Origin of the sequence: Paraburkholderia sabiae, from assembly GCF_030412785.1 — a bacterium.
Lineage (GTDB): Bacteria > Pseudomonadota > Gammaproteobacteria > Burkholderiales > Burkholderiaceae > Paraburkholderia > Paraburkholderia sabiae.
Genome location: NZ_CP125295.1, coordinates 4,190,368 through 4,651,740, shown reverse-complemented (window position 1 = coordinate 4,651,740; position 461,373 = coordinate 4,190,368). Strand labels below are relative to the sequence as shown.

Genomic DNA, 461,373 nt, shown 5'->3' with positions numbered 1-461,373 from the left:
GCGCACGGCGATTGCGCGCGGTGGTGTTACCCTCACGACCACCCATTCGGCAAAGGATTATGGACCGATCCTCCAGGCAGCGGGATTCGCTCAGGCAACCGGCATTGCTCAACGAGGTGATGTTGCGGTTATCCAGTCGATTCCGGGGCATCCTGATGGACACATGGCGATTTACGATGGAACTCGCTGGATTTCTGACTTCAGGCAGCATGGCGGCGCGGACGGCTTTTATCCAGGCCCGGCCTACCGGACCCAGCGACCGTCGTACCGTATCTATCGGCACCCGTGAGGCTTGATGTGCGTAAACTTCTAATGCCCTTTGCGCTGGCCCTCGCAGTCATAACCAGCATCTTTTGTCATTCCAACGCGTTCGCCCAGGCCCACGACGCGACATCGGACGTAAAAGCTTTCTATTCGTGGTACATCGGAAAGCAGTCCGGTGCAGCGTTCCCGCTACTCGACAAGGCCATTTACGGCTACGTGAACAAGCAAACGGTAGATCGCCTGAGAACTGCATATCGCCACAATCGGCTACCGGGTGGCAGCGACTACTTCACCAAGGTTCAGGACTACGACGAACGTGACTGGCTGTCGAATATCGTTGCCACGAATCCCGTTTCCCTGGGTGACGTGACGATCGTTCCTGTTACGTTCGGATCAAAGGACAAGATCAATGTGATCGTCTTCCTGCGCAAGCAGGGCGACGCATGGAAGATCGTGAAGGTCGACGATACGCGCGATTTTGAATAACGCTCTGCACGTTTGTGGACATACCCGCACGGGCGCGTAGGGCGCCCGTTATTCACAACCCGCTAGGCAAAACACGCCGCCACAGCCGCATGCGAAACATGGTTATCAGCAACCGTCACCGCAGCCGAAAACAGATAACCCTCGTTACGCAGCGTCTTGATGTATCGCCCGTCGCGCACACCGTCCTGCAACCTCTGACGCACGCGGCTCACGAGCAGATCGATCGAACGGTCGAGCAGATCGGCGTGACGCCCCTGCGTCATGTTGAGCAACTGGTCGCGCGTGAGCACACGGTTCGGGTGATCGAGAAACACCCGCAGCAGCCGGTACTCGGCGCCGCTCAGCGCGACGATCGTGCCGTCCGCATCGATAAGATGGCGCGCGCCCGTGTCGAGCCGCCATTCGCCGAAGCGCAGTATCGACGCCGATTCCGCGATCTGCATGCCGGGCGGCAGCATGTTCGTGCGGCGCAAGACGGCGCGGATGCGCGCCAGTAGTTCGCGGATCGCAAACGGCTTCGACAGATAATCGTCGGCGCCCATTTCGAGCCCGAGAATCCGGTCCGCTTCTTCGTCGCGCGCGGACAGCATCACGATGGGTATCGCGTGAAAGTCGCCGCGCGCAATTCGCGGCACAGCGCGAGGCCATCCGTGTCCGGCAATCTCACGTCGAGGACGATGAGATCGGGCCGGTCGAGTACGAGCGCGGCGCGCATCTCGCGCGCGTTGCCCGCATGCGAAACCCGCATGCCGTTGCGTTCCAGATAGATGGCAACGAGTTCGCGGATCTCACGATCGTCGTCGACGATCAGGACGTGTTCGAGCTTCTTCATGACATGTTCTACGACTACGGCTACGGCGAAACACTCAGCCTGCTTTCCCGCTGACGGCGCGTCTGTATGCGCATGTATCGCGCGCTTGCACGGCGATACATAACGTTGCACGCGAAACCGTTCCAGACACGCGGCAGATACATCCGGCTGCTCAAATGAACCTCAACGATGGTTGCCTTGCAGCCTCCAAGGTCGCGGTTCATGTGCCGCGCATGGTGGCAGGAACGCGTGGGCAACACAACAGCAACTGTGCGCACCCACCGTTGCCTTCTGGTCAACAGTCGAGATTTCATAGGTCTGAAAACGATGCGAACAATCAATCACCAGCGCCTGAGATATTTCCATGCCGTCCTCACGCACGGCTCGATCCGCGGCGCCGCCGACGACATGAACACGTCCCCTTCCGTCATCACGCGGCAGATCCGTCTGCTCGAAGACGAACTCGGCGTCGCGCTGTTCGAGCGCGGCGCGAAAGGCGTCAAACCGACGGAGCCCGCCGCGCATCTGCTCGAGTTCTGGGAAGGCTGCCAGTCGCAGCAGGAAAAGCTCGAAGATCAGCTGCTCGCATTTCGCGGCCTGCGGCATGGCCGCGTGCAGCTTGCCGTCAGCGAGGGGTTCATCGATACCTTGACGGAAGACGTGCTCGCGCCGTTTTGCGCGAAGTACCCTGCGCTGAGCATCGAAATGAGCATGCTGGCGCGCGACGGCATCGTCGAAGAAATCGCGGGCAATCGCGCGCATATCGGGCTTGCCTACAATCCGCCGCCGCATCCGCGCATCCGCTGTCTCGCGAGTTCGATCCAGCGCGCGGTGCTCTTGCTGCGCCGCGAGCATCCCCTCGCGCAGAAGAAACGGCCGGCCACGATCGACGATCTGCGCGCCTTTCCGCTCGCGCTGATGCCGCAGACGTTCGGCATCGGGCATGCAGTGAAGATGCTCGAAATCGCCGAGGGCATGCAGATCGAGCCCGCAATGACGACCAATTCGCTGGCCGTGCTCAAGCGTATGGTCGCGACCGAAAACTTCGTCACGCTGATCGGCGAGTTCGCGGCGCGGCGCGAAGTGGCGAGCGGCGAACTGACCACCGTACCCGTCGATCACCCGCTGTTTCAGGGCACGCAGGCGCGGCTGCTGGTGAAGTCGAGCCGCGCGCTTACGCCGGGGCCGCTGGAATTGCTCAGATGGATCCAGCAGCGGCTGTCGGTGTTTTCGGTGGGGCCGGGCGTGACGGCATAAGCTGCCGAAAAACTTCGCGAGGTTCACGGCACTGTCAACCCATCGACACACAACTGGATCATCGTCGAGAGTCTGCGCAAAGACAGGGGCCGCTCATGGAAGACATCGCCATCCTCAAGACTCCGGCCAACACGGAGCCTGCCCGCAGCGGTCTTGGCGTTGCGGCGCTGCAGCGTGACATCGTCGACAATCTGATCTGTCTGCAGGGCCGGTATCCCGAGATTGCTACGCCGCACAACTAGTATATGGCGCTCGCGTATGCCGTGCGCGACCGGATGATGACGCGCCGCGTCGCAACCACGCACGCGTATGTGGCAAGCGACGCAAAGGTCGCCTGTTATCTGTCGGCGGAATTTCTGATCGGTCCGCAACTCGGCAACAATCTCATCAATCTCGGCATCGAGCGAAACGTCCGCGAAGCGCTGGAAGGTCTCGGCCTGGAACTCGACGATCTGCTGTCCATCGAGGAAGAACCGGGCCTTGGAAACGGCGGCCTGGGACGTCTCGCGGCCTGCTATCTCGACTCGCTTTCCACGCTCGAAATCCCTGCCATCGGCTACGGCATCCGCTACGAGTTCGGCATCTTCGATCAGGAGATCCGCGACGGCTGGCAGGTCGAAGTCACGGACAAGTGGCTGCAAAAAGGCAACCCGTGGGAAATCCTGCGCCCTGACGTGGCCTTCTACGTGAGCTTCGGGGGCCGCACGGAAAGCGCGACGGATGCCGAAGGCCGCTATCGCGTGCGCTGGATTCCCGCGTACACGGTCAAGGGCGTGGCGTGCGATACGCCGCAGCCGGGCTTTCGCGTCAACATGTGCAATACACTGCGGCTCTGGAAAAGCGAGGCCGTCGAATCGTTCGATCTGCAGGACTTCAACGCCGGCGATTACTACGAGGCCGTGCACGAAAAGGTACGCTCGGAGACGCTGTCGAAAGTGCTCTATCCGAACGACGAGCCCGAAGCCGGCAAGCGCCTGCGGCTCGCGCAGCAGTACTTCTTCGTCTCGTGTTCGCTGCAGGACATGCTGCGTCTGCTGGCGCTGAAAGGCGAACCCGTCAGCCGTTTCGCCGACATGTTCACCGCGCAGCTCAACGACACGCATCCGTCGATCGCCGTCGCGGAACTGATGCGGCTGCTGGTCGACGAACGGCAGATGCCGTGGGACGAAGCATGGGACATCACGCGTGCCGCGCTCGCGTACACCAATCACACACTGCTGCCCGAAGCGCTCGAAACATGGGGCCTGCCGCTGTTTCAGGATCTGCTGCCGCGTCCGCTCGAAATCATCTACGAGATCAATCGACGCTTCCTCGACGAAGTCCGGCAACGCTATCCGGGCGACGACGCGCGCGTCGCGCGCATGTCGGTGATCGACGAAACGGGTTCGAAGCGCGTGCGCATGGCGCATCTTGCGACGATCGGCAGCCACGCCGTCAACGGTGTCGCCGCGCTGCATTCGGATCTGCTCGTGCGCACGGTGTTGCGGGATTTCGCCGAACTGTGGCCCGAGCGCTTTCACAACGTGACCAACGGCGTCACGCCGCGCCGCTTCATGATGCTCAGCAATCCGGGGCTTGGCGCGCTGCTGGACGACACCATCGGTGGAGGCTGGGCGGCCGATCTCGCGCAACTCCGCAAACTGGCCGCATTCGCCGACGACCCTGCATTTCAGACGCGCTGGCATCGCGTCAAGCAGGCGAACAAGGAGACGCTCGCCGCGCGTATCCGCAGTACGACGGGCGTCGTGGTCGATCCAGAAGCGCTGTTCGACATTCAGGTCAAGCGCATCCACGAATACAAGCGTCAGCATCTCAATGCGCTCTTCATCGTCACGCTCTATCTGCGCATCCGGCGCAATCCGCAGCTTGCGCTGACGCCGCGCTGCTTCGTGTTTGGCGGCAAGGCCGCGCCCGGTTACGCGATGGCCAAGCTGATCATCCGGCTGATCAACGGCATCGCCGAAGTCGTCAATGACGATCCCGCCGTGAACGGGCGGCTCAAAGTCGTGTTCTTCCCCGACTTCAATGTGAAGAATGCGCAGTTCATCTACCCCGCCGCCGATCTCTCCGAGCAGATTTCGACGGCAGGCAAGGAAGCGTCGGGCACAGGCAACATGAAGTTCATGATGAACGGCGCGCTGACCATCGGCACGCTCGACGGCGCCAATGTCGAAATGCGCGAGGAAGTCGGCGATGACAACTTCTTCCTGTTCGGCCTGACGACGGATGAAGTGGAACGCGTCAAACGGGAAGGCTATCGGCCCGGCGATTATGTGAACACGAACGAAGAACTGTGCGAGACGCTGGATCTGATCGCGAGCGGCCACTTTTCGCGAGGCGACGCCGAGGTATTCCGGCCGCTCGTCGATAACCTGCGATACTCGGATCCGTATCTGGTGCTCGCCGATTACGCGTCGTACGTCGCGCGCCAGGAAGACGTCAGCGCCGCGTGGCAGGACCGGCAGCGCTGGTTGCGCATGTCGATCCTGAACACGGCATACTCCGGCAAGTTCTCGTCGGATCGTGCTATCGCCGAATACTGCGAGCAGATCTGGCGGATTCGCCCCGTAAAAATTGCGCTGGAGTGACGGGTTCTGTCGATCTGGATGCGCGTCGTTCGTCGTATCTATGGACAGAACGCGTTCATAGACCTGGAGGACACATGCGCAAGCTCACCGTTTCCGTTTTCAGCAGTCTCGATGGCGTGATTCAGGCGCCCGGCGGGCCCGACGAAGATACAGGCGGCGGATTCAGTCTGGGCGGCTGGATCGTTCCCTATGCCGACGAAGCCATCGGCGACAATCTGCAGGACATGCTTTCGCAGCCCTTCGAGTTGCTGCTAGGGCGCTGCACGTACGACATCTTTGCGTCGTACTGGCCTCACGTACCGGCGGGATCAGGCAGCCGCGCGATCGCGGACCGGTTCAACAGCGTGCCGAAGCACGTGGCCACACATCGACCCGGCACGCTCGGATGGCAGAGCAGCCATGCGCTCGAAGGCGATCTCGCCGATGCCGTACGCGCGCTACTGCGTCAGGACGGCGCCGGTCTGCTGACGTTCGGCAGCGGCAACATGGTGCGTCAGCTGCTCGCGGCAGGTCTCGTCGACGAGCTTCGGCTACTGACCTACCCTGTGATGCTAGGACGCGGCAAACGTCTCTTCGGCGACGATGCGCTCGCCTCGGCGTTCACGCTGGCGCATTCGGTCGCCACGCCAGGCGGCGTGCTGATTGCGCGCTATCTGCGCAACGGCGCCGTGCGCACGGGTTCGTTCGATTAAGCCGATAACGCTTCACGTCGTGCGCCGGATCGTCATCGTCGCGGCCAATCCCGGCTCGTTGTCTGCGAAATCGAGCGAGCCCTGGCGCAGCGTGGCCACCGCCTTCACGAGCGCAAGACCGAAGCCAACGCCGGGCGTGCCGCGGCTTCGGTCGCCGCGATAGAAGCGCTCCGTCACCTTGGTCCGTTCGCCGGCAGGGATGCCCGGTCCGTCGTCGGAAACCGTGATGTCGACGCGTTCTTCGCGCTCGCACAGCGACACAGCGACCTCGCCGTTTTCCTGCGCATACTCGAGCGCGTTGTCGATCATTGAAAATGCCGATCACGCGATCCACGTATCTTCATCGCCCATCTTGCGAAGCCCGAGAATCAGCACTTCGAGCCGCGCACGCAGTTCCGTCAGCGGCGTGCGCAGATCGCTAAGCCGCGTGGTCACGCTGACCGGGCCGGGCGGCGTCGGCAAGACGTGTCTTGCGATCGAGCATGCGCTTCAATGGCGCTCGCCGTGTCCCGTCGAGCCAGTGTCCGCATGCTTGCCGTCCGTTGCATCGTCGGCGGGGTGCGAGGCCATATGTCTCGCAAAGCACAACACGTCCCCCCGATGAATCGACGCGCCGGCCGGTTCGATACGTTCGAAGCCATGACGCTCGTAGAACGCGACGGCTCGCCGGTTCAACTCGTTCGCCTGCGCAATCAGCGTCCGATACCCGGCGGTGACGGCCTCGGTTTCCAGCATGTTCAATATCGCCTGCCCGGTGTCGCCGCTGTCGGGTCTGCAGTAGATCCGCATCAACTCGGCAACGCCGTAGTCGAAGCGCCGGAACGCGCCGCAGCCAAGCGGTGCGCCCTTGTTCGTTCGCGCCACGACGAATGCGCCGCGCGCCGAGCAGACTTCTTCCAGCTTGAATCTCGCCTGGCCTCCATCGCCCGAAAAGAGAGCGAGTGTCGCGGTGCACTCGTCGAGTAAAAGTTGTGCGTCGTCCGTGCAGGGGTCTTCGCGGCGAACATGGACTCTCTTGGCAGATTTCGTCACGTGATGGCTCTTGTGTGTGTTGATCGGTGTTGATAGCAGGTAGAGGAATATGAGCAAACGTAATTCCTCATTTGTCCCGGCCCGCGCCGCCCGTCGCAACGGCCGTCATCTCTACCCGCCCGCGCCAGTCACGCGCCAGATTGCGTTGCCGACGTCGTCGGCGATGATCAGCGCGCCGTCCTTGTCCTCTCCCACACCGACGGGCGCGCCATACAGTTCCTTCTGGTCGTTCGATGCAAAACCGGTGACGACCGGCTTCGGCGCGCCGACGGGTTTGCCGTTTTCGAACGCGACGTAGGCAACGGCATAACCGCTCAGCGGCGAACGGTCCCAGCTGCCGTGCTCGCCGATGAACGCGCCGCCGCGATATTGCGCGGGCAGATTACTGCCCGTGTAGAACATCAGGCCAAGCGGTGCGACGTGTGAACCGATTGCATAGTCCGGACTGATTGCCTTGGCGACGAGATCCGGGCGCTGCGGCTTGACGCGCTGATCGACGTGCTGGCCGTAATAGCTATACGGCCAGCCGTAGAAAGCGTTCTCCTTCACCGACGTCAGATAATCGGGAACGAGATCCGCGCCGATTTCGTCGCGCTCATTGGCGATCGCCCATAGCTGTCCTGTTTTCGGCTCCCATTGCAGCCCCGTCGGGTTACGAATCCCCGCCGCGTAGATGCGGCTGCCGCCCGTCGCGACATCGACTTCCAGCACGTCCGCGCGGCGATATTCGACGTCCAGACCGTTTTCGCCCACATTGCTGTTCGAGCCCACACCGACATACAGCTTCTTGCCATCCGGACTCGCGAGCAGCGCCTTGGTCCAGTGATGATTGATCGTGTCGGGCAGATCGGCGACTTCGACGCCCCGTGCCGATATGCTCGTTTCGCCCGTTTTGTAGGGGTACTTCAGGATCGCATCAGTGTCGGCGACATACAGCGTGTCGCCCACCAGCTGCATGCCGAACGGCGAATGCAGGTTCTCGATGAACACGTGCTTATCCCATTGCCCGCTGCCGTCTGTGCGCTTGCGCAGCAACGTGATGCGATTGGCGCCCTTTTCCTTTTTCCCCGAACGTCCTTCGATCAAGCCTGCAATCAGCTGCTTCGGCGTGGTCACGGCTTCTTCGTTCGGACTGTTCGATTCGGCGACGAGAATATCGCCATTCGGCAGCGTATAAATCTGCCGTGGATGTTTCAGTCCCGAAGCGATCTTCTCGATCTTCAGGCCGTCCGCGACCTTCGGCGTCGCGCCGTTCTGCCATCCGACGTACTTCGGAACCTGCATCGGCGGTGCGAAGAAATTGCGCGCCGCAGGTAACGGCGGATTGAAGCCGGCCTGATGTTCGGCGTCGTAACTCGCGTGCTCGTTGCATCCGCCGAACAACGCCGTGAGTGCGAGCGCGAGCACGCTCTTGATCATGATTCTATTCACGGACCGTCTCCCTGATACCCGTCTTGCCGGTTTCCGTCTTGCCGGTTGCCGTCTTGCCAACTGCAAGCGCGCATTGACCGAGTCCCAGCAGCACCACGGTGATCACCGACAGCACCACGTTCATCGGCACCATCGCATACGCATCCCGGCTATGCACGAACGCATTGACGATCGCCGCGGCAATGCCCAGCAGGTTCAGCCAGAAGTCGAGCTTCTCGATGCGCGTCGACGGCCAGCGCGACGGAAGCCATACGTGACACAGGTTGATCAAACGAGGAATGATCGCGAACACCAGTCCCGTCGACACGAGCCATGCTGCGCCCTTGCCCCAGAACACATTGCCCGTGATCGCGTAGGTGATGTCGAAGACGAGCGTGCCCACGAAGAGCCCGAACGGTATCGGGTTGAGCAGATCGAAGATCGCGGTGGCGAATCTCGATCGATAGACGGGTGCGGCAGGTGTCATCGGATGCCTCTTCTTGATGTTCGATAGCGGTTCACATTTTTTGCCGTGCACGCGGCATGCCCGAAGCGTTCCATGAGCGTCGCGGGCACGGCGTCTGCGCGTGAGAAGGCATGAAGAACGCATGAACCTGTCGTACGGAGAAGATCGATGAAACGTATGGTGTGTATGGCAATCGCGTGTGCCGTGCTCGCGTGTGGCGCTGCCGGCTGCAAAAAGGCGCACGACGCGGGCAACGACAGCATGAACGCGGGCAAGAGCGGTATCTCGGCGGATGCGCGACCGGCGGCTCCGCGCGAAGCACCCGCTGCGCCGTCAGGTCCGGCAGCAACGAACATACGACAGTAGACCAACGACATCCATAACAGAACAGAGACCCGGCGCTTCAAGCGCTGGAACGGCGCATGCTGGGAGCAAAGCATCATCGGTCGATAGCCAGTGCAAGAGGTCTCATGACAATCGGGTGCCCTGAATGCGGCGCGCTCGACGACGTTCCACCCCTCGCGGCACACGCGCTCGCGCGCTGCCGCATCTGCCACTATCCATTGGAACGGCGCAGCGGACGAAGCGTGAATGCGGCGCTCGCGTGCACGACCGCGACCTTCGTTCTGCTGCTCCCCGCCAACCTCGCGCCGCTGATGACCGTCCATATGCTCGGCGCGCAGCGCAGCTCGCTTCTCTCGTCGGGTATCGTCGATATGTGGCGCGGCGGCTGGCTCATCCTTGCGCTGTTGCTCGGCGCGTTCGGTATCGTCCTGCCATTGCTGCGTTTCGGCGGACTCGCGCTCGTGCTCGGTGCGGTCCGCAGCGGTCGGCATTTCAGAGGCATCGGCACGCTGTTTCGCTGGACTATCTGGCTCGACATCTGGGCGATGCCCGATGTCTATCTGGTCGGCTGCTTCGTCGGTTATGCGCGCGTCACGCAGAATCTGACGGGCACGATCGGTCCGGGCGGCTACTGTTTCATCGCGGCTGCACTGATGTCGATGCTGACACGCGCCGCGCTCGATCGCCGGACCGTATGGCGCGCGATCGCGCCCGAACATGCGCCGCCCGCCGACGAACCCGCGCTGTCGTGCACGGTATGCGACCGCGTCGAACCCGCCTCGCATGAAGGCCAACCCTGTTCGCGTTGCGGGCTGACGCTGCGCGTGCGCAAGCCCGACGCCGTCGTGCGCGCGACGGCCTTGTCGCTCGCCGCGCTGGTGCTCACGGTGCCCGCCAACTTCTACCCGATGACCCTGTCGATGCAACTCGGCCGCGACGTGCCGCACCGGATCGTCGACGGCGTCTATCAGCTTTTTCATGCAGGCCTGTGGCCGCTCGGCATTCTGATCATCTGCACGAGCATCGTGATCCCGGTTGGAAAGCTGGCGGGCATGGCGTGGTTCGTCGCTTCCGTGATGCGCCGCTCGCGCAAACATCTGCGCGCGAAAGCGCATCTGTATCGATGGATCGACGAACTCGGCCGATGGTCGAACGTCGACGTCTTCACGATTGCGGCCTTCGTTCCGCTGATCCACTTCGACGGCCTCGCATCGGCGCGGCCTGCGCCGGGCGCGACGGCGTTCGCACTCGTCGTGTTTCTGACGATGCTGGCTTCGCGTGCATTCGACCCGCGCATGATGTGGGACGCCCGCGAGCGGAGACGATCGTGAGCGGCCCGCATTCGCATCGCACGCAGGCAGGCGTGCGGCACAGCGCATGGCCCGGCTGGATCTGGGCGGTGCCGATCGCCGCGTTCGGTGTCGCCGGATGGCTCGGCGTGCGCGCGCTGGTTCATGATGGCGCGACCGTCACCGTGACCTTCGACAACGCGTACGGCATGAAACCCGACGACACCATCGTCACGCTGCGCGGCGTGAAAGTCGGCGCGCTCTCCGGCATCGCGCTTGCGAACGACGGCCGGCACGTCGAAGCGAAACTCAAAATCGATCGCGCGGAAAAGCAGTATTTGCGCAGCGGCACGAAGTTCTTTCTGCGCGGCGCGCAGATGGACTTGAGCGATCCTTCGTCGATGAAAGCGCTGCTCGCCGGCCCGGAGATCGTGATGGAACCAGGACCGGGCAAACCCGCCGATCACTTTGACGGCGACGACGCGCGGCCCGCGCTCGCGCCACAACATGGTCCGATCGTCACGTACGCGGTGCGCTTCGAAGGCGCCGCGGGCGAACTAAAGAACGGGGCGGATGTCGAGTTGCGCGGCTTTCACGTGGGCACCGTCACGGGCGTGCGTCTCAACTACGATGCAGGCACGGGCGCGCTGAGCACGCCCGTCCAGATCGCGCTCGATCCGACGCAACTCGGCATCGTCGGCGCGCCGCCGCCTGCCAATGGCGACTGGCGGCCGCTCGTCGACAGCATGTTCGAGCATCTGATCGCCGAAGGGCTGCGCGCGCGTCTGTCGCAAGATCCGCCGCTCGTCGGCGCGCGCAAGGTCGATCTCGACTTCGTCGCGGGCGCATCGAAGGCGACGCTCGCCGCGGACAACGGCGTGCCCGTCATTCCGAGCGTCGCGTCCGCCGACATCGACTCGATCACGGCAAAAGCCAACGACGTCATGAAGAAAATCGACGCGCTTCCCATCAAGGAAACAGGCGACGAAGTCCGCAGCATCGCGGCACGCGTCAACGCGCTGAGTTCGTCGCCGCAGATACGCGACAGCCTCACGCACATCGACCGTTCGGTCGCGCAGATAGACCGCACGCTGCAGCAGGTGTCGCCGCAAATCGGGCCGCTCGTCGCACAGCTGCGCGACACGGCGAACCAGGCCGACCGCACGGTGGCGGCGGCGAACCGCACGCTCGGCGCGGATGCAACCAGCCAGAATGACTTGCCCGCCACGCTGCGCGAACTGACGGATACGGCGCGCTCCGTGCGTGCGCTGGCGGATTATCTCGATCGTCATCCCGAGGCGCTCGTGCGCGGCAAGCGCGAGGAGAACCCATGACGCGCCATGCCTCGCGCTTCGTATCACGCACTACATCACGCCTCGCCTTGCTCGTCGTCATGAGCGTCGCGGGCTGCGGACATAGCCCGGCCACGCACTATGTGACGCTGAACGCGGCGCCATCCGGCGCGCCGCTCGCGACGACTCACATGGCGCCCGTGCAGTTGACGGCCGTGCATATCCCCGCTGTGCTCGATCGGCCGGAAGTGGTGACGCAGGTCGCGCCGAACCGCCTCGCGGTCGACGACGGCAACCACTGGGGCGCGCCGCTCGCGCAGATGATGCGCCGCACGCTGGCGCAGGATCTGACGACGCGCCTGCCTGCAGGCGCCTTCGTGTTCCCGGATGCGCCCGCGCCGCCCGATACGCGCACGCTCGTCGTCACGGTGCTCGATGCCGAAGCCGATACGAAGACGCTCACGCTGCAGGCAGGCTGGACACTGCTATCCGGCCAACCGGCGCGCGCCACGCTGACGCGCGAGGTCACGCTGACATCGGCGCTGACGAGCAGCGATGCGACCGGGCAGGCGGCGGCGCTGAGCCAGATTCTCGGCGAACTGGCCGACCGCATCGCCGCATCGATCGTCGTGCGCTGAGCGTTTCTTCCGCCCCTCATAAACATGTCTAAAGGCCTCCTGAATACGTCCGTTAACAGGCTTCGAGACTACTGTTTTCCCTGAAATATCAAGTAATTGTTGCCGAGATGCGTAATTCGCGTAGTACCGCGCGAGATGCCTGGCGCGGGCTGCGCTGCCGTCCTCTTGCCGCCGTGTCCGGTGTGACTGCCGCAGTCGCCCGTCAGGCGGAAACGGGTACGCACGCCGATACCACTGCCATGCTCGCCGGGGAGGCGTAATGCCGGCAATACTTCCCGTGATCGGCTTCATTCTCGGTACGCCGGCGCGCCGGCAGAACGTCGTCGGCCAGGCGATCCGCGCGTCCCTGCTGTCGACCGTGTTCGGCAATGCTTACCCGCTCTTCATGGCGGGCGTCGCGAGCGCCTTCGCCGCGCTGGTCGCGTACTGGCGGCTGCATGCGCCGTGGGCGGCCGTCTGGCTGCTGATCGACGTGTCGATCCTCGTCACGCGGCTACTCTGCATCCGCGCCTACGCGCGTCGACACGACAGCGCGGGCGCACGACACACCGATACCTGGGCGGCGCGTTACGCGCCGCTCTGCCTGCTGGCGACGCTGACGCTCGGCCTCGGCACGATGGGCTGCGTGATTTCCCCCGACACGCAACTGTCGGCACTCGCCATCATGGTGACGGCCGGGATTCTGGGCGGCATCGGCTCGCGCAATGCCGCCGTGCCGCGGCTCGCCATTGCGCAAATCGCGCTGGGCGCCGTGCCGATCGGCATCGGCGCGCTGATTGCGCGGCGCAGCGGCTCGTGGATACTCCTGCCGCCGCTCGTCGCCTATCTCGGCGCGATGTTTTCCGTCGTCTGGCGGCATTACGACGGCCTGCTCGCGCTGATGTCGGCGGAACAGCGGCACGCCGAACTGGCGGCCCGTTTCGATGCGGCGCTCGCGAACATGCCGCACGGCCTCTGCACGATCGATACGTTCGGCAAGGTGGTCATCGCGAACCGGCGCACGGCCGAACTGTTCGGCGCGCGAGTCGAGCAGCTGAAACTCAACCTGCCGCTGCCCGAATTCATCGGTCATGTGGGGCTCGCGCACTTCGGTCCGGACCTTCAGAAGCATCTGGTCGAGCGCTGTGCGGCATGGCTGCATGGCGAGCGTCGCGCGCTCGACCTCGATCTGCGCGATGGCCGTCAGCTGGAGATGACGCGCAATCCCGTTCCCGACGGCAGCGCCGTGATCATCATCGAAGACGTGACCGAGCGCCGGGAAAGCGAAGCGCGGATTCTTCACCTCGCGCGTCACGATCCGCTGACGGGACTGGCCAATCGACGCGAACTGCATGACCGTCTGAGGCGCATGCTGAGCACGATTCCGCCGTCGACCGTGTCGCGGCCGGCCGTGTTCTATCTCGATCTCGACGGATTCAAGAGCGTCAACGACAGCCTCGGTCACGGCGCGGGCGACGAAGTGCTCACGATGGTCGCCGCGCGGCTCAGGCAGACGCTGCGCGAAGGCGAACTGGCGGCGCGGCTCGGCGGCGACGAGTTTGCGATCATCGTCAGCGATTCGACGCCGCTCGTGGTGTCCACTGTCGCGCGACGGATCATCCGGGTGGTCGGCCGGCCGTATCGGCTGGCTGCGGGGAAAACCGTGTCGATCGGCACCAGCATCGGCATCGCGCTGTCGGCGCCCGACGACGCCGTCGACGAGCTCATCACGCGCGCCGACGAAGCGCTGTACGCAGCGAAGCAGGCGGGCAAAGGCACGTTCCGCGTCTCGCCGCGCGAAGGCGTGCTGCTGTAGCGGCAGTGCGTTGCATCGGCGGCATGCGGTGTGCTGGAGAACCGATAGCGACGGCACATCGGAGAGCAACATGCAGATGCTGGAAATCGACGCGTTGCGTTCGACGCAGGGCACGCACGGCCGTCGCGAGGTGTTGAAGAAGGCCGACGCGTACCGCGCGCTCGACGCCGATGCGCTGCGCGATGCGATTGCGCAGAAGCCGGTGCCCGTCGTGCAGGGCTACGGCGGCGAGTACTTTGCGATCGATCATCATCATGTCGCGGCGGCCTTGCATCTCGTCGGCGTGAAGACCGTGCCCATTGTGATCGTCGACGATCTGTCCGCGTTGTCCGAAGGCGACTTCTGGCTTTCGATGGAAAACCGGCACTGGGTTTCGCCCTTCGATGCGCGCGGCGAGCGCATCGCCTTCCAGCAAATGCCTAAGCACGTATGGGAATCCGAAGAAGATGACTTCCGCGATCTCGCCGCCGACGCCCGCGATGCAGGCGGCTACGCGAAGACCGACGTGCCGCTCGCGGACTTCAGATGGGCGGACTTTTTCAGACGCTACCTGCCGGCGCCTTTCAGCGAACCGGAGTACGGCGCGCGGATCGCGCAGGCGGTCGCTTTGGCCCAAGCCGATCTCGCCGTGGGACTGCCGGGTTATCTCGGCGAATCGCGCAAACGGTCATAGGCAAGCGCCATGCAGCGCGATATCGATTGCCGGGAGCGCATGCAGAAAACCCAGCGCTGCGCCCTCTTCCCTTAACCTTTGCAGTTCGCACACGGTTGCCGCGCCACGCTCGCCTCGTCCGTGCGCGATGAGCGCGCGGGCCCGCGCCACGAAGAAGCCGGAAAACGGCGACGGCTCGCGGCACGCATAGTCTTCGAACGCGGCAGCATGGAACGCAGCCGCATCCCATCGTCCGCGATCGATACAGGCTTCGATCGCGTCGCGCCGGAACAGATAGTGGTTGTGGCTCACCGCTCCCGCAGCAAGCACGGCTTCGCCTTCTTCGATAGCCCGTTCGAAGACAGCGGCATCGTCCGTCACGCGCGCCAGCGTGCCGAGATACGATGCGCCCAGATAGGCCATGCCCGTTTCATGGCTGATCGCCAGCGCTTGTTCGATATCGTCGAGTGCTTCGCGTCGATGCCCGGCAACCCGCTGCAACTCTGCGCGAAGCGCGAGCGCCTCGCCTTCGAAACGCCTCGATTTCAGCTCGCGCGCGCATTGCAGCGCCGGGCCGACATGCTCCCACGCGCGCTCCCACTGCGCGAGATCGTGAAAGCAATGCCACGCGGCATGATGCGCGACGGCAAGCGCCCGCAGATGCCCGACCCGCTCCGCCGCCGCGATGCTCGCGTGAGCGGTATCGAGCGCCGTCTTCGTCTTGCCCGCGAACCAGGCGGTAATCGCGTGCATCGGCAGATTCGCCACCTCGATCCGTCCGAAGCCGTGGCGCTGGCACAGCGCGATGCAGCGGCTGAACGCGTCATGCGCGCTGATCATCCGGCCGCGCATGTATTCGCCATCGCCGAGCCCGCCGAGCGCAGCCGCCTCCTGTTCGTGATCGTGGACCTCGCGCGCGAGCGCGAGACTGCGCTCGTGTTCGCGCACGCAGCCGTCGATCTCGCCGAGCGGAAAGCACAGATTGCCGCGCAGAAAATGAATGCGCGCCTCTTCGCGCAGCAGGCCGTCGGCGGTGGCGGCGGCAGCGGCGGAATCGAGATCGGCCCACGCACCATCGAGATCGTCGATGATCCGCTTCACCGTGGCGCGCCCGATCCACGCACGACAGCGCTCCGCGTTCGTCATCGCAGCCGTGAGCGCCGTTTCGAACGCGCCGAGCGCCGATGTCATATCGCCGATGTCGTGCAGGATGTCGCCACGCAAACATTCGAGCGCTACGCGATCGCTGCGTGCCGAGGTCAGTTCCAGCCCGCGCTCGACGAGACGCAGCGCAAATTCATAGCGATACCCGCTTGCCTGCGCGTGCGCCGCGTCGCAATAGGCGCGCGGTGCGTCGGCGGCGGCGGCGCGGTCGAGATGTTCGGCCCGCAGCACGGCATCGCGTGGCGCGTACCACTGCGCGGCGCGGCGATGCAGTTCGCGGCGCTGGCTTTTTAGCAGGCCGTCGTAGATCGCGTCGCGAATCAGTGCGTGATGGAAAATGTAGCCGCTGCCTTGCTCGCGCAACAGGCGCGCCGTCATCAACGGTTCGAGCTTCAGGTCGGCGCCGTCGAGAATCTCGCTGACGGCCTCTTTTTCGAAGAACTGGCCGAACACGGAGGCAACCCGCAACACAGCCTTGTCCGCGGGATCGAGCCCGTCGAGCCGCGCTTGCACGAGACTTTGCACCGAACCCGGCACGCCCGCGTCGGTGGCTTTCCCGGCTTTCCCCACGTTGCTCAGCAGTTGTTCGAGAAAGAGCGGATTGCCTGCCGCGCGTTCGATACAGCGTTCGGCGCGATCGCCGGTGCAGGGAAACGCGCCCGCCATCAGACGCGCGTCGCCGTCGTTCAACGGGCCGAGATCGATCAGCGATTTTCCCGTTGCGTTCGATGCGTCGTCGGGTGGATCGACCGAAGGCCGCGTCGTCAGCACCAGCACGGCGGGACACGATGACGACGCCGTCGCGAGTTCGGCGAGATCCTGCAGCGTCGATCGATCCGACCAGTGGATGTCTTCGACGACGAGCAAGCGGGGTTGTCGAAGGCTGACACGCTGCATGAGTCGCGTCATCGCGTTCTGCCGGCCCTGGACGCGCATTGCGTTGTTCATCGCCTCGTACACGGCCCGGCCTTCGGGCGGCTGCGGCACATCGATCAGATCGTTGAGAAACGGCGCATCGTCCGCATCGACGAGACCTTCGGCGATCGCTCGCGCCACCGCCGTCGCGGCAGCGTCGCGATTGCCGGCTTCATCGATTCCGAGCAGACCGCGCACGAGCGAGCGGATCGCGTCGCGGCCCGCGCCGGAGCCGAAGTCGAGCACGAACGCGTCGTGACACGCGAATCCCAGTTCGCTCGCCTCGCGCCGGCATTCTTCGACGAAGCGCGTCTTGCCGATACCGGCCTCGCCCCGGATCTGCACTACACCGCCTCGCGCGGCCGCGCGGCACGAGCCGAGTATGTCGCGGAACCGGCTCAACTCGTCGCCTCGGCCGATCAATGGCCGGCTGGGAGACGCACGCCGCAACCCGTCGACGCGCCACACCGACACGGCCTCCGCAAAACCCTTCACGGTGAGCGCGCCACGCGTCGCGCAGTCGAGACGTTCAGCCAGCGGACGCCACACGGCCTCCGACACCAGGATCTCGCCCGGCCCGGCCGCGTCGGTCAGGCGCGAGGCGAGATTGACGGTGTCGCCCGTCACGGTGTACTCCCGATGCGCCGTGCTGCCTGCGCCGCTCGCGACGACCTGGCCGACCGCAATGCCGATGTGAATCGAAAGCGGACGCGCGAGCGCACGGGACAACGACGGTATCGCGTCGAGCATCGCGAGCGCGGCGCGCACCGCGCGTTCGGGATCGTTGCCATGCGAACGCGGCGCGCCGAACACGGCCATCACGCAGTCGCCGACGTGCTTGTCGATGTGCCCGCCATGCCGCTCGACGATCGCATCGACCTGCTCGAAATAGCCGTCGAGCACAACGAGCAATTCCTCGGGATCGAGTTGGCGGCTCAGGTCCGTGAAGCCGCACAGGTCGGCGAAGAGCACGGCGACCTGTCTGCGTTCGTCGGCGGGTGTGGCGACGGCGCGTGCGCCGGGTTGATCGACGCGAGCTTCGGCAATCGCCGCCAGCAGCCGCTTGCGATGCCCGAGCGATTGCACGCCGAGTTCCTTCAGATCCGCGTCAGTCAGCTGACGCAGCATTGCCGCGTCGATATCGTTGTCGGCGAATGCCTGCGCGTACTGTTCGAGCCCGAGTCCGCCGAGCCATCGTCCGATATCCATCGCTATCGCCATCGTTATCGCCCGAAGCTGTTTCCCGTTGAGCGCTTAAGAAATACGCCGCCACGCGTCTTTTTCAGTGTAGGTGTTGCGCCGGGTGCTCGGGTGCCGCGCGGTTTGACAGCCGCGAGAACAGCGGCGGATACTGACTCGCGCGGCCGTCCGCCTGGCGCGGGCACCGCGCGTTCCGGGAGAGCGCCGTGAAGCAAGGTGCTACAGGTTCTTCGTCGGAGTCCGCGTCCGCGTCTGCATCTCGCAGCGCTGCCGCGCCGCGTGTCAGCGGCCTGCTCGGCGACCTGACGGCGGGCGCCGTTTCGACGCTCGTCATGCTCTGCTACGCGATGAGCCTCGGCACGCTGATCTTCAGCGCCGACCTCGCGCGCTACGCCGAACTCGGCGTGCCGACCGCGCTGATCAGCTGCATCGTCACGGCGCTGGTGATCGCGCTGACGAGTTCGATGCGTCTGAACATCGCCGGGCCCGACAGCAATGCGACTGCGTTTCTCGCGGGCGTGGCGGCGGGCGTCGCGAGCAGCGTGCATGCCGACGGCGGCTCGCCGCAAACCCTCCTTTTGACTGTGCTGATCGCGATTGCGCTGTGTTCGGTGTTGACGGGCATCGTGCTGTTTGCGATCGGCTCGTCGAAGCGCAGCCGTTCGTTGCAGTTCCTGCCGTATCCCGTCGTCGGCGGCTTTCTGGCGGGTACGGGTTATCTGCTGCTGGCGGGCGCGTTTCGCGTGCTGACGGGCGAAGCGCCGCAGTGGCACACGCTCGGTCTGCTCACGCATCTGCATTGGCTCGCATGGGTGCCGGCGCTCTTCATCGGCGTGCTGACGACCGTGCTTACGCGCGGACAGCAGCACATTGCGGCGCTGCCGTTCGTGCTCGTGTGCGGCATCGCGCTGTTCTATGCGTTGCTGCATCTCGCCGGAATCTCGATCGACGATGCGCGCAATATGGGTCTGCTGCTGCCGCACGTCAAGCTGCACTTCTTCCCCGATCTGCGTGTGCCCGCGCCGCTCGCGCAAGGTGCGATCGACTGGCCCGCGATCGCGGCGCATCTGCCCGAGACGCTCATCGTCACGTCGGCGTCCGCGATCACGATCCTGATGAATTCGACGGCCATCGGCGCTGCAACCGGCGAGGACATCGATCTGAATCGCGAAATGCGTGCCGCGGGACTCGCCAACATCGCGAGCGGATTGCTGGGCGGCATGGTCGGCTATCAGTCGTACAACCGCTCGATGCTCAATGCGCGTGCCGGCGCAACGAGTCGGCTCGCGGGCGTGTTCGCGGCGCTTGCGTGTCTTGTTGCGCTCGCGGCATCGCCCGATCTGGTGGCGCTCTTTCCCGTGCCCGTGCTCGTCGGCCTGCAGTTGTTCATGGGATTGCGTCTGATGCTGCAATGGCTGATCGGCGCGTATGCACGACTCAGCTGGTACGAGTACGCGCTCGTGCCCGGCATGCTGGCGGCTGTCGCGCTCTATGGCGTCGTCGCGGGTGTGATCGCGGGCGTCATTGCTGCCTGCGTGATGTTCGCGCTGCTGTATGGGCGCGTCAGCTGCGTGCGCATGGAATTCGATGCAGCCACGCGTACTTCGTCGGTCGAGCGCAGCATCGAAGATTCGACGCATCTGCGCGAATGCGGCGCACAGGTGTGCGGCCTGTGCCTGCAGGGTTTTCTGTTCTTCGGCACCGCCAATTCGATTTTGCAGCGCGTGCGCGAGCGCCTTCACGCGAATAGCGCCGTTGCCGTGCGCTATGTCGTGCTCGACTTCGCATCGACGAACGGCATGGACGCGTCGGTATCGATCGCGTTCGTCAAGCTGCGGCAACTGTGCGCGTCGTCAGGCGCGGATCTCGTGCTCACCGCGTTGCCCGCGCGCTCGCGCAGCCTGCTCGCGAAATCGGGCACATTGAACTTGCGGATACACGAGTTCGCGACGCTCGATGCCGGTCTCGAATGGATCGAAGATCGTCTGCTCGAATCGTGCTCCGACATCGGAAGATCAGGTGAGCAGGATTTTCGTGCGGTACTCGCGCCGCATTTCACGCTGTCCGCGCTGGCGAAGCTGTGCGACTGCCTCGAAGTGCGCGATCTCGACGCGGGCGAAGCGCTCTTCCTGCATGGCGAGCCGGGCGACGCACTGTATATCGTCGAGCGTGGGCGCGTCGCCGTTTCGCTGTCGCTGGCCGACGGGCGGCTCGTGCGGCTGCGCTCGTTCGGCCCCGGCACCGTTGTCGGCGAAATGGCCGTCTACACACAGACCACGCGCAGCGCCGATGTCGTCGCCGAAGCGCCCACACGTGTGCATCGGCTGTCGACGCCCGCGCTATCGGCGCTCGAACGCGACGACCCCGTCGCCGCGCAGCAGTTTCACCGCTTCCTGATCAAGACGATCGCGGCACGGCTCGCCGTCGCCGACGAGGCGTTGCGTGCCGCGTATTGATCGCCCGAGTATGACTCAGGCATTCAGCGCGCGAAGCGTTTCCTCCGTCGTCCACAGCGCGTGCGCGAGGAAACGATAGTTGATCAACGCAGCGAGGTAGCCGTCGCCTTCGGGAACGCGCGGGCCCGCCGTCGCGTCGCGCACGACGAGCACTTCAAACCCTTGCTCGATCAGTTCGCGAAGATGCGACTCGATGCACAGATTGGCCGCCATACCCGCCAGCACGATCTGCGAGACGCCCTTCTTGCGCAACTGCAGGACGAGGTCATTCGTTTCCGGTCCGTACACCTTGTGCGGCGACGCGATGATCGTCTTTCCGTCGAGGAGGTACGGCTTGTATTGTTCGAGGAAGTCGGCACCAGAGCCCTCGAATCCATCTAGCGAAATCGGGCTCTTCCGTTCGAACATGTTGATGTTGTGCATGACCTTTTCGAGCGGACCGCCGAAATGCCAGTGATGATCGTACGGGTAGTAATAATGCGGCGACACTGCGACCGTCAGATCGAGCGCCTTGAAGCCCTTCAACAGCTGTTCGACGTGCGCCACCATATTGTTCTCGGTGATGCTCGGCCCGAAGATGGGCCAGCTCGCGCCCGTCGGACTCAGAAAATCGTTTTGCGGATCCACTACGACCAGCGCGGCCTTCGAACGATCGAGCCTGAATCCCGTAGCGGGAAGTGCGGGATCGGCGGGATCCGCGTACACGTTGACACCACCTTGTTTAACCGTGCTTTCGTTGCTCATATCTACCTCTTCGTTTGGGACGTTACGTTACGATCGATCCAGTCTAAATAGCTGACCGGTCGCTTTATAAAAAGACCAAAAAAAACTAACGCAGCAAGCGAGGCAATACGACACGTTCGAAACGGGCGCATGCGTCGCCGGATTGTTCGACCTTGCCGCGCATCAGCGCGCCTTCGTAAGCCTCGATTATGATTTGCGCCAACTCGCCGGCCTTGATGCCGGCGTCCAGTTCGCCGCGCTCCTGGGCCTCGGCAAGACAGGCCGCGAGACCGTCTTCCCAGCGTTGCAGCAGATCCGTCAATTTGGCGCGCGTGTCCTCGCTCGTGTTCGACAGTTCGAGCGACAGATTGCCGATAAGACAACCAAGCTTGAAATTCTCGCGCCCATGATCGTCGCTGATCGCGCGGAAAAAACGCACGATCCGCTTGAGCGGCTTGATGCGCGCGTCGTACAGGATCGGGCCGTGCCGGTCTTCGATCGACTGCCAGTATTCCTCGACGATCTCGGCCGCGAAGGCTTCCTTCGTTTCGAAGTAGTTGTAGAACGAGCCCTTCGGCACATTCGCGGCTGACGTGATGTCCTGCACGCCGCAGCCGTTGAACCCTTTGTCGAGCACGACATCACGCCCGATGCTCAGCAGTCGGGCGCGCACTTCGGGGTTGGGAGGTCTTGGCATGGTGTCGGCTTTTCATCCATCGGTTGATGGATAATAAAGTAACCGGTCATCTATTTTCTGTCAAGCGCCAGGACGTCTCGGCGAGGGCTCAGCGGCCGATATAGCGCTGCGCCAACGCTTCATACAGCGGCGGAGCAAACAGCTTCGACACCTGGCTCGAGATCAGCGCGGTCGCCATCAGCGACAGCACCAGCGCGTGCCCGTTGATCATCTCGATCACGATGACGAACGCAGTGATCGGGCTTTGCGTGACGGCCGCGAGATAGCCGACCATGCCGAGCGCGATGAGCATCGGCAGTTGCATCTGCCCGAACACGAGATGCAGCGCGTTGCCGATTCCCGCGCCGATCGCCAGCGACGGCGCAAAGAGACCGCCCGGCGCGCCCGGCAGATATGAGCCGACCATCGACGCCATCTTGAGCAGCGGATACGTCGCGCCGAGTTGCGAATTGCCTTCGAGCATGCCGCGCGCTTCGGCATAACCGCTGCCGAACGTATGACCGCCAGCGGCAACGCCGATCACGGCGATGAACAGGCCGCACGCCGCGCCGAACGCTACCGGATGCGTTTTCCTCCACGCGACGAGCTTCGCGGGCATCCAGCGTTCGGTGTTCAGCAGCAGCCAGCAGAAAACGCCGCCCGCCACGCCCGTCACGACGCCCAGCATCACCACGGCAACCGCGAGCAGATCCGGAAAGTGGCCGTCGATATCGATCGTGCCGAAGTACGTGTAATTGCCCTGCAAACCGAGCGAGACAATACCCGCAAAGATGATCGCCGTGATCAGCACGCCGCTGGTCCGCTGCTCGAAGCTGCGTGTCAGTTCTTCGATTGCAAACACGACACCGGCAAGCGGCGCATTGAACGCTGCGGAAAGCCCCGCGGCCGCGCCCGCCAGCGCCAGCTTGCGTTCCAGTTCCGCGCCGCGGATGTTGCGCAGGCGCTCGGGATAGAAGCGCCGCAGACTGAACATCAGCGACGCGCCGACGTGGATCGTCGGTCCTTCGCGGCCGATCGTGAAGCCGCCCAGAATCGACAGAAACGATACGGCGATCTTGCCGCCCAGAATGCGCAGGTTCAGCAGACGCGGGCCGAGGTCGCGCCCTTCGTGCAGCGTCGCGATCACTTGAGGAATCCCGCTGCCCTCGGCGCCGGGGAAAAAGCGTCGCGTAATCCACACGCCGAGCGCCCCAACCGCCGGTGTGAGCACGAGCGGCAGCCACCAGAGCATCGCCGTGTAGCGCAAGAACGCGTCGTAGCCGAAATCGATCAGACGCGCGTACATGACGGCGACCAGGCCGGTTGCGATCGCGCCCAGCCAGAACACGCCGTAGTGAAGCCAGAGTCGCCGGCCGCGCAGCATCGTGCGCCGGTCGGGAAGTAAGGGAATGCGCATCGGGATGCTTGTGTGGTCGAAACAAAATAAGGCACATTGTGACATAAATGCGCACTTCCCCGTGTCACCCCCGACAGCCGACCGCGCAATGCTTATTCGTCCGCCTCGCCGAACACCCAGCCGAACGAGCCGTAATGCGCCTTGTGCTCGGCTGCGAGCTTGAGCAGACAGCGCTCGCCTTTGGGCGTCAGATGCACCTGCACCTGACGGCGATCGTCCGCGTCGGGCTTGCGCGCGACGAGCCCCGCCGATTCGCAGCGCGACACGAGTGCTGCCGTACCGTTCGGCGCCGCCTGCAGACGCTCAGCGAGTTCGCCGACCGTGGCCCACTGCCGCCCCTCGAACCCGCGCACGTGCAGCAGCAGCTGATACTGAAGCGTCGTGATGCCCGCCGCGTTGGAGATCTCCTCCGACACCCGCAAAAACTTGCGCAGCTCGTAACGGAATACCGACATCGCTTCCAGATCCTGTTTGGCTGGAAGATCGCGTTTGGCTTGCCTGCTTGAACTCATTTGCAGTCCCCGTGAATGGCCTTGATGTTCGCGGATCATACACATACGCACGAAATGCCCAGCACTCCGCCTTTCGTCTGTCTTTCCACTACCTATACTTGGCATGGACGTCGGCGGCAACGTTGATGCATCGGCGGCGTCCCTTTCGTCAGATCAATTCTGCCTTCGTCGAGGAGGTGGCACATGCGATACGACGCACAAAAAGTGCAGGACTTCATGGGGCGCATGGTCGAGGAATTCGGCGCAGTCGCGTCCGCGCCGCTGATCGCGCTCGGCGACCGGCTCGGTCTGTACAAGGCCATGACCGAGCAAGGCTGGATGACTTCGGAGCAGGTTGCCGAACGCGCCGGTCTCGCCGAGCGATATGTGCGCGAATGGCTCGCGGCGCAGGCCGCTTCAGGGTTCGTTCGCTACGAGCCCGAAAGCGGGCGTTATCAACTCGATAACGAAATGGCGATGTGCTTCGCCGAAGAGACGAGCCCGACGTTCATACCGGGCTTCGCCGACTGCGCCGAAGCCATGTTCCGCAGCCTGCCCAAGCTCGAAGCCGCGTTCCGTACGGGGCTGGGCGTCGGATGGCATCAGCATCATCCGTCGCTGTTCAAGGGTACGGAGCGGTTCTTCCGGCCGGGCTATGCGGCGCATCTGGTCGCCGAGTGGATCCCCGCGCTCAACGGCGTCGAAGCGAGACTCAAGGGACGCGGCGCGAGGGTCGCCGATGTCGGCTGCGGGCACGGCGCCTCCACGATGCTGATGGCCGATGCCTATCCCGACGCGACGTTCGTCGGCTTCGACTATCACGAACCGTCCGTGCAGAGAGCGCGTGAACTCGCCGAGGAAACCGGTCTCAGCGAGCGCGTGACGTTCGAAGTGGCGAGCGCGCAAGCATTTCCGGGCAACGACTACGACCTCGTCGCCTTCTTCGATTGCCTTCATGACATGGGCGATCCGACGGGTGCCGCAGCGCATGTGCTGCAGTCGTTGAAGCCCGATGGATCGTGGATGATCGTCGAGCCCTTTGCGAACGACCGGCTCGAAGACAATCTCAATCCTGTCGGACGCGTGTTCTATTCCGCATCGACGATGATCTGCACGGGCGCATCGTTGTCGCAGGAAGGCAGAAAAGCGCTCGGCGCACAGGCGGGCGAAGCGCGGCTCAGGGATGTCGTGACGGCGGGCGGCTTCACGCGTTTCAGGCGCGCGACGCAAACGCCGTTCAACCTGATTTTTCAGGCGCAGGCATAAACGGCTATAACGAAGCCGGGCGTTGCGCCCGGCTTCACTGCCAACCACCAGCTGCTTACTGCGACATCGCGCCCGATGCGGGATGATCCATACCCATCGCGTCGTGCTTCTTCATCTTGCTGTTCTTCTTCATCCCATCGTGCGACATGTTGTCTTTCTTCATCGCGTCGTGGGACATGGCGTCCTTGCTCATCGCATCGTTCGACATCGCGCCGCTCGCCTGCGCAAAAGCAGCCGTCGTACCCATCGCCATCGTTGCTACGAACACAGCCGTCATCAGTCGTTTCATTGCTCATCTCCTTGGGGTTGAAACGGTATCCGGCCAGACCGGAACCAGAAAAAACAGAACAGCACTCAGGAACCGCCGAACCAGTTGTAGCCCTGATCGACCCAATAACCGCCCGGATAGGTATTGGTGACGAAGATCTCGACGATGTGCTTCGGGTTCTTGTAGCCGAGCTTCGTCGGCATGCGCAGCTTCATCGGATAGCCGTATTTCGCGGGCAAACGCTCGCCGTCGTATTCGAACGTGAGCAAGGTTTGCGGATGCAGCGCGGTCGGCATGTCGATGCTCTCGTAGTAGTCGTCCGCGCAGCGAAAGCCGACATACTTCGCCGTCGTGTCCGCGCCGATGCGGCGCAGGAATTCCGCGAACGGCGTGCCGCCCCAGCGCCCGATCGCGCTCCATCCTTCGACGCAGATATGCCGCGTAATCTGCTCCGCGTGCGGCAGCGCGTAGAGTTCGGGCAGCGTCCACACACGTTGCCCCGTCACGAGGCCGCTCACTTTCAGGCGATAGTCGCTGCCGTTCACATCGGGCACATCGTCGATGCCATAGAACGCATTGAACGGAAACGGCCGCGTGAGTTGTGCTTCCGTGTACGTCGGCGCGAGCCGGTTCGGATCGAAGAGAAACGCTTGCGCGCGGTCGTTGAGACGCGAGACGGCAGTCAGAAACTTGTTGACCGAGTCGTCGTCGGTGATCGAGCAGCCTGTGAGCAGTGACAGTCCGCCCAACGTCAGCATGCGTTTGCCGAACAGACGCCGCGACGGCATCTCCAGTTCGCGGCTTGCATCCGCGAGAATCGATGCACGGTCGAGTTTGACGATCGGTTTAGCGTCGTTTTTCATGGGGTTTTCCTCGCGCACTGATCAACGGCCGCGCAACATGGTCAACAGCGAACGCGGCACGAGCGCGACCATCGCAACATGCACGACGACGAACGCCGCCATCACCGCCATCGCGCAGAAATGAACGATGCGCGCGTTGTCGTAGCCGCCCATCAGTTCGCGCAGCAGCGGAAACTGCACCGACTTCCAGATCGCGAGACCCGACAGCACGAGCACGATGAGATCGACGATCACGACGAGATACGCGAGCTTCTGCACCGCGTTGTACTGGCGCAGATCCGCATGAGAGAGCTTGCCGCTCGCTGCGGCGATGAAGTCGTGCAGCACGGCGCGCGGCGAAACCGGAAAGAACTTCGCAAAGAAACGTCCGCTCGCGATGTTGAGCGCGAGGTACACGATGCCGTTGAACACCAGCAGCCACATCGCTGCGAAATGCCATTGCAGCGCGCCGCCGAGCCAGCCGCCGAGCGTGATCGACGGCGGAATGACGATGTCCTTGAAAACCGGCGACGCGTCATAAATGCGCCAGCCCGAGAACATCATCACGAGCGCCGCCAGCGCATTGAGCCAATGCGTGATGCGCAACCACAACGGATGAATCGGCGAATTGCGCTGAACGCTTTCGTGCGCTGGAGTAAGTGACGCTTTTAACGTGTCCATGTCGATCACCGTGACGGTCGGATACACGTAAATTCGCCGGAAACACGCGGCGGGTTACAGCGCGACGTGAAGAAATATTTTTTGTGCAGGCTGTAACCGGGCACTACCGAACAGCGAATTAACCCGTTAAAGGAGGCGGGTGACGACGATGGACGACGACCGCGCTATAGTGGCGCATCACGGCTTCGGCTTGACGGAAGCCATCGACATGAGACTGGCTGCTCCCCTCGCCGTCGCGACGGCGAGCCAGGCGCACGCGTCGTCGTCTCGTCGTTCCGCCAATACGGGAGCCAATTTGCAAGAAGCGGAAAGCCGCCTGAAAGCGTTATTCGTTCGCGGTCTCGACGGCGATGCCGACGCTTATCGAAGCTTTCTGCAAGCGCTCACGCGGCATCTGCGCGCGTTTCTGCGCAGACGCATCCCGAACTATCGCGACGATGTCGAAGACCTCGTTCAGGAGATCCTGCTCGCTGTGCACAACGCGCGTCACACCTATCGTCCCGACGAACCGCTGACGGCATGGCTGCACGCGATCGCCCGCTACAAGCTGATGGATTTTTTCCGCTCGCGTGCGCGCCGCGAGTCCCTCAATGATCCGCTCGACGACCACACCGATCTGCTCGCCGACACCGACGACGAACCCTCGCAGGCGCGTCACGATATCGGCAAGCTGCTCGAACATCTGCCCGACAAGCAGCGGCTGCCCATCGTTCATATGAAGCTCGAAGGGTTGTCGGTCACGGAGACGGCTCGTCTCACGGGACTGTCCGAATCGGCCGTGAAGGTCGGCGTGCATCGGGGTCTCAAGGCGCTGGCGACGCTCATCCGGGGGCTGCGATGAAGACCGACGATCTCATTGGCCTCCTGTCGAATCAGGTGACGCGCATCGAGCGCGGCGTCGTCGCGCGACGCTTTGTCAAGGCGCTCGTGCTCGGCGGCCTCGGCTCGCTGATCCTGATGAGCGTGGTGTTTGGCGTGCGGCACGATCTGGCGAGCGTCGCGCGTACCACGATCTTCTGGGCCAAGATGGCGTATCCGCTGGCGATTGCCGTCGGCGCGATGCTCGCCGTGATGCGGCTCGGCCGTCCGGGCGCGCGCGCCGGCTATTCGTGGGCGCTGATCGCGCTGCCGTTCGTCGCGGTGTGGGCTGCGAGCATGGTCGTGCTCGACGGCACGGCGTCGGGCGAACGATGGGCGGTCGTGCTCGGCCACACCTGGCGCACGTGTCCGTTCAACATCATGCTGCTGTCGCTGCCGACCTTCCCGGCCGTGTTCTGGGCCGTCAAATCGCTCGCGCCGACGCAGCTGCGGCTCGCGGGCGCCGTCGCCGGGCTGCTCGCGAGTTCGACGGCCACCATCGTGTACTGCCTGCACTGTCCGGAGATGAGCCCGGCGTTCTGGAGCGTGTGGTACGCAATCGGCATGCTGGTGCCTGCGGGCATCGGCGCATGGCTGGGGCCGAAGCTGCTGCGCTGGTAAGTGGCGCTCCCATCGCGACGAAAGCAGGCATGGCCGTTGCGCAACGGGAGTCTTCCTCTTTCGACTCCCTGCTGCTCAATGGTGACGCTTCTCCACCCCGCCGCCCACGCGCTGTGGATGACGGTCGTGATGATCTGGCAGCTCTTCTGGGGCTTGAGCCTCGGCTTCCTGCTCTCCGCGATCATCGAAAACGTCGTCTCGCGCAAGCGCATGTCCGCGCTGCTGCCGGATGCATCGCCGCGTTCTATTGCGCTCGCCAGCCTGTTCGGCGCCGCTTCGTCGTCGTGCTCGTACGCTGCCGTCGCGATGGCACGCTCGGCCGTTCGCAAGGGCGCCGACTTCACGTCGTCGATCACATTCCAGTTCGCTGCCACCAATCTCGTGCTCGAACTGGCGATCCTGATGGGCACGCTGATCGGCTGGCCGTTCACGGCCGCGGAAGCCGCAGGCGGCATCGTGATGATCGTGATGGTCGCGGTGCTATTCAAGCTGTTCCTGCCGGACACGCTGAAGCATGCCGCCGTCGAGCAGGCAAAACGCGGCGTCGCCGGTCGCATGGAGGGCCACGCGGCGATGTCGATGGACGCAACCGAAGGTAATGCGCGCACACGCCTCCTCTCTCGCGAAGGCTGGATCGCGATCAGTCACAGCTATGTGATGACCTGGTCGATGCTGTGGAAAGACATCGGCGTCGGCGTGCTGGTCGCGGGCGCGCTCTCGGCGTGGGTGCCCGACAGCTTCTGGCAACGCTTCTTCCTGTCGGGCCATCCGCTGCTGTCGGCGCTGTGGGGCGCATTCGCCGGTCCGCTGATCGCGCTCGCGTCGTTCACCTGCTCGGTCGGCAACATTCCGCTCGCGGGCGTGCTCTGGCGCGGCGGCATCAGCTTCGGCGGCGTCGCATCGTTCATCTTCGGCGATCTGATCATCCTGCCCATTCTCAACATCTACCGGAAGTACTACGGCGCGCGGATGAGCGCGTTCATGTTCGTCGCGTTCTACGCTGCGATGGTCGTGGCGGGACTGGCGGTCGAAGGCGTGTTCACGGCTGCGGGATGGGTGCCCGCGCGACCATCGGGCGGATCGGCCGCACACGCCGCCGGACAATCGATCGCGCTCAACTACACATCCGTGCTCGATATCGTCTTCGGACTCGTGTTTGTCACACTTCTCGGCGTGTTTCTGCGCACAGGAGGTCCGGACATGATGCGCATGATGAACGGCGATCCACACCATGCCCGGCAACCAGACTCGCCTCACTAACCGTCTGCTCGAAAGCTGAAACACAGAGTTGCCGCACTGTACGGGTTGACATCCATTTAGATGATAAATACCATCTAAATAACCTGTTACCGAGCGCTGCCATCATGAGGAAATCGAAAGCGGAAACGGCCGATACGCGCCGCAAGATCGTCGAAGTCGCGGCACGGCGTTTTCGCGCCGACGGCATCCAGGCGACCGGGCTGGCCGATCTGATGGCCGATGCGGGACTGTCGCACGGCGGCTTCTACCGGCATTTCGAGTCCAAGGATCAGCTGGTTTCGGAAGCCTGCGAGGCGGGACTAAACGCGATCATCCACAAGCTCGACACCATTGCCGAAGCCAGCGCGGCAGATGATGCCTTCAAGGCGATCATCGACGCCTACGTGTCCAGTGCGCACCGCGACCAGCGGGCGGAAGGCTGCCCGCTCGCCGGCATGGGCAGCGAGCTTGCCCGGGCCGACGAACAGACGCGCGCCGTCGCGGCACGCGGCTTCGACGGTCTCGTCGACGTGCTCGCGAAGCGATCGAAACGCCGGCATCGTTCGGCGGCGAAATCGGAAGCCGTCGTCGCACTCTCGGCGATGATCGGCGCGCTGACGATGGCGCGTGTCATCGAAGATCCGGAAGCGTCGGCGGCTATTCTGCAAACCGTCAGGGAACACCTCACCGCGATGTAGACACACTCATTCATCGAATTCGAGCCGAATACGCGTACTTAAATGTGTGTGTATGCACTTTCATACACCGTTAGATTGGAGAGTCCATCATGCAACAACGCAAATACCTCATTACCGGCGCCACGGGCAAAACCGGCATGCACACCATCCGGCATCTGCTGAACGACGGCCACGCCGTGCGCGCCCTCGTGCATCGCGAAGACGAACGCAGCGCGGCGCTGCGCGCTCAGGGCGCCGAAACCGTCGTCGGCAATCTGCTCGAACACGATGACGTGTTGCGCGCGATGGACGGCGTCACGGGCGCCTATCTGTGCTATCCGGTGATGCCGGGCTTCATCCAGGCCACGTCGTATTTCGCGGATGCGGCACAGCGCGCGGGTGTCGAGGTCGTCGTCGAGATGTCGCAGATTTCTGCCCGCGAAGATTCGAAGAGCCATGCCGCACGCGACCACTGGATCGCGGAACGAGTGCTCGACTGGTCGGGCGTACCGACCGTGCACATTCGTCCGACCTTCTTCTCCGAGTGGCTGGTTTTTCCGTGGGTCCGCGATCAGATCGTGCAGGAAGGCAAGATCACGCTGCCGTACGGCGAAGGACGTCATGCGCCGATCGCAGGCGAGGATCAGGCGCGGCTCATCGCAGCAGTTCTCGCGAAGCCGTCGGGTCATATCGGCAAGACCTATCCGCTGCTCGGACCCGTCGAACTGAATCAGCAGGAAATCGCCGACGAAGTCGGTCAGGTGCTCGGCCGCAAGATTACCTACAGCCCTTCGACTATCGAGCAATACCGCGCTCATCTGGAGCAATACCGTCTGCCGGAGTTTCTGATCCAGCACTTTCTGGCAATCGCCATCGACTATCAGAACGGCATTTTCTCGGGCGCCGACGGTGTGATCGCTGAAATTACCGGGCAAGCACCGCAAACTGTGAGCGACTTCGTGAAAGCGAATCGCCAGGTATTCGAGCAGTAACGAACGACGCATGCGGCTCGTACCGGCGGGCCGCATGTGGACACACGAGCGCTCCCTCATTTATTGTTGACAATAAACAGAACGTGCCGCAATGTCTGCGCAGACAATGTGCGACCGCCGATACACCGGGATCGATCTCCATGAACGACAACAGCAGCCTGCCGCATGCTTTCGAACTCCTTCGACGTCAATCGCTCGCCATGCTCGTGCAGGAGAGTCTTCACCGCAGCATCCTGTCGGGCGAGTTCGCGCCCGGCGAAAAGCTCAATGAAGCCGATATCGCCACGCGTCTGAACGTATCGCGTGGTCCCGTGCGCGAAGCGTTTCGCGCGCTGGAAGCATCGGGGCTGCTGAAGACGGAAAAGAATCGCGGCGTAATGGTGCGCGTCGTTTCGCTGCGAGAAGCGGAAGAGATCTACGAAGTGCGGGCGATGCTTGACGAATCGGTCGCACGAAAGCTCGCCAATCACATGCCGCCCGATACGCTTGCCACGCTCAAGGGCATCGTCGCAGAGATGAAGGCCGCGAAGAAAACCCGCGATTCAGCACGCTATACGGAACTGAACATGCAACTGCACGACGCGATGATTGCAGGCGTCGGCAATCAGCATCTCATCGCGACGTACCGTCAGCTCGTGCTGCAACTCGGATTGCTGCGCCAGGCGGCGATCGAAACGGATCACAGCGCGTTGAGCGAATCCATCGTTGAACACGAAGAGATCGTGAACGCGCTCGCAAGCGGCGATGAAGAGCGCGCGGTCTCGCTGGTGCGCGAGCATGTCGCGCACGGTATCGCGAGAATGCGGCGCGCGCATGAGCAATGGATCGAAGCGGGCCCAGCCAACGGCGCATCCGTCACAGAGGCATGAAAGCGTAAAAACCTCGCGCGTCGGTAAGCGCGCGAGGTCTTCAGGAAAGCCGCGCCGTTCAGGCCAGCGCTTTCGGCGATACCTGCGAAATCCCCATCGTTTCCAGCGTCTCGGCAATCGCTGCAACAGCGCCGGGAATGCCCGCCTCGCCGAAGTGCCCGATGCATCCGACGCGGAACGTTTCGATCTGCGTCAGCTTGCCCGGATACAGGATGTAGCCGCGCCGTTTCACCTCCTGATAGAAGGTCTTGAAGTCGTACGCAGGATCGTCCGGTGCATGGAAGGTCACGATGATGGGCGCCTGAATCGACGGATCGAGGAACGTCCTGAAACCGAGCTTCGCCATGCCGTCGATCAACGCGCGGCAGTTGCGCGCATAGCGTGCGCCGCGCGCTTCGAGGCCGCCCTCGTCGACATACTGCGCAATGGCCTGATCGAGCGCGGCGACGACATGCGTGGGCGGCGTGAAGCGCCATTGCATCGTGCGATTCATGTAGGCCCACTGGTCGTACAGATCCATCGCGAGCGAATGGCTGTTGCCTTCGCAGCGTTCGAGCACGCTGCGACGCACGATCACGAAGCCCATGCCGGGCACGCCTTCCAGACACTTGCCCGAAGCCGCGACGACGGCATCGAACGGCGTCTGTCGCGCATCGATATCGATCGCGCCGAACGAACTCATCGCATCGACGATCAGGCTGCGGCCATGTTTCGCGACCACCATCGCAATCTCGTGCAGCGGATTCAACACGCCCGCGCCCGTTTCGCAATGCACCAGCGCGACGTGCGTGATGGATGGATCGGCGGCGAGCGCGCGGTCGATGTCGGCGGCCTTGACCTGCGTATCTTCCGCATAGTCGATGCTCTGATGACGCCGCCCCAGCGCGCGGCAAATCTTCGCGATACGCTGGCAATACGCGCCGTTGTTCGGCACCAGCACGTGACCGTCGCGCGGCACGAGCGTGCCGATGGCCGCCTCGACCGAGAACGTGCCGCTGCCTTGCAAGGGCACGCATTCGTGCGTCTCTTCGCCATGCACGATACGCAGCGTTTCGCGACGGATGCGCGCGGTGATCTGGTTGAAATCGCCGTCCCACGAACCCCAGTCGCGCAGCATGGCCTCGCGCGTGCGGTCGGATGTGGTGAGCGGGCCGGGAGTGAGCAGAATCGGTTGACGGGGCAGATTCACGGTATCTCCTTGGTGGACACGATGAGGATTCGGTTCAGCCACGGCGCGTCGTGCGCCATGCCTGGGTTCGACGCAACACGCCGTGCGATACGCCGGCGAACAGCAGACATGCACATGCAGCCGTGACGAGAACGAGCGTCGCCATCGCGGCGGCCGGTCCGATCTGACCGGCGTCGTCGAGGTTCAGGATCGCCACCGAAGCGGGCTGCGTATCGGGCGAATAGAGGAACGCGACAGCCGACACTGTCGTCATGCCGTTGACGAACAGATAGCGCGCAATCTGCAGGATCGACGGCAGACACACGGGCACTGTGACGCGCCAGAACGTCTTGTAGAAAGGCACTTTCAGCGAAGCCGACACCGCTTCGAATTCGTTGTCGATCTGCCGCAATGCCGTCACTGCCGTCAGATGACTCGACGAGTAGTAATGCACCACCGTCACCACGGCGAGCAGCGCGAGCGTGCCGTAAAGACCATTGAGCGGATTCGCGGGCGCGTTGAACAGAAAGATGTAGCTGATGCCGAGCACGAGCCCCGGCACGCCCATCGGCAGGATCGCGCAGAGGTTGATGAAGCCGCGCAGCCAGCGCGGCCCGCGCGTCTTCTCGACGAGATACGCGCCGCCGAACACGATGGCCGTGCCGCCGATCGCCACGCACGCCGCCATCTGCAAGCTGTTCTTGTACGCGTCGAAAATGCCCGCTGCGATCAGGCCCATCTTGTAGTGCTGCAAGCCGAGGCTCATCTGATACGGCCAGAACTTCACGAACGACGCGAACACGGAAATGCCGACCACGGCGATCATCAGCAGACAGATGAACGCGCAGTACGCGAGCATCGCCATGTCGAAACCGCGCGACGGCTTCGGCTGGAACGGCGTCGAACGCGCGCCGAGTTGGGACTGCTGCTTGCGGCGGATCAGGAAGTCGACGGCGAACGCGACGAGTGCGGGACACAGCAGCAGCAGACTCACCACGGCACTGCGGTTGAAGTCCTGCAAGCCGATGATGAGCTTGTAGATATCCGTCGACAGCACCGTGTACGGTCCACCGATCACCACGGGAATGCCGAAGTCGTTGATGCAGATCGTGAACGAGACCATCGTCGCGCTGATGAGGCCGTACTTCGCGCCCGGCAGCGTGATCGTCACGAACTTGCGAAAGCGGCTCGTGCCCATCGCATCGGCGGCTTCGTACAGACGTCCATCCGAAAGCGACAGCGCCGTGACGAGAATCATCAGCACGTGCGGAAACGCTGCATACACGAGACTGCTGACGATGCCGGAGAAGCCGTAGATCGAATGTCCGTGCAACAACGGCTTGAGCAGCCCCGAGTTGCCGAACCAGTAGATGAACGACACGGCCGACAGCAATGTGGGCGCGAGCAGCGGCAGCAACGCCACCGTGCGGACCGCGTTTTTCATCGGCATGCACGAACGCGTGAGTGCGTAGGCGAACGTGAATGCCATCGGAATGACGATCGCTGTCACCGTGCACGCGACGCTCACGGAATGAAGCGTCGATATCCAGACAGCGCTATTGCCCAGATAGCCGGTGAAGTTCGCGAGCCCGATGAAGCGGCCGTCCGCATCGACGAAGCATTTGCCGATCACGAGCGCGAGCGGCACCAGCAGAAACATGGCCAACATTGCCGACATCAGCAACAGCGCAAGCTGCGCGATCCTGTCGTGCCAATGCGTGATTTGTCGCACTTCGGCGTTCGCTTCGTCACCGCCGCGGCGTTCGATCAAAACGGCGCTCATTGCAGACGCTCCTTCGCGGCCGTGAACACGCACACGTTTTCGCGTTGAATGGCAAGGTCGCAACGTGCGCCCGTTTGCAGGCCCGTGCGGCGCATTTCATGAAACGACAGATCGGCGACGATCTCCTGGCCCGTCAACCCGTCGACCTTGAAACTGACGCGGCAGAATGCGCCGAGAAATTCGAGCTTTTCCACGCGCGCGGCGAGTTGGTTGTCAGGCGCGCTGTTGGGCAGGCTGATATGAATGTCTTCAGGACGCACGAAAGCGGAGACCTGCGAACCCGCAGCCGCCTGCGCCGTACCGCAGCCATAATGCAAGCCGATCTCGCCCGCCTTCAGCGTGCCGTCGCGCATCACTTCGGCGGGAATCATGTTGACCTTGCCGATGAAGTCCGCGACGAACGGCGACGCGGGCTCGCGATAAATCTCGGGCGGCGTGCCGATCTGCTCGATCACACCGTGATTCATCACGACGATGCGATCCGCCATCGACAACGCTTCTTCCTGATCGTGCGTGACCATGATCGTCGTCACGCCGAGCCGTTGCTGCAGTTGCCTTATTTCCTGACGCAGCCGCACGCGCACGCGCGCATCGAGTGCGGACAGCGGCTCGTCGAGCAACAGCAATCCCGGCGACGTCGCCAGTGCGCGCGCGAGCGCAATCCGCTGCTGCTGGCCGCCCGACAACTGGTTCGGATGCTTGCGATGCGCGTCGGGCAAACCCACCAGCGCCAGCAGTTCATGCACGCGCTCCGCAATCGCCGCGCGCTTCATCTTTCGATTCACGAGGCCATAGGCCACGTTGTCGAAGATCGTGAGATTCGGAAACAGCGCATACGACTGAAACACGATGCCGTAGTCGCGCAACTGCGGCGGCAGGCGCGAGATATCGCGGCCGTCCTGCATGATGCGGCCCATGCTCTGCGTTTCGAGTCCCGCGATGATGCGCAGCAAGGTCGTCTTGCCGCATCCCGATGGCCCTAGAAAACACAACATTTCGCCCTTCTTCACGCCGAGATCGATATCCTTCAGAACGGGCGTTTCGTTGAACCGCTTGGAAACCTGCTCGACGCTCAAATACGCTGTCATCTGATCCTCCGACTTCGCTAGTCTTTCTGCGTCCCGGCGGCGCACACGCCGCCGGACGGTAGAAGCGCGCTCAGGGCACAACCCGCGCACGCTTCACGCGACAACCCGCACTACTTCTGTTCCTTGCTGCCGTAGCGCTTCTGCCAGTCGTCGAGAATCGACTGACGGTTTTTCGCGGACCACACGAAGTCGTTTTTCACGAGCATTTGCGAGTAGTTGTCGGGGATGCCGGACAGCTTCTTCGCGACGCCCGGATACGCGACGATCGCCCACCATTGCGCGGTGATTTCGTTCGCCTGGCGACTCGCCATGAAGTCGGCGAGCTTCTTCGCTTCTTCGGGGTGTTTCGTCGTCTTCATCACGCCCGTCGCTTCCATGTCCCAGCCGAGCCCTTCTTTCGGAAAGATCAGGTCGATGGGCGCGCCTTGCGCCTGCAATTCGTGGCCGCGGAATTCGAATGAAATGCCGATCGGGAATTCACCCGTGCCCGCGAGCGTGCAAGGCTTCGAACCGGAGTGCACGTATTGCGCGACGTTCTTGTCGAGAGCGTCCATGTACTGCCAGCCCTTCTCGTCACCGAAGGTTTGCAGCCACGAGGTCACGTCGAGATAACCCGTGCCCGACGACACAGGGCTCGGCATCACGATCATCCCTTTGTAGACGGGCTTCGCGAGGTCTTCCCACGAAGTCGGCTTCGGCAGATGGCGCTTTTCCGCTTCGACGCGGTTGTAGCAGATGGTCGCGCCCCACACGTCCATGCCGACCCAGTGCGGCGGATTGTTGGTGTCGCTGTATTTGCGAGTGAGGCTGTCGAAGCCCTTCGGCGTGTACGGCATCAGCATCCCTTGCAGGTCGAGCACCGTGAGGCTCGATGCCGCGAGTCCGAGCACGACATCGGCGCGCGGATTGTTCTTTTCGGCGAGCAACTTGGCCGTTACCGCGCCCGTCGAATCGCGCACCCAGCGGATCTCGATGTCGGGATTCGCTTTTTCGAACGCGTCCTTGTACGGCTTCATCGCTTCGTCTTCGAGCGCCGTGTAGACGAGCAATTGCGTCTTCGCGTGCGCGGCCTGTGCGGCCCCGAATGCCACCGACACCGCCACGGCACAACGCGCCGCCACTTTCAGAAACCCCTTGCAACCGTAGAAACCCGTTCCTTCCTTCATCTCAAGACCCCTTTGATAAGTGGCGTCGCGGCCAGCGACGGAAACGGCCAGTGCTGCGCAATGCGGCCCTTTTGCTGCTTTCCCCCGACAAATGCGTTTGTTGTTGTCTGTTGTTGACAATCTACAAAGCGTCAATTTTAATGTCAAGTATTGCCGCACAATGCCACACAACGCCACATCATCAATTCCCGGATTACCCTGGTCAAAGGAGAAGCGAATGAGCACATCCCCTACATCCGTCGAAGTGAACGGCCGCCGCTACAACTGGATGCGCAGCCCCGTCGTCGTGGTCTGCGTGGACGGCTGCGCGTACGAATATCTGGAGATGGCGGCCGCCGCGGGCGTCGCGCCGTTCATCGCCAAGCTGTTGAAGCCGGCCACCGCGCTTCGGGGCGACTGCGTCGTGCCGAGCTTTACGAACCCGAACAACCTGTCGATCGTGACGGGCGTGCCGCCCGCCGTGCACGGCATCAGCGGCAACTACTTCTTCGATCGCGAGAGCGGCACCGAGGTGCTGATGAACGATCCGAAGTACCTCGTCGCGCCCACCGTGCTCGCGCGTTTCGCCGAAGCGGGCGCGAATGTCGCCGTCGTCACCGCGAAGGACAAGCTGCGCCGCCTGCTCGGCAAAGGGCTGAAGGGCATCTGCTTTTCGTCGGAGAAAGCGGACGAAGCGACGCTCGAAGAAAACGGCATCGACGGCGTGGTCGAACTGGTCGGCAAGCCGGTGCCGAGCGTCTATAGCGCGGATCTTTCCGAGTTCGTGTTCGCGGCGGGCGTGCGGCTGCTGGAAACGCGCGACATCGACCTGATGTACCTGTCCACCACCGATTACGTGCAGCACAAATGCGCGCCCGGCACGCCCGGCGCGAACGCGTTCTATCAGATGATGGACGGCTATCTGCAACGCCTCGACGAACTGGGTGCGATCGTCGCGATCACCGCCGATCACGGCATGAACGCGAAGCACAACGAAGACGGCGAGCCGAACGTGATCTATCTGCAGGAGCGTTTCGACGAGTGGCTCGGAGAGGACGCGGCGCGCGTGATCCTGCCCATCACCGATCCGTACGTCGTGCATCACGGTGCGCTCGGTTCGTTTGCGACGGTGTATCTGCCGCCGTCGGCGGATATCGAGGCGCTGCGCCGCAAGCTCGCCGACGAGCCCGGCATCGAACTCGTGCTGACGAGCGCGGAAGGCTGCGAGCGCTTCGAGCTGCCGCCTGCGCGCATGGGCGATCTGATCGTGATCTCCGAACGTGACGTCGTGCTCGGCACGCAGCGCGCGAAGCACGATCTCTCCGGGCTCGACGCACCGCTGCGCTCGCACGGCGGCCTCGCCGAACAGACCGTGCCGCTGATCTTCAGCCAGCCCGTCGCGAAGTCCGCCGCGCAACGCGCGCGGCTGCGCAACTTCGACGTCATCGATATCGCACTCAACCATCTCCAGTGACGAGGACTCGTTCATGAACGCTATTGCAGACACGACGAAGGCACACGCGCAGGTTCGCCACGAGGCGCTGCGTATCGACGGCGAAAAGCTGTATCGCGATGAAGTGATCGAAGTGCGCAACCCGTATGACGGCGCGCTGGTCGGCACCGTGCCGAAGGCGACGCTCGACGACGTACGCCGCGCATTTGCGGTTGCGCGCGCGTATCGTCCGTCGCTCACGCGCTACGAGCGCGCGGCGATCCTGCGGCGCGCCGCCGATGCCGTGCGCGCACGCACGCCGGAAATCGCGGCGCTCATCACGGCGGAAGCCGGCCTGTGCATCAAGGATTCGACTTACGAAGCGGGACGTGTCGCCGATGTGCTCGTGTTCGGCGCGGGCGAAGTGCTGAAGGACGACGGCCAGATCTTTTCGTGCGATCTCACGCCGCACGGCAAGAAGCGGCGCGTGTACACGCAGCGCGATCCGCTGCTCGGCGTGATCTCGGCCATCACGCCGTTCAATCATCCGATGAACCAGGTCGCGCACAAGATCGTGCCGTCGATTGCGACCAACAACCGCATCGTCGTGAAGCCTTCGGAAAAGGTGCCGCTGTCGTGCTACCTGCTCGCCGACATCCTGTATGAAGCCGGTTTGCCCGTGCAGATGCTGCAAGTGGTGACGGGCGACCCCGCCGTGATCGCCGACGAACTCATCACCAACCGCGCGATCGATATGATCACCTTCACGGGCGGCGTGTCGATCGGCAAGTCGATTGCGTCGCGCATGGGCTACCGGCGTGCCGTGCTCGAACTGGGCGGCAACGATCCCATCATCGTGATGGAAGACGCGGATCTCGACGAAGCCAGCACGCTCGCCGTGTCGGGCTCGTACAAGAACTCGGGGCAGCGCTGCACCGCGATCAAGCGGATGCTGGTCCACGAAGCCGTCGCGGACCGCTTCACGGATCTCGTCGTCGACAAGACGCGTGCGTGGAAATACGGCAATCCCGCCGATGCATCCGTCGACATGGGCACCGTGATCGACGAAGCCGCCGCGCGTTTCTGCGAGCGCCAGGTGGACGACGCGCTCGCGCGCGGCGCACGGCTTCTGGCAGGCAATCAGCGCGACGGCGCGCTGTATGCGCCGACCGTCGTCGATCGCGTGACGCCCGACATGCCGCTCGTCAAGCACGAAACGTTCGGGCCCGTGTCGCCGATCATGCGTTTCGGCAATATCGAAGAAGCGATCCGCATGTCGAACAGCACGGACTATGCGCTGTCGTCGTCGATCTGCACGAACCGCTTCGACTACATCACGCGCTTCATTTCGGAGCTGGAAGTGGGCAGCGTCAACGTGCGCGAGGTGCCGGGCTACCGGCTCGAACTCACGCCCTTTGGCGGCGTGAAGGATTCAGGATTAGGCTATAAGGAAGGCGTGCAGGAAGCGATGAAAAGCTTCACCAATACCAAGACCTATTCGCTGCCCTGGTGAGCGTCTGACGAATGAAATGAGCGGGATCGTTTCACAGCAGGTTTGCAGTCCCATACAGGAGGCAATATGCACATAGGCGTTCCGAAGGAGATCAAGAACCACGAGTATCGCGTCGGGCTCACGCCGTCTTCCGTGCGCGAGATCGTCGCTCACGGACACAAGGTGAGCGTGGAGACGGGAGCGGGTGCGGGCATCGGCGCATCGGACGATGCATACCGGGCAGCAGGCGCGCAGGTCGCGCCGGATGCCGCCGCGGTATTTTCGGCGGCCGACATGATCGTCAAGGTCAAGGAGCCGCAAGCGCCCGAACGCGCGATGCTGCGCAAAGGACAGATTCTTTTCACCTATCTGCACCTCGCGCCGGACCCCGAGCAATGCGCCGATCTCGTCAAGAGCGACGCGGTCTGCATCGCGTACGAGACGGTCACGCAGCGCGGCGGCGGGCTGCCGTTGCTCGCGCCGATGTCCGAAGTCGCGGGCCGCATGTCGATCCAGGCGGGCGCGTTCTGCCTGGAACGCGCGCATGGCGGCAAGGGCGTGCTGCTCGGCGGCGTGGCGGGCGTGCCGTCCGCGAAGATCGTGATTCTCGGTGCGGGCGTGGTCGGCAGCAACGCCGCGCAGATGGCCGTCGGCACGGGCGCGCAGGTCGTGGTGATCGATCGCAATGTCGAGGCGCTGCGGCGCATGGATCGCTTGCTCGGCGCACGCGTGATCACGGTGTATTCGAATCAGGACAATATCGAGCAGCATGTGCTCGAGGCCGATCTCGTGATCGGCGGCGTTCTGGTTCCGGGCGCCGCTGCGCCAAAGCTCGTCACACGCAAGATGGTCGACGCGATGAGCCCGGGTTCCGTCATCGTCGATGTCGCGATCGATCAGGGCGGATGCTGCGAGACGGCAAAGCCGACGACTCACGCGGCGCCGACCTATAAAGTCGGCGAAGTCGTTCACTATTGCGTCGCGAATATGCCGGGCGGCGTGCCGCGCACGTCCACCTATGCGCTCAACAACGCGACGTTGCCCTTCGTCCTGCAGATCGCGGACAACGGCTGGCGCAAGGCGCTCACCGACGACGAGCATCTGCGTCGCGGCCTGAATGTGGCGTTCGGCAAGGTGACCTGTCCTGAAGTGGCCGAAGCGCTCGGCTACGCGTGCGAAGACGCGGGGGAAATTGCTGCTGGATAACGGCAGCGCGGCCGGCTCGTCGCCGGCCGCGTCCATGCTGTTAACCGACCTGCTGCGAGTTTCCGTTGTTGCCGTTGTTGCTGTTATCGCCCGTCAGGTAGTTGACGGCGTCGTTCGCATGGTTCGCATAGTCGTTGCCTTTATCGACCATTTTCGCGCCCTTCATCAGGCTGCTTACCGCGCCGTCGGACGTGGTCGCGAGCTTCGCCGCCTCTGCGCCGCCGCGCGCCGCCATCACGCCCGCCTCGACTTCGGGGGCTGCTTCGGGCGCGACGACCATCGCCGCGTCGGTTGCTGCGCCGACGAACGCCTTTCCGAACTCGGAGAAGGCGCCCTTCACGTCGCCGTGTACGAGATCGATCGCGCCGTCCACGGTATCGGTGACGGGCGACACGATCTGCTGATGAAGCTGCCCGCCTTGTCCTCGATCTTGTTCCAGGTCTTCGACGCCGCACTCGATCCGCGATACAGCGTGTCGGTGCCGAACGCCTGCGCGAACTTCTGGTCTTCCGCTGAATTGACCTTGCCTTTGCCGAGCGCGCCCACCTGGCTGCCCAATAGCTGCGCATCCTGATCGCTGAATGTGTTGGGCACCGCGCCGCTTTGCTGCTCGTTCTTCAGGCTCACCATATCGTCGACCATCGCGTTGCCGTCGCCCTTGCTGGCGTCCTGCTGAAACTTCTGCGCAAGCGTGGGATCCGCGGACTGCATGTCGGCCATCGCGCGCTGAACGCCTCGCGACAGCGCGGGCTGAGCCGCCGAGAGAACGTCCTCGGACGGTTTCGATGTCTTGTCCTTCACGCCTTTGACGATCGCGCCGATGGGATTGAAGCTCTCGAAGAACTTCGAAATGGCGTGACCGGCGCGCGTTTGACCGCCCTTGATATAGCTTCCGCCAAGCAACGCCTGCGCATCGCTTTTCACATGACCGTTGATCTTGCCGCCGCCGTGATCGTTGGCCAGCTTCTGCGCGCCCGATACTTCTTCGATCGCCTGCTGTTTCGTGATCGCGCCTTCTTTATACGCTTGCAGTTCGTCTTCGACGAGTGCATTGCCGTCGCCGCTCTGCGCGTCTTTCATCGTTTTTGCAAACAGCGTGGGATCTTTTGCCTGCGTCGCCGACATCGCGTTTTCGAGGTCGGTCCCGCCTTGCTGTGCATTGGCGTTAGATGTGGCGGCTGCCGGTGATGTCGTAGTTGCAGCTGCGGTCGCAGTCGCCGGAGCGGGCGGGGTCGCATTTGCACTGAACGCGCGGTCCAGCATCGGCGCGAGATCGGCGAGCAACGCTCTCACTTCGTCGTCGCGCGCGGGATCGGGAGTTTGCGGGTCTCGCGCGGTTGCGGTGACCAAGCCGGTCTGGATGCCGGACACGTTCATGACTTCACTCCCAAAGAGACTCGTTCGATCGGTTGCGAAGCGCACGCGTCGATGCGCCGCGCCTCGCTGCAAATGACCTGCGCGAATCTACGCAGCCAGGCTTGCAAATCCGTAACGTATCGGAAGAAAGATGCATGAAAGCGAAGCTCGCGTTGGTGAGGCTTCGCTTGTGTCCGTCTCAGTGAGAGTCGACCCGGTCGCCCAGTACGTCGGGCTCGCCTGCCTTCCCCGGCAGTTCGCCGAACTGCAATGCCGCGAGCTGCGCATACAGCGGCGAACTGTGCAGCAGCTCCGCATGGCGCCCTTGCGCAACGATACGCCCCTGATCCATCACGACGATGCGATCCGCCTGCTGCACGGTCGCAAGACGATGCGCGATCACGAGCGTCGTACGGTTCAGTGCGGCGTTGTCCAGCGCCGTTTGCACGAGCCGTTCGCTCGCGGCATCGAGCGCGCTGGTCGCTTCGTCGAGCAGCAGGATGGGCGGATCCTTGAGAATCGCGCGCGCAATCGCGAGGCGTTGACGTTGCCCGCCCGACAACCGCACACCGCGCTCGCCGAGAAACGTGTCGTAGCCTTGCGGCAATGCCTCGATAAAACCGGCAGCGGCCGCCATTTCAGCGGCGCGTTGCACCTGCGCGAACGTGGCGTCGGGCATCCCGTAACGGATGTTGTCGAGCACGCTGCCCGAAAAAATCACCGATTCCTGCAGCACGACGCCGATCGCTTTGCGCAACGCGGCGAGCGATACCTGATTCGTCGACACACCGTTGATCGAGATATCGCCCGATTGCGGATCGTAAAAGCGCAACAGCAACTGGAACAGCGTGGTCTTGCCCGCGCCCGACGGCCCGACCAGCGCGACATGTTCGCCCGGACGCACATCGAGCGAAAACGCGGACAGCGCGGCGATGCCCGGCCGCGACGGATACGAAAAGCCGACGTTGTCGAAACGGATGCCGTCCCCATGCGCGGGCAGCGGCACGGTGGTCTGCGCATCCTCTACGGGCGAACGCGCGGCCAGCAGTTGCAGCAGCCGTTCCGTTGCGCCCGCTGCCCGTTGCAGATCGCCCCACACTTCCGCGACGGCCCCGACGGCGCCCGCCGTGAAAACCGCATAGAGGATGAACTGGGACAACTGGCCCGCCGTCATGCTGCCCGCGAGTACCGCCTGCGCGCCCAGCCACAGCACGAACACAATGGCCGCGAACACGAACACGATCACCACGGCCGTCAGCGACGCGCGGGCGCGAATGCGCGTGAGCGCTGTCGCGAAAGCGCCTTCGACCGCGCTGTCGAAACGTCTCGACTCGTAGCTTTCCTGCGTGTACGACTGCACGGTCGGCATCGCGTTGAGCACTTCGCCCGCCAGCGCGCTGGCGTTCGCGACCTTGTCCTGGCTTGCACGCGAAAGCCGCCGCACGCGCCGCCCGAAGATCACGATAGGCGCCACCACGACGACCAGCGTCGCGATGATGTAGCCCGAAAGCACGGGGCTCGTCGCGATCAGCATCGCGACGCCGCCTACCGTCAGCAGAAGATTGCGCAGTCCGAGCGAGAGGCTCGTACCGACCACGGTCTGAATCAGCGTCGTATCGGTGGTGAGCCGCGACAACACTTCGCCCGTCTGCGTCGTCTCGAAGAATTGCGGGCTCATCCGCATCACGTGATCGTAGACGGCGCGGCGCATGTCGGCCGTCACGCGTTCGCCGAGCCACGATACCCAATAGAAGCGCAGCGCCGTCGCGGCCGCGAGAATCAGCGAGAGAACGAAGAGCGCGATGAAGTAGCGGTCGATATGCGCGCGGTTCCCGCTCGCGAAGCCTCGGTCGATCAGGTACTTGAACGCGACGGGCAACGCCAGCGTCGCGCTCGCGGATATCAGGAGCGCCAGGAACGCGAGCGCCCAGCGCTTTGCGTAAGGACGGAGAAACGGCAACAGCGCAGAAAGCGGAGCGACACGTCGCGTGCGCGCGGCGGCATCGGGCATGAACAGGTTCCTGTGTGGATCGTCGACAGGTGGATTGTGCCAGTCCGCGCGACGTTCACTAAAAGTTCATACATGCAGGCACGCCGTTGGCGGGATCAGCGGACAACCGCCCTCATCTTCCGGAAGCTAATCGTGCTCGCTCATTTCGCGCCCTCGTCGACCATCGTCATGGTCATGCTGGTGGTCTGCCTGATCATGGTGCTCGCCTTCGAAGCGAGCAACGGATTCCACGATTCGTCGAATGCCGTCGCGACCGTCATCTACACGAACTCGCTGGAACCCGTGCCCGCCGTCATCTGGTCGGGCCTGATGAACCTCGTTGGCGTGCTCGTCGGCGGCATTTCGGTAGCGTTCGCGCTCGTCACGATTCTGCCGCCCGATGTCTTGACGCCGCCCGACGGCTCGCCCGCCGTCCCGATGCTGGTTTCGATCTTCTCGTCGGCATTACTCTGGAATGTGCTGACCTGGTTCTTTGCGATTCCGAATAGCAGTTCTCACTGCGTGATCGGCTCGTTGATCGGCGTTGCCGTGTCGGATGCGCTTCTCAAATCACGCGATCTCGCCAAGGGCGTCGACTGGCATCAGATCGTCACGGTCATCAAGGCGCTGCTCGTGTCGCCCGTGCTCGGCTTCGTGATTGCGGGCGGCCTTTACTGGATTCTGCGCGTGGTCGTGCGGCGCGGCCATCTGCTCGAACCGCCGCCCGAAGGAAAGAGGCCTGTCTGGTGGCTGCGCGCGCTATTGATCACGACGTGTACGACCGTCAGCGTCTCGCACGGCACGAACGACGGGCAAAAGAGCATCGGCCTCATCATGCTGACGGTGATCGGTCTGCTCCCCGCCACCTACGCGCTCAATCCCGATTCAGCCGACAAGATCAGACAGCTCAGCGATAACGGATCGCAAGCCATTCCCCTGATTGCCCAGTATGGCGATGACGTCAAGGCGCAGGCGCTCCACTCCGCTCTCTCGCTGCAACGCGCAGCGCCCGATCTGCAACGCGAGGCCCATTCGCTCGATGCACACCAACCCGCGCAAAAAGACGAACGCGCGCTGCGGTCGCAATTGCGCGGCTATGTGTACGACGTCATCTCCGAGATGAAATACGTGAGCCAGCAGAAAAACGTGCCGCAGGCGCAGCGCAAACAGGCATCGGACTTGCTCAAAACGATGGGCACGCCTGTCGAATACGCGCCCTGGTGGGTGCGCGTGCTGAGCGCGATCTGCCTCGGCGCGGGCACGATGGTCGGCTATCGACGCGTGGTCCGCACGCTCGGCGAGCGGCTCGGGCGCCAGCACATGACGCCGGGCCAGGGGGCCAGCGCGGAACTCGTCGGCTCGGTGCTGATCGGTACGGCCGGCCTCACGGGGCTGCCCGTCAGTACGACGCACATCATCACGTCGGGCATCGCGGGCACGATGGCCGCGAGCGGACAAGGCGTTCAGGGCCCGACGCTGTTCAGGATCGTCCTGACGTGGGTGATCACGCTGCCCGTCACGATCGCACTCGCAGGCGGGCTGTTTTATCTGCTTGCCTGAGGCGTCGGCGCGATGCGCGTTCGCGCTCGCCCTCTGGATCGGCCTCTGGAACGATCGTGGTAGAGTCAACCACCTTACGTCCCTCATACAGCCTCGTGCACTGAACATGCAGATTCCATCGATCGTGCCCGCGCGAACCGCTCTGGTGGTCATGCATTATCAGACCGACATTCTGGCGTTGTTCCCAAAAGCCGCGCCTGCGTTGCTCGCCAATACGCGCAAGCTGTGTGACGCCGCGCGGGCAAGGAACGTCGCCATCTACTTCGCCAGGATTCACTTCAGTCCTGGATACCCGGAAGTCAGTCCGTTGAACAGAAACGGGCAACGCATGAAGCAACTCGGTCTTTTCATCGACGACCAGATCGCACCGGAACTCGGCCAGCGAGACACCGAGCCGCTCATCAGCGCTCATCGCGCCAGCGTGTTTTTCGGCACCGATCTGCAGGTGCGTCTCTCCGCACAAGGTATCGATACGTTGATCATGGTGGGCATTGCGTCGACGGGTGTCGTGCTGTCGTCGGTTGCGTATGCGAGCGATGCCGACTTCCGCCTGTTCACGGTCAAGGATTGCTGCTACGACCCGGATCAGGTCGTGCACGATCATCTGTTCTCGACGGCATTCGACTCGCGCACGACGGTGCTCTCTCTCGACGATGCCCTGTCGATGCTCGCCTGACCGCGAGTAGCAATACAACATGCAATTCATGGACACCACCACACCAGACCGTTCACGCGCGCGCAGCATTGCTCTGGGCGCGAGCCTTGCCTTGATGGCTTTCTCGTTGCGCACGCCGATCACGAGCGTCGGCCCGATCCTGATCGATGCCGTTCGCGCCACGCAGCTCTCATCCAGTGGCGCGAGCCTGCTGACGACATTGCCGTCGCTCTGCTTCGGTCTGTTCGGACCGCTTGCGCCGCTGGCCGCGCGTCGTTGGGGCAGCGAGCGCGCATTGCTCGTGCTGCTCATCCTGCTTGCCTTCGGTACTGCGTTGCGCGTCGTGCCCTCATGGCAATCGCTCTACGCCGGACAGATCGTCGCCTGCTTTTCGATCGGTTTGATGAACGTACTGCTGCCCGGCGTCGTGAAGCGGGACTTTCCGCATCACGTCCCTCTAGTAACAGGGATCTACAGCGCCGCGATGTGCGCCGGCGCGGCGGGCGCTGCGGCCGCGACCGTGCCGATCGCCAATCTTCTGGCGCACATGTCGGGCAACACCGGCAACGCGTGGTCGTGGGCCCTGGCAGTGTGGGCGATTCCCGCCGCCGTTGCCGCCGCCATCTGGGTCGGTCAACTGCCGCCCGTCGAACCCGGCGCACAGAAACGCGCGTCGGCTATCGGACGATTGCTGCGGAATCCGCTTGCATGGAACGTCACGCTGTTCATGGGAACGCAATCGTCGTTGGCGTATATCGTGTTCGGCTGGCTGCCGACCGTCCTGCGCATGCGCGGCATGAGCGCCGTCGATGCCGGGTTCATGCTGTCGCTGAGCGTGATCACCCAGGCGGGCGCGTCCCTGCTTCTGCCCGTTCTGATCGCACGCTTGCCCGACCAGCGCTCGGTGAATGTGGCCGCGTTGCTGCTGGCCGGCGTGAGCATCATGGGCTGTTTCTTCGCTCCGCTCTCGACGATGTGGCTCTGCGCCATTCTGCTCGGCATTGCGCAAGGCGCTGCCTTCACGCTCGCCCTTACCGTGATCGGACTGCGTTCACATGATTCGCGGGTTGCCGCGCAACTGTCCAGCATGGCGCAAGGGATCGGCTATCTGCTGGCGTCCGCGGGACCGTTCATCGCGGGCGCGCTGCTTCACGCGACGGGCTCGCTATACAGCCTCGCAGCCTTGTGCGCCGGCATCTGCGTGCTGTCCGCGTGGTTCGGTTACGCGGCGGGACGACGCGCGCACATCGCGGCGTAGGCATACGCGTTTATACCTATCACCCCCATTAAGAGTAAGGCCATCCGAGCATATCGTGAAAATCCGATATAAGATTCGTTCCATAGCGATGCAGATGCCGACGTCCCGGCCAGAGAGTCTGCCCGCCGTTTCATGACTACGAAGCCCAACCCCAAGTCCACCGACATTGACATCGACGCGATCCACAAGGCGCTGGCCAATCCGGCGCGTCGCGTGATTCTTGCGAAGCTGCGCGAGCCGGAAACGTATTTTCCGGAGCAGGAGCTGTCGTACGAGCACGGCGTCTGTGCGGGTCAGATCGACGATTGCTGCAGTCTGTCGCAGTCGACGGTTTCCGCGCATCTCGCCACGTTGCAGCGCGCGGGATTGATCACGTCGAAGCGTGTCGGCCAATGGGTGTTCTTCAAGCGCAACGAAGCCGTCATTCAGGCTTTTCTTGCGCACATGAACGCGGATCTCTGACGGCGCGCCCGCGTCTTCGCTTGTTCCCGAACGCAGTCTTGACATACATGGGCCATGCGCCCGCAAGGATTGAATCAACATGCCGACTCTTTTCGACCCGCTCCAGATTGGCGATCTCACACTGAAGAACCGTATCGTGATGGCGCCGCTCACGCGTGCACGTGCCGGCGACGTCCGCGTGCCCAACGCATTGATGGCGAAGTACTATGCCGAACGCGCCAGCGCCGGCCTGATCCTGTCGGAAGCCACTTCCGTCACGCCGCAAGGTCTCGGCTACGCGGACACGCCGGGCATCTGGTCGGATGAACAGGTGGAAGGCTGGAAACTCGTGACGCAAGCGGTTCACGCGCAAGGCGGCAAGATCTTCCTGCAACTGTGGCACGTCGGCCGCGTGTCGGATCCCATCTTCCTCGACGGCGAACTGCCCGTCGCGCCGAGCGCGATCGCGCCGCAAGGCAACGTGAGCCTCGTGCGTCCGCAGCGTCCGTTCGTCACGCCGCGCGCACTCGATATCTCGGAGATTCCGGGCATCGTCGCCGCGTATCGCAAGGGCGCGGAGAACGCGAAGAAGGCGGGCTTCGACGGCGTGCAGGTACATGGCGCGAACGGTTATCTGCTCGACCAGTTCCTGCAGGACAGCACCAACAAGCGCACCGACGCATACGGCGGCCCGATCGAAAATCGCGCACGCCTGCTGCTCGAAGTGACGGACGCCTGTATCGATGTGTGGGGCGCGGATCGCGTCGGCGTGCACCTCGCGCCGCGCGGCGACTCGCACACGATGGGCGATTCGAATGCCGCCGCGACCTTCGGCTATGTCGCGCGTGAACTCGGCAAGCGCAAGATCGCGTTCATCGCGGCCCGCGAAGCGCGCGGCGAAGACAGCCTCGGACCGCAACTGAAGAAGGCATTCGGCGGCGTCTATATCGCCAACGAGCAGTTCACGAAGGAAAGCGCGCAAAAGGTGCTGGATCTGGGCGATGCGGATGCTGTCGCCTGGGGCAAGCTGTATATCGCGAATCCGGACCTCGTGCGCCGCTTCGAACTCGATGCGCCGCTGAACGAGCCGGTTCCCACGACCTTCTACGCGCCGGGCGCAACGGGCTACACCGACTATCCGGCAATGGAAGCGGTGAGCTAAACGCGCGCGGCTGCGTTAGCGGCATATAGGGCTTTTAGCGACACAAACGCGGCGGGAGCAATTCTCGCCGCGTTTTTTCATTCATGGCCAGCGCGCTTTTATTCAGCGGGCTTGACGGCGCGCCGCATGAACACGCGCTTCGTTTCGTCGACGCCACGCGCGATCCGCAGCTTGCGGATACGCAGCAACGCGGCATCGAGTTCGTCGTCGTCGAGAATGCTGAAACCGAGCCGCTGATAATACGGCGCATTCCACGGTACATGACGGAACGTCGACAGTTCGACGTGCGCCGCGCCTGTCTCGCGTGCCCTTGCATCGACCTGATCGAGCAACGCCGCGCCGATTCGACGGCCGGCGTGCTGCGGCACCACGTCGAGCGCTTCCACGTAAATGCGCGCGCGCAGGATCGCGAACATCACGAAGCCGACGCACGCACCGTCGCATTGCGCGACGATCACTTCGCGCGCCGTCACCTTCTTCAGCACGAACGGCGCATCCATCGGACGCGCCGCCGCGATGCCCGTCAGCCCGACGCTCACGAAACGCTGCGCCGCCTCGTATTCGACGACGCGAATCGACGCCACGTCTTCGGGGAGCGCGTTTCGATAGTGGACTTCGGGTAATGGCATTGGATGCATCGTGCGAGGCTGGCGAAAGACGAACGTTCACGCGGACATATTGACACCGGCTGCACACGCAATTCAACCCTCTGTCCGAACCCGCGCGACACGCCGATATAATCCAGCGTGAGACCCACTCGCAAAGGAGTCGTTCATGGCACTTTCCGGTCTTCTCGTCTTCGCCCTCGCGCTGATCGTCGCGGCGGGCTCTCCGGGCCCCAGTATCGCGGCGCTCGTCGCACGCGTGCTCACCAACGGCTTCAAGGATGTGCTGCCGTTCCTCGCCGCGATGTGGATCGGCGAAGCGCTGTGGCTCACCTGTGCCGTCGCCGGTCTCGCCGTCGTCGCAAAGACTTTCGCGCTGGTGTTCATCGCGCTGAAATTCGCGGGCGTCGGCTATCTGCTGTTTCTTGCGTGGAAGATGTGGTTCGCGCCCACCGACGTCCACGAAGGTGCGCTGCCGCGCGGCCAGTCGCCGTGGCGCATGTTCGTCGCAGGGCTGATGGTGACGCTCGGCAATCCCAAGATCATGGTGTTCTATGTCGCGCTGCTGCCGACGCTCGTCGATGTGTCGCGCGTCGGCACGCTCGCGTGGCTCGAACTCACGTTGACGATGCTCGCCGTGCTGATGATCGTCGATTTCGTCTGGGCGCTGCTCGCCACCAGAGCGCGCACGCTGCTGACCAGCCGCCGCGCCGTGAAGATCGCGAACCGCACCAGCGCGACGATGATGGCGGGCGCCGCAGCCGCAATCGCGACGCGCTAGCGCCTTCGCATTCCACTCGACGAGGGCTTCCATGCGCGCCCACATGTTCAAGCAGATCGGCCGCGATGCGCTCGTCGCGCTCGGCCGCGAACTCGCTGCCTGGAAGCCGACGCCCGAGCGCGCGCTGTTCGGCCTCGAAGCGGTGATCTCCGTCGTGCTGTCGGTGGCGCTCGCGCATCTGCTGCATCTGCCGAATACGTGGTGGGCCGCGATCAGCGGTTTCGCCGTCATGCAGACGCGATTTTCGGCGTCGGCGGAACGCGCGTTGCATCGCGTGCTCGGCACGATCGTCGGCGGGCTGCTCGGCGCCGTTCTGGGCCCGATGATCGGCGATCGTCCCTGGCTCTTCGTCCCCGTGCTCGGCGCGATCAGCGCCGTCTGCGTGTATCGCGCGAACGGTTCGTCGGCGTCGTATGCGTGGGTGCTCGGCGGCATCACGTGGGTGATGGTCACGTATCAGGCGCATGAACTGCTGACGTTCGGCCCCACCGCGTCGTTCGCGATGCTGCGCGTCGCCGAAGTGTGCGTCGGCACGTTCGCGTGCGTCGTCGTGTCGGGCATATTTCACGTCGGCATACAGTGGTACGAACGACGCCATCCTGCATCGAAAGTCGCGGCGGCAGCGGCGGCTTCTGCAAACGCTGCGCCGCCCACCTTCGAAACGCTGCGCCACGCGCGCATGGTGCTGGCCGTGCAGGCGGGCGTCGCGGTCGCCATCCTCGCCGCGCTCACGTACGCGCTCAAGCTGCCCGGCTTCGCCCAGGCGCTCGTGACGACGATCGCCGTGCTGATCCTGCCGCCGACGTCGATCGTCGTGCGCTCGCAAAAGCCCGTCGCCGACAAGATGGTGCAGCGCGTGGTGGGCTGCCTGATTGCGGGCGCGGTGGGCATCGCGTTGCTGCCGCTGATGCGAGGCCAGATCCTGCCGTGCCTGCTCGCGCTGGCGGCCGGCGTGTGGGCCGGTTGTCACGTGCAGACGGGCAAACAGGGCGCGAGCTATATCGGCCGGCAGTTCACGATTGCGTTCATCATGGTCTTCGTGCAGGACCACGCGTGGTCTGCCGATCCGCACCCCGCGATGATGCGTCTCGCGGGCATTTTGACGGGTATCGCGATTCTTACCTGCGTGATGCTGCTCGCGTCGCGCCTTTCATTTCTGCCGATCTCAGAAGAAGCGACGCCCTGAGCGCGCCGCGAAGCAGAATCACGGCTCGCCGAACAGCGCCTCGCACAACTCGCGCCCTTCGTCCGTCAGCGCGGCCGTGCCACGCCCTTCCTCGTCCATCTGCACGGCAATCACGCCCGCCGACTGCAACTGCGTGAAGTAGCGGCGCAGCGTGCTCATGGGGAGATCGCAGCGCTTGCTGATCTTTGCGAGCGACCACGGCTTGCCAGGCGATTCGCTTTCCGCCTCCCACAGCAGCATCAATAGTTGCTCGACGGTGGGATCGAGTTCGTTGTCGTCGTCATCGTCGTCGCAATGCTTGTCGTGCGCGGAATCGTTCGGGTTCATGGGGAGTCTCCTCTGCTCATTGACGCGCGCTCGCGGCCGCCAGCTTGCCGACCGTCATCAGCGCATTTTCGATTTCCGGCGACCACGCGTAGCTGTAGTTCAAGCGGATGCAATGGCTGTACCCGTTGGTCGTCGAGAACATATAGCCGGGCCCGACCGTGATGCCGTGCTCCAGCGCGAGCTTGTATAGCTGCATCGAATCGACACTGGGCGGCAGTTCGATCCACAGCACGTAACCGCCCATCGGATGCGACACGCGCGTGCCTTCGGGAAAGAAGCGCGTGACCATCGTCGTCATCAGTTTCGCGCGCTGCGCGAGCCCTTTGCGCAGCTTGCGCAGATGATGTTCGTAGCCGTCCTGCTTCAGATATTCGGCGATGGCGAGTTGTGGAATCGACGGCGTGGTCAGCGTGTTGAGAAACTTGAGCTTCTCGACCTGCTCGCGGTAACGCCCCGGCATCGCCCAGCCGATCCGGTACGCGGACGTCAGCGTCTTCGAGAACGACGCGCAATGCAGCACGAGCCCTTTTTTATCGTAGTTTTTCAGCGCGCCGGGGTGTACGTCGCCGAAGTACAGTTCGTGATACACGTCGTTTTCGATCACGGGCACGTCGTGTTTCGCGAGCAGCTTCACGAGTTCGCGCTTCTTGTCGTCGGGCATCTGGAAGCCGAGTGGATTCTGGAAGTTCGGCATCACCATGCACGCGGCGATCTTGCGTTTGTCCAGTATCTGCGCGAGCGCGCCGAGATCGATGCCTTCGCGCGGATGCGTCGCCACTTCGATCGCGCGCATGCCCATACGCTCGATAGCGTGCAGCATCGCGTAGAACGTGGGCGATTCGACGGCCACCGTGTCGCCCGGTTTCGCGACGGCCTGCAAGCACAGATTGATTGCTTCCGTCGCGCCAACCGTCACGACGATTTCGTTCGGATCGACGGCAATGCCGTTCTCCAGATAGCGCCGCGCGATCTGCCGGATCAGGTCGGGATTGCCGGGCGGCAATTCGTCGGTGACGCCCCATTGCGTCTTGCGCCGCCCGATCGCGTGCGCGTAGCGGTTGATCTTCTGGAACGGATACAGACTGGGATCGGGATACGGCGAGCCGAGTGGCACCGCTTCATCGCTGCCGATGGAGCGCAGCGTGGACAACACCAGCCGGCTCACGTCGACCTGCGCCGACACGGCGATCGGCTTCGACACGTCCAGCTCCTGCACAGGCGGCGCCGTGTCGTTCGCGCCGAGCCGCACGAAGTAGCCCGACTGCGGGCGGCTCTGGATCACACCCTTGCTCTCCAGCATCAGATACGCGCGCAGCACCGTCGTGATCGAGATCTGCCGATGCTGGCTGGTCTGCCGCACGGACGGCACGCGCTCGCCGGCACGGAACACGCCGCGCCGGATCTGCCCTTCGATTTCCTTCGCCAGTTCTTCGTAGAGCTTCAATCGATGCCTCTGTTTCGAGCACAGCGGACGGGCACGGCGCCCAATTTTTGAGCACAGTTCACCGCGAAGGAGCATTTGAGGGGATAACAGTCGAAACTGTACTCTTTTTCTTTCGTGCGTTGTGTACACACCGACTACGCGTATTCCCCACTACCCTGTCGTCAACGTAACGTCACACCGCACGCAAAACATGGACAAGACCACCAAGCCGGGCCGCATCGAACCGTACACCGGGCCTGCCGCCGGATGGGGCGCATTGAAGTACGTCGCGATCAACCTGATGAAGGAGAAGGTCGCCGGCGGCAAGTACAAGACGCTGTTCAAGCAGAACCAGCCGGACGGCTTCGACTGCCCGGGTTGCGCATGGCCTGATCGCCAGCATGCGTCGACGTTCGAGTTCTGCGAAAACGGCGTGAAGGCCGTTGCGGCGGAAGCGACGAGCAAGCGCGTGACGCCCGCGTTCTTCGCGGAGCACACCATCGACGAGCTGATGAAGCAGGACGACTACACGCTCGAACAGCACGGCCGCCTGACCGATCCGATGGTGTTCGATCCCCTCACGGACAAGTACAAGTCCATTTCGTGGGACGCCGCGTATCAGCTGATCGCGAAGCATCTGAAGGGACTCGACAGCCCGCACCGCGCCGCGTTCTACACGTCGGGCCGCGCGAGCAACGAAGCCGCGTTCCTGTATCAGCTGTTCGTGCGCATGTACGGCACGAACAACTTCCCCGACTGCTCGAACATGTGTCACGAGGCGACGAGCCGCGGCCTGCCGACGACGGTCGGCATCGGCAAGGGCACGGTGACGCTCGAAGACTTCGAACACGCCGACACGCTGCTGATCTTCGGTCAGAATCCGGCGACGAACCATCCGCGCATGCTCGGCGAACTGCGTGAATGCGCGAAGCGCGGTGCGACGATCGTGTCGATCAATCCGCTGCGCGAGCGCGGACTGGAGCGTTTCGCGAGCCCGCAGCACGTGACGGACATGATGACGATGTCGGGCGTGAAGATCGCGTCGACGTTCATCCAGCCGAAGATCGGCGGCGATTTCGCGCTGATCAAGGGCGTGGCGAAGCGCGTGCTGGAACTCGACGATCTCGCCGTCGAACAGAACACGGAACGCGTGCTCGACGTCGAGTTTCTCGAAGAGCACACGGCGAACTTCGAAGCATTCGCCGCTGATCTGCGCGCCGAAAGCTGGAGCGCGCTCGTCGAGGAAGCGGGCGTGTTGCGCGAAGACATCGAGAACCTCGCGCGCATCTACGTGAACGGCAAGCGTGTGATTTCGACGTGGGGCATGGGCATCACGCAGCACAAGAATTCGGTGGCGACGGTGCACATGCTGTCGAACCTGATGATGATGCGCGGCAATATCGGCCGTCTCGGCGCGGGATTGTGCCCGGTGCGCGGCCATTCGAACGTGCAGGGCAACCGTACGATCGGCATCGAAGAAAAGCCGACTGACGCGTTTCTCGATCGCCTTGGCAAGGTGTTCGATTTCGAGCCGCCGCGCGGCCACGGCTACGACGTGGTCGAAACGATCGAGGCGATGCTCGAAGGTCACGTGAAGGTGTTCATCGGACTCGGCGGCAACTTTTCTATCGCGACGCCCGACACGCCGCGCACGTGGGACGCGCTGCGTGCGTGCGACCTGACCGTGCACATCACGACCAAGCTGAACCGCAGCCATCTCGTGCATGGACGTGAAGCGCTGATTCTGCCGACGCTCGGCCGCACGGAAATCGATTTGCAGAATGGCGTGGCGCAGGGCGTGACCGTCGAGGATTCGATGAGCATGGTGCACGTGTCGTATGGCATGAACCAGCCGGCCTCGGAGAATCTCGTGTCGGAGACGCGCATCGTCGCGCAGATCGCGCATGCGACGCTCGGCAGCGCGAAGGTGGACTGGCTCGGTTATGCGAACGACTACGCGAAGATCCGCGATGCGATCGAATGGTCGATCGACGGCTTCTACGATTACAACGAGCGTATTGCGCAGCCGGGCGGATTTCATCTGCGGGTTGCATCGCGCGAACGCGACTGGAAGACGGGCACGGGCAAGGCGAACTTCGTCGTGCATCAGATTCAGCGTGACACGCCGATCCAGCGTGCGAAGAAGTTGCACGGCGAGCGTGCGATGACGTTGATGACGACGCGGTCGCATGACCAGTACAACACGACTATTTACGCTCTCGATGATCGCTATCGGGGGGTTTATAACCAGCGGCGTGTTGTGTTTGCTAATGCTGCCGATATGGCGATGCTCGGGTTCAAGGCTGGGGATTGGGTTGATATGGAAACCATCTGGGATGATGGGATCGAGCGGCGTGCTGAGCGATTTTTGCTTGTCGAGTATGACATTCCGCGTGGATGTCTTGGGGCTTATTATCCTGAGACCAATCCGCTTGTGCCGTTGAATAGCACCGCTGATGTTTGTAATACGCCTACTTCGAAGTCGATTCCGGTTTTGTTGTGGCCTTCTGCGGCTGATGCTGTTGCCGCTTGAGGTTTGGGTTTTTTGTTGTCTGCGACGCTAGTCGCCATTTTTTGGTTTTTTGGTTTTTTTGCTTTTTGCTTTTTGCTGCGCTGGCATCCGCGAATTCGTATCGGTCTTTTAGCGTTGCCCCTGTGCGGGGCGGCAGTTACTTTCTTTGCCGCGGCAAAGAAAGTAACCAAAGAAAGCCGCTTTTGAACCTCCGGTGCCGGCCAGGTTCGCGCTGCGGCATGCCGCAGTTGAGCTGTCGCGCAGTGACGCAAACACTCCGTAGAAAGCCCGCAGTCAGGCGCGCGCGGCGCGAAAGATGACATCCACCTGGGGCACGTTCGGTCGGCTTGTTTTTGTGTGTTTGCCATCGGTCTGATTGCGGCGGTATGTGCTCCAGACTGTTTGTGGGGTTTTCGCGCCGTGCGCGGTTGACTGCGGGCTTTCTACAGCGTGCGGACGTCGCTGCGCGACGGCTCAACTGCGGCATGGCGCGGCGCGAACCTGGCCGGCACCGGAGGTTCAAAAGCGGCTTTCTTTTGCCTACTTTTCTTTGCCGCTGCAAAGAAAAGTAGGTGCCGCCCCGCACAGGGGCAACGCCTGAAGCACGGATACGAATTCGCGGATGCCAGCGCAAAACCTTCAGCGAACACCTTCGACAATCCGACGAATCGCCACATCAACCGTGACACGGCCTTTCAGCGTCGCAGAAGGCGCTTCAAACTCGATCCACCCTTCATTGAACCCGTCGATCATCTGCATACGAGGCAACGGATTGCTCATGCCTTGAGCGCGGAACAGCGCCTCCCACTCGCCACGCGGCACAACCTGCATACACACATCACGCCCGAGCGCATCGGCAAACGCAGCAGCGATCTCATTCGGCGTCACGCGGCGCGGCCCTTCAAGCTCGACGACACGCGCACCCCTCCAGGAATCCTGAAGCAACCCAGCAGCAACGCGCCCAATATCCTCAGTGCCGACCATAGGCACAGCCTTATCGAGTGGCTGCAAAAAACTCGGAATCACACCGCTCGAACGAGCAGGCTCAACATCCCACACACTGTTTTCGAAAAACCACGCAGCACGAAGAAACGCGACAGGCACCGGCAACGTCCGTAATTCCTTCTCCATGATCCCCAACTGATTCAGCAAATTCGGCTGCGTAGCCTGCGCACCCACAGTCGACAACACAACCACACGCGACGGCTTCGCCGAATCCAATGCAGCACGCAACGCCGCAATATTGCGCCGCGACTCCGCAAAATCCGGCGACGGATCGAACACAGGCGGCAACAACACGAACACGCCTTCAGCCCCTTCGAATGCATGGCGCAGCGCATCCACGTCGTCCATCGAAGCAAGCGCCACTTCGCAACCACGCGCGACCCACGGCGCGCCCTTCTCCGCGCTGCGCACCACCGCGCGAACCGCCTTGCCCTGCGCCAGCAACGTATTGGCGACCACGCCACCGACCTGACCTGTGATACCCGTAACTGCGTACATGCTGAAACTCCCGTTCAATTGAAGAATGCTTGCGACGGGGTTCATTCTCGTCTTCGCGGACGCTTGATACCATGACATGAGTGTCATTTGATTCATGACACAATGGCATCCAGATCAACGCGGGAGCGCACGATGTCCTTCGACGAAAGAATACTCAACGGTATGGGCGTGCTGACGGCGATCGTCGAAAGCGGCAGCTTCGCGAGCGCAGGCGAACGGCTCGACATGTCTCAGTCGGGCGTCAGCCGCTCGGTTGCGCGGCTCGAGGCGCGGCTCGGCATCCGCCTGTTCGATCGCACGACGCGCATCGTCAAACTCACCGACGAAGGACGACGCCTCTACGAACAGATCGTCCCGCTGATGGACGGCCTCGAAGAAGCAGCGGCATCGGCGGCGGGTGGTGCGACCGCAGTGCGCGGGCGGCTGCGCGTCAACGTCGATCCGTTCTTCTCGAAGATCGTGCTGAGTCCGCGCATCGGCGAGTTCGTCGGGCGCTATCCGGAACTGAATCTCGACCTCATCACGCGCGATCAACTTCGTGACATGGTCGCCGACGGCTTCGATCTCGCCGTGCGTTTCGGCGAGCCGCGTCCGTCGACGCTCGTCGCACGCAAGCTGCTCGACACGCGCATCATGACGGCCGCATCGCCCGGCTATCTGAAGAAATATGGCCGCCCGCTGAAGCCAACCGATCTCGAACGCGAGCCGCACAGCTGCATCCAGTATCGCGATCCCGAAACGGGACGGCCATTCGTGTGGGAATTTCACCGGCCGCGCAAAAAAGTCATCATCGATGCACGCGGCCGTCTGATGGTCAACGACGTCTCCACGATGCACGGCGCATGCCTCGCCGGTCACGGCATCGCGCAGATCATGGCGCTCGGCACGCAGCCGTTATTCGACAGCGGCCGCCTCGTCGATCTCTTTCCCGACTGGCCCGACGAGCGCTTTCCGCTCTACGCGCTCTACCCTTCGCGGCGTCATCCGTCCGCGAAGGTGCGCGCGTTTCTCGATTTCATCGTGAAGATCACAGGCTCGCCGCTCAATGACAAACCATGGTACTGATGCGGCGACTGCACGGCATCACTTGCCGTTTTTCGCCCGCGCCTGCTCGGCGATCGCCTTGTAATCGTAGGTCGGATAGAACTCGGTCCGGTAGCCGCCCCACGCGGTCTCTTCGATCGCGCGATTCACTTCGCGCAGCCTGTCCGCCGGCACGCGCAACGTCACGACCTGGCCGACGCCCATCATCACGTACCACGACACCACTTCGATACCGGGCGGCGGAAACGCCTTGTAGAAGCCCTGATCGGCCAGCTGCTGGTTGATCTTCGGCAACGGCTTCGACTGGTCGTGCTTCAGGAAGATCGTCAGCAAAAACGTGCCGTCGCCGGCGGGCGTCGGCGGCGGCATCGCGCCGGGATTGGTCTGCGCGGCGGCAGGAATCGGGACCAGCGCGGCAAGCGCCGCGATCAGGGCGGCTCCCGCTATCCATGTGCGAACGGCGTGCATCGGCTTTCTCCTTGGTTCTGTGGACGGACGAAACGGCGGATACAGAGGACGGCACTGCAAGGAAGGCATTGACGCATGCATCATGCCATCGCCGGATGCCACGCTCGTGACGCGCTTCGCCGAAGAAGCGAACAGACAGGAAAGACTTTAGGGTTAAACATATGTTGCAATTATTTTTTTCATGGCAACATTCGTACACACGCCAGGGACCCGGCGCGGGTGGCCGGTTCCGACGACTCAACGGATTCAACCAGGGGATTTGCAATGAACCGACTGACTTCGCTCGCGCTTGCCTTGTGCGTCGCAGCGCCGTGCCTCATGACGACGACGGGCGCTGCCGCGCAGGAATCGCAGCCGACGCTCGCCAAGATCGAGGCGGCCAATCTGATCGCGATCGGACATCGCGAGACCTCGGTGCCGTTCTCGTATGTCGATTCGAGCAATCAGGTGATCGGCTTTTCGCAGGATCTGTGCAACCGCATCATCGACGCGGTGAAGGTCAAGACGCACAAGCCGAACTTGCAGGTCCGCTTCATTCCCGTGACGTCGCAGAACCGCATTTCGCTGGTGCAGAACGGCACGGTCGATCTCGAATGCGGCGTGACGACGAACCTCACGTCGCGCCAGAATCAGGTGGCATTCGGCGACACGTTCTTCGTTGCGACGACGCGCCTGCTGACGCGCAAGGACTCGGGCATCAAGGACTTCCCCGATCTCGCAGGCAAGACGGTCGTGACGAATCAGGGCACGACGTCCGAGCGCATTCTGCGCAAGATGAACGAAGAAAAGAAGATGAACATGCAGATCATCAGCGCAAAGGACTATGGCGAAGGACGCATGACGCTGGAGACGGGACGCGCGGTCGCCTACATGATGGACGATGTGCTGCTGGCCGGCACGCGCACGTTGACGGCGAAGCCTGCGGACTGGGTGATCACGGGCACGCCGCAGTCGTCGGAGGCGTATGGCTTCATGCTGCGCAAGGGCGACCCGGCGTTCCTGAAGATCGTCGACGATACGCTCGCGCAGGTGATGAAAAGCGGCGAGATCGACGCGATGTATGACCGGTGGTTCATGAAGCCGGTGCCGCCGAAGAACATGAATTTCGACTTCCCGATGAGTGACAACCTGCGGACGCTGTACAAGAACCCCAACGATAAGGCGTTCGAATAAGGTTGCCCGCGTTGCCCTTGCTGCGTGCTTTCATTCGCGGTGCGGGCAGGCGGGCTATGCCGTGTCATGTGCAGACTGCCGGAGTAGAATCGGACGAATCGAAACTCGTGACGATCCGCTCCGGAGCTGCAATGAACCCGCCTTCACCAAAAGAAGAAAAGACGCGCTGGAAACCGTCTCCCACGTTGTTGAACGTGCTGACCGCACTGATCGGGATCGGCACGTTGTGTGCCGGGATCGGCTGGCTTGTTTATAGCTGGTATGTCGATCTTGAGGTGCCTTACTTCGCTATTCCTCTTGTTATGTGTGTGCCGGTTATTGTTGCTGTTGCGTTTCGGAATATGTTTGATTAGTGGTTTGGTTTTGGTTTGGTTTTGGTTTAGTTTTGGTTTTGCCTGCGGCGCCTTTTTTTCGCTGGCATCCGCGGTTTCGTAGCGGTGCTTCATGCGTCGCCCCTGTGCGGGGCGGCACCTACTTTTCTTTGCAGCGGCAAAGAAAAGTAGGCAAAAGAAAGCCGCTTCAAACCTCCGGTGCCCGCCAGAATGACAGCACGGCACACGTTCTTTGAGCTGTCGCGCAGCGACGTAACACTCCGTAGAACGCCCGCAGTCAACCGCGCGCAGCGCGAAAGATGACATCCACCTGGGGCACATTCGGTCGGGTTGTGCGTGGGGTTTTCGCCCCGCGCGCGGTTAACTGCGGGCTTTCTACAGAGTGCGGAGGTCGCTGCGCGACAGCTCGACTGCGGCATGCCGAAGCGCTATCCTGGCGGGCACCGGAGGTTCAAAAGCGGCTTTCTTTGGTTACTTTCTTTGCCGCGGCAAAGAAAGTAACTGCCGCCCCGCACAGGGGCAACGCTAGCAAACCGATACGTCAACGCGGATGCCAGCGCAGCAAAAAAACCAAAATGGCGACTAGCGTCGCAGACAAAAAACCCTACGCAGCCTTGACCCCATCCTCCACCTCACCCCCAAGCGCCCCAACAATCCCCTCAAGCAACTTCGCAAGTTCGCCGGTCATCAAAGTGAAATCAGAATCAAACTGCTCATCATCATTCTGCGCAGTGGGATCACCAGCCTCTTTGATCACATCAAGCGCAGTGACGCGCTTAACGACCAACGAAGGCGTCAGCACAAACGAAACCCGATCATTCCACGTCATGGCAAGCCGCATACACTGCTTACCCGCTTCGATATGCCGACGCATATCATCAGCCTCGAGCGCATGACCAACGTACCGCACCGTCGCATTCCCCTCAGCAGGCGAGCGCAGCTCAGTATCCTGATCCAGCGTGAAATTGACAGGACCTTCGCCAGCAAGCAGCCAGTTCGTCATGGCTGACACAGGCGCCTGCGCAACGCGCACAGAAAAAATCGGCAGACGGTCAACAGATTTAACCAGCAGCCCGAGCACATCGTCACCCAGCGCCTGTGACGCCGCATCGATCACGAGCCAGCCATTCACTGTGTCAATCCACACGCGCGTGTCGCGCTGAATGCTGAACGCGCGCGGCAGCAGTTCGTCGGTGACCTGCTCTTTCAGATCGCGCATCTGCTTGCGGCCTGGCTTGAAGCCCTGCTGCTCTTCGAGTTCCTGCGCACGCGCCTTCGTCACCTGCGTCACCACGGACGCGGGCAGCAGCTTCTTTTCCGCGCGGAACGTCAGCAGCATCTGCTTGTTGATCGAGTAGACGAGCGAGCCGTCGTTACGCGGCGACGTCCAGCCCTGACGCTGCGTCTCGACGCTGTTGGCAGGCTGGAACGCGTGCGGCGCGAGCCACTTTTCCATTTGCTCGGCGCTCACTTTCCACGGAGCGGGAAGGCGGTGAAGCTGTAGATTCTTGAACCACATGGCGGGAACGGGCAAAGCGCGTCATTCTATATGACGACGGCGGCGCAGCGGATTTTCGTTGCCGCTGCGCCGCCGTCATCACGCGCTCAAACAAACCAAACTCAGCTCGCGATCCCCGCCTGAACCTTCGCAGCGACATCGGCGGGCACCCACGTCTTCCACATCTCAGGATGCGTACGCAGGAACTGCGCGGCCATCGTCGGCGCATCGAGTTTCTTGACGCTCATGTCGAGAATCGTCGCGTTCAGGAAGTCCATCGGAAACTTGACCTTCGAGAACATCGTCATCAGTTGCGGCTCGGCGTTGTAGAACGGCGTCGACGTGCCGACCGTCACGTGCGACACCATATACGACGACGCGCACTGCTGCGTGCTGCTCTCGTTGCGCAGTGTCTGCCAGCAGGCATCGTTGTAGGCGGGCATCTTCAACTCAGTCAGCTTGTACTTCGCCATCAGCGCAGCCGGTCCCCAGTAGTAGAACAGGATCGGCGCGCCGCGCGTGTACGCCGACGCAATCGCGGCATCGAGCGCCGCGCCCGTGCCGGGACGGAAGTTCGTGTACGAGTCGTCGAGCTTGAGCACCTTCAGCAGCCGCGTATTCACGCGCTCGCAATCCCAGCCGCTCGGGCAATTCAGAAAGCGGCCCTTGTTCGGCTCTTCGTCGTCGCTGAAGACGTTCTTGTACTTCGGCAGATCCGCCACCGATGCCAGCCCCGGCGCCGATGCCTTGATGCCGCGCGCAGGATCGCCCTTCACCACATAGTCCGGCACGAACCAGCCTTCTTTCGTGCCGCCCGGCAGCGTGTCGCCGACAAGCTTCACGCTGCCCGATTCGACTGCTTTCGCGGTGATCTCGCTGCGGCCCGTCCATTGCTCGGCCCAGATCTGCACGTCGTTATGCGCGAGCGCGGTTTCCGTCGCGGCCGTGCTGCCCGGCACGACGTCCGTCTTGCAGCCGTAGCCTTTCTCCAGAATCTGCCGCAACACTTCCGTCGCGAACGCGCCGCTCTCCCACGTGATGCCCGCGAAGTGCACGGTCTTGCCCGCGCTGCACCAGTTTCCGGGTTTAGCGGCGTTGCTGTCGGCGGCGTGCGCAGTACCCGCCGCGAGAAGGGTTGCAGCAGTCGTCACGGCGGCCAGCACGGCCGCGCGCTTGATGGATCGCATCATCGAATGTCTCCTGTGCGAAGGTCTCGAATCTTGTTGTGATCGGCCGCACGGCTCGCGCGACCCGCCGCGTCATCGCAAGGGGTGACATGGCATCGCGATTGTGCGGTCCGTTTTTTTCGTCGATGAAGCGATGTTTTTTGATGCCGGGTATGAGTCCCGCTCAACTTCGGGTTTCTACGTTGGGGTTTGTGCGAAGGCGCGTCGCCGGCTTCCGTAGAAGCCTTAGCGCGAGGGATAACAGAAGCCGTAGTCTTCGCAACCGGGACAGCCCGGCGCGGGCGCAGGCGCGCGGCCTTCGGCGAGCGCCAGTTCGCGCGCGAGGAATTTCTTCCAGCGCATGCCGTCGGTATTGCGCTCGATAAGCTGCGGATAGTGGCGTGTGAGGATCGCCGTCACGTCGTCGCGTCCATCGAGGCCGAGATCGCGCCACAAATGATCGGGACGCAGGCAAGCCGTCGCGATGATCGTCGCGAGACATTGCGCGTCGGGGTCGGTCGATGTCAGCGACGACTCGTGTTGCAGCAGCATCGCGCGCATCGCATCGACGAAAGCCTGATGCTCGCTCGCGGCGATCCGTTCGGGCGCGGCATGCGGCAACGCGTAGCGCGAGAAATGACGCGCAAGCAACGCGTCGAGCGCATCGCGCGTCAAGCCGAGATGCAGCAGTTCATCGCTCGCGAGCTTCGCGCCGATCAAACGCGCGAACATCACGGTATCGGCGGCATCGCGATGCTGCGCTTGATCGAGCAGGCGCGCGACGCTTGCATCACGTGTGTCGTTCGAAGGGGCAGTCATCACAAAGCCTCCATATGCAATCCTAAGCCGCGCCAAACTTCTTCCGATACGCGCCCGGACTCGTCAGCGCAATGCGCCTGAAGTGCCGTCGCAGCGACTCTTCGGACCCGAAGCCCGCCATTTCCGCGACGCGCGACATCGGCAGATCGGCGGGCGATTCGAGCAGATCGCGCGCAATCGCCACGCGCTCGCGAATCAGCCATTCATAAGGCGCCATGCCCGTCGCGTCGCGGAACTGCCGCTGCAGCGTACGCGGACTCATCGCGGCGTGGCCAGCCAGCGACGCCAGCGTGTGCTCGCGCGCGGGATTGGCGCGCACGTAATCCATCAGACGCGCGAGCCGGCCACTGTCGTCCTGTGGCATCGGACGCGGGACGAACTGCGCCTGGCCGCCCTCGCGATGCGGCGGCACGACGAGCCGCTGCGCCACGCGATTCGCAATCGCGCTGCCGTAATCGCGCCGCACGAGATGCAGCAGCATGTCGAGCCCCGCCCCCGATCCCGCCGACGTAATCACCTGCCCTTCATCGACATACAGCGCATCGGGCTTCACACGCAGTTGCGGATAGCGCTGCTGCAACTTGTCGGCATAACGCCAGTGTGTCGTGACCGTCTTGCCGTCGAGCACGCCTGCCGCCGCGAGCACGAACACGCCGGAACAGATCGAGCAGACGCGCGCGCCGCGCTCGACGGCCGCGCGGATCTTCTTCAGCAGCGGCTCGGGCGGAAGCTCATCGGGATCGCGCCAGCCGGGCACAACGATCGTCGTCGCGCGATCGAGCATTTTGAGCGTGTACGGCGCCGCGACGCTAATGCCGCCCGCCGCGCGAATCGGACCGGGTTCGACGGCGCACACGGCAAAGCGATACCACTCGACGCCCAGTTCCGGACGATCGAGCGCGAACAGTTCGGTCACGCAGCCGAATTCGAAGGTGCACAGGCGGTCGTAGACGAGCGCCGCGACGAGATGATCTTGCATGTCGCGATATTACCGGAGATTGACGATTGCGCCACTTACGGCCAGGCGGGCCCCTGTCGATAATCGGAACACCTTCAACGCCAACAGGAGAACCCTAATGCCCGCTTCCAACGTCAGCGCCGTCCCCGCCGCCGACAGCGCCACGGCGCTCGCACACTTCGAGTCTTCGTTGCGCTTCGAAACCGACTGCTGGGACGTGTCGGACAGTCTCGCGTCGGGCCACGCCGACTTCGTGCTGCTCGACGTGCGCAGTCCCGAGCATTTCGCGCGCGGCCATATTCCTGGCGCGATCAATTTTCCGCATAGGAAGATTACCGAATCTAAATTGCGCGAATATTCGGCCGATACACTATTCGTCACCTATTGCGCCGGTCCGCATTGCAATGGCGCGACGCGCGGCGCAATCCGGCTCGCGCAACTCGGGCGGCCTGTGAAAATCATGATCGGCGGCGTGACGGGCTGGCTCGACGAAGGCTTCGTGCTGGAAACGCAGGCAGCAAGCGCCTGTACAGAAATGCGACAACAACCCTGAGCGGGATTCGCGGACGGCGTGTAATCGTCTATGGAATGCCTTTCGGGCGATTACGCGCTGTTAAAAGTCGCGAAAAAAGCCAAAAGCGGCTTCAAAGATACTTCAATAAATATTTGAGCGAACCCTTTAAAAAATCGCTCAATATTTTAATAATGCTGCCGATAACCAGTCGAGGGACTTTCCTTTCGCGACGGAACTGACATGCAGAGCACTTACAATCTGGGTCTGGTTGTCGTGTCGCTCGCCGTCGCAACACTAGCTTCATTCACGGCGCTCGACCTGGCCGGACGTATTTCGACAATGGCATCGGCACGCTTGCGCCACCTCTGGCTCGCAGGCGGCGCAGCCGCAATGGGCACGGGCGTCTGGTCGATGCACTTCATCGGCATGCTCGCCTTCTCGCTGCCGATTCCGCTCGGCTACGACTTCTCGATCACCGGCTACTCGCTCGTCATCGCGATGATCGTGTCGTACTTCGCGCTTCACCAGGTGGCGCGTCCGACACTCTCCATCCAGCGTCTCGTCACAGGCGGCGTGCTGATGGGCTTCGGCATCGCGGGCATGCACTACACGGGCATGGCGGCGATGCAGATGGAGCCGGGCATTCAATACCGGCCGGGACTCTTCGCCGCGTCCATCGCGATTGCGATTGCGGCTTCGATCGCCGCGCTGCGGATCGCGCACACGTTGCGCGACTCGAACCAGCATCGCGTGCTGCTCAAGCGCATCGGCGCAGCCTGCGTAATGGGCCTCGCGATCACGGGCATGCACTACACGGGCATGGCCGCCGCCGATTTCCTGCCCGGCTCGGTGTGCGGCGCGGCGCGCGGCGTCAACGCACAGTGGCTCGCCACGACGATCATCCTCTTCACGTTCGCGATTCTGATCGTCACGCTGATCCTGTCGCGCTTCGATGCACGCACGACTTTCCTCGCCGGTTCGGTATCGCTGCTGAACAACCAGATCGTGCGCCTCGCCACCTACGACACGCTCACCGATCTGCCGAACCGCCGCACGCTGACGGAGCGCATCGAGCGCGCGATTCATGCGTCGAAACTCAACGGCCGCGGATTCGCGATCCTGTTCATGGATCTCGACGGCTTCAAGACGATCAACGATTCGCTCGGTCACGCATTCGGCGACGAAGTGCTGAAGTCGTTCTCGCACAGCCTGCGGCAATGCGTGCGCAACGTCGATACCGTCGCGCGACTCGGCGGCGACGAGTTCGTCGTGCTGGCCGAAAATCTCAGCGCGCCGCAAGACGCCGAGAAGATGGCGGAAGCCGTGCTCGAACGGATGCGCAAGGGCATCGAAACGCAGAGCCAGACGCTGCAGGTCATGCCGAGTATCGGCATTGCGCTGTATCCGCAGGACGGCCATTCCGTCGACGAACTGCTCAAGCACGCCGACGCCGCGATGTACGAAGCGAAGCGCGGCGGCCGCAGCACGTATCGCTTCTTCGAAGCGCACATGAACGAAGCCGCGATGCGCACGCTCAAGATTCAGAGCGCGCTGCACGAAGCGCTCGGCAAGGGCTATTTCTCGCTGCACTTCCAGCCGAAGTTCCGCGGCGACAGCGGCGAAGTCGCGGGCGCGGAAGCGCTGATCCGCCTGAATCACCCGGACATCGGCGTGCTCGCGCCGATGGAATTCATCCCGATCGCGGAACGCTCGGGGCAGATCGTGCAGATCGGCTATTGGGTGGTGCGCGAGACGTGCCGCCAGATCCGGCGCTGGGAAAAGTCCGGCCTGCCGTCGATGAAAGTCGCGATCAACCTGTCGCCGCGTCAGATGACGCAGCCGGATCTCGTCACGCAGACGCTGGAGATCGTGCGCACGGAAGGCGTCGATTGCAGCCAGATCATGTTCGAGATCACCGAAACGGTGGCGATGCAGGACGCCGCCAAGACGACGGAAATGATCCGCGAGTTCCAGGACAGCGGCTTCGAGATTTCAATCGACGATTTCGGCACCGGTTATTCGAGCCTCGCCTATCTGCAGCGCTTTCGCGTGAAGCAACTGAAGATCGACCGCTTCTTCACGAACGGGCTCGATGCCGACGGCCACGAAGGCAGCGCGATCGTGCAGGCGATCATCGCGCTCGCGCACTCGCTGGAAATGGACGTGGTGGCGGAAGGCGTCGAAACGGCTTCGCAGCTCGACAAGCTCAAAGACCTGCAATGCGACGAAATGCAGGGCTTTCTGCTCGGCAAGCCGCTCACGGCCGACGCATTCAGCGCGCTGCTTCAGGAGCGCATGACGGCCGTCTGACGACGGCGCGTGCAAGCTGTCAGCGTTCGCCGTCCGTCGCGTTCGGGCTTTGCAGCGCGAACGACGCGGGCTCGACATGCGGACTCGCGACCGCGGGCAACACATCGCGGCGCGTCAGCTTGCCGTCCACCGACGCGCCCACGTCCATCCGCAATTGCTGGTAATAGATGTTGCCCGTGATATGCGCGTTCTCCTGCAACTCGACAAAATGATCGGCGATCACGTCGCCCGTGATGCGGCCGTTGACGATCACGTCGTAGCCATACACGTTGCCCGTGATCGAGCCGCGATCGCTCAGCACCAGCAGCGTCTCGCATCCCGGCTTGCCCGTCACGTTGCCTTTCACGTGACCGTCCATGCGCAGGCCGTCGCTGAATTCGAGGTCGCCGGTGATGTGCACGTCATGTGCAATGAGCGTCGCCAGTTTGTTCTGGGAAACGCCGGGTGACTTCTTCTTGCTGAACATAATCGATACCGAGTGAAGTTGAAACTCGCCGCGCGCGTCAACGGCGCGAACGGCCTTGCCCCTGCAGAAACAGCACTTGCGCCTGGAGCTGGCGCACTTCGGCGGTGAGCGCATCGGCGGAACGCTGCACGCTCGCGCGCGAAGCGGCTTCCTGCTTCAGCGCGAGTTGTGCGCGCGCCAGCGCGTCATCCAGTCCGTCGTGTGAGGTAGACGCGGCGCACGACGCGCTTTCCCGCGCCGCGCGTGTCGCGTAGACATGCATCGCTGCCGCGCCCGCCGCAGCGCTTCCGAGGCAAACCGCCAGCCACGTCGCGATGCGCATCGCGCGCGAACGCACGGGCTTCAGCGCATACGCGCCTTGCGTGACGGCACGCGCGCTCCGGCGCCGCAGACGAAGAAAATCAGCCATGCGATGGCCCCATGAAAAGTGCGAGATAGTCGGTGGGATCGACGGGCGCGCCGTTGACGAGCACTTCGAAGTGCAGATGCGGCCCCGTCGAACGGCCCGTCGTGCCGACATCGGCGATATGCTGGCGCGGCAGCACGAGATCACCCTCCTGCACGACGATCTTCGATGCGTGTCCGTAGCGCGTGATCAGGCCGTTGCCGTGATCGATCTCGACGGCATTGCCGTAGCCGCCCTGCGGTCCCGCGTGGATCACGCGGCCGCCCGCCGCGGCGAGAATGGGCGTGCCCGACATCGCGACGAGATCGACGCCCGGATGAAAACTCAGGTGATGCGTGAACGGATCGACGCGATTGCCGAACGGCGAGCCGAAGCGCGCGCCGTCGACGGGCATGCGCCCCGGGAACGACTCCCAGTTCGCGACGTGCAGCGTGACTTCCTGTTCGAGCGCCGACAGCGTCGCGACGAGACAGGCGATCTGTTCGTGAAGCGCGCCGGCGTCGCGTGCAGGATGGGCGACCGGTTCGTCGCAGCGGCGCGGCGGCAGCGACGGGCCGCCTTCGGCGTCTTGCGCGGCGGATTCGCTGGCTTTGCCGTCGGGTTCTTCTTTCGGCTTGTCGGCCGGTTCACGTTTCAGAACGGCAGTGGATCGCGTGCCGACCACATCGTCGCCAGCGTCGTCGCCGAGCACATCGCTCGCGGGCAGCGCGGGCGGCGCAAACACGGGGCGCGGCAAGGTCTTGATCGTCTTCAGGCGCGTTTCGAAGTCGTGCAGCGTCGCGATCTGCGAAGCGAGCCGCGTCAGACGCGGGTCCATCTGCTCGATGGCCGCGTTCAGCTTGCCGAGTTCGGTGATCGTGTAGTCGCGCCTGACGCGGCTGTCGTTGCCGTCGTTGCCCACGCCCGTAGCATCGAGCTTCGGATGATCGCGACCAATCACGATGCCCGCCGTCAACGCCAGCGCCGAGCTGCCGCAAGCGGCGATCAACGCGACGGTTAGCGCGGCTCGCCGCGTGACGAAGCGCACCGAGCCGTTCGTCAGATTCCTGCCGGTTCCCCAGATCAGCGACATCAGCAGCCGCCTTTCATCGCGGTCCTGCAACACGGCCACAAACGATCGCGAAGTACTGCACGAAGTACTGCAAATAGCTGCGCGCGTCCGGCGGACGGCACAAGGTAACGATGAACCAGCATACTCAGGATGACGAATCTATCTCGTAGATGTCGGAAAACGGTGGCGCGCATTATCACGCCACGCGCCGGACCCGCATCTCAAATTGGAGTGAATCAGATTCGTCGCAAGCGCTTCACATCGCGAGCATGTGCTGCAAACGTGCGCGCAAGGTTTCGCTTGCTTGCGTCATAGGCGCGCGCAGATCCCTCGCCATCAAGCCTTGCGCCGCGAGCGCCGCCTTCACGGGCGCGGGGTTCGACTCGGACGTCAGCGCGCGGATCAACGGCACGAGCGCATGGAACAGCGCGCGTCCTTCGTCGAGCCGCCCGGCCTTCAGCGCGCGATCGAGTGCGACGAAACGCTCGGGCCAGATATGCGCCGACGCCGCGATCGCGCCGCTGCCGCCCATACAGAGCGTGTCGAAGATGCGGACGTCGTCGCCGGCCAGCACCTGCAAGCGGCCATCGAGAATCAATGAGAGCGTCGTGTCGAGCGAGCCCGCGCAATCCTTGATCGCCTGAATGCGCGGATGCGCGGCGAGCGCGAGCAGCGTGTCCAGCTCGATGCGAATGCCGGTGCGCGCGGGAATGTCGTACAGAACGACGGGATGCTCGCTCGCGTCGGCGAGCATCGTGAAGTGATCGGCGATGCCCGCTTGCGACGGCCGCACGTAGTACGGCGCGGAAATCAGCAGGCCCGCGAGTGGCAGCGCGTTCAGACGCAGCACACGCTCGCGCATGCTTCGGGCGTTATTGCCCGACACGCCGACGATCACCGGCAACGCGCCGCCCGCCGCGTCGAGCGTGGTCGCGAGCACGGCCTCCTGCTCGGCGGCATCGAGCGACGACGGCTCGCCCGTCGTGCCGAGCGCGACGACGCCCGCGACGCCCGCCTCGGCATATAGCCCGATCAGGCGACGCAACGCCGCGTGATCGACGGCGCCGTCGGCGGAAAACGGTGTGACAAGCGGAATCCAGATACCCGAAAAATTGGACATGACTTTCCTCGAACGCGACCGTATGAGAACCGTTCAGCGGCGAGGAAGCAGTATCGGGAGCGGGAGTTTCTAGAACCGGGCTTGATAAGACTGTTCCGTCGCACATCTGACGGAACAGCAGCTCCGGTCAGATGAGCAACTGTTTTTTGGCTTTGGAAGCGGCGCGCGCCTGCGCGGCCTGCGAGTGCAAGCCGGTTTCAACGCAAAGAAGAAGCATCGAGCCGTTTTCCATGTCCGGCAGTGTAACCGGAAACGACCCTTTTTGAGATGAAACGCGTACCGGGCGAATCGATGCGCGAAATTCCTTGACTTCCTCGCACGGCGAATTAATATACGCACCGCGTATATCAACCGATTCACCCGACGAAAAAGAGGCAAGCCCATGAGCGTCCCGCAACAAGCCTTTCTCCGTGACGCGATGCGGCGTCTGAACCTCACCCGCGACGGCTTCGCGACGCGTATCGGCGTGTCGAAGCGCGCACTCGATACCTGGCTGCTGCCCGACGATTCGCAGGAATCGCGCGCGATGCCGGAAATCGTCGAGCGCTTCGTGTCGGAAATCGTCGTCAACGGCGCACCCGCCGAAAAACATACGCAAAGCGTAGATTCGCAGTCGCTCGCCAGCCAGATGCTGTTCGAAGGCAAACCGCAGCTTCTTTCCGTCGACCAGTTCTCGCGCGACGCCGTCGAAGCCCTCTTCCGCGTCGCCGATATCATGCAGCCCATCGCGCGCCGCCGGAAAATCTCGCGCGTGCTGGAAGGCGCGGTGCTCGGCAACCTGTTCTTCGAAGCCAGCACGCGGACCCGCGTGAGCTTCGGCGCGGCGTTCTGCCGGCTGGGCGGCTCGGTGTGCGACACGACGGGCTTCACGTTTTCGTCGATGGCCAAGGGCGAGTCGATCTATGACACGAGCCGCGTCATGTCCGGCTACGTCGACGCCCTTGTGATCCGCCATCCGGAACAGGGCTCCGTGGCCGAGTTCGCGCGCGCGACCAACATTCCCGTCATTAACGGCGGCGACGGCCCCGGCGAGCACCCGAGCCAGGCGCTGCTCGACCTGTATACGATCCAGCGCGAGTTCTCTCGTCTCGGCAAGATCGTCGACGGTGCACATATCGCGCTGGTCGGCGACCTGAAGTACGGGCGCACCGTGCATTCGCTCGTCAAGCTGCTCGCGCTGTATCGCGGCATCAAGTTCACGCTCATTTCGCCGCCGTCGCTCGAAATGCCCGCGTATATCGTCGATCAGATTTCGCGCAACGGCCACGTCGTCGAGCAGACGCACGATCTCGCCAACGGCCTGCGCGGCGCGGACGTCGTCTACGCGACGCGCATCCAGAAGGAGCGTTTCGCCGACGAATCGTTCGAAGGCTACACGCCCGACTTCCAGATCAATCAGGCGCTGGTGGATACCGTGTGCGGCGCGGACACGCTGATCATGCACCCGCTGCCGCGCGACAGCCGCCCCGGCGCGAACGATCTGAGCACGGACCTGAACCACGACTCGCGCCTCGCGATCTTCCGTCAGACGGACAACGGGATTCCCGTGCGGATGGCGATCTTCGCGGTGCTGCTAGGCGTCGAGAAGCTGGTTCAACATTCGATGCGCGATGCCGCGTGGCGCCCGCCCGCGTATCTCGGCCCGGACGATGCCGTGTTTCATGGCATCGACTGATCTTGCTGAGCGCTAGCCAGCGCCTTGCCCTTGCATCACACAAACGCGCGTCGATAGTCGACGCGCGTTTTTCTTTTTGCGCGCTGCACGACGCATGACGCCGTCGACAGCGCCGCGCCATTTTCGCGCCATCTGCCCGTCACGGTTGCGCCACGGCGACTATGCCACGATGAAGTTCGCCGCTTGTGCGCGTCGTTTGTGGTTCTGCACGAGCGGCATCGAAATTGCTCATCGACAAGGCTTGCCATGCACCGTCCGCCTGCTTCGGCTGCGATGCGGCGCAAGTCTGCATCGACCTTCTACGGAGCAAGCAGAACATCATGTCCCACCACATCGACTGTCAGGGTTCGTGCTCGCAACACGATGCGGACACGCCCCGCCACGACGAGCATGACGCCACGCCTTCGAGTTCCGCACGCCGCCGCTTCCTGCAATCGGCGGCGGCAGCAGCAGCCGTGGGCACAGCGCCCTACGCTCATGCGCAAACGCAAACACCGCAGGCACAACAACCCGTTGCACGTTCAACCGTGCCGCCGCGCACGGTCAAGCTCAACATCAACGGACGCGATTACTCGCTGCATCTCGAACCGCGCGTGACGCTGCTCGACGCGCTGCGCGAATACGCCGGACTCACAGGCACGAAGAAAGGCTGCGACCGCGGACAATGCGGCGCGTGCACGGTGCTCTCGAACGGACGCCGCATCAACTCGTGCCTGACACTCGCCGTGATGCACGAAGGCGACAAGATCACGACCGTCGAAGGACTTGCGAGCAACGGCACGCTGAACCCCGTGCAGCGCGCATTCATCGAACAGGACGCGTTCCAGTGCGGCTACTGTACGCCGGGGCAAATCTGTTCGGCGACAGCTTTGCTCTCTGAGTTCGACGCCGGCGCGCCGAGCACGGTGACAGCGGACGTGCGGCGCCGTCCGCCGCAACTCTCCGACGAGGAAATCCGCGAACGCATGAGCGGCAACATCTGCCGCTGCGGCGCGTATGTGAACATCGTCGCGGCCGTGCAGTCCGCGCATCGCGGCACGGTCGGCAGCGGCACGGGCGACACCTATACGACGTTCGTCATCAAGACGAGCGACGTCGCGTAACGGAGGCCATCATGGATGCGATCTCCTACGAACGCGCCGCCGATATCGCCGGTGCCGTGCGCGCCGCGCAGCAACCGGGCACCATGTTCATCGGCGGCGGCACCAATCTGCTCGATCTGATGAAGGGCGGCGTGACGCGACCCGTGAAGCTCGTCGATATCACGCGGATACAAGGGCTCGACGTCGTGTCGACGCTGCCCGACGGCGGGCTGCGTATCGGCGCACTCGTGCGCAACAGCGATGCAGCGAATCATGCGCTCGTGCGCGAGCGTTATCCGCTGCTGACGCAGGCGCTTGTTGCAGGCGCGTCGGCGCAATTGCGCAATATGGCGACCGTCGGCGGCAATCTGATGCAGCGCACGCGCTGTCCGTACTTCTACGACACCGCGTTCACCGCCTGCAACAAGCGCGAGCCCGGCAGCGGCTGCGCGGCGATCAACGGCCACAATCGCATGCACGCGATTCTCGGCGCGAGCACGCAATGCATCGCCGTGAATCCGTCCGATATGAGCGTCGCGCTCGCGGCGCTCGATGCAACCGTCCGCGTGAGCGGCCCGCAAGGCGAGCGCGTGATTCCGTTCGGCGAGTTTCATCGCTTGCCTGGCGACCGCGCCGATCTCGACACGACGCTGCGCCTCGGTGAACTGATCACGTCCGTCGATCTGCCGCCGCCCATCTACAGCGAACACGCGCACTACCTCAAGGTGCGCGACCGCGCGAGCTATGCGTTCGCGCTGGTGTCGGTCGCGGCCGCGCTGCAGATGGACGGAAATACCGTGCGTAGCGCGCGCATCGCGTTGGGCGGCGTCGCGCACAAGCCGTGGCGCGCGACGTCGGCGGAACAGATGATCGCGGGCAAGCCGCTCGATAGCACGACGCTGCGCAATGCAGCCAACGCCGCATTGAGCGAAGCGAAACCGCTGCACGACAACGCGTTCAAGGTGCGCCTCGCGCAGAACGCGATCGTGCGCGCGGTGAACCAGGCAGCAAGCGGAACAAGCGGCGTTGGAGGTTTTGCATGAGCACGATCATTGGACATCCTCTGGACCGCACCGACGGTCTGCTGAAGGTCACGGGCGAAGCGCGCTACGCGGCCGAGTTTCCCGAAGCGCGTCTCGCGCACGGCGTGCTGGTGACGAGCACGATTGCGCGCGGCTCGATTGCGTCGATCGATACGAGCCGCGCGTCGTCGTTGCCGGGCGTGCTGCTCGTGATGACATATCAGAACGCACCGCGTCTGCCGAACAACGGTAAGCCCGCGCTCGCGCCGCCTGCGGGACGGCATCTGTCGCTGTTGCAGGACAACCAGATTCACTACAGCAACGAGCCGATCGCGATCGTCGTCGCGGATACCCTGGAACATGCAACGGACGCCGCGCGTCAGTTGCGCGTGACGTACGCCGCGCAGCCGCCCGCGCTCGATTTCACGCAGGCCAAAGCCAGCGCGCACGCGCCCGACAAGCCGCAAGGCCGACAGACCGACACGTCGCGCGGCAACTACGACGCCGGGCTTGCGGCGGGCGTGGTACGCGTCGACGCCGTCTACACGACGCCGATGGAGCATCACAATCCGATGGAGCCGCACGCGACGATGGCCGTGTGGGACGGCCCGCAACTGACGCTCTACGATTCGACGCAAGGCGTGACGGGCACACGCACGGCCGTCGCAAAGACGCTCGGCATATCACCCGACGATGTGCGCGTGATCTCGCCGTTCGTCGGCGGCGGCTTCGGCTGCAAGGGCTCGGCGTGGTCGCACGTGGTGCTGTGCGCGATGGCCGCGAAGCAGACGGGACGTCCTGTGCGGCTCGCGCTGGAGAGGCCGCAGATGTTCGGGCCCGTCGGCGGCCGGCCGTTCACCGAACAGCGCATGGTGATCGCCGCGAAGCACGACGGCACGCTCACCGCGATGCGGCACGACAGTTTCTCGAACACGTCGATGATCGAGGACTGGACGGAGACCTGCTGCATGGTCACGCGGATGATGTACGCGGTGCCGAATCAGGTGACGACGCATCGCCTCGTGCAGCTGAACGTCGGCACGCCGACGTTCATGCGCGCGCCGGGCGAAACGACGGGTTCATGGGCGCTCGAAACGGCGATGGACGAGCTGTCGTATCAGCTGAAGATGGATCCGCTCGCGCTGCGTCTGAAGAACTACGCGGAGAGCGATCCGCAGGAAAACAAGCCGTGGTCGAGCAAGGCGTTGCGGCAGTGTTATAGCGTCGGCGCGGAGCGTTTCGGCTGGTCGCGCCGCAAGCCGCAGCCGCGTTCGATGCGCGACGGCAATACGCTGATCGGCCTTGGCATGGGCACGGCGACGTATCCCGCGAATCGCAGCGAAGCGGCGGCGCTCGCGCGGATTCTGCCCGATGGCACGGCGATGGTTGTGTCGGGCACGCAGGATATCGGCACGGGCACGTACACGGTGATGACGCAGGTCGCGTCGGATGCGCTCGGTATCGCGCCGGAGAACATTCGCTTCGGACTCGGCGATTCGTCGCTGCCTAAGGCGCCCGTGTCGGGTGGCTCGCAGTCCGTCGCGAGCGTGTCGCCTGCTGTGCGCGATGCGTGCGAGCAGGCGCGCGGCAAGCTTGTGGCAATGGCGCTCGCCGATCACGGTTCGCCTGTGTTCGGTTTGTCGTCCGATGATGTTGTCGTGCAGAACGGCTGGGTGATCAGCAAGTCCGATCAGTCGAAGCGCGATCCCATCGCGGCCGTGCTTGCCCGAGCGGGCGGGCAGCCGATCGAGGCTTCCATCAGCACCAAACCCGGCGATGAGAAGCAGCGTTACTCGTTTCATTCGTGGGGCGCTGTGTTCGCCGAAGTGCATGTCGATGCGGATCTTGGGACGATTCGTGTTGCCCGGATTACTGCTGTTTATAACGTTGGGCGGATGCTTAATGTGAAGACGGCACGTAGCCAGTTGATGGGTGGGCTTGTGTGGGGTATTGGTGCTGCTCTCGAGGAAGAGAGTCTGCTTGATGCGCAGTATGGGCGGTTTGTTAATGCCAATCTGGCCGAGTATCACGTGCCTGTGAATGCCGATGTTCAGTCTTTGGACGTTGTCGTGCTCGATGAGCCCGATCCTTTTATTAATTCGCTTGGTTCTCGCGGGATTGGGGAGATTGGGATTACGGGTGTTGTTGCTGCTATTGGGAACGCCGTTTATCACGCTACCGGGGTTAGGGTTCGGGATTTGCCTGTTACTTTGGATAAGGTTTTGGTTTGACGGTTTTTGGGCTGCGCTGGCATCCGCGGGTTTTGCTGCGCTGGCATCCGCGAATTCGTATCCGTGCTTCAGGCGTCGCCCCTGTGCGGGGCGGCACCTACTTTTCTTTGCAGCGGCAAAGAAAAGTAGGCAAAAGAAAGCCGCTTTTGTACCTCCGGTGCCCGCCAGGGCAGCGCCGCGGCATGCCGTAGTTGACCTATCGCGCAGCGGCGTCCGCACTCTGTAGAAAGCCCGCAGTCAACCCCGCACGGCGCGAAAACCCCACACACAGTTTGGAGCACATACCGCCGCAATCAAACCGACGGCAAACGCGCAAAAACAAGCCGACCGAATGTGCCCCAAGTGGGTTTAATTTTTCACGGCGCGCGTGCCTGACTGCGGGCTTTCTACGGAGTGTTTGCGTCGCTGCGTGACAGCTCGAAGACCGTGCGCCGTGGCGTTATCCTGGCGGGCACCGGAGGTTTGAAGCGGCTTTCTTTTGCCTACTTTTCTTTGCCGCTGTGTACAGACTGGAGACATAGCTGACAGGTGTACAGGGACATGGTTGACACTTTCGGGTAATCAAACGCCCGGATTCAACCATGCCCTGGGAAGCAAAAAACACCATGAATCTCCGCGAAGAATTCGTCAGCCTGGCCGCCACACAGGCCCTGTCATTCAGCGAGCTATGCCGGCGCTACCGGATCAGCCGCCAGACCGGCTACAAGTGGCTGGACCGTCACAAGGCCGAAGGCCCCGGCGGGCTGGCCGACCGCTCCCGACGCCCGCACCACAGCCCCCTGCGCTCACCTGAACACATCGAAGCGCGGGTGCTGGAACTGCGTCGCGAACATGGCTGGGGCGGACGCAAGATCGAACGGCGCCTGAAGGATCTGGGCGAGACAGAGGTGCCCGCGCCCGCCACGATCACCGAAATCCTGCGCCGCCATGGGCTCATCGATGAACAGGCGTCGCAGCAGCGCCAGCACTGGCAGCGCTTCGAGCACGCGCATCCGAACCTGCTGTGGCAGATGGACTTCAAGGGCGACGTCCAGACGCTGAAGGATGGGCGCTGCATGCCGCTGACGGTCATCGACGATCACTCGCGCTACAACCTCGTGCTGAGCGCCTGCTCGCGTACGACCACACAGGTCGTGCAGGCCGAGCTTGAGCGCGCGTTCCGCTGCTACGGGCTGCCCGCGCGCATCAACACCGACAACGGCGCGCCGTGGGGCTCGCCCAGCGCGCCGGGGCAGCTCACCGAACTCGCGGTCTGGCTGATCCGGCTGGGCATCCTGGTGAGCTACAGCCGGCCGTATCACCCGCAGACCAATGGTAAGGACGAACGGTTTCACCGCACGCTGAAGGCCGAAGTGCTGGACCGGCAGGCCTTCAGCACACATGCGCACATGCAGCAGGCACTGGATCGCTGGCGGCACGTGTACAACGTCGAACGTCCGCACGAGGCACTCGGGATGGCCACGCCCATCACGCGCTACGCGTGTAGCCTGCGCGCGATGCCCGAGCGGGTGCCCGAGCCCGAATACGGCCCCGGCGATGAAGTGTTGCGGGTCAATGCCAGCGGCGTGGTGCGCCTGCGCGGCCAGAAACTGAAGCTGTCGATCGCGCTCAAGGGGCTGCAGGTAGCCGCCCGCATGAGCGAGAAGGAAGACGGGGTGATCGAGATCTGGTTCGCCCATCAGCGGGTCGCAAAACTTGACCTGAAGACTCCCAAACCCTGACCATCAGGTGTCAACGATGTCCCCGTACAGGTGTCAACCATGTCTCCAGTCTGTACACCGCTGCAAAGAAAAGTAGGTGCCGCCCCGCACAGGGGCAACGCATGAAGCACCGATACGAATTCGCGGATGCCAGCCAAAAACCAAAACCAAAACCAAAACCCAAAAATCAAAAACAAAAAGTGGATGTCATCTTTCGCGCCGCGCGCGCTTGACCGCGGGCTTTCTACGGAGTGTTTGCGTCGCTGCGCGACAGCTCGACTGCGACATGGCGCAGCGCGAACCTGACAGGCACCGGAGGTTTGAAGCGGCTTTCTTTTGCCTACTTTTCTTTGCCGCTGCAAAGAAAAGTAGGTGCCGCCCCGCACAGGGGCGACGCATGAAGCACCGATACGAATTCGCGGATGCCAGCCAAAAACCAAAACCAAAAACCCAAAAAATCAAAAACAAGGCATGGCGACTGCGTCGCAGACAAAAAAAGCAAACAGCTTGCACCCAAGCCCAGTTGCACCGCACAATGAAACACCCCCTCCTTCTGGTGACAGCCAATGTCATATGCCTCCCTCGCCACCGGCATACTCCTCGCCGCCGGCTACGGATCGCGCTTCGACCCGGAAGGCATCCACAACAAACTCCTCGCCCGCCTCCCCGACGGCACGCCCGTCGCGCACGAATCCGCGCACCGCATGCTTCTCGTCGTACCTCACGTAATCGCAATCGTGCGCCCCGGCTCCGAACTGCTCGCCCGCGTGCTCAACGACGCCGGCTGTCACGTGATCTTCTCCGCCGACGCCGAACGCGGCATGGGCGCAAGCCTCGCCGCCGGCATCGAAGCGAGCGACGACTCAGACGGCTGGATCGTCGCGCTCGCCGATATGCCGCGCATCGCGCCATCGACCATCGAAGCCGTCGCGCGCACAGTCGACAACGGCGCGTCGATCGTCGCGCCCTACTATCAGGGTCAGCGCGGCCATCCCGTCGGCTTCGGCATCGAGCACCGCGACGCATTGATCGCGCTCGACGGCGACACCGGCGCTCGCGCCCTCTTCGCGACGCACGACGTCACGCGCATCGACGTCGACGACAAAGGCGTGCTCAGCGATGTCGATACGCCCGCCGATCTCCGCAACGTCTAACCGTCGCACGCTCACGCTTTTGAAATATCCGCGCGCTTGAATCGGAAGCATCGCGTGCACATCCGGAATCGCCGCGCTTCGACAGGTCAGCCGACACGGGAAACCACGCGTTTCAGTGCGTTCGGGCACGCCATTTGCGCGCTGCTGCAGCGCGGCAAAACCATCGAGCACGCTTCGCCTCATTGGTCTAAGCTGTCCACGGTGCAGCGCGTCACATTCTCGCCGCGCAGCCAATGCAGCCTGTCGCCGGACGACTCATCCCGCATTCAGCCCAGGATCTCATGAGCGAAACCAGCCCGCGTCTTTTCATCGTATCGCCGCATTTCGACGACGCCGTCTTCAGTTGCGGCGCGCTGCTCGCCGCGCATTCCGATGCCGCTGTCTGCACCGTGTTCGCCGCGCCGCCCGAGCAGGACATGCAGACCGATTGGGACGGCAAGGCAGGTTTCGCGGGCGCATACGAAGCGATCCGCGCGCGGACGATCGAAGACAACAACGCGCTCTCGGTGCTCGACGCGATCCCCGTGCGGCTGCCGTTTCGCGACGCGCAATACGGCGATTCACCGTCGATCGGCAAGCTCGCCGCGGCGCTGGAGGAAGCCATCTACGGTTCGACGGCCGACACGCTGCTGATGCCGCTCGGTCTCTTTCACGACGACCACGGCCGCGTGTTCGAAGCGTGCTGCGAAATCCTGCCGCGCATGTCGCACCTGGAATGGTTCGCGTACGAAGAAGCGATCTATAGGCCGATACCCGGCGTCGTGCAGCAGCGGCTCGTCGATCTGGCCGGGCGCGGCATCGTCGCGACACCCGCGAGCCCGGCCGCCGATCACGCCCTCGACCGCGAGCGCCAGGTCATGCTCAAGCGCGAAGCCGTGTCGGCCTATGAAAGCCAGCTGCACGCGTTCGGGCCGCATGGCTGCGACGACGTGTTCGCCGCCGAGCGCTACTGGCGCCTCGCCGTCGACCGGAAGCCGGCCCGCAAATCCAGACATTGAACGGCTGTCACAGACGATCGCGCCAGCAGTCTTCGCGGCCATCGCCTACGCTAGTGAAAGCGGACGCTTCGTATCTCGCCGCCAGAGCAGCGCGACCGCGTCCACCGCCGATTCCGACATCCCTGACATCGGCCACATCGCCACGAGGTCACACCATGCACACCAGTCCGATTCCCGACCCGCACGCCGATCCGACGCGTGACCCCGAGGGCGATCCGCTCACGCCGCCGTCGCCGGGACATCACAACGACGAGCCGCAGCGCCCCGAAGGTCCGCCCGACAAGGACCCCGTCACGCAATGATCACGCAATGACGGTTCGGTGACGACGCGCAGCCTTCAATCCAGTTCGATCGGCTGACCATGCGGCGTGCGGCGCGCCGCTGCGTCCCACGCGTCCCGGCGCTCGTTCAGGCCGTCGCGCGTCACGCAGCCTTTGGCCGTCGCGATCCGTTCGAGCGCCGTCAGCCAGTGCGCATAGTAGGTGTCGCCGCGATCGGGGTCGCCCTGCGCCTGCGCGTCGCGAATCGCGTCGGCCAGCGTCGCAGCCCATTCCGGCCACGTGAACACGCCCCGCTCGTGCAGCGCGAGCGTCATCGCGAATGCGGCCGCCTGCCACGGCGCGGCGAACACCGGACCGGCGCCGTCGCGCGGCAAGTCAGGCAGCGCATCGAGCAACTCGCGCGATTCCTTCGAAGCAAAAGTCTGCGCGCTCATGCCGTGCCGTCCGCTTCGAGATACGGCTCCCAGCAGTCGGCGCACACCGACGACGCCGTCGTGTCCCTGCCCCACAACTCGACGGCGTCGAAGCGCACCGTGTACAGCCATTGCGGATCTTCGCCGCGTCGGAGCGCGTTCGAATCGGGAAAGACATGCGCGCCATGCACGGCGACGATCTCGCCGCGCTTGCCCCGGCAATAGCGCGGCAGTCGCGTGTGCGTCGGCGGATTGAGCGTCAGCGTGCGCACGGCATCGCCGACGGCAAAGCGCGCCGGATGCGGCGCCGGACGCGACGCTGGACTGCCGCGAAACAGCATCGGGTTCACCTGGTCGGCGGCCAGCACGCGCGCCAGCGGCACACCCGCCTGCTGCGACACACCGCTGTCGATTTCATCGGCCGTCGCGAGCCCCGTTTCGATCAGCAGCTTGCGCAGCCCGGCGAACCAGATCTCGTAGTAGCTGCTCGACAGATACTGCGCGGGCGGCAAGCTCTCGCGCGCGGCGCGCGACATGTCGATGTTCCACGTGCCCGTCGAGCCCATCGCGATCGTCAACGCGAGCGCGTGGCGCTCCCAGTCCGCGTGGAAATACGGCTCGTCGGCTTCGGGCACGACGGGACCGAACGATTGCATGCCGCCCAGGTCTTGCGCGCCGTTCATGGCTGGCCTCCCGTTGCCGATTGCTTCGCCGCGTGAGGTGCGAGCGCGAGGCCCGTGCCGATCATCGAATCGCGCGTCACGAGATCGGCGAGTTCGTCTTCGCTCAACGTGTCCGTGCCGGGCGGACGCATCGGCAGCACGAGATAGCGCACTTCCGCCGTCGAATCCCAGACGCGGATCCCGGTATCGTCAGGAAGCGTCACGCCGAATTCACCGAGCACACCGCGCGGATCGATCACGGCGCGCGAGCGGTACGGCGCCGATTTGTACCAGATGGGCGGCAAGCCCAGCACAGGCCACGGATAGCACGAACACAGCGTGCACACGACCATGTTGTGCACGTCCTTCGTATTCTCCAGCGCGACCATATGCTCGCCCTGCCGCCCCGTGAAACCGAGCGACGCAATCGCCGCCGTCGCATCGTCGAGCAGCGAGCGGCGAAACTCCGGATCGCACCATGCCTTCGCGACCACGCGCGCGCCATTGCGCGGACCGACCTTGTGCTCGTAAGTGTCGATCAGCGCATCGAGAGCCTTCGGATCGACATAACCCTTTTCGATCAGCAGCGATTCCAGCGCGCGCACGCGCAGGTCCATCTCGGGCAGTTCGCTGCCTTCGTGATCGTGCGAATGTTTGTGTTCGTGAGATGCATCATGCGTCATCGTCAGATCTCCACGCGCGCGCCGACTTCGATCACGCGGTTTGCGGGCAGCTTGAAATAGGCGGCCACATTGCCGACATTGTGCAGCATCACCGCGAAGAGCCGCTCGCGCCACATCGCCATGCCCGCGCCGGGCGTCGGTACGACGGTCGCGCGGCTGAGGAAGTACGACGCCTCGTCCGGTTCGACATCGAGACCGAGCGATTTCGCCGTCGCAAGCGCTTTCGGCAAGTCGACTTCGTCCTTGAATCCATAGCGGATCGTGAGCTGATAGCAGCCTTCGCATACCGTCGTCAGACTGACGCGTTCGCTCTCGGCGACCCACGGTATCTCGTCGTTGTTCACGGTGAGGAACACCACGCGTTTGTGCAGCACGTGGTTGTGGATGAGGTTGTTGACGAGCGCATGCGGCACGCTGTCGGGATTCGGCGTCAGAAAGATCGCCGTGCCGCCGACGCGCACCGGTTCGCGCGCGACGAGCTTCTGCAGATAGGTCTTCAGCGGCATCGTGCCCGCGCGCGCACGCGCCTCGGCAAGCATGATTTCCCAGCCGCGCCCCCATGTCGCCATGATCGTGAACATCACGAAGCCGATCAGCAGCGGGAACCAGCCGCCTTCGACGATCTTCAGCAGATTCGCCGCGAAGAACGTCGCGTCGATCACGAAGAAGAACGCGGTCGCGAATACGCACAGCGCCCAGTTGTAATGCCATGCGTAGCGCACGACGAAGAAGGTCAGCAGCGTCGTGATCAGCATCGTGCCCGTCACCGCGATGCCGTACGCGGAACCGAGCGCCGTCGACGAGCCGAAGCCGAGCACGGCCGCGACCACGGCGGCAAGCAGCGTCCAGTTGATGCCGGGCACATAGATCTGGCCGATCTCTTTCTCCGACGTGTAGACGACGTTCATGCGCGGCAGGAAACCGAGTTGCATCGCCTGCTTGGTCATCGAGTAAGTGCCGGAGATCACCGCTTGCGATGCGATCACGGTGGCGACCGTCGCGAGCACGATCATCGGATACAACGCCCATTGCGGAAAGAGCAGGTAGAACGGGTTCTGCACGGCGGCGGGCTTCGAAATCAGCAGCGCGCCCTGACCGAGATAGTTCAGCGCCAGCGCGGGAAACACGAGACCGAACCACGTGAGACGGATCGGCCGCGCGCCGAAGTGGCCCATGTCGGCGTAGAGCGCCTCGGCGCCCGTCAGCGACAGCACGACGGCGCCCAGCGCGATGAACGCGAGCCACTCGTGACGCAGACAGAACGCGAGACCGGCGAGCGGATCGAGCGCGGCGAGAATCGCGGGCGCGGCGACGACATTGGTCACGCCGACCACGGCGAGCACGACGAACCACACGACCATCACGGGCCCGAACACGGCGCCGATACCCGAGGTTCCATGCTTCTGCATCACGAACAGCGTGACGAGCGCGATCAGCGTGACGGGTATCACGCAGGTCTTCAGAAACGGTGCGGCGACTTCGAGACCTTCGACGGCACTGAGCACGGAGATCGCGGGCGTGATGATGCTGTCGCCGTAAAACAGCGACGCGCCCATCACGCCGACGACCAGCAGCGTATGCCGCAGTCGCGGCCGGTTCGCCACCGACGACGACGCCAGCGCGAGCAGCGCCATGATGCCGCCCTCGCCGTGATTGTTCGCGCGCAGGATCAGCGCCACATACTTGAGCGACACGACGATGGTGAGCGACCAGAAGATCAGCGAGACGATGCCGATCACGTTCAGCGGTGTGAGCGGCAATCCGCTCGACGGCGCGAACACGGTCTGCAATGTGTACAGCGGACTCGTGCCGATATCGCCATAGACGACGCCCAATGCAGCAAGCGCCAGCGAACGGAGCGCCGGCTTGTGCGGCGCGGGCGCGCCAATGGACTCCGCGCCGGCATGCGTGGCTGACAGGCTCATGTCTCCCTCCAATGATCGCCATGTGGTCGTTGGCTTCTAGCGGGCGATCTGAAAGCCGGATGAATGGTCGGACGTATGAACGACGCGCGACCCGGTCTCGCGGCTCAATCCAGTATAGAAAGAGCCTGTAGAAAAGCGCAGCGAGCCAGTGTGAACATCGCGCGACAGCGGATGTGCGATGCCCCGCATATTTCGGTTCTGCTTAAGAAAGTGCATTGACTTGACTTCGTGCGCGGGCATAAAATTCTCTTATCTTGAAATACGAGGGGCGTTGCCTTGGACAGTTGCAGTAGTACGTTTTCGAACAGTTTCGCCGCCTGACCGGCAAGACGTCCGCGCCTTCCTCATTAGCCGCCGTCTTGCCAGCAGGTAGACGGTGCGCGTCGCAGTTTCAATCCTCGTGCATCCTGTTTAGCGCCATTGGTGCGCAACGCGTTCGCGCGTGATCGCAGCCGCTATTGCGGTTTCGTCTTCACGTGCCTGCGTTGGCGTACGTGTGCGCCGTTGCATCGTGTGTCTCGTGTTTGTATCGAGATGCGTATGCAGCGCGCGTTCGATGGCGTTCGAACCGGATGCATGCGCTCATGCCGTCGCTTGCCGTTGCGAAAGTTCGAACCGTCCGTGGCCGCGCGTTCATCGACGTGCGTATTGCAAACCGCGATGCGTTTTATCCATTAACCGGGAGCCGCCATGCCCGACAGTGACAGTCATCCCTTGAACACCGACTTGCCTTTAACGAACTGAGGCACGCAAGCCCACGGCTACTCGATTCCATCGATTCTCCGGCGCTTGCCGCCTCGCATGCACGAACCTTCGTGCCGGAGAACCGATATGCACTTCCTGCTTCTTTCGACCCTGCCTCAAACCCGCGAAGCACGCGCGCACTATGACGCGCTTCTTTCGCTGAAACATGAACGACGCGACGTATCCGCGACGCTCGCACACAAGCTGTACAGCATCGCCGCCGCCCTGCTCGGAAAGCGCAGCGCGGCATAACGGAAATCATTCGACCAATATCCGTTCAAGGGAGAACAACAATGGCCACGCCACCACAAGCACTGCCGACGCGCTCCGCCGTCCTCGACGACGCGCATGTCGGCGATATTCGCGGCGCGCTCGGCACGATCGCGCATCACGACACGGCTCCGCGCAACAGCTGGGGCGCGCGCCTGCGCACGCTGCTCGCGATCGTCGGACCCGGCCTCATCGTGATGGTCGGCGACAACGATGCGGGCGCTTTCGGCACCTATACGCAAGCGGGACAGAACTACGGCACCACGCTTCTGTGGACGCTGCTGCTGCTCGTGCCCGTGCTGTACGTGAATCAGGAAATGGTGCTGCGTCTCGGCGCCGTGACGGGCGTCGGACACGCGCGTCTGATCTTCGAACGCTTCGGCAAGTTCTGGGGTGCGTTCAGCGTCGTCGATCTGTTCATACTCAACGCATTGACCATCGTCACCGAGTTCATTGGCATTACGTTCGTGCTCGACTTCTTCGGGGTATCGAAAGTGGCGGGCGTGTGCATTGCGGCCGCGTTGACGATGGCAGCCGTCAGTACCGGCGACTTCAAACGCTTCGAGCGCTTTGCAATCGTGCTGTGTCTGCTGAGCCTTCTGCTCGTGCCCGTGCTCGTGACGATCCACCCGCCTGTCGCGCAGATGACGCAGCATCTGTTCATGCCCGCATGGCCCGCGCACGCGAAGCTGTCGGACGTGATGCTGCTCGTGATCGGCATCGTCGGTACGACCGTCGCGCCGTGGCAGCTGTTCTTCCAGCAGAGCTACGTAATCGACAAGCGCATCACGCCGCGCTTCATGAAGTACGAAAAGGCTGATTTGTGGATCGGTATCGTGTTCGTGCTGATCGGCGCGATCGCGATGATCTCGTTCAGCGCGGCGCTGTTCGGCGGCAAGCCGGAGTTCGGCCAGTTCAGCGATGCAGGCGGCGTAATCGCCGGCCTCGAAAAGTATGCGGGCCGCACGCCTGCCGTGCTGTTCGCGATTGCGCTGATCGACGCATGCATCATCGGCGCGGCGGCCGTGTCGCTGTCGACGGCCTATGCAATCGGCGACGTGTTCAAGATCCGTCATTCGCTGCATCGCGGTGTCGCCGATGCAAAGGGCTTTTATCTGGTGTACTTCGGGATCGTCGCGGCGGCTGCCGGACTCGTGCTGATTCCCGGCAGCCCGCTCGGCCTGCTGACGGAAGCCGTGCAGACGCTCGCGGGCGTGCTGCTGCCGAGCGCGACCGTGTTCCTGCTTCTGCTGTGCAACGATCGCGAAGTGCTCGGGCCGTGGGTCAACTCGAAAGGGCTGAACCTGTTCACGGGCGCTGTGGTGTGGGCGCTGGTGCTGCTGTCCGTGGTGCTGACGGCGTCCGTCGTCTATCCCGACATCAGCGGTCACGCGATCATCGAGATTCTCGCGGGCGGCACGCTGCTCGCCGTGGTCGCGTTCGTCGCTGCGACTGCGCTGCGGCGTCTGCGCGGCGCGTCGGTTGCGGACAGCATGCCCGTCATCAGCAAGGCCGAACGCATGACGTGGCGCACGCCGCCGCTCGACACGCTGCCGAGGCCCGCGATGACGCTGCCGCGGCGCATCTGGATGAGCGCGTTGCGCGGCTATCTGGTGGTGGCGGTAGCGCTGGTGATCGTGAAGGTCGTGCAGCTCGCGTTGGCCTGAACGAAGTCGGAAGGCTCTGACGCAAGTTTCGAACAATCCCGATACCCCGGCGCGGTCTGTTGTGACACAGTATCGCCGCCGATCCACGGTGCAGGTTTCTGCCGACGCCATGCAAAGCAATAGCGCATGCCATGAGCGTTGCATGGCGGTTGATGGGACGTGGGTCGGTTCCCGACATGGATACGCCGGGACGAGCCTTGCTTAACGGCTCGTCCCGGCGTTTGTCGTCCACGGCACGCCGATCATTGCAGACGCGGATCCTGCGGCGCGGTGGCGTGATACGGAATGATGTAGCCGCCACCGCCGCCATTGCCGCCGTCGTTGCAGCCGCCGCCCGAATGCACGGGCGGAACGGGGAAATGCATCGGCGGCCAGGGCATCGACGGCATGCCTGGGAAGCTCGGCCACGGGCTCGGCTCCGTGGGCTTGCTGATGATGAGTATGCCGCCGCGCACACGCTTCGCGGCTTGACGATCGAGTTCGTCGACCCTCGACAGGTCTTTCACAAGCAGGTGAGTCATGATGGTTCTCCAGCAACGATAAGGATGGCGAGCGCCGGCTGCGCCGCGCTCACCTCGCGTGCTGCACGCACCATGCCAAAAGCTGCGAAGCCCGCTGCGACGGGCGTTCGGGCGATCAGGGAGAAGCCTGCTGGTTGATTGGCGCCAACTGTCAGACGTGCAAGTGTTGGCTGTTCGATGCGGTTCGATGGCGGGCGGCGGGCGCCCTGGCCCGCCGTGTGACGTTCTTCGCGATTCAGTGCGGCAGCCACGCAAGCGGATCGACAGGCTTGCCGTCCTTGCGCACTTCGAACTGAATGGACGGCACGCCGTTGCTGTCAGTGCCGACTTCGCCGATCGGCTGACCTTGCGTGACGGCGTCGCCTTCCTGCACGAGCAACCTGCTGTTCTGGCCGTAAGCCGTGATCAGCGTGTCGTCGTGCTTGATGATGACGAGCGGCCCGTAAGCCTCGATGCCCGTTCCCGCGTAGACCACGCGGCCCGTCGCGGAGGCGCGCACCTGATCGCCGGGACGTCCGCCGATCACGATACCCTTCGACTTGCCCGGCACGAACGGCTTCAGAATCGGGCCGCGCAACGGCCACGCGAGCGTGATCTGCGGCTGGGCGGCGGGTGCAGGCGGAACGGCATTGGTGGACGGCGCCGGCGTCGGCACGGGCGTCGTCTGCGCGTAAGTGGGCGGCCCGACGCGCAGCATCTGGCCGGGCGCAACGGGCGTCGACACGGTCAGCCCGTTCCACGCCGCGAGATCCTGCGGACGCTGGCCGTACGCGCCCGCGATGCTTTGCAGCGTATCGCCCGGATTCACCCGATAAAACCCGGCGGGCACGCCAACGGCTGGGGTCGGCTGGGTCGTCCGGTAAGCGGGTGCCGAGGTCTGCTGCGGTTCCCACGGGTACGTGGTGCACGCGCCCAGCATGCTCGCGACGGCGAGCGAAATCAAAGCCTGCGTGACGACGTATTGCCGTTTTACTGTCATTTTTGTGGCCCTCGACGCGGTGTGGGACGAAACGGCGCTCAGGTTAGCCGCCCGTCGTTTGAACGTGTAGCGGGATATGCAGTGCAAATATTATGCCTCGGCTTCCCGTCGAAAAAATGACGGCCGGTAAACGCGATCCGGGCGCGCGAACCGGGCGGGCTCGACAGACCCGTTTCAGGCATGTCCGACCCTGTGCGAGACGATTGCGTGGATCGCCTTCGATTACCGCCGTAATTCCTTCTGCAATCCCAATCAATTCTTCGCGCTCAGCGAAAGCGCAAGATCATACGCTGCCTTCGGACTCGATGACGAGAATGCGTGCTTCGCCGATCGGGTGCGCAACGTGCTCCGTGCCGACGGATGCATGGAACACATCGCCCGTTTCGAGCACGGTCGAATGCTCGACGCCTGCTTCGCGATATCGCATCTCCACGCGTCCGTCGAGCACGGCGAAGACTTCCTCGCCGTCGTTGATGTGCCACTTGTAAGGCTGGTCGGTCCAGTGCAAACGCGTGGTGATGCCGTTCATGTTGGCGATGTCGAGCGCGCCCCACGCGCGCTCTGCGGTAAACGTGCTGCTGCGGACGATCTTCATGGCGAGCTTGCGCAATGATGGTGGTCGGACTCGACATTATAGTGTCGACCGCGATCATGCACGCTGCTTGCTCACCTGCCCGGAGATGACCGTTGCATGCGGCTTGCGTGCCATTGCATAGCTGGAGTGCTCGCCTATACTGGACTTTGCCGCAGTCAATAACATGCGCATGTCCGTAAGCCGATGCGCGGCGAGACGGTTCATCCACTTCAGCGTTTGCCTTCAACGAGGAGGTTCCATGAACAAGGCGTTATTTCTTGCCGTGCAGCTCAATGTCGATGAGATGACTTCATCGCCTACGCTGGTCGAACTGCTGAATGCCCATCTCGTGTTTGCCGTCGATGTCGCCGAAGCCGCCGATGCCCTCGTGCAACTGGCGAGCGTGAGCCGCCTGTCGAGCGGTGTGGAAGCGAGCGTCGAGATTCCCGCTGTCGCGCTCGAAGAGCTGCGTCAGGCGCTCGAAACGCTCAGCGAGTATGACCAGTCGTGGCTGTTCGCGCTGGAACCAGACCGTGCATTATTCGACGATATCGCGGGTGGACAACGCACGCTGCATTGATGCGCCCGCAAACCTGAAGAGGTACGGCTTCCCGGCCGCCTACCGAGGATCGATCGTGAAAAATCTTTTGAACATGCGCCGCGCCGCCGTCAGCAATGGCGCTGCGGCACACCTTCATTTTCCGCCGCAGCACCCTTCACAACACGCCGCACGCTCCGAACCCGCGCAACTCGACGACCTGCCCGGCGAGAGCGATGCAGGCGCAACCATCGACGAGCGGCCCGCGAGCCAGCCGCGCCCCGTCACGCCGCTGCACGCGGTGCAGGTCACGCCTTCCGCGCCGAATGGACGCGCCGTGCAACTGGCCGATGCAAACGATGTAGAACGCATGACCGACGACGCGGAACTCAAGACGTTCCACACGTTTCGTACTTTTGATTATTCCGTCAGCCTGCTGTTTTATGCAAAAGAACTGAAATACTTTGTCGCACTGTTTCAGGAGGACCGCATGTGGCGCGTGCTCAGCACGAGCGACATGAACACGGCCAAGCAGCTGTTCCATCACATGCAGGAACAGGCCACGCGCCTTGCCGACGGCGAGACGCGGCGACTGCAGCTCGAAGCGCAGAACGAACAGATGAAGCGCCTGATCGCCGAATCCGAAGCGCACGCGGAGCGGCTGCGTCAGAACCTGCAACGGACCACCGAGCAGGATCACGCAGTCACGGGCAGGCAGCATCAGTTGCGCAAGGACATCGCGCAACTCGAAGCGCAACGCACGGCGGCGCAGGCGCAGTTGAACAAGGCGCATCGGCAGGTGCATCAGCTGAACGTCGCCAACAACGAGGCGATTCCGCATATTCCGCGCTGAACGCCGCCCGCACGGCATGAACGAAAAACGCCGGTCAGGATCGACCTGACCGGCGCTTTCTACCTTCGTTCTACCTTCTCTTGCCTGCTGGCGATGGATGAAGCTCGCGGACTTCAACCATCAAGCTGCACCTTCGGCTTAGTTGCCGAAGAACACCGAGCGCGGACCCTTTTCATCGGCCAGCGAGCGACCGGCTTGCGACGTGCCGTTCGTCTGTACGCCGTAGCCCGTCGTGCTGGCTTGCGCGACGTCTTGTGCATGGACGCGCGCTTCGGCGGCCTGGATGTTGTTCGGGTAGTTCTGACGATCGGACAGCGGATCGTAGCCGGCCTTTTCCAGACGGGCGAGATCGGCGCGAACTTCGGCGCGCGTCAGCGGCTGCTGGCTCGACTGTGCGAACGATGCGACGGGAGCGGCGACAGCGGCGGCGAGAACGACTGCGGAAATCAGGGCTTTCATGGACAACCTCCGAGAACTTGTTTTTTGATTTGCTGCGAACACCGTGTTCGTCAGCGTTGATGCAAGTTTAGGTAAGGCGGCGTCCTAGGGAAATCCCTTATTCGACGAAACTATGTTGCGAATATTGAAATAATTCTTCGTTTTCCCGGATATCACTGCGCATTTGGATCAGATAATTGCAACACTGTGTTCCAGAATGTGTGCAATCGCTGAAACAATCGTGCTCCGACAGCGCGGCGCGCAAAGAAAAAACGCCCCGGCGCCATGCAGGCGCCGAGGCGTTTCGACCTGTGCGGATCAGCCGATCCGAATTACGACCAGTTCGCGTGGAAGCTGCCCGGCTTGTCGAGACGTTCGAACGTGTGCGCGCCGAAGAAGTCGCGCTGCGCCTGAACGAGGTTCGCGGGCAGACGCGCCGAGCGATAGCCGTCGAAGTACGCAATCGCCGACGAGAACGCCGGCACGGGCACGCCCGCCGTCGTCGCCGCGATCACGACGTCGCGCAGCGCCGCCTGGTAGTTCGCCGCGATGTCGCGGAAGTACGGGTCGAGCAGCAGGTTGGCGATCTGCTTGTCCTTCGTGTAGGCGTCCGTGATCTTCTGCAGGAAGCGGGCGCGGATGATACAGCCCGCGCGGAAGATCTTCGCGATCGTGCCGTAGTCCAGATCCCAGTTGTATTCGTCCGACGCCGCGCGCAGTTGCGCGAAGCCCTGTGCGTACGAAATCACCTTGCTGAAGTACAGCGCGCGGCGCACGGCTTCGATGAACGCGGCGCGGTCGCCCGAGAACGGCTTCGCGGCCGGGCCTTCGAGCACCTTGCTCGCTGCGACGCGCTGGTCTTTCAGCGACGACAGCACGCGCGCGAACACGGCTTCCGTGATCAGCGGCAACGGCGCGCCGAGATCGAGCGCGTTCTGGCTCGTCCACTTGCCCGTACCCTTCTGCGCGGCGCGGTCCATGATCACGTCGACGAGGTCCTTGCCCGTCTCTTCGTCCTTCTTGTCGAAGATCTTCGACGTGATCTCGATCAGGTAGCTGTCCAGCTCGCCCTTGTTCCATTCGGTGTAGACGGCGCCCAGTTCCTGGTTCGACAGGCCGACCACCTGCTTGAGCACCGAGTAGCTTTCGGCGATCAGCTGCATGTCGCCGTATTCGATGCCGTTGTGCACCATCTTCACAAAGTGGCCCGCGCCGTCGGGGCCCATGTACGCAACGCACGGCTCGCCGTCCGGCGCCTTCGCGGCGATTTCGGTGAGGATCGGTGCGACGAGGTCATACGCTTCGCGCTGGCCGCCCGGCATGATCGACGGGCCCTTGAGCGCGCCCTCTTCGCCGCCCGACACGCCCGTGCCGATGAAGTGCAGCCCCGACTTCGCGAGTTCCTGGTTGCGGCGGATGGTGTCGGTGAAATGCGTGTTGCCGCCGTCGATCAGAATGTCGCCCTTCTCCAGCAGCGGACGCAGCGAAGCAATCGTCGCGTCCGTGCCTTCGCCTGCCTTGACCATCATCAGGATGCGGCGCGGCTTTTCGAGCGACTCGACGAACTCTTCCAGCGTGTAGGTCGGAACCAGCTTACGGTCGGGAAACTCCGCGATCAGTTCGTCGGTTTTCTCGCGGGTGCGGTTGAACACGGAGACCGCGTGGCCGCGGCTCTCGATGTTCAGCGCCAGATTCCGGCCCATCACCGCCAGCCCCACTACGCCGATTGCCTGTTTGCCCATGTGAATTCTCCAGATTCCAGTAAGTCGTGAAGCTGCACCCGCCATCAAGGCACAGCGTCGAGGATGAAAGGATAAAAGAAATGACGGGATGCCGCTCGCGTACTCCCCGCACCTCATGTCCATGACAGGCATGGACGATGCGTACTGGCTTTCGCCGCGCTTTCGCGCCATTCGCCGCGTGTTTCGGTTTCGATGCTGTCGTGATCCAGCTGCCGGTCTTCTACAGCTTAGTCCGCGAAACGCGCCTCGCACATGCGTCGTGCGAGCCCTTGCACACGCGCGGATTCAAGCGTCAGACCCGCCGCCGCCGCTAACGTTTCCGGAACACGAGGCAGAAGTTGTTGGCGGGCATCTCGACGGGTTCGTCGCTGTCGAAGCCCGCTGCGTCCGCCAGCGCCACCACGTCTTCCATGTCGCGCACGCCCCATGAGGAATCGCGGCTTCGCAACTGGGCGTCGAACGCGGCGTTGCTCGGCGCCGTATGCGCGCCGCCGCGCCGGTACGGTCCGTACAGGAACAGCACGCCGCCCGTTTGCAGCAGCCGTCCCGCGCCGCCGATCAGCGCCTGCGCCGATTCCCACGGCGAGATATGGATCATGTTGATGCAGACGATGGCCGCAGCGGCATCGATGCCCCACGACGCGTCGCGCACATCGAGCGCAAGCGGCGCACGCACGTTGGCGAGGCCGCTATGCGCGGTCCAGGCGGCAATCGACGCGCGCGCGTCTTCGCCCGGATCGCTCGGCTGCCACACGAGCTTCGGCAGCGCGGCGGCGAAATGAATCGCGTGCTGCCCCGTCCCGCTCGCGATTTCGAGCACGGTGCCCGACGCGGGCAGCACGCGTTCGAGCACGGCGAGGATCGGCTCGCGGTTGCGTTCGGCGGCGGGCGCGTGCTGGCGCAGGTTCGGGTCGGGCGTGGTCATGGCGATCAGTACAGGCTGGTGCGGATGCGTTCGGCGAGGTCGCGATCATACGCGAGCGAATCGAAAGTCTCACCGAAAATCCGCTTGTGCATATCGCCCGCGCTCGGCAGCTGCGAGCGCTCGACGTGGCGCGCCGGATCCCACAGTTTCGAGCGCACGAGCGCTTTCGAGCAATGAAAGTACACGGCGTCGATATCGACGATCAGCACCGAACGCGGCTTCTTGCCGTCGACGGCAAAACTGTCGAGCAGTTCAGGATCGGCCGAAACGCGCCCGCGTCCATTCACACGGAGCGTCTCGCCGACGCCAGGCACGACGAACAGCAGCCCGACATGCGGATTGACGATCACATTGCGCAGACTGTCGACGCGGTTATTGCCGACGCGATCGGGAATGGCCAGCGTGCGTTCGTCGATCAGACGCACGAAGCCGGGCGCGTCGCCGCGCGGCGAGCAGTCGAGACCGTCGGGGCCCGACGTCGCCAGCACGATAAACGGCGCATGTTCGATGAACGCGCGGTAGCAGTCGTTGACGTACGGAATCTCCTTGCGCACCGAGCGCTCATGCGGCTGGCCGTAGAGCGCTTCCAGTTCTTCGATCGTCGTGAGCATCGGTGTTTCCTGTTGAAATGGCATGTGTTCTGGCGCTCGCGTCAGCGCGCAGCGAGACTGGCCGCAAGCGCCGCGAGCGCATCGCCGCACGGCGCTTCGACTTTCAGCGACAGCAGCGGGTCGGCACGCGTGCGCCCGAGATTGATCGCGGCGATCGGCTTGTTCATCTTCTGCGCCCACGTGCAGAAGCGATAACCCGAATACACCATCAGCGACGAACCGACGACGAGCATCGCATCGGCGGCATCGAGCGCGTTCGACGCCGCCTCGACGCGCGGCTTCGGCACGTTTTCGCCAAAGAACACGACAGCGGGCTTCAGCAGTCCACCACAGTTCGGGCAAGCGGGCACGCGGAACGAACCGAGATCGTGCCATTCGAGATGTGCGTCGCCATCGGCGGCGGGTTCGGCGATCACGTCGAGCAAGGCGGGATTCTCATTGATCAGCATCTGCTGGATCGACGCGCGACGGTGATGCGTGCCGCAATCGAGGCACGTCACTTCGCCGATGCTGCCGTGCAGTTCGATGACGTCGCTGCTGCCCGCGCGCTGATGCAGGCCATCGACGTTCTGCGTGACGAGCGTGCGCGCATGCCCCGCCGCTTCGAGCCGCGCGAGCGCGCGGTGCGCCGCGTTCGGCTCGGCCTTCGCGACGACGGGCCAACCGACCGTGCTGCGCGCCCAGTAACGCTGGCGCGACGCGATCGAGCCGAGAAATTCCTGCAACGTGATGGGTGGCGAGCGTTTCCATTCGCCGTTTTCGTCGCGATAGCCGGGGATGCCGGAATCGGTGCTGATGCCCGCGCCCGTCAGCACGAAGAGCCGCGGATAGCGTTCGACGAAGTCTTGCAGCGCGGCGAGTGCGTGAGGTTCGATCGGCGTGGACATGGAATCGGTAGAACGAGTGGATACGGACGGGGACTCAGCGCTTCCTGCGCGGCTTGCCTTCGCGCTTTCCAGGCTTCGACGCCTGAAGCGGCTCGGCATGCCGCGCTTCCCAGGCCGCCAGCGCCGCGCGATACCGCGTGACTTCCTCTTCGTACAGATCGAACACGCACGGATCGCAGCCGCTATGACAGCAATCGTCGGGATCGGGCCGCACAGGCGGTGTGGGGCGCGGGTCGTCGGCGGCGGGCGCGTTGGGGCGCGGCGCCTCGTCAGAAGTCACATCCACTTCCAGTGGTTCGGGAAGCGTCCAGTATAAGTCCGACGAAGTTGCCGCGTGATGTCAGATGTGCGTCACGCGTGCTTCACACGTGGATCAGCCGCGCCCGACGTACGGCATCTTGCTCGCCATGATCGTCATGAACTGCACGTTCGCCGACAGCGGCAGATTCGACATGTGCAGCACGGCGTCCGCGACGTATTCGACGTCCATCAGCGGTTCGACGGCGATCGTGCCGTTCGCTTGCGGCACGCCGCGCGCCATCCGCTCGGCCATTTCCGTCGCCGCATTGCCGATGTCGATCTGACCGCACACGATGTCGTAAGCCCGGCCGTCGAGCGATACCGATTTGGTCAGTCCCGTGATCGCGTGCTTGGTCGCCGTGTAGGCAATGCTCAACGGCCGCGGCGCGTGCGCGGAGATCGAGCCGTTATTGATGATGCGGCCGCCGCGCGGCGTCTGCGCCTTCATCATCGCGAAGGCCGCGCGCGTGCACAGGAACACGCCCGTCAGGTTCGTATCGACGACGGAGCGCCAGTCGTCGAGTTCGATCTGGTCGATTTCGACGGGCGGCGCATTGCGGCCCGCGTTGTTGAACAGCACGTCGAGCCGGCCGTAGCGCAGCCGGATCGCATCGAAGAGCGCGGCAACGCTCGCGGCATCCGTCACGTCGCAGGCGACGGCGAACGCGTCCTTGCCTTGCTGCTGCGCTTCCGTTGCGAGCGCATCGAGCGGGGCCTGTCTGCGCCCCGTCACCACGACGCTGTAGCCGTTATCCAGCAGCTTGCGCGCCGTCGCTTTTCCGATGCCGCTGCCCGCGCCCGTCACGAGCGCCACCTTGCCTGTCGTCGTCGCTTCCGATGTCTGCGTCACACCTTGTCTCCTGGTCGTGCTGTACGCGACACAGAAAAACGCAGCCCCGTCAGTCGAGCGCGCGGTCGTTCGGCTTCGCGAACAGCTGTTTCATCTCCGCCGACAACGGGTAGTTCAGGTTGATGCCCTTCGGCGGAATGGGTTGCGTGAACCACTTCTGATAGAGATTCGCCGCTTCGCCCGAAGTTTGCAAGCGCGCGATCACGCCGTCCGTCAGTTTCTTGAAGCCGGGATCGTCCTTGCGGAACATGCAGCCATACACTTCCGACATCGGCGACGTGCCCGTGATCAGGTAGTCGTCCGCGTTCGCTTCCTTCGCTTTTGCGCCGTACAGCAGAGGATCGTCCATCACGAACGCGACGGCGCGCCCCGTCTTCACGTTGAGAAACGACTCGGCGTGATCCTTCGCGCTGATGAGGCGCATGTTCATCGACTTCTCGTTGTTCATCTGCCGCAGCAGACGCTCTTCCGACGTGCCCGCCGTCGTCACGACCGTCCTGTTCGCGAGATCGCCGAAGTCCTTCACGCCCGAGTCCTTCTTTACGATCATCCGCACGCCGTACTGGAAGAAGCTGTTCGAAAACGCGACCTGGTTGTCGCGCTCTTTCGTGTGCGTCGTGGAGCCGCATTCGATATCGATCGTACCGTTCTGCACCAGCGGAATCCGGTTCTGCGACGTGATGGGAATCTCGCGCACCTTCAGGTCAGGCATGTTCAGTTCTTTCTTGACCTCGTCGACGATCTTCAGCGCGATCGCCTGCGAATAGCCGATCACGTGTTGCTCTTCGTCGTAGTACGAGAATGGCACCGACGATTCGCGCACGCCCAGCGAAATCGCGCCCGTTTCGCGGATCTTTTTCAACGTCGCGCTCTGGTCCTGTGCGGACGCGTTGCCGCTCGCGATGGTCAAAGCAATCACTGCCGCGAACATTGTGGTTTTAGTTTTCATGCCGTGTCTCCTGTTGTTGTGGATGTGTGTGCAACGAATTCAGCGATCGCACGCGTAAGCCGTCGTATCGACGGATGGCGTGCGGCCCGCGATCATATCGGCAACTACGCGCGCACTGCCGCACGCGAGTGTGAAGCCGAGCGCGCCGTGCCCCGTGTTGAGCCAAAGGTTTTTAAAAGGCGTCCTGCCGAGCAGCGGCTTCGAGTCGGGCGTCGCGGGCCGATGTCCGCACCAGGCCTGCGCGTTCGCGTAGTCGCCCGCAGCGGGAAAGATTTCCTGCGCGTGACGCTTCAGCAATTCGACGCGCCTCGCGCGCTGCGCATCACGCAAGCCCGCGATCTCGACCATGCCCGCAATCCTTAATCTCTCGCCGAGCGGCGCATAGACCACCTTGCGATGCAAGTCCGTCACGCTGACGCGCGGCGCGTTCCGCGCATCGGCGCGTTGAATCGTGAGGCTGTAGCCCGTCAGCGGATAGATGGGCAGACGCACGCCGAGCGGTTCGAGCAACGGCACGCTGCCCAGGCCCAGCGCGACGACGAACGCATCCGCTTCAATATCGCCCGATGCCGTTCGCGCCGCGACGATGCGCTGCCCTTCCGTGACGAGTTCGCGCACGGGCGTGTCATAGCAGATGTTCACGCGATGACGCCGCTCCAGCGCATCCGCGAGCGCGACGCTGAAGCGCTGACAGTCGCCCGCTTCTTCCGATGGCGTATGAATGCCGCCCGCTATCAACGGTTGCGCATGCGCGAGCGCGGGTTCGAGCACGGCGCATGCGCTGCCGTCCAGCGCGCGCTGCTCCGAGCCTGCCGCAACGAGCCGCTCCATCTTGAGCCGCGCGCGTTCGAACTCGTGCGGATCGCGATACACGACGAGTTTGCCGTTGCGCACGTAGTCGAACGCAATCGACTCGTGCTCGACGATCTCATGCAACGCCGTCTTGCTGAGCGCGCCGAGACTCAGCATTTCGAGCGCCGTCTGCCGCGCGCGATGGCTGCGGCACGCGAGCAGGAACGCGGCGCACCAGCGCCACTGCTGCGCATCGAAACGCGGCACGAAGCGCAGCGCGGAATCGCGCTGCAACAGCCACGCGGGCAGCTTCGGCAGCACCGCCGGATCGGCGAGCGGCGCGACATAGCTGTAGCTCAGCTGCCCGCCGTTGGCAAAACTCGCTTCGAGCGCCGCGCCGCCGCGCGCTTCGACGATGGTCACGTCATGGCCGTCGCGGGCCAGACTCCAGGCCGTCGTCAGCCCGACGACGCCCGCTCCGAGGACACACACACGCATGAATGCTCAAACCTTGCGATTGCATTGCAGACGAGTGTCGCGCGCCGAAAACGGCGCATCAAATGACGAGATGCGAGGCTGCATAACCTCAGGTTAAGGGCTCCCACGCTTCTCTCACGCAAAGCGCGCGCGCAGCACGTCGACGAATGCACTGCCCGCCTGCGACGTCAGACCGCCGTCGCGCCACAAAGCGAACACGCCGACGGACAGCGGCGGCTCGATCGGCCGCAGGCTCACGGCTTCCGCGCCGCTCTTCGCGGTCAGTTCGTCGAGCAGCGCATGGCCGATGCCGCGCGCAGCCAGTGCGCGGGCGACATGCCAGGTGTGAGCTTCGACAGCGGGCGCGTGACCGTCGAGTCCGAGCGCCTCCAGCGCGTTGCCGATCATTTCGCCCAGCGGATCGGCATTGCCGATGCCGATCCAGTCGCCTTCGACGAAGGCTTGCAGCGTCATCGGCTGGTTATCCGCGTCTTCGGCGCGCGGACCAACACACACGACAGGCGTGCGCCCCAGTTCCACCGAGGCGATGCCCGGCCTCGCGGGCGGATTCAGCGCGACGGCCAGATCGAGATCGCGCGTGAGCAGCGCGTTCAGCAGTTCCTCCGTGTGGCGCGTCTGGATGCGCAGCGACACACGCGGATACGCGGCGCGAAACGTTTCGACGGCAGGCGGAATCAGGCTCAGACCGAGACTCGGCAGACAGCCGATGCGCAAATGCCCTTCCGGCTGCAGCGCCAGATTGCGCGCGAGATCGCGGATGCTGTCGAGGTTCGTCTGCAGCTTCTGCGTTTCGGAGAACAGCAGCTCGGCTTCGCGCGTCGGCTGAAGACGGCCGTGCACGCGGTTGAAGAGCGTCAGGCCCGCGCTGCGCTCCGCGTGGGCGAGCACCTTGCTGACGGCAGGCTGCGAAACGCACAGCAGCTCGGCCGCTTTCGACAGCGAGCCGGTGCGCATGATGGCGTGAAAGACTTCGATGTGGCGCAGGCGCATGACGCGGATCCGCGGGCGGCGGAGCGGTGGAAAGGGCTCAAGGATACTGGGTTTCGGCGGGCGCCTCGCCTTTCCAAACCTCGCAATCAGGAGGCCGGACGCGCGCGGATGGTATCGTTCGCATTTGACGTGCATCAAGAAAGTCTGACGGTTTGTTCCGAAACGAAATCCGGCAGATCCAACGCATCATGAATCAACCGAATCCCCCGCTGCCGCGCGCCGCCGCGCACGCCGCGCCCTCTCGCCGCTGGCCCAGCACGGGCAATCCGCCGATGTTCAACGCCACCATCGCATGGCATGTCGCGATGCTGGCCGGCTGGGCGCTCGCGCCCCACGGCTGGCCGTGGTGGCTCGCGGGCATCGTCGCGAGCCATGTCGTCGTCGTGTCGATCGGCTTGTGGCCGCGCTCGTCGCTGCTCGGGCCGAACTGGACGCGGCTGCCCGACACGCCGCGCAACGCCGACGCCGTCGCGCTGACGATCGACGACGGCCCCGATCCCGTGATCACGCCCAAGGTGCTCGACCTGCTCGACGCGCACGGCGTGCGCGCGACGTTCTTCTGCATCGGCGCCCGGGCGCAGCGGCATCCGGCGCTGATGCGCGAGATCGTCGCGCGCGGACACGACGTCGAAAATCACTCGCAGATTCACGTGCACACGTTCTCGGTCACGCTGCCGCATGGCCTGACGCGCGAAATCGACGCCGCGCAGCACACGCTCGAAGCGCTGACGGGCGAGCGCCCGATGTTCTTCCGCGCGCCGGCCGGCTTGCGCAATCTGTTTCTCGAACCGGTGCTGCAAAAGCTCGACCTGCGGCTCGCGGCATGGACGCGGCGCGGCTTCGACACGCGCGAGCGCAATCCGCAGCGCGTGCTGGAGCGGCTCGTCGACGGCCTCGCGGCGCGCGACATCCTGCTGCTGCACGATGCGAGCGCGGCAAAGGATGCGTCCGGCGAGCCCGTCGTACTCGACGTGCTGCCGCGCCTGATCGAAACCGTGCGCGCGAGCGGACTGCGCTTCGTGACGCTGCGCGAGGCGGCAGGCGCCTGACGCGCGCAGCGTACCCGCGCGACGGGGCGAACCGCTAGGTGCGCCGCCGGATCAGGTGATAGATGACGAGCAGAATGATCGCGCCGATGATCGACGCGATCCAGCCCGCCGCCTGCCCCGGCTGATACCAGCCGAGCGCCCGCCCGACATAGCCCGCCACCAGCGAGCCGGCGATGCCGAGGATGATCGTCATGATGAGACCCATGCTGTCGTCGCCCGGCTTGAGCGCGCGCGCAATCAGACCGACGACGAGGCCGACGACTATCGTGCCAATGAGGGAAAGCATGCGAACCTCCGATCAAAGTTAGCACTACATTGCCCTGCTACTGCCTGCTGCCTTGCTGCATCACGCGACTGCATCGTTGCGGCGGGCGCGTGAATCAGATACGGAAATCGGCGGCCATGTCTTCGTCGGTGCGCGCCTCGAGATCGCCGCTGCGGCACGCTTTCATGAACGCGTCATAATCGCGCTCGACCTGATCCGCATACGCCGACGCATACTCGGCGAGCGCTTCCGCGAACTGATCGCTGCGTCCGATATAAGCACTGATTTCGATCGCCTTGCCGCCCGCCTTCGCGTGCGCCCGCGCCAGCGCCCAGCCGCACAGCCGCGCATAGCCGTTCAGCTGATCGACGTCGAACAGATCGATGCTCGGCGTCAGCTTCATGTCGCGCAACTGCCGGACGTAGAAGTGCCGACCCGACGGCCCCGTCGACCAGCCGAGGAAAATATCGCTCGCCGCCTGCAGCATGCGCTGGCCGAGCACGACGCGCTCGCCCTCGTGCTTCGGCTCGGACTTGCGCGGCCCCGCCTTGAAATGCTGCGCGATCACCGAGCGGCGTGCTTCCTTGACCTGCAGAAAGAGCGGCTTGCCATGCGGATCGACGGCAAGCAGCACGAGACAGCGCGTGCCCACGCTGCCGACGCCCACCACCTTGAACACGAGATCGTGCAGTGCGAACTGGCCGAGCAACTCGCGGCGGTCGTCGTTGAGCGTCTTCAGATAGTCCTCGAAGGTCGAATGGATCAGCTTGTTCCAGTCGCCAATCTTGAACCAGTCGTCTTCCGGATCGAACAGCGTGTTCGATCCGTGCACGTGAAACAGACCGGGCGGCATATCGCGCATCACGTAACGCTCGCCGTCGCGCTCGCACAGCTTTTCCAGCATGCTTTCATGCGTGCGCGCGCCTGCCTTTTCCATCGCGCGACGGATCAGCCGGCGGTTCTCGGCGTTCACGGCCATGTCGACCATGCGATCGAACGTGATCCGCTCGTACCACAGGTCGAGCGCGCCGCATTCCGCGTACTGCGCGATGCGGTCGCGATACTGGTTGACGGCCGTCATCACGAGATCGTGGGCGGCGCCGCGGCTGAAGCGCATGTGCCGCGCGGCGACGACGAAGCTCGCGGCGAGGCGCTTCAAATCCCATTCGAACGGCGCGGTCGAGACTTCGTCGAAATCGTTCAGATCGAAAATCAGCTGGCGCTCGGGCGTCGCGAAGCCGCCGAAGTTCAGCAGATGCGCGTCGCCGCAGATGGGCAGCGTGAGTGTCGTGTGCGGCGTCAGGCTGAGATCGTGCGCCTGCAGGATCGCGCTGCCGCGAAAAAACGTGAATGGCGACACCGCCATGCGGCCGTAGCGCAGCGGCACGAGTCGCTCGACGCGCCCTTCGCTGCTTTGCCGGAGCAGATCGATGGAATTGCGATGCATGGGGCCTATCGCGCGGTGGCTGGAGCGTCTTGCGTGTTCGCGGGCCGCGCGCCCGCTGGCTTCCCGTTCCGCGATGGTGCTGGCCTTCATGCTTTTCTCCGTTCTTGTGAATCGGCTTGCATCGGGAGCGCTGCTACCGCGCGGCGCGAAAAGGCGTCAGGCGTTCGACGGCTGCGGGCCGTCGGGAATGGTTCGTTCGATTCGTGCTGCGCTGCACAGTGACGACGGCGCGCACGGCCATCGGATGGACTGTATTACATTTCACGGCGAACGGGCGCGCAAGTCTGTGCGCGGCTGCACCGGAAATCAGAACGGGAAAGGGGAAGAAGCGATGGCGCGCGGCGCGCCATCGCGTGGCCGCATCAGAAGAGACGCGGCGGCTGGAGGATCAAGGCAATGCGCACATTCTGCGCCGGCAGCGCAGCCAGGCTGGTGCGCGCGGCCTGGGCGCGCTCGTCGAACGCGACGCGCGCGGCGCCCGACAGCGGCGCGACGAAACGATGAGCGGTGAGCGTCATCGGATCGACGGGATGGTCGTCCTTGCGCACTTCGTAGTGCAGATGCGGCCCCGTCGTCGTCCCCGTGCGGCCGACAAAGCCGATCACCTGCCCCTGCTCGACGCGCTGGCCGGCCTTCAGATCGTCCGAGAAGAGCGATAGATGCGCGTAGTAGGTCGAATAGCCATCGTCGTGTCGCAGGACGACGTGCTTGCCGTAGCCGTGCGCATCCACGGCCATTTCGACGATGCCCGGCGCCGCCGCGTAGATCGGCGTGCCGGCGGGCGCGGTCAGATCGACGCCCGTGTGAAAGCGGCGCTCGCCGAAGACGGGATGCCGGCGCATGCCGAACGGCGAACTCACGCGGCCATAGTCCAGCGGCATCGCGAACGGCTCGCTCGCGATCAGCGCGCCATCGAGCGTGTAGTACGCGCCTTGCGCCGCGCCCGGCGCGGTGAACCAGAGCGCGTCGTACGCGTGGCCGTTCAAACGGATTTCGAGCGATGCAATACGCGGCTGAGTTGATTCGCTGCCTGGTTCCATCACGAGCCGATATTCGTCGCCCGCTTGCGCCGGTGCGTCGACATCGACGCGGCCCGCGAAAATCGCACCGATCTGCTCGACGATGCTCGCGGCAAAGCCCGCTCGTTCGAGCGACGCACGCAGTGTCGAGTCGATCGGGCCGGCGCTCGAACGGGTTTCGTCGCCCTGCATGCTGAAACCCGTGGCGTCGCCGAAGGACGTCGCAGCCTGCAAGGTGTCGTCGGGTGCGCCTTGCTGTGTGACGCGTCCGGACCATTCGTGAGCATCGTCCGAACGATCATGAGCGACGGGCACGCACATCGTAGGCGTGGTTGCGCAGACCGGGCCGAGCACCAGTTCGTTCGACGGCATACGCACACTGAGCGACGCCATCGAATAACCCTGCATGTGAGTGACAGCCGGCGCGGCCGCGTCGGGAACGTTTGATTCGGCATGTGCGCCATCGGCGTCGAACGAAGTGGCGGGTTGCGCGCCCGGCAACGGCATCTTCCGTGCAACAGCAAGATGGTGCCGCCGCTTGTGAGCGGAACCATGTTTATGCGCCTTCGGTGCGGCGAGCGCGGCGGATGCGCCGGGCACCATCGAGGCCCCGATCCACAATGCCGAACAGGCGGCCACGCTGGAAAGCGTCTTGCGTTTGAGAGACAGCGGAGCAGCCGCTGCCACGGAGATGCCCTGCCCGCGCGCGAGGAATGATCGCAGGTGATTCACGTCAAGATCTCGCGTTGGAAACAAAGGGCTGCGGGCATGAGCGGCCGCGTCCGAAAGACACGGCCGCGGCGCGTAGCGAAGAGGGATCGATCGATCCGGCGACTCTGTGGTCGCTGCATCGCGCCGCGCAGCCCGGCAAGTGAACTATCAAGTTTAGGGAGAGGACGAATCCGGTTGAATCGCCTGATTCCTAATTTTTCTTATGACACGACCTGAGCGTCGTTTGGTTGAATACGCATTCGCGTGTTAGAGCAAGCCGCGCAAATAAGCATCCCATTCTCCGATGCGCCTGTCCCACGAATAGAAGCGCGTGAAGTACTCGACTTGCTGCGCGCGCAGGCGCTCGTCGTCGGCGTTGCGCTGACGGACCGCGCAGATTGCATCATCGAGTGCAGCGGCGAAACGCTGCGCATGAGCCTGCAGGTTTTCGGTGAACGGATAGAGCTTCGCGTAGTTCGCGCAGGTTTCCGGCAGACCGCCATACGCCGCGCAAACCGTGAGACAGCCCGCCGACATCGCTTCGATCGCCGCGATGCAGCTCGTCTCCGGTTCGATGTTCGGATACGCGAAGATGTCGCACTCGCTCAGCGTGTCGCGCACCACGGCATTCGGCTGCGCGCCGTGATAGCGGATGCGCGGATGTGCGCGGCATCGCTCGAATAGCGGCTGAAACGGCGCGTCGCGCTCGATCCAGTCGTAAATGCTGAAGCTCGAAAAGACGTCGAGTTCGATGTCGGCGTGACGCGTCGCGAGATGCTCGAACACCGGCACGAGGATTTCGAGGCCGCGATCAGGCGTCGTGTGATAAATCAGGCGGATGCGCTTGCTGCGTCGCGGACGAAATGCGCCGAACGGCTCGATTGCGTTCTGCAACACGGTCATCTCCGCATACGGCACGTTTGGAATCATCTGATACAGCGCCGCTTGATAGTGCGACACGCACACGATGCCTGCAAACGCCGAGCGATTTTCAGCGTGCTCCAGGAAGCCAGCTTCCTCGCGGCTCGGCTTGTCGTGCAGCCAGAGAATCCGCTTGCGATCAGGATCGAGCGAGCGGACGCGCGATGGAATGATCTGAAACTGTCCCGCCAGTTGCGGATCGAGTCGCGCGTGAAGCGCCTGCAGCATCAACTCCGTGCCGCCGCGTGCGCGCACGCTCAGTTCGTTGGCTTCCATGCTTCAGCACTCGCCGCCGATCGCCGTCTGCGGACTCGCCGCGAGCGACGCACCAAAGTCGCCGTGCCATGTGTAGATGCCCTGATGCGACAGCTTCGATTGCGTATCGACGAACACGCGGCCGCCGATCTCGCGCCAGCGTCGGCAGAACGCGTAGTCTTCGGACAGATAGCGGTTGGTCGACGGCTCGACCATCACGTCGAAAAAGCGATAGCAGAAGTCGTAGAGCGGCGAATCGGGCGGACCGTCGGGCACGTATTTCAGTTCGGGCAGACGGGCGATCATCGTTTCGATCACGCTGCGGCGGATGCACATGAAGCCCGTCGGCGCTTCGCTGACTTCGAGAAATCCGTCGCCGTCGATTTCGGTAGACACGCCGTCGTGCGCGTTCACGGGATAGCGCAGGTAACGCGCCGCGAAGGTCTCTCGCGTGATACCGGCGGGCAACACGCCAGGCCAGTCGAAGCGCTTCAGCGGATATACGCCCGCGACGACATCACGATCGGCGAGCAGAAGGCGAAACACCTGATCGACGGTGAAGCCAATGTCGGCGTCGATCCAGAACAGATGCGTATAGCTCGGATCCAGCAAAAATTCGGCGACGGCTTCGTTGCGCGCACGCGTGATGAGGCTCTCGCCGGAACGGATTCGCACGGAACCCTGCATGCCCGTCGTCCACAGCGCGTTGTTGAGCGCGAGCAAACTGTTCGTGAAGTTCGCCGCAAGATTGGCGCCGTAACACGGCGTCATGAACAGCGGTTTCATCGTTTGGAGTGCGGACGTTTGGAGCATGGACGTGATCTCTGTCGGGACGAAAATGAACGTCGATGAGTATCGCCGGCTATCCAAAAAATAACTGTAGGACCAGTCTTAATGCGATAAGCCCGGAGCCCCAGTTCCGACGAGGCTGCGCCTTTTTAGGACACGTCTCATATTCGTCGGCGCGCTCGCGCGACAAACTCTTGCACTTTCGACATCCATCACGCAGCGTCACGTCTGCTGCGCTATCGCCGTGAACCCGCTCCTGTTCAAACGTTCCAGCATCGCCTGCTTCGCGCTCCTGACCTCTGCCTGTTCTTTCTTCGTTCCGCGCTCGGTGTCGTCGAGCGAGACACCCGCCGACAACGCGCTGACCATCGCTCCCGCTCGCGGATTCTCCTACCAGCCCGCGCGCGAAGGCCACATCACCTACGACCGGATCGCCAACACGGCGACGACGTCGATTCTGCTGAAGAAGGGCGTCGAAGCGTCCGTGCGCGACGCCGTCGTGTCCGCGTGGCGCAAGTCGGGCATCGTCGTGACCACGCATGACAAGCTGGTGCTGAACGGCCGGATCGAAGTTCTGTCGGTCGACGACGCACGCTCGCCCGCCACGTGGTCGATGACGATCTGCTACTTCGTCACCAATGCATCGACGAAGGAAACCGTCTACGTGAAGAGCAATACGGTCCATCTTTATCGGCAGAAGTTCACCAACCCCGCTTTCGCACTCGACGACGTCGTCAAGCTCAGCATCGACACGATCGTCCGAGATCCGTCGTTCCGCCAGGCACTTCAGCCCGCGCAATAACACGCCGCGCCATCGCGGCGCGCGCTTCTTCCGCTGCGACCCAAACGCAGCCGGCATTTCGTTACAATCGAAGTTTCCCCATCCGAATTCGCGCTGCCGCGACGCGCTATCGAAACGCGTCGCGCGGCGGTCATCCGAGCGAGCCGTCATGTCCCTCACCGCCTGGCTGTTCTTTCTCCCCGCGTGCTTCGCGATCAACATGGCGCCCGGCCCCAACAACCTTCTGTCGATCAACGTCGCGGCGCGGCACGGCTTCATGACGGCCTTCGTCGCCGGCAGCGGGCGGCTCGTCGCGTTCGCGGGCATGCTCGTGCTGGCGGCGACGGGCCTTGCCGTCGTGCTGCACGCGTCCGAACTGTTCTTCCTCGCGATCAAGCTGACGGGCGCCGCCTATCTGATCTGGCTCGCCATCCAGCTGTGGCGCAGCGACGCCGGGCCGATGGACGCGATGAAACAGGACGACGCGTCGCTGTGGCGCATCGCGCGTCAGGAGTGCTTCGTGGCGGCGGGCAATCCGAAGGCGATTCTCGTGTTCACCGCGTTCCTGCCGCAATTCGTCGATATTTCGAAGCCGATGCTGCCGCAGTTCGCCGTGCTCGGCGCGAGTTTCCTCGTGCTCGAATGGTTCGCGATCGCGCTGTACTCGTGGGCGGGCATGCATCTCGGCAAGTGGCTGACGCGCGCCACCGTGCGCCGCTGGTTCAACCGCTGCTGCGGCGCGTTTCTCGGCGCGATCGGCGTGAGTTTTCTGCTGGTTCGGCGCACGACCTGAACGGCCTTTCCACACGCGTAGTCATACAAAAAAAGCGGATCATTCGATCCGCTTTTTTCTTGGCGATGTCGGCGAATTAATGTTCGATCGCGAGCCAGATCGCCTTCGGTTCCGTGAAGTTTTCGATTGCGACATCGCCGTGTTCGCGGCCGAAGCCCGAATCGCCTGAACCGCCCCACGGCAGGCGCACATCGGTATAGCCGTAGGTGTTGATCCACACGGTGCCTGCCCTCAGCGCGTGCGCGACGCGATGCACGCGGCCGATGTCCGCGCTCCACACGCCCGCCGCGAGACTGTACGCCGTGCCGTTCGCGATGCGCACCGCGTCCTCTTCGTCGTCGAAGCGCACGACGCTCGCCACCGGACCGAAGATTTCCTCCTGCGAGATGCGCATCTCGTGCTCGACGTTTGCGAACACCGTCGGTTCGACGAAGAAACCCTTCTGACCGATACGCGCGCCGCCCGTCACGATCGACGCGCCCTCGTTCCTGCCGATCTCCACGTAATCGAGCACCGTCTTCATCTGCGCGGCAGACACGAGCGGGCCCATCGTCGTTTCGCGTTCATTGGGATCGCCGACCTTGATCCCTTGCGCGCGCGCCGCGAGCCGTTCGACCACTTCGTCGTACACATCGCGATGCGCGAGAATCCGCGAACCCGCCGAACACACCTGCCCCGTGTTGAAGAAGATGCCGGAAGCCGCCGCGCGCACGGCGTTGTCGATATTCGCGTCGGCGAAAATCACGTTCGCCGATTTGCCGCCGAGTTCCAGCGTCACGCGCTTGAAGTTGCCCGCCGCGCCCTGCAGAATGCCGCGCCCCACCGACGGCGATCCTGTGAACGTCACCTTGTCGATGTCCGGATGCGCGACGATTGCATCGCCGACCACACGCCCCTTGCCCGTCACAATGTTCAGCACACCGGGCGGCACGCCCGCTTCCAGCGCGAGTTCGCCGACGCGCAGCGCGGACAGCGGCGTGATCTCGGCGGGCTTGACGACCATCGTGCAACCGCACGCGAGCGCGGGCGCGATCTTCCACATGCCGATCATCAGCGGGAAATTCCACGGCACGATCGCGCCGACCACGCCGACGGGCTCGCGGATCGTGTAAGTGAGCGCGTCGGGACGCACGGGCACGACCTGACCGTTGATCTTGTCGCACCAGCCGGCGTAGTAGGCGAGCGTGTCGATGGCGGCGGGCACGTCCTGGCGTTTGACGGCCCCGAGCGGCTTGCCCGCGTCGAGGCTTTCGAGCGCGACGATTTCGTCCTGATGCTCGCGCAGCAGTTCTGAGAAGCGCATGAGGATGCGGCCGCGCTCGGCGGCGCGCATGCCGTTCCAGACTTTGAGCGCAGCGCGCGCGGCCTTCACGGCCGTATCGACATCCTGCGCGCTGCCTTGTGCGACGAGCGCTATCGGCTCTTCCGTCGCAGGGTTGATATTGACTGAGTACTCGCCCGTACCGGGCGGCAGCCGCTTACCGTCGATGAGAAGATCGTGGCGTCTGAGGTCGGTTTCAGTGTCCATCCCATGCTCCTTACGATTGGCGATATTGCGTATTCGCGAACCGTCAACTGAACCGCCCGCACCCTTGGGCTTATGAGGCTCGCATTAACGCCTCGTCATCGGGTACGCACGGCATCGGTTCGTGTGTGGCTCCTTTAATTATCGAGTGTGCAGTTGTTGTGCCTGTGGTCGACGACGCGCCGGCATGGGCGGGCAAGTCCTTGCCGGAAAACAGCGACCACACGGCTTCCGCATTCGGGCGCAACGAGCGGTTGCGACGCCGCACGAGCATCGTCGTCACGGACACTTCGGGCACGAGCGGACGCGCGACGAGCGATGCCGGCAACGCAGCGCCATGCGGATCGACAGGCAGTACGCCGATGCCGAGACCCAGTTCGATCATACGCAACGCCGCGGCAAGATGGCCGCATTCGTTGGCGCGCGCGGCATCGATACGATGCGTGTTCAATGCGCGCTCCGTCACGTTGCGCGTGCCCGCTTCCGCGTTGAGCGTGACCAGCTGCGTGACGCTGCGGCTATTGCGCAGCGCCTCCCAGTGCACGGCGGCGCCCGATGCGAGCGGATGCGCGTGCGGCAGCACGGCGCACAGCGGCGTCGACACGAGCGGCTGCATGTGGAAAGCATCGGCGCCCGCGACGTTCGCGTCGCACAGCACGCCGAAATCGACTTCGCCTTGCTCGATTGCTGCGAGCACGGCATGTTGGGGTTGTTCCTTCGCGGTGACGATCAGGTCGGGGAAATGCGCGGCGCTGCGCGCGAGCCGCTCGGGCAACCAGCCCGACGACGTCACGGGATCGCACGCGACCACGACGAGCCCGGTGTGCTCTTCGTGCGCGGCGCGCTCCTCGCGCAAGGTCAGCTCGATCTCCTCGATCAGGCGCCCGATGCGCCGTTCGAGCCGCGAGCCCGCTGTCGTCAGTTCGACCTGACGCGTCGTGCGATCGAAGAGACGCAATGCAATCGACTCTTCGAGTTCGCGCACGCACCGGCTCACGGCCGACTGTGTCAGGTCGAACTCGCGCGCCGCGCGGGTGAAGCTCCGCTGACGCGCGACGGCGACGAACACCTTCAATTGCTGCAACGATACGTTCATGTGTTCACGTCGCCATGTTGAAGTGATACGGGTTTATTCGCCCGTCTGTTCCGGCCAGTGACGCAGGCCCGGTCCATTGGCCGCGAGTTCCGGCTCGAGTTCGTGAGACCTTTCGTTCGATGAAGCGATCCAGCGTGCGCGCATCGGTGCCAGCACGAATTTCGCCGACACACCCGCAGCAATCGTGATCACTGCCGAGACGATGAACACCAGGTTCCAGCCACCCGTCGCCGCAAGCACCGAGGCGATCGGCACGATCAGCGAGGCCGTGCCCTTTGCCGTGTACAGCGTGCCTGCATTCGCCGCCGCATACTTGCTGCCGAACGTGTCCGCGCAGATTGCCGGGAAGATCGAGAAGATCTCGCCCCAGAACAGGAAGATCAGTGCCGCGAACGTCATGAACGCATACGGGTTCTGGCCATACTGCATCAAGCCCAGCAGCGCGAGACCTTCGCCGATGAAGATCGCGAACATCGTGTTTTCACGGCCGATCTTGTCCGAGATGAAGCCGCACAGCGGACGCGTGAAGCCATTGCAGATGTTGTCGATCGACAGCGTCATCGTGAGCAGCGGCAGCGTGGCGCCGAAGAGCGTCATCGGCAGCTTGGCGAGACCCCAGTCCTTTGCGATCGGACCGAGCTGCGCAGTCGCCATCAGACCGCCCGCCGCGACCGCGACGAACGATGCGTAGATCACCCAGAACACAGGCGATTTGATCATCTGGCCCGGCGTGTAGTCCTGCTTCGTGACGGCGAACTTGCGCTTGATGGCCGCGACCTTCACGCCTTCCGGCTTTTTCAGCATCAACGCCAGCAGGAAGATGCACACGCCCTGCAGAATGCCGAAGAACAGGAACGTATGCTCATAACCCTTCGCGTTGATCATGTTCGCGATTGGGATCACCGTCACCGCTGCACCAGCGCCGAAGCCCGCAGCCGTCAGGCCCGCTGCGAGACCGCGCTTGTCCGGAAACAGCTTGAGCGCATTGCCGACGCATGTGCCGTACACGCCGCCCGCACCGATACCGGCGATCACGGACGCGATGTACAACTCCGGCAGCGTCGTCGCGAACGAATTCATCACCCACGCAAGCCCCGCGCAGATCGCGCCGGCCGCCACGACAGGACGCGGACCGAACTTGTCGACGAGCCAGCCTTCGATCGGGACCAGCCACGTCTCCGTGAGAATGAAGATCGAGAATGCGAGCTGCACTTCTGCACGCCCCCAATGATGCTTCGTGCTCATAGGCGTGACGAACAAGGTCCACGCGTATTGAAGGTTGGCGACGAGCGCCATACACAAGAGGCCGATTACTAGTTGCCACCACCGGTTGCGCCAGAACGCAACGGGAGCTTGCTGAGAAATGCTGTTCATGTGCCTGTCTCCGCTATCTATTTAGGGCCGCCGGACAAAACGCCGGCCTGCATCCATGCCACCTTATAGTTGTGCCCCGATCGGACCGCTTCGGGGATATTCGCAATGCCAATTCCACTTCTTCTTTTCTAAAAACCTTTAAGCCGATTTAGCGGTTCTTTCACCCGATCGATAAAAGAGTGCCGGTCATCAGTTCTCGTTGTCGCCGCATCGGGGCCTTGTTTTAAGCGTTAACCCGATACTTGCGCTGCCATTCGTCCATTACAGAATCCATGCTAGGGTCAATGCTGAATTACTGATAATTAAAGTTTGTTACCATGAAGATTCATCTTCGCTTATACATCTGCCATGACAATGCGTAACGCGACCCTGCGCCAGCTGAAAGTCTTCGAAACGGTGGCGCGGCATCTGAGCTTTTCGCGCGCGGCGGAGGAACTCCACCTCACCCAGCCCGCTGTTTCCACGCAGGTCCGACAGCTTGAAGAACATGCGGGCCTGCCGCTTTTCGAACAACTCGGCAAGAAGATCTACCTGACGCCGGCCGGCACCGAAATGCTTCACTACAGCCGCGCGATCATTCAGCAATTTCATGAAGTCGATGAAGCGATGGGCCAGCTCAAGGGCGTATCGGGCGGCAAGCTGAACGTCTCGGTGATCAGTGCGGGCGACTACTTCTTTCCACGGCTGCTCGCCGAATTTACGCGGCGCTATGCGGGCGTCGAACTGAATCTTGCTGTGCACAACCGCGAAGAACTGCTGCATCAGCTGGCGACCAATCAGACCGATCTCGCGGTGATGGTGCGTCCGCCGCAGGAAGGGGACGCGATCAACGAAGCGTTCGCGCCGCACCCGTATGTGATCGTCGCGGCGCCCACGCATCCCCTCGCGAACAAGCGCAACATCAAGCTCAGCCAGCTTGCTAGCGAAGCATTCGTCGTGCGCGAGCGCGGCTCCGATACGTGGAATTCGATGGAAGAAGGTTTTGCGGGACGCCTGACCAACCTCAAGATCGCGATGGAGATCAAGAGCACGGAGACGATCAAGCAGGCCGTGATCGCGGGCATGGGCATCGCGTTTCTGTCGGCGCATACGATCAGTCTCGAACTGCAGGTCGGGCATCTCGTCGTGCTCGATGTCGAGGGTTTTCCCGTGATGCTCAACTGGTACGTCGTGCATCGCAAGAACAAGCGCTTGCCGCCCGTGGCCGTGGCGTTCAAGCGCTTTCTGATGGAAGAAGGCGCGAATCTGATCGAGCAGATCACGCGGGTGAATCAACTGGCCGTCCATAAGTGACGTGCTATGGATTGCCAATAAAACTTTAACTATTGCAGATTCGTTGTGGCTTCTATGCTTCTGTCGAACGTCGTCCCCCGACTTAGGAGCATTGCAATGAATCAGTCTGCCGATCTGCACAATGAAGCGCTGCTGAGCGCCTACAACGCCGCGTTCAGCGATCTCGGCCTGCGTTTCCGCTGGAGCCAGGCGACGCTCGATTTCTTCGATGACGTCAGCAACGAAGTGGCGCGCATCTCCGCCTACATCGAGCGCTTTCACGCGCATCTGCTCAACGCCTACGACGCCGACTTTCTCGCGCAACTGATCTTCGACAGGAAGAACCAGTTCTATCGCGAGTCCACGGCTCAATGACGCAGGGTTGCAGTTCATCGATGGCTCTCTCCGACGTCCGCGCTGTGCGATCCTTTCGATGCACACAGCGCGGACGTCATGCATTTCCCCAGTGAAGTGTTAGTGGCGTTTCAGCTGATAACGTTGCCGGCTTCGCACGCGCAGCGTCGCATGCGCCAGATGCGCATTTCTCGCCGATGACAGACAACGCGCCTGCGTACGGCGCGGATTGTTCGTATAGGTCCAGCGCTGCGTGAAATCGTCGGATGGTTGCATGCGTGCGGCGTCGCCGTCCCACGCGACACGCAGCGATGCGCTACGCCGCGCCAGCATCCCGCAATGCGCGGGCGCACGCATACCGTGTTCATGTGTCGTCAGCATCACATGTGCCCCGAGCGCCGCAGCGAGCAGGCTGACAGCGAACAGCGCCGCGATTCCCGGCAGTTGCGCGGGCTCGTTGACAAAAGCGTAACCAAGCCAGATACACAATCCCAATGCGAGCAGATCGACGATCTTGTCGCCGGCCGCCGCTTGCCGCGCGCTTCGCCTGCCATGCGCGAGCCGCTTGACGAACACGATCGACGCGATCGCGAACATCAGTGCGCCCGAGAAGACGAATACATACAACTCGAGTCGCTCGAGTCCCGACCACGCGATGAAGTCCGCACCATCCGGCATGTCATCTCCTTGCGTTGCGCATTCGCGCCAGTTCGATTCTTTGTTCTGCTTCCTGACCCGATCTTTTTCTCAGATCGCGCCTGCCGTCCTGAGCGCTTCGATCTGTTCAGGCGAATAACCGAGTTCGGCCATCACTTCTTCCGTGTGCTCGCCGAGCAGCGGCGAACGGATGACTTCCGTCGGGCTGTCCGACAGCTTGATCGGATTGCCCACCGTCAGATATTTTCCGCGCACCGGGTGATCGACTTCGACAATCGTCCCTGTTTTACGCAGCGATTCGTCGTCCGCGATCTCTTTCATCGACAGAATCGGGCCGCATGGAATGTCGTGTTCGTTGAGGATTTCCATCGCCTCGAACTTGGTCTTCGTCATCGTCCAGCGTTCGACTTCCGCGAAGATTTCCTTCAAACGCGGCAGGCGTGCATTGGGCGTTGCGTACTCCGGGTCGGTCGCCCACTCTTCCTTGCCGATCACGTTGCAGATCTTCGCCCACACAGGCGCTTGCGTGATGAAGTAGATGTACGCGTTCGGATCGTGCTCCCAGCCTTTGCACTTGAGAATCCAGCCCGGCTGTCCGCCACCCGACGCATTGCCTGCACGCGGCACCGCTTCACCAAATGTGCCGTTCGGATATTGCGGGTACTCTTTCATCACACCGGTGCGTTCCAGGCGTTGCTGGTCGCGCAGCTTCACGCGGCAGAGATTCAGCACGCCGTCCTGCATCGCGGCGAGTACTTTCTGGCCGCGGCCCGTCATCGTCCGCTGATAGAGCGCGGTGACGATGCCGAGTGCGAGATGCAGACCCGTGCCGCTATCGCCAATCTGTGCGCCCGTCACGACGGGCGGGCCGTCGTCGAAACCCGTCGTCGAAGCCGCGCCGCCCACGCATTGCGCGACATTTTCGTAGACCTTGCAGTCCTCATAAGGACCGGGACCGAAGCCCTTCACGGAGGCCACGATCATCTTCGGATTGAGTTCCTGGATCCGCTCCCACGTGAAGCCCATGCGATCGAGCGCGCCGGGCGCGAAGTTCTCGACCATCACGTCGCACTTCTGGATCAGCGCCTCGAGTACAAGCTTGCCTTCGGGATTCTTCGTATCGATGGTCACCGAGCGCTTGTTGTGGTTGAGCATCGTGAAGTAGAGGCTGTCCGCGTCAGGCACGTCGCGCAGTTGCTCGCGCGTGATATCGCCAGCGCCTGCGCGCTCCACCTTGATCACGTCCGCGCCGAACCATGCGAGCAACTGCGTGCAGGTCGGCCCCGATTGCACGTGCGTGAAATCGAGAATGCGCACACCGTCGAGTGCTTTGCCCATGTTGTCTCCCTTCCGAGCACTTCGCGCTCTTATTTCGATCGTCCGTGTTCAATACGGTATGTGATATATCTAATCGCTGCAAGCGCTTTCACTACCGTAAGCAGAATCCCGTAGAAACGTCTGAAGCCTTTACTGACAAGGCATCGAGACCGAATTGCAAATTAAGCAGCGGTTTCACAAAGGGAAAACCCCGATCCGTTTCTCCGCTTGAGCATCTCTGATATATCACATACCATATTTCTACCCTGAGCCGACCACCCACTCACTGACGCCGGCAGGCGTCGAACTCAACTAGCGAGGAGACAGGTGAATATTCACGAATATCAGGCGAAGGAACTGCTGAAGGGCTATGGCGTCGCCGTGCCGAACGGCCGCGTCGCGTTCACGCCGCAGGAGGCCGAAGACGCGGCGCTCGCGCTCGGCGGCTCGGTGTGGGTCGTGAAGTCGCAGATTCACGCGGGCGGGCGCGGCGCGGGCCGCTTCACCGATGATCCGAACGGCAAGGGCGGCGTGCGCGTCGTGAAGACGGTCAGCGACGTCGCTTCGAATGCCGCGCAGATGCTGTCGCACGTGCTCGTCACGAAGCAGACGGGACCGGCGGGCCGCGAAGTGAAGCGCGTATATGTGGAGGAAGGCTGCGCGATCGAACGCGAGCTGTATCTCGGCATGCTGATCGACCGCAGCACGTCGCGCATCACGGTGATGGCGTCGACGGAAGGCGGCATGGAAATCGAGGAAGTCGCCGAGCGCACGCCCGAGAAAATCCTCAAGGTCGCGATCGATCCGGCGACGGGCCTGCAACCGTTCCACGCGCGCCAGCTCGCCTTCGGTCTCGGGCTGACGGGCAAGCAGGTCAAGTCGGCGACGCAGTTCATCGCCAACACGTACCGCGCGTTCGTCGAACTGGATGCGTCGATCGTCGAGATCAATCCGCTCGTCGTCACGCAGCAAGGCGACGTGATCGCGCTCGACGCAAAGATCAATTTCGACGACAACGCCCTCTTCCGTAATCCGCCCATCGAAGCGCTGCGCGACGAAGCGGAAGAAGACGCCGCCGAACTCGAAGCCGCCAAGCACGGCCTGAATTACGTGACGCTCGACGGCAACATCGGCTGCATGGTGAACGGCGCCGGCCTCGCGATGGCGACGATGGACATCATCAAGCTCTATGGCGGCGAGCCGGCGAATTTTCTCGACGTCGGCGGCGGCGCGACCAAAGAGCGCGTCGCGACGGCGTTCCGGCTGATTCTGCGCGATCCGAAAGTCGAAGGGATTCTGGTCAACATCTTCGGCGGCATCATGCGTTGCGACGTGATCGCGGAAGGCGTGGTGAGCGCGGCGCGCGAAGTGGACCTGCGCGTGCCGCTCGTCGTGCGGCTGGAAGGCACGAACGTCGAACTCGGCAAGCAGATTCTGCGCGACTCGGGTCTGCCGATTCTCTCGGCCGATCACCTCGCCGACGCGGCGAGCAAAGTGGTCGCCGCAGTCAAGGACAAGAACCACGCGGCAGTCGCGACGGAGGCAAACTGACATGGCCGTACTGATCGATCGTAATACGAAGGTGATTTGCCAGGGCTTCACCGGCTCGCAGGGCACGTTTCACTCCGAACAGGCCGTCGCGTACGGCACGCAGATGGTCGGCGGCGTCACGCCCGGCAAGGGCGGCACGTCGCATCTGGGTTTGCCCGTCTTTGATACCGTCGCCGACGCCGTCGGCGCGACGGGCGCGAATGCATCCGTGATCTACGTGCCGCCGCCGATGGCCGCCGACGCGATTCTCGAAGCCGTCGATGCCGAAATCCCGCTCGTCGTCTGCATCACGGAAGGCATTCCCGTGATCGACATGGTTCGCGTGAAGCGCGCGCTGGCCGGTTCGGCGACGCGTCTGATCGGGCCGAACTGCCCGGGCGTCATCACGCCGGGCCAGTGCAAGATCGGCATCATGCCGGGGCATATTCACCGGCCGGGCAAGATCGGCGTGGTGTCGCGCTCGGGCACGCTGACTTACGAAGCCGTCGCGCAAACGACGGCGGCGGGCCTCGGGCAGACGACGTGCATCGGTATCGGCGGCGATCCCGTCAACGGCACGAACTTCATCGACTGCCTGGAGATGTTCCTCGCCGACGACGAGACGGAAGGCATCATCATGATCGGCGAAATCGGCGGCTCGGCGGAAGAGGACGCGGCGCAGTTCCTCAAGGACTCGCGCACCAACAAGCCCGTGGTCGGTTTCATCGCGGGCACGAGCGCGCCTCCCGGACGTCGGATGGGTCACGCGGGCGCGATCATCTCGGGCGGCAAAGGCACGGCGGGCGCGAAGATCGACGCGATGCGCGCGGCGGGCATTCACGTCGCGCAGTCGCCGGCGGCGCTTGGCGAGACGATGCTGAAGGCTTTTCAGTGACGATGTAAGGACGTAAAAAAAGCCAGCGGACTTTTCGGTCCGCTGGCTTTTTGCTTCAAACCTGCTGCAACGACGCTCAGTCGAGAAAATCGCAGTTCGCGTCGACGAAAGCGGCAAGCCCGAGCGAGTGCTCGCGCACCAGACGCTCGGCGAGTTCCGTATCGCGCTTTTCCAGTGCTTCGATGATGCGCAGATGATCGACGATCGAGCGCGACGCGCGGTCGCTCTGCGAAATCGTCATGCGCCGGATCGCGCGCACGTGGACGAAGATGTTCTTGATCGTGTCGAGAATGATCTGCGACTTCGACAGTTCGACGATCGCCTGATGGAACGCGATGTTCGCGTTCGAATACTCGGCGATATGCTCGGCCGGCGTCGAATCGCGGAACTGGTCGAACATGTGGCGCAGCTTGGCGATCTCTTCATCCGATGCGTGCAAGGTGGCGAGACGCGCGGCCATGCTTTCGAGCGCGGCCCACATCTGGATCATCTCGACGATCTCACGCTTGCTCTTGCGCACAATATAAATGCCGCGTCTCGGCACCATGCGCAGAAAGCCTTCCTGCTCCAGCAGCGTCATCGCCTCGCGCACGGGCGTGCGGCTCACGCCCAGGGATTCGCTCAACGCGCGCTCGTCGAGACGAATCTCTTCGCTCGACGCGTAGATGTCGGCATCCGCGATGGCCTGACGCAACATCGAGTAAGCCTGATCGCGCAGGCTGGCGCTGTTGCCGATGGGCTGCAGCGCCAGAGGCAGGTTCAGTGCGGGTGTAGCCACTGCTGGGTGCGGCGCTTAGTTCGACGAGCCGACTGCGTTCATCGCGGCTTCGACACGCGCGCGGTACGGCGTGGCTTGACGCACCGGAGCGGCTTCGAGACCGACATAACGGCCATGCTTCGATGCCAGCTCGGCGACATGCTGGGGAATCCAGCGCGTCAGCAGCACGGTTGCGGCCGAACCCAGGCCCACGACAGCAACGGCGAAGAATGCAAGCGTCACGAAATCCATTTGGTGCTCCCGTCATTGAGTGATCGAATGACTCAATCATATGCTGCGTCGCGACAAAAATCAAGTATCTTGTATGTGATATATCAAATACTGTTGTTCAGCGGCGACAACAATCCCAACTTAGCACGGCGGGCGCGGAGCCGCGACGGCTGGCGGTCCAGCCGGAAACTGTACTTTTTTCCTATGCTGCGAACTGTACTTATGAAGCGTTCGACAACGAAAAAATAGAGGGTGAACCCGAATCCCAAAAATCGACTGAAAAGCCTTTCTGTGTGCTTACGCAGCAAAGTGCGCACCTGAATCGATTCGGCAAAAAACTCAATGCCCGCGCATCGTGCGTCACGCCGTCACCTGCGGCCTCATGTCGCTTGAAATGGTTGTATCCCGCTTCGCACAACCCTTCCGGCCGCTTCCATATGCATTTCATTCTCATATTGCAAAGCGTGTCGCATGCACCTATCGTCTCGCCATTGCCGAATATGGCCACCGGCTAACACAGTTTTAATATGTTGCAGCCCAGCATATGTAATGAAACTGCGTTAGCTCAAGTTTCGGCAATTACAACCGATAACCAGACGTTTAGCCCGATCGGAGACCGACCATGAGCAGCATTTCTGAGCCCGGCGGCGACGCCCGCTCGCCATCCTTCTTTTCTAAACAGGCAACGATCGCCCAACCTGGCTTTTCCCGCTGGATGGTGCCGCCTGCCGCCCTCGCCGTGCATCTGTGTATCGGTCAGGCCTATGCGTTCTCCGTGTTCAACGGACCGCTCACCAAAGTCATCGGCATCACGCAGTCCGCACCGGACGACTGGTCGCTGACGGCACTCGGCTGGATCTTCTCGCTAGCCATCGTGTTTCTCGGCCTGTCGGCGGCATTTGCCGGCAAGTGGCTCGAAAAAGTCGGCCCGCGCCGCACGATGTTCACGGCGGCCTGCTGCTTCGGCGGCGGCTTCATCGTTTCGGCGATCGGCGTGTGGCTCCATCAGATCGTGCTGCTGTATCTCGGCTATGGCGTGCTCGGCGGGGTCGGCCTCGGTCTCGGCTATGTGTCGCCCGTGTCGACGCTGATCCGCTGGTTCCCGGACCGCCGCGGCATGGCGACGGGCATGGCGATCATGGGCTTCGGCGGCGGCGCGATGATCGCCGCACCGCTGTCCGTCGCGCTGATGAACCACTTCAAGAGCGCGACGAGCATCGGCGTGGCTGAAACGTTCATCGTGCTCGGCATTGCCTACTTCATCTCGATGACGATCGGTTCGCTCGCGATCCGCGTTCCGCCCGCAGACTGGAAGCCGGCTGGCTGGACGCCGCCCGCGACCACGACGACGAAGATGATCACGCGCAACCACGTGCACATCGACCAGGCGCTGAAGACGCCCCAGTTCTATCTGATCTGGCTGGTGCTGTTCCTGAACGTGACGGCCGGCATCGGCATTCTCGGCCAGGCATCGGTGATGATCCAGGAAAGCTTCAAGAACACGGTGACGCCGGCGGCAGCCGCAGGCTTCGTCGGTCTGCTGTCGCTTTTCAACATGGGCGGCCGTTTCGTGTGGGCATCGGCGTCGGACTACGTGGGCCGCAAGAACACGTACTTCATCTTCTTCGCGCTGGGCGCCGTGCTGTACTGGCTCGTGCCGAGTTTCGCGACGACGGGCAACATCGCCCTCTTCGTGCTCTGCTACTGCGTGATCCTGTCGATGTACGGCGGCGGCTTCTCGACCGTGCCCGCGTATCTCGCGGACATGTTCGGCACCGCGTTCGTCGGCGGCATTCACGGCCGTCTGCTGACGGCGTGGGCGGCAGCGGGCGTCGCTGGCCCCGTGCTCGTCAACTACATCCGCGCTTACCAGGTCGCGCATGGCGTTGCCAAGGCAGACGCCTACACGATGACCGTGCACATCATGACCGTGCTGCTCGTCATCGGCTTCATCTGCAACCTGCTCGTGAAGCACGTGAACGAAAAGCATCACATGACGGACGCGCAACTCGCATCCGCCAAATAAGGCCCGACACAGGAGAATGACAATGTCGACGCAAAACGCTCATCCGACGAACAAGGGCCTCATGGCCGTGTTCTGGCTGTATGTGCTGATTCCGCTGACGTGGGGCGTGGTCAACACGCTGCTGCAGGCGATGAAGCTGTTCGGCTAAGCCGCTACAGCATCAGCATCGATTGAAGAAAAGGCCGGGCATCGCTGCCCGGCCTTTTTGTTTTGGTAGTTAGAATTCCGGCGCCTGCACGGGCTGCAACTGCAACGGAAATCTGATCTCGAAGGTCGTGCCGACGCCTCGCTGCGAATCGAAGCGCAGCTCGCCGTCCAGCATGCGGCACAACTCCTTGACGATCGCGAGGCCGAGACCCGCGCCGGGCACGTCGTCGTCGTTCGCGCGCTCGAATTCCCTGAACACGCGATCGCGATCTCCATCACCGATACCTACTCCCGTATCCGACACGCGCAGACACCACGCGTCGTTGCCGCGCGTGCGCATGTCGAGCGTGACCTTGCCCGCCTTCGTGTACTTGACGGCATTCGTGAGCAGATTGATCGCGATCTGTTTGAGCTTCAGGCGATTCGACTGCACCGACTCGAGTTGTCCGTCGAACGATGCATTCAGCTCGAGCCCTTTCTCGCGTATCGTCGGGCCACACGACGCGACCAGTTCGTCGAACAGCGCGTGCAGATCGACGGATTCGATGGCGATCTGGTTCGTGTCGCCGAGCACGACCGAATACTCGACGAGTTCATCGACGAGCACTTTCATGTCGGCGGCCTGGCGGTTCGCGAGCGCCAGTGCGGCTTCCGTTTTCGCGGGCGCGCGCGCGACGAGTTGCAGCGCCATCGAAAACACATTGAGAAAGTTTCGCAAGTCATGCACGACGCTGCGCGTGATCTGCATGCGCGACTCGTACAGTTCGCCGACCAGCTTCTGCTTGAGCAACAGTTCGTGATTCGCGCGTTCGAGCCGCCCCGTGTATTCGTCGATCTTGCGGTCGCGCTCCGTCACGACTTCACGCACCGACGTCAGCGTGACGAAGCTCACGGACTCGTCGATGAAATAGCGCGCGCGTTCTTCGTAACGCCGCGAGAAAGCGGGATGCGCTTCCGCGTATTGCACGACGGCGCCCATCAGCGTCTGACGGAACAGATCGAGCTCGCGCACGAGTTCGTCGATGCGATAGCCCTGTTTCCAGCGCATTTTGCCGTGCAGCCGCGCCTTGCGTTCGATCTCGGGTTCGACTTCTTCGAGATCCTGTTGCTCAAGCGCGCTGCAGATGGATTCAAGTATGTCGGGTACATGATCCGACAACTGGTCGTTGGTCAGCCGGTCGGCTTCCGTCAGCTCGGCATCGCTGAAAACGGATTTCAGCCAGCGCTCCGTGAGCTCGACCTCGTTCTTGCGGATATACCCGGCAAATGCGCCGAGCGGTCGTGATTGCGTCGTGGCCATGATGTCGCTCGCGCCCCGCTAAAAGCGTCGTGCTGCGATGTCGAACGGCTGCGGCACCGCACGTGGCCGCAACCCTCTCCCATGTCGGCTGTACGCCAACGACGTTCATCCTACTACGACTTGAGCCGATAGCCCGTTTTGAAGATCCACGCGATCACTGCGAGGAAGATGCAAAGAAACAGCGCCGTCATGCCGAGACTGATGCCGACGCCGACATCCGCGAGTCCGAAGAAGCTCCAGCGAAAGCCGCTGACCAGATAGACGATGGGATTGAACAGCGTGATCACCTTCCACGCGGGCGGCAGCATCGAGACGGAGTAGAAGCTGCCGCCAAGGAACGTTAGCGGCGTAATGATGAGCAGCGGCACGAGCTGCAGCTTCTCGAAGTTGTCGGCCCATATGCCGATGATGAAGCCGAGCAGACTGAACGTGATGGCTGTCAGCACGAGAAACCCGACCATCCAGAACGGGTGCTGTATCTGCAGCGGCACGAACAGGCCAGCGGTGGCGAGAATGATGAGACCGAGAATGATCGACTTGGTCGCGGCCGCGCCGACGTAGCTGATCACGATCTCCAGATATGACACGGGCGCGGACAACAGTTCGTAAATCGTGCCCGTGAAGCGCGGGAAATAGATGCCGAAAGACGCATTCGAAATGCTCTGCGACAACAGCGACAGCATGATGAGTCCCGGCACGATGAACGAACCGTAGCTGATGCCTTCCACTTCGCGGATACGCGAGCCGATCGCCGAGCCGAACACGATGAAATACAGCGACGTCGAAATGACGGGCGCGATGATGCTCTGCATCAGCGTGCGCCCCGTGCGCGCCATTTCGAAGCGGTAGATCGCGCGGATTGCATGAATGTTCATCGCACGCTTTCCTCTTGTTGTTTGCGGTGCACGAGACTCACGAAAATATCTTCGAGCGAGCTTTGCGTCGTATGCAGATCCTTGAAGCGGATACCTGCTTCGCTGAGATCGTTGAGCAGCGCAACGATGCTGCTGCTCTTCTCGCGTTCCGCGTCGTACGTATAGATGAGTTCGCCGTTCTCGTTCGAGAGTTCGAGGCCGTAATGTGCGAGCGATGCAGGAATGCCCGCGAGCGGCGCTTCGAGTTGCAGCGTCAGCTGCTTCTTGCCGAGCTTGCGCATCAACTCCGCTTTCTCTTCGACGAGCTTCAGTTCGCCGCCGTTGATCACGCCGATGCGATCGGCCATCTCTTCCGCTTCTTCGATGTAATGCGTGGTGAGGATGATCGTCACGCCGTTCGCGGACAGCGAGCGCACGAGCTTCCACATATCGCGGCGCAGTTCGACGTCGACGCCTGCCGTCGGTTCGTCGAGAAACAGCACGCGCGGTTCGTGCGACAACGCCTTCGCGATCAGGACGCGCCGTTTCATGCCGCCTGACAGTTGAATGATGCGGCTATTGCGCTTGTCCCACAGCGACAGATCGCGCAACACCTTTTCGATGTGTGCCGGATTCTTCGGCTTGCCGAACAGGCCGCGGCTGAACGAGACGGTCGCCCAGACGGTCTCGAAGGCATCGGTGGTCAGTTCCTGCGGCACGAGGCCGATCAGCGTGCGCGCTGCGCGGTAGTCGTTGCGGATATCGTGACCGTCGACCGTCACGGTGCCTTCCGTCGCGTTGACGATCCCGCAGATGATGCTGATGAGCGTGGTCTTGCCCGCGCCGTTTGGCCCGAGCAATGCAAAGATTTCGCCTTGGCGAATGGAGAGATCGATACGCTTGAGGGCCTGAAAGCCCGTTGCGTACGTCTTCGACAGATTCGAAACCGAGATGATGGGTGGCATAGACGCGAACGATAGCAGATAGCGCCCCGCTGCGCCGCTACTCTGCCCCTACTGACGTTCGCGCGTCGCTTATGCATGCGGGATTGTCAAATGCGTTGCAGATAGCCTCTTCTTTTACTGCGCGCCGCCACGTAAAAACGCCAACGCCGTCCTGCATTTTGTACAGCGCCAAGTGCAGCGCAACACACAGGTCGCGCCGCCGCGCCTTGCTGCACCGCGATCGCGTCGCGTCCCACACGTTGGAACGGGCGTTGCTTGATCCGGCGAAAGCCATTGCCCTCCGCTACTGCGCACGCAGGCGAGGCCGCCTCACACCTTGCCGCGACGTCCGCGCGGCCGATTCTGCGGACATGGAGGCTTCATGCGTCTGTCGATCCTGATCAATACATCCGACCCGACTGTCAATCACGACTACGCGGTCCTGTGGCTCGACACGATCAGCCACGCGTGGACGTCGCAAGACGGGCGCGGAGTGGAGCTGCCGTCGTCGGGCGACATGCGCGAAGACGGGCACATCATGTCGCTGTGCGCGCGCGACAGCGAACAGCCGCTCGTCACGCTGTACGGCGTGCGCATCGATCGGCACGGCAACATGACGTCGGCGCAGGGCCAGGCGACGTGGATCTCGCATTCGCGGCCCGACGCCGTCGCGGGTTACTGGCGGCTACAGGCCGTCGAACGCGAAAGCGCGCATACATCGCGCGTCTCGCCTCCGACGCGTCGTTAAACATATCTCCTTCGAGCATAAAAAAGCGCCGTTGCTGCGTACGACAGCAACGGCGCCTGTTCATGCACGACCGGTTTTAAGCAGGCACCGACTCCGCAGCCTGCCGGCGCGACCACACGCGATGCTGACCGACCGCGTCGATGAACGTCTTCAGCACGGCGTCCACCTTGCCGTTATCGCCGATCGATACGCCATCCGCCTTCTCGGGCAGATGCGTCGCGGACAGCAGTTCCTTGCCCGCGCCGATCGCGGCAATCGCCTTCAGATGCCGGAACGCTTCGAGCACGAAGTGACGTGCATCGCCCGATTGCGCGAGCGCCTTCGCGCCCTGCTCGCCGCCGACAATCACCACGCCGTCGAACATGATCGACGGCATGCCGGAAATCGTTGCGTCGGGATTCATGCCGTCGATGGCCGCGAGCGTCGGCGCGACCAGCAACGGCGTCGCGCCTTCCGCCTTCAACGCCGCCTGCACGCTCTTGATCGTCGCACCGTCGCTGCCGGGTGCGGCCATCACGGCGATCTTGCGCGTCTTGATGCCCTTCACAACGCGATTCAGCAGGCTCAGCGCCGGCGACGGCTTCTGCTTGCCCACCGCTCGCGCGCCCTTGCCGGGTTTCGGCAAGCCGAGTCCTTCCGCAACCGTCGCCGCGAGATCTGCATCGAAGTTCGCGAGGATTTCATTGACCACGCGCGCGCGAATCTCGGGCTTCGTCACCTTGCCGAGTTCGAACTGATACGCGAGCGCAATGTGCTCCTTCTCGACGTCGCTCATGCTTTGATAGAAGAGCGCGGCCTGCGAGAAATGATCGGCGAAAGAATCGCTGCGTACGCGGATCTTCGTGCCTTCCATCGGCTCTGGATAACTCTCGAAGCCGCCGTCCGTTGCTGCAGGATCCGTCTCCTTGGGCCACGCATCGCTTACCGAATTCGGCTCGTACGAAGCCTGGCCGACGTTGATCGTCTGCCGGTGCATGCCGTCGCGCTGGTTGTTCACGTTCGGGCTCACAGGACGATTGATCGGGATCTCATGGAAGTTCGGTCCGCCTAGCCGGCTGATCTGCGTATCCGTGTACGAGAACAAACGCCCCTGCAATAGCGGGTCATTCGTGAAGTCGATGCCCGGCACGACGTGTCCCGGGTGAAACGCCACCTGCTCGGTTTCGGCGAAGAAGTTGTCGGGATTCCGGTTCAACGTCATCTTGCCGATGATCTTCACGGGCACGATTTCCTCGGGCACAAGCTTGGTCGGATCGAGCAGATCGAAGTCGAACGAATCCTGATCCTTCTCTTCGATAATCTGCACGCCGAGTTCGAACTCGGGAAAGTCGCCGCGTTCGATCGCTTCCCACAGGTCGCGTCGATGAAAATCCGGGTCCTTGCCCGCGAGCTTCTGCGCTTCGTCCCACAGCACCGAGTACGAGCCGAGCACAGGTCGCCAGTGAAACTTCACCAGACGCATCGCGCCCTTCGCGTTGATGAAGCGGAACGTGTGGATGCCGAAGCCTTCCATCGTCCGCAGGCTGCGCGGAATCGCGCGGTCGGACATCGTCCATAGCACCATGTGCGCGGACTCGGGCACGAGCGAGACGAAGTCCCAGAACGTGTCGTGCGCCGAGCCGCCCGTCGGCATTTCATTCGGCGCTTCGGGCTTCACGGCATGCACGAAGTCGGGGAACTTGATCGCATCCTGAATGAAGAACACAGGCATGTTGTTGCCGACCAGGTCGTAATTGCCTTCAGACGTGTAGAACTTGGTTGCGAACCCACGCACATCGCGCACGGTATCGGCCGAACCGCGCGGACCTTGCACCGTGGAAAAGCGCACGTACACAGGCGTTTGCACGGAAGGGTCCTGCAAAAAGGCTGCTTTCGTGTATTCGGCCATCGACTCGTAGACCTGAAACACGCCATGCGCCGCCGATCCGCGCGCATGCACGATGCGCTCGGGAATGCGCTCATGGTCGAAGTGCGTGATCTTTTCACGCATGATGAAATCTTCGAGCAACGACGGACCGCGCGGACCTGCACGCAACGTGTTCTGGTTGTCCGCGATTTTCACGCCCTGATTCGTGCGCAGTGCTTCGTTTTGCGGCCGCACGCGCGAACGTTCGAGATCCTTCGACTTGAGATCTTCCGCCGGCGCGGAAGACGACGGATTGCGCTGCTTGCTTGCCATCGGTGGGGCTCCTTTTCCTGTGCTCGTGAATTGCGCGCGACGCATCGTGCATCTGCGCTGCATCGTCCAGCAAGAGTGCAAACAGTGTTCCTGGCGCTGTCGCGTGAAAGCGCGGATCGCGCGGCACAGGGTTTGCGCTAATGCAGACACGGGCGGGTCGACAGCACCGACTCGTGAAGATCAAACCATCTCCTGGAGGTTCGACCATGAAAAGCACGACCAAGAAGGTACTTGCCACTGCCCTCGTGATGGCTCTATCCGGCGGTGTCTACGCTCAGGGTGCCGGTGCCGGCGGTAACGGCGCAGGCGGCGGTTCGTCAGGCAACGGTGTCGGCGCGGGCGGCGGCAACACGGGCGGCGCAGGCGGCGTCGCGACGCCGGGCGCCAACGTAAACCGCATGCAGCGCGGCAGCACCAACGATAGCGGCTACGGCACGCCCGGCACCACGGGCACAGGCGGCGGTGCGGGCACGGGTACGGGCGCGACGCCGAACAGCGCGGGCACGAGCCGCTCGTACAACGGTACGATGCCGCAACGAGGCACGATGCAGCAGAACGGCACGATGCAGCCGGGCACCAACGGCACCAATCAGGGCGGCCAGTAATCGCGCCTGACAGGTGGGTTCCGTTGTAAAAGCCAGCTGTCGAGCACACGCCCCGGCGTTCGTCGAACGCCGGGGCGTTTTTGCGTTGGTTGCACAGGCGTTGTCGATCGAAATCCTGGTCAATATCGCGTCAACGCGGGCGATGAACTTCCGACCCATTGCGCGAGTCCATCGATGCACAGGCCATGCCGTGCCGACGCGGCCTGGTTCACGCGGAGACAACCTTGAGTCAACAGATGGATCTGATCGTCGCGCGTCCCGAAGGCCTGTACTGTCCGCAAGGCGATTTCCATATCGACCCATGGCAACCCGTCGAGCGAGCGGTCATCACGCACGCGCATGCCGATCATGCACGCTTCGGGCATCGCCGTTATCTGGCCGCCGAACCCGGCGCGCTCGTGCTGCAATCGCGGCTGCCGGGCATCGAGTTGCAGACGCTCGCATATGGCGAGCGCATTTCGATCAACGGCGTCGACGTGTCGCTTCATCCGGCGGGACATGTGCTCGGTTCGGCGCAAGTGCGCGTCGAATATCGCGGCGAAGTGTGGGTCGCGTCGGGCGACTACAAGCTCGACCCCGATCCGACCTGCGCGCCGTTCGAGCCCGTGCGCTGCCATACGTTCATCACCGAATCGACTTTCGGTCTGCCCATCTATCGCTGGGATGCGCCGCAAACGGTGTTCGACGGCATCGACAGCTGGTGGCGTCATAACGCGGCGACGAATCGCGCGTCGGTGCTGTTCTGCTATTCGTTCGGCAAGGCGCAGCACATCCTCGCGGGCATCGATGCGGGCATCGGTCCCATCTTCTGTCACGGTGCCGTCGAGCCGCTGAATCGTGCGTATCGTGCGGCGGGTGTCGCGCTGCCGCCCGTGCGGCTCGTCAGCGAGATTCCCGCGAAAAGCAAGGAAGTCTTCAGACAGGCACTCGTGATCGCACCGCCGTCCGCGCAAGGCAGCACGTGGCTGCGGCGCTTCGGCGACTACAGTGACGCGTTCGCGTCGGGCTGGATGCGCTTGCGCGGCACGCGCCGGCGACGCGGCGTCGATCGCGGCTTCGTGCTGTCCGATCACGCGGACTGGCCGGGCCTGCAAACGGCCATCGCGGCGACGGGCGCGCAGCGCGTGATCGTCACGCATGGACAGGTCGAACCGATGGTGCGCTGGTTGCACGAACAGGGCCTCGAAGCAGGCGCCTTCGCCACCGAATACGGCGACGATGCGATCGAAGCGGACGCGGCAGCGGGCAACGAAGCAGCCGCGCCCGAAGCATCATGAAGCGCTTCGCCACGCTCTACACGGCGCTCGACGCAACCACGTCGACGCGCGACAAGCTCGACGCGCTGATCACCTACTTCCATGCCGCGCCACCCGAAGACGCCGCGTGGGCGTCGTATTTTCTGGCGGGCGGGAAGCCGCGCCAGTCAGTGCCGACGCGTTTGCTCACGGAGATCGCGCGCACCCGCGCCGGCTTGCCCGAGTGGCTGTTCGAAGAGTCGTATCAGGCCGTCGGCGATCTCGCGGAGACTATCGCGCACGTGTTGCCGCCCGCCGCGCGCACGTCGGAGCTGGGGCTCACACAGTGGATCGAAGAACGCATCCTGACGCTGCGCGGCGCATCACCGGAAACGCTGCGCGAACGTCTCATTGCGTACTGGGACGAACTCGACTGGAGCGGCCGGTTTCTATTGACGAAGCTGATCGGCGGCGGCTTTCGCGTGGGTGTCGCGCGGCAACTCGTCGTGCGCGCACTCGCCGAGGCCGCGGGCGTCGATCACAAGCTGATCGCGCAGCGCATGGTCGGCTGGACCGATTCGAGCCAGCCGCCCGATGCCGCGCGCTATCTGCGCCTCATCGCGCCCGCGCCTTCCGCCGATACGCAAGACGACGAAGCCGCGCGCATCCGTCACGAAAGCGAACTCGGCTTGCCCTATCCGTTCTTTCTCGCGCATCCGTTGCAAGCCGATCCGTCGACACTCGGCGATCCGTCGTCGTGGTTCGCCGAATGGAAGTGGGACGGCATACGCGCGCAGGTCGTGAAACGCGATGGCCGCGTGTGGGTGTGGTCGCGTGGCGAAGATCTCATCACGGACCGCTTTCCCGAAGTCGTCGCGCTGGGCGAAGCGCTGCCTGACGGCTATGTGCTCGACGGCGAGATTCTCGCGTGGGAACCCAACGCGCTCGCACCGCTGCCGTTCGCGCGATTGCAACCGCGCATCACGCGCAAGTCGCTGACGAAGCGCGTGCTCGCAGAATCGCCTGCCACGTTTCTCGCCTACGATCTGCTCGAAGCAAACGGCGACGATCTGCGCATGCAGCCGCTGCAGGAACGGCGCGCGCGACTCGATACGCTCGGCGCGCAGCTCGCCGATACGCTCGCCAAAGATCTGCTGCGCGTGTCGCCGCTCGTCGATGCAAGCGACTGGAACGCGCTTGCCGCGTTGCGCGACGAAAGCCGTGCACGCGGCGTCGAAGGATTGATGCTGAAGGAGCGTGCGTCGATGTACGGCGTCGGGCGCACCAAGGCGGCGGGCACGTGGTGGAAATGGAAGATCGATCCGTATGCGATCGATGCCGTGCTGATCTACGCGCAGCGCGGACACGGCAGGCGTGCGAGTCTCTACACAGACTTCACCTTCGCCGTGTGGGACGAAGCGGACGGCGTGCGCACGCTCGTGCCCTTCGCGAAGGCCTATTCGGGCCTCACGGACGAAGAGATGCGCGAGGTCGATGCGATCGTGCGCAAGACGACCGTTGAAAAGTTCGGCCCCGTGCGCAGCGTGACGCCGACGCTCGTGTTCGAGATCGGTTTCGAAGGCATTCAGGCGAGTCCGCGCCACAAATCAGGCGTGGCCGTGCGCTTTCCGCGCATGCTGCGCTGGCGCACCGACAAGCATATCGACGACGCCGACACGCTGGTCACACTGAAGGGTTTTATCGACGAACGCGCACGCTGACGTTACCTTCTCTGTGCATCCTAGCCAATGATGTCAAAATACGGGTTTGAGCATTTCCCGACCGAGGCAAACACATGGCTGGAGTTCGTCAGTTCGATGAAGACGACGCCTTCGCGCACGCACTCGACGTGTTCTGGCGCAAGGGCTTTCGCGCCACGTCGATGCTGGATCTCGCCGAAGCGACGGGCGTTCAGCGCGGCTCGCTGTACAACGCGTACGGCGACAAGGAAGAAATCTTCATGCGCGTGTTCGACCGCTACGCGCAACGCTTCATCGGCGATGCACGCAAAGCGCTCGACAAACCCGATCTGCATGACGCGCTGACGTCGTTCTTCACGTTCGCGATCCGTTCGATCACGCAAGGCACGCCGACGCGCGGTTGTCTGTCGACGAAAACGGCCGTCGAAATCGATCCCGAATCGCCGCGTTTGCGCGAGGCTTTGCAAAGCATGCTCGATATGCTCGAAGCAGTTGTGCTCGCGGTACTCGAGACGAAAGAAGCGCGCGCGCAATTGACCGTGCCGCCGCAACAGGCTGCGAATCTGATCGTCACGACGACGCGCGGTATCGCGGTGATGGAGCGCGTGTACGGCGATCCGAAGAAACTGAAACAGACGGCGTTTGCGCTCGTCGATGCGCTGGTGCGCAAGCACTGATCCGCGTATCAATCGATCCGCGTCGCGCGGAACGCATACGTGACATACGGCACGGTCACGACATCGCACGAGGCAAGCGACGGCTCCGATGCAATCAGCGCGCGCACGTCGCGTTCGATTTCCGCCCATTGTTCGGGCGGCAACGCGAGAATGAAGCTCGTCGAGTGAACCCGCGTCACGATCACATCTTCGGCGGAGCCCGTGTGTCCATGCGGCATGTGCCGCTCTTCCAGCGCACTGAAACCATCGGCGGGAAAGGCGTTTCGCCATTCGCCCGTGTGGTAGCGCGGCGCATCGCCTTCGCGCGCATTGACGATGGCGTCGAGTTGCGCAACCCACGGCACGCGCGCATCGCGCACGTTCCACACGAGACCGAGATGCCCACCGGGTTTCAGCACGCGGCGAATTTCCGCAAGCGATTCGCGCGACGCGAACCAGTGAAACGACTGCGCGCAGAGCACGGCATCGACGGCTGCATCGTCGAGCGGCAAACGCTGCGCTGTGCCCTCGCGCACATCGACCTGCGGCAACGCGGCGGCCAGCTTCTCGCGCATCTGCGCAACGGGTTCGACGGCGATCACCTGCGCGCCCGTTTCGACGAGGCGCGGTGTGAACTTGCCCGTGCCCGCGCCGAGATCGACGGCGATCTTGCCCGGCCCGAGCGCCAGTTCATCCTTCAGCCAGGCGGCCAGTTCCGGCGGATAGTCGGGGCGACCTTTCGCGTAGGTGTCGGCACCCTTCGTATAGCCTTCGGACGCGGCGTGGTGGACATGGGGCGTGTCGTGGGTCATGGCAGCGCTCTGTTGGGTCGAAGTCGCTCATTGTGAACGATCCCAGATGACGCAGTGCCGCATCGCGTGAAGAACGGGCATCGCTCTTGCAAGACTGTCACGCGCGCAAGCGCAGCGCGATAATCGTAGTCACACGTCAGCGCATCCAGAGCGCATGGAGATCGGCGATGCAAGGCAGCCAGCTCACCGTGTTCGCGGCCACCACGGGCCCACGCAAGCACCATCAGACAACCGTCGGCTGGATCCTCGAAGAAGCGCGCCAGGCGGGCATTCAGGGAGCCACGGTGGTCGAGGTCAGCGAATGCGTCGACGTGCACGGCAAATATCACGCGGCGCGTTTCGTCGAACTCGCCGATCAGCCCGTCGCCATCACGCTCGCAGGAGAAAGCGCGCGCGTCGATGCACTGCTCGAGCGTCTGCGACTAGGCAACGTGCCGCTTTTCTACACGCGCTGCGCAGTCGAATACGAGGTGCTCGGCAGCGGCGTTCCGTGAAAGCGCGTAATCTGGTTCAGGTCTGCACGCACACACTGATCGACACGCGCACCCGTTGCGCTGCAACGCGAATCCGGCGACAGGAGAAACGCGATGAAAACAGAGCCAAGACTCTTGCATGATGTCGGGCTGTTCGATGCGGTGTTCGCTTGCATTCAGGACAAAGACCCCTCGTTGCGCGCCGGCGCGATGTTCGGCTGCCCTGCCGCCTTCGTCGGTTCGCAGCTCGTGTTCTGTGTGTACGGCAGCGGCATCGGCATCAAGCTGCCCGCGGAACGCGCGGCGATGCTGGTCGATGCAGGCCGCGCGTTCGCCTTTCAGCCCTATGGCCGCTCCGCGATGCCCGAATGGGTCGAGATACGCATTCCACGCGAACGCGTCGGCGAAATCGCTCCGGTGCTGATCGAAGCAGTCGATTACGCGCAGCATCATGCGACGCATGCGGGCGGCAAACCACCGTCTGCTTCTGCGACTTCGACTTCGCACGCGCGCCGATGAGCCTTGCGATGAACGGCTGTCAATTGACCTTCTTCACCGAGCGCAGCCGCAAGCACGGTCATCAAACCGTGTGCGAATGGCTGCTGCACGAAGCGCGTGCGCTCGGAATTCGCGGCGCGACGGTCGTCAGTTGCGCGCAGGGCGTCGGTCATGAAGGCGCGCATCACGCAGCGCATGCGCTGTCGCTCAGCGACCAGCCGCAGCAGATCATTCTCGCCACGACGGACGACGAAGCGGATCGCCTGCTCGACATCGTGCGCGCGGCGAACGTGCACGTGTTCTTCACGCGCATGCCCGTGGAGTTCGGCTGGATCGGCGACGATGCAGCCGCTACTCCGCCGAAGCACCACGGCCTGTTCAAACGCCACTCGAGCTAGCCGGGCACGAAACGCTGCGCGATTCGCAGCGCCGCTGCACGCGATCGCTTATCCTGCCCGTTCACTTCGACGACGAGGAACTCCATGTCGACATTATTCGACCTGAATGGCCGCACGGCGCTCGTCACGGGCTCGACGCGCGGCATCGGTCTCGCGCTCGCGGAAGGACTCGCGCAGGCGGGCGCGCGCGTGATCCTGAACGGCACGCGTGCAGAAGCCGTCGAGCACGCCGTCGCCGCGCTCAATGCGCGCTTGCCCGAGTTGCTGCGCGCAAGCGGCCGCGCGAATGGCCGCACGATCGATCGCGCGCTCGGCGTCGCCTTCGATGTCACCGACGAAGCCGCCGTCAGCGCCGCTTTCGCCGGCTGGGATCGCGAAGGAATACACGTCGACATTCTCGTCAACAACGCGGGCATCCAGTTCCGGCAGCCGCTCGTCGATCTGCAACTCGCGGACTGGCGCCGCGTGATCGATACGAATCTCACGGCGGCGTTCATCGTCGGGCGCGAGGCGGCGCGGCGGATGATTGCGCGCGGCGCGGGCGGCAAGATCATCAACATCGGCTCGCTGACGAGCGAAGCGGCACGCGCGACGGTCGGCGCGTACACGGCGGCGAAAGGCGGCATCAAGATGTTGACGCGCGCGATGAGCGCCGAGTGGGCCGCGCACGACATTCAGGCGAACGCGATCGGTCCCGGCTACATTCTCACCGACATGAATGCGCCGCTCGTCGCCGACGAATCGTTCGATACATGGGTGAAAAACAGCAATCCCGCGCGACGCTGGGGCAAGCCGGAAGAACTGGTCGGCACGGCGGTGTATCTGGCGTCGGCGGCATCGAGCTATGTGAACGGGCAGATCATTTACGTCGACGGCGGGTGGCTTGCCGTGCTGTAAGCGCTGCACGTTGCCGCTGTTGTCACGACCTGTTGTCACTACAACGTCATGGCGTTTAGCGCACGGGCTATGCAATAATCAACGTTCACTTACATCGCTCGCCGCCCGTGCTGCTTGCCATCAAGGCTTTTATCGCTCCCGTCATCGTCGCCTGCGCGATGTTCATGGAGAGCGTCGATGCGAACGTCATCGTCACTGCGCTGCCCGAAATGGCGCGCGCCTTCGGCCGGGATCCCGTCACGCTGAAAATCGCCGTCACCAGTTACGTGCTGGGGCTCGGCGTGTTCATTCCCGTTTGCGGATGGCTGGCTGACCGATTCGGCGCGCGCTCGGTGTTTCGCACGGCGATCGGCATTTTCGTGGTTGGCTCGCTGCTGTGCGCGGCGTCGACATCGCTTGCCACGTTCACCGTCGCGCGCTTCATACAGGGCGTCGGCGGCGCGATGATGGTGCCCGTCGGACGGATCATCATTTTCCGCGTCGTGGAGCGCTCGGAGTACGTGCGCGCGATGAACTACCTGAGCGTTCCCGCGATGCTCGGCCCTGCGGCGGGACCGCTGCTCGGCGGCTTCATCACGACATATCTGCACTGGCGGCTGATTTTCTTCATCAACATCCCCGTCGGCATTCTCGGCATCTGGCTCACGAACAAGTACATCAAGAACACGCGCGAGCCGCATCCCGGTCCGCTCGACTGGCTGGGATTCATTCTGTCGGCGGGCGGCGCGTCGCTGTTTCTGCTGGGGCTGTCGCTCACCGACGGCGAGCTGGTGAGCGTCACGACGGCGACTGTGATGACGCTGGTCGGTGCCGTGATGCTTGGCATTTATGTGCTCTATGCGCGGCGCGCCGAGCGTCCGTTGCTCGATTTGCGGTTCTTCCGCGTGCCGACGTTTCAGGCGAGCGTGCTGGGCGGCTCGCTGTTTCGGATCGGCCTGGGCGCCGTGCCGTTTCTGCTGCCGCTCGTGCTGCAGGAAGGGCTTGGCATGAGCGCCTTCGAATCGGGGCTGATTACGTGCGCATCGGCATTCGGCGGCATGTTCATGCGGACGATGGCCGCGACCGTGTTGCGCCGCTGGGGCTTTCGCACGGTGCTGATGTACAACGCCGCTTATTCCGGCATTGCCATTGCCGCGTGCGGCGGGTTCTTTCCAGGCACGCCGACCTGGCTGATCTGGGTGATCGTGTTGCTCGGCGGGTTCTTTCCTGCTTTGCAATTCACAAGTCTCAACTCGATGACTTACGCCGAGATCGAAAGCCGTGACGTGGGCCGCGCGACGAGCCTCGGTAGTGTCGTGCAGCAGATTTCTCTCGGGCTTGGTGTGACCGTTGCCGGTATTGTGCTGTCCATTACGCGGGCGTTGCATGGGCATGCCGCTCTGCAGTGGTCGGATTTCTGGCCCGCGTTTGTGGTTGTCGGGTTGTGTTCGGTTGCTTCTATTCCTGTTACCAGGAGGCTGGCGGCTGATGCTGGGGATGAGATAGTGCGCGGTAAGCGGGAGGTGACGACTAAGGCGTCGTAGTTGGTGTTTGGTGTTTGGTGTTTGGTGTTGCTGTTGTTGCGCTGGCATCCGCGTTTTGCTTTCTGTGCTTCATGCGTTGCCCCTGTGCGGGGCGGCACCTACTTTTCTTTGCAGCGGCAAAGAAAAGTAGGCAAAAGAAAGCCGCTTTTGAACCTCCAGTGCCCGCCAGGTTCGCACTACGGCATGCCGCAGTTGACCTGTCGCGCAGTGACTTCCGCACTCTGTAGAAAGCCCGCAGTCAACCGCGCACGGCGCGAAAACCCCGCGCACAGTCTGGAGCACATACCGCCGCAATCAGACCGACGGCAAAGCCAAAAAAACGTGCCGACCGAATGTGCCCCGGGTGGATGTCATCTTTCGCGCCGCGCGCGCCTGACTGCGGGCTTTCTACGGAGTGTTTGCGTCACTGCGCGACAGCGCAAAGAACGTGCGCCGTGGCGTTATCCTGGCAGGCACCGGAGGTTTGAAGCGGCTTTCTTTTGCCTACTTTTCTTTGCAGCGGCAAAGAAAAGTAGGTGCCGCCCCGCACAGGGGCAACGCGTGAAGTACGGATACGAATTCGCGGATGCCAGCCAAAAACCAAAAGCAAAAACCAAAACACCAAAACCCACGCACACCCCTGCTGCGCAAAAACCTTAGGCATAACGCTTGCACCGATATAATTCCCCGATTCATTTGCGGTTCCGCACACGCGAACGTCGACCCATCGACGAAGGAGACTTATGAGGAAGCTAGCCGTTACCCTGTCCGTTCCGCTGTTTCTCGCCGCCTGCGCGCAATATCAGGCGTCGCACAACCCCGATGCCGGCGATCCGATGAAGGACAACATGACGAGTCGCCCCGTCAGCGACGTCATCCAGTGCATGACGCAAGCCGCGGCAAAGCACGACAACCCCGTCAAGACCACGCCGATTCCGCAAGGCCAGATGCTCGACTTCGGCGAATCCAACATCGTCAAGGTCCGCGCCGACAACGGCGGCACGACGTTCCGCTACTACGCTGGCAAACGCAATACGTCCAATCTGTGGATCGAAGGCGCTAGCAAGGAATGCGCGCCCTGAGCGCGAACGGCGTAACTGGGTGTAACAACTTTTACGCGCCCGCAAGGCCGTCGCGCGGATGGTTTAAGAATCGTTTAAGTCTTGCCCGTCAGCATTCGTCTTTGACACTGACCCGCGTTCTGCTCAAGGTGCCAAGGATGGATTACTACAAAGACCGCAACGACTTGACTCAGCGCATCGCAGCCGGCTCACCGGCCGCATCCGCGCAGGCCGCCGCCACGAAGGCAGCGCCGAAGAAGACGAACATTTTGCGCCGGCTCCTGAGCCCGCATGAACTCGCGACGCTGCTGCTCCTGCTGCATGCGCCGATGGCCGCGTTCGCCAAACCAGAAATTCCGACGCTCCAGGAAGCTGGCCTCGTCGAAACCGTCGCCACGGATGCCGGCGAATCGCACATTCGTCTGACGCCCGAAGGCAACGCCATTCTGCGCGGACTCGGCGTCAAATAAGCCGATGCAGTCTCACGCCTGCCAGACCGCGTAGCCTGCTTCGCGCAACCCGATCGCCAGTTCGACCTCCATGTCGCGCGCACCGTCGTAAGGCATCGGATTGAATACGTCGTACAGTTCCGGCATCAGCCGTAAACCGAAGTCCCGCACATAGCGATTCGACTGGATGCCCGCCTTGTGCCGGTCGAAGCGCAGATCCGGGTCCAGTCCCGTCATCCCCACATACACGCACGGACGTTCGAACCGATAATCGGGATTCGCGCGACGAAAGCGCGCCTCGTTCCAGACGGTATCGTCGAGCGCAACCACGTACACGTAGTAGCGAAGCTTTTGACGGCGCACGGGCATCGTTCGCTGACTGATCGGCCCATTAACCGCGCGACGTGCCGTGCAACAGCATCCGGTATTCAGTCGGCGTCACACCGACGGTTGCCTTGAACTGCCGCGTGAACGCGCTGTGATCCGTGTAGCCGCACAGCGCGGCGACGTCCGTGACCTTGTCGTGCGACACGAGCAAGGCCGTCGCCGCATCGAGCCGTGTCTTCAGCAGCACCTGACGCGGCGTCAGATGAAACACCTTGTGGAAGTATCGTTCGAGCTGCGCCACCGACATATCGGCCATCGCGGCAAGCTGCTTCAGATTGAGCGGCTGCACGTAGTTCTCTTGCAGATACTGGACGACCGTCGCGAGCCGGCTGTACGCCGGGTGACTGCTTTCGTCGGCGCGCAGATCGCGCGAAATACCCGCCAGCCCGACGACGCGCCCCTCCGAATCGCGCAAAGGCTGCTTGCAGGTCAGGCACCAGCCGGGCTGCCGGCCCGGATACAGGTGCAGTTCCAGCTGATCGACCATCTGGCTGCCGACATGGATCACGGCTTTGTCCTGCGCCGTGTAGATGCGGCCGAAGCGGCTCGGGAACACGTCCTCGGCCGTCTTGCCCAGCAGTTTCTCCTTCTCCTTGAATCCGCAACGCGACACGAGCGTGCGATTGACGAGCGCATAGCGCGCCTGCGCATCCTTCACGAAGAACACGATGTCGGGCATCGCGTCGAAGACGGGTTCCAGCAGCGCGAAATGCGAGAGCATGCCGGCCAGCGCAGCATCGCCCGAATCGAGCCCAACTGGCGCATCGAGCGCAGAAGCGAACGTGTTCATCGTGCGAATTCCATGCATGGACGGCGAGGACGTGAAGATGGCCGCGGCAGGCACGCGCGGGGCTGATCGATTATAGGGCGGCGCGCTTTGGGGAAGAAAATCGTGAGCGCCTGCATTGGATGCGCGCGTCAATCGGCCAGCATCGGTCAATCGGCGTTGTCTTCTGTCTGCGCAGCGAGCATCAGCGTGCCGATCTGCGAAGGATGAATGGGCGGACGAACCTGCGTCACGTCCCAACCAAACCACGTCTGCGCCGCGCCGCCGCAGATGCGCCCCTGACACGCGCCCATGCCGCAGCGCGTATGCAGCTTCGCATCGCGCCAGTTGCGCTGCGCGCGCACCTCGCCAACCGACACGTCTTCGCAGCGGCACAGCAGCGTATCGTCGGCGGGCAGTTGCCTGACTCCGTCGCGCAACGTGAAGGCCGTATCGACGCGCGCCGCGAATCGCTGCCAGCGCGCGCGTTCGCGCTTCAACCCATCCTCGGGTTCGACGCCGATCGCGCCGAAACCTGCAATCCGTCCTTCCACGCGTGCCCGCTCCATTCCGCCGATGCCCGTACACTCGCCCGCCGCAAACACATCGGCGACGGACGTGCGCTGCGCATCGTCGACGGCGATCGCACCGTCGTCGCGCGTCGCGCAACCGAGCGCGCGGGCAAGCGTCGTATTCGGCACCAGACCGTAACCGCACGCGATGCGGTCGCAATCGATAGTCTCGCTGCGTCCGCCTTCGCGTTCGACGATCACGCGTTCGACGCGTCCATCGCCCTGCGCCGCGCGCACCACGCTCGACGTCAGATAGCGAAAGCCCGTCAAGCCGCGCGTCAGTTGCGCTGCTTGCACGAGCTTTGCGGGCGTCGCCGCGAGCGAGAGGCCGAAGCGCATCACCGACGCGAGCGTCGCCTGTTCGACGACGGCCACCACGCGCGCGCCCGCCGCACGCGCGGTCGCGAGCGACGCGAACAGCAACGGCCCGCTGCCCGCGATCACGATGCGTTCGCCGCGCACGGGCACGCCGCCCTTGATCAGCGCCTGCAGGCCGCCCGCGCCCGTCACGCCGGGCAGCGTCCAGCCGGTGAAGGGCAACAGCCGCTCGCGCGCGCCCGTCGCGAGAATCAGGCGGTCGTAGCCGATGCACGCGCCGCCGTATTCCGTCGATTCGATAAGCAACCGGCGTCCGTCGAGCGGCGCGACGATGCGCGCGGCGCACGTCAGCGTCACGTTGCCCTTCGCGGCGATGCCGTGCAGCAGCGCGCTCAGTGCATCGGATGGCGGATGCGCCGGCCCGTTGCGCCACACCTGACCGCCCGCGCGCGGATTGTCGTCGAGCACGGCAACGCGCGCGCCCGCCTGCGCGGCTTCACGCGCAGCGGCAAGACCTGCCGGTCCCGCGCCCACGACGACGATATCGAAGTGCTGATCGTTCATCGCGGCCTCGTGGTTTGCACGTTCTGGCCGTCGCGGCACAAGGTCTGACACGCGAGCACATGCGCGCGTCCATCGACGGTGACGCGGCATTCCTGGCACACGCCCATGCCGCACAGCGGCGCGCGCGGCTCGCCGCTCACGGAAGTGCGCGTGCCCGATGCGCTCGCGCCGCAGATTGCCAGCGCGGCGGCGATGGTCGCGCCTTTTTCGACCTCGATAGATTCGCCGTCGATCGTCAGACGAACGTGTGAAAGAAGCGCATCACGCATGGCACGCTCCGAATTCGAAACGCGCGGGCAAAAACGGATCGGCGGCAATCGCGGCTGCCGTCTGCGTGATCTGCGCGGCGAGCAACTGCGCGGTGCCGAGCGATGTCGTCACGCCAAGCCCTTCGTGACCGACGGCGAGCCACACGCCCGGCGCGGCATCGCCGGCGGGGCCGATCAGCGGCATGCCATCGGGCGACGCCGCGCGAAAACCCGTCCAGGCGCGGATACCGTTGAGCGTCGGCAGTGCGGGCAGATAGCGCGCCGCGCGTTGCAGCATGCGGGCGAGCACGGGCATGTCGACGGCGGCGTCCGTCGTATCGAACTGACGCGACGAGCCGATCAGCAATTGTCCCGTGGGCCGCGGCTGCGCGTTGAACGCGACGGAGGTGCCCGTCGCGTGATGCGCGCTCTTGATGTAGCCGAGTTCGAGCAGTTGATGACGAATGAAGTCCGGATAACGGTCGGTGATCAGCAAGTGGCCTTTTTTCGGCTGCAAGGGCAAGCCTCGCACAAGTTCGCGCGCCTGCAATCCGTTCGCGACGACGACATGCGCGCCGCCGATCCGCTCGCCATTCGCCAGCGTGACCTGATGAGCACCGACATTCGCGACAGGCGCATCCAGCCGCACGTCGATGCGCGCAGCGCCCGGCGACTGCGTGAGCAGCCATTGCGCAGCGGACGGCGCATACACGATGCTGTCGTGTTCGATGCGCAATCCGCCCGCCATGCCCGGCGCGAGCGACGGCTCGCAGTCGTACAGCGCACGCTCGTCGAGCATTTCCGCCGCGATGCCCTGTGCAGCGTAGGCCGCGTGCATGGCGCGCGCGGCGTCGAGTTCTTCGGCATCGGCGGCAACCCACAGCGTGCCGCAGCGCGAGAACGCGTCGCGCGTTCGCAACTGCGGCGCGAGTTCGAGCCACAAGTCGCACGAATAACGGCTCAACGCGAATTCCGCAGGCGTGTCGTTCATCACGACGATATGTCCCATGCCCGCCGCCGTCGCGCCGCCACCGATGCCGCGCGCGTCGAGCACCGTCACGTTCAGCCCGCGCGCCGCGAGTTCCGCCGCGCACGCCGCGCCGACGATGCCCGCGCCGACGATCACGACATCGGCCGTCATGCCCGCCGTCATACCGTTCTGATGCCCCACGCGAACGGATCGCGCTCGTCGAAGCACAGGCGGCTTTCGGCCATGATGTGCGCGTAACCGGTGATGGTCGGAATGACGGTAGCAACGCCCTCGTGCGTGCCGCCTTCCACGTAGCTCGCCTCGAACACGCTGCCGATGATGCTCTCCTGGCGCCACACCTTGCCCGCCGCGAGCTTGCCGTCGGCGGCGAGGCACGCGACCTTCGCGCTCGTGCCCGTGCCGCACGGCGAGCGGTCGTATGCGTTGCCGGGACACAGCACGAAGCTGCGGCTGTCGAGGCCTTCACGCGAGCCCGGGCCGAACAGTTCGATGTGATCGATCAGCGCGCCGTTCGTGCCTGTGATCCCGGCCGCGATCAGCGCGTCGCGGATCGCCGAACTGAACTGCGTGAGTTCGGCGATGTTCGATGCGTCCAGTGAGCGTCCATGTCCGGACACGAGGAAGAACCAGTTGCCGCCCCACGCGATATCGCCCGTCAGCGCGCCGAAGCCCGGCACGTCGACCGTCACGTCCTTGCGATGGCGGTACGCGGGCACGTTGCGCACCGACACGCTGTGGTCGTCGTTCAGCGTCGCCTCGACGATGCCGACGGGCGTATCGATCAGATGCCGCCCCGGACCGATGCGCCCCATGTGTGCCAGCGACACGACGAGCCCGATCGTCCCGTGTCCGCACATGCCCAGATAGCCGACATTGTTGAAGAAGATCACGCCCGCCGCGCATTCCTTGCGATCCGGCTCGCACAGCAGCGCGCCGACGACCACATCGGAGCCGCGCGGCTCGGTGACGACGCCCGCGCGCCAGTCGTCGAAGCGCGTGCGAAACACGTCGAGCCGTTGTGCGAGCGTGCCGCCGCCGAGTTCGGGGCCGCCTGACACGACGAGGCGGGTAGGTTCACCGCCCGTGTGCGAATCGATCACGTTCAAGGTTTTCATGCTGCTCATGGTAGGAACGCGGCGTCGCAGAGTCTTGAAGCGGCTGCGCGTGGATTGTGACGATTTCGGCATAACATCACGATTGCCTTCGGAGTTCACAGGCTGATGCGCGACGTGCAGTTTGTCTCTTGGCAGAAGCGCTTCGTGTCGGGCGAGACCGCGTCATCGTTTCGGCTATCTTGTTGCGTCATGCGCTGCACAAAACACGCATCGAACACCGAAAGCACCGTAAATCAGGGATTCCCCTCGCACAACCGCTATGCCGAAATCGTCACGCAGAACGCGCGATTCACGCAAGACACACGAATATTCCCTGCTTACACTGCACTCGACTCATCACTTTCAGGAGAGCAGTCGTGGCGCATATCTGGGAAGGCGTATTGCCCGCAGTCACCACCAAGTTCAACGCGGATTTCAGCATAGATCGCGCGGCGACGGCCAAAAATATCGACGCGCAGATCGAGGCGGGCGTCGATGGGATCATCGTGTGCGGCTCGCTCGGCGAAGCGTCCACGCTGTCGCTCGATGAAAAGCTGCAGGTGCTCGACATCGCCGTCGAAGCCTCGCGCGGCCGCGTTCCCGTGCTGCTGACGATCGCCGAAAACAGCACGCTCGACGGCTGCCGTCAGGCCGAAGCAGGCGCAAAACGCGGCGCCGCGGGCTACATGGTGCTGCCGGGCCTGCGCTATCTGTCGGACCGGCGCGAGACGCTGAACCACTTCCGCATGGTCGCCGACGCGAGCCCGCTGCCGCTGATGATCTACAACAATCCGCTCGCGTACGGCGTCGACATGACGCCCGAGATGTTCGCCGAAATCGCCGACGAGAAGAAGATCGTCGCGATCAAGGAGTCGTGCGGCGACGTGCGGCGCGTGACGGATCTGATCAACGAAGTCGGCGACCGCTACGCGGTTCTGTGCGGCGTCGACAATCTGGCGATGGAAGCGATTCTGATGGGCGCGCACGGCTGGGTCGCGGGACTCGTCTGCGCGTTCCCGCATGAGACCGTCGCGATCTACAAGCTGCTGAAGGCGGGACGACTCGAAGAAGCGCGCGCGATCTATCGCTGGTTCGCGCCTCTGCTCGCGCTCGATGTGTCGGCGAAGCTCGTGCAGAACATCAAGCTGGCGGAAGCGATCGTCGGGCTGGGCACGGAGCCGGTGCGTCCGCCGCGTCTGCCGCTCGTCGGCGACGAACGCAAGGCTGTCGAAGCACTGATTCGTCGCTCGATCGAAACGCGGCCGGAACTGCCGAAGCTTTGATTCGCTGAAAACGGGAAGCTGAAAAAGAAAGCGGCGGCCGAAGCCGCCGCGAAAACCACTCACATTGCGTGAGCGCTGCAATCAGGCCGCCTCAGCATGCGGCACGACGACTTCCTCATTCGTGCGCAAATGCAACAGCCGATATCCGCTCTTATAAACCGGCTGCAAACGGAAGTCGTTGTGCGGCTCGATCTGCAGCAGCAGACGCAGGCGCGACACATGGCTGTCGATCGTGCGCGTCACTTCGCGGAACTCGCGGCCCCACACCATCGCGAAGATGTGATCGCGCGACAGCACGCGGCCGATATTCGAAAAGAACAGCGACGCCAGCCGGTACTGCGTGCCCGACAACTGCACGGGCGCGCCGCGCAGCGTGACGAGTTGACGGCGGGTATCGAAGTGATACGGCCCGACGTCGAAGCTGTCCTTGCCGTAACGCTCCGGATACGCCCGGCGCAGCAGCGCGCAGAGCCGCTCGCGGAATTCGGCATGGCGCGCGGGCAGTGTGACGTAGTCGTCGGCGCCCAGTACGAACGCGCGCACAGCGCTCTCTTCCGAGTCATCCGCCGACGCGAATATCACCGGCATCCGCTCGCCGCCGACGGAACGCACGGCCTTGAGCACGTCGGTGCCCGACAGACGCAGCGCGTGCCAGTCGAGCACGAGCAGATCGACCGTTGAGCGGGCGAGCACCTTGGAGAGCGTCAGGCCGTCGTCGTATAGAGCGCAACTGTGGCCAGCCTGAACGATGATTTTTTCCAGCAACTTCCCTTGGATGGGGTCGCGTTGAAGAATGGCGATACGCATCATGGGTCCCCCCGACAATTGATCCAGGATCGCGATTCTGTTCAGGCTGTATCGTTAAGCCCATAAGACTTGTCTGAATTTGCAAAGATTCTGCGACACTTTCGATCGCGTAAAATGCCGGGTTGGCCAAAAATCGTCAGCACGCCGCCCTATCCGGGCCGGCGTGCCGTGTCCCGTGCCCTACCCCGCACTGCCGCACTTCCCGCCTGACGAAGCCGTACTCCGCGCGCAACGCGCGGCTTTTCTATTCATATAAGACAGGCAATGCAAGCAACAGAACTGGGTAGACCACACGCCGGAGAGATCGCGCACGCGCGCCCTCTGACTTTCAACGACTACAAGACGCTCAGCCTCGCCGCGCTCGGCGGCGCGCTCGAGTTCTACGACTTCATCATCTTCGTGTTCTTCGCGCCCGCGATCGGACAGCTGTTTTTCCCGCAATCGATTCCCGACTGGCTGCGCCAACTGCAGACCTTCGGCATCTTCGCGGCGGGTTATCTCGCGCGGCCGCTGGGCGGCATCATCATGGCGCACTTCGGCGACCTGCTCGGGCGCAAGCGCATGTTCACGCTGAGCGTGCTGCTGATGTCGCTGCCCACGCTGCTGATGGGCGTGCTGCCCACCTACGCGAGCATCGGCATCATGGCGCCCGTTCTGCTGCTCCTGTTCCGCGTGATGCAGGGCGCGGCCGTCGGCGGCGAAGTGCCGGGCGCGTGGGTGTTCGTTTCCGAGCACGTGCCGCAGCGCCACGTCGGCTATGCATGCGGCACGCTGACGGCGGGTCTCACGGCGGGCATCCTGCTGGGTTCGCTGGTGGCGTCGGCGGTGAATCGCCATTTCGCTCCCGCCGATATCACCGATTTCGCGTGGCGCATTCCGTTCCTGCTCGGCGGCGTGTTCGGCTTGTTTTCGGTCTATTTGCGCCGCTGGCTGCATGAGACGCCCGTGTTCGCCGAAATGAAGCAGCGCAAGTCGCTGGCCGCGGAAATCCCGCTGAAGGCCGTGCTGCGCGATCACGGCCGCGCCGTGATCGTGTCGATGCTGCTCACGTGGATGCTGTCGGCCGCGATCGTCGTCGTGATCCTGATGACGCCGACGCTGCTGCAAAAGCAGTTTCACATCGCGCCCGCAACAGCGCTGTTCGCCAACAGCATCGCGACGCTGTTCCTGACCATCGGCTGCGTGCTGGCGGGTTCGCTCGCGGGCCGCTTCGGTGCGGGCCGCACGATCTTCGTCGGCTGCCTCGGGCTCGGCATCGCGTACTACGTGCTATTCCAGCAACTCGCCGTCGACAGCACGATGCTCGTGCCGCTCTACGCAGTCGCGGGCCTGTTCGTCGGCGTGATCGGCGCGATTCCGTTCGTGATGGTCAACGCGTTCCCGCCCGTCGTGCGCTTTTCGGGCATTTCGTTCTCGTACAACGTCGCGTATGCGGTGTTCGGCGGCCTCACGCCGATCGTCGTTTCGCTGATGCTGAAGTCGAACCCGATGGCGTCCGCGCTGTACGTCGGCGCGCTGTGCGTGGTCGGCGCTTTGACGGCGTGCTGCGTGAAGAACAAAGCGGCACAGCAGTAAGGCTCTTGCAGCGGCGTGCGCGGCACGCCGCTTGCACTCTTCCGGACCGCACGTCACATCGACGTTTCAAAACGGTCCGAAACGTCGCATGGCAGGCTCGCCCTATCATCGACGCATGAATACCTCTCCTGCACCCCGTTTCACGCCGACGCTCGCGCGCATCGTCGCGACGGTCAGCGTCGGCTTCGTCGTCACGCAACTCGACGTGACCATCGTCAATATTGCGCTCGCGAAGATCGGCGCGGACCTGCACGCGAACGTCACGGGCCTGCAATGGATCGTCGACGCCTACACGCTGGCGTTCGCCGTGCTGATGCTGTCGGCGGGCGTACTCGGCGACCGCTTCGGCGCGCGGCGGATGTTCGCTTGCGGGATCGGGCTGTTCGCCGCGGCGTCGCTCGCATGCGGGCTAGCGTCCGATGCCGCGCTGCTCGTCGCCGCGCGCGCCGTGCAAGGCGTGGGCGCGGCGGCGATGCTGCCGAATTCGCTCGCGCTGCTCAACGAAGCGTGCGGCCACGATCCGAAGCTGCGCGCCCGCGCGGTCGGCCTGTGGACGGCAGCGGGCGCGATTGCGATTGCGGCGGGCCCGGTGATCGGCGGACTGCTGATCGCCGCGTTCGGCTGGCGCGCGATCTTCCTCGTCAATCTGCCGATCTGCGCGCTCGGGCTGGCGGCAACGTTCGCGTGGGTGCCGGCATCGGCCGCCTCTGCCCAAGACTCGCAGAATGACGCAAAAGCCGCGCGCGGCATCGATCCCGTCGGCCAGCTGCTCGCGATCGTCGCGCTGACGGCCTTCACGGCCGCCGTGATCGAATGGCGGCCGCTCGGGCTCATGCATCCGCTCGTCGGCGGCAGCCTCGTGCTTGCGATGCTGGCGACGGCGGCGTTCATCGTCACCGAGCGGCGCGTCCACACGCCGATGCTGCCGCTCGCGTTCTTCGGCAATCGCACGTTCAGCGCGGCCGTGCTGTTCGGCATCTGCGTGAATCTCACCTACTACGGCGTCGTGTTCGTGCTGAGCCTGTATCTGCAGCATGCGCGCGGCGAAACGGCACTGCAGGCCGGACTCGCGTTTCTGCCGCTGACGGGCGGGTTTCTGGTGTCGAACGTCGCGAGCGGCTGGGTGGTCGGCCGTTTCGGCGCGCGCGTGCCGATGATCGCGGGCGCGATCACGGCCGCGCTCGGCTACGGTCTGCTGCATTTCGTCGATGCCGCGTCGCCGCTGTGGGCGCTGCTCGTGCCGTTTCTGCTGATTCCGTCCGGCATGGGCCTCGCCGTTCCCGCCATGACGACCGCGGTGCTCGCATCCGTCGACAAACAGCGCGCGGGCACCGCGTCGGCTGTGCTCAACACGGCGCGGCAGGCGGGCGGCGCGGTCGGTGTCGCGGCGTTCGGCGCGCTCGCGAGCGCGGCGGGCGCGGCGCACGTGGTGGCGGGGCTGAAGTCGTCGACCTTGATTTCGTCGGGCATCCTGCTATGCGCGCTCGGACTTGCCTGTCTCGTGCATCCCGAGGCGCACGCCCACGACGCGTCGAACAGGCGCACACGCGACGGGCGCACACGGCCCGCAAGCGCCAGCGAATGACGCACGCCTGAAACACACACGAAGCCACAAAAGCACAACACCCACGATGCGCGCGGCATCGTGGGTGTCATCGTGTGAAAACGGCGTGCAAAAACGGCAGCAGGTATTACAGCGACGTCTCCTGAATGACGCCCGTATCGAGCGCCTTTTCGATGAGCCCATCGCTCTGCACCTTGCGGATCGCATCGGCGACGAGCTTTTCCGGCTCTTCGATTTCCGCCTTGATCGAGCTGATCAATCCGGCTGCGTCGAGGATTACCAGCGTTTCAGCCGAATCCGCGCGGCTGATGATCACGCGATGCGGCACCGGCCCTTCGCCGATGCTCGCGCAGAACTGCATGACCGTGCCGTTGATCGTTTGGTCAAAAGCTTGAATCATCGCGTGCTCCTTTTAGTCGAATTTGGCTTGCCCAGATGCTGCGCGTGAAATGCTGCACGAATGATGCCCGCTCCTGCCGCGGTCTGCATGACGAGGGACATAGCGCATTGCGTATTCGCACGCCGCTGTACGCGCAACGATCACAGGCTGCTGCCGAGTCCGCCGCGTGGCGCGCGTGCGCCGTCGATGCTAATGCGTCCCGCGCCCGTCACGAACAGCAGCAGGAAGCCGCCCGCGATGCCGATGTTTTTCCAGAAATGGATGATCATGTCGCGCTGGAGGGCGGCATCGGTGATGTTCCAGAAGTCGTGTCCGAGCACGGCCGTTGCGATCGTGTAAGCGGCCATGAACAGCCCGAGGGGACGAATCTTGAAGCCAACTACGAGAAAAATGCCGCCGAGCACCTCGACGGCCGTGGCGATCGGCGCGGCAACCTGCACGAACGGCACGCCCTTCGATTGCAAATATCCGACGAAGCCCGCGTAGCCGAGCAGCTTCATCACGCCGCCCCACAGAAAAAGCACGGCAAGCGCGAGGCGGGCAAGAAGGATTACGCCGGAATCGACGGGACGCGTCATGGATGTGGCTCCTGATTTGAATTAAGCAGAAGACCGGGCCGCACGTCATCAGTTCCCGGGCGCTGAAGTCAGAATAAGTGGAATGTCCCGCTTTTCCAAGGCGATCGATTGAGCAAATTCATCGACAGGCTGCCGTTCGGGCTTGTTATAATCTTCTCAGGAAATCGAACAAAATCTAACGCGCCACGTCTTTGCTCAACATCGCGTTAAAGAGACCATTCCATGCTCAAAACTGAACGTCTGCGCGTGCTCGCCGATGCGCTGGCCAAACAGAACGTGATGCGCCTGCGCGATGCGGCGACGCTGCTGGGTGTATAGGAGATGACGGTGCGCCGCGACATTGCGGCGAGTCCGGGGCATTTCACGTATCTGGGCGGGTATATCGTCAGCGCGACGGATGTGCCGAACACGGCCGGCTATTCGCTGGAAGAGGAAAAGGATCATTTCGCTCAGGCCAAGGCGGAGGCATCGGCGGTGGCGGCGAAACTGATCGGCAACAACGAGACGTTGTTCATCGATTGCGGTACGACGCTCACTACGCTCGCTCGTCTTCTGCCTAACGATCTGCATGTGACCGTGGTGTGTTATTCGCTGAATGTCGCGGAGATTTTGCGGCGCAAGCCTAATGTGCGGATGATTCTGCTCGGCGGTGTGTATGTGCCTTCTTCTGACTCGTTTTCAGGTGAAGAGAGCATTGAGGTTTTGCGGCGCATGGGGATCAATAAGGCTTTTATTTCCGCAGGCGGAGTGGATGACGCGCGAGGCGTCACTTGCTGGAATTTTCATGAAGTTGCGTTGAAGCAGGCGGCTATGGCTAGCGCCGTCGAGAGTCATCTTGTTGTTGATAGCAGCAAGTTTGGTGTTGTTAAGGCTGTGCGGTTTTCTAAAGTCGAAGACTTCACTTCTATCATTACTGAGAAAGGACAGCAGGTGTCCCGGAAGAAGTGATTTTTTTGTCTGCGACGCTAGGCGCCATTCCTGTTTTTCGCTTTTGAATTTTGGCTGGCATCCGCGATTTCTTTTTGGTCTGCTAGCGTCGCCCCTGTGCGGGGCAGCACCTACTTTTCTTTGCAGCGGCAAAGAAAAGTAGGCAAAAGAAAGCCGCTTTTGTACCTCCGGTGCCGGTCAGGGCAGCGACGCGGCACGCCGCAGTTGAGCTATCGCGCTGCGACGTCCGCACTCTGTAGAAAGCCCGCAGTCAACCGCGCACAGCGCGAAAACCCCGCACACAGTCTGGAGCACATAACGCCGCAATCAACTGACGGCAAATGCGAGAAAACGTGCTGACCGAATGTGCTCCAGGTGGATGTCATTTTTCGCACCGCGCGCGTCTGACTGCGGGCTTTCTACGGAGTGTTGGCGTCGCTGCGCGACAGCTCAAAGAACGTGTTCCGAGGCGTTATCCTGGCAGGCACCGGAGGTTTGAAGCGGCTTTCTTTTGCCTACTTTTCTTTGCCGCTGCAAAGAAAAGTAGGTGCCGCCCCGCACAGGGGCAACGCATGAAGCACCGATACGAATTCGCGGATGCCAGCCAAAAGCAAAACCAAAATGTCGACTAGCGTCGCAGACAAAAAACCTACGCTTTGCGTTGCAAAGCAAACAACGTCCCAGCAACAAGAATAAACGCACCGATAATAACTTTCTGCCAGGTACTAGGCACCCCAACGAGAATAAGCACGCTATTAATGAGCGTAACGAGCACGACACCGAGCAAAGTCCCAGCAACAGTACCGGTGCCACCGGTAATCCGGGCCCCGCCCAAAATAACAGCAGCAATAACATCAAGCTCCGTCCCAACAAGATCAAACGGATTAGCAAGCCGGTTATTCGACACATGCAGAATGCCTGCAATCCCAGCCAGCATCCCGGTATAACCAAAAACAAAAAGATGAATAGCGCGAAGGTTATACCCAAGCCGCTCGGCAATCGCGAGACTACCGCCCATGGCATATACACCGCGCCCCATCATCGTGCGATTCAACAGCCACCAGGTGACAACAGCAGCAAGCACCAGAGCAAGAACCGAAGCCGGCAACACCGCCCGCAGCCCATCCGCCGTGTGATAGAAGAACAGCGGAATACGGCCAAAATGATCCATGCTATGCGGAATGTTCATGAAGAACGTCGTACCGACGAACGTCAACAGCACACCGCGATACAGATACTGCGTGCCGATCGTCACGATCAGCGAAGGCGCCTTCAGCCGATGCACGAGCAATCCATTGATCACGCCGAGCACGATCCCGCCCAACGCACCGACCACGAGAATCAGCGCAAACGGCGCATCCGGCCACCAGGCAAACACGGCCTTGGTAATCGCATACATCGTCAGCGCGCCGAGCGCGAACAACGACATCGTCGTCGCCGAATGCAACAGATCGAATAGCGTCGCAAGCTGGAAGAAGCGCGGATTGATCGCGCCGACGATCACGCACATCACGACGATCAGCGCCGCGGTGAACCACTCCGGGTTACGCGAGAGCTTCGCGCGCCACGTGGGCGGCTTCACTTCGGGTGGGATTTCGACGACGTTGGGGGTAGTCACGGTCTGGTTCATGATAGACGACATCTCATGCAGCCTCTGAGAGCAGAGCGTGATACAGCTCCGCTTCGTTCAACTGGTCCGCGCGATACTGACTCGCCACGCGGCCCTTCTTCATCATCAGAATGCGATCGCAATTCTGCAGCAGTTCAGGCAGGTCATCGCTGATCAGAATGATGCCGATGCCGCGTTGCGACAGCTTCTGCATGATCCGATAGATGATGTCCTTCGAGCCGACATCCACGCCGACCGTCGGTCCATGCAGAATCAGCACGCGCGGATCGATCGCCAGCCAGCGGCCGATCAATACGCGCTGCTGGTTGCCGCCCGATAGCGACTGCACCGGTTTGTCGACGCCCGGCGTCGCAATCTGCAAATCCTTCACCGTCTGCTCGGCGAGTTCATGCGCACGCGCGCGGTCGATCTGCCCGAAGCGGTCGCGCAGACTCGAAATCATCGCGGTGATCACGTTGTCGCGAATCGGCTTGTCGAGGAATAGCCCTTCATTCAGGCGGTCTTCGGGCACATAGCCGATCCGGTGGTCTTTCGCATCCGATGGCGTGCGCAACACGATCGACTTGCCTTCGAGCATCACCGTGCCGCTTTCCGCCGGCGCAACACCCGCAAGCGCGCGCGCAAGTTCGTTGCGGCCCGAATCGAGTAGCCCTGTTACGCCGAGAATCTCGCCGCGATGCAATGCGAACGACACATCGCGAAACTGCGTGCCGCGCGTATAGCCCTTTACGTCGAGCACGACTTCCTTGCCGACTTCGCCTTCGCGATAGCGCTCGCTCGACAGATGGCGGCCCGTCATCAGCTCGCTGATCTGCGACTTCGTGTAATCGGCGATCGGGCCTTGCGCCATCTTCTGGCCGTCCCGCAGCACGATCACTTCGCCGCCGATCGCATAGCATTCGTCGAGCTTGTGGCTCACGAACAGCACCGTCACACCTTGTGCGCGCAGATTGCCGAGCACAGCGATCAGGTTGTCGACTTCCTTCTGCGTGAGCGACGTGGTCGGCTCGTCCATGATGACGAACTTCGCTTCGCTCGCAATGGCACGCGCAATCGCGACGAGTTGGCGCGTCGCGAGCGGCAACTGTTCGATCAGCGTCGCCTGAAATTCGGTGTCGCCAGGCAGACCGACGGCTTCGAGTGCTTTCGCTGCCGTGCGCGCGAGCGCCTTGCGATCGAACGTGCGCGTGAGGCGTCCGTTGTGCTCGGCAAGCTCCGACGTCAGCGCGACGTTCTCCGCGACGCTCATGTTCGGCAGCAGCGACAGATCCTGATAGACCGTTTCGATGCCTGCCGCGAGCGATTCGAGCGCAGAGAGCCGCGCATGACTCACGCCTTCGATGATCAGCTCGCCTTCATCGGGCGGCTGCGCACCGGAGATGATCTTGATCAGCGTGCTCTTGCCGCAGCCGTTTTCACCGAGCAGGTGATAGATCTGCCCGCGCTCGAACGACAGGCTCACGCCGCGCAATGCATGCACGCCCGTGAACCGCTTGTGTACGCCGACCACCTGCAGGAACGGCGTGGAGGAAACGTTTTGATTCATGCTGAAAAGCCGTGCTCCAGATGAATGTCAATGCGCGCGGACCTTCGTTTGAAAAGCCCGCGCGCCGTCATGCAACGATCAGAAGTTGTACTGCTTGTAGTTCGACTTGTCGACGTTGACCCAGCCCTGGCCGCGCACGATGATGCCCTTGCCCGGACCCTTCTCGACCGTCACCTTCGTGTAGCCCGGAATGCCGAGGTCAGCACCGTTCTGCACGGTCTTGCCGTCGACCAGCATCTGCGCGACCTTGTTCATCGCGAGACCGGCGAGCTTCGGATCCCAGAACGCGATGCCGTTCACAGCGCCGCTTTCGAGGAATTTGCCCGCTTCCGTCGGCAGGCCCGTGCCGTATACGCAGATCTTGCCTTGCAGGCCCGCTTCTTCGACCGCGCGGCCAATGCCGATCACATCCAGCGACGACGAGCCCTGGAAGCCCTTCAGATCCGGATGCTTGCGCAGCACTTCCTTCGCGACTTCATACGCTTTCTCGCCGTCGTTGTTCGTTTCGAGCTTCGGCTCGACGAGATTCATCTTCGGGTACTTCGCCTTCGCGTTGTTGATGCCGCCATCAGCCCATTGCACCTGCGAACGGCTGCCCAGCGAGCCGACCAGCACGGCCCACTTGCCATCCTGCTTCATGCACGATGCAAGGCGCTCGTTCAGGCCTGCGCCATACGCGGAGTTGTCGAACGCTTCGATGTCGACCATCGTGTTCTTCTCGTTGTCCGCTTCATGCGTGACGACCTTGATGCCGCGATCCATCGCTTTCTTCAGCGCGGGTTCGAGCGTCGGCGGATCGTACGGAACGACGGCAATGGCCGTCACTTTCTTCGCGATCAGGTCTTCGATGATCTTCAATTGCTGCGCGGCGTCGGCGCGGCCCGGGCCCGTCTGATACGCCTGCACGCCGGGGTTGTCCTTCGCGAACTCCTTGACGCCTTCGTCCATCCGGTTGAACCAGTTGATCCCCGTCACCTTGACGACCGTGACGATCGTTTCGTTGGTGGCGGCCTGCGCAGCGGCGATCACGCCAAGCGCGAGTGCGCCCGTTGCAAGGGCAGCGCTCAGTCGGGTCAGTTTCATGTGTTCGTCTCCTTTGCCTTTCGTCGTTTGGTGTCGCCCCTGCATGGCATGTCGGCGGAAATCCAGGGCTCCGATGTCCGCTGAAACCGTTGATGCCGCGCTAGCGCCTCTGATTCGGCTGCGCGAAACCGAAGATTGCGCGCACGCGCTCGCCGCCCGCAAACGCGAGCGATGCCAGCAGCAGAAAACCCCACGCGCAATCGCCGAAGAACTGCGAAACGCCGAGCAGATTGAAGAAGCTCGACAGGAACTGCAGCACCGTCGCGGCAAAAAACACGCAGACGATGCGGCCATAACCGCCCGCCGGATTCACGCCGCCCATCACGGCGATGAGAATCGCGATCAGCAGATACGAATTGCCGTAGTCCCACTTTGCGCTCGACGTATGCGCGACGCTGATCAGGCCCGCGAGCGACGCGAGAATGCCGCACATCGTGTACGTGAGAATCAGCATGCGTGCGCGTGGAATGCCCGTGTAGAACGCTGCTTTCGGATTCGTGCCCATCAGATACAGACGCAAGCCGAACGGGCTGCGCCGCAGCAGCCAGCCGAGCACAACGACGGCCGCGATGAAGATCACGAATGCGACGGGCACCTGAAACCACGTGCCGTTGCCGATATCCGACAGCGGCTCGACGTAATCGACGTGCACCGATGCGCCGTTGCTCAGCACGACCGCGCAGCCCGTGAACAGCAGTTGCGTGCCGAGCGTGCAGAGAATCGGCGTCAAACGCAGGCGCGCGATCACCACGCCGTTGATAAAGCCGCCAATCGCGCCCATGCAGACGACGATCACGCAGAACACGCTGGTATAGAGCATCGGCGAATCGTCGCCACTGATGAACTTCGGCACGATCAGCGCGGCGACCATGCCCGAAAGATTCGCGAGCCCGACGCCCGACAGATCGATACCGCCGTTGCCCGATACCATCGACAGCATGATGCCGAGCGCGAGCAGCCCGAGTTCAGGCAACTGACCGCCCATCGACTGCAGGTTGTCGATCGAAACGAACTGGCCGTGCGAAATCCACGTCGCAAGCAGCACGACGAGCACGTTGACGGCCAGCAGAAAATTCAGTTGCCGGTCGTGAAAGAGGCCGGCGGAAAGCGAGGACTTCATGTCGAAGCGAACTCCTTCATGCTGCGCGCCGCATCGAGCGGCGCACGCGCTCAATGCGTTGAAAGCGTATGACCAGCTTGCGCCAGCACTTCGTTGACTTCGGCGAGCATCGGCATCGACGGCGCGGTGCCGGGGCGCGTCACCGAAATGCCTGCCAGCGCGCAACCGAAGCGCATCGCTTCGACGGCATCCGTGCCGCGCGCGAGCGCCGCCGCAAAGCCGCCTGTGAAGCCATCGCCTGCACCTGCTGTTTCGACGACACGCCCGCATTGGAACGCGGGCACGAACACCGATTGTTCAGCCGAATGCAGCAATGCACCCGCTTCGCCGAGCGTGACGATCACGTTGCGCACGCCCTTTTTCAGCAGCACATCGGCGGCACGGCGCGCATCGTCGACGTTGCGGACTTCGATGCCCGTCAGCGCGGCCGTCTCCGATTCGTTCGGCGTGATGTAGTCGCACAGCGGAAAGATGCTGTCGTCGAGCGGCAACGCGGGCGCGGGATTGAACACCGTCGTCACGCCATGCTTGCGCGCGACTTCGAGTCCACGCCGCGCAGCCGAAACGGGTTGCTCGAGTTGCGTGACGAACACGCGCGCCGACGCGATATCGGCTTCGATCGCGTCGACGTCGCCCGCGTTCATCATGCCCGCTGCGCCCGATGCGACGATGATCGCGTTCTTGCCCGTGATGTCGTCCACGAAAATATGCGCCGCGCCCGTCGATGCGCCGTCGATCACCGACGCGCGCGCCGTAATGCCTTCGGCGTCCCACGTCGAGCGCGCGATTGCGCCGAATGCATCGTTGCCGATGCGCGTGACGAACACCACGTCCGCGCCCGCGCGCGCCGCCGCGACGGCCTGATTCGAGCCCTTGCCGCCCGGCCCCATCTTGAACGCGTTGCCCGCGACCGTTTCACCGATCAGCGGCATACGGTCAGCGCGAAACGTGAGGTCGGTCACGTAGATGCCGAGAATGACGACGCGGCCTTCTTTCTGTTGCATGGCCATCGTGCTCATCCCTTCGAAGCAGGTGCGTCGGGCGCAAGCAGCACGCCCTTCTTGAACACGAAGCAGCCGTAGCCGCGCTGCTCGCCCGTCGCGATCACGCAGTACGCTTTCTTCGCGCGAGCATAGAACGCGAAACGTTCGATGCCGACGAACGGCACGTCGCGCCCTTCTGCCTTGTTCACTTCGTCCTGCGCTTCGCGCTGCACGGCGGGAACCGTGTTCGGCTCGCCGACCACTTCCATGCGCAGCGCAGGGTCGTCGACGAACGTATCGAGCGGCAACACCGAGAGCACCGCGCGAATCGCGCGCGGCGCATCGACGCCATCGAGCCGCAACAGCTTGCCCGTGACGGACTCCCGCGCGACCGAGTCGCCCGGAAAGTTGACGTCGCAAATCACCAGTTCATCGCCGTGGCCCATCGCGCGCAGCGCGTGCAGCACATCGGCGTTCAACAGCGGGTCCAGATTCTTCAGCACGTTGTCTCCTCCGTTATTCGGTTGGCGCGCTTATGGTTCGCTTTGGTTCTCCCGGAACCTGTCAGATCCTGTCAGGCGATCAGAACACGATCAGTCGCCATACGGTATCCAGATATTCTTGACTTGTGTTGCATGGCGCAGAAACGCCGGGCCTTCGCTCGATGTATCGAACCAGTCGAACGCGCGGCCATGATCGACGAACGTGCGCTTCAGGTTGCCCACCGACTCACGTTCGGCCAGCGCCGAATCTTTCGCGGAACCGAAGCACCACAGCGCATCCACGTCGTCGTGCTTCGCGAGCGCCGACAGCAGCGCACCGCGTTCGCCCGTCACGATGTTGAGCACGCCCGCAGGCACATCCGACGTCTCGACCACCTGATAGAAGTCGGTCACTGTAAGCGGACTCGACGAACTCGGCAACACAACGACACGATTGCCCATCGCGAGCGCAGGGCCAATCAGCGAAACGAAAGACAGCAGCGGCGCTTCGTCCGGGCATGCCACGCCGATCACACCGAGTGGCTCGTTCATCGCAAGCGCCACGCAACGCAACGGCGGCGCATGCACCGCGCCGTCGAACTTGTCGGCCCATGCAGCATACGTGAAGAGACGCGTCACCGATGCATCCACTTCGCGGCGCGCTTCGGCTTCGCTCACACCCGTACGTTTGACCAGTTGATGCGCGAATTCCTGCGCGCGCACGGCAAGATTTTCCGCCAGGTAGTAGATCACCTGCGCGCGATTGTGCGCGGTGGCCTGCGACCATTTAGACGCGCCGCGCGCCGCCGCAACAGCATTGCGAATGTCCTTGCGATTGCCGTCGCCCACTTCGCCGACGACCACACCATCGGCACCATACACGGGCAACGTATAACCGCTGTCCGGCCGCGCCTGCTTGCCGGCGATGAAGAGCTTCGCGGTGCGGTCGATGGCGAACACATCGGCGCCTTCCTGCACGTCATGCACTGTCGACGACGACGTCACACGATGCACGGGACGACGCTCTTCGCGCGCAAGCCATGCTTTCGGCTTCACGTATTCATAGAGACCTTCACGGCCGCCTTCGCGTCCATAACCCGACTCGCGATAACCGCCGAAACCGACAGCGGCATCGAACAGATTCGTCGCGTTGACCCACACGACGCCGCACGCGAGGCGCGGCGCGATATCGAGCGCGCGGCCGATCGTCTCGCTCCAGATGCTCGCGGCGAGGCCGTAGCGCGTGTTGTTCGCGAGCGCAACGGCTTCGTCGGGCGTGCGGAACGTCATCGTCACGAGCACGGGGCCGAAGATTTCTTCCTGCGCCAACGTCGATGCAGGCGCAACACCCGTAACGAGCGTCGGCGGATAGAAGCAGCCGTCTGAAGGCACGTTCGCTTCCGCCGACTGATAGATCTCGCAGCCTTCGCGGCGCCCCGCTTCGACGAGCGAAGCGATCCGCTCGAGCTGCATCTTGTCGACGATCGCGCCGATGTCGATGCTCTTGTCCAGCGACGGACCGACACGCAAAGTCGCCATGCGGCGCTTGAGCTTGTCGATAAAACGCGCAGCCACGCCTTCCTGCACGAGCAGACGCGAGCCCGCGCAGCACACTTGTCCCTGGTTGAACCAGATCGCGTCGACGACACCTTCCACTGCGCCGTCGAGATCCGCGTCGTCGAACACGATGAACGGCGACTTGCCGCCCAGTTCGAGCGTCAGCGATTTGCCCGTGCCCGCCGTCGCTGCGCGAATCATGCGGCCCACTTCCGTGGACCCCGTGAACGCGATCTTGTCGACGCCGGGATGTTCGACGAGCGCAGCACCCGTGCGTCCGTCGCCCGTCACCACGTTCAGCACGCCCTTCGGCAAGCCTGCGCGTTGCGCGAGTTCGGCGAACAGCAGCGCGGTGAGCGGCGTGTATTCGGCGGGCTTCAGCACGACGCAGTTGCCCGTCGCGATGGCGGGCGCAATCTTCCACGCGAGCATCAGCAGCGGGAAATTCCACGGCACGATCTGGCCGATCACGCCGAGCGGCGCGAAGTCCTTGAACTCGCTGTCCTGCAGTTGCGCCCAGCCTGCGTGATGCAGAAAGTGCCTTGAAACAAGGGGGATATCGATGTCGCGCGTTTCGCGGATCGGCTTGCCGTTGTCGAGTGCTTCGAGCACGGCGAAGAGTCGGCTGTGACGCTGCACCATCCGCGACAGCGCATACAGATGCCTTGCGCGGCCCGCGCCACCCAGCGCGAACCAGGCGGGCTGTGCAGCGCGCGCGGCGGCGACGGCGGCATCGATATCCGCTGCATCGCCCTGCGCGATCTGCGCGAGGAATTCGCCCGTCGCCGGTTCGTGCGATGCGAAGCGCTCGCCCGCTGCGGGCGCGCGCCATCCACCGTCGACGAAATGACCGAACGTCGCGTCATGCTGCGCGAGCCACGCGCGCGCGGGTTGATCGTCCTCCGGTGCGGGACCGTACTCCATCGATGAAAAATACTCGGCTACGCTCATGGGATCGATCTGCTCAGGCAACGGGGTGACGGTTGAAGGCGGAATAGCGGCCAGTCGCGTGGTGCTCGAGCTGGCGTTCGATATCGGCGAGAAGACTGGACGCGCCGAAGCGGAACAGTTCGGGTTCGAGCCACGGACGGCCGAGTTCTTCTTTCATCAGGATCTGATACGACAGCGCCGTCTTCGCATTCGACACGCCGCCCGCAGGCTTGAAGCCGATCAGGATGCCGGTGCGCGCGTGGTATTCGCGAATCATGCGCGCCATCACGAGCGACACGTCGAGCGTCGCATTGACGCCCTCTTTACCCGTCGACGTCTTGATGAAATCGGCGCCCGCCATCATGCAGATCATCGACGCGCGCGCAACGTTCGACAGCGTCTGGATATCGCCTGTCGCGAGAATCGCTTTCAGATGCGCGTCGCCGCATGCGGCGCGGAAGTCGCGCACTTCTTCGTAGAGCGCCTGCCAGTTGCCCGTAAGCACATATTCGCGCGTCACGACGATGTCGATTTCCTGCGCGCCATCGGCCACCGACGCCTCGATCTCTTTCAGCTTCAGCGGATGCGGAATGAGACCGGCAGGAAAGCCCGTCGATACAGCAGCAACGGGAATACCGCTGCCGCGCAACGCATCGACGGCGGCCGCAACGTAGCGGTGATACACGCACACGGCGCCCGTCGTGATGCTGTGCGACGGCACGTCGAGCGCGGCGAGGATATCGGCGCGTACAGGCTGCCGCGCTTTCGCGCACAGACGTCGCACACGGCCTTCCGTGTCGTCGCCGCTCAGCGTCGTGAGATCGATGCAGGTGATGGCCTTCAGCAGCCACGCAGCCTGCGCATCCTTCTTGACGGTGCGGCGCGTGCCCAGCGTCGACGTGCGACGTTCGACAGCCGACTGGTTCACGCGCAGCCCGTCGAGCCACGCGAGATCGAAAGGCACGCCGGGATTGCGTACGGGATGAAGATGGGCTGCGCGCCGCAGCGCGACCACCGACGAAGACTGCGTAGGAGCTTCAGGCATGAGACGTCCACAGGTTTGTGCAATGCACAGCAACAGCTGATGGTTTATTCGCATCCATCGTACATCGCTTGATAGGATTCTAACAAGCGTCGTTATGATTGTTTCCAGTTTGGACGGACGTCTGAACTGCGCTGCATATGCGCCAAAGTCTTATGGGGCTTGGATTCGATGTGCACGGACCGCGGGCATTAGTGTTTTCACCAGGGCGCGAGCCGAGACTTGCCAGGTTAGCCGTGTCACAAACATTGGAACAGCGCTTGCGAGATGCCAGCCAACATCGGAAGGAACTCGCATATGGCCGTGAAGATCGGGATTTCGGGCTGGCGGTACGACGGCTGGCGCGGCGTGTTCTATCCGCAGGGATTGGCGCAGAAGCGCGAACTCGAATTCGCGTCGCGCGCCGTCGATACCATCGAAATCAACGGCTCGCATTACTCGCTGCAAGGCATCGGCAGCTATCTGTCGTGGTACGACGCGACGCCCGACGGTTTTACGTTCAGCGTCAAGGGCCCGCGCTATCTCACGCACATGCTGCGCTTTCGCGACGAGACGGCGCGGCCCGCGATCGCGAATTTCTTTGCATCCGGCGTGCTCGCGCTGCGTGACAAGCTGGGCGCATTCCTCTGGCAATTTCCGCCGAACTTCAGGTTCGCGCCCGAATCGTTCGAAGCGTTCCTTGCGCTGCTGCCGCGCGATGTCGAAGCGGCCGCGGCGCTCGCGCGTACGCATGATGGCCGCGTGAAAGAACCCTGGTGTGAGGTCGATTCGAACAGACGTCTGCGGCATGCGATCGAGATTCGCCATGCGAGTTTCTGCGTGCCGGAATTCGTCGCATTGTTGCGCAAGCACAAAGCGGCGCTCGTGGTCTCCGACGCCGTGGCAGGCTGGCCCTATGCCGAAGACGTGACGAGCGATTTCGTCTACATGCGCCTGCACGGCAGCGAAACGCTGTACGGCGGCGCGTATACCGACAAAGCGCTCGACCGTTTCGCCGCACGTATCGACGCATGGTCACACGGCAGCGAGCCGGAAGATGCCGTGCGTATCGCACAACGCGCAGCGCCCTCGCGTCGTGCGCGCGACGTGCTTGTCTATTTCGACAACGACAAAAAAGTGGAAGCGCCCTTCGACTCAGCGCGACTCAAGCGGCGCCTGGTTCCATCGGCTGCAACGGCGCAGATGAACAACGTCGGGCACGCAACCTGAGCGCCGCCAGGCCGAAACGCACTCATCTAAGGCCACCGCCTGCGCTTTTCAAGCCCCTCTTTTTTGCAGAAATCGCACTTGAAAAGTTTGCGCAGGCTTCCTATTTATCGAGTCATCCAGGGCAGCCGCTGCATCGACATGACGGCGCTGCGTGTATCCACTTCGTTCGTTTGTCGCGGCATGACAGGCAGCCGGCACACTCAGGCCGGCCCGCCTTGCCGCTCAGAGGAGAGAGCGACCATGAGTGACTTCTATTTCGGCAACGATCTGTTCGGCGAACTCGACCGTTTGCAGCGGCATATGTCGGGCGTATTCGGCGGCGGCTTCCCTGCCAGCATCCGTTCGAGCCGCGCGGGTGCGTTCCCCGGTCTCAACATCGGCACGACGGAAGACGCGATCGAGATCGTTGCATTCGCACCCGGCATCGATCCTTCAAAGCTCGAACTATCGATCGACAAGGGTCTTCTGACCATCGCCGGCGAGCGCACGGCAGTGCGGGAAGAAGGCGCGCGAGCCTATGCGCAGGAACGCTTCAAGGGCACGTTCCGCCGCGTCGTCGAATTGCCGCAGCAAGCGGATCCCGACAACGTGCAGGCGCGTTATACCGACGGCCTGCTGGTGATCAAGGTCGGCAAGCGCGAAGCGTCGAAGCCGCGTGCGATTACGGTTCAATAAATGCAAGGTGAAATCATGAGCGACACTCAAGTGACCCGGCGCGACGAAAGCGCAGTGAACCGCAACGCAGCGCGCGCGCAGGAACGGCGTGCGACCGTGACGCCGCCCGTCGACATCGTCGAAGACAGCAAGGCCGTGACGCTATGGGCCGATCTGCCTGGCGTGTCGAAGGACAAGCTCGACATTCGCGTGCACGACGGCAGTCTGACGATCGAAGGCGAGTCGGCTGTGCCCGCGGGGTTGAATGTGCGGCTCTCGCATGCCGAAGTGCGCGCGCCCTTGTTCGCGCGGCGCTTCACGATCAGCGACGACTTCGACACGTCGAAGATCGAAGCAAACCTGAAGGACGGCGTGCTGAAGCTCGTCATTCCGCGCCGCGAACAGGCGCAGCCGCGACGCATCGATGTGAACGTCGGCTAAGCGTAGACTTTCTGTCGATGTAAAAACGGAGCACCGCTGTGCTCCGTTTTTTTGTCCGCCGTTATATCGCGCTAACTTTCAGCATCCAGCGCGGCCCGCAGTTGTTGCACGACATCGCTCCACTCGTTGCGCTTCGCTTGACGGAACAGGCGCATCTGCGGATACCACGGACTGTCTTCGCGCTTCAGTTGCCAGCGCCAGTCGGGCGTGAACGGTAACGCGATCCATACCGGCTTGCCGAGCGCAGCCGCCAGATGCGCGACGGCAGTATCGACGGCGATCACGATATCCAGTTGCGCGACGAGCGCGGCGGTCTCCGCGAACGACGTCAAACGATCGGACACATCGCGCAACACGCCACGCGCCACGAGTTCATCGACTGCAGCGCGATCGCCTTCACGCACATCCTTTACGAGCGACACGAACTGCGCACGCGCATCGAACAGCGGCATGCATTGTGCGAGCGGAATCGAACGGTTGCGGTCGTTCAGATGCGTACGGCTGCCCGACCACACGATGCCGACGCGCGGACGCGCATCGTCTTGTGCGAACCCATCGGCGAATTGAGCGGCCAGTTGTTGATCGGCATGAACGTACGGGCTTTCGATGCGCAAATCGGTTTCGCGCACTTTCAGCGCGAACGCGAGACTGAGCATCGGAATGTGATAGTCGAATGCGGGCAGCGGCATGGTTTCGCCGATCACCTCAGCGGTACCGGGAAATCCTCGCAACAGCGGCAACAGCGCATCCTGCACGCGCACGATCACGCGAGCACCCATCGCGCTTAAACGCCCGACGAATCGAATGAACTGCAACGTATCGCCGAAACCCTGCTCGGCATGCACGAGCAGCGTCTTGCCGTCGAGCGGCTGCTTGCCCGTCCACAGCGTCGCGTCGGGCAAGCCGTGACTCATCGTGCCGTCGAGCCAGCGCCATTCGTATTCGCGCCAGCCATGTTCGAACTCGCCTAGCAGCAGGTTGGTCTGTGCGCGGTTGGTGCGCGCGCCGGCATCGTTCGTATCGATCGATACGGCTTTCTTGAACTGCTGCAAGGCTTCGTCGAAGCGATGCAGATCGCGCAACGCGACACCGAGATTCACATACGCGCGCACGAAGTTCGGCTTGAGTGCGATCGCCTGACGATAAGCAGCAAGCTCTTCGTCATAGCGCTCCATTTGACCGAGCAGCGTGCCGCGGTTGTACTGCACTTCAGCCGATTGCGGATAACGTTGTGCGAGACGCGCGAGCCGTTGCAGCGCACGCGCATGCTCGCCCGTTGCGACGAGCGACATCGCAGCGCCATGCAGCGATTCGGCGTGATCGGGAAATGCTGTGAGAACGCGCTCGAACAACACGAGCGAATCGGCGTGACGCCCCGCGAGCTGGCAGATGTGCGCGGCGAAATGAAGCTGCTGTGGATTTGTCGATGCGGGTTGCGCGGCGCGCCACGCATAGTCCGCCGCGCGCGCGTAATCGCCCTGCTTCGCGGCGACATAGCCGAGCGCTTCGAGTGCTTCGTTGTGGTTGGGATCGACGGACAGGATGCCGTTCAGCAGCGCCGCTGCTTCGTCGTATTGACCGGCGGTGAACTTCTGCTGCGCGTCGGCGAGGCTTTGGGCGATATCGTGATTCATGATGCAGCGGTTCGGCGCAACGCCACGTCGCGACCGGAGACGGAGGAGTCGATTGTACGCGAGCGCCCCGTCATACCGCTGCTTCGTGCCTGCGTTACCAGCAGGCCGCCGCTCTCATGTCATCAAACCGACACGCGGATCTTGTTGTTCTTCTGCATTTCTTCAAGCTGCTTCTGCGCTTCGACTTCTTTCCTGATCATCTCGCGCACTTTCTGCATGATCTTTTCGCGGTCTTCGGGCGACATCTTTTTCAGGTCGTCTTCCGATACGCCGAGCTTTGCGAGAATCATCTTCTGCAGACGCTCGCCCGCCGAACCCTTCGTGTAATCGGTCAACTGATCGAGCAGTTCCTTGAAGCTCGGCTTGTTGCTCGCCTGCGAGCCGGACGTGCCGGACGCGGAAGATGCGCCGTTGTTCATGCTGCCCGTGCCCATCGTGCCGATGTTGTTCGTCGTTTGCATGGTCTTGCGTTCCCCGGAGTCTTGTTGATGTTCGAATCGACCTGCGCATACCGCTTTTCGCAGCACTTTAATCAGGACGAACGCGCGCGTCAACGGTTCTCCGATGACACATTCCGATATAAACACCCATCGGATCCAGCCGACCAGCGCGAGCAGCATGAGCGCCGCGCCGCCGAGCACCGGGTCGCGCCACGCGATGAGTGCGACGAACGTGAATGCGCGAGCGCTGGCGTGCAGCGCGAAGCCGGCGACGGCACCCGATGCCGTATCGATTGCGCCTTGCGCACGTTCACAAGCGGCCGCGTTCGACGCGACGGCGGGCTCATGCATGATGTTTCTCCAGTCTTGGTATGTGGGATGGCTGGCGATCAGGCAGCGCCCGGCGCTTCATCGAGAAAGCCCGTCACGGACTGCAACCGGCCGTGCGTATCGACGACACCGAAGTCGGAGCCCTTCACGATCGAAGTGCCTGACGGCGTCAGCAATTCCCACGAAAAGCGCAGCCGGTTGGCGAAGCCGTCCACGTCCGTCGTGCGGCGGAACGTGTGCTGCGGAAAGCGCTCATGGACGGCGCGGATCATTGCGTCGATGCCGTCGTGTCCATTGCCGGACAGCAGCGGATCGACATAGACGGCGTCGCTGGCCCAACTGGCCGAGATCAGTTCGCGACGGCGGCCGGCGTCGGTTTCGTTCCAGGCGTCGAAGTAACGGTCGATCAGTGCGGTATGCGCGTTCATCATTGACTCCTTCAGTCGGTGGATGATCGAGACATGCGCCGTGTGCTTCACGATGACGGCGGCCTCGGACTGAAGAATCGTCGATGAACGTACGTGCGTCGATTACTCGCGAGGTAATGATCGGGCAGCACCCGCGGCGTCGATGCGCGCAGGTGCCGGAGAGAACGACATGCGGAATAACGGTAAAGAGACGGGCGTCAGGCCTTCGCGACGCTGACCTGATCGGCGAGTCGCCGGCCTTCGTCATAGCCCGCTTCGCGCGCTTCCTCTTCGCTGCGGAAGGTCGCGACGAGTTCCTGGAAGCGGCGGCTTTGTCCTTCGACGTGCGCGTCCGCGCCGTGCCGGCACACATAGCCGATGTAGTGCCACAGGGTTTCCGGCACGGGCGGCCCGTAGGCCGTGACGGGAAGCACCCAGACTTCCTGGCCGTTGTGCTCGATCTTGTCCCACATGTTTGCCTCCGGAACGGTCGCAAGGGTCTTCAGTATGAGCGCGTTTGGCGGCGTCCGCGATGCTGCGCCGCTCGCTGCGCAGCCCTGCTTTACCTCTGAGGTAATGGAATCGCGGCGCGGTTTGGCTATCATCGTCGGCATGAACACGCTCACAGCCACCTCGTCCGCGCCCGCTGGCGCACCCTCGTTGAGCCGCACCGTCGGCGATATGCTGCGCGAATGGCGGCAGCGGCGCCGGATGAGCCAGTTGCTGCTCGCGTCCGAAGCCGAGATTTCGACGCGTCATCTGAGCTTCGTCGAATCGGGCCGCGCGCTGCCGAGCCGCGAAATGGTCATGCATCTCGCCGAGCGGCTCGAGGTGCCGCTGCGCGCGCGCAATGCGCTGCTCGTCGCGGCGGGTTATGCGCCGCTCTATCGCGAGCGTCAGTTGAGCGATCCGCAGCTCGACGCCGCGCGCGAGGCGATCGATCTCGTGCTCAAAGGCCATGAGCCGCATCCCGCTGTCGCCGTCGACCGGCACTGGACGATCGTCGCCGCGAACAACGCGCTCGCGCCGCTGCTGACGTCTGCGAAGCCGGCGCTGCTGGAGGCGCCCGTCAATGCACTGCGACTGTCGATGCATCCGGACGGCATCGCGTCGCAGATCGCCAACTGGCACGCGTGGCGCGCGCATCTGCTGTCGCGCCTGCAGCGTCAGATCGAAGTGAGCGCGGACGCGACGCTTGCCGCGCTCTACGACGAACTCGCCGATTACCCGACGCCTGCGAACGCCGAGCCCGCCGACGACAGTCACGCGTCGCCGCTCGAACAGATCGCCGTGCCGCTGCGCCTGCGCACGGAACTCGGCGTGCTGTCGTTCTTCAGCACGACCACCGTGTTCGGCACGCCCGTCGACGTCACGCTGTCGGAACTGGCGATCGAAGCGTTCTTCCCCGCCGATCCGCAGACGGCCGACGCACTGCGCAAGTTCGCGGACACGCGTGCGGCGTCCGCTGCGGCGAGCGCCTGAGGTCGCGCATGGCACACGACATCTCGATCCGCCAGCTCGGCCCCGCCGATCGCGACGCGTTCTTCGCACTGCGTCTGCGCGGCCTGCAAACGTATCCCGCCGCGTTCGGGCAAAGCTATGACGAGGCCGTCGAGCGCGGCCCGTCGCAACACGATTCGATGCTGAGCGGCACGCAGGCCGCCGTCGGCAGCTTTTTGCTGGGCGCTTACGGGTCGCCGGATGACGCGCTCGTCGGCACGGTCGGACTGCTGCGCGAAACGCGGCACAAGGAACGGCACAAGGGCCATGTGATCGGCATGTATGTCGCGGACGAAGCGGCGGGACGCGGCGTCGGTCGTGCGCTGCTGACGGAACTGCTCGCGCGCGCCGGACAGGTCGATGGCTTGCGGCAGATTGGGCTGCTCGTGACGAGCGCGAACGGCTCGGCCCGCGCGCTGTACGAATCGCTCGGTTTTCGCGTGTATGGAACGGAGCCGGGCGCGCTGTGCATCGACGGTGTGTTTCATGACGCCGATCTGATGGTGCGCTTCATGTGAAGTGGGACAGGCCCGCTCGCCGAATAAGAGAGCAAGACGCGGAGTGTGCGAGCGCGTCGGGCTGCGTAGACTGGGTGGCATCGAAAACGCAGATACGCGACGGAGCCGCTCATGCAGGATTTCGCATTCGACACTCAAACCACGCTGTTCACCGCCGATGAAACGCCGCGCAAAAGCCGGCGCGAGCCGCTGCCAGCAATCGCGACACGGCAATCGATCGAAACGCGCGTCGAAGCGATCGACTGGACGCGCGCCGCAAGCGAACTCGACGCCCACGGCTGCGCGATGCTGGAAGGCCTGCTGAGCGCCGACGAGTGCGACGCGCTCAGCGCGCTCTATCCGCGCGACGATCTGTATCGCAGCCGCGTCGTGATGGCGCGGCACGGCTTCGGACGAGGTGAGTACAAGTACTTCGACTATCCGCTGCCCGACGTGATCGGTGCGCTGCGTATGGCTGTGTATCCGCATCTCGCGCCCGTCGCGAACGCGTGGCACGAAGCGATGCGCATCGACATCCGCTTTCCGCCGACGCACGCCGCCTTCCTGCGCCGCTGCCATCAGGCTGGGCAACTGCGGCCGACGCCGCTGATCCTGCAATACGCGGCAGACGACTACAACTGCCTGCATCAGGATCTGTACGGCGAGCACGTCTTTCCCATCCAGCTCGCGATCCTGCTTTCGGAGCCCGGCAAGGACTTCACAGGCGGCGAATTCGTGCTGACGGAACAGCGTCCGCGCATGCAGTCGCGCACGGAAGTCGTGCCGCTGCGCAAGGGCGATGCCGTGCTGTTCGCCGTGCATCACCGGCCCGTGCAGGGCACGCGCGGCGCGTATCGCGTGAATATGCGGCACGGCGTGAGCCGGCTGCGCTCGGGGCATCGACATACGCTCGGCGTGATCTTCCACGACGCGCGATAGCGCGATAGCGATACCGATAGGTCTTACAACCGTGCGGCGCTCACGTTCCAGCGCCGAACGCGCGCTCGCGAAACGGGGCGGCACGCGGCATCATCGGGCATAACGTGCTATGTTGTCTGACGGCCTCTCCGTTGCAAAACGGCTCCGGGGCCGCACATTCCAGCTACGTCCATCCTCGCGGACCCGCGCTCTCCGGCACGGCACACGCGCCGTCACCGCCCGTGCAGTCCGAGACGCAGTCCGAGAAATTCACACGCTCGCACAACGCTCGTCATGTCCGATCTCGCTACCCCTCTTCCGCGCCGCTTCGATATCAATCCGAAGCCGCTCGTCGCCTCCCTGTTTCTGATCGCGCTCGGCGCGGTCTATCTCGCGCAGACGGTCAGCGGCCGCCAGGCCGCGCTCTATGTGGTCGGCGCGCTGCTCGGCATGTCGCTGTATCACGCGGCATTCGGCTTTACGTCCGCGTGGCGCGTGTTCATCGCCGATGGCCGCGGTGCCGGCCTGCGCGCGCAGATGCTGATGCTCGGCATCGGCGTGCTGCTGTTCTTCCCGGCGCTGTCAGCGGGCTCGCTGTTCGGCCATCCTGTTGCGGGGCTGGTGTCGCCGGCAGGGACATCGGTGATCGTCGGCGCGTTCATGTTCGGCGTCGGCATGCAGCTCGGCGGCGGCTGCGCGTCGGGCACGCTGTACACGGTCGGCGGCGGCAGCACGCGGATGCTGGTGACGCTCGCGGCGTTCATCGTCGGCTCGGTCGTCGCGACGGCACATATGCCGTTCTGGACGGCGCTGCCGTCGCTCAAGCCGACTTCGCTTGTTACAACTTTCGGCGCCGGCTGGGCGATCGCGATCAATCTCGCTGTGTTCGCCGCGATTGCCGCGCTGACGGTCGCGATCGAACGACGCCGTCACGGGCGCCTCGTCAACGATGCGCCGCGCGCCGCCAACACGTCGCCGTGGCTGCACGGCCCGTGGCCGCTGTTCGCGGGCGCGATCGCCCTCGCGCTGCTCAATTTCGCGACGCTCGCACTGTCGGGCCGTCCGTGGGGCGTGACGTCGGCGTTCGCGCTGTGGGGCGCGAAGCTGTTCTCGCTGGCAGGCATCGACGTCGCCAGCTGGCCTTACTGGAGTTCTCACACGAATGCAGCAGCCCTCACCTCGTCGGTTACACGCGATGTAACGAGCGTAATGGATGCCGGGATCGTGCTCGGCGCGATGACTGCGGCCGCTCTGGCGGGCCGCTACGCGCCCGTGTGGCGCGTGCCCATGCGCTCCCTCATCGCGGCCGTCGCGGGCGGCCTGATGCTCGGCTACGGGGCCCGGCTGGCCTACGGTTGTAATATCGGTGCGTATTTCAGCGGCATCGTGTCAGGCAGCCTGCACGGCTGGCTGTGGCTCGTCGCCGCGTTCTGCGGCAACGTGATCGGGACCCGGCTGCGTCCGCTTTTCGGCCTGGAAGTAGAGCGTATCCGCCAGACTGGCTGCTGAACCGTTACAAACCTGGTCGGAGTCTGTAACAACTCCGGCCCGAACCAGTTACAAAATCTTCCTGGTTTGTAACTCCTTTTCGTTACATCTGGGGTTATCCCTGACCACCCAACCGGCGGCGTATTTTTTACCTGCCGGTTTTTGTTTTTCTTTCTCCCCGCTTTCTGAACTCATATCGTTTTCGCATAAGCGGCGGCCGCTCTGAAAATCGGAAACTATTGCTTTGATCCTTATTGGACAAGGGTTTGCGGGAGCCCCGTCGCAAACGTTTTCCGTCTAGCTATGCATTATGACGATGACGTGAAAGAGTTACCGAAAACAGTGTTGTTTTGTCGTATCTTTTTTTTGAGAAAGGTATTGATTTCTGGAAATCCTGTTCATACAATTCCGCCCAAGCTGTTACGAAATGTAACGGCTTGTATCAAAGGTTGGCTGGATGTATCTCTGCACCAACTTGACGCCGGAAATCTTCAGTGTCCGGCGGGGCATAAGACCATAACGGCAGAAAATGCCGACAAAAGTAATTCGGGGCTTCGGAAACAGAGAAAATGGACCGTAGCAGCGAGACGCTGGATTCTATCCGCGAGATCAATTTGTCTTACATCATGCTCGCACAACGCATGTTGCGCGAGGACAAGGCAGTCGGCATGTTCCGTCTGGGCTTGTCGTCGGAACTGGCTGATATTCTTGCCGGGCTGTCGCTCGCGCAGATCGTCAAGCTGGCCAGCTCCGATCAGCTTTTGTGCTTCTTCCGCTTCAACGACCACGCGATGTTGTCGGCGTTGACGCACACGTCCCGGCACGCAGAAGTGGCATCGACGCATGCCGCGATCCTGCTGGCTGGACAGCCTGCAGAGCAGTTCGCTTAAACCTCAGAGGACTGCCATGCTGAAAAAGAGCCTTACCGAAGACGCGCAGGAAGTGTTCCGCGCGATCGCGCTGATCGAACTGGGCGCGCGCATGCAGGTGCTCGAAAGCGAGCTGACGCTGTCGCGCGACCGCATGATCCGCCTGTACCGCGAGGTCAAGGGCGTATCGCCGCCCAAGGGCATGCTGCCGTTCTCGGCGGACTGGTACATGACGTGGCTGGCGAACATCCACGCATCGCTGTTCTACAACACGTACCTGTTCCTGAAGAACGAAGCGCGCTGCTCGCATCTGGACGCGCTGACCAAGGGTTATCGTCTGTACCTCGAACATTGCCGTCATAGCGAGACCGAGCCGGTCCTCGATCTGACGCGTGCATGGACGCTCGTGCGTTTCTTCGACGCCGACATCCTGCAACTGACGCCCTGCTGCCGTTGCAGCGGCAAGTTCGTCGCGCACAAGCACGACCTGCAGCACAACGTCGTGTGCGGCGCCTGCCAGCCGCCGTCGCGCGCCGGCAAGACGAAGAAGGCCGCCGCTGCGAAGCGCGAGGCCGAGAAGGAAATCGCACCGCTGCCGCAAGTCGCGGAAGAAGTCGAGGTGCTCGAGGAACTGATCGAGGAAACTGCGTTGGCGGCTTAGCGCCGCACATCGCTCAGTCCATCCGAAGCAAAGAATTACTTTTGAAGCCGGTCTCGCGAGACCGGCTTTTTTTCGTCCGCTGTTTCTGTAACGGCTTCGGCTTCAGCCTGCGAGCCCGACGGTCTGCACGACGAGCCAGATATTGGCCGCGCTGATCAGAACGAACAGCGCCCACGCGAGGATGCGCGTCGGCAGCCGGTTCGCGAATTCGCCCATCAGCGCGCGGTCGCCCGTCATGCGGATCAGCGGATAAAGCGCGAACGGCAATTGCAGGCTCAGCACCACCTGGCTCGCGACGAGCAGTTTGCCGACGGCGCCGTTGCCGAGCATCTGCACGCCGACGAGCGCGGGAATCAGCGCGAGCGCGCGCGTGATGAAGCGCCGCTGGTAGCACGGAATCTTCAGTTGCAAAAAGCCTTCCATGATGACCTGCCCCGCGACCGTCCCCGTGAACGTCGAGCTTTGTCCCGACGCGAGCAGCGTGATCGCGAACAGCACAGCCGCGAAGCCCGTGCCGACGATGGGCGCGAGCAGCCGGTAGGCATCCTCGATTTCGGTAACTTCGGTGTGGCCTGTGGAATGGAACGCGGCTGCCGCGAGAATCAGGATCGCCGCGTTGATCAGCAGCGCGAGAAACAGCGCGACGACGGTATCGATACGCGACAGCGAGATCGCGCTCGCAATGCCCTGATGATCGCGTTTGACCGCGCGCGTCTGCACGACGGACGAATGCAGATAGAGGTTATGCGGCATCACGGTCGCGCCGAGAATGCCGATCGCGAGATACAGCGGCTCGCGTTCGCTGATGGCCTGCCACGACGGCACCAGCCCCGCCGCGACGGACGGCCAGTGCGGATGCACGAGCGCCAGCTGGATCACGTAGCCGATGCCGATGGTCGCGATCAGGCCGAGCATGATCGCTTCGAGATCGCGGAAGTTCTTGCCCTTCAGGCCGAGCACGATCAGCGTGTCGAACGCCGTCAGGAGCACGCCCACCGTCAGCGAGCATTTGAAGAGCAGATGAAACGCGAGCGCACCGCCGAGCACTTCGGCGAGATCGCACGCGACGATCGACAGTTCGGCCAGCAACCATTGAAACCGCGCGACGCCCGGCGAATAACGCGTGCGCGACAGTTCGGCGAGATTGCGGCCCGTCACGATGCCGAGCCGCATGCTCAGACATTGCAGCACCATCGCCGCGAGGCTCGACAGCACGACGACGAACAGCAGGTTATAGCCGTAGCGCGAGCCGGCTTCGATATCGGTGGCCCAGTTGCCGGGGTCCATGTAACCGATCGACACCAGCAGGCCGGGACCTGCGAACTGAAGGATCTTCTTCCAGAAGGGCGCGGACTGCGAGACGGTGACGGTGCCCTGCACCTCGGATGGGCAGAACGGCGCGGTGGCTGTAGTAGGAAGTTTGAACTGCAAAGCCGGTGACCTCGAGGTGAATGAACTCGCGGCGCGATCAATCGAAAAGAAAGACTGTGCCGCGAAACGCCCTCAAGTGTACAAAGAAACTTCCGGCAGCGTCCCGGTAGGGGCGTAGCGCACAGCCTGTGCGCACACCGCCTTGGCGCGCATCTCGCGCAAATAAAAAAGCGGACCCGCAAGGGTCCGCTTCGTACCGCATACGAGTGCAGTGTCAAACAACGCTCAACGCTTCACCAACTGCTGCTGCGCCTGTGCATCCGCGTTGCCGACATCCGTCTTCGCATCGCCCCACCCGCCGCCGAGCGCGCGAATCAGGTTCACCGTCGCCACCGCCTGCGTGCCCGCGAGATGGCTCAATTGCAGTTGCGATTGCAGCACCTGGCGCTGCGCATCGATCACATCGAGATACGCGACCTGACCTTCCTGATACTGCGTCTGCGACAGATGCTCGGCACGCTGCGACGCGTTCACAGCATTGTTCTGCTCGCGCGTCTGATCGGTGAGCAGACGCAGGTCCGACAGGTTGTCCTCGACTTCGCGGAACGCCACGAGCACCTGCTGACGATACTGCGCAATGTCCTCGTCATACTTCGCGCGTGCGTTCGCGAGGTTCGCCTTGCGCCGGCCGCCGTCGAAGATCGGCACCGTCAGCGCCGTGCCCGCGAACGGTCCGAGCAGGAACGCGCGGCTCGACCACTGGAACAGATCGCCGAGCGTCGCCGATTCGAAACCGAATGCACCCGTGATATCGAGCTTCGGGAAGAACGCCGACTTCGCGAGACCAACACGCGCATTCGCCGCCGCCATCGCACGCTCCGCCGCCGCGATATCCGGACGACGCTCCAGCAGCGCGGACGGCAACCCGGCCGGCACACGCGCCGTGACAGGCGCAAGCGGCGTCTCGGGGAACGCGAAGTCCGCGGGCGGCTTGCCGAGCAGAATCGCGAGGCTGTGTTCGGACGCTGCACGCTGACGCGCGACACCAACCGCATCGGCACGCGCCGTCGCCAGTTCATTGCGGGCGCGCGATACATCGAGTTCGTTGATATCGCCTTCATTGAAGCGGCGCTCGACGAGCTTCAACGCGTCTTCACGCAACGTCACCGTCTGACGATACAGGCTCAATTGCGTATCGAACTCGCGCAACTGGAAGTAGTTTTGCGCGACGTCCGCCTGCAACGCGAGCTGCACCGAACGGAACAACGCTTCGCTCTGCGCCTGATCGGCACGCGCGGCGTTCACGTTCGAACTCACGCGACCAAACAGATCGACCTCATACGAAGCCGTGGCCTGCGCGCGCCACAGCGTCTGCGTCGGCACGTGCGTGTCGTTCGGCAGAAACTGCGAAGCCGGCGACAGGCGTTCGCGCGTCGGACCGAAGCCCGCATCCAGCGACGGGAACCAGTCGGCGCGCGCCGCCTGCGTCAACGCCCGCGACTGCTGCACGCGTGCAGCGGCGGCCTTCAGATCCTGGTTCGCATCGGCGGCCTGTTTCTCGAGGTCGTTCAGCGTCGAATCGTTGAACACGATCCACCATTCGCCGCGATGCGCGTCCTCGGCGGGCTCGGCCGTCTTCCACGTGCCCGCTTCGCTCGCGGGCAGCGGCGTGGCCGCTGCATCCGTCGTGGTCGTTACGGGCGCTTCCTTGAATGCTGCAGGCGTCGGCGCATCGGGACGGTTGTACGTCGGCTCGACCGAGCACGCCGCGAGCAGCAACATCAGCAAGCCACTCGCCGCTGCACGGCCAACACGCCCCATGTTTTCGAACTTCGTCATTTTCTTCTTCTCCATCATGCATCCGTCGTATGCGCGACGAGATGCGGCGAGTCCTTCTGCGCGACGTGAATCTTGCCGCCTGCGAGCGTGCGCAGCACCACGTAGAACACCGGCGTCAGCATCAGGCCGAACAGCGTCACACCCAACATGCCGAAGAACACGGCGATACCCATCGCGTGGCGCATTTCGGAACCCGCGCCGCTCGACGTCACCAGCGGCACCACGCCCATGATGAACGCGATCGACGTCATCAGAATCGGCCGCAGACGCATCCGGCTTGCTTCGATAGCGGCCTGCAACGGCGTGCGTCCGTCGTGCTCCAGTTCACGTGCGAACTCGACAATCAGAATCGCGTTCTTCGACGCCAGCCCCACGAGCACCATCAAGCCGATCTGCGTGAAGATGTTGTTGTCGCCCTGCGTGAGCCACACGCCCGTCAGCGCGGACAGCACGCTCATCGGCACGATCAGGATCACCGCGAGCGGCAGCGTCAGGCTCTCGTACAGCGCGGCGAGCACGAGGAACACGAGCAGCACGCTGATCGGGAACACCCACAGCCCCGCATTGCCCGCGAGAATCTGCTGATACGTCAGGTCGGTCCATTCGAACTTCACGCCCTTCGGCAACACTTCGGCCGCAATGCGTTCGGCGGCATTCTGCGCTTCACCCGACGAGAAACCGGGCGCCGGACCTCCGTTGATATCGGCGGCCGTGAAGCCGTTGTAGCGCACCACCATTTCCGGACCGTACGTCGGCGTCACCGTCACCAGCGACGACAGCGGCACCATATCGCCCTTCACGTTGCGCGTCTTCAGTTGCAGGATGTCGTCCGCCTGCTGACGGAACGGCGCATCCGCCTGCACGCGCACCTGGTACACGCGGCCAAAACGGTTGAAGTCGTTCACATACAGCGAACCGAGATACACCTGCATCGTGTTGAACACGTCCGTCACAGGCACGCCAAGCTGCTTCGCCTTCACGCGATCGAGATCGACGTTCAGCTGCGGCACGTTGATCTGATAGCTCGAGAACGTCGGGCCGAGTTCGGGCGTCGTCGCGGCCTTCTTGATGAACGCTTCCGTCGCCTTGTTCAGCTCCGCATAACCGAGCGAGCCGTGATCTTCCAGCTGCATCTTGAAGCCGCCCAGCGTACCGAGACCCAACACAGGCGGCGGCGGGAACACGGCAACGAACGAGTCCTTGATCGCACCGTATTTCTGGTTCAATGCACCCGCAATCGCACCCGCCGACAACGCCTTGCCCTTGCGATCATGGAACGGCTTGAGCGCAACGAACACGATGCCCGCGCTCGAACTGTTCGTAAAGCCGTTCACCGACAGACCCGGGAACGCGACCGCGTTCTCCACGCCCGGCTGCTTCAGCGCAATCGCGCTCATGTCGCGAATCACCTTCTCGGTGCGATCGAGCGATGCACCGTTCGGCAACTGCGCAAACGCGATCAGATACTCCTTGTCCTGCGCGGGCACGAAGCCGCCCGGCACGACACGCGACACGAGCACCGTAAGACCCAGCAGCACCGCGTACACGACCAGCATCGCGCCCTTGCGCTTGAGCACGCCGTTCACACCGCGGCCATAGCTTTCGGAGCCGCGATGGAACACCTTGTTGAACGCCTTGAAGAAGCGGCCCAGCACGCGATTCATCAGGCGCGTCAGCCAGTCTTCCTTCGCGCCGTGACCGCGCAGCAGCATCGCCGACAATGCGGGCGACAGCGTCAGCGAGTTGAACGCCGAGATCACCGTCGAGATCGCGATGGTCATCGCGAACTGCTTGTAGAACTGACCCGTCAGACCCGACATGAACGCGAGCGGCACGAACACGGCGACCAGCGTGAGCGCGATTGCGATAATCGGCCCGCTCACTTCCTGCATCGCCTTATACGTCGCATCTCTCGCACTGAGCCCGCTTTCGATGTTCCGCTCGACGTTTTCCACCACCACGATCGCATCGTCGACCACGATACCGATCGCGAGCACCATCCCGAACAGCGACAGCGCGTTGATCGAGAAACCGAACGCCAGCAGCAGCGAGAACGTACCGACGATCGACACAGGCACCGCAATCAACGGAATGATCGACGCGCGCCACGTTTGCAGGAACACGATCACCACGATCACGACGAGCGCAATCGCTTCGAGCAGCGTATGCACGACGGCTTCGATCGACGAACGCACGAACTGCGTCGGGTCATAGACGATCCGGTACTCGACGCCAGCCGGGAAATCCGCGCTCAGTTCCTTCATCGTCGCTCGCACTTCGTCGGAGATTTGCAGCGAGTTCGCGCCCGGCGACTGGTTGATCGCCATCGCGACGGCAGGCTTGTTGTCGAGCAGCGAACGCAAGCCGTATTCCGATGCCGCGAGTTCGATACGCGCGATATCGCGCAGATACGTGACAGCACCATCGGGTGCAGTCTTCACGACGATGTCGCCGAATTCGCTTTCCGTCTTCAGACGGCCGCGCGCATTCACCGACAACTGCAGCGGCGTGCCCGGCACGGACGGCGATGCGCCGATCACACCCGCAGCCACCTGAATGTTCTGCTCGCGAATCGCGCTGACCACTTCCATCGCCGTCAGATTGCGTTGCGCGACCTTCTGCGGATCGAGCCACACGCGCATCGAATAGTCGCCCGCACCCCACAGCTGCACCTGCCCGACGCCCTTGATCCGTTCAAGACGGTCTTTCACGTTGAGCAGCGCGTAGTTGCGCAGATACGTCATGTCGTAACGGTCGTTCGGCGAGATCAGGTGCACGACCATCGTCAGCGTCGGCGAGCTCTTGATCGTCGTCACGCCGAGACGCTGCACGTCTTCGGGCAAACGCGGCAGCGCCTGATTCACGCGGTTCTGCACGAGCTGCGTCGCGAGGTCGGGGTTCGTGCCGAGCTTGAACGTGACCGTCAGCGTGAGATTGCCGTCGCTATTCGCCTGCGACTGCATGTAAAGCATGTTCTCGACGCCGTTGATCTGCTCTTCGAGCGGCGATGCGACCGCTTCCGCGATCACCTTCGGATTCGCGCCCGGATACTGCGCGTGCACCACCACGGAAGGCGGCACCACTTCCGGATATTCGGAAATCGGCAGCTGAAACACGGAAATCAAGCCACCGAGCAGAATCAGAACCGATAGCACGCCAGCGAAAATCGGCCGGTCGATGAAGAATTTGGATATGTTCATGTGAAGCTCTTGATGTTGGAGCGCTTACGTCTGGTGCGCATGCATCGAAGGATTGCGTGTGTTCGCCGGGCGATCACGAATCCTTGCGCGTCTTCGCGCGCGGCTGCGCCTGTGCCTGCGTTTGCGGTTCGGTGTGCTTCTTCGTTCCGTCGAGCTGTGCCTGCTTTTCTGCTTTCGCATCGTCGGCAACGGGTGCGCTATTCGCATCACCGTCGCCCATCGGCACCATGTGTGCGCGAACCTGCGCGCCCGGACGCACGCGCTGCGTGCCGTTCACGACGATGCGATCGCCCGCGTGCAAACCGCTCTTCACGACGCGCAGACTGCCTTGCAGATCGCCCTGCTGGATCTCGCGATACGCGACGTGATCGTCCTTGTCGACGACGAACACGAACTTCTTGTCCTGGTCCGTGCCGATCGCGGCATCGTCGATCAGCAACGCCGAATGCGGCTCGCTGCCGCCCACTTTCACGCGTGCATAGAGACCGGGGACGAGCGCGCCGTCGGCGTTGTCGAAACGCGCGCGCACGCGGATCGTGCCCGACGACGTATCGAGCCGGTTATCAACCGACTGGATCGTGCCCTTGCGCGAATAGCCCGTTTCGTTCGCGAGACCCAGTTCGACGGGCACCTTGCCGTCGTTCTTCACCTGGCTGATGTACTGCAGATACGTCTGCTCATCGGCGTCGAACTCGGCGTAGATGGGCGACACGGACACCAGCGTGGTGAGCGGCGCGGCGCTCGCGCCCGCGTTCACGACGTTGCCGAGCGTGATCTCGGCGCGCGAGACGCGACCCGACACAGGCGCGACGATCTTCGTGTAGCCGAGATTGATCTGCGCGGCTTCGAGCGCGGCTTGCGCGGCCTTCACATTCGCGTTCGCTTCACGTGCGGCGTTCTGCTTTTCGTCGTAGTCGCGCTTGGCGATTGCGTTATCGCCGATCAGCCGTTGCGCGCGTTCCCAGTCGCTTTGCGTGTAGCCCGAACGCGATTGCGCCGCCGCAAGCTGCGCAGCGGCGCGATCGACTTCGGCCTGATACGGACGCGGATCGATCACGAACAGCACGTCGCCCTTCTTCACGAGCGCGCCGTCCTGAAAGTTCACGGACACGATGGTGCCCGACACGAGCGGCCGCACATCGACCTTTTCGACGGCCTGAAGACGGCCCGAATAGGTTTGCCAATCGGTAATGGTTTTCTGCACGACAGTGGCGACATCGACTTCCGGCACGATGGTCGGCGCGGATTGCGCGGGCGCGCGCGCATCGACGCGAATCGCGCCGAACGTGCCGAGACCCGCAATGACCAACACGGCTAGCGCGGCAACCGCCAGCTTTGAACGCGAGAGAGGAAAAACTGACATGACAGACTCCGGAATTTAGTTAATAGAAGTTTGTTTATCGGAGTGCACGCTCGTCGAAGCGCCACTGGAAAAATCGAACCGCCTCGAGCAACGCGGCCGGATGATTGGCCAGCGCCGCGTGCGACACGCTCGGATATCGGACTACCTGCGTCTGCACGCCCGCGTCGATCAGATTGCTCGCGTACTTCTCCGCTTCGACGTGCAGCACGTCGTTTTGCGCGGTGGCAATCAATGTCGCGGGCAAGCCTTTGAGCCGTACCGATTCGAGCGGCGCCGCATACGGATGCATCCGTTGCGCAGCCTGCGGCAGATACGCGCGATAACACGCCGCGCATTCGCTTGCCGTGATGTCCGAGCTCAAACGCTTCTCGTCGCCGAGACGCGTGAGGCTCGGATCGAGCATCGGTCCGAACAATGCTTGCGCTTCGATCCGCACATCCCCGCGATCGCGGCCGATGAACGCAAGACAATTCGCGAGCGAGCCACCCGCATCGTGGCCCGCTACGCCGATCTTTTTCGTGTTGCCGCCGAACGCTCGTGCGCGAGTCTGCACCCACAGCGCCGCCCGATGTGCGTCTTCGGGCGCGGCGGGAAACGGAAACTGCGGCGCGAGCGAATAGCCGACCGACACGACCAGCGCCGGCGTGTGCTGCGCGAAGTAACGCGCGGCGTAATCGGCTTCCTCGATCGAGCCGCGCACGAACCCTCCGCCGTGAAAATAGAGCAGGATCGGCAGACCGCTCTTCGCGGCAGCCCGCCGGTAAAGGCGCAATGTGATGTCCTGCGCGTAGCCTTCGACCCGAACGTCGGTGACGTCGAGCAATGCAGCGTTTTCGCCGAGGCTTGTGCCGGGCGGGACAAAGGTGTGGCGCGGGTTGAATGCATCCATGTCGAACAGCGCAATGCGCGAAGCTATCGAATGGTGCGAATTGTGGGACCAGCAGACTTCCAAATAAATGCCTATAATCCGGCAACACAATTCGGTGCACCTGAACAATCGAATGCCTTTATTCGCCGCCTCCAGTCGGCGTTAGCGGGCTAAAGCGGATGCTTCACAGTGCTCCGGCTCTTTCGGAGGTTTGCAATGGACCGGCTCCAGGCCATGCAAGTGTTCACCCGGGTCGTCGACACGAACAGCTTCACCCGGGCTGCGGAAACGCTCGATCTTCCCCGCGCATCCGTCACGACGATCATCCAGAATCTCGAAGCGTTTCTCGGCACGCGCCTCTTGCACCGCACGACGCGCCGTCTGTCGCTGACGCCCGACGGCGCTGCGTATTACGAGCGCTGCGTTCGCATTCTTGCGGACGTCGAAGAGACGGAAGCGAGTTTCCAGAGCGGCAACAAGAAGCCGAGCGGCAAGCTGCGCGTGGATATGCCGGGATCGATCGGACGTCTGCTCGTCATTCCCGCATTGTGCGAATTCCATACGAAGTATCCGGATATCGATCTGCAACTCGGACTGTCCGATCGCCCCGTCGATCTGCTGCAGGAAGGCGTCGATTGCGTGGTGCGCGTGGGCGCGCTGCAGGATTCGTCATTGGTCGCACGCAGAATAGGGTTATTCGAAGGCGTATCGTGCGCGGCGCCTGCATATATTGAGCGCGCCGGCATTCCGCAGACGATCGAAGATCTCGAACAGCACAAGGCGGTCAATTATTTTTCGAGCCGTACGGGCCGCGTCATGGACTGGTCGTTTCTCGTCGACGGCAAGGAAGTCGAGGTGAAAATGAAGGGCGTGGTGTCCGTCAACGACGCGGATGCGTACGTGACGTGCGGCGTCGAAGGCTTCGGCCTGATCCAGCCGCCGCTCTTCATGGTGCTGCCGCATCTGCGTTCGGGCCAGCTCGTCGAAGTGCTGCCCGACCTGAAGCCGCTGCCCATGCCCATTTCCGCGGTGTATCCGCATAGCCGGCATCTTTCTTCGAAAGTGCGCGTGTTCGTCGACTGGATTGCGGAGATCTTCGACCGTTGTCCGCTATTGAGCGGCCGCGCAAGCCTCGACAAGACCTGCACGCAACGCACATTCGAGCAGAAAGAGTCGGCGCCCGAACTCAATACGCCCGTAATGGCCGAGTGGGTTGCTTAATGCCATATTGCTTTAAAGGCTTTTAGGCAAAAGGACGATCGCGGCACCGCGCCGCGATTGTTCTGAAATTGCGACAATTCATTTCACGAAAGTCGGGTTTATCGCCCGCACGTCAAAGCCTACATTTCACCCTGTCGCAGCGCCGGACCATCACGACGCTGCAAATGAATTCGAATCGACAGGAGTGAATCATGAAGCGCAATCTGCTGGCAGGTCTCGTTCTCTCGCTGCTCGTCAGCGCACCGGCGTTTGCCGGCGGCGGTGGTGGCATCGGCCGCGCAGGATCGTATAACGATCAATGGTGGCAACACTCGGCTAGCGCCTCGGCGCCGAAAACGCGCGCAGAAGTGCGTGCGGAAGAAGCCGATGCGTATCGCGACGGCACGTTGCCTTCGCTGAACAAGACGTCGTATCCGGAACAAGGCCTGATTGGCCGCACGCAAGCCGAGCGCCTCGACGCGCAAAGCGATGGCAAAGTGCGCGTTGCGCGCAGCCAGTAAGCGTCATTTCATCTTTATCGAAGGAGTCGAACATGAGCCCATCGGAACTCGATGACTGGGCATCCGACATTCCCGTCTGGACGCCTTATCGTTCGCATTAAGCATTGCGCAACACACAGCTTTAGCAAATGGCGCTCAATCGCTTTGCGCGATTGAGCGCTTTGCATTGTTATCGCTGCGGCACGCCGTGACGCCATTCGCCCCAATGCGTGACGATGTCCTGCACCAGCGGATTGCCCGCACGGTACAGGTTCTCAAGCGCGATAGTGAAGCCGCCTTGCGCGGCATAGTTGAGCAGGTTGTCGGCGCTCGTCTGTCCATCATAGGGACGATCGAAATCCGAACCGGCGCGCAATACGGCAATACGATTCAAGTCCACGCGATGCACGCTCGCCGCACGCTTCAATGCTTCATACGTCGAGTTGTCTTCCTGTTGCGTCGTGCAATAGACGCCCTTGTTGTCCGTCAGAATTTTCGTCCAGTCGCGCGCGCGCTCGCCGAGCTTCGTTCCTGACCACCACGTATCGCCCGCCAGCGTGTCGCACTGAATCACGGCAGGCGCACGATTCGCGGGTGCATAGCTGTATTTGGCGCGAGCCGCTTGCGCCTGCGCATTGTCCGACAGCACGACGTCGCGCGACAGCGCAAAAGCCGTATCCGCGAGGCGCGTATTCAGCTGGAACACTTCCGTGCGGTAATCGAGCGGAGGCTTTTCCGTAGGGCTTTTCGTGTTGATGCCGAGATAGCCGGTGTTCCAGCCTGCGGGAATTTCGCGTCCGTCGAGTTCCCATTGAATGCCGAAGTCGACGAGATACTTCGCCCACGCTGCGGAGCCCACCGTGCCCTGAATCGGATCGATGCCCGCAATGCCCGCCACCATGAAGTACGTATGCCGCAAATCGAAGCGCGGCGAGAATGCGAGCGCCATCGTCGATGCGGTGGCGTTGGCGTGTCCCATGCCCGTCGTCATCACGCAGACGTCCTGCTTGTTGCAGTGAACGTTCGGGTAGTCGGGCGAAAGACCGGCAACAGGAATGTCCTGCCAGGGACCGAGTTTGTCGAGCCACGTCTGCCCTTCCGGTCCGAACATCGAAATGATCATCACCTTGACCTGGCGGCCGTGCGATTCGCCATTGCCTTGCGCAAAGCTGTCATCTTGCGCATTGGCCAGCGGCGAAATGGCCGTGCATGCGGCCAATGCCAAGGCCGTCAATGCGCCTACCGTGCGAGTTACCATGACAAGTCCTTTCTTTAAACGCGTTAAAAGATTGGAAATGGAATGCATGCCCTCGCGTAACTGGGCGGAGCTTAGTATAGGTGGCATCGAATTGTTTTCCATTGGCTAATTCGCTTTGCTGCTTCGAATAACCGCTTCGAATAGCTGATTCGCATAAAACGAATGGCGAAGCAGTACGTCCACAAACGAAAAGGCCCGCGAACGATGCACCGAATGCACCCTTCGCGGGCCTATGAGCTGCGCATCAAAGATCAATCGAGCGAAGCTTCCGTTCTCACTCTCGGCACATCCGGCTCGAAAAACACCCAGCGCACTTGCGGAAACTTCGCCTGCAAATCCGCTTCGACGATATTGATCGCATCCACCATTGCGCGGCCGCTGTCGTAGTCGATCATTTCCGCCTGCACCGCGACGACCACATGACGCCCCCATTGCAGCGTGATCAGATTGATGATGCTGCGGATTTCCTTGCGCGTGTGCAGATACGCTTCGATCTCACGCCGCACTTCCGGGCTTGCGGATTCGCCGATGATCATCGACTTCACCTCGCGCGCGACCAGATACGCAATCACCATCAGCAGCACGCCGACGCCGATCGATCCCAACGCGTCGTACATCGGATTGCCTGTGATCATCGTCATCAGCACGGCAACGAAGGCCATCGCGAGACCGAGCAGCGCGGCCACATCTTCGCCCGTGACGACGAGCAGTTCCGATTCGCGCGTTTCGCGAAACCAGCGCCACATCGACTTGTTCTGATTGGTCTTGCGTATTTCCCTGATCGCGCCCATCAGGGAAAACGTTTCGAGCACGACGGAAACGCCCAGCACGCCGAGCGCGATATACGCGTGCGACAAGGGCTCATGCGCCATCAGCCGATGGATGCCCTCATACACCGAGAACACGCCGCCGACAAAAAACAGCAGCAGCGCGACGATCAGCGAATAGAAGTAGATCGCACGCCCTGCGCCGAGCGGATGCAAGATGCTTGGGGGCCGGCGTGCCTGCTTGAGTCCGAACAGCAGCAGAACCTGGTTGCCGCAATCGGCTGTCGAGTGAATCGCTTCGGCGAACATCGAGCCCGAGCCCGTGAACGCCGCCGCGGCGAACTTGCAGATGGCAATGCCGAAGTTCGCCGCCAGCGCGTAGAAAATGGCCTTCGGTGATTCTTCTTTCATAGGCTCTTCGAGTTGTTGTGATGCGGATGCGTTAATAAACGGTCATACCACTTCGACACGCGGCGCGCCGTCGTGCAGTTCGCCGATCACTGCCGCATGATCGAAGCCGTCGGCGCGGAAGATCGCGAGCACGTCATCAACGGCTGACGGCGCGCACGACACCAGCAGTCCGCCCGATGTCTGCGGGTCCGTCAGCAACGTGCGTGCCGTGGCGGGCAGCGCATCTGCGAGTCGAATGTCGTCGCCATACGAAGCCCAGTTGCGGCCCGACGCGCCCGTGAACACGCCAGCAGCGACGAATGCATCGACGCCTGCGATCCACGGCAAATCCGCGTAGCGCACACGCGCCGTCATCTGCGCGCCGCGCGCGAGTTCCAGCGTGTGGCCGAGCAAACCGAAGCCCGTCACGTCCGTCATCGCGTGCACGCCGTCGAGCGCGGCCAGATCCGCACCCGGACGATTGAGCTTGGTCGTCGCCGCGATCATCGCCGCATAGCCCGCTTCGTCGAGCTGATTCTTCTTGAGCGCCGCCGACAGCACGCCGACGCCTAGCGGCTTGCCGAGCACGAGCACGTCGCCCGCTTGCGCCGAAGCATTGCGCTTCACGCGCTTGGGATGCACGACGCCGAGCGCGGCGAGGCCGTAGATCGGCTCGACGGAATCGATCGAATGGCCGCCTGCCACGGGTATGCCCGCCTGCATGCAAACGTCTTCACCGCCGCGCAGCACAGCGGCGATCACATCGTGCGGCAGCACGTTGATCGGCATGCCGACCAGCGCGAGCGCGAGGATCGGCTTGCCACCCATTGCATAGACATCGGACAGCGCATTCGTCGCAGCGATGCGGCCGAAGTCGTACGGATCGTCGACGATCGGCATGAAGAAATCGGTCGTCGCGATGATTGCCTGCTCGTCGTTCAGGCGATACACGGCGGCATCGTCCGACGTTTCCGTGCCGACCAGCAGGTCGGGAAACGACGGCATGGGCATATTGCGTTTGAGCAGATCGGACAGCACGCCCGGCGCGATCTTGCAGCCGCAGCCGCCGCCATGCGACAGGCTCGTGAGACGCGGAACGTTGGATGTGACAGCGGATTCGGTCATGATGATGAAGTGACAGAGGGTCGATAACGGCTATTATCCGGCAATCCGCCGCGACGCTGTCGAATGGGGCCGCACAATGAAAAACGCGCCATCGTCTTGACGACAACGGCGCGTTGTATCGAACATCGCACGCAGGCTAGGTCGCCGCCATCAAGCGACGTTCGAGCGTCGCCATTTCCCGCACGATCACGAGCAGCATCGACAGACTCGCGCCACCCGCCGCACGCAAATCCGTCAGCAGCTGCGCGTAACGCGCGAGCGCGTCTTCCCGTTTTGCGCGCCACGCTTCGACGACGCCCTCTGCCGTCGTCGCCTCGGGTGCTTCCGTGAGCGCGCTGGTAGCCAGCACGCGCTTGAGGCGCGCCAATTCCGCGAGCGCGGCGGCACGTGCCATCACGTCCCAATGCGTCGACGTCGGCAGCGACTCGGCGCGTTCGCCGATCCATCCGTAATTCAGCTGCGTGCTCAAAGCGAAGTACACGCCTGCGACGAGTTCGAGACTGCGGTCCGTCGTCGCCGACACTTCCGCGATATCGAGCAGCGCAGCGGGTATGTCGCCGCTCGCCACGCGCACCGCAAGCTCGCTGTCTACACCTGCGTCGACGAGCACGCGCTGACGCTCCGACAGCGCTTCGAGTTCGGCGGCAGGCAACAGCATCGGCAATTGCGGCGCGAGCCGTTGCGCGGCATCGCGGCAACGCGCGATCAACGCCGTCACGCCGCCGTTCATCACTTCGCCCGATTGCAGATGACGCAGGAACCACAACGCGGCACGCTCCAGCAGCTTCGTGATTTCGACGAACATGCGCGCCTGCACGTCGTCGGCGACGCGATTGTCGAGTGCGTCGATATTGCGCCACACGTCGTTCAGATCGAACACGTCGCGCGCGATCATGCACGCGCGCACGATATCGCCCGGCTTCGCGTCCGTCTCTTCCATCATCCGGTGCACGAACGCGCAGCCGACACGATTCACGAGCGCGTTCGTCAGATGCGTCGCGAGAATTTCGCGGCGCAGCGGATGACGATGCATCGGCTCACTGAAGCGCTGACGCAGCGGCTTCGGGAAGTACTCGGTGAGCATGCCCGCGACGAGCGCATCTTCCGGCACGTCGGATTCGAGCAGCGCGTCGTAGAGCCACATCTTGCTGTACGCGAGCAGCACCGCGCGCTCGGGCGACGTCAAACCCTGTTTTGCAGCTAGACGTTCGTTGATTTCATCTTCCGAAGGCAGGAATTCGATCACGCGATTCAAGCGGCCCGCGCGTTCGAGATAACGCATCATGCGCATTTCCGCGTCGAACAGTTCGGCCGCGTAGCGGCCCGCAATCGATAGAGCCTGCGTCTGATAGTAGTTATCCTGCAACACGAGCAGGCCCACTTCTTCCGTCATTTCAGCGAGCAACGCGTTGCGCTGCTTCTCCGTCATCTCGCCGTCCGCAACCACGAGACCGAGCAGAATCTTGATGTTCACTTCGTGGTCCGAGCAGTCGACACCCGCTGAATTGTCGATGGCATCCGTATTCATGCGGCCGCCATGCTGCGCGAACTCGATACGCCCATGTTGCGTGAAGCCGAGATTGCCGCCTTCCGCGATCACCTTGCAGCGCAGATCGCGACCGTTTACGCGCACGGCGTCGTTGGTCTTGTCGCCGACCTGCGCATGCGTTTCGTGGCTCGCCTTCACATAGGTGCCGATGCCGCCGTTGTACAGCAGATCGACGGGCGCCTGAAGAATCGCGCGCACCAGTTCGGCAGGCGACAACGCAGCCGCACTGATGCCGAGCATCGACTGCACGGCCTGCGACAACGGAATCGTCTTCGCCGTGCGCGCGAACACACCACCGCCCGCCGAGATCAGTGCGGGGTCGTAGTCAGCCCAGCTCGAACGGTCCAGATTGAAGAGCCTTTGACGCTCGGCGAAACTCGTCGCGGGGTCGGGGTTCGGATCGAGAAATACGTGACGATGATCGAATGCAGCGATCAGGCGAATGTGTTGCGACAGCAGCATGCCGTTGCCGAACACGTCGCCGGACATGTCACCGACGCCGACCACCGTGAAGTCCATCGTCTGCGTATCGACGCCCATTTCGCGGAAGTGGCGCTTCACCGATTCCCACGCGCCGCGCGCGGTGATGCCCATTTTCTTGTGGTCGTAGCCGACGGAGCCGCCCGATGCAAACGCGTCGTCGAGCCAGAAACCGTATTCCTGCGAGATCGCGTTCGCGTAGTCGGAGAACGTCGCCGTGCCCTTGTCGGCGGCAACGACGAGATACGGATCGTCGGGATCGTGGCGCACCACATCAGGCGGCGGCACGATCTGTCCGCCGACGCGGTTGTCGGTGAGATCGAGCAGCCCGCGCAAGAACGTCTGATAACACGCGACGCCTTCGCGCATCCATACTTCGCGATCGGTGGGCGGCGGCGGATTCTTCACGACGAAGCCGCCCTTCGATCCCACGGGCACGATCACCACGTTCTTCACCATCTGCGCTTTCATCAGGCCGAGCACTTCCGTGCGGAAATCCTCGCGACGATCGGACCAGCGCAAGCCGCCGCGCGCGACGCGCCCGCCGCGCAGATGCACGCCTTCGACGCGCGGCGAATACACCCAGATCTCGAACATCGGTTTCGGCTCGGACAAGCCCGGCACTTTCGCGGGATCGAACTTGAAAGACAGATAGGATCGCGGCTTGCCGTCGTCTTCGCGCCGGTAGTAGTTCGTGCGCTGCGTCGCGTTGATCACGCCGAGGAACTGGCGCAAGATGCGGTCTTCGTCGAGATTGGGTACTTCGTCGAGCGCGCTTTCGATCGTCTTCAGCAGCCGCTCGACGCGCGCATCGCGCGAGGTCGCAGGCGCCGGATCGGAACGCGCGATGAACAGTTCGACGAGCATGCGCGCGATGGCCGGATTGCCCGTCAACGCGCGTTCGATATACGCATCGCTGAAGGTCGATCCGACCTGACGCAGATACTTCGCATACGCCCGCAGTATCGTCACTTCACGCGCGCTCAGTTGCGCGCGCAGCACCAGACGATTGAAGTTGTCGTCTTCGATATCGCCTGTCCACACGCGATCGAAAGCGTCTTCGAACAGGTCTTTTACGCGCTCGATATCGAACTCGGCATCGTCGGCGAGTTCGAGGCCGAAGTCGTGAATCCATGCAGGCGCAGCGCCCGGCGCTTCGATCAGATAAGGCCGCTCTTCGTCAACGCGCACGCCGAGATGTTCGAGCATCGGCAGGCTGCGCGACAGTGCAATCGGATCGCCCACGCGATACACCTTGAAGCGGAACGCACGCGGACCGGCTTCGATCGGCCGGTACAGATTCATCGCGATGTGCGCGGTGCCCTGCACGCGTTCGATCAGTTCGATGTCGCGCACCGCCGTGCGCGCCGGATAATCGTCGCGATAGCCGGCCGGAAACGAATCCGCGTAATGCTGCAACAGGCGATTGCCCTGCTCTTCGCCGAACGCGTCGAGCAAGGCATCGGCGAGATCGTCCTGCCAGCGGCGCGACACCTGAATCAGCCGCGCTTCGAGTTCGCGCGTATCGACATCGGGCATCGCGCCCGGCTCCGCATGCACGACGAAGTGAATGCGCGCGAGCGTCGACTCCGAAAGAAGCGGCGTGAATTCCACATTCGTGCCGTTGAACGCGCTCATCAGCAGCTTCGCGATGCGTCGGCGCAAGTCCGTGTTGTACTTGTCGCGCGGCACGAACACGAGGCACGATACGAAACGATCGAAGCGGTCGCGCCGCAGGAACATGCGCGTGCGCTGATGTTCCTGCAGACGCAGCACGCCGATGGCCGTGTCGTAGAGTTCGTTTTCGTCAGCCTGGAAGAGTTCGTCGCGCGGATAGGTTTCGAGCACCGTCACCAGCGATTTGCCCAGGTGCCCTTTCGGCAGAAAGCCCGCGCGCCGCACGATGTTCGCGCACTTGCGGCGCACGATGGGAATTTCCGAAGCCGACGCCGTATAGGCCGTCGATGTATACAGCCCGATAAAGCGACGCTCGCCGCTGATCTTGCCGTCCGGCCCGACCAGCTTCACGCCAACGTAGTCGAGATAACCGGGACGATGCACGGTCGCACGCGAGTTGGCCTTGGTCAGAAAGATAGGCGCGGCGCCCGCAATGATGCTGGCAGCGGCGGGCGGCAACGGCGTCACCTCCGACGCGCCTTGCGGCCTCAACGACTCGCGCAGAATGCCGAGGCCGGAGCCCGCGACGCCGCGCAAACCATACTGGCCCTCGTGCGTGACCAGCTCGTAGTCGCGCTGGCCGAGAAACGTGAAGTGATCCGCGACCATCCATTCGACGAACGCGCGCGCTTCGACGCCTTCGGGACTCGTCTCGCGCGCGGCCATGTCGCGGATGGTCGTGCGCGCGATGTCGACGATCTTCGGCCAGTCTTCGACGGCTGCGCGCACGTCGCCGAGCACTTTCGCGATCTCATTGCGCAATGCATCGAGCTTCGCCGCGTCGCCGCAACGGTCGACTTCGAAATGAATGAACGACGCGAGTTGCGACTGGCCATCGTCGCTCGACACACCGCCCGGCGCGATGCGCTCGATGCCGCCGTCCTTGCCTCGCCAGATGCGAAACACGGGATGCAGCACGGAATGCAGCGCGAGCCCCTGACGGTTCACGGCCATCGACACTGAGTCGACGAGGAACGGCATGTCGTCGTTGACGATCTCGATCACGGTGTGATCGGAATGCCAGCCGTGCTGTTCGAGAATCGGGTTATAGACGCGCAAACGCTCGCTGCCTGGCACGAAGCGCTGCGCCGTTTGCCAGTGCGCCATCGCGGCGCCGTAGAGATCGGCGATGCCGCGGCTTTGCAGGTCGTCCGCGTCGGCGAAATCGTAGTAGTGGTGCAGGAACGGTTCGACGGCTGCGAATGCGGGCTCGGGCAATCGTCCTCGCGCGAATTCGACGACATCGTTGAGCAGATGGGCAACGGCTTCTTCGTTCTTCGCTTGCATGACGTCCTCCGCGTCGGGCGACAATCGGCTGCATCGACTGAAGCGCATTATGCACCCGTTGAGCAGAAACGGATTGTGCACACGCACATCGAGCATGCTTGCGCGCGCCTGTGACAGACGCGTGTCGACCGAAACTACGGATAGCGGACCAACAGCTTTTAAAGCCGCATAAAAACCGCTTCGTTCTGTTGGCTAACCATCACAGGCCAGGGTTCTTCTTATTAGCGTATGCACCCCCGATGCGTTAGGCTTTTATGGTCCGTATTCAAGGCGAGAGACGATCATCTTTAAAGACCTTATTGCGGATGCATCAAGACAATTTCGAAATACATACCAATAGCGAATCACGGCTTCAATACCGATGCAATTCGCGCGCATGAAGACGTTCCTGAGTCCCGCAAAGGCCGTCGAACGAGGGAATGCTTCATGCCCAGCACAACGACTGGACGTGTCGATGCCGCTGGCCTGTTGTCTAGGTGTACCGGGGTAGAACCTGCAAGCCTGACATGGAGAACAGACCCATGAAGCGCGAGCCATTTCGACATGTGCGGATGATCAGTTACGCGACGGTGCTTCTCTTTTACGCTGAAGCCCATGCGCAATCGCTTCAGGATCAAACTGCACAAGACAATATCGCAACCCTTCGCCAGGAATTAAACAACCGGATCAAGGAACTCGACGCACTCAAACGCAAACTCGCCGAAGAAGAAGCGCAATTCCAGCAATTAAGCAAAGCACTCGATTCACGCATGCTCGATACAACGCGCGGAGCGGGTCAGCCCGGCGCGGGCGCGGCGCCTGCCGCGGGCATCGCGCAAGGCACCGGTACGGGAGATAGCGCGGGCAACGGTGCAGGCGTAGCAGCCGGTGGCGGAGCAACTGCGGGCGCTGCAACGGGCGCAGCGCCCGCGATCAGCACCGCGCAAAACGGCGGCGATCAGCAGAACCAGCCGTCGCAGCCCGTCGGCCAGGCGCCCATCCCCGATACCGCGCCGCCCGCCGTCGCGCCGATCTTCGATCAGCCCGGCGTGCTCACGCCGCGCAACAAGTTCGTACTGGAGCCGTCGTTCCAGTTCGGCTATTCGTCGTCGGACCGCGTCGCGCTGGTCGGCTACACGATCATTCCCGCGTTGCTGATCGGTTTGATCGATGTGCGCGAGATCAAGTCGAATGTGCTCACGGGCGGTCTTGCCGCGCGCTACGGCATCACGAACCGGATGGAATTCGAAGTGCGCGTGCCGTACGTCTATTCGACCAACGACACGGTGAGCCGCGAAATCTTCACAGGCTCCGCGCAGGACAACGTCTTCAACAGCAGCGGTCACGGTATCGGCGACGTCGAAATGACGTTGCGCTACCAGCTGAACGAAGGCGGCCCGGACAAGTTCTATTACATCGGCTGGCTGCGCTTCAAGACGGCGACGGGCAAGAGTCCGTTCGACGTCGTCACCGATTGCGTGACGCGCTGTATCGGCAATACGACGGGCACGGGCTTGCCGCTCGAACAGCCGACGGGCACGGGTTTCTACGCGATCCAGCCTGGCCTCACCTGGCTGTTCCCGAGCGACCCGGTCGTGTTCTTCGGCAACTTCAGCTATCTGCACAGCTTCGGACGCAGCGATCTGAGCCTGCACATCCTCAACGGCGAAACGGATCCCGTCGGTCATATCCAGCCCGGCGACATCTACGGCTTCAACATCGGCATGGGTCTCGCGCTGAACGAAAAGGCTTCGTTCAGTATCGGCTACGACCAGAGCATCGTGCTGCCGACCAAGCAGAACGGGCAAAGCGTGCCGGGCTCCGTGCGCGTGATACTCGGTACGCTGCTGGTCGGCTATTCGTATCGCATCACGCCGAAGACGACGCTGAACTTCTCGCTCGGCGCGGGCCTCACGCGCGACACGCCGGATCTCACGCTGACGTTCCGCATGCCGATCCAGTTCTGAGCGGCCTGCTTTTAAGGCATATAAAAGGCTCGCGGCGCATCATGCCTCGCGAGCCCTTTTCGATGAGGCTGCTATCTCGGTCTGACTGAATTCATCAACGCGCTGTTCAACGTCGCGCCCAGATTCATGTTCTTGAACAGACCCAGCGAATTGACGGATGCGTTGATTGTCGTCAGTGCCTGAATGTTCTGGTTGCTCAGCGTGTTCTGGATCACCGCGCCCGACAATCCCTGCACGGAACCTTGCTGCGCGACGTTGCCCACGCCGTTTTGCAGCAGCGAGCCCATGTTCGCCGCCGCGAGCGCTTGCGCCTGCTGCGTCGTCATGTTGCTCAGGTCCGGAATGTTGAAGCTGGTCTGCGTGACGAGATTGCCGTTCACGACAGCCATCCTCGAAATGCCGAACGAAACCTTCAGGCCGTTCGCCACATCGAAGCCGCCACGCATCGTGTCGAGCTTTTCTTCGCTGATCGCGACCGTGGTTTTCGACGACCAGTTCGGGTCTTCAGTAGTCGTTGCTTGCGTCTTCACTACGCGGTTCGCGCCGGGGGGCGTGTCGTTGCGCACGATCTGAGACGCTTGCGGTACGGCAATGGGAGCGGCATACGAAACGGGCGCTTTGTCGATCATAGTCCCGCTAGCGATCGACTCCGCATGCGCGGGCGACACGGGGGGCGGTGTCGGCGTTGCATTTCGAGCTTGAGTCGACGCTTCATGCTGCATCGGTTTCGCTTGCGCGCGTCGTTCCGCTGGCTGCTCGCGAGGCGCATCGGCCTTGCGCGCCGCAACCGCGATCGGCGCCGCATACGACACCGGAAGCGGTTTGACGGCAGGCTCGGCTTCCTTCGCGACAACATGTTCCGGCGACGTTGCGCCCGGTTCTTCGACTGCATACGACGCTTCGTTGATGACGGCATCGTTCGCGGCATCGGCTGTCGTGACGGGCGCCGTACTGACCGCTTCGTCGGTATCGCTGCGCGGTGTGACGACGGCAATCGGCGCCGCATAAGACACGGGCACAGACACAACGTCATCGGAAGGTGCGCGCGGCTTTTGCGCCGACAACGCATCGACGACAGCCTGTGTGATTGCATCGGGCGCATCGTTCGAAGGCGCGACGTCGCGCATCACCAGCGGTTCGACCGGCCCGCTCGCGACATCGTGTGCCGTACCCACTTCCGCAGCCTGCACGCTTTGCTCGAACGCATGCGCGCCGAACGTCACCATCGACCCACATAGCATCGTGGCGATACCGGCTATTTTTCGGGTCTCCGTTCTCATGATGGCCCTCAGAAATCGCTCGCGCCGTGCTTCGGCATCACGGTGAAGAACAGACCATCGCGATTGACGCCCGTGTACAACGGCGCAGGCGGCGCGACCCGCCAGTCGACGGGATCGTTGAAGACCCCGACGCCGGGTTTGTTATGGATGACGAACAGAACCTGGTCTTCCCATTTCGCCTCGAAGCTCTTCAACGGCACGGGCCGCGTGCCCGTCGCGGGATCGCCGATCAGCACGCGGTCGTTCTTCAGCCCTTTCACCACGACGAAATGGTGATAGCCGCTTTCGCTGATCAGCACGATCGCGGGCGTATTCGTTTCGACGAGTTTTTGCAGCGGCAGCTCATAGCCGTCCGCGATGAAACCGCGACGCTCCAGAAAACGCTTGATATCCAGCAGCGAAAAGCCCTCGGTGCGGATCTTCGCCTGATCGCCGTTCTCGTACATCTCCTGGAAAGCCGTCTGCTCGTTCACGGGATAGTTGTACTGATACGTGAGCAGCGTCGCGACAGCCGCGGAACCGCAGCTGAAGTCGAACTGCTGCTTGATGGTCCGCTTGAAACGAGCCTCTTTCAGGCTCGTCACGTGCATCGCGTAACCCGCGCCCGACGGTTCGTAGATCGTGATGGGATCGGCGCGCGCCGCGCCTGCTACTGTCAGCGCGCACGCGAGAAGCCACACCCCTCTCTGGAGTTTCATCGCTCATTCCCCGAAGCGCACGTTGACGATCGTCGCGTTCTGGATCAGCACGTTCGCGCCCGTGTTCTGTATCACGGTGGGCAAACCGCTGGCGCTCGAGAACGAGCCGCCCGTGATCATGTTCGATCCCGTATCCACGCCACGCGCCGTATTGTTCGCGACCGTGCCGCGCAGGTTCATGTCGTTGTAGACCTGCTCGCCGCCGCGATGCGCATCGAGCTGCTCGGCCGTCATCGCGACACCGAAGGTCGCGTCGGCGGCACTCGCCGGTGCGGGCGATGCAGTCTTGTCCGCACTCGCCTGTGCAGCGGGCACAACGACAGCAGGCGCGCCCGACGTATCCGCCTGAACGGCAGAACGCAGTTCGCCCGCGACAACATGGGCTGCGAAGCCCGGTAATCCAATAGCGACAGGCAGTACCAGCATCGCAATGCGTTTGAACGCCTGCATGGTTGTCTCCTGGTGCTTCGCCGTTTGCGCTGCAATGGCCTTGCGGCACGCGCAGCAGCGTGTGGCGAAGTAAGGCTTGTGCGACCGTCGCCTGGCGCGGCTACCCCGTGCGCCCTGGCGATGGAACAGAAGCCGTGGAGCGCGAACGCCCCACGGCACTTCACACAACGACTTGTCGACGCTAACTGTGTTGCAGGTCAGTTAGCGGCCGACAGCCAGGTTCGCCTGCACGGTGACAGCCTGCTGGACGAGCGATGCCATACCGCTGTTCTGGTTCAGCACCATCACGCCAGCTGCCGACTGCGCCGCGCTCGCCATGTTGTTGGACATGTCGAATGCGCCCGTCGTGGCCGCGACCGCACCGCCGGCGCCCGCTGCTCCGCCTGCGCCGCCCGTACCGGCTGCACCCGCGCCGGCTGTCGCCGTCGCTGCACCGCCCGCACCGCCAGCCGCACCTGCGCCGCCCGTTGCCGCACCGCCGTTGCCCGCCGTCGACGTCGCTGCGCCGCCGGCGCCTGCCGTCGACGTTGCCGCGCCGCCTGCTCCTGCCGTCGACGTGGCTGCGCCGCCCGTGCCCGTCGCTGCGCCGCCCGTCGCCGTCGCTACGCCGCCTGTCGCGGTCGCCGCGCCTGCCGAGCCTGCGCCGCCCGTGCCCGAACCCGACGCCGTGGCCGTGCCGCTACCCGAGCCGCTGCCCGAACCCGACGCTGCACCGGAGTTCGAGCTGGCCGTGCCGCCGCCGCCACCTGCACGTGACGACAGATCGCCGCTGCCGGCCGCGCCGAGGCCGAGACCGGCTCCAGCGCCCAGTGCCGCGCCCCGGCCGCTGCCGTTGCCGCCAAGTGCGAGCGTGCCTGCTGCTGCGCCGCCGCCCTTCGCGCCAGCGTCGCCGCCGCTCGCGTAGCCCTTGCCGCCGGATGCCTTCGACCAGCCGCCGTCGCCGCCCGACGCCTTCGCGTAGCCGCCGTCGCCGCCCGACGCTTTCGACCAGCCGCCGTCGCCGGCAATGGCGCGCCCGCCGTTGCCGCCGTCGCCGCCATAGCCGCCGCCAGCCGCTGCGCTGCCGCCTTTGCCGCCGATGCCGCGTGCGCCGTCGCCGCCTTTGCCGCCGTTGGCGTTGCCGTAGTTCACGGCCACGTTGCCGATGCCATTGACGTGTACATGGCTCACGGTGCCGTCAAGCTTGCTGACGGCCACGGACTTCGTGTTGTTCCACGAGTCCTGTGCGACCTTCGAGTGCCCGGTCACTTCGTTGACGTTGTTGCCCGTCGTGCTGCCCTGGGTCGACGACGCGGTGTTCGACAGGTTGTTGTCGCCGCCGCTCGCCTTCTGGTTGCACGAGTAGTCGCCGTTGGAGCACGGATTGGCCATCGCGTAGCCGCTGAAACCCAGCGCGACGATGGCTGCAGATGCCAAAAGTGTCTTACGCATGAGAGTCTCCTAAGGATTAGCGGCCAACCGACAGGTTCGCCTGCACCGTGACGGCCTGTTGAACCAGTGATGCCATACCGCTGTTCTGGTTCGCGATCAGCACGCCCGCTGCCGACTGCGCGACGCTCGTCATGGTGTTGGCCATGCTGAAGTCGCCCGTACCGACGCTGATCGCGCCGCCTGCGCCGCCTGCACCGCCCGCGCCGCCCGTGCCTGCACCGCCCGCCGCGGCTGTCGCCGTGGCTGCTGCGCCCGCACCGCCTGCGCCGCCAGCGCCGCCTGCCGCGCTACCGCCGTTGCCGGCCGTCGAGCCTGCCGTGCCGCCTGCGCCTGCCGTGCTGGTCGCTGCACCGCCTGCACCTGCCGTCGATGTCGCTGCGCCGCCCGTGCCCGAGCCTGCACCGCCCGTAGCCGTGCCCGTTCCGGCCGTTGCCGTCGCTGCGCCCGCCGTGCCTGCGCCGCCCGTGCCCGTACCGGTGCCCGAGCCGCTTGCCGTCGCGGTGCCCGTGCCCGTCGCCGTTGCTGCGCCGCTCGACGAACTGGCGCTTCCGCCGCCGCCGTTGGCCTTCGAATGCACGTCGCCGCTTGCTGCCAGCGCACCGCCTGCGCCGAGGGCCAGACCTGCGCCCTTGCCGGAGCCGCGTCCATCGCCGCCTGCTGCTGCCGTTGCGCCGAGCGCGCTGCCACCCTTGGCCCATGCGTCACCGCCGCTGCCCGAGCCCTTGCCGCCGGAAGCCCTGGAGTTGCCGCCGTCGCCGGCGTAGGACCGGGAATTGCCGCCGTCGCCGCCGGATGCCCTGGAGTTGCCGCCATCGCCCGCAATGGCCTTGCCGCCATCGCCGCCGTAGCCGCCGCTGCCGCCGACCGCCAGTGCGCTGCCGCCCTTGCCGCCAATGCCCTTCGCGCCGCTGCCACCGCGTCCGCCGTTGGCGTTGCCGTCGTTATAGGCATGGTTACCGATGCCCCAGACGCTCACGCCCGACACCGAGCCGGACAAACGGCTCGCCGCGACGATCTTGGTGGTGTTGAACGAATCCTGCGCGACCTTGGAGCCGGTCGTGATTTCATTGGCGTTGTTGCCCGTAGTGCTGGTCTGGCTGGACGTCGCCTCGTTCGTTGCTGTGTTGCTCCCGTTGTAGGCCTTCTGATTGCAGGACGAATCGCCGTCACTGCATGGGTTTGCCATTGCGTAACCGCTGCAGCCCAATGCGATGACTGCTGCGGACGCCAGTAGAGTTTTGCGCATGGAATCCTCCTGGAGGAGATGGGGGGCGGCTTGGCCGACTGCACCAATCCGGCACGCCGTGTCGCATAGGCAATGCCATGCATGTAAGGCTTTGAAATTTAAAGAAATTTCACATTTCCCGTTATGCGGGATGGAAACTTAGGGGTAAATACCTAGGTTTTATGTTTCGCATTTGAAACGGCTAATCCGGCATTGCGCCGGTTTGCGAATATGAGGGTTTTCGAAATCGCTTGTTATTCAAACGACTGGATAACATTACTGAGAAAGAAGCGGAGCTTTTAAAAACGTTTCTTTTTTGTTGGGCCCGATTCTTGAGTCACAGGATAATCGGCCCGCCGCCCCCCTTTATTTTTCGATAAAAACCCTTAGTGGCCTTGCGTACCATGGCTTTGCGAGGAATTCGCATTGGCGAGACGAGCCGAATTCGTGGCGTATAAAAACGTATCGTTTACGACCGTGCAAGGCGCATGCAGCATGCATCCGCAAGTTTTTCCGCCTCATCCGCCAAGGAGTGTAATTATTTTACAATTTCAGTATGCGCCTAACTCATCAACCATGATTGATTATCACGCGACAATGACGCATGGCATCAATTTGCCGTTCACCGCGAACGCTTTTCATCCAACAAAAATTACGCAGTACTTTATTGCGAGTACCAAGGCCGGTTTATTGCATCCCATTAATGCAGCGCATCAATAAACGATTAATTGCGGCAATGCGATACTGAATGATTCGTTTAATTATCGATTATTCATCCGACAAGTCGGACTCCGCATTTTCGAATCCCGGATTCCCGTCCGGCTGTTCGAGCCAGGCGCAAATGCGCTCGACCGTCCATGCGGGGTCGTCGTGCGGAAGATCGTGGCCCGCCCACGGGTGGCGCCAGTGCGGAGCGCCCCATGCCGCCGCGAGCGCAGCGGAGCACGCGGGATCGACGAGTCCGTCCTCGCGCGCCGACAGCACGAGCGTCGCGCACGCCGGCCGTCGCCGTTGCGCGGCGAAGCGCGCGGCCGCGAGCAGTTGCCGCAGCGCATTCGCGCGGCTGACAGGCGCGCTCTCGCGGATGGCCGTCCATGCGCTCACGTCGGCGTCGCGTGTCTCGCGGTTGGCGCACGTCAGACGATGGATCTCCGTCTCCGCGATGTACGCGTCGTCCCAGTGCCACGCGACGCGCGCGAGTCCCGACCACGCCTGCGGACGCAGCCGTTCATCGAAGCGGCTGAACGGCCGCATGCTGGTGTTGATCAGCACGAGCCTGTCGATGTCGGCGGGATGATGCTGCGCCCAGCACGTCGCGACCATGCCGCCGAGCGACATCGCCAGCACGCAATACGGTCCCGGCGCGCCGCTCGCGCGTGCCGCCGCGCGCACGAAATCGACCATTCCCGTGACCTGCAGCGGCGCGCGCAGGTTCGCGTGTTCGCCGTTGCCGGGCAGGTCGATGGTCAGCACGCGCGCGCGCGTTGCGTCCGAAAGCGATGCGCGCCGCCCGATGCCGTCGAACGCCGCGCGCAACGCGTCCGGCAGCGTGCCCCAGTGACGCGCCTCGCGAGTCAGGCCGCGCAGCAGAATCCACGTGCTCATTTTTCGGCGGCCCTGTACCAGAGTTCGGTCGCGCTGCTGAGCAGCTGATCGCGCCGCACGCCATGCGGCAGCCAGCGCTCCGACGCATACGCGGCGCGCGTCAGGAAATCGAGCAGGTTCGCGTGCCGTCGCAACACGCGCGCGGTGCGATGCGCCTTCACGGGATTGAACATGCCTTGCCGCGAAAAGATCTGCCGCGGATTCTTCTTGATCCACAGCCAGGAGCCGAGTTCGAGCGTCATCGGCAGAAAGATGTTGGGCGGCGGCGTGCGGTCGTAGGCCCAGTCCCACAGGTCGCCGTGCAGAAGATATTGATGGCTCTGCGGCTCGAACATGTAGCCGTGATGCGGATGCGCGCGCTCGAACATCGTTTTCAGCGCGTACATTTCCGGCAGATGCGGCATCGCGCGACGCGTCTTCGCGTACGGAAACCAGATGCTGTCGCTCCAGCCGTAGCCCGAATGGCAATCGAGCGCGAACGACAACGGCCGCGTCGCGAGTTCTTCCGCGACGATGCGCAGCAGCGCCGCCGCCTCGCCTTCCATCGGCGCGCCGCGCCGCCCTCGATACCACGGCAGCCACGACCCGACACGCTGGCCGCCCGCCAGCAAGGGCACGCGCTCTTCGGCGTCCTGCGGCGCGTTGCGCATCAGATCGACGCCGTTCGGATTCGCGCGCGTCGCCGCCCACATGCCGCCGGGGTTGACGATAGGAACGATGTAGATACGAATCGAGTCGAGCTGTTGCAGCAGCAGTTCGTCCCACGCGAGCCGCGACAACAGCGAGCGCATGTACTCCAGCACGAGGCGGGAACCGATGCGCTCGAGTCCATGAATGCCGCCGAAAAAACCGACGGCGGGCGCGTTCGGATCGTTCGATCCGATCGAGGCGACATACACTTCAAACGTGCGACCCGCTACTTCGACGTCAGCCACGCTTTTGATATCGAACGAACGCGCGCCCTCGTCGAGCAGCGCCTTCAGATCGTCGTATTCCGCGAAGCTGTCAGGCAACAAACTGAAAGCGCGCATGGTTGTAGTTTCGTTATTGGGCGGCTACATCGGGGGATAGCGCCGCCTGCCGCCGCCAATATAGCTGCTTTGTATGACGGACGCCTATCGGCAATCCGGGCCGGTCGTGCGCCTGCGAACCAACGCAGCTTTTGTGCCACGCATTCGTCGCGGTTCGCTGCAATCGACCGACCCGCCCTTACGTTCCAACCCGTCTTCCATGCGCCCCGGAACGCACGGTCGCAGCAACCGGAGATCCGGCATGAAGATCGACACCGACAAGGTGCAGGAGTTGGCGCGCGCCGATCAGGCGCTGATACGTGCAGCCGATCGACTGCTCGACCAGGCCGAACGCGTGCTGCAGTTGCGCAGCGTCTACGCAGATTCTTCCGACGCCTTCATTCTTTTGCAGAACATGCGGCAGGGTCTGGTCGCGCTCTATGCGCTGCGACGCGTGATCAAGCGCGAGGTGCGAGGTGACGACTTCGCGTATCCGCTTCTGCAGCCACGCAGATCGAATGCCGACCGCGGCACGACGCGGCTGCTCCTGCGCCGCGCCATGTATCGTCCAACGGGCGATGTGCTCAGGTTGCTCAAACGCAAGGACTGGGCTCGCGCGTGATCGACAGCACGCCGTTTCTTCTGTCATGCCAATGACACACTGCGCGATCGCACACGACGTGACGTACGTGTGAATCGGCGCGCAAAACGCAAAGATATAGTCGTCTAGATGTTGCGACGCCTTCACTCAACCGTCACAGACGCTTTCTAGAATGTCCCACAACTTCCGGCATGCACCGGAGTCATCGACAGGACACTCATGGAAGCAATCCGCATCGAGCGTTTGAGCAAGACGTTCGGCAACGGCCGCAAGGCGCTCGACGAAATCGACCTGCGTGTCGAGCAAGGCGAAATGGTCGCGCTGATCGGTGCGTCGGGCTCGGGCAAGTCGACACTGTTGCGTCATATCGCGGGCTTCACGGTGTCGGATGCGCAGCCTTCGCAGATTGCGATTCTCGGCCGGCCGATCCAGCAGAACGGGCGCATCGTGCGCGAAGTGCGCAGCATTCGACGCGACATCGGCTTCGTTTTCCAGCAGTTCAATCTCGTGAACCGGCTGACGGTCGAAGCGAACGTGCTGATCGGCGCACTCGCGCGTCTGCCGCTGTGGCGCCGTCTCACCGGCTGCTTTCCGCGCGGCGAACGAGAACTGTCGATGTCGGCATTGAACGAGGTCGGCATCGGCGAACATGCGCGCGAACGCGCGTCGAATCTGTCGGGCGGACAGCAGCAGCGCGCGGCACTCGCACGCGCGCTCGTGCAGCAGGCGCAAATCATTCTCGCCGACGAACCGATTGCCTCGCTCGATCCCGAATCGTCGCGCCGCGTGATGGACATGCTGCGTACGCTCAACATCGAACATCGGCTGACGGTGCTGGTGTCGCTGCATCAGGTCGACATCGCGATGCAGTACTGCCAGCGCACGATCGCAATGCGGCGCGGCAAGGTCGTCTACGACGGCCCCTCGTCGGCGCTCACGCCCGCGCTGCTGCAAAAGCTCTATGGCGACGATGCGCGCGAACTGTTCGAGGACACGCCGCAGTCCGATGCGCAGCCCGACAGCGCGTCACCGCGCGCACAGGTGCTGCCGCTGAACGCGGCGCGCTCGGCCTGATTTTCCATTCGCAAAGAAACGCTGTAACCGACTCACTCAACTGGAACAGAACACATGAAATTCCTGCGCTCTCTGCTCGTCGGCGTTGCGGCCGTGTCGGCTTTCGCCAGCTTCGCCGCTCATGCCGAAGACCTGAACCTCGGCATCATTTCGACCGATTCGTCGGCCGTGCTCAAGCAGCGCTGGCAGCCCCTCATCGACGACATGAACAAGCAGACGGGTCTGAACGTCAAGGCGTTCTTCGCGACCGATTACGCGGGCATCATCGAAGGCATGCGCTTTAACAAGGTGCAGGTTGCGTATCTCGGCAATGCATCGGCAATCGAAGCTGTAGATCGTTCGAATGGCGAAGTATTTGCCAAAACGACGTATTCGAACGGCGACGCCGGTTACTACTCGGTGCTGATCACGAACGCGAACAGCCGCTTCAAGACGCTCGACGACGTGTTCAAGAACACGAAGGACGTGACGCTCGGTTTCGGCGATCCGAACTCGACGTCGGGCTCGCTGGTTCCCGGCTATTACCTGTTCGCGCAGCACAACGCGCCGGTGCGCACGTCGTTCAAGACGGTGCTGCCGTCGAGCCACGAAGCGAACCTGCTGGCCGTCGTGAACAACAAGGTCGACATCGCGACGAACAACACCGAAATGCTCGACACGCTGAAGAAGCAGCATCCCGATCGCTTCGCGCAGGTGCGCGTGCTGTGGCAATCGCCGCTGATTCCGTCGGACCCGCTCGTGTGGCGCAAGGATCTGCCTGACGCAACGAAGGAAAAGCTGCGCAAGTTCTTCTACAACTACGCGAAGACGGATGCGCGCGAAAAGGCGGTGATGGCGAACATCTTCAGCTATAGCGGTTTCTCGCCGTCGACGGATGCGCAGTTGCAGCCGATCCGTCAGATCAAGCTGTTCGAGCAGAAGCAGAAGATCGAAGCTGATGCGTCGTTGTCGGACGCTGACCGCAAGACGCAGATGGCCGCCATCGACGCGAAGCTGTCCGCACTGAACGCGCAAAAGCAATGAACGCAGCCGACCTGAGCGCCGACCGCTCGACGCCTTCGACCGCTCAGCCGCAGCCTTCGCCGAAGGCGATGGCTGCGGCGGCGGGCAAGCGCAGCTGGGTTTCGCTGCTCGGCTGGATCGCGTTGATCGCGGTGCTCGGCCTGTCGTGGCGGGCCGCCGACATGCGCCCGCTCGACCTGCTGTCCGACTCGGGCAACATGGGGCAGTTCGCGAAGGACTTCTTTCCGCCGGACTTCACCGAATGGCGCACGTATGTGCACGAAATGGGCGTGACGCTTGCCGTCGCGGTGTGGGGCACGGCGCTGTCGATCGTGTGTTCGATTCCGTTCGGGCTGCTGTCGGCGAGCAACATGGCGCCGGCGTGGGTCGTGCAGCCTGTGCGCCGGATGATGGACGCGTGCCGCGCGATCAACGAGATGGTGTTCGCGATGCTGTTCATCGTTGCCGTCGGGCTCGGGCCGTTTGCGGGTGTGCTGGCGTTGTGGGTGCATACGACGGGCGTGCTGGCCAAGCTGTTCGCCGAAGCCGTCGAGGCGATTGATCCGCGGCCTGCGGAAGGTGTGCGGGCGACTGGCGCGACGAGTCTCGATGAGATTGTTTATGGCGTGCTGCCGCAGGTGATGCCTTTGTGGATCTCTTATGCGCTTTATCGCTTTGAGTCTAATGTGCGGTCCGCGATGGTTGTCGGGATGGTTGGCGCCGGTGGCATCGGCGTCGTGCTTTATGAGTCCATTCGCTCTTTTAATTATTCGCAGACTGCGGCTGTTATGTTGATGGTCATCGTTGTTGTTACTGTTATTGATGTTTTGTCTGCGCGACTGCGGGAGCGCGTTATTTAAGGGTTTTTTGTCTGCGACGCTAGTCGCCATTCTGGGTTTTCTGCTTTTTGCTTTTTGCTTTTTGCTTTTTGCTTTTTGCTTTTTGCTTTTTGCTTTTTGCTTTTTGCTGCGGTGGCATCCGCGAATTCGTATCGGTCTATTAGCGTTGCCCCTGTGCGGGGCGGCACCTACTTTTCTTTGCAGCGGCAAAGAAAAGTAGGCAAAAGAAAGCCGCTTTTGAACCTCCGGTGCCCGCCAGGATACCGCTTCGGCACAGGTTCTTTGAGCCATTGCGCAGCAACGTCCGCACTCTGTAGAAAGCCCGCAGTCAACCGCGCACGGCGCAAAAACCCCGGACACAGGCTGGAGCACATACCGTCGCAATCAAACCGACGGCAAACGCAAAAAAACGTGCCGACCGAATGTGCTCCAAGTGGATGTCATCTTTCGCGCCGCGCGCGCCTGACTGCGGGCTTTCTACGGAGTGTTTGCGTCACTGCGCGATAGCTCAACTGCGGCATACCGAAGCGCTATCCTGGCGGGCACTGGAGGTTTGAAGCCGCTTTCTTTGGTTACTTTCTTTGCGGCGGCAAAGAAAGTAACTGCCGCCCCGCACAGGGGCAACGCATGAACTACGACGTGGCCTCGCGGATGCCAACGCAGCAAAAAACAAAAAACAAAAAAAGCCAGAACTGGCGACTGCGTCGCAGACAAAAACACCACAAAACTCCACACAAAACCACCAATCTCCGCAATAATCACAATCTTTGCGCGCGCCCACAGCGCTTCAAATGGAATCCTCGATCGTCCTGCTGGTCCTGATCTCCGCCATGCTGCATGCAAGCTGGAACGCCTTCCTGCGTCTGGCGGAAGACCGCATCTGGCTGCTAGGCATGATGTCGATCCCGTACATCGCAGTCAGCGCAATCGCAGTAACACTACTGCCACTGCCAGAGCCGGCCGCATGGCCATACATAGCCGCCTCAGTGGTACTCGAATTCGGCTACTGCCTGGCACTGATCCGCGCCTACCGCAGCGGCGACTTCGGCCAGATCTACCCCATCGCGCGAGGACTCTCGCCGCTACTCGTCTTCGCAGGCGCGCTCATCTTCGCGCACGAATCGCTGAAGCCGCTCGCAGCAACTGGCGTCGCGCTCGTCTCGATCGGCATCGTGTCGCTCGCGTTTCGCCGCGATATGCGCTTTTCCGGCGAAAGCGTGCCCTATGCGCTGCTCACAGGACTCTTCATCTCGGCGTATTCCGTCGTCGACGGCATCGGCGCACGCGTCGCGGGTAACGGACTCAGCTACATCATGTGGGTCTATCTGCTCTGGAACGTGCCGCAGTTTCTGCTCGTGTGGCACTGGCGCGGCGGCGCAAAAGGTCTCTTCACGTCGCGCGAAACGATGTTCAAAGGCATGCTTTCCGGCGTGATCGCGCTAACCGCGTATTGCCTCATCATCGAGGCCTATCGCTTTCTGCCCATCGCAATGGTGTCCGCGCTGCGCGAACTCAGCTCGATCTTCGCCGTGCTGATCGGCTTCTCGTTCATGCACGAGCGCCTCACGCCGCGTCGCGTGTTCGCATGCACGCTCGTGACGCTCGGCGCGGTTCTGATCCGTCTTTAAAGCGCTGACGCGCGGCTCACGCGAACAGCGGCAAGGTCGTGTCGATTGCGTCGGCGAGCGTATCGAACGCGGGCGCGATCTCTTCGTCGGGTACGCACGCATAGCCGATCAGCAGCCCCGACGGCGCGCGCGACGGCTCCGCGTAATACCCCGACAACGGACGCACCACGATATTGCGTTCGAGCGCCGCCGCCGCGACCGCGCGGTCGTCGGTGCCTTCGGGCAACTGCATCACGAGATGCAGGCCCGCGTCGCCGCCGACGGCAGGCAACGCATCGCCATAACGCCGCGCGGCAGCATCGAGCAAGGTCGAACGGCGCTGCCCATACAGCGTGCGCATCTTGCGAATATGCGACGTGAAATGCCCTTCGGCGATGAACTCGGCGAGCATCGCCTGCTGCAGCAACTGCCCTTCGCGATACAACTCGGCGCTGGCCGTCGCGAAGCTCTCGGCGAGCGCCTCGGGTGCGACCAGATAGCCGATCCGCAGCCCCGGAAACAGCGTCTTGCCGAAGCTGCCCACATAGATCACCTGCCCCGCCGTATCGAGTCCTTGCAGCGACGCGAGCGGACGGCTGCCGTAACGGTATTCGCTGTCGTAATCGTCCTCGATGATCCAGCACTGGTTCTGCCGCGCGTATTCGAGCAGCATCCGCCGGCGCGCAAGGCTCATCACCATGCCGAGCGGATATTGATGCGACGGCGTGACGAGCATCAGCTTCGGCGGATGCGCGAGATCGTCGGTCGACGGGTTGATGCCTTCGTCGTCGACGGCGATCGGACGCGACTTCAGACCCGACACGTGCATCACGCTGCGCACGCCCCAATAGCACGGATCTTCTGTCCAGATGACGTCGCCGGGATCGGACAGCAGACGCACGGCGAGGTCGACGGACTGGTGAATGCCCGTCGTGATGATGATCTGCTCGGGCGTACAGCGCACCGAGCGCGACGTGCGCAGATAGTCGGCCAGCGCGTGCCGCAGCAACGAGAGACCGCCGCCCGGCGCATACGTCAGCAGATCGGGCCGCAGACGACGCCAGTACTTGTTGTGCAGGCGGCTCCACACACGCGCCGGAAAACGCGTGACGTCAGGCACGCCGGGCATGAACGCGCCCCACTGTCGCTTCGACACACCTGCCCCCGCGACGAGCCGGAAGCCGCGCTGCGACAGCGCGCGCGCGGCGGGCTGCTGTGCATGCAGTAGCGCTTTCGACGGCTGCGGCGTCAACGCCTGCTGCAACTGCCGCACGGGCGCCGCCTGTATCGCCGGGCCCTGCGTGTCCGTCGAACCGACGATTTCGTCCGGCGACGTATCGGCGACAAATGTGCCGCGCCCCGTCGCCGACGACACATATCCTTCTAGTGCAAGCTGCTCATAGACCTGCGTGACCGTATTGCGCGCGATGCCGAGCTCGTTGGCCAGCAGCCGCGACGACGGCACCTTGCTGCCCGCGGGCAGTTCGCGCGTCAGGATGGCCTGCTGCAACAGCCGATGCAGCTGCCGGTAGATCGGCTGACCGTTGCCGCGATCCAGACGCTGGGCCAGCCAGTCGGACAACACACTCGCGCGCATGAAATTGGCTCCTGATTTTTTACCGAAATGGCTCTGAAATTTGGAGCCAAATCTGATTATAGTCGCTGCATGTGCCGCGATGAACGCGAGCGCCTGAACGAACCCCAACAGGAGATCTCCGTGAAGAATGCTGAACTGAAGAGCCGCAAGGACGCCGCCACCCCGCGCGGCGTGGGCGTGATGTGCGATTTCTACGCTGCGCGTGCGGAGAATGCGGAGCTGTGGGACGTCGAGGGCCGCCGCTTCATCGACTTCGCGGCGGGCATCGCGGTGTGCAACACGGGCCATCGTCATCCGAAGATCGTCGAGGCGATTCGTGCGCAGCTCGACAACTTCACGCACACGGCCTATCAGATCGTGCCGTACGCGTCGTATGTCGAACTCGCCGAGAAGATCAACGAGCGCGCGCCGGGCGATTATCCGAAGAAGACTGCGTTCTTCACGACGGGCGCTGAAGCCGTCGAAAACGCGATCAAGATCGCGCGCGCGTACACCGGCCGTCCGGGCGTGATCGCCTTCACGGGCGGCTTCCATGGCCGCACGATGATGGGCATGGCGCTGACGGGCAAGGTCGCGCCGTACAAGCTGAGCTTCGGCCCGTTCCCGGCCGACGTTTTCCACGCGCCGTTCCCGAATCCGCTGCACGGCGTGACGACGGCGGACTCGCTGAAGGCAATCGAATTCCTGTTCAAGGCCGACATCGATCCGAAGCGCGTCGCGGCGATCATTTTCGAGCCGGTGCAAGGCGAAGGCGGTTTCTACCCGGCGCCTGCCGAGTTTGTGCGTGCGCTGCGCAAGCTGTGCAACGAGCACGGCATTCTGCTGATCGCGGATGAAGTGCAAACGGGATTTGCGCGCACGGGCAAGCTGTTCGCGATGAACCACTACGACGTGGTGCCTGATCTGATGACGATGGCGAAGAGCCTGGCGGGCGGCATGCCGCTGTCGGGCGTCGTCGGACGTGCCGATGTGATGGATGCGGCTGCGCCGGGCGGTCTGGGCGGCACGTATGCGGGCAATCCGCTCGCCGTGGCGTCGGCGCATGCCGTGCTCGATATCATCGATGAAGAGAATCTTTGCGAGCGGGCTGTTGTGTTGGGTGATCGCCTTAAGGCGAAGTTGACTGCGCTGCAGTCGGAAGTTCCGCAGATTGCTGATGTTCGTGGGCCTGGGGGTATGGTTGCCGTTGAATTCTGCAAGCCTGGGACGTCCGAGGCCGATGCCGATTTCACCAAGCGCGTGCAGGCTCGTGCGCTTGAGCGCGGGTTGCTGTTGCTCGTTTGTGGTGTGTATTCGAACGTTGTTCGGTTCCTGTTTCCGCTGACGATTCAGGATGCTGTCTTCGATGAGGCTGTTTCTATTCTCGAAGAAGTGCTTAAGGAGACTGTGGGCGTCACGGTCTGAGGTTTTTTCTTTGCCCTGCGGCGCTGGTTTGGTTTTTCGCTTTTGGTTTTCTTGTCGTCGCTGGCATCCGCGGTTTCGTATCGGTTTGCCAGCGTCGCCCCTGTGCGGGGCAGCACCTACTTTTCTTTGCAGCGGCAAAGAAAAGTAGGCAAAAGAAAGCCGCTTTTGAACCTCCGGTGCCTGCCAGGGCAGCGACGCGGCACGCCGCAGTTGAGCTATCGCGCAGCGACGTCCGCACTCTGTAGAAAGCCCGCAGTCAACCGCGCACGGCGCGAAAACCCCGCGCACAGTCTGGAGCACATACCGCCGCAATCAGACCGACAGCAAACACACAAAAGCAAGCAAACAAGCCACCCGAACGTGCCCCAGCTGGATGTCATCTTTCGCGCCGCGCGCGCCTGACTGCGGGCTTTCTACGGAGTGTTTGCGTCGCTGCGCGACAGTTCAACTGCGGCATGCCGTAGTGCGGACCTGGCAGGCACCGGAGGTTTAAAGCGGCTTTCTTTTGCCTACTTTTCTTTGCCGCTGCAAAGAAAAGTAGGTGCCGCCCCGCACAGGGGCAACGCTAATAAACCGATACGAATTCGCGGATGCCAACGCAGCAAAAAGCAAAAAACCAAAGCACGGCGACTGCATCACAGCAGACACAAACCCTGAAAGGACAGACCCAAAATGACTGACCTGCGTAGCAAACTAAAAGACCCGACCCTGCTGCAAAGCAAAGCGTATATCAATGGCGAATGGCAAGAAGCCGACAACAAGGAAACGTTTGAAGTTCTAAACCCGGCAACGGGCGAATTAATCGCGCAAGTGCCAAGAATGGGCACACAAGAAACCCGCCGCGCAATAGAAGCGGCCAACACAGCATGGCCCGCCTGGAAGGCAAAAACCGCCAAACAACGCGCAGAAATCCTGCGCAAATGGAACGACCTGATGCTGGCCAACGCCGACGACCTGGCGTTGATCCTCACAACCGAACAAGGCAAACCGCTCGCCGAAGCAAAAGGCGAAATCGGCTACGCAGCCTCATTCCTCGAATGGTTCGGCGAAGAAGCCAAGCGCGTCTACGGCGATACGATCCCCACGGTCGCCAACGACAAGCGCATCGTCGTAACGAAAGAACCCGTCGGCGTCTGCGCCGCGATCACGCCGTGGAATTTCCCCGCCGCGATGATCACCCGCAAGGTCGGTCCGGCGCTCGCGGCAGGCTGCCCGATCATCGTCAAACCCGCTGAAGCCACGCCGCTGTCGGCACTCGCGCTCGCCGTCCTCGCCGAGCGCGCAGGCGTGCCCGCCGGCATCGTCAGCATCGTCACCGGCGATCCGAAACCGATCGGCGGCGAAATGACCAGCAATCCGCTGGTGCGCAAGCTGTCGTTCACCGGGTCCACGGGCGTGGGTCGTCTGCTGATGGCGCAGTGCGCGCCGACCGTCAAGAAGGTATCGCTGGAACTGGGCGGCAATGCGCCGTTCATCGTGTTCGACGACGCCGATCTCGATGCTGCCGTCGAAGGCGCCATTGCATCGAAGTATCGCAACAGCGGTCAGACCTGCGTGTGCACGAACCGCTTCTATGTGCACGACAGCGTCTACGATGCATTCGCCGAAAAACTGGCCGCCGCCGTCACGAAGCTCAAGGTCGGTTTCGGCACCGAGCAAGGTGTGCAGCAAGGTCCGCTGATCAACGAGGCGGCCGTGCTCAAGGTCGAATCGCATATCGAAGATGCACTCGGCAAAGGCGCGCGCGTCGTCACGGGCGGCAAGCGTCATGCGCTCGGTCACGGCTTCTTCGAGCCCACCGTGCTCGCCGATGTCACGCCGGAAATGAAGGTTGCTCGCGACGAAACCTTCGGTCCGCTCGCGCCGCTGTTCCGCTTCTCGTCAGATGCAGAAGTGGTCGAGATGGCGAACAGCACCGATTTCGGCCTGGCCTCGTATTTCTATAGCCGCGATATCGGCCGCATCTGGCGCGTCGCGGAAGCGCTCGAGTTCGGCATGGTCGGGATCAACACCGGCGCCATTTCGAACGAAGTCGCACCGTTCGGCGGCGTCAAGCAATCGGGCCTCGGACGCGAAGGATCGCACTACGGGATCGACGAGTATGTCGTGATCAAGTACATGTGCATCGGCGGCGTGTAAACGCTTTATTTGTCTGCGATAGCGGCAGCCATGTTGCCGCTGTCGCAGACACTCACTTTCGCGCTCGAGCCGCGACGATGCCAACCCTCACGACGCAGCCTTCTTCCGCGTTTTCGCCGGCTGCTTTTGACTCACCCACGCCGCCTCGTCCAGCAGTCGATCGAACAGACGGTTCATCATCGAATCGGGCAAAGGCGAGAGCCCAAGCAGCGAATTGAACGCAAGGCCGCTCGCTGCGAAATAGCGCAACAACGAGAGTTCGATATCGCTCGACTCTTCGCGCAGCTTTTTCATCCTCTCGACATCCGTCGCCTTGAAGTCCGCCAGAAGCTCGGGGTTCTCAGCGAGCGCGGCCAAAACCGCACGCGCGACCGAATGCGGCTGCTTGACGGATTCCCGGTAAATGGCAATCTGTGACGACAGACACGGCTCCGTCTTCGTCGCCCCACCCTTCGCCATATGCGCGTGCGCGATCGCTTCGAACTGCTGCCGCTGATGATCCAGCAGCGCCTTGAGCACGCCGTCCTTCGTGCGGAACTGATGCAGCAATCCGCCCTTGCTGATGCCGCTTTCGCGCGACAGCGAATCGAACGTGAGCCCGCCCACGCCTTCTCGCGTGAGTATCGTCAGTGCGGCCTCGATGGCCTTCTTGCGGGTATTTTCCGAACGGGTCTGGTTATCCATTGATCGTATAGGTGACGTCATTCGAGCCCGTCGGCCGCCTGTCCTGCCCGGCATCGCGGCCCGCAAAACGGGACATGCGACGCACCGAAACCAGCAGGCAGAACAGCGCCCGAACCGGGAGACCCAGATTGTACGCTGCGCATCTTTTTTCAACAAACAAACCGGATAGACGGTTTACATCCGAAAACGGCGATGCTACGCTTCGGCCACGTCGGTTCACGCCCGAACCGACGCCCTCACCCACTCCCGACATTCATCGCAAGGACCGACCCATGCCCTCGATCAGACTCGCCCCGCTTCTCTCCGTCTGCGCCGTCGCGCTCGCCACGACGGCGTGTTCGAGCGTGCAGCCCGTTGCCTATTCGGGCATTTCGTCAGCGCAGCAAATGAAGCAGAACCGGGACGACGACTCGACCAAAGTGCCGTACCGGTACGCGGCGCCCGTCGTCTGGTCGCGTTACACGCAGGTGATGGTCGATCCCGTCGTCGTGTATCGCGGCGGCGACAACCAGTTCGGCGATATGACGGAGAACGACAAGACTGCGCTCGCCGACTACATGGGCAAGACGTTCGCGTCGAAGCTCACGAAGCGTTTCGAAAGCGCGACGCAGCCGTCGCCCGCCGCCTTGCGCATCCGGCTCACGCTGACGGGCGCGGAAACGACGACTGCGCTCGTCGGCCAGTTCATGCACTTCGATATCGCGGGGAATCTCTACAACGGCGTGCAGGCGATCCGCGGCGGCAAGGGCGCGTTCAGCGGCTCCGTGTCGTACGCCGTCGAGGTGTACGACAGTTCCAGCGGCCGCCTGCTGAAGGCTTACGTGTCGAAGCAATATCCGAACGCGATGAATCTGCCCGCCGCATTCGGATCGCTCAGCGCCGCGAGAACGGGCATCGACAAGGGCGCGGACGCGCTCGTCGCGCAGCTGCAATAAGCCGTCGGCCGTGACGCATGCGCCTCTTCGGCACGCGAAGCGCGGGCTCGGCCGTCTGTTCAGAGTCTGTATCGCCAGCCTGCGCAGAATCGGCCGACAGCTGCGCGACGTCGTGACGGGAGAGCTGTGATGAGCGGCGCGCCGTCGGCGTTCTGGCTCGTGCCCGTTGCGGCCTTGCTCATTTCCGGCGCGCTGCTGATTCGCACAGGCATGCAGCGCGGTCCGCGCATCACGATCAGCTTCACGACGGCCGAGAGTCTCGAGGCCGGAAAAACACGCGTGCGCTACCGGGACGTCGAAATCGGCAGGCTCAAAGACCTGCATCTGTCGACCGACCGGACGCACGTTCTCGCCGACGTGCAACTGGACGATTCCGCGAAACAGTTCGCGGCTTGCGGCACACGCTATTGGGTAGTGCGGCCGCGCATCGGCATGACGGGCATCTCCGGGCTTTCGACAGCCATTTCCGGCGCCTACATCGCCGCCGACACCGCGCCCGCATCGCGAGCGTGCAAAGCGTTCGTCGGACTGGAAGCGCCGCCCTTCGTCACCCGCGACCGGAAAGGCAAACGCTTCGTGCTGCACGCAGACTCGCTGGGATCGCTGACTGCGGGCTCGCCTCTTCTGTTCCGCCGCGTGCAGGCGGGCCAGGTGCTGGGCTATGCGCTCTCCGCGGACGGCGCGGAAGTCGATGTCGATGTGTTCGTCAACGCGCCCTACGACCAATACGTGACATCCGGCACCGTCTGGTGGCAGGCGAGCGGAATCGACATGAGCTTCGGCTCCGACGGTTTTCGACTCGATACGCAATCGGTCGCGTCGCTGTTATCGGGCGGCATTGCGTTCGATACGCTCAAACGCGCGCCCGCTCCGCGCCCGGCACCCGAAGGCGCATCCTTCGTGCTCGCCACCGATCGTACGCAAGCGACGCAAGGCGCAGCGGACGGAACCGCGGCGCGCGTGTTCATGCGCTTCGAGCAATCGTTGCGCGGCCTGTCGATCGGCGCGCCCGTCGATTTTCACGGCGTCGAACTGGGGCGCGTGGCGGCGATCGATGTGGACTTCGATCCCGCCACCGGCCGCATTGACATGATCGCCGCGCTCGATCTTTATCCGACGAGACTGGGACGCCGCTATCGTCAGGCACTTGGCAACGGCGACAGCGCAGCGGGCCGAAATCTGCTGCACCGGCTGATCGCCAACGGCCTGCGCGGACAGTTGCGCATGGGCAGCGTGCTGACCGGCCAGCGATACGTCGCGCTCGATTTCTTTCCGCGCGCGCCCAAAGTCGCGTTCGATCCGCAGCGGACGCCCGTCGAACTGCCGACCGTTCCCAATACGCTCGAAGAACTTCAGGACCAGCTTGCGGGCATCGTCGACAAGCTGGATCGCGTGCCGTTCGATCAGATCGGCCGCAGTCTCGATACGACCCTGCAGACGGCTGCGTCGCTGTTTCAGCGGGTCGACACCGAACTGATGCCCGAAGCGCGCGCAACTTTAAGCGCCGCGCAGCAATCGTTCGACGCGGCGAACGCAACGCTCGCGCACGGTTCTCCGCTTCAGTCCGATCTTCAAGGCGCGTTGACCGAGTTGCGGCGAACGCTTGTATCGCTTAATTCACTCGCCGATTACCTTCAGCAGCATCCGGAATCCATCGTGTGGGGCAAGTCGTTGACGCGTCCGGGACAACAATGAGCGCGTCGAAAAAATATTTGCGTATAGCTCTATGGTTTCGAAAACGGCTGCCGATAACACCGCTCATGAGTCCCTGCCTGACGAGGCTTTCCGATGCAATTTGAATTTATCGCCCGCCGCCCGGCCCATTTGAAACGCACGCTCGTGATTCTGGTCGGCTGCGCCGGCGTGCTCGCCAGCCTGTCGATCTGGGGCCGCGTGCCCGCCGCCGCACTCGCCGACGCGGACAAAGAAGTCGCGCAGTTCGGTCCGGCGCTGACGGGGTCCGCGTGCAGCACGGAAGGTGCAGTGTCGAAGGACGTGCACGGCACTTTCCTCATGTGCTGGAAGCAGGTCTGGAGCAAACCGTAAGGCTTGCTGTTTCACGCCGGGAAGCCCGGATTGAGTTACACATCGCCGGGACGTGCAAGCCCGAGATGCTCGCGCAGCGTCGTGCCTTCGTATTCGCTGCGAAAAATGCCGCGCTTTTGCAGGATCGGCACGACGCCGTCCACGAAATCGCTGAGTCCGCCCGGCAGCGCATCGGGCATCAGGTTGAAGCCGTCGGCGGCGCCGCCGTTGAACCAGTGCTCGATATCGTCGGCGATCTGCTCGGGCGTGCCGACGATCACGCGATGCCCCGTCCCGCCCGCCAGCGAGCGGATGAGTTCGCGCACCGTGTAGCCATGTCGTCGGCCCTGCGCGATGGTCGCGTGAAAGAACGTGTGGTTGCCGTTGCCGCCGCCAGGCAATGCCAGATCCTCCGGCAAGGGCTGATCGAGTTTCAGGCGCTCGACGTCGATACCCAACGTGCCCGCCAGACGGTTCAGGCTGTAGCGCCACGGAATCTGATCGATCAGTTCGTCGCGGCGGCGCAGTGCTTGTGCCTCGGTCGCGCCGATGATCGTCGTCAGACCCGCGAGCACTTTCACGCCGGGGCGTCCATATGCCGCCGCCCGCGTGTTGAGATCGCGCCGATATTCCGCCGATTCCTCGAACGATTGCGACGCCGAAAACACCGCCTCCGCATGACGCGCGGCCAGATCGCGGCCATCCGGCGAGCCGCCCGCCTGCACCACGACGGGATGGCCTTGCCGCGAGCGCGGCAGATTCAGCGGACCTTGCACGTCGAAGTGTCGGCCGCGATGCGCGACGGGATGCACTTTCGACACATCGACGAAACGTCCGTCCGCCTTGTCGCCGACAAATGCGTCGTCTTCCCAGCTACTCCACAGCGCCTTCACGAGTTCGGTGAATTCGGCCGCGCGCTCGTAACGCTGCGCGTGATCCGGCACGGCATCGCGGCCGAAGTTGCGCGCAGAAGGCAGATCGGCGGTCGTCACGACGTTCCAGCCCGCCCGTCCGTTGCTGACGTGATCGAGCGTCGAGAAACGGCGCGCGATGTTGTACGGCTCGTTATAGCTCGTGGACGCCGTGCCGATTACGCCGATGCGCGAGGTCGCCGCCGCGATGCTCGCGAGCAGCACGGTCGGTTCCAGCGCCGTGATCGGGCGAAAGTCGATCTGATCGACGATGGCCGCGTTATCCGCGAGAAACACGGCGTCCAGTTTCGCCGCTTCCGCGATCTGCGCGACGCGCACATAGTGCTGCACATCGACGAACGCGCGCGGGTCCGCGTCGGCAAGCCGCCACGCGGAGGGCACGAAGCCGGAGTGCAGGATGTTGACGTTCAGATGCAGGCGACGCGCAAGCGCAGGCGCCGTGATACGGCTCATTTGTGTTTCTCCGTGATGTCGCGTGCGCGCGGGCGTGCGCACGATTTCAGGTAAGCGTGGGCTTAGAAAACCCGCCCTTCCGTCAGATGCGTGGTCACGCCGTTCAACGCGTAATCGCCGATCACGCGGGCTTTGTGCAGCAGCGGGTTGTGACTGAAGATGGTGCGCAGGTTGCGCCAGTGGCGGTCGAAGTTGTGCGCCCGCGAAGTCGCCGACGCGCCGCCCGCTTCGAACATGCGCTCGGCCGCATACAGCGCGAGCTTGCTCACGACGAGCTGCGTGCGCGCCGTCGCGAGCGCGCCTTCGAGCACGAGTGCTTCCGCATCGGATTCGCCCTTGCGGATCGCCTGCGACGAGCGTTCGAGTACGCGCGCGTTGTCGCGCACGAGCGCGTCGATGGTATGGCTGTGCGCCGTCAGATCGCCGATCACCTGCTGGATGAACGCGTCTTCGCGCGCCGTCGGCGCGGGGCTGTGCAAGACGGGGCGCCCGTGATGCAGCACATAGTTTTTCGCATCGGCGACGACGTTGCGCACGATGCCCGCGCCCACCGCGACGAGATGCAGCTGACGCAGCGCGCCGCCGTGACGACCGGCCAGCGTCGACAACACGCGCGGCGTCACTTCGTCGGCGCGCACCAGCAGGTTATCGAATTCGAGGCTGCCGCTCGCCGTCATCCGTTGCCCCATGCCGTCCCAGTCGTCGAGCACACGAAAACCCTCGCGGTCGACAGGCACGATGGCCACGACGGGATTGCCGTATTCATCGTGCACATTGAGGCGTGCGTAGTCGGAGAAGGCCGTGCCGGTTGCGTAGTATTTGCGGCCGCTCAAGCGGTAGTGCTCGCCGTCGCGACGCAACTGGGTCGTGATTTCGCCGGGACGCGACGTGCCGCGTTCCGTCGATGCACCGCCGAAAATCGCGCCATCGGCGGCACGCTGGATTTGCAGTTCGTTGAACGGCGTGCGCGGCGAGAGCAACAGCGCTTCCGTCTGATCGAAGTGGATGCGCAAAGCGTGCGCGACGTTGCTCTCTTTGGCTGCGAGCGTGGCGATCACCTCGAACACGTCTTCGAGCGATCCGCCCAGGCCACCCCATTCGACGGGCAGACGAAGACGGCCCAAACGCGATTCGCGAAACAGCGCGAAGCCATCGAAGGGCAACTCGCGCTTCGTTTCGCGCGACGCCGCACCTTCGCCAATGGCATTCGCGAGCGCGGGCAATCCGGCAAGCGCTGTTTGAAGCTTTTGATATGCGGTGTGATCCGTTGAAGCTTGAGCAGGCATTCCTGGTTCCCTCGTTTCTGCCACGCGAGTGGTCAACAAGCGAGCCAGTATAGGGACGCATCCTCAAGCGGATAACAACCGATTTGCGCTTACGTTATTCGCGTGCGTGCAATGGCGCGCGCGCGTCTGCGTTCGCGTCTGCGCAGCAAAACGAAGAACGTCAAATACCCGACGATCCGGCAGCGAAAGCGCAGCAGGCGCTGCGCATCTCGATCACGTCAGCTGCCAGGATCGGCGGGCGGTTCTTCCGACAGCCAGTGACGCACTTCCGGCCTGACGCTGAACATCGGGCTGTCCATCCACGCTTCGAGCCACGATCGCCAGCTTTTCCACTGCGCGTCGTCCATGACGAAATCGTCGTAGTTCGCGCCCGTTGCCGTCTCGCGCATCAGCACATAGGCGACCGCATGACCGTTCCAGTAGGCCACGAGTTCGTCGGTGAGATCTGCCGTCGTGTCGGCGCCGTGATCGCGCAGTATCGCGCCGATCTTTTCTTCGAATTCAGCACGTGTCATCTCCTTGCGCCTCACATCGTGACAGGCGGCCCGCACCGTAGGGCCGCGGGCCAATGACCGGAAACGCGACGCTCACGTCATGCGGGTGAATGCCAGCGTCCTGTCGCCGACCAGCTTGCTCCCCGCCTGATCGAGCTTGTTCATCAGTTCGGCCTTGCGCGCGCGCAGTTTTTCGCCGAGCGCGACGAGGTCGACACCGCTGTCGCGCAACTCCGGAAAGAGCGCGGATTCCTCTTCCTCGACGTGGTGCTTCACGAGTTCCGACATCACCTTGAACGTGGCATCGAAGCCGTGATCGCCGGGTTTGAGGGTGTCGAACTTCTCGATCAGCGTCTTGACCAGGAAGTGCTCCACATACGCTTCGTCCACGTCGATTTCGTCCTGCTTGTCCAGTTGCTTGTGCGCGACGGGGTACAGAAGCTCTTCTTCGATGATCGCGTGCACCGTCAGTTCTTCGCAGGCGCGCCGCGCCAGCGTGCCCTTCGCTTCGAGATCATCGTACCCGGCTTTTTCAAAAGCATCGAACAGCTTTTCGACCGTTCGATGATCGGCCTTCAGTAAAGCAATCGCGTCTGCGTGTGCGCTGGTTTCGGCCGAAGGGGAATGCTCGCTCATCATCGACTCCTTGTATGTGTGTGGGGAAATCAAAAAGACCAGGTCCGCTACTGCGCCGCGCGCCGCCGCACGTTCTTGCCGACCCAACCGACAATCCCGTTGCGCACGACAACGGAAGCGATCTTGCGCGGACCGACGACCAGCGCGCACACGGCGACCGCCGTCAGCAGTGTCACGTTCGGCGCAACCGAGACGAGTTCGATTCCACGCACGGGCCAGGGCGGCACCCGGCGTGCGCGTCCTTCCCTGAGCGCGAGCGCTTTGACGAGGAGATCCGCGCGCGAGGCAGCAAGCTGCGCCCGCACCAGCGCCTCGCGTTCCGTTACAGGCAAAGCGCGTCGCGCGATGTCATGCTGCTTCATCGGAGTGCCTCCCGTGCCGTTTCGAGATCCTGGCGAATTTCTTCACGCAATCCATCGAAAGAACGTGCGGGTCGCTGCGCACGCACAACCAGATAAGAGCCGATGCACAGCACAAGCCACAGGCCCGCCACGCCCCACGCGACGTCGACGAAGTAACGCGTGCCCAGCGCCGTCGCAATCACCGCGACGGACAGAAAAGACAGCGAAAAAAGCGCAGCGACGGCGAGGACGATCAGCGCGATCACCTCCCGCACGAGCCGCGTTCGCGCCTGCTCCAGTTCGATGGAAAAGAGTTCGCCGTACTCCGCGACCCGACTCGCGTAGAAGCGCCCGACGTTGCGCCAGGACGTTGCCCGTTGATGGATCGACATCGCTACCTCGCTCCCAGATCTGTCGAGGACGCATTCCGCAAACGCTGTGCCGCAAGACGGCACGTCGGCGAACAAAAGCGATACGCTGCGTGAACCAGCGCGCCGTCGCGGGTCCGTGACTTGCTGACGCTCACCTGCGCGCAATGCGCACCGCACACGAGACCGTGCATCGCGACGGCTGGTGACAGACGACGACAGTTCAATCAAGGAGCGACACATGGAAACGACGAAAACGGACGGCGTGGTCCGCGAAGCGGCTGGCAATGTGAAGGAAGCGGTCGGCTCGATCGCGGGCGACGTCGGATTGCAGATGGAAGGCAAGGTGGACGAGCTGCGCGGCAGGGCTCAGCAGCTGTGCGCGGATGCTTCGGACATCGCGCGCGACGCGATGTCGTCGAGTCCGCTTGCCGTGCTGGCAGGCGCGGTGGCAGCGGGTTTCGTACTGGGCGCGCTGTGGTCGGCGAACCGCCGCGATGACGTGTAACGCCGCTGCTTAGCACCTTGCGGCGCGTTGGGAACGGCAGATGCACGACGCAGATCTCAACGTCCCGCAAGGAGATCATCATGGCCTCGTCGAATGCGAACAATCCGCAGATCCGCAAGTTCATTGACGTGCAAAAGGCGCTGAAGGGCGCATCGTATCCTGCCGGCAAGCAGACGCTGCTCAAGACCGCAAAGGACAACGACGCCGATGAAGAGACGATGGAAGCCCTCGCCGCGCTGCCCGACAACGAGTTCGATGGCCCCGCCGCCGTTTCCAAAGCAGTGGGCAACGACGAGCAATAGCACGCCATCGAATGTCGCCGTATCAGCCTCGGGGCATGTGCACGGTGAAGATCGTCTTGTGATCGGTAGACTCGACGGTGATGCCGCCGCCGTGCGCTTGCGCGATGCACCGGCAGATGTAGAGCCCGAGGCCCATGCTCCCGTCATGTTGCGTCTGCAGTGGGCGCGCACGTGTGAGCGGATCGAATAGCGTCGGCAGCGCATCGGCGGGAATCTTGCTGCCGCTGTTGCTCACGACGACCGTCACATCCGCATCGCGGCTCGACACTTCCAGCGTCACGCCGCCGGAACCGTGCTGGACTGCGTTGACGAGCAGATTCACGAGCAACTGGCGCACACGCGCGCCATCCCAGTGGCCAGTGAGCGCCGCTATCAAGGGCATATCGATTTGCGCTTCGGGATAAGCCGCGCGTACTTCGGCGACCGAGTCGCTGCAAATCTGCGCGAAGTCCTGATCCGAAAAGTCGACGGGCAGTGAATCGCCGAGCCGCGTGCGGGTAAAAATGCTCAGATCGTCGAGCATTCTTTTCATGCGTGCCGCGCCGCGCTGTACGTTGCCCGCGGCACGCAAGCCCGCCGCCGACAAACCCTCGTCATGCAACAGCACCGTCGCCGAATTCACGATTGCGCCGAGCGGCGAGCGCAGATCGTGGGCGAGCATGCCCGCAAACAGATCCCTGATACGTTCGATACGCAGCGCGTGCTGGCGGACCGACTCGGCGAGCGCCTGATCGACGGCTTCGTTGAAGCGCGTCATGTCCTCCAAAGCCGATGCACCGTTCGGAGACATCTGCTGCCAGCGTCGCAACACACTCGCACGCAGCGCGCGAAATTCGGCAACGACGTCGTTGATATCGAAGCCGTGACTGACGCGATCGTCGGCATGCAGTTGCGCGACTCTCATGAATCCGGACTCGGAATCGCGCAGATCGCCGTGAGACTTTGCTATCTGCTCGACGGCCGTCTGCGATTCCCGCATATCGGCCGCAATCTGAAGCAGAAGGTCGTGCGCCTTGTCTCGCAGTTGCGCTTCAGTGAGCTGTGTGTCGCGCGGCCCAATCTGCAGGGCGTACTCTACCCAGTCGTCGATCAGACCTCGAAGATTCGCTTCGATGAAATCGGACAGACTCATGTGTTCTCTCGGTTGAGTTCAGATCGTCAACGGATCGGCAATTGATCCCAACCCGTAAAAAGATAGTTTCGAGTCTGTCCGCTATCAATACGTACACTCTGTTCGTAATTACAGGCTAACGGACAGGGCCGGAGAACAAAGGTGACAAGCGCAAAATGCGTCGGCTGATGATATGACCCTGCGATCAAAAACAGCCCGCAACGGGCAAGCGGCGACACGACGATCACGGTCCACGTCAGAGCCGCGCCGTGCATTCGGCATAACGCTTGCTTGATGATCCGAAAAGCATTCGCCCGATGAGGATTTCATGCGCTCGACACACTCGAATGATCGACATGGCGTCGATCGCCTTCAGTCCGTGCCGGACACGTCCAGTCCCGCCTACGCCGCGCGGCATCCCGTTACGCGCGCCTTCGACAGATTCGCGGCCGCCGTTACGCGCTGGGCGGGGTCGCCCGTCGCGTTCGGCGTGGCCGTGATTTCCATCGCTGTGTGGCTGATTTCGGGGCCGCTTTTCCACTACTCGGATGGCTGGCAACTCGTGATCAATACGGGGACGACCATCGTGACGTTCCTGATGGTCTTTCTGATCCAGCAAAGCCAGAACAAGGACAGCGTCGCGGTCCACCTGAAGCTCAACGAACTGCTCGCGTCGCATCATGCCGCGAGCAACAAGCTGATCGGAATCGAAGATGCGTCGGAAGAGGATTTGCGCCGCATCGCCGACGCCTATCTGAAACTCGCGGAGAATGCGGGCAGGCGTCAACGCGATATGGGCACGGTCGACGAGTCGATTGCCCGCGCCAAGACGGGCATTGGCGGCTGCCATATGGACGGCGAGCGTCCGCGGGGATGACGAACGAGGCGCTTAAGGTCAGCGCTTAAGGTCCGCACCTAAGGCAGCTTCTCGACCCGTATCATCTCGATCGTTTCTTCGATGACAGCGCGGTGGTCCATCATTGCTTCCAGCGACACGCGCATTTCCCGAAGCAATTCGATGGCCGACTCCGCGTCGTCGCCGCTCAGCTTGAGCTTGTGCACCGTTTCAAGCTGGTGCTCGATGAGACTGCGTCCTCTCGCAATGTGCTCGTCTGCGAGACGCAAATTGCCCAACTGCTGTTCCAGATCCATCGCCCGTTCTCCACGCGACCAGCGACAACCCTTTAGCGGCAGTACAAGGTCCGCGCCGAACAAACCGACACGCGGAGTATTGCGCCCTGATGCTTTCGCTATGGATCTTAGCGCGTTGCGGAACGATCTAAATCAGGCTGCATATGTCCGTAAGTGAAGAGTTATGGACAGATGCCTCGTAGTTGCGGTAAGAGACGGTGCAGCAAAGGCGCTGCTTAAATACGCGCTTCATCCGTTGCAGCACCAGCCGGATCCGTGAGGAACGTTGCAGCGTTCGATGTCGCGGAAAACTCCGCGACGGCAGAATCGATTCTGTCGATGATCCACAGAAGGTCATCGAGCACGAGAGGTTTGCGCACCACGGCATCCGCTAAACCAGTGAGATGTTCGGCGCGCTCCGGCCACGCGATCGCGATTCGATATGGTCTTGTTTCGGCGTCGCGCAGGCTTTTCATGAACCACGAAGCAGCCGCCAGAGAATGGTCCGACACGTCGACGATCACGACGCGAGGAGCGATCCATCTGGCGTCGTCATACCAACGTTCGAAAGCGCGGGGAACTGCCTGGATGCCTCGGCGCACCTGAAGCAGCACCTTGAGCGACTCCTTCATATGACTGTCGTTTCCGACGACCATCACGGGCAAAGGCGCCGGACCGGGTTCCATGCTGACGTTCGCCGTGCGCAGCCGCAGATGGCAACACAGATAGTCGAGGCGGGCCTGATCGTAACGACGGCGCGCTCTCGCAACTGCAAATTCGGAGGCATACGGATCGCTTCCGACGCGCTTCACATCGTCGGCGGTTTGCTTCAATGTCAAACAGGCCGCATCGAATGCAGCTTGATCGTCCTGCGCCGTCATGCCGGGGTCCGCGAATGAAAGACCATCGTAACAACAGCAATAGCACGCAGCGCGCCTGCCCGCTGCACGCGCGCGTCACGCCTGATGCGTCAACGCCTTCAGGATTCGCGCGGCCGCCTGCGCCGCCACCTCGCAACCGAGCACGATATGCTGCTCCGCCGTGTCCTCGATGAAATCGTGACTGACGCCGCCGATGCTCGGCACAAACAGCATGCACGCGGGAATGTGATGTCCGATCACCTGCGCATCGTGCGACGCGCCGCTCGGCATGCGCGTCCACTTTCCCGGCGCGAGCGCTTCCGCGGCTTGTGCGAGATGCTGCTGCAAATCCGTATCCATCGTGACGGGTTCCTCGGCGCCTTCGCATGCGATCAGTTCGGCCTTTACGGCATTCTGCGCGTTCCATTCGTCGACCAGTTCAGCAAGCGCTTCGTCCATTGCATGCAGCCGCTCGCGGTTTCCGTCGCGGAACTGCAGGTGCAGCACGGCCTTGCCCGGCACGACGCTGAACGAACCCGGATCGAGATCGATGCGTCCGACCGTCCACACCGTATCCGCATCGGCCAGCCGGCCGAACGCATCGTCGATACGCGCGATGAACGCGACCAGCGCCGCACCCGCATCGCGCCGGATCGCCATCGGCGTCGTGCCCGCGTGATTGCGCTGGCCGGTGAAGCGCACCTGAAACTCGCGAATCCCGACGATCGTCGTCACCACGCCGATCGATTTCGCCGATGCCTCGAGCCGCCCGCCCTGCTCGATGTGAGGTTCGAGATACGCGCGCTGCCTCGTGCGATCGAGTGTCACGCGCGGCGCGTTCGCCAGGGCCGCCTGAGCGAGCGCATCGCCGAGCAACAGACCTTCGTGATTGCGCGCGCTTTGCAACGAGGCATCGACGGCTTCACCGACGAAGCTGCGGCTGCCAAGAAAGCTCGAGAACGTGCCCTCCTCGTCGATCCACGATGCGACGTCCACCGCGTACTCGCGCGTCGCCTCGCATTCGCCGAGCGCGCGTGCGATTTCGAGTCCGTAGATCACGCCGAGCGCGCCGTCGAGCCAGCCGCCCGTCGGCTGCGTGTCGGTGTGCGAGCCGATCACGAGCGCGGGGCCGCGCTTGCGAGAGCGCCCGAATACGGTGCCGACGCCATCGATGACCGCGTCCAGTCCGGCGTCCGTCATGCGCCCCGCGAGCCAGCGACGCGCCTCGATATCGACGGGCGACAGCGACAGGCGCACCACACCCGGCCCCGTCGCGCCGAAGCTGCGCAAGGTCTTGAGATCGTCGAGCAGGCGAGCGGGATTGATGCGTGGGAAGTCTTCGTGCACGGTGCGTTGTCCAAGGCTTGAGTCGATGGGGAATCGGCGATCCTAGCATCACCCCGGCGGATAGAGCAGCGTTCCATCAGACTGCGGTTGCGCGCCGGGTGTCATCGTCGCGGGTTCGATGCGGCCCGCGTTCATCACGTGCAGCACGGTCTCGCCGCGCGCCAGCAGGTAGTCCGCGATGATGCGCCGATGGCAGCGCCACCAGACGGCTTCGGAACACATCGTTACGCACGTCTGCTTGTGTCCGAGGTCTAGCAGTTGTGTCAGCGCGTCCTGAAACGCGGCGCTCAGTGCGTAGTCGGCATAGTTGCGAAAGGCGGGATGCGTCCAGTAGCCGTTGGGCGACGGCGCGCCGTCCTTCGATTTGCTGCGCCGGCCGCCCAGCCCTGCAAGGTGAACGTAGCCCATGCGCTCGTGGCTCAGCGCATCCGGCAACGTGTCGCGATTGAATTGCGGATTCGTACGAGAGCGCGGAATGCTCCGCACGTCGACCACGGTCTCGATCGCCGCGCCCGTCAACATGCCGATGAATTCTTCGAGCGGGTGAGTCGAATGGCCGATCGTGTAAAACGCGTTTGACATCGATGCCTCGCATCGTGAATCGCGGCGGTGCTTTCAGTGTACCGGGTCAGCAATGCACGATCCTGCTACTTCAACGCGGCTGCAACCACACAGGCTCCGACAGATGCTCCGCGAAGTAGTCGGCCAATGCCGTGACCTTCGCAGGCCGCGCCCGCGCCGACGGCGTCACGAAATAGAGCCCGCCCCTCGTCAGATGCCAGTCCGTCAGGATCGCTTCGAGCCGACCATCAGCCAGATACTCCCCCGCGATGAACTCGGGCAGCTCGGCAATCGCGAGTCCATCGAGCAGCGCTGGAAGCAGCGCGTCGGAGTTGGTCACGCGTAACGGCCCCACGGGTGTGACGGGCTCCTCGTCGCCTGCATCGTTGACGAAGCGCCAGACATCGCTGCGCGCGCGATACGCGTACGACAGACAGGGCCGCCCAACCAGCTCGCGAGGATGTTCAGGCCGCCCGTGCTGCTTCAAATACCCGGGCGACGCGACGACGAGTTGCGACACCGGGCACAGACGCCTCGCAATCAGCGACGAATCGGGCAACGCCGCGATTCTCAGCGCTGCGTCGAAGCCTTGCGCGACGATATCGACGGTTGCATCCGACAGATGCAGATCGATCGACACGTCGGGATACGCGCGGAAAAATCCCGGCAGAAGCGGCGCGACCCAGCGCAGCCCGAACGACATCGGCACGGCGAGACGCACCAGGCCGCGCGGCTGGACCGACATTTCGCGCGCGGCGCTTTCCGCTTCTTCCGCCTGCCGGTAGATGTCGGCGGCCTTTTCCGCGATCGAGTGGCCGAACTCGGTCAGCGCCAGCTGGCGTGACGTGCGGTTGAACAGCCGCGCGCCGAGCCGCTCCTCCAGCCGCGCCACGCCCCGCGACACGGTGGCGACCGACACCCCCATCGCCCGCGCCGCCGCCGCGAACGACCCTTCTTCCGCCACCTTGGCGAACATCGCCAGTCCTTCGAAATCGGGCAATCTCGTCATTTCATTTTTGCAATGATGGTTTGCAAACGATTCTATTTCGAAAAGATCGCTACGTCGATATTCTTCTCACATCGCTTCACCACTTAGCGAAACCGAAGCAACCCATCGAACCACCCAGCAAAGGAGAAACATCATGGCACGCAGACTCGAAGGCAAGATCGCACTGGTGACGGGCGCGACCAGCGGCATTGGACTGGCGACGGCAAAGCGCTTTGCTGCGGAAGGCGCGCACGTGTACATCACGGGTCGCCGCGAGGCCGAACTCGATGCCGCCGTCGCCGCGATCAACGCGGTGGGCAACGCAACCGGCGTGCGCGTCGATTCGTCGAAGCCCGAGCAACTGGACATGCTGTATGAGCAGATTCGCGGCGAGAAAGGCCGGCTCGATGTGCTGTTCGCCAACGCAGGCGGCGGGTCGATGGTGCCGCTCGGCGAAATCACCGAGGCGCACTATCACGACACGTTCGACCGCAATGTGAAGGGCACGCTGTTCACCGTGCAAAAGGCGCTGCCGTTGCTGTCGAAGGGCGCATCCGTGATTCTCGCCGGCTCGACGACGACCATCGAAGGCACGGCCGCATTCAGCGTGTATTCGGCATCGAAAGCCGCGATCCGCAATTTCGCCCGCAGCTGGGTTCTCGATCTCAAGGACCGCGGAATCCGCGTCAACACGATCAGCCCCGGCGCGACGAGGACGCCGGGCCTCGTGGAACTCGCGGGCCCCGACGCCGCGCAACAGCAAGGTCTGCTCGACTATCTCGCGTCGCGCATCCCGATGGGACGCGTGGGCGAGCCGGAAGAAATCGCGGGCGCAGCGCTGTTCCTGGCATCGGACGACGCGAGCTTCGTGAACGGCGCCGAATTGTTCGTCGACGGCGGACAGGCACAAGTCTGAGCCTGAAGGCGACGAAGGCAGCGGCGTCGATGCGGCTGCCTTCCGCTTTCGAACGGGAGCACTACGTGATCGAACATCGGCCTTTCGAAACGCTCGGATGTATCGAGCGTGACTGGCTCAAGGCCAGGCTGCATTTCCGCTTCGGCGAAACGGGCAAGCCCGCGCATACGGCGCTCGGCCCGCTGCACATCTGGAACGACGATGAGTTCGCGCCGCGCTCGGGGTTCGGCATGCATGCGCATGCGAATGTCGAGATCGTGACCTATGTGCGCGCGGGTGCGATCACGCATGAGGATAGCGTCGGCAACACGGGCCGCATCGAGGCGGGCAACGTGCAGGTCATGAGCGCGGGCAAAGGCATCCGGCACGCCGAGCGCAACGAAGAATCCGAATTGACGCAGCTGTTTCAGATCTGGCTGAAGCCACGCACGCTCGACCGCGAGCCGCGCTGGACGATGCGCCGCTTCGATCTCGATGTACAGCCAGGTTGCATGATCGTGCTCGCGAGCGGCCACGTTGCGGACGTTCGAGCGGGTGCGTTGGCGATCGACGCCGCCGCGCGCGTTCTAGCGTCAACGATGCTCGCGGGTCAAACGCTCGGACATGTGATGCACGACGCAGCGCAGGCCTATCTCGTCACGACGACCGGCTGCGTCGACGTGAACGAAGTCCGCCTTGCAGCGCGCGACGGCGCCGCCGTCATCGGTGAACGGATGCTCACGATAAGCGCAATCGACGACACGACTATCGTCATGGTCGAGCTTGGGGATCGTTGATCTGCTGAACCCATTGACTGCGCCAGGCCGGCGCGTCGAATGGGTCCGAAAAGTACTGGGTCTCGTGCACGACTTTGCCGTCGCGGAACTCCATGATGCTGACCACGCATGTGAGTTGCGTCTTATAGGCGATGGTGTATTCGGTGACCCAGAGATTGCCTTCTCCCTGAATTCGCCTGACATCGAAACCAGATGGCTTGTCGGGATGATGACTTCGCAATGCCTGCAAATTGCGTCGACCGAGAATACGCTCGCGTGATTGCGGATAGTCGCAGATGGCATCGTCATCGTAGATATCGTGCTCGGCTTCGAGATCGCCGGCCGCCGACGCGCGCCAGTGCGCATTCAGCACTTCACGGACTGCTGCTTCGTTCATGATTCACCTCTGGACACGATCCATGCATCGCTGTCTTTAACGTTGCGTAAGAAAGCCACCGCTGCCCGTGTTGACGACTTCGTTGAATCGCTGCCTGGTTTGAATCCGGTTGATCTCGTCGAATGCATCGGACGGGAGCGCGATAACGTCGAAGTTTTCATGCGCACGCGCTGTAGTTTTCGGTGTGGTCAACGTAGCACCGCCACGCTGCACGGCCCATGCAAGCAGCACCTGAGCCGGCGTTCTGCCGATCCGTTCGGCGATCCGCGCGATGACGGGATCTTCGAGCGGCCCTGGCCTGATGCCGTGGCCTAGCGGCGCAAAGGCCTGAAACACGATGCCGTTCTCCTTGCAGAAAACCATCATGTCCGTTTCAGGAAGATACGGATGTGCTTCGACCTGCACGACCGCGGGCTTGATGCGCGCGGATTCGTACAGGGTCTGCAATTCGCTCAGCAGGATATCCGACAGTCCGATAGCGCGACATCGACCGCGGTCGACGAGGTCTTCCATCGCGCGCCATGTGTCGGATAGCGTCACGCCTTTGTCGTAGATGACGTCGCCGTTTGCGTCGCGTGGATCCTGTTCGTCACCCGGTTGAAAGGCAAACGGCGTGTGGATCAGATAGAGGTCGAGATAGTCGATTCCGAGTCTTTCGAGACTCGACTCGAATGCCGGTTGAACACGCTCAGGCCGATGATTGTTGTTCCATATCTTCGTGGTCACGAAGATGTCTTCGCGCGCTATGCCTGTAGCCGCAAGCCCTGCTTTCAGCGCGTCGCCGACCTCGCGCTCGTTTCGATATCGCTCGGCGCAGTCGATCAGACGATAGCCTGCTTCCAGCGCGGCCCGCGTCGCGCTTATCGTCGTAGCACTATCCGGAATCAGCGTGCCGAAACCGAGCGCGGGAATACGGCCGCCTCCGTGATTCAGCACGATCGTTTTGCCGCGGAAATCGGATGATTCGGTCATGGGGATGCCTCCGCATTTGCTTCGTACGCTGCGGGCTTCGGCGAATTCGTCATTTGCTTACACTGCCGCTCGCTGCGTTGCGTGGTGCTTCAACCTGTGTCACGACCGAGGATAAGACACATGCGAGATCTCGTCTTGCGATGGACGCGTTTCGCGGATGCGGGCGCGCCCGATCGCGACTGCTTGAACTTGCTGGTGAAAAGGCGGCGGAATTGCAAAGGCAATTGCGCGAGGAAGGAATCGAACTATGAGCGCTGAGTGGAACGCCTCAAGCGTTTCGACATAAAACGTCAAGCCGTGCGAGCTTTGACGATCGAAACATTGGGCCGCAGGTTCTCCCAGCCGAGATCGGCAAAGCACGGCCCTTGTGTGGCTTCGCCGAACTTCACGTCGTTATGTTCCGCATTCCACTCCAGTACTTTCACACCATCATTCAGATCGACAGCCACGTCCCATCCGATGCAGCCAATAAACGGTACTTTGCTGTGCAACTGAAGTACCTTTCTGACGCAACTTTCAAATGCGGGAACAGTGACACCAAAAAACTTCGTCTTTGAATCGGGATGCTCGCGCACGTCCGTCCAGTCATTCAGATAGCCGACAGGATCGAGTTCACCAGTGGCGATATTCACCGCGACACAAACCTCGCTACCCGACTGGATGTGCGTTTCACCCGCTCGTCCTAGCCGCAGGAAACAGGCACGAAGCGAGATCGTACCCGTCGGCTCGACGACGGTTGTAAAGCGCAAGGTCGCAACGGAATCCGGCGTAAACCGATCGAATGCTTCGTGTTGCCTGACGAAAGATTGAAATACGCCGTTGCCCACTGACTGAATGAAGTTCGGATCGAATGACTCTCGTTCGAGTATGAATACGCCTTTTCCCTGTGAGGAAGCATCGAGTTTGAAAGCGATCCTGTTGGTGTTACCGAATAGGGTTCTTTGAACCTCGCAACTGGATATCACCTTGTTATCGGTCGTATAGAACAGGCCGTTGGCGAAGTAGCCGATGTCGGGAAATGACTCGTCACCAAAGATCAGCCAGGAGGCCGTCTTCAATGATGAGATCTTCCCGTAAGAACCCTTTGTTCGCGGCACCACGACAGCACCGTAATAATTGTCGGGAATCCAGCCTTCCTTGAACGTGCCGTTCAATGCGGCATAGACGCGAAGCCACGGCGCGTAGACCCCGTCGCCGAAGACATCACGCGCATACGATTCGATCTGACGGCACACTTGCGGCGCAAGCTTTCCGCGACGCTTCTCGATCGTTCTCAGAATGTGTCCGGCCTGAATGGTATGGCCGAGATGGAATTTATAGCTGGCCAGTCTTTTTACCGACGCTCTGGCGAGACGTTCGACGTCAACTCGCATAACATGGTCCGTCCAAAAGCCGAAGAGAACAGGAAGTCAGCGACCTGATCGGCAAGTTCGTTCTGTTCTGCTCCGTGGGGATAAGCGGCACTCGTCAAAATCGACGATCGAGTGCGTACGCGGAGAACAGTCTTTTTTGTTAATCCGTACCACATCGTAACTGCCAGCGTTTTTATGCGTGGTGCCTATGGCCGTAAAAGACGTGAGATTGACTCCGGCTGATGAGTTCGGAGGGGTTCTTCAGATGGGAGAGGAGGTGAAACTGTCAGGTTGCTTTCACTGGCGGGATACGTTGGACGTTGTCGCCGGTCATTGCGCAGCCCCGGGTTCGAGAGCGGTCTCGGTTAGCGGGTTACCTTTACAACATCAGGCATGTCGTCATATGCCTTCAATAATGTTTCAAGCGATATCAGCGATGAATCAGTACCACAATAAACACTCTTCAACCAGGTCGCACCACGGTTAAACTGCCCGCCGCCAAACCATCGTGACTCGAGGTTGGCGCGCAGCATACGTTTTCCTGCAGCAAACAGAAACCGAATCGACACGGAGTTCTTTAGACCGCCTGAGCCTACCGTGTTAGTCACGAAATTGCCGTCGCTCAGATTGTTCAACGCCTGTCGTTTAACCGCATCAGATAGCGTGGACTGCGTAATCGCGTCCTGAGCTTGCAGCCGCCTTAAAGCCCCCTTATATCAATCCACTCAACCTCACCACCGCCCTCCTGAACCACATCCACCATATGCTTCGTCCCACCAGGCCCATCTGCTCCCTGACCATCCCACACGCAGAGAAAGACCACCTGCCCATCCGCCAGCCGCTGTGCCTCAGCCAGCATCCAGAGATTGGCGCGTTCATAAGGATCATCCCCCGCGCGTAGCGGGCCAAGCTGATCCGGCGCAGCGAGCGTGACCGCCTGCTTCACCAGGCCGCGATATCGTTCTACCCATTGTTCACCGGCAAAACGCACGGACTTCTCGATGAACACCGCTTCGTCGAAGGGCAGATGCAAACGCAACGGCACACCGCGCGCAATCATCGCTTCGCCGAACAGAATGTCGCTGCCGCATGCGCCGCTGCCAATCGCGACATCGTCTGCCGTGGGTTCAAAAAGATCGAGTATGCGGCCGATTTCCGCGGCGACCCGCGGTTCATATTGCGGAGGAAAACGCGGCTGCGCGCGATCGGGCGCGTCGATCATATGTCCGCTAAAGAGAAAAGCTCTACGCAAAGCTGTCTTTGGCATTTCGGCTTCCCAGTCGAAAGGCAATTAAAACACGCCGCCAAACCCCTCCCCACCCATCCGGTAATTCCGGTTGCTGAGTTCCGGATTCCGGTTCACCAGCGGCCTCGCATAAAGCGGATGACGCAAACTCCGCACTTCATGTTCAAGCGTAAAGCAAGGCACACCGCTCTCGAGATCGACGATCTCGGCAAAACGATATTGATGCGTCTCTTCACCATAAGTCAGTCCGCGCGCAGCAAGACGTGCATAAGGCTCTGAGAAGTTCGCAACATAAATCTGAATGTGATGCCCGTCGTATTCGAGAATTGTCGTCGGCGTTTCCGCATAGACGAGTTGCTGATGTCCCCCGATCGCAATCGTCGCTTGCAGCGAACCGGTGTGTTCGCGAACCTCGGCGGACGCATCGAACATCTCGCGATAGAACGCTGCAATGGAAGCCGCGCAACCCACAGGCACATCAAGTTGCACATACGCGATGCCTAGATCGACGGCACAGGTATGCACATCGGGATCGAGGCAGTCGTAACGGTTCCCCCATGGACAGAGCACTTCCACGCGATCCTCGCGCTCGGTCCAACTAAAGCGCGTTTGTTCCAGCAGCGGCTGCACGGCGCGCAGCCGCTCGATCAGCGACGCGCGCTTGCCCACGATCAGCCCGACATGTCCGCGCAGACGCTGCGCCTCGCCATGCGGCAGATGAATCTGCGAGCGGCCGACGTTGATCCACATGTTGGTCACGCCCGTCATCAGATACGGATCGCGTGTGAGCCCAAGCGCGCTGACATAGAACGCCGTCGCGATACGCTGGTCCGGTATCGTGAGATTCACGTGCTCGAGCAGCACGAGATTGCCGGTGTCTTCACGCTTGTAGTCGGAACGATTCATCGGTTTTCCTTTAACGATCGATGCAGTAGATCGAACATACACCTTTTGCCTTGCAATCACGTTCGCGTCAGCGCGCGTGATCGCCTCGCGCGACACTCGCCATCACGGCTTCATCGGCGCACTGCAACAGTCCCTGTATCAGACGCGAACGCGGAGAAGCCCGTTGCCACACCATGCCGAAGCGGCGCGGCTCGATCGGAAGCGGCAATGCAATTCGCGCGATCGACAACGCGGACGTCATCGGCGAAACAATGTCGGGCACCAGCGATACACCCAAACCACGGTCCACCATCATCGCAATCGCCATCAGCGCATTCAGTTCGAACAGTTCACGCGGCACGATGCGTGCGGCCCGCAAATACTGATCGGCCTGCTTGCCGCCGCCCAAGGTCCGGTCGTATCGGATGAACGGCTCGCGCCGCAACAGTTCGTGCGGATCTTCCTGAGCAAAGCGCGCAGGCGCGAGCACCACGAGCGGCTCTTCACGCAACAGATGCCAGTCGTACGCCTTCGGCAACGCAAACGAAGGATGCAGACAGATGGCGACGTCGAGATCGCCGCGATGCAGCGTGTCATACAGCTCCATCGACGTGCCCGCGCGAATCAGCACCTTCGCACGCGGAAAGCCGCGCGCGAAGTTCGCGAGCACATCGGGCAACAGGCTCAACAACGCCGTGGTGATCGTGCCGATGCGCAGTTCGCCCGCCGCCTCGCCTTCCAGCGCGTGCGCTTTCAGATCGGCGAAATCCGCGACGAGTCCACGCGCCCGCTCGATGATCCGATGCCCCGCTTCCGTCGGCGTCACCGTGCGTCCCGAGCGCACGAACAGCGTCACGCCGAGTTCGCGCTCCAGCGCCGACATCTGCTGCGCAATCGCCGCAGGCGTGACACCGACGCGCCGCGCGGCCTCCGCCATCGAGCCGGTATCGACGACCAGCAGCAGATTGGCCAGAAATGCCGTATCCACTAGACAGATTTCCTTTGGTTTGAAGATAGACGCAGATAGTTTATCTAAAACGTCGGCGCTCATACACTCGGAGTCATATCGAAGAAGTTCGGGAGACACATGAGAAGCAAGCTGTTCGTACCGGCATCGCGCCCGGAACTGTTCGCCAAGGCGCTCGCCAGCGCCGCCGACGCCCTTTCATTCGATCTCGAAGACGCCGTCGCGCCCGAGCGCAAGCCGCAGGCGCGCACCGACCTGCGCGCGTTGCTCGAAACCAGCGAAGCGCTCGCCAGCACGAAGACGCTGATCGTGCGGGTCAACGCGCTCGACACCCCGCATTTCGCCGCCGATATCGACGCCGTCGCGCGCAACGGCGTGTCGCTCGTCAATCTGCCGAAACCGGAAACGCCGGATGACGTGCGTGCGGCCGCAGCCGCGCTCGAAGCCGCCGAACGCGCGAACGGCGTCAGCGCGCCGATCGGCTTGCTGCTGAACGTCGAATCGCCGCGCGCGTTGCGCATGGCAGCGGAACTCGCGGGCGCGCATCCGCGCGTCGCGGGTTTGCAGTTGGGACTCGGCGATCTGTTCGAGCCGCTCGGCATCGCGCGACGCGAAACGTCGGCGATTCAACAGGCGATGTTCGCGTTGCGTGTTGCAGCGGGCGAAGCCGGCGTGTTCGCCTACGACACCGCGTTCGCCAACATCAAGGACGCCGACGGCTTTCGCGCCGAAGCGGAGATGGCGCGCGCGTTGGGCTTCGTCGGCAAAAGCTGCATTCATCCGAGCCAGATCGCGATAGCGAACGACGTGTTCCGTCCATCCGACGACGACATCGCGCATGCCGTGCGCGTGGTCGTCGCCGCGCGCGATGCGGACGCGGAAGGCATCGGCGCTTATGTCGTCGATGGCCGCATGATCGACCCGCCTTTCGTCGAGCGCGCACGCGTGCTGGTGAACGAGGCAGCGCGGCTCGAACTGCTTTCGCCCGACCAACGCACGTCGCTCGCGCTGTAAAGCCAACAAGGAGAATCATTCATGGAATACAACGTTGGACGCGGCGGGCCGCTCTCCGGCGTGCGCGTGCTCGATCTGAGCGCGTATATCGCCGGTCCGTACGGCTGCACGCTGCTCGCCGATCAGGGCGCCGAAGTCATCAAGATCGAACCGCCCACGGGCGACAACCTGCGCAAGTATCCGTCGACACTCGAAGCAGAAAGCCGCGCGTTTCTGGGCGTGAATCGCGGCAAGCGCGGACTCGTACTCGATCTGAAGCAACGCGAAGCGCTCGACGTGCTGCTCTCGCTCGTCAAACAGGCGGACGTGCTCGTGCACAACTTCCGCCCGAGCGTGCCGGCGCGGCTCGGCATTGCGTATGAACAGTTGCGCGAGATCAATCCGCGTCTGATCTATTGCGCGGTGACGGGTTACGGTGAAACGGGGCCGAACAAGGACAAGGCCGGTTACGACCAGGTGCTCCAGACGATGACGGGCATGTGCACGCTGCAAGGCCCGAGCGAAGGTCCGCCCGAAGTGCTGTACGGCTCGGTCGTCGATTACTACGCGGCCGCGCTGGTTGCATCGGGCGTGTCGTCGGCGTTGTTCGCGCGCGAGAAGAGCAGCGAAGGACAGTACGTCGGCGTGTCATTGCTGCGCAGCGCGCTAACGATGCAATCGGCGCGCATGATCTGGGCGGACAGCGAACCGAAAGACATCGGGCGCGACATGCGTTCGGGCGGCATCACGGGCATTCATCCGACGCGCGAAGGCTATCTGTATCTCTCGGCGAACACGCCGCATTTCTGGAAGTCGTTGTGCGAACTCACGGGCCTCGACGCCCTCGCCGCCGATGAGCGCTACGACACCGTGCGCAAGCGCGCGATCCACCGCGACGAGATCGTGCCGCTGTTGCACGCGGCGCTCGCGCAACGCTCCGCGCTCGAATGGGAAGCACTCTTCGGCGATGCCGTGCCGTGCGCCGCCGCGCGCAGCGTCGAAGACATGTTCGACGATCCGCAAGTGCTCGCCGAAGACATGGTCGCGCGCTTCGACTATCCGGGCGTGGGCGCGTATCGCGGCATCAAGCATCCGGTGCGCTTCGGCGGAACGCCGTTGCCCGAGCCGTTCGCCGCGCCCGCGTTCGGCGAGCACAGCGTAGCGCTGCTGCGCGAAGCGGGTTTGAGCGACGCGGAGATAGACGGATTACGCGCGACGCGCGCCGTGCTCTGAACGAAGCGCGCTCGTTAATAAAACACGGAGACACATCGCGATGAAATGCGATTCCCATATTCACATCTACGACCGTGCGTTTCTCGAGCAAACCGACACACCCGGTTTCGTCGAGAACGCCGATGTCGCCGCGTATCGCAAGGTGCAGGCGCGCATCGGCACGCAGCGTGTGGTGATCGTCACGCCGCGCATTTACGGCACGGATAACGCCGTGACCGTCGATGCCATCCGTCAGTTCGGCATCGACAACGCGCGCGGCATCGCGGTGCTGCATCCCGATGTGACGGATGCGGAACTGGACGCGTTGAATCGCGGCGGCATTCGCGGCATCCGCTTCACGCTCTATACGGCAAAGAACGCTGCCGTCGGCTTCGAGATGGTCGAACCGCTCGCGCATCGCATCGCCGAACTCGGCTGGCATGTTCAACTGCATTGGACCGCCGAGCAAGTCGTCGAACATCGCGCGATGCTGCAGCGTCTGCCGTGCACGATGGTTTTCGATCATCGTGCGCGTCTTCCGTTGCAACAGGGCGTGAATCACGAGGCATTCGCCATCGTGCGCGAACTCGCCGATGCGGGCCGCGCATGGATCAAGCTGTCGGGCCCGTATCTCGACTCGGCGGACGGACTTGCAGGCCGTTACGCGGACATCACGCCGATGGCGCGCGCGTGGGTCGATGCCGTGCCCGACCGGCTCGTGTGGGGCAGCGACTGGCCTCACGTCACGGAGGCGCACAAGCCCGACGACCTCATGTTGCTCGATCTGCTGCCCGACTGGGCGCAGGACGAAGCCACACGCGACAGGATTCTCGTGACCAATCCCGCCACGCTCTACGGCTTCGCGAACTGAAAAATATAAACAGGAGACACGCATGAAACCCACCACCGCGCCATCGACGTCCGCGCGCAAAACGAGCTTCACGGAAGCCACCATCCGTCTGTTCGAGCGCACGATTCCCGATCCCTTCGTGCTCGCGATCATGATCACGGCCATCGTCGCCGCGTTGTCGGCGATCTTCGCGCCCCACGCGACGCTGCCGAAAATGATTTCCGGCTGGTACAAGGGCTTCTTCGACATCTTCACGTTCGCGTTCCAGATCACGCTCGTGCTCGTCACGGGTCACGCGTTTGCGCACGCGCCGCCCGTGCAGCGCCTGTTCAAGACGCTCGTGTCGATCGCGCGCACACCGGCGCAGGCGGGCACGCTGACCTTCGTGCTGGTCGCCGTGACGTCGTTCTTCAACTGGGGCATGGGCCTCGTGGTGGCCGCATTGCTGGCGCGCGAAGTCGCAAAGCGCATGCGTGTCGATTTCGCGTGGATCGTCGCGGCGGGCTTCTCGGGCTGGATCGTGTGGGCGAGCGGCATTTCAAGTTCGATCGCGCTCGCGCAATCGACGCCCGGCAGTTCGATGAACGTCGTGCAAAAGCTGACGGGCGCGGTGCTGCCCTTCGGCGAAACGGTGTTCACGCGCTTCAATCTCGTGCCAACGCTCATCATGCTCGTCGCGATGCCGTTCGTGCTCGCCTGGCTGCGTCCGCGTGACGGCGACGCCGTGCCGCTCGATACCGACAAACATCCCGACGAACCGATCCGCAAGAAGCCCGAAGGCAAGCTGAATTTCGCACGTAAGGTCGAGCATTCGTGGATCGGCAGCGCGTTCATCGGCGCGGTGGGCATCGGTCTGATCGTGCTGACGCAGTTTCAGCACATTGCGTTTTCCGGCGTGAATGCGGTGATCTTCGTGATGTTCATCGCGGGCGTGATCCTGCACGGCTATCCGCTCGCGTATGCGGACGCCATCAAGAACGCCGCGAAGCAGACGGGTTCGATGATGCTTCAGTACCCGCTCTACGGCGGGATCATGGGGATGATGGACGCGACGGGTCTGCCCGATGTGATCTCGCACTTCTTCATCGCGATTTCGAATGCGCACACGCTGCCGTTCTGGAGCTACGTGTGCTCGCTGATCGTGACGTTCTTCATTCCGAGCGGCGGCGGCCATTGGGCCGTGCAGGGTCCGTTCGTCGTGCCCGCTGCCGTCGCGCTGCATGCGTCCGTTCCAGCGACCACCATGGCCGTCGCGATGGGCGAGCAGGTCTCGAACATGATGCAGCCGTTCTGGGCCGCGCCCGTCGTCGCGATGGCGGGTATCGGCGTGCAGCGGGTGCTCGGTTTTACGGTCATGACCTTCGCCGTCGGTCTGATCGTGTATGGCGCGGCGCTGCTGATTTTTGTGTAAGAGGAGACCAAACGATGGAGACAGCGACGCATCATGTCCATGAAGAAAAGTCCGGCCTGAAGGAACGCTGGTGGCGCGTATTCGATGTGCGCATCGGCGCGCTGCCGCTGCCCGTTTATGTGTTTCTGGTTGCCGTGCTCGGCCTGATGACGGCGCACGGCAAGCTCGCCTCCGACCTGCCGACGGGCATCGCGCTCGTCGCCGTCGGCGGCTTCACGTGCGCCGAACTGGCGAAGCGCATTCCGTGGATCCGGCACATCGGCGCGACGTCGATCTTCGCGGCCTTCATTCCGTCGATGCTGGTCTACTACCAGCTGATGCCCGCGCCCATCACGAAAGCGGTCACCACGTTCACGAAGCAGTCGAACTTTCTGTATCTGTTCATCGCGGCGATCATCGTCGGCAGCGTGCTGAGCATGGACCGGCAGACGCTCGTCAAAGGCTTCGTGCGCATCTTCGTCCCCGTCGCGGCGGGTTCGATCGCTGCCGCGTGCGTCGGCACGGCCGTCGGCACCTTGCTGGGCCTCGATATCAGGCACGCGCTGTTCATGGTCGTCGTGCCCATCATGGCGGGCGGCGTCGGCGAAGGCGCATTGCCGCTGTCGGCCGGATATGCGCAGATACTCGGCGTCGAACAGGGGCCACTTTTCGCGCAGGTGCTGTCGGCCGTGATGCTCGGCAATATCGCGGCAATCTGCTGCGCGGGCTTGCTGAGCTATCTCGGTGCGCGCCGGCCGCATCTCACGGGCAATGGGCGGCTGACCGTTGCCGAAGGCGACGACGACGTGACGGGCGCGAAACCCGCTTCGTTCGAATTCGATGTGAACTCGGTCGCGGCGGCGGGCGCAACGGCCATCGCGCTGTATCTGCTCGGCGTGCTGAGCCATCAGTACTTCGACTGGCCCGCGCCTGTCGTGATGCTCGTGCTGGTCGTCGCCGCGCAGTTCTTCCAGGTCGTGTCGCCGCGCGTGCGAGGCGGCGCGCGCTTCATGTACGGCTTCTTTTCGACGGCTGTCACCTATCCGCTGATGTTCGCCATCAGCGTCGCGATGACGCCGTGGGGCGAGATCGTCACGGCGTTCCATTGGGTCAACATCGTGACGGCCGTTTCGACGGTGCTCACGCTCGTTGCGACGGGCTTTCTGGTCGCGCGCTGGACGGGCATGTATCCCGTCGAAGCGGCGATCGTCAACGCGACGCACAGCGGCCTCGGCGGCACGGGCGACGTGGCGATTCTGACGGCCGCCAACCGCATGGAACTGATGCCGTTCGCGCAGATCGCGACGCGCATCGGCGGCGCGATTACCGTCATGATCGCGCTGGCGGCGTTTGCATGGCTGCGCTGAGTTCGTTCCGACGAGTGTCAGTGCGACGACACGAAATCGGACGCGGCAAAGGCCGGCGGCATAGCGAAGCTCTCACGCATGCGCTTCGTCTCGGCTGCCGGCGTCAAGCCGAATAGACGCTTGAATTCCCGGTTGAACTGCGACGCGCTCGCATAACCCACCGCGTGACACGCGGCTTCCGCCGTCATCTCCTGCCGCAACATCAACAGCCGCGCCTGATGCAGCCGCGTCGATTTCACGTACTGCATCGGCGACGTATTCGTGATCGCCTTGAAGTGACTGTGAAACGTCGGCACGCTCATGCTGGCGTCGCTCGCGAGTTGCGCGACATCGAGCGGCTGGTGATACGTCGCGTGAATGCGTCGCAGCGCCTTGCCGATCTTGCCGAACGGACCTTGCATCGCTAAAGCCGCGCGCATCGCGTTGCCCTGCGCGCCCGTCAGCACGCGAAAATACAGTTCACGAACCAGCGCGGGGCCGAGAATCGCAGCGTCGAGCGGCTGGTTCATCGCTTCCAAAAAACGCAACACGGACCGCTGCAGCGCGGCGTCCATCGGGCTCGACATCATGCTTTGCGGCGAATCGGGCTCATCGTCCGATGCGTCGTGACGATCGATTTGCAGCATCAGTTCGGCGGCCAGCGAGAAATCCAGATGCATGTAGATGGCCAGCAGCGGATGCTGCGGCGTGGCGCGTGTTTCCATCGTGAAAGGCACGGGAACGGCGACGGCGAGATAGTGCTGCTCGTCGTATTCGTAGATCTGGTCGCCGAAATAACCGCGCTTGCTTCCCTGGCAAACGATGACGATGCCCGGATCGTAAAGGACCGGTGTGCGCGTCAACGCGCGGTTCGAGCGCAGAATGCGCACATCCGGCAAGACGGTCAGGTTGTATCCCTCGTGAGGCGCCAACGCCTTCAATAGCGACACCATGCGCTGCTGCTCGCCCGACTGCGCTTCACTCCTGCTTTTCTTCCGGGGCTTTTCGAACGTCATAGGATCAGGCAATGAAAAGAGATTAACGGGTCTGATTGCGGCGTGCTGCCGAGACTATTATGCAGACGTCTCTTCTATCTTTCGAGGTACATATGTCGACTGTCAACACTCTGCTCATCACTGGCGTCAGCAGCGGCTTCGGACGTGCGCTGGCTGAAGAAGCGCTCGCGGCAGGTCATCGCGTGGTCGGTACGGTACGCAACGAACAGGCACGCGACGCTTTCGAAGCACAGGCTCCCGGTCGCGCCGTGGCTCGCATGCTCGATGTGACGGACTTCGACGCCATCGATCATGTCGTCGCCGATATCGAGGCGAGCGTCGGGCCCATTGATGTGCTCGTCAACAACGCCGGATACGGTCACGAAGGGGTGATGGAAGAATCGCCGCTCGCCGACATGCGCCGTCAGTTCGATGTGAACGTATTCGGCGCCGTGGCGATGATGAAGGCAGTGCTGCCCGCGATGCGCAAGCGGCGGCGCGGGCACATTCTCAACATCACATCGATGGGCGGCTTCATCACGATGCCGGGCATCAGCTATTACTGCGGCAGCAAATTCGCGCTCGAAGGGATTTCGGAGGTACTCGCGAAGGAAGTCAGGCCGTTCGGCATCTTCGTCACTGCCGTTGCGCCCGGATCGTTCCGGACCGATTGGGCGGGCCGGTCGATGGTCCGCTCGCCTCGCTCGATTGCGGACTACGATCCGCTGTTCGATCCCATCAGAAAGGCACGCGAAGAGAAAAGCGGCAAACAGCTGGGCGATCCCGTGAAGGCCGCACGCGCGATGCTGTCGGTCATCGGCGCGGACAATCCGCCGATGCACCTGCTTCTGGGCAGCGACGCGCTCGGCCTCGTGCGCGACAAGCTGTCCGCGCTCAAGGAAGAAATCGATAGCTGGGAGACGGTGACGAAGTCGACGGACGGGTATTGATCGTGCTTTTCTGACACACGTATATGAGATATTCATACTGTGAACAGAAAGGAGAAACCTCATGCCGAGCCTTGAGCGAGGCCCGGCGGCCGGGCTTGTCGATGCACTCTGGCGCGTCGCGCTTCGACTCGGATTTCCGCTCGCCCGCGCCTGGTGGCATCTGCGACGGCCGAGCCACGAAGGCGCGCTCGTCGCGATCTATGTCGGGCAGGCGCTGTTGCTGGTGAAGACGTCGTATCGGGCCGGATGGGGTCTTCCGGGCGGCAGCATGCACGCGGGAGAAACGCCCGATGTAGCGGCGCAGCGCGAAATGGAGGAAGAGATCGGTTTCTCGTCGCATGCGTTACGCGCCGTGGGCGAAGTCTGCGGCGTGTGGGACGGGCGAACAGACCGGGTGCACTTCTTCGAACTGCACCTCGATCGCATGCCGGAACTGCGGCTCGATAATCGCGAGATCGTGGCAACGCATCTGGCGTCGCCGGAGGAATTGCGCAGCATGCCGGTGACAGCGGCTGTGGCTGCGTATCTTCGCAGGGACTTCTGCTGACGGCTGGTTTCGCGTTCTCGACAGAAACGTTGCCGACCGCACAGACGATCATCCAGGCGGCATGGTTTCGTGTGCGACTGAACTCGCCTGCACTCCACGGATATCGCCTTCACGCTGCGCATCGCGCAAGCCGTCACGATGAGTACATGGTTGCATGAACTGCCATTGTGGCTGATGGCGCTCGCCATTTTCTGCGCGACATTCGTTGCGGCCGCGCTGATTCATCTCGTCAGCGGATGGCTTGCCGCCGGCCCGAACGGGCGGTCGTACAAGGCGATTTCACCTGGTCTGCTGTCGCCTGTCGGCGTGATCTTCGGCTTGTTCATTGCGTTCACGGCCGCGCAGGTCTGGAACGACACGGCGCGCGCCGATGCCGCCGTCGATGCGGAAGCCAGCGCGCTGCGTTCGGTCGTCGTCATGTCCGCCGTGCTGCCCGCCGATGCCCAGGTCGCGCTGCGCAAGCTGGTGCGCGACTACATCCAGTACACGGCGACGACCGAATGGCCGCTCATGGCGCAAGGCGCGGTCACGCTGAACATCAGCCCGCCGACGCTGAACGCGGCGCTCCAGTTCACGCTTGCGCTCGCCGTCAATTCGCCGGGACAGCAGACCGCGCAGCGCGAGGTGGCCGCGTCGTTGCAGCACGCGCTCGAAGCGCGCCGACAGCGCATCCTGATCAGCCGCTCGGAAGTGAGCGGCGTCAAATGGGCATGCCTGAGTTTTCTGGCGATCTGCCTGCTGTTCGCGATCGCGTTTGTCCATTGCGCCGACCGTTTGACATCGGCGGTGGCAATCGGGCTTTTTGCCGCCGGACTTGCGACGACCATGCTGCTCATTCTGTCGCACGACCGGCCGTTCACGGGAGAGATCGCGCTCACGCCCGAACCGCTGCTGCAGGTGATGCCAGCGGATCGGTGAGAGCGCGCTCAATGACCCTCTCAATGACCAAGACCGCTACTCGCGATCTGCCGCTCGACGAACTGCGCGAACAGTGCATGCATGCGCGTGGTCGGATGAAGATCGTCGGCGAACATGTAAGTCTGGTCTGCATTCGGTGTGGAGTAAGTTGCCGGCGAGCATAACAACGAGGTGTCGTGCGGCGTCTTCGATAGATCGCAGGCCTGGGCCGTGTTGGACACCGTGAAGCCATTCCCCTGGAAGTTCGCGAAGATCTGGTTGATCCAGCCGAATGCATCGACCTGAATGACTTTGCCCTGTAGCCCGTTGCTCTGCAGCGCGGCGTTCAGGGTGTCGTTGAATAGCTGCGACGACTGCGTGAGATTCGCGCCGCCGTCCGCCGATGCCAGTCCTTTGGGCGACAGTCCGACGTTCGGCAGATTGACGACCACGACGTGCGTCGCGCCGTTCTGGACGATCTGCGCGACGACCTGAGCCAGCGTGTTCGCTGCGGTCTGCACCGTCGGCGCTGCGGCCGGCAACGTGCCCGCGCGCAGCACATCGTTCGCGCCGGCCCACACGAGCACGAGTTGACCGCCGTTGAAACTTCCGTGAGCCGCCAGATAACTCGATACCTGCTGCGTGACAGGCATTTCGATGTCGCCGATCACATCGACGAGAAAGTTGTTCAGATTGGCCGGCGTCGCGACCGTCGATCCGCCCTCGGCATAACCAAAGCCACCTTGCGGACTCAGTTGATGATCGAAGCCAATCGTGTACGCCGCGCGCAGCGTATCGCCATAGTATTGCGCGACAAGCTGGGTCCACACCTGACCGGGATTCGTCGTGAATCGCCCGCCGCCGACCGCGCTCGCGAGCGGCGCAAAAGTGCCGACGTCGGACAGGCTGTCTCCGAACGAAACGGTTTGCAGACGGACGCCGCCCGATGGATTGTCCGATGCATTGCCGCCGCCATTATTCCCACTGTTACCGCCGCACGCCGCCAGCAGTGCAATTAATGCCGCGGAAATTGCAATGCCTACCTTTTTAGCCAGTGCTCGCATCGGGAGCCTCCCTGCGCCACGGAGCGGTGCGCTCCAATCGCTCGCGTGCCGCTCACGTGCCGTCGATCGACGAATGTTGCAGTGGGGAACAAGCAAGAAGGATGCGAAGCACGGATATGTCTGCGCCAAGCGCCAGCGCGTCACCTTCGATGCAGCGCGCCCCGTGTCAGCCGTATTCTGCTGCTGCGATGCACGACATCGACCGAACCCAAGGAAGCGCCATGAATACCACCTCTACTGGCTCGCCCGATCACACCCGCGACGAACCACCGTTGAAAGGTCTGGAACTGCGTTCGTGCATTACGCGTGACGGGAATCTGAACCTTTCATTGATCGAGTTCGACGTCGCGCCTCCCGCACACGACGAAGTTATCGTGCGTATCGAAGCCGCGCCGCTCAATCCGTCCGACATCGGCTTGCTGCTCGGCCCCGCCGATCTCGACAGCGTGACAGCGACAGGCAGCGGCCGCGATCGAACATTGACCGCGAAAATCCCGCCAGCAGCCATGGATGCGCTCGCGCTGCGCCTCGATGCATCGCTGCCCGTCGGCAATGAGGGCGCGGATGTCGTCGTCAGGGCCGGCACGGGCGCCGCCGATCTGCTAGGCAAGACGGTTTCGGTGGCGGGGGGCGGAATGTACACGCAGTATCGTCGCCTTCCCAAACACCAATGCATGGTGCTGAACGAAGGCGTGTCGCCGGCAGAAGGCGCCGCGGCTTATATCAACCCGCTCACCGCGCTCGGCATGGTGGAAACGATGCGGCGCGAAGGGCATCACGCGCTCGTGCACACGGCGGCGGCGTCGAATCTCGGCCGCATGCTCGTCAAGATTTGCCAGAAAGAACAGATACCGCTTGTCAATGTCGTGCGAAGCGACGCGCAACTTGCGGCCCTGAAAGAACTCGGCGCGAAATACGTTCTGAACAGCGAATCGCCTGCTTTCGATGCTGACTTAACCGACGCGTTAGCGGAGACCAAAGCTACGCTGTGCTTCGACGCGTTGACGGGCGGACCGCTCGCCGGACGCATCCTGGTGGCAATGGAAAAAGCGCTTGCGCGCGGCTTGCCGACCTACAGCCGCTACGGGTCATCCACGCACAAGCAGGTCTATATGTACGGCAGCCTGGACTCGCGACCGATCGAAGTGCCGCGCGTCGGCATGGCGTGGGGAATCGGCGGATGGCTGCTGTTCTATTTCCTCGACAAGATCGGCCCGCAGGCAACGCAGGCACTGCGCGACCAGGTCAATGCCGAATTGCGCACCACGTTCCGCAGCGAGTTCAAGACTGAGATTTCGCTCAGCGACATCCTCTCGCCCGACGTGCTTCGCGAATACACGAAACGCAGCACAGGATCGAAGTTTCTGATCAATCCGACGCGCGACGCCTGATTCAAAAACCGATTCGTGCAGGTTCACCCGCCCAGCCGCCGGAGGATGCGCGATGAGCAACGAGCCCAAGCCAGGCGACGAGATCCCGCCTGGCCAGCCTGCCAATGTCGACAGTCGCGCCGACGATGACGCGGAACTCGACGCGCCGTTCGTGCGTAGTCATCCGCGCCTTCAGCAACTCTTTCCCATCCTGAGCGAAGCGGAAATCAGCCGCGTGCGGCGCTTCGGCAGAGTGTCGCGCTATGCGAAGGGCACGATGATCTATCGCGTCGGCGAACGCACGCCGGGTATGTTCGTGCTGCTGTCGGGCAAGATCCGCGCAGTCGCCCGCGATGGTCTTGGCCGCGAGCAGATCATTCACACGTTCACGCAGCGCGGCGAATTCACATCCGACGTGAACCAGTTTTCGAACAAGCCTTCGTTCGTGGATTCGCGTGTGATCGAAGATGTCGAAGCCGTTCTGGTGCGGCCCGACGATCTCAGCCCCTTGCTGATCAGCGAAGCCGAGCTTGGCGAAAAGATCATGCGCGCGCTGATACTCAGGCGCTTCGTGGCGATGGAACGCGTGAATGGCGCTGTCCTGGTCGGATCGTCCGATAATGCGCGCCTGCTCGCGTTGCAGAATTTCCTGCGCCGAAACACGTATCCGAACGTCACGCTCGACGCAGAACACGACGCCGATTCCGTCGCACTGCTCGAACGACTGACGCCACAGCCGGACGACTTTCCGCTTGTCGTCTGTCCGAACGGCACGGTGTTGCGCAATCCGACCGAGCAGCAGCTTGCCTCGTGTCTCGGGATCATTCCCGATTTCGACCCGGCGCATGTCTACGATGTGGCAATCGTCGGCGCGGGCCCGGCCGGACTTGCTGCCGCCGTCTATGCGGCATCCGAGGGATTGTCGGTCGCGGTGCTCGACTGTCGCGCGCCCGGCGGCCAGGCGGGCGCGAGCGCGCGCATCGAGAATTTCTTCGGCTTTCCCACGGGCATCACGGGACACGCGCTCGCGGATCGCGCGTTCGTGCAGGCGCAGAAGTTCGGCGCGCAGATCGGCATTCCGTGCGAGGTCAAAGCTTTGTATTGCGACAGGCAACCGCCCGTTGTCGAACTGACGGACGGCCATCGGATCACCTCGCGCACCGTCGTTATCGCAACGGGCGCGGAGTACCGGCGACCCGTCGTCGAAGATCTCGAGCGCTTTGAAGGCCGTGGCGTCTACTACTGGGCGACGCCGATCGAAGCAAAGCTATGTCGCAACGAGCCCGTGTTGCTGATCGGCGGCGGCAATTCGGCGGGACAGGCTGTCGTGTTTCTCGCGTCGCACGCCGAGCATGTGCACATGTTCATCCGAGGCGCGAAGCTCGAAGACACCATGTCGCACTATCTGATCGAGCGCGTCACGTCGCTGCCGAACGTGACGGTTCACACGCGGGTCGAGTTGTCCGCGCTCGAAGGCGCGACGCGCCTCGAACGTGTGCGCTACCGCGGCGCCGGGGGAATCGAAGGGAGCATGACCATGCATCACCTGTTCGTGTTCATCGGCGCGTACCCGAACACGACCTGGCTGAGGACATGCGGCATCTCGCTCGACAGCAAAGGTTTCGTTCAGACGGGCGTCGATCTTCCCGACGCGAACATGCTGTCGATATCGTTGCAGACCAGCGTCGAAGGGGTATTCGCCATTGGCGATGTCCGCTCGGGCTCGACCAAACGTGTTGCCTCGGCAGTGGGCGAAGGCGCGGGGGTCGTCGCGCAGATTCAGAGCTTTTTGACGCGTGCTTATTGATGCGTGTGCGGCGCGGCCTCCGTTCACGAACCCTTCCCCTCCCGCTCGATCCACGAACAGAACAGCACGACGAGTTCATCGCCGGCCTTCTCATCCGCGACATAAGTGCAATAGCTGCGCGACGGCAGACGAGGACTCTCGAACGGCGCAACGAGCCGACCGGCGGCGAGATCGTCGGATACGAGCGCAGTCGGCCCCATCGCGATACCGATTCCGTCGATGGCAGCCTGCAAGGTCAGATAGAAGTGATCGAAGGTCAAACTGGCCGCCGGCTTGAGGGCAGCTATCTGCGCGTTCGCCAGCCAGTCGGGCCAAAGCCGCGGAAGACTCGACGTATGCAGCAACGTGTGATGCCGCAAGTCGCCTGGCTTTCGAAGCGGCACTCGCGCCAACAGCGCAGGACTGCACACGGGAAGCCGCTCCTCCGACAGGAACGGCCGCATCGAGTAGCCGTAGAACGTGTCCGGACCGCCGCGAATGACGACGTCGTAGTGTTCGTTCAGACTTTCCAGCGGCCCGTTCGACGTCTCCACTCGCACCTCCACGTCGGGATGTGCGGCACGGAATGTCGCCAGTCTCGGCACCAGCCAGCGCAGCGTAAAGGTTGCGGGCGCGTTCACGGTCAGCGTGCGGGAGACCGTCTCGGGCACACCGTATCGCGCGGTGGCCTGCGCGAGCCGCTCGAACAACGGACCGATTTCCTCCAGATAGACCTTCGCCGCGGGCGTCAGCGTCACGCGCCGGTTGTACCGGTCGAACAGCGATGCGCCTAGCCACTCTTCGAGCAGGCGCACCTGCTGGCTCACTGCGCCGTGCGTCACATGCAGTTCGGCGGCGGCTTCCTTGAAGCTGCCGAGTCGGCCCGCGGCCTCGAATGCACGCAAGGCATTGAGCGGTGGCAATGTCCGTTTCATTCGAAATAGTTTATCTAACGTGAATGGGCAATTTATCTGGTTTGTCTACCCGTCACAAGATAGATATCCTTTTCACTGCCGAATCCATCAACGCTTCAACTCTTCTTCCGCCCCGAAACCCGCATGCTCAGTTACACCGGCGGCATCGTGCTCTTCGCTGCCATGCTCCACGCGAGTTGGAACGCGATGCTGCACGGCAACCGCGACCGGTTTTTGTCGATGACATGGATGAGCATCGCCATCGCCGCGGTCGCCACGCTCGTCGTCCTGCTCCATCCGTTGCCGTCGGGCGGCTGCTGGCCTTACATCGTCGCATCGGGGCTCGTGCATATCGTCTACAACATGAGCCTCGTGCGATCGTATCGACGCAACGATCTCGCGCTGGCATATCCGATCGCGCGCGGCTCGTCGCCGTTGCTCGTCACGCTCGGTGCAGCGCTTTTCGCGCATGAGGCGATCGGCCTTTTGCACGCTCTCGGCATCGCGATGATCTCCGGCGGCATCATCGCGATCGCGTTGCAGGGACGTCGCGTGTCGCGCGCGGGCGCGCTGGCCGCGCTGACGACGGGGGCGACGATTGCGCTGTATACGGTGATCGACGGCATCGGCGTGAGGCTGTCCAACGGCGAGGCGCTCACCTACACCGCGTGGATGTTCCTGTTCTATTGGCTGATGCCGGTGCTGTTCGTCGCGAAGCGCGGGCTCGCGGCGCTGTGGAAACCCGTGCGTGCGGAGCCGCTCGCGGTCGGCTCGTCGCTTGTCGGCGGTCTGGTGTCGATCGCGGCGTATGGCATCGTGATCTGGGCGCTGCAGTCGGGCGCGATGGGCGCGGTATCGGCGTTGCGCGAAACCAGCGTCGTGTTCGCGGTGCTGATCGGGCGGATGTTTCTGCGGGAATCGGTCAGCGGAGCGCGCTGGCTCGCGTGCGTGGTCGTCGCGGCGGGAGCGGTTTGCCTGGGGCTTTGACACGACCGGAAGCGCGTCATGGGTTTGCGTGCGTCGCGCTCTTGATGCCGTTATGAATTTGATCCGCAGAGGAGAGACAACCAGCATGGCAGGCGATACGAACATTCGAACCGGCCAGTGCCATTGCGGCGCGGTGCGTTTCGAGGTCACGCTCAGCGACGGCTTCAACTCGATCCGTCGCTGCAACTGTTCTTACTGCCGGATGCGAGGCGCGATCGTCGTCGCAGCGGAAATGAGCGGGATCAGATTTCTGCAGGGCGAAGATGCGCTCACCAGCTACCGCTTCAACACCGGAATCGCGCAGCACTTCTTCTGTTCACGCTGCGGAATCAGCACGCATCTTCAACGGCGATCCAACCCGAATCTGTTTGGTGTGAACGTGGCTTGCCTCGATGGAGTGAGCCCATTCGATTTCGCCGAAGTGCCTGTGATGGATGGTGTCAATCATCCGAACGACACGGGCGGGCCGGCGCGTCGGGCAGGGATTCTTCGCTTCGAGCCGGATGATTGAGGTTGCACCGACGACCAGACAATCACTCGCCCACCCCATCGATAGACGAGCGAACGCGGAGTGCCCCTTCTTCTGGCGTACAGGTAGAAGTATCGATGCACATCGAGTAGGGTCTCGCGTAAGCCGGGTGTCCGAACTGCGATCGGGCCATTCCTGCTCCACGGTCTGGCCTTTCACGTTCGCGTTCCTCCAGAACGTGCAGCGGACATGTGACGCCGATCACAAATGTGCGGCGCGGAACGAGAGCCGCGATGCATTCATCGAAGGCGGACGAATCCCTGAGCACGAGGTCCAGAACGATCTCGAAGTGACTATCCGCCACGCGCCTGAGCGTGGATTGCAGGTTGAGATGATGCAGCCGCAGCGCTTGCGCCAGCTCGTCGTCCGATCGCATGTCACGTCTGCGCGACATTTCCACGAATGCATCGAGCGTGATGTGAAAGACAGGGACTTCCGAACTGTCCTGAAGCGCCCTCGCCAGACTGCTCTTTCCCGCGCTGGTTGGCCCATGCAATACGATCGCGGCTGGTTTCATATTTTCGCCAATTTCTCTTTTTAAGTTTCGGATACCTACCGATAAACCCCGACTCACAATACGCCCAACCCGCAATTCAGGCGAAATAAAAATAGAGCCAGATGGTCCCTCGAACGCCGCACCGTGCCACCGGATTTAATAGTGCCGGATAGCACTCAAACAGCACTTCCAAACCTATTCAGCGTCGACATAAAAAAATTCCCCGCCGTGATCGCCAATTCGATGAAAAGAGGCCAGAAAAAAGGCCTATTCGCGATCCACACGCGCGCCAATGATCGCTAGAATTTCGTCCGATACCCGCGTTACGCACGACACGCGACCGCCACCTGACGGATCGCTTTCTCACATCGGATTTCCGGTTAATTCAGCATGACACGGCTTGCACGGCACTACGTCCCAGAACAACCGCAGCACGTTATCTTGCAGGGACTCACGGGGCCCGCATTCCTCGACGAGGGAGACTATCTGTACTTCCTCGCCTGCCTGGCGGACGCCGCACGCGTCGCCGATCTGGCAGTCCACGCGTGGGTGCTCATGCCCGAGGCAGTACAGTTCCTCGTCACACCTTCATACGAGTCGAGCGTCGGCATGGCGATGCAGGCGGTCTGCCGTCGCTATGTCGAGACCTTCAATCGACGCCACGGACGCCGCGGTGCAATGTGGCGCGGCGGATACCGAGCAACAGTGATCGAGCCCGACCGATATTTCCTGCTCGCGAGCCAGGTCATCGATCATGCGCCCGTGCGCAACCGACTCGTGGCCGAGCCGGGAAATTATCAGTGGTCGAGCTATACGCATCACATCGGGATGCGCGTCGATAGCTTCATCAAGGATCATTCGCTCTACAGCGCGCTCGGCAATACGCCCGTCGAACGCCAGCAGGCTTACCGCGATCTCGGTGCGCGACCGATCGACGAATGCGAAGTGGACAACCTGATGCAGTCGACGCTCAACGGATGGGTGCTCGGCAGCGCCGCTTATTGCGAGTGGGCTGCACAGACGGCCAATCGGCGCCTGATGCCGCTGTTGCTGCGCGACCGGCAGCCGCAGCCATCGCAGGATACGCGCCCTCGCATGCCCGGGATCGGCAGAAGAAAAACGGGGAAGGAAACGTCGCTGGTCTGAGCGCCGACTCACCCGATCCCAACCGGCGATCGGGTGACCCAGCTTCGGCAGTGTCAATGCACGGTGTGGACGATACCGAAGGTATCTTCATCGTCCTCATCGGACGACGCCTGATCGAGGATCGCGCACCGGAAATCCGACTTCACGCGAAGGATCGCCGATTCGATACGCGCATCGCCGCGATGTCCGCTCAGGCGCGTGTTGATTGCCTCCTCGACGCTGAGAATGGCCTTTTCGATGCTCTCGGGATCGTCGCAATCGAAGCCGATCTCGACCTCGATGCTCTCCAGCAGGTTCAACGCGGTTGCAATGTCCTCGGAAGCGACGAAAAGCGTTTTGGCGTTCTCTCTCATCTACCCTCCCCGTTGGGTTGTCCAGCGTGTTCGACCGTTGCGAGCTACACGCCTATCGTTGCACATCCGGAGCGAACCTGCCGGTGATGTAATGAAGTGTTGGATTCGAAACAACGGAAGGGTTGCCGTCCGCGTTGGATCGAATAGAATCGACCATTCCACCTCGACGCACGCTCATTCGGGCAAATCCGCGTCAACTTGCCATTTCCCAATTAGTGCAACCGCGCGACCAGCCGCAAGCCGCTGGTAATCGCCTTCGCTTCGCTGTACGCGCGCGCACATCGATGATCGACGGAAAACAAAAATCGCACCGTTGAAACGGCATTCGTTATTGCCACATGCGATTGCCGAATTAAACTTTGCTTCAAAACGTATATTTGATTGACGAAAGATAATCGTCCAGATAGGTTTTTACTTTGTTATTCAAATCTACAAAGTGGCTTCAGCTCAATACGACGAGAGGCGACCGTTGACCGTTACGGTTGCCGGCATCGCACACAGCGGTTCTTATCGGGTAATGGATGGGACGGTTATCGTCTATTTCGGGTGGGATATTCGTTCCGCCCAATTCGGCATGGATCGTCCCGAAACAGTCGCGCGTTGGCTTTTGCTCGATCTTTGCAAAAAAGCCGAAGCTAAAAAGCGTAAAGGCAGCAGTGTAAAAGGCCAATTGCGTCTGACCTGATCGTCGCACCTTTGCCGACACCACGCTTCACCTCAAATCCCTCTCGCGTCGATCCGCGAACCGCTTCCGCCTGCGTGAAATCCACGAAATAGACGCGCCTTCCGACAAGGTCCGGCGCGGCCCAGAACGGCGCGCCGCACTGCGGGTCGCTGCTTCCGCCTGCTCCATCGAGTCCCACCTTGCCGTCGGATTATGTCGCCCAACTCTTATATAAGACATAAGACATTTGACGTTGGAGCGGTATTGGAATTAAAATCGCGATCAAAGCAGTGCCTCGGGCTGCCCTGAAAGCCTTCCCCTGAAACGCAAATACAGCAGGTTCCCCATGCTTGAAAACTTCCGTGCTCACGTGGCCGCACGCGCCGCGCTCGGCATTCCTCCCCTGCCGCTGACGGCTCAGCAGACGGCCGAACTGGTGGAACTGCTGACGAATCCGCCCGCCGGCGAAGAGCAGACGCTGCTCGACCTGATCACCAACCGCGTGCCCGCAGGCGTCGACGAAGCCGCTCGCGTGAAGGCTGGCTTCCTGGCCGCCGTGGCCAAGGGCGAGACGCCCTGCGCGCTGATCTCGCGCGAGCGCGCCACCGAACTGCTCGGCACGATGCTGGGCGGCTACAACATCGCTCCGCTGATCGAACTGCTGTCGGACGCCGAAGTGGGCGCCGTAGCCGCCGACGCGCTGAAGAAAACCCTGCTGATGTTCGACCAGTTCCACGACGTCAAGGAACTCGCCGACAAGGGCAACGCCAACGCCAAGGCAGTGATGCAGAGCTGGGCCGACGCCGAGTGGTTCACGAGCCGTCCGGAAGTGCCGCAGAGCCTGACGATCACCGTGTTCAAGGTGACGGGCGAAACGAACACCGACGACCTGTCGCCTGCACCTGACGCCACCACCCGCCCGGACATCCCGTTGCACGCGCTGGCGATGCTGAAGAACGCCCGTCCCGGCATCACGCCGGAAGAAGACGGCAAGCGCGGCCCGATCAAGTTCATCGAATCGCTGAAGGAAAAGGGCCATCTGGTCGCCTACGTTGGCGACGTGGTCGGCACGGGTTCCTCGCGCAAGTCGGCGACCAACTCGGTGCTGTGGTTCACGGGCGAAGACATTCCGTTCATCCCGAACAAGCGCTTCGGCGGCGTGTGCCTCGGCGGCAAGATTGCCCCGATCTTCTACAACACGATGGAAGACGCCGGCGCGCTGCCGATCGAACTCGACGTGTCGCAGATGGAAATGGGCGACGTGGTCGAACTGCGTCCGTACGAAGGCAAGGCGCTGAAGAACGGCGCAGTGATCGCCGAATTCCAGGTCAAGTCCGACGTGCTGTTCGACGAAGTGCGCGCCGGCGGCCGCATTCCGCTGATCATCGGCCGCGGTTTGACGGCCAAGGCGCGTGAAGCGCTGGGCCTCGCACCGTCCGCACTCTTCCGTCTGCCGCAGCAGCCGGCCAACAGCGGCAAGGGCTTCTCGCTGGCGCAGAAGATGGTTGGCCGCGCCTGCGGTCTGCCGGAAGGCCAGGGCGTGCGTCCCGGCACGTACTGCGAACCGAAGATGACCTCGGTCGGCTCGCAAGATACGACGGGCCCGATGACCCGCGACGAACTGAAGGACCTGGCGTGCCTCGGCTTCTCGGCCGATCTCGTCATGCAATCGTTCTGCCACACGGCTGCGTATCCGAAGCCCGTCGACGTGAAGACGCACCAGACGCTGCCGAACTTCATCAGCAACCGTGGCGGCATCGCGCTGCGCCCGGGCGACGGCGTGATCCACTCGTGGCTGAATCGCATGCTGCTGCCCGACACCGTCGGCACGGGCGGCGACTCGCACACGCGTTTCCCGATCGGCATCAGCTTCCCGGCAGGTTCGGGTCTGGTCGCTTTCGCGGCGGCTACGGGCACGATGCCGCTCGATATGCCGGAATCGGTGCTGGTCCGCTTCAAGGGCAAGATGCAGCCGGGCGTGACGCTGCGCGACCTCGTCAACGCGATCCCGCTGTGGGCGATCAAGGAAGGCACGCTGACGGTCGCCAAGCAAGGCAAGAAGAACATTTTCTCGGGCCGCATTCTCGAAATCGAAGGTCTGCCGGATCTGAAGGTCGAGCAGGCGTTCGAACTGTCGGATGCATCGGCTGAACGTTCGGCCGCCGGTTGCACGGTGCACCTGAACAAGGAACCGATCATCGAATACCTCAACAGCAACATCACGCTGCTGAAGTGGATGATCGCGCAGGGCTATCAGGACCCGCGCAGCCTGCAGCGCCGTATCAAGGCGATGGAAGCATGGCTCGCCGATCCGCAACTGCTGCAACCGGATGCCGACGCCGAATACGCGGCTGTCATCGAAATCGATCTGGCTGACGTTCACGAGCCGATCGTCGCCTGCCCGAATGATCCCGACGATGTGAAGACGCTGTCGGACGTTGCTGGTGCGAAGATCGACGAAGTGTTCATCGGCTCCTGCATGACGAACATCGGTCACTTCCGTGCCGCGTCGAAGCTGCTCGAAGGCAAGCGCGACATTCCTGTCAAGCTGTGGGTCGCGCCTCCGACCAAGATGGACCAGAAGCAGCTGACGGAAGAAGGTCACTACGGCGTGTTCGGCACGGCTGGCGCGCGTACGGAAATGCCGGGCTGCTCGCTGTGCATGGGCAACCAGGCACAGGTGCGCGAAGGCGCGACGGTCATGTCGACGTCGACGCGTAACTTCCCGAACCGTCTGGGCAAGAACACGAACGTGTATCTCGGCTCGGCGGAACTGGCGGCGATCTGCTCGCGTCTGGGCAGGATTCCGTCGAAGGAAGAGTACATGGCCGACATCGGCGTGATCAACGCGAACGGCGACAAGATCTACCAGTACATGAACTTCGACCAGATCGAAGACTTCAAGGAAGTGGCAGACACTGTGCAGGTGTAAGTTGTTTGCTGTCGGGCTATGACGTGTGGTTTGCGTCGTGGCTTGAATGAATCGAAGGGCGCCGCAGGCTTTGAGGGTCTGCGGCGTTTTTTTATTGGCGATCCGCTTCGGACCACACGCCAAAGGACCAACCGAAGGCAGCGACCGGTTCTATTCATGCAGAAGCGCAAAACTACCCCCGCACCCTCGCCTCCCCCCACTTCGCCTCACGCGCCGTCTTGACGAACGCCGCCAGGTATTCGATCTCGTCATCGGCCTTGCGCGTGCCGAGAAAGATCTGTTTCGCGATTCCCTTCTTGCCGAGTTGCAGCGGCGTAAGCGGCATCCAGCCCGCGTATTCTTCCGCGAGCCAGCGCGGCAGCGCCGCCACGCCTCTACCGCTTGCGACCATCTGCAACATGATGTCGGTCGTCTCGATCACCTTGTGGCGCCTCGGCACGACGTTCGCGGGCGTCAGGAACTGTGTGTAGATGTCGAGCCGATCGGTTTCGACGGGATACGTGATCAGCACTTCCTTCGCGACCTGTTCCGGCGTGACGTAGGCTTCACTCGCAAGCCTGTGCTCATCGGCGACAACCAGCACCTGCTCATAGTCGAACACCGGCTGAAAGTGCAATTCGGGCTTCTTTAGCGGATCAGGTGTCACGAGCACATCGATCTCGTAGCCGATCAGCGCGCCAATACCGCCGAACTGAAAACGCTGCTTCACATCCACATCGACATCGGGCCAGCGCGCAAGATACGGCGACACCACCTTGAGCAGCCACTGATAACACGGCGCGCACTCCATGCCGATGCGCAGCGTGCCGCGCTCGCCTTGCGCGTACTGCTTCATGCGCTCTTCGGCCAGCTCGAACTGCGGCAGCATGCGGTTCGCAAGCCCGAGCAGATACTGACCGGCCTGCGTGAGCCGCATCGAACGGCCTTCACGCGTCCAGACAGGCGTGCCCAGTTGCTGCTCCAGTTTCTTCACTGCATGGCTCAGAGCCGATTGCGTGAGATTGAGCGTATCGGCGGCCGCTGTGAGCGAACCTTGTCGCTCGACTTCACGCACGACCATCAGATGACTGCGCTCCAGCATGACTCACTCCATGAACAGAATTAATGTTTGCATGAAATAAATCCATTTTTATTCATGCAGCGAAAATTCTATCATCGCTTCCAGCTACTCTCCTCTGGACGGCAACGAGACATGGTCACTACGCACAATCTGGGTTTTCCGCGCATCGGCGCAAAACGCGAACTGAAGTTCGCACTCGAAAAATACTGGAAGAACGAGTCGTCGCGCGACGAACTGAAGATGGTCGGCGCGGAGCTTCGCGAGCGTCACTGGAAAGACCAGGCCGCACTGGACTTCGCCCCCGTTGGCGACTTCTCGTTCTACGATCAGGTTCTCGACATGAGCTTCACGCTCGGCAATCTGCCGGAACGCGTGCGAGGTTTTCATGGCGATGCGCTCGACAACTATTTCCGCGTCGCGCGTGGCCGTTCGGCGCGAGGCGCGGAAGATCACAGCGCATGCTGCGGCGGTGTCGCCGCGGGTGAAATGACGAAATGGTTCGATACGAACTATCACTACATCGTCCCCGAGTTCGACGCGCACACGAACTTCTCGCTCGATCCGTCCCGCCTGCTCGAACAGTTGACGCAAGCACGTAAGCTCGGCGTAAAGACCAAGCCCGTGATCGTCGGACCCGTCACGTATCTGTGGCTCGGCAAGGCAAAGGACGACTCCGACAAGCTCGCACTGCTGCCGCGTCTGCTGCCCGTGTACGCGGCGCTACTCGATTACTTCACGGCGCAGGGCATCGAATGGGTGCAGATCGACGAGCCCGCGCTCGTCACGGAACTCGATGCAACGTGGCGTCAGGCATTCCGTACCGCGTATGAAGCGCTGTCGGAGCGCCGCGTGAAGCTGCTGCTCGCGACGTACTTCGGCCAGTTGCAGGACAATCTCGAACTCGCGTGCAAGCTGCCCGTCGATGGTCTGCATATCGATGCGATCAATGCACGCGACGAAGTCGTGGCGGTTGTCGCGCAACTGCCCGCGACCTCGGTTGTGTCGGTCGGCGCAATCAATGGCCGCAACATCTGGAAGACGGATCTCACGGCTGCGCTTGAGTGGCTCGAACCGCTGCATCGTTCGATCGGCGATCGTCTGTGGATCGCGCCGTCGTGCTCGCTGCTGCACACGCCCGTCGATCTGAGCAGCGAACAGAAGCTCGACGCCGAGATCAAGTCGTGGCTCGCGTTCGCGCTGCAAAAGCTCGACGAACTGACCGTGCTGGCCGGTGCACTGAACAATGGCCGTGAGTCGGTTGCTGAGGCGCTCGCTGCCAACGCGAAGGCCATCGAAAGCCGCCGCACCTCGCCACGTGTGCACAACCCAGCTGTCAAGGCTGCGATTGCCCGCATCGATGCATCGCTCGGCAAGCGCGCGAGCGCCTACGAACAGCGCGTTAAAACGCAGTCCGCGATTCTCAACCTGCCCGCGTTCCCGACCACCACGATCGGCTCATTCCCGCAGACGAACGAAATCCGTCACGCACGCAGCCAGTTCAAGGCAGGTGAACTCGATCAGGCCGGCTACAAGCTCGCGATGGAGCAGGAAATCACGCGCGCCGTGAAGGAGCAGGAAGCGCTGGGCCTCGACGTGCTCGTGCACGGCGAAGCCGAACGCAACGACATGGTCGAATACTTCGGTGAGCAGCTCGACGGCTACGTGTTCAGCCAGTTCGGCTGGGTGCAGTCGTATGGTTCGCGCTGCGTGAAGCCGCCTATCCTGTTCGGCGACATCAGCCGCCCGAAGGCGATGACGGTCGAGTGGATCAGCTACGCACAGTCGCAAACCGCGAAGCCGATGAAGGGCATGCTGACGGGCCCCGTCACGATCCTGAACTGGTCGTTCGTGCGCGATGATCAGCCACGCTCAGTGTCGTGCTACCAGCTCGCGCTTGCGATCCGCGAAGAAGTGCTCGACCTCGAAAAGGCCGGCGTGCGCGTGATCCAGATCGACGAAGCTGCGCTACGCGAAGGACTGCCGCTACGCCGCGCGCAATGGAACGAGTACCTGCAATGGGCCGTGGAATCGTTCCGCATTACCGCGAACGGCGTGCGCGACGAAACGCAGATTCACACGCACATGTGCTATTCGGAGTTCAACGACATCATCGCGTCGATCGCCGATATGGATGCCGATGTGATCACGATCGAAACGTCGCGCTCCGACATGGAACTGCTCGATGCATTCGACAACTTCAAGTACCCGAATGAGATCGGCCCGGGCGTGTACGACATTCACTCGCCGAACATTCCGAGCCAGGAACATATCGTGAACCTGATGAAGAAGGCCGCAGAGCGTATTCCGGCGGGGCGTCTGTGGGTGAATCCGGACTGCGGTCTGAAGACGCGTCAATGGGCTGAAGTGCTGCCCGCACTGACCAACATGGTCGCGGCTGCGAAAACCCTGCGTCAGTCGGTGTAATCGTTGCGATCCGCGCCGCGTCGTTCACGGCGCGGATCGCAAGCCGCGAGCGCAACGTCCCCTGTCAATCCCACGCGTATCGCATTCCCACCCAGAACCCACGCGGTGCGCCCAGGCCAAGGAACTGCTCGTTCGTGATGCCGTCGGGATCGAACGTATGGTTCGGGCCGTTGAAGAAGTTCTGGCCGAGCACCGCGAAAGTCGCATAGCGCTTGTTAAACAGATTCTGGATTGAACCGAATACTTGGAAGTGCTTGGTCACGTTGTAGGTCGTGTCGAGATTCACGAGAAAGTAGCCGGCAAGCGTGCCGTTCACATCCTGATTGTTCTCGTCGCCGCGCGCGAAGACGTCGCTGCGGTATGTCAGATCCGTGCCGACTTTCCATTTGGCCGTCGCCGCATAGTCCAGCCTTAGCTTGACTGTATTTGCCGGAATACCGGGAATGCGATCGCCCGAATGCACGGTGATGTTGCCATCCGCGTCAGCACTCGAATTGCTTCCACTGTTCTCGGTCCATGTCGAACGATACGTCGCATTGACGTAGCTGTAGCTCGCGCTGATACCGACAGGCCCCCACTGCGTGCGCCCCGCCAGTTCGAAACCCTGCCGCCGCGTTTTGCCTACGTTCTGGAAATAGCCCAGCGTGCTCGATGCGCCCTGGCTGCTGACGAACTGGATGTCGTCGTCGAGCGTCGTGCTATACGCGGCTGCGCTCCACGATGTGTTGTTCCCTATACGGCCTCGCGCGCCTACTTCGAACGTCTTTGAAATAACGGGCTTCAATGAAGGATCCGCGAGGAAATCGTTCGGCAGCGAGCATGGCGCGGCAGGATCCGCGCAGGCGAGTTCGATCGACGTCGGCGTGCGCATGCCTTCGTTATAGGTGGCGTAGGCGGTGAACCACGAAGTCGGATTCCAGTTCACACCAACAGCAGGATTGAAACGCGAGAAAGTGTGGCGGCCATCCAGTAACGGCTGAATACCGCTCTCATCGCCGATGTTCGTGCGTGCCCAGTTGTAGCGGCCTGCGAGTGTCATCGACCATTCGTCGTTGAATGAAAAAGTATCGGTGAAATAGATGCCGTAGTTTTCGTTGCGCGTTTTTGCGTCGGTCGTCTGGACAAACGGACCGTCGCCGACCGTCGCCCGATCGTCCGTAAAGAACGCGTTTTGCAACGACTGTGTGAAGTGCGAGTTGGCGAGATCCGCCGCCGCGCCGATCGTGAACTGGTTGTTCTTGCCGAACAGGCGCTGCAGTAGTGTCAGCTGAAGACTCGCGCCATAGCTGTCGGTCACGATCACCGACTGCGCGTTGGTTGCCGGCGGTTCGTCATCGTCATCCGGATCGAAGTCGTCGTTGACGTTGCTGCTCGTGTTCACGTTCCGGTAATGCCGGTAGTACGCGTTACCCGTGATCTGAATGTCGGGCGTGAAATAGTGCGAGCCGTTGATCGTCAGATAACCGAGCTGGTTTTCGTTCGTGTCCGGGAACGTGTATGCCTGCGTGTAGTTGCCCAGAAACGAACGCGGGATCGTCTGCGAGCCGTTGAGCGTATTGTCGGCGCCGCCCATCGACACCGAGATGGTCGTCGACGAATCCATGTAGCGCAGCTTGCCGAACGCCTGTCGCAGTCGGCTTGAGTTGTGGTCGGCCCAGCCGTCGTCGTTGGTTGCGTTGGCGGTGAAGTAGTAGTCGAGATTGCTGTTGCCGATGACCCCGCCCTGCTGGATCTGCGCGAGCTTGCGGCCCCACGAGCCGAGCTGGACTTCGGCTTCGCCGCCCGGGTTCTCGCGGCCGTTCTTGGTCGTCACGGCGATAGCGCCGCCGAGTGTATTCAGGCCGAAGGTTGGGTTGGAGCCGGGAATGAGCTGAATAGTCTGGATGGCCGCCTGCGGGATGAGATCCCAGTTCACGACGTCGCCGAAGGGCTCGTTCACTCGCACGCCATCGAGAAACACGGACAATCCCTGCGGCGTGCCGAGCACGGGTGAAGCCGTGAAGCCCCGATAGTTGACATCGACCTGCCACGGGTTGCCTTGCGCATCGTTGAGGTCGACGCTTTGCAGGTTGCTCGCAAAGTAGTCGACCAGTGTGTGCGAATTTTGCGTCTGAAGATCGCGACCGCGAATCGTCTGCACGTTGGCCGGCACCAGTTCGATCGCCGTGCCGATGCCCACCAGCGGCGTCGTGCCGACCACCACAATGTTCGGCAGTTCGACCTGCTCGGTCGACGGCGCGTTTTGCGCGATTTGCTGCGAGGCGCTGTCGGCTGAGTTGCCGGCTGCGTTGCCTGGCGTGCTCTCCGCTTGTGCGACGGGCGTGACCTGTTCCTTTGTATCGGCTGCCGTGTCCGTCTGCGCCCATGAAGTGGCCGACAGTGCGGCAAACACCGCGCCTACGGACAGGCGTAACGCGGTTCGAGGCCTCAACGTCTGCAAGCGCCCCGGTTTGCGTAGCGTGGTGATCATCGATGCCGTCTCCTGTCCGTTCGTTCTGTTTCTTATCGCGGATGCTCTGCGTTCCTGGCCGGGGAGATGGCCTACGTCGAAACTGATGCTCCGTTGAGAAAGCGTCGCACGAAAGCGCATATGTGGACCCGGGAGAAATTCCCGAAACATTGAGGAAGCTTTCCTGAGAGGTCCGGAGGAGTTTCACGCTGCGACGAATGGCGTCAGGCACGGCGCTTGCTGCCGGGTTCCAGGTTTCTACTTTCTGAACAGGAGATCCCGCACCCGACCATTTCCTGTGCGCCCTCGCCAGCTCGCGCTGAGCGGCGATCCGGCAAATGCGGCTTTAGCAGTTTCTTTTCATCGAGCCGGTAGCCGCATCATTTTCAAACCGGCTGTAACAAGCTCCCATTCGGCGCCACATCGTCGTGCAGTGGCGTACGTAGCAGCGCGATCATCTCGCGCCCGGCCCTCGAAAAAGGAGACCCGTTCTATGACCCGACGCACTGTCCAACTCGTGGGCAGCCTGGTGGCGGTCGTGCTCGTCGCCGTGCTTTTGACACGCGCCATCGATGCGAGCACGTGGCATCAATACTCCGGCGATCTCGTGTACTACACCGGCCGTCATCTCTCGCTCGTGGGGATTTCGATGACGCTCGCCATCGTGGTCGGCATTCCCGCTGGTGTTGTGCTCAGCCGTCCTGCCCTCGCGCGGCAGGCGGAAAGCTTCATGCAGATTTTCAACATCGGCAATACCGTGCCTTCGCTTGCCGTGCTGGCGATTGCACTCGGCATCTTCGGTATCGGCGATATCCCCGCCATCATTGCGCTGTTTCTCGCGTCGCTGTTGCCGATTACGCGCAACACTTACGAGGGCATGAAGAACGTGCCGGCATCGTTGCTCGAAGCCGCACGCGGCATCGGCATGACGAACATGCAGTCGCTCACGCGCGTGGAGTTACCCAACGCGATGCCGATCGTCGTCGGCGGCGTGCGTACGGCGCTTGCGATCAACGTGGGCACTGCGCCGCTTGCGTATCTGATCGGCGCGGACAGTCTCGGCACACTGATTTTTCCGGGCATCTATCTGAACAACAACCAGATGTTGCTGCTCGGCGCGGCGGGAACCGCGATCCTCGCGCTGTTGCTCGATGCGATCGTGTCCGCAGCAAGCCGGCGCTGGACGACGGGAAGCGAGGTGACACCATGAAGATCATTCGCTTCCTAAAAACGGCGCTCATTGCCGGTGCACTGGGCGTGTTCGCGAGTCTCCCCGCGATGGCCGCGCCCCTCGTGCTCGGCGGCAAGAACTTCACCGAGCAATACGTGCTGATCGAGATTACGTCGCAGTATCTGCGTTCGCGCGGCTATACAGTCGATGCGCGCACGGGCCTCGGCAGCGTGCTCTTGCGCAGTGCGCAGGAGAACGGGCAAGTGGATGTGACGTGGGAATACACGGGCACCGCGGCGCTCGTCTATCACAAGCTGAAGGAGAAGCTGTCGCCTGACGCGATGTATCAGCGCGTGAAGGATCTCGATGCAAAGCAAGGGCTCGTGTGGCTAAACAAGTCGCCGCTGAACAACACCTACGCGCTCGGACTTCCCGCTGAAGCCGCGCAGAAATCGGGCATTCGCACGATCTCGCAACTCGCCGACAAGATGAAGAGCGACCCGAAAGGCACGCGACACGTGTTCGGCATGGACGCGGAATTCGCGAATCGCCCCGATGGTTTGAAGCCGCTCGAAGCCACCTACGATCTGCATTTCAGTCGCGCAGAAACGAAGCAGATGGATCCGGGCCTCGTCTACACGGCACTGCATAACAACCAGTTGACCATCGGCCTCGTCTACACGACGGATGGCCGCGTGAAGGGTTTCGGCATCGTGCCGCTCGAAGACGATCGACACTTCTTCCCGCCGTACAACGCCACGCCTGTGGTGCGTGCGTCGGTGCTACAGCAGAACCCGAAGCTCGCGGAACAGTTGAACGCGCTCTCCGGCGCGCTGAACAACGACACGATGCTGGAGATGAACAAGCAGGTCGATATCGACGGGAAGTCCGTGCAGGCAGTCGCGAGCGAGTTTCTTCGCACGCACAAACTGCCCTGAACGAAGGAGGAAAAGTAAAGATGAGTCTGACCGACTATCTGAGCGCGAACTGGCCCGAGCTTCTGCAACTCACGTTGCAGCACTGCTATCTCGTCGGTCTTGCCGTGGGCTGCGCGATCATCGTCGGCGTGCCGGTCGGCATTCTGATGAATCGCTATGAATGGCTCGCGGGACCGTTGCTCGCCATCGCGACCATCATTCTGACGCTGCCGTCGATTGCGCTGTTCGGCCTGATGATCCCCGTGTTCTCGCGCTTTGGCGAAGGCATCGGCGCGGTGCCGGCGATCACCGCCGTGTTCCTGTATTCGCTGCTGCCCATCATGCCCAACACGTATCTCGCGCTGCGCAATGTGGAGGCAGGCATCAAGGAAGCGGGCATCGGCATCGGCATGACGCAATGGCAACGGTTGCGTCTCGTGGAGTTGCCGCTTGCCGTCCCCGTGATTCTCGGCGGCGTACGTACGGCCGTCGTGATGAACATCGGCGTGATGACGATTGCTGCCGTGATCGGCGCGGGCGGCCTCGGCTCGCTGATCATTCGCGCGATCGGCCAGAGCAGCATGATGAAACTGCTGGTGGGCGCCGTGCTCGTGAGCGTGCTCGCGATCGTCGCCGACCTGCTGCTGCAGGCATTGCAGCGTGCATTGACACCGAAGGGAGTGCAAAAGACATGATCGAACTCGACCAATTGACGAAGACTTTCACGCAGAAGGACGGCCAGAAAGTGACCGCCGTCGACTCGGTGAGCCTCAAGGTCGAAGAGGGAGAAATCTGCGTGTTCCTCGGGCCATCCGGCTGCGGCAAGACCACGACGCTCAAGATGATCAACCGTCTGATCGAGCCGACTTCGGGACGCGTGCTGATCAATGGCAACGATACGAGCGGCCTCAATGAAGTCGATCTGCGTCGTCACATCGGCTATGTGATCCAGCAGATCGGCCTTTTCCCGAACATGACGATCGAAGAAAACATCACGGTCGTGCCGCGTCTGCTCGGCTGGGACAAGAAGCGTTGCGCCGAACGCGCAACCGAGTTGATGTCGATGGTCGCGCTCGATCCGAAGCTGTATCTGAAGCGTTATCCGCGCGAGCTGTCGGGCGGGCAGCAACAGCGCATCGGCGTGATTCGCGCGCTCGCGGCGGACCCGCCCGTCCTGCTGATGGACGAGCCGTTCGGCGCGGTGGACCCGATCAATCGCGAGACCATCCAGAACGAGTTCTTCGCGATGCAGCGCCAGCTGAAAAAGACCGTGATTATGGTGAGCCACGATATCGACGAGGCGATCAAGCTTGGCGATCGCGTTGCGGTGTTCAGGCGCGGCAAGCTCGTGCAATACGATCATCCGGATACGTTGCTTGCGCATCCGCGTGATGACTTCGTCGGCCAGTTCGTCGGCGCGGACAGTACGCTCAAGCGCCTGTTGCTGGTCAAGGCCGGCGATGCCGCGACGCAGCCCGAAACCGTGCGCGCGGAAACGCCGCTCGCCGATGCCTTCGCGATCATGGACGAAAACGACAGCCGCTATCTGACGGTGCTGGACGGCGAACAGCGCGCGCTCGGTCTGGTATCGCGACGTGCGGCGCGTGGCGCGCAAGGCGTGTGCGGCGACAAGCTCACGGAGTTTCAGGCAAGCGTGTCGCCGGATGAGAACCTGCGAATCGTGCTGTCGAAGATGTATCAGTTCCGTTCGTCGTGGATGCCTGTGCTCGACACGGAAGGTCATTATGTCGGCGAGATTACGCAGGATTCGATTGCGGACTATCTGAGCTCGGGACGCTCGCGGCAGCAGACGGGGCATGTGCCTGTGACGCGCGCTGTGGAGTTCAACACTTGATGTCGCGGTTCGACAAACAGTTCGTGTCGCACTGACAGGCAGACGCCATGTGAATTCCCCACGGCTCGGGCTTTCGGCGGCAGCTGGCCCGACTCTATGCCACCGTTGCGCCAGTACCTTCGCTGCCGATCGAACACGTAACGATTTCACTACGGCATCAATCACCGTCCAGGTTCTGTCCCGTTTCCCGCCCTCACTTCCGGCTATATTTTCCACGGGCAAACAGTCCGGATGTCAGCGCGAAACCATGCGCCCGGTGTGACTCGCATCGATGGCAGCAGATCAGGGAAGCTCCGCCGCACGGCTGCATCCGTCTGCTGTCGCCGTGCGTACAAGGGGAATGACGCGCCGCTGCTCTCATCGTCCGCTATCGGCCCGTAGCTAAGGGAGATCGCGCAATGGATGTGCAGACGGCCACCCGTCCCGTTTGGCCTGGCAGCCGCGTCGCTGTCGTCGGCGCCGGTATTGCCGGACTCGCCAGTGCGTATCTGCTCGCCCGCCGCCATCGCGTCACCCTTTTCGAAGCGTCGGGCTATGCCGGCGGGCACACGAACACCGTCGACGTCGAACTGGACGGCTTCATCCATCCCGTCGATACCGGCTTTCTCGTCTTCAACGATCGCACCTATCCCAACCTGATCGCCCTCTTCGACGAGCTTGGCGTCACGTCACACGAAAGCGACATGACGTTTTCCGTCTCGCTCGATCATGGACGGCTCGAATGGGCCGGCACCAATCTGAACACCGTGTTCGCGCAGCGCCGCAATGTGCTCTCGCCCAGCTTTCTGGCGATGTTGCGCGACATCATGCGTTTCAATTCGTCGGCTGAAACGCATCTCGCAGCGGCAGCCGCCAACGGATGCTCGGTGGACGACCTGCTGACGGCGGGACGTTACGGCGCGCCCTTCCGGCAACATTACCTGTTGCCGATGGCAGCCGCGATCTGGTCGTGCGCGACGTCAGACGTCCTGCGCTTCCCCGCCGCGACCTTTTTGCGCTTCTGCCTGAACCATGCACTGCTGCAGGTCAATCGCCGCCCGCGCTGGAAAACAGTCGCAGGCGGCGCGCGCGAGTACGTGCGCAAGATCGTCGCCACGCTGGACGACGTGCGGACGAACGCACCCGTCTTCGCGGTGCGCCGCGCGCAGGATGGCGTGCTGATCGCGAGCGGATCAGGATGGGAGCGCTTCGATGCCGTCGTCCTCGCCACGCACGCACCCGATACGCTGCAGCTGCTCGACGATCCCGACCACGACGAACGTCGTGTGCTCGGCGCGATTCGCTATCAACCCAATGTCGCGTGGCTGCACACCGATGCGGCATTGCTTCCGCGCCGCGAGCGGGTATGGTCCGCATGGAACTACGTGTCACAAGGCGCCAATGTCACGAGGCCGGTCTGCGTCAGCTATCTGATCAACCGTCTGCAGCCGTTGCCGTTCAGGATGCCTGTGATCGTGACGCTCAATCCTTCACGACCGCCTTCACGCGAAACGATCCTGAAGCGGTTCGACTACGATCATCCGCTGCTCGACAGCGCAGCCGTCGCCGCTCAAACTCACCTCCCTTCGTTACAGGGCACGCGGCGCACGTGGTTCGCGGGCGCCTGGACGGGCTACGGCTTTCATGAAGACGGGCTGAAGTCTGCGCTGCGCGTTGCGTGCGACTTCGGCGTCGAACCCGCATGGTCCGTGCGATGAACGGGACATCCTCCGATCAGGCAGCGTGGCTGCTGTCCGGTCACGTCGTTCACGAACGGTTGCGCCCCGTGCGTCACCGTTTCGTCTATCCCGTGTTCTGCATTCGTTGCGATCTCGCGAGGCTTCCGGAGCTGGATTGCTGGTGGCTGGGCGTCGATCGTCTTCGCCCGTTGAGCCTGATGAAGCGCGACTACGGCGCATGCGACGGCACCGATCCGCTCGTGTGGATACGCGGCAAGCTCGCAGACGCAGGCGTCGACCTCGACGGCGGCTCTATCTGGCTGCAGACCTTTCCACGCGTATTCGGCTACGCGTTCAATCCAGTCAGCTTCTGGCTCTGTCACGACCCTGACGGCAATCTGCGCGTATTGCTCGCCGAGGTGCGCAACACGTTCGGCGAGCGCCATTCGTATCTGCTCAAGGCAGTGGACGAACGTCCTATCGACGCGAACACCCACCTCGTTTGCACGAAGACGCTGCACGTATCCCCGTTTTGTCGCATCGAAGGTCACTACGTTTTCCGCATCCGCGAAAGTGTGCACGCTTCTTCGATCTCCATCGACTATCACGATGCGCAAGGGCTCCTGATTCGCACGGCCATTTCGCTCGACAAACACCCTCTCACACGCGCCCGTGCGTTGCACGCGCTCGCACGTCAACCGCTTCTCACGGTCGGCGTTATCGCGCGCATTCATTGGCAGGCGCTGCACCTATGGCTCAGAAAGGTGCCTTTCCACGGCAGACAGCCGCCCTCTCCTCACTCGCGCCCAACAACAACCAACGAGGAATCGTGACCATGACGTTTCAGCGCGCCTTCTATGCAACGGGCAGTGCGCCTGCCTTTGCCCGGCTGTTTCTCGCGTTGCTGGGCCGCGTGCGCGTCGGCCATCTCGTTCTGACGACGCCCGGCGGCCAGCAACGCGTATTCGGCGACCCGCATGCTCATCCCGGCGCGCAACTGATCCTGCGCGACTGGCGCGCGTGTCGTGCGATCCTCCTGGCAGGCGACATCGGTTTTGCCGAAGCGTACCGCGCGCAATGGCTCGACACGCCCGACATCGTCGCGCTGCTGAGGCTCGGCATCCGCAACGAGGCTGCGTTGCCGCGCACCGTGGCGGGCAGCATGCCGGCGCGGCTGTTCTATGGATTGCGGCACTGGCTGCGCCCCAACACGCGACGTGGCAGCCAGCGCAACGTGCACGCACACTACGATCTCGGCAATCCGTTCTACGCACTGTGGCTCGACCCTGGCATGACCTATTCGAGCGCGCTGTTCGACGGCGATCCCAACCGTACGCTCGACGATGCCCAAGCCGCAAAATATCAGCGCATCGTCGACGTGTTGCAGTTGCGTGCCGGGATGCGCGTGCTGGAGATCGGCTGCGGCTGGGGCGGCTTCGCACTGCATGCGGGCCGGCTGGGTATCCGCGTGCATGGCGTAACGATTTCCGACGCACAGTACGAATGGGCGCGCGGGCGTGTGGCGCAAGCCGGGCTCGGCGATCTCATCTCGATCGAATTGCGCGACTACCGGGACGTGCGCGGCATCTATGACGCGGTGGTATCGATCGAAATGTTCGAGGCCGTGGGAGAGCGCTACTGGCATACGTTCTTCACGGCGCTTAAACACTTGTTGAAGCAAGACGCACGCGCGCTCGTCCAGTCGATTACGATCGACGACTCGCACTTCGCCGCGTACCGTTCTTCCAGCGACTTCATCCGCGAATACATCTTTCCGGGCGGCATGCTGCCGGGCGCAGAACACTTTCGACTCGCGGCGAAACGCGCGGGCATGGAGTCGGTCGAGTCGCTATCGTTCGGAAACGACTATGCGCGCACACTGCAATGCTGGCACGAGCGTTTCGAGGCGAATCTCGAAGCGATACGCGCGCTCGGTTTCGACGATCTTTTCGTTCGCACGTGGCGGCTCTATTTTGCGTATTGCGAGGCAGGTTTCGCCGAACAGCGCACGGACGTCAGGCAATTCATTCTCACTGTCGCCGATTGAGCGACACTCAGAATGCGTGACCGGTTCAGGCGTCACTCGCCCGGCGACAGAAAGCCTGGCTTGCCGATCTGCTCCGGATGCTGCGGCACACGGCGAAAACGCGACGCGTCGAAACCCAACGCGTCGAAGCGCGCGAGCAGCGAACGGTAGACTTCGTCGCTGACATCGGGGTCGCGCGCGAAAATCCAGCCGAGGCTTTTGTCGCGAAGGCCGAGCAGCGTATAGCGATAATCGTCGTCGACGTAGAGCGTCAGTTGCGTCACGTGGATGGGCCACACGATACGCACCTTCCACTCGCCGTTTCCACTGTCCGGCACCACGCTGTCGACGAAATGGAAATTGGACGGCGACGCGTCGAACGTCTTCGCATGCGCGGTATAACGGTCGTCGATCTTGCCATCTTCGCGCAGCGACCAGTCCGTATAACTGCCCACATATTTGCTTTCGAGGAAATACGGAATGATCGCGATCACATACCAGCGCCCCATATAGCGCGGCAGATCGACGTTTGCGGGCCTCAGCGGCACGTCGGCCCGCGGATTGGGATTTGGCGGCGACTGCGAACATGCCGACATCACAAAGGCCGCCACCGCGACAGCAATCAGTGACCATCCAATTCGCGCATACCACGTGGGCATTTTCATCACATCACCGCTTTTCGAACAGGTAGTGTGCTACGCCCCACTCGTTGCCTTTTGCGTAGCCGAAGAGTTCGGCCACGCTCATGTAGAACATCCGCCAGCGCTGGAACCACAGTGCCGCATTATCCACACCGTAAGCCAGAGCGAGTTCGGGCATCACCTGTGCGCGCGCCGCATCGAGATTCGCCAGCCAGTGCTCTGCCGTGCGCGCATAATGCGCGCCGCCGATCCACCATTGCCTGTCGATGCGCAGGTCGTCCTGAAAGTGCTGCAACAACGCTTCCGAAGGCATCGTGCCGCCCGTGAAAAAGTACGTCGACATCCAGTCCGTCGCATCGCGGGTCTGAAAATGCCAGGCCATCGTCCGATGCGCGAAGAGATGGACGAAGAGCTTGCCATCGGGCCGCATCCAGCGCGCAATGCGTTCGAGCAGCAACCCATAGTTCTTCATATGCTCGAACATCTCGACGGACAGCACGCGATCGAAATAGCCGGTGCGTAACGCCTGCTCAAATTCGAACTGCACGACGTTGCCGGTTATCACGCGCAGATTCGTGATGCCCGCTGACGCCGCTCGCGCCTCGATGAATTCACGTTGGCCGCGCGAGTTCGACAGGGCCACGATCTGCGCTAGCGGGTACCGCGCGGCCAGCCACAACGCGAGCGATCCCCAGCCGCAACCGAGGTCGAGTATGGTCTGACCGTCTTCGATCTGCGCCCGCTCTGCATAGAGCGCGAGCATCGCATGCTCTGCCTGGTCGAGCGTCTCGTCGCCGCGTGGATACAGGCAGCACGAATACTTCAGGTGCGGACCCAGATGCGCCTCGAAGAACGACGGCGGCAACTCGTAGTGTTGCGTGTTTGCGGCGTCGGTCTCGATTGCGACGGGGCTTGTGCGCAACTCGTCGATGAGCGTGCTGAACCGTTTCGAACGGAGCGCGTAATCGAACGCGCCTTCTTCGATCAGACGCTGCCGCATCAGCCGGCGCATGCCAATGCGGATCAGACGATCCGGCACCCAGCCGCGCTCGCACGCATGAATCAGCCAGTCTTCGCAGGCGTTTTTCGGAGTGTCGATTGAAGGCCGGGTTGCCGTGAATGTCATGGCATGTACCGTTCGCGTGAGTGGGCGGAAATCAGCCGCGGCGCGGCGGCCACGGTATCAACGCGCTGGTCTCACGCATGTACTCGGCGTAGCCAGGACGCGAATGGACCAGATGCGCTTCGAGCATTGGCACGCCGGATAGCTTCATCAGCAGCCACGCCATCAGTACGGGCGGAATCAGCGTCAGCCATATCCAGGGCGAGCCGGCCGAAAGCGCGATATACGCGACCCAGTGCAGGCATTCGAAGAAATAATTTGGATGCCGCGAGTAGCGCCACAGGCCGACGCGGCACACCTTTCCCCTGTTCGCCGGATCGGCGACGAAGTGTCTGAGCTGGCTGTCTGCAATCGCCTCGCCGCCGACCGACGCGAACCAGATCAGCGCCGCAATCGCGACCCATGCGGCAGACGGCGCGCTCGACCGCCACGCAGGCACCGCGAACGCAAGCGACAGCACGATCGAGATGACCGTTTGCAGTTCGAGAAACCAGAACATCTTGCGCCCCGCGTCGGCGCCCCATTGCTCGCGGAATCGGTGATAACGCGGGTCTTCCGGCTTACCCGCGTTACGCCGCCACAAATGCCAGCCCAGGCGCGCGCCCCAGATGCCGCCGCCGATCGCGACGAGCGCGCGGGCAAGCGGATCGCCGTTGCCTGTCACTCCATAGAACAGCGCAATCGCGCCCAGCGAGAAAGCCCATATCGGATCGATCATGCCGGCGTTCTCGCTCGACTGCTGCCACACCCAGAAGGCCGCGAACAGCGCGACGAGCAACACGAACGCAATCGACACAGCGACGACGGGCGACATCGACGACTCCTTGGGACGTGAATCGGCAAGACCTTTATTTGCAGGTTATACGCGTCACGAAGGCGCGTGGAGGCATTGCGGCGAATGTGCCGCAAACCGTGTGCCGTTGCGCAGGCCGTGTCGCGGAATTGAATCGGTTCGATGGATGCCTTCGTCAAGTTCCGGCGCGCCGTTGCTCACGGACTGGACATTGCCGGATGCCAATATCCATGCGATCCATCTCGAACGCAACCAGCTCTCCGTCAAGCTCAGGACGTTTGCGGATTTTCTCGGCGAGTTTCTGCACGGGTACTTCGAAGATCTCTGCTCGCGTGCGGATGAGGCCACACGAATGAGCGTCGCGCGATTACCCGTCAAGCCGCTGCCACTGCATCAATCCACGCCGATATGATTCGCGGCCCACACACCGGCTTCGAGCGACAGCTGCTCCAGAAACGCCTGTTGGACAGGCGTGCCGAGCCACTCTGTTCTGATCGTATAGCCAACCGTACGCGCCGCTTCCGGCGTCTGAAGTTCCAGCGCGACCATCTCGCTGGCAGGATACGCTTCGAGAATCTGCGAACGCGACAGCAGTGTGATGCAGTCGCTTTCCACCAGCATGGCCATCATCATCGGGAGCGAACTCGTCTCGACCACGAGCGGCGGATCGCCCGGCAGCCGAGCGAGAATCGAGTCGATCGCCGCACGACGCGGCACGTTCCGTTGCGGCACGACCCAGTCGAACGCCGCGAGATCGCGGGCGGCGATCGTCTTCTTGCCTGCCAGCCGATGCCCCTTTCTGACTGCGATCACATAGGGATCGGAAAACAGCTCGGTTTCCCGCTCGGAACCTGTGAGGCGAGGCACTCTCAGCGCGCCAATGATCACGTCGATGTTGCCGAATCGTAGCTCCCGCAACAGCCGGGCGTGAGAACCTTCGTCGACCGTCACCTTCGCATTCGGATACTGCCGGCGCAGCCGCTGGATCGTGCGCGCGACGAAACGCGGCGCGAGCATCGGCAGCACGCCGAGCGTAATCCGGCCCGTCATCTGTCCACGCGCATGCGCGAGATCTTCGCGGGCCTGCGCGATCTCGTACATCGCGAGGCTCAGGCAACGTGCGAACTCGACGCCCGCCGTGTTCGCCGACACACTGTGCACGCGACGCCGGTAGAGCGTCGCGCCGACCGCCTGTTCGATCTGACGCGCCGCGCGATGCACGGCCGGTTGCGAAATGCCGAGTTGCTGCGCCGCCTCCGCCGCCGAGCCGCATTGGGCGATCGCAATGTGGCAGCGCACCTGCGAATCCGTCAAATGACGGCAGATATTGCCGATGTTCTTCGCGTGCGCCCCGTCGTTGCCGATCAGATCGCGGACAGCCCGCTCGATCTGATCGAGCATGCGCCGCACGCGACGATGCAGGATCTCGCCCTCAGCGGTCAGTTCGCTGCCGCCGTAGCCGCGCTCGAATAACGCGCCGCCGAAGCTGGCTTCGAGTTTGCTGATGGCGAGGCTGACGGCAGGCTGCGTGCGCCCCGCGCGCGCAGCCGCGAGGCCGATGCCGCCCGTTTCGCAGACGGCGTCGAACAGAAACAGACGCCGCAGACGTGCGAGATCGTCGTCGCGCTCCAGTCCCGTGTCGGTCGACATGACTCGGAAAAGCCTCTGTGAAAACCCCTAGCTTAACGAAAATTTATGCCAGAGGGTGTACTTCATATTGAGGGATTCAGCGGGTCCACGCTTACAGTGACATCAATCCGATCAAGATGTTTTCAGCCAGGAGCCGTTCATGTCCGTCGTCGTCGACACTCACACACACGCAATTTCCCCCGATAAACAACGTTATCCTCTCGCGCCGGTTGGTGGCCATCAATCGGAGTGGTCGGCGAAGCGCCCTGTCAGTTTCGAAGGGCTCCTTGCAGCGATGGACGAAGCCGGGATTGGGCGTGCCGTCGTCGTGCAGGCATCGACGGTGTATGGCAACGATAATAGTTATGTCGTCGAAGCCGTGCGCAATCATCCCGACCGCTTCGCGGGCGTGTTCTCGATCGATGTACTGGCCAACGATGCCGTCTCGCAGATGCAACGCTGGCTCGATGCCGGTCTGAGCGGCCTGCGCCTCTTCACGACAGGCAGCACGATGCCCGGCCAGGCGGGGTGGCTGGACGACGACCGCTCATTTCCCGTCTGGGAATATGCGCAGAAACACGACGTATCGATCTGCCTGCAGATGACCGCGCAGGGCATTCCCGCGCTGCTGAACATGTTGTCACGCTTTCCCGACGTGCGCGTGCTGCTCGATCACCTCGCGCGTCCCGAACTGGCGGGCGGTCCGCCGTACGAGGCCGCTGCACCGCTGTTCAGTCTCGCATCGCATCGCGGCGTCTATCTGAAGCTGACCAATCGCACGATCGCCGAGGCGTCGCGCGGCGCGTCGACGCCGGGCGCGTTCTTCCCCCGCGTGCTCGACGCCTTCGGCGCAGATCGCATCGCGTGGGGCTCGAATTTTCCCGCAGCCGAAGGCACGCTGCCGCAATTGCTCGCCGATGCGCGCGAGAGTCTGTCGATGCTGCCCGCCGATGCGCGCGAAGCCATCTTCGGCGACACGGCGCGCTCGCTCTACCCCGCACTTGCGGCCTGACAGCGACGACGGAAAACCGCGAGGAAACTTCTACATGAGCACCGCAACGCAACCGCTGCGCCTGAAAACCGCGCTGATGACCTATCCGCATACGCGCGCGCTGAAATCGGGTGAATTGACGGATCCCGCCGTCGAACTCGTGTTCGAGGACGTCGAGCCCATTCATCGAGCTTTCGCGCCGATGGCGCGCAAGCAGGCGTTCGACGTCAGCGAACTGGCCATCGTGACGTATCTGCAAGCCAAGGCGTACGGCAAGCCTGTCGTGCTGCTGCCCGCCGTCGTCGCCGCGCGCTTTCAGCAGAAGTGCATTATCTATAATGCGCAACACGGCCGGCTGAGCGTCGACGATCTCGAAGGCAAGCGCATCGGCGTGCGTGCGTATTCGCAAACGACAGGCATGTGGGTGCGTGCGATTCTCGCGCAGACGTATGGGGTGCCCATCGACAGAATCGAATGGATTACGTTCGAAGGCTCGCATCTGGAGGAATACCGCGAGCCGGTATTCGTCCGGCGTGCACAGCCTGGCGAGTCGCTGCTGCCGATGCTGCGCGCAGGCGAACTCGATGCCGCGATCCTCGGCAACGATCTGCCTGACGAGGAAGGCCTTGTGCCGCTGATCGAAGATGCAGTGGCCGCCGATCGCGCGTGGTACGGCATCCACGAGTATGTACCCGTCAATCACGTCGTCGTGGTCACGAAGGCGCTGGCCGAACAGCATCCCGAGGCCGTCCGCGCCGTGTATGACCTGCTGCTGCGAGGCAAACAGTCGGTGGCGCACGAACGCGACGCGAGCAAGCCCGACCCGCTCCTGTTCGGTATCGACGCGCTGCGAGGTCCCCTCGAAGAGACGCTCGCGTTCTGCGAAAGCCAGCAACTTTTGCCGCGCAAACTGAGCGTCGACGAAATTTTCGCGGACTGCCTCGACATACTCGGCGACGCTGCACGCTAGTCCGACACAAGCCGCTTCAATCACTCAAGCGAATTCAAATTCGCCGCTGTTCCAGAAGGAGACATCATGAGCTTGCCCGGCAAGGCCGCATCGAAACCCCGGGGACGCCAGCCGTTCTATCGCGACCTGTCTTTCCAGGTACTCGCCGGCATGGCGCTCGGCGTCGCCGTCGGCTACTGGTTCCCGAAGTTCGGCATCAACCTGCAGCCGGTCGGCGATGCGTTCATCCGTATCATCCAGATGCTGATCGGGCCCATCATCTTCTGTACCGTGTGCAGCGGCATCGCAGGGGTGAACGACTTCAAGAAAGTGGGCCGCGTCGCGATCAAGGCACTGTTCTACTTCGAGGTCGTGACGTCGCTCGCACTCGTGCTCGGACTGGTCGTCATCAACGTGCTGAAGCCCGGCGTGGGCATGAACGTCGACATGCACGGCGTGCATTCGTCCGCCGTCGACGTGTATGTCGCGAAGGCTCATCACGTCGTCACGACCAGCGAGTTTCTGCTGAACGTGATCCCGCATACGGCCATCAGCGCATTTGCGGGCGGCGACGTGCTCCAGGTGCTCTTCTTCTCGGTGCTGTTCGCGTTTGGTCTCGCGGCAATCGGCGAGCGTGCGCGCCCGGCGATGGACATGATCGATTCGGTATCGGGCGCCCTCTTCTGGATCATCGGCCTGACGATGAAGATCGCCCCGCTTGCGGCATTCGGCGCAATCGCCTTCACGGTCAGCAAGTTCGGCTTCGGCACGTTGATCTCGCTCGGCAAGCTGATCCTCGAGTTCTATCTGACCTGCGCGCTCTTCATCCTGCTGATTCTCTGGCCGATCGCGAAGGTGAACGGTTTCAGCCTGATGCGGCTGATGCGCTATATCGGCGCGGAGTTGTTGCTCGTGATCGGCACGAGTTCGTCCGAGACCGTTTTTCCGCAACTGATCGACAAGCTCGAACGCCTCGGCTGCGAGAAGTCCGTCGTGGGACTCGTGCTTCCGACTGCATACACGTTCAACCACGACGGTACCTGTCTGTATTTTGCCGCGGCCGCCGTGTTTCTTGCGCAGGCCACCAATACCCCGATGAGCTGGCACGATCAGCTGGTGCTGCTTGCCGTACTGCTGCTGACATCGAAGGGGGCAGCGGGCGTATCGGGTGCTGCAATCGCCGTGCTCGCCGCAACGCTCGCGGCATCGAACACGATTCCCGTCGAATCGATCGCGCTGATTCTCGGCATCCACAAGGCTCTTTCCAGCGCCTTTGTATTTACGAACATCGTCGGCAATAGCGTCGCGACGATCGTGGTCGCGAACTGGGAAAAGGCGCTCGACCGAACCGCGCTGCGCAGCGAACTGAAAACCGGCTTCAGACCCGCCGATACGTCGATGAGTGTCCTGAAACAATCGACTGGCGGTTCTGCAGGAAGTTGAAAGCCCGGACGGCGCGAGCACGTGTGCGCCGTCCGCTAAAACTGTCCGTTCAATCAAAATTATTACTTAGGCATACATATTATTAAAACGCCGCGAACGTGGCGACGGAGACGGTAGATCAAGTGAAGAACCGTCGCCCAGAGATAAAACATCAACGACAGGAGACAGCTGTGAGAAGCAAGTGGAAGAACCGCATCGGAATGGGGCTGAGTGTATCGACGACGATCGGCATGCTCGCGACGACACCCGTGCATGCGCAATCGAGCGTACAGCTGTACGGCACCGTCGATGGCGGCGTTCGTCACCAGACCAATGCGGCTGCCGGAGGCGGCTCGGTTACGACGATGAATTCGAACGGCTACTTTAGCTCGAACAAGCTGGACTTCCGCGCAAAAGAAGACCTCGGCGGCGGATGGAATGCGCACTTTCTGCTCGAGAGCGGTTTCAATCTCGGCAACGGCCAGTTCGATAACACGACGGGCACGGAGTTCAACCGGCAGTCGTTCGTGGGCATCGGCCACCAAAAATATGGCTCGCTCGATCTTGGTCGTCAGTACACGATCGCGCACGACATCATCAGTTTCTATGATCCGTACGGCTTCCACTTCACGCCGATCATCCCTTTGACTGTGGCATCGAACGGAACGCGCAACAACAACGACGTGAAGTACAGGAACAACTTCGGACCGGTGCTTCTGGAAGTGGACAACTCGTTCGGCGGCGTGGCAGGCGACTTCAGCAGCGGCGCAGCGCGCTCGGTCGGCCTGAACTATACGACCGGTCCCATCGGCATAGGCGGCGTATTGGGCCATCGCAATCTGCTCGTGGGCAAGTCCTATGTCGGCGACAGCTACTACATGGTCGGCGCAAGCTACCAGCTTGGTCCCGTTCGCGTATCTGGCGGCTTCATGTCGGAAGACCAGCAGAATCAGGGTGCGCCGCATATGGTCACGAACAATGGCTTCGGCGGCATCGCATGGACGGTGACGCCCTATCTCGTGTTTCGCGGCGCGTACTACCAGACCAACGTGTCCACCGACAAATCGGGGCGACGTGGGCTATCCGTTCTGTCGCTCGCCTATCTGCTCTCGAAGCGCACCACACTCTATGCCGAAGGCGACTACACGTCATACCGGCATGCCGTGGTCAGCACGCTGAACCCGGCGGGCGCATCGAGCCAGACGGCTGTCACAGTGGGTATCAATCATCTTTTCTAGCGCGGCAGAAGAAGCGCGGCGCAACGTACTTCAGGCAGGAGCACGCAATTGATCATCGACATTCACGGCCACTACACGACCGCGCCAAAAGCGCTGGAAGCGTGGCGCAACCGCCAGATTGCTGGCATCAATAATCCGTCGGACATGCCGAAGGCGTCCGAACTGCACATCACCGACGACGAGCTGCGCGAATCGATCGAGCAGAACCAGTTGCGTCTGATGCGCGAGCGCGGTCTCGACCTGACCGTGTTCAGTCCGCGCGCGAGTTTCATGGCGCATCACATCGGCGACTTCGAAGTCTCGAGCACATGGGCCGCAATCTGCAATGAGCTGTGCTATCGCGTGAGCCAGCTGTTTCCCGAGCATTTCATTCCCGCCGCGATGCTGCCGCAAAGCCCCGGCGTGGACGTTGCCACCTGCATTCCCGAACTCGTGAAGTGCGTCGAGCAGTACGGCAATGTCGCGATCAATCTGAATCCCGATCCGTCGGGCGGTCACTGGACGAGCCCACCGCTGTCCGACCGCTACTGGTATCCGATCTACGAAAAGATGGTCGAGTACGACATTCCCGCGATGGTGCACGTCAGCACGAGCTGCAACGCCTGCTTCCACACGACGGGCGCGCACTATCTGAACGCCGACACGACCGCGTTCATGCAATGCCTGACGTCGGACCTGTTCCGCGATTTCCCGACGCTGCGTTTCGTGATTCCGCACGGCGGCGGCGCGGTGCCGTATCACTGGGGCCGTTTCCGCGGACTCGCGCAGGAAATGAAGAAGCCGCCGTTGCAGGAGCATCTGCTCAACAACATCTTCTTCGATACCTGCGTGTATCACCAGCCGGGCATCGATCTGCTCACGAACGTGATTCCCGTCGACAACATCCTGTTCGCGAGCGAGATGATCGGCGCGGTGCGCGGTATCGATCCGCAGACGGGCCACTATTTCGACGATACGAAGCGCTACGTCGAAGCCGCCGACATGAATCCCGAACAGCGCTACAAGATCTACGAAGGCAACGCACGGCGCGTGTATCCGCGTCTCGATGCCGCGCTCAAAGCTCAAGGAAAGTGAACATGTACGAACTCGGAGTGGTGTATCGCAACATCAAACGCGCGGACGGCAACGTCGCGGCGAAACTCGGCGCGCTCGGCAGCGCGACGGTGCATGAGGCAATGGGACGCGTCGGTCTGCTGAAGCCGTACATGCGTCCGATCTATTCGGGCGCGCAGGTCGGCGGCACGGCCGTCACGGTGCTGCTGCAGCCGGGCGACAACTGGATGCTGCACGTCGCCGCCGAACAGATCCAGCCGGGCGATGTCGTCGTCGCGGCCTGCACGACGGACAACACGGACGGCTTCTTCGGCGACCTGCTGGCGACGAGCTTCAAGGCGCGCGGCGCGCGTGCGCTGATCATCGACGGCGGCGTGCGCGATGTGCGTGTGCTCACCGACATGCAGTTTCCCGTGTGGAGCAAGGCGATTTCGTCGAAGGGCACGGTGAAGGCGACGCTCGGTTCGGTGAACGTTCCTGTCGTGTGCGCGGGCGGGCTGGTGCATCCGGGCGACGTCATCGTGGCCGATGACGATGGCGTGGTTGCGGTACCCGAGGCACTGGCGGCACAGGTGCTGGAAAAGGCTGTGGCGCGGGAGGCTTTTGAGGAAGAGAAGCGCGCGAAGCTGGCGTCGGGCGTGCTCGGCCTCGACATGTACAACATGCGCGGTCCGCTCGAGAAAGCGGGACTGCGCTATGTGGACTGATTGCCTGCCGGGCTAAGCTGCCAAAGCTCAGGAATACAGCGTTCCCTGCTCTCCATGGCTGCTTCGCCAGGAGAGATCGGTACATGGCGCGAACGATCGGATTGCGTGGTGCAAGGCTCGGACTTCCGGTGCCTTGTGCCCGCCATGACGATAGCGCTAAAGAATGCGAGGTCGCGTCCCTCGTTCACGCGATGTACTGTCAACAATGCACTGATTTGCGCTGTTACTGAGAATCATCGCCCTGATAAAACGTTCGCCCTGATCCGGAACTGACCGAAGCGGCGGCGACGCCACCGTAGCCGCCGTTCGCCTTGAGCGCGTCGAGACGTCTCTGCGCTGCCTGGATGTTCTCGGGATAGGCAGTGGGATCCGACGTCGACGGGTTGTAGCCCGCATTCTCGATTTCGATAATCTGCTGCCGGACCTGGTCGCGCGTGAGCGGTGCCGTTGATTGTGCGTACGCGGCAAACGGCAACAGCAAGGCTGCGGAAAGTGCCGCAGCATTTGCAATGAGTTTCATGGTGGCCTCCGATAGGGCTTTAGCGTAAACCCCATCTTACCCCCAGAAACGGGTACAACGCGCCACACGCGACGCAACTGCGAAGCGCAACTCGTTACAGTCGATGACAGACGCGTTAGCGCGTCTCACGCCCGGTTCATGTTCGCTGTTTCGTCGTGCTCCTTTGCTGGAAAAACGCTGAAAACAGGGATCGCTTTAGCTAAGGTGCGATTTCTTCCAGGCTTCGCTCGCGTGTCTCGGTCATCTTCATCGCGCAGAGCGCGCCGAACACGGCCACTAGCGCAAACATCACGAACACTGAAGCGATGCCGTGCTTGTGCAGCAGCAATCCGGCAAGCGATGGTCCGACGGCCGATGCCAGCCGCAGCCATGACGTCGCGAGTCCGGTGCTGGTTGCGCGCATTCGGGTCGGGTAGACCTCGGGCGTGTAGAGATAGAGCACGGCCGCGATCGAACCGACGAGTCCATAGCTCAATGTGCCGAGCACCATCGCGCTCCATACGTCGTGCGCGCCGAACAGACCGAGGCACGCAAACAGCACGGCGGCGAGGCAGAAAGCCGCCACGGTCCAGTTCCGGCGCCCGACGCGATCGATCACATACGCGCAGACGAGCAGCAACGCGACCTGCGCGACGTTCGTCATCGATGCGGCGCGCAGTGCCGTCTGCAACGGCAGGTGATAAAGCGAACGGTACAGCGTAGGCAGCCAGTTGTTCAGACTGTTCGCGATGAAGAACGCACTCGCCCACAGCGCCCACACAACGAGCGTCCGTCCGCGGTAAAACGGTGACAGCAGTTCGCGCCAGCCTGCGCGTGCATTTACGCCGGCATTCCCGGGCTGTTTTCTGTGACTCGGTGCGATGCGGCGATCGGTGCTCGCTTCCATCGCCTTGACGACGGTGTCGGCTTCGTCGAGGCGCCCTTTTGAAATCAGCCAGCGCGGCGATTCTGGCAAGCGTGCGACAAGCAGCGTGATGATCAGGCCTGGCACTGCACCGATCCAGAACATGACCTTCCATCCGATCACAGGAACGAGCCACGCCCCAACCTGCCCCGTCGCCATCAATCCAACGGGGAAGATGAGTTCGTACAGCAGAAAGTATTTGCCGCGCCCATGTGCGTTCGACAGCTCGCTGATGTACGTCGCCGCCACGGGCATCTCGCCGCCGACGCCGATGCCCTGCACGAAGCGGCACACGAGCAGCATCGCGAAGCTGCCGCTCATCGCGCAGCCCATGCTCATCACGGACATGATTGCAATCGAGATGGTCGCGCTGCGGATCCGCCCGTGCCGCTCCGCATACCAGCCGAAGATCAGCGCGCCAACGAATTGCCCGATATAGCTCGCGCCGATCAGCACACCGATTTCGAGCGGCTCGATATGCCACAGACCGATCAGCACGGGCAGCACGAACGCGATCGACAGCGCATCGAAGGCGTCGAAGAATGTCGCGCTGCCAATGATGATGCGCGCCTTCGTATGCCATCGCGAGAACGGCACGCTCTCGATCCGCCGGATCAGCGCCGCTTCCGCCGCGTCTGCCGTCGCATGAACGGCTGCATTCTGCGCGGCTCCTTCTCTCACCGCGTCATGCAGCGCATTGCTTTCCTGCATTGTCGTCTCCTCTCCCCGTCGTTCTGGTCAATGCAATGCGTACACGGCGACCAGCGCGATGACGACGACGAGGCCCAATGCCCACGTCAGTGTTTTGCTGCTGGCGCCCTGCGTGCTTTTCGCCGATGCATGCTGCCTGACGTCGGGCGATGCGTGGACGGTCGAGCCGTCCGACGCGGCATCGGCTGCCGTCGCTGCATCTTCTGCCGATGCCTGTGCCTGCGGCCCGACGACGGCCTCCGTGAAGCGGCCAAAGAAATCTTCGGCCATCTTGCGCGCGACCCCGTCGATCAGCCGCGCGCCGACCTGTGCGAGACGGCCGCCGACCTGCGCGTGCGACCGGTACACGAGACGCGTGCCGCCGCCGTCCGTCAGCAGATCGACGTGCGCGCCTCCCTTGCCGAACCCGGCCGCGCCGCCCGATCCTTCGAAGGTCATCGAATACGATTGCGGCGGCTGCAGATCGGTCAGCATCATCTTGCCCTTGAAGCGCGCCTTGATAGGGCCGACCGTCGCCGCCATCACCATCTGAAACTGGTTGTCGTCGACGCGTTCGAACGACTCGCAGCCCGGCACCGACGCCTTGAGAATCTCCGGATCGTTCAACGCAGCCCATACGCGTTCGCGCGGCAGCGGCAGAATCTGTTCGCCTGTCAGTTCCATGTGCAATTCTCCTTTCCGGCCGCCGTCGATGGCGCGCAATCCAGCGCGCCGCAAATGGCGGCGGCCTGCATGATCGGTATATGGCGCGTCGCGCGCCGCTTCATGCCGCGTCGTGCGGCGTCAGCCCAGAATGTGTTGCCATTTCGCGCGCGTCTTTTCCTGCAGTTCCTTGCTGGCTTCCGCGACCTGCGGAAACTCGTGCAGAAAATCGAACGGACGACACGCGTCGATGACCGCCTTCGAGTTGAACGGCGCCTTGTACGGGTTCGCAATCGACATCGGATCGTTCTTCGAACCCATCCCGCGCCTGACGATGTCGATATCGATGTCGGGATCAGTGCGGGTGGCGACGGCCCACATCACTTCCTGCAGATTCGACGGATCGATATCCTCGTCGACCACGATCGAATAGCGCGACATGTATGCACCGACGCCGCACTGGCTGAGAATGTGTCCCGCCTGGCGCGCGTGGCCCGCGTAGCGCTGGCGGATCGCCACGACGTTGAACATGCGCGCGCCGCCGATTTCATGTGCCCACACGCCAACGACATCCGGCACGCCCGCCGCCTGCAATGCATCGACGAGCAGTGCCGAGCGCATCACCGCCTTCGAATACGAATAGTCGTTGGGCGGCTTGGCGGGCGGGCTGCCCATGATGATCGGGTTGTTGCGGTAGTAGATGCGCTCGATGGTCACGACGGGCGCGGTCTCCGCCTTGCCCGGGTAATAGCCGTGAAATTCGCCGAACGGTCCTTCTATCCTCACGTCGCCGGGATGCGCGTAGCCCTCGATCACGATCTCCGATGCGGACGGGAACGGCAGGTCCGTCAACTGCCCCTTCACCACGGAAACGGGCTGCTTCAGGATCGCGCCGATGTAGTTGTACTCGCACATGCCGAACGGCACTTCGATGCCCGAGATCAGATAGCCGAGCGGATCGCAGCCGATCACGATCGCGACCGGGAACGGCTTGCCCGCTTTCATGTGCTTGTCGTACTGGATGGCGCCGTGCTTGCCGGGAATCATGTCGAGGCCGACGTGGTTCCTGTCGTGAATCATCACGCGATAGGTGCCGACGTTGATCCAGTCGGAGTCGAGATCCTTCGTCACGACCATGCAACCCGTGCCGATGTATCGTCCGCCGTCCTTCTCATGCCACAGCGGCGCGGGAAACGAAAAGAGATCGACGTCGGCGCCCGACTGGACGTTGTCGAACACAGGACCGCCCGCAACCGTCACGGGCGCGTATTCGGGTGCGTGCGCCTGCCATTGCTTCGGCTTGCCGCGCAGCGTCTCCACGAGTGCGCGATGGTCCGCCTGATGCCCGACGCGCAGAATCGAGGAAAGGCGCGCGGGACTCGCGGTGCTGCATGTCAGCACGCGATGTCCGCTGGGATAGCCGGGGATATCGTCGAACAGCAGCGCGGCGGGACGCGCCTTCTTCACATTCAGCTCGCTGATGGCGCCCAGTTCCAGATTCCAGTCGGCACCCGATACGTCGGCCAGTTCATCGAGCGCGCGCGCCTCGTCCAGCCATGCGCGCAGATCCAGCGAGTGAGTATTCGAACCCTGTGTCACGTCCTGTGTCTCCTGTCGAGCAGCGTCTTGCTCCGATTCCAAACAAGGTGGTTGTTCTCGTGCTGCAACATTGAAGCAATGCCCTACGCCGCGCAAACGACCATCGTTCATGTCACGGATGAGAACGATTCATGCGCTGCCCATGCGCTGTCCACGTGCTGCCGCCCGTCAGTCGAGTTCGCCCCCGCGTGCGCCCGACGGTTCGCGCCGTCCATATCCGCCCGCGTACTTGAACGTGCCTTGCGCAGTGGCAATCAGCGTTGTCGAATCGATCCACGCTTCGCCGCGCGCGAAGAAGATCGAGCGCCCCTTGCGTTCGAGAAAGCCCTTGCCGATCAGCGTGGTGCCCACGCCCTTGTCGAGGAAGTTCAGCGTCAGCGACAGCGTCACGCCGTGAATCGGCCGCTGCGGATCGGCGCTATACAGTCCCGCGTATCCGCATGCCGCGTCGAGCAGCGTGGCGACCACGCCGCCCTGCAGCACGCGCTGGCGATTCAGCAGTTCCGGTTGCAGGTCGAGGCAGAACTCCGCGTAGCCTTCGCGCCAGTCGGTACGCGTCATGCCGAGGCTGGCAAGAAACGGGTTTTCCAGTACATCGATGTCCATCGTTCGTTTTCCTCTCTGCGATCAGCGGCTCATTCCGCGCATCGCTTCTTGTTGTCCTTGCCGTGCCGACGTGGCTTCGCACGAGCGCACAGCTGACCATTGCCTTGCCGTTGAACACGCGATGTTCCGGGTTTGTAACAATTGATTCGTGTGCGCCGATGGAGGACGCTTCGTTCGACCGGATCAAGAGTGCCCGAGCGCTTTCGGCACGCGCAAACTAACTTTTCTCATGTCCGGCATGAAAAAGTTTCATTTTCGCGAGGGGTCATAACGGGTCGATCATCCGTGCATCCGGCGGCGTTCGACCTGGGCCGCCGTGTGGCCTCGTGCGGGCTCTGCAGCGCCGCGCAGAGCGTCGGAGCGCGTAGAGGAAACCCGCTACAATCCGTTACCAGGTGACTTGCATTGCGCTGACATCTAGATGAGACCCTACATACCCTCTCTGCAGAGCTTGCTTGCGTTCGAGGCGGCATCGCGACACCTCAGCTTCACCCGTGCAGCGCAGGAACTCGAACTGACGCAAACGGCGATCAGCCATCAGATCAAGACGCTCGAGGAACGCCTCGAGATCAAGCTGTTCGTGCGGCGCCGCAATGTCCTCACCTTGACGCCGGCGGCACGCGAGTACCTGGATTCCGTGCACGAGGCCATCAATCTGCTGTCGCTGGCCACGGCGCATGCACGCAAGAAGAAGCCGAGCACGGTCCTCACGGTCACCTGTCTGCCCACCTACGCGGTCAAATGCCTGATCCCCGCGTTGCCTGAATTCCAGCGCGCGTATCCCGACATCACGGTGCACGTCGCCACCAGTTCCACGTTCAACGAGTTCGACCGCAACAGCTACGACGTCGCCATCCGTTATGGTTCGGGGCGCTGGGCATCGGCGCGCTCGGACCGTCTGCACGGCGAGGAGTTCTTCCCCGTGTGCTCGCCCGCCGTGCTCGAAGAAGCGGGCAAGTTCGGCTCGGTCGCGGAAGGCCTCGCACGCATGCGGCAGATTCGCACGTACTTCTATTCGATGTATCAGGACGACTGGCCTGCATGGCTCGAAGCCGCCGTGCGCGAGCCCGTCGAATTCGCGGGCGAGTCGGTGTTCCATCTGCAGCTGACATCGCTCGCGGCAGCGGTCGATGGCGTCGGCATCGCGATCGGCCGCACGCCGCTCGTCGACGGCGACCTGGCGAGCGGCAAGCTCGTCGCGCCGTTCGATGTGCGCGTGCCTTCCAGTTCCGCGTATTACGTCTCGTCGCCGAACGACAAGGCCCGCACGAAGAAAGTCGAACTGTTCCGCGAATGGGCGCTCGCGCGCCTCGGCGAAAACAGTGCCGCCGACGGCACAGCGGCGCCACGCCGCGTCACGGCGCCGTCGGTGCCGGAGCCTTGCTGAGTTCATGTCGAGCGCCCGAGACACCGTAGCCGATCCCATCTGGCGCACCGCTGCCGGGCTGATCGAACAGCATCGGCGGGAAACGCCTGACAAGCCTGCCATCGTCGATGTCGACCAGGGCGTCAGCCTGAGCTTCGAACAGCTTGCCCGTTCCGTCGATGCGATCGCCCGGCAATTCGCGCGCCGCGGCATCACGCGGGGCGCGCGTATCGTGCTCGCCGATTGCGACGCACCCGACAAGCTGCTGCTATGGCTCGGCGCATGGCGTCTGGGCGCGATCGTGTGTCCGCTCGACGTGCTGTTCGTCGGCAATGAGACGGCTCGCGCGCTGCTCGACACCATCCAGCCGACGCTCGTCGTGATCCCCGAAGACGCGGCCGATACCGCCGTAGCGGGCACGAATGCGCCCGTCGTGCGCTTTGCTTCATGGGCGTCGGGAGACAGCGCGAACACGCATCCGCGCAGCGACGTCATTACCCTCGCCGCACTCGCTGACGATGCGGCACAACACGACGACTCACCGCCGTTGCCCGACGCCGCGACGATCGCCAACGCGGACGATATCGCCTCGATGTGCTGCACGTCGGGCACAACGGGCATTCCGAAAATCGTCGTGTATGACCACACGTGCTACTGGCTCAACGGACTCGACAGCATCGACCTGCTCGGCCTGACTCGTGACGACCGCACGCTCGAATACCGTTCGTTCGACTGGTATTCGGCGCAGATACTGAGCTTCATTCCGTTCCTGCAACTGGGCTCGACGCTGTGCATCGCGCGACGCTTCTCGCGCAGCCGCTTCGGCGACTGGATTCGCGACCACCAGATCACCGTAAGCGCCGGCGTACCGACGGTACTCAACATGCTGCTCGAAGCGCCGCTCGACATGCCGCCCGGCACGTTCGCCTCGTTGCGCGCGATGACATGCAGCACGGCGCCGCTCTCGCCTGCTCAATGGCAGCGGTTCGAGCAGCGGTACGGCATCCGCATCCTCAACCTGTACGGTTCGTCGGAAGCGGGATGGATGTGCGGCAACCGTCTGCATCGCCGCGAGATCGGCACGGTCGGCTATCCGGCGGCGCACATTGCGTTCGATATCGTCGACTCCGAAGGCGCGTCGTGCGGACCCGATGTCAAAGGCCAGGTCGTGGTCGACGGCGCCAAGCTCGCGCTCGGCGTGCTGCAACGCGACGGCTCGTTGCTGCCTATCCGCGGTACGCCGCTCTTCACGCGCGATATCGCCGCGCGCGACGCACAAGGCTTTGTGCGGATGGCGGCGCGCATGGACGATCTCATCATTCGCGGCGGCGTCAAGATCGTCCCGCAGGACATCGAAGAGATTGTGCGCGCGCATCCGCAGGTGCTCGACGTCGCGGCACTGGGCGTGCCGGACCCCGTGTACGGACAGGAAACCGTGTGCTTCGTGGTGCCGCAGCCGGGCACCGCGCCGGACGAAGCGGCGTTGCTCGCGCATTGCCGCGAGCAACTCGCACGCGAAAAGATGCCCAGGGCGATCTTCATGATCGCGGCGCTGCCGCGCAGCGCGCGCGGCAAGATTCTGCGCGACGCACTGCGTCAGCAGTGGTGGCAGATCGTCAATTCGCAGCGCGACATGTCGGAACCGGAGTGCGAATAGCCGCGCTCCGGATGTCGCGATCTAGCTGCTCAAAGCCGCCGCGCACACCGCGCCCGGTTCCTGCTCGCGCTTTCCTTGCGCCACTTCAAGCGCGTGCGGCAGCTTCACGCCATTCTTCGCGGCCGTCATTTCCGCCGCGATCGACACGGCGATTTCCGGTGGCGTCCTGCTGCCGATATAGATGCCCGCGGGGCCATGCAGTCGCGCGAGTTGCCTGTCGCCGAGATCGAACAGCCTGAGCCGCTCGCGCCGCGCGTCGCTGTTGCGCCGCGACCCGATGGCCGCGACATAGAAGGCGTCGGTCTGCAGCGCGTCGATCAGCGCGAGATCGTCGAGCTTTGGGTCGTGGGTCAGCGCAACGACGGCGCTGTGTCCGTCGAGGCGCATGTCGAGCACCGTGTCGTCGGGCATCGTCCGCACGAGGCGCACGCCGTGAATGGGCCACGCATCGGCGTACTCCTCGCGCGGGTCGCATACGGTCACCTGATAGCCGAGTCCGTTCGCAATCACAGCCAGGAAGCGCGACAGATCGCCCGCACCGATAATCAACAGCCGATAGCGCGGACCATGCACGCTCACGAGCGTCTTGCCGTCGAAGCGCAGCTGCTCGTCCGGCGCTGCACGCCGCAGCCGCGCACGGCCGCTCGCCAGATCCAGTTCTCGCGCGATCAGATTGCCGTCCGCGATCTGATGGCAGAGTTCGTTCAAGGCCGTCAACGACGCATCGCCTGCGAGCGGTTCGATCACGAGTTGCATCGTGCCGCCGCATGGCAGACCGAAACGCCGTGCTTCCTCGGCGCTGACGCCGTAGGTCGCGACTTCGGGGCGCTCGCCAGCAAGCAGCTGTGCGCGGGCGCGCGCCATCAGATCGTCCTCGATGCAACCGCCCGAGACCGAACCGCTCACCACGCCGTCGTCGCGCATCGCGAGCAGCGCGCCGACGGGACGCGGGCTCGAACCCCACGTGCGCGTCACCGTCACCAGCACGACACGGCGCCCAGCCTTCAGCCAGCCGACAGCGTCATGCAGCACGCTCACGTCGATGCTGTCCATCGCCTCCTCCTTGAAGCCCCGGTTCAGGCTGTGCGGTGCGCCACCATCTGCAGCTCGACGAGAAAGCCATGATGCAGTTCCGGCACGGGCACGACCGCGCGCGCCGGTTTGTGCGCGCCGAAATGCTCCGCGTACAGGCGGTTGAACTCCGGCCAGTTCTTCACGTCGACGATATAGGCCGTGCACTGCACGACATCCGTCAGTTCGCAGCCCGCTTCCGCGAGCACGTTGGTGCAGTGGGCGAGCGTCGCGCGCACCTGACGTTCGAAATTGTCGGGACCGTCGGTCGCGACGCCGGGTCCGGGCAGCATGCCCGAGACGAACGTGAAGCCGCCCGCCTGCACGGCTTGCGAATAGTGGCCGCCGGGCGACGGCGCTTTTTCGGTGAAGATGAAGTTCATGGTTAGACCTGTTCGGGTAGGGGATTGCCGCGCGTTTCCGGAAGAAACGGCACGAGTGCGAGACCGATGAGATAGATGAAGCCGACCGTGACGGCCGCATGACCATAGCCGCCGAAGCGGGCGATCAGCGTGCCGGCGACGAGCGGCCCCGTCCATGCCAGAAAACGCGGAACGTTGAAACACAGTGCGATCGCGGTGCCGCGCACGCGCGTGGGATAGAGTTCGGGCAGCCACGTCGGCATCCAAGTGTACTGGCCGAGACTGAAGAAGCCCGACACGCACGCGACCACGAGCAGCAACGCGACATCGTGCGTCCACATGAACAGTACGGGCGTGATGATGAACGCCACCGCGAAGAACAGCGCAGTGACGCGCTTGCGGCCGTAGGCATCGGCGAGAAAGCCCAGGCCGATGTAGCCGGCGATCGCGCCGATGTTATAGGCCATGCCCGCGAAGCTCGCCCATTGCGCCGCAGGCAGGCCGCCGCGCGCCGCGACTGCGCCGATGTACGGCGGCACCCACGTCGAGATGCCCCACCAGCCCAGCGTCGTGCTGAGCGACATCAGCACCGCGATCCACGTACGGCGGCGCAGCTTCGGATCGGCGAGCAGATCGGTCAGCGTGAAACGCGTCAGCGCCTGTTCACCGTCGTCGAGCACCGCGCCCGCCTTCTTGCGTTCGCGCGTCGCCTTGCGCTGCGCGTTCACGCGCTCCCACTGTTCCGACTCGGGGATGCCCGCGCGCATCCACAACGTCGCGAGCCCTGGCAGCACGCCGATCAGATACATGTAGCGCCATGCGTGTTCGCCCATTCCGCTCACGAACAGCCAGATCAGCGATGCCACGAAGAAACCCGTGCCGAGCCCGCATTGCATGAGTCCCGCGCCTTTGCCGCGATGACGGTCCGGCCAGATTTCGGCGGTCATGGCCGTGCCCGTCGCCCACTCGGAACCCATCGCGAGTCCGACGACGAAGCGCAGCGCCGCAAACGACGCCCAGTCCCACGACAACGCGCTCAGTCCCGTCGTGAGCGAGTACGCCAGAATGGCGAGCATCATCATCCGCTTGCGGCCGATATAGTCGGTCAGGATGCCGCCGATCAGTCCGCCGATGCCCCAGCCCAGCAGCGTCAATGCGATCACGAGCCCTGCGTAGAACGGAATCTGCGCGTGCGCGGACGGCGCCAGCAGTTGCCCGAGCGCGACGCCCACGGTCAGAACGAGCGCGTAGGTCTCGTAGCCGTCGAAGAACCAGCCGAGATTGGATGCGGCCAGCGCCTTCCACTGCTTGCGGCTGATCGAGCGATACCACACGACGTTCTCGTCGGCGCTGCGTGACTGCGCACGCATGCCGCCGGACCTCTCCTCCAGAGGTTGCTGCATCGACCGTCTCCTTGTTGTCGCGCGCCTGTCTTGAGGCGCGCGTGCCGCCCGAAATTTTACGCGGGCACGGCGCCCTCGGCGCGGCGCATCTGTGCCGCGAGCTTCACGGCCTCGATGATCTCCGGGTACGCCGCGCAACGGCACAGGTTACCCGACAGAAAATGCCGGATCTCGGCTTCCGTCGGATCGGGGTTGCGGTCGAGCAACTGGCGGCTCATCAGGATGAAACCCGATGTGCAGAAGCCGCACTGAAACGCGCCGCATTCGATAAAGGCCCGCTGCACGACATCGAGTTCGCCGCTCGCGTCGAGATGCTCGACCGTGGTGACTTCGCCGCCGTCGGCCATCGCCGCGAGGTACAGGCAGCCCGACACGCTCTCGCCGTTGACGATTACCGTGCAGCAGCCGCACAGGCCCTGTCCGCAGCTTTCGCGCGCGCCGTACAGCGCGAACTGCTGGCGCAGCACTTCCAGAATCGTATGATGCGGCTCGATGACGGCGCTCACGGGTTCGCCGTTCAGCGTGAAATGAATCGTGATGGACGTGGTGCTCATGGTCTATTCCTCGGATAACGGTTCGTTGCGCGCGGCGCACAGTGCCCGGAAAACACTCTCGGGCGTCAACGGCAGCGACTTGAGACGCACGCCGACGGCATCTTCGATGGCATCGGCAATCGCCGACGCGACACCGAAGGTCGCGCTTTCGCCGACGCCCTTCGCGCCGAACGGTCCGTTGTGCTGCACGGAATCGACCGTTTCGCGGCCGATCGCGGACGGAATGTCGTGAATGCCCGGAATCTTGTACTCGGCAAACGACGCGTTGCGCAATTGTCCGACTTCATCGAACTCCATGCGCTCGAACAACGTGATGCCGAGCTGCATGATGGCCGCGCCGGAAATCTGCGTATCGACGACCTTCGGATTGATCGGCGTGCCGCAATCCACGACGTTTTCGAAACGCAGCAGCCTGAAGTGACCCGTTTCCGTGTCCACTTCGACTTCGACGCCGCAGCCGCCCACCATCCAGTTCGGCGTGATGTTCTCCGACTGCCCTGTCTCGTGCTCCGGTGACTTGTAGCCAGGAATGAAACTGCCGATGCCGACGATATTGCCCGCCTGCATCCCGTACTTGCGGCGCAGCAGTTCGCCCGCGCGGATCGCGGGCACGGGCGCAACGCCCAGCTCGTCGGCGAGTTCGCGCAGCTTGCGGTTCGCGTCTTCGGCGGCGAGACGCACCGCGTGGCCCATGTGAAATGTGGAGCGCGAGCCGAGCGTCGCCATATCGTACGGCGTCACGTCCGTGTCGGGGCGCATCACCTTGATGCGCTCGGCGGGAATGCCGAGCACATCGCCCGCCATCAGCGCGATCGCCGTTTCTGAGGCCTGGCCCATGTCGACCGTGCTCGAATACACCGTGCAGCTGCCGTCGCCCGCGATGTTCACCATCGCGACGGACGTGGTCGGCGCGACCAGCGCCTTGAAGCCGATGCCGATGCCGCGTCCGCGCCGCAGCGTGCCCGTACCGCGTTCGAATGGCGCGGTCCAGTTGATCCGCTGCGCGACGCGCTCCAGCACGAGGTCGATCGCGGCGTCGTGCATTGGCGTGCCCGTTGCGTGCGGACGGCCTTCGCGCAAAATATTGCGGCGGCGGAATTCGAGCGGATCGATGCGCAGTGCGCGGGAAATCATGTCCGCGTGGCTCTCGTACGCCCACACCATCTGCGGAATGCCGAAGCCGCGAAACGCGCCGGCGGGCGGCAGATTCGTGTACACCTGATACGAATCGATCCACACGTTCTCGATATCGTACGGACCCGACGCGGTGAAGCCCGACTTCTGCGTGACGCGTGGCCCGATATCCGCATAGGCGCCGCCGTTCCACCACACCTGACATTTGCGCGCGGTAATGCGGCCTTCTTCGTTCACCGCCGTCTTCATGCGGAAGGTGGTGGCGTGCTTGGTGATGGTGAAGAACTGCTCTTCCATCGTCAGCGACACTTTCACCGCGCGCCGCGACAGCAGCGCCAGCGCGACCACGAGCGCTTCGAGCTTGATGTACAGCTTCGCGCCGAACCCGCCGCCGAGCAGCGCCGACTTCACACGCACGCGGTTTTCGTCCCAGCCGAGCAGGCGCGCAATCTCGATGCGCACGAACGACGGACTCTGCGACGCGGTGTGCACCGTCAGCGTGCCCGAGCCGAGATCGGGTTCCGCGAGCGACACCATCGGTTCGAGCGGCGTGTGCATGACCTGCTGCGTCGTGAACGTATCTTCGAACACGTGCGCGGCGCTTGCGAAAGCGGCGTCAACATCGCCGCGCCGCAACTGGAAATCGAGCGCGACATTGGTGCCCTTGCGTCCCGCCAGATGCTTGAGATCGGGAAAGGTGCCCGCAGGCCGCAGGAAGTCGTGCACAAGAATGTCCGACTGCGCGGCTTCGACCTCGTTGAACACGGCGGGCAGTTCTTCGTAGTCGGCCATGATCAGATGCGTCGCTTCTTCGGCGACGTGCGGATCGGCGGCGAGCACGACGGCCACGGGCTCGCCGATATAACGCACTTTGTCCAGCGCCAGAATCGGCTGGTCGTGAAAGGCCGGGCCGAAATACGGCTCGGGAATCACGCGCTTCACATCTTCGCCCGTATAAACGGCGAACACGCCTTCCAGTTCGCGCGCGGCGCTCGTGTCGATGCCGACGATCCTGCCGTGCGCCACCGTGCTGCGAAATATCTTGCCGTACAGCATGCGCGGCAGCACGAGATTGTGAATGTACTCCGCGCGGCCCGTCACCTTCGAGCGCGCTTCCAGACGGTTCAATGCACGGCCAACCTGTTTTTGTGCCGGCTGTTCTTCCAGCGTCGTTTCGATTTTCATCAGGCATGACCCTCGGATGAAACCGCGCGTCCCTCGGCGGCAGCGATCGCCGTACGCACCGCGCGGCCCAGATAGACCTTCAGCAGTTGTTTCTTGTAGCTCGCCGAGCCGTGAGGGTCGCCGACGATATCGAGCTGCGCCGCACCGGCTTCGCCCGCATCGCGCAGCAGCGCGGCATCGTCGGGCGACGCGCCGCGCAACAGCGCTTCGGCCTGCGTGAGGCGCGTCGGACGATCCGTGGCCGCACCGACAATCACGCTCGCGCTGCCGATCTGCGGCCCCTTCATGTCCAGCACGACGGCGACGCCGAGTGCGGGCCAGTCGTGCGCTGCGCGCGTCGTGACCTTCATGTAGGCGGCAGGACGGCCAGCCTGCGGCGGCACGATCACTTCGGAGATCAGTTCGTCGCGCGCCAGCACCGTTTCGTAATAGCCCGTGCAAAGTTCTTCGACGGGCACGGTGCGCTCGCCATTCGGGCCCGCGATCGTCACGCGTGCACCGAGCGACGTGAGCACGGGCGGCATATCCATGTGCGGATCGGCATGAGCGAGGTTGCCGCCGATCGTCGCGACATTGCGCACGCGCACATTCGACAGCGTGCGCAACGTGCGCGACAGCAGCGGCCAGCCTTCCTTCACGAGCGGCGAATGTTCGAGCGTCGCAAGACGCGCGAGACCGCCGATGCACAACTCGCCGTTCGCGCCGACGCGAACCTGCGCATACTGCGGCTCGACATCGCGCAGGCTGACGAGACGCGTCGGCCGCAGCACGCCCGCCTTCATCATCAACATCACGGCCGTGCCGCCGCCCATCGGGCGAATATCCGGATCTTCCGGATCGAGCAGCGCGATCGCCTCCTTGAGCGACCTGGGCCTGGCGAGCTCAAACGGAATCATCTGATGCACTCCTTGTTTCTGAATGGACCTAGCGCGCGCAACCCGCGCGATCGAGCAGCGCATGCAGTTCGCGGGCCACGATTTCCGGGGTCTCCAGCGGCGTAAGATGACGCGCTTGCGGGATCTCGACGAACGTCGAAGCGGCGATGCCCGCGTGCAGCGCACGCGCCATCGCGGGCGTCGCCGCATAGTCTTCTTCACCGACGATCACGCACGTCGGCACCTTCACGTCGCGCATCAGTGAACGCCCATCGAACGCACCGAGCATGCGCCCCGTCGCCGCGAATGCAGCGACTTCGTTGCGCAGGAACGTATCGACGCAACGCTGCACGACGTCGGGACGTTCGGCGCGGAACGCATCGCTGAACCAGCGCGTCGTCTGGAATTCGACCAGCGGCGCGAGGCCGCCCGCTTCCGCTTTCTCTGCGCGCACGTTCCAGTCTTGCGGCGCGGTCTCGCCGTACCACGCGGTCGTATCGATCAGACCGGCGGCGATCGCGTCGGGACAGGTTGCGGCGAACTCGAGCGCCACGCAGCCGCCCATCGATGCGCCCGCGATCAGTACATTGCGAAAGTCCGTCGCGCGGATCACGTCGTACACGTCCTGCGCGAAGAGCGACACCGTGTAGGGACCGGCTGGCTTATCGGAGGCGCCGTGACCGCGCGCGTCCATGGCAAGAACGGCCGCGCGCGGCATCAGCCGCTCGACGACGGGCGTCCAGAAGTGACGGTCCATCGCGAGCGAATGCACGAGGACGACGCGCACCGTGTTCTCTTTTCCGCCGTAGAGGTTGTAGCCGATGCGCGTGCCGTCCCGTACGGTGACGTGGGACGAAACGACATCGGGACTGCTCGGTTGATTCATTGCGTGCTCCGCTGGCTAGGGTGCGATCGAATGCTGTCGGGAAGGGGTTCTCGGCTCTCCGAGCCCGCAGACGGATATTGCTGGCTCGCCGTTGACCCAGCAAACGACGATCTTTCATGCGACGCATGAAAAGTATTCATTGCCTGCGAACGGGCGTTCTACATCGCGCGAGTCGATCCTGAAGCAAGCGTCACACGCAACAGCGGATGAATTTCTCTCATGTGCGGCATGAACAATTAGCGTTTGCCCGTCGCATGGCTCGCCTTCAATCTTGCTGCCAGAGCGTGCCGGTCCATGCCTGTGCGCCGCGCTTGCCTGCGCCGCCGCTTCCTGCTTCTCGTTCTTGTTTCTCGCTTCTTGTTTCCCGCTTGCACGCGTTGCCGCGACATGCGAGGCCCCTCGCCAAATCCGCGGTCCGTTTCCAGCCTCTCAACCAGAAAGGTCGAATGCCGTGAACTTCACCAGGAAAGTGCTGAACTCACAGTGGATCCGTCCGCTGCTGCTGATCGTGGCGATACTCGTCGCGTGGGATCTCGTGATCCGCATCTTCAGGATTCCGCCCTACCTCGTGCCGACGCCTGAAGCGATCATGCGTCAGATCGCCGTGCAATGGCCGATGCTGCTGCAGGAGTCGCTGCCGACGCTCTACGCGACGCTCGGCGGCTTCGCGCTGTCGGTGCTGATCGGTGTGCCGATCGCGATGCTGGTGGCCGCGTCGCCGCTGATCGAAAGCTATCTGTACCCGCTCGTCGTGTTCTCGCAGAGCATTCCGAAGGTCGCGATCGCACCGCTCTTCGTGGTCTGGTTCGGCTTCGGGCTCTTCCCGCGCGTGCTGGTTGCGTTTCTGCTCGGCTTCTTTCCCGTCGTCGTGTCGACGGTGATGGGCTTCAAGTCGGTCGAGAAAGACCTGATCGATCTGGCGAAGTCGATGGGCAGTTCGCCTGTGAAGACGTTCTTCAAGATCAGCTTGCCGCATGCGCTGCCGTCGATTTTCTCCAGCATGAAAGTGTCGATCACGCTCGCCGTGGTGGGCGCCGTGGTCGGCGAATTCGTCGGTGCGAACTCGGGGCTCGGCTTCGTCCTGCAGCGCGCCAACGGCAACTTCGATCAGCCGCTGATCTTCTCCGCGCTCGTCGTGCTGTCCGTCATCGGCGCGCTGCTATTCGTCGTGATCGACATGCTGGAGCGCGTCGCGATTCCATGGCATGCGTCGCATCGTGCACGCGCACTCGGACGAGCGTGATGATCCCCACGTGATTACTCATTAAAACCAGGCAGGAGACGACATGAAGTCCAGAAGGTTATCGCGCATGGCGAGCGCATTGAGTATCGCCGCCATCTGCTGCTGTAGCAGCACGGCGAGCTACGCGAAAGATTCGCTGACGATGATGCTCAACTACACCGTCAACGGTGCCGTGGCGCCGTTCTATCTCGGCAAGGTGAAAGGCTATTACGACGCCGAGGGCATCGACCTGAAGCTGATGGAAGGACACGGTTCGGGACCGACCGTGCAGGCTGTCGCCACGCATAACGTCGATATCGGCTACGCCGATTTCAGCACGATGGTGAAAGTCGCCGCGATGGGCGCGCCCGTCAAGGCAATCGGCGTGCTGATGCAGGAGAACCCGACCTCCGTGGTCGGTCTTGCGGAGAAGAACATCAAGACCCCGCAGGACATCAAGGGCAAAACCGTGGCCGTCGCGCCCGGCGATGCGTCGTCGCAACTCTGGACGATGTTCATGAACAAGGTCGGACTCAAGGATTCGGACTTCAAGACCATCACGGGCAATCCGCAGACGACCATCAACGCCGTCATCACCGGCCAGGCCGACCTGCTCGTCGGCTTCGCGACCATTCCGCTGATCTCCGTCGAGCAGGCCACGAAGAAGCCCGCGCGCGCGATCCTGTTCGCCGACTACAAGGTCAACGTCGCGACGCTCAGCATCATCGCGCGCGACGACATGATCAAGGACAACGCCGATCTGCTCAAACGCTTCATGCGCGCCACCGCGAAGGCCGTGAACGACAGCGAGAAGGATCCCGCCGCCGCCGTCGATGCGCTGCTGAAGACGCTGCCCGCCGCCGGCTCGCGCGACACGATGATACGCACGCTCAAGGCGACGATTCCGTTCTATCGCACGCCTGAAACCGAGCAGGCGCCGATCTTCCACGTCAGCACGAAGAACATCGACGATTCCGTCGCCGCGATCGTGCAATACAGCAAGCTAGATCCAGCAGCGAATGTGCCCGCGAAGTACTACACGAGCGCATTCGTGCCCTGAGCCGCGCCCTTGACATCGCGCGCCCTTCTCCATCCGTTCATCTGAATCCGGCATCGCTATGACCACCGTACTGAAGCTTGACGAAAAGCACTACCGGTCGCCCGCACCTGCGCCATCGAAACCGCTGATCGCGTTGCGCGGCGTGACCAAGAGTTACCGCAGCGCGCAGGGCATGATGCAGGCGCTCAGGCCGCTCGATTTCGACATCCGCGAGCAGGAGTTCGTGTCGATCGTGGGACCGTCCGGATGCGGCAAGAGCACGCTGCTGAAGATGGTCGCGGGACTCGAAGAGATTTCGGGCGGCACGATGACACTGTCGGGACAGCCGATTCGCGGGCCGCAGAAGAACGTGGGCATCGTGTTTCAGAGTGCGGTGCTGCTCGCGTGGCGCAATGTGCTCGACAACATTCTTCTGCAAGCCGAGATGCGCCGCATGCCGAAGCGGGAAGCGCGCGAGAAGGCGATGAAGCTGATCGGCATGGCGGGACTCACCGGGTTCGAGGAGAAGTATCCGTGGCAGCTTTCGGGCGGCATGCAGCAGCGGGTGTCGATCTGCCGGGCGCTGTTGCATGATCCGTCGGTGCTGTTGATGGACGAGCCGTTCGGCGCGCTCGATGCAATGACGCGCGAAAGCATGAACATGGAATTGCAGCGCATCTGGCTCGAATCGAAGAAGACGGTGCTCCTGATCACGCACAGCATTCCGGAAGCCGTGTTTCTGTCGGACAGAGTGCTGGTGATGTCGGAGCGGCCCGGATCGATTGCGGCGATCTACGATATCGATCTGCCTCGTCCGAGGCCGCTGGAAGTCATGGCGACGCCGGCCTTTCTGCACTACACGAAAACGATTCGTGCCCACTTCAATGCTCAAGGATCGCTGGACGATCACTGAGATCGCTTGATCCCTGCACAAACAAAAAAGGCGCGTCGAAGAGCGGAACGAACCGCTCCGACGCGCCTTCGCACGACTAGAACCAGTGGTTGATACCGAACGATACGCCCGTCTGCTTCTCATGCTGCGACGGATTGAGCGTCGCGTTCGTCACGTACACGCCCGTGAAATGCGTGTAGTCGATATCCGCATAGAGTTCGGTCCGTTTCGACAGCAGATAACTGATCCCGAGTATCGCGACATCCTTGCGGCCATCCACGCCGTTCGTCTTGTTCTTGTTGTCGTAATACGCGGCCGTCACGTTGAAGAACGGCGTCATCTGATACCGCACGCCGCCCCACAGGTACTGATTGCGCGTCATGCTGTGCACGCTGGCGGGCACGTCCTGCAAGTCGAGCGAATAACCGGCCATCACGTCGACGGGCCCCACTGTCACGGCGCCGCCTGCCGTGTACTGATCGTTGCCGAAGTACTGGTTCGACGTCGCGGAGAGCGGATTGGATTTGTGCGTGTAGCCTGCGCCCAGCTTGATCAGCTGCGTGCGATAGTTGAGACCGCCCGCGAGCGTCGAGCCGTGCGAGGCGCTGCCCGGCACGCCGCCCAGCGCGTACTCGCCGCGGATCACCCATGGTCCAAAAATGCCGCGATAGTTGATGTCGTTGTCGTCGCGCCCCGTGGTGCCGCCCGAGATCGCGGTCGACTCCGTGATGCTCAGGTAATGGAAGTCGAACGGCTCGAAGTCCTTGACCAGAAAGTGCTGCAGCGTGAACTGATGACCCATGTCGATCTGGCCGAACGGACCGCCGAATCCCACCGTCGACGTGCGCTGGAACAGCTGGTTGTTGGTGTTGTTGTTCGCCCCCGTCGACAACACGTAACCCGCTTCGAGATTGAAGCGCACGTAGTAACCGCCGCCGATGTCTTCCTTGCCTTCGAAGCCCCAGCGGTTCGAGTTATAGACACCGTTCGACGCCATCGACAGCGCCGCGCCGCCTGCTTTGGTTCCGTTCACCAGGTTGCGCAACCCGCCGTCGAGCGAGCCGTACAACGTGACGCTGCTCTGCGCGTGAACGGCGCCGCCCGACAGACCTAGCAAGGTCAACGCTGTCAGCGAACGCTTGAGACCTCTCGCGCGCGCGATGGAAACTGCTCCTCCTTTTTCGTGCATATCTCCTCCATCAAATGTCTTTGTATTCATGTGGCGGGACGTGACGCATTGCGCGCCGCCCACCGTGGATGTGCGAGCGCGTCCCGCGCGAACCGCCGTCCAGCGTTCTGCCGTTTTCTGACGGCAACCCGTGAACCATCGCGCGAGACGCTCTCTTGCTGCTGTGGTGTGGCCGCTTTCGCTGGCCGCTTACAGGTCCTTCTTTTCTGCGAAGTACCAGTCCGAGTCCTTGTTGATCCATTCCGGACCGACGCGCTGACGCGTCTGCTCTTCACCCGTCTTGAAGTACTCGCTCTTCACCGCGCGTTGCGCCATCGCTTCGTTGCGTTCGTCCCAGTCGCCCATCGAGACGCCGTACCACGGCCACTCGGGACGCAGCGCGGGCAAGCCGAGTTCCTCCCAGATCGCCTTCGCGTTCTCCATGTAGGGCTTCGTCGGCAACGACAGCGGCGGCAGCTTTTCCTTGCGCGTCGCGTTCATCAGGATCACGCCATCCACCGCGTCGTCGCCGCGCTGCGCACCCGACGTGCGCGGCCCGTGGCCCGTGTCGCGGCCATGCAGGATCTGCACGTCCTTGATCGCATTCATCCGGTAGCTCATCGACCAGAAGATCGCGTCGCTGTTCTCCGGGTTGATGTCGTTGCTGACAGCGACCACGAGCTTGCCGACGGCGGGCTGCAGCGATGCGGCGCCCATCAGTGCACGCCAGATCTCCGTTTCGGTTGCCTTCTCGCTGAACACGACGATCACGAGCTTGCGCAGATTCGTGAGCGGCTCGTGCATCACGACCTTCTCCACGCTTGCGATACGCAGCGAGTTCCTCAGGTGATCGAGGAACAGCGGCTCGAATGCCACCTTCTTGACCAGCGAGCTTTCGCTCGGCGTGACCTGACTGATGATCGACACGAGGTGAGCATTCTTGCGGCGCGTGATCGCCGTCACGTTCATATACGGGTTGAATTCCTGCAGGTTCACGTGACCGTGCGATTCGCCGAACGGACCTTCCGGTTCGAGCGTATCCGTCGGCACGAAGCCTTCGATCACGATTTCCGCGTCGGCGGGCACGAGCAGATCGTTTGTCCTGCACTTCACGACGCGCAACGGCTCGCCGAGGATCGCGCCCGCGACGCCAAGTTCGTCCACGTCGATAGGCAGCTTCTGCACCGAACAGAACGACACGGCAGGATGGCCGCCGATCACGAGTGCGGCGGGCATCGGTTTGCCCATCGCCTTGTACTTGAGCCAGTGCTGGTAGATGCCCTGTCCCATTTCGATCGACGGATTGCAGCCGACCCGGCGCTTGCCCTTGATCTGTCCGCGATACGTGCCCATGTTCTGGATGCCGTTTTCCGGATCGACCGAGATGTACTGCGAACACGTCGTGTACGGCGCGTTGTCGAAACCCGGCGTGGAGATGGGAATCGGCAGATGTTCGAGTCCCTGTCCATCGACATCGAGATCGTCGCCGATGAAGCACACTTCCTGGCACGGCGCTTCGTCGACCACGACCGGGGCGATCGGATTGCCCTTCGCGTGCTGCCACTTCTTGCCGATGTCGTCGACGGGCACGCCCATGCCGATCGAGTACACCTCCCGGTTGATCGACAGCGCGCCGACGACGACGGGAAGCTCGTAACGGCGCCCTTTGCTGTCGACGACGTTATGGAATACGAACGCCTTGCGATCCGATTCGGGGATGCCGCCGCGCAATTGCCAGCGCACGAGGGGATGAAGCTCGGTGTCCTTGTTGATCTCGCGATGGACGTGGACGACGAGGCCTTTTTCCTCCAAGGCCTGCAAATGTGTCTGGAATGAAGGGAAATTTTTCATGGTTGTCCGGTGAATGATCAAGGGGAATGCATTGCAAACCGGCCAGCCTCACGGATTCGCCTGTCGGATTGCATCGGTGTGAATCGGGCAACGTCGCAACGATGTGACGTGTCCGGGCAGCACGGCGGCAGACAGATGCTGCCGTTCGGTGGACGTTGCCCGTCGAGTCGCGCGGCATGACATGCGGGACTGTGAGGGCAGACTGAGCCAGAACGCACACCCTCGCAAACGGTGATTTCTCATGTTCGCCATGAAAGGATTTCATCTGCGCCATGGCCTGGCCTCGCACGCCACACGCGGCTGTCGAACGATGAAAAGACTTCATGCCACGCATGAACAGATTTCGTTTGAAGGGCCACGTCTGCGTCATGCAACCTTCACGTAGCCTTGGGTTCGACGAGAGACGATGGACATGGAACGACGCAAACGTATCGTGGTGGGAATCAGCGGCGCCTCGGGCGTCATCTATGGCGTGCGGCTGCTGGAAATGTTGCGCGAGCTGAACGTCGAATCGCATCTCGTCATGAGCCGCTCCGCGCAGATGACGCTCGCGTATGAAACAGATTTACGCGCGGCAGATGTGCAGGCGCTCGCGCACGAGCACTATCCGAATGCCGACATCGGCGCGGCGATTTCGAGCGGTTCGTTCCGTGTGGATGGCATGATCGTCGCGCCCTGCTCGATGAAAACCCTTGCGGAGATCGCGACGGGCAATACGGGAACGTTGTTGTCGCGCGCCGCGGACGTGATGCTGAAGGAGCGCAAGCGGGTCGTTCTGATGGCGCGCGAAACGCCGCTGCATCTCGGACATCTACGCAACATGACGTCGGTCACGGAAGCCGGCGCAATCATTTATCCGCCCGTGCCTGCGTTTTACGCGCGGCCCGACAGCCTCGAATCGATGATCGATCACACGCTAGGACGCGTACTCGATCTGTTCGATATCGACACGGGGACCGTCAAGCGCTGGACGGGCGAATTCACCCATCGGCTCGTCAGCGTAGGGAACGGATGAATGAGCGCGGCCACCGAAGCAACATCTCTCATCGGCGTTGTGTAGCGAGGCGCTCATTGCGAGCGACGGCGCAGCATTTCCGTGTTCAGTCTCGAACGATCGAGCTCGTCTTCCCACGCGGACACGACCAGCGTCGCGACGCCATTGCCGATCGTATTGACGATTGCGAGCCCGGTGCCCATGAAGCGATGAATGCCGAGGATCAGCACCATACCCGACACCGGAATCAGCGGAAACACCAGCAACGTTGAGGTGAGCATCACGAATGCCGCGCCGGCAACGCCGCTGGCGCCCTTCGATGTCAGCATCGCCACGCCGACCAGCGTCAGTTGCTGTGTCAGGCTGAGTTCGACATTAAATGCCTGCGCGATGAACAGCACGGCCATCGTCAGATAGATGTTCGTCCCGTCGAGATTGAACGAATAGCCGGCTGGAATGACGAGACCCACGACCGATTTCGAGCAGCCGAGGCGTTCGAGTTTTTCGAGCATCTGCGGCAACGCGGCTTCCGACGAACTCGTGCCGAGCACGATGAGAATTTCCTCACGGATATAGCTCATGAAGCGCAGGATGCTGAAACCAAGGAGCCGCGAAATCATCCCAAGCACGACCAGCACGAACACAAAGAGCGTCAGGTAGAAGGCGCCGATCAGTTTCAGCAACGGCAGTACCGCACCGATCCCGTATGTGCCGATCGTGAAGGCAATCGCACCGAATGCGCCGATCGCCGCGACCTTCATGATGATGTGCACGATGCCGAAGAACGTATGCGTCAAGCCGTCGATCATGGCGACGAGCGGCCGCGCCCGTTCGCCGGCCGCCGCGAGCGCCGCGCCGAACAGCACCGAGACCAAAAGAATCTGCAACACATTGCCGGAGGTAAATGCGCCCGTAATCGTGTCGGGAATGACGTGCATCAGGAACTCGACCGTGTTCTGCTGATGCGCGGCGGCGGTGTAGCCAGTCAACGCGCTGGTGTCGATCTTCGCCGGGTCCAGATTGAAGCCGCTGCCGGGATGAAACAGATGCCCCGCGACAAGTCCCACCACGAGCGACAGCGTCGACACCACCTCGAAGTACAGCAGCGCCTTGCCGCCCACACGACCTACTTTCTTCATGTCGCCCATGCCAGCGATGCCCGCGACGACAGTACAAAAGATGATCGGCCCGATCACCATCTTGATCAGCTTGATAAACGCATCGCCGAGCGGCTTCATCTTTACCGCGAGCGACGGCGCGAAATGGCCCAGCAGCACGCCGAGAAAAATGGCGATGAACACCTGGAAATACAGTGCGCGGTAGAAAGGCTTCTTCACTTCACGCGGACGCGACGTCATGACGGCGCCATTACTCATGACGTCCCTCCTCGATGGACGGCGTAGAAAAGCATCTGGATCATGGTGTCTCCTGACCGGGGATTGTTAGCGAAGCGGCGACCATCGTCCCGCTCCGTCGTCTGCCATCGGATGTGGCAGTTCACGCAAAGTGTGGGGACGGGTGCTTCAGAATCCGTACAGGCGCGCGGGATTCGTGACGAGCAGCTTCTCTCGCAGCGCCGCGTCCGGACAGAAACGGAACAGCAGATCGACCAGCTCGCCATCGTTCGGCATGTCCTTGCTGATGTTCGGATGCGGCCAGTCGGTGCCCCATAGCACGCGATCGGGCGCAGCCTCGATCAGCGTGCGTGCGAACGGGATCGCGTCGTCGAAAGGCCGCTTGCCCGCCGAGACGCGCTCCGCGCCGCAGACCTTGACCCATGCAAGCGGATTGCGCATCAGTTCGAGCAGTTGTCTGAACGGCTGCTGGTCAAGTCCTGCTTCGGCACGCACACGTCCCATATGGTCGATCACAAACGGCACCCTGATACGCGCGATTCTCTCCGCGTAATGCAGGATGTCCTGCGCATCCAGATGCAGCACGACGTGCCAGCCCAGCCGCTCGATTCGTTCCAGCACGGCGTCGAACACGTCGAGATCGGGCGCGCCGCCCAGGTGCGCGACGAAATTGAAACGCACGCCGCGCACGCCATGCGCGTTCAAATGTGCAAGCGCTTCATCGGTCACGTTGCCGTCGACGATTGCGATGCCGCGGTAGCGGCCATTGCCGCGCGCGATGGCATCGAGCATCGCCGTATTGTCGGTGCCGTGGCAGCTTGCCTGCACGATCACCCCACGGCTCGCGCCAAGAAAATCATGCAATGCGACGAGACGCTCGAACGGCGCGTCGGGTGGCGTGTAGCTGCGATCCGGCGCGTACGGAAAAATGCCCGCCGGGCCGAATACGTGGCAATGCGCATCACAGGCGCCGGCCGGCAATGCATGGGACGGTTGAGCGGGATGAGGATCGGGGGGCAAACAGGATTTCATCGAAGATCGTCTCTTTGTGCGTGATCCGCGTGCAGCGCGGATTTCGATTGAGTGAGCGGATTGTGACGGCCCCTCGCCACGCCTACAATTGCCATACCGAACTAGCTGATATGTGAATTTCACATACGTCCCATGGAACTCAAGCAGCTCGAGGCATTTGTTCACGTCGCCGAACTCGGCAGCTTTACACGCGCGGCGATCACGCTGGACACCAATCAGCCCGCGTTGAGCCGGCTGGTGCGGCAACTGGAAGTCGAGTTGCGTCATACGCTGCTCGAACGCAATGGACGCGGCGTCGCACCGACGCCAGCCGGACAGCGGATGCTCGCACATGCGAAAGGTATTCTTCAGCAGGTGCAGCGAGCCTCGCAGGACCTGGATGGTTTGCATGGCGCGCCTGGTGGGCATTTCGGCATCGGCATCACGCCCAGCTTTGCGACGGTCGCGACGCACGAACTTGTCAGGAGCTTTCGGACCACGTTTCCGGGCGCAACGATTTCCGTGGCGCAAGGCTTGTCCACCTATCTGATCGAATGGCTGATGATGGGCCGCATCGACGTCGCCGTCCTGTACGACACGTTCGATTCGCCGTTGATCGACAAGCGAACCATCTTTACGGAAGAACTGTTTCTGATCGGCCCGGATACAGGCGATCTGGACGCGGCAGACGGCGACGCACCGCTCGCGAGGTCTGCTGCGATCCCATTGCGGGAAATCGCGCGCTATCCGCTCGTGATACCCGGCCGCATGCATGCGATCAGGCGGATGGTCGAATCCGCAGCGGCGGAGCAAGGCGTGCGCTTGCGGATCGAACTGGAGGTCGATGCCGTTACGTCGATTCTCGACCTCGTCACCGAAGGCATCGGGTATGCAGTGTTATCGCGGAAGGCAACGACAAGCGATGCACTGAAGCGGCGTTTCAAGGTCATGCGAATCACCGAGCCGACGCTCTTCAGCCGTCTTGCGATTGCGACCAGCAGCAAGCACACGCTGTCGCAGCTGGCGGTCCAGGCCATGTCGATGCTCGAGGCGAAAATTCTGCCGTTGTATGGCGACGCCCTATAGCGTCGCGCATCCATCCGGTGTGCTGTCATGCGGCAGCAGGAAGCGTCGCGCTCTCGATGCTCCACCCGCTCAATTTCGACGCCCTCGCTGCCTAGTTCAGTCGCTTGGGTTCGCCATCGTCCGCGTACCAGTCGACTGTTTTGCCCGTCGTGTTGATCGTCACCGCACGCGGTTCGCTGAACTGGTCGAATGACTCAATGCCTGTCTCGCGCCCGACGCCGCTGTTCTTGAATCCGCCCCACGGCGACGCCGGGTCCAGACGATGATGATCGTTCACCCACACCATGCCGAATTCCAGCTTGCTCGCGACACGATGCGCACGCGCGACGTCCTGCGTCCAGATGGAAGCGGCGAGGCCGAACTGCGTGTCGTTGGCGATACGGATTGCATCGGCTTCGTCTTCGAATGGCATCACGACCGTCACGGGCCCGAACACCTCATCCTGACCGATCTCCGATTGCGGATTCGCGTCATAGATCACAGTCGGCTCGAGGAAGTAACCCGACGTCAATGCTTGCGGTACGCGTCCGCCTGTCAGCACTTTCGCACCAGCCTCCTTCGCGCGTTCGAGCATCGCGAGAATGCGCTGCCGCGAACGCTCCGAAATCACGGGCCCAAGCTGGGTCCTTGCATCGGTCGGATCGCCCACGCGAATGCGCTCTGCCTTCGCGCGGAAACGTTCGAGAAACGCTGCATACATCGACTTCTGCACGAGGATGCGCGCGCCGCACACGCAGGTCTGTCCCGCGCCGATGAACGCGGCGAACGCCGCGCCGTTCACCGCGCGCTCGATATCGAAGTCATCGAACAGGATCACCGCCCCTTTGCCGCCGAGTTCCAATGTGGTCAGCGCAAAATTGCGCGCGGCCGCTTCGCCGATCGAGCGCCCGACTTCCGTGCCGCCCGTGAATACCACTTTGCGAATCAGCGGATGCTGCGCGAGCGCCGCGCCCGCTTCGCGCCCTTCTCCGTTCACCACGTTGACGACGCCCTTGGGCACGCCCGCTTCCTGCAGCAGCTTCACGAGCCGCACGGTCGTGAGCGGCGTCTGTTCCGATGCCTTGATGACCACGCTGTTGCCCGTCGCGAGCGCGGGCGCCAGGCTCTTCGAGAGAATCATCAACGGATGATTGAACGACGTCATCAGCGCAACCACGCCGAGCGGCACGCGCTGCGTGTAGCACAGGTACGGCCCTTCGATCGGAATCACGTCGCTGCGTCGTGTCAGCGCGAGCGCCGCGAAGTAGCGATAGAAGTGCGGCAACCGTGAAATCTGCGCGCGCGTTTCCGAAATCGGCCGGCCGTTGTTCAGCGTTTCCAGCTTGTAAAACTGTTCGAGATCCGCTTCGAACAGATCGGCGAAACGATTGAGAATGCGCGCGCGTTGCTGGATCGACATATCGCGCCACGCGCCGCCTTCGAATGCGCGATGTCCGGCCTGCACCGCGCGATCCACATCGCCCGCCGAAGCCGATGCGAGTGCGCCGATCACTTCACCCGTCGCTGGATTCAGAATGTCGAGCGTGCGGCCTTCCTCAGCGTCCGTCCATTCGCCGTCGATCAACAACTGTGCGTCGTAGTGCTGCGTGTTGGTTGTATCCATTGCATGGTTCCTGTCGAATCATTTGAGAGGCGAAGCGTGCGCGTCGGCATGAAGCGCGTCGCGCGTATGCGTGTCTTGCGGCTGAAGGTCTTCGAGGCGCTGTCCCGTCGGCTCGACGCCCAGCCATGCGACCACGACGATCTGCACGGCGAGCAAACCGATCATCATCGCGAGCACGCCGACGATGCCGTACTGCGCGAAAAGCGATACCACGATGAAAGGCGTCACGATGGTTGCGCCGCGTCCCAGCGTGTTGCAGACGCCCGACGCGCGCAGCCGCACTTCAGTCGGAAAGAGTTCGGGCACGTACACGGCGAAGAGCAGCGCGACCAGCACGTAGATGGGAATGGTCAGCAGCAAACCGACGATGGGCAGAATCACCGGGCTCGTGATGAACGGATACATCGCACCGAACAGGATCGCAGCAAGCGACGAGCCGATGATGGTCGGCTTGCGTCCCCACGCATCGGCCGTGAGCGCGCCGATTGCGGAACCGATCGGCGCGCCGAGCGACATCACGAGCGCAAAGCCAAACGACTTCGCGATGCTGAAGCCCTGATGGACGAAGAACGTCGGCAGCCAGGTCACGAAGCCATACAGCAGCGTGTTGATCACGATGAGCGTCACGCAACCGACGATCATCCGTTGCAGCATCGTGCCGCTGAACAGCGAACCGAACGACAGCGCTTGCGGTGCGCCCGCGCCCGTCTTCACGGGAACGAAAGCTGGCAGAGGCTCGCCGCCTCGCGCGGCCGTCACCTCGGTTTCGATGCGGCGCAAAATCGCATCGGCCTCGTCGTGCCGTCCGACGGAATCGAGCCAGCGCGGCGACTCGGGCAACGACTTGCGCGCATACCAGACGCCGAGCGCACCGATGCCCCCGAGCACGAACATCGCGCGCCAGCCGAACGACGGAATCAGCAGCAGTCCGATCAGCCCCGCGACGGGCAGACCCGACACCACGAAGACCGCCATCAGCCCTTGCAGCTTGCCGCGTTTTTGCGGCGGCACGAACTCGGTCAGCGTCGAGTAACCGACCACGTTCTCCGCGCCGAGTCCGAGTCCCATTACGAAGCGGCACGCAATCAGCACGCTCATGTTCGGCGCGAGTGCCGCGCCGAGCGACGCCAGTCCGAACACGGCGAGATTCGCCTGATAGGTGAAGCGCCGGCCGAAGCGGTCGCCGAGAAAACCCGTGCCGAGCGAGCCGAGCATCATGCCGAGAAAAGTCAGCGACACGAATAGCGCGTTCTGTCCAAGCGTGGAGAAGCCGGATTTCAGCGTCGCACCGAGCACCGTCGACGCAACGTAGATATCGAAACCATCGAAAAACATGCCAATGCCGATCAACCACATGATGCGCCGGTGAAATCCCGACATCGGCAAACGGTCGAGCCTGGGCCCTGCGTTGACGTTCATGTCTGTCTCCTGTCGACGTTACGGTGCTCAACGGGCCTGCATCAGTCGCAATGCATTCACGGTCAGCATGTCGGTCGCGGCGCGGAAGTTCTGCTCGACGCTGCCCTCCTGTGCCGCAAGGAAGAACGACTTGCACTGTTTCGCACCGGCTTCGTCGATCGAAAGAATGCGCGCGGCAAGCGCGTCCGCTTCGGCGTGCAGGCCTGCGGGCTCGCAGACGCGCGTGATGAGCCCTGCCTGCAAAGCCGCTTCAGGCGCGATGACGTCGCCGAACAGGACCATCGGAAACACGGCCTTGGGCAATGCATAGCCGCCGAGGTAAGCCATGATCGCGGCGGGCGGGAGGCCGGCGCGCATCTCCGGAAACGCGAGCCGCGCCGACGACGCGACGAGCGTAAAGTCACACAGGATCGCGAGCCCGAAGCCAAAGCCGAACGCGTCGCCGTGCACCTGCGCAATCGAGATCAACGACGTGCTGTGTACGAGCCGCTTGAGTTCGATCAGCCGCGCGACTTCAGCGCGGATCGACACGGCGTCACGTCCCGCCCGTTCGCGGCCCGTGCAGAACACGTCGCCATTCGCGCGGATGCGCAACACGCGCGCTTTCGGCTGCACAGCCTCGGCGCGCAACGCGTCCGACATCGCGTCGAACATCACACCCGATATTTCGTTGCCGGCGTCGGGGCGGTTCAACGTGAAAGTCAGCGTGTCGCCCGTATGCTCGATCAGAACGGGGGCCTGCAATGGACTGCGATCCATGTCGTCTCCTGTTGTATAATCTGTATACAGCGTATTCACAGAATTCCGAGGTGTCAATGCCTGCCGCAAAATCTGCTTCTTCCAAAACCACGACGGCGCACACGCGCCAGGCGCCGAGTCTGGAATCGATCGCCACGCGATATCACGCGCAGTTGCGCACGCTGGACTCCTCCGGCGATTCGCTGAGCGATGGCGTCGTCGTGCCCGCGTTACGCGAGGCGATCGTGGAAGGCGTGCTCGCGCCGGGTAGCCGGTTGTCCGAGGTGCAGGTGGCGAAGCAGCTGAACGTCAGCCGCACACCGATGCGTGAGGCGTTCGCGCAACTCGAACGCGAAGGGCTGGTGACGATCCTGCCGCGCGTGGGCGCCTACGTGCGTTCGGTGACGCTGCGCGACGTGGAGGAGATTTATACGGTGCGGGCCGCGCTCGAATGTCTCGCGGTGCAACTCGCATCGGAGCGCATGACGCCGCTCGGTGCCGCGCAACTAGACGATGTGATCGACGCGATGCGCGCCAGCGTCGAGGCGGATGACGCGGGAGCATATGTCGATGCCTTGGACCGCTTTTACACGATCGTGATGACGATCGCCGACAACCGCACATTGCAACAGAACCATGCCTCGCTGATCGGGCCGGTGCGTCGACTGCGCCGCATTGCGATGGCGCGAGGCGGACGGATGCGCGCATCGTTCGAACAGGCAGTGCGGATTCGCGACGGGATCGTCAATCGCACGGGAGACGGGCAGGACTTGATGCGGGAACAGTTGCAGGGCGCGTGTACGGCCGCGCTCGATGTGCTCAAGAATGCAGGAAAGTAGACGAGCGGTGAATTGCCGGTATTGGAACTGTCGGTCCTTCCAGGCACAGCCCTGCAGAATCCAGTCGAGGTGACGAAGTCTTCCTTCGCCACCTCTTCGAGCCTAAGCTGAATCGTTACTGGCAGGTATAGCTACTGGAACTTAACGGATCACCGCTGCCCGAGTAGTTCAGCGACTTTGGATAAGGGCACATAAGCGAACTGAACTTGACGGCACCCGTCGCGGTGTCGTTTTGTCGTTTGGAAACCGGGATTGCTTCCGGAGCTTCGCCTTTTTCAACCCAGTTAATCAATGCCTGGGTGAGCGAGCCGTTCATGCCCTGCGCAATGAAATCCTGAGCGCCCGGCCCTCCGCCGCAGTGATTCACGCCCGACGCCATGTACAGCTTGGCAAACTTGCTCGTCGCATCGACGGCACGACCATAAGCCGCGTGACTGGCGGCTGCGAAACGTTGCTTCAGTGCAGGGTTTATGAACTCAGACGGCGTCGTTTTTCCATAGGGATATTCAGGATTGTCGTAATTGAGGTCGATCAACGCGCCGTCTACGGGATTCGCATTGTGACGGACCATATAGTCGTAAAAGTTGACCGTATCCCAGACAAAGATCTGTGGATCTTCCCAGCCCGCCCACATGAGCAACTTGCCACCGTGGGCCGCGAAGGCGGACAAATCCGGGTTGATTGTCTCTATGGCCTTTGCCATCGGCAGCGCGTCCAGCTTCGCCTGATCTGAAGCGAAGTTGTAGTCCTGCCAAGGCCAATTCAGATTGTTATAGAAGAGACTGCCGATGTATTGAATGTGGGAATCGGTGGCATTTGATCCGGGAAATAAGCCGGTAAGCCCCGAAAATGGATTTACCCCCGGGAATATCATCTTCCCGGTTCGCGGGTTGTGCGCTCCCCCATTTCGTCCCAGAACCTGCTTCATGGTGGCAACCTGAGCCGCACTCAGGCACGTGCCAGTCTCGGGAGTATTGCCTGCTGTGCACAGCAGGGAACTGACATCCCATTTGCATTGACGGGGATCTGCAACAACTCCCGTAGCCGGCGACGCGCACGCCGCTGTCGAGGCGTTTTGAATCAGGTTGATCTGTTGCACCGACAGAGCATTGGCCGGGTTCGAGAAGAGCCGGTCGAGCCAGATGTTGTTACCAATCCACATGTGGGACGGGTACTTCGCGGGTGAGCCTGCCTGGATTCCGTCGAAGTAGGTCGGATAGCGTTGAGCCATCAAAAGGGCTTCGCGTCCGCCTTCGGAACATCCTGTGAAATAGGACTTCTGCGGTCCCGCGCCGTAGAAGGTTCGGATCAGGGGTATCGCGTTATCGTGCGTGGCCGGATAGGCGCGGTAGGCAAAGTCGAGTTGCCGATCAGAATTGTTGACGAAATCCGCGAACTTGCCAGTTGAGCCGCCATCATCCGCTGCCGCGGCATATCCCAGTTGCACCCGGGCAGCAAGAGTAGAAACGTTCACCGAACCATCGATCGCACCGCCGCCGATTTGTACATATCGACCATTCCAGCCGCTCGCCGGCATCCATACTTCCCAGTTGACGCTGGAGTTAGGGCCGGGCCTGGTGACTCCGACGATGCGGCAGAACGGCGGCATACCGGTCGAATTAGCTGTCGCGCCAACCGCGTTGATCGTCAGATTCCCAGACAAAGTCTGAGCCGACGTGATGGTGGTATTCCCAGGCAACGACACGCCCGTCAATGTTTCGCAGTTGCTTGCGTGCGCCTGAACCGGCATGAAAAGAAATGCCGAAGCGACACCGACTGCTGCTGGTAGCAGGCACCGATTTACGTTTAAAGACCGTACGAACGTTTCCATGGGATGACTGTCCTTTTACTGGTTTAGGTCGATTACCTTCAGGTCTTTCTTCTCAAGCTCCATACAGCGATCACGCGGCGATGCGAACTTCTTACCGGCTCTCCGAAAAGCCGTAATTTTCGGAAAATCTTTACTTATTCATTCACTTCGCATTCCTATATATTTGATCGTTTGTGACGAACAAAGGTATTGATTGCGAGCGGGGCTCGCCAATGTGTCGCGGGTTGAAATGCCCAGAAAAACTGCTCGCCGAGCCTGGCTAAAGATTAGGTCGGATTGGTGTGATTCGGCGATAGATCCGGTAAGAACCTGCGCGATTAACGTACGCATATGTACGGTCATCGCACGGAGGTCGGGTTTCCGTGAACCTTGGAGGCCGTTTGTAAGTGGTTTCGATTCGCCGATTGCACGCTTGGGCGCGTGCTGCCTGGCTATGAACAGTTCACACGGCGAGTTCGCGGTGTGGAAGTCTTAAGCGAAAGCTCAGCGTGCGCTGCCAAATAGCTGCGCCATCGTCTCACGCAACCAGCGATTACCTGCTTCGTGGTGATACCTCGCATGCCAGTGTTGCCGCACCGCAAACCCGTCCACGGGAACGGGGCACGGATGAATCGCGAGATCGCTTACCTGTGCAAGCGTCTGGCCGATGTGTCGCGGCAGCGTGGCAATCAGGTCGGTCGTCTGGATGATCGCACCGAGACCGAGAAACCCCGGCAGTTCCAGCACGACGTCCCGCTGAATCTGTTCGCGCAAGAGCGCCTGCTCCAGCAGTTGAGCGCCTGTGCCTGCCGCAATCGCGACATGTCCTTCCGCGCGGTACTGCTTCACGCCGAACCGCGCGCGCACGCGCGGATGATGTCGATTCACCAGACACACCCAGTCCTGTGTGTACAACTGCTGCTGGTAGATGCCGCCGCCTAGCCACGGCACATGGCCGATAGCAAGATCGGCCTCGCCGGATTCCAGCGCACGTTCAGTGTTTCCATCTATCGTCGCGGCCTCCAGGCGGATGCCGGGCGCCTGCGCTCGGATGTGCGCGAGCATCCGCGGAAGCAGCGTGATGTGACTTGCGTCCGTCATGCAGATGCGAAACCTGCGCTTCGCGGTAGCGGGATCAAACGCGATCTCCCACGCAGCGAAGCGGCGCAGCGATTCGAGAATTTCGCGGCACGGTCCGATCAGCGCGTCGGCCTGAGGCGTCGGCGCCATGCCGCCGGGCGTGCGGATAAACAGCGGATCCTGCAGGAATTCGCGCAGCCGCCCTAGCCAGATGCTGATCGTCGGCTGACTTTGTCCGAGCTGTTCGGCCACGCGCGTGACGCTCCGTGCGTCGTATAGCAGGTCGAAAAGCTGCAAGAGCTTCAGGTCAGGCAGTTCGGTCGGGATCATGGCGATTTACCCACTATTACGCTACGCAATAACGCCATTGTAGCCATTGCATTGCCATGATGAGCGGCGACTTCTATCGTTGCGTCACCACATCAACTTTGCAAGACGCCGATGAAGATCGCAATTCTGGGGGCCGGTGCGCTGGGCTGCGCTATCGGTTCGACACTGACCGAAGGCGGTCACGAGACATGGCTGATCGACCGGTCGCCGGCACACGTCGACGCGATGCGCCGCAACGGTCTGCAGGTCGACGATGCCGATGGTTCGCGACGCGTCGACGTCCGCGCGGCGACGCAGGCCGCAGAAGTCGGAGCAGTCGATCTCGTCGTCGTGCTGGTCAAGTCCTTTCACACGGATTCGGCCATGCGTGGCGCGCTGGATCTCATCGGACCCGACACGCTCGTGCTGTCGCTGCAAAACGGCCTCGGCCACGAAGACGTACTGGCTGAAATCGTGGGACGTGAACGCGTGCTGGCGGGCAAGACGTATGTCGGCGGCGTACTGCGCGCACCGGGCCATATCCAGCGCGGCGTAAGCGGCAAACGCACCTACATCGGCGAACTCGATGGTCAGCTCACACGGCGCGTGCAGGCGATCGCCGATGCGTTCAACTCGTCGGGCCTCGTGACCAGAGTCAGCGACAACATTCTCGGCACGATGTGGGACAAGTTGCTGATCAACGTCGCGACGGGCGCGCTGACGGGCATCACGCATCTCACGTACGGACAACTCTATGAAGAGCCCGTTCTTAAGGCGACCGCGCTGGCGGCCGTCACCGAAGCGATGGCCGCCGCAAAGGCAGCCGGTGTCAGATTGTCCATGAAGGATGCGGAGCAGGCCTGGACACTCGCATCCGAAGGACTCTCCCCTGCATTCAAGACCTCGATGCTGCAGAGCCTGGAGAAGGGCTCGGTCACGGAAATCGACTTCATCAACGGAGCCGTCGTGCGCTGGGGTGAGCGGCTCGGCGTGCCGACGCCTGTCAACTCGACGCTCGTTGCATGCATCAAGGGCATCGAACGTGCGATGTCGGATCGGCAACGAGAAGGAGCGACGGCATGAGCAGCACCAAAGCCTATGTGGAGCACGTCGCAATCTGGGTGAAAGACATCCACTGGCACATTCGCTTCTTCGAGGAAGTCCTCGGCATGACCATGCGCGAGGTAGACGGCCCGCGTGACGAACCGCGCCAGTACTGGACGCTTGGCGGACTGCAGTTCATCCACGATCCGCGATTCGAAGGCCCCGAAGGACGGCTCGCGCATCTGGGTGTGATGTGCGAGGACCTCGAAGCCGCGCTCACCGCCGCACAAGCATTTGACGTCACTGAAATGCCGCAGGGACGCAACTGGTTGCGTCTGCCGGACGGCCTCGCCGTCGAACTGATTCAGGCGAAACCCGCCGCATGCGTTGCGCAGGCGCTGGCGATCAATCCACGCGCGGAGGCGTGACATGACCATTGTCGAAAAGTACTGGGACGACGCCAAAGAAGGCGACGAGTGCCTGAGCCCGACCTACACGGTGACAAAGGAACGCATCCTCGCCTATGCCGATCTCACTGGCGACCACACGCCCGTGCACGTCGATGAAGCGTATGCCAACGCGAGCCACTTCGGTTCGATCGTCGCGCATGGCCTGTTCGGGTTGTCGATAGCGGACGGGCTCAAAACGCAGAGCGAGTACCGTTTCCTGCCGGGCATGTCGCTCGGCTGGACATGGGACTTCCTTCTGCCGATCAAGGTCAACGACGTGCTGCACGTGAAGTTCCGCGTGGGTGCGATGCGCGCAAGCAAGAGCCGTCCGGATTGGGGCATCGTCGTGTTGCCGTCTGAGTTGATCAATCAGGACGGCCAGGTCGTTCAGCGCGGCGAGCATCGTCTGATGGTGCCACGCCGTCCGGGAGCGTTCTGATGCAAGCCCGTCCACTCGAAGGTATCCGCGTCGTCGACTACAGCCACTTTCTCGCCGGACCTTACGTCGGACGCTGTCTCGCGGCGCTCGGCGCCGAAGTCATCAAGGTCGAGCGTCCCGGCAGCGGCGACGCTGGCCGCCAGCACGCCACCGTCCTCGACGACCAGCAAAGCGCCTATTTTCTGCAGCTCAACATGGGCAAGCGCGGCGTGAGCGTCAACATGAAGGATCCGCGCGGCAAGGATTTCATGCAACGTCTGTGCGACTCGGCGGACGTGTTTATCGAAAACTACCGGCCGGGTGCGCTCGACAAACTCGGCCTCGGATACGACGCGCTCTCCGCGCGCAATCCGCGCCTCGTCTACTGCTCGATCTCGGCATATGGACACACCGGGCCCGATGCGCATCGCGCGGGCTTCGGCCTGATCGCCGAAGCGAAGAGCGGCATCATGCAGATGATCGGCGAACCCGGTTCGCCGCCGCCGCTGATGCGCATCTCGCTCGGCGACATGTACACGGGCATCCACGCGGTTGCCGCGATCAACGCCGCGCTGCTCGGCCGTGTGAAAAGCGGCCGGGGCCAGCACATCGACATGGCGCTCTATGACACGCTCGTGTCGATGCACGAATACGCCGTGCAGTGCTACACGATGCAAGGCGTTCTGCCCGAACAGACGGGACACGACATGCCGACGTCGACGCTCTATGGCGTGTTCCGTGCTGCCGACGGCGATCTCGTGATCGCAGCACAAGTGGACGATGCATGGAAGCGCTTCGCCGCGCTTGTCGAAGCGCACGGCGGCCCGGAAGGCTTCGGCTCCGACATGCGATTCCACACTCTCAACGGACGCAATGCCAATCGCGTGGAGATTCTTTCCATCGTGAAACCGTGGGTCGCCGCGCGGCCGGTCGCACAGGTGCTCGATCTGCTCGATGGCGTCGATGTGCCCTGCGCGAAGGTGCAACGCATCGACGAAGTGCTCGCCGACCCGCAGATCGTCGCACGCGGCATGGTGGTCGAACAGCAGCATCCGCGCTTCGGTACGTTGCGCCTGCCGAATCTGCCGTTTCGATTCTCCGACTGCGACACGACGATACGCGAAGTCGGACCGGACCTCGGTCAGCACAACGCGGAAGTGGCGAAGTCGCTGGGCTTCAAGCCTGCCGAGATCGACGCGATGCAGACCGATGGCGTTCTTTTTTCAAAGTGAGGACATGATGACGGACCAGTACGCGGTGATCGGCAATCCGATCGGACACACCAAATCACCCCTTATTCATGGACTCTTTGCAGAGGAGACGCGTCAGGACATGGCCTATGCAGCCATCGAAGGGCCGCTGGAACCCGAGCAGGCTTTTGCCGACGTCGTGCGCGCGTTCGCCGCGTCGGGCGGCAAGGGAATGAACGTCACCGCGCCCTTCAAGCTGAAGGCCTTTGCGATGGCCGACGAGCGCAGCGAGCGAGCGGAGCTTGCCGGTGCCGTCAACGCGATGAAGTTCGAGAATGGCCGCGTCATCGCCGAAAACTTTGACGGCATCGGACTCGTGCGCGATATCGAAGTCAATCTCGGGCTGAAGATGGCTGGAAAACGGGTGCTGATACTCGGCGCAGGCGGCGCGGTGCGTGGTGCGTTGCTGCCCTTTCTTGCAGCACGGCCGGTCGAGATGATCATCGTCAATCGCGATGTCGTTAAAGGCAAGGCGCTAGTGGCGCAAATCGGCGCATGTGATTCTCTAAAGGCCTGCGGATATGGCGATCTGGAAACGATGGGACGATTCGACCTCGTCGTCAATGCGACGTCGGCCAGCCTCACAGGCGACCTGCCGCCCGTTCCTCCGAGTGTCTTCAGTCCTGATGGCGCGGCCTATGAACTCGCCTACGGGAAGCGTTTGACGCCCTTTCTGCGGCTTGCCCGCAATGCAGGTGTGTCGATGATCGCGGACGGCGTGGGCATGCTGGTGGAACAGGCGGCAGAAGCCTTCGACTGGTGGCGCGGCGTTCGGCCCGCAACACGTGCGGTGATCGATCGGCTCACCGTGCCACTCGAATGACTTCGCGGTGGAGCACGGCATCATGGTCTGAGCGGGTTATGACTTGAGTGTCCGGGGTTCAACCATACCGTGCGCGAGTAGACGCGATTCGCAGACCGCAAACATTCGCCGAACGAACGGCGAGTCGTTGTCCAGCATCCCTCGCGCCGTACGGAGGCTGGCGATTCTCGTCGCGCTCCGCAGATGCCGGATCTGCCAAAGGTCGGAAGCCAACTGCTCCGAGAAATGATTGACGCGTGCAGCATCGAGCCACGCCGACCCGACAGCTGTCGTTTTCGACCAGCGTTGAATGCATTCGACCGCACTGTCAAGCGACAGCCAGATGCCCGAACTGGCGCGTGACTGAAGCTGCTCGACAACCAGATGACACAGCAGATCAGTGCGTTGTCTGTCGTCCAGGCAAGTTGACAGGGAGACATGCTGCTGACGAGAGGGAGCAATTGGGTATGCCAAAACAATATCTCTACGGACGAAAGTCGTAGAGCCATGTTACATGGCGTCCATCTATGATATGAGGAAAGCACCTCAGCATTTCGCGCCGTTTAATCACCGATCTGTGCCTTCGGTGGACGCGCATCCAGCGCTCGAGTGTTCATACACGGTTCGACGAATGCGATGCGCATTTTCATCGCGCGGTCCATGAGTGACGCCGAGCGTGCTAGACCACACTTGTGCGCTTGCTTCCTTAGAGAGCTGACGTACGGGATATCGTGCTCGCTGGTGCCGTCGCATCAGGCACACGCATTGCTGCTATGCATTCCGGCTGGCCCAGGTCACGACACGGTGATTACGGGCGAGACGATGACCGCTCGCCGACGACCGGCACGAATGAATGCAACCGCTAACCGTCTCAAGCGCAACTGAGCGGAGCCCGTTGTATCCGCTTCCGCCGAACCGCCTGCGCGCCTCGCCAACTGATGCAGTGTTCGACGCGACATCGAACGCGTCGATGCGAAGGTGATCGGCCAGCCTCTTTCTCTTTGCTTCGAACGGACCACGAACGTACAGATCGAGCGACCCAAGATCGGCCAAAGCGGACGCTCGGCGATAGGCGCCGTGGGTCGGCTCCAGGTCAGGTTGCTGCCATGCGCAAACCGACATCTGCGAATGACATCTCCTATGTCAATGAGTGAGTCTTCACGACCCAACTCGGCCACAAGACTCCTCGCCACCTCAGCGACCGCCCCGCAGGATCAAACGGTCATGTTCTGAGAACGACGCAACGTCACCTGACGGGCTCCGTCATTCCCTCCTCCACGAATCGCAAGATTGCCTCCACGAGGGCCTCACGGGGATACGCATTTTGAGTCACGAAGAGCGCCCCTATTGTCGGATGCGTCCGGGCAACGGGCACCGCGAGCGCCCAGTGATCCGCATTCACGTAGGCCAGCAGCGTGCTGCCGGGTATGACCTGGTCGTAGAAAATGACCTGGCTGTCGTTTCGTGAATCGACTTGCGAGAGCTTGTTGTAGCTCGACTTCAGGATGGACGAGATGCGTTCGGTCTGCGGAAATGTCACGACCGAGTAATAGCGCAGTCCAGCAGGAAGCGGGTTCTCCGCGAGCCACGCCTTGCGGACCGCCGGTCTCAGGCTCTGCACAGCGCCGCCATCGCCCGACGTGCAGGTCGCGCCGGGAACATGGCGCATCAGATCGGCCTGGTATTGCTCGGCGTCGTTGGCAAGCGGCGATCCACCCACAGCGCCAGCGGCGCTCACCACGGCCGCGAGACGGCTACGGATTTCCGGATAGGCGACCAGCGCTTCGAGGATGTCGGGCGCGCCTTTTGAATAGCCGATCAGCACGATGCGCGGCGGGCCGTCGGGCGCGGGCATCGTCATGAGTGCATCGCGAATCTGGCGTGCGTTGTTGGCGGAACTCGAGAGCGCGTCGACGTCGATCAGCGTTGCGTCAAAGCCATACTGGCGCAGATGCGTGACGACGGTACCGGGTGGACTCAGCCACGGCTTGAAGCAGTCGTAACCGACGCCGGGCACGACGGCCGCGACGAGGTGCCGTCTGGAAGGACCCAGTTCAACCGGCTTGCCCGTGCCGGTGGGCTCCGTGCCCACTCGCGTCAGCGCGTCCTCACAGGGCCGGGTGTCGGGCACTTCGGAACCACGTGCGTCGAGGACTGCACAATAGATTTCGCGGAAGCGCGCGCGCTGATCCGTTATGCCGGCCTCGGTCGCGGGCATGAGGATCATCGGCGGGGTGTCGGTCGAATACGGGACGAGTGGCTTGGTCGCGCAGGCGCCGAACAGAACACACGCCGCCGTCAACGACAGCATGGCGCACATTCGGCGCGACGCGTCGATCACGGCAAGCTGCCGTCTCAATGAGACGAGCGACGGAATCCATCCGAGATCACTGACGCGCATCGCTCGTTGCTCCCGATCGAAGATCGTCGCGCCTGTCGAGATACGGCACCCAGTCGAGCAGATCCACATCGGAAAGGCTGCGCGGCCTCGTTGCGAAAAACACGACCGCGCGCAAACCGTCCGTGAAGTAGCTCGCGCCGTCGACCGTTGCGCGTGGATGGGTCGTCGATGCCTCACCGACTCCGTAAGCGAAGCCAAGCTTGTCGAGACCGCCCGAATACATCAGATCCTGGATGAGCAGGTTGCGAGCCTCGTCGACGTTCTCATGCAGCTTGAGGTGGGTCTCGCCGCGTGGCGCAAAGCGCCCGCCGACCGGGCGGCCGACCTGCGCGACATAGACCAGTTGCCCCTGGAAGCGGATCGGTGCGAGCCATCCGCGTATCCAGGTCGAAGGGGCGCCTGCCTGCGCCTGCTTGCGCATGACGAAGTCCGCCTCGCGCCCGAAGACGCGCTGCGTAAGATCGAACTCACGCGCATCGCGCCGATAGTTGCGTCGCACCAGCGCCGCGCCGATATCGGTAAGTTGGCCGACGCCGACGGCGTTCAGCGGATCGCCCTGCACCTTCCCGGTCGTATCGGTGGCACAGCATGGCAGCCGCTCGATTGCGGCGCGCAGCGACATGAGATCCGGGCAGTCAATTATGGCGGTCTCGGGAAACGGGAAAGGTATCTGCGCGAGACCCGGATCGACTGTGCCGTCGGGTACGTGCAGAAAGACCGAAAAAGGGATCAGCGTCCGGCTTCCGAACACATCGATATTGACAAGCTTGATGCCGCGATCTGGGTTGGTGAACAGGATGCCCGACTGGGTTGCGCCGGGAGGAATCGGATTGGCGAAGCCGAGCTTTCTGAAATGGTCGTCCATGCGCGTGTTAGCTGAACCGCCGAACATCGTATGCATGGACCACGCGACCTCGTCGGGCGAAAAGTAGTCCGGGTCAGTGCCCGACCGCAATAGCCATAGCGCCTCCGAGGTTCCATTGCGTACTTCGATCCAGAGCGGCTGGACCTTCGTCGCGTCGATATCGGCGCCATACAGTCGCTTGCTGTCTTCGCTGCTCAGCACAGTGGCGCTCACGCGCACGTCGCGACGGGTATCGCTGACTTCATGTTCGCGCAGCGGCGTGAAATCGGCCTCCGGCGCACGCCATGTCGCGCATCCCGCCAGCGTCAGCGCAAGCAACAGTACGGCAGCACGCTTGCGTATGCGATGCGTGGTAGGCAGCCCGGTCATGGCCCGGCTCCCGGCGCGACACGCATGACCTTGTATGGTGTGATCCACGGGAAGACGGTGATGTCTGCAAGCGATGACGGTGCGCGGTCGAATACAAGCACGATGCGATAGCCATCCGTAAAGTACGGGTCGGTCGTCAGATTTTCGCGCGGCATGCTTTCCGGCGCCGCGACCACGCCGTTCAAAAGGCCGATCTTCGACAGATTCTGCGAATACGTCATGTCTTCAGTCAGCGCGGTGCGCGCCTCATCGACGTCCGGGTCTATCTTGTGAGTGGTAAACGTTGACGTGTGCCATGTCAGACGGGTTCCGATGTCACGACTGACCTGTCCCACCCAGACGGGTTTGCCGTGATAGCGCATGTTGCTGAGCCAGAGGCGCATGTGATTGCGCTGATGGATATCGCCGCGCGCCTTTTGCAACGCGAGATCCTGTGCGTGGCCGAACAGGAAAAGGTCGCTCACGGGTGCGTTGACATAAGCTTCGCCAGAGAGCGCGGCGCTGATCATCCGCCTGATTGCACCCGACCACTTCTGCTCCGTGACGCTCCAGCCCCGACGGACGAAGGACGGAAAAGCATCGTCGAGACCGCCGACAACCACGAGATTAAGGGGATCCCCATTCTTCGAGCCATCTTCATTCGTCGCGCAACACGGCAGGGCTTCGACCGCGGCGCGAAAGCTCCCATCGTCCGTGTAGTTCACGATAGGCTCGTCAGGATCGGCCGCGCGTTTGAACACCTGGCTCCGCTTGTAGTCGGTTTCGAATCCGGGCACAGGCACGAAGATCGAAAAAGTCTGGGCGCGCCCCTTCGCGACAAGGTCGATCTGCACGAGCTTTGCGCCTTCGTGGAGGTTGGTCAGAACAAATCCGGATACCGTCTCACCCGGGCGGACGGGGTTACGAAAGCCGAGCGCACGAAAGCGGCTGTCGAGCGCGACCTGTTCATCGTGTGAAGCGTGGTTCCCGAATGCTTCAGCCGCCTCAGACGCGGGAAAGAAGTTCGGATCCAGTCCCGGAGACAGAAGAAAGTAGTTGCCGTCCTCACGATTACGGACCTCGATCCAGACGGGCTGAATCTTCCTTTCTGAGAGCGGGACGCCGTACACGGCTGCGCTTTCCGCTGGCGAGAGCACGGCAGTCGAGACCTGCACGCCGCCTTCAGTACGTGTCACGGCGCGGTTCTGATAAGCAGGCACTGAAACCGTGGGCGGCGCTGCAGAACAGCCCGCCAGTATGCAGCCAGCGAAGATGACAGCTCGCACCCGCGTCACGATGCGCTTCATCAAGACCCCCTCTTTGCCGGGATCGATCTGGAGATGTAGCCGTACGCAGAAGGCATCGCGCGCACGCTGTCGCCACAGGCAAACACGTTGTTCGCAGCCCGCTTACTGAAATGCGGGAGGTGTACTGACCAGTTTAGTTGATTAGGGCCGCACCAATCACGAGTTCGAGTGGCGGCAAGCGCGTATGTCCGAATGTCCGTCTGAAACCTGCGTGGAGCGGCCTGCTGAATGTCCATGAGGTGCGTGGACCGAATGGCTCTTCAGGGCCACGTACTGCCTGACGGCAACCGGCCGCACGCCCCGGAGCAATCAGATTGGCTTTCTGAAAGCCGACGTTCAGCGCCCGGGTTTCATTGTGACGGTAGCGCCGGCACCAGTCCGTACCTGGACATGACATTGATGAGCTTCGAGCGGTCGGGCGGACCACCGGTGTTCACGATTGCTCCGACATCACGAAAATACTGAACACCTATGTCGGGCGTAAGGACGATCAGTGCGCGGGCCGTGTCATTGTGCGGGTTGCTAAAGTGATGAACCGACCCACGTGGAGTAAACATCCATTCTCCCGGTGCCAGGTCTCGCATCACCCCGTCGACCGAGTACCGAAGTAGGCCCTCCAGCACATAGACGCACTCTTCGTTGCGTGTGTGGCTGTGTGGCGGCGGGACTTGTGAACCGGGAGCCACAGTCAATTCGAACACGCCCATCCCGCCAGTCGCAGTTCCATCAATCAGGTATTGGATGCTCAGTTGACCAATATTGATTGGTTCGATCGGAGCGACGCCGCTAGTTGTCATTTTAGAGCTCCTTCGGATCAACGATTTTCGTCGGCCTCGACATTGTCGATTTAGTGCTTGACCTCCGATTGTTGACGATCTTGGCCAATGTGTCGAGCGGCCGAATATGGCCGGACCCGGTATTTTGCCGATCAGCCCGACTGAAGGTTAGTGACGAGCGGGGACCGATCTGGGTGCAACCGGTTCTCCGCCTCACTTCACTCAACTTCAGCTACACGAAAAACTCGCGGCCGAGTTGGCGTCACCGCCCTTGTAACGCGCAACTTTCGGATACGGACACAGCGGCCGCGTACGACCCGCGCCCCAGTCGGCGGGCACTTCGCTGTTCGGTACCGCGTTGCTGGCGTCGCGTGCCGTCGCGATCACGCTGTCGGGTGCCTTGCCCTGCTCGACCCACGCAATCATTGGCGTCAACATATCGAACTGATCTGCAGTCGGGCCGCCCGAACAATGGTTCATACCCGCTACCGTGTACAGCCGCGCGAAGTTGCTCGCGTCGCCGCCGTTCGCGGCCATCAGACGCTGATACCAGTCGGTCGTATCGTTCGATGAAAACACCGGGTCGCTCGTGCCGTGATAGACCATCAGCTTTGCGCCGCGCTGCTTCAATGCGCTGAGATTGGTCTCGTCGGGCGGTGCCATGAACGACCATGACGATTCCGTATACACGCCGCTCGTCGCGAAGATCTTCGGAGCATCGTTGTCCATGCTGAAGTTCAGCGCATACGACGACAACTGGCTCAGCAATGATGCACTTTGCGGTGGCGTTGTGAACGTGAATGCGGCGGCGGCAGGATCGAGCGTGATCGAATTGCTCTGCTTCCACTGTGCCCAGTTGGCGCCGTTGACGCCCACGTCATACGGAAAACTCGCGTAAAGCGCCGTGCCCGCGCTGTTGCGCGCCCCCGAAAACACATTACCGATGGCATCCTTCTGTGCAGCCGTCAGACAGGTGCCGTCGCGCACATTGCTCGAACACGTCGGCACGTCGTTGGCGAGACTGAAGTTCACCTGACATGCCTTGATATCCTGCACCATGCCGTCCGTCACGCCGTCGAGCGCGTCGCACTTCGCAATGATTCGCGACGCTACCAGTTGGCGCTCCGCTGCCGTAAAGCCAGTCGTGATGTCGGGCAAACCCGTCGATGTCGTCGCAGTTGCAACCTTGGCGAACTGCTGCGCGCCCCACATCTCGCCAATCGCAGCCTTCGGCAGATGAAAGCCGGGATCGCCTGCAATGATGCCGTCGTACTGCGCCGACGATCTCGCGGCAGCCACCATCGCGTGCCGCCCGCCGTTCGAGCAGCCGTCGAAGTAACTGCGATCGGGCGCCTTGCCATAGGCGGTCTTGATCGTTTGCTTCGCCATCGGCGTGAGCGTCGCGACGGCGTTGTAGCCGTAATCGATGCGCGCCTGCGGATCGAGACCGAAAAGCGGATTCTGCGCCGACGCATGCCCCGCGTCCGAACTGATGACAGCGAAGCCCATATTGAGCGCATCGTTGAGCGGACCGCCACCGCCGATTTCGCCCGTCGCCGTCACGACATTGCCATCGAGTCCGCCATTGGCCTGATAGAAGAAGCGGCCATTCCACGCGATGGGCAGACGCATCTCGAAGCCGATCGCATATGTCTTTCCATCGACTGCGCTCACGCGCTGGTTCATCTGCCCTTCGATCACGCAATGCTCGGCAATCGACTTGCCGGCCACCTTCAGCGTGCCTGCGGGCACATCCGTCACGGACGTGAACGTCGTGTTCGCGAACGACAGCTTCGCGGCGAGCGCCGCGCAACTCCCGATGAGCGTCGCGGGTGTCGCGGCGCTCAACTGCGGCAGCGCCGACGAAGTCGTATTCGACGAGCCCCCGCAGGCGGCGAGCGTGGCCGACACGCATACAGCAATCGCAGACTTCTTCATCCGATGTCTCCTAGAACATGTGTTTGATGCCGACCATCACGCCCGTCTGTCCCATGCCCGCGCCGGGCGTCGTGCCGCCACCGCCGCCGCTCACCGAATAGCGCCCCTTTGCGCTGTTGGCGAGATACGCGGCCTGTGCGTACACGGACGAGCGCTTGCTCAGCAGGTAAGTGGTACGCAGCGTGCCCATCGTCGCGCGCGTGTCGTGGTCGGCATTGACGATGCGAAAGACCTCGCCGTCGACCAGAAACGCAGGCGTCACGAGATACGACGCACCCACGAAGAAAAGGTCGGAGCGCACATTCGCCACAGCGGGCGAATCGGTCACCACGCGCCGCCCGAGCCAGCCCGCGCCCAGCTTCATGCCGGCGTATTGCGCATATGCGCTGACGTGCGTGCGGGCATCCTTGTCGGCGGCACTGGTGAGCGGCGTGGTTGCCACGCCATCGAAGAAGTTGGCGGCTGCGTTGGTGCCGCCGCGCTGCTCTTCGTACGACGCAGCGATGCCGAAGTACGGCGCGTCGTACTTGAGCATCACGGACCAGTCGCGGCATTCGGTTGCGTGACCGGGCACCGAGCCCGCGCACGTGCCCTGCCCCGGCGAGTTGCCCGTACCCGCCGAATCGCGTCCAAACGAATAACCCGCGCCCAGCGTGAAGCCCTTGTAGCTGCCGATGTAGGTCACGGCGTTGTCGGTGCGCGCATTGGGCACATAGGCATCGAGCGAACCCATGCCGTAAATGTCCGGCCCGATGATGTCGGCGCCCTGCAACGCGAGGTAGGTCATCGTGTATTGCCGGCCGAACGCGACCGTGCCGTACGTCGCGCTCTTGAGGCCGACGAACGCCTGGCGTCCGAACAACCGGCCGCCCTGCCCTGAACTGCCGTCGCGCACATTGAAGCCGCTTTCGAGCGTGAATACCGCACTATAGCCGCCACCCAGATCTTCGACGCCGCGCAATCCCCAGCGCGATGGCAATTCGCCTGTCACGGCAGGCATGCGGAACACGTGGTCGCCGGCGGCATTCGCCTGCGACACGTATTCGATGCCCGTATCGATGATGCCGTACAGCGTGACGCTCGATTGCGCAAAAGCGCTCGTCGCGAACGCGCAGAGCGCGCCGCACAGGGAAAGCCGGATCGTTGTTGCGTGCATCTCGTTGTCTCCAAACGTCGTGTGTTGTTATCGAAAAAGGGGATTCAGTCCACCGCGCGTGGACGGCGGATCAACAGCAACGCGGCAACGGCAGCGATCAGCGTGACGGGGATGCTCGCGCCGATCACCGTCGACGAACTGCGGCCCATCGCCAGCAACTGCCCTGCTGCGAGCGGCCCGACCACGGAGCCGATGCGGCCCGCTGCCACCGCAGCGCCGACGCCCGTGCCGCGCATCGGCGTCGGGTAGAAGACCGCGGCGAGCGCATAGAGCACCGATTGGCCACCGATCACGAACATGCCGGCGAAGAACGCCGAAACGGCAAGCGCCGCGAATCCCGGTGCGACCGACAAGGCGGCGAGCGACGCGATGATGCCGACGTACATGCCCGACACGACCGCGCCGCCACGCAGCCGGTCCATCAACATGCCGATGAAGAGCGCGCCCAGTCCGCCGCCGATATTGAAGAAGATCTGCACATAGCCGACTTCGGCACGCGCGAGACCCCGCGCGGCCATCAGCGACGGCAGCCAGTTGAGCAGGAAGTAGAGGACGATCAGCGTGCAGAAATAGCTGATCCAGATTTGCAGCGTGGACAGACCGCGATTGGCGCCGAACAGCACTTCGCCGACGGGCGCGGGTTGCGCATTGGCTCCACGCGATGTTTTTCTGAACGCACTGGATTCAGGCAGGAATGCAATCAGCAGCGGCACGAGCACGAGCGGCCCCGCGCCGCCGACATAGAAAATGTGCCGCCAGTCCGTGTCACCGATGCTGATGATCCCGATGATCGATGCGATCACGCCGCCAAACGGAATGCCGCAATACATCACGCTCACAGCCGTATTGCGTGCCTTCGGCGACACGGCTTCCGAAGAAAGAGCAATCAGGTTCGGCAGCGCGCCGCCAAGTCCCATGCCCGTCAGCACGCGCACGATCACCAGCATGCTGAAGCTCGACACCATCGCAGTCGCGATCGACAGAAGGCCAAAAATGCATGCCGACAGAATCAGCACACGCTTGCGTCCGACGCGGTCGGCGAGACGTCCTCCGAACATCGCGCCCGGCAAGAGTCCAAAGGTGCCCGCGCTGAACGCGATCCCCATTTGCGCGACCGTCAGCCCGAATTCACGCGCCATGCGCGGCGCCGCGACGCCGACGGATTGCAGATCGAGTCCCTCCAGCAGCGCGATCGCGAAACAGAGGCTCAATGTCATAACGACGCCCGTGCTGGCGGCGGGCTGCGCTGTAATGCTGTCTCCTGGCAGTGCAGTTCTCGTGGATTTCATGTCTGTCACCTGTTGTTGTGTCGGTTTCGCGAACGGTTTCAGGCAGCCTTCTATATCAGGTTACCTGATATAGAAGGCGAATAAAAGCGTGTTCCTGAGAACACGCTGGGCGTCGTCGCGATGGAGCGCATTTAATATCAGGCCACCTGACAACGCAAGGTTAATGTCTTTGGTGAATACCCCAGGAGATGCAGGGACGCGGGGTGCATGTTGCCCGGTGAGCGCCGTACGAACGAGCTCTGCGCGTGCATAACGGCTCAAAGTTTCGTCGCCCAATCCCGTAACCAGGGGTTTTCACCAACAAGCCGACGATTGTGTATCAGGCAACTTGATAATAGACTTTGTATCAGGCTACCTGATAACAACGAAATTTATCGGGTGACTTCAGGAACGCAACCACTGATGCGCGCAAGGCGCGCTGGAGCTACGAACATGGCAAGTTATGAGGATCGCTGGAAGACGGTCGACGTCAAGGTAGAAGAAGGCATCGCATGGGTGACGTTCAATCGCCCGGAGAAGCGCAATGCGATGAGCCCGACGCTCAACAGCGAGATGGTGCAGGTGCTCGAAACACTGGAACTCGACGCCGACGCGCAGGTACTCGTGCTCACGGGCGCCGGCGACGCATGGACAGCAGGCATGGATCTGAAGGAGTATTTCCGCGAAGTCGACGCAGGTCCGGAAATCCTGCAGGAAAAAATCCGTCGCGATGCGTGTCAATGGCAATGGAAGCTGCTGCGCATGTATTCGAAGCCGACCATCGCAATGGTCAATGGCTGGTGCTTCGGCGGCGGCTTCTCGCCGCTGGTCGCATGCGATCTCGCGATCGCCGCCGACGAAGCCGTGTTCGGCCTCTCCGAGATCAACTGGGGCATTCCGCCGGGCAATCTGGTCAGCAAGGCGATGGCCGATACGGTCGGACATCGTCAGGCGCTCTACTACATCATGACGGGTGAAACGTTCACGGGCACGGAAGCCGCCGCAATGGGTCTCGTCAACAAGAGCGTGCCGCGCGAACAGCTGCGTGCGGAGACGGTCGCTCTCGCGGCGAAGCTGCTTGAAAAGAATCCGGTCGTGCTGCGGGTCGCGAAGCATGGTTTCAAACGCTGCCGCGAACTGACGTGGGAGCAGAACGAGGACTATCTGTACGCAAAACTCGATCAGGCCCAACTGCGCGATCCCGAGAACGGGCGCGAGGAAGGACTGCGGCAATTCCTCGACCAGAAGTCGATCAAGCCCGGACTGCAGACGTACAAACGCGCGGACTGACATCCGGGACGCCCGGTGTGGCATCCGCCGGGCGAGCGACAGAACAAAGGAGACAGTCATCGTGACGGAAGTGAGTATGCTGATCGGCGGCAAGGACCGCCTCGCCTCGAATGGCGCGACGTTCGAACGTCTGAATCCCGCGACAGGCAAACTGGCCTCGCGCGCACCCGCAGCCACGCTCGCGGATGCGGACGCGGCAGTCGACGCCGCCGCAGCGGCTTTCCCCGCATGGTCGGCTCTGCCGCCGACGGAGCGGCGCATGCGCCTGCTGAGGGCAGCGGACCTGATGGATGCGCGAACGAGCGCGTTCATCGAAACCGGCGTGGCGGAAACGGGCGCAATGGCGAACTGGTACGGCTTCAACGTGCATCTGGCCGCGAACATGCTGCGCGAAGCCGCCGCGATGACGACGCAGATCGACGGAAGCATCGTGCCCACCGATATGCCCGGCAACCTGGCTCTCGCCGTGCGTCAGCCATGCGGCGTGGTGCTCGGCATCGCGCCGTGGAATGCGCCCGTGATCCTCGGCACGCGTGCAGTCGCGATGCCGCTCGCGTGCGGAAACACGGTCGTTCTCAAGGCGTCGGAAGCGTGTCCCGCCGTGCATCGGATGATCGGCAGCGTGTTGCAGGAAGCCGGTCTTGGCGACGGCGTGATCAACGTCGTCACGAATGCGCCCGACGACGCACCCGCAATCGTCGAGCGGCTGATTGCGCATCTCGCCGTCCGGCGCGTGAACTTCACGGGGTCGACGCACGTTGGCCGCATCATCGCGATGCACGCGGCGAAACACCTGAAGCCCGCCCTGCTCGAACTCGGCGGCAAGGCCCCCGTGCTCGTGCTCGACGATGCAGACCTCGACGCGGCTGTCGAAGCCATCGCGTTCGGCGCGTTCTTCAACCAGGGGCAGATCTGCATGTCGACGGAACGCGTCATCGCGCATCGCGCCATCGCCGATACGCTTGTCGAGAAGCTCGTCAGCAAGGCGCGCAAGCTCGTCGCGGCTGAACCGACGGCGCGCGGCGCCGTGCTCGGCGCGATGGTGAGCGCGCAGGCTGCACAGCGCGCGACGTCGCTCGTGCAAGACGCCCGCGATCATGGCGCGACGATCCACACGGCCGGCCCGACCGACGGCGCGATCATGCAGCCGACCATCGTCGATGGTGTGCGCCCTGAGATGAAACTGTACTCGGAGGAATCGTTCGCGCCCGTGGTAACCGTGCTGCGCGTCGATAGCGACGACGAAGCGATACGTGTCGCGAACGACAGCGAATTCGGCTTGTCGGCGGCCGTGTTCAGCCGTGATATTGCGCGCGCCATGCAGGTGGCGAAGCGCGTCGAATCGGGCATCTGCCATATTAACGGGCCGACTGTGCACGACGAAGCGCAGATGCCTTTCGGCGGTGTGAAAAGCAGCGGCTACGGGCGCTTCGGCAGCAAGGCATCGATTGCCGAATTCACCGATCTGCGCTGGATCACGATACAGACAGGACCGCGTCACTATCCGATCTGATATCGCGGCTGCAAACGGGCCCGTTCACGCAGACGGAAGAGATTCGGGCATGCTTCACATCGGGCGACGACCTCGCGCCGGGCGGTAGCCCGCCGCGCGAGCGAGCCCACACAGGAGACAACAAGGTGAATTCCCAGCCGACGCAATCCGGTGTCGACAGAGAAACATCAACGCCTTATCGCGCGGTGCGAATCGGATCGGCGCCCGTTCGCGTGCGTCGCGAGCACGACGTCTGGTACATGGAGTCGGACGCCGCGCCCGGCGTCTATCCGAAGCGCATGACTGACCGGCTCGCAAGCGGCGCGCTAGCGCATCCCGACCGGTGGCTGGTCGCTCGCCGCAGCGCCGACGGCGAATGGCAAGGCATCAGCTATGCGCAGATGCTCGCGCATGCCCGCGCGATTGGTCAGGCGCTGCTCGATCGCAACCTGTCTGCCGAGCGGCCCGTCGTGATTCTCTCGGGCAACGATCTCGAACACATGATGGTCGCGCTCGGCGCGATGTGGGCAGGCGTCCCCTACGCGCCCATTTCGCCCGCGTATTCGCTCGTATCCAGCGACTACGGCAAGCTGCGTCATACGCTCGATCTGCTCACACCCGGCCTCGTATTCGCGACGGAAGGCGAGCCGTTCGCCAAAGCGATCGACGCGACCATTGCCGACGGCGTCGAACTGGTCACCGCGTCGGGTTCGTGTGGAAAGCGAAAATCCACGCCGCTATCGGAACTGCTCGACACCGCGCCAACGACGGTCGATGCCGTGCACGAGGCGATCGATCCCGATGCGATCGCGAAGTTTCTCTTCACGTCCGGCTCGACGATGCTCCCGAAGGCCGTGCCGACGACCCATCGCATGCTGTGCAGCAATCAGCAGATGCTGCTCGACACGTTTCCCGAGTTCGCCGTCGAGCCACCCGTGCTGGTCGACTGGCTGCCGTGGAATCATACGTTCGGCGGCAGCCACAATGTCGGCATTGCGCTCTACAACGGCGGCACGCTGTATATCGACGACGGCAAGCCCGTCGGCAGGAAGTTCGACGAAACGCTGCGCAATCTGCGCGACATCGCGCCGACCATCTACTTCAACGTGCCGAAGGGTTGGGAAGAGCTGACGAGCGCGCTCGAAAGCGACCCGCAGTTGCGCGAGACATTCTTCTCGCGCGTGAAAGTCTATTTCTTCGCAGGCGCGGGACTTTCGCAGGCAGCGTGGGACCGTTTGCAACGAGTCACCGAGCGCTTTTGTGGCGAGCGCATCCGCATCATGGCGGGCCTCGGCATGACGGAGACTTCGCCGTCGTGTCTGTTCACAACTGGACCTGTGCTCGGCGCGGGCTACGTCGGCATGCCGGCACCCGGCTGCGAAGTGAAGCTGGCGCCCGTGTCGGGCAAGCTCGAAGCGCGCTTTCGCGGGCCGCACGTGATGCCCGGTTACTGGCGGATGGCGGGTTCGAATGCAGCCGATTCATTCGATGACGAGGGCTATTACCGCAGTGGCGACGCACTGAAGTTCGTCGACCCGCAAAGGCCGGAACTTGGCCTGATGTTCGACGGACGCATCGCCGAAGACTTCAAACTCAGCTCAGGCACCTTCGTGAGCGTCGGGCCGATGCGCGCGCGGGTCATTTCAGCGGGCGCGCCTTATGTGCAGGACGTGGTCGTGACCGGCCTGAATCGCGATGACGTCGGGCTGCTCGTATTTCCACGACTCGACGATTGCCGTCGGCTCGCGCACCTGCCGACGTCCGCGAACGCCGCGGAGATTGTCGGCGCACCCGCCGTGCGCGCATTCTTCGCCGACCTGCTGGAGAAACTGAACCGCGATTCGACGGGCAGCGCGACGGCGATCGCGCGTCTTCGTCTGCTCGAGGTTGCACCGTCCCTCGATCTGGGCGAGATCACCGACAAAGGATCAATCAACCAGCGCGCGGTACTGACGCAGCGCGCACACCTGGTGGAGGCGATGCACGATGCGCAGCGTCACGATCCTGACGTGATCTACGCGTCGCGTTGCAAGGCATGAAGGCGCGAGGAGCGGTGCAGCGTGCGAACGACGCGGTAACATGGCGTCTTCCACGACAGCCGCAGACCGATCTGATGACGGGCAAATCTCCCACGAAGACATCCAGCGCCACGAAAACAGCAGTCGCGACCGCCGCCCGCCCGCGCGCAGCTTCGGCGGGACGCAAGGCGGCGGCGCGTCCCCGGTTGACGTATCTGATCGGCAGTCTCGATCGAATCCTGCGCCGCAAAATGACGGATGCGCTCGCGCCACTGGGCCTGACGCTCGCGCAGTTCACCGCGCTTTCCGTGCTGGAGGCGCGGGGCGAGGCGTCGAATGCGCAATTGGCCGAGCGGTCTTTTATCACGCCACAATCGGCCAACGAAGTCATGAGCGTCATGGCGTCGCGCAACTGGATCACGCGCGAGCCCGACCCGAATCATGGGCGCATCGTCGTGCTACGCCTGACGGACGAAGGACGGGAGGTGCTTCATCGCTGTATGGCGACGGTCCATGTTCTCGAGGCCCAGATGCTCGCCGGCATCGAGCCACTCGACGCGTTGGCTGCGCAGGAAATGCTGGAACTGTTCGTCCGCAACCTGCGCGGATAACGATCGCTTCTCACGTTTTCAGATCTGCTGGCATGCTCGACAAGCACGCCGGGTCTAAAACCATGAAGGTACTCTCATCGGCGTTGCCGCCGTCCGCGCAAACCAGCCTGTCGATCATCAGCTTCAGCGCACCTGGCGACTGATACCAATAGACGGGCGTCACAATCACGACGCCATGACACGCAGCGAATCGCTCGTAGATTTCGTTCATCCAGTCGTTGACCTGCCCGAGCGAATGATTCGGATAGCAGTTGCACGGCCAGTGACACAACGGCATTGCCGTCGACACGCACGCTTTGCACGGATGGATATGCAGGTCGTGATCGGATGAAAGCAGTGAGAGGTCGAGAAAATCGACGTCGAAATGCGCGTCCGTGGCGATCGCCTCTACGCGCTTCGCAAGACGGAAGCTCTTCGACATTTCGCCGGGACACGTATAGTCGTTACGCGTCGACGCGTTGATGACGAGCACGCGCGAACGCGTCGAGGGATTCTGCTGGTGCTCCTGTGCGGCCTTAATGCGCTGCGCGGCCTCGCGCCATTCGACGGACAGATCGTAGTCAGGATCCACGTAGCCCGCACCACCTGCCCTTTTCGCACGACCGGTTGGTCGTCGTTGCGCTCCGCCGATTTCGAGTTCGCCACGACCGCGTCTCCCGTTGTCAATGACTTGACCAATGACGGCTACGGGCAAGCGCTGCTCCCGTAACGTCAACGAGCACGGCACCGCTTCTTTCTTCCAAACGGCTCTCGACGGCCTGCTTCTTGCTGCTGAATCTCGTCTATAAGTCGAGAACATAGACAACAGGGTTCGCTCCGCGATGCGACTTCCCAACCATCAGGCCCTGTTCCATGCGTTGCGCGAGCTCACCCCTGAAAACTTAAAACGCAATGACTACCGCTTCTCCTGCCGCAAGATGAATAGTGCCTTGAACAACCGCTTGACCGCGGCGAGACGTCATCGTCGATAACAACACCGCGCCTGATCGCGCTTGCACCTCCGCACCTTCATCAGCCATGTTTAGCGCGATGAAAAGACGTTGATTCCGATATCGCCTCTCGTAGGTCAGCACATCCCCGTGTGCAGCGATATTCTCGATCGTGCCCTGCACCAATGGGGCGTGACTGCGCCGCAAGACCAGCAGACTCCGGTAGAGCGACAACATGCTGGATACGTCATTATCCTCATCGCGCACACTCGTCGCCGTGTCAACGGGCAACCAGGGTCTGCCCTGTGTGAACCCTGCGTGCGGCAGCGAGCTATCCCATTGCATCGGCGTGCGCTCGGGATCGCGTCCCTGACCGATGCCGGGCTGTCGAAGCTCTGCGGGATCCTGGATCTCATTCAATGCGATAGCGCCGTCCGTCATGCCGATCTCTTCACCGTAGTAAAGCGTCGGCGTCCCTCGAAGCGTGAGGAGCAATACGGCGGCAACACGCGCCTGCGCGATGCCGACCCGCGATGCGACGCGCGGATTGTCGTGATTTCCCAGCACCCAGTTGGGCCACGCATGTTCAGGCAACGCACTGTCATAAGCCTGGATCATGCTCGCAAGCTCGCGTGCATTCCATTTCGCGTTGAGCAACTGGAAGTTGAACGGCATATCCGCGCCATCACCACTTGCGCCGTAATACTGCACGAGTTGCGCAACAGGCAAATAGATCTCACCGATCAGCACCCGCTCGCCATACTCACGCAGCGTGGCGCGCATAGAGCGCACGATGTCATGCACTTCCGGCTGGTCCTCCGTATAACGCTGCAATAGCCGGTGATGCTCCGGCTCGCCGGCCGAGTACGCTGGATTTGGCGGGTTGTCGCGAAACTGCACGTCCTTGATCAGCAGCCACAACACATCCACGCGAAAACCGTCGACGCCGAGATCGAGCCAGAAGCGAAGCACATCATCCATTGCGCGGCGTACTTGTGGGTTCCGCCAGTTCAGATCGGGTTGTTCCCGCAGAAATGCGTGGTAGTAATACTGCCCCGTATGCTCATCCCACTCCCACGCCGAGCCTCCCATGCGGCTCAACCAGTTATTCGGCGGCCCGCCATCGGGAGCGGCATCGCGCCACAGGTACCAGTCCCGTTTCGGGTTGTCACGCGAAGAGCGGCTTTCCTCGAACCACGGGTGCCGGTCCGACGAATGGTTCGGCACGAAATCGAGCAGCACCTTGAGGCCGAGTTGATGGGCGCGGTCCATTAATTGCTTGAATTCATCCAGCGTGCCGAACATCGGATCGACGTTGCAGTAGTCCGCTACGTCGTACCCGAAGTCGGCCATCGGCGACGGATAGATGGGGGAAATCCACACGGCATCGACACCGAGTGCGGCCAGGTATTCGAGGCGTGTACGGATGCCGGGCAGATCGCCGATACCGTCGCCGTTGCTGTCCTGAAACGAGCGCGGATAGATCTGGTAGATCACGCCGCGTTGCCACCACGCCAGTTCCGACATTGCAGTTCCTCTTCATGATCGATTCTCTGGACGCCACGCGCGAATCGAATGCTCAACGACCTCTGGTACAAGAACGCCATCATCTACTGCCTTTCGGTAGGCACATTCATGGATGCAAACGGCGACGGCGTGGGTGACTTTCAGGGACTCGTGCGCAGGCTGGACTATCTGCAAGGGCTCGGCGTAACGACCATCTGGCTCATGCCCTTCCATCCGTCGCCAGGGCGCGACAACGGTTACGACGTCAGCGACTATTACAACGTCGATCCGAAGTACGGCACGCTCGGCGACTTCTCGGAATTCACGCACGCGTGCGCCCAGCGCGGTTTGCGCGTGATCATCGACCTGGTGGTCAATCACACATCAGATCAGCACCCCTGGTTCAAGCAAGCACGCAGCGATCCCGATTCGAAGTATCGCGACTGGTACGTATGGTCCGATAGCAAGCCGACCAACGCGAATCGCGGCGTGGCATTTCCGGGCGTTCAGAAGTCGACGTGGACCTTCGACAAGCGCGCAAGGCGCTGGTACTTTCATCGCTTTTATGATTTTCAACCGGACCTCAACACTTCCAATCCTCACGTGCAAGCCGAACTGCTGAAGATCATGGGTTTCTGGATCCAGCTCGGGGTGTCGGGATTTCGCATGGACGCCGTGCCTTTCGTGATTGCGACAAAGGGCCCAAAGGTCCGCAAACCTGTCGAGCAGTACGACATGTTGCGAACGTTTCGCGAGTTTTTGCAGTGGCGGGAGGGCGACGCCATCATCCTCGCGGAAGCCAACGTGCTGCCCAACACGGATCTTCAGTACTTCGGCGACGAGGGCGAGCGCCTGCCGATGATGTTCAACTTTCAGGTCAACCAGAACACTTTTTACACGCTTGCGACCGGCGATACCAAACCGCTGAAAGAGGCCCTGCTCGCGACGAAGCCCCGACCGTCGAGTGCACAGTGGGGCGTGTTTCTGCGCAATCACGACGAGCTTGACCTGGGCCGTCTCACGCCAAGACAGAGGTCGGAGGTGTTCGCAGCGTTCGCCCCTGAGTCCGACATGCAACTGTACGGGCGCGGCATCCGCCGCCGCCTGGCGCCGATGCTGGCGGGCGATAGACGTCGGCTGGAACTGGCCTACAGTCTCATGCTGAGCTTGCCCGGCACGCCCGTCTTCCGCTATGGCGATGAAATCGGCATGGGCGACGACCTTCGTCGTCCCGAGCGTGAATGCGCGCGCACGCCGATGCAATGGTCGAGTGAGCCACAGGGTGGCTTCACCAAACGTCTAAAGCCGCCTGTTCCCGTCATCTCGAAGGGCCCCTACGGCTTTGAACGCGTCAACGTGGCGAAGCAGCGGCGCAATCCGGAATCATTTCTCAACTGGACTGAGCGAATGATTCGCATGCGCCGGGAAGTACCGGAGATCAGTTGGGGAGATTTCGAAGTCCTGCGCACGTCGCGAGAGGATGTGCTTGCGTTGAGTTATCACTGGCGCAACAACTCGGTGCTGTTTTTACATAACTTCGCTGCGCAGCCGAACACCGTCAAATTCCGCTCCGGCTGCATCGAGCCCGATGTCGACAGGCTGATCAATCTTCTCTCCGATGATCACAGTGAGGCCGATGATGACGGGCGTCACACGGTCGTGCTCGAGCCGTATGGGTATCGGTGGTTTCGCGTTGGCGGCCTCGATTATCTTCTCAGACGCACCGAGGTCTGACTTCGCTGTGTGAACCTGCACGCTCGTTAGACGCAACAGGAAAACCACTGCGAATGACTGACACGCGATCTGCGGCATGCCGGTTGCTTTGAGAGAGCATCCGCCGTTTCATAAGAAGCCTTCTGGCTTGATTCGCAATGAGAACGGTGGATGTGTTTGAACAGCACTCACCACAACCATGCATTTCCACGGGAGGAAGATCATGAAGAACATTGTCATGAAGAACATTGTCGCGGCTCTCGCATCCGCATTGCTCGTCTCCACGACGTTCGCTCAATCAACGGCGCCGTCGGACGCCGGCAAGGCGCAATTGAAGGCAAACAGCGAAAAGAGCGAAGCGCAGGCTACGGCGAACAAGAAGAAGGCCGAAGCTCAAAGCGACGCCGACAAGGCTCAGGCATCGGCGAACGAAGACAAGGCTTCGGCTCAAGCGGATGCCGACAAGAAAGCGGCGAAAATGCAAAAGGCGACCACGCCGCGCGAAGCTTCCGATGCTCACGCGGATGCAGCACGCGCGCAGGCCAAGGCCGATAAAAAGAAGCACGATGCTCAGGTCAAAGCGGACCGCAAGAAGCACGACGCCGCGAACGATGCCAACGTTGCTCAGGCGAAAGCCGACAAGGATAAGGTCGAGGCGCAGAACGATGCGAACAAGAAAGCCGCCGATCAAAAGATCGACGCTGCCAAGAAGCAGTAAAACCGAACGAGGCGAGCGGATTCCGCTCTGCCTCTTCCGCGAGACGCGCTGAAGCCAACCGTGGACCGTGCTCGTCGAGCATTGCGCATGGGATAACCGTACGCTCAATACCCGCATCGGTGCGACGACGACCTATGTCCTGACGGCGGAGGCAAGTTGGCAGTGTTATTCGGATTGTGCGCCGCACTGGGCTGGGGGCTGACCGATTTCCTGGCAGGCCCCACGGCGCGACGGGCGGGTGTCGGTTCTACGATGTTCTTTACGAGCCTGGCCGGTGTCGCCGCCGTCGCAATCTGGATCAGTGGCGGAACCGACCAAACCGTGCCACGCCTTCTGCATGCGCACGCGTCCGGATCGTTCGCATGGGTGTTGATAGCCGGCCTGTTGTCGGCTGCAGCATCACTCTTCCTCACTTCGGGGCTCGCTATCGGCAAAAGTGCGATCGTCGCGCCCATCGCAATGTCGTATGGTGCCGTCACGACGGTCCTGTCCCTGCTGACCGGCGAGGCTTTCCGCCCAACGTCGCTGACGGGACTGCTGCTTTGCGTGGCCGGGGCACCTTTGACCGCGCTCGATCGGCACGACTTGATGCGTCACGGCGTATGGTCAGCTGGGGTTCTGTTTGCCATGGCGGCCGCCTTCTGCTATGGCGCTGGCTTCTGGATGCAGGGGCGTTTCTCTGTGCCCCAGGTGGGAATCGCCGGTGCGCTGCTCGTCAACTATGTTTGCGGTGTACTGGTGTCGATGATTGCACTGATACGTGAGCGCACAGGGAGTCTTGCCGCGTTCAGGTCGCCACGGCTGCTGATTCAGGCAGCCGCGAGCGTCGCGGCCCTCGCCTGCCTTGCTGCGGGCATCGGGATGGGCAACGCAGCCGTCGTTACCGTCCTGAGTTCGCTCTCAGGAGGCATCACGGCGCTGCTGGGCCGCGTTTTTCGGAACGAGAAGCTGTCGTGGATCCAGGCGACTGGTATCGTCGGCGTCACCATCGGCGCGGCAGTGCTTTCGTTATAGCTGGCAGCGCACCGTAGTATCGCGTCGGTCATCACGATCTCGGACCCGACGCCGCTTTCACAAGCGCCGCGGAAGCCGCTCGCCAATCGAACGTCTTCATCACTCTCTATCTGGCTCGAACGGCCTCCAGTTTGCAAGCGTATCTGCCGCATCAGTTCTGTTTCGCCGGATTAGCCGGTCGCGAAGCACTTCGACGAATCCATCCAGATCCCCTCTTCCATTGCTTGCTACGAAAGACGACATGGTTTCTCCAACAGCTTGCATCAACGAAGACTGCGTCAGGGTACTTGCAATCACTGAAGCGCCACGCGCCAATTCGACGGTGTACCTGATCTCAATCAGAGATCGATTGACCTTGATACGGTTGCCCTTAGCCACTCGTCGGCTTGTCGTTGTCTCGGTCATTTCGTTTGTGGGACGAACGTGGACGATGTGATCCACGGCATTCATAAATTGCCGGACGCCTTCGCAATTTTGGAAACGGGAATACCGACGCGCGCCCGTCAGGAAGGATGCACACAGAATGCATGTTACAAAATAGCCCGAAAAATGCGAGAGAAATACCCTGTCGCTATCCGCCTGTTTCTGGCTGTACGACACGCAAGCAAATGTTCTGATAGTCATTCCGAAACGCATTCGCACACTGGGCAACTTTGGCATCAGGCGCTCTCGATTGACGAATAAGATCCTTTGTACAAAGCACGCATGCTCGGAACCGCGGACTCAGGATCTTCTCAAGGTGCGCGCTCCGAAATTCTGGGCACTTCTCTTGCACGAATCTACGCATCGCACGTCCGGCGATATGGCTTCCAGGTTTGGTATGCGTTCGTGAAGGTAGTGAAATGGAAGAAGTCGTGAAATCCGATCAACATCTCCGCGCGATATTTCGCTCATTTCGTGATGCACGTGACGCGCGAAGGTCGCTGCTGGAATCCGGTTTTTTGCCCTATCCCATGCAATTGTTTTTGTTTCCATTAGCGCACTCCGCCGACCGCGGGAGCGATTTATTGCAAGAGCACGAGTCGGACCGCGCGGAATACGCGGGTCACGGCGAACAGATCGCGATCTTCCACGAAAACTGGTACAGCGTACCCTCGTCGGAATGTAGTGTCCGCAGTACTGCTCCGAGAGATGGGCATACCTTGCTCGTCGTGATGTCTCCTCCACCTCTGATGGTGAGGAGAATCTGCGACAGGTTGAAGGACTACGGCGCATTCGCAATCTGCCCGCCCGCAAGCCGCTGGCGACTGTGCAACTCGTCTTGAGCATCGGGCGTGTGCGCGGGGGAATTGCGCTGGATACCCGGCACCACCATCGACCGGGTCGACGCTCAAACTTCGCACTTATGTGCCGCTGGCGATTGACGGCCTGGGAACAAACATTGCGAAACTCGTACCATCGGCGCCGGACTGGCGCTAACTTTGAAAGGGTGCATGCGATGCTTTATTACGCGTTAGTCTTCTTCATTATTGCGATTGTTGCCGCCGTCTTCGGATTCGGCGGGATTGCTGCTGGTGCAGCCAGCATCGCGAAGATACTGTTTGTTATCTTCGTTGTCATTTTCCTGGTGACGCTTGTGATGGGTGTCATGCGACGCTAGCGAAGTGGCGCTGGCTGCAGTAACCGGCCGGACGAGTGGCGGCGCTGCCGCCACTCACGCCCGCTCGTTGCTATCGCGCGTAGACTCTCGCCGCGCAACACGGACCGATTACGTCATTGCGAGCAGTCTGTTGAACGCCAGTACTTTGTCCGACATACTTACCGACAACGCGACCAGTTCCTCGCCCTCCTCCACCTCCGAAGGGATCGGCACGGGTCTTCGGTCCTCAAAGTAAAAGTCCATCACAGTGGCCAGCGCATCAGCGGCCATAACCAGCGCTTCCTCGATCGTCTCGCCCTGAGTGATCGCCTCCGGGACATCGCGGAACGTCACCACGAATCTGCCGCCCTCAACCGGTTCAAAGCGCACCGGATACCTCAACACCGACTCTTCGCGGGTGCTTGTGTCGCTCTTGTTACGACTACTGCCACTGGACTCCGGCTGGCGTACAGCGAGCTAACGAACAACGCCGTATCAATTGAACTGCGCTCGGCGACAATTCGATTGTCTCTATGCCCCAATTACCCGTTGCAAGACAAAGTGGCGGCAAAAGACGGGTTCTCGCGATATATGCAATCGTTGTCAGCTTTTTCGGCCACGAATGTCCTCAATTGATTAACTAAATTAGTTAAGCGTTTGGCATCCCTCTAGTAGCATGACGGCGACAGGTTACTGTCGGAATTGACCCATCTGACCGTGTGTCTCAAGTCGGAGTCCCCGAACGACTCACGATCCAAAGAGGAGTTTCGCTCTCTGACCTGAAGCACCGATATAAAGGCGCGTGGAACACCGGTTCTCATACACGCGCCACGAAACGTACGCATCTAGCACCCCCCGACAAGTGGAGGAATCATGTCGTATCGAATCAACCGGAGAGCGTTTCTGGGCGGTGCTGCATCGGCTATTACGTGGGCCACCCTACCGTTTTACGCGCGGGCAGCCACGACTAACGTCATCCGCGTCGAATGGCAGCAATTCAAAACGACACCGCATTATGCGTCGTTTCTCAATGCAGTTCGGACCATGCAGGCCAATACAAACGCTGCCGACCCGAATTCGTGGCAGTACTGGACCAATGTTCACGTGAACTATTGCCCGCACAAGCAACCGTATTTTCTTGCGTGGCATCGAGGCTATCTGTATTACCTCGAACGGCAAATAAGGCTGGTTTCCGGCGACGTCGGCTTCACGTTGCCGTATTGGGACTGGTTCACGAATCCGCACGTTCCCGCTGAATTCACGGATCAGGCGAGCGGCAATCCACTTTACTGTCCGCGCCTCAACACCAATGTGTATAACGCACTCGATCTCTCTCCATGGGCGGCGAGTACGGTCAATTTCCAGCGCGGCACGGTCAACTCGTTTGAAGAGAAGTTCGAGACGGCGCCGCACAACCCCGTGCACAACATCATCGGTAATTCCATGGCCACGATGCAGTCGCCTCGCGATCCGATCTTTTATCTGCATCACGCGAATGTCGACCGTCTGTGGCATGCATGGGCGCTGCCCGACGGCAGAACAATGCCTGTGCCGAGCGATCCGTATTGGGCAGGCACCTTCACTTACGCGACCGGTCTGACGATCCTCAAGGAGCAGACCTACTCCGCGCGCACTCGCCTCGGCTATGACTACGACAGTGCGTCGCGTCCGACATCCATGCCGCCGCAGGCCCAGGTGGGACGCATCATCCGCGTGCAGGCGAGCATCGGTCCGTCGCGCAGTCGCCCGTCAACCGGCTCGTTCGCCGCGACGGCCGCGCGCAACATCGACACGGGCGTGCGCTCGATCGGCGGCGTGAAGGCTGTCGCACTGCGCGAACAGTCGACGACGGCACGTGTTACGGGCGAGGCCGCGTCGACAGCGCCTGTTCAGCAGTTGCTCTCCGCGACCGCCGCGCCGCTCGCGGCCGCTGAACATGGCGTGCGTAACTCAACGGCATCCGTCAACGCAGCAGCAGCCGGGCGATATCGTTCGATACGTGTCGTGTTCGACGACATCTCGTTGACGCCGGCAGGCGCGGCGGGTGGTTATTACTACAACGTCTATCTGAATCTGCCCGACAAGTTCGACACCGATACAGCGCGCCAACAGAACCTTCTGGGCACGTTCGGCGCGTTCGAAATCGCCGGCGCCGCGCATCACGGCATGGTCATGCTCGACTATCCCGCCACGGCTTCATTGCTGAAGACGGGCAATGGAGGATCGCGCGACTACTATGTGACGCTGGAAAGAGTCGACGGTCCGAATGCACCCAAAGGGGCGGTCATTAACGTCGGTGAAATCCGCGTCGAACTGTCCACTGAGCCGGCATATATCGTGTCGCCAGTCCGTAGCCGCGCGCCCACGGACGCACCGTATTGATGTCATCCACATTCACAGGTTGAAGTGCGTCGGTCCGGCATTCGGCCGGCCGACGCAGGACACCCTGTCGCCCATACAACCACATCTGTGAGTTCGCCGCATTGCGACGCGTTCGCCCTGGTGTTCGCTCGCATTGAAGATCATGGAGGCCATACCAATGTCTCGCAGGCTACGACCTTCGAACGATGTTCTCGCTTATCCGCACGACGATGCGACGCAATTGGGGAAAGCAGAACATACGGGCACTGTTGTCGGGATAACGAAACGTACCGCGCAGCACCTGAAAAAACAGATGAAGGCGTTTTTGCCCGATCCGATTTTTCTGTCGCTACTGCACCGGAAACTGGTTGGCCGCTACCCTAACCTGCGACGGCCGCGCACGTTCAACGAACACATACTCATGCGCAGTCTGAAGCCGGATCCGCGCTATGCCGGATTGACCGATAAGATTGCTGTGCGCGATTACGTTGCGCGCACGCTTGGCGAGTCGTATCTGATTCCATTGATCGCAGTGCCCGATAACTTCACGCGCGACGTTTTCGACTCACTGCCGCAATCGTTTGTCATGAAAGCAAATCATGGCAGTACATTCGTCGAGATCGTGCGCGACAAGTCGAAGGTGAGTTACGAGCATCTGAAAAAGCTAGCCGACCGTTGGCTCGCAACGGAGTTCTATCATGTCTCGCGCGAACGCCACTACAAGGAAATCGGGCCGCGACTCTTCTTCGAAAAATTGCTGCTCGATAGCTCGGGGCAGGTACCTCCCGACTACAAGGTGCATGTCTTCCGCCGCAAAGGCATGCGTCCCGTGATGTACATCGTTCAGATCTCCGACCGCTTCGGCCCGTTTCCGCGCGGCAACGTATACGACAGCGACTGGAATCATCTCGACGTCACGATCGGCGAATATGCACGCAACGCGACGCCCGATACGCGGCCGACCAATCTGGCCGAGATCCTCGAAGCAGCGGACAAGCTCTCGCGCGACTTCGACTACGTGCGTGTCGATCTCTACGCGCCCGACAATGCCCTGTTTTTTGGCGAACTGACCTTCACACCCGGCGCGGGCGTGGTGCCGATGTTTCCCGATCGGGTTGACTTCGAGTGGGGCACACTCATCGACGCATCGATTTGAGTCCGAAAAGGCACAAGTTACCGGAGTGATCCCCTCTCTGGACATAATTGCTTCGCGTTGCTTCAGGTGTGGTCATTGACAAGGTATTCCGCTTGCTTGATCTGTGAATCATGTAAGTGACTGTCGTATATGGTCCACGCTCTAATTGTCGACGACGATCCGGACAGCCGGAATGCACTCGCTGCGATGATCGCGGAAGACGGTCTGACAACGGCTACCGCGAGTGATTTGCGCGAGGCACGCATCCAGCTCGTTCGCCAGGTGCCCGATGTCGTGTTTTGCGATCTCTATCTGCCAGACGGCACGGGCGCCGATCTGTTCGAAGATCTCGATCCGCACCAGGGAGTCGAGTTTGTCATCGTCACTGGCCGCGCGACCGTCGAATCGGCTGTCGACGCGCTGAAAATGGGTGCCTCCGATTACCTCGTGAAACCGGTCGACTTGCAGCGGGTCAAGGCCATTCTGGGCCGTCTGCCGCGCACTGGCGACCTGAAGGCCGGGATCGGCACGCTGCGCGGCGAACTGCGCCGCATGGGTCGCCTCGGCTTGATGTCTGGAAGCTCGCCGGCCATGCAGAAGATCTATGCCCAGATCGCGCGCGTCGCGCCCACAGCGCTCTCGGTAATGCTGGTGGGTGAGTCCGGCACCGGGAAAGAAGTCGCTGCCCAGACGTTGCATCAGTTGAGCGCACGAAACAGGCATGACTTTTTAGCCGTGAACTGCGGTGCCATTTCGCGAAACCTGATCGAGTCCGAGATGTTCGGCCATGAACGTGGCGCGTTCACCGGCGCCGAGCGGCAGCATAGAGGCTACTTCGAGCGCGCAAATGGCGGCACGCTGTTTCTCGACGAAATCACTGAAATGCCGATCGGACTCCAGGTCAAGCTGCTTCGAGTGCTGGAAACAGGCATGTTCATGCGCGTTGGAACGACCGCAGAAATCAGCACCGACGTGCGTCTGATCGCCGCGACCAATCGCGATCCGGAGAAGGCCGTCGCCGAGGGCAAGCTGCGGCTCGACCTGTATCACCGCCTCAACGTGGTCCCCATCAGCCTCCCGCCCTTGCGCGAACGTGGCAACGATATCGAGTTGCTCGCACAGTCGTTCCTCGATGAACTGAACGACCAGCACGGTACGAAAAAGCACTTTCCGACAGCAATCAAGGATACGCTGCTCTCTTATCGTTGGCCCGGCAATGTGAGGGAATTGAAAAATTATGTGCAGCGCGCATACATCATGTCGCGCCCCGATACCCACGAAACAGCCATTGTTCCTGTACAGATATCGCCGGATCCTTTTGCCGTGCGCTCGACGGTCACGATTCCGTTCGGCACGGCGCTCGAAGATGTGGATCGTCAACTGAAACTTGCCACGCTGGAGCATTGCGGCGGAAATCGAACACGTGCGGCGGAGGTGTTAGGCATCAGCCTCAAGACGATTTACAACCGGCTGAGCGAGTACAAGGCAAATGAAAAGGGCAAAGATGAAGACGCCGAAATGACAAAGAAAGGGGCGGTTTGAGGGAGTTATGACTTGAGTGGCCGGGGTTCGACTATACCGTGTACGAGCAGACGAGATTCGCAGACTGCAAACATTCGCTGAACGAACGGAGAGGCGTTATCCAGCGTCCCTTAAGTCGTACAAAGGCCGTCGATTGTAGTCGCGCTCCGTAGCCAGGTCGCGACTCTTAAAGGAGTTGTAGAGTTCACCAATTATTGTCGCGGTTTGACAACCAATTCGTGTCGTTTTCTACGGCTCGAGCACGCCGATTTCGGACCCGTCCGCTCCATGTCCAACCATTTCGTGTCGCCTTGACATGCAGACACTTAAATTTTTGACGGTCTGCCCCTTTGCGTGACAAGGCACTGCGATCTACACCGGCTCGGACGTCGGGTGGCGATTGGCTCGACTTTTATGCCGTCACGCTAGTACCTTCGCTGCCGATCAAACATATACAGTCTCAAAGGCATTCACTAGAGCACTCACAATTCCCTGCCTTCGCTCAAAGACAGTTATTCGGCCAAAGCCGACGTTCGCTAGTCAGGCTCCGTGGGGCTGCTACATGCTGCTCTGCTGTCATTCGCGATGCGTTGCAGATGAATGTCGGGTTCGTGCAAGTGCGACTGAGTCTTCACGACCCACTCCCGCCGTTCGACCCGGCGCCGCCTCGACGGCGGCTTTTTCAACTGCAACGGCCATTCGCGCGATCACTTCGACCGATCTTCCGTCAGCGGGTCAGTGAATTGCAATAATCGGGCGGGCAATTCAGACCACGCCGCAAAAGTTCGCGCGCCACCTGCCCGGTCAATTCCGACGACGGCAATACATCCGCAATTGCGCCGCCCCCCTAGCCGCCGGACCCGTGCCTCGTAATTGAGTTCTCCGCCAATATCGACCGCGCCCTTCTAGTGCTGCATCTCGCACCAACCGGCAAGAGCCAAAGGCCGGAGACAGTTACTGCCCGCCAAACGGCTTTTTGACCGTCAACTTGTTGGTGACGGATGTGACGCCCCGAACGCTTTTCGCAATCTCGCTCACTTTGTCGATCTGGGATGCATCGACCACGGTTCCGTCGAGCGTCACTGCGCCGCCCTTCGCGATGACGCTGATGTTGCCAGCGTTGATCTCCTTGTGCGTGACGATCGCAGAATAGACCTTACGGCGCAGCGCACGATCGGCTTTCCGGATATCTTTCGCCGACATGCCGCCCGAGGCCGCGATCGCAGGTCCGCTCGAAGCGGTACTCGCTGCGATTGCGCCCGCCTGCGCCCAGGCATGAACAGATGCCGAGGCGACCAATACGCCGCCCGCGATCGTGAGCGCCCAGTTTGTTTTCATTCCATGCTCCCGTTGTTTTCTGTGCGAGGGGGATCAGAAGGTGTGGCGCATACCGACCATCGCCGCCGTGGTTGACCTGCCTTCCGGAACAGGCGCACCGTAGGTGATGGTCTGGCTCATATTGCCGCGGTTGTTGACGTAGCCGACCTGCGCGTAGGTAAGCGTGGCCTTGGACAGGCTGTATTCGGCGCCCAGCGCGAACTCATCCGACTGATTGGCTGAGTGGTTACGATCCTTCAGGTAATAGAAGCCCGAGGTGATCTTCAAAGCCGGGCTGAACCTGTAGCCGAGCCCGCCGGAAATCATCTCAAAGTTTGCCTGGCCACTGTTCGCGGGGTTCTTGCCGATGCTGTACGACGTCGACACGGAAAAATCGTGGAAGGCGTACTGCGCGCCCAGGTACCAGAAGCGGTTGTTGGCCAGGCCGGTCGACGGCGCAGTGACAATTGTCGTGGGGCCGGTCTGCGTGAATGGATTTGTGTCATGGCCGTTGTAATAAGCGGCCGCCAGGTTCAGACCATAGTTCGAATACTGCAGCACGGCGGACTCACGCGTACCGCCCTGGAACTGGCCCGGGACGCCGCCGGGCGAATACTCGAGCGCTAGCGACAGGCCATAGAGTTTTGGCGAACGATAGACGATCGCGTTGTCGTCATACAGCGCGCCGATCGGACCGTTCGTGCTCAGGCCCTGCCACCCCGCAGCCTGGTTCATGCCGAGCCATGCCGTCAGGATACTGCCGAAGTATTGGGCGTTGCGTACGTCGGTATCCGCCATCGCATAAATCATCGGCACGATCTGCCGGCCCATGTCGATCGTGCCGAACGGGCTCGACACGCCCACCGTCGCCTGCTGGTTGAACATCGCTGCGGCGCCCGGCGTGTCGGCCAACCCCGACTTGCCATTCGAACTGTTAAACGCCGCTTGCAACTTGAAGTTGACCTTGTAGCCACCCCCGATGTCTTCGCTGCCCTTGAGACCCCAGACGCTGGAATAGATCCCGCCGTCCTTGAGCGCATAGACATGTCCGAGATTCACTTTTGACTGGAAGTTCGCCGCATTCGCGCTCTGATACAACAAGCCGGAATCGATGACGCCATACAGCGTCACCGACGACTGCGCGTATGTAGTGCTTCCCGTTGCGGCCAGCACGGCCACCGCCAACCACTTCGCCTTCATTTTGTCTCCTGTTCAGTATATCTAATCAATGCGCAACGAATTCCATCCCACTCGATTCAATGCCCCCCGGCCCGCAGATCAGACCAGTAGATAGTCCTGGAACGTTTCTCGTAGCCGGCTTTTCAGCACCTTTCCGGTGGCGCCCATTGGCAGCGACTCGATGAACACGACGGCATCCGGCATCCACCACTTCGCGATCTTTCCTTCGAAGTACGCCAGCAGCTCTTCCGTTGTCACCTGTGCATCGGGCCGCTTCACGGCGACCAGCAGCGGTCGCTCGTCCCACTTCGGGTGTCGTGCCGCGATACAGGCCGCGCTCCCTATCGCCGGGTGCGCGACTGCGATGTTCTCGATGTCGATCGAGCTGATCCATTCGCCGCCGGACTTGATCACATCCTTGCTGCGGTCGGTGATCCGCATGAAGCCGTCTGCATCGATCGTCGCGATATCGCCGGTCGGGAACCATCCGTGCGCGTCGGTATCAATGCGAAGGGGATTGCCACCCTCGTTGCGGAAGTAGTTCCGCACGACCCACGGTCCGCGCACGAGCAATTCGCCCGAAGTCACGCCGTCCCACGGCAGTTCGTGCCCGTTCGCGTCGACGATTTTCATATCGACGCCAAATACCGCGCGCCCCTGCTTCGACTGCACGGCGCAACGCTCCTCCCGGGACATCGTCAGGTGCCTGTGTTTCATCGTGCCGATGGTGCCGAGCGGACTCAATTCGGTCATGCCCCACGCGTGCAGGACCTCCACGCCGTAGCTGTCCTGAAACTTCTGGAGCATTGCGGGCGAACAGGCTGCGCCACCAACCACGGTACGCTTCAGGGTCGAGAACGTCCGGCCTTCCCGTTCAAGATGAGCGAGCAGGCCCTGCCATACGGTCGGCACGCCGGCCGCGAATGTGACCTGTTCAGCTTCGAGAAGCTCGTACAGCGATTTGCCGTCGAGTCCCGGGCCCGGAAACACCAGCTTCGCGCCAACCATGCAAGCGACGTATGGCAAGCCCCATGCGTTGACATGGAACATCGGCACGACAGGCAGGACCACATCACGTGCCGAGCAGTTCAGCGCATCCGGCAACGCCGCGGCTTAGGTGTGCAGTAGCGACGAACGATGCGAATACAGCACACCCTTCGGGTTGCCCGTCGTACCCGACGTGTAGCACAGCGTACAGGCAGTATCCTCGTCGAAATTCGGCCACACGTAGTCGGGCGAACCTCCTTCGATCAGGTCTTCGTAGCAAAGCAGGCTGGCGATGCCGGAGTCCTGGGGCATGTGCGCGCGGTCGGCCAGCGCGATAAACGCCTTGACTGCCTCGCAGCGGTCGGCAATGGCCTTGACCAGCGGCAGGAATGTCAGATCGAAGAAGAGGTACTGGTCTTCCGCATGGTCGACGATGTAGGTGATCTGGTCCGCGTGCAGGCGCGGATTGATCGTGTGCATCACCGCGCCCATGCCGGAGATGCCGTAGTACAACTCCATGTGACGATAGCCGTTCCACGCCAGCGTTCCGACGCGGTCGGATGGCCTGACGCCCAGGTTGGCAAGCGCATTGGCCAGCTGACGTGCGCGACGGTGACAGTCGCTGTACGTATAGCGATGGATGTCGCCCTCGACCCTGCGTGACACGATTTCAGTATCGCCATGATGGCGATCCGCATGCATGATCAGCGAGGAGACCAGCAACTGCTTTTGCAGCATCAATCCGTTCATTCTGGCAGTCCGTTCTTTAATACAGTGGAGTCGCGGCGCGGCGTGACACGGCACGCGAATGTGGGGCGGCGGCGTTCGACCGCCGCTGCGACTTCGGCCTTCTGCTGGTCAGTCAACTGGTCCCAGATACCGATCTCACGGAGCGTTCTCCAGCAACCCTGACAGAACCGACCGTTCAGGTCCATCCTGCAGATATTGATGCAGGGATCGATGATGGCATCGCTTCTGATCACGTGGCACGTCCGGTCAGATCACGACGCCGCCGTTCGGGCTGATGACCTGGCCGACGAGATAATGATCGCCAGCGAGGTACGTCACCATCGATGCATATTCCTGCATCGTGCCCAGGCGCCCGGCGGGCACCAGCTGCCAGAACTGGTTGCGCTTTTCCTTTCCTGCGGCCTCGAAGTATTCCGTAAATTCGGGGGTGGCCACCCCACCCGGCGCCATCGCATTGACGAAAATGTTGGCGCCCGCCACTTCGGCCGCAACCGACTTCGTGAAAGCGATCACCGCCCCCTTGGTCGCACAGTAGTGCGGACTGTGCGCGCTCATCGCAGACATGCCGGCGATCGACGCGATGTTGATGATCCTGCCGTCGCGCTGTGGTTGCATCAGCTGGAGCGCTTCGCGCGTGCAATAGAACAGACCGTGCACATTGACGTCCCAGTAGCGATGCCACTCATCGTCGCTGATGGTGCTGGTAAAGCCCAGCGACTGCCGCGGTACCGGCGTAGTCATATAGGCGTAGTGTTCGTTGCGACGCCTGGTATCAAGCGGGGTGTGCGGTACACGCGCGGCGTTGTTGACAAGGATATGCAGCGTGCCGAAGCGCTCCGCGATGGTGGCAAACAGCCGCGCGACTTCGCTGCTCGACGTGACATCGCAGCGTAGCGCAAGACATTGCACGCCGGCTGCTTCCACCGCTGCGCGCGTTGCTTCGAGCGCCGGCATGTCGATATCGCATATCGCGACGTGAGCGCCCGCGCGGGCGAGGTCGATGGCAATGGCCCCGCCCAGGCCACGACCGGCACCGGTGACGAGCGCGACGCGCCCTTCGAGCCTCTGAGGTTGGTTTTGCATTTTCAAGATCTCACAGGTTGAACATTTTCGGCTGAGGGAACGCGCTTCCTGCCTGAGGCGCGCCCCGCGAGGGCGAACCATATGGCCGAGCTGATCGCCAGCACATCGTTGACGAGCAGGACGTCCGTCAACGGTGCGGTGCTGCCCGTTCGCCTCAAATGGTCAGCCAGCATGCCGATGATCACCGTCCCAATGGCGAGCGCGAATACATTGATCAGCAACATCGTGAAGCCGGTCACCGTCGAGCGCATGTTTGTCGGCGTCATACCGGTTATGGCTGTAAGGGCCGCGCCATAGACCGCCATCGGCAGGAAGAATCCGGCACACATTCCTATATAAAACAGGGGCGAGCCGATTGGCATGAATCGATATGACAGGATCAGCGGCGCGCATACGACGACGAGCAACGCCATGAAACTGGCGTGTCCCCCGCGCAGCCTCCTCGCTGCGCGATCCCCCGCCGCGCCCCCCGCGGCCGCGCCAAGCGTGCCGAATACCAGCTGCAACACGCCAATCCGCGTGGCAATACCAGCCGCGCTCATGCCCCGCTCGTCGACGAGCCACACCTGTGTGAAGGAGAAGCTGGCAAAAACCAGGTGCACCAGCACGAAACCAGCAATCGTGAAGCCGAGAGCTCGATTACCCCCAACCGTGCGCAATACGGCGAGCGCCTGCTCGACGAATGGTGCGCCGCGCTCCTGCGGTGCGAGCACGCTACGGTCTTCCTTGAGTAATGCCAGCGGTAGCGCGATCGCAATGCCGATCACTCCCAGCGCATAGAACGTGGATCGCCAGCCGTGCGTGGCGCCAAAGCTGCCAGCAAGCAGGAAACTGCAGCCGACACCCAGCGGAATGCCCATGAAGAAGAGCCCCATCGCCGTGCCGCGCCGCTTCCCGGAGAAGAGTTCAGCTAGCAGGGCCACCGCGGCGGGGACCAGTGCCGCCTCGCCGCTGGCGACGAAAAACCGGGCCACCACCATCTGTTCGAAGCTCTGGGCGTGACCCGACGCCAGGGTGCAAGCGCTCCAGATCAGCACGCCGGCGGCGATGATCCGGGGGCGATTGAAGCGGTCGGCAAGCGTACCCATGAACATCGCCATCACGCCGAAACTCAGCACCCATACTGCACCGGCGAGAAATCCGTATTCCGTGTGGCTAAGCGCCAGATCCCGGACGATTTGCGGCGAAAACCCGAGCAGCATGTTGCGGTCGATGTGCGCCAGCAGATGAATCATCAGCAGGGACGCCGCGACGGCAGCGGGGCTCTTCTTCCAGAACATCATCTGTCTCCATGCCTGAAGGATTGGTGTGCTCACGAGGCGCAACGCGGTATGCAACCGCGCCGCATCTCGTCATGCCGGTCAGGCAACCTTGCGCGCCCGCTCGCCGCGCGGGTCAGTTGCCCGGTTAGGCACCATGCGCAGGTTGTCGAGCGTCTGTTCAACCGACTTCCATTGAGTACCGATCTGATAGATGCCGCGTGCCTCCTCCGCAGTTGCGACGTCACGATTGAGCTCGCGCGCGATGCGCACCATCTGCTCGATCTGCTGCACGGAGCTTGCACGTCTGCCATCCGGACCGAGCAGCGTGTCCTCGATGCCGACGCGCACATGGAGGCCCAGCGCGATGGCCATCGTGTTCATCGGCACGACATTGCGGCCCACCGTTTCGATCGTGAGCACGGCGCCGTCGGGCGTGCGGCGCGCGAACTCCAGCATGTCGGCCGGGTGCAGCCCTGCCGCGCCACCACCGATTGCCACGTAATTGAGGTTTACCGGACCGGTGTAGACGCCCTTGCGGATCAGGCGCTCGAGCGTTTCGAGCTGCGCCAGATTGCCCAACATGAACTGCGGCTGGATGCCGGCGGCGAACAGCCGCCTGACGTGCTCGACATGCCACGAGGGATTCGACGGCGAGACCATGTCGCGGTAAGCCGCCTGCAGCGCGGGGTTCATGAACGAAGTGCCGGCGATGTCGGCCTCGGTCAGCAACTCCATGATGTTCATCTGGCCCGTGTTGATCGCGACGGTCACCTGTTCGGGACGCGGGCTAAGTTCCGCGAGCATGTGGCGCGTGTCGTCGTTCGCCCATTTGGCCATCTCGCCGTCGCTTTCCGGCGCGAACGAGATCGAGCCGCCGACCTGCAGGATCATCTTCGGCACCGCTTCGCGCAGAAGGGCAAGCATCTCGTTGAACTTCGACAAACGCTTGCTGCCCTTGCCATCTTCTTCGCGCACGTGCACATGCAGCACCGTTGCGCCCGCGTTGTAGCAGTCGACCGCTTTCTGCACCTGCTCGTCCATCGTGACGGGGATATCGTCCGAATCGCCCGGGATCCATTGCGGCCCGTACGGTGCGACCTGAATTACGAGCTTCTCCTGATTTTCAGGTAGCAGCGAATCATCCATGAAATGCATGGGTTGTATTCCTTAAGAATGGGTAGGTGTTGGATGGCGTCAGGCAGCGGCCTGCGCTCCCCCGCTTTTTGCCTGCTCGAACGCGGCCAGTTCCTCCAGCAGGATCGGTGCGCCGAGACTCGACGAATGAATGCCAAGGACGCTTACGGCTTGCAGAACGGCAGCGATCTCTTCCTTGGTGGCGCCCAGTTCGAGCGCCTTGCGGATATGCCGGCGCGTGCCCGGCGCATACATATGCGTGCAGGACGCGTCGACTGCGATGGCAATGAACTCCAGCACCTTGGGCTCAAGCACACCGGACATCATGGTGTGTGCGCCCATCGTCATGAATTTCTCGGCCCAGACGGGATCGAGTTCGGCAATGGCGTCCCACGCAGGATTCCAGTTGCCCGTGGCGCGCAGCTGATCGCACACTGACGCGGTGCTGCCGTTCGTCTCATTTCTCATTGCCTGTGCCCTCTGCCTTTCAGAAAGAATCGGTGTGTTGCTTAGTGGTGTGTCCACGGTGACAAGTATCGGATCTCGGCAAAAAGGCGTTTGACGGATTGGGGCAAAGAATTTACATTTTGGGACACCACGGGAAAACGATATGTCCTATCTGCTTCGCAGCGCCGCCCTCACCAATTACGTCGAAGTGGCCCGGTTGGTGGGCCTCGATCCGTATCAGCAGTTGGGCGACGCGGGGATCGAGCGGTCCGTGCTGCTCGATCCCGACATCATGATTCCGGCCGAGGCGGTCGCGCGGCTGCTCGAAACATCGGCCCGGGCCGCCGCCGTCGAGGATCTGGGGCTGCGCATGGCCGAGACCCGCCACATCTCGAACCTCGGCGCGCTTGGTTTTGTGATGCGGGAACAGCCGACGCTACGAAAAGCGCTGGAATCCGCCGCGTACTACCTGCGGCTGCAGAACGAGGCCGTGGTGATGCGCTTCGAGGAATCGGAGGGGCTGGTGGTCATCCGCGAGGAGATCGTCGGCGTACCTGGTTCGATGCGTCAGGCAACGGAGCTGGTACTGGGTGTCCTGTACCGCGTACTGCACATGGTGCTGGACGCCGTCTGGAAACCGCGCGCCGTGTGTTTCACCCATCATGCCCCCGCCGGTACCACGATTCATGCACGCATATTTGGCGCAGCCGTCGAATTCAACCAGGATTTCGACGGCATTGTGTGTCTCGCGTCCGAGCTTGACGCGGCGATCCCAGCGTACGATCCGGTCATGGCGCAGCAGGTACGGCGCTATCTGGATTCGATGCTGCTGCAGTCGGGCGCAACGATGCCCGACAAAATAAGGAAGTTGGTAGTGGCGCTGCTGCCGTCAGGCGCCTGTTCAAACGATCGGATCGCGCAACATCTGGGCGTGGATCGCAGGACCGTGAATCGTCATCTCGCCGCATACGGCGAGAGCTATCTGTCGATCGTCGATTCGGTGCGGGTAGAAATGGTGACGCGGTATGTCGGTAGCGGCAACAGGCCGCTGTCTGAAGTTGCCTCGCTGCTGGGCTTCTCATCGTTGAGCGCGTTTTCCCGCTGGTTCGGCGGCCGGTTCGGTTGTAGCGTGTCTGTGTGGCGCCGGGAAAACAGGCAACGCGTCATTGATGCTGGCGAATCCGGCGGCCGTTAGAGAAAACAAAGCATTGGACCCGTCCGCGCGCACTCTGCCAAGCTCGATGATGACGTCCCAGATGCCGACCTGGCATTGGTTCCTCTGCAAAATCGCCCGTCGCAACGTTTAGGATCGCCAATTATTCTACTGTGCCACCAGTCACAGCAACCATTCGATGGGAAGAATTGAGAAAAACCAGATGCCGAGTCGGGTAGCCCACGTCGAGTTCGGTTCCTGGTCATAACGTACTAGCACGTCCCCGTATCGTCTGATCCAGTACACCTTGCCGTCGTCGTCCAGGTTGACACGATATGCGAGTTGCGGTGCGAGCGAATGGAATACGGCTTCAATGCGACTAGCCAGCCCAGGGCTTTCAATCACAAGACCCATTTCAGTGTTGAGGTTCGCCGAGCGCGGATCGAAATTGAGTGATCCAACGAACACACGCTCGGCGTCCATCGCGAAGGTCTTCGCATGCAAGCTCGATCCCCCACTGCCAGCCCCATCCGCCCCATGATGCCCGGTTGCAGCGTTGTCCGGAAAGCTCGCCATTTCGAATAGTTCCACACCGCCGGACAGAAGTTCTACGCGCCTTCTCGCATAACCGGAATGTACCAGCGCGACGTCCGTGGCCTCCAGTGAATTGGTCAACACGCGCACCGCGACGCCGCGACCCGCCAACCCGGTGAAATAACGCGTTCCCGCTCTGGCAGGCACGAAATACGGCGAGACAAGATCAAGCTCCCGAGTCGGCTCGCCTAGTATCTCCTGCAACTGACGGGTAATGAGCGTCTCAGGCGGAGCCTCATTCAAGCCCTTGGCGGGATCGTCGCTGATTAGCCGGGTCTTGGCCCATTCGAGTATGAGCGAACCTTGGAGCAACCGGCGCACATCAGTCGTCTTCCGCAGCGCGGCCGTATATGCGGCGGCGGCCGGATCAACTTGCACCGCAAGAGCCTTGCGATCCAGTGCTTCCAGTTGATCGCGCGGTGCGGTCGCGAGAATCTGCCCGACGGGATAAGACGAGCCACTCGCCCAATATCGGTCGAAATCCGAAACTACGTCGGTCGCGGCCGGCCCGACGGCGAGGACGTCGAGATCGGCAAACACCACACCGTCGGTCGCCCCGAAGTATTCATCGCCGATATTCCGGCCACCGACGATCGTTGCGACACCGTCAGCGGTGAAGGACTTGTTGTGCATGCGGCGGTTCAGACGCGAAAAATCGGTGAGAAAGCCAATGAACTTTGGTCTGCGGATTTTGAACGGATTGAACAGGCGCACTTCGATATTCGGATGAGCACCAAGCGCTGCCAGCGTGTCATCGAGAGCCGAAGGGATGCCGTTGTCGTCGAGCAGAAGGCGCACACGGACACCCCGCTCGGCCGCTTCGCGAAGCGCTTCGAGCAGCAGCGTGCCCGTCAGATCATTGCGCCAGATGTAGTATTGAACGTCGAGCGAGCACTGCGCCGAGCGCGCGAGATCCATCCTTGCCGCGAATGCCTCAAGAGGATCGACGAGCGGATCAATGCCGGTAAGGCCCGGATGTTTTTCCAGCTTATGTGCAACCGTCCGACCTAGCCGTGTAGCCTGTGCCTGCTCAGGCGTTACCGCGGTCGATTGCGTACGGTTCGCTGGCGGCGGGATGGCGCAACCTGCGAGCATCGTCGCCGATAACAGAATCAACGCCATGATCGGGCGTTTGTATGAGACGACCGCTCCCGGGAAAATTCTGTACTGGCGCATTGTGGCCGGAGGCCGTTGACATGAAACGCCTGCTGACGTGCTCTCACCAAGATGGATCGCTCGCAGACAGATCAAGATAGGATCGGATCCCTTAAGTGCCGTTGGGCCGGTTCATTGACACGAATTTGTTCTGAAAAGAATAATCAACTGGACCATTCTCAGTGAGAAGACCATGTAAATGATCGTGAGCGCCGTCTGCAATGCGAAATGCCACCTCAGTCTGGACAACTGCCTAAGCCCGGCCAGCAGGTTGAGAACGATCAGTGCGCATCCGATACCGGCTACGACGTAGCCGGCGAAGCGCGGATTCGACAATCCGGGAAAATCGATAACATCGAAGCGCTTTATCGTCTCGAAACCCGCTGCGACCAGGACCGTCGCAATGACCAGGTTCCGGACATGCTCAAATGCGGCTTTCAGTCCGCCTCGATCGAAAAGTGCCTGCGTGACCGACTGTGTGAAAGCTCGCATGGAGTCGCTCCTCAATATGGCTTCGGCGCTTTCGGTGATGAGGGCATCTCATGTCGGGCGTAATCGACGCAGATTGACGAAAGCGGCTACCCCTGCACAACCACAACCATGTTGTGGCCAAGCCGCCCCGGGAAGCCATACTATGCGGGTGACGGCAAGACGGCGGGCATTACCGTGTTGCAGTTGACAGCTGTCGCGGGAGCCGTCGTTCCCTGGAGGTCTGGCTGCATCCAGCACGTGTGGATTGCTCTTACAATCGGGGGATGTGGCAGCCGCATTGTATCGCGCACAGCATCCTGATTTTCCGCCTGTGAGATGGGTCGGCGGAACTGCCATCAACTTTGGCAAGTGGAAGCCGATGATTGTGTATTGCAACCGACAGAATCGGTTTGCCCTTCAGTTACTGCGGCTGCAAAGGTGCCTCAGCCGGACGTCTCCAGCCGCCTTGGCGCAACTCCCATCCGCCCGGAACTTTTACCCATCGTGCCTGCTGATATTCATAACCTGGGCGTGCAAGTACCCAGCGCCCTTTTTGCCACGCGTAGTGTTTGCCGCGGAACGTCCAATAACCCTCTACCCATACATAGCCTCGGCGTGGCTTCGGCGCGCGTTCGTGGCGTGCCAGCGGCGGAGCCTGTTCCACGACAATCAGGGATTTGTCGGCTGCGTTGGCGCTAGCAGGAAGCAGCGCGCCGGCCAGTAGCAATCCCAGCGATGCCGCAAGAATGATCTTTGTCATGGAGAAGTCTGGTTACGTTGTATTTGGAACTGGGTCAATCGCAAGTATGGTTTAGGGTTCGACGGCGCGGCCGTCAAGCGAAACTTTTGTGGCTCGCCTTGGCACGAACCTGAGCAACAGATAGCCAGTAACGCCCGAAAGCAACGATCCGGCAATCACGCCCAATCGGATGGGCGTGAAGTATTCCTGTCCTTCGAACGCCAGGGATCCGATGAACAAGCTCATGGTAAAGCCAATGCCGCACAGTGCAGCGACACCTGCCAGTTGCGACCAGCTGACGCCAGCAGGTAGTTTGGACAGCCCGAGCCCGATCAGCACAGCGCTCGCTCCGAAAACCCCGACAACCTTTCCTACGAAAAGGCCTGCGGCGATACCCAGCGGGAGAGGATCTGCGAGCGCGGCTATGGTTATTCCGGTGAATGAAACTCCTGCGTTCGCAAACGCGAAAATCGGCAACACTCCGAATGCCACCCACGGGTGGAGGTTTTGCTCAAGCCAGTGCAGGGGAACATGGCCTTCGGCATCCTTTGCTCTAAGTGGAACGGCGAAGGCGGTTACAACCCCCGCGAGGGTCGCGTGAACGCCGGACTTCAGAACAAATACCCACAGAATTACGCCGACAATCACGTAAGGCGCAATCCGCGTGACGCCGAAGAAGTTGAAGCCAAACAGCAACGCAATGGCAACGACCGCTAAAATCAGCATCAGGAACGACAGGTCGGCGGTATAAAACAGCGCAATAATGATGATTGCGCCGAGATCGTCAGCAATCGCGACGGCCGTGAGGAATATTTTGAGCGCCCCTGGCACCCGGTCGCCGAGAAGCGAGAGAATGCCGAGCGCAAATGCGATGTCAGTGGCCGTCGGAATCGCCCAGCCATTCATCGCCACGCCGCTCTCACGGTTAATGACGAAGAAGACAAGCGCGGGCAAAAGCATGCCTCCCGATCCTGCGACGACGGGCAGCACGACTTGTGCGGGACTGGACAGTTCACCTTCGACCACTTCGCGCTTGACCTCCAGCCCGATCAAAAAAAAGAAGATCGCCATCAGTCCATCGTTGATCCACAGTAAAAGCGGTTTTCCGAGACTGAGCGACCCGACCCGAACTTCCACGGGAATCGTTAGCAGTTCGTTGTAAGCGACGCGAAGTGGTGAGTTGCTGCAGATCAACGCAAGCGCAGCCGTTGCTGCAAGTATCAGCCCGCCCGCTGACTCCAGTTTGAGGAAGTTGGAAATTCCCTCGTTCGTCTTGCGAAGCGTGTTGCCGATCACGATGTTGGCTCCGTAAATTACGCAAGGGCGCAGGCGAGACCTGGCAGAGGCACAGTTTACGGCACGGCCTCGCCACTCCGAAACGTGACGCTCAATCGAAGACCCTACTCAATTTAGTCACGCATGCTGGCAGAAACAAGAAGAGCTTGTCTGACTCGTTCCAGCTATCGAATGACGCGCACCCCCTTAATTAAGTAATGCTTCCCTTCAAGATGCTGGACAAACCGTGCTTAGACGATAGGTCGGGAAGCTATCGCTGAAGACGCGAAAGGTAGTTACAACGTCGGTTATCTGAAGAAAAACAGACTTCGGAATGGGCGACGCGTCCCACTTCACAATGACGCCTCCTGGCCGCACTGCGTCTCAATACTGAACGTGTCGATCATTCCGGGGCTCGCGATTCATACAAGCGACATAACTGAACCGTTACAGCCCCTCGACGCTCGCTGCTCGACGGGCAGATATCAAAACCCACAACGGCCTTAGGCGTCGACTTTTCCACTTTTCCGAAGCGCGGACAGTAGCTTCTGGCCGGACTCAAACGGTCAAATCTGGTTCAAAGAAAGGCCAAAGCTCAAATTGGGTTTCTGGCGGTTTTTTCTCACGCTCCAATCATCCCAGGGCGGATCGTCGCCGAACGCTTCGCCAAGGTAATCGACGAACCGGCGCACTTTGAACGGTATCCGGCGAGCGCTTGGATAGACGGCCTGAACCACCAGCTCGGTGGCACGGTAAGCCGGCAGCAGCGCGACAAGTTCCCCGTTCCGCAGATGCTCCCCAAAGACGAATGTCGGGCCGTACGCAATCCCGGCGCCCGCGAGCGCGGCCGACAGCAGCATCTGCGTGTTGTTAGCCGACACCCGCACGGGTCCTTCGATAACATGTGCACGGCCCTTCGCATCGAACAACGTCCAGTCCCCGGCGGATACCGCTTCGCTGAACACGAGTCTGGGCGCCTGAAGCAGATCGCGCGGCTTGCGCGGCGTTCCATGCCGCTCGAGGTATGCGCGCGATGCGCACACGACCATCCGGCAAGGGGCGATCCGGCGTGTTACCAGCGCCGGGTCTTCCAGTCGCCCGATCCGGATAGCGACGTCGATGCCCGCATCGAGCAGATCGACATAACGATCCCCGAGCACGACCTCGACATTCACCTTCGGGTGGTCTTCGACATAGCGCGCAACGACCTGTCCGAGATGCATCGCACCGAACGTGACGGGCGCGGCGACGCGCATGACGCCGCGGGCCGTGCCGTGTGAATCGCTGGCCTCCCGGTTGGCTTCGTCGTATGTCTCGAGAATCTGTTTGCAGCGCTCGTAATAGGCCTGGCCCGTGTCCGTCAGGCTCAGGCGCCGCGTCGTGCGTTGAAGGAGTCGCGCATTCAGCCGTGCCTCAATCTCACTTACGTGCTTGCCCGCCATCGCGGGCGAAAGCCCGAAACGCCGCGCGGCCGCCGCGAAGCTGCCTTCTTCCACGGCCGCAACGAACACGCCAAGACTTGTCAGTCGATCCATAACGTCACCAGATTCGATACCGGGATTATCGACTGTCGCCAATATTCGAGCAATTATCAAATCACATGCGCGGCTCTACGATGATCCTTCCAAACAGCGAGGAGCACGACATGGACATCGAAACGAACGGTACGCGCATTCACGTCTCGCAGCTAGGCAGCGGAGAGCTTGCGCTGGTCTTCCTGCACTACTATGGCGGATCGTCGCGCACATGGGACAAGGTTGCGAAGGCGCTGCCGGACCGGTACCGCATCGTGGCTACGGACCATCGCGGCTGGGGCGACTCCGCTGCACCCGCGCATGGCTACCGTATCGAGGATCTGGCGAACGACGCCGAGGGCGTGATCGAGGCGCTGGGTTTGAAGCGCTTCGTGCTTGTCGGTCATTCGATGGGCGGCAAGGTCGCGCAACTCATGGCGTCGCGGAGGCCGAAAGGGCTCGAAGGTCTCGTGCTGGTCGCGCCGTCGCCGCCCTCCCCCATGCTTCTCTCCGACGAGGAACGCGCGACATTGTCGCGCGCTTACCAGTCACGCGAATCGGTCGAGTTCGTGATCGACCGCGTCCTCACCGCGAGACCGCTCGATGCCGCGTGTCGCGAACAGGTCATCGAGGACAGCCTGAAGGCCGCACCGCAAGCGAAGGCTGCGTGGCCCGAGGTCGCGATGCGCGAAGATATCTCCGTAGCGGTGGCGTCTATCGTCGTGCCGACCATCGTCGTCTCCGGAGAGCAGGATCAGGTGGATCGGGTCGCGACGTTACAGGCTGAACTGTTGCCTCGCATTCCGCATGCGGCGATGCACATCCTTCCCGGCACCGGGCACCTGTCGCCACTCGAAGCACCAGTGGAAGTTGCGCAAAACATCGCGAGGTTCGTCGCTGCGATAGAAGACAAGTCTGTAGTGTGCAACTCGCCTGCGGACGTCCCGGCCGCCTTCGATGCAGCGATGAACGCAGGCGATCTCGATGCATTACTTCGCGTGTTCAGCAATAACGCCACTATGCGAATGACAAACGGTGACGTCGCGCAGGAAAGCCCTGGCGACTTACGTCGGTCGCTTGCCCATTTGCTGGCGATGCGACCGCATATTCGAAATACCGTGCGCCGCGTACTGTCGAGCGGCGAGATTGCGCTCGTTCTGCTGGACTGGACCCTCAGCATCCCGCGACCCGACGGCCAGAAGCACGTAGAACAGGGGGCTGCAGCCCAGGTCTTGGAGAAAGGCCGCGATGGTGGCTGGCGGCTCAGAATCTCGAATCCACTCGGATTGAATTGATAAAGCGCGGTCAGGCACTGCTTTCAGTCTTTTACCAGGGCGGTTTCAAACGTGAAGTGCAACACAAAGTTTAATGGACAGAAGTAACGGTGCGAGAAGCAAGTGCGAGCTTGGTCAAGGAGACTTCGAACGGCGAGTGAAATGCGTGTGTGGCGCGAGGTCGACCGTTGGGGCTGTCGGCGATGGCGTCAAGGTCATACTGGCTGTAGACGGAGAGATCCGTTCCCTTAAGCAGATACTGGCACAGCAGACCGTTGGTGTTCTCGCACGTCGTAAAGGGAAGGGAGTGCGCCGTCGCGCGACACCGCGCGAATGACCGCAGAGGCGGAACGTCAATTGCGATGATCTGTTCATCCACTTCGACACAGCAACAAGGCAATGCAAACCGATCCGACAATCGACCCGGTCGCAGACCCGGCCAATCAGCCCCTCGACGATCCCGAGCAGCAACCGCGTCCCGCACCCGGCTTGCCGCCGGACATGGACCCGCTCGCGCCCACGCCATCGCCCGATGAAAAGGAAAGCGCCCGCCACTTTTCCGGGGGCGATGAGCGGGTGCGCTTCCGGTAATGGCCGTGCGAGGCACCTCGTCGCTATTTCGCGTCGCTGAACGGGCGGTGGTGACGCTGTACGATGGCGGCGTGTTATCGCCGGCGGTCCTGCAGCGTGTGCTGGAAGCGTTTATCGGCGCGAAGGTACAGTGGGACACCGACGTCGAAATCCGATCCGTAGACGGTCGTACGATGCACGACATCGTGGTGACGACGCTCATGCCTGGAAATCAGCCGAAACAGGCGGCGGGTCAATTCGCGCGGATCATCGCGCATTTGAGGACGGGCGAAGCGGGCCGCTATGCCCCCTTCGACGCCCCCATGCCAACGAACAATCAGGACGCTGGACAGGGCCACGACGAACCATCCGAAGAGGACGAGGCCCTGATCGAACGACCTGACGTTGCGCGCACGAAGCGGCGTAATCACAAACCACCTGCGAATAAACGCACATCGAAGCCCTCCTCAGGGTTCAATCCACTCGTTAATGCGCGGCTACCGGGCAAACGTTGAGGCGCGCTCACAGACGAGAGCGATCTGCCCACTCCAGCGTCGTATCAGGCACGCGCATTGCTGTCCTCCATCCCGGCTGGCCTAGGTCACGACACGGTGGTTACGGGCGAGACGATGACCGCTCGCCGACGACCGGCACGAATGAATGCAACCGCTAACCGTCTCAAGCGCAACTGAGCGGAGCCCGTTGTATCCGCTTCGGCCGAACCGCGAATTGCGCTTCAGGGCGGTCCTGCGCGCCTCGCCAACTGATGCAGTGTTCGGCGCGACATCGAACGCGTCGATCCAGAGGTGACCGGCCAGCCTCTCTACTGACAACCGCGAAGGCGGGTGTCAGCAACGACAATAACCGGCAAAAAAACAATGAACCACACGCACCTCGTCGAGTGGGAGCTATCCCATCTCGAACGGCTTGTCTCGCACATGAGCACTGCCGCGCAGTTCCCGCCCGCCTACTGGGAAGTGAGAATCGCAGCGTTGACGCGACTGGCAGTCGTCGCCAGCCATTTCGCGCGTATCGAACGTTTGAAGAAAAAGCTGCCCGCAGTTGAATTTCACGCCATGGTCGCCTGGTGCAGCCGCCTCCGCGGCAATCACGCATCAGCCAGTCCCGGCACCTTCCCTCGAGAACTGTCAGAACGCAGCCACGTCAGACCATGGAAACCATCGAACTCGCCCCGCAGGTCCTCGCGAACCGTCGCGGCGTGGCCTTTTCTGTAGTGCACCGGGGCAGCACCATCGAGTGCGTGATCACCCTCGCCGCGCTCGAAGGCTGCTTCTGGCTGGAGTGCCGCGCGGACGATGCGCGGATCCTGAAACGGTTCAATGACGGCTACCGCCGCATCCGCGCCATCGCCGAGCGAAGGTTGCTCGCGCATCCAGCGGCAAAGCTTGAACTTACCCCGGATGACTTCGCCCGTCCGTAAGGCAGCCGTCCTCGCGAGAGGCGCATACCGTCGTGCGTTCGCCGTTCCCGGATCTCGCGGCTGTGACGGTGCGCGTGCACCGCGGCCCCATATCGTCGCTGATCGACCGATGTCTTACGCTGCATTGACTGCGTCCTTGAACGCCTTGCCCGGGGTGAACTTGACGGTTTTGGCGGCGGGGATCGTGATGGTTTCGCCCGTCGACGGATTGCGGCCGGCGCGCTCGGCACGCGCGCCCGTGGAAAACGAGCCGAAGCCAACGAGCTGCATCGTCTCGATAATGGCATCAAGGGCTTCGCCCGTTCTGGACTTGCTTTCGCCCGTGCTGGCGGCGATGGCGTCAATAAGATCCTGTCTGTTCATGTAGGAAGCTTTCTCCGTGTGAGGGTCCCGCGCATCACGGGACGAGCGGACACCTGTCCGATTGACCGCATTGCCTGAAGGCGCGGTTGATGGCGAAGCTGATGAACGATCGATCGGCGGCAGCCGGTTAGTTGCATCCATGTTCACGATGCGGGTTGAAAGCGCCCGCCTGCAGCGCTAAGCTTCGCAGCTCGCGCAATCACCTGATTGCATGTGTGACGCAAGGGAAACGGTTCAATGCAACGACGGCGTATCACCTCACGACGCTTACCGGTACACGGCAAGGGCGTGTTTGCCCTGCTGCCTGTCGCGGCAGGCGAGCGGCTCATCAAGTACACGGGCGAGGTGACCAGCTGGCGACGCGCGGATGCCCGTCAGCGAGCCGACGATGGCCACACGTTTGTCCTTGGTCTGTCGGATGGGCACGTGATCGACGGCAGCCGTGGCGGCAACAGCGCACGCTTCATCAATCACCCGTGCGCGCCAAACTGCGAGGCCATCGAGACGCGTCAGCGCGTCTTCATCCATGCGCTCGTCGACATTCAGCCGGGCGAGGACTGTTTATTGACTATGGGCTGAGCGTCGATGGCGAGATCACCGACGAGCTCCGCGCCCACTATGCATGTCGTTGCGGTGCTCCCGCCTGCCGTCGGTCGATGCTCACGGCCGCAGCGGATTCCGGATGCGACTTTTCGGATGCCTGAACTCGACCCTGCGGAGCCATTCAGTCCGCGTAAGGTCAATGGCCATTCCCGGGGTCGATCAGGTCATTGAAAGACAAGCTTCAGGCACGGCTCGCGTCAAAAATCGATGCCGTGGGTCCGACGGCCTCAGGCGGGTCAGCTTTGCACGGGCATCGACTATTGGGTAGACCCGCTGTCTCAGACGCAAACTTGTGAATGCCGATGACGCCGGTTGAAGCACTGCCATTTTGCGTGACGAACATCGCACAGCGACGCACCTAGTCTGCCTGAAAGACAAGTGCACGAAGCAGAGCCTCGCCAGCCAGAATCGTTTCAAGCGTGGCACGAATGACTCGAACGACTCGGCTCTGCCGCAACTGCAACGACAACGCCGACTCCCTGCAGCACTGAGGCATCATGCGCGCAGTGCCTTCGCAAGATCCGCGAGCCGATACGGCTTGTGAACAAAGGTAAAGTCGCTGAGGACCGCATGCTCGTTGCGCAATGCGGCCTGTGGATAGCCCGACGTCAGCACGATCTTGATGCCGGGGTGCGCCTCGCGGACCTGGCAAGCGAGGTCGATGCCGCTCATGCCGCGTGGCATCGTGATATCGGCGAACAGCACACCGATGTCCTGCCGCTGGCTGAGTATGTCGACAGCCTCCGATGCGCCGCTGGCTGGCACAACTTCATAACCGATGCTTACAAACAGCTCGGTGGCAACGGCCAGCACGTCGGGCTCATCCTCGACGAGCAACACCGTCTCGACCTTCCTTTTTGACGCGGCTAACTGCACGGCACCAACAGGTTGGGAGGCCGGCAGGTACAGGTCAACTGTCGTACCGTTACCGACTTTGCTTGAGATAACGACATCGCCGCCAGACTGCGTGATAAAGCCGTACACCTGGCTAAGCCCAAGGCCTGTGCCCTTGCCAGCCGGCTTCGTCGTGAAGAAGGGGTCGAGCGCCTGCGCCAGCACATCTTCCGACATGCCCGAGCCAGTGTCCGCTACCGAAATGCGAACGTAATTGCCTGCCGGGAGCGCCACCGTCACCGGAAGGCGGGATTCGACGAACTCGGTTTTTATGGTTATCGCACCGCCTTCCGGCATCGCGTCGACGGCGTTGACGACAAGGTTTAGCAGCGCAGCTTCGAAACGTGCAGCGTCAACAAGCGCAAAAGTCTCGCGTGTGTGCAAAGCGAGTTCGCAATGTATCTGCTGGTTGCCGGCACGCCTCAGCATCGGCTCGAAATCGCCGATCAGCGCATTGAGGTCATAGACCTGTGCCTGCAACGGCTGTTGGCGCGCAAACGACAATAGCTGCTGCGTGAGCGAGGCGCCGCGCTCAACTGCGCGCCGCATGCCTTCGATCATCTTCATGTCGAGCGGCGTTCTTGACTGCATTGCCAGAATCTGCAAACCGTTGGACAGTACCGATAGCAGATTATTGAAGTCATGGGCGACACCGCCTGTCAGTCTCCCGATCGCTTCCATCTTCTGCGCCTGGAACAGCGCGGCGTTTGCCTTTTCAAGTGCTGCCGCCGCCTCGCTGCGCTCCGTGATGTCGCGCGTCACTTTCGCAAAGCCGAGAAGGGTTCCCGTCTCGTCACGAATCGCATCGACAACCACATGCGCCCAGAACCGGGTGCCGTCGCTCCGGACGCGCCATCCTTCACGCTCGGCGCGACCGTCTCTTGCTGCCGTGGCCAGGATTTGTGCGGGTAACCCCGCCGCCCGGTCCTCGTCGGTGTAGAAGCACGAAAAATGCTGCCCGATGATCTCCGCCTCGCTGTATCCCTTGATCCGCTGTGCGCCCACGTTCCAGCTGGTCACGATTCCCGTCGGAGAGAGCATGAAGATCGCATAGTCGGTTACGCCCTGCACAAGGATGCGGAACTGCTGTTCCGATCCATATGTGGCGGGTTGATTTCTCATCGAATTGCTCATGTTTTTCGCTACAAGGGTTTCCGTTCCAAATTTGTCTCATCTTAACCGCTGGCGCGCGGCTCCAATGGACAAGTGCTACGCGTAAGTGGACACACGGCGTGAAGGACGGCTCAGACGACCTCGGACGGAGTTCCATCAGCCAACGGTCAGACACCCCGGGTCGGCTGCTCACCTGTCCATCGCCACAAAGTGGAAAACCCAGTTAGCGACGATGCCAACGGTACGTAGTCGATTGGCACGGCCGTTGCTCGCCCTCTCACATGTTCTTCCGCGACAGGTTAGACTGCCGCCCATATCACCATTAGAACAAGCGGGAGTGCGACCATGGGGTCGTTGCCACCAGAGCTATTGCGGGTGGTCGTGCTGGCGGGATCGGCGGGCAGCCTGAACGAGCTACGCACGATCGTCACCGCGCTACCACAAGAATCGGGCTTTGCCGTACTCGTAATCACACATCTTGATCCGGGCGGGGAAAGCCAGCTTGCTGACATTCTTCAGCCAGGTTCCCGCGTGCCGGTCGAGAAACTGGTCCATCTACGCAAAATTGAGCACGACCGGGTCTACGTACTCCCGGAAAACGCCGGTGTAATCGCGCTTGACGGCCACTTCCGCCTCACCCGCCGTCAGACCGGCCCGAATTTGGTGATCGACGCCTGCCTGGCTTCGCTTGCGCAGGACCCGGACGTGAACGGCGCGGCAGTTATCCTTTCCGGCACGGGCCAGGATGGAGCGGGTGGTCTGGTGGACCTGAAGGCCTCCGGTGGCTTTGTCATCGCGCAGAAGCCGCAGACGGCCAGTCACCAGGGCATGCCAACAGCCGCGATCGACACCGGCCTCGTTGACGAGGTACTGCCGCCGGAAGATATCGCCGGATGCCTGGTCCGGCGCTTCGGCGATCCGGTCCGCGGGGACGAGGTAGCCGATGCGCAGACGGGCGACGCCGACGCGCTCGGTGTTGCGCTGTCGGTTGTGCAGCAGAAGACCGGCATCAACCTCGGCTACGTCAAGGACGTGAACCTCCGTAGGCGCTTCTTCCGTCGCGTGCTGCTGCAGAAGGACCGCGATGTCGGCGCCTACCTGCAATTACTGCGTAGCGATGCACGAGAAGCTGCGGCGCTACGGGACGACATCCTGATCGGCGTGACGGCTTTTTTCCGCGATGCCGAGTTCGTCAACGTGCTGCGCCAATCAGTGATTCCGGCCCTGCTGGAAATCAAGGACGATCCGATCCGTGTCTGGGTGCCCGCCTGCTCGACGGGCGAAGAGGTCTACACTATCGCCACCCTGCTGAAGGACGCGCTCGATCGCGCAGCGCTGCACCGCCGGGTGCAGATCTTTGGCACCGACATCAACGAGGCGTCGATCGAGATCGCCCGCGCGGGCCGGTACAGTTCAGGCTCGGTCGACGACGTGCCCGAGGCTTTCCGCGAGAGCACTTTCGCCGCGACATCCGGTGGCTACGTTGTGCGCAAGTCGATTCGCGATATGTGTGTGTTCGCGCGGCACAATGTGCTGGCGCACGCTCCTTTCTCCGGGATGGGCCTGATCAGCTGCCGGAACCTCCTGATCTACCTGCGCAAGGAGGCGCAGCAGCACGCGCTGGAGGCGTTGCACTACGCCTGTCGCCCCGACGGCTTCGTCTTGCTCGGGCGCGCCGAGGCGGCATCGGGTGCGGACGGATTCGAGCACGCCGGCGCGCCACACCTCTATCGAAAAATTCCGGTTGCCAGGCGGCAGCAGGCGGTCTTCCCGATTGATGCATTGCGGCCATGGTCCAGCGAAGGTGGCGCGTCACCCGCTCGCCGGACGCAGCCCGTGGATCCCGTTAACGAAGCGGCCACCCGCACGGCGTTGGAGCGCTATGCGCCGCCTGGCTTCGTCGTCGATGAGAAGGGGGATGTCGTGCAGTTTCGCGGCGATGTTTCGGACTTCGTCGCGCCGGCAAGCGGCGAAGCTTCGCTAGCCCTGCCGCGCCTGCTGAGTCCTGAGCTGAACGTGCCGGTGCGCACCGCGCTGATTGAAGCCAGGCGGACGGGCCAGCCCGTGCGGCGCGAACGCGTGCCGCTCGGCGACAGGCGATATGCGCTTGAGGTGCTGCCCGTGGGCGCCGAAGACCTGGTGCCACATTTTCTGGTTACGCTGCAGCCGTTGCCCCTGGAATCGCCCACGGTGCCCACGATGAACTCCGACCCGCACTCGGGACAGGGCCACCTACAGGAGCTGGAGCGCACGGTTACGACGCTGTCTGACGAACTCGAGGCAACGCAGAAACAATTGAAAGCTGTCGTGGCCGAGTTCGAATCCGCGAATGAGGAGTTGCGCACTGCGAATGAGGAGATGCTCAGTACCAACGAGGAACTGCAAAGCGCTAACGAGGAGTTGCTACTGGCCAAGCAGGAGCTGGAGTCGGCTAACCAGGAACTTGGCTCGCTCAATGATGAGCTCAGGACGCGGAACCAGCAACTCGACCGTGCCAACGACGACCTGAGCAACCTGGTCGAAGGCATACCGTTGCCGGTGGTACTGCTCGACAAACAGTTGCGCCTGCGTCATTTCTCGCCGCAGGCCCAGCAGCTATTCGGCTTCCCGCACGACAGCGTCGGGCAGCCGATGGCGCAGCTAAGCCAGATGTTCTCCGCGGGTGACCTGGAGCGTATGGTGCTATCCGCCGTCCAGGGGCTGACGGAGGTGGAGCACGAATACCAGGACGCCGAGGGCCATTGGTGGCTGGTCAACGTGCGCGCCTACCGGACGACTGACGACCGGATCGACGGCGCTGTGCTCGCCGTGCAGGACATCGACGAGCTCAAACGTGCCGTCGACAGCGCGCAGACCGCCCAGCATGACGCTGAGACAGCCAACAATGCAAAGGACAATTTCCTTGGCATCGTCTCGCACGAACTGCGCGCGCCGCTTAACGTGATCGCCAGCTGGGCGGCGGTGCTCAAAACGGCCAGCGAACGCGGCCTGCACACTGACGGGAAAACTGCATTGCGCGCGGCGGAGACGATCCTGCGTCAGTGCGAGTCGCAGGCAGAACTCATCGACGATCTGCTGGATGTTTCGCGCATCACCTCCGGCCGGTTCGCGCTTGACTCCCAGCCGGTTGACTTCGCCGCGACCGTGCGCGCCGTTGTAGAAGGTCACCGGCCGGCGGCGGCGATCAAGGAGATGACACTGGCCACTTCCGGACTGCACGACGAGGCCGTCGTCAGTGGCGACGCCCGCCGCCTCCAGCAAGTGGTGTCTAACCTGATCGGCAACGCGCTGAAGTTTACTCCAGGCGGCGGCCGTGTCGAGGTTGCACTTACGCGGCTGGGCTCGCTTATCGAACTTTCGGTCGCCGACACGGGCATCGGCGTGAACCCCGATCTCCTGCCGCATCTGTTCGACCGTTTCGTGCAGTCCGACATGAGCCGCACGCGCCGGTACGGTGGACTGGGACTGGGGCTGTCGATCGTCAGGCACCTGGTCGTGGCACACGCGGGCACGGTGGCGGCCAGCAGCGAGGGTGAGGGTTGCGGTACACGCCTCACCGTGCGACTGCCTCTGGTGCAATGCGCTGTGACCGCGGCGGACTCAACGGCACCTGCTTCGAACAGGCCGGCCACACTGGACGGCCTGTCGCTGCTGCTCGTTGACGATGACGGGCAGGCGCTGGAGGCCTTGGCCCATCTCCTGCGAGGCCTTGGCGCGCAGGTGCAGACGGCATCCGGGACGAAGGAGGCGCTGGCCTGTCTCGAAGCCGGTTCATTCGATATCCTGGTGAGCGATCTGGCTATGCCCGGCATCGACGGTTACGCGCTGCTCCGCAGCGTTCGGGAACGCGAGGGCGGCCGACGACGGGTCTACGCACTTGCCCTCAGCGGTCTCGCGTCGCTGCAGGATCGCGACGCAGCAATCGCCGCGGGCTTCGACGATCACCTGGCCAAGCCGGTGGACGCCGGGATCCTGCTGGAGAAGCTAGTACTCGGCCGTGGTCGATGAGCTTTTTTGAATGGTGACGCCGTCCAGCAGCAGAGACAATCGATTGTAAGGTCCGAAGGTCCCCAATACGATGCTGTGCGGCCGTTCGAATAACTGCATGACGAATGCGACGAACGGCAGGAAATGGCCCGACTGCACCCACTCGTTGCCCTCGCGATCCCACGACAGACGAAGAACGCACCAAACCGACGACCCATCTCGCCTCTCAGTGCATCGTTCGCGTACGACAGCTTTCGAATCAGGCCGTGTGAAAACGCAAAAGTACTCGGTTTTCGGGTGTCGCTTTACCCTTCCCGAGTCGTTACCAAGCCAATACGCGTCGATCTGAAGGGTCGACTTTTGAAAAGGTTTCGTGGCCAGCGCGTTTTCACACGGCCTCGAATGTACCCGGTCGTTTGCTAGCCCAGCCTGCGCCCAGACTTCGGTTCTAGCTGCAGCAACCGCTCGAGTGCGGCCACATCCACGGGTTTAACGAGATGATGATCAATTCCGGCTTCTCTCGACAGCCGCCGATCCTCCTCCTGGCCCCAGCCGCTCAAGGCAATCAGCGTCACCCTGGCGAATTCAGGATTCTCGCGCGTACGACGCGCAACTTCGTACCCGTCCATGCCCGGCATGCCGATGTCCAACAGCATCACGTCGGGGCGATACGAGTCGAGCGCGGCGAGCGCGGCCGGTCCATCGCGCATAATGCGGACCTCGGCACCATACATTCCAAGCAACATCCCCAGGCTGTCAGCCGCATCCGTATTGTCATCGACGACAAGAATGCGACGTCCCGCTAACCCGTCTGTTTGCCGCGCATCCTGACCTCTGCTGTCGGGAACCCGTGGCTGTTGGGCTACCGGCAATCGAACGAGAAATTCACTGCCTCTACCTTGCCCTTCGCTTCGCGCTTCAACGCTGCCACCGTGCATTTCCGCGAGCGTACGCACCAGCGTGAGTCCGATACCCAGTCCTCCCTGGGCGCGGCTGTAGGTGCGCTCCGCCTGCGTGAACAGATCGAATATCCGGGACAGCATGGCGCCCGGAATTCCCATCCCATTGTCCCGTACCGACACGATGGCTTGCGTCCCGTCCCGGTGAGCACTGAGCCAGATCTGGCCGCCGTGATCCGTGTATTTCGCCGCGTTATTCAGCAGGTTCGCGATGATCTGTGCAATGCGCACAGGATCCGCGTGAAGCATCAGTGACTCGTGGGGCAAGCTGATTGTGAGCTGGTGTCCACCCGCATCGATGAGCGCGCGGCTTGTCTCCACGGCGTTGTGAAGTACGACAGCCAGATCAACATTCTCCCTACGCAGTTCGATCTTGCCGCCGGCGATCCGGGAAACCTCCAGCAGATCGTCAACGAGACGGACCATCTGATTAACCTGCCGTTCCAGCATGCCGTGGATATTTTCGGCAGACTTGCTGCTGGATCCTGTGAGACGGAGAATTTCCAGACCACTGCGGATCGGCGCCATGGGGTTGCGCAACTCGTGCGCGAGTGTCGCAAGAAACTCGTCCTTGCGACGGTCCGCTTCCTTGAGCGCCTGTTCCGCCTGCTTCAGTTGCGTCGTGTCCTGTACGACGCAACAGGCCCCTATGACGTCGCCGGCATCGTTGCTCAATGGCGCGGCGCTGACTCGCATCCAGAATTCCCGACCCGTGTCGTCTGTATGGACGACCTCGAGTCCTGGCACCACTGTCTCACCGTCCAGCGCCCGCCGGCCCGGCCAGTGATCCGGCGTACTCGGTTTGCCCTGCTCGTCCCACGCCCGCCAGTGCGATGCACCGTCACCCTGACTCGATGGAATCCCGAGAGGCACATACTTCTCCATCCACGAATTGTGCAGCGTCCACGCGCCTGTCTTATCCATCACGCCGACGCCGGCGGGCAACTGCTCGATGATTGTTAGCAGGCGCTTCTCGCTCAGGCGCAGCGCCTCGTTCGCGTGGGCCCGCTCGATCAGATCGGCGGCCTGGCGCGCGAGGATATCGAATGTCTGAAGTTCATGCTCCGAGGGTTCGCGTACTTCGCGCCAGAATGTCGAAATAGTGCCAACCATCGTCCCTGCCCGGGAAGTCAGCGGCGTGGTCTGAAGTGCGCGGATACCAAGTTTCCGGTACACCGCGATGTCGTCGCTGCCTGCCATAAAGTCGCATTGTTCAATGTCTTGAACCACAATACGATGGCCCTTAGCCAGTGCAGCCGCGTACGGTGTTGCTGACCCGATCTCAACGCGGTCCCAGAATACCGAGGCTTCCTCCGTAAAGCCTTGATGGCCAAGCAGGTCGAGTCCTCTGGTGCCGTCGCTTCGTATCCGCAGGGCGCGCATGCTGGCACACGGCGCACGCATGAGCCGCGCCGCAGCGTCAACAATCTTGCCGTAAAGCACATCAACCTGGTTTTCGCCGATGAGTTCATTGCTGATCTCGTGCAGTAGCCGGCTTTCTGCGAGGTCATTCTGAAGGCGTCGCTGGCTTTCCCGCTCGAGTTCCCGTTTTTCCTGCCGCAGTGAATCCAGCTCTGCAACGAGGCGCTGGCTCGTGCTGCCTGATGCGGATGCTGGATCGTCCAGCAGGCATTGCCCCAGTTCCTCGTGAGTGGCCAGCAGATCGCGGACGTCGTCCTCGAAGCTCAGCTCAGGATGTAGTTCGGTCCAGAAGTGCGCGGTGCGGATAAACGTCAACAGAAGCAGGAGACTTTCCATGCGGGCCGGCCCGAGCGCGCGGCGTAGTGCTTCCATCGAGGCTGCCTCGGAGGGCGTGCGCAAAAACAGATGGGTGGCGCACCCAAACATGGCCCATTCAAGCTCCGAGTCAGGTGGCGGCATGTCAAGCAAGGGCTCTTTCAGGGAAGAACATTGCTCAATGCAAGCTCCCAGTGACGCCGCCAGTGGCACGGGTCGTCGTAGCAGGCGAAGTATTTCGTCGACCGACTGGGGAGGACAATCGGGGTCGCCGGCGACACGCCCGAGGCCGACCAGGAAACCAACGTGCCGAACGATGCAGTAGCGCACTTCGCAGAACCGGGACAGCCAGACAAACAGCCGTTCCTTGAAAAGTGAGGGCAGCGGATTATCCAGGTAGCCGAAACAGGCGAAGCCCCAGAGGTTGGCTGTGACCTCGGGGTTTTCTGGCGTCAGACGAAAAAAATTCGGCACCACGCCGAACCGTTGCTGCACTTTGTCGTTCAGATCCGTCACGGTCGGTCTCCCGGTTTCGCTGTATTTCGAGGTGCCTTCGCCTTTGCAAGAGCAACAACCGTGCGCGGCGACCGCCGAAAAAGGGAATGTGATTTTACCGGACTGAATGAGCACGTCGGTCAGCGCAAGTCAGGATCTTGCGAGCGGCAATCCGCGCACGGGTGCGCATTTCTGTCATTGGTGCGCGCTACCCCCGGCCGTCGGGCTGCGGCGCAAGGAGGATTTTTCCTGCTCGTGTGCTGCAACATTCGTAAGCTGCGCAACAGTTGGTCGCGATAGGCGGGCAGTGGTCGGGCTGGCACGCCCGTCGCGCGAACTCACTCTCCCTTGCCAAGGAGGTCGTCATGACGAAGTCCCCATTTTCCACACAACGTCGCCCTCGGTTCCGGACCGTGACGCTTCTCGACTATGCGGGCCACGCGTTATGGATGACTGTCGTCATGTGCTGGCAGCTATTCTGGGATCTGAGCCTGGGCTTCCTCCTCTCCGCCGCCATCGAAAACGTTGTGTCGCGCAAGCGGATGTCGCAGCTGCTGCCGGATGCGTCACCGCGCTCCATCGTGCTCGCCAGCCTTCTCGGAGCCGCGTCGTCATCGTGCTCTTATGCTGCCGTGGCGATGGCGCGCTCGGCCATTCGCAAAGGCGCCGATTTCACCTCGTCGATCACGTTCCAGTTCGCTGCAACCTCGTGCTGGAACTGGCGATCCTGATGGGTACGCTGATCGGCTGGCCGTTCGCTGCGGCGGAAGCCGTGGGCGGCGTCTTGATGATCATCACCATCGCGATACTGTTCAGACTGTTCCTGCCACGAGCCCTCAGGTGCGCCGCCGTCGAGCAGGCCAAGCGCGGCGTCGCGGGCCGTATGGAAGGTCACGCGGCCATGTCTATGGACGAACAGTCAGGCGCCTCGCATCTACATCTGTTCTCGCGTGAACGCTGGGTTGCGATCAGCCACAGCTACGTTATGACGTGGTCGATGTTGTGGCGAGACATCGGCGTTGGCGTGCTGGTGGCAGGTGCGCTCTCGGCATGGGTTCCTGACACCTTTTGGCAACGGTTCTTTCTGTCGGGTCATCCCGTGCTGTCGGCGCTGTGGGGCGCATTCGCCGGCCCGCTCATTGCACTCGCATCATTCACCTGCTCAGTCGGCAACATCCCGCTCGCGAGCGTGCTTTGGCATGGCGGCATCAGCTTCGGCGGCGTCGCGTCGTTCATTTTTGGCGATCTGATCATCCTGCCGATCCTCAGCATCTACCGGAAATACTATGGTCCACGCATGACCGCTTTCATGTTCGGGACTTTCTACGCCGCGATGGTTATTGCCGCACTCGTGGTAGAGGGCATCTTCATGGCCGCGGGATGGGTGCCCGCGCGGACATCAGGCGATTCGACTGCGCACGCTGTCGCACCGGCCATCACGCTCAACTACACGTCCTTTCTCGACATCGGCTTCGGGCTCGTGTTCATTGCGCTCCTCGCCGTATTTTTACGCACGGGCGGACCAGACATGATGCATTCGATGAACCACGACACGCAGAGCTGAGCAACCAAACGACCGCTTAAGTGGACGATCCGGCCTGCTGAATGTCCAGATGATGCGTCGACCGGATGTCCCCTTATGGCCGACTGCTGCCTCACGCGCCTAGCAACATGGCCTGCATGATTCCCTCTCCGATTGTCTGCAGCATGCGACCCGAGGAGAACATTTCAGTATGCGAGATGCTGTCGGTCACTTTCGAAAAAATAACCAAACCATCCGTGAATGTTGCGCGTATCCATACGAGCGACTCATCCCTTCTTATCTACCGTGACGACCGTCTATGGGCATGGCGCGAGTCCACTTGACCGTTAAGGGGTGCATGCATTCTTCGAACGCAGCCATCCATCGCGTGTCGAGATGGTCGTCTTCAATGGACACAGTGCTGAGGTCGGGCAGCGCACTGCGTAATCGCGCAGCGGACTTTTCGGCCGAAACTGGTCAATCAAATATCTCCCGTGCGACAGCGTCCGTGATGATTAACGCGTGACTGCCATCTGCAGTCACGCGTTGAACAGTCGCAACGAATTCGGGTTCGTTCAAAGGTGTGTTCCTCAAAGTAAAAACGGCACGAGGCGTAATTCTGCAGACGACAAGCGCACCGTTTCGCCGGTTAACCAAGATACCTAAGCTGTTGACGATCCTTCCAGTGCCAGTGTCCGCTCCCGGAATGCTGCATCGCGCAATTCTTGCTAGTGAGTATCAGCGCGCCAGTGCGCTTTTTCAATAACCCGGAGCTGCGGATGATGAACGACGCCGAGATTGCAATGACCTTGCTCAACAGATGGGATCATGAGAGATTTCAGGGGAACGCAGGTATGACCTTCTCCGTGAGGGCGGTCTATCTTTCAGCCATCGTTGTGGCACTTTTGGCCGTCAGCAAAACGGCGCTCGATGCGTTGAGGTTGAATGCCTCTCGTTTGCCGACGGCTCATGCGTTATGCGATTGAGTGAACCCGGTGCGGACTCGTGTGCATCCCGTTGGACCGCGATTGCTCCCGTCGATGCAGCGAAGGACGGTAACGCGGAAAAATGATATCCGACGCAATCATGAGCCCCCGGGGGACCTGTAGACAGCCGGAGTGGCAGCCGGTGCCACATCCACCGTAGACCGTATCAGTCCTGACGCCGGGTCGCACATTGACGAGATCCGGCATGTCCTGTCACCTGCCGTTCTTTCGGTGGTCCCCACCTAAGTTCCTGGATACAGTAGGGTTAAGCATTTCATCCGGGCACGAACACTCCCGCTGCTGCGATCGCCATGGCGAGAGTCGCCAACCATCCTCCCCAGGCCATCGGCCCCCTGACCGCGAACGCGCCCATAACGCGCCGGCTGCGAGCCATAAGCATCATGATCACCATCATCGGCACTGCGGTCACACCGTTGATGACCGCACTCCAGTAGAGCGCCCCGAATCGGCTCAAAGTGCATGAAGGTAACCGCAACGCCACCAACGATCGCCAGCGCGATGACGGCGTAGAATTCCCGTGCAAGTGTCAGGTGTAGGGCAAGACTGCTTCGCCAGCGGAAGCTTCCCGCTGCAGCGTAGGCCGCGGAGCCGGCCAGGACAGGAAGTGCGAGCAACCCCGTTCCGATTATGCCGAGCGCGAAAAGCATATACGCGAAGCGTCCGGCAAACGGTTCCAGCGCGCGAGCCGCATCCGCTGACGTCTTCACATCAATGTGATGCAGATGAAGCGTTGCTCCCGCCGTCAGCACGATAAAGAATGCGATGACGTTCGAGATTCCCATCCCAACCCAGGTGTCGAAGTTGATACGGCGTAGTTGCGCGGGCGCCTGATGAGGCATCTGGCGCAACGGCGCCTGACCCGGCTCCGACCGCATCTCTTCCACTTCTTGCGATGCTTGCCAGAAGAACAGATATGGGCTGATGGTCGTGCCCAGTACGGCAATAACGGTGGTCAGGTAGTCCGAAGTCAGCGAAACAGGCGGCAGTATGATTGCATGCGCAACATCGCCCCACCGGACCGGAACGATGAGCGCGACAGCGACGTAGGTCAAGAGCGCCAGTGCGGTCCATTTGAGAAGCCGCGCATAACGCTCATACGGAACGAAAATCTGGAGCACGACCGACAGCCCCCCGAGAACCACGACATACAGTTGTTGCGGACCTCGCACGAGCAGTCCGACAGCCGCGCCCATTGCCGAAAGGTCGGCCGCAATATTGATGACGTTAGCGAGCACCAGCAGGATGACCGCGCTGTAGAGCAACCAGCGTGGATAATGGACGCGCATGTTCGACGCCAGACCTTTGCCCGTCACGCGGCCAATGCGTGCGCTCACGAGCTGGATTGCCGTCATGAGCGGGTAGGTTAGAAGCAGCGCCCAAAGGAGGCCGTAGCCGAACTGCGCCCCGCCTGCGAATAGGTGCCGATTCCGGAAGGATCATCATCCGCCGCGCCGGTAATCAGGCCGGGTCCCAGTCTTCGTATCCAGGACTGCTCGACAGGGTCGCTAACAGTGCTCTCGGGCTCGAACAGCTTCTCATCGCTCATGGCTGCCTCCTCTGCCGGACCATCTGCAAGTAGCGAGCCCGGCCGACACTTGCGATCGCGGCACCTAGCGCCGGGTTCGAACACAGCCAGCCGCGTGCGTGGTCCCGCCTGCAGGAATCAATCGCAACGAATAGCTGGCTCAAGCTCTCCTGGTATCACGTTTGCTGGTTCGACCGCACCAACGTCAGCAAAGGAGTCAGAAATGGCAGGCGACAGCTCATTCAAGCCGGGCGAGATTGTCAAAACATCGGGTATCTATTCGGTGGTCCATGACGACGGCAAAGGCACGTTCGAAGTGACATGCGTGGAAGGCGAACATTTCCCACCCACCAGAAGCGGGAAAGGCGCGCACTACGAACTCAAGTACGCGGCGACGCATTCGCATAAGCACAGCGAACTCAAGGGCACCGAGGCACGCAGCTAGCGTGTGATCCCGACAGCGCGGGGCACCGTGGCAGTAATGCCCTGCCGCGTGCGCCAGTAATCCTCCCATGGATCCGACCGAAGGCATCGACACGGCCATGCTGCCGCGCGCGGAACGAAAATGCCGCCACTGTACTTGCCCCGCAGCCGTTACGCACATAGTCGATAAACAACTTCCTATCCGGTTTTCGAGCCGAGGACCGCAGAGAAGCGGTCCGGTATGACCCGTGCCATATGTCGTGCGACGGCACGCGAAAACTCCTTGACCTCGTCCCACCCGTACCTGCGCGTCAGCGGCACGACAACATGGAAGCCCTTCCCCCGCTCGTTTTCGGAAACGAACTCAATCCCATTTCGTCAAGGACCACCGTCAGCAGCATCGCTGCCTCCGTCATCATCGTCCATGGCAGAACGGCGTCGGGGTCGAGGTCGAAGATCACTCCGATCAGGATGCTCGAGATCAGGTGCCACTGCATTCCACGTATGTAACTGCACCCACTCATCTGCGCGAGGCCGACAAGCGCCTCGGGCGTGTTGGCGACGAGCAGCGGCGGATGACGCGGATGCATCTCCTTCGCAAGCTCCATGACGCCCGGAATGCGAGCCCTCTCGCTATGCTTCTAGAAAAAAGTTCACCGCTGATGCCGTCGGGCGCGCGAACCAACGCAAGCGGCCGGTTCATCAGATGAGGCAGCGCCCACTGTGCGATTGCTTCGTAGTAGCGGACCATTTCCAGCTTCGTACGCCCCGTCGCGGGGTCCATGACGCGCCCCAGGTTACTCACATGCACGCGGGCCCGTTTTTCGTCAGGCAGGGAAGCCGTCGTATGCGGCCCGACATGGTATCTCGTCCGGCGCTATACAAATTTCCGCGTGCGGTGCATTATTGGCATGTCTTACCGGGCCTTCTCCACGATAGAGTTGGGACCGACTCAGGGGGCAGTATGGAATCAATGTCGACGGCAAATGACGCGCTGGGATTCGACGTCGCATGCGCCGCGCTGGAGCAAGCGACTCGTGACGTGCAGCGCCTGACGGACGATCCCACCGCCACTCTCGCTGCCTTATCGAAGGCGCGGCGCGATTACGACTTGTCGAGAATGCGGTGGTTGCGGTGTGAATGGGAACTGAGGGCTGCGGCCGCTCACGCACTCAGGCGACCGCCATTAAAGATTGGTCCCTTGCTAATTGTCGGGTCCGACAAAACCGTCCGTGAGTCTCTTGCCGTTCTTCTGGCCGCCAAAGGGTACGGCCGACCTAAGGCTGTGGGTTTCGACGCTTTCGACCGTACGAATGCACTTGGCAGACAGCTTGTCATTGTGGACGTTCCCTGGCATTCGGTCACCGCGGCTCGATGGTTTCTGGAGAGCTTCGACGCGTCTTTCGACAAGCCCTCTTTCATCGCGTTGCTGCAACGGGAATATGCAGACGACTTCAGCGGCAAGGTTAATCGGGTAGTTGCCAAACCGTTCGTCCTTCAGGCACTGCTTCGGGCAATCGATGATGTCGACGCAACGGCTGCGAGGTTGACACGTCGCAACAACGTGCCGTGGCTCGGCGAGCTTTATGAGCATCAAGCGAGTGAGCGACTCGCCTGTGACTGATCCTGTACCCAGAGGTCCTTCCGCAAGCCTTGCACCGCCAGCTTCCCAAAAACACGCGGCAACCCGCGAGTGAAGGCTCTCAGCGTTATGTCTCGTCGGTCTGTGACAACGTGCCCTTCAACGTCTCGATCACCCTTGTCGTTTCGTCAATATGCGCCTGTTCGATCGCAACCTGCTGCTGGTCACCCACGCGCTCTGCCCACATCCTTCTCTCGTGCGCGAACACTATGCGTTCGTTCGCCGCTCGGATCGCTGCCCAGATGGCGTTCTCAAGCGTTTGCTCCTGACCATCCTCAAGTGAGAGATAGCCGAACGCGTGTCCGGTATGGCACCGGTAACGAAGCTGTTGGTGGTCATTGATGCGCCATAGCATGCCGCCGCACTCCGGACACGAAAGCGGCGAGCGCGCACCAATGCGGTCCAGTTCTTCCGGAGAAACGACGTGTCGTCCTGCGATCCGCGCTTCAAAGTCAAGATCTTGCGAGCTCATTTCAAGCAATTCCGAAGGCTGTAAGCGGGGGGCGCCCTCTATTGCCGCGACAATCTGGTCGGCAAGATGCTCTTTGCCAACGACAGCGTCTGCGCCGGCAGCTTGCAGTGCTGTCCGGGGCATGGACGGTGCCTCGCAATCCTCGGGGCTCTGAACTATGCAATATCCGCCACGGGCACGCACCGCAGCGAGTCCGGCCGCACCGTCGTCAAGATCGCCGCTGAGCACGACGGCAACAACGCCGTCGCCGAATGAAAGGGCGGCCGTTCTGAACAGCGGGTCTACAGCTGGGCGGGCGAAGTTCTCGGCCGCTCCATTGCTCATCCTGAGCCCTTCCGGTAGTACGAGCATATGCCGATCCGGCGGCGCGATGTAGATGACTCCGTTGGCCAGCGGCTCGCCGTCGACGGGATGTATCGCGGGTAGTGGTCCCCAACCGGACATCAACTGCGGCAATACACTTTCGTGCCTGCCTATGTGCAACACGATGCACACGGCTGCACGAAGGTCCGGTGGCAGTGTCGCTGCAAGCGCTTTCAAAACACCGAACGCCCCGCGCGACCCTCCGATCACCACAATATCGCGTCGCTTCATTTGCCCTCCCTTCTACGTCAGGCAGCAAGCGACGAACCCGCGTCTACCGAAAAAGGACGACGAGCCCACGTCGGGAGAGCACTAACTGCGAAGCTCGATAGTGATGACTTCGCCGCTTATTCCGATGATGAGCGTAGCGACGGCGCAAAGCTATTCAGGATTTGCAGCAACGAACCGAAATCAAGGGGTTTGCCAGTCTGAGCGTGAAATCCTGCCTCGAAGGCCTCACGCCTGTCCGCTTCGCGGTCGCTCTCGGTGACCGCAATACTTCGAAGGTCGGTGAGTTGCGGGTTGGCCTTCACAAGCGCCATAAATTCATGCGGATCTTCAAGACTCCGGACATCGACAATTACCACGTCGACCGGCTGTTGTGCCAGGGTGTCCAACGCCTGCGACGCGCCGGGGACGAGGACAGTCGAAACATTCTCCAGCTTCAGCAGTTCTTCGAGCGAAGCAGCAACCTCCGGGTCACCGATCGCGATCATCACGCGAGCGCCCTTCAGCGAGCCTTGGGACTGCCCCACTTTGCGCGTCAGGTCATCCGTAGCTGACACCGGTGGCAGCCAGACCGTCATCGTCGTGCCGCGGCCAATCCCGTCCGAACGGGCTCCCACACGGCCGTCGTGCATTTCGACGAGTTGTCGCACGAGTGCGAGACCGATACCGAGCCCCGTCTTCGTTCGGGATCGCCCGCCCTGACGATACATGTCAAAAATGTACGGAAGCTCGGATGCATCGATGCCCTCTCCGTCGTCGATTACGTCGAGCCGCACCATGGCTGCCTCGCGCGTCAGGCGAAGTTCGATCCGCCCACCGTCCGGCGTGAACTTGATCGCGTTCGTCACGAGATTCCACAGTATCTGTTCGCAACGGGTCCGATCGCCGCGAACGACTGCAGCCTGCGTCGCCCCTGTCACCTTCAGTTCGATCCGCCGCGCTGCCACGTCCTCGTCTGCAGCCTGTGCGATCTCACGCAATATCAACGCGATGTCGACATCGACAACATCGAGCGCGAGCTTGCCGGTGCGCACTCGCGAGAGGTCGAGAAGATCGTCGATGATCTGTGCCTGGCTGCGCACCGCACGCCGGATAGCGTCCGCGGTTTCGCGCACGACCTCGATATCCCTGGTCTGGGGCAGCCTGGGGAGGATATCCGCTTTCATCCCAATGAGATTCAACGGATGCTTCAACTCGTGAGACAGCACGGCCATGAAGTCGTCTTTCAGCTGGCTCGCGTCGGACTCTTTTCGACGCTCCGTCTGCTCGTGCGTGAGCGCGGCCTCTCGCGCGTCGTCGCGCTGCTTGCGTTCTGTGAGATCACGCGCGATCTTGGCATACCCTTTGAATGATGGATCGACGATCGGCGTCACCACCCCGCTGCAGTAGACCCGACGATGATCCTTGGTCACATGCCACCGTTCGTCGTCCGCTCGGCCCTCGCTCGATGCGAGATCGCGCTCCCGCGCCGCAACGTGGGCCTGACGGTCGCCGGGCTCGTAGATCAGTTCGATATCCTTGCCCACTACCTCTTCCTGGGCGAAGCCGAAGATGCGTTCCGCACCGGCGTTCCAGCTGACGATGCGACCCGAAGGATCTTGCACGATGATCGCATAGTCGTTCGTTGATTGAGCGACAAGCCGCAGGCGCTGTTCACCGATACGGGCCTGCTCCTCCGCTTCGTGGCGCGCGGTGATATCGATGAGCGTCAGCACGGCGCCGTCGATACGATCATCAGCAGTACGATACGGAAGCAGGCGCATGAGATACCACCGGCCGTCATGACTTTGCACCTCCCGCTCGATCAGCTTCAGCGTCTCAAATGCGTTCTTGACATCTTCAGCCAGCGTCGGGTGTTTCAACGAGTGCGTGATATCGAACAGCGAACGGCCAAGATCCGCATCGATCAGCTTGAAGATGTGTGTGGCACTCGGTGTGAACCGCTTGACCTGGATTTTCTTGTCGACGAAAACCGTCGCAATTTCGCTCGACACGATGATGTTCTGCAGATCGTCGTTGGCCTTGGCGGTGTCCTCGACCCGTGCGTGCAACTCTGCGTTTAGCGTGGTCAGTTCTTCATTGACCGACTGAAGTTCTTCCTTGCTGCTCTCCAGCTCTTCGGTCGCCGATCGCAACTCCTCGTTGATCGCCTGCAGTTCTTCGTTCGACGCCTTCAGTTCTTCAACGGAAGTCTCATACTGTTCGATCGTTGTGGCGAGCTGCTCGCGACTATGCTGCAACTCCCGCTCGAGTTGCATGAGAACCGGATCCCGTCCTTTGCCTTCAGTCTCGTCCTCCTCCGACATCCGTTCCTGAACTTCATCGAAAAGCACCAGGAAGAAATTGGCGTTCACACCGGGATCGTGGAAAGGGCGAACGGTCATGTTGATCCATGACGTGTGGCCATCGCGCTCGGATTTGACGCGCCTCGCTTCGACGCTTGCGCCTGTCTGCTGCGCCCGAAACAGGGTGGTACGCAAATCCAGCCGCAGTTCCGGCACGACGACAGACATGATGTTGGTTGACGGTTCGCCGCCAGCGTGTCGCAGGAACCGGCCCGCGTTGTCTGAAAGATGCACGATCGCCGATTCGCGGTCGACGATGACGCTCGGAGGCGCGTATTGTTCGAGCACGCGCTGATGCAGGGCCGAGAATGAAAAGTTCCGGCGCTCCGGCGGCAGCGGTGGCCCGGCGCTCACGGCGCTCGCCTGTGCGTCGTCGGATGCCGTCGTGCTGGTCAGCGTCAGCGAAGGAAAAGCGGGCGCCTGCTTCGCGCGGTTCACGATCTTCCGCGCCCGATACACCCGATGCTTTTTATCGACGACCGAGAACAGGTCATCGGCCGCATCGGCCGATTCCGCGGACCCGAGAAACAGATACCCGTCTGGCCGCAACGCGAAGTGGAACAGTTCCAGAATCTTTCGCTGCACCGCACGGTCGAGATAAATCAGGACGTTGCGGCACGAGATCAGATCGAGATGTGAAAAAGGCGGGTCCCGCAGCAGACTGTGCGCTGCAAATAGAATCCGTTCGCGCACCGGCTTCGAAATCGCATACCGCTCGCCATCCTGCGTGAAGTAGCGGCGAAGCACGTCGGCGGGCACATCGGCAGCGATCGAAGCCGGGTAGGTACCGGACCGGGCCCGTGCGATTGCCGTGTCGTCGATGTCCGTGGCGAAAACCTGCATGGCCGATGCGGATCCCGCTGCCTCGCGCGCCTGCGCCATCAGGAGCGCAATCGAGTACGCCTCCTCCCCCGTCGAACAGCCTGCTACCCACGCCCGTACCTGCGTATCGCTGTTCGCCGCGCGGAATAGCGAGGGCATCACCGTCTCCCGGAGGACATCGAATGCCTCGCGGTCGCGAAAGAACTGGGTGACGCCAATCAGCATGTCCGCCAGCAGCGCAGTCGTCTCGTCGGGCGTGCCACGAAGGAAATCCCGATATTTTTCCAGGCTGGACAGGGCGTTAACCTGCAGGCGACGCTCGATCCGACGCAGAACCGTCGCTCGCTTGTAATGGCGAAAGTCATGGCCCGTACGCACACGCAGATGCGCGAGGATGTCCTGCAGCGCGCGTTCCGCCTCCGCGCCCTGGACTTCCGGCGAGTCTTCCGGATGATCGACAGGCTCCGGGTACGGGATACGGATCCGCTGCGCATTGCGCCACAGTTCCAGCAGCTTTTTCGGCATCGCCGCAACGGGCAGGATGATATCGACCTGACCAGTCGTGATCGCATGCTGCGGCATCTCGGGATGCTCGGCATCGTTGGGTTCCTGCGCCATCGTGATGCCGCCGGCTTCCTTGATATGGCTGAGCCCGACGCTGCCGTCCGATCCCGTGCCGGAGAGCACGATGCCCATCGCATGTGCGCCGTGTGCCTGCGCGAGCGTGCGGAAAAACGCGTCGATTGTCAGGATCTTGACGCCTTCTTCGATCCGGTCGCTTACGCGCAGATGGTCGTCCGACATGAGCAACTGCTTGCCTGGGGCGATGACGTAGACGTGATTTTTCTCGATCGACGTCGCGCTGGTGACCTGCCTGACGGGCATTGAAGTGGTTCGCTGCAGGATCTGGTCGGCATTACTCTCATGGTCGGCGGACAGATGCAGGATTACGACAAACGCCATGTCCATGGTGGCTGGGGCATTCCTGAAAAATTCGCTCAGCGCCTGCACGCCGCCAGCCGACGCCCCAATGCCGACCACGGGAAACGGCAGGCTGGCAGCCGTTACACGAGCACCCTTTGATTTCGCAGAAGCACCGCCGGTCATTTCCACATCTCCAAGATTGAGGTCGCAGCCGCGAGCCGCGCGCGCACCGTGGTTATAACAAATTCGGTGGGTTCGGCGGTGTGTTTGGCAGAATCGGCCGCAGCGCCATCGCAACTTTCATCACCGGAAAGCGACGCAACATCCGATCGCGAGTGAGCAAAGCGGTAAAGCTCCCGAAAAGCAACGACGCCCCCGGGTTGCCCCCATACCTCGGCCGAGCCGGGTGAGCGCGCACCGCAGATCCGCCGCCACCCCGCCTTCCGCTATCAGAAGAATGGCGATGACGCGAGCATGAGGCCAAGGTTTACGACCAGCACGTGCTGCGTAGGCAAAGCGTCTCGATGTTCGGGCAGGCTCGGTCCTGAAGATGCCGCCGTTTTACTCGCCTGGCTTCCCACCCCGTCGCCCCCTCCTCATCCCCGGTCGTACTGGTGCACAGATCGAACGCAGATAGTTTTCCGCCACTAGCCTGCAGTACCGACTACTCGAAAAGGGCTGTTCACCTTCACCGACGCGACATGACCCGATTCAAAGGTATGGCTGAGCTCGCTCGGGATCGGCCGGCGCTAATAAAAAATGTGCAGTGTGGCAACTGAACCACTGCAAGTGCGAACGGGCATCGCGCTTGCGGCTCGCATGAACCGCGCGACGCAGGTAGTCGAATTGATGAACGGAGAACAGCTATGTCATCGCAGTCACCGCTTCCGGCTCATTCCCAGGATCAGCGTCACCTCGGACAACCCAACCCGCCCGATACCCAGAAAGCGCTGTCAGACTTCAACTGTCGGACCACGCGCGAGAAGCTGGTCGAACGGACACAAAAGAATCGGGTCAGCATCGACATGGTCGACCTGGCCGATAAGCTGCCCGCATACAAGTATGACAGCCCCGCGCCGGTGTCAAACCAGATATCGCGTATCAAGTCACGATGACCGCTCCCTCCATTCCCGATTTCGTGCCCACTTCCTGGCTGGAAGAGGCGGGCTCGCGCATCACGCTCGTCGTGTTGACACATAATCGCGCAACGCAGCTGATGGCGACGCTGCATCGTTTGCGCGCGTTGCCGGAGTATCCGCAAATCGTCGTCGCCGACAACGCGTCGACGGATGAGACGGTGTGGATGGTCGACCTCGCGTTCCCCGACGTGCGCATCGTTCAATGCGGACGCAACATGGGGGCGGCCGGCCGCAATCGCGCCGTTGCATGCGTCGACACCGAGTACGTGGCGTTCTGCGACGACGATACCTGGTGGGAGCCCGGCTCACTTGCCGAAGCCGTCCGCATACTCGACGCGTCGCCGCGGGTCGGCGTGCTCAATGCGCGGATCGAAGTCGGCGATGCGGGCGAAACGGACCCGACCTGCATCGTCATGCGCCATAGCCCGCTCGATTCACATGGACTGCCAGGCCTTTCTCTCGTCGGTCACATGGCGGGCGCGTCCGTATTCAGGACCGCGCTGTTTCGCGACGCGGGCGGCTACGATGCGCGGCTCTTCATTGGCGGCGAAGAGGAACTGCTTGCGCTCGACCTGCTCGCGCAAGGTCACGCGATTGTCTATTGCGAGGCGTTGACGGTCGCGCATTATCCCTCCGCGGCGCGCGACAGCGCGCTACGCCGGCGCATGCTCGCGCGCAACGCGGCATGGGTCGCGTGGTTGCGCCTTCCTTTGAGCGACGCATTGACGCGGACAGTGCACGCACTTTCGATCTTCAACCGTGAAGGCACGCTGTTGCACGACGGCGCGCAGTTGCTGCTCGGATTGCGGTGGGCGCTGCGCGAACGCAGGCTCGTACCGCGTCAGGTGCTGTCGATGCTGCGTGAAGTCGAACTCCATGAGCAGCGCGGCGTTTCCCTGGAGCGCACACCGAGCCGCGACGGAGTCTCTGCGCACGAGAATGAAAGCGACTACAGGGAAACGGCAGGACGTTAGCGATCTTAAGCTTGCTTCTGAGCCTGCCTGCCGGCGACTTCACGAATCGACTCGATCAGCGTCGGTGCAGCAACAGGTTTGGTCAAAAGCATGCTGAACCCGGCCTGACGCGCCCTGCCCTCATCGTCCGATGTCGCGTAGCCCGTCAATGCTATCGCGGGCATGCCTTTGCCCGCCGGCACGTCATGTCGCGTTTCGAATTCGCGAATGCGATGCAACACCTGGTAGCCATCTTCGGCGCCGAGCACGATATCGCACAGCAGAACTTGAGGCCAATCATCCCGCGCCGTGTCCGACAGCGTGACAAGCGCTTCGTCGCCCGAGCCCGCCAGCTGAACGCGCGCGCCGTTCACCATCAGGACCGCTTCGAGCGCATCGCGCGCGTCTTCCTGGTCGTCGATTGCGAAGACCCGCAGATCGTCGAGCGGACGCTGCGCATCAGCGGCGCTCGTCTCGCCGTCGACGGTCGTGTCGCGCTGCGCTTCCACAGGCTCGTCATCAAGAACGGGGCGCAGCGGCAGCACCATCACATAGGCAACGCGTTGATCGACGGGCATCACGGTCAACCGGCCGCCCGATGCCGCCAGCTTGGCCTCCATCATCCGCGCCGCATCCTGCGACAGTTCGACCGATTTGTCCCGCGTCCCCACCACGCTTAGCCACGCATGATTGTCCCGACGCTCGACACGCAACTCGATCATCCCGCCCACGCGCGTCTGGTCGATCTCGCTTCGGCACAGCGTAGCGAGCACCTGCTGCAATTCGACGGGATCGCCCGTGAAACGCAGATCGTCGGGCGGTGTAACGGTTCGCCACGTAATGCGCCGTTGCGCGATCGCGTTCTGCAGCGGTCGCAGCGCATCGGCGATCAGCGTGTCGATCCGCACCGATTCCGCCGACACCTTGCGCTGCAGATGCTCCAGCTCGCCCTGCTGCCATTGCAGCGCCCACATCTTCGCGTACACCGCACCGCGCGCCAGCAGTGCATCGTGCGTGCCCTGTTCGACGATCCGGCCATGCTCCATCACAAGAATCCAGTCGGCGTCGACGACGGTCGAAAGACGGTGCGCGATCGAGATCGACGTGCGCCCTTGCGCAAGCCGCTTCAGTTCGTTCTGGATCGCGCGTTCCGATCGCGTATCGAGCGCCGACGACGCTTCGTCGAACACGATGATGCGCGGATTCTTGAGGATCGCGCGCGCAATCGCGATGCGCTGCCGCTCGCCGCCCGACAGCCGCACGCCGCGTTCGCCAACGCGCGTGTCGTAATGATCGGGCAGCCGCTCGATGAACCCGTCGAGTTGCGCGGCCCGCGCTGCCCGCACCACGTCGGCGCGCGTCGCGCCCTGCCGGCCGTACGCGATGTTGTAGGCGATAGTCTCGTTGAACAGCACGGTGTCTTGCGGCACGATGCCGATCGCTTCACGCAGGCTTTTCTGCGTGACGGCGCGCAGGTCCTGGCCGTCGATCAGCACGCGCCCCGAGGCCGGCTGATAGATGCGAAACAGCAGGCGCACCAGCGTCGATTTGCCCGAGCCGCTGCCGCCGACCACGGCGAGCCGGTTGCCCGGATGGATGCGAAACGACACGTCGCGCAACACCTGGCGCGCGGGGTCGTAGCCGAAATTCACGCGCTCGAATTCGATGCCGCCGTCGGTCACGACGAGCGGCCGTGCATCGGGCATGTCGAGATCCTCGCCTGGGACGCCGCGCGCGACGAGGATCGCGAACATGCGCTCGACATTGACCTTCGCATCGTTGGTCTCGCGAAACACGAAGCCGAGCGTGTTGAGCGGCATGCAGACCTGAATGATGTATGCGTTGATCAGCACCAGATCGCCGACGGTCATCGAACCCGTCATCACCTTCTGCACCGCGAGCAGCACCACGGCCGCGATCCCCGTCGCGATCACGCCGCTCTGTCCGACGTGCAGCGCCGTCAGCGCGCGCTGATTCGCAATGCGGGCATCGATCCATTGCGCGAGCACGTCGGACTGCCGCCGCGTTTCCGTCTCTTCCGTCGCGAAGAACTTGACGGAATCGTAGTTCAGCAGGCTGTCGACCAGCCGCCCGTCCGACTGCGCTTCGATCGCATTCACGCGACGCTGGATCACCAGACGCCGTTGCGTAAAGACGTACGTGTAGAGCGCATAGCAGGCAAATGTTGCCGCGATGATGATCGTGAAGAGCCATGAATAGCCGCGCATCACTATCGCGACGATGCTGCCGATTTCGATGAAGGTCGGCACGATCGAAAACAGCGCCGTGCCCAGCAGAAAACCGATTCCATCCGTGCCCTTCTGCACGTCGCGCACGACGCCGCCCGTCTCGCGCTGCGCATGAAAGCGCGCGCCCAGTCGATGCAGATGGCCGAAGGTGCGCTCGGCGAACTCGGCCACCGTGCGCTGCGTGACGACGCTGAACACGACGTCGCGCGCCTCGTTCAACGCATCGGCGAAGAAACGCAGCAGCGCATACGCCAGCACCAGAAAGACGGGAAACACGACAGGCGATTCGGGGTGACTGAGTTCGTCGACGATGTGCTTGAGCGTCAGCGGGATCGCCACGGCCGACAGCTTCGCGAAAATCATCAACGCGAACGACACAGCCGTGACGAGCCGATATCTGAGCACGGCTGCCAGCAGGTCGCGCACGATCAGTCCTTTGATCTGCGAGCGAGCGGTCGTTGCATCGGTCGTCATCGTCCTCCCCAGTGTCTTGCGGACTTTCGTGCGCCATGCAAGCGAGCCAGATTCGCTCCCGGCGGCGGCACGCGCGACATGTCGGTGCCGGATGGCGTCGAAGCGGTAGCGCGACACTAAAGTGCTTTTGGGGAGCATGCGCTGCGCCTGATAACGACGCGCCTCGCCGCGCCGCGTTTTTACATGACGCTTGTAATTCGGGGCCCGCCACAGCGCTTCCAACGATGTCCCCTCAACGAAAAAACTCTGCGTTCCAAACGAGACGATGAGCATGCCCATGCTCATCGTTCGGCACAGCGGATGCTGAAACACCGTCGCGCGCTGCGCGACGCTTCACGCGGTAGGCGCAGCGCCATTCCGATCAACCGTCATAGTCCGTTTGCAAAGGGACCACGATGAAAATAGCGATCATTAGCGAGCACGCGTCTCCCCTGGCCGTTGCAGGCGGAGTCGACAGCGGCGGCCAGAACATCTATGTCGCGAATGTCGCGCGTCAGTTGCAGCGAAGCGGCCATCAGGTCGATGTCTTCACCCGGCGCGATCGCGCGCTGCTGCCTGCCATCTCCAACATGGACGGCGTCCGCGTGATCCACGTGCCCGCCGGTCCGCCGCTGCAACTGCCGAAAGAACAGTTGCTGCCCTATATGGGCGCGTTCGCCGATTTCCTGATCGGCTTCTTTCGCCGCGAGCGCACGCCGTATCACGTGATCCATGCGAATTTCTTCATGTCAGGACTCGCGGGCCTGAAGGTCAAGCGCGCGCTCGGCATTCCACTAGTCATGACGTTTCACGCGTTGGGCCGCGTGCGCCGCCTCCATCAGGGAAGCGATGACGGCTTCCCCGACGAACGCTTTGCGATCGAAGACGAACTGGTCAGGCATTCGGATGCCGTCATCGCCGAATGTCCGCAGGACGAGGCCGATCTGATCGAGCTGTATCACGCCGACCCCGAACGCATCGACGTCGTGCCGTGCGGTTTCGATGCCGAGGAAATCCATCCCGTGAACCGCGATGAAGCGCGCAAGGCGCTCGGCTGGCCGCGCAAGGCGTTTGTCGTGTTGCAGCTCGGACGCATCGTGCAACGCAAGGGCATCGACAACGTGATTCGCGGCGTCGGCGTGATGCATGAGCGGCATGGCGTCGATGCGCGGCTGTATGTTGTCGGCGGCAACTCGGATACGCCGAACGAGATCGCCACGCCTGAAATCGCGCGGCTGCGCGGCATTGCCTGCGAAGCCGGCGTCGAGCAGGCGACGACCTTCGTCGGGCGACGCGGACGCGAGCATCTGCGCGAGTTCTACAGCGCGGCGAACGTGTTCGTGACGACGCCGTGGTACGAGCCGTTCGGCATCACGCCCGTCGAAGCGATGGCGTGCGGCACGCCCGTGATCGGCGCTGACGTGGGCGGCATCCGCTTCTCGGTGAAGCACGGCGAGACCGGCTGGCTGGTGCCGCCGCGCGATCCCGCCGCACTGGCGATGCGGCTCGCGGCGTTGCAGCGCGACCCTGCGCTCGCGCGCCGCATGGGCGAAGCGGGACTCGCACGCGCGCAGGCGCATTTCACATGGAGCGGCGTCGCGGAATCGTTGAAGGCGATCTATGGACGCGTGGCCGATGTGAACACGGTCCAGGCCAGCAGCAACACCGCCGATGCCTTGCGTTCGGCAGCGGGAGGCGCGGCCGGGTAGTGGACCCTGAGCGACCCGAGCGACCCGAGCGTCGTCGCCCGCACATCAACCAACTGAGGTTCCCATGTCCGTTCCACCCGACACGCAACGAAAGGCAGCCGTCTTTATCGACAAGGACGGCACGCTGATCGAAGACGTGCCTTATAACGTCGATCCGCAACAGATGCGCTTCGCGCCCGGCGCGTGCGAAGCGCTCGCCGAGCTTGCGTGCTGTCCGTTCACGCTGATTGTGATCAGCAATCAGAGCGGTGTCGCGCTGGGGCGCTTCGAGATCGGCGCGCTGAGCGCCGTCGAAGCGAAGCTGCATGAGATGTTCGCGTCATGCGGCGCGACGCTCGACGGCGTGTACTGGTGTCCGCATCATCCCGAAGGCCGCGTCGCCGGGTACTCGCAGGCATGTGACTGCCGCAAGCCCGCGCCCGGCATGCTGCTGCGCGCCGCGCGCGAGCATGACATCGACTTGCACGCGTCGTGGTTCGTCGGCGACATCCTCGACGATGTCGAGGCGGGCAACCTCGCAGGCTGCAAGACGATCCTGCTCGACAACGGTCACGAAACGGTATGGCGCCGCTCGCAATCGCGCATGCCGACTGCGTATGCGCGCGACCTGCATCGCGCGGCGCTGATGATCCTGCACAGTCACGAACGCTGCAACGCCACCGATGCGTCGAGGCGGGCCGCATGATGAAGCATCTGGCGCTGCTGGCACAGCCGACCGCCGCGCATGCGACCGTCGCGGCTACCAAACCGCTCGCGCCGTGGGGCGATGACGTCAAGCGCATTCTTTGCTTGCGCACGGACAATCTCGGCGACGTGCTGATGACGACGCCCGCATTGCATGCGTTGCGCACCGCCTATCCCGATCGTCACCTGACGTTGCTGACGTCGCCCGCGGGCGCAGCCGTCGCGCCGTTTCTCGCCGACGTCGACGACGTTATCCGCTACGACGCGCCGTGGACGCATATTCGTCCGCCGCGCACGCATCCCGCCGATCTGGCCATGCGCGCGCTGCTCGAAGAACGCCGGTTCGACGCCGCCGTGATCTTCACCGTCTATAGCCAGAACCCGTTGCCCGCCGCGACGATGTGTTATCTCGCGGGCATTCATCGAAGGCTTGCGCGCTGCCGCGAGAACCCGTATTCGCTGGTCAACGACTGGCTGCGCGAGACGGAACCCGAACAGGGCGTGCAGCATGAGGTCGAGCGCCAATTGACGCTCGTCGGCGCGGTCGGCGCGACGACGAACGAAACGCGCATGCGCATGCAGTTGCGCGATATCGACCGCAAGACCCTCGCGGCCACGCTCGAGCGACGCGGCATCGACGCCGAGATGCCGTTCGCTGTCATGCATCCGGGCGCGAGCGCCGAGTCGCGCCGCTATCCGGCCGAGCGCTTCGGAGAAGCCGCCGCGCGCCTCGTTCGCGCGACGGGCATCAACGTGCTGGTGACGGGCAGCACGGGCGAAGCATCCCTCGTGCGTGCGTTGATCGACGCGGCAGGCCCATCCGTTCGACCGTTCATGCATGACCTGACGGATGCATTCGAGCTGGGCGCGTTTGCCGCGCTGATCGAGCGCGCGACAGTCGTCATCTCGAACAACAGCGGGCCGGTGCATATCGCATCGGCGCTCGGCGCGCCCGTCGTCGATCTGTATGCGTTGACCAATCCGCAGCACGCGCCGTGGAAAACGCCGCATCGCGTGCTGTTCAACGACGTCGAATGCCGCTGGTGTTATCGCAGCGTCTGTCCGCAAGGGCATCACGCGTGTCTGCGGGACATACCGTCGATCGAGGTCGCCAACGCGGCGCTCGAACTGATCGACGAAGCGCGCCAGCCGACGCGCCGCATGCAGACCATCCCTCACCGAATCGCCACTCATACGGAATGACGTTCATGTACACACTGGGAATCAACGCCGTCTATCACGACAGCGCTGCCGTGCTGATACGCGACGGCGTCGTACTGGCCGCCGCCGAAGACGAGCGCTTCACGCACGTCAAGCATGCAAAGCGCCCTGTGCCGTTCTCGACCTGGCAACTGCCGTTCGATGCGATCGACTATTGCCTCGGCATGGCGGGCATCGAACTGAAGGATGTCGATCACGTCGCGTACTCGTACGATCCGTCTTTGTTCGCGGGCATGCCGAAAGAGCCGCGCGCGACCATCGAACTGCCCTTCGATCCCGCGCACCACAAGCTGACCAACCCGTCGCAATCGCCGTGGGACCCGCTCTTTCTCAGCTATATCGCGAATGCAAAAGCGCAGCTGCTGGACGGCGCGCCGCATCATCTGTCGAAGCGCTTCAAGGGCGTGGATCGCGACGACTGTTTCAAGTGGCATTTCGTCGATCATCATCTCGCTCACGAAGCGAGCGCCTTTCTCGCGAGTCCGTTCGACGACACCGCCGTGCTCACGATGGACGGCCGCGGCGAAGGCGTGACGACCAGCATGGGACAGTTCGTCAACGGCACGTATGTGCGGCTACGTCAGGTCGAATTGCCGCATTCGCTCGGCCTGCTCTATGAAGCCGTCACGGCATGGCTCGGCTTTCTGCACTCGTCGGATGAGTACAAGGTGATGGCGCTCGCGTCGTATGGCCAGCCCGTCTATATCGATCAGTTCCGTGCGATCGTCAGGGTGAGACAGGACGGCACCTATACCGTCGATGCGCCGCGTCTGGTCGAGCGCTTCGGTACGGCGCGCGAACGCGGCGGGCCGCTCGAACAACGGCACTTCGACATCGCGAATTCGCTGCAATGCGTGCTCGAGGAAACCGTGCTGCATCTGGCGCGCTGGCTGCATCACCAGACGGGTTTGACGCGCCTGTGCATGGCGGGCGGCGTCGCGCTCAACTGCGTGATGAACTCCAAGATCCGCGACCTGGGACCGTTCGACGAAGTGTGGGTCCAGCCCGCAGCGGGCGACGCCGGCACGGCGCTCGGCGCGGCGCTGTGGACCGACTACCGCGAACGCGGCGACAAGACGCGGCACTGGGCGATGAATCACGCCTATCTCGGTCCCGAGTATGGTGACGACGAAATCGAGCGCTTCCTGAAGTGGTCGAAGATTCCGTATCGCCGCGCGCGCGATGTCGTCAGCGAAACGGCCGACATGCTCGCCGCCAACAAGGTGATCGGCTGGTACCAGGGACGCACGGAGTTCGGACCACGTGCGCTCGGCGCGCGTTCGATCCTTGCATCGCCCGTCGATTCACACATGCAGGCGCGGCTCAACGAGATCAAGGACCGCGAAGATTTCCGCCCCGTCGCGCCCGTCGTGATGGAAGAACATGCGGCCGACTGGTTCGTCGGCGGGCAGCGTGCACCGTTCATGCTGTTCGTCTTCGACGTCCGCGAAGAACAGGCGGCGCGCATTCCCGCTGTGCGGCACGTCGACGGCACGGCGCGCGTGCAGACGGTGAACCGCGAACAGCACGCGCTCTATTACGATCTGCTCGACGCGTTCCGGCAACGCACGGGCGTGCCGGTGCTCGTCAACACATCGTTCAATACGCGCGGCGAGCCGATGGTCAATTCTCCGCGCGATGCCGTCGAGTCGTTCTGGACCTCGCCGCTCGATGCGCTCGTGATCGGGCCGTTCATTGTCGAGAAGACGGGTTCTGCCGTATCGGCTGCGTCGTCGATGGAGGCCGCAACATGAACGTGCGCGCGTTCGCCGCCACCCAAGCCCGGCATGCCGGTGCAAGCGTCATCGCGAACGGATGGATGGTGTTCGATATCACCGTCGTCGTACCGACTTATCGACGGCCGGCGATGCTGGAAACCTGCCTGAACGCGCTCGCCGCGCAGGACTTCGATGCGACGCGCTATGAGATCGTCGTGTGCGACGACGGTCCCGACGACGCGACGCGAGCGGCCGTCGAGCGTTTCGCGCTGCGCTGTGCCGGGCGCGACGGCCCAGTGGTCGAGTACGTGCCCGTCACCGACACGCAAGGCCCAGCCGGCGCGCGCAATGCGGGCTGGCGCGCCGCGCGCTCGCCGCTGATCGCCTTCACCGACGACGACACGATTCCCGATCCGCACTGGCTCACGGCGGGCGCCGCCGCGCTCGCCACGGGTGCGGACGCGGCAGCGGGCCGGATCGTCATGCCGTTGCCCGATGCGCCCACCGACTACGAACTCGACGCAAGCGGCCTCACGCGCGCGGAGTTCGCGACGGCCAACGCGTTTATGCGCCGTTCGCGGCTGGTCGCGATGGATGGCTTCGACGAACGCTTCACGTCGGCATGGCGCGAGGACTCGGACCTGCAATTCGCCGTGCTGCAGGCGGGCGGCCGCATCGTGCAAGCCGCCGATGCCGTTGTCGTGCATCCCGTGCGCCCCGCGCGCTGGGGCGTGAGTCTGTCGCAGCAGAAGAAGAGCCAGTTCGAGGCGCTGCTATATCGCAAGCATCCCGCGCTGTACCGGCAGCGGATCGACGCGGGGCCGCCGCTGCGCTACTACGCGATCGTCGCGAGCCTGTTGTGCGGCGTCGTTGCCGCGCTCGCGGGACACGCTCTGATCTGCGCGGCGGCGTTCGTTCTGTGGTGTCTGTTGACGGCGTCGTTCTGCATCGCGCGTCTGCGTCACACGCGCCGCGACGCGGCGCATATCGCCGAAATGGCGTGGACGTCGATGCTGATTCCGTTCCTCTCGATCTACTGGCGCCTGCGCGGCGCGATTCGCTACAAGGTGTTCTTCCTGTGAGTTCCTTTCTCGAACGACTCGATCCGCAGCGCATCGTTATCTTTCGCGCGCTGCAACTCGGCGACATGCTGTGCAGCGTGCCCGCGCTGCGCGCGTTGCGACGCGCGGCACCGCACGCGCATATCGCGTTGATCGGCTTGCCGTGGGCGCGCACATTCGTCGACCGTTATCCCGATCTCCTCGATGAGCTGATCGTGTTTCCGGGCGCGACCGGCTTTCCCGAGCAACGCGAAGACGATGGCGCGCTGCCCGCGTTTATCGACGCAATGCGCGAGCGACGCTTCGATCTCGCGATCCAGCTGCACGGCAGCGGCGGCATCGCGAACGATATCGTGTGCCGATTCGATGCGCGCGCGAACGCTGGCTTCGTCCAGCACGACGAGATCCAGCGCCCCGGTTGTTTCATCGAATGGCCCGATACCCTAGCCGAGCCGCATCGCTATCTCGCGCTGACGAACGCGATGGGCGCGCCGTGCGAAAGCGATGCGCTCTCGTTCGATCTGACCGCGCAGGACATGGCCCATTACGCGACGCTGGTGGCTGAGCACGGAATCGAAGCGCACCGGCTGGTGCTCGTGCATCCCGGCGCGCAATTGCCGTCGCGGCGCTGGCCCGTTGCACGCTTTGCGGAAGTCGCCGATTCGCTCGCCGCCGATGGCTGGCAGATCGCCGTTACGGGCACGGCCGCTGAAGCCGAATTGACGGGCACCGTGCTCGGCCTGATGACGGCGCCCGCGCTGCATCTGGCAGGTTCGACTTCATTGGGTTCGCTGGCCGCGCTGGTCGAGCAGGCGCGGCTCGTCGTCTGCAATGACACGGGCATTTCACATATCGCAGCAGCGATGCGCGCGCCGAGCGTCGTCGTTGCTTCAGGCAGCGATACGTTGCGCTGGGCGCCGTTAAATCGCACGCGGCATCGCGTGCTGGCGGACTATCCGCCGTGCCGCCCCTGCTCGTTTCGCGTGTGCCCTTACGGACACGAATGCGCGCTCAACGTGACGGTGACGCAGGTGGTCGGCGCGGCTCGTGCGATGCTTGCGCGCGATCTCGGCGCGCGGCCCGCCGCGCCCTGCCTGCTGCATGAACACGGCGCGATCGTCGTGCCCATCAGAGAGGAGGTTCGCCATGTTGCATAGCAGTCGCAGGCTGCGCGTGCTGACCTGGCATGTGCACGGCAACTATCTCTACTATCTGACGCAAGCGCCGCACGAATTCTATCTCGTCACCAAGCCGGGCAATCCGCCCGGCTATGCGGGTGCGAATGGCGTGCTGCCGTGGGGCGGCAACGTGCATGAAGTCGATATCGACCAGGTGGCGTCGGAGGAATTCGACGTCGTGCTGTATCAGCATCGCCAGCATTGGGAACATGACCGCGAGCGCGTGCTGTCCGCTGCGCAGCGGCGCTTGCCGCGCGTCTACGTCGAGCATGATCCGCCGATGGAAAACCCGTATGAGCAACGGCATTGGGTCGACGATCCCGACACGCTGCTCGTGCACGTCACGCCCTTCAACCGGTTGATGTGGGAGTGCGGCGCGACGCCGACGCGCGTCATCGAACATGGCGTGGTCGTGCCCGAGGGCGTGCGATACGTCGGCGAACACGAACGCGGCATCGTCGTGGTGAATCATCTCGCGCAGCGCGGACGGCGACTCGGGGTTGACGTGTTCAATAAGATGCGCTCGCGCGTGCCGCTCGATCTCGTCGGCATGGACGCGCAAAGCTGCGGCGGCATCGGCGAGATCGGCAATCTGGAACTGGCCGGGTTTATCGCGCGCTATCGCTTCTTTTTCAATCCGATCCGCTGGACGAGCCTCGGCCTCGCGATCGTCGAGGCGATGACGATCGGCATGCCGATTGTCGGACTCGCGACGACGGAATTGTCGACGGTGATCCGCAACGGCGAAAACGGTTTCATTCACACGGACCCGGACCTGTTGGCCGACGCGATGCAGTTGCTGCTGCGCGACCCGTCGCTCGCGCGCGTGCTGGGCGAAAACGCGCGGCGCACGGCACGGGAGCGCTTTCATATCGACCGCTTCGTACAGGACTGGCATGAAGCACTGACACAGGTGACGGCATGATTCTTGGCACAGGAGCAACACGATGAAAGAGGTATCGCGCAAACGCATACTCGTGACGGGCGGCGCCGGGTTTCTCGGCTCGCATCTGTGCGAACGGCTCGTCACGCAAGGCCATGACGTGCTGTGCGTCGACAACTTTTACACGGGCACCAAGGACAACATCGCGCACCTGCTCGATTGCGCGAACTTCGAACTGATGCGGCATGACGTGACATTTCCGCTCTATGTCGAAGTGGACGAAATCTATAACCTGGCGTGTCCTGCGTCGCCCATTCATTATCAGCACGACCCCGTGCAGACCACGAAGACGAGCGTACACGGCGCGATCAATATGCTGGGCCTAGCGAAGCGCGTCGGAGCGCAGATCTTCCAGGCGTCGACCAGCGAGGTCTACGGCGATGCGCGCGTGCATCCTCAGAAAGAAGACTACTGGGGTCACGTGAACCCGATCGGCCCGCGTTCCTGCTATGACGAAGGCAAGCGCTGCGCGGAAACGCTGTTCATGGATTATCGCCGCCAGCATGGGCTAGAAATCCGCATTGCGCGCATCTTCAACACCTACGGGCCGCGCATGCATCCCGCCGATGGCCGCGTGGTATCCAATTTCGTCATGCAGGCGCTAAGCGGCGAACCGCTGACGGTGTACGGCGACGGCTCGCAGACGCGCTCGTTCTGTTTCGTCGACGACATGATCGAGGCGTTCGTCCGCCTGATGAATTTGCCCGAGTATCCCGATGGTCCCGTCAATCTCGGCAATCCGCATGAAGTGTCGATGGTGGAAATCGCGCAACGCGTCGTCGAGATCACGGGGTCGTCGTCGGCGATCGAGTTTCGCCCGCTGCCCGTCGACGATCCGTGGCATCGACAACCGGACATCGCACGCGCGAAGCAGCTGCTCGCGTGGGAACCGCACACGTCGCTCGACGACGGTCTCGCGCAAACGGTCCGCTATTTCGCGGCACTGCTGCAGTCCGCTTCAGGCGCGCGAGCCGAAGCGGGGGCCACGGCGTCAAGCGCCTTCCGTTCGATTCAGCCCGCCGCGTGAACCACGATCTTTCCGTGCACATGGCCGCGCTCGACACACGCCAGTGCGGCGGGCACTTCATCGAACGCATACTGCCCTGACACGACGACGCGCACCGCGCCGTCGTCGATCAGTTCACCGATGCGCGCGAGCGCCTTGCCATCGGGATGCGCCGTATAGCGCATCGCCGTTGCGCCGTGTTCGGCCGCCTTGATCTGCGATGGTTCGTTGAGCGTGGAGACGAGTCGCCCGCCCTTGCGCAACACGTTCCATGAGCGCTCCTGGGTCTCGCCGCCGACCATGTCGTAGACGAGATCCACCTCGCACACGGCCGCTTCGAACTGCTGCGTCCGGTAGTCGATCACGTTGTCGATGCCGAGCGACTGCACGAAATCGATCCCGTCGCCCGACGCCGTGACCCACACCTTCGCGCCCTTCAGCTTCGCGAACTGCGCGGCGAAATGTCCGACGCCGCCCGCGCCCGCGTGGATCAGAACGCGCTCATCGGCTTCGAGCATGCCGTGTTCGAACAGGCCCTGCCAAGCGGTCAGCGCCGCGAGCGGAACCGCGCAGGCCTGCCGGAAATCGAGCGTGCTGGGCTTTCGCGCCAGCGCCGCCTGATCGACGACGACATATTCGGCATGCGCACCCGGCCCCTGCCCGATGAACGCGTACACTTCCTGGCCCGCCTTCCAGCCCGCGACGCCGTCACCCGTTCGAGCAATCACGCCGGCGAAGTCGCGGCCCAGCGTATAGGGCAACGCGTCCTCGCGTATCAGCGGATAGCGGCCTTCGCGCGTCTTGATGTCGACGGGATTGACGCTCGACGCGAGCACCCTGACGAGCAGCTCGCCCCGGCCTGGCTGCGGCACGGCGATCGAGTCGGCTTCGAGTACTTCGGGACCGCCGAAGCGGTGGATGCGGAACGCCCGCATCGTATCGGGGACTTCGGACATGCTCTGCTCCTGCAATGTTCGCGCGGTTGAACCGCGCGGGTCGTTCGCTTCACGCCGCCGTCTTCAGCACGACCTTGGTCCAGCCGTCCTTGCGCGCATCGAAGTTCTCGTAGCCTTCGGGCGCCTTGTCGAGCGGCAGTTCGTGCGAGACGATCTGCGAGGGCTTCACCTTCCCCGCTGCAATCAGGTCGCGCAGCTTGCGGTTATACGCCTTCACGTTCGCCTGCCCCGTCGCCATGTGCTGGCCTTTCATCCAGAACTGGCCGAAGTCGAATGCGAGCTGGCCTTTCTTCATCAGCTCGTCGGGCGAGCCTGGATCTTCCGCGACGAACACGCCCACGACGCCGATGCCCCCCGTCGGACGCACGGCCTTCACGAGATTGTTCATCGTCAGGTTCGGCACTTCATGGCCCTTGCAGCCGCATTGATAGCCGACGCACTCGCAGCCGCGATCGGCACCCTCGCCGCCCGTCAGTTCGAGCACACGCTCGGCGGAATGGCCGTCGCTGTCGTCGATGGGAATCGCGCCCAGCTTCTCGGCCAGCTTCAACCGATCGGGATGCGAGTCAACCACCATGATCTTGCTCGCGCCCTTCAGGTTCGCTGAAATGGTCGCCATCAGCCCGACAGGACCTGCACCGTAGATCACCACGCTATCGCCTGCTTCGACGCCGGCGAGCACCGTCGCGTGATAACCCGTCGGGAAGATGTCTGAGAGCATGACGTAGTCGTTTTCCTTTTCCTCGGCATCGGGCGGCAGCAGCAGGCAGTTGAAATCGCCGAACGGCACGCGCAGATACTCTGCCTGTCCGCCGCTGTACGGCCCCATGCCAGCAAAACCATAAGCCGCGCCAGCCACGCCCGGATTCGCAGTGAGGCAAAAGCCGGTGAGACCGCGCTCGCAGTTCTTGCAAAAGCCACAGCCGATATTGAACGGAAGGCAAACCCGGTCGCCGACCTTGACGCGCTCGACCGCACTGCCAACTTCGGTCACGACGCCAAGATTTTCATGGCCGAGAATCCGCCCGCTCTCCATGTTCGTCCGGCCTTCATACATGTGCAGATCGGAGCCGCAAATATTGGTGGTGGTGATCTTCACGAGCACGTCGGTCGGCTTCTCAATGCGCGCGTCCGGCATGTCCTTGACAACGACTTTCCGCGGCCCCTCATAAACGAGTGCTTTCATTGAATGCTCCAGTGAGAATGAAAAAGTGGATTTCGCGCCGCAGAGAAGCGCAAGCGCTGAACGACAACATCGTTCGAGCATCCATCGTTCCTATCGCGGGTAGAAGCAACGCTAGACGTTACTTCGCGCGCGGTGGCGTCAGCGCATCGTCGGGGCGACGCAGCGTCCCCTCGCGAATCGCCGTCACCGCATTGATGACTGCGCGCGCAACGTTGTCCGTTTCCGCCTGCATGCCCTTGTCCTCGTCGAGTGCGTCGTGGCTGGTCGCATACGGGGCGTAATAGTTGATGTACCGGTCCAGACGCGCCTGCGCGCCCGCTTCGATGAACCCCATCCAGTCGAGCCAGTCGGCGAGCGCCGCGCGCGAACCTTCGATGCCCGCGACGTCGCCGTGCACGACAAGTCCATAGGCGCGGCCCTTCAGATGCTTGGGATAAGACCAGCCTTCGAGTTCGAGCTGTTTCGCGCGTTGCGGATCCTTGCCTTGCGTCGAAGACGGATCGGCGTTGCCGCCGTCCGCGCAAACCAGCCTGTCGATCATCAGCTTCAGCGCACTCGGCGACTGATACCAATAGACGGGCGTCACAATCACGACGCCATGACACGCAGCGAATCGCTCGTAGATTTCGTTCATCCAGTCGTTGACCTGCCCGAGCGAATGATTCGGATAGCAGCTGCACGGCCAGTGACACAACGGCATTGCCGTCGACACGCACGCTTTGCACGGATGGATGTGCAGGTCGTGATCGGATGAAAGCAGTGAGAGGTCGAGAAAATCGACGTCGAAACGTGCGTCCGTGGCGATCGCCTCTACGCGCTTCGCAAGACGAAAACTTTTCGACATTTCGCCGGGACACGTATAGTCGTTACGCGTCGACGCGTTGATGACGAGCACGCGCGAACGCGTCGAGGGATTCTGCTGGTGCTCCTGTGCGGCCTTAATGCGCTGCGCGGCCTCGCGCCATTCGACGGACAGATCGTAGTCAGGATCCACGTAGCCCGCACCAGCCTTTTCGGTGACGGGCGCCTTGCGGCCCTGCGCGTAAGCCTCCCATGCGATCTCTTCCAGCCGCCCGATCGCCACGTCCTCGATGCGAAAGGCCGGGTCGTAGAACCGCGCGTTGAAGCGGACACGAAACGCTTCGCGCGACATTTTCTCTGTCACCTGCCCTTTTCGCACGACCGGTTGGTCGTCGTTGTGCTCCGCCGATTTCGAGTTCGCCACGACCGCGTCTCCCGTCGTCAATGACTTGACCAATGACGGCTCCGGGCAAGCGCCGTTCCCGTAACGTCAACGAGCACGGCACCGCTTCTTTCTTCCAAACGGCTCTCGACGGCCTGCTTCTTGCTGCTGAAACTCTTCTAAAAGTCGAGAGCATCGAAAAATGGAGGGCGGGTCATGAACGCGGAGTCCCGTCGGCAAGGACCATCTGCGCCACGCGCGATCTATTACGCCCTCGCGTCGAATATTGCCGTGGCCGCGTGCAAGTTCGGCGTCGCTTTCTACACCAATTCCGGATCCGCACTCGCCGAAGCCGTCCATTCCAGCGCCGACTGTCTGAACCAGCTTGTCCTGCTCGTCGGCCATCGTGCGGCGCGCGCAACGCCCGACGAACAACATCCGTTGGGCTTCGGTCGCGAGACTTATGTCTATGGAATGTTGGTGGCGATGCAGCTTTTCATCGTCGGCGGCGTTGCCTCGATGGTGATCGGCGGGTATCGGGCAGCCCACCACTCGCAGCTTGAACATCCTCTGCTGGCGGTTTGCGTATTGTGCGTGTCCGGCGTGATCGAGGGATTGGCGCTACGAGCCTCCATCCGCACCATCGAGCCTGGGCATCGCGCCAAGGGACTGCTGCACTGGTTCAAGGAAAGCGGCCGTCCGTCCGTGATGCTCGCGGTCAGCGAGGATATCGCCGCAGTCGCGGGTGTGCTTGTCTCCCTGATCGCCATCGGCCTTGCCATGCTCACTGGAAATCCGGTTTACGATGCGCTCGGCAGTGTCGGTGTCGGTCTTGTCCTGACGGCGACGGCGCTGTTCTCGATGAAAGAGATCAAATCGTTACTCGTGGGCGAAGCGGCGCACCGGCATGTACGCGACGAGATGTGTGCCTGGCTGAACGAACGCAGCGAAGTTCGACGCATTGTCAGCCTGATCGCGCTGAAATGGTCGGACGATCTCGTGATCGCGATTCAGGCGGAACTCGAACCACACGCGAGCGCGAGCGAACTGGTTCGCACGATAGACCGTATTGAAAACGGGCTGAGGGAGCGCTTCCCTTCCGCGAAATGGATATTTTTCGAGCCCGAACTGCTCGAACACGGCCGCAACCCGCTTTAGCAACTATCAAGAGTAAAGTCCTGAGCCTCGCCGGCGTAACGGGCGAGACGGGACGAATTGCATGGCGGCTCGGCGTGTCGAATTGCTTCGTCATTGCCCTTTAGTATCGCTACTAGCGTCGGCACCGGGCATGTTCGTTGAATCAGTAGCGGGCGCTTTCCTGGACTTGTGATGCTTAATGTGTTTGCCCGACATTGCTCCCGACGCGGGCTCGCCTCCTGTGGTAGGCCCCGCAGTTGCAGCGCCATGTGCGTTACCCGATCCCGTCCCGCCATTGCCGTTCCCGCCAGCACCTTGCGCAGATATGGCACAGGTGAGAGCGAGGAATGGAACCGCAAAAATAAGCTTGCGTTTCACGTGTTTCTCCATTGCGTTCGTGGAAATCCAGTCGATACCCCGTTGCTTTCGGAGTGACATCAGTCAGCGCAAACGATGTGCCATCCGGTTGTCCATCGGAGTGACGTTCATGCTGCTCTTCGGGTCTTCCACTTGCTCGACGCCAGTGAACCGGATAGAGGTAAGCGTCTCGCAGTGGCCGTTCTGGCGTGCTGATTGAGGTTTTGGGTAGTTTGGTATCCACCAATTTAATGGTGGATACCAAAGTGGACAAGACGTGGGGCGTTGGCGCCGCAGACGGCGCACATAAGCGGCCGAACTTTCCGACCGAGTTCAAACGGCAACTGGTTGAACAATCTTTTGAGCCGGGCGCGTCGGTGGCATTGATCGCGCGCAGCAACGACATCAATGCGAACCTGTTGTTCAAATGGCGACGGCATTATCTGGAAGGAGAGTACGGTTTGCCAACGCTTCCGGAGGGCGTAACGCCGAAGCGCGCATCGGAGGTGCCGTCGCTGTTGCCTGTGGATGTCGTCGCTGAGGCGGCAGAACATAAGCCACCGATGGCAGTCGATATAGCACGGTCGCCAGAGGATCTTTGCGAGATCGAGTTCGACCGTGCACGCTTGAGGGTTCGCGGCAACGTGTCACCGGATATGCTGCGGCTGCTGATCCGGGAGCTATCCCGATGATCGGCCTGCCGGCAGGCACTCGCATCTGGATCGCCGCAGGCGTCACCGACATGCGTAGTGGTTTCCCGGCTCTTGCCGCGAAGGTGCAAGCGGCACTCGAAGAGAATCCGCTCGGCGGCGACGTGTTCATTTTTCGGGGACGTCGCGGCGATCTGGTAAAAATTCTCTGGGCAACCGATGACGGACTATGGCTTCTGGCGAAGCGGATTACCCGTGGGCGTTTTGTCTGGCCCCAGGCTGATGGTGGCAAGATCTATCTCACGTCGGCGCAGCTGTCGATGTTGCTGGAAGGCATCGATTGGCGACAACCCCGTCGTACGGCCGCATTGTCGATGTTGTAAACCGCATCGAAGGCTCGTAAACTGCAGCGCATGCCCGATCATGCGCCACTTCCGGACACCGTTGCCGAGCTCCAGGCCCTGGTGCTCGAGCAGCAGGCGTCGATGGCAAAGATGCTGCAGGAGATTGCCGACCGCGACCGGGAGATTGTCGAACGGGACCAGGAGATCGAGCGCCTGACGGCCCAGATCGACAAGCTCAGGCGTATGCACTTCGGTCGCAAATCCGAGCAACTTGAGCGGCAGATCGATCGGCTCGAAACCCAACTCGAGGATCTGGCAGCGGGCAGCGGCGTCGCCGATGTCCGCCGTGCGCGCGCTCGTGCATCAAGTTCAGGCGTGTCTGCGCCATCCCCGCAGGAAGCCTTGCCGCCCCACCTGCCGCGCGAGGAGCGCGTGCTCGAGCCCGCCTCGATCTGCCCGAAGTGCGACAACGCCATGGAACTGCTCGGCGAGGACGTGTCCGAGCAGCTCGCACGCGTCACGGCGATGTTCAAGGTCATCCGCACGATCCGTCGCAAGCGGATCTGCACCGGTTGTGGACATATCGTGCAACTACCCATGCCGGGGCTGCCGATCGAGCGCAGCATCGCGCATCCGAGCTTGCTGGCTGAGATCATCGTTGCGAAGTATGCGAACCACACGCCGCTGTATCGGCAATCCGAGATCGCGGCGCGCGACGGCGTACGTCTCGATCGGGCCACCATGGCACGCTGGGTCGGGCAATGCGAAGAACTCTGCCGACTGCTGACTGAAGCGCTGCGTCGCTACACAATGGCGAGTGCGAAGCTCCACGCGGACGACACGCCGATCCCGGTGCTCGCACCCGGGAACAAGAAGACCAGGACCGGTCGGTTGTGGGTCTACGTGCGCGATGATCGCCGCTCAGGTTCGAGCGAACCCGCTGCTGTCTGGTTCGCGTATTCGCCGGACCGAAAAGGCATCCACCCCCAGACCCATCTCGCCGGATTCGAAGGCGTCCTTCAAGGGGACGGCTATGCCGGCTTCAACGAACTGACCGAAAGCGGCAAAGTTCGCCTGGCTTCTTGCTGGGATCACGCGCGTCGATATCTCTTCGACGTCCATGAGACAGCGCCGTCGGAAACCACGAAGCAATGGCTCGACATGATTGGCGATCTCTACGAAATCGAGGCTGCTATCCGCGGCAGACCACCTGATGAGCGGCGACGCGTCAGGCGAGAAAAGACCAGCCCGTTGCTCGTGGCTCTCGAGAAGTCGATGAAGGAGAAACTCGCCACTCTCTGGCCAAAGGCACCACTGGTCGAAGCGATCAACTACTCTCTGAACCGATGGGATGGCCTCACACTGTTCTGTGACGACGGCCGTGTCGAAATCAGCAACGTGCTTGCCGAAAATGCCTTGCGCTGTGTGGCCCTTGGTCGGCGCAATTTTATGTTCGCGGGCTCCGACAGCGGTGGTGAGCGAGCCGCCGCCATGTATGGCCTGATCGGCTCGTGCAAGTTGAATGGCATCAACCCACGCTCCTATCTGGAATACGTGCTTACGCACATCGCCGATCACCAGGCCAACCGCATCGACGAATTGTTGCCCTGGAACGTCGCGAAGCATCTCCCCCTATCTACACCTGCCTCGCTTTGATCCCTGCTGGCAGCAGCGCGATACGCCTGCCGCGTCCTTCGACGCTTGTCCAGAGAATTCTCAACGGCTCCCACGCGACGCTTACGGATAGAGAGGATGACAACCATGAAGCAATCGACGCTTACTGCTGTCGTGTGTCGGGCCGATCCCCGCAGTGCGCACGCTCAGATGCTGCTTGATGAACTGAGTGCGGCGCTCGCCCTCTCTACTGGGACGGCGGACAGTCCCTGTTCGATATCGAGGATGCGTGTTCGGCGCGCGGCGGCTTTGTCATAGCGCGGACGTCAAGCGGCGCTGCAATCGGCTGTGGAGCATTCCGCATTCCGAAGGCACCACTACGGCGTTGCGGAGCTCAAACGAATCTACTGCCGGCCGGAATACAAAGGAGTTGGAACGGCAATCGTCCAACGCCTTGAACAGGAAAGCATCAACGCGGGATACGGGGCACTCATCGTCGGTACGCGCGCATCGCCGCGCGATCGCTATGTACGAACGCAACGGTTATCAACCCACTGGACCATTCGGATTCTATGTCAATGTCTCGGACGCCCGTTGCTTCATCAAGCTGATGTAGACCGTGGACGACGGCAGGACGGAGACATGGTCGCGTCATTTACGGCCACGTGAACCTCCATTGACAAACGCGCGGCATTTAGACGGGCAGTCTGGCGGTGACTTGGGCATGGTGCTGGCTACCGATCAGATACCAGAAAAACTCGAGTTGCCGAAAAACATGCGCAAAATACGGATCAAGGACAGAAGCATAGTCTATGACATCATGGGCACAGGAGCCGTTACGGTCCTGCTGGAGACGGGGATTGGCGCAGAAAGTGCCGAATGGTCCTCCGTTGCCTGTACTCTGGCAAACCACGCGCGAGTGCTTGTCTATGACCGCGCCGGTCGAGGAGCAAGTGAACCGGCATGCGGCGCACGCGACGTTCAGGACGTGCAAAGCGACCTTTGCACACTGATTGGAGCGACCGACCTGAGTCCACCGTTTGTCGTCATTGGACATTCGTTCGGCGGAGTGCTGGTTCGCGCGTTCGCCAGAGAGCATCGACGGGAAGTACTTGGTCTGGTGTTAGCGGAATCGATGCATCCCAGACAGTTCGATTGCCTCGGCCCGTTGTTCCCCTCTCCAACGGAGTCCGATCCGAGAGCGCTCGCCCGTATGCGCTCATTCTGGCAGGGGTCGTGGAAACGTACGGATTCAACCCGAGAGCATCTCAACCTTACAGGGGCACTCGACAAAGATCGCATGTGTGCCGGTTCTTTCGGCGACCTGCCCATCCGCGTACTCAGTGCCGCTTCATTCCTGTCTGCGCCTAACATCGCGGACGAAAAGACCAGGCGCGCGTTACAGTCGCAATGGGATCGGCTTCAGCGAGACTTTCACGAGCTCTCCAGCGCGACGAAAGCGGTGTATCTGGAACAAAGCGGGCACTTCGTTCAACGCGATCAGCCTACGGCAATCGCGAATGCCGCGCTCGAACTGATTGCCGTCGCCGGTCATTGACGCGCATCGTCCTCGCCAGCCGGCAGGCACGATTCTGTCGGCGTCAGCCTGCCATCGCCTTGCAGGACGTTCACCTCACGTAGCGTTGACCGCATCCTTGAACGATTTGCCAGCCGTGAACTTCACGGTCCTGGCCGCAGGAATGGTGATGGCTTCGCCCGTAGACGGGTTACGCCCGGTGCGTTCGGCGCGCGCGCCCGTCGAAAACGATCCAAAACCAATCAGTTGAACGGTATCGCCCCGTGTCACTGCGGCAGCTACGACTGCGAAAATCGCATCAATAGCTTCGCCTGTGCTGGCTTTGTTTTCGCCGGTTTCTGCGGCGACCGCATCGATGAGTTCCTGCTTGTTCATGCGCGAGCTCCATTTCGTAAAATGCCCGCTTTTGCGGACAAGGACGCACACCCTAACTCATCCGCGCTACGCCTGGCAACCTGTGCAGACACAGCACTGCATCAACCGGACTTCTTTGGCTGCGCGAATCAAGACAGCGGCTCTTGATGTGCTCTCGCTTCGATGCTTGAGCCTTCAGCGTCTATAGCGTCGAGAAGTCGCGTCAGCCCAAGAGGCTTTTCGACGATCCTATCGACGCTTTCAATGAAATTCGCAGCCCGGTTTGGCCAGACCATCGCGATAATTCGTGGTTTTGCTGGCAAGCCGTCCAAGGACTTTGTAAACCGAAAAGCGTCATCGACCGAATGCTCGCCGACGTCGACTAACAGGGTCTGGGATCCGGGCGAAGATGCGTCAGCGTACCAATGACCGAAGCCGCAGGTGACCGCATGCAGAGTCCGATGCACATACAGCAACGCGGCAATGGATTCTCTGATATGTACATCTTCTCCTATGATTGAAACAGTCGTCGGTTTCGATCCGGGCAACGACGTTATCGCCGCCGTGCGAAGACGCAACTGACAACAGATATACTCGATCCGCGCCTGCTCGTACCGGCGACGCGCCCTCGCAAGCGCTTCCTCCGATGCTTCGATGGTCCTCTCCAAACGCATAATCTCGTCAGTAGCTTTCCCCAGCACGGTACACGCGGCGTCGAAGGCAGCCTTATCGTCCTGCGTGATCATTTGACAGTCGAGAGCATGTGAACTGACCTCCGATACCAGTCAAAGCCGACGTGCACCCATCCCGCTCGCTGCGTGTGGTTGAGTGCAGAGGCGGCACGTTTTCGCTACATATAGGTTAGCTATACTCGAGACCGCACTCGCATGAACCTATAGAATCGGCGCGCCGCCAGTTACGGCGATCGTCGCGCCAGACACATAGCTCGCTTCATCGGTCGCGAGCATGACGTACGCTGGCGCGAGTTCGACTGGTTGACCGAGCCGCTCCATTGGCACCTTCTTTCCCAAGTTTACGACCTTATCTTCTGGCATGGTTGAAGGAATCAGCGGCGTCCAGATTGGCCCCGGCGCAACGCAATTGACGCGAATTCCCTGCTTTGCGAGAAACTGAGCGGGGCCCCCAGGCCGGGCGCTCCGGGTGGCCCGCCCGACCGGTGATCGCGTAGAATCGCGCCGTTACGCGCGGTATCGCACGTTGCGTCCAGCCGTTGACATGATCGCCCTCACCATTAACAAACCGGCTGGCGTCAGCGCCAGACGTTCGATGCCGTCGTCACACCGTTGCCGCGAGACAAGCTGTTGCTGCAGCAGTGCATTGAGATCGGTGTGGTCGAGGTCGATCGATTCGGTCGCACTCTTGATGAGAAGCAACATGGAAAGCTCGTGTGGACTCAGCATTGCCGTCTCCTCGAATTGTCCGTTTCATCGTTTGCCGAGTCTCTTGGCGCATCCGCCATCGTCATTCGGCATCCGCAGCTTCATCGATCATCAGTGCCAGCGACGATAAATGCCCTAGTGTGCAGTGAGCCTACGGTACACATATGCAAAAGTTAAGATTCGTCGTCCGTTCAGAAAGGATGGGTTTCGTACGGGCGGGCAGATCAAGGATCTGCCGGCGTCGCAGAAGCGACCATTTCGATTTGACTACGTGACAGGACCGACGGCACGTGGACTGCTACTCCCAAGTCATGGAGGACAGGCGAATGAAGCACCGCGCGACCGTTATATGCATAAGAGACGAGCGGATATTGCTCGTCGCAAAGCGGAGAGGACGATGGGCATTACCAGGAGGCAGCCGCAAATGCCGGGAATCGCTTTCGGCTGCTGCCATACGGGAATTGCAGGAAGAGACGCAACTGTCTGCACTGCGCGTCGATTACCTCTTCCAGTTCTGGGGAGCCCGCACTCGACACTTCATATTCGTCGCTCATCTGCCGCCCGGCGCGCAGCCAAAGCCGGGCAACGAGATAGCACGGTGCCGATGGGTCGGATTTCAAGGTGTTACGCGCCTGCCGGCCAGCATCTCGACCAAGGGAATCTCGCTCTACATATCGCGGGTGCCTTCCCTGCTCAGACATGCACGTCTTCGCAACGGCGAGGACCCGAGTGTCAGTGCCCAACCGCTGGAGGCGCACGACGTCTCCCATGACGTCGATGAGTCAATGGAGCGAGTCGATGGACCGTGACGGGCGCCGATCATGCGCAAGACATCGAGGCTGATGACGTGATCTTGCGGAAGCGATGTTCTGCCAGTCTAAAACGTAGCCGGCTCATTTCGGAAAGAACCAAGGCGGACAACCGGCCCGATGCTCACAGAGCCAGTAGTAGCAGGCTGCCTGGTGCGATCCGAAGTCGTCGCCACGCTTATGAAGGCAACCGATCCACCGGACGACATCGTCCATGGAAGGCGCGGGGCCTGGCGTTCCCCAGAGTACTTCCACCAGATAGCGGTCCACTTCCTCCGGCGTTCCACTAATCAAAACTGCCGGAAGCACTTGGAAGTTCGCGTTTCGTCTATTCACAGTAGTGATGCGCTGTGTATGAAGAACCTATTGTGATTTGCCTCAATACTTTCTTCAATGGGCGTCGTGTGTCAGTAAACCCTCATTGCAGCGCCGCAGGCACCCATTGCAAGCATCTGTCGCGCTGTTCCTGGTCCACTTTTCCTCTCGAGACAAATGCGCGCGTTGCAGAAGCAGGCGACAGGCCCTTTGTATGCTGCGCCAGATATAAGTAAAAGGTTGACGCGAAACTGAAGCTCGCCGATAAAGGAAGAAAACGTTGTCGCTTACGCTGCTAGACCTCGCTGGCTCCGTCGCCTTGCTCCTATGGGGAACCCATATGGTTCAAAGCGGCATTCAGCGCGTATTTGGTGCCGGGCTTCGTACACTTCTCGGACGTGCCCTGCATGGGCGGTTTTGCGCTTTCCTTGCGGGGCTGGGCATCACTGCGATCCTTCAGAGCAGTACGGCCACTGGTCTCATGACAGCGGGACTGGTCGCGGCTGGGCTTGTCGAGACTGTTCCAGCGCTCGCAGTGATGCTGGGCGCGAACGTCGGCACGACGCTGATCGTCCAGGCCTTGTCGTTCGATGTTTCGGCTGCGTCGCCAGCGCTGATCCTCGTCGGCGTTCTGATGTTCCGCAAGGCGGCGAACACTCGCACGCATGATCTTGGCCGAACCTTGATCGGCCTGGGTCTGATGCTGCTCGCGCTACACCAGTTGCTTCGCCTGATGATGGATCAGGACGATGTGTCCATTCTCAGTACGCAGTTGCACGCGGCGTCGAGTGCACCGCTGCTGAACGTCCTGGTCGCGGCGGGCTTGACGTGGGCGACGCATTCGAGCGTTGCCGTCGTTCTTTTCATCATGTCGCTCTGTGCACAAAACGTGGTCCCGCCAGATGCCGCCTTCGCGCTAGTCCTCGGAGCCAATCTCGGTACCGCGATTAACCCGGTGCTGGAAGGAACGCAGTCGACTGACCCGGCAGCGAAGCGCCTGGCCATCGGCAATCTGCTATCGCGAGCAACCGGCGTCGTGATCGCGATGGCAGCGCTCGACCCGATCGGCCGCGCCATGGTTACCATCGAACCGGATAACGCGCGGGTCGTCGCGGATTTTCATACTCTCTTCAATCTGATCGTTGCTGGGCTGTTCATGCTGGTCCTCTCTCCCTATGCCGCACTGTTGGCGCGGTTGCTGCCTCAGCAGGAACGCAGCGCCGATCCGGGACAACCGCTGTACCTGGACCCAATGTCGAGGCAATTTCCGGTCGTGGCGCTTGCCAATGCGGCGCGTGAAGCGCTTCGACTAGCGGATGTCCTGGGCGATATGCTGGCAGGCGCACGGGCGGTACTCTCGAATGGCGATCGCAGGCTGGTCACCGAAACCCGCCAGCGCGACGACATACTGGATAGCCTCAATGCGGCGATCAAAACCTACCTCACATCACTCGATCCCGAGCAGTTAACCGACGACGATCGGCAGCGTCTGAACGAGATACTGACTTTCGTCGTAAATATCGAGCAGGCGGGCGACGTCGTAGATCTCAATCTGCTTCCGCATGCGACCAAACGAGTGAAGCGTCGGCTTGCGTTTTCGAAGGAAGGCGAGGCCGAATTGCTCGATATGCTGGACCGTCTGACCGTCAATCTGCGAACCGCCGCGTCGTTGCTCATGACGCAGGATGCACGTATCGCCCGGACGCTTGCCGATGAAAAGGTGACATTCCGCGCAGCGGAGTCCGCGGCGACCGCTGCACATTTCGAAAGGTTACGCTCGGGTCGTCTGGACACCGCGCAGACCAGCGCAATGCATCTCGACCTGCTCTGCGATATGAAACTCATCAATTCGCATATCGTTGCGGCTGCTGCGTACCCGATCCTGGAGCGTGATGGAGTGCTGCTGGTGAGCCGGATCGCGGCGAACGACTCGTACCCGTCGCTGGACAAAGATTTATCGACGGGCGAATCGTCTTCTCGGCTGCCCCTCCAAAGCCGCTAGACTTGCGTGTCGACAGTCTGTCTCCAACATGAACCCAAGGCCGGCTTGAAAGGAATGGACTCGGTGAACCTCGAACAGATCTATGACCGAATTTGGGATTGCCTCGCTGCCGCGGTCCGCGAAGAAAATAATCCGTTCAAGGTGATGCAGGCGGCGACGGTCAGCTTCGGCGGCTGCCCGAACGTGCGCACAGTGCTACTTCGGAGCGTAAGTGAACCGAAGAACCTGCTCACTTTCCATACCGACCTGCGCTCGCCGAAGATTGCAGAATTAAGCGATGAGCCGCGCGTCGCGCTGGTAGGCGTCGACCCTGTTCACAACCTGCAACTCCGCGTGCTCGGCGTAACGCGGATCGTCCGCGACGGGCAAGCGCGACTCGATGCGTGGAGGTCCAGTCCCGACCATGACCTGATCGAATATCGGACGCGCCTCGCACCTGGAACGCCTGTGAGCCGGCCGGACGATGCGCTCGACGAGACACGCGATGCCCCTGATCCGGACGAAGGTTTCAAGCATTTCTGCGTCGTTGAGGTGAGCCCCACCAGCCTGGATTGGCTGAATCATTCGACACCGGATCGTCAATGGCGCGCGCGCTTCGTTCGTCAGGGCGACATCTGGCACCGCAGCTGGATCGCACCCTGAATATGCACGCGATGCCGGCTTTGGGATGCATCAACAAGTTTGAGGACGAGGAAAAATGACAACTTCTACTCGCTCTACCGCCGCCATAACCGTTCGACGGCTTTCTCCCACCGAGTGGCCAATCGCATTTCCTGTGATGGCTGAGCTCCGCTCGTTGGACGAAATGGCGTTTCTTCGGGCCGTTGCTCAACAATCGTATTCCGGCTATGAACTGCTCGGCGCGTTCACAAACGGAAAGCTGATCGGATTGCTGGGTATGCGGCCTGTTCACACCTTAGCGAGAGGGGCGTTCCTGTACGTTGACGACCTTATCGTTGCTGACAGCCACCGGGGAAGCGGCGCGGGTCATGCGTTGATGGACTATGCAGAAGCGGATGCACGCGCGCGCAACATGAACTGGGTATTTCTCGACGCCAAGCCCGACGCGGTCGCATTCTATGAGCGACGCGACTATGTCTCGCACCCGGCTCCTTCCATGAAGAAGGCGGTCTAGTCGCCGCATTCGTTCGACCCACCCGTTCTATGCGTGGATGCGCTTGACGAATTCACGCGATTCGTCGCCAACGCGCCTCTCGGCGTTGTGCGTCGATGGATCGCGGCATGTCGTCGCGGTGGGGCGCTTTCCCGTCCCACAACAGGCGGATTTCGACGCAGATGCATCAGAGGCGATCGCGTATGCGCAGTGAGCGCTGGATTGTGCGGCGATGCTGCCACTGCACACGCAGCAGACCATACAGTGCATCTAGAAAGGCGCCCCCGGTTTCACGGGACGCCGCTTGTCGCAGGGTCTGCAGGCGCAGCCGCTGTTTGCGGATCTGGTCCAGGGGGCACGTATCCACAGCGTCGACATGACCAGGTGACGGTGCTGCATGCTCGCCGGCTGCCGATCCATGCGCATCTCTCCCGTGATGGATGAAACGAGTATATGTCGCCCACCCTGTGTGCACCCGTTCAGAAATGCTACAGAAACGGGAAAATCTGGCGGTCGATGCCAGTCGTCGGGGGATGTCTGCGATCACGATCCCGGCAAAAGCTACGAAGTGAGCGTCATCGACGCAAAGCTACCTGTGACGAAACGCACCATGGACCGAAGTCAATTCTTGGGAACCTTGTCGACGCCCACGCCCGGATTGCTCGTATTTACCAGATCGGGCGATTTAATGGCCCGCAGCGTCTGCTTTTGCATGGAGGTGTCGATCCGCCGCTTACGCGCGAATGGCCGAAGCTTGACCGCGCTACCACTTTGCAGCGCCTTGACGATACCCTCAAGCACTCGCACGTCTGCATATCCCTCTTCCGCATCCGGCTCCGGATCTGTGCCGTTCAGAATACAGTCCGAGAAGTATTTCATCTCACCGCCGAAATGATCCGTGTTTTTGAAAGAATGCGTGTGTACGTCCTGACCGATGATCGCAGTGTGCGCCAGCGGTTTTCCGTATGTGTAGCATGGCTGCATCGCTATGCTGCCCTTCGTGCCGAGTGCGGAAAACGACTCAAAAGCGTTTAACGCGTATGACACCGAGAACTGCGCAAGGCGATCGCCCGGAAATCGGAGGGTGACGGCGACAGTATCGTCGAAATCGCCAAGTCCTGCCTCGGGATGTCGCACGCCGGTTGCCGAGACTACCTCCGTCGGCTCCTCCCCGAACACGTACCGTGCGGCGTTCAACGGATAAGGACCCATATCGAAGATGGGGCCTGCGTCGACGCCGTTGTGCGCGCGATGATTTGCCGGATCGACCTTTTGAACAAAGGTGGACGTGAACAAATGTATTTCTCCAAGCTCGCCGGATCGGATGCGTTCGATGGTCGCCAGCGTGGCCGGTTCGAAATGCAAGCGATACGCGACCATCAGCTTTGCTTTCGACTCTCGAGCGGCTTCCATAATGTCGTGACACCGCTGAGTCGACACTTCAAGCGGCTTTTCAACAAGTACATGCACGCCGGCCTTCAGGGCCGGCATCACAAATTCCCCGTGTCGCCAGTTGGGTGTGGCGAGGTAGATGGCATCGACCTTGCCCGACGCGAGCATGTCGTCGAACTGCTCGTAACCATACGTATCGGTCACCTCGTATTGCTCGCCAACCTTCCGGGCCTTTTCGGAATCGCTTGTCACGAGCGCCGTGATCTCGGAATTCCCGGTATGGGCGACGCCAGGCATCATTGCTTCCTGCGCGATATCACCTACGCCCACGATTGCGTAGCGGATTTTCCGGCCTGCGCCCAGGCCGATTGCCGAAAGTACGCTCATGGTTACGCCCTCTTGACGTTGTCCGGACCGGCACCTCTCGGACTTCCGCTGATCCGGCGGGTACGGGCACGATCGCAAGCGTTATTCCCGAATCGATCCGGAAAGACCGTGCTCGCGAGCCACGCGTGAACGGTCGTGTCTCACGCGAATCGGCCTGCCTCGACTGGGGCCGTTCCCCAACGCAAAGTACGCATGCGCAGCAGCGCAACAGGTCCGGAGGTCGCCGACGAAGCGTTGCGACATAACCTGAGAACCACGCACAGCAATAGTCCCAGCCTTCACCGCGATGTCATCTGCCTTGAGCCATTCATGTCCGGCTTAACGTGCGGTCGCAATGTGCGCATTGATCTTGACGGGCGGACCGTCATCGTCGAAGGGCGGACAAGGAATAAAATCCCGGATCACATCGCGCGCAAAGATCATGCAGGCAGTCGAACCGCCATACTGGAAATAGCCCAGTTCTTCCCCCTTCAGTAGCCGTTGACCCGGAACCACCTCGATCAGACATGACGAGACGTCAGCCATGCCTACGAAGATACATGCCACCGGACCAACGTCGCGATCGTCGCTTTCAATGACGATTATGGCCCGCGTTGCTACCGCGCTCGTGTACCCCTGCGAATCGTTGGGTCCTCCCGGATCCTCCCCTTCTGCCTCTGCATCCGAAAAGTATGTGCCGTCAACGACGTATGCGTGCGTCACGATACCGCTGACAGGTGCGTGCCATCGATGATAGTTAAATGCGCTCAGGAAAGCCTGATACACAGATCCGCCGACGAAGCGTTGCGCGAGATCTGGATCTCGCGCGGCGAAGATGTCCAGCAGCGAGTAAGGCTGCGCTTTCACCCAGAAGGTATCGCGCAGCGCGATGCCGTGTTCAATGTTGTAAGGCGACGCCTCGCACGCACTGACGATGATCTTGTTGTCGGCCGCCGCGGCTACCGGCCTCGCGTCAGGAGCGAACTGGCGCGTAAAGAAGCCGTTCCAGGAAGCAAAACCCCAGTGAGGCCGCGTCCTGTCGCAAACGAACTGTGACAGACCGATACGTCGGTCCGCTTCAGGGCTGAACCATCCGTCGGGAGCTTTCTCATGAAGGTACTGCCGCGAATGCGGTCCGCTTAGATAACCGCTCCAGCAATTCAGCACGCGTTTTAGCTGCGCGTTGAGCGCCGGATCGCGGAATAGTGCGTAACCCGACGGCATACACATCGGCCAGTCCAGGATAGCGTTGAGCGGGCAATGAATCAGACTCGACTCGCTGAATGGCGGTGCATAGCTCATCGTAAAGTCGATAATGAGCATCAGTTCTTCAATCGTGCGGTAGCCTAGCTGGAAGCCTCGCTCGAGCGCCTCGGCAATTGCATTAGAGAAGTCCATGCGCAGAACCGCGTCGTTCTGTACCAGTTCGGAAAGTTCGCGCACGGGATTCGCGCGTAATGTCGCGCCTCCCCGCTCGTAAGCGCGGGCCGCAAGCTCAAGCCGAAATGTCGCGACCGTATCCTCCGCTGACGGCAGCCATCTCCCGAGGCGCCGTCGCTGCGATCGATCGAGTGTCTTCTTCATGTCCGTTCCTCCACCAGCTCCGTTGAACTCTCCTGTTGCCGTTCAGGCTCATCACGCGAAGTCCTTCTCCGCGTGCAGCGGCGGCAGCATGGCGGCGCCATTCGCCGTCCAACCTGACTCGGTCGCCCTGCTGCCCGATTCGACGCGCGCCCTGACCCGTGGCAACTCGCTCAGTCGGCCGGCCCGATGTAGCCGGGCAATCCCAATGCCGCCTTGCTCTTCGCGAGCTTGACTGCCTGCTTGACGAGCGCCTCGAATTCCGCGTCGGTCTCGGGCAGCGCCAGGCGACATCTGAAGAAATCCGCCCAGCGAAACTCTTCAAGCGGCACAGCCGTCTTCTCGTAGCCGCCTGCGTCACGCACGGAAGCGGAGAGACTGCGGTATGCGTCGTCCGCCAGTTGCCAGACGTGCTCGTACATGTCCGCGAACGCGACCCTTTGGCCCTCTCGATCGTACGGATAGGTCCACCGGTTGTTTTCCATGGTCAGCCAGAATTCCGCCCTGGTGAGCGACGACAGGTCACCGACCAGAACAACCGGGACCGTTTTGATCCCGACATGCCAGAGCGCGGTCGCCACGTGATGATGATCGATTGCATAGGATTGAGCCGCGGGACCCAGAACGATCGGAATCGGTTTCTCGGCGATGGCCATTTCAAGGTCGTGCGGGCTCAAAGCGCGATACGTCTCGGTCTTTTGACGAACTTCGCGCTCGCCGTGCGTTACCTGCGTCGGTCGCAATTCAGCGATTTTCTTCATGTTCATGCCTGTCCTCCGCTCCGGCGTCGGCAGACCGGCAGCGTCTTCTCGCCCGGATACTGCGAGCAGGTGCCAGTATGCAGTGAATCCATCAGCAGGGAACGTGCCGATACGCCAGCTGTTTTGTGCCCACTTGCGGGACACTCGGCGCCCTACGCGAATCGGGTTCGATGTGCGACAGCGCATAATGCGCATTAGCATGATGTCGGGCATTAGCCATGGCCAGGTCAGCGCAACACGCTTCCTGCCGCGATACGCCCTTCGCCATCTCGCGTGCAACCGCCTCGCCCGTCAATGCATGCAGTTCCATGGTCATACGTCGTACGCATCGAGTGCCTTGAACTACGGCTTGACCGCGACGAGACATCATCGTCGACAACAACACCGCGCCTGATTGCACCTGCAACTCCGCACCTTCATCAGCCATGTTTAGCGCGATGAAAAGTCGTTGATTCCGATCGTCTCTCGTACGTCAGCACATCTCCGTGTGCAGCGATATTCTCGATCGTGCCCTGCACCGGCGCGGCGTGACTGCGCCGCAAGACCTGCAGACGCCGGTAGAGCGACAACATGCTGGATACCTCATTATCCTGATCGCGCACACTCGTCGTCGTGTCACGGGCAACCAGAGTCCTGCCCTGCGTGAACCCTGCGTGCGGCAGCGAGCTATCCCATTGCATGGGCGTGCGCTCGGGATCGCGGCACACTCACCGACGCATCGATTTGAGTCCAAAGAGGCACAAGTTACCGGAGTGATCCCCTCTCTGGACATAGTTGCTTCGCGTTGCTTCAGGTGTGGTCATTGACAAGGTATTCCGCTTGCTTGATCTGTGAATCATGTAAGTGACTGTCGTATATGGTCCACGCTTTAATTGTCGACGACGATCCGGACAGCCGGAATGCACTCGCTGCGATGATCGCGGAAGACGGTCTGACATCGGCTACCGCGAGTGATTTGCGCGAAGCACGCATCCAGCTCGTACGCCAGGTGCCCGATGTCGTGTTTTGCGATCTCTATCTGCCAGACGGCACGGGCGTCGATCTGTTCGAGGATCTCGATCCGCACCAGGGAGTCGAGTTCGTCATCGTCACTGGCCGCGCGACCGTCGAATCGGCCGTCGACGCGCTGAAAATGGGTGCCGCCGATTACCTCGTGAAACCGGTCGACTTGCAACGGGTCAAGGTAATTTTGAGCCGTCTGCCGCGCACCGGCGACCTGAAGGCCAAGATCGGCACGCTGCGCGGCGAACTGCGCCGCATGGGTCGTTTCGGCTTGATGTCTGGAAACTCGCCGGCCATGCTGCAGGTGTATGACCAGATCGCGCGCGTCGCGCCCACAGCGCTCTCGGTAATGCTGGTGGGTGAGTCCGGCACCGGGAAAGAAGTCGCTGCCCAGACGTTGCATCAGTTGAGCGCACGAAACAGGCATGACTTTTTAGCCGTGAACTGCGGTGCCATTTCGCGAAACCTGATCGAGTCCGAGATGTTCGGCCATGAGCGTGGCGCGTTCACCGGCGCCGAGCGGCAGCATAGAGGCTACTTCGAGCGCGCAAATGGCGGCACGCTGTTTCTCGACGAAATCACTGAAATGCCGATCGGACTCCAGGTCAAGCTGCTTCGAGTACTGGAAACAGGCATGTTCATGCGCGTTGGAACGACCGCAGAAATCAGCACCGACGTGCGTCTGATAGCCGCGACCAATCGCGATCCGGAGAAGGCCGTCGCCGAGGGCAAGCTGCGGCTCGACCTGTATCACCGCCTCAACGTGGTCCCCATCAGCCTCCCGCCCTTGCGCGAACGTGGCAACGATATCGAGTTGCTCGCACAGTCGTTCCTCGATGAACTAAACGACCAGCACGGTACGAAAAAGCACTTTCCGACAGCAATCAAGGATACGCTGCTCTCTTATCGTTGGCCCGGCAATGTGAGGGAATTGAAAAATTATGTGCAGCGCGCATACATCATGTCGCGCCCCGAGACCCACGAAACAGCCATTGTTCCTGTACAGATATCGCTGGAGCCTTTTGCCATGCGCTCGACGGTCACGATTCCGTTCGGCACGGCGCTCGAAGATGTGGATCGTCAACTGATACTTGCCACGCTGGAGCATTGCGGCGGCAATCGAACACGTGCGGCGGAGGTGTTAGGCATCAGCCTCAAGACGATTTACAACCGGCTGAGCGAGTACAGGGCAAATGAAAACGGCAAAGATGAAGACGCCGAAATGACAAACAAAGGGGCGATTCGAAGAGCCATGACTTGAGCGGCGGGGCCAACCAGACAGTCCGCGAGCAGGCGCGATTCGCGGACAAAACAAACTCTGAATGAACGGCGAGTCGTTATTCAGCATCCCTTAAGTCATACGGAGGCTGTCGATTGTCGTCGCGCTTCGAAGCGACCAGCGTGCAACCTTACCGCCCGCGCGCAAAGGCGTACCCAAGGCGACCAACTTCCGCACTTCTTCCGCGGGCTCCAATCCACTGGTTAATGCGCGCCTACCGGACAAACGCTGAGAAGCGCTCGCAGACATGGGAGAGTGCCGTTCCGGCGCCGTATCAGGCACGCGGATTGCTCTGCTCCATCCCGGCTGGCTCAGGTCACCAGACGGTAGTTGCGGGCGAGACGATGACGGCTTGCCGACGACCGGCGCGAATGAATGCAACAGCTAACCGTCTCAAGCGCAACTGAGAGGAGCCCGTTGTGTCCGCTTCGGCCAAAACGCCTGCGCGCCTCGCCGACTGATGCAGTGTTCGGCGCGACATCGAACGCGTCGATCCGGATGTGACCGGCCAGCCTCTTCACCTAGCAGCCGCAAAAGGCGGGTGTCCGCAACGACAATAACCACCCCAAAAAAAAAGTGAACCATACGCACCTCGTCGAGTGGGAGCTATCCCATCTCGAACGGCTCGTCTCGCACATGAGCGCTGCCGCGCAGTTCCCGCCCGCCTACTGGGACGTGAGAATCGCAGCGTTGACGCGACTGGCAGTCGTCGCCAGCCATTTCGCGCGCATCGAACGTTTGAAGAAAAAGCTGCCGCCAGTTGAATTTCACGCCATGGTCGCCTAGTGCAACCGCTTGCGCAGGCATCAGCCGATATGCGACGTCATCGCAGGTATCCGGACGACGAAGCAGGCACCCTGCCCCAGCCCGTCGCTGACAACGGTGATGGTGCCGGCATGCAGGTTCACGATGTGCTTCGCGAGCCACAACCCGAGCCCCAGGCCGCCGACGCGGCCACCCGAGTTCTGCGCGACCTGCAGGAACCGGTCGAATATCAATGGCAACGCGTCCGCTTCGATGCCGCGTCCCGTATCACGGACGACCAGCTCGGCGCAATCGCCCTTGAGGATGACCGACACTTCGATGCTGCCCGCGTCGGTGAACTTGACCGCGTTGGTCAGCAGATTCCAGACGACCTGCTTCATCCGGTTGTCGTCCGCCATGACCGTGCAAGGAAAGATATCGGACGTGCCCAGTCGCAAGCCCTTATGCTCGATCAGCTTGCGTGCGTCTTCCACCACCGTTGCGGTAAGCGCGCCCAGATCGACCGGTTGCATGTTCATCGACAGTTTGCCCGTGCCGACCGCGCCGCTGTCGAGCAGATCGTCGACCATGCGGGAGAGTTGCCGGCCGTTGCGCCGGATCGCTTCACCCGCGCGCACCACACTGGCGGGATCGGCGGCAAGCTGAAGCAATTCGGCCCATGAAACGATCGCATTGAGGGGAGATCGCAGCTCGTGGCTGACGGCGGCAATGAACTGGTCCATCGCTTTCGCAAAAGCATCGCTACGCTCGCGTCCCGTTCGCTCCGAGTCCGCGAGCGCGTCGAGCTCCAGTTCATGCTCCTTGCGTCCTGTGATGTCCAGAGTGAATCCCACCACCGAGCGCATGGTGCCATCCTCGTCGAACTGCCCGATCCCGCGAATCAGCACCCAGCGAAAGCGCTCCTCGGACGCCTGGACCTTCAGCTCGAACTCAACGGGGCGGCCGGACTGCAACGCTCTCCAGTTGGCGACGAAGCGCCCTGTCCGTTCGCCCAACAGGCCCTCTTTCGTCAAGGCGGCCGTCCGTCCGACGCCGAGGTCGCGAAGGCATCGTTCGCTGCAGTCGATGATGCCGCTCGTCACGTCGACCTGCCAGACTCCGACTCCTGTTCTCGCGAGTGCCTGTTCAAATGTGCTCGCATGATCATCGCGACGCTGTCCAGCGTCCTTGACGAGAAGTTGGCGCAACCTCGCGCGCGAGCGCAGCAGCGCTTTCTCCCTCCGGTCCTCTTCCTCCTTCAGCGTGTGCGCGGTGACATCGTCGAAGCGCACGGCGATGAGCGCCGGCTCATTCGGCGTCGCGGGAAGAAGAGAGGCATGCATTTGCCAGTAGCGCGGCCGTGCTCCGCCTTCGTCCGTTTCTTCCGTGCGCACATCCAGCCGGAAGACAGGCGACACTCTGCGACCGCCCGCGTGCAGCTCGATCACCAGCGCACGGATTAACTGTTCGCACTGACGCAGATCACCCGGTGCAAACAGTTTGCGCCAGGCGGCGTTCGCCGTCACGATGGCCAGCGCGCCGTCTAGCGCCAGATACGGATCGGGCAACCTGTCGAACAGCCCGGCATCCGTTTTCGCGCGGTCATGCGCGGCCGCGCCGTCTGGGAGCTTTTCGATCACGGTCGCCCCTGATGTGCGGCGTATCGCGTCGCGCGCTGACTGCCGTGCATGGTCGGTCACCCTCGAGTAAGTTGTGCAACCGTTGCGAGAAAATCCTCCATCCGCGCGGGTTTTCGAAGCACGGCATCCCACAGCCCAATACCGTCGTTCGCGCCCACATAGGCAGACGTATGCAGTAGAACGGGGATGTTCGCCCAGCGGGGCTGGTCACGGAGCGCGCGGCACAGATCCTCGCCATTCATGCCGGGCATCATGAGATCCGTGATCAGCAGATCGGGCGATTGGCGCTGAATCGCGGCGAGGGCCTGCCGGCCGTCGCGAGCACGCTCTACGTCATAGCCGACGTATTCCAGCCCGAAGCTCCAGGCCTCAAGCACTTCTGGTTCGTCGTCGACAAGGAGGACTCGCGTCATGAACTGCTCGCTACCGCAAAGATGTCTGGCTGAAACCGAAAAGGGACACGTGCTTCACACTTGTCCGGACACGACACGCTGCGCCCGCGTTATGGCGCATCGCGACTGGTTGCGCCCTCACCTTCCACCTTCCGGGCGTGCTGAGCCACGATGTCGAGCAGCGAAGCGGGCGCCTGTGGCTTCTGAAGGATCGCCGAAAACAGATGCTGGTCTTCCTGCGCAACAGCATGAGACGCGGCGCTACACAGAATGATGGGCAAGCATACGAACTCTGGATTCCCCCGCAACGCTTTGGCAAGCTCCAGGCCAGACATCACGGGCATCATCAGGTCAGTGATGACAAGCGCGGGATGCACGCGGCCGACCACGTCCATCGCCTTTTTGCCGTTTGCGGCGACATGAACCGTATATCCCTCTCCCTCCAGCAGGAAGGTCAGGAAGTCGGTAATCAGGGATTCGTCATCGACGACAACCAGGGTAGTCATGCGCTGGGCTCACGCCTGGTTATTGTCCGGCCCCACGTCTGACCGCCGCGCCGCCGCCCGGCATCGTCCCCGTCACCTGCAGACCCATGCCCGCCTTCGAAATGACGGCTTCTGCCACTGACGTGTCAAAGACGCTATCGCGGACCTTCAGCACCGTGATACTGCGCTTGAGCGTGCCGCCCGTCATCTCGTGCTGCATACCGATCACGTTGTCCAGCTGGCTCAAAATTTCGGGCGAAGGATTCGTCACCCACGGACCCGACAACTCCTTCACCTCCCAGGTGCAGACGGTCGTCACGCCGACGGCTCTGAGTTCGTTGGTCAGCGCGGAGAAAAATTCGACCACCCGATGCGGGTCAACCGTCGCCCGTTCGAAACCCGTCAGTCCGTCGATGAACAGCCGCTCCGCGCGGGTTTCGCGAACCGCTCGCAGGAGATCGTAGGCAAGCTTGTCGAGCAGGTTCTCGGTGAGCGGGCGCCACAAAAGTTTCAGCGCACCCGATGCGACCAGCCCCTGAAAATCGATCCCGAGCGCCTGTGCTTTCGTGCACAACCGTTCGGGCGTCTCATAGAAGCCGAAGTGCACACTGGGACGCTCGGGCGTCGCCTCCTTCAGGAACGTCAGTCCGAACGTCGTCTTGCCGCTGCCGGCCGGTCCGACGAGCACCGATACCGAGTTATGCGGCAGCCCCCCACCCAGGCGTTCGTCAAGGCCCGCAACGCCCGTCCCGAGCCGCGTCGTGACGGGCCGCTCGGCAGACGACGGCGAGGCGAGCGCCGCCTCGAGACGCGGATAGATGTCAATTCCCCGCCGCGAAATTTCGAACAGATGGAGCCCGCCCAACGCGCCGCTGCCGCGTGATTTGGCAACGCGGATTTGCCGCACAGTGCGTGATGCGGACAGTCTTTCCTCCAGTTGCAGCACGCCGTCCACCATCGTGTGTTCCGGGCTGGACTCGTCGATTCTGGCGCTCGTCAGAAAGAGCACCGTACAGCCGGTGAATGCGGCGTGGCCCTGGAGTTCCGCCACGAAGGTCTTGACGTCGAGATTGCTCTGGCCACTTTCGCGCGCGTTCAGCAGTCCGTCGAGGATCAGAATGCTCGCCTTCTGGCGCGCGAGTTCGCCGCGCAACGTCGCGACGAGCGCATCCAGCCCCTCCTCCAGCAACGTGCGAAACAGGCTGATATAGGTCAGATCCTTGCCGACCCGCGCGGCGTCGTAAAAGTCGAGCGCAGACAGTGACTGAAACAGGCGGTCGTGCGATTCCGCGAGCAACGTCACATAAAGCACTTTGCTGCCGCGCCGAGCCTGAGCGAATGCGATCTGGTTCGCGAGGATCGTCTTGCCCGCGCCTGGACGCCCCTGGATGATGTACGACGAGCCTGCAATCAGCCCGCCGCCGCAGATCTCGTCGAGTCCAGGAACGTCGCTGCTTAACCGCGCAAGCGTGTTATCCATTGCATGAATCCGTGAGTGAGAGTTAGCGTCGACCCGTCACATGTGTGACCCTTCAAAGGCCGCATACGCTGTGCAGCCGGACCACCGACTGAAACCCGCAGTCTAACCGAATGGCGCCGAGAATCCATCGAACTCGCCCATAACGGCGAACGCTTCGCCGGGGTGCCTCCTGATGCAGGTGCTGGCACGCGGGATGCCGCCCCGTCCGGCAGGCACTGGAATCGCAAAGGGGGCACACTGGATGGAGAAGGGACAAACGCTTGAGGCAACAGCCACTGAACAGACGATGATCAATATTGTCTTGCGCGACGTCGCTCAGGCGATCGAGCGGGCGCGTGAGACACTGGCCAACCTGCAGCCGTCCGATGCGCATGACGCAGCAATAGGCAGACTCGATGCAGCCCGTGACATTCTCTTGTCGGACGCCGGGAGGGAAACCTGACAGGCCAAGCGCTCGTCGACTGCCGCACAGAGCGTGTGGCAAGCGCCTGTCACGACCTTCCGGTAGGGTTCATCGCCAGCGAATCGTTCGATCCGACGAAGTTTGAGTTCGCCGATTGCCGGTGTGCCTTGTTAGCCAGCAGACTTTCCAGTACTCGAACGAGGCGCTCCGGAGACGTGCCTTTTTGGCAATATCCATCGAATAGGAAGCGGCTCGCAGGATGCGACTTCACGAACGAGCTGTCCGTCGCCGTGAAAGCAACAATGCCGACGTAGTCATCGAACCGGTCGCGCAGTGCCTGTGCAGTCTGGAACCCGTCATGAACAGGCATCATGATATCCAGGACTGCGACGTCCGGCTTCCAGTCCGCGGAGGCGCTCAACGCCTCGCAGTATCCCGCGACAGCACAGACGTGCATCCCTTCGAGCGTCAGATAAGCCGCAATAGCGCCTCGGGCGCTTTCATTGTCGTCCACCACCAGCACACGCACTTCCCCATCCCTTTTGAACGGGCGCGGCTGACCCCACAGTTCGAAATTTGCCGTATCCATAAGCCGTTCACGCGGAGTCGCAATCACCGTGACCGCGACGGACGACGTATTGCATCCGGCATGCCTGTCATGCCATGCCCCAAAACACGTGAAATCGCGCCGCGCCGGCGACGGCATGCCGTATGCGATTCGACGCAGAGCGGCATCGTACCCATGAAGGGAGCGACGCCTCGATCAAGGACCGCTAACGGAGATTGGAATGGCAAACGATAAAACAGAGGGCATCAAGGAAGAGCTGAAAGGATATGTCAACAAAGGCGTTGGTTCGATAACGGGCAACGATGCGAAAAAGCTCAAAGGCGAAGCGCAGATCACCGAGGGCGATAACCGCAAAGATCTTGGGGACCAGCGCGAAAACGCAGAGAAGGGGAAGACCGATCCGGGCAACCCGACGAACCTTTGATCGCTTGCTATCGGCCCATCCACCTCTCTGATCCCGGAGAAACGCAATGAGAGCGCTCACATGGCACGGCAAGAAAGACATTCGGTGCGACACCGTACCGGATCCGATCATCGAGCATCCGCGCGATGCAATCGTCAAGGTTTCCAGCTGCGCCATATGCGGCTCCGACCTGCATCTGTTCGACGGCTTCATGCCCGGCATGAAGTCCGGCGACATCATGGGACACGAGTTCATGGGCGAAGTGGTCGAGGTCGGCAAGGAGAACTCGGCGCTCAAACCTGGAGACCGCGTGGTCGTGCCGTTCACGATCATTTGCGGCGAATGCGACCAATGCAGGCGCGGCAATTTCTCCGTGTGCGAGCGGACTAACCGGAACCGCGACGCCGCCGACAAACTGTTCGGTCACACGACGGCCGGTCTGTTCGGCTATACGCATTTGACGGGTGGGTACCCAGGCGGCCAGGCCGAATACGTCCGCGTGCCGTTCGCCGACAAGACGCACGTAAAGATTCCCGATGGCCTGAGCGACGAGCAGGTGCTGTTTCTCGGCGACATCTTCCCGACTGGGTGGCAGGCTGCCGTCCAATGCGATATCGAGCCCTCCGACACCGTCGCGATCTGGGGCGCCGGTCCCGTCGGGCAGATGGCGATTCGCAGCGCCGCACTGCTCGGCGCACGGCAGGTCGTCGCGATCGACTGGGTTCCGGAACGTCTGGAAATGGCACGCGCAGGCGGTGCGATTCCGGTCAACTTCAAGGAAGAAAGCGTGCTCGACCGGCTGGCGGATCTCACGATGGGCAAGGGTCCGGAAAAATGCATCGACGCAGTCGGTATGGAGTCGCATGCGACGCGCTCGTTCGACTCGATGTACGACCGGGCCAAGCAGGCCGTCATGCTGGAAACCGACCGTCCCCATGTGTTGCGCGAAATGATCTATGTCTGCCGGCCCGCCGGTGTGCTTTCAGTACCCGGCGTCTATGGCGGACTGATCGACAAGATTCCATTCGGCGCGTCGATGAACAAAGGGCTCACGTGGCGCATGGGGCAAACGCATGTGAATCGGTGGACCGATGACCTTTTGCGCCGGATACAGGAAGGCCAGATCGATCCGTCGTTCGTCATTACGCACACAGTAGCGCTCGAAGACGGCCCATCGATGTACAAGACTTTCCGCGACAAGGAGGACGGCTGCATCAAGGTCCTGCTCAAGCCTTGATACAGACCGATTGCAACGTTCCGCAACAGGCCGCTACCGCACGGGCCTCGCAGAGAGGCTCATCGGCATTGCGTTTGCTGTCCGGATGGAAAGATTGGGAGCGCTGAATGGTACGGCGGAAACTGATGGTTGAACCGAGCGGGAAATCTCGCCCGGAGACAGCGGACGACTACATCATCTACGTGACGACGAGATTCGCCTCTGCCGGGCGCTTCTTCGGTGAACTGGCACTGGTGCGCACAACAGATGGACGCAAGCTGTATCCGTTCGAGGGCTCATCGCCGATCGGTCCATTCCTGACTGTCGACGCTGCACGAGCCGCGGCCACGGCGCATGGCGCGTCGCTGATCGAGGCCGACCTGAAAAACCCCGAGGCATAGCTGATTCGTTGAACTCGCTTTGCACGAACGGCACGACTCTCGTACATGCAGTCGCATCGCAGCCAATGCACGACGACGGGCGCTTCTGCCTCCTTTAAGCGAAGGCGGCGGAAATCCACCCGTGCCCCGCTGCTTTTTTTTCTCAACGAACAGGACCGCCATCATGAGCCGCATCAAACTGAAACCGTTGAACGAACAGGTCATCGTCATTACAGGCGCCACCAGCGGGATCGGCCTCGCGACAGCACGCGCGGCAGCGAAAGCCGGCGCGCGCGTGATGCTGGCGGGACGCGACGAAGCTGCGCTGAAGACGATCACCGTAGACCTGAACGCCACAGGCGCACAAGTCGACTACGTCATCGCCGATATGCGCGATACCGCGCAAGTGCAGGCAGCCGCAGACCGTGCCATCCAGCGCTATGGCGGTTTCGACACGTGGGTCAACAACGCGGGCGGGTCGATCTATGGGCGATTCGATGAAGTGCCCATGGAAGAACAACAGGATCTGTTCGATACCAACTATTGGGGCATCGTGCGCGGCTCGACCGTCGCCGTCGCCTATCTGCGGCAACACGGCGGCGCGCTGATCAATCTCGGCAGCGAGGTGTCCGACATCGCCATCCCGTTACAAAGCGCGTATGTCGCATCGAAGCACGCCGTTAAGGGATTTACCGATGCATTGCGTCTCGAGCTGATCGACGAGCGGGCGCCCGTCTCTGTCACGCTCATCAAGCCGTCGGGTATCCATACTCTATTCGTCGAACACGCGCGCAACCATCTGGACGTCGAGCCGAAATTGCCATCGCCGCTCTATTCGCCCGCTGTCGTGGCCGACGCGATTCTACATGCGGCCGTGTCGCCCCGGCGGTCCATCTATGTCGGTGGCGCCGCGCCCGGCAACGTCGCGTTCGCCCGTCTCGCTCCGCGGCTATTCGACACCTTCATGGGACGGCTCGGCGTTCGCATGCAGTCGACCGAACGTCGCACGCGGGGAACCGACGCCGCGCGACGCAGCGAACTGCTCGAACGGTCGCCGCACAAGCGCTATGTGCATGAAAGCAGTCTCTACACGCAAGCAGCACTGCATCCCGGATGGACTGCAACACTGACACTCGGCGCGGCGGCGCTTGGCCTGCTTGCATGGAAGCGGCGGCATTGACACTGGCAATCTCGATCAACACGCACAAGGCTTCAGGAGACTTCGATGACCGACCCGCAATCCCGTTTAGCCGCGGACAGCATGCCGCTAGACGCTGCGCCGTCCTCCGACGCAACCACCCCTCGATTAAGGCAGGTCGCGGCGTTCGACCATCAGGCGACAGGCGTCGCGATAGCATCCGACGGCCGCATCTTCGTCAACTTTCCCCGCTGGACGGAAGACACGCCCATTTCCGTTGGTGTACTGACGCCCGACGGCAATGTGCGCCCTTATCCGGACGATGCGTGGAATAGCTGGCGAAACGCAAAGCGCGACGAAATGAACCCCGCCGACCACTGGGTATGCGTGCAGGCGATGCTATGCGACCGACAGGATAATCTCTGGGTGCTCGATCCAGGCGCACCCGCGCAATCGTTCGTCGTGCCCGGCGCGCCCAAGCTCGTGCGAATAGAACTCGCGACCGGCCGCGTCGCGCAATGCATCGCCTTCGCGCCCGACATCGCGCCGCAAGGCAGCTATCTGAACGATATCCGTGTCAGTCCGGACGGACGTCACGGCTTCATCACCGATTCCGGCACGCAAGGCGCCATCGTCGTTGTCGACCTGCAAACAGGCGAAGCGCGGCGCGTACTGGACGGCCATCCGTCGACGCAAATGGATGCGGCTGTCACCGTGCACGCCGATGGCATACCGTTGCGGCGGCCGGATGGACGAGGCGTCGAGTTTTCCGCCGACGGAATCGCACTGACGCGAGATGGACGCTATCTGTACTGGCAAGCCGTCAAAGGCAAGACCGTTCATCGCATCCCGACAAATGCCCTTGTCGATGACGCGCTTTCAGCCGACCGTGTTGGGTCCTGTGTGGAAAAACTCTTCGAACACGGACCGGCCGATGGACTACACATCGCCCGCGATGGAAAGCTTTACATCACCGCTGTCGAAGAGCACGCCGTCAAGGTGTGGGATGGCCAGCGCCTCGACGTGCTCGTGCACGAACCGGGATTGCGCTGGCCCGACACTTTCGCGGAAGGACCGGACGGCAGCATCTATCTCACCGATTCGTGCATTCCCGACATGCCCTGGTTCAAGCCGGGACGCCCCGCCGCTGTCGCGACACGCCTGCTGATTATCGATGGACTTCACGGCGACGCCACGCCCTGACCGGACGCGTTCAGTGGAACGACGTTTGCGCTGTGACGAATGGCTTAAGCCAACCTTAAGGAGGTCGATATGTTCGTTCACAACAAGCGTCTGCAGTACACAGTTCGCGTTACCGACACCAACCCGGGGCTCGCGAATCTTTTGCTCGAACAGTTCGGAGGACCGCAAGGCGAGCTTGCGGCAGCAATGCGTTATTTCACGCAAGCCGTCACTGAAGAAGACCCCGGCCGCAAGGACATGCTCTACGACATTGCGACGGAAGAACTCAGCCACCTGGAGATCATCGGCTCGATCGTGGCGATGCTCAACCGCGGCGCGAAGGGCGAGCTCGCTGAAGCAGTCGACGAACAGGCTGAGATGTATCGCAAGATCTATGGCGCGGGCAACGACAGTCATCTGACGCAGGTGCTGTACGGCGCAGGCACCCCGCTCACGAATTCCGCCGGCGTGCCGTGGACAGCGGCGTATATCGACACGATCGGCGAGCCGACAGCCGACCTGCGTTCGAACATTGCCGCTGAAGCGCGCGCGAAGATCATCTACGAGCGGTTGATCAACGTGAGCGACGATCCGGGCGTGCGCGACGCGCTCGGCTTCCTGATGACGCGGGAAGTGTCGCACCAGAAGTCCTTCGAAAAAGCACTATATTCGATTGCGGGCAACTTCCCTCCGGGCAAGATGCCACCCGTTCCCGAATTCGCGAGCGTCTACTACAAGATGTCTCACGGGCAGCCACCTGTTCCGGGACCGTGGAATCAGGGCACTGGGCTGCAACTTGTCGAAGATCCGCCATTGACGGCGGGCGGCGGCGACGGCACCGCGTCGGTGAAGCTGAGCGCCACCCAGCAGACCGCGCTCCAGGCGATGAGCCAGCGGCTGATGTCCGACCCATCGACCGATCCCGCCACGGGCGCGGAACTCGGCATGGAGGCTTCGCCCGTTCCCAGCAAACAGCCTTAAATCCTGTGACGCATCAGCGGCGCGCTGGTACGACCGCGAGCGCAAGGGCGCCGCAGCCGTACCGCGCGCTCAGCAACTGGCCGCAATGAAAAAGAAGGAAACAGAAACATGACGGCTTCAATGGACACGGGCAAGCGGGCCATGCGCCGAACGTTGCGGGAGGTCTTCGGCCTCGAAACGCTGCGGCCAGGCCAGAAGGAAATCATCGAGAGCGTGATGCAAGCGCGCGACACGCTCGCGATCATGCCCACGGGTGCGGGCAAGTCGCTGTGTTATCAGTTGCCTGCGCTGCATCTTGACGGCCTGACACTGGTCGTCTCGCCATTGATCGCGCTGATGAAGGATCAGCTCGACAAGCTGGTCGATGCGGGCGTCGAAGCCGTCCAGATCAACAGCAGCCTGAAAGCGGACGAAGAACGCGATGCATACGGGAAGCTCAGCACCGCCTCGCGTGCGATCGTCTTTGTCACACCGGAGCAACTGGGTAAGCCACTACTGCTCGACGCGCTCCGAACGCGCGTCGGCGCGGGGGCATCGACGCGCAACACGGAACGCGATGATCGCTGGAGGGTGAGTCTCGTGGTTGTCGACGAGGCGCATTGTGTTTCGCAATGGGGCCATGATTTCAGGCCCGCGTTCCTGCAGATAGGGGATGCCGTCGAAAGCCTCGGTCGACCGCCGATTCTCGCACTCACGGCGACGGCGACGAAAGCCGTCGTCGACGACATCGTGCGCACGCTGGGCATGCGCGACCCGCATGTACTGCAAAAAGGTGTCTATCGTCCCAACCTGCACTACGGCGTGACGCAAACTTCTGTGGCCGGCGGCAGAGGCCGCGCGTCCGCACGATCGGCCCAAGCGAAGCACGAAAGCATCAAGACGCTGCTCGCGCAACGCGACGGACCTGGCATCGTGTACACGGCGACGGTACGTGAAGCCGAGACGCTCTCGGCGGCGATCCGCGAATGGGGCTTCGCCACCGCGCTGTATCACGGACGACTTTCGGCGCGCGAACGGCACGACGCGCAGGACCGGTTCATGTCCGGCGAGGCGCGCGTGATGATCGCAACGAACGCATTCGGCATGGGCATCGACAAGGGCGACATCCGTTTTGTCGTTCATTATCAGATGCCGGGCAGCATCGACGCCTACTACCAGGAAACCGGCCGCGCCGGACGAGATGGTAAGCCCGCCGATTGCGTCTTGCTATTCGATCTCAGCGACCGGCGCGTGCAACAGTTTCTGATGCTTGGGCGCTACCCGGATCGCGATCTCGTCGTGCGCGTGCACGACACGCTTCGACGAACTCGCGACGCGTCGGGCACGGGCGTCAGCGCGGGAGAACTCGCGCAATCGCTCGGCGACGTCGGACGCAACAAGCTACAGGTCGCGCTCAAGATCATGCACGACGCGCGCCTCGTGTCGCGCAACCGCGCACGCCGATACGTGCTGCGCGACGCGAGCGTCGAAGACGACGTGCTCAGTGCGTCGCTCGAACGCTATGGCGAACTGGCCGGGCGCGACCGTGCAGCGCTTCAGCAGATGATCGACTATGCGCAGACGGGGCGATGCAGATGGCGCACGATCCTCGAATATTTCGGCGATGACGAAGACGTGGAGCGCTGCGGCAGTTGCGATAACTGTCTGAATGCGCCGCATATCGAGCCTGTGAAGGAACCGGTCACGGCACAAGGCCGCATGATGGATACCGCCCGCAAGACACTCGACAGCCGACACGGCTTCGCGCGCGGCCAGTCCGTGCGTGTGCGAAAGTACGGCACGGGTCAGGTGTCGTTCGCCACGGCGGACCAGGTTGCAGTGCTATTTCCTGATGGAACGACGCGCACTTTTCTCGCGCGATTCGTGAAGCCCATCGCGTAACGAACGCTTCGGCCGATGCAGGAAAACGAAACGAGATGCCGCTACAGAACATGCAGCTTTGTGACCAGCGTCAAGACACACACGCCCGTGCTGAGTAGCATGATGCCCGCGAGCGCAGCGGGCGCCGCGTCGTTCCAGAACATGACGGATTCGATGCGAGCGCCGGGCATCGTACAGTTGGCCGGCACTGCGCGCAGTCGCCGCCCAATGGAGGGCGTCAGCAACATTGCGCCTACCAGCAGTCCCGGAACGATACGCGCGGCCAAAGAGGTGAACGAAAGTCCCACCTCGGCGATCGTCCATTGCAGACTGACAAAGAGGAATAACGCATGCCACCCCAGCGTCCAGATACAAGACGTCGCCAGTGCGGCGCCGGCCGTCACGAGCCCTGCACCCGCAAAGGCATAGTACCAGTCACCCGTCTGGTCATCAGGCAGGTGGATTCCGGCGATGACCGTCAACCCATTACCGACAATTAGCGCGCCGATTACGACAAGAAGAATATTGAAGCGTCCCGGCGATCTCATATCCGACTCCTGTCACTTCGTATTACGGTTCATGCCCCGCCCCATTGCATCGACAGACCACCATCGATGGTCCACGTTTGCCCTGTCACGTAGTCGCCGTAGTCGGAGGCAAGAAACAGGGCGAGCCGCGCAATTTCCTCGGGTTGTCCGGCGCGATGCCACGGGATGCGCGACAAGGATTGTTCGCGGGCTTCAGGATCATCGAGGCGTCCTTGCGTCATTGGCGTCTGGATCAAGCCAGGCGCGATGTTGTTCACGTTGATGCGATCTTCGGCGACTTCACGCGACAGACTGCGTGTAAGCGACCCGAGCCCCGCTTTCGCCATCCCGTAGGGTGCGCTCTCGGGCGTCGGCAGATGCTGGGCGACGGAAGAAATCGTGACGATGCGGCCTCCGCCACCCGAAATACGGCGCAGCCTGACGAACTCCCGGCAGCAGAAAAGCGGTCCTAACAGGTCGGTGCGCAATACCTGTTCAACCTGCGCGTCTTCGATCTCTGCCACTTCCGCCCCGCCCGCACCGATGCCCGCACAGTTCACGAGGATGCTCAGGCCACCGAGTCTCGCCACAGCCTCCTTGAAACACGACGCAACAGACGCGGAGTCGCCGACGTCGCCCCTCAGGATGAGCGCACGCCGACCCACCTCTTCCACCCTGGTGGCGGTATCCTTCGCGCCGTTCTCGTCGGTATGGTAAATAACGGCGACATCCGCACCTTCCTGCGCAAACAGCGTCGCGATCGCCTTGCCGATACCCGAGTCGCTGCCGGTGACGAGTGCGATCTTGCCCTGAAGTTTCATCTTTTGCTCCAATGGGAAAGCGCCAGCGCTGCAGACGTCGCAAACGTGCAGCGCACGTGAAGGCAGCGCATCTATCGCGCGCGCCTTCGGCGGAACTCGTGCATCCGACATACCCGGAGCGACGAGAACGGAGCGTCCTTTAAAGCTGCTCACATCCATCCGGGCCTGCGCGGCATAACGAGCGCGCAGGCAACGCCATAAGCCTCCACATAGGGCAGCACTTCGAATCACGTGACGCAAACGAGTACGCCCGCCACATAAGGCATGGTTAGCGGCCGCGCTACAGAATCGGCGCACCGCCTGTCACGGCAATCGTTGCGCCCGAGATGTAGCTGGCTGCATCGGAAGCGAGCAGGACATACGCGGGCGCCACTTCCGCCGGTTGGCCAGGGCGTTTCATCGGCACCTGCTTGCCAAAGTTCTCCACCTTGTCCTTCGGCATCGTCGACGGAATCAGCGGCGTCCAGATGGGTCCGGGTGCGACGCAATTCACGCGTACCCCCTGTTCGGCAAGCAGTTGCGCCAGCCCGGCCGTGAAATTCTGGATTGCGCCTTTAGTTGTCGCGTACGCCAATAACCCCGGATTCGGCTTGTCGGCGTTGATCGACGTGGTGTTGATGATCGCGCTACCCTGCTTCATGTGCCTGACGGCGGCGCGCGTGATCCTGAACATTGCGCCGATGTTGGTATCGAACGTGCGATTCCACTCGTCGTCGCTGATGTCGTCGATCGAATCGTAGGTCATCTGATAGGCCGCGTTGTTCACCAGCACGTCGAGCTTGCCGAACTCCTTGACTGCACGTGCCACGATCTCGTCGCAATGCGCGGCGTTCGTGATGTCGCCGCGAAGCAGGACGGCGCGCCGACCCGCCTTCTCGATCCAGCGCTTCGTTGCTTCGGCATCTTCATCTTCGTCGAGGTAGGAGATCAACAGGTCTGCACCTTCACGCGCGAACGCGATGGCGACTGCACGCCCAATACCGCTGTCGCCTCCCGTGACGATAACGGCCTTTCCCTCCAGCTTGCCGCTGCCGACATAGCTCTCCTCTCCATGGTCGGGCTGCGGATGCATCGGGCCTGTGTGACCCGGAACGTCGTCCTGCTGTTGATCGGTAAAAGGCAGTTCGGGATGCCTGACGTCGGTCATGGTTTTCTCCTGTAGTGGGATCCTTATGAAACCTGTGTCGAGCAATAACCCTTCCCGATGCGCAGCACCGTAGTGCTTCGCAATGGGTGCAGGACGTACGAACTCGCCAGGCATCCGCCCGGCGCCACCGGTTGCTGCACGGTCGTCGTGCTGGCGCAGCACCGGTTTCAGGATCTCTTGCGTCGGTGCGCTGACGGGCAACGTGTCGACGTCCGAACCGCGAACCATCGGAAGGCATGCCTGATCAGGCGCGAAGATTGCTGCCTCGCGCGCATAGAGGTAGCCGAAAGCGCGGATCGTGATAGGGGCAATCGATGCAAGGTAACGACAACCAGAACACGTCATTTCCCGAAGACTGGTGCCGACACTGGACTAGTACCGTGGAAGACTACGCAGTAATCGGCCTTTCCGCCGACGGCACGATCATGACGTGGAATCGGGGTGGCGAACGGATTCACGGCTATTCGGCCGAGGAAGTCATTGGTCAGCCATTCGATATTTTTCATACACCCGAAGACCGCGAAACCGGCCGTGCCGCGGTGTCGCTCGATATCGCGCGACGCGCAGGCCATACCGAGTCGGAAGGATGGCGGCTGCGCAAGGACGGCTCGCGTTTCTGGGCCAATGTAGTGATCACACTGCTCGAGGGCGACGATCGCCGTGTGCTGGGATTCGGCAAGATCGTCCGCGATATGACAGACAAGCGTAGAGCGCATGAAGCCGTGGTCGAGAGCGAACGGCGCTTCCGTACGCTCGTAAATGGTGTGACGGACTACGCGATTTTCATGCTGTCGCCCGAAGGCGTCATTACGAACTGGAACGCGGGCGCCCGACGCATCAAGGGCTACGACGCGGACGAAATCATCGGTTCGCATTTTTCGCGTTTCTATACGCCGGACGACGTTGAAGCCGGACTGCCGCAGCGCGGGCTTTCGATAGCCGCCAGGGAGGGACGATTCGAAGCTGAAGGCTGGCGGGTCCGCAAGGACGGCAAGCGATTCTGGGCGCACGTGGTGATCGACGCGATCCGGGACGACACAGGCGAACTGATCGGCTTCGCCAAGATCACGCGCGATATCACCGAGCGTATGGAAGCCAACCGGATGCTGGAGGAAACCCGCAAGGCCCTGTTTCAGGCGCAGAAGATGGAAGCCGTGGGCAAGCTGACAGGCGGCGTCGCTCACGACTTCAACAACGTTCTGCAGATATTGCGCGGCAACCTTGAGTTGCTCGACAGCCGGCATCACCGCGACGCCTGGTCGCGCGACCGGATTTTCAAGGCCATCGACGCCGTGGACCGCGGCTCGAAGCTCGCCTCGCATCTGCTGGCGTTCGGCCGTCAGCAACCTCTGCAACCCGTTGCGATCAATCTCGCAGCCGCGCTGCGTGGCATGGACGATTTGCTCCGCCGCGCGCTGGGCGAGACGATTCGTGTCGAAACGGTGGTCGCGGGCGGACTGTGGAATACGCTCGTCGATATCCACCAGTTAGAGAACGTCATTCTTAATCTGGCCATCAATGCGCGCGACGCGATGCCGCAAGGGGGCAAGATGACCATGGAGCTTTCCAACGCGAGTCTGGACGACGAATACGTTGCGACAGTCCCTGATGTGCTTCCGGGACAATACGTGATGCTCGCCATCACCGACACCGGAACAGGAATGCCGCAGGATGTGCTGGAGCGCGCGTTTGACCCGTTCTTCACCACGAAACCGGAGGGCCAAGGCACCGGCTTGGGACTGAGCATGGCCTATGGGTTCGTCAAGCAAAGCGGCGGTCATATCAGAATTTATAGCGAAACCGACCACGGCACGATCGTCAGGATTTACCTTCCCCGCTCTACTCAGCCCGCAGTTGAACCGCCGCCACGGACGCATGCGCCCGTAAAGGGCGGAACCGAGACCATCCTCGTCGTCGAGGACGATCAGAAAGTACAGTCGACCGCCATCGACACGCTCACAGGCCTCGGATACCGAGTACTCAAGGCGGACAATGCACAGCAAGCCTTGACCGTGTTGCGCAGCGGCGTAGACGTAGATTTACTGTTTTCCGACGTGGTGATGCCCGGGCCGGTACGGAGCACCGAGATGGCGGCGCAGGCGACCTTGCTGCTGCCCCGCATGAAGGTGCTGTTCACATCGGGCTACACTCATAATGCAATCGTGCACGGCGGCCGGCTCGACCCTGGTGTCGAACTGCTCAGCAAACCCTATAGCCGCGCCCAGCTCGCCCGTAAGGTCCGGCAAATGCTCGATATCTCCGACCAACCTTCCGGGGATCAATCCGACGCCCTGCGGCCCGCTTCTGCGACGCCTCTTCGCATTCTCATCGTCGATGACGATGAGAATCTTGCAGAGGCAATAAGCGAACAGATCGGCGCCCTCGGTTACGCGCACAAATCGACGACATGTGCACATGAGGCGCTGCAACGGTTGAGCGAAGAGACATTCGACGTGCTGATGAGCGACCTTAACATGCCCGGCCTGGGTGGCGTCGAACTCGCGAAGCGGGCCGTCGTTGCGCGGCCCCGGATACGCGTGCTTTTCTCATCTGGCTACGAGATGCCCGACTTGCCCGCGATGCCTTTCCGATGGGCTGCACTGCGCAAGCCGTTTTCAATCGAGGAACTCGGTGCTGTGCTGGAGGGCTTCGCGGTCGACATGGCATGACTGCGAACTCAGCGTGTGGGTAAGTTTCTGTCGACCTTCATTCAACTGCGGCTGACCGTGCTGCCACCGCTCGCGTGGCCGGTTGATGCAGTTGCGTGACAAACCTGCGTGCTTCAGGACCTCAGCTGCTGATCATCCAGACTATTTTTGAAAAAAGAGCTTGCGCCCCCTGCCGCGCTCGAGCGATCAGAGCGATCAGAGCGATCAGTCTGCGGGATTCGAAGAACCGAAGGGAAACTGGCAATTCCCCGTCTTCGCGCTGGATGCACCCGTCGCCATCGAAGCGACGGCACGCGGACTCTCCCTATTCTGAAAACGCGCTCGCAGACGCGGCCGAGACGAAGTTCGTCGCTCGCGCGCCGCACGGCTGGTCGTCGAGCGCGCGAGACTTGCCGTGCAAATCAGGACTGTGCGTAACGGCCACGCGCACGCGCAACTTCATGTCGCGTGGCGGAACCCCCGCTCTCCTCGAACGGCGGCTGATGACGAAATCCCGCTCCTCCCGAAACGATCGCGATGATAGCGCCGACAATCAATGCCGCGAACGAATACCAACTCGCGCGTGCGACGCCCCGGGCTGCCGTATCGGCCGTCTGACGGGCCTGTTGCTGGGCCTCGGGACTGGACGCAATGGCTGTCGCGGACGCGACGGCCGCCTGCATCTGCTGTTTCGCGGTGTCGACGACGGAGTTCGCCGAGCCCGTCTGGTTGGTCGCTGTCGCGCCAACCTGGGCGGACGTGGCGGCGACGCTGCCGGCCGTGCTTACTGCGCCCGTGAGGAGCGACGTCATGCCATAGACAACGAATAGCGTCATCACGGCCCAAGACAGCAGACCATGAAGCCATCCAAGCACGGGCGCACAACGGCCGGCGAAATACGAACCGACGAAGACGGCAAGCACGGTCGTGACGATCATCCAGACACCGGATCCGAAGCCGAACCCTTCAAGCGGATTGGGTTTGGTCATCGGTGCAAGCAACGACGCGCCAACGGCCGCGCCGAGTACGCTCATGATCAGATAAACGATCATCGATAGAATCACGCCCGCGACGATAGGGCCCCACGACAGCCGCGGAAGGCCGTCCCGAGTGGCAAGCAGTTTCATGATAACTCCCGAGGCAAGTGAGATAAGCGCCACACGCTGCATCCTGCGTGACCCAGCGCGGCGAATGAAATCCGCAAGCGGTGTGCCGCCCGTCGGTCGAGCGCGAGCGGTCGCCATTACTATCTTGCGGTTGCGAAACGTTGGCCGTGCTGCAAATAGCCGGCCTTGTAGATGCTCATCTCTTGCAGCATGCTGATCCACGACCATAGCAGCGCATCGATCGTTGTCTGGCGGCCGCCACGCCATCGGCGTCGAGCGGTACGGTATATCGCGAGCGGCCGGGGAACTGCAACCCTTAACCCGGCACACGCCATCCCGCTTCACGTCGCGACCTTAACGAGTCCTCGCGTCGTCACGTTCGCTTGTCAACGAGCGCTCGACCTGATCGATCCGCTGAAGCAGGGTCGAATAGATGATCGTCGGCAAAGCGTATCGCGCTGCGTCGACGGCACTGCGTGCGTCGGCGCAGTCCGCGCGAGATAAAGGCCGAACGGGCGATTTCGTGCTCTGTAGGCCCGAGCGGAGTCTGGCCTCAAGCGAAACCACCTTCTCGAGAGCAATGCGCTTGTCACTCGTGCTCATAAACAGGATTCCGGTCACGCGGTCGGTAGGTGCCAGCATTTGACGTACCGGATCCGAATTTGACGCGTCGCAGTCGCGTCGTCTACCTGCTGCCGCCGGGGCACTGTGCTTGCTCCGCTGTTCGATATCTACGCACTCCGTTATCTGGCAACTGTTCATGTCTTAGCCTGATTCAGATCGGCGCGATCGACTAACCCGATCTGCAAAAACCGGCGCTACCCGTTTGAATCTTTACGATATCCGCCACCAGGCAACAGGCAAAGGAAGACCACATCATTGTCTCGCAGCCACTGGCGATTCCACCTGAAGCGAAAACTGCGGCTGCACCTTTGCCTTCGCCGCGCGGATGCACTACGCGTCTGTTTGCAGTCGCTTTTCGCAGCCGCGATCGCTTACTCTCTGATGCAAGCAATCGACGCAACGAACGTGACATGGGCAGTCTTCGCGAGTCTTTTCGCCCTGCAGGCGAATGTCGACCGCACGCTCCGCGTCGGAGTCGGGCAAATCGTAGGTGCCGTCGGAGGCTCGGCGGTCGGTGTCGCAACGCTAGCCCTGTTTCCGACTGACGGGGACACGTTGTCGAGATTGGGTCTGGCCACGTTCGCTACGAGCCTCGCCTCGATCTTTTATCCGTCGACGAACTACAGCATCGTGGTGGCCGCCGCGGTCGCGCTGGAGCCTTCGACAGGTCTGACGGGTGCGCTCTCCCGCGCAATAGCGATCGGACTAGGTTCGGCCGTCGGCATCGGCGTGTCCATCATCGTGTGGCCACGGTTCGCCCGGTCGCGCGCGTTCGACCTCATGGCCGACCTGGTCGATGATTGCCGCGATCTGCTGAGCACCCTGTCGTTGCAGTCGTCGGCGGTCGATGGGAAATCGACCGATTCGATTCATGCGCGCTTCCTTCGACGCCTGATCGACGCGCGACTGAGCTCTGGCGATGCGCGCGTGCGGCCGCATCTCAAGCAAGGACCGACCCTTTACGCGGTACTGGATGCGCTGGAAACTCTCTGGCACGGTCTGGTCCTGCTTGATCGTGTAATGCGCAGCCAACGCGACGCGTTGCCCGAACGCGAAACCCTCACGCCGGCCACCAATGCGATTCTCGAGCGAGCCGACGGATACTTGCAGCAAGTTGCGGCTTATCTCCGTGGTGACACCGCTCTGCCCGAAGGCATGGGATCAACGCAGCCGATAGGCGACGCGTGTGCAGCCCTGGCAAAACACATCGATGCAGCACACGGCGCAGGTCACCCGCATCGGTCGGCAGAGATTCACGCATTGTCGACGCTGCTCTTTGCATTCGAGCAAGTTTCGGCAAATCTTCGCAAGCTCGCCACGCTGCTTGATCAACGGGAGTAGGTGGGCGGGGGTGCCATGTGATAACCGCTGTTATCGCCAGCTAGCCACGCGCTTTGCCAGAAAAACTGGACTGTGCGGTATCTCTCAGGCCTCGTACTTCAACGACAGAGAAACCTTGGTTCGATACTCGACCACTTTGCCGTTGTCGAACTTTATGTCGAGCTTGCAGACTTCGGCGATCCGCAAGTCGCGAAGTGGACTAGCGGCAGTTTCGACTGCATTTTTCGCCGCCTCCTCCCATGAAGTCGGGCTCGTGCCAATGAGCTCAGTAACCTTATAGATGCTCGACGGTGTGCTTGTTGCCATGGTCGTACTCCGGATGACATGTGGACGATGCTTTGTCGCGCATCCCTCATGCCTGATTTTTTTAAACCGGGCAAGCGTCCGCGTCAAGGACGGCTGCATACCTCGCGGTTCTCGCACGGCAGTTGTGTACGCAACGAGCGGGCGGCACGACTCGTGCTGCATGAGTATCGTTATCTCCACGTCCCGTGAAGCCTGAACGACCGGATGTCGAGTTCATCATGCGGAGGAGTGAATGATCGGCATCGTGATTCCAGCCCATAATGAAGAAGTACTACTGCCTGCCTGTCTGCGCGCCGCCCAGGTCGCCGCGACGCATCCTCTCTTGCATGGAGAGGAAGTAGCGATAGTTGTTGTGCTTGACTGCTGCAGCGACGGCAGCAGCGCAATCGCCGAGACCGCGGGGGTGAACACTGTCGGGGTCGACGCAAGGAACGTTGGTGTTGCACGGGCGAAGGGCGCATCGTGGACGCTCAACAGGGGCGCACGTTGGCTTGCTTTTACTGATGCCGACAGTCGCGTCGCGCCAGACTGGCTGGTCACACAGTTGGCGCTGCGGGCTGACGCCGTATGCGGCGTGGTGACTGTCGATGACTGGTCCGAGCACGACGCACAAACACGTGAAGCTTTTTACCGGTCGTACATCGATACAGATGGGCACCGGCATGTACACGGTGCGAACCTTGGCGTTTCTTCGCGCGCTTATTGCCGCGCAGGTGGCTTTACCCCTCGCGTCTGCAGCGAAGACGTCGCCCTGGTCGACATGCTGGTCGCAACGGGCGCGAACATCGCGTGGAGCGCGGCCCCGCGGGTTGTCACGAGTGCGAGGATCGCATCGAAAGCGCGAGGCGGCTTTGCTGACACCCTCGCGGCATTCGCAATCGGCCAGGAAAAGAGCACCTAACCACCGGTCCCTCTGGCCAGCCGCCGGACACCGGACACCGGTTGCGGCTGGCGGCGGGGGCAGCATGAATTGGAGCCCGATTCGTGAATGCAGTCGCGTAGAAATCCGTCACTTGTGCAGCTTGCTCCTTAGCGAGCTGACGTCATTGGCCGTGATCGGCTGCGCGTTGTTGCCCCACGCGCTCCGTATATACGTCAGCACCTGGGCGATCTGGACATTGGCGAGCGTCGCTGCAAAACCGGGCATCGACTGGCGCGGCGGCCCCGTTAGTGTCGATGGACTGTTGCCGCCTTCCACGAGCAAACGTATCAGCGACGTCGTATCTTCTGTGAGCACGGACGGGTTGCCCGCCAATGAAGGAAATGCGTTGGGCACGCCCATCCCGTCCTCGCGATGGCAACTCGCGCAGAACCCTCGGTACACGTTGAAGCCGAGCGACAGTTCATCGGGTACGCGGCTGCCGTTGACGGGCGATCGCGCGGGTTCGACGTGGGGCGTGTAAGTGCCAGACGAATTCTGCGCCGGCAATGACTTCAGATAATGCGCGATCGCCTGAGCGTCAGCGTTCGTCAGATATTGCGAACTGTCTTCGATCTGCTCGACCATGCTGCCGTACGCGATCACACCACCCGCATGCCCCGTCTTCAGGAACGACGCGATATCGGCCTCGTTCATTCTTCCCAGGCCGGATCCGTTGTCGCCCGTCAGGTTCGGCGCGAACCAGTGATCGTTGACGCCGCCCGTCAAATACGTTTTCGTCGACTCGTCATAGCCGCGCTCCTGGAAGCCCGCGCCTCGCGGCGTATGGCACGCGCCGCAGTGCCCCAGCGATTGCACCAGATACGCGCCGCGATTCCATTGCGCGTCGCGATCGGCGCGCGGTGTATACACACCTTTCGGCGCGAACGCGAGTTGCCAGAAGCGCAACGTCCAGCGCTGGTTGAACGGGAAGGCGACGTGCGAAGGCGGAGTCGGCTGGGCGACGGGTGCGACGCCCTGCATCATGTATGCGTAGAGCGCGTCCATGTCGTCGTCGTTCACCTTCGCAAACGACGCGTACGGCATCGCCGGATAGAGCCGTTTGCCGCCTCGTGCAACGCCTTCGCGAAGCGCACGGGCGAACTCTTCGTATGTGTATTGCCCGATGCCAGATTGCCTGTCGGGCGTGATATTACTCGACATGATCGTGCCGAACGGCGAGGCCAGACCCAGGCCGCCCGCGTACGGCTTGCCTTCGACAGCCGTATGGCAGCCCGCGCAGTCGCCTGCTTTCGCGACATATTCGCCGCGCTGAAGCGTTTCGCGACTGGCGGCGATCTTCGATGAAGGAACCGTTCCAATGTATTCATCGGACGATGCGGTCGCGAATGCCAGCGCCCATGCGCCCACGAAGGCGCAAGCGGCCAGCCGCCGGATCGACGCGCGTGTCATGTCGAACCGTCCCGCGGCACGATGACGGCCTGCCCTGTCGCCAGCGCGGGCGCTTTGCGACGCGTTAGCCAGCGCGCGGCGATCGCCAGGGCGCCGATCAGATACGCAGCGGCCGCCGGCACCCACATGATCAGCCCGCCCAGTTGCTGGTCGTGCAGCGGATCGACGCCCATCGCGCTGCAAGGCTCGGCATACAGCGGATACCAAAGGCCGGGTGCGAGCGTAATCAACGCACCGAGCGCGCCCGTATGCACCATCGTCGTGAAGAGCGACAGCATGGCATGACCGCCCGTCTGCCGCCTTGCGCCCTCGCCCGCAACCGTCCACCAGAACAACAGCGCGGTGAGTAGAAAGCTCGCGTGCTGCAGCGAGTGGATCCACGGATGCAGCAGCGCAGCCTGGAACATCGTCGGCATATGCCATGCCCATAGTGCGACGGCATGCAGCAGCCAGGCCGTCAACGGCGTTGTCAGTCCTCTCCAGCAGGACGAAAACCCGTCCGCTCTCACACACCGTCCGACACCCGCGCGCGCACGCCGCGGCAATGCCCACATCCAGACGCCGAGGGGTCGGCCCGCGACCAGCAGCGGCGCGGCAATCAGCATCATCGATTCGTGCTGCACCATGTGCGCCGAGAAAAGCGCGCCGCTCAGCGTGTCGAGCGGCGAGAAGAGCGCGAGCGCAAGCGCGACCCAGCCGCTCAGGAAGCCAATCAGATGTGTCGCTCGCACGCGCGCGCTGTGCGATCGCAGTGACGCGCGATTGCGCAGCCGCCAGTAGCCGGTGACGTATGCGGCGATGCTGACTGCCATCAGCGCGACGACCCATGGTTCGTACGTCCATCCGAACGACGGCGGACTCTCTACCGACCCCGTGAGCCCATGCGCGCACGCGACGCCCGGCGCGAGCGTCAACGCAGCCATGAACGCCACGCGACCACGTAGATGCCTGATAGAGCGCTTCATTGACAGGGCGACAGCAACCATTGGGGGAACCACATCATCAACTGAACCAACGCCGAGAGCGCAGCCACCAGCATGGCCATTAGCGGAAAGAACGCTGCGTGCGCGGCAGGAATGCTATCGTCAGACGCGTTGGGTTCGCGGGAATGCGATACGCGCCGCCAGCGTCGATACGCGAGCCACGCAGCGGCGACCGAAAATACGAATGCGACGGCACTTACGATCCCGAGCGCGACCGTGTTGCGCTGCGCGCATGCAACATGCACGAGCGCATAGTTGAGACTTTGCGCGCCGAGCACCACGAGGGGCGCCGCGAGGAGTCCGGCCCACGATGCAAAGGACGGATTCATAGCGACATCCGTGGCGCGAAATAGATCACCGCATAGATCGGTAGCCAGCTCAACACGATGAAGTACCAGTAGAACGCGTTCTCGCTCGTGTCGACGAGCCGCTTGCCTTCGTACGGCCCCGTGAATAGCAGCACCGCGAGCACGGCGGTGTCGACGGTATCCGTAATCAGGTGCGTCGTGTGCAAAGCCAGCAAGGTCCACACGATCGATCCGTATGCATTCGCGTTCCACATCACGTTGAGCGCTGTGAATTCGAAGCCGCGCAGCACGAGAAAGATCAGCGCGAAGCAGACGCATACGGCGAGCCACAATCGCGCGAGTTCGCGATTTCCTTTGTTCGCGGCACGTCTTGCGAGCTCGTTGGGCACCATGCTCAGTATCAGCACGACCGTATTCAGCGAACCCCATAGCAGCGACGGCGGCGGCGCATGCAATGGCCATGACGCGTTGACCGTGCGCAGATAAAAATAGACGGCGACCGCGAGCGCGAAGACCGAGCCTTCGATCAGCATGAGCCCCGCGGTTGCCCACCACATCAGACTGCGCGCGCCAAAGCCGAAGCTGGGCAATGCGCGAACGTCGAGCGTCGACGGCTGCGCATCAGAAGACGAACCATCGCGCGAAGAAGTGACAGCCGATGCTCGACTCCTCCGCCCGCGCCCCGCCACTTCCGGCCACCGCTCGAGCGCGCGCGCAACGGCATTCTCGCGCCGCGTCGGCCAGAACCAGACGATCATCGCAATCGCCACGGGCACCGTGCCCCACCAGACAGCCGACGGCGTGTATATCGAGCCGATAAAAAAGACGGTCGTTGCGATCGCGCTGACGAACGGCCAGATCGACGGCGACGGAAACAGCGGGCGCGTGTCCGGTATCGCGTCGAGTGCGGAAGTCGTCAGCACCTCACGCGCCGAAGCGGTGAGTCCTGACACGAATCGCGGCTCCCGGCGCGCCGACCACAGCGGCTCCTGTTCGTACACAACGGGCAATGCATCGAAGTTGTGAGGCGGCGGCGGGCTCGGCACGCTCCATTCAAGCGAGCCGCCGCCCCACGGGTCCGATCCGGCGAGCTGTCCATGCCGCGCATTGCGCGCCACGTTGAACAGGAAGATCGCGATACTCACGGCCATCATGTAAGCGCCGACGGTGGCGCCGAGGTTCATCCCGTCCCATCCCATCCCATGTGGATACGTCCACACCCTGCGCGGCATCCCCTGCAAGCCGAGCAGATGCATCGGGAAAAACGTCACGTTGAAGCCGATGAAAAACAGCCAGAAGTGCCATCGACCAAGCCGCTCGTCGAGCATGCGGCCCATCACCTTCGGAAACCAGTAATAGATCGCGCCGAACAGCGGGAACACTGCTCCGCCGATCAGCACGTAATGCAGATGCGCAACCACGAAGTAAGTATCGTGGACCTGCAAATCGAGCGGCACCGAACCGAGCATCACGCCCGTCATGCCGCCCAGCACGAGATTGAAGAAGAACGCCAGCACAAAAAAAAGCGGCACCTTCAGATTGAGCCGCCCGGTCAGCAGCGTGGCGAGCCAGCAGTAGATCTGAACACCCGAGGGAACTGCAATCATCACGCTCGCCGCCGTGAAGAAGCTCTTGCCAAGCTCGGGCACCGCGGTCGCGAACATGTGATGCACCCACAGCCCGAACGCCAGAAACGCAGTCGCGATCAACGACAGCACCATCGCCGGATAGCCGAACACCGGGCGTCTCGAGAATGTCGCGATGATCGACGACATGAAACCGAGCGCCGGTATGAAGATCAGGTACACCTCGGGGTGCCCGAAGAACCAGAACAGGTGTTGCCACAACAGCACATCGCCGCCGAGCGACGGGTTGTAGAACTGCGTGCCGACCAGCCGGTCGAGAATCAGCGCGGTACTCGCGAGCATCACGGCCGGCATCCCAAACAGCACCATGAACTGTGTAACCAGCGTGGCCCATACGAACAGCGGCATGCGGCTGAGCGACATACCCGGCGCGCGCATCTTGAGTATCGTCGCGATCAGCACGACGGCTTCGAGCAGCCCCGATAGCTCGGTGAACGTGATCATCTGCGCCCAGATATCCGAGCCTTTTCCTGTCGAATAGTCGGGGCCCGCGAGCGGCACGTAACTGAACCAGCCCGCGCGAGGACCTGCGCCGACAGCGAGCGCGCCGAACAGCAACACGCCGCCGAACAGAAAGACCCAGTAGGCGTACGCATTCATGCGCGGAAACGCGATGCTGCGCGCGCCGACCATCAGTGGTACGAGCCACGCGGCCACGGCTTGCATTACAGGCACGGCGAACAGGAACATCATGGCTGAGCCGTGAGTCGTGAACAGCTGGTCGTAGAGATCGGGCGAAATCAGACGGTTGTCGGGGCGCGCGAGCTGGGCGCGCATCGCGAGTGCGAGCACTCCCGCGAGTAGAAAGAATACGAACGTCGTCGCGATGAACCGGCGCGCGATGGTCTTGTGATTGACGGCCGACAGCATCCCGACCAGTCCCGGCGGATCGCGCCACGTTTGCGCCAGCGCGTCGAGCGTCTCTGGCGACGCGTCCGGACCGTCCTTCAGATCGAGGTTCTGACCGGTCACGATACGCGCTCCCGTCGTGCTCATTGGAGCGTCTCCAACCACGCAACGACCGCGCGCAGGTCGTCGGCCGTGAGAGGCAAGGCAGGCATCGTCGTGCCCGGCTTCATTGCATCCGGCTCGCGGATCCAATGCAGCAGGTTGGCTTGCGTGTTCGCAAACATGCCCGCTGCGATCGTCTGACGGCTCATCAGATGCGTAAGGTCCGGTCCAAGCGTTCCTTGCGCGGCGGTACCGCGCACCGTATGGCATCCGGAGCACGTCGAGCGCTCGAAGACCTGCCGGCCGCGCTGCGCGAGCGCATCGACGGACGATACCGCCGCGCCCGCCTGATTCGCGCGCCATGCGCTGTACTGGTCCGGTGATTCGGCAACGACCAGCATCGCCATCAGCGCATGCTCGGCGCCACAAAACTCGGCGCACTGTCCGCGATACACGCCGGGTTTGTCCGCGCGAAACTCGATCGTCGACTGGATGCCGGGCAGCATGTCCTTCTTGCCGTGCAGATTGGGCACCCAGAACGTATGGATGACGTCGCCCGCTTTCAGCGCGACGACGATGGGCCGCCCGGCGGGGATGTGCAGTTCGTTCGCCGTCGTAAAACCGGGCTGACCGCTGTCCGGTGGGTACACCGCCTGCCACCACCATTGCTGGCCAGTCAATTCGATCCGCACGGGATTCACGACGGGCAGCATCGACAATGCGCGATCGGTCAGCACATCGGCGGCGACGAGACCGACCAGCAGCACGACAGATACCGACGAAGCAACGATCACCCCGCGCCGTGCAAGTCTTTCGGTAGGGTCATCGGGCGCGGAGTCGGGCGCCGTCGATGCATCGCTGCGTTGCGCGCGCAATAGTGCGATGAACATCGCGAGAAGCACCGCTGCGAACACGACCCCGCAGACGACCAGCGTCAGGTTCCACAGGTCGAGAATGCGCGCCGCCTGTACGCCCGCCGGCTTGAGCACGCTTTGTTGCGGAGCGGCGCTGGCATCAATGGCAGCGAGTGCCGATAACAGCCCAGCAACGAGCAGGCGTGTGTGCACATGCGCTCGCTCGCGGCGAAGACGGATGACGTCGCTCATTGCATTCGTCAACGTAATGGCGGATGCGTGCACTCAGCATACGCCGTGCCGCAAGACAGTCTGTCACGCCTTCATGAAGCGACGGACAGCCGCGCAAAGGCATAACGGATGCTCGTCTAACGGACGCGCTGCAGCTTCCCGACCATCGAGAGAACCGCGACGGATGGGCGCATAACTCCAAGGAGCAACTCATGAATATCAACCAGTCGCCAGAGAAGCGGGAGCCGCAGCAATCCAAAGTCGGACGGGGCACGCCGCCCGCGCGGACGCCGGAACCGCAATCCGATACGGACGTTCAGCCGGACCAGAATCCCGTACGCAATACGCCCGACACCAGCGGGCCGGCAGGCCCCGGCGGGCCGGGTAACGCGCCGAAGCCTTGATCTGCGCCACGACGTGAAGTTGATTGATCGGGTCCGCACATGTTGATCGAGGCCGCATGGTTCGCCCTTGTCGGCGTGCTGCTCGTCGCGGTGGCGATCGGCCGTGGATTGATTGCGCGTCTGCCCTTGAGCGGCGCGATGGTCTATCTTTGCGTCGGATTTCTAATCGGCACTGCGGGCGCTGGAATGCTGCCGGTCTCGCTCGACGGCGATGTCCGGACGCTGCGCATCGTCACGGAAGTGGGCCTGGTCGTCTCGCTGTTCTCGATCGGCATGCATCTTCGCGTTTCCTTGCACGATCGCCTCTGGTGGCTACCGCTCAGGCTCGGGTTTCCCGCGATGATCATCACCGTCGCGATCGTGACGGCCACCGGTATCTGGGGGCTGCATCTTTCTGCAGGCGCTGCGCTCGTGCTCGCGGCCGCCCTCGCGCCGACCGACCCCGTACTCGCCAATGAACTTCGCGTGCGCGAAGCGGGCGACGACGAGCCGCTGCGATTTTCACTGTCAGGCGAAGGCGGTTGCAACGACGGCGCCGCCTATCCTGTTGCGCTCGCGGGCTTCGCCTTAAGCGGAATTCAGGGCTTCGCCGGCAGCAGCCCGATTGGATTTGCGTTGAGCGTCGTTTGGGGCCTGGGCGGCGCGGCGCTGATCGGTTGGGTGTGCGGTGTCGGCATGGTCAAGATCGTGACAAGGCTTCGCACGCGCTATGGCGAAGCGGTCGGCGTCGAAGGCTTTCTCGCGCTCGGTTTGATGGGGATCTGCTACGGCGCGTCGCTCGCGGCGCACACCATTGCGTTCGTCGGCGTGTTCGTCGCGGGCGTCGCGTTACGTCACGAAGAGCTCAAGGCAACCGGCGACCGCCCGCCGTCGGAAGTACTGGCCAGCGTGCAACGAAAAGAGAAACACACTGCGGCCACGGATCCGGAGCGAGCCCACGCCTACATGGCTGAATCGATGATGGGCTTTACCCGTGAAATCGAACGGCTCGTCGAATTCGCATTGATGCTTGCCATCGGCAGCGCCGTTTCCGCACATTGGCGCGAGGTGCTGACCTGGCACGCGATCTGGCCTGCACTAGTGCTCTTTCTCGTCGCGCGGCCTGTCGGTACTTCACTTGCCCTCGTCGGCGCGAACGTGGATGGCTATCAGCGCGTTCTGATCGGGTGGATGGGCATTCGCGGTGTCGGCGCATTTTATTACCTGCTGCTTGCGCTCGAGCAAGGCGGCAATCAGTTCAGGCCGCTTGCTTCAGTGATACTCGCGAGCATCACGTTGTCCGTCATCGTGCACGGATCGAGCGCGACACCTGCGCTCAACCGTTACTTCCGCAGACAACATGCGCGCAGTTCGCGGCAGCCGCGAAACGGTATCCCCCCGAAAGCGCGCCGGTACGACAGCGCCGGTTGGTGACCTGCGGTCGCGGGCAATGCTCAGGAACTACGGATGCTCGATCAATGAAGCGGCGGTGCGACCCGGACGCCATACAGAACCCGCACCTTCCCTTGACCGAAACAAGGCCGCCGTCCCAAGAAGACAAATCATAGTGCTTGCGGCGGTGCAGACCCGCGTCCAGTCCCGAACAAGCGGGCTGCCCTTTCGGCCCGCCGGTCGGGAAGCCACGCGACGCTGGCTTGTTCATCCCGGCGTCACCGGCAATGCACGCTTGTGGCGCGTCGCCATGTAGAAGCGCCGGATCGTGGTCAAGACTTCGTCGCTAACAGACTTGCCTTCGAGGAAGTCGTCGATATCGTCGTAGGCAATCCCATAGCTGTCTTCGTCAGGTCTTTGCGGCGTCAACGTTTCGAGGTCGGCAGTCGGCACTTTCATCACCAGATGATCGGGCGCGCCTATCACTCTCGCCAGTTCCCGCACGCGTCGTTTCGTCAATCCGGCAAGCGGGAGAATATCCGCGCCACCGTCCCCGAACTTGGTGAAAAAGCCCATCAGAGATTCGGCCGCATGGTCCGTTCCGATCACGACACCTGCTCTCGCGCCCGCGATCGCATACTGCACGATCATCCTCTGCCGCGCCTTGATGTTGCCGAGCACGAAATCTTCCTGAAAGTCGTCGGTGTATTGCGCCCCCGCGCGCTTGAGCGCGGACAGCATCGCATCGGACGGTTCTTTCACATTGACCGTCAACGCCTCGTCCGGGCGGATGAAGTGCAGCGCGTGCTGCGCATCCGCTTCGTCGCGTTGCTCGCCGTAGGGCAGGCGCACGGCGAGGAAATGCGCTTCATAGCCTTTCGCCCGTAACCGCTCGACACTGAGTTGTGCGAGCCTCCCCGCGGTCGACGAATCGACGCCTCCGCTGATGCCGAGGACGTATGTGCGCAGTCCGTTCGAATACAGGTAATCGCTGAGGAATTCGACGCGCCGTTCACGTTCGGCGTTTGCGTCGAAATGCGCAGGGACGCATAGCTCGAGGATCACCTGGCGCTGCCAGTCGCACTGGAACGCTGACACATCGACAGTCATGTTTGATCTCCGTATCGGTGATGAACTCTGCGCTGCGGCGTTACCGCGGCGAGAGCACGCGGTGCTGCCCGAAACACCGGACCGGCCGCCGTGCAACCCGATGCACGCTCATCGGTGGGCTCCGAGCTCATTGAAGTAGTGCTCGACGCGGGACAATGCGTAGCGTGCGGCCTGACGCCTGATTTCGTTACGGCTACCCGAAAACTGGCGGGTTTCCGTGAAAGTAGCGATGGAGCCATCACGAAGCCGGTAGGCCCACGCGAAGCATTGCGTACCGGGAGCCAGACCGCTGGAAGGCACGGCATCGGCAACGCCTGTATTGGAGACTGCAACGTCAGCGCAAACGGCGTCCTGCTGCAGCGCCCCTTCCGCCATCTCGCGTGCGACGGGTTCGCTCGTCAGCCCATGAGCCTGCATCGTTGCATGCTGCACACCGAGAAAGCCCGCCTTGCCCGATGGCGAGTATGTGACAAACCCGACGTCCAGACATCCTCCGCTGCCCGGCACCTCGGCCAGACACGATGCGATCAGCCCGGCCGTACATGATTCGGCCGTGACCAGTTTCAGGCCGCGCGAGCCGAGAAATGACACTACCTGCCTTGCCAGATTCATCGCCTTCTCCTTCCGACTCTACGCAGCAGGCAGGCGCGCCTCAACCTGCTGGACCTCGCCCTCGGCGCCGGACCATACCCGCGCAGGCGCGGGTATGGTCAGGTGTAGCTTAGTTCTTAAGATCGTCGGGCACCTTGCCGCCATTTTCCGCGAGCTTCTGCATGACCTGTTTGTGCAGCCAGATGTTCATCGCCGCTGAATCGTCGGTGCTGCCGCTGTAGTGAAGCTCCGATGCGAGTTCCTTTCGCGCAGCCAGGCTGCTGTCCAGGCCGAGCAACTTCAGCAGATCGACGATCGACGTTCGCCAGTTCAGCTGCTCCCCATGATTGGCCTGCATCTGGATAAGCACGGCCTCGACGTCGACTTCCTGCCGGGGCGCGGCGGGCTGAACCGGCGGCTGGGCTGGTATCGAAGCGGCCGTGGATGTGGTCGCACCCGCGCCGCTGCTGGCAGTCGCGGGCGGCGCGTTCGCGGGCGATGCCTGTTGTCCGGCAGCCGCGCCGGGCGCCCCCGGCACCTGCGCCGCCGCTCCGCCGCTTGCGTGGTGGCCAAAAATCTTGTTCATGATGTTGCCGAAGATGCTCATGACGCCCTCCTGTTTGCGGGAGCAACGCATCCCGCAAGCGCTGTGCCGACCACGGACCCGTCGTGGCGCGGGCGATACGCCTGATGCGGCAAGCTGCGCACAAACTGCACTGCCGCTTCTACCGCTTCAGACCGCGCGGCTACCCGCCCTTGCGGAGCAGATCGTTCGGGGAATACGCATTGCTCGTTATGTCACGTCGTGCTATTTCCCGGGAGCATCTCACCATGAGCAAAGTCAACAAGAGCCCGTCCTATCCGTTCGCGTCCGGCGGCTGGGGATCGCTGAAGTCTGTAACGACGATACTGGCTCAGGAAAAGATCGCGTTGAAAGACAGCACGATTCTGCTCAAACAGAACAAGCCAGACGGCTTCATGTGCGTAAGTTGCTCGTGGGCGAAGCCGGCCGATCCACACACATTCGAGTTCTGCGAGAGCGGCGCAAAAGCGACCGCATGGGACACGACAGCGAAGCGCATGACGCCGGAGTTCTTCGAGCTCAACACCGTGACGTCGCTTCTGAACTGGCACGATCACGATCTCGAGGAAGCAGGCAGGCTGACCGCGCCGATGAAATATGACGCCGCTAGCGACAGATACATCGAAGTGGGCTGGGAGGAGGCGTTTCGGGAGATCGGGCGGGAACTGGCCGCGCTTGATCCGGAGAGCGTTGTCTTTTATGCGTCAGGTCGGGCATCGCTCGAAACGTCATACATGTACCAGCTTTTCGCACGGATGTACGGCTGCAACAACCTGCCCGATAGCTCCAACATGTGCCATGAGAGCACAAGCGTCGGGCTGAAGGAGGCAATCGGCGTAGGAGTGGGCACTATCACACTCGAGGACTTCGAGAAGACTGACCTGATGTTTTTCTTCGGACAAAACGTCGGCACCAACAGTCCCCGGATGCTCCACCAGTTGCAGGACGCACGCAAGCGCGGCGTGCCCATCATCACCTTCAACCCGCTGCGCGAGCCCGGTCTGGTTTCGTTCGCGAATCCGCAGTCACCCGTGCAAATGTTGACGCCTGCGCAGACGCAAATCAGCACGCAGTATCATCAGCTCAAGACGGGCGGCGACACGGCCGCGATCCTCGGCATCTGCAAGGCGGTCATCGAAGCCGACGATCAGGCAAAAGCGCAGGGATCGCCCCGGGTAGTCGACGTCGCATTCATCGACGAGCACACGACAGGTTTCGACGAGTTCGCCGCGCACGCGCGGGCAACGGACTGGAGTGAGATCGAACATGTTAGCGGTCTGACGCGCGCCGCCCTGTTCGATGCGGCGAGCGAATATATGCGCGCGAACGCGGTGATGGCGCACTATGGAATGGGTTTGACGCAGCATCGGCTGGGCGTGCAAAACGTGCGCATGCTGACCAACCTGCTGCTCTTGCGCGGGAACATCGGCAAGCCGGGTGCCGGCCCATCGCCCGTGCGCGGACATTCCAACGTCCAGGGTCAGCGCACCGTGGGCATTACGGAGAAGCCAGAACTTGCCCCGCTCGATCAACTCGCAAAGCAGTTCTCATTTGAACCGCCGAGGAAGAAAGGCCTGAACACCGTCGAAGCATTCGAAGCGATGGTAAAAGGCGACGTGAAGGCCGTCGTCAATCTGGGCGGCAATCTCGTAAGGTCCGTGCCGGACCGGCTGCAGACGGAGCCCGCATGGTCGCGCCTGCGACTCACTGTCAATGTGGCGACCAAGCTCAATCGCAGCCACCTTGTTCACGGCGAACTGTCGTATGTACTCCCGTGCCTGAGCCGGATTGAAACACACCGCACGCCACTTGGCGACCAGGCCGTTTCGATGGAAGACAGCACAGGCTGCATGCATGGCTCCAGAGGTGCCACCGAACCCGCAAGCGCGAAGGCACGTCCCGAGCCATTCATCGTGGCAGGCATCGCGAAAGCGACGCTAGGCGAGCGCTCCACCGTCGACTGGAATGCATGGCGCGACGACTACTCTCGCGTTCGCGACGAAATCGCGGCGACGTATCCGGACATCTTCCACGACTTCAACGAGCGCATGTGGCAGCCGGGCGGCTTCCACCGGCCGCTGCCTGCGCGACATCGCGAGTGGAAAACGAAATCCGGCAAGGCGGAGTTCCTCACGCCGCATTCGCTGGGCGAAGATCCCGACATGCCGGAGAAAGTGCCCGAAGCGCTCCGTCTGATGACCCTGCGCAGCGATAGCCAGTTCAACACGACCATCTACAACATCGAGGATCGTTTTCGCGGCGTAAAGAACACGCGCATGGTCATCCTGATGAATCAGGCGGACATCGATAAGCGCCATCTGCGTGAAGGACAGAAAGTGACGCTGCAGACGATCGCCGACGATGGAATCGACCGACGCCTGGATGGACTTGAAATCAAGGCGTATGAGATCCCTGAAGGGTGTATCGGTGGCTACTATCCGGAATGCAATGTACTGCTGCCGCTTTGGCACTACGCAAAAGAAAGCATGGTGCCCGGTGCGAAGTCGATTCCGGTGAGGATCGTCTAACGAGTGCTGACGAGCCAGCACAAAGGCTGTTGAGGACCGCGGGAACGAGACATGCTGCCGGAATCGCGAACGGTTATTTGTCTGTGTCCGCACCATGAGAGGTCCACACCATGCGCTACGTACCTACGATCACGACGATGATCCGTCTGGATCACACCCACGTCCTCGCTGCGTTTCATCGTTACGGCAGCGAGACCTCGTGGTGGCGAAAGCGTGCGATCGTCACATCCGTTTGCAGAGCGCTTGAAATTCATGCGCAGCTCGAGGAAGAGATTTTCTACCCTGCGCTCGCGCGCATTGCACCGACTGACGAAACCCTAAAGAAGAGTCGGCCGGAGCATGACGAAATGCGGGAGGTGATCGCGAAGCTGCGTGGTATGGGTCCCGAGAATGCCGCGTACGACTCGCTGTTCATGCAGTTGATGCGTGACACTCTGCACCATGTCGCCGATGAGGAGACGAGGCTCCTGCCTCTGGCGGAACGGGCGCTCGGACCCGAGCTACGCGCCCTTGGCGCAGACATGACGCGCCGGCGCATGCAACTGCTCGGAGAGCATCCCGTCGAAGTCGCGGTCAATACGGCGGGTACGTTTCCCGTCGCGACTGCCGTGTTCGTGGGTTTGCTCGCATGCGGCGTGGCGCGGCTCCTCGGCGGCAATCGGCGACCGGTACGGAAGGTATGAAACACGGCGCAGCCATTGCGCACGCTCCCCCCTCAAGGAGTAGAAAATATGAACGTCACGTCGATCAGGTGGCTTCATAGCGTGCGTCTCTCGCGTAACACCTATCTGTTTTCCGCGGCTCCCGGTGATGACGATTCAGAGAAAGAAGATATCGACGGCGAACTCGCCAATACAGGTGACATCGCGAACATGAGCAATGGCAAGACAGGAACGAATACAGTGGCCGAGCCCGACAAAGCGAAACCGGAAAGCGCGCATGTACGCAACGACAACCCGTGATACGCGCTAACTCGCAAAACGGGAACCGGCAGGGTAAATGGGTTTTTCTACGGCTCCCCCTTGCGCGCACCAGTAGGCTTCCCACGGCCGAGAGCGGCGCGACGGTACTCGCGCGCTTTTCGTTGCGCGGATACCCGATGAGGATCTTGCCGCCCCGTTCCTTGGGCCGAGGACTACTGTCAATTTCTGCGGGACTACGCCACATGCTGCGCACGGCCGGCAGGACTCTCGTCGGTCCTCTAAATCGCGTATCAACCGCGGCCGAAATCACGGGAAGCTGCTAGCGCGACACGGTTCGGCCAGGCGCTCCCTCTCGCTATTGCGGCACAGCGCTTGCGGATTCGCAGACGTCACAGACATTGCGCGTCTCGAATCGACTTCGCGGCGCATGGAGACCGGCGATGGCATTCAACAGACGCTCCCGATACAGTCCAAAGGCAGGAAACGAAACGGTATCGCGCTCGGCACTGCAGTCGGGCATTGCGGCGGGCACACTGGCCGCGGGCTTCGCTGGCTTGCGAGCAGCGTACGAAGGCTCGACGATGTTCGCCCCTATCAACGCGGTCACGCACTGCATCTGGCCTCGCCGCGCGTTCAGCGAAAGGGGCTTCAGTCCGCGCTTTACGCTGAGTGGTTTCGCGATTCATCAGGCGTCGGCGGTCTTCTGGGCAATGCTGTTCGAGGCGGTCAATGCGCGGCTTGCTCGCGGCGCACGCCGCATCGCCCCCGTCGCGACCGCCACCGCAGCGACGGCGACCGCCGCTACCGCATATATCGTCGATTACCACGTTGTGCCGGAGCGGTTGAGGCCGGGCTTCGAAGAACATCTTTCCAGCCGCTCGCTGGCCGGCGTATATGTCGCGCTGGCAGCGGGCTTCGTCGCGGCCGCGCTGCTGCGCAGCCGACCTCAGGGAGATCGATCATGACCGCGTCCGATGCAAACAATCCCCAGATCCGCAAGTTCATCAACGTGTAGAAGGCATTGAAGGGCGCGTCCTATCCCGCCAGGAAGGAAGAACTACTCAGGATTGCCAATGGAAACGGTGCCGATGAAGAGGTAATGGTGGTAGCGGAAATTCGATCCTCTATACCGGACGCTTCGCACGGACATCTTGCTGCTACAACGTAGCCGTCTACACAATGCGCATCGATCGCGTCAACCGGTATGCCGTCTGACCAGTTGAGTTGTCGCAATGCATTCGAATTGGTTTGCTGTAGCCCGTCTCTAACGAGCCCAGCAGTCGCACGAACGACGATCATTGTCGAGAAGCGCAACCTCCGTCAGTTCGTGTCAACGATCAAATAGCACAGAACCACCTCAAGGCGATCCTTGATCGTCGACACGATTGATAAAAGGAGTACATGATGTCAGTCAAACCTGAAGACGCAGCGACCAAGCCCGACGCTCCATTGCACAACCCGGAGCCCGATGCGCATGGCACGAGTGGTTCCAGGGAATCCACGGACCCAGTCGAACGCGCAGACCGTCGCAGAGAGAATCAAAAGAACGTCGACGTTAGCGTGGAACGCGACGGAACGGTCAAACAGAAGCCGCACGGAAATATGGATGAAACACTGATCCCGAAGGGAAAAGACCATCCCGAACAAGGACCCTATACGCCCGAGCATGATCGGATCGATCCCGATCTCGCGCCTGACAAGGACGCATAGCTGATTGTCCTGTACGCGTTCGGGGCACGTACGAATCTCGGTTCTTTCGGACATCCCTCCGATCGCTCGCTTTTTGTGAAGTCACGCGGCCATATGTAAATCGCGTGCCGCGCAGGCGATGCACCGCACGCCCTCGTGACCGAATGAGCAAGAGTTTTGTCGGGCGAGCGTACTGATAGTTTTCCAAGATGTACAACTGTGAACCCAATCACCAAAAGGAACATGTACAACAGCACAAACGGTTTGCTACGCGACACGTACATGTCGTCACTCGTGCCCTCAGCACGACGGTTGTGGACCGCAGCGGATACCACCGTCATGCCGTGCGCTCTGGTTTTCATCGACGAGACCAGTGCGGGAAGCCCGAATAAACGCCGTCCGGGCGCGCTCTCCTACGTGGAACAGGGTGTGACGCTCAACCGCAGTCTTCTTGCTTTAGGGCTGCCGCGCTTGACGGTTGTATCCAACGTTCCGCGGTTTATCGAGCGCTATCTTGAGGATCTAGCGCCTGATGTTCGTCCGACTGTGCAACCACTGTTGCCTTCTCTGTCCCTCTCACGGAACACCCGCTTCTATAGTGCACATTTCAAGCTGGATCTGCTTGAGCAGATTGGCAGCAGCATGCCCGACGGCACGCTACTTATGCTGCTCGACACTGACGTGTTCGCTTTCCGACCGTTTAGCGGCGACCTGTTGCGCCGGTGCGCCGAAACAGGCATAGGTGCGTTCGACATATCGGATCAGGAGTTTTCCGCATATGGCAGCCGGCGAGTCGTCGCAGATCTGGAGATGGTCGCCGGACGTCGACTTCTCAATCCCCGCTGGTTCGGCGGCGAGTGCCTCCTCGTGACGTCCAGCCTGATCAAAGAGTTGATGCCGTTCGCGCGCGAGTGCTTCCTTCGGTACGTAGACGCCTTGCCCCATCTGAATCATCAGGGCGATGAAATGTTCATGTCGGCGGCGCTCAATCTGCTCTCGGAAAAGAACCGGCCCATCATCGATGTCGGCACCTATCGCCTCGTTGGGCGACACTGGTCAGGAAACGGTCATCGCGATCTGCGATGGTTCAAGGGTTGTTCGCTGATCCATCTGCCCGATTGCAAGGAGTTGCTGGAACGGCAGGCGCGCGCCCGCGTGCTGAGCGCCGACCGGCTCTGGAGAACCCTCGTTCTGAGGCATGCGCTCAACCGCCTCGTCTGGCCAGTCAAACAGCGACGTCGTAAGCATCGTCTTGCGCACCGGCTGGTTGTGCAATCGTCGACCTGACCAATATCGGGCACGGCAGCTTTATATGCTGCGCGGAAGGCGTACGGAGAAAACCGTCGCCGTCTGCGTCCGTTGCGCCTCGATTGCTGCGATTGTCGATGGCAGCTTCGCAAGCGCTGCACGTTGACGCGTGAGCAACGCGAAGAGCAGCAGCAGGACGCCTCCTGCCGAAGCGACCGCCAGAGAGATCTTTTGCCTGACCAGTTGGTCCTGCGACGCGAACTGCATGTTGGCAATTCGTGCACGTCGCCCGGCGCTCAGTTGAGCCAGGAGAACCGATCGCCTTGCGGAAGGTCTCGCCACCATGCGCGGCGGGCGCGAGAAACTTCAGGAGTTGCGCCGGTTGAGCGCCGCGTCGCCCGAACAGCTCGATATTGCCGCAAGAAACCTGGCGCTCGCGGATGCCGATGTGAAACCGATCGAACCGGCACTTCTGCAGCAGGCGAACAGGACGCTCGGCTCGCTCATGGATGCATCCAGCGTGGATTACCGCTTCGCCGCCTGCGGCAACGGTTCGATAGCACGCTTCGTGGATTTTGATTCCGCCGATGCCGCCAGCTCGTAGTTGGTACGCGTGACTTCGACCGCCTGCTGACCGGTTCGCTGAAGAGCTTCATACAGCGTCGTGACGGCTGAGATTGCGGAGTCCAGCACGGTGACAATCGGCGCCGAATTTGCAGGGCTATGCTGAACGATGTCTTCTGCGAGTGTCCTGGCCTGACGGCCATATGTTTCCATGTGCGCCTGAAGCAGCTTTGCGCATTGAGCCCGACCCGAGGCGCTGATATCGAGTAGCTGGCGATTGCACGCCTGGCTTCTCTCCGCGGCGAGTGCAAACTGATTGCTTTGCAACGTCCACCATTCCTGCGGCTCCTTCACTGAGACAGCTTTTATCGATGCGTCGAGTGCTTCGCCTAGTGTCGAATGAATCGTTTCCATACCCAGCCGCGTAAGCCTCTCTGCTGTTTCGGCAAAGATCCGATGCAGATCAATGAACAACTCGACGTTCTTCTGCTGAGCCGCAATAACTTGCTCTTGTATCTGCATGATGAATCTCCTTGCTGGTTGGTCCAGCGCGCGTCCCGTCGGCGCACGGCGTCAAGCGTCTGACCGCATTGACGCGCCTGCGATACGTGGCATCGAAGGTAAGAAATTCGGCGAACGTTAAAACCAGATCAATGTTTTCCTGCGATCACCCGAAGCAGCGAATCGCCGTCGAGCGTCAAGCGAGGGCGTCGCACGCCTGAGCCGATTTCTTCCAGCGCAATAAGTTGCCGCTCGAGTAGTTTGTCGAGCTCGGCTCGATCCAGATCGATCTGATCCGGCGCAGACTTGACCAGCATCAGGGTGGCGAACTCGTGAGGGCTCAGCATCTCTTGTCTCCGAAAGTATCGATTTATATTTGCCGCGATAATTAACGTACCGTGACATCCGGGCGAGCCTGTTTACCTTCCTTGCATGGCGACTGCGAACTTGTAGGTCGGACCAGGGAGGGACGTCATGAATCGCGTTGTCGTGCCGCTAGACCATCGCCTGATGTGGGGGCACCGGATACGAAGCGACATACACTGCCGCGTCACGTCGACCGCGCGCAGACAGCTTGACGGCTAGCACATCGCGAAACATCGCGAACCGGTTCGCACCATGCGTTTCAAGAAAGCAGAGCACAGTCTTTTCGACCTCGTCGCGCGAGCTCTCGTCCGTCTGACAACTTGCTATGCAGGACGCACCGCGCGACAGTTCGAGTTGAAAATCGATCTCACATTGCCTGTAGGAAAGGCGTTTGCTTTGAACGTTACCACGCGGCATTTTTGCAACCCTTAGCACGCCTGTCATTCACTCAACGAAGTGTATCCAGCAATTTTGACGAAGTTTATATGTGCCGGGGTGTACGTAAATGAAGGTCGGCGGACACATCTGTAATACAGGGCCCGAGCCCCGCCCCGATCAGTCGGCGCGCTATCCGGCGCGCGTCTTACTGCCCTTCGTTCACCGTGCGTTGCGAATGAGTCGCAGCGTATTTTCAACTCGTCATGGGCGCCCTTGCCGCTACCGGGTATGGCTTTGCAAATTAACGTCGAGCTAATGGCTACGCATGGGGCGCGTAGCCAGGCATTGCACGATACGCGCTCGACTCACGACGCGAAAAACCCGGCGGATCACTCAACGTGACGGAGCTGTTCATCCGGAGTATCAGCCGGAGCGATGTCCGCCATTCACCGCGAACGGGGCGGCGATACGACCTTGCCGTGCGTGTCGACTATCTGTACTGCCTTCTTCATGCCGCCCACAGCGTGAGCCGGCTCGCCTGTCAATACAGTCGAGCCGACACCCGACGCTGTCTCGTCTAGAGCGCTGCTCAACGCCATGAAGTTGCTGTTTACGCGGCTCTCTGCTGCGGTGACAGCTTCAGCCGCGGCTCCGAGCATGATCTCATTGACATGCCGCCACCAGGCAACGACCTTT

General features: G+C 62.2%; 425 protein-coding genes and 12 pseudogenes (2 of these 437 cut by a window edge). 208 read left to right on the top strand and 229 right to left on the bottom strand.

All coding sequences use genetic code 11. The features are described 5' to 3' along the window. Positions 1-289, top strand: partial view of a CHAP domain-containing protein gene (locus QEN71_RS20980; RefSeq protein WP_201657058.1) — the 3' portion only. It extends 83 nt beyond the left edge of the window; only the last 289 of its 372 coding nucleotides appear in the window; its start codon lies off the left edge, out of view; the stop codon is at positions 287-289. Between the two features lie 23 nt (positions 290-312). Then, positions 313-750 (top strand): DUF3828 domain-containing protein, encoded by a 438-nt coding sequence (locus QEN71_RS20975; protein WP_201657055.1) that lies wholly within the window; start codon positions 313-315, stop codon positions 748-750. 62 nt (positions 751-812) lie between these two features. Here the strand turns inward: QEN71_RS20975 and QEN71_RS20970 are convergent. Beyond that, a pseudogene (locus QEN71_RS20970) lies at positions 813-1,582 on the bottom strand (response regulator). Positions 1,583-1,888: 306 nt separating this feature from the next. Between QEN71_RS20970 and QEN71_RS20965 the strand changes: the two are divergent. The 3 genes and pseudogenes from QEN71_RS20965 to QEN71_RS20955 all read left to right on the top strand — a co-directional run bounded on the left by QEN71_RS20965 (position 1,889) and on the right by QEN71_RS20955 (position 6,098). Beyond that, positions 1,889-2,818: a LysR family transcriptional regulator gene (locus QEN71_RS20965; RefSeq protein ID WP_201657053.1), complete on the top strand. Its 930-nt coding sequence runs from the start codon at positions 1,889-1,891 to the stop codon at positions 2,816-2,818. Between the two features lie 95 nt (positions 2,819-2,913). Continuing rightward, positions 2,914-5,406 (top strand): annotated as a pseudogene (locus tag QEN71_RS20960) (glycogen/starch/alpha-glucan phosphorylase). A 74-nt stretch (positions 5,407-5,480) separates the two neighbouring features. Further along, complete coding sequence (locus tag QEN71_RS20955) at positions 5,481-6,098, top strand: dihydrofolate reductase family protein (RefSeq protein WP_201657050.1); 618 nt, start codon at positions 5,481-5,483, stop codon at positions 6,096-6,098. A gap of 12 nt (positions 6,099-6,110) precedes the next feature. Here the strand turns inward: QEN71_RS20955 and QEN71_RS20950 are convergent, their stop codons facing one another. From QEN71_RS20950 to QEN71_RS20930, 5 genes are all read right to left on the bottom strand, one after another. Next, positions 6,111-6,407 carry a sensor histidine kinase gene (locus QEN71_RS20950; protein ID WP_233472034.1) on the bottom strand — a complete coding sequence of 99 codons (297 nt, stop codon included), beginning with the start codon at positions 6,405-6,407 and terminating at the stop codon, positions 6,111-6,113. Positions 6,408-6,419: 12 nt separating this feature from the next. After that, complete coding sequence (locus QEN71_RS20945; protein ID WP_233472033.1) at positions 6,420-6,560, bottom strand: hypothetical protein; 141 nt, start codon at positions 6,558-6,560, stop codon at positions 6,420-6,422. 27 nt (positions 6,561-6,587) lie between these two features. Beyond that, positions 6,588-7,130, bottom strand: a complete 543-nt coding sequence (locus tag QEN71_RS20940; RefSeq protein WP_233472032.1) for a GNAT family N-acetyltransferase — start codon at positions 7,128-7,130, stop codon at positions 6,588-6,590. Positions 7,131-7,241: 111 nt separating this feature from the next. Continuing rightward, a complete protein-coding gene (locus QEN71_RS20935) occupies positions 7,242-8,549 on the bottom strand; it encodes a PQQ-dependent sugar dehydrogenase (protein ID WP_201657231.1) in 1,308 nt (435 codons plus the stop codon). 4 nt (positions 8,550-8,553) lie between these two features. Then, the gene (locus QEN71_RS20930) at positions 8,554-9,027 is read right to left on the bottom strand and encodes a DUF2231 domain-containing protein (protein WP_201657047.1); all 474 of its coding nucleotides are present in this window, start codon (positions 9,025-9,027) and stop codon (positions 8,554-8,556) included. A 147-nt stretch (positions 9,028-9,174) separates the two neighbouring features. Between QEN71_RS20930 and QEN71_RS20925 the strand changes: the two genes are divergently transcribed. From QEN71_RS20925 to QEN71_RS20900, 6 genes are all read left to right on the top strand, one after another. Next, the gene (locus QEN71_RS20925) at positions 9,175-9,372 is read left to right on the top strand and encodes a hypothetical protein (RefSeq protein WP_201657044.1); all 198 of its coding nucleotides are present in this window, start codon (positions 9,175-9,177) and stop codon (positions 9,370-9,372) included. Between the two features lie 104 nt (positions 9,373-9,476). Further along, complete coding sequence (locus tag QEN71_RS20920) at positions 9,477-10,682, top strand: paraquat-inducible protein A (RefSeq protein ID WP_201657041.1); 1,206 nt, start codon at positions 9,477-9,479, stop codon at positions 10,680-10,682. Then, positions 10,679-11,974: an MlaD family protein gene (locus QEN71_RS20915; protein ID WP_201657038.1), complete on the top strand. Its 1,296-nt coding sequence runs from the start codon at positions 10,679-10,681 to the stop codon at positions 11,972-11,974. Before QEN71_RS20920 ends, QEN71_RS20915 begins: the two co-directional genes overlap by 4 nt. After that, entirely contained in the window at positions 11,971-12,570 is a 600-nt protein-coding gene (locus QEN71_RS20910; RefSeq protein WP_201657035.1) for a PqiC family protein, read from the top strand. Before QEN71_RS20915 ends, QEN71_RS20910 begins: the two co-directional genes overlap by 4 nt. Positions 12,571-12,829: 259 nt before the next feature. Beyond that, positions 12,830-14,365 carry a sensor domain-containing diguanylate cyclase gene (locus tag QEN71_RS20905; protein ID WP_201657032.1) on the top strand — a complete coding sequence of 512 codons (1,536 nt, stop codon included), beginning with the start codon at positions 12,830-12,832 and terminating at the stop codon, positions 14,363-14,365. 70 nt (positions 14,366-14,435) lie between these two features. Beyond that, a complete protein-coding gene (locus QEN71_RS20900) occupies positions 14,436-15,038 on the top strand; it encodes a ParB-like protein (protein ID WP_201657015.1) in 603 nt (200 codons plus the stop codon). On the opposite strand, the gene QEN71_RS20895 is transcribed toward QEN71_RS20900, so the two are convergent. Next, complete coding sequence (locus QEN71_RS20895; protein ID WP_201657012.1) at positions 15,033-18,305, bottom strand: adenylate/guanylate cyclase domain-containing protein; 3,273 nt, start codon at positions 18,303-18,305, stop codon at positions 15,033-15,035. The two genes, QEN71_RS20900 and QEN71_RS20895, sit on opposite strands and share 6 nt — an antisense overlap. A gap of 323 nt (positions 18,306-18,628) precedes the next feature. Here QEN71_RS20895 and QEN71_RS20890 point away from each other — a divergent pair, with 323 nt between their 5' ends. Continuing rightward, a complete protein-coding gene (locus QEN71_RS20890; protein WP_233472040.1) occupies positions 18,629-20,752 on the top strand; it encodes an SLC26A/SulP transporter family protein in 2,124 nt (707 codons plus the stop codon). A gap of 15 nt (positions 20,753-20,767) precedes the next feature. On the opposite strand, the gene QEN71_RS20885 is transcribed toward QEN71_RS20890, so the two are convergent. The 4 genes from QEN71_RS20885 to QEN71_RS20870 all read right to left on the bottom strand — a co-directional run bounded on the left by QEN71_RS20885 (position 20,768) and on the right by QEN71_RS20870 (position 24,080). Continuing rightward, positions 20,768-21,496, bottom strand: a complete 729-nt coding sequence (locus tag QEN71_RS20885) for a cysteine hydrolase family protein (RefSeq protein WP_201657009.1) — start codon at positions 21,494-21,496, stop codon at positions 20,768-20,770. An 85-nt stretch (positions 21,497-21,581) separates the two neighbouring features. After that, positions 21,582-22,172 carry a TetR/AcrR family transcriptional regulator gene (locus QEN71_RS20880; RefSeq protein WP_201657006.1) on the bottom strand — a complete coding sequence of 197 codons (591 nt, stop codon included), beginning with the start codon at positions 22,170-22,172 and terminating at the stop codon, positions 21,582-21,584. 88 nt (positions 22,173-22,260) lie between these two features. Then, on the bottom strand, positions 22,261-23,568 hold the full coding sequence (locus QEN71_RS20875) for a chloride channel protein (protein WP_201657003.1): 1,308 nt from the start codon (positions 23,566-23,568) through the stop codon (positions 22,261-22,263). A 92-nt stretch (positions 23,569-23,660) separates the two neighbouring features. Then, positions 23,661-24,080: a MarR family winged helix-turn-helix transcriptional regulator gene (locus tag QEN71_RS20870; RefSeq protein ID WP_201657000.1), complete on the bottom strand. Its 420-nt coding sequence runs from the start codon at positions 24,078-24,080 to the stop codon at positions 23,661-23,663. Positions 24,081-24,263: 183 nt separating this feature from the next. Here QEN71_RS20870 and QEN71_RS20865 point away from each other — a divergent pair, with 183 nt between their 5' ends. After that, positions 24,264-25,325, top strand: a complete 1,062-nt coding sequence (locus QEN71_RS20865) for a class I SAM-dependent methyltransferase (RefSeq protein WP_201656997.1) — start codon at positions 24,264-24,266, stop codon at positions 25,323-25,325. A gap of 55 nt (positions 25,326-25,380) precedes the next feature. Here the strand turns inward: QEN71_RS20865 and QEN71_RS20860 are convergent, their stop codons facing one another. The 3 genes from QEN71_RS20860 to QEN71_RS20850 all read right to left on the bottom strand — a co-directional run bounded on the left by QEN71_RS20860 (position 25,381) and on the right by QEN71_RS20850 (position 27,116). Then, complete coding sequence (locus QEN71_RS20860) at positions 25,381-25,614, bottom strand: pentapeptide MXKDX repeat protein (RefSeq protein WP_201656994.1); 234 nt, start codon at positions 25,612-25,614, stop codon at positions 25,381-25,383. Between the two features lie 65 nt (positions 25,615-25,679). After that, positions 25,680-26,456, bottom strand: a complete 777-nt coding sequence (locus tag QEN71_RS20855) for a molybdopterin-dependent oxidoreductase (RefSeq protein WP_201656990.1) — start codon at positions 26,454-26,456, stop codon at positions 25,680-25,682. Positions 26,457-26,477: 21 nt separating this feature from the next. Further along, the gene (locus QEN71_RS20850) at positions 26,478-27,116 is read right to left on the bottom strand and encodes a cytochrome b/b6 domain-containing protein (protein WP_201656987.1); all 639 of its coding nucleotides are present in this window, start codon (positions 27,114-27,116) and stop codon (positions 26,478-26,480) included. 295 nt (positions 27,117-27,411) lie between these two features. On the opposite strand from QEN71_RS20850, the gene QEN71_RS20845 reads away from it, so the two are divergent. The 6 genes from QEN71_RS20845 (at position 27,412) to QEN71_RS20820 (ending at position 32,372) form a co-directional block, all read left to right on the top strand. After that, entirely contained in the window at positions 27,412-27,957 is a 546-nt protein-coding gene (locus QEN71_RS20845) for a sigma-70 family RNA polymerase sigma factor (protein WP_201657225.1), read from the top strand. After that, positions 27,954-28,595: a DUF1109 domain-containing protein gene (locus tag QEN71_RS20840; RefSeq protein WP_201656984.1), complete on the top strand. Its 642-nt coding sequence runs from the start codon at positions 27,954-27,956 to the stop codon at positions 28,593-28,595. The genes QEN71_RS20845 and QEN71_RS20840 overlap by 4 nt, the downstream gene beginning before the upstream one ends. 78 nt (positions 28,596-28,673) lie before the next feature. After that, positions 28,674-29,855 (top strand): permease, encoded by a 1,182-nt coding sequence (locus QEN71_RS20835; RefSeq protein ID WP_201656981.1) that lies wholly within the window; start codon positions 28,674-28,676, stop codon positions 29,853-29,855. A gap of 104 nt (positions 29,856-29,959) precedes the next feature. Further along, a complete protein-coding gene (locus QEN71_RS20830) occupies positions 29,960-30,532 on the top strand; it encodes a TetR/AcrR family transcriptional regulator (RefSeq protein ID WP_201656978.1) in 573 nt (190 codons plus the stop codon). 89 nt (positions 30,533-30,621) lie between these two features. Continuing rightward, positions 30,622-31,503, top strand: coding sequence for an NmrA family NAD(P)-binding protein (locus QEN71_RS20825; protein ID WP_201656975.1), 882 nt, complete (start codon positions 30,622-30,624; stop codon positions 31,501-31,503). A gap of 140 nt (positions 31,504-31,643) precedes the next feature. Beyond that, on the top strand, positions 31,644-32,372 hold the full coding sequence (locus QEN71_RS20820) for a phosphonate utilization associated transcriptional regulator (RefSeq protein ID WP_201656972.1): 729 nt from the start codon (positions 31,644-31,646) through the stop codon (positions 32,370-32,372). 58 nt (positions 32,373-32,430) lie between these two features. Here QEN71_RS20820 and QEN71_RS20815 read toward each other — a convergent pair whose 3' ends face one another. The 4 genes from QEN71_RS20815 to QEN71_RS20800 form a co-directional block, all read right to left on the bottom strand. After that, positions 32,431-33,561 carry a 2-aminoethylphosphonate--pyruvate transaminase gene (locus QEN71_RS20815; protein WP_201656969.1) on the bottom strand — a complete coding sequence of 377 codons (1,131 nt, stop codon included), beginning with the start codon at positions 33,559-33,561 and terminating at the stop codon, positions 32,431-32,433. 34 nt (positions 33,562-33,595) lie between these two features. Continuing rightward, positions 33,596-35,323, bottom strand: coding sequence for a putative 2-aminoethylphosphonate ABC transporter permease subunit (locus tag QEN71_RS20810; protein ID WP_201656966.1), 1,728 nt, complete (start codon positions 35,321-35,323; stop codon positions 33,596-33,598). Beyond that, positions 35,320-36,411, bottom strand: a complete 1,092-nt coding sequence (locus tag QEN71_RS20805; protein WP_201656964.1) for a putative 2-aminoethylphosphonate ABC transporter ATP-binding protein — start codon at positions 36,409-36,411, stop codon at positions 35,320-35,322. The genes QEN71_RS20810 and QEN71_RS20805 overlap by 4 nt, the downstream gene beginning before the upstream one ends. 110 nt (positions 36,412-36,521) lie before the next feature. Continuing rightward, positions 36,522-37,577: a putative 2-aminoethylphosphonate ABC transporter substrate-binding protein gene (locus QEN71_RS20800; RefSeq protein ID WP_201656961.1), complete on the bottom strand. Its 1,056-nt coding sequence runs from the start codon at positions 37,575-37,577 to the stop codon at positions 36,522-36,524. Between the two features lie 217 nt (positions 37,578-37,794). Here QEN71_RS20800 and phnA point away from each other — a divergent pair, with 217 nt between their 5' ends. The 3 genes from phnA (at position 37,795) to ald (ending at position 41,686) form a co-directional block, all read left to right on the top strand. Beyond that, positions 37,795-39,030 (top strand): phosphonoacetate hydrolase, encoded by a 1,236-nt coding sequence (gene phnA, locus QEN71_RS20795; protein WP_201656958.1) that lies wholly within the window; start codon positions 37,795-37,797, stop codon positions 39,028-39,030. Positions 39,031-39,043: 13 nt separating this feature from the next. Next, positions 39,044-40,501 carry a phosphonoacetaldehyde dehydrogenase gene (gene phnY / locus QEN71_RS20790; RefSeq protein WP_201656955.1) on the top strand — a complete coding sequence of 486 codons (1,458 nt, stop codon included), beginning with the start codon at positions 39,044-39,046 and terminating at the stop codon, positions 40,499-40,501. A gap of 66 nt (positions 40,502-40,567) precedes the next feature. Next, a complete protein-coding gene (gene ald, locus QEN71_RS20785) occupies positions 40,568-41,686 on the top strand; it encodes an alanine dehydrogenase (protein ID WP_201656952.1) in 1,119 nt (372 codons plus the stop codon). A 40-nt stretch (positions 41,687-41,726) separates the two neighbouring features. Here the strand turns inward: ald and QEN71_RS20780 are convergent, their stop codons facing one another. The 3 genes from QEN71_RS20780 to QEN71_RS20770 form a co-directional block, all read right to left on the bottom strand. Then, positions 41,727-42,080 (bottom strand): hypothetical protein, encoded by a 354-nt coding sequence (locus tag QEN71_RS20780; RefSeq protein WP_201656949.1) that lies wholly within the window; start codon positions 42,078-42,080, stop codon positions 41,727-41,729. Further along, entirely contained in the window at positions 42,023-43,063 is a 1,041-nt protein-coding gene (locus tag QEN71_RS20775) for a hypothetical protein (RefSeq protein ID WP_201656946.1), read from the bottom strand. The genes QEN71_RS20780 and QEN71_RS20775 overlap by 58 nt, the downstream gene beginning before the upstream one ends. Positions 43,064-43,241: 178 nt before the next feature. Further along, positions 43,242-45,053, bottom strand: coding sequence for an ABC transporter transmembrane domain-containing protein (locus QEN71_RS20770; protein WP_201656943.1), 1,812 nt, complete (start codon positions 45,051-45,053; stop codon positions 43,242-43,244). A gap of 132 nt (positions 45,054-45,185) precedes the next feature. On the opposite strand from QEN71_RS20770, the gene QEN71_RS20765 reads away from it, so the two are divergent. The 5 genes from QEN71_RS20765 (at position 45,186) to QEN71_RS20745 (ending at position 50,108) form a co-directional block, all read left to right on the top strand. Further along, complete coding sequence (locus tag QEN71_RS20765; RefSeq protein ID WP_201656940.1) at positions 45,186-46,592, top strand: inorganic phosphate transporter; 1,407 nt, start codon at positions 45,186-45,188, stop codon at positions 46,590-46,592. A 106-nt stretch (positions 46,593-46,698) separates the two neighbouring features. After that, positions 46,699-47,268: an isochorismatase family cysteine hydrolase gene (locus QEN71_RS20760; protein ID WP_201656938.1), complete on the top strand. Its 570-nt coding sequence runs from the start codon at positions 46,699-46,701 to the stop codon at positions 47,266-47,268. A gap of 19 nt (positions 47,269-47,287) precedes the next feature. Next, positions 47,288-48,505, top strand: coding sequence for an MFS transporter (locus QEN71_RS20755; RefSeq protein ID WP_201656935.1), 1,218 nt, complete (start codon positions 47,288-47,290; stop codon positions 48,503-48,505). A gap of 132 nt (positions 48,506-48,637) precedes the next feature. Continuing rightward, complete coding sequence (locus tag QEN71_RS20750; protein WP_201656932.1) at positions 48,638-48,967, top strand: ArsR/SmtB family transcription factor; 330 nt, start codon at positions 48,638-48,640, stop codon at positions 48,965-48,967. Between the two features lie 79 nt (positions 48,968-49,046). After that, entirely contained in the window at positions 49,047-50,108 is a 1,062-nt protein-coding gene (locus tag QEN71_RS20745; RefSeq protein WP_201656929.1) for an alkene reductase, read from the top strand. Between the two features lie 98 nt (positions 50,109-50,206). Here the strand turns inward: QEN71_RS20745 and QEN71_RS20740 are convergent, their stop codons facing one another. Further along, positions 50,207-50,737, bottom strand: a complete 531-nt coding sequence (locus tag QEN71_RS20740; protein WP_201656926.1) for a GNAT family N-acetyltransferase — start codon at positions 50,735-50,737, stop codon at positions 50,207-50,209. A 145-nt stretch (positions 50,738-50,882) separates the two neighbouring features. On the opposite strand from QEN71_RS20740, the gene QEN71_RS20735 reads away from it, so the two are divergent. Beyond that, positions 50,883-51,494: a LysE family translocator gene (locus QEN71_RS20735; RefSeq protein WP_201656923.1), complete on the top strand. Its 612-nt coding sequence runs from the start codon at positions 50,883-50,885 to the stop codon at positions 51,492-51,494. Between the two features lie 31 nt (positions 51,495-51,525). After that, a complete protein-coding gene (locus tag QEN71_RS20730; protein WP_201656920.1) occupies positions 51,526-52,680 on the top strand; it encodes an FUSC family protein in 1,155 nt (384 codons plus the stop codon). 18 nt (positions 52,681-52,698) lie between these two features. Here the strand turns inward: QEN71_RS20730 and QEN71_RS20725 are convergent, their stop codons facing one another. Both QEN71_RS20725 and QEN71_RS20720 read right to left on the bottom strand, forming a co-directional pair. Continuing rightward, entirely contained in the window at positions 52,699-53,007 is a 309-nt protein-coding gene (locus QEN71_RS20725) for a helix-turn-helix domain-containing protein (protein ID WP_201656917.1), read from the bottom strand. A gap of 16 nt (positions 53,008-53,023) precedes the next feature. Further along, the gene (locus tag QEN71_RS20720) at positions 53,024-54,451 is read right to left on the bottom strand and encodes an aminotransferase-like domain-containing protein (RefSeq protein WP_201656914.1); all 1,428 of its coding nucleotides are present in this window, start codon (positions 54,449-54,451) and stop codon (positions 53,024-53,026) included. Between the two features lie 190 nt (positions 54,452-54,641). On the opposite strand from QEN71_RS20720, the gene QEN71_RS20715 reads away from it, so the two are divergent. Further along, positions 54,642-56,963 (top strand): FdhF/YdeP family oxidoreductase, encoded by a 2,322-nt coding sequence (locus tag QEN71_RS20715; protein ID WP_201656911.1) that lies wholly within the window; start codon positions 54,642-54,644, stop codon positions 56,961-56,963. 618 nt (positions 56,964-57,581) lie between these two features. On the opposite strand, the gene QEN71_RS20710 is transcribed toward QEN71_RS20715, so the two are convergent. Beyond that, positions 57,582-58,445, bottom strand: a complete 864-nt coding sequence (locus QEN71_RS20710) for an NmrA family NAD(P)-binding protein (protein WP_201656908.1) — start codon at positions 58,443-58,445, stop codon at positions 57,582-57,584. Between the two features lie 132 nt (positions 58,446-58,577). On the opposite strand from QEN71_RS20710, the gene QEN71_RS20705 reads away from it, so the two are divergent. Continuing rightward, positions 58,578-59,510 (top strand): LysR family transcriptional regulator, encoded by a 933-nt coding sequence (locus QEN71_RS20705; protein WP_201656905.1) that lies wholly within the window; start codon positions 58,578-58,580, stop codon positions 59,508-59,510. A gap of 18 nt (positions 59,511-59,528) precedes the next feature. Here QEN71_RS20705 and QEN71_RS20700 read toward each other — a convergent pair whose 3' ends face one another. Further along, positions 59,529-59,957, bottom strand: coding sequence for a hypothetical protein (locus tag QEN71_RS20700; RefSeq protein ID WP_201656902.1), 429 nt, complete (start codon positions 59,955-59,957; stop codon positions 59,529-59,531). Positions 59,958-60,221: 264 nt separating this feature from the next. Here QEN71_RS20700 and QEN71_RS20695 point away from each other — a divergent pair, with 264 nt between their 5' ends. Beyond that, complete coding sequence (locus QEN71_RS20695) at positions 60,222-61,130, top strand: glutamate/aspartate ABC transporter substrate-binding protein (RefSeq protein ID WP_201656900.1); 909 nt, start codon at positions 60,222-60,224, stop codon at positions 61,128-61,130. A gap of 131 nt (positions 61,131-61,261) precedes the next feature. Beyond that, on the top strand, positions 61,262-61,483 hold the full coding sequence (locus QEN71_RS20690) for a hypothetical protein (RefSeq protein ID WP_201656897.1): 222 nt from the start codon (positions 61,262-61,264) through the stop codon (positions 61,481-61,483). 583 nt (positions 61,484-62,066) lie between these two features. Here the strand turns inward: QEN71_RS20690 and QEN71_RS20685 are convergent. The 4 genes from QEN71_RS20685 to ftrA all read right to left on the bottom strand — a co-directional run bounded on the left by QEN71_RS20685 (position 62,067) and on the right by ftrA (position 65,924). After that, positions 62,067-62,981, bottom strand: a complete 915-nt coding sequence (locus tag QEN71_RS20685; RefSeq protein ID WP_201656894.1) for a recombination-associated protein RdgC — start codon at positions 62,979-62,981, stop codon at positions 62,067-62,069. 101 nt (positions 62,982-63,082) lie between these two features. Further along, positions 63,083-64,150, bottom strand: a complete 1,068-nt coding sequence (locus QEN71_RS20680) for an ABC transporter substrate-binding protein (protein ID WP_201656891.1) — start codon at positions 64,148-64,150, stop codon at positions 63,083-63,085. A 222-nt stretch (positions 64,151-64,372) separates the two neighbouring features. After that, on the bottom strand, positions 64,373-64,945 hold the full coding sequence (locus QEN71_RS20675) for a nitrogen fixation protein NifQ (RefSeq protein ID WP_201656888.1): 573 nt from the start codon (positions 64,943-64,945) through the stop codon (positions 64,373-64,375). A 22-nt stretch (positions 64,946-64,967) separates the two neighbouring features. Next, positions 64,968-65,924 (bottom strand): transcriptional regulator FtrA, encoded by a 957-nt coding sequence (gene ftrA / locus QEN71_RS20670; RefSeq protein WP_201656885.1) that lies wholly within the window; start codon positions 65,922-65,924, stop codon positions 64,968-64,970. A 97-nt stretch (positions 65,925-66,021) separates the two neighbouring features. Here ftrA and QEN71_RS20665 point away from each other — a divergent pair, with 97 nt between their 5' ends. Further along, entirely contained in the window at positions 66,022-66,456 is a 435-nt protein-coding gene (locus QEN71_RS20665; protein ID WP_201656882.1) for a rhodanese-like domain-containing protein, read from the top strand. Between the two features lie 201 nt (positions 66,457-66,657). Continuing rightward, positions 66,658-68,727: a putative bifunctional diguanylate cyclase/phosphodiesterase gene (locus tag QEN71_RS20660; protein ID WP_201656879.1), complete on the top strand. Its 2,070-nt coding sequence runs from the start codon at positions 66,658-66,660 to the stop codon at positions 68,725-68,727. Positions 68,728-68,746: 19 nt separating this feature from the next. On the opposite strand, the gene QEN71_RS20655 is transcribed toward QEN71_RS20660, so the two are convergent. The 5 genes from QEN71_RS20655 to QEN71_RS20635 form a co-directional block, all read right to left on the bottom strand. Beyond that, positions 68,747-69,193, bottom strand: a complete 447-nt coding sequence (locus QEN71_RS20655; protein WP_201656876.1) for a bactofilin family protein — start codon at positions 69,191-69,193, stop codon at positions 68,747-68,749. Positions 69,194-69,230: 37 nt separating this feature from the next. Continuing rightward, on the bottom strand, positions 69,231-69,602 hold the full coding sequence (locus QEN71_RS20650; protein ID WP_201656873.1) for a hypothetical protein: 372 nt from the start codon (positions 69,600-69,602) through the stop codon (positions 69,231-69,233). Next, entirely contained in the window at positions 69,595-70,671 is a 1,077-nt protein-coding gene (locus tag QEN71_RS20645) for a M23 family metallopeptidase (protein ID WP_201656870.1), read from the bottom strand. Before QEN71_RS20645 ends, QEN71_RS20650 begins: the two co-directional genes overlap by 8 nt. A gap of 235 nt (positions 70,672-70,906) precedes the next feature. Then, positions 70,907-71,770 (bottom strand): 4-hydroxy-tetrahydrodipicolinate synthase, encoded by an 864-nt coding sequence (gene dapA, locus QEN71_RS20640; protein WP_201656869.1) that lies wholly within the window; start codon positions 71,768-71,770, stop codon positions 70,907-70,909. Between the two features lie 127 nt (positions 71,771-71,897). Further along, on the bottom strand, positions 71,898-72,170 hold the full coding sequence (locus tag QEN71_RS20635) for a hypothetical protein (RefSeq protein ID WP_201656866.1): 273 nt from the start codon (positions 72,168-72,170) through the stop codon (positions 71,898-71,900). Here QEN71_RS20635 and QEN71_RS20630 point away from each other — a divergent pair. The 8 genes from QEN71_RS20630 (at position 72,153) to QEN71_RS20595 (ending at position 81,934) form a co-directional block, all read left to right on the top strand. Beyond that, positions 72,153-73,445: an aspartate carbamoyltransferase gene (locus QEN71_RS20630; RefSeq protein WP_201656863.1), complete on the top strand. Its 1,293-nt coding sequence runs from the start codon at positions 72,153-72,155 to the stop codon at positions 73,443-73,445. The two genes, QEN71_RS20635 and QEN71_RS20630, sit on opposite strands and share 18 nt — an antisense overlap. Before the next feature lie 320 nt (positions 73,446-73,765). Then, positions 73,766-74,548: a (2Fe-2S)-binding protein gene (locus QEN71_RS20625; protein ID WP_201656860.1), complete on the top strand. Its 783-nt coding sequence runs from the start codon at positions 73,766-73,768 to the stop codon at positions 74,546-74,548. Positions 74,549-74,559: 11 nt separating this feature from the next. Further along, the gene (locus QEN71_RS20620) at positions 74,560-75,570 is read left to right on the top strand and encodes an FAD binding domain-containing protein (RefSeq protein ID WP_201656856.1); all 1,011 of its coding nucleotides are present in this window, start codon (positions 74,560-74,562) and stop codon (positions 75,568-75,570) included. Then, complete coding sequence (locus tag QEN71_RS20615) at positions 75,567-77,780, top strand: xanthine dehydrogenase family protein molybdopterin-binding subunit (protein ID WP_201656853.1); 2,214 nt, start codon at positions 75,567-75,569, stop codon at positions 77,778-77,780. The genes QEN71_RS20620 and QEN71_RS20615 overlap by 4 nt, the downstream gene beginning before the upstream one ends. Positions 77,781-78,361: 581 nt before the next feature. Further along, positions 78,362-79,501, top strand: coding sequence for an IS481 family transposase (locus QEN71_RS20610; RefSeq protein ID WP_290468217.1), 1,140 nt, complete (start codon positions 78,362-78,364; stop codon positions 79,499-79,501). Between the two features lie 545 nt (positions 79,502-80,046). Next, the gene (locus QEN71_RS20605; protein ID WP_201650264.1) at positions 80,047-80,634 is read left to right on the top strand and encodes a nucleotidyltransferase family protein; all 588 of its coding nucleotides are present in this window, start codon (positions 80,047-80,049) and stop codon (positions 80,632-80,634) included. A gap of 281 nt (positions 80,635-80,915) precedes the next feature. Further along, positions 80,916-81,632 carry a PIG-L deacetylase family protein gene (locus QEN71_RS20600; protein WP_201650265.1) on the top strand — a complete coding sequence of 239 codons (717 nt, stop codon included), beginning with the start codon at positions 80,916-80,918 and terminating at the stop codon, positions 81,630-81,632. Positions 81,633-81,787: 155 nt separating this feature from the next. Next, positions 81,788-81,934, top strand: a complete 147-nt coding sequence (locus QEN71_RS20595; protein WP_167528692.1) for a hypothetical protein — start codon at positions 81,788-81,790, stop codon at positions 81,932-81,934. Between the two features lie 35 nt (positions 81,935-81,969). Here QEN71_RS20595 and QEN71_RS20590 read toward each other — a convergent pair whose 3' ends face one another. Genes QEN71_RS20590 through QEN71_RS20575 form a run of 4 tightly spaced genes read right to left on the bottom strand, consistent with a single transcriptional unit; the run spans position 81,970 to position 85,596 of the window. After that, entirely contained in the window at positions 81,970-82,347 is a 378-nt protein-coding gene (locus QEN71_RS20590; protein WP_201650266.1) for a nitrile hydratase accessory protein, read from the bottom strand. After that, positions 82,344-83,009, bottom strand: a complete 666-nt coding sequence (nthB, locus tag QEN71_RS20585; RefSeq protein ID WP_201650267.1) for a nitrile hydratase subunit beta — start codon at positions 83,007-83,009, stop codon at positions 82,344-82,346. Before nthB ends, QEN71_RS20590 begins: the two co-directional genes overlap by 4 nt. Then, positions 83,006-83,671 carry a nitrile hydratase subunit alpha gene (gene nthA, locus QEN71_RS20580; protein WP_201650268.1) on the bottom strand — a complete coding sequence of 222 codons (666 nt, stop codon included), beginning with the start codon at positions 83,669-83,671 and terminating at the stop codon, positions 83,006-83,008. Before nthA ends, nthB begins: the two co-directional genes overlap by 4 nt. A gap of 2 nt (positions 83,672-83,673) precedes the next feature. Further along, positions 83,674-85,596 (bottom strand): potassium transporter Kup, encoded by a 1,923-nt coding sequence (locus tag QEN71_RS20575; RefSeq protein ID WP_201650269.1) that lies wholly within the window; start codon positions 85,594-85,596, stop codon positions 83,674-83,676. 831 nt (positions 85,597-86,427) lie between these two features. Between QEN71_RS20575 and QEN71_RS20570 the strand changes: the two genes are divergently transcribed. Both QEN71_RS20570 and QEN71_RS20565 read left to right on the top strand, forming a co-directional pair. Further along, the gene (locus QEN71_RS20570; protein ID WP_201650601.1) at positions 86,428-86,592 is read left to right on the top strand and encodes a hypothetical protein; all 165 of its coding nucleotides are present in this window, start codon (positions 86,428-86,430) and stop codon (positions 86,590-86,592) included. A gap of 41 nt (positions 86,593-86,633) precedes the next feature. Further along, positions 86,634-88,277 carry an NRAMP family divalent metal transporter gene (locus tag QEN71_RS20565; protein ID WP_201650270.1) on the top strand — a complete coding sequence of 548 codons (1,644 nt, stop codon included), beginning with the start codon at positions 86,634-86,636 and terminating at the stop codon, positions 88,275-88,277. A 242-nt stretch (positions 88,278-88,519) separates the two neighbouring features. On the opposite strand, the gene QEN71_RS20560 is transcribed toward QEN71_RS20565, so the two are convergent. From QEN71_RS20560 to QEN71_RS20545, 4 genes are all read right to left on the bottom strand, one after another. Then, complete coding sequence (locus tag QEN71_RS20560) at positions 88,520-88,798, bottom strand: hypothetical protein (protein WP_201650271.1); 279 nt, start codon at positions 88,796-88,798, stop codon at positions 88,520-88,522. Further along, positions 88,795-89,049 carry a hypothetical protein gene (locus tag QEN71_RS20555; protein WP_201650272.1) on the bottom strand — a complete coding sequence of 85 codons (255 nt, stop codon included), beginning with the start codon at positions 89,047-89,049 and terminating at the stop codon, positions 88,795-88,797. Before QEN71_RS20555 ends, QEN71_RS20560 begins: the two co-directional genes overlap by 4 nt. Beyond that, positions 89,034-89,777 carry a peptidoglycan DD-metalloendopeptidase family protein gene (locus QEN71_RS20550; RefSeq protein ID WP_201650273.1) on the bottom strand — a complete coding sequence of 248 codons (744 nt, stop codon included), beginning with the start codon at positions 89,775-89,777 and terminating at the stop codon, positions 89,034-89,036. The genes QEN71_RS20555 and QEN71_RS20550 overlap by 16 nt, the downstream gene beginning before the upstream one ends. 283 nt (positions 89,778-90,060) lie before the next feature. Then, entirely contained in the window at positions 90,061-90,372 is a 312-nt protein-coding gene (locus QEN71_RS20545) for a cupin domain-containing protein (protein WP_201650274.1), read from the bottom strand. 238 nt (positions 90,373-90,610) lie between these two features. Between QEN71_RS20545 and QEN71_RS20540 the strand changes: the two genes are divergently transcribed. Both QEN71_RS20540 and QEN71_RS20535 read left to right on the top strand, forming a co-directional pair. After that, positions 90,611-90,931: a hypothetical protein gene (locus QEN71_RS20540; protein WP_201650275.1), complete on the top strand. Its 321-nt coding sequence runs from the start codon at positions 90,611-90,613 to the stop codon at positions 90,929-90,931. 55 nt (positions 90,932-90,986) lie between these two features. Continuing rightward, the gene (locus tag QEN71_RS20535) at positions 90,987-91,742 is read left to right on the top strand and encodes a DUF2968 domain-containing protein (RefSeq protein ID WP_233471788.1); all 756 of its coding nucleotides are present in this window, start codon (positions 90,987-90,989) and stop codon (positions 91,740-91,742) included. Positions 91,743-91,880: 138 nt separating this feature from the next. Here QEN71_RS20535 and QEN71_RS20530 read toward each other — a convergent pair whose 3' ends face one another. From QEN71_RS20530 to QEN71_RS20485, 10 genes are all read right to left on the bottom strand, one after another. Continuing rightward, entirely contained in the window at positions 91,881-92,201 is a 321-nt protein-coding gene (locus tag QEN71_RS20530; protein WP_201650276.1) for a DUF4148 domain-containing protein, read from the bottom strand. A gap of 311 nt (positions 92,202-92,512) precedes the next feature. Continuing rightward, on the bottom strand, positions 92,513-93,922 hold the full coding sequence (gene gndA, locus QEN71_RS20525; RefSeq protein WP_201650277.1) for an NADP-dependent phosphogluconate dehydrogenase: 1,410 nt from the start codon (positions 93,920-93,922) through the stop codon (positions 92,513-92,515). 310 nt (positions 93,923-94,232) lie between these two features. Continuing rightward, positions 94,233-94,847 (bottom strand): DUF938 domain-containing protein, encoded by a 615-nt coding sequence (locus tag QEN71_RS20520; RefSeq protein ID WP_201650278.1) that lies wholly within the window; start codon positions 94,845-94,847, stop codon positions 94,233-94,235. A gap of 5 nt (positions 94,848-94,852) precedes the next feature. Continuing rightward, positions 94,853-95,458: a pyridoxamine 5'-phosphate oxidase family protein gene (locus QEN71_RS20515; protein WP_201650279.1), complete on the bottom strand. Its 606-nt coding sequence runs from the start codon at positions 95,456-95,458 to the stop codon at positions 94,853-94,855. 41 nt (positions 95,459-95,499) lie between these two features. Further along, entirely contained in the window at positions 95,500-96,345 is an 846-nt protein-coding gene (locus QEN71_RS20510) for an NAD-dependent protein deacetylase (protein ID WP_201650280.1), read from the bottom strand. Positions 96,346-96,379: 34 nt separating this feature from the next. After that, entirely contained in the window at positions 96,380-96,625 is a 246-nt protein-coding gene (locus tag QEN71_RS20505) for an oxidoreductase-like domain-containing protein (protein ID WP_201650281.1), read from the bottom strand. A 93-nt stretch (positions 96,626-96,718) separates the two neighbouring features. Next, a complete protein-coding gene (locus QEN71_RS20500; protein WP_201650282.1) occupies positions 96,719-97,495 on the bottom strand; it encodes an SDR family oxidoreductase in 777 nt (258 codons plus the stop codon). A gap of 49 nt (positions 97,496-97,544) precedes the next feature. Beyond that, a complete protein-coding gene (locus QEN71_RS20495; RefSeq protein WP_201650581.1) occupies positions 97,545-98,426 on the bottom strand; it encodes a glutamate/aspartate ABC transporter substrate-binding protein in 882 nt (293 codons plus the stop codon). A 57-nt stretch (positions 98,427-98,483) separates the two neighbouring features. Continuing rightward, complete coding sequence (locus tag QEN71_RS20490) at positions 98,484-99,734, bottom strand: D-amino acid dehydrogenase (protein WP_201650283.1); 1,251 nt, start codon at positions 99,732-99,734, stop codon at positions 98,484-98,486. Positions 99,735-99,848: 114 nt separating this feature from the next. Then, positions 99,849-100,724, bottom strand: a complete 876-nt coding sequence (locus tag QEN71_RS20485) for a LysR family transcriptional regulator (protein WP_201650284.1) — start codon at positions 100,722-100,724, stop codon at positions 99,849-99,851. Positions 100,725-100,912: 188 nt separating this feature from the next. Here QEN71_RS20485 and QEN71_RS20480 point away from each other — a divergent pair, with 188 nt between their 5' ends. After that, positions 100,913-101,773: a polysaccharide deacetylase family protein gene (locus QEN71_RS20480; RefSeq protein ID WP_201650285.1), complete on the top strand. Its 861-nt coding sequence runs from the start codon at positions 100,913-100,915 to the stop codon at positions 101,771-101,773. A 34-nt stretch (positions 101,774-101,807) separates the two neighbouring features. On the opposite strand, the gene QEN71_RS20475 is transcribed toward QEN71_RS20480, so the two are convergent. The 5 genes from QEN71_RS20475 to QEN71_RS20455 form a co-directional block, all read right to left on the bottom strand. Next, positions 101,808-102,059 (bottom strand): GlsB/YeaQ/YmgE family stress response membrane protein, encoded by a 252-nt coding sequence (locus QEN71_RS20475; RefSeq protein WP_201650286.1) that lies wholly within the window; start codon positions 102,057-102,059, stop codon positions 101,808-101,810. A gap of 94 nt (positions 102,060-102,153) precedes the next feature. Next, positions 102,154-103,575, bottom strand: a complete 1,422-nt coding sequence (locus tag QEN71_RS20470; RefSeq protein WP_201650287.1) for a DUF2252 domain-containing protein — start codon at positions 103,573-103,575, stop codon at positions 102,154-102,156. 272 nt (positions 103,576-103,847) lie between these two features. Beyond that, entirely contained in the window at positions 103,848-105,236 is a 1,389-nt protein-coding gene (locus QEN71_RS20465; RefSeq protein ID WP_201650288.1) for a M23 family metallopeptidase, read from the bottom strand. 246 nt (positions 105,237-105,482) lie between these two features. Continuing rightward, positions 105,483-106,412 carry a glycosyltransferase family 4 protein gene (locus QEN71_RS20460; RefSeq protein WP_201650289.1) on the bottom strand — a complete coding sequence of 310 codons (930 nt, stop codon included), beginning with the start codon at positions 106,410-106,412 and terminating at the stop codon, positions 105,483-105,485. Positions 106,413-106,415: 3 nt separating this feature from the next. Continuing rightward, positions 106,416-107,204: a hypothetical protein gene (locus tag QEN71_RS20455; protein WP_201650290.1), complete on the bottom strand. Its 789-nt coding sequence runs from the start codon at positions 107,202-107,204 to the stop codon at positions 106,416-106,418. Between the two features lie 220 nt (positions 107,205-107,424). On the opposite strand from QEN71_RS20455, the gene QEN71_RS20450 reads away from it, so the two are divergent. Together QEN71_RS20450 and QEN71_RS20445 are read left to right on the top strand one after the other, a co-directional pair. Beyond that, on the top strand, positions 107,425-107,982 hold the full coding sequence (locus QEN71_RS20450; RefSeq protein ID WP_201650291.1) for a hypothetical protein: 558 nt from the start codon (positions 107,425-107,427) through the stop codon (positions 107,980-107,982). A gap of 148 nt (positions 107,983-108,130) precedes the next feature. Further along, complete coding sequence (locus QEN71_RS20445) at positions 108,131-108,754, top strand: LysE family translocator (RefSeq protein WP_028366427.1); 624 nt, start codon at positions 108,131-108,133, stop codon at positions 108,752-108,754. Positions 108,755-108,830: 76 nt separating this feature from the next. Here the strand turns inward: QEN71_RS20445 and QEN71_RS20440 are convergent, their stop codons facing one another. From QEN71_RS20440 to oxlT, 3 genes are all read right to left on the bottom strand, one after another. After that, entirely contained in the window at positions 108,831-110,282 is a 1,452-nt protein-coding gene (locus QEN71_RS20440) for an aldehyde dehydrogenase family protein (RefSeq protein WP_201650292.1), read from the bottom strand. Positions 110,283-110,352: 70 nt separating this feature from the next. Beyond that, positions 110,353-111,375, bottom strand: a complete 1,023-nt coding sequence (locus tag QEN71_RS20435) for a LysR family transcriptional regulator (protein ID WP_201650293.1) — start codon at positions 111,373-111,375, stop codon at positions 110,353-110,355. A gap of 33 nt (positions 111,376-111,408) precedes the next feature. Further along, positions 111,409-112,749: an oxalate/formate MFS antiporter gene (gene oxlT / locus QEN71_RS20430; protein WP_201650294.1), complete on the bottom strand. Its 1,341-nt coding sequence runs from the start codon at positions 112,747-112,749 to the stop codon at positions 111,409-111,411. Between the two features lie 348 nt (positions 112,750-113,097). Between oxlT and QEN71_RS20425 the strand changes: the two genes are divergently transcribed. Further along, positions 113,098-114,042 (top strand): LysR family transcriptional regulator, encoded by a 945-nt coding sequence (locus QEN71_RS20425; RefSeq protein ID WP_201650295.1) that lies wholly within the window; start codon positions 113,098-113,100, stop codon positions 114,040-114,042. Between the two features lie 96 nt (positions 114,043-114,138). Next, a complete protein-coding gene (locus tag QEN71_RS20420) occupies positions 114,139-114,396 on the top strand; it encodes a hypothetical protein (protein ID WP_201650296.1) in 258 nt (85 codons plus the stop codon). Between the two features lie 99 nt (positions 114,397-114,495). Here the strand turns inward: QEN71_RS20420 and QEN71_RS20415 are convergent, their stop codons facing one another. Together QEN71_RS20415 and frc are read right to left on the bottom strand one after the other, a co-directional pair. Beyond that, complete coding sequence (locus QEN71_RS20415; RefSeq protein ID WP_201650297.1) at positions 114,496-115,053, bottom strand: NADP transhydrogenase subunit beta; 558 nt, start codon at positions 115,051-115,053, stop codon at positions 114,496-114,498. 69 nt (positions 115,054-115,122) lie between these two features. Beyond that, entirely contained in the window at positions 115,123-116,370 is a 1,248-nt protein-coding gene (frc, locus tag QEN71_RS20410; RefSeq protein WP_201650298.1) for a formyl-CoA transferase, read from the bottom strand. A gap of 306 nt (positions 116,371-116,676) precedes the next feature. Here frc and sucC point away from each other — a divergent pair, with 306 nt between their 5' ends. Together sucC and sucD are read left to right on the top strand one after the other, a co-directional pair. After that, positions 116,677-117,900: an ADP-forming succinate--CoA ligase subunit beta gene (gene sucC, locus QEN71_RS20405; RefSeq protein WP_201650299.1), complete on the top strand. Its 1,224-nt coding sequence runs from the start codon at positions 116,677-116,679 to the stop codon at positions 117,898-117,900. Between the two features lies 1 nt (position 117,901). Continuing rightward, positions 117,902-118,774: a succinate--CoA ligase subunit alpha gene (gene sucD, locus QEN71_RS20400; protein WP_201650300.1), complete on the top strand. Its 873-nt coding sequence runs from the start codon at positions 117,902-117,904 to the stop codon at positions 118,772-118,774. A gap of 76 nt (positions 118,775-118,850) precedes the next feature. Here the strand turns inward: sucD and QEN71_RS20395 are convergent, their stop codons facing one another. Then, positions 118,851-119,471, bottom strand: a complete 621-nt coding sequence (locus QEN71_RS20395; protein WP_233471804.1) for a GntR family transcriptional regulator — start codon at positions 119,469-119,471, stop codon at positions 118,851-118,853. Positions 119,472-119,567: 96 nt separating this feature from the next. Beyond that, positions 119,568-119,783: a hypothetical protein gene (locus QEN71_RS20390; protein WP_201650301.1), complete on the bottom strand. Its 216-nt coding sequence runs from the start codon at positions 119,781-119,783 to the stop codon at positions 119,568-119,570. 601 nt (positions 119,784-120,384) lie between these two features. Between QEN71_RS20390 and QEN71_RS20385 the strand changes: the two genes are divergently transcribed. Beyond that, positions 120,385-121,788 carry an L-lactate MFS transporter gene (locus QEN71_RS20385; protein WP_201650302.1) on the top strand — a complete coding sequence of 468 codons (1,404 nt, stop codon included), beginning with the start codon at positions 120,385-120,387 and terminating at the stop codon, positions 121,786-121,788. Positions 121,789-121,810: 22 nt separating this feature from the next. Then, positions 121,811-121,936, top strand: a complete 126-nt coding sequence (locus tag QEN71_RS20380) for an MFS transporter small subunit (RefSeq protein ID WP_012403967.1) — start codon at positions 121,811-121,813, stop codon at positions 121,934-121,936. A 69-nt stretch (positions 121,937-122,005) separates the two neighbouring features. Here QEN71_RS20380 and QEN71_RS20375 read toward each other — a convergent pair whose 3' ends face one another. From QEN71_RS20375 to QEN71_RS20365, 3 genes are all read right to left on the bottom strand, one after another. After that, positions 122,006-123,235, bottom strand: coding sequence for a sensor histidine kinase (locus tag QEN71_RS20375; RefSeq protein WP_201650303.1), 1,230 nt, complete (start codon positions 123,233-123,235; stop codon positions 122,006-122,008). Between the two features lie 113 nt (positions 123,236-123,348). Continuing rightward, positions 123,349-124,110, bottom strand: coding sequence for an ABC transporter permease (locus QEN71_RS20370; protein WP_201650304.1), 762 nt, complete (start codon positions 124,108-124,110; stop codon positions 123,349-123,351). Then, positions 124,107-125,054, bottom strand: a complete 948-nt coding sequence (locus tag QEN71_RS20365) for an ABC transporter ATP-binding protein (protein ID WP_201650305.1) — start codon at positions 125,052-125,054, stop codon at positions 124,107-124,109. The genes QEN71_RS20370 and QEN71_RS20365 overlap by 4 nt, the downstream gene beginning before the upstream one ends. 361 nt (positions 125,055-125,415) lie before the next feature. Here QEN71_RS20365 and QEN71_RS20360 point away from each other — a divergent pair, with 361 nt between their 5' ends. Further along, on the top strand, positions 125,416-125,781 hold the full coding sequence (locus QEN71_RS20360; RefSeq protein WP_201650306.1) for a DUF3564 family protein: 366 nt from the start codon (positions 125,416-125,418) through the stop codon (positions 125,779-125,781). A gap of 76 nt (positions 125,782-125,857) precedes the next feature. On the opposite strand, the gene katE is transcribed toward QEN71_RS20360, so the two are convergent. Next, positions 125,858-127,960 (bottom strand): catalase HPII, encoded by a 2,103-nt coding sequence (gene katE, locus QEN71_RS20355; protein WP_201650307.1) that lies wholly within the window; start codon positions 127,958-127,960, stop codon positions 125,858-125,860. Positions 127,961-128,166: 206 nt separating this feature from the next. Between katE and QEN71_RS20350 the strand changes: the two genes are divergently transcribed. From QEN71_RS20350 to QEN71_RS20335, 4 genes are all read left to right on the top strand, one after another. After that, positions 128,167-128,565, top strand: coding sequence for a hypothetical protein (locus tag QEN71_RS20350; RefSeq protein ID WP_201650308.1), 399 nt, complete (start codon positions 128,167-128,169; stop codon positions 128,563-128,565). Between the two features lie 236 nt (positions 128,566-128,801). Then, positions 128,802-129,842 carry a ligase-associated DNA damage response exonuclease gene (locus tag QEN71_RS20345; RefSeq protein ID WP_407675473.1) on the top strand — a complete coding sequence of 347 codons (1,041 nt, stop codon included), beginning with the start codon at positions 128,802-128,804 and terminating at the stop codon, positions 129,840-129,842. Next, a complete protein-coding gene (locus QEN71_RS20340) occupies positions 129,839-131,521 on the top strand; it encodes an ATP-dependent DNA ligase (RefSeq protein ID WP_201650310.1) in 1,683 nt (560 codons plus the stop codon). The genes QEN71_RS20345 and QEN71_RS20340 overlap by 4 nt, the downstream gene beginning before the upstream one ends. A 74-nt stretch (positions 131,522-131,595) precedes the next feature. Further along, the gene (locus QEN71_RS20335) at positions 131,596-132,177 is read left to right on the top strand and encodes a TetR/AcrR family transcriptional regulator (RefSeq protein WP_201650311.1); all 582 of its coding nucleotides are present in this window, start codon (positions 131,596-131,598) and stop codon (positions 132,175-132,177) included. Between the two features lie 8 nt (positions 132,178-132,185). Here QEN71_RS20335 and QEN71_RS20330 read toward each other — a convergent pair whose 3' ends face one another. Then, positions 132,186-132,968 (bottom strand): class I SAM-dependent methyltransferase, encoded by a 783-nt coding sequence (locus QEN71_RS20330; protein ID WP_201650312.1) that lies wholly within the window; start codon positions 132,966-132,968, stop codon positions 132,186-132,188. 167 nt (positions 132,969-133,135) lie between these two features. Here QEN71_RS20330 and QEN71_RS20325 point away from each other — a divergent pair, with 167 nt between their 5' ends. From QEN71_RS20325 to QEN71_RS20295, 7 genes are all read left to right on the top strand, one after another. Beyond that, positions 133,136-133,462 carry a DUF190 domain-containing protein gene (locus QEN71_RS20325; protein WP_201650313.1) on the top strand — a complete coding sequence of 109 codons (327 nt, stop codon included), beginning with the start codon at positions 133,136-133,138 and terminating at the stop codon, positions 133,460-133,462. Between the two features lie 93 nt (positions 133,463-133,555). Beyond that, complete coding sequence (locus tag QEN71_RS20320; protein WP_201650314.1) at positions 133,556-133,960, top strand: hypothetical protein; 405 nt, start codon at positions 133,556-133,558, stop codon at positions 133,958-133,960. Positions 133,961-133,968: 8 nt separating this feature from the next. Then, positions 133,969-134,337, top strand: a complete 369-nt coding sequence (locus tag QEN71_RS20315; protein WP_201650315.1) for a DUF190 domain-containing protein — start codon at positions 133,969-133,971, stop codon at positions 134,335-134,337. 84 nt (positions 134,338-134,421) lie between these two features. Beyond that, entirely contained in the window at positions 134,422-135,234 is an 813-nt protein-coding gene (locus QEN71_RS20310; RefSeq protein WP_201650316.1) for an SDR family oxidoreductase, read from the top strand. A 107-nt stretch (positions 135,235-135,341) separates the two neighbouring features. Then, positions 135,342-136,757 (top strand): MFS transporter, encoded by a 1,416-nt coding sequence (locus tag QEN71_RS20305; protein WP_201650317.1) that lies wholly within the window; start codon positions 135,342-135,344, stop codon positions 136,755-136,757. A 722-nt stretch (positions 136,758-137,479) separates the two neighbouring features. Continuing rightward, entirely contained in the window at positions 137,480-137,818 is a 339-nt protein-coding gene (locus QEN71_RS20300; protein ID WP_201650318.1) for a hypothetical protein, read from the top strand. 137 nt (positions 137,819-137,955) lie between these two features. After that, complete coding sequence (locus tag QEN71_RS20295; RefSeq protein ID WP_223962370.1) at positions 137,956-138,267, top strand: hypothetical protein; 312 nt, start codon at positions 137,956-137,958, stop codon at positions 138,265-138,267. Between the two features lie 12 nt (positions 138,268-138,279). On the opposite strand, the gene QEN71_RS20290 is transcribed toward QEN71_RS20295, so the two are convergent. The 6 genes from QEN71_RS20290 to QEN71_RS20265 all read right to left on the bottom strand — a co-directional run bounded on the left by QEN71_RS20290 (position 138,280) and on the right by QEN71_RS20265 (position 143,216). After that, on the bottom strand, positions 138,280-138,615 hold the full coding sequence (locus QEN71_RS20290; RefSeq protein ID WP_201650319.1) for a hypothetical protein: 336 nt from the start codon (positions 138,613-138,615) through the stop codon (positions 138,280-138,282). A gap of 22 nt (positions 138,616-138,637) precedes the next feature. Beyond that, positions 138,638-139,423, bottom strand: coding sequence for an AraC family transcriptional regulator (locus tag QEN71_RS20285; RefSeq protein ID WP_201650320.1), 786 nt, complete (start codon positions 139,421-139,423; stop codon positions 138,638-138,640). Between the two features lie 146 nt (positions 139,424-139,569). Continuing rightward, positions 139,570-140,853 carry an FAD-dependent oxidoreductase gene (locus tag QEN71_RS20280; protein ID WP_201650321.1) on the bottom strand — a complete coding sequence of 428 codons (1,284 nt, stop codon included), beginning with the start codon at positions 140,851-140,853 and terminating at the stop codon, positions 139,570-139,572. Further along, positions 140,850-141,122, bottom strand: coding sequence for a (2Fe-2S)-binding protein (locus tag QEN71_RS20275; protein WP_201650322.1), 273 nt, complete (start codon positions 141,120-141,122; stop codon positions 140,850-140,852). The genes QEN71_RS20280 and QEN71_RS20275 overlap by 4 nt, the downstream gene beginning before the upstream one ends. Beyond that, complete coding sequence (locus QEN71_RS20270) at positions 141,115-142,242, bottom strand: NAD(P)/FAD-dependent oxidoreductase (RefSeq protein ID WP_201650584.1); 1,128 nt, start codon at positions 142,240-142,242, stop codon at positions 141,115-141,117. The genes QEN71_RS20275 and QEN71_RS20270 overlap by 8 nt, the downstream gene beginning before the upstream one ends. An 8-nt stretch (positions 142,243-142,250) precedes the next feature. After that, positions 142,251-143,216, bottom strand: a complete 966-nt coding sequence (locus QEN71_RS20265; protein WP_201650323.1) for a 4-hydroxyproline epimerase — start codon at positions 143,214-143,216, stop codon at positions 142,251-142,253. A gap of 347 nt (positions 143,217-143,563) precedes the next feature. On the opposite strand from QEN71_RS20265, the gene QEN71_RS20260 reads away from it, so the two are divergent. Beyond that, on the top strand, positions 143,564-144,469 hold the full coding sequence (locus QEN71_RS20260) for a dihydrodipicolinate synthase family protein (protein WP_201650324.1): 906 nt from the start codon (positions 143,564-143,566) through the stop codon (positions 144,467-144,469). Between the two features lie 81 nt (positions 144,470-144,550). Here the strand turns inward: QEN71_RS20260 and QEN71_RS20255 are convergent, their stop codons facing one another. Then, on the bottom strand, positions 144,551-145,276 hold the full coding sequence (locus QEN71_RS20255; RefSeq protein ID WP_201650585.1) for a response regulator transcription factor: 726 nt from the start codon (positions 145,274-145,276) through the stop codon (positions 144,551-144,553). A gap of 264 nt (positions 145,277-145,540) precedes the next feature. Between QEN71_RS20255 and QEN71_RS20250 the strand changes: the two genes are divergently transcribed. Both QEN71_RS20250 and QEN71_RS20245 read left to right on the top strand, forming a co-directional pair. Continuing rightward, positions 145,541-146,851 (top strand): MFS transporter, encoded by a 1,311-nt coding sequence (locus QEN71_RS20250; protein WP_201650325.1) that lies wholly within the window; start codon positions 145,541-145,543, stop codon positions 146,849-146,851. Positions 146,852-146,939: 88 nt separating this feature from the next. Then, a complete protein-coding gene (locus QEN71_RS20245) occupies positions 146,940-148,436 on the top strand; it encodes an MFS transporter (protein WP_201650326.1) in 1,497 nt (498 codons plus the stop codon). Positions 148,437-148,542: 106 nt separating this feature from the next. On the opposite strand, the gene QEN71_RS20240 is transcribed toward QEN71_RS20245, so the two are convergent. Further along, positions 148,543-148,815: a hypothetical protein gene (locus tag QEN71_RS20240; protein ID WP_201650327.1), complete on the bottom strand. Its 273-nt coding sequence runs from the start codon at positions 148,813-148,815 to the stop codon at positions 148,543-148,545. A gap of 140 nt (positions 148,816-148,955) precedes the next feature. Further along, positions 148,956-149,393: a DoxX family protein gene (locus tag QEN71_RS20235; RefSeq protein WP_201650328.1), complete on the bottom strand. Its 438-nt coding sequence runs from the start codon at positions 149,391-149,393 to the stop codon at positions 148,956-148,958. A 222-nt stretch (positions 149,394-149,615) separates the two neighbouring features. Here QEN71_RS20235 and QEN71_RS20230 point away from each other — a divergent pair. After that, a pseudogene (locus QEN71_RS20230) lies at positions 149,616-150,341 on the top strand (DeoR family transcriptional regulator). A gap of 628 nt (positions 150,342-150,969) precedes the next feature. Here QEN71_RS20230 and QEN71_RS20225 read toward each other — a convergent pair. From QEN71_RS20225 to deoC, 8 genes are all read right to left on the bottom strand, one after another. Further along, the gene (locus QEN71_RS20225; protein ID WP_233471790.1) at positions 150,970-151,950 is read right to left on the bottom strand and encodes an ABC transporter permease; all 981 of its coding nucleotides are present in this window, start codon (positions 151,948-151,950) and stop codon (positions 150,970-150,972) included. A gap of 13 nt (positions 151,951-151,963) precedes the next feature. Then, positions 151,964-153,496 (bottom strand): sugar ABC transporter ATP-binding protein, encoded by a 1,533-nt coding sequence (locus tag QEN71_RS20220; RefSeq protein WP_201650330.1) that lies wholly within the window; start codon positions 153,494-153,496, stop codon positions 151,964-151,966. A gap of 78 nt (positions 153,497-153,574) precedes the next feature. After that, complete coding sequence (locus tag QEN71_RS20215; RefSeq protein ID WP_201650331.1) at positions 153,575-154,579, bottom strand: autoinducer 2 ABC transporter substrate-binding protein; 1,005 nt, start codon at positions 154,577-154,579, stop codon at positions 153,575-153,577. 100 nt (positions 154,580-154,679) lie between these two features. Continuing rightward, on the bottom strand, positions 154,680-155,699 hold the full coding sequence (locus tag QEN71_RS20210; RefSeq protein WP_201650332.1) for an ABC transporter permease: 1,020 nt from the start codon (positions 155,697-155,699) through the stop codon (positions 154,680-154,682). Between the two features lie 50 nt (positions 155,700-155,749). Next, a complete protein-coding gene (rbsK, locus tag QEN71_RS20205) occupies positions 155,750-156,709 on the bottom strand; it encodes a ribokinase (RefSeq protein WP_201650333.1) in 960 nt (319 codons plus the stop codon). Between the two features lie 5 nt (positions 156,710-156,714). Next, positions 156,715-157,185 (bottom strand): RbsD/FucU family protein, encoded by a 471-nt coding sequence (locus QEN71_RS20200; RefSeq protein ID WP_201650334.1) that lies wholly within the window; start codon positions 157,183-157,185, stop codon positions 156,715-156,717. A 90-nt stretch (positions 157,186-157,275) separates the two neighbouring features. After that, positions 157,276-159,672, bottom strand: coding sequence for an aldehyde dehydrogenase family protein (locus QEN71_RS20195; protein WP_201650335.1), 2,397 nt, complete (start codon positions 159,670-159,672; stop codon positions 157,276-157,278). Between the two features lie 13 nt (positions 159,673-159,685). Further along, positions 159,686-160,696 carry a deoxyribose-phosphate aldolase gene (gene deoC, locus QEN71_RS20190; RefSeq protein WP_201650336.1) on the bottom strand — a complete coding sequence of 337 codons (1,011 nt, stop codon included), beginning with the start codon at positions 160,694-160,696 and terminating at the stop codon, positions 159,686-159,688. 294 nt (positions 160,697-160,990) lie between these two features. Here deoC and QEN71_RS20185 point away from each other — a divergent pair, with 294 nt between their 5' ends. The 3 genes from QEN71_RS20185 to QEN71_RS20175 all read left to right on the top strand — a co-directional run bounded on the left by QEN71_RS20185 (position 160,991) and on the right by QEN71_RS20175 (position 162,997). Continuing rightward, a complete protein-coding gene (locus QEN71_RS20185; RefSeq protein WP_201650337.1) occupies positions 160,991-161,902 on the top strand; it encodes a DUF72 domain-containing protein in 912 nt (303 codons plus the stop codon). A gap of 240 nt (positions 161,903-162,142) precedes the next feature. Next, on the top strand, positions 162,143-162,577 hold the full coding sequence (locus tag QEN71_RS20180) for an Hsp20/alpha crystallin family protein (protein WP_201650338.1): 435 nt from the start codon (positions 162,143-162,145) through the stop codon (positions 162,575-162,577). A gap of 15 nt (positions 162,578-162,592) precedes the next feature. After that, entirely contained in the window at positions 162,593-162,997 is a 405-nt protein-coding gene (locus QEN71_RS20175) for an Hsp20/alpha crystallin family protein (protein ID WP_201650339.1), read from the top strand. 71 nt (positions 162,998-163,068) lie between these two features. Here the strand turns inward: QEN71_RS20175 and QEN71_RS20170 are convergent, their stop codons facing one another. From QEN71_RS20170 to QEN71_RS20150, 4 genes are all read right to left on the bottom strand, one after another. Continuing rightward, positions 163,069-164,631: a tetratricopeptide repeat protein gene (locus tag QEN71_RS20170; protein ID WP_201650340.1), complete on the bottom strand. Its 1,563-nt coding sequence runs from the start codon at positions 164,629-164,631 to the stop codon at positions 163,069-163,071. A 122-nt stretch (positions 164,632-164,753) separates the two neighbouring features. After that, positions 164,754-165,422: a hypothetical protein gene (locus tag QEN71_RS44800; protein WP_377791044.1), complete on the bottom strand. Its 669-nt coding sequence runs from the start codon at positions 165,420-165,422 to the stop codon at positions 164,754-164,756. Positions 165,423-165,460: 38 nt separating this feature from the next. Continuing rightward, entirely contained in the window at positions 165,461-165,829 is a 369-nt protein-coding gene (locus QEN71_RS20155) for a nuclear transport factor 2 family protein (RefSeq protein ID WP_201650342.1), read from the bottom strand. A gap of 197 nt (positions 165,830-166,026) precedes the next feature. Next, positions 166,027-166,281, bottom strand: coding sequence for a hypothetical protein (locus QEN71_RS20150; protein WP_201650343.1), 255 nt, complete (start codon positions 166,279-166,281; stop codon positions 166,027-166,029). A 139-nt stretch (positions 166,282-166,420) separates the two neighbouring features. Here QEN71_RS20150 and QEN71_RS20145 point away from each other — a divergent pair, with 139 nt between their 5' ends. From QEN71_RS20145 to flhC, 6 genes are all read left to right on the top strand, one after another. Continuing rightward, entirely contained in the window at positions 166,421-167,290 is an 870-nt protein-coding gene (locus QEN71_RS20145; protein ID WP_455565887.1) for a helix-turn-helix domain-containing protein, read from the top strand. 8 nt (positions 167,291-167,298) lie between these two features. Next, the gene (locus QEN71_RS20140) at positions 167,299-167,826 is read left to right on the top strand and encodes a GNAT family N-acetyltransferase (RefSeq protein ID WP_201650344.1); all 528 of its coding nucleotides are present in this window, start codon (positions 167,299-167,301) and stop codon (positions 167,824-167,826) included. 111 nt (positions 167,827-167,937) lie between these two features. Next, entirely contained in the window at positions 167,938-168,744 is an 807-nt protein-coding gene (locus QEN71_RS20135; RefSeq protein ID WP_201650345.1) for a 2OG-Fe(II) oxygenase, read from the top strand. A gap of 273 nt (positions 168,745-169,017) precedes the next feature. After that, positions 169,018-170,232: a YeeE/YedE family protein gene (locus QEN71_RS20130; protein ID WP_201650346.1), complete on the top strand. Its 1,215-nt coding sequence runs from the start codon at positions 169,018-169,020 to the stop codon at positions 170,230-170,232. Positions 170,233-170,780: 548 nt separating this feature from the next. Continuing rightward, entirely contained in the window at positions 170,781-171,101 is a 321-nt protein-coding gene (gene flhD / locus QEN71_RS20125) for a flagellar transcriptional regulator FlhD (protein ID WP_201650347.1), read from the top strand. A 16-nt stretch (positions 171,102-171,117) separates the two neighbouring features. Next, positions 171,118-171,741: a flagellar transcriptional regulator FlhC gene (flhC, locus tag QEN71_RS20120; RefSeq protein ID WP_201650348.1), complete on the top strand. Its 624-nt coding sequence runs from the start codon at positions 171,118-171,120 to the stop codon at positions 171,739-171,741. A gap of 102 nt (positions 171,742-171,843) precedes the next feature. Here flhC and QEN71_RS20115 read toward each other — a convergent pair whose 3' ends face one another. The 5 genes from QEN71_RS20115 to QEN71_RS20095 form a co-directional block, all read right to left on the bottom strand. Continuing rightward, positions 171,844-173,172, bottom strand: coding sequence for an Nramp family divalent metal transporter (locus tag QEN71_RS20115; protein WP_201650349.1), 1,329 nt, complete (start codon positions 173,170-173,172; stop codon positions 171,844-171,846). Positions 173,173-173,397: 225 nt separating this feature from the next. After that, the gene (locus QEN71_RS20110; protein WP_201650350.1) at positions 173,398-174,951 is read right to left on the bottom strand and encodes an efflux transporter outer membrane subunit; all 1,554 of its coding nucleotides are present in this window, start codon (positions 174,949-174,951) and stop codon (positions 173,398-173,400) included. 14 nt (positions 174,952-174,965) lie between these two features. Continuing rightward, a complete protein-coding gene (locus tag QEN71_RS20105) occupies positions 174,966-178,151 on the bottom strand; it encodes an efflux RND transporter permease subunit (RefSeq protein WP_201650351.1) in 3,186 nt (1,061 codons plus the stop codon). A gap of 73 nt (positions 178,152-178,224) precedes the next feature. Next, the gene (locus QEN71_RS20100) at positions 178,225-179,514 is read right to left on the bottom strand and encodes an efflux RND transporter periplasmic adaptor subunit (protein ID WP_201650352.1); all 1,290 of its coding nucleotides are present in this window, start codon (positions 179,512-179,514) and stop codon (positions 178,225-178,227) included. A 34-nt stretch (positions 179,515-179,548) separates the two neighbouring features. After that, complete coding sequence (locus tag QEN71_RS20095) at positions 179,549-180,403, bottom strand: alpha/beta hydrolase (protein ID WP_201650353.1); 855 nt, start codon at positions 180,401-180,403, stop codon at positions 179,549-179,551. A gap of 195 nt (positions 180,404-180,598) precedes the next feature. Between QEN71_RS20095 and QEN71_RS20090 the strand changes: the two genes are divergently transcribed. Then, on the top strand, positions 180,599-181,603 hold the full coding sequence (locus tag QEN71_RS20090) for a LysR family transcriptional regulator (RefSeq protein ID WP_201650354.1): 1,005 nt from the start codon (positions 180,599-180,601) through the stop codon (positions 181,601-181,603). Positions 181,604-181,794: 191 nt separating this feature from the next. Beyond that, on the top strand, positions 181,795-182,103 hold the full coding sequence (locus tag QEN71_RS20085) for a DUF4148 domain-containing protein (RefSeq protein WP_201650355.1): 309 nt from the start codon (positions 181,795-181,797) through the stop codon (positions 182,101-182,103). Between the two features lie 169 nt (positions 182,104-182,272). On the opposite strand, the gene QEN71_RS20080 is transcribed toward QEN71_RS20085, so the two are convergent. From QEN71_RS20080 to QEN71_RS20065, 4 genes are all read right to left on the bottom strand, one after another. After that, positions 182,273-183,340 (bottom strand): purine-nucleoside phosphorylase, encoded by a 1,068-nt coding sequence (locus tag QEN71_RS20080; protein ID WP_201650356.1) that lies wholly within the window; start codon positions 183,338-183,340, stop codon positions 182,273-182,275. A 251-nt stretch (positions 183,341-183,591) separates the two neighbouring features. Next, on the bottom strand, positions 183,592-184,518 hold the full coding sequence (locus QEN71_RS20075) for a cation diffusion facilitator family transporter (RefSeq protein ID WP_201650357.1): 927 nt from the start codon (positions 184,516-184,518) through the stop codon (positions 183,592-183,594). Between the two features lie 42 nt (positions 184,519-184,560). Beyond that, complete coding sequence (selD, locus tag QEN71_RS20070) at positions 184,561-185,622, bottom strand: selenide, water dikinase SelD (RefSeq protein WP_201650358.1); 1,062 nt, start codon at positions 185,620-185,622, stop codon at positions 184,561-184,563. Positions 185,623-185,758: 136 nt separating this feature from the next. Beyond that, entirely contained in the window at positions 185,759-190,615 is a 4,857-nt protein-coding gene (locus QEN71_RS20065; RefSeq protein WP_201650359.1) for an NAD-glutamate dehydrogenase, read from the bottom strand. Positions 190,616-191,136: 521 nt separating this feature from the next. Between QEN71_RS20065 and QEN71_RS20060 the strand changes: the two genes are divergently transcribed. Next, positions 191,137-192,561: an acetate kinase gene (locus QEN71_RS20060; RefSeq protein ID WP_201650360.1), complete on the top strand. Its 1,425-nt coding sequence runs from the start codon at positions 191,137-191,139 to the stop codon at positions 192,559-192,561. Positions 192,562-192,632: 71 nt separating this feature from the next. Here the strand turns inward: QEN71_RS20060 and QEN71_RS20055 are convergent, their stop codons facing one another. From QEN71_RS20055 to QEN71_RS20035, 5 genes are all read right to left on the bottom strand, one after another. Further along, positions 192,633-193,841, bottom strand: a complete 1,209-nt coding sequence (locus QEN71_RS20055; RefSeq protein ID WP_201650361.1) for a hypothetical protein — start codon at positions 193,839-193,841, stop codon at positions 192,633-192,635. Between the two features lie 8 nt (positions 193,842-193,849). Beyond that, complete coding sequence (locus QEN71_RS20050; protein WP_201650362.1) at positions 193,850-194,539, bottom strand: C39 family peptidase; 690 nt, start codon at positions 194,537-194,539, stop codon at positions 193,850-193,852. Positions 194,540-194,542: 3 nt separating this feature from the next. Next, positions 194,543-194,989, bottom strand: coding sequence for a hypothetical protein (locus QEN71_RS20045; RefSeq protein WP_201650363.1), 447 nt, complete (start codon positions 194,987-194,989; stop codon positions 194,543-194,545). A 201-nt stretch (positions 194,990-195,190) separates the two neighbouring features. Continuing rightward, on the bottom strand, positions 195,191-196,420 hold the full coding sequence (locus QEN71_RS20040) for a hypothetical protein (protein WP_201650364.1): 1,230 nt from the start codon (positions 196,418-196,420) through the stop codon (positions 195,191-195,193). 16 nt (positions 196,421-196,436) lie between these two features. Continuing rightward, the gene (locus QEN71_RS20035) at positions 196,437-197,666 is read right to left on the bottom strand and encodes a hypothetical protein (RefSeq protein WP_201650365.1); all 1,230 of its coding nucleotides are present in this window, start codon (positions 197,664-197,666) and stop codon (positions 196,437-196,439) included. Between the two features lie 474 nt (positions 197,667-198,140). Between QEN71_RS20035 and QEN71_RS20030 the strand changes: the two genes are divergently transcribed. Further along, on the top strand, positions 198,141-198,365 hold the full coding sequence (locus QEN71_RS20030) for a hypothetical protein (RefSeq protein WP_201650366.1): 225 nt from the start codon (positions 198,141-198,143) through the stop codon (positions 198,363-198,365). A gap of 48 nt (positions 198,366-198,413) precedes the next feature. Here QEN71_RS20030 and QEN71_RS20025 read toward each other — a convergent pair whose 3' ends face one another. Together QEN71_RS20025 and QEN71_RS20020 are read right to left on the bottom strand one after the other, a co-directional pair. Further along, positions 198,414-199,250: an alpha/beta fold hydrolase gene (locus tag QEN71_RS20025; RefSeq protein WP_201650367.1), complete on the bottom strand. Its 837-nt coding sequence runs from the start codon at positions 199,248-199,250 to the stop codon at positions 198,414-198,416. After that, positions 199,247-200,281 (bottom strand): M14 family zinc carboxypeptidase, encoded by a 1,035-nt coding sequence (locus QEN71_RS20020; RefSeq protein ID WP_201650368.1) that lies wholly within the window; start codon positions 200,279-200,281, stop codon positions 199,247-199,249. The genes QEN71_RS20025 and QEN71_RS20020 overlap by 4 nt, the downstream gene beginning before the upstream one ends. A gap of 73 nt (positions 200,282-200,354) precedes the next feature. Here QEN71_RS20020 and QEN71_RS20015 point away from each other — a divergent pair, with 73 nt between their 5' ends. The 4 genes from QEN71_RS20015 to phnE all read left to right on the top strand — a co-directional run bounded on the left by QEN71_RS20015 (position 200,355) and on the right by phnE (position 203,797). Next, a complete protein-coding gene (locus QEN71_RS20015; RefSeq protein WP_201650369.1) occupies positions 200,355-200,882 on the top strand; it encodes a hypothetical protein in 528 nt (175 codons plus the stop codon). Positions 200,883-201,080: 198 nt separating this feature from the next. Then, on the top strand, positions 201,081-201,935 hold the full coding sequence (gene phnC / locus QEN71_RS20010; protein WP_201650370.1) for a phosphonate ABC transporter ATP-binding protein: 855 nt from the start codon (positions 201,081-201,083) through the stop codon (positions 201,933-201,935). 54 nt (positions 201,936-201,989) lie between these two features. Next, positions 201,990-202,958, top strand: coding sequence for a phosphonate ABC transporter substrate-binding protein (gene phnD / locus QEN71_RS20005; protein WP_201650371.1), 969 nt, complete (start codon positions 201,990-201,992; stop codon positions 202,956-202,958). Next, positions 202,955-203,797 carry a phosphonate ABC transporter, permease protein PhnE gene (phnE, locus tag QEN71_RS20000; protein WP_201650372.1) on the top strand — a complete coding sequence of 281 codons (843 nt, stop codon included), beginning with the start codon at positions 202,955-202,957 and terminating at the stop codon, positions 203,795-203,797. Before phnD ends, phnE begins: the two co-directional genes overlap by 4 nt. Here the strand turns inward: phnE and QEN71_RS19995 are convergent. Then, positions 203,794-203,964: a hypothetical protein gene (locus QEN71_RS19995; protein WP_201650373.1), complete on the bottom strand. Its 171-nt coding sequence runs from the start codon at positions 203,962-203,964 to the stop codon at positions 203,794-203,796. The two genes, phnE and QEN71_RS19995, sit on opposite strands and share 4 nt — an antisense overlap. Before the next feature lie 603 nt (positions 203,965-204,567). Here QEN71_RS19995 and QEN71_RS19990 point away from each other — a divergent pair. Next, complete coding sequence (locus QEN71_RS19990; RefSeq protein ID WP_201650374.1) at positions 204,568-205,404, top strand: DMT family transporter; 837 nt, start codon at positions 204,568-204,570, stop codon at positions 205,402-205,404. A gap of 16 nt (positions 205,405-205,420) precedes the next feature. On the opposite strand, the gene pdxR is transcribed toward QEN71_RS19990, so the two are convergent. Continuing rightward, positions 205,421-206,980: a MocR-like pyridoxine biosynthesis transcription factor PdxR gene (pdxR, locus tag QEN71_RS19985; RefSeq protein ID WP_201650375.1), complete on the bottom strand. Its 1,560-nt coding sequence runs from the start codon at positions 206,978-206,980 to the stop codon at positions 205,421-205,423. Between the two features lie 120 nt (positions 206,981-207,100). Between pdxR and QEN71_RS19980 the strand changes: the two genes are divergently transcribed. Both QEN71_RS19980 and QEN71_RS19975 read left to right on the top strand, forming a co-directional pair. Then, entirely contained in the window at positions 207,101-208,384 is a 1,284-nt protein-coding gene (locus tag QEN71_RS19980; RefSeq protein WP_201650376.1) for a 4-aminobutyrate--2-oxoglutarate transaminase, read from the top strand. Between the two features lie 672 nt (positions 208,385-209,056). Then, positions 209,057-210,523 (top strand): NAD-dependent succinate-semialdehyde dehydrogenase, encoded by a 1,467-nt coding sequence (locus tag QEN71_RS19975; RefSeq protein ID WP_201650377.1) that lies wholly within the window; start codon positions 209,057-209,059, stop codon positions 210,521-210,523. Positions 210,524-210,610: 87 nt separating this feature from the next. Here QEN71_RS19975 and QEN71_RS19970 read toward each other — a convergent pair whose 3' ends face one another. Then, the gene (locus QEN71_RS19970; RefSeq protein WP_201650378.1) at positions 210,611-211,207 is read right to left on the bottom strand and encodes a TetR/AcrR family transcriptional regulator; all 597 of its coding nucleotides are present in this window, start codon (positions 211,205-211,207) and stop codon (positions 210,611-210,613) included. Positions 211,208-211,479: 272 nt separating this feature from the next. Here QEN71_RS19970 and QEN71_RS19965 point away from each other — a divergent pair, with 272 nt between their 5' ends. The 3 genes from QEN71_RS19965 (at position 211,480) to QEN71_RS19955 (ending at position 214,188) form a co-directional block, all read left to right on the top strand. Next, positions 211,480-212,142 carry a DUF3313 domain-containing protein gene (locus tag QEN71_RS19965; RefSeq protein WP_201650379.1) on the top strand — a complete coding sequence of 221 codons (663 nt, stop codon included), beginning with the start codon at positions 211,480-211,482 and terminating at the stop codon, positions 212,140-212,142. A gap of 129 nt (positions 212,143-212,271) precedes the next feature. Further along, the gene (locus QEN71_RS19960) at positions 212,272-213,837 is read left to right on the top strand and encodes a PqiB family protein (RefSeq protein WP_201650380.1); all 1,566 of its coding nucleotides are present in this window, start codon (positions 212,272-212,274) and stop codon (positions 213,835-213,837) included. 93 nt (positions 213,838-213,930) lie between these two features. Continuing rightward, positions 213,931-214,188 carry a hypothetical protein gene (locus tag QEN71_RS19955; protein ID WP_201650381.1) on the top strand — a complete coding sequence of 86 codons (258 nt, stop codon included), beginning with the start codon at positions 213,931-213,933 and terminating at the stop codon, positions 214,186-214,188. A 35-nt stretch (positions 214,189-214,223) separates the two neighbouring features. On the opposite strand, the gene QEN71_RS19950 is transcribed toward QEN71_RS19955, so the two are convergent. The 6 genes from QEN71_RS19950 to QEN71_RS19925 all read right to left on the bottom strand — a co-directional run bounded on the left by QEN71_RS19950 (position 214,224) and on the right by QEN71_RS19925 (position 218,701). Continuing rightward, positions 214,224-215,552, bottom strand: a complete 1,329-nt coding sequence (locus tag QEN71_RS19950; RefSeq protein ID WP_201650382.1) for an LLM class flavin-dependent oxidoreductase — start codon at positions 215,550-215,552, stop codon at positions 214,224-214,226. Between the two features lie 62 nt (positions 215,553-215,614). Beyond that, entirely contained in the window at positions 215,615-216,838 is a 1,224-nt protein-coding gene (locus QEN71_RS19945; RefSeq protein WP_201650383.1) for an acyl-CoA dehydrogenase family protein, read from the bottom strand. A gap of 218 nt (positions 216,839-217,056) precedes the next feature. Continuing rightward, a complete protein-coding gene (locus QEN71_RS19940) occupies positions 217,057-217,353 on the bottom strand; it encodes a hypothetical protein (RefSeq protein ID WP_201650384.1) in 297 nt (98 codons plus the stop codon). A 72-nt stretch (positions 217,354-217,425) separates the two neighbouring features. Further along, on the bottom strand, positions 217,426-217,968 hold the full coding sequence (locus QEN71_RS19935; protein WP_201650385.1) for a hemerythrin domain-containing protein: 543 nt from the start codon (positions 217,966-217,968) through the stop codon (positions 217,426-217,428). 47 nt (positions 217,969-218,015) lie between these two features. Continuing rightward, positions 218,016-218,330, bottom strand: coding sequence for a hypothetical protein (locus QEN71_RS19930; protein ID WP_201650386.1), 315 nt, complete (start codon positions 218,328-218,330; stop codon positions 218,016-218,018). Then, positions 218,327-218,701, bottom strand: coding sequence for a phage holin family protein (locus QEN71_RS19925; RefSeq protein WP_201650387.1), 375 nt, complete (start codon positions 218,699-218,701; stop codon positions 218,327-218,329). Before QEN71_RS19925 ends, QEN71_RS19930 begins: the two co-directional genes overlap by 4 nt. Before the next feature lie 217 nt (positions 218,702-218,918). Here QEN71_RS19925 and QEN71_RS19920 point away from each other — a divergent pair, with 217 nt between their 5' ends. Further along, positions 218,919-219,185: a CsbD family protein gene (locus tag QEN71_RS19920; RefSeq protein WP_201650388.1), complete on the top strand. Its 267-nt coding sequence runs from the start codon at positions 218,919-218,921 to the stop codon at positions 219,183-219,185. An 80-nt stretch (positions 219,186-219,265) separates the two neighbouring features. Continuing rightward, a complete protein-coding gene (locus tag QEN71_RS19915; protein WP_201650389.1) occupies positions 219,266-219,487 on the top strand; it encodes a DUF2795 domain-containing protein in 222 nt (73 codons plus the stop codon). A gap of 22 nt (positions 219,488-219,509) precedes the next feature. Here QEN71_RS19915 and QEN71_RS19910 read toward each other — a convergent pair whose 3' ends face one another. Beyond that, positions 219,510-220,619, bottom strand: a complete 1,110-nt coding sequence (locus tag QEN71_RS19910) for a sensor histidine kinase (RefSeq protein WP_201650390.1) — start codon at positions 220,617-220,619, stop codon at positions 219,510-219,512. Positions 220,620-220,926: 307 nt separating this feature from the next. Between QEN71_RS19910 and QEN71_RS19905 the strand changes: the two genes are divergently transcribed. Further along, positions 220,927-221,475 carry a low affinity iron permease family protein gene (locus tag QEN71_RS19905; protein ID WP_201650391.1) on the top strand — a complete coding sequence of 183 codons (549 nt, stop codon included), beginning with the start codon at positions 220,927-220,929 and terminating at the stop codon, positions 221,473-221,475. Positions 221,476-221,513: 38 nt separating this feature from the next. Here the strand turns inward: QEN71_RS19905 and QEN71_RS19900 are convergent, their stop codons facing one another. The 5 genes from QEN71_RS19900 to QEN71_RS19880 form a co-directional block, all read right to left on the bottom strand. Beyond that, positions 221,514-221,750 carry a hypothetical protein gene (locus tag QEN71_RS19900; protein WP_201650392.1) on the bottom strand — a complete coding sequence of 79 codons (237 nt, stop codon included), beginning with the start codon at positions 221,748-221,750 and terminating at the stop codon, positions 221,514-221,516. Positions 221,751-221,965: 215 nt separating this feature from the next. After that, the gene (locus QEN71_RS19895; RefSeq protein WP_201650393.1) at positions 221,966-222,343 is read right to left on the bottom strand and encodes a hypothetical protein; all 378 of its coding nucleotides are present in this window, start codon (positions 222,341-222,343) and stop codon (positions 221,966-221,968) included. 342 nt (positions 222,344-222,685) lie between these two features. Next, positions 222,686-223,936, bottom strand: coding sequence for a Zn-dependent hydrolase (locus tag QEN71_RS19890; protein WP_201650394.1), 1,251 nt, complete (start codon positions 223,934-223,936; stop codon positions 222,686-222,688). Between the two features lie 48 nt (positions 223,937-223,984). After that, positions 223,985-224,518, bottom strand: a complete 534-nt coding sequence (locus tag QEN71_RS19885) for a DUF488 domain-containing protein (protein WP_201650395.1) — start codon at positions 224,516-224,518, stop codon at positions 223,985-223,987. 70 nt (positions 224,519-224,588) lie between these two features. Then, positions 224,589-225,506: a LysR family transcriptional regulator gene (locus QEN71_RS19880; protein ID WP_201650396.1), complete on the bottom strand. Its 918-nt coding sequence runs from the start codon at positions 225,504-225,506 to the stop codon at positions 224,589-224,591. 133 nt (positions 225,507-225,639) lie between these two features. Here QEN71_RS19880 and QEN71_RS19875 point away from each other — a divergent pair, with 133 nt between their 5' ends. Continuing rightward, positions 225,640-226,401 carry an SDR family NAD(P)-dependent oxidoreductase gene (locus tag QEN71_RS19875; protein WP_201650397.1) on the top strand — a complete coding sequence of 254 codons (762 nt, stop codon included), beginning with the start codon at positions 225,640-225,642 and terminating at the stop codon, positions 226,399-226,401. A 29-nt stretch (positions 226,402-226,430) separates the two neighbouring features. Further along, complete coding sequence (locus QEN71_RS19870; RefSeq protein WP_233471792.1) at positions 226,431-227,177, top strand: pirin family protein; 747 nt, start codon at positions 226,431-226,433, stop codon at positions 227,175-227,177. On the opposite strand, the gene QEN71_RS19865 is transcribed toward QEN71_RS19870, so the two are convergent. The 7 genes from QEN71_RS19865 to QEN71_RS19835 all read right to left on the bottom strand — a co-directional run bounded on the left by QEN71_RS19865 (position 227,152) and on the right by QEN71_RS19835 (position 232,996). After that, entirely contained in the window at positions 227,152-227,553 is a 402-nt protein-coding gene (locus tag QEN71_RS19865) for a nuclear transport factor 2 family protein (RefSeq protein WP_201650398.1), read from the bottom strand. The two genes, QEN71_RS19870 and QEN71_RS19865, sit on opposite strands and share 26 nt — an antisense overlap. Positions 227,554-227,589: 36 nt before the next feature. Continuing rightward, positions 227,590-228,525 (bottom strand): aldo/keto reductase, encoded by a 936-nt coding sequence (locus QEN71_RS19860; RefSeq protein ID WP_201650399.1) that lies wholly within the window; start codon positions 228,523-228,525, stop codon positions 227,590-227,592. 290 nt (positions 228,526-228,815) lie between these two features. Continuing rightward, positions 228,816-229,898 carry a sugar-transfer associated ATP-grasp domain-containing protein gene (locus QEN71_RS19855; protein WP_201650400.1) on the bottom strand — a complete coding sequence of 361 codons (1,083 nt, stop codon included), beginning with the start codon at positions 229,896-229,898 and terminating at the stop codon, positions 228,816-228,818. Between the two features lie 344 nt (positions 229,899-230,242). After that, the gene (locus QEN71_RS19850) at positions 230,243-230,512 is read right to left on the bottom strand and encodes a hypothetical protein (RefSeq protein WP_201650401.1); all 270 of its coding nucleotides are present in this window, start codon (positions 230,510-230,512) and stop codon (positions 230,243-230,245) included. A gap of 65 nt (positions 230,513-230,577) precedes the next feature. Continuing rightward, positions 230,578-231,144, bottom strand: a complete 567-nt coding sequence (locus QEN71_RS19845) for a hypothetical protein (RefSeq protein WP_201650402.1) — start codon at positions 231,142-231,144, stop codon at positions 230,578-230,580. Between the two features lie 24 nt (positions 231,145-231,168). Continuing rightward, positions 231,169-232,029, bottom strand: coding sequence for a VOC family protein (locus QEN71_RS19840; RefSeq protein WP_201650403.1), 861 nt, complete (start codon positions 232,027-232,029; stop codon positions 231,169-231,171). Positions 232,030-232,096: 67 nt separating this feature from the next. Beyond that, complete coding sequence (locus QEN71_RS19835; protein ID WP_201650404.1) at positions 232,097-232,996, bottom strand: LysR family transcriptional regulator; 900 nt, start codon at positions 232,994-232,996, stop codon at positions 232,097-232,099. 99 nt (positions 232,997-233,095) lie between these two features. On the opposite strand from QEN71_RS19835, the gene QEN71_RS19830 reads away from it, so the two are divergent. The 5 genes from QEN71_RS19830 to QEN71_RS19810 are packed head-to-tail and all read left to right on the top strand — an operon-like array spanning position 233,096 to position 238,787. After that, positions 233,096-233,989 (top strand): HpcH/HpaI aldolase/citrate lyase family protein, encoded by an 894-nt coding sequence (locus QEN71_RS19830; protein WP_201650405.1) that lies wholly within the window; start codon positions 233,096-233,098, stop codon positions 233,987-233,989. A 21-nt stretch (positions 233,990-234,010) separates the two neighbouring features. Next, positions 234,011-235,201, top strand: coding sequence for a CaiB/BaiF CoA transferase family protein (locus QEN71_RS19825; protein ID WP_201650406.1), 1,191 nt, complete (start codon positions 234,011-234,013; stop codon positions 235,199-235,201). Between the two features lie 40 nt (positions 235,202-235,241). Further along, a complete protein-coding gene (locus tag QEN71_RS19820; protein ID WP_201650407.1) occupies positions 235,242-236,051 on the top strand; it encodes an amidohydrolase family protein in 810 nt (269 codons plus the stop codon). 22 nt (positions 236,052-236,073) lie between these two features. After that, complete coding sequence (locus QEN71_RS19815) at positions 236,074-237,441, top strand: short-chain fatty acid transporter (protein ID WP_201650408.1); 1,368 nt, start codon at positions 236,074-236,076, stop codon at positions 237,439-237,441. Between the two features lie 14 nt (positions 237,442-237,455). Next, the gene (locus QEN71_RS19810) at positions 237,456-238,787 is read left to right on the top strand and encodes a 2-hydroxycarboxylate transporter family protein (RefSeq protein ID WP_201650409.1); all 1,332 of its coding nucleotides are present in this window, start codon (positions 237,456-237,458) and stop codon (positions 238,785-238,787) included. Between the two features lie 17 nt (positions 238,788-238,804). On the opposite strand, the gene QEN71_RS19805 is transcribed toward QEN71_RS19810, so the two are convergent. Next, positions 238,805-239,719, bottom strand: a complete 915-nt coding sequence (locus tag QEN71_RS19805; RefSeq protein WP_201650410.1) for an AraC family transcriptional regulator — start codon at positions 239,717-239,719, stop codon at positions 238,805-238,807. Between the two features lie 155 nt (positions 239,720-239,874). Between QEN71_RS19805 and QEN71_RS19800 the strand changes: the two genes are divergently transcribed. The 3 genes from QEN71_RS19800 to QEN71_RS19790 all read left to right on the top strand — a co-directional run bounded on the left by QEN71_RS19800 (position 239,875) and on the right by QEN71_RS19790 (position 242,176). Further along, on the top strand, positions 239,875-240,711 hold the full coding sequence (locus tag QEN71_RS19800) for an oxidoreductase (RefSeq protein WP_201650411.1): 837 nt from the start codon (positions 239,875-239,877) through the stop codon (positions 240,709-240,711). A gap of 61 nt (positions 240,712-240,772) precedes the next feature. Next, a complete protein-coding gene (locus QEN71_RS19795; protein WP_201650412.1) occupies positions 240,773-241,258 on the top strand; it encodes an NUDIX domain-containing protein in 486 nt (161 codons plus the stop codon). A 138-nt stretch (positions 241,259-241,396) separates the two neighbouring features. Further along, positions 241,397-242,176: a bestrophin-like domain gene (locus QEN71_RS19790; protein ID WP_201650413.1), complete on the top strand. Its 780-nt coding sequence runs from the start codon at positions 241,397-241,399 to the stop codon at positions 242,174-242,176. Positions 242,177-242,196: 20 nt separating this feature from the next. On the opposite strand, the gene QEN71_RS19785 is transcribed toward QEN71_RS19790, so the two are convergent. Further along, positions 242,197-243,219, bottom strand: coding sequence for an SGNH/GDSL hydrolase family protein (locus tag QEN71_RS19785; RefSeq protein ID WP_201650414.1), 1,023 nt, complete (start codon positions 243,217-243,219; stop codon positions 242,197-242,199). Between the two features lie 221 nt (positions 243,220-243,440). Between QEN71_RS19785 and QEN71_RS19780 the strand changes: the two genes are divergently transcribed. Further along, entirely contained in the window at positions 243,441-244,610 is a 1,170-nt protein-coding gene (locus QEN71_RS19780; protein ID WP_201650415.1) for a zinc-binding dehydrogenase, read from the top strand. 52 nt (positions 244,611-244,662) lie between these two features. Next, positions 244,663-246,396: an FAD-dependent oxidoreductase gene (locus QEN71_RS19775; RefSeq protein ID WP_201650416.1), complete on the top strand. Its 1,734-nt coding sequence runs from the start codon at positions 244,663-244,665 to the stop codon at positions 246,394-246,396. A 23-nt stretch (positions 246,397-246,419) separates the two neighbouring features. On the opposite strand, the gene gcvA is transcribed toward QEN71_RS19775, so the two are convergent. After that, the gene (gene gcvA, locus QEN71_RS19770; RefSeq protein ID WP_201650417.1) at positions 246,420-247,310 is read right to left on the bottom strand and encodes a transcriptional regulator GcvA; all 891 of its coding nucleotides are present in this window, start codon (positions 247,308-247,310) and stop codon (positions 246,420-246,422) included. Between the two features lie 123 nt (positions 247,311-247,433). Between gcvA and QEN71_RS19765 the strand changes: the two genes are divergently transcribed. Both QEN71_RS19765 and QEN71_RS19760 read left to right on the top strand, forming a co-directional pair. Continuing rightward, on the top strand, positions 247,434-248,276 hold the full coding sequence (locus tag QEN71_RS19765; protein ID WP_201650418.1) for a DMT family transporter: 843 nt from the start codon (positions 247,434-247,436) through the stop codon (positions 248,274-248,276). Between the two features lie 85 nt (positions 248,277-248,361). Further along, positions 248,362-248,787, top strand: coding sequence for a GFA family protein (locus tag QEN71_RS19760; protein ID WP_201650419.1), 426 nt, complete (start codon positions 248,362-248,364; stop codon positions 248,785-248,787). 22 nt (positions 248,788-248,809) lie between these two features. On the opposite strand, the gene QEN71_RS19755 is transcribed toward QEN71_RS19760, so the two are convergent. After that, on the bottom strand, positions 248,810-249,322 hold the full coding sequence (locus tag QEN71_RS19755) for a phosphotransferase-like protein (protein WP_201650420.1): 513 nt from the start codon (positions 249,320-249,322) through the stop codon (positions 248,810-248,812). Positions 249,323-249,691: 369 nt separating this feature from the next. On the opposite strand from QEN71_RS19755, the gene QEN71_RS19750 reads away from it, so the two are divergent. Further along, on the top strand, positions 249,692-250,447 hold the full coding sequence (locus QEN71_RS19750; protein WP_201650421.1) for a transposase: 756 nt from the start codon (positions 249,692-249,694) through the stop codon (positions 250,445-250,447). 53 nt (positions 250,448-250,500) lie between these two features. Here QEN71_RS19750 and QEN71_RS19745 read toward each other — a convergent pair whose 3' ends face one another. Beyond that, positions 250,501-250,800 (bottom strand): hypothetical protein, encoded by a 300-nt coding sequence (locus tag QEN71_RS19745; protein ID WP_201650422.1) that lies wholly within the window; start codon positions 250,798-250,800, stop codon positions 250,501-250,503. Positions 250,801-251,269: 469 nt separating this feature from the next. Here QEN71_RS19745 and QEN71_RS19740 point away from each other — a divergent pair, with 469 nt between their 5' ends. Both QEN71_RS19740 and acnB read left to right on the top strand, forming a co-directional pair. Beyond that, positions 251,270-251,485 (top strand): hypothetical protein, encoded by a 216-nt coding sequence (locus QEN71_RS19740; protein ID WP_233471793.1) that lies wholly within the window; start codon positions 251,270-251,272, stop codon positions 251,483-251,485. Between the two features lie 325 nt (positions 251,486-251,810). After that, the gene (gene acnB, locus QEN71_RS19735) at positions 251,811-254,396 is read left to right on the top strand and encodes a bifunctional aconitate hydratase 2/2-methylisocitrate dehydratase (RefSeq protein WP_201650423.1); all 2,586 of its coding nucleotides are present in this window, start codon (positions 251,811-251,813) and stop codon (positions 254,394-254,396) included. 172 nt (positions 254,397-254,568) lie between these two features. Here acnB and QEN71_RS19730 read toward each other — a convergent pair whose 3' ends face one another. Continuing rightward, entirely contained in the window at positions 254,569-255,477 is a 909-nt protein-coding gene (locus tag QEN71_RS19730; RefSeq protein ID WP_201650424.1) for a LysR family transcriptional regulator, read from the bottom strand. A 111-nt stretch (positions 255,478-255,588) separates the two neighbouring features. On the opposite strand from QEN71_RS19730, the gene metE reads away from it, so the two are divergent. After that, on the top strand, positions 255,589-257,880 hold the full coding sequence (metE, locus tag QEN71_RS19725) for a 5-methyltetrahydropteroyltriglutamate--homocysteine S-methyltransferase (protein ID WP_201650425.1): 2,292 nt from the start codon (positions 255,589-255,591) through the stop codon (positions 257,878-257,880). A 64-nt stretch (positions 257,881-257,944) separates the two neighbouring features. On the opposite strand, the gene QEN71_RS19720 is transcribed toward metE, so the two are convergent. Then, positions 257,945-260,350: a TonB-dependent receptor gene (locus tag QEN71_RS19720; protein ID WP_201650426.1), complete on the bottom strand. Its 2,406-nt coding sequence runs from the start codon at positions 260,348-260,350 to the stop codon at positions 257,945-257,947. Between the two features lie 472 nt (positions 260,351-260,822). Between QEN71_RS19720 and QEN71_RS19715 the strand changes: the two genes are divergently transcribed. The 7 genes from QEN71_RS19715 to QEN71_RS19685 all read left to right on the top strand — a co-directional run bounded on the left by QEN71_RS19715 (position 260,823) and on the right by QEN71_RS19685 (position 267,977). Then, complete coding sequence (locus tag QEN71_RS19715; protein WP_201650427.1) at positions 260,823-261,539, top strand: ABC transporter permease; 717 nt, start codon at positions 260,823-260,825, stop codon at positions 261,537-261,539. Beyond that, positions 261,536-262,438, top strand: coding sequence for a glycine betaine ABC transporter substrate-binding protein (locus tag QEN71_RS19710; protein WP_201650428.1), 903 nt, complete (start codon positions 261,536-261,538; stop codon positions 262,436-262,438). Before QEN71_RS19715 ends, QEN71_RS19710 begins: the two co-directional genes overlap by 4 nt. A 20-nt stretch (positions 262,439-262,458) precedes the next feature. Next, positions 262,459-263,112 carry an ABC transporter permease gene (locus QEN71_RS19705; RefSeq protein ID WP_201650429.1) on the top strand — a complete coding sequence of 218 codons (654 nt, stop codon included), beginning with the start codon at positions 262,459-262,461 and terminating at the stop codon, positions 263,110-263,112. Further along, positions 263,109-264,272 carry an osmoprotectant ABC transporter ATP-binding protein OsmV gene (locus QEN71_RS19700; RefSeq protein ID WP_201650430.1) on the top strand — a complete coding sequence of 388 codons (1,164 nt, stop codon included), beginning with the start codon at positions 263,109-263,111 and terminating at the stop codon, positions 264,270-264,272. The genes QEN71_RS19705 and QEN71_RS19700 overlap by 4 nt, the downstream gene beginning before the upstream one ends. Positions 264,273-264,670: 398 nt before the next feature. Further along, a complete protein-coding gene (locus QEN71_RS19695) occupies positions 264,671-265,969 on the top strand; it encodes an NAD(P)/FAD-dependent oxidoreductase (RefSeq protein ID WP_201650431.1) in 1,299 nt (432 codons plus the stop codon). Further along, complete coding sequence (locus tag QEN71_RS19690; protein WP_201650432.1) at positions 265,966-266,763, top strand: DUF1365 domain-containing protein; 798 nt, start codon at positions 265,966-265,968, stop codon at positions 266,761-266,763. Before QEN71_RS19695 ends, QEN71_RS19690 begins: the two co-directional genes overlap by 4 nt. Positions 266,764-266,765: 2 nt before the next feature. Beyond that, entirely contained in the window at positions 266,766-267,977 is a 1,212-nt protein-coding gene (locus tag QEN71_RS19685) for an SAM-dependent methyltransferase (RefSeq protein ID WP_201650589.1), read from the top strand. 32 nt (positions 267,978-268,009) lie between these two features. On the opposite strand, the gene QEN71_RS19680 is transcribed toward QEN71_RS19685, so the two are convergent. Genes QEN71_RS19680 through QEN71_RS19670 form a run of 3 tightly spaced genes read right to left on the bottom strand, consistent with a single transcriptional unit; the run spans position 268,010 to position 270,534 of the window. Continuing rightward, positions 268,010-268,621, bottom strand: a complete 612-nt coding sequence (locus QEN71_RS19680; protein WP_377791060.1) for a lipocalin family protein — start codon at positions 268,619-268,621, stop codon at positions 268,010-268,012. A 4-nt stretch (positions 268,622-268,625) separates the two neighbouring features. Next, on the bottom strand, positions 268,626-269,723 hold the full coding sequence (locus QEN71_RS19675) for an SAM-dependent methyltransferase (RefSeq protein WP_201650433.1): 1,098 nt from the start codon (positions 269,721-269,723) through the stop codon (positions 268,626-268,628). 31 nt (positions 269,724-269,754) lie between these two features. Continuing rightward, entirely contained in the window at positions 269,755-270,534 is a 780-nt protein-coding gene (locus tag QEN71_RS19670; RefSeq protein WP_201650434.1) for a DUF1295 domain-containing protein, read from the bottom strand. Positions 270,535-270,703: 169 nt separating this feature from the next. On the opposite strand from QEN71_RS19670, the pseudogene QEN71_RS19665 reads away from it, so the two are divergent. Continuing rightward, positions 270,704-270,817: pseudogene (locus QEN71_RS19665) on the top strand (LysR family transcriptional regulator); the annotation flags it as partial. 89 nt (positions 270,818-270,906) lie between these two features. Here QEN71_RS19665 and QEN71_RS19660 read toward each other — a convergent pair. Then, positions 270,907-272,163, bottom strand: coding sequence for a LysR substrate-binding domain-containing protein (locus QEN71_RS19660; RefSeq protein WP_201650435.1), 1,257 nt, complete (start codon positions 272,161-272,163; stop codon positions 270,907-270,909). Positions 272,164-272,302: 139 nt separating this feature from the next. On the opposite strand from QEN71_RS19660, the gene QEN71_RS19655 reads away from it, so the two are divergent. From QEN71_RS19655 to ligK, 6 genes are all read left to right on the top strand, one after another. Further along, the gene (locus tag QEN71_RS19655; protein WP_201650436.1) at positions 272,303-273,154 is read left to right on the top strand and encodes an amidohydrolase family protein; all 852 of its coding nucleotides are present in this window, start codon (positions 272,303-272,305) and stop codon (positions 273,152-273,154) included. Between the two features lie 34 nt (positions 273,155-273,188). Further along, entirely contained in the window at positions 273,189-274,103 is a 915-nt protein-coding gene (locus tag QEN71_RS19650) for a substrate-binding domain-containing protein (protein ID WP_201650437.1), read from the top strand. A 66-nt stretch (positions 274,104-274,169) separates the two neighbouring features. After that, entirely contained in the window at positions 274,170-275,525 is a 1,356-nt protein-coding gene (gene dctA, locus QEN71_RS19645; RefSeq protein WP_201650438.1) for a C4-dicarboxylate transporter DctA, read from the top strand. A gap of 170 nt (positions 275,526-275,695) precedes the next feature. Continuing rightward, positions 275,696-276,742 carry a porin gene (locus QEN71_RS19640; RefSeq protein ID WP_201650439.1) on the top strand — a complete coding sequence of 349 codons (1,047 nt, stop codon included), beginning with the start codon at positions 275,696-275,698 and terminating at the stop codon, positions 276,740-276,742. Between the two features lie 48 nt (positions 276,743-276,790). Next, on the top strand, positions 276,791-277,816 hold the full coding sequence (locus QEN71_RS19635; RefSeq protein ID WP_201647457.1) for an amidohydrolase family protein: 1,026 nt from the start codon (positions 276,791-276,793) through the stop codon (positions 277,814-277,816). Between the two features lie 2 nt (positions 277,817-277,818). Further along, complete coding sequence (gene ligK, locus QEN71_RS19630) at positions 277,819-278,502, top strand: 4-carboxy-4-hydroxy-2-oxoadipate aldolase/oxaloacetate decarboxylase (RefSeq protein WP_201650440.1); 684 nt, start codon at positions 277,819-277,821, stop codon at positions 278,500-278,502. A gap of 223 nt (positions 278,503-278,725) precedes the next feature. Here the strand turns inward: ligK and QEN71_RS19625 are convergent, their stop codons facing one another. The 5 genes from QEN71_RS19625 to QEN71_RS19605 all read right to left on the bottom strand — a co-directional run bounded on the left by QEN71_RS19625 (position 278,726) and on the right by QEN71_RS19605 (position 283,484). Next, the gene (locus QEN71_RS19625) at positions 278,726-279,022 is read right to left on the bottom strand and encodes a DUF4148 domain-containing protein (RefSeq protein ID WP_201650441.1); all 297 of its coding nucleotides are present in this window, start codon (positions 279,020-279,022) and stop codon (positions 278,726-278,728) included. A gap of 199 nt (positions 279,023-279,221) precedes the next feature. After that, positions 279,222-280,637 (bottom strand): MFS transporter, encoded by a 1,416-nt coding sequence (locus QEN71_RS19620; protein ID WP_201650442.1) that lies wholly within the window; start codon positions 280,635-280,637, stop codon positions 279,222-279,224. Between the two features lie 27 nt (positions 280,638-280,664). Then, entirely contained in the window at positions 280,665-281,300 is a 636-nt protein-coding gene (locus QEN71_RS19615; protein WP_201650443.1) for an SRPBCC family protein, read from the bottom strand. A gap of 120 nt (positions 281,301-281,420) precedes the next feature. Continuing rightward, entirely contained in the window at positions 281,421-282,878 is a 1,458-nt protein-coding gene (locus QEN71_RS19610; protein WP_201650444.1) for a UbiD family decarboxylase, read from the bottom strand. Positions 282,879-283,046: 168 nt separating this feature from the next. After that, entirely contained in the window at positions 283,047-283,484 is a 438-nt protein-coding gene (locus tag QEN71_RS19605) for a PaaI family thioesterase (protein WP_201650445.1), read from the bottom strand. A 421-nt stretch (positions 283,485-283,905) separates the two neighbouring features. Here QEN71_RS19605 and QEN71_RS19600 point away from each other — a divergent pair, with 421 nt between their 5' ends. Beyond that, positions 283,906-284,871 carry a LysR substrate-binding domain-containing protein gene (locus QEN71_RS19600; protein WP_201650446.1) on the top strand — a complete coding sequence of 322 codons (966 nt, stop codon included), beginning with the start codon at positions 283,906-283,908 and terminating at the stop codon, positions 284,869-284,871. Positions 284,872-284,875: 4 nt separating this feature from the next. Continuing rightward, the gene (locus QEN71_RS19595) at positions 284,876-286,507 is read left to right on the top strand and encodes a class I adenylate-forming enzyme family protein (protein WP_201650447.1); all 1,632 of its coding nucleotides are present in this window, start codon (positions 284,876-284,878) and stop codon (positions 286,505-286,507) included. Between the two features lie 21 nt (positions 286,508-286,528). On the opposite strand, the gene QEN71_RS19590 is transcribed toward QEN71_RS19595, so the two are convergent. Genes QEN71_RS19590 through QEN71_RS19560 form a run of 7 tightly spaced genes read right to left on the bottom strand, consistent with a single transcriptional unit; the run spans position 286,529 to position 293,977 of the window. After that, complete coding sequence (locus QEN71_RS19590; protein WP_201650448.1) at positions 286,529-287,560, bottom strand: XdhC family protein; 1,032 nt, start codon at positions 287,558-287,560, stop codon at positions 286,529-286,531. A 23-nt stretch (positions 287,561-287,583) separates the two neighbouring features. Next, positions 287,584-287,961: a RidA family protein gene (locus QEN71_RS19585; RefSeq protein WP_201650449.1), complete on the bottom strand. Its 378-nt coding sequence runs from the start codon at positions 287,959-287,961 to the stop codon at positions 287,584-287,586. A 2-nt stretch (positions 287,962-287,963) separates the two neighbouring features. Next, a complete protein-coding gene (locus QEN71_RS19580) occupies positions 287,964-289,343 on the bottom strand; it encodes an MFS transporter (RefSeq protein ID WP_201650450.1) in 1,380 nt (459 codons plus the stop codon). 56 nt (positions 289,344-289,399) lie between these two features. Further along, on the bottom strand, positions 289,400-289,897 hold the full coding sequence (locus QEN71_RS19575) for a (2Fe-2S)-binding protein (RefSeq protein WP_201650451.1): 498 nt from the start codon (positions 289,895-289,897) through the stop codon (positions 289,400-289,402). Positions 289,898-289,900: 3 nt separating this feature from the next. Further along, complete coding sequence (locus QEN71_RS19570) at positions 289,901-292,216, bottom strand: xanthine dehydrogenase family protein molybdopterin-binding subunit (protein ID WP_201650452.1); 2,316 nt, start codon at positions 292,214-292,216, stop codon at positions 289,901-289,903. After that, on the bottom strand, positions 292,216-293,112 hold the full coding sequence (locus tag QEN71_RS19565) for an FAD binding domain-containing protein (RefSeq protein ID WP_201650453.1): 897 nt from the start codon (positions 293,110-293,112) through the stop codon (positions 292,216-292,218). The genes QEN71_RS19570 and QEN71_RS19565 overlap by 1 nt, the downstream gene beginning before the upstream one ends. Before the next feature lie 28 nt (positions 293,113-293,140). Then, on the bottom strand, positions 293,141-293,977 hold the full coding sequence (locus tag QEN71_RS19560) for an alpha/beta fold hydrolase (protein WP_201650454.1): 837 nt from the start codon (positions 293,975-293,977) through the stop codon (positions 293,141-293,143). A gap of 451 nt (positions 293,978-294,428) precedes the next feature. Here QEN71_RS19560 and QEN71_RS19555 point away from each other — a divergent pair, with 451 nt between their 5' ends. From QEN71_RS19555 to QEN71_RS19545, 3 genes are read left to right on the top strand one after another with little or no spacing between them, the layout of a single operon-like run. Then, the gene (locus QEN71_RS19555; protein ID WP_201650455.1) at positions 294,429-295,220 is read left to right on the top strand and encodes an ABC transporter permease; all 792 of its coding nucleotides are present in this window, start codon (positions 294,429-294,431) and stop codon (positions 295,218-295,220) included. A gap of 43 nt (positions 295,221-295,263) precedes the next feature. Next, a complete protein-coding gene (locus tag QEN71_RS19550; protein WP_201650456.1) occupies positions 295,264-296,259 on the top strand; it encodes an ABC transporter substrate-binding protein in 996 nt (331 codons plus the stop codon). Positions 296,260-296,317: 58 nt separating this feature from the next. After that, positions 296,318-297,151: an ABC transporter ATP-binding protein gene (locus QEN71_RS19545; RefSeq protein ID WP_201650457.1), complete on the top strand. Its 834-nt coding sequence runs from the start codon at positions 296,318-296,320 to the stop codon at positions 297,149-297,151. Positions 297,152-297,227: 76 nt separating this feature from the next. On the opposite strand, the gene QEN71_RS19540 is transcribed toward QEN71_RS19545, so the two are convergent. Together QEN71_RS19540 and QEN71_RS19535 are read right to left on the bottom strand one after the other, a co-directional pair. Next, a complete protein-coding gene (locus QEN71_RS19540) occupies positions 297,228-298,319 on the bottom strand; it encodes a porin (RefSeq protein ID WP_201650458.1) in 1,092 nt (363 codons plus the stop codon). Between the two features lie 189 nt (positions 298,320-298,508). After that, entirely contained in the window at positions 298,509-300,149 is a 1,641-nt protein-coding gene (locus tag QEN71_RS19535; RefSeq protein ID WP_201650459.1) for a UbiD family decarboxylase, read from the bottom strand. Between the two features lie 412 nt (positions 300,150-300,561). Between QEN71_RS19535 and QEN71_RS19530 the strand changes: the two genes are divergently transcribed. After that, on the top strand, positions 300,562-301,164 hold the full coding sequence (locus QEN71_RS19530; RefSeq protein ID WP_201650460.1) for a UbiX family flavin prenyltransferase: 603 nt from the start codon (positions 300,562-300,564) through the stop codon (positions 301,162-301,164). A gap of 53 nt (positions 301,165-301,217) precedes the next feature. On the opposite strand, the gene QEN71_RS19525 is transcribed toward QEN71_RS19530, so the two are convergent. Both QEN71_RS19525 and QEN71_RS19520 read right to left on the bottom strand, forming a co-directional pair. Then, entirely contained in the window at positions 301,218-302,480 is a 1,263-nt protein-coding gene (locus tag QEN71_RS19525) for a dicarboxylate/amino acid:cation symporter (protein ID WP_201650591.1), read from the bottom strand. A 186-nt stretch (positions 302,481-302,666) separates the two neighbouring features. Next, on the bottom strand, positions 302,667-303,530 hold the full coding sequence (locus QEN71_RS19520; RefSeq protein ID WP_201650461.1) for an amidohydrolase family protein: 864 nt from the start codon (positions 303,528-303,530) through the stop codon (positions 302,667-302,669). A gap of 132 nt (positions 303,531-303,662) precedes the next feature. On the opposite strand from QEN71_RS19520, the gene QEN71_RS19515 reads away from it, so the two are divergent. After that, positions 303,663-304,595, top strand: coding sequence for a LysR family transcriptional regulator (locus tag QEN71_RS19515; protein ID WP_201650462.1), 933 nt, complete (start codon positions 303,663-303,665; stop codon positions 304,593-304,595). A 91-nt stretch (positions 304,596-304,686) separates the two neighbouring features. Here QEN71_RS19515 and QEN71_RS19510 read toward each other — a convergent pair whose 3' ends face one another. Genes QEN71_RS19510 through QEN71_RS19500 form a run of 3 tightly spaced genes read right to left on the bottom strand, consistent with a single transcriptional unit; the run spans position 304,687 to position 308,376 of the window. Further along, complete coding sequence (locus QEN71_RS19510; RefSeq protein ID WP_201650463.1) at positions 304,687-306,198, bottom strand: aldehyde dehydrogenase; 1,512 nt, start codon at positions 306,196-306,198, stop codon at positions 304,687-304,689. 18 nt (positions 306,199-306,216) lie between these two features. Beyond that, positions 306,217-307,617 (bottom strand): MFS transporter, encoded by a 1,401-nt coding sequence (locus tag QEN71_RS19505; protein ID WP_201650464.1) that lies wholly within the window; start codon positions 307,615-307,617, stop codon positions 306,217-306,219. 27 nt (positions 307,618-307,644) lie between these two features. Further along, positions 307,645-308,376 (bottom strand): enoyl-CoA hydratase/isomerase family protein, encoded by a 732-nt coding sequence (locus tag QEN71_RS19500; RefSeq protein WP_201650465.1) that lies wholly within the window; start codon positions 308,374-308,376, stop codon positions 307,645-307,647. Positions 308,377-308,432: 56 nt separating this feature from the next. On the opposite strand from QEN71_RS19500, the gene QEN71_RS19495 reads away from it, so the two are divergent. After that, positions 308,433-309,194, top strand: coding sequence for a GntR family transcriptional regulator (locus tag QEN71_RS19495; protein WP_201650466.1), 762 nt, complete (start codon positions 308,433-308,435; stop codon positions 309,192-309,194). A gap of 115 nt (positions 309,195-309,309) precedes the next feature. On the opposite strand, the gene QEN71_RS19490 is transcribed toward QEN71_RS19495, so the two are convergent. Continuing rightward, positions 309,310-311,025 (bottom strand): tannase/feruloyl esterase family alpha/beta hydrolase, encoded by a 1,716-nt coding sequence (locus QEN71_RS19490; RefSeq protein WP_201650467.1) that lies wholly within the window; start codon positions 311,023-311,025, stop codon positions 309,310-309,312. Positions 311,026-311,508: 483 nt separating this feature from the next. Then, entirely contained in the window at positions 311,509-312,414 is a 906-nt protein-coding gene (locus QEN71_RS19485; protein WP_201650468.1) for a LysR family transcriptional regulator, read from the bottom strand. Between the two features lie 111 nt (positions 312,415-312,525). Here QEN71_RS19485 and QEN71_RS19480 point away from each other — a divergent pair, with 111 nt between their 5' ends. Genes QEN71_RS19480 through aroE form a run of 5 tightly spaced genes read left to right on the top strand, consistent with a single transcriptional unit; the run spans position 312,526 to position 316,377 of the window. Then, positions 312,526-313,476, top strand: coding sequence for a ketopantoate reductase family protein (locus tag QEN71_RS19480; protein WP_201650469.1), 951 nt, complete (start codon positions 312,526-312,528; stop codon positions 313,474-313,476). Further along, positions 313,473-313,865, top strand: coding sequence for a VOC family protein (locus tag QEN71_RS19475; RefSeq protein WP_201650470.1), 393 nt, complete (start codon positions 313,473-313,475; stop codon positions 313,863-313,865). The genes QEN71_RS19480 and QEN71_RS19475 overlap by 4 nt, the downstream gene beginning before the upstream one ends. A 1-nt stretch (position 313,866) precedes the next feature. After that, the gene (locus QEN71_RS19470) at positions 313,867-314,325 is read left to right on the top strand and encodes a MaoC family dehydratase (protein WP_201650471.1); all 459 of its coding nucleotides are present in this window, start codon (positions 313,867-313,869) and stop codon (positions 314,323-314,325) included. Then, positions 314,325-315,536 carry a CaiB/BaiF CoA transferase family protein gene (locus QEN71_RS19465; RefSeq protein WP_201650472.1) on the top strand — a complete coding sequence of 404 codons (1,212 nt, stop codon included), beginning with the start codon at positions 314,325-314,327 and terminating at the stop codon, positions 315,534-315,536. Before QEN71_RS19470 ends, QEN71_RS19465 begins: the two co-directional genes overlap by 1 nt. Before the next feature lie 7 nt (positions 315,537-315,543). Beyond that, on the top strand, positions 315,544-316,377 hold the full coding sequence (gene aroE / locus QEN71_RS19460; RefSeq protein ID WP_201650592.1) for a shikimate dehydrogenase: 834 nt from the start codon (positions 315,544-315,546) through the stop codon (positions 316,375-316,377). A 1,225-nt stretch (positions 316,378-317,602) separates the two neighbouring features. Here the strand turns inward: aroE and QEN71_RS19455 are convergent. From QEN71_RS19455 to mhpT, 7 genes are all read right to left on the bottom strand, one after another. After that, positions 317,603-318,676, bottom strand: coding sequence for a lipase family protein (locus QEN71_RS19455; protein ID WP_201650593.1), 1,074 nt, complete (start codon positions 318,674-318,676; stop codon positions 317,603-317,605). Between the two features lie 67 nt (positions 318,677-318,743). Continuing rightward, positions 318,744-319,991 (bottom strand): LssY C-terminal domain-containing protein, encoded by a 1,248-nt coding sequence (locus QEN71_RS19450; protein WP_201650473.1) that lies wholly within the window; start codon positions 319,989-319,991, stop codon positions 318,744-318,746. Next, positions 319,988-321,277: an LssY C-terminal domain-containing protein gene (locus QEN71_RS19445; protein ID WP_201650474.1), complete on the bottom strand. Its 1,290-nt coding sequence runs from the start codon at positions 321,275-321,277 to the stop codon at positions 319,988-319,990. Before QEN71_RS19445 ends, QEN71_RS19450 begins: the two co-directional genes overlap by 4 nt. A gap of 350 nt (positions 321,278-321,627) precedes the next feature. Continuing rightward, positions 321,628-322,074, bottom strand: coding sequence for a cupin domain-containing protein (locus tag QEN71_RS19440; protein WP_201650475.1), 447 nt, complete (start codon positions 322,072-322,074; stop codon positions 321,628-321,630). 207 nt (positions 322,075-322,281) lie between these two features. Beyond that, positions 322,282-323,991: a tannase/feruloyl esterase family alpha/beta hydrolase gene (locus QEN71_RS19435; RefSeq protein WP_201650479.1), complete on the bottom strand. Its 1,710-nt coding sequence runs from the start codon at positions 323,989-323,991 to the stop codon at positions 322,282-322,284. 10 nt (positions 323,992-324,001) lie between these two features. Beyond that, positions 324,002-325,147 carry a porin gene (locus tag QEN71_RS19430; protein WP_201650481.1) on the bottom strand — a complete coding sequence of 382 codons (1,146 nt, stop codon included), beginning with the start codon at positions 325,145-325,147 and terminating at the stop codon, positions 324,002-324,004. Between the two features lie 44 nt (positions 325,148-325,191). Further along, positions 325,192-326,436 (bottom strand): 3-(3-hydroxy-phenyl)propionate transporter MhpT, encoded by a 1,245-nt coding sequence (mhpT, locus tag QEN71_RS19425; protein WP_201650483.1) that lies wholly within the window; start codon positions 326,434-326,436, stop codon positions 325,192-325,194. Positions 326,437-326,868: 432 nt separating this feature from the next. Here mhpT and QEN71_RS19420 point away from each other — a divergent pair, with 432 nt between their 5' ends. The 4 genes from QEN71_RS19420 to QEN71_RS19405 all read left to right on the top strand — a co-directional run bounded on the left by QEN71_RS19420 (position 326,869) and on the right by QEN71_RS19405 (position 331,826). Beyond that, positions 326,869-327,705, top strand: coding sequence for a p-hydroxycinnamoyl CoA hydratase/lyase (locus QEN71_RS19420; protein WP_201650484.1), 837 nt, complete (start codon positions 326,869-326,871; stop codon positions 327,703-327,705). Between the two features lie 61 nt (positions 327,706-327,766). Next, positions 327,767-329,218, top strand: a complete 1,452-nt coding sequence (locus QEN71_RS19415) for an aldehyde dehydrogenase (protein WP_201650486.1) — start codon at positions 327,767-327,769, stop codon at positions 329,216-329,218. A 125-nt stretch (positions 329,219-329,343) separates the two neighbouring features. Then, positions 329,344-331,236, top strand: a complete 1,893-nt coding sequence (locus QEN71_RS19410; RefSeq protein WP_201650487.1) for a feruloyl-CoA synthase — start codon at positions 329,344-329,346, stop codon at positions 331,234-331,236. A 74-nt stretch (positions 331,237-331,310) separates the two neighbouring features. Continuing rightward, on the top strand, positions 331,311-331,826 hold the full coding sequence (locus QEN71_RS19405; RefSeq protein WP_201650498.1) for a MarR family winged helix-turn-helix transcriptional regulator: 516 nt from the start codon (positions 331,311-331,313) through the stop codon (positions 331,824-331,826). 67 nt (positions 331,827-331,893) lie between these two features. On the opposite strand, the pseudogene QEN71_RS19400 reads toward QEN71_RS19405, so the two are convergent. Both QEN71_RS19400 and QEN71_RS19395 read right to left on the bottom strand, forming a co-directional pair. After that, positions 331,894-332,409 (bottom strand): annotated as a pseudogene (locus tag QEN71_RS19400) (flavodoxin family protein); the annotation flags it as partial. 298 nt (positions 332,410-332,707) lie between these two features. Beyond that, positions 332,708-334,282 (bottom strand): alpha-amylase family glycosyl hydrolase, encoded by a 1,575-nt coding sequence (locus QEN71_RS19395; protein WP_201650501.1) that lies wholly within the window; start codon positions 334,280-334,282, stop codon positions 332,708-332,710. A gap of 48 nt (positions 334,283-334,330) precedes the next feature. Here QEN71_RS19395 and QEN71_RS19390 point away from each other — a divergent pair, with 48 nt between their 5' ends. The 3 genes from QEN71_RS19390 to QEN71_RS19380 all read left to right on the top strand — a co-directional run bounded on the left by QEN71_RS19390 (position 334,331) and on the right by QEN71_RS19380 (position 337,706). Beyond that, positions 334,331-335,995, top strand: coding sequence for an alpha-amylase family protein (locus QEN71_RS19390; RefSeq protein WP_201650503.1), 1,665 nt, complete (start codon positions 334,331-334,333; stop codon positions 335,993-335,995). A 217-nt stretch (positions 335,996-336,212) separates the two neighbouring features. After that, on the top strand, positions 336,213-336,692 hold the full coding sequence (locus QEN71_RS19385) for a hypothetical protein (RefSeq protein ID WP_201650594.1): 480 nt from the start codon (positions 336,213-336,215) through the stop codon (positions 336,690-336,692). A gap of 162 nt (positions 336,693-336,854) precedes the next feature. Continuing rightward, complete coding sequence (locus QEN71_RS19380; RefSeq protein WP_233471805.1) at positions 336,855-337,706, top strand: DMT family transporter; 852 nt, start codon at positions 336,855-336,857, stop codon at positions 337,704-337,706. Between the two features lie 99 nt (positions 337,707-337,805). Here the strand turns inward: QEN71_RS19380 and QEN71_RS19375 are convergent, their stop codons facing one another. Beyond that, positions 337,806-338,330 carry a hypothetical protein gene (locus QEN71_RS19375; RefSeq protein WP_233471794.1) on the bottom strand — a complete coding sequence of 175 codons (525 nt, stop codon included), beginning with the start codon at positions 338,328-338,330 and terminating at the stop codon, positions 337,806-337,808. A gap of 218 nt (positions 338,331-338,548) precedes the next feature. On the opposite strand from QEN71_RS19375, the gene QEN71_RS19370 reads away from it, so the two are divergent. Together QEN71_RS19370 and QEN71_RS19365 are read left to right on the top strand one after the other, a co-directional pair. Next, a complete protein-coding gene (locus QEN71_RS19370; protein WP_201650509.1) occupies positions 338,549-338,971 on the top strand; it encodes a hypothetical protein in 423 nt (140 codons plus the stop codon). 173 nt (positions 338,972-339,144) lie between these two features. Next, a complete protein-coding gene (locus QEN71_RS19365; RefSeq protein WP_201650511.1) occupies positions 339,145-339,306 on the top strand; it encodes a DUF1328 domain-containing protein in 162 nt (53 codons plus the stop codon). 108 nt (positions 339,307-339,414) lie between these two features. On the opposite strand, the gene QEN71_RS19360 is transcribed toward QEN71_RS19365, so the two are convergent. Continuing rightward, positions 339,415-339,675 (bottom strand): type II toxin-antitoxin system HicB family antitoxin, encoded by a 261-nt coding sequence (locus QEN71_RS19360; RefSeq protein WP_233471795.1) that lies wholly within the window; start codon positions 339,673-339,675, stop codon positions 339,415-339,417. 654 nt (positions 339,676-340,329) lie between these two features. Here QEN71_RS19360 and QEN71_RS19355 point away from each other — a divergent pair. The 3 genes from QEN71_RS19355 (at position 340,330) to QEN71_RS19345 (ending at position 344,323) form a co-directional block, all read left to right on the top strand. Then, a complete protein-coding gene (locus tag QEN71_RS19355; RefSeq protein WP_201650517.1) occupies positions 340,330-341,667 on the top strand; it encodes a tyrosinase family protein in 1,338 nt (445 codons plus the stop codon). Between the two features lie 292 nt (positions 341,668-341,959). Continuing rightward, positions 341,960-342,802 carry an ATP-grasp fold amidoligase family protein gene (locus tag QEN71_RS19350; protein WP_233471796.1) on the top strand — a complete coding sequence of 281 codons (843 nt, stop codon included), beginning with the start codon at positions 341,960-341,962 and terminating at the stop codon, positions 342,800-342,802. Between the two features lie 129 nt (positions 342,803-342,931). Next, the gene (locus tag QEN71_RS19345; RefSeq protein WP_201650519.1) at positions 342,932-344,323 is read left to right on the top strand and encodes a sigma-54-dependent transcriptional regulator; all 1,392 of its coding nucleotides are present in this window, start codon (positions 342,932-342,934) and stop codon (positions 344,321-344,323) included. Positions 344,324-345,256: 933 nt separating this feature from the next. Here QEN71_RS19345 and QEN71_RS19340 read toward each other — a convergent pair. From QEN71_RS19340 to QEN71_RS19305, 8 genes and pseudogenes are all read right to left on the bottom strand, one after another. Further along, positions 345,257-345,640, bottom strand: a complete 384-nt coding sequence (locus QEN71_RS19340; RefSeq protein WP_201650520.1) for a BON domain-containing protein — start codon at positions 345,638-345,640, stop codon at positions 345,257-345,259. Positions 345,641-345,673: 33 nt separating this feature from the next. Beyond that, positions 345,674-346,819, bottom strand: coding sequence for a porin (locus QEN71_RS19335; protein ID WP_201650521.1), 1,146 nt, complete (start codon positions 346,817-346,819; stop codon positions 345,674-345,676). 78 nt (positions 346,820-346,897) lie between these two features. Continuing rightward, positions 346,898-348,535, bottom strand: a pseudogene (locus tag QEN71_RS19330) (3-(methylthio)propionyl-CoA ligase). Continuing rightward, on the bottom strand, positions 348,532-348,768 hold the full coding sequence (locus tag QEN71_RS19325) for a DUF1289 domain-containing protein (RefSeq protein WP_201650522.1): 237 nt from the start codon (positions 348,766-348,768) through the stop codon (positions 348,532-348,534). The pseudogene QEN71_RS19330 and the gene QEN71_RS19325 overlap by 4 nt, the downstream one beginning before the upstream one ends. A gap of 13 nt (positions 348,769-348,781) precedes the next feature. Next, positions 348,782-349,618 (bottom strand): SDR family NAD(P)-dependent oxidoreductase, encoded by an 837-nt coding sequence (locus QEN71_RS19320; RefSeq protein WP_201650523.1) that lies wholly within the window; start codon positions 349,616-349,618, stop codon positions 348,782-348,784. A 2-nt stretch (positions 349,619-349,620) separates the two neighbouring features. Next, entirely contained in the window at positions 349,621-350,901 is a 1,281-nt protein-coding gene (locus QEN71_RS19315) for an MFS transporter (RefSeq protein ID WP_233471797.1), read from the bottom strand. A gap of 78 nt (positions 350,902-350,979) precedes the next feature. Next, on the bottom strand, positions 350,980-352,035 hold the full coding sequence (locus QEN71_RS19310; RefSeq protein WP_201650525.1) for a BKACE family enzyme: 1,056 nt from the start codon (positions 352,033-352,035) through the stop codon (positions 350,980-350,982). A 39-nt stretch (positions 352,036-352,074) separates the two neighbouring features. Beyond that, on the bottom strand, positions 352,075-352,482 hold the full coding sequence (locus QEN71_RS19305; RefSeq protein ID WP_201650527.1) for a carboxymuconolactone decarboxylase family protein: 408 nt from the start codon (positions 352,480-352,482) through the stop codon (positions 352,075-352,077). A gap of 142 nt (positions 352,483-352,624) precedes the next feature. Here QEN71_RS19305 and QEN71_RS19300 point away from each other — a divergent pair, with 142 nt between their 5' ends. Continuing rightward, positions 352,625-353,656: an AraC family transcriptional regulator gene (locus QEN71_RS19300; protein WP_201650530.1), complete on the top strand. Its 1,032-nt coding sequence runs from the start codon at positions 352,625-352,627 to the stop codon at positions 353,654-353,656. Between the two features lie 141 nt (positions 353,657-353,797). On the opposite strand, the gene QEN71_RS19295 is transcribed toward QEN71_RS19300, so the two are convergent. From QEN71_RS19295 to QEN71_RS19275, 5 genes are all read right to left on the bottom strand, one after another. Next, the gene (locus QEN71_RS19295) at positions 353,798-355,330 is read right to left on the bottom strand and encodes a phospholipase D family protein (protein WP_233471798.1); all 1,533 of its coding nucleotides are present in this window, start codon (positions 355,328-355,330) and stop codon (positions 353,798-353,800) included. Positions 355,331-355,495: 165 nt separating this feature from the next. Continuing rightward, a complete protein-coding gene (locus QEN71_RS19290; protein ID WP_201650534.1) occupies positions 355,496-355,855 on the bottom strand; it encodes a hypothetical protein in 360 nt (119 codons plus the stop codon). Between the two features lie 400 nt (positions 355,856-356,255). Continuing rightward, positions 356,256-356,594, bottom strand: a complete 339-nt coding sequence (locus QEN71_RS19285) for a YXWGXW repeat-containing protein (RefSeq protein WP_201650535.1) — start codon at positions 356,592-356,594, stop codon at positions 356,256-356,258. A gap of 51 nt (positions 356,595-356,645) precedes the next feature. Beyond that, positions 356,646-357,869 carry a Na+/H+ antiporter NhaA gene (nhaA, locus tag QEN71_RS19280; RefSeq protein WP_307791679.1) on the bottom strand — a complete coding sequence of 408 codons (1,224 nt, stop codon included), beginning with the start codon at positions 357,867-357,869 and terminating at the stop codon, positions 356,646-356,648. A 545-nt stretch (positions 357,870-358,414) separates the two neighbouring features. Further along, positions 358,415-359,383: a LysR family transcriptional regulator gene (locus QEN71_RS19275; RefSeq protein WP_201650537.1), complete on the bottom strand. Its 969-nt coding sequence runs from the start codon at positions 359,381-359,383 to the stop codon at positions 358,415-358,417. Between the two features lie 110 nt (positions 359,384-359,493). Between QEN71_RS19275 and QEN71_RS19270 the strand changes: the two genes are divergently transcribed. Beyond that, the gene (locus QEN71_RS19270; RefSeq protein ID WP_201650539.1) at positions 359,494-360,657 is read left to right on the top strand and encodes an alpha/beta fold hydrolase; all 1,164 of its coding nucleotides are present in this window, start codon (positions 359,494-359,496) and stop codon (positions 360,655-360,657) included. Between the two features lie 70 nt (positions 360,658-360,727). On the opposite strand, the pseudogene QEN71_RS19265 reads toward QEN71_RS19270, so the two are convergent. Continuing rightward, positions 360,728-360,928 (bottom strand): annotated as a pseudogene (locus tag QEN71_RS19265) (IS30 family transposase); the annotation flags it as partial. A gap of 107 nt (positions 360,929-361,035) precedes the next feature. On the opposite strand from QEN71_RS19265, the gene QEN71_RS19260 reads away from it, so the two are divergent. The 3 genes from QEN71_RS19260 to QEN71_RS19250 all read left to right on the top strand — a co-directional run bounded on the left by QEN71_RS19260 (position 361,036) and on the right by QEN71_RS19250 (position 362,647). Then, positions 361,036-361,227, top strand: a complete 192-nt coding sequence (locus tag QEN71_RS19260; protein ID WP_201650541.1) for a hypothetical protein — start codon at positions 361,036-361,038, stop codon at positions 361,225-361,227. Positions 361,228-361,232: 5 nt separating this feature from the next. Beyond that, positions 361,233-361,721, top strand: coding sequence for a hypothetical protein (locus QEN71_RS19255; RefSeq protein ID WP_201650542.1), 489 nt, complete (start codon positions 361,233-361,235; stop codon positions 361,719-361,721). A 656-nt stretch (positions 361,722-362,377) separates the two neighbouring features. After that, positions 362,378-362,647 carry a DUF1488 family protein gene (locus QEN71_RS19250; protein WP_201650544.1) on the top strand — a complete coding sequence of 90 codons (270 nt, stop codon included), beginning with the start codon at positions 362,378-362,380 and terminating at the stop codon, positions 362,645-362,647. 114 nt (positions 362,648-362,761) lie between these two features. Here QEN71_RS19250 and QEN71_RS19245 read toward each other — a convergent pair whose 3' ends face one another. Next, positions 362,762-363,010, bottom strand: a complete 249-nt coding sequence (locus tag QEN71_RS19245; RefSeq protein ID WP_201650598.1) for an HU family DNA-binding protein — start codon at positions 363,008-363,010, stop codon at positions 362,762-362,764. 237 nt (positions 363,011-363,247) lie between these two features. Between QEN71_RS19245 and QEN71_RS19240 the strand changes: the two are divergent. Beyond that, positions 363,248-363,714, top strand: a pseudogene (locus QEN71_RS19240) (SET domain-containing protein). A 394-nt stretch (positions 363,715-364,108) separates the two neighbouring features. Here the strand turns inward: QEN71_RS19240 and QEN71_RS19235 are convergent. Beyond that, entirely contained in the window at positions 364,109-365,641 is a 1,533-nt protein-coding gene (locus tag QEN71_RS19235) for an ATP-binding protein (protein ID WP_201650548.1), read from the bottom strand. 324 nt (positions 365,642-365,965) lie between these two features. Between QEN71_RS19235 and QEN71_RS19230 the strand changes: the two genes are divergently transcribed. Further along, the gene (locus QEN71_RS19230) at positions 365,966-369,628 is read left to right on the top strand and encodes a CheR family methyltransferase (RefSeq protein WP_201650551.1); all 3,663 of its coding nucleotides are present in this window, start codon (positions 365,966-365,968) and stop codon (positions 369,626-369,628) included. Positions 369,629-370,026: 398 nt separating this feature from the next. On the opposite strand, the gene QEN71_RS19225 is transcribed toward QEN71_RS19230, so the two are convergent. Continuing rightward, positions 370,027-372,819, bottom strand: a complete 2,793-nt coding sequence (locus QEN71_RS19225) for a hybrid sensor histidine kinase/response regulator (RefSeq protein WP_233471800.1) — start codon at positions 372,817-372,819, stop codon at positions 370,027-370,029. 344 nt (positions 372,820-373,163) lie between these two features. Between QEN71_RS19225 and QEN71_RS19220 the strand changes: the two are divergent. Together QEN71_RS19220 and QEN71_RS19215 are read left to right on the top strand one after the other, a co-directional pair. Further along, positions 373,164-374,362 (top strand): annotated as a pseudogene (locus tag QEN71_RS19220) (permease). A 737-nt stretch (positions 374,363-375,099) separates the two neighbouring features. Further along, positions 375,100-375,306, top strand: coding sequence for a hypothetical protein (locus QEN71_RS19215; RefSeq protein WP_201650554.1), 207 nt, complete (start codon positions 375,100-375,102; stop codon positions 375,304-375,306). A gap of 274 nt (positions 375,307-375,580) precedes the next feature. Here QEN71_RS19215 and QEN71_RS19210 read toward each other — a convergent pair. Continuing rightward, positions 375,581-376,873: pseudogene (locus QEN71_RS19210) on the bottom strand (NRAMP family divalent metal transporter). A 202-nt stretch (positions 376,874-377,075) separates the two neighbouring features. On the opposite strand from QEN71_RS19210, the gene QEN71_RS19205 reads away from it, so the two are divergent. Continuing rightward, the gene (locus tag QEN71_RS19205) at positions 377,076-377,297 is read left to right on the top strand and encodes a hypothetical protein (RefSeq protein ID WP_201650557.1); all 222 of its coding nucleotides are present in this window, start codon (positions 377,076-377,078) and stop codon (positions 377,295-377,297) included. Here QEN71_RS19205 and ligD (QEN71_RS44795) read toward each other — a convergent pair. Next, positions 377,272-377,865, bottom strand: a pseudogene (ligD, locus tag QEN71_RS44795) (non-homologous end-joining DNA ligase LigD). The gene QEN71_RS19205 and the pseudogene ligD (QEN71_RS44795) sit on opposite strands and share 26 nt — an antisense overlap. Continuing rightward, on the bottom strand, positions 377,796-378,026 hold the full coding sequence (gene ligD, locus QEN71_RS44790; protein WP_342965433.1) for a non-homologous end-joining DNA ligase LigD: 231 nt from the start codon (positions 378,024-378,026) through the stop codon (positions 377,796-377,798). The pseudogene ligD (QEN71_RS44795) and the gene ligD (QEN71_RS44790) overlap by 70 nt, the downstream one beginning before the upstream one ends. Positions 378,027-378,248: 222 nt before the next feature. Between ligD (QEN71_RS44790) and QEN71_RS19195 the strand changes: the two genes are divergently transcribed. Continuing rightward, the gene (locus tag QEN71_RS19195; RefSeq protein ID WP_201650560.1) at positions 378,249-378,899 is read left to right on the top strand and encodes a response regulator receiver protein; all 651 of its coding nucleotides are present in this window, start codon (positions 378,249-378,251) and stop codon (positions 378,897-378,899) included. Between the two features lie 85 nt (positions 378,900-378,984). Here the strand turns inward: QEN71_RS19195 and QEN71_RS19190 are convergent, their stop codons facing one another. Beyond that, on the bottom strand, positions 378,985-379,983 hold the full coding sequence (locus tag QEN71_RS19190) for a chemotaxis protein CheB (protein WP_201650563.1): 999 nt from the start codon (positions 379,981-379,983) through the stop codon (positions 378,985-378,987). 116 nt (positions 379,984-380,099) lie between these two features. Then, positions 380,100-384,254, bottom strand: coding sequence for a CheR family methyltransferase (locus tag QEN71_RS19185; protein ID WP_201650565.1), 4,155 nt, complete (start codon positions 384,252-384,254; stop codon positions 380,100-380,102). A 683-nt stretch (positions 384,255-384,937) separates the two neighbouring features. Here QEN71_RS19185 and QEN71_RS19180 point away from each other — a divergent pair. Further along, positions 384,938-385,186: a DUF2795 domain-containing protein gene (locus QEN71_RS19180; RefSeq protein ID WP_201650566.1), complete on the top strand. Its 249-nt coding sequence runs from the start codon at positions 384,938-384,940 to the stop codon at positions 385,184-385,186. Then, the gene (locus tag QEN71_RS19175) at positions 385,183-386,184 is read left to right on the top strand and encodes a glycosyltransferase family 2 protein (protein ID WP_201650567.1); all 1,002 of its coding nucleotides are present in this window, start codon (positions 385,183-385,185) and stop codon (positions 386,182-386,184) included. The genes QEN71_RS19180 and QEN71_RS19175 overlap by 4 nt, the downstream gene beginning before the upstream one ends. 5 nt (positions 386,185-386,189) lie before the next feature. Here the strand turns inward: QEN71_RS19175 and QEN71_RS19170 are convergent, their stop codons facing one another. Beyond that, positions 386,190-388,886 carry an ATP-binding cassette domain-containing protein gene (locus QEN71_RS19170; protein WP_201650568.1) on the bottom strand — a complete coding sequence of 899 codons (2,697 nt, stop codon included), beginning with the start codon at positions 388,884-388,886 and terminating at the stop codon, positions 386,190-386,192. Between the two features lie 395 nt (positions 388,887-389,281). Between QEN71_RS19170 and QEN71_RS19165 the strand changes: the two genes are divergently transcribed. The 8 genes from QEN71_RS19165 to QEN71_RS19130 all read left to right on the top strand — a co-directional run bounded on the left by QEN71_RS19165 (position 389,282) and on the right by QEN71_RS19130 (position 398,406). After that, a complete protein-coding gene (locus tag QEN71_RS19165) occupies positions 389,282-390,574 on the top strand; it encodes a glycosyltransferase family 4 protein (RefSeq protein ID WP_201650569.1) in 1,293 nt (430 codons plus the stop codon). A gap of 64 nt (positions 390,575-390,638) precedes the next feature. Further along, positions 390,639-391,259 carry a D-glycero-alpha-D-manno-heptose-1,7-bisphosphate 7-phosphatase gene (locus QEN71_RS19160; protein WP_201650570.1) on the top strand — a complete coding sequence of 207 codons (621 nt, stop codon included), beginning with the start codon at positions 390,639-390,641 and terminating at the stop codon, positions 391,257-391,259. After that, entirely contained in the window at positions 391,256-392,461 is a 1,206-nt protein-coding gene (locus QEN71_RS19155) for a glycosyltransferase family 9 protein (RefSeq protein WP_201650571.1), read from the top strand. Before QEN71_RS19160 ends, QEN71_RS19155 begins: the two co-directional genes overlap by 4 nt. A 5-nt stretch (positions 392,462-392,466) precedes the next feature. Next, entirely contained in the window at positions 392,467-394,233 is a 1,767-nt protein-coding gene (locus QEN71_RS19150) for a carbamoyltransferase family protein (RefSeq protein WP_201650572.1), read from the top strand. Positions 394,234-394,298: 65 nt separating this feature from the next. Beyond that, positions 394,299-395,279, top strand: coding sequence for a glycosyltransferase (locus QEN71_RS19145; RefSeq protein WP_233471806.1), 981 nt, complete (start codon positions 394,299-394,301; stop codon positions 395,277-395,279). Further along, a complete protein-coding gene (locus tag QEN71_RS19140; RefSeq protein WP_201650574.1) occupies positions 395,276-396,415 on the top strand; it encodes a glycosyltransferase family 9 protein in 1,140 nt (379 codons plus the stop codon). The genes QEN71_RS19145 and QEN71_RS19140 overlap by 4 nt, the downstream gene beginning before the upstream one ends. Continuing rightward, on the top strand, positions 396,405-397,361 hold the full coding sequence (locus QEN71_RS19135; protein WP_201650575.1) for a glycosyltransferase family 4 protein: 957 nt from the start codon (positions 396,405-396,407) through the stop codon (positions 397,359-397,361). Before QEN71_RS19140 ends, QEN71_RS19135 begins: the two co-directional genes overlap by 11 nt. A 22-nt stretch (positions 397,362-397,383) precedes the next feature. Further along, positions 397,384-398,406 (top strand): UDP-glucuronic acid decarboxylase family protein, encoded by a 1,023-nt coding sequence (locus QEN71_RS19130; protein ID WP_201650576.1) that lies wholly within the window; start codon positions 397,384-397,386, stop codon positions 398,404-398,406. On the opposite strand, the gene QEN71_RS19125 is transcribed toward QEN71_RS19130, so the two are convergent. The 3 genes from QEN71_RS19125 to QEN71_RS19115 form a co-directional block, all read right to left on the bottom strand. Then, positions 398,391-399,341, bottom strand: coding sequence for an NADP-dependent oxidoreductase (locus QEN71_RS19125; RefSeq protein ID WP_201650577.1), 951 nt, complete (start codon positions 399,339-399,341; stop codon positions 398,391-398,393). The two genes, QEN71_RS19130 and QEN71_RS19125, sit on opposite strands and share 16 nt — an antisense overlap. A 49-nt stretch (positions 399,342-399,390) precedes the next feature. After that, the gene (locus tag QEN71_RS19120) at positions 399,391-400,527 is read right to left on the bottom strand and encodes a glutathione-independent formaldehyde dehydrogenase (protein WP_201650578.1); all 1,137 of its coding nucleotides are present in this window, start codon (positions 400,525-400,527) and stop codon (positions 399,391-399,393) included. 118 nt (positions 400,528-400,645) lie between these two features. Further along, positions 400,646-401,680, bottom strand: a complete 1,035-nt coding sequence (locus tag QEN71_RS19115; RefSeq protein ID WP_201650600.1) for a flavodoxin family protein — start codon at positions 401,678-401,680, stop codon at positions 400,646-400,648. A 246-nt stretch (positions 401,681-401,926) separates the two neighbouring features. On the opposite strand from QEN71_RS19115, the gene QEN71_RS19110 reads away from it, so the two are divergent. Beyond that, positions 401,927-402,868 (top strand): cation diffusion facilitator family transporter, encoded by a 942-nt coding sequence (locus tag QEN71_RS19110; protein WP_201650579.1) that lies wholly within the window; start codon positions 401,927-401,929, stop codon positions 402,866-402,868. Positions 402,869-402,958: 90 nt separating this feature from the next. On the opposite strand, the gene QEN71_RS19105 is transcribed toward QEN71_RS19110, so the two are convergent. Beyond that, positions 402,959-403,237 (bottom strand): hypothetical protein, encoded by a 279-nt coding sequence (locus tag QEN71_RS19105; RefSeq protein WP_233471803.1) that lies wholly within the window; start codon positions 403,235-403,237, stop codon positions 402,959-402,961. A 176-nt stretch (positions 403,238-403,413) separates the two neighbouring features. Here QEN71_RS19105 and tnpA point away from each other — a divergent pair, with 176 nt between their 5' ends. From tnpA to QEN71_RS19085, 4 genes are all read left to right on the top strand, one after another. Continuing rightward, positions 403,414-403,896, top strand: a complete 483-nt coding sequence (tnpA, locus tag QEN71_RS19100) for an IS66-like element accessory protein TnpA (RefSeq protein WP_233472249.1) — start codon at positions 403,414-403,416, stop codon at positions 403,894-403,896. Then, on the top strand, positions 403,893-404,237 hold the full coding sequence (gene tnpB / locus QEN71_RS19095) for an IS66 family insertion sequence element accessory protein TnpB (RefSeq protein WP_201662951.1): 345 nt from the start codon (positions 403,893-403,895) through the stop codon (positions 404,235-404,237). The genes tnpA and tnpB overlap by 4 nt, the downstream gene beginning before the upstream one ends. Before the next feature lie 30 nt (positions 404,238-404,267). Next, positions 404,268-405,854 carry an IS66 family transposase gene (gene tnpC / locus QEN71_RS19090; RefSeq protein WP_201662954.1) on the top strand — a complete coding sequence of 529 codons (1,587 nt, stop codon included), beginning with the start codon at positions 404,268-404,270 and terminating at the stop codon, positions 405,852-405,854. Between the two features lie 682 nt (positions 405,855-406,536). Further along, the gene (locus QEN71_RS19085; RefSeq protein WP_201660584.1) at positions 406,537-407,370 is read left to right on the top strand and encodes an alpha/beta fold hydrolase; all 834 of its coding nucleotides are present in this window, start codon (positions 406,537-406,539) and stop codon (positions 407,368-407,370) included. A gap of 75 nt (positions 407,371-407,445) precedes the next feature. Here QEN71_RS19085 and QEN71_RS19080 read toward each other — a convergent pair whose 3' ends face one another. From QEN71_RS19080 to QEN71_RS19065, 4 genes and pseudogenes are all read right to left on the bottom strand, one after another. After that, on the bottom strand, positions 407,446-407,724 hold the full coding sequence (locus QEN71_RS19080; RefSeq protein WP_201660587.1) for an HU family DNA-binding protein: 279 nt from the start codon (positions 407,722-407,724) through the stop codon (positions 407,446-407,448). A 128-nt stretch (positions 407,725-407,852) separates the two neighbouring features. Continuing rightward, complete coding sequence (locus QEN71_RS19075; RefSeq protein ID WP_201660589.1) at positions 407,853-408,449, bottom strand: hypothetical protein; 597 nt, start codon at positions 408,447-408,449, stop codon at positions 407,853-407,855. A gap of 147 nt (positions 408,450-408,596) precedes the next feature. Further along, positions 408,597-408,848, bottom strand: a pseudogene (locus QEN71_RS19070) (SDR family oxidoreductase); the annotation flags it as partial. A 54-nt stretch (positions 408,849-408,902) separates the two neighbouring features. Continuing rightward, complete coding sequence (locus QEN71_RS19065; protein WP_201660592.1) at positions 408,903-409,100, bottom strand: hypothetical protein; 198 nt, start codon at positions 409,098-409,100, stop codon at positions 408,903-408,905. Positions 409,101-409,429: 329 nt separating this feature from the next. Between QEN71_RS19065 and QEN71_RS19060 the strand changes: the two genes are divergently transcribed. The 4 genes from QEN71_RS19060 to QEN71_RS19045 all read left to right on the top strand — a co-directional run bounded on the left by QEN71_RS19060 (position 409,430) and on the right by QEN71_RS19045 (position 413,364). Further along, complete coding sequence (locus QEN71_RS19060) at positions 409,430-409,912, top strand: NUDIX hydrolase (protein WP_201660595.1); 483 nt, start codon at positions 409,430-409,432, stop codon at positions 409,910-409,912. Between the two features lie 595 nt (positions 409,913-410,507). Next, entirely contained in the window at positions 410,508-412,229 is a 1,722-nt protein-coding gene (locus tag QEN71_RS19055; protein ID WP_201660598.1) for a Na/Pi cotransporter family protein, read from the top strand. A gap of 54 nt (positions 412,230-412,283) precedes the next feature. Next, positions 412,284-412,871 carry a pyridoxamine 5'-phosphate oxidase family protein gene (locus tag QEN71_RS19050; protein WP_233472128.1) on the top strand — a complete coding sequence of 196 codons (588 nt, stop codon included), beginning with the start codon at positions 412,284-412,286 and terminating at the stop codon, positions 412,869-412,871. A 55-nt stretch (positions 412,872-412,926) separates the two neighbouring features. Continuing rightward, positions 412,927-413,364 (top strand): GNAT family N-acetyltransferase, encoded by a 438-nt coding sequence (locus tag QEN71_RS19045; RefSeq protein ID WP_201660604.1) that lies wholly within the window; start codon positions 412,927-412,929, stop codon positions 413,362-413,364. A gap of 600 nt (positions 413,365-413,964) precedes the next feature. Here the strand turns inward: QEN71_RS19045 and QEN71_RS19040 are convergent. The 4 genes from QEN71_RS19040 to QEN71_RS44980 all read right to left on the bottom strand — a co-directional run bounded on the left by QEN71_RS19040 (position 413,965) and on the right by QEN71_RS44980 (position 418,123). Continuing rightward, a complete protein-coding gene (locus tag QEN71_RS19040) occupies positions 413,965-415,122 on the bottom strand; it encodes a Gfo/Idh/MocA family protein (RefSeq protein WP_201660607.1) in 1,158 nt (385 codons plus the stop codon). Between the two features lie 318 nt (positions 415,123-415,440). Then, positions 415,441-416,685, bottom strand: a complete 1,245-nt coding sequence (locus tag QEN71_RS19035) for a phosphatidylserine decarboxylase family protein (RefSeq protein ID WP_201660610.1) — start codon at positions 416,683-416,685, stop codon at positions 415,441-415,443. A 170-nt stretch (positions 416,686-416,855) separates the two neighbouring features. Then, the gene (locus QEN71_RS19030; RefSeq protein WP_201660613.1) at positions 416,856-417,449 is read right to left on the bottom strand and encodes a ParB-like protein; all 594 of its coding nucleotides are present in this window, start codon (positions 417,447-417,449) and stop codon (positions 416,856-416,858) included. A 413-nt stretch (positions 417,450-417,862) separates the two neighbouring features. Further along, on the bottom strand, positions 417,863-418,123 hold the full coding sequence (locus tag QEN71_RS44980; protein WP_455565890.1) for a hypothetical protein: 261 nt from the start codon (positions 418,121-418,123) through the stop codon (positions 417,863-417,865). Positions 418,124-418,299: 176 nt separating this feature from the next. Here QEN71_RS44980 and QEN71_RS19020 point away from each other — a divergent pair, with 176 nt between their 5' ends. Next, positions 418,300-419,706 (top strand): sigma-54-dependent transcriptional regulator, encoded by a 1,407-nt coding sequence (locus QEN71_RS19020; RefSeq protein WP_201660616.1) that lies wholly within the window; start codon positions 418,300-418,302, stop codon positions 419,704-419,706. A 594-nt stretch (positions 419,707-420,300) separates the two neighbouring features. After that, positions 420,301-420,510, top strand: coding sequence for a hypothetical protein (locus tag QEN71_RS19015; RefSeq protein WP_201660619.1), 210 nt, complete (start codon positions 420,301-420,303; stop codon positions 420,508-420,510). 20 nt (positions 420,511-420,530) lie between these two features. Here QEN71_RS19015 and QEN71_RS19010 read toward each other — a convergent pair whose 3' ends face one another. The 4 genes from QEN71_RS19010 to QEN71_RS18995 all read right to left on the bottom strand — a co-directional run bounded on the left by QEN71_RS19010 (position 420,531) and on the right by QEN71_RS18995 (position 424,465). Continuing rightward, positions 420,531-421,994 (bottom strand): sensor histidine kinase, encoded by a 1,464-nt coding sequence (locus tag QEN71_RS19010; RefSeq protein ID WP_290468216.1) that lies wholly within the window; start codon positions 421,992-421,994, stop codon positions 420,531-420,533. 170 nt (positions 421,995-422,164) lie between these two features. Further along, positions 422,165-422,521, bottom strand: a complete 357-nt coding sequence (locus QEN71_RS19005) for a response regulator (protein WP_201660622.1) — start codon at positions 422,519-422,521, stop codon at positions 422,165-422,167. Positions 422,522-422,610: 89 nt separating this feature from the next. Beyond that, complete coding sequence (locus tag QEN71_RS19000; protein ID WP_201660624.1) at positions 422,611-423,006, bottom strand: response regulator; 396 nt, start codon at positions 423,004-423,006, stop codon at positions 422,611-422,613. 19 nt (positions 423,007-423,025) lie between these two features. Next, positions 423,026-424,465, bottom strand: coding sequence for an RAD55 family ATPase (locus tag QEN71_RS18995; protein ID WP_201660627.1), 1,440 nt, complete (start codon positions 424,463-424,465; stop codon positions 423,026-423,028). 241 nt (positions 424,466-424,706) lie between these two features. Between QEN71_RS18995 and QEN71_RS18990 the strand changes: the two genes are divergently transcribed. Then, positions 424,707-424,907: a hypothetical protein gene (locus QEN71_RS18990; RefSeq protein ID WP_201660629.1), complete on the top strand. Its 201-nt coding sequence runs from the start codon at positions 424,707-424,709 to the stop codon at positions 424,905-424,907. A gap of 49 nt (positions 424,908-424,956) precedes the next feature. Here the strand turns inward: QEN71_RS18990 and QEN71_RS18985 are convergent, their stop codons facing one another. Continuing rightward, positions 424,957-425,457 carry a response regulator gene (locus tag QEN71_RS18985; RefSeq protein WP_201660632.1) on the bottom strand — a complete coding sequence of 167 codons (501 nt, stop codon included), beginning with the start codon at positions 425,455-425,457 and terminating at the stop codon, positions 424,957-424,959. A 199-nt stretch (positions 425,458-425,656) separates the two neighbouring features. On the opposite strand from QEN71_RS18985, the gene QEN71_RS18980 reads away from it, so the two are divergent. The 7 genes from QEN71_RS18980 (at position 425,657) to QEN71_RS18950 (ending at position 432,617) form a co-directional block, all read left to right on the top strand. Continuing rightward, the gene (locus tag QEN71_RS18980; protein ID WP_201660635.1) at positions 425,657-425,860 is read left to right on the top strand and encodes a CsbD family protein; all 204 of its coding nucleotides are present in this window, start codon (positions 425,657-425,659) and stop codon (positions 425,858-425,860) included. 46 nt (positions 425,861-425,906) lie between these two features. Continuing rightward, on the top strand, positions 425,907-427,076 hold the full coding sequence (locus QEN71_RS18975) for a zinc-dependent alcohol dehydrogenase (RefSeq protein WP_201660638.1): 1,170 nt from the start codon (positions 425,907-425,909) through the stop codon (positions 427,074-427,076). 125 nt (positions 427,077-427,201) lie between these two features. Further along, the gene (locus QEN71_RS18970) at positions 427,202-427,456 is read left to right on the top strand and encodes a DUF6723 family protein (RefSeq protein ID WP_223962178.1); all 255 of its coding nucleotides are present in this window, start codon (positions 427,202-427,204) and stop codon (positions 427,454-427,456) included. Positions 427,457-427,619: 163 nt separating this feature from the next. Beyond that, positions 427,620-428,615, top strand: a complete 996-nt coding sequence (locus tag QEN71_RS18965) for an SDR family oxidoreductase (RefSeq protein ID WP_201660644.1) — start codon at positions 427,620-427,622, stop codon at positions 428,613-428,615. A 45-nt stretch (positions 428,616-428,660) separates the two neighbouring features. Then, entirely contained in the window at positions 428,661-429,776 is a 1,116-nt protein-coding gene (locus tag QEN71_RS18960; RefSeq protein ID WP_201660647.1) for an L-dopachrome tautomerase-related protein, read from the top strand. Positions 429,777-429,845: 69 nt separating this feature from the next. After that, complete coding sequence (locus QEN71_RS18955; RefSeq protein ID WP_201660650.1) at positions 429,846-430,736, top strand: manganese catalase family protein; 891 nt, start codon at positions 429,846-429,848, stop codon at positions 430,734-430,736. 108 nt (positions 430,737-430,844) lie between these two features. Next, on the top strand, positions 430,845-432,617 hold the full coding sequence (locus QEN71_RS18950) for a RecQ family ATP-dependent DNA helicase (protein ID WP_201660652.1): 1,773 nt from the start codon (positions 430,845-430,847) through the stop codon (positions 432,615-432,617). Between the two features lie 41 nt (positions 432,618-432,658). On the opposite strand, the gene QEN71_RS18945 is transcribed toward QEN71_RS18950, so the two are convergent. The 3 genes from QEN71_RS18945 to QEN71_RS18935 are packed head-to-tail and all read right to left on the bottom strand — an operon-like array spanning position 432,659 to position 435,091. Further along, a complete protein-coding gene (locus QEN71_RS18945; protein ID WP_201660654.1) occupies positions 432,659-433,144 on the bottom strand; it encodes a hypothetical protein in 486 nt (161 codons plus the stop codon). Between the two features lie 29 nt (positions 433,145-433,173). Continuing rightward, complete coding sequence (locus QEN71_RS18940) at positions 433,174-434,175, bottom strand: SDR family NAD(P)-dependent oxidoreductase (protein WP_290468254.1); 1,002 nt, start codon at positions 434,173-434,175, stop codon at positions 433,174-433,176. A 49-nt stretch (positions 434,176-434,224) separates the two neighbouring features. Further along, positions 434,225-435,091 carry a glucose 1-dehydrogenase gene (locus QEN71_RS18935; RefSeq protein ID WP_201660656.1) on the bottom strand — a complete coding sequence of 289 codons (867 nt, stop codon included), beginning with the start codon at positions 435,089-435,091 and terminating at the stop codon, positions 434,225-434,227. 314 nt (positions 435,092-435,405) lie between these two features. Between QEN71_RS18935 and QEN71_RS18930 the strand changes: the two genes are divergently transcribed. Then, positions 435,406-437,760, top strand: coding sequence for a hybrid sensor histidine kinase/response regulator (locus tag QEN71_RS18930; protein ID WP_201660658.1), 2,355 nt, complete (start codon positions 435,406-435,408; stop codon positions 437,758-437,760). Positions 437,761-438,161: 401 nt separating this feature from the next. Here the strand turns inward: QEN71_RS18930 and QEN71_RS18925 are convergent, their stop codons facing one another. Beyond that, a complete protein-coding gene (locus tag QEN71_RS18925; protein WP_201660660.1) occupies positions 438,162-438,866 on the bottom strand; it encodes a hypothetical protein in 705 nt (234 codons plus the stop codon). A gap of 984 nt (positions 438,867-439,850) precedes the next feature. Here QEN71_RS18925 and QEN71_RS18920 point away from each other — a divergent pair. After that, on the top strand, positions 439,851-440,810 hold the full coding sequence (locus QEN71_RS18920; protein WP_201660662.1) for an FUSC family protein: 960 nt from the start codon (positions 439,851-439,853) through the stop codon (positions 440,808-440,810). An 84-nt stretch (positions 440,811-440,894) separates the two neighbouring features. Here QEN71_RS18920 and QEN71_RS18915 read toward each other — a convergent pair whose 3' ends face one another. Continuing rightward, positions 440,895-441,116 (bottom strand): dodecin family protein, encoded by a 222-nt coding sequence (locus QEN71_RS18915; RefSeq protein ID WP_201660663.1) that lies wholly within the window; start codon positions 441,114-441,116, stop codon positions 440,895-440,897. Between the two features lie 232 nt (positions 441,117-441,348). On the opposite strand from QEN71_RS18915, the gene QEN71_RS18910 reads away from it, so the two are divergent. Continuing rightward, positions 441,349-442,017, top strand: a complete 669-nt coding sequence (locus QEN71_RS18910; RefSeq protein WP_201660665.1) for a glycosyltransferase — start codon at positions 441,349-441,351, stop codon at positions 442,015-442,017. A gap of 108 nt (positions 442,018-442,125) precedes the next feature. Here the strand turns inward: QEN71_RS18910 and QEN71_RS18905 are convergent, their stop codons facing one another. Genes QEN71_RS18905 through coxB form a run of 5 tightly spaced genes read right to left on the bottom strand, consistent with a single transcriptional unit; the run spans position 442,126 to position 448,442 of the window. Next, a complete protein-coding gene (locus QEN71_RS18905) occupies positions 442,126-443,448 on the bottom strand; it encodes a cytochrome c (protein ID WP_201660668.1) in 1,323 nt (440 codons plus the stop codon). Beyond that, on the bottom strand, positions 443,445-444,371 hold the full coding sequence (locus tag QEN71_RS18900; protein ID WP_307792592.1) for a cytochrome c oxidase assembly protein: 927 nt from the start codon (positions 444,369-444,371) through the stop codon (positions 443,445-443,447). Before QEN71_RS18900 ends, QEN71_RS18905 begins: the two co-directional genes overlap by 4 nt. A 38-nt stretch (positions 444,372-444,409) precedes the next feature. Further along, positions 444,410-444,760: a hypothetical protein gene (locus tag QEN71_RS18895; RefSeq protein WP_201660674.1), complete on the bottom strand. Its 351-nt coding sequence runs from the start codon at positions 444,758-444,760 to the stop codon at positions 444,410-444,412. Continuing rightward, on the bottom strand, positions 444,757-447,381 hold the full coding sequence (gene ctaD, locus QEN71_RS18890; protein ID WP_201660677.1) for a cytochrome c oxidase subunit I: 2,625 nt from the start codon (positions 447,379-447,381) through the stop codon (positions 444,757-444,759). Before ctaD ends, QEN71_RS18895 begins: the two co-directional genes overlap by 4 nt. Continuing rightward, entirely contained in the window at positions 447,378-448,442 is a 1,065-nt protein-coding gene (gene coxB / locus QEN71_RS18885; protein WP_201660680.1) for a cytochrome c oxidase subunit II, read from the bottom strand. The genes ctaD and coxB overlap by 4 nt, the downstream gene beginning before the upstream one ends. 191 nt (positions 448,443-448,633) lie before the next feature. Here coxB and QEN71_RS18880 point away from each other — a divergent pair, with 191 nt between their 5' ends. Both QEN71_RS18880 and QEN71_RS18875 read left to right on the top strand, forming a co-directional pair. Continuing rightward, positions 448,634-448,825 carry a hypothetical protein gene (locus QEN71_RS18880; RefSeq protein ID WP_201660683.1) on the top strand — a complete coding sequence of 64 codons (192 nt, stop codon included), beginning with the start codon at positions 448,634-448,636 and terminating at the stop codon, positions 448,823-448,825. A gap of 39 nt (positions 448,826-448,864) precedes the next feature. Beyond that, entirely contained in the window at positions 448,865-450,238 is a 1,374-nt protein-coding gene (locus QEN71_RS18875) for a cation:proton antiporter (protein WP_201660686.1), read from the top strand. 225 nt (positions 450,239-450,463) lie between these two features. Here QEN71_RS18875 and nadE read toward each other — a convergent pair whose 3' ends face one another. The 3 genes from nadE to QEN71_RS18860 all read right to left on the bottom strand — a co-directional run bounded on the left by nadE (position 450,464) and on the right by QEN71_RS18860 (position 452,504). Further along, positions 450,464-451,306 (bottom strand): ammonia-dependent NAD(+) synthetase, encoded by an 843-nt coding sequence (nadE, locus tag QEN71_RS18870; protein WP_233472131.1) that lies wholly within the window; start codon positions 451,304-451,306, stop codon positions 450,464-450,466. A 108-nt stretch (positions 451,307-451,414) separates the two neighbouring features. Then, a complete protein-coding gene (locus QEN71_RS18865; RefSeq protein ID WP_201660689.1) occupies positions 451,415-451,918 on the bottom strand; it encodes a CinA family protein in 504 nt (167 codons plus the stop codon). A 109-nt stretch (positions 451,919-452,027) separates the two neighbouring features. Then, entirely contained in the window at positions 452,028-452,504 is a 477-nt protein-coding gene (locus tag QEN71_RS18860) for a DUF3597 domain-containing protein (protein ID WP_201660692.1), read from the bottom strand. A gap of 224 nt (positions 452,505-452,728) precedes the next feature. Between QEN71_RS18860 and QEN71_RS18855 the strand changes: the two genes are divergently transcribed. The 7 genes from QEN71_RS18855 to QEN71_RS18830 all read left to right on the top strand — a co-directional run bounded on the left by QEN71_RS18855 (position 452,729) and on the right by QEN71_RS18830 (position 458,907). Beyond that, positions 452,729-455,008 (top strand): FdhF/YdeP family oxidoreductase, encoded by a 2,280-nt coding sequence (locus tag QEN71_RS18855; protein ID WP_201660695.1) that lies wholly within the window; start codon positions 452,729-452,731, stop codon positions 455,006-455,008. Positions 455,009-455,118: 110 nt separating this feature from the next. Continuing rightward, positions 455,119-455,691, top strand: a complete 573-nt coding sequence (locus tag QEN71_RS18850) for a hemerythrin domain-containing protein (protein WP_201660698.1) — start codon at positions 455,119-455,121, stop codon at positions 455,689-455,691. Between the two features lie 48 nt (positions 455,692-455,739). Beyond that, entirely contained in the window at positions 455,740-455,970 is a 231-nt protein-coding gene (locus QEN71_RS18845; protein WP_201660702.1) for a hypothetical protein, read from the top strand. Positions 455,971-456,371: 401 nt separating this feature from the next. Next, a complete protein-coding gene (locus QEN71_RS18840) occupies positions 456,372-456,896 on the top strand; it encodes a hypothetical protein (protein WP_201660705.1) in 525 nt (174 codons plus the stop codon). 56 nt (positions 456,897-456,952) lie between these two features. Then, a complete protein-coding gene (locus QEN71_RS44785) occupies positions 456,953-457,099 on the top strand; it encodes a DUF2795 domain-containing protein (RefSeq protein WP_233472132.1) in 147 nt (48 codons plus the stop codon). 233 nt (positions 457,100-457,332) lie between these two features. Continuing rightward, the gene (locus QEN71_RS18835; protein ID WP_307792593.1) at positions 457,333-457,641 is read left to right on the top strand and encodes a hypothetical protein; all 309 of its coding nucleotides are present in this window, start codon (positions 457,333-457,335) and stop codon (positions 457,639-457,641) included. 222 nt (positions 457,642-457,863) lie between these two features. Next, on the top strand, positions 457,864-458,907 hold the full coding sequence (locus tag QEN71_RS18830) for a response regulator receiver protein (RefSeq protein WP_201660708.1): 1,044 nt from the start codon (positions 457,864-457,866) through the stop codon (positions 458,905-458,907). A 21-nt stretch (positions 458,908-458,928) separates the two neighbouring features. On the opposite strand, the gene QEN71_RS18825 is transcribed toward QEN71_RS18830, so the two are convergent. After that, entirely contained in the window at positions 458,929-459,135 is a 207-nt protein-coding gene (locus QEN71_RS18825; RefSeq protein ID WP_201660711.1) for a hypothetical protein, read from the bottom strand. Positions 459,136-459,211: 76 nt separating this feature from the next. Between QEN71_RS18825 and QEN71_RS18820 the strand changes: the two genes are divergently transcribed. Next, positions 459,212-459,472 (top strand): hypothetical protein, encoded by a 261-nt coding sequence (locus QEN71_RS18820; protein WP_223962223.1) that lies wholly within the window; start codon positions 459,212-459,214, stop codon positions 459,470-459,472. Here the strand turns inward: QEN71_RS18820 and phaP are convergent. From phaP to QEN71_RS18805, 3 genes are all read right to left on the bottom strand, one after another. Beyond that, entirely contained in the window at positions 459,394-459,954 is a 561-nt protein-coding gene (gene phaP / locus QEN71_RS18815; RefSeq protein WP_201660714.1) for a TIGR01841 family phasin, read from the bottom strand. The two genes, QEN71_RS18820 and phaP, sit on opposite strands and share 79 nt — an antisense overlap. Positions 459,955-460,082: 128 nt before the next feature. Continuing rightward, complete coding sequence (locus QEN71_RS18810; RefSeq protein ID WP_201660717.1) at positions 460,083-460,280, bottom strand: hypothetical protein; 198 nt, start codon at positions 460,278-460,280, stop codon at positions 460,083-460,085. Positions 460,281-461,123: 843 nt separating this feature from the next. Then, positions 461,124-461,373: the 3' end of a phasin family protein gene (locus QEN71_RS18805; RefSeq protein ID WP_201660718.1), read on the bottom strand. The gene runs 254 nt beyond the window's last position; the window shows 250 of its 504 coding nt (coding positions 255-504); its start codon lies beyond the right edge, outside the window; the stop codon is at positions 461,124-461,126.

Coding starts and splice junctions, on each gene's coding strand:
- QEN71_RS20975 (WP_201657055.1), top strand. CDS start 313: ATGCCCTTTGCGCTGGCCCTCGCAGTCATAACCAGCATCTTTTGTCAT.
- QEN71_RS20965 (WP_201657053.1), top strand. CDS start 1,889: ATGCGAACAATCAATCACCAGCGCCTGAGATATTTCCATGCCGTCCTC.
- QEN71_RS20955 (WP_201657050.1), top strand. CDS start 5,481: ATGCGCAAGCTCACCGTTTCCGTTTTCAGCAGTCTCGATGGCGTGATT.
- QEN71_RS20950 (WP_233472034.1), bottom strand. CDS start 6,407: ATGATCGACAACGCGCTCGAGTATGCGCAGGAAAACGGCGAGGTCGCT.
- QEN71_RS20935 (WP_201657231.1), bottom strand. CDS start 8,549: ATGATCAAGAGCGTGCTCGCGCTCGCACTCACGGCGTTGTTCGGCGGA.
- QEN71_RS20930 (WP_201657047.1), bottom strand. CDS start 9,027: ATGACACCTGCCGCACCCGTCTATCGATCGAGATTCGCCACCGCGATC.
- QEN71_RS20925 (WP_201657044.1), top strand. CDS start 9,175: ATGAAACGTATGGTGTGTATGGCAATCGCGTGTGCCGTGCTCGCGTGT.
- QEN71_RS20920 (WP_201657041.1), top strand. CDS start 9,477: ATGACAATCGGGTGCCCTGAATGCGGCGCGCTCGACGACGTTCCACCC.
- QEN71_RS20910 (WP_201657035.1), top strand. CDS start 11,971: ATGACGCGCCATGCCTCGCGCTTCGTATCACGCACTACATCACGCCTC.
- QEN71_RS20905 (WP_201657032.1), top strand. CDS start 12,830: ATGCCGGCAATACTTCCCGTGATCGGCTTCATTCTCGGTACGCCGGCG.
- QEN71_RS20900 (WP_201657015.1), top strand. CDS start 14,436: ATGCAGATGCTGGAAATCGACGCGTTGCGTTCGACGCAGGGCACGCAC.
- QEN71_RS20895 (WP_201657012.1), bottom strand. CDS start 18,305: ATGGATATCGGACGATGGCTCGGCGGACTCGGGCTCGAACAGTACGCG.
- QEN71_RS20890 (WP_233472040.1), top strand. CDS start 18,629: ATGCTCTGCTACGCGATGAGCCTCGGCACGCTGATCTTCAGCGCCGAC.
- QEN71_RS20885 (WP_201657009.1), bottom strand. CDS start 21,496: ATGAGCAACGAAAGCACGGTTAAACAAGGTGGTGTCAACGTGTACGCG.
- QEN71_RS20880 (WP_201657006.1), bottom strand. CDS start 22,172: ATGCCAAGACCTCCCAACCCCGAAGTGCGCGCCCGACTGCTGAGCATC.
- QEN71_RS20875 (WP_201657003.1), bottom strand. CDS start 23,568: ATGCGCATTCCCTTACTTCCCGACCGGCGCACGATGCTGCGCGGCCGG.
- QEN71_RS20870 (WP_201657000.1), bottom strand. CDS start 24,080: ATGAGTTCAAGCAGGCAAGCCAAACGCGATCTTCCAGCCAAACAGGAT.
- QEN71_RS20865 (WP_201656997.1), top strand. CDS start 24,264: ATGCGATACGACGCACAAAAAGTGCAGGACTTCATGGGGCGCATGGTC.
- QEN71_RS20860 (WP_201656994.1), bottom strand. CDS start 25,614: ATGAAACGACTGATGACGGCTGTGTTCGTAGCAACGATGGCGATGGGT.
- QEN71_RS20855 (WP_201656990.1), bottom strand. CDS start 26,456: ATGAAAAACGACGCTAAACCGATCGTCAAACTCGACCGTGCATCGATT.
- QEN71_RS20850 (WP_201656987.1), bottom strand. CDS start 27,116: ATGGACACGTTAAAAGCGTCACTTACTCCAGCGCACGAAAGCGTTCAG.
- QEN71_RS20840 (WP_201656984.1), top strand. CDS start 27,954: ATGAAGACCGACGATCTCATTGGCCTCCTGTCGAATCAGGTGACGCGC.
- QEN71_RS20835 (WP_201656981.1), top strand. CDS start 28,674: ATGGTGACGCTTCTCCACCCCGCCGCCCACGCGCTGTGGATGACGGTC.
- QEN71_RS20830 (WP_201656978.1), top strand. CDS start 29,960: ATGAGGAAATCGAAAGCGGAAACGGCCGATACGCGCCGCAAGATCGTC.
- QEN71_RS20825 (WP_201656975.1), top strand. CDS start 30,622: ATGCAACAACGCAAATACCTCATTACCGGCGCCACGGGCAAAACCGGC.
- QEN71_RS20820 (WP_201656972.1), top strand. CDS start 31,644: ATGAACGACAACAGCAGCCTGCCGCATGCTTTCGAACTCCTTCGACGT.
- QEN71_RS20810 (WP_201656966.1), bottom strand. CDS start 35,323: ATGAGCGCCGTTTTGATCGAACGCCGCGGCGGTGACGAAGCGAACGCC.
- QEN71_RS20805 (WP_201656964.1), bottom strand. CDS start 36,411: ATGACAGCGTATTTGAGCGTCGAGCAGGTTTCCAAGCGGTTCAACGAA.
- QEN71_RS20800 (WP_201656961.1), bottom strand. CDS start 37,577: ATGAAGGAAGGAACGGGTTTCTACGGTTGCAAGGGGTTTCTGAAAGTG.
- phnA (WP_201656958.1), top strand. CDS start 37,795: ATGAGCACATCCCCTACATCCGTCGAAGTGAACGGCCGCCGCTACAAC.
- phnY (WP_201656955.1), top strand. CDS start 39,044: ATGAACGCTATTGCAGACACGACGAAGGCACACGCGCAGGTTCGCCAC.
- ald (WP_201656952.1), top strand. CDS start 40,568: ATGCACATAGGCGTTCCGAAGGAGATCAAGAACCACGAGTATCGCGTC.
- QEN71_RS20775 (WP_201656946.1), bottom strand. CDS start 43,063: ATGAACGTGTCCGGCATCCAGACCGGCTTGGTCACCGCAACCGCGCGA.
- QEN71_RS20770 (WP_201656943.1), bottom strand. CDS start 45,053: ATGCCCGATGCCGCCGCGCGCACGCGACGTGTCGCTCCGCTTTCTGCG.
- QEN71_RS20760 (WP_201656938.1), top strand. CDS start 46,699: ATGCAGATTCCATCGATCGTGCCCGCGCGAACCGCTCTGGTGGTCATG.
- QEN71_RS20755 (WP_201656935.1), top strand. CDS start 47,288: ATGCAATTCATGGACACCACCACACCAGACCGTTCACGCGCGCGCAGC.
- QEN71_RS20750 (WP_201656932.1), top strand. CDS start 48,638: ATGACTACGAAGCCCAACCCCAAGTCCACCGACATTGACATCGACGCG.
- QEN71_RS20745 (WP_201656929.1), top strand. CDS start 49,047: ATGCCGACTCTTTTCGACCCGCTCCAGATTGGCGATCTCACACTGAAG.
- QEN71_RS20740 (WP_201656926.1), bottom strand. CDS start 50,737: ATGCCATTACCCGAAGTCCACTATCGAAACGCGCTCCCCGAAGACGTG.
- QEN71_RS20735 (WP_201656923.1), top strand. CDS start 50,883: ATGGCACTTTCCGGTCTTCTCGTCTTCGCCCTCGCGCTGATCGTCGCG.
- QEN71_RS20730 (WP_201656920.1), top strand. CDS start 51,526: ATGCGCGCCCACATGTTCAAGCAGATCGGCCGCGATGCGCTCGTCGCG.
- QEN71_RS20725 (WP_201656917.1), bottom strand. CDS start 53,007: ATGAACCCGAACGATTCCGCGCACGACAAGCATTGCGACGACGATGAC.
- QEN71_RS20715 (WP_201656911.1), top strand. CDS start 54,642: ATGGACAAGACCACCAAGCCGGGCCGCATCGAACCGTACACCGGGCCT.
- QEN71_RS20710 (WP_201656908.1), bottom strand. CDS start 58,445: ATGTACGCAGTTACGGGTATCACAGGTCAGGTCGGTGGCGTGGTCGCC.
- QEN71_RS20705 (WP_201656905.1), top strand. CDS start 58,578: ATGTCCTTCGACGAAAGAATACTCAACGGTATGGGCGTGCTGACGGCG.
- QEN71_RS20700 (WP_201656902.1), bottom strand. CDS start 59,957: ATGCACGCCGTTCGCACATGGATAGCGGGAGCCGCCCTGATCGCGGCG.
- QEN71_RS20695 (WP_201656900.1), top strand. CDS start 60,222: ATGAACCGACTGACTTCGCTCGCGCTTGCCTTGTGCGTCGCAGCGCCG.
- QEN71_RS20690 (WP_201656897.1), top strand. CDS start 61,262: ATGAACCCGCCTTCACCAAAAGAAGAAAAGACGCGCTGGAAACCGTCT.
- QEN71_RS20685 (WP_201656894.1), bottom strand. CDS start 62,981: ATGTGGTTCAAGAATCTACAGCTTCACCGCCTTCCCGCTCCGTGGAAA.
- QEN71_RS20680 (WP_201656891.1), bottom strand. CDS start 64,150: ATGATGCGATCCATCAAGCGCGCGGCCGTGCTGGCCGCCGTGACGACT.
- QEN71_RS20675 (WP_201656888.1), bottom strand. CDS start 64,945: ATGACTGCCCCTTCGAACGACACACGTGATGCAAGCGTCGCGCGCCTG.
- ftrA (WP_201656885.1), bottom strand. CDS start 65,924: ATGCAAGATCATCTCGTCGCGGCGCTCGTCTACGACCGCCTGTGCACC.
- QEN71_RS20665 (WP_201656882.1), top strand. CDS start 66,022: ATGCCCGCTTCCAACGTCAGCGCCGTCCCCGCCGCCGACAGCGCCACG.
- QEN71_RS20660 (WP_201656879.1), top strand. CDS start 66,658: ATGCAGAGCACTTACAATCTGGGTCTGGTTGTCGTGTCGCTCGCCGTC.
- QEN71_RS20655 (WP_201656876.1), bottom strand. CDS start 69,193: ATGTTCAGCAAGAAGAAGTCACCCGGCGTTTCCCAGAACAAACTGGCG.
- QEN71_RS20650 (WP_201656873.1), bottom strand. CDS start 69,602: ATGGCTGATTTTCTTCGTCTGCGGCGCCGGAGCGCGCGTGCCGTCACG.
- QEN71_RS20645 (WP_201656870.1), bottom strand. CDS start 70,671: ATGTCGCTGATCTGGGGAACCGGCAGGAATCTGACGAACGGCTCGGTG.
- dapA (WP_201656869.1), bottom strand. CDS start 71,770: ATGTCCAATTTTTCGGGTATCTGGATTCCGCTTGTCACACCGTTTTCC.
- QEN71_RS20630 (WP_201656863.1), top strand. CDS start 72,153: ATGAGCGTCCCGCAACAAGCCTTTCTCCGTGACGCGATGCGGCGTCTG.
- QEN71_RS20625 (WP_201656860.1), top strand. CDS start 73,766: ATGTCCCACCACATCGACTGTCAGGGTTCGTGCTCGCAACACGATGCG.
- QEN71_RS20620 (WP_201656856.1), top strand. CDS start 74,560: ATGGATGCGATCTCCTACGAACGCGCCGCCGATATCGCCGGTGCCGTG.
- QEN71_RS20615 (WP_201656853.1), top strand. CDS start 75,567: ATGAGCACGATCATTGGACATCCTCTGGACCGCACCGACGGTCTGCTG.
- QEN71_RS20610 (WP_290468217.1), top strand. CDS start 78,362: ATGCCCTGGGAAGCAAAAAACACCATGAATCTCCGCGAAGAATTCGTC.
- QEN71_RS20605 (WP_201650264.1), top strand. CDS start 80,047: ATGTCATATGCCTCCCTCGCCACCGGCATACTCCTCGCCGCCGGCTAC.
- QEN71_RS20600 (WP_201650265.1), top strand. CDS start 80,916: ATGAGCGAAACCAGCCCGCGTCTTTTCATCGTATCGCCGCATTTCGAC.
- QEN71_RS20595 (WP_167528692.1), top strand. CDS start 81,788: ATGCACACCAGTCCGATTCCCGACCCGCACGCCGATCCGACGCGTGAC.
- QEN71_RS20590 (WP_201650266.1), bottom strand. CDS start 82,347: ATGAGCGCGCAGACTTTTGCTTCGAAGGAATCGCGCGAGTTGCTCGAT.
- nthB (WP_201650267.1), bottom strand. CDS start 83,009: ATGAACGGCGCGCAAGACCTGGGCGGCATGCAATCGTTCGGTCCCGTC.
- nthA (WP_201650268.1), bottom strand. CDS start 83,671: ATGACGCATGATGCATCTCACGAACACAAACATTCGCACGATCACGAA.
- QEN71_RS20575 (WP_201650269.1), bottom strand. CDS start 85,596: ATGAGCCTGTCAGCCACGCATGCCGGCGCGGAGTCCATTGGCGCGCCC.
- QEN71_RS20570 (WP_201650601.1), top strand. CDS start 86,428: ATGCACTTCCTGCTTCTTTCGACCCTGCCTCAAACCCGCGAAGCACGC.
- QEN71_RS20565 (WP_201650270.1), top strand. CDS start 86,634: ATGGCCACGCCACCACAAGCACTGCCGACGCGCTCCGCCGTCCTCGAC.
- QEN71_RS20560 (WP_201650271.1), bottom strand. CDS start 88,798: ATGACTCACCTGCTTGTGAAAGACCTGTCGAGGGTCGACGAACTCGAT.
- QEN71_RS20550 (WP_201650273.1), bottom strand. CDS start 89,777: ATGACAGTAAAACGGCAATACGTCGTCACGCAGGCTTTGATTTCGCTC.
- QEN71_RS20545 (WP_201650274.1), bottom strand. CDS start 90,372: ATGAAGATCGTCCGCAGCAGCACGTTTACCGCAGAGCGCGCGTGGGGC.
- QEN71_RS20540 (WP_201650275.1), top strand. CDS start 90,611: ATGAACAAGGCGTTATTTCTTGCCGTGCAGCTCAATGTCGATGAGATG.
- QEN71_RS20530 (WP_201650276.1), bottom strand. CDS start 92,201: ATGAAAGCCCTGATTTCCGCAGTCGTTCTCGCCGCCGCTGTCGCCGCT.
- gndA (WP_201650277.1), bottom strand. CDS start 93,922: ATGGGCAAACAGGCAATCGGCGTAGTGGGGCTGGCGGTGATGGGCCGG.
- QEN71_RS20520 (WP_201650278.1), bottom strand. CDS start 94,847: ATGACCACGCCCGACCCGAACCTGCGCCAGCACGCGCCCGCCGCCGAA.
- QEN71_RS20515 (WP_201650279.1), bottom strand. CDS start 95,458: ATGCTCACGACGATCGAAGAACTGGAAGCGCTCTACGGCCAGCCGCAT.
- QEN71_RS20510 (WP_201650280.1), bottom strand. CDS start 96,345: ATGTCCACGCCGATCGAACCTCACGCACTCGCCGCGCTGCAAGACTTC.
- QEN71_RS20495 (WP_201650581.1), bottom strand. CDS start 98,426: ATGTTCGCGGCAGTGATTGCTTTGACCATCGCGAGCGGCAACGCGTCC.
- QEN71_RS20490 (WP_201650283.1), bottom strand. CDS start 99,734: ATGCGTGTGTGTGTCCTCGGAGCGGGCGTCGTCGGGCTGACGACGGCC.
- QEN71_RS20485 (WP_201650284.1), bottom strand. CDS start 100,724: ATGCGCCTGCGCCACATCGAAGTCTTTCACGCCATCATGCGCACCGGC.
- QEN71_RS20480 (WP_201650285.1), top strand. CDS start 100,913: ATGAATCAACCGAATCCCCCGCTGCCGCGCGCCGCCGCGCACGCCGCG.
- QEN71_RS20475 (WP_201650286.1), bottom strand. CDS start 102,059: ATGCTTTCCCTCATTGGCACGATAGTCGTCGGCCTCGTCGTCGGTCTG.
- QEN71_RS20470 (WP_201650287.1), bottom strand. CDS start 103,575: ATGAAGGCCAGCACCATCGCGGAACGGGAAGCCAGCGGGCGCGCGGCC.
- QEN71_RS20460 (WP_201650289.1), bottom strand. CDS start 106,412: ATGGAAGCCAACGAACTGAGCGTGCGCGCACGCGGCGGCACGGAGTTG.
- QEN71_RS20455 (WP_201650290.1), bottom strand. CDS start 107,204: ATGCTCCAAACGTCCGCACTCCAAACGATGAAACCGCTGTTCATGACG.
- QEN71_RS20445 (WP_028366427.1), top strand. CDS start 108,131: ATGTCCCTCACCGCCTGGCTGTTCTTTCTCCCCGCGTGCTTCGCGATC.
- QEN71_RS20440 (WP_201650292.1), bottom strand. CDS start 110,282: ATGGACACTGAAACCGACCTCAGACGCCACGATCTTCTCATCGACGGT.
- QEN71_RS20435 (WP_201650293.1), bottom strand. CDS start 111,375: ATGAACGTATCGTTGCAGCAATTGAAGGTGTTCGTCGCCGTCGCGCGT.
- oxlT (WP_201650294.1), bottom strand. CDS start 112,749: ATGAACAGCATTTCTCAGCAAGCTCCCGTTGCGTTCTGGCGCAACCGG.
- QEN71_RS20425 (WP_201650295.1), top strand. CDS start 113,098: ATGACAATGCGTAACGCGACCCTGCGCCAGCTGAAAGTCTTCGAAACG.
- QEN71_RS20420 (WP_201650296.1), top strand. CDS start 114,139: ATGAATCAGTCTGCCGATCTGCACAATGAAGCGCTGCTGAGCGCCTAC.
- QEN71_RS20415 (WP_201650297.1), bottom strand. CDS start 115,053: ATGCCGGATGGTGCGGACTTCATCGCGTGGTCGGGACTCGAGCGACTC.
- frc (WP_201650298.1), bottom strand. CDS start 116,370: ATGGGCAAAGCACTCGACGGTGTGCGCATTCTCGATTTCACGCACGTG.
- sucD (WP_201650300.1), top strand. CDS start 117,902: ATGGCCGTACTGATCGATCGTAATACGAAGGTGATTTGCCAGGGCTTC.
- QEN71_RS20395 (WP_233471804.1), bottom strand. CDS start 119,471: ATGTTGCGTCAGGCCATCGCGGATGCCGACATCTACGCGTCGAGCGAA.
- QEN71_RS20390 (WP_201650301.1), bottom strand. CDS start 119,783: ATGGATTTCGTGACGCTTGCATTCTTCGCCGTTGCTGTCGTGGGCCTG.
- QEN71_RS20385 (WP_201650302.1), top strand. CDS start 120,385: ATGAGCAGCATTTCTGAGCCCGGCGGCGACGCCCGCTCGCCATCCTTC.
- QEN71_RS20380 (WP_012403967.1), top strand. CDS start 121,811: ATGTCGACGCAAAACGCTCATCCGACGAACAAGGGCCTCATGGCCGTG.
- QEN71_RS20375 (WP_201650303.1), bottom strand. CDS start 123,235: ATGGCCACGACGCAATCACGACCGCTCGGCGCATTTGCCGGGTATATC.
- QEN71_RS20370 (WP_201650304.1), bottom strand. CDS start 124,110: ATGAACATTCATGCAATCCGCGCGATCTACCGCTTCGAAATGGCGCGC.
- QEN71_RS20365 (WP_201650305.1), bottom strand. CDS start 125,054: ATGCCACCCATCATCTCGGTTTCGAATCTGTCGAAGACGTACGCAACG.
- QEN71_RS20360 (WP_201650306.1), top strand. CDS start 125,416: ATGCGTCTGTCGATCCTGATCAATACATCCGACCCGACTGTCAATCAC.
- katE (WP_201650307.1), bottom strand. CDS start 127,960: ATGGCAAGCAAGCAGCGCAATCCGTCGTCTTCCGCGCCGGCGGAAGAT.
- QEN71_RS20350 (WP_201650308.1), top strand. CDS start 128,167: ATGAAAAGCACGACCAAGAAGGTACTTGCCACTGCCCTCGTGATGGCT.
- QEN71_RS20345 (WP_407675473.1), top strand. CDS start 128,802: ATGGATCTGATCGTCGCGCGTCCCGAAGGCCTGTACTGTCCGCAAGGC.
- QEN71_RS20340 (WP_201650310.1), top strand. CDS start 129,839: ATGAAGCGCTTCGCCACGCTCTACACGGCGCTCGACGCAACCACGTCG.
- QEN71_RS20335 (WP_201650311.1), top strand. CDS start 131,596: ATGGCTGGAGTTCGTCAGTTCGATGAAGACGACGCCTTCGCGCACGCA.
- QEN71_RS20330 (WP_201650312.1), bottom strand. CDS start 132,968: ATGACCCACGACACGCCCCATGTCCACCACGCCGCGTCCGAAGGCTAT.
- QEN71_RS20325 (WP_201650313.1), top strand. CDS start 133,136: ATGCAAGGCAGCCAGCTCACCGTGTTCGCGGCCACCACGGGCCCACGC.
- QEN71_RS20320 (WP_201650314.1), top strand. CDS start 133,556: ATGAAAACAGAGCCAAGACTCTTGCATGATGTCGGGCTGTTCGATGCG.
- QEN71_RS20315 (WP_201650315.1), top strand. CDS start 133,969: ATGAACGGCTGTCAATTGACCTTCTTCACCGAGCGCAGCCGCAAGCAC.
- QEN71_RS20310 (WP_201650316.1), top strand. CDS start 134,422: ATGTCGACATTATTCGACCTGAATGGCCGCACGGCGCTCGTCACGGGC.
- QEN71_RS20300 (WP_201650318.1), top strand. CDS start 137,480: ATGAGGAAGCTAGCCGTTACCCTGTCCGTTCCGCTGTTTCTCGCCGCC.
- QEN71_RS20295 (WP_223962370.1), top strand. CDS start 137,956: ATGGATTACTACAAAGACCGCAACGACTTGACTCAGCGCATCGCAGCC.
- QEN71_RS20290 (WP_201650319.1), bottom strand. CDS start 138,615: ATGCCCGTGCGCCGTCAAAAGCTTCGCTACTACGTGTACGTGGTTGCG.
- QEN71_RS20285 (WP_201650320.1), bottom strand. CDS start 139,423: ATGAACACGTTCGCTTCTGCGCTCGATGCGCCAGTTGGGCTCGATTCG.
- QEN71_RS20280 (WP_201650321.1), bottom strand. CDS start 140,853: ATGAACGATCAGCACTTCGATATCGTCGTCGTGGGCGCGGGACCGGCA.
- QEN71_RS20275 (WP_201650322.1), bottom strand. CDS start 141,122: ATGCGTGATGCGCTTCTTTCACACGTTCGTCTGACGATCGACGGCGAA.
- QEN71_RS20270 (WP_201650584.1), bottom strand. CDS start 142,242: ATGACGGCCGATGTCGTGATCGTCGGCGCGGGCATCGTCGGCGCGGCG.
- QEN71_RS20265 (WP_201650323.1), bottom strand. CDS start 143,216: ATGAGCAGCATGAAAACCTTGAACGTGATCGATTCGCACACGGGCGGT.
- QEN71_RS20255 (WP_201650585.1), bottom strand. CDS start 145,276: ATGCGTATCGCCATTCTTCAACGCGACCCCATCCAAGGGAAGTTGCTG.
- QEN71_RS20250 (WP_201650325.1), top strand. CDS start 145,541: ATGCAAGCAACAGAACTGGGTAGACCACACGCCGGAGAGATCGCGCAC.
- QEN71_RS20245 (WP_201650326.1), top strand. CDS start 146,940: ATGGCAGGCTCGCCCTATCATCGACGCATGAATACCTCTCCTGCACCC.
- QEN71_RS20240 (WP_201650327.1), bottom strand. CDS start 148,815: ATGATTCAAGCTTTTGACCAAACGATCAACGGCACGGTCATGCAGTTC.
- QEN71_RS20235 (WP_201650328.1), bottom strand. CDS start 149,393: ATGACGCGTCCCGTCGATTCCGGCGTAATCCTTCTTGCCCGCCTCGCG.
- QEN71_RS20225 (WP_233471790.1), bottom strand. CDS start 151,950: ATGAACCAGACCGTGACTACCCCCAACGTCGTCGAAATCCCACCCGAA.
- QEN71_RS20220 (WP_201650330.1), bottom strand. CDS start 153,496: ATGAATCAAAACGTTTCCTCCACGCCGTTCCTGCAGGTGGTCGGCGTA.
- QEN71_RS20215 (WP_201650331.1), bottom strand. CDS start 154,579: ATGAAACTGACCCGACTGAGCGCTGCCCTTGCAACGGGCGCACTCGCG.
- QEN71_RS20210 (WP_201650332.1), bottom strand. CDS start 155,699: ATGAAGTCCTCGCTTTCCGCCGGCCTCTTTCACGACCGGCAACTGAAT.
- rbsK (WP_201650333.1), bottom strand. CDS start 156,709: ATGGCCATGCAACAGAAAGAAGGCCGCGTCGTCATTCTCGGCATCTAC.
- QEN71_RS20195 (WP_201650335.1), bottom strand. CDS start 159,672: ATGAGCGTAGCCGAGTATTTTTCATCGATGGAGTACGGTCCCGCACCG.
- deoC (WP_201650336.1), bottom strand. CDS start 160,696: ATGCCTGAAGCTCCTACGCAGTCTTCGTCGGTGGTCGCGCTGCGGCGC.
- QEN71_RS20185 (WP_201650337.1), top strand. CDS start 160,991: ATGGCCGTGAAGATCGGGATTTCGGGCTGGCGGTACGACGGCTGGCGC.
- QEN71_RS20180 (WP_201650338.1), top strand. CDS start 162,143: ATGAGTGACTTCTATTTCGGCAACGATCTGTTCGGCGAACTCGACCGT.
- QEN71_RS20175 (WP_201650339.1), top strand. CDS start 162,593: ATGAGCGACACTCAAGTGACCCGGCGCGACGAAAGCGCAGTGAACCGC.
- QEN71_RS20170 (WP_201650340.1), bottom strand. CDS start 164,631: ATGAATCACGATATCGCCCAAAGCCTCGCCGACGCGCAGCAGAAGTTC.
- QEN71_RS44800 (WP_377791044.1), bottom strand. CDS start 165,422: ATGCATGAGCCCGCCGTCGCGTCGAACGCGGCCGCTTGTGAACGTGCG.
- QEN71_RS20155 (WP_201650342.1), bottom strand. CDS start 165,829: ATGAACGCGCATACCGCACTGATCGACCGTTACTTCGACGCCTGGAAC.
- QEN71_RS20150 (WP_201650343.1), bottom strand. CDS start 166,281: ATGTGGGACAAGATCGAGCACAACGGCCAGGAAGTCTGGGTGCTTCCC.
- QEN71_RS20145 (WP_455565887.1), top strand. CDS start 166,421: ATGAACACGCTCACAGCCACCTCGTCCGCGCCCGCTGGCGCACCCTCG.
- QEN71_RS20140 (WP_201650344.1), top strand. CDS start 167,299: ATGGCACACGACATCTCGATCCGCCAGCTCGGCCCCGCCGATCGCGAC.
- QEN71_RS20135 (WP_201650345.1), top strand. CDS start 167,938: ATGCAGGATTTCGCATTCGACACTCAAACCACGCTGTTCACCGCCGAT.
- QEN71_RS20130 (WP_201650346.1), top strand. CDS start 169,018: ATGTCCGATCTCGCTACCCCTCTTCCGCGCCGCTTCGATATCAATCCG.
- flhD (WP_201650347.1), top strand. CDS start 170,781: ATGGACCGTAGCAGCGAGACGCTGGATTCTATCCGCGAGATCAATTTG.
- flhC (WP_201650348.1), top strand. CDS start 171,118: ATGCTGAAAAAGAGCCTTACCGAAGACGCGCAGGAAGTGTTCCGCGCG.
- QEN71_RS20110 (WP_201650350.1), bottom strand. CDS start 174,951: ATGACGAAGTTCGAAAACATGGGGCGTGTTGGCCGTGCAGCGGCGAGT.
- QEN71_RS20105 (WP_201650351.1), bottom strand. CDS start 178,151: ATGAACATATCCAAATTCTTCATCGACCGGCCGATTTTCGCTGGCGTG.
- QEN71_RS20100 (WP_201650352.1), bottom strand. CDS start 179,514: ATGTCAGTTTTTCCTCTCTCGCGTTCAAAGCTGGCGGTTGCCGCGCTA.
- QEN71_RS20095 (WP_201650353.1), bottom strand. CDS start 180,403: ATGGATGCATTCAACCCGCGCCACACCTTTGTCCCGCCCGGCACAAGC.
- QEN71_RS20090 (WP_201650354.1), top strand. CDS start 180,599: ATGGACCGGCTCCAGGCCATGCAAGTGTTCACCCGGGTCGTCGACACG.
- QEN71_RS20085 (WP_201650355.1), top strand. CDS start 181,795: ATGAAGCGCAATCTGCTGGCAGGTCTCGTTCTCTCGCTGCTCGTCAGC.
- QEN71_RS20080 (WP_201650356.1), bottom strand. CDS start 183,340: ATGGTAACTCGCACGGTAGGCGCATTGACGGCCTTGGCATTGGCCGCA.
- QEN71_RS20075 (WP_201650357.1), bottom strand. CDS start 184,518: ATGAAAGAAGAATCACCGAAGGCCATTTTCTACGCGCTGGCGGCGAAC.
- selD (WP_201650358.1), bottom strand. CDS start 185,622: ATGACCGAATCCGCTGTCACATCCAACGTTCCGCGTCTCACGAGCCTG.
- QEN71_RS20065 (WP_201650359.1), bottom strand. CDS start 190,615: ATGCAAGCGAAGAACGAAGAAGCCGTTGCCCATCTGCTCAACGATGTC.
- QEN71_RS20060 (WP_201650360.1), top strand. CDS start 191,137: ATGAAGCGCGAGCCATTTCGACATGTGCGGATGATCAGTTACGCGACG.
- QEN71_RS20055 (WP_201650361.1), bottom strand. CDS start 193,841: ATGAGAACGGAGACCCGAAAAATAGCCGGTATCGCCACGATGCTATGT.
- QEN71_RS20050 (WP_201650362.1), bottom strand. CDS start 194,539: ATGAAACTCCAGAGAGGGGTGTGGCTTCTCGCGTGCGCGCTGACAGTA.
- QEN71_RS20045 (WP_201650363.1), bottom strand. CDS start 194,989: ATGCAGGCGTTCAAACGCATTGCGATGCTGGTACTGCCTGTCGCTATT.
- QEN71_RS20040 (WP_201650364.1), bottom strand. CDS start 196,420: ATGCGTAAGACACTTTTGGCATCTGCAGCCATCGTCGCGCTGGGTTTC.
- QEN71_RS20035 (WP_201650365.1), bottom strand. CDS start 197,666: ATGCGCAAAACTCTACTGGCGTCCGCAGCAGTCATCGCATTGGGCTGC.
- QEN71_RS20030 (WP_201650366.1), top strand. CDS start 198,141: ATGCATCCGCAAGTTTTTCCGCCTCATCCGCCAAGGAGTGTAATTATT.
- QEN71_RS20025 (WP_201650367.1), bottom strand. CDS start 199,250: ATGAGCACGTGGATTCTGCTGCGCGGCCTGACTCGCGAGGCGCGTCAC.
- QEN71_RS20020 (WP_201650368.1), bottom strand. CDS start 200,281: ATGCGCGCTTTCAGTTTGTTGCCTGACAGCTTCGCGGAATACGACGAT.
- QEN71_RS20015 (WP_201650369.1), top strand. CDS start 200,355: ATGACGGACGCCTATCGGCAATCCGGGCCGGTCGTGCGCCTGCGAACC.
- phnC (WP_201650370.1), top strand. CDS start 201,081: ATGGAAGCAATCCGCATCGAGCGTTTGAGCAAGACGTTCGGCAACGGC.
- phnD (WP_201650371.1), top strand. CDS start 201,990: ATGAAATTCCTGCGCTCTCTGCTCGTCGGCGTTGCGGCCGTGTCGGCT.
- phnE (WP_201650372.1), top strand. CDS start 202,955: ATGAACGCAGCCGACCTGAGCGCCGACCGCTCGACGCCTTCGACCGCT.
- QEN71_RS19990 (WP_201650374.1), top strand. CDS start 204,568: ATGGAATCCTCGATCGTCCTGCTGGTCCTGATCTCCGCCATGCTGCAT.
- pdxR (WP_201650375.1), bottom strand. CDS start 206,980: ATGCGCGCGAGTGTGTTGTCCGACTGGCTGGCCCAGCGTCTGGATCGC.
- QEN71_RS19975 (WP_201650377.1), top strand. CDS start 209,057: ATGACTGACCTGCGTAGCAAACTAAAAGACCCGACCCTGCTGCAAAGC.
- QEN71_RS19970 (WP_201650378.1), bottom strand. CDS start 211,207: ATGGATAACCAGACCCGTTCGGAAAATACCCGCAAGAAGGCCATCGAG.
- QEN71_RS19965 (WP_201650379.1), top strand. CDS start 211,480: ATGCCCTCGATCAGACTCGCCCCGCTTCTCTCCGTCTGCGCCGTCGCG.
- QEN71_RS19960 (WP_201650380.1), top strand. CDS start 212,272: ATGAGCGGCGCGCCGTCGGCGTTCTGGCTCGTGCCCGTTGCGGCCTTG.
- QEN71_RS19955 (WP_201650381.1), top strand. CDS start 213,931: ATGCAATTTGAATTTATCGCCCGCCGCCCGGCCCATTTGAAACGCACG.
- QEN71_RS19950 (WP_201650382.1), bottom strand. CDS start 215,552: ATGAGCCGTATCACGGCGCCTGCGCTTGCGCGTCGCCTGCATCTGAAC.
- QEN71_RS19945 (WP_201650383.1), bottom strand. CDS start 216,838: ATGCCTGCTCAAGCTTCAACGGATCACACCGCATATCAAAAGCTTCAA.
- QEN71_RS19940 (WP_201650384.1), bottom strand. CDS start 217,353: ATGACACGTGCTGAATTCGAAGAAAAGATCGGCGCGATACTGCGCGAT.
- QEN71_RS19935 (WP_201650385.1), bottom strand. CDS start 217,968: ATGAGCGAGCATTCCCCTTCGGCCGAAACCAGCGCACACGCAGACGCG.
- QEN71_RS19930 (WP_201650386.1), bottom strand. CDS start 218,330: ATGAAGCAGCATGACATCGCGCGACGCGCTTTGCCTGTAACGGAACGC.
- QEN71_RS19925 (WP_201650387.1), bottom strand. CDS start 218,701: ATGTCGATCCATCAACGGGCAACGTCCTGGCGCAACGTCGGGCGCTTC.
- QEN71_RS19920 (WP_201650388.1), top strand. CDS start 218,919: ATGGAAACGACGAAAACGGACGGCGTGGTCCGCGAAGCGGCTGGCAAT.
- QEN71_RS19915 (WP_201650389.1), top strand. CDS start 219,266: ATGGCCTCGTCGAATGCGAACAATCCGCAGATCCGCAAGTTCATTGAC.
- QEN71_RS19910 (WP_201650390.1), bottom strand. CDS start 220,619: ATGAGTCTGTCCGATTTCATCGAAGCGAATCTTCGAGGTCTGATCGAC.
- QEN71_RS19905 (WP_201650391.1), top strand. CDS start 220,927: ATGCGCTCGACACACTCGAATGATCGACATGGCGTCGATCGCCTTCAG.
- QEN71_RS19900 (WP_201650392.1), bottom strand. CDS start 221,750: ATGGATCTGGAACAGCAGTTGGGCAATTTGCGTCTCGCAGACGAGCAC.
- QEN71_RS19885 (WP_201650395.1), bottom strand. CDS start 224,518: ATGTCAAACGCGTTTTACACGATCGGCCATTCGACTCACCCGCTCGAA.
- QEN71_RS19880 (WP_201650396.1), bottom strand. CDS start 225,506: ATGACGAGATTGCCCGATTTCGAAGGACTGGCGATGTTCGCCAAGGTG.
- QEN71_RS19875 (WP_201650397.1), top strand. CDS start 225,640: ATGGCACGCAGACTCGAAGGCAAGATCGCACTGGTGACGGGCGCGACC.
- QEN71_RS19870 (WP_233471792.1), top strand. CDS start 226,431: ATGCGGCTGCCTTCCGCTTTCGAACGGGAGCACTACGTGATCGAACAT.
- QEN71_RS19865 (WP_201650398.1), bottom strand. CDS start 227,553: ATGAACGAAGCAGCAGTCCGTGAAGTGCTGAATGCGCACTGGCGCGCG.
- QEN71_RS19860 (WP_201650399.1), bottom strand. CDS start 228,525: ATGACCGAATCATCCGATTTCCGCGGCAAAACGATCGTGCTGAATCAC.
- QEN71_RS19855 (WP_201650400.1), bottom strand. CDS start 229,898: ATGCGAGTTGACGTCGAACGTCTCGCCAGAGCGTCGGTAAAAAGACTG.
- QEN71_RS19845 (WP_201650402.1), bottom strand. CDS start 231,144: ATGCCAAAGACAGCTTTGCGTAGAGCTTTTCTCTTTAGCGGACATATG.
- QEN71_RS19840 (WP_201650403.1), bottom strand. CDS start 232,029: ATGAATCGTTCCGACTACAAGCGTGAAGACACCGGCAATCTCGTGCTG.
- QEN71_RS19830 (WP_201650405.1), top strand. CDS start 233,096: ATGAGAAGCAAGCTGTTCGTACCGGCATCGCGCCCGGAACTGTTCGCC.
- QEN71_RS19825 (WP_201650406.1), top strand. CDS start 234,011: ATGGAATACAACGTTGGACGCGGCGGGCCGCTCTCCGGCGTGCGCGTG.
- QEN71_RS19820 (WP_201650407.1), top strand. CDS start 235,242: ATGAAATGCGATTCCCATATTCACATCTACGACCGTGCGTTTCTCGAG.
- QEN71_RS19815 (WP_201650408.1), top strand. CDS start 236,074: ATGAAACCCACCACCGCGCCATCGACGTCCGCGCGCAAAACGAGCTTC.
- QEN71_RS19810 (WP_201650409.1), top strand. CDS start 237,456: ATGGAGACAGCGACGCATCATGTCCATGAAGAAAAGTCCGGCCTGAAG.
- QEN71_RS19805 (WP_201650410.1), bottom strand. CDS start 239,719: ATGGTGTCGCTATTGAAGGCGTTGGCGCCTCACGAGGGATACAACCTG.
- QEN71_RS19800 (WP_201650411.1), top strand. CDS start 239,875: ATGTCGACTGTCAACACTCTGCTCATCACTGGCGTCAGCAGCGGCTTC.
- QEN71_RS19795 (WP_201650412.1), top strand. CDS start 240,773: ATGCCGAGCCTTGAGCGAGGCCCGGCGGCCGGGCTTGTCGATGCACTC.
- QEN71_RS19790 (WP_201650413.1), top strand. CDS start 241,397: ATGAGTACATGGTTGCATGAACTGCCATTGTGGCTGATGGCGCTCGCC.
- QEN71_RS19785 (WP_201650414.1), bottom strand. CDS start 243,219: ATGCGAGCACTGGCTAAAAAGGTAGGCATTGCAATTTCCGCGGCATTA.
- QEN71_RS19780 (WP_201650415.1), top strand. CDS start 243,441: ATGAATACCACCTCTACTGGCTCGCCCGATCACACCCGCGACGAACCA.
- QEN71_RS19775 (WP_201650416.1), top strand. CDS start 244,663: ATGAGCAACGAGCCCAAGCCAGGCGACGAGATCCCGCCTGGCCAGCCT.
- gcvA (WP_201650417.1), bottom strand. CDS start 247,310: ATGAAACGGACATTGCCACCGCTCAATGCCTTGCGTGCATTCGAGGCC.
- QEN71_RS19765 (WP_201650418.1), top strand. CDS start 247,434: ATGCTCAGTTACACCGGCGGCATCGTGCTCTTCGCTGCCATGCTCCAC.
- QEN71_RS19760 (WP_201650419.1), top strand. CDS start 248,362: ATGGCAGGCGATACGAACATTCGAACCGGCCAGTGCCATTGCGGCGCG.
- QEN71_RS19755 (WP_201650420.1), bottom strand. CDS start 249,322: ATGAAACCAGCCGCGATCGTATTGCATGGGCCAACCAGCGCGGGAAAG.
- QEN71_RS19750 (WP_201650421.1), top strand. CDS start 249,692: ATGACACGGCTTGCACGGCACTACGTCCCAGAACAACCGCAGCACGTT.
- QEN71_RS19745 (WP_201650422.1), bottom strand. CDS start 250,800: ATGAGAGAGAACGCCAAAACGCTTTTCGTCGCTTCCGAGGACATTGCA.
- acnB (WP_201650423.1), top strand. CDS start 251,811: ATGCTTGAAAACTTCCGTGCTCACGTGGCCGCACGCGCCGCGCTCGGC.
- QEN71_RS19730 (WP_201650424.1), bottom strand. CDS start 255,477: ATGCTGGAGCGCAGTCATCTGATGGTCGTGCGTGAAGTCGAGCGACAA.
- metE (WP_201650425.1), top strand. CDS start 255,589: ATGGTCACTACGCACAATCTGGGTTTTCCGCGCATCGGCGCAAAACGC.
- QEN71_RS19720 (WP_201650426.1), bottom strand. CDS start 260,350: ATGATCACCACGCTACGCAAACCGGGGCGCTTGCAGACGTTGAGGCCT.
- QEN71_RS19715 (WP_201650427.1), top strand. CDS start 260,823: ATGACCCGACGCACTGTCCAACTCGTGGGCAGCCTGGTGGCGGTCGTG.
- QEN71_RS19710 (WP_201650428.1), top strand. CDS start 261,536: ATGAAGATCATTCGCTTCCTAAAAACGGCGCTCATTGCCGGTGCACTG.
- QEN71_RS19705 (WP_201650429.1), top strand. CDS start 262,459: ATGAGTCTGACCGACTATCTGAGCGCGAACTGGCCCGAGCTTCTGCAA.
- QEN71_RS19700 (WP_201650430.1), top strand. CDS start 263,109: ATGATCGAACTCGACCAATTGACGAAGACTTTCACGCAGAAGGACGGC.
- QEN71_RS19695 (WP_201650431.1), top strand. CDS start 264,671: ATGGATGTGCAGACGGCCACCCGTCCCGTTTGGCCTGGCAGCCGCGTC.
- QEN71_RS19690 (WP_201650432.1), top strand. CDS start 265,966: ATGAACGGGACATCCTCCGATCAGGCAGCGTGGCTGCTGTCCGGTCAC.
- QEN71_RS19685 (WP_201650589.1), top strand. CDS start 266,766: ATGACGTTTCAGCGCGCCTTCTATGCAACGGGCAGTGCGCCTGCCTTT.
- QEN71_RS19680 (WP_377791060.1), bottom strand. CDS start 268,621: ATGAAAATGCCCACGTGGTATGCGCGAATTGGATGGTCACTGATTGCT.
- QEN71_RS19675 (WP_201650433.1), bottom strand. CDS start 269,723: ATGACATTCACGGCAACCCGGCCTTCAATCGACACTCCGAAAAACGCC.
- QEN71_RS19670 (WP_201650434.1), bottom strand. CDS start 270,534: ATGTCGCCCGTCGTCGCTGTGTCGATTGCGTTCGTGTTGCTCGTCGCG.
- QEN71_RS19660 (WP_201650435.1), bottom strand. CDS start 272,163: ATGTCGACCGACACGGGACTGGAGCGCGACGACGATCTCGCACGTCTG.
- QEN71_RS19655 (WP_201650436.1), top strand. CDS start 272,303: ATGTCCGTCGTCGTCGACACTCACACACACGCAATTTCCCCCGATAAA.
- QEN71_RS19650 (WP_201650437.1), top strand. CDS start 273,189: ATGAGCACCGCAACGCAACCGCTGCGCCTGAAAACCGCGCTGATGACC.
- dctA (WP_201650438.1), top strand. CDS start 274,170: ATGAGCTTGCCCGGCAAGGCCGCATCGAAACCCCGGGGACGCCAGCCG.
- ligK (WP_201650440.1), top strand. CDS start 277,819: ATGTACGAACTCGGAGTGGTGTATCGCAACATCAAACGCGCGGACGGC.
- QEN71_RS19625 (WP_201650441.1), bottom strand. CDS start 279,022: ATGAAACTCATTGCAAATGCTGCGGCACTTTCCGCAGCCTTGCTGTTG.
- QEN71_RS19620 (WP_201650442.1), bottom strand. CDS start 280,637: ATGCAGGAAAGCAATGCGCTGCATGACGCGGTGAGAGAAGGAGCCGCG.
- QEN71_RS19615 (WP_201650443.1), bottom strand. CDS start 281,300: ATGGAACTGACAGGCGAACAGATTCTGCCGCTGCCGCGCGAACGCGTA.
- QEN71_RS19605 (WP_201650445.1), bottom strand. CDS start 283,484: ATGGACATCGATGTACTGGAAAACCCGTTTCTTGCCAGCCTCGGCATG.
- QEN71_RS19600 (WP_201650446.1), top strand. CDS start 283,906: ATGAGACCCTACATACCCTCTCTGCAGAGCTTGCTTGCGTTCGAGGCG.
- QEN71_RS19595 (WP_201650447.1), top strand. CDS start 284,876: ATGTCGAGCGCCCGAGACACCGTAGCCGATCCCATCTGGCGCACCGCT.
- QEN71_RS19590 (WP_201650448.1), bottom strand. CDS start 287,560: ATGGACAGCATCGACGTGAGCGTGCTGCATGACGCTGTCGGCTGGCTG.
- QEN71_RS19585 (WP_201650449.1), bottom strand. CDS start 287,961: ATGAACTTCATCTTCACCGAAAAAGCGCCGTCGCCCGGCGGCCACTAT.
- QEN71_RS19580 (WP_201650450.1), bottom strand. CDS start 289,343: ATGCAGCAACCTCTGGAGGAGAGGTCCGGCGGCATGCGTGCGCAGTCA.
- QEN71_RS19575 (WP_201650451.1), bottom strand. CDS start 289,897: ATGAGCACCACGTCCATCACGATTCATTTCACGCTGAACGGCGAACCC.
- QEN71_RS19570 (WP_201650452.1), bottom strand. CDS start 292,216: ATGAAAATCGAAACGACGCTGGAAGAACAGCCGGCACAAAAACAGGTT.
- QEN71_RS19565 (WP_201650453.1), bottom strand. CDS start 293,112: ATGATTCCGTTTGAGCTCGCCAGGCCCAGGTCGCTCAAGGAGGCGATC.
- QEN71_RS19560 (WP_201650454.1), bottom strand. CDS start 293,977: ATGAATCAACCGAGCAGTCCCGATGTCGTTTCGTCCCACGTCACCGTA.
- QEN71_RS19550 (WP_201650456.1), top strand. CDS start 295,264: ATGAAGTCCAGAAGGTTATCGCGCATGGCGAGCGCATTGAGTATCGCC.
- QEN71_RS19545 (WP_201650457.1), top strand. CDS start 296,318: ATGACCACCGTACTGAAGCTTGACGAAAAGCACTACCGGTCGCCCGCA.
- QEN71_RS19540 (WP_201650458.1), bottom strand. CDS start 298,319: ATGCACGAAAAAGGAGGAGCAGTTTCCATCGCGCGCGCGAGAGGTCTC.
- QEN71_RS19535 (WP_201650459.1), bottom strand. CDS start 300,149: ATGAAAAATTTCCCTTCATTCCAGACACATTTGCAGGCCTTGGAGGAA.
- QEN71_RS19530 (WP_201650460.1), top strand. CDS start 300,562: ATGGAACGACGCAAACGTATCGTGGTGGGAATCAGCGGCGCCTCGGGC.
- QEN71_RS19520 (WP_201650461.1), bottom strand. CDS start 303,530: ATGAAATCCTGTTTGCCCCCCGATCCTCATCCCGCTCAACCGTCCCAT.
- QEN71_RS19515 (WP_201650462.1), top strand. CDS start 303,663: ATGGAACTCAAGCAGCTCGAGGCATTTGTTCACGTCGCCGAACTCGGC.
- QEN71_RS19510 (WP_201650463.1), bottom strand. CDS start 306,198: ATGGATACAACCAACACGCAGCACTACGACGCACAGTTGTTGATCGAC.
- QEN71_RS19505 (WP_201650464.1), bottom strand. CDS start 307,617: ATGAACGTCAACGCAGGGCCCAGGCTCGACCGTTTGCCGATGTCGGGA.
- QEN71_RS19500 (WP_201650465.1), bottom strand. CDS start 308,376: ATGGATCGCAGTCCATTGCAGGCCCCCGTTCTGATCGAGCATACGGGC.
- QEN71_RS19495 (WP_201650466.1), top strand. CDS start 308,433: ATGCCTGCCGCAAAATCTGCTTCTTCCAAAACCACGACGGCGCACACG.
- QEN71_RS19490 (WP_201650467.1), bottom strand. CDS start 311,025: ATGGAAACGTTCGTACGGTCTTTAAACGTAAATCGGTGCCTGCTACCA.
- QEN71_RS19485 (WP_201650468.1), bottom strand. CDS start 312,414: ATGATCCCGACCGAACTGCCTGACCTGAAGCTCTTGCAGCTTTTCGAC.
- QEN71_RS19480 (WP_201650469.1), top strand. CDS start 312,526: ATGAAGATCGCAATTCTGGGGGCCGGTGCGCTGGGCTGCGCTATCGGT.
- QEN71_RS19475 (WP_201650470.1), top strand. CDS start 313,473: ATGAGCAGCACCAAAGCCTATGTGGAGCACGTCGCAATCTGGGTGAAA.
- QEN71_RS19470 (WP_201650471.1), top strand. CDS start 313,867: ATGACCATTGTCGAAAAGTACTGGGACGACGCCAAAGAAGGCGACGAG.
- QEN71_RS19465 (WP_201650472.1), top strand. CDS start 314,325: ATGCAAGCCCGTCCACTCGAAGGTATCCGCGTCGTCGACTACAGCCAC.
- aroE (WP_201650592.1), top strand. CDS start 315,544: ATGACGGACCAGTACGCGGTGATCGGCAATCCGATCGGACACACCAAA.
- QEN71_RS19455 (WP_201650593.1), bottom strand. CDS start 318,676: ATGTGCGCCATGCTGTCGTTGACGGCGGCGTGTGTTCTGTTCGGCGCC.
- QEN71_RS19450 (WP_201650473.1), bottom strand. CDS start 319,991: ATGACCGGGCTGCCTACCACGCATCGCATACGCAAGCGTGCTGCCGTA.
- QEN71_RS19445 (WP_201650474.1), bottom strand. CDS start 321,277: ATGAAGCGCATCGTGACGCGGGTGCGAGCTGTCATCTTCGCTGGCTGC.
- QEN71_RS19440 (WP_201650475.1), bottom strand. CDS start 322,074: ATGACAACTAGCGGCGTCGCTCCGATCGAACCAATCAATATTGGTCAA.
- QEN71_RS19435 (WP_201650479.1), bottom strand. CDS start 323,991: ATGAAGAAGTCTGCGATTGCTGTATGCGTGTCGGCCACGCTCGCCGCC.
- QEN71_RS19430 (WP_201650481.1), bottom strand. CDS start 325,147: ATGCACGCAACAACGATCCGGCTTTCCCTGTGCGGCGCGCTCTGCGCG.
- mhpT (WP_201650483.1), bottom strand. CDS start 326,436: ATGAAATCCACGAGAACTGCACTGCCAGGAGACAGCATTACAGCGCAG.
- QEN71_RS19420 (WP_201650484.1), top strand. CDS start 326,869: ATGGCAAGTTATGAGGATCGCTGGAAGACGGTCGACGTCAAGGTAGAA.
- QEN71_RS19405 (WP_201650498.1), top strand. CDS start 331,311: ATGACGGGCAAATCTCCCACGAAGACATCCAGCGCCACGAAAACAGCA.
- QEN71_RS19395 (WP_201650501.1), bottom strand. CDS start 334,282: ATGTCGGAACTGGCGTGGTGGCAACGCGGCGTGATCTACCAGATCTAT.
- QEN71_RS19390 (WP_201650503.1), top strand. CDS start 334,331: ATGCTCAACGACCTCTGGTACAAGAACGCCATCATCTACTGCCTTTCG.
- QEN71_RS19385 (WP_201650594.1), top strand. CDS start 336,213: ATGAAGAACATTGTCGCGGCTCTCGCATCCGCATTGCTCGTCTCCACG.
- QEN71_RS19375 (WP_233471794.1), bottom strand. CDS start 338,330: ATGACTATCAGAACATTTGCTTGCGTGTCGTACAGCCAGAAACAGGCG.
- QEN71_RS19370 (WP_201650509.1), top strand. CDS start 338,549: ATGGAAGAAGTCGTGAAATCCGATCAACATCTCCGCGCGATATTTCGC.
- QEN71_RS19365 (WP_201650511.1), top strand. CDS start 339,145: ATGCTTTATTACGCGTTAGTCTTCTTCATTATTGCGATTGTTGCCGCC.
- QEN71_RS19355 (WP_201650517.1), top strand. CDS start 340,330: ATGCAGGCCAATACAAACGCTGCCGACCCGAATTCGTGGCAGTACTGG.
- QEN71_RS19350 (WP_233471796.1), top strand. CDS start 341,960: ATGAAGGCGTTTTTGCCCGATCCGATTTTTCTGTCGCTACTGCACCGG.
- QEN71_RS19345 (WP_201650519.1), top strand. CDS start 342,932: ATGGTCCACGCTCTAATTGTCGACGACGATCCGGACAGCCGGAATGCA.
- QEN71_RS19340 (WP_201650520.1), bottom strand. CDS start 345,640: ATGAAAACAAACTGGGCGCTCACGATCGCGGGCGGCGTATTGGTCGCC.
- QEN71_RS19335 (WP_201650521.1), bottom strand. CDS start 346,819: ATGAAGGCGAAGTGGTTGGCGGTGGCCGTGCTGGCCGCAACGGGAAGC.
- QEN71_RS19320 (WP_201650523.1), bottom strand. CDS start 349,618: ATGCAAAACCAACCTCAGAGGCTCGAAGGGCGCGTCGCGCTCGTCACC.
- QEN71_RS19315 (WP_233471797.1), bottom strand. CDS start 350,901: ATGATGTTCTGGAAGAAGAGCCCCGCTGCCGTCGCGGCGTCCCTGCTG.
- QEN71_RS19310 (WP_201650525.1), bottom strand. CDS start 352,035: ATGCATTTCATGGATGATTCGCTGCTACCTGAAAATCAGGAGAAGCTC.
- QEN71_RS19305 (WP_201650527.1), bottom strand. CDS start 352,482: ATGAGAAATGAGACGAACGGCAGCACCGCGTCAGTGTGCGATCAGCTG.
- QEN71_RS19300 (WP_201650530.1), top strand. CDS start 352,625: ATGTCCTATCTGCTTCGCAGCGCCGCCCTCACCAATTACGTCGAAGTG.
- QEN71_RS19295 (WP_233471798.1), bottom strand. CDS start 355,330: ATGGCGTTGATTCTGTTATCGGCGACGATGCTCGCAGGTTGCGCCATC.
- QEN71_RS19290 (WP_201650534.1), bottom strand. CDS start 355,855: ATGCGAGCTTTCACACAGTCGGTCACGCAGGCACTTTTCGATCGAGGC.
- QEN71_RS19285 (WP_201650535.1), bottom strand. CDS start 356,594: ATGACAAAGATCATTCTTGCGGCATCGCTGGGATTGCTACTGGCCGGC.
- QEN71_RS19275 (WP_201650537.1), bottom strand. CDS start 359,383: ATGGATCGACTGACAAGTCTTGGCGTGTTCGTTGCGGCCGTGGAAGAA.
- QEN71_RS19270 (WP_201650539.1), top strand. CDS start 359,494: ATGGACATCGAAACGAACGGTACGCGCATTCACGTCTCGCAGCTAGGC.
- QEN71_RS19260 (WP_201650541.1), top strand. CDS start 361,036: ATGCAAACCGATCCGACAATCGACCCGGTCGCAGACCCGGCCAATCAG.
- QEN71_RS19250 (WP_201650544.1), top strand. CDS start 362,378: ATGGAAACCATCGAACTCGCCCCGCAGGTCCTCGCGAACCGTCGCGGC.
- QEN71_RS19245 (WP_201650598.1), bottom strand. CDS start 363,010: ATGAACAGACAGGATCTTATTGACGCCATCGCCGCCAGCACGGGCGAA.
- QEN71_RS19235 (WP_201650548.1), bottom strand. CDS start 365,641: ATGAGCAATTCGATGAGAAATCAACCCGCCACATATGGATCGGAACAG.
- QEN71_RS19230 (WP_201650551.1), top strand. CDS start 365,966: ATGGGGTCGTTGCCACCAGAGCTATTGCGGGTGGTCGTGCTGGCGGGA.
- QEN71_RS19215 (WP_201650554.1), top strand. CDS start 375,100: ATGATGAACGACGCCGAGATTGCAATGACCTTGCTCAACAGATGGGAT.
- QEN71_RS19205 (WP_201650557.1), top strand. CDS start 377,076: ATGGCAGGCGACAGCTCATTCAAGCCGGGCGAGATTGTCAAAACATCG.
- ligD (WP_342965433.1), bottom strand. CDS start 378,026: ATGGTCCGCTACTACGAAGCAATCGCACAGTGGGCGCTGCCTCATCTG.
- QEN71_RS19195 (WP_201650560.1), top strand. CDS start 378,249: ATGTCGACGGCAAATGACGCGCTGGGATTCGACGTCGCATGCGCCGCG.
- QEN71_RS19190 (WP_201650563.1), bottom strand. CDS start 379,983: ATGAAGCGACGCGATATTGTGGTGATCGGAGGGTCGCGCGGGGCGTTC.
- QEN71_RS19185 (WP_201650565.1), bottom strand. CDS start 384,254: ATGACCGGCGGTGCTTCTGCGAAATCAAAGGGTGCTCGTGTAACGGCT.
- QEN71_RS19180 (WP_201650566.1), top strand. CDS start 384,938: ATGTCATCGCAGTCACCGCTTCCGGCTCATTCCCAGGATCAGCGTCAC.
- QEN71_RS19175 (WP_201650567.1), top strand. CDS start 385,183: ATGACCGCTCCCTCCATTCCCGATTTCGTGCCCACTTCCTGGCTGGAA.
- QEN71_RS19170 (WP_201650568.1), bottom strand. CDS start 388,886: ATGACGACCGATGCAACGACCGCTCGCTCGCAGATCAAAGGACTGATC.
- QEN71_RS19165 (WP_201650569.1), top strand. CDS start 389,282: ATGAAAATAGCGATCATTAGCGAGCACGCGTCTCCCCTGGCCGTTGCA.
- QEN71_RS19160 (WP_201650570.1), top strand. CDS start 390,639: ATGTCCGTTCCACCCGACACGCAACGAAAGGCAGCCGTCTTTATCGAC.
- QEN71_RS19155 (WP_201650571.1), top strand. CDS start 391,256: ATGATGAAGCATCTGGCGCTGCTGGCACAGCCGACCGCCGCGCATGCG.
- QEN71_RS19150 (WP_201650572.1), top strand. CDS start 392,467: ATGTACACACTGGGAATCAACGCCGTCTATCACGACAGCGCTGCCGTG.
- QEN71_RS19145 (WP_233471806.1), top strand. CDS start 394,299: ATGGTGTTCGATATCACCGTCGTCGTACCGACTTATCGACGGCCGGCG.
- QEN71_RS19135 (WP_201650575.1), top strand. CDS start 396,405: ATGTTGCATAGCAGTCGCAGGCTGCGCGTGCTGACCTGGCATGTGCAC.
- QEN71_RS19130 (WP_201650576.1), top strand. CDS start 397,384: ATGAAAGAGGTATCGCGCAAACGCATACTCGTGACGGGCGGCGCCGGG.
- QEN71_RS19125 (WP_201650577.1), bottom strand. CDS start 399,341: ATGTCCGAAGTCCCCGATACGATGCGGGCGTTCCGCATCCACCGCTTC.
- QEN71_RS19120 (WP_201650578.1), bottom strand. CDS start 400,527: ATGAAAGCACTCGTTTATGAGGGGCCGCGGAAAGTCGTTGTCAAGGAC.
- QEN71_RS19115 (WP_201650600.1), bottom strand. CDS start 401,680: ATGTCGCGCGAAGCGTTTCGTGTCCGCTTCAACGCGCGGTTCTACGAC.
- QEN71_RS19110 (WP_201650579.1), top strand. CDS start 401,927: ATGAACGCGGAGTCCCGTCGGCAAGGACCATCTGCGCCACGCGCGATC.
- QEN71_RS19105 (WP_233471803.1), bottom strand. CDS start 403,237: ATGGAGAAACACGTGAAACGCAAGCTTATTTTTGCGGTTCCATTCCTC.
- tnpB (WP_201662951.1), top strand. CDS start 403,893: ATGATCGGCCTGCCGGCAGGCACTCGCATCTGGATCGCCGCAGGCGTC.
- tnpC (WP_201662954.1), top strand. CDS start 404,268: ATGCCCGATCATGCGCCACTTCCGGACACCGTTGCCGAGCTCCAGGCC.
- QEN71_RS19085 (WP_201660584.1), top strand. CDS start 406,537: ATGGTGCTGGCTACCGATCAGATACCAGAAAAACTCGAGTTGCCGAAA.
- QEN71_RS19080 (WP_201660587.1), bottom strand. CDS start 407,724: ATGAACAAGCAGGAACTCATCGATGCGGTCGCCGCAGAAACCGGCGAA.
- QEN71_RS19075 (WP_201660589.1), bottom strand. CDS start 408,449: ATGATCACGCAGGACGATAAGGCTGCCTTCGACGCCGCGTGTACCGTG.
- QEN71_RS19065 (WP_201660592.1), bottom strand. CDS start 409,100: ATGTTGCTTCTCATCAAGAGTGCGACCGAATCGATCGACCTCGACCAC.
- QEN71_RS19060 (WP_201660595.1), top strand. CDS start 409,430: ATGAAGCACCGCGCGACCGTTATATGCATAAGAGACGAGCGGATATTG.
- QEN71_RS19050 (WP_233472128.1), top strand. CDS start 412,284: ATGGACTCGGTGAACCTCGAACAGATCTATGACCGAATTTGGGATTGC.
- QEN71_RS19045 (WP_201660604.1), top strand. CDS start 412,927: ATGACAACTTCTACTCGCTCTACCGCCGCCATAACCGTTCGACGGCTT.
- QEN71_RS19040 (WP_201660607.1), bottom strand. CDS start 415,122: ATGAGCGTACTTTCGGCAATCGGCCTGGGCGCAGGCCGGAAAATCCGC.
- QEN71_RS19035 (WP_201660610.1), bottom strand. CDS start 416,685: ATGAAGAAGACACTCGATCGATCGCAGCGACGGCGCCTCGGGAGATGG.
- QEN71_RS19030 (WP_201660613.1), bottom strand. CDS start 417,449: ATGAACATGAAGAAAATCGCTGAATTGCGACCGACGCAGGTAACGCAC.
- QEN71_RS44980 (WP_455565890.1), bottom strand. CDS start 418,123: ATGCAATGGGATAGCTCGCTGCCGCACGCAGGGTTCACGCAGGGCAGG.
- QEN71_RS19020 (WP_201660616.1), top strand. CDS start 418,300: ATGGTCCACGCTTTAATTGTCGACGACGATCCGGACAGCCGGAATGCA.
- QEN71_RS19005 (WP_201660622.1), bottom strand. CDS start 422,521: ATGACGCGAGTCCTCCTTGTCGACGACGAACCAGAAGTGCTTGAGGCC.
- QEN71_RS19000 (WP_201660624.1), bottom strand. CDS start 423,006: ATGACTACCCTGGTTGTCGTCGATGACGAATCCCTGATTACCGACTTC.
- QEN71_RS18995 (WP_201660627.1), bottom strand. CDS start 424,465: ATGGATAACACGCTTGCGCGGTTAAGCAGCGACGTTCCTGGACTCGAC.
- QEN71_RS18990 (WP_201660629.1), top strand. CDS start 424,707: ATGGAGAAGGGACAAACGCTTGAGGCAACAGCCACTGAACAGACGATG.
- QEN71_RS18985 (WP_201660632.1), bottom strand. CDS start 425,457: ATGGATACGGCAAATTTCGAACTGTGGGGTCAGCCGCGCCCGTTCAAA.
- QEN71_RS18980 (WP_201660635.1), top strand. CDS start 425,657: ATGGCAAACGATAAAACAGAGGGCATCAAGGAAGAGCTGAAAGGATAT.
- QEN71_RS18975 (WP_201660638.1), top strand. CDS start 425,907: ATGAGAGCGCTCACATGGCACGGCAAGAAAGACATTCGGTGCGACACC.
- QEN71_RS18970 (WP_223962178.1), top strand. CDS start 427,202: ATGGTTGAACCGAGCGGGAAATCTCGCCCGGAGACAGCGGACGACTAC.
- QEN71_RS18965 (WP_201660644.1), top strand. CDS start 427,620: ATGAGCCGCATCAAACTGAAACCGTTGAACGAACAGGTCATCGTCATT.
- QEN71_RS18960 (WP_201660647.1), top strand. CDS start 428,661: ATGACCGACCCGCAATCCCGTTTAGCCGCGGACAGCATGCCGCTAGAC.
- QEN71_RS18955 (WP_201660650.1), top strand. CDS start 429,846: ATGTTCGTTCACAACAAGCGTCTGCAGTACACAGTTCGCGTTACCGAC.
- QEN71_RS18950 (WP_201660652.1), top strand. CDS start 430,845: ATGACGGCTTCAATGGACACGGGCAAGCGGGCCATGCGCCGAACGTTG.
- QEN71_RS18945 (WP_201660654.1), bottom strand. CDS start 433,144: ATGAGATCGCCGGGACGCTTCAATATTCTTCTTGTCGTAATCGGCGCG.
- QEN71_RS18935 (WP_201660656.1), bottom strand. CDS start 435,091: ATGACCGACGTCAGGCATCCCGAACTGCCTTTTACCGATCAACAGCAG.
- QEN71_RS18930 (WP_201660658.1), top strand. CDS start 435,406: ATGCAAGGTAACGACAACCAGAACACGTCATTTCCCGAAGACTGGTGC.
- QEN71_RS18925 (WP_201660660.1), bottom strand. CDS start 438,866: ATGAAACTGCTTGCCACTCGGGACGGCCTTCCGCGGCTGTCGTGGGGC.
- QEN71_RS18920 (WP_201660662.1), top strand. CDS start 439,851: ATGCAAGCAATCGACGCAACGAACGTGACATGGGCAGTCTTCGCGAGT.
- QEN71_RS18915 (WP_201660663.1), bottom strand. CDS start 441,116: ATGGCAACAAGCACACCGTCGAGCATCTATAAGGTTACTGAGCTCATT.
- QEN71_RS18910 (WP_201660665.1), top strand. CDS start 441,349: ATGATCGGCATCGTGATTCCAGCCCATAATGAAGAAGTACTACTGCCT.
- QEN71_RS18905 (WP_201660668.1), bottom strand. CDS start 443,448: ATGACACGCGCGTCGATCCGGCGGCTGGCCGCTTGCGCCTTCGTGGGC.
- QEN71_RS18900 (WP_307792592.1), bottom strand. CDS start 444,371: ATGGCTGCGTTGACGCTCGCGCCGGGCGTCGCGTGCGCGCATGGGCTC.
- QEN71_RS18895 (WP_201660674.1), bottom strand. CDS start 444,760: ATGAATCCGTCCTTTGCATCGTGGGCCGGACTCCTCGCGGCGCCCCTC.
- ctaD (WP_201660677.1), bottom strand. CDS start 447,381: ATGAGCACGACGGGAGCGCGTATCGTGACCGGTCAGAACCTCGATCTG.
- coxB (WP_201660680.1), bottom strand. CDS start 448,442: ATGAGCGACGTCATCCGTCTTCGCCGCGAGCGAGCGCATGTGCACACA.
- QEN71_RS18880 (WP_201660683.1), top strand. CDS start 448,634: ATGAATATCAACCAGTCGCCAGAGAAGCGGGAGCCGCAGCAATCCAAA.
- QEN71_RS18875 (WP_201660686.1), top strand. CDS start 448,865: ATGTTGATCGAGGCCGCATGGTTCGCCCTTGTCGGCGTGCTGCTCGTC.
- nadE (WP_233472131.1), bottom strand. CDS start 451,306: ATGACTGTCGATGTGTCAGCGTTCCAGTGCGACTGGCAGCGCCAGGTG.
- QEN71_RS18865 (WP_201660689.1), bottom strand. CDS start 451,918: ATGAATCTGGCAAGGCAGGTAGTGTCATTTCTCGGCTCGCGCGGCCTG.
- QEN71_RS18860 (WP_201660692.1), bottom strand. CDS start 452,504: ATGAGCATCTTCGGCAACATCATGAACAAGATTTTTGGCCACCACGCA.
- QEN71_RS18855 (WP_201660695.1), top strand. CDS start 452,729: ATGAGCAAAGTCAACAAGAGCCCGTCCTATCCGTTCGCGTCCGGCGGC.
- QEN71_RS18850 (WP_201660698.1), top strand. CDS start 455,119: ATGCGCTACGTACCTACGATCACGACGATGATCCGTCTGGATCACACC.
- QEN71_RS18845 (WP_201660702.1), top strand. CDS start 455,740: ATGAACGTCACGTCGATCAGGTGGCTTCATAGCGTGCGTCTCTCGCGT.
- QEN71_RS18840 (WP_201660705.1), top strand. CDS start 456,372: ATGGCATTCAACAGACGCTCCCGATACAGTCCAAAGGCAGGAAACGAA.
- QEN71_RS18835 (WP_307792593.1), top strand. CDS start 457,333: ATGATGTCAGTCAAACCTGAAGACGCAGCGACCAAGCCCGACGCTCCA.
- QEN71_RS18830 (WP_201660708.1), top strand. CDS start 457,864: ATGTACAACAGCACAAACGGTTTGCTACGCGACACGTACATGTCGTCA.
- QEN71_RS18825 (WP_201660711.1), bottom strand. CDS start 459,135: ATGCAGTTCGCGTCGCAGGACCAACTGGTCAGGCAAAAGATCTCTCTG.
- QEN71_RS18820 (WP_223962223.1), top strand. CDS start 459,212: ATGCGCGGCGGGCGCGAGAAACTTCAGGAGTTGCGCCGGTTGAGCGCC.
- phaP (WP_201660714.1), bottom strand. CDS start 459,954: ATGCAGATACAAGAGCAAGTTATTGCGGCTCAGCAGAAGAACGTCGAG.
- QEN71_RS18810 (WP_201660717.1), bottom strand. CDS start 460,280: ATGCTGAGCCCTCACGAGTTCGCCACCCTGATGCTGGTCAAGTCTGCG.